We start from the raw sequence: 447,011 nt of genomic DNA, 5'->3' as shown, positions 1-447,011 counted from the left end.
CAGGACGAGGTGCACGCGTGCGCTTTGGACGCCGTCGAGTGTCTGGATCGAGCGAGACAGTTCGCCTTCCATGGCGCGCAGGCGGTTCACCTTTTGCAGGAAGGAGTTCATCGTCAGGCCGCTGGCCTCGTCAAACAGTTCCCAGCCAGGTTCGCCATCGATCGGGATGCCGGTTTCGGCCAGGACCATGCGGGCGCGGACGATATCCTCGCGCGGGACGAGGACGCCAGTGCCATCGTCGGAGAGTTGAACCTGGAAGCCTGCGCTGGACAGCGTGGACTCGATCGAGCTCGCCGTGGACAGCGAGAGGTTCTTATACAGCGAGCTGAAATTCGGCGACGATACTGCGTTCAGGCCAAGTACAAGGGCGACGACAAGCGCCACCATCGTTCCGCCCATGATCATCAGGCGTTGGCGTCCAAGTGCAAGAAGATTGTTGATCAGCTCGGGCACTATACTCTCAGTCCTCTGAGGTGTTTCGTTTATTCTTAATTGAGACTTACTATACTTGATTGAGGCAAGTAAATATATACTTCTATTCTTGCGTTGAGAGCAAAAATAAAAGATTATGCCTTAAGGAAAGAGCAAAGGTTAATCTGCGATGGCCAAGGCCGCCAAGAAACGCAAGGAAGACGCCGAGGCGTCAGGCGAAGAGGCCCCCGTCAAAGCGAAGGCGAGAAGCGCCAAAAAGCTTTTGATGGCAGCCGTTCTTATGTGCGTCGCCTCGCTGGGCGGCGGCTTTTTCCTTGCGCGCATGGCCTATCTCGAGGACGTGTCGTCTTATGAGCCGGATTATGTCGATGAACAGTCCGGGGCGGACACCGCTGCAGCCAAGGATAGCGGGGACTCCAAGAAGGGTATTGTCGATCCTCTGGCCAAGGATGGCCACCCCGCCGAAGACGCCTTGGCGTTGAAGAAAGACAAGGACAAAGCCAAGGACGAGGGTGAGGCCAAGGAAGGCGAAGCTGTTGCTGACAATGGCCTGTTGGACTTTGGGGATTTGTTGACCAATATCCAGGGTGTTGATGCGCAGGGCGCGCCGACAAAGGCCTTTCTGAAAGTCGCGGTGGTTCTTGTCTATCGGACCGACCCCGGCGCGGCCGAGCTGGTTCGGTCGAGAGAGCCATTCATGCGGGATCTGTTCAACGGGTATTTGCGCGGTCTTCATGAGGCTGACGTCCGGGGGATGGCGGGCGTGCTGCATGTTAAGGCGGAGCTGTTGAAGCGCGCCCGTGCCGCGGTAGGCAGTGACCTGCCGCAAGAAATCCTGATCAACGATCTGATCGTGCAATAGGGGGCGGGGATGAACAGAATTTTGACGCCTCAGGAAATGGAAGAGCAGAACGGCAATCTGATCGACGAGATCATCCGGCTTTCGGACTTCAGCTTTGAACGGCTGCCCATGCTGGACATCTTGGGAGAGCGTCTGGCCGAGAACATCTCGATCGCGGTACCGGATTTGACGCGGGTGATCTGTGAAACGTCATTGGTTCAACTGGACTATGTGACGGTCGCGCAGGCGGTTGAAGCACTGCCCGCGCCGGCGATCCTTGCGACCTGTACGGGTGAACCCTTTGACGGAGACATCCTTATCGCGATGGATTCGACGCTGTTGATGACATCGCTCGAATTGATGCTGGGGGGTGAGGTCAAGGAACTGCCCAAGCGCGACAGTGCCGATTTCACGACAATCGAGCGTGGATTCAGCCGGCGGCTTGCAAGGCTTATCCTTGATGAGTTTCAGAGAAGCCTGTCGGTTGTCGTGGACTCGGATATGGAGTGCGTCGACATCGAGTCTGATCCCGATGCGGTGAATTTTGCGCAGCCCGCAAGTCTTTGTGTGCGGATGAAGATTTCGGCGTTGATGATGGGACATGCCGGGGCTCTTGAAGTGCTGGTTCCCTATGACGCGCTGGAACCGATCCGGCCCAAGCTTGGCAAAATCCATTTCGGGGAGCGCAGTAATGGCAATGACAAGTGGCATGACCAGTTGTCGATCCAGATCGAGCGCGCGCAGCTGGGCATGGAAGCCGTGTTTGCCGAGGTGACTTTACCCATCGACAAGATACTCAACTGGAAGCGTGGCGAGACCTTTGATCTGTTCGTTGAGGAAGATCAGGAGGCAACAATCGTCTGTGCCGGGGTGCCAATGTTCCGTGCGGCGCTGGGCAAGAAGAACAATGGAAACGTGGCAATTCAGATCACTGAAGAGCTTGAAACAAAGGGGGAATTCGAAAATGGCCGCAACGATCATTGACGCAGTCATCATCATCATGCTGGCAGGAGCCATTGCCTATGGTTTCATGATTTCCGCGAAGGTGCGCCGCCTGATGGCGGTTCTCAAGGAGCTTGAGCCCCTGGTTCAGGAGTTCTCGCAGGCTGTCGACAAATCCGAGCAATCGGTCGAGCAGATGAAAGACAGCATCGAAGCCAGAAAAACGCAGGATCAAGCCGACTGGCAGGAAGAAGAGGTGCGTGCAGAGGATGACGCGCCTGCATTTGCAAGCCGCAGGCAGCCTTCGAGCAAGATGCCGGGTATGCAGATCGTGCGCGACAAGAAAGACCTTGTGCGCATGTTCTTTGAAGCATCGCGTGTTGAATCGAGGACCTGATAGATGCTGCGTGGGGCTTATGGAAAAATCCTGATCGTCGGGCTGGGCGTGACGCTGTTTGCGAAGGCGGCGGTATCGGTGCCTTTGCCCCCCTTCAGAGCGGAAACCCCACAGGCGCCGGAGATCCTGCTACAGGCTGCTGCGAAGGATGAAAAAGCCGAAGCCGAACCGGAAGAAACCGTGCCACCGCTTGTAGAGGGCCTGTCGCAAAAACCTGCGCAATGTGAAACCCCTGAAGAGGTGCTTGCTGCCCTCGCCATTGAGCGAGAGGTCATCGAAGAACAGCGTTTGGCCGTGAGTGCGCGGGAATCCGAGCTGGCCCTTGCTCGTGAGAAGCTGCAGATTGAAAAGGCCGCGCTTCTGGAGTTGCAGAGCGCGATTACCGATCTTCTGGCACGGGTGGAAGCCGCCAAGACGGATGACCTTGATCGCCTGATCCAGTTCTACAAGAACATGAAGCCCGCGGATGCGGCCAGGATCATGGACGACATGGATATTGAAACAACCATCATGATCCTGGGCACCATGAAGCCGCGTACGGCGGCCCCAATCCTGGCGAAGATGTCGCCGGTGCGCGCCCGTGCGGTTTCCAAGATTATTCTCGAACGCTCGCAGTTGCCGGGAGATCAGGATTTGAACGGGATTCGTTTGAACTAGACTCAGACAGAAAGTCGAGCAGAAGGCCGGGGTAACTGTGAGGGTTACCTCGGCCTATTTTATTGGCCGAGGTCCGAAAACCAGTTGGCATCGTCCGCTTCTGGGAAACCGTGTTCATCGCGTTGCGCCAGGGACTGTTTAAAGCCTTGAATCGCTTCCAGTGCGGATTGGTTGGTCCAGACGCTTTTGCGAGAGAGTGCAGACACCGCCAGATAAGGTGTCTTGATCCCGAAGGTCGCGTCAGGGTTCCATTGGACATCGAGCGCTTTCTCGATGCGGTCTTCGACCTGCATGAGGTCGAGCCGATCGCGGCCTTGCTTCACGCATAGAAAAACGCCTTTGCCAGCGTATGTAATGATCGTTTTGTCGCCTGAGAGGCTTTCCGAGAGGATCGAGGCGATTTTCTTCAGGTAGCCAACAAAGTAGGGCGGCGCGACGCGGTCATAGACATCCTTTGCCGACATGGCTTCGATCGAAAAAATCGACATCGCATAGCAGGCACGGGCCATGCGCAGCAACATGTTCTCGAGAACCGGATAGTCGACGACGCCTTCGATATTGGGCAGCGAGACCATCTCGTCGAACTGCACGCGGGTGAGTTCGGTCAGATCTTCCAGCGTGTACATCGCCCGCTTCTCGCGGATGATACTGTCGTTCAGCATTCCGGCGATCTTGACGCGGGTGCCAAGCTCGAGGCCGTCGATTGGCTTGCCGACGAAATCTGTGGCGCCGGCCTCGAACGCGCGTTCCATGAGATCGGATTGCTTGCTGGCCGTGATCATGATGATCGGCGTCATGCGGTAGTTTGGCAGGAGACGGATCTCCCGGCACAGGTCCACGCCATTCTTGTTTGGCAAGTTGATGTCGAGAAGAAAGGTGCTGAAAGGTTCCCGCTCTTGTATGGCCAATTGCAATGCTTCTTCCGCGCTTGATGCGCAGACCGGCATTTGAAATCCCATACTGGTGAGAGCTGTGCAGATCAGGTCTACGAACAGTTCATCATCGTCCACAACCAAAATGCGCATACATGCGGCTCCTGGATTCGCTGTGCAGTCTCCGATTCTTCGGGAAAGACCGATTCCAGTGATCGCAAAAAAATGGGACGAAAATGGGGCTATCGAGTCAATTCTTTAAGGAACAGTCCGGGAGGGTGGATTACTCATCCGCCAGCGTCCTCAGGGACGAGCCGTCAGGTGGTTGGCGATGCACGTTGTTTTCCAGGTCGAGTACAAAGCTGATGATTTCTGCAACAACGGCCCAGTGTTCAACAGGGACAACTTCATCAAGGTCCACCGTGTCATACAGCAAGCGCGCCAGTGGCTTGTTTTCAACAACCGGGATCTCGTTGTCGAAGGCGAGTTCACGAATGCGTTTGGCCATATGGTCGGCGCCCTTGGCCACACATTGCGGTGCAAGGTCGGTGCCGGGCTCGTATTTCAGGGCAACGGCATAGTGTGTCGGGTTGGTGAGAACGACACTTGCCTCTGGCACGGCAAGTGCAACCCGTTTCTGGGATTGCTCGCGACGTACCTGGGCCCGCTTGGCCTTGAGTTCTGGCGAGCCTTCCGCCTCTTTCATTTCGTCGCGCAGTTCCTTGTGGGACATCATGTGCTTCTTGCGCCATTCAAACCGACGCCAAACGATGTCGAGCAGGGCGAGTGGAATGAGGAAGATCGACATTGCGACAAGCAGGCGACGGGCTGCTTCGAGCAGGTAGTTCGGCAGGCTTTCGGGGAGGAAGCCCGAACTGTCCATCATGCCGGCTACGACCTTGTTGGTCACCCAAAGGGCAAGCGCGCCAGCGACAAAAACCTTCAACAGGCTTTTCCCGAACTCGATAAGGGCACTGCCGGAGAAGAGACGTTTGAAGCCCTGTTGCGGCGAAATCTTGTTGAGCTTTGGCGTGATGCGTTCAAGTGAGAAGACGGTCTCACCCTGGATCATCACACCGAACAAGCCGCCGAGAGCCAGAAGTCCGAAAATCGGCGCAAGAACGAAGCCGAGGGCGATCATGAATTCGAACATCACCTCGCCCAGGCGGGTAACGCCCGCCTGGCCTGTTCCAACAGAAATTCGGCCCGAGTTGTCGATCAGGATTGCAAGCGACTCGGCGAGATCTGCTGACTGCCAGGGCAGTACAAAAATCGTGATGCCGAGAAGGGACAAAACCACCATCATGTTGCCGGTCTCGCGTGACGACGGCACATCCCCTTTCTTCCGCGCGTCCCGAAGGCGCTTTTCGGTTGGTTCGTGTGGTTTGGAGTCGCTTGTCTCTTCCTGGCTCATGGTGCCTTAGACGGTGAAGTTGGCAAACCAACGGATGAAATCACGTACAAAGAAGTCTAGCACGCTGGGGATTGCAGCGGCGAGGATAAGTAGGCCGACGGCGATAAGAATAGAGGCTGCAACGAAGAAAACTGGAAGCTGGGGCATCATCCGATTGGCCAGGCCCATACCGAGGTTCAGTACAACCCCCATGACAAAGAAGGGGGCCGAGATCATGGTGCCAATGTAGAGGCTGTGCGCCCCTGCCTTCACGATCTGTTCGGCCAGATCTCCGGTCATAATGCGGCCCAGGGGGAACACGTTGTAGCTGTCCAGAAGGGCCATCAGGATGACGTGGTGCGCATCCGTGGCGAAGATTGCCGCGACCCCGCCCAGCAGGATGAGGGTTGAGACAAGCGTTGCGCCTTCGAAAGAGCCAAGCGAGGGGCCGAAAGCGTTGGCAAGGCCCGAGACCTGTCCGACCTGGTAGCCTGCAAACTGAAGGGCGGCGAGCAGGACGCGGGCCGTCAGTCCGATCCAGAGACCCACCGTGACCTCAAGGCCGAGAAGCACAGCTGCTGCGGCGGGGGATTCCGGAATGAAAGCCGGGACGGGGGTGACCGGGTAAAGTGCGGCGCAAAGCACGAGTGCAAAGGATAGCCTTGCGCGCACGGGTATTTGGGTTTCACCAAAACCGGGCATAAACATGAGGGCCGCGCCAAGCCGGGCCACGACCACGAAGTAGCCGAAGATCTGGGCGGAGACGATGTCCTCCAGCGACATGGTTACTGTCCTACGGTGCCCATCGTGCGCAGCGAGGCTTTGCGGTGTACCTCGTTGTGCGAGATGATTTGGGTCATTGGGCTGACGCGTTCGAAGATCGAGCGCACGTAGGGTCGGACGGAGGGCGAAACCAGGAGCGCCGGCCAATGATCACCGCTCGAGAACCGCTGGATTTCCTGACGGGCGGCAAGAACGAACTCCTGAACTCGTTGGGGCGACATGATGAACGTTTCTTCGCCATTGACGTTCGAGACCGAGTTGGTCAACTCGCGCTCCCAATCTGCGCCAAGGGTGATCACCGGCACGTGGCCTTGGGGATCAATTAGAGACTGGCAAATCTGCTTGGAGAGCTTGCCGCGGACATGTTCCACAACCTGACGAATGTTCTGAGTTGTCGCAGTGGCTTCGGCAATGGCTTCGATGATACGCGGCAGGTTGCGGATCGAGATTCGCTCGGCGAGCAGCGCCTGAAGAACGTGTTGCAGCATGACGGCGGAAGAGGAGCCGCTGTCGGACAGGAGCTTCTGGTATTCCTTGCTTTGGCCTTCGATCAATTCCTGAGTTGCCGAATAGTTCAGGATTTCCGGCATGTGCTCTTTGATGATCTCCGTCAGGTGCGTGGTGATGACGCTTTCGGGGTCAACTACTGTCAGACCCATCAGCTCGGCTTCGGATGCGCGGGTTTCGTCCACCCAAACGGCATTCAGGCCGAAGGTGGGTTCGCGAGTCTGTTCGCCGGGAAGGTCAATCTGGCTCCCTTCCGGGTCGATTACCATCATCATCATCGGACGCACGTCGCCGCGGGCGGTCTCGACCTCGTTGAGGGAGACCGAATAGGTGTTGGGTGGCAGGGTGTTGTCGTCCTTGATGCGGACGGGTGGAAGAACGAAACCGAAGTCCTTGATGAAAAGATTGCGCAGGCTTTTGACCTTGCCGGGCAGGGCTGCGTTTTGCGAGGTGATCAGGGGAACAAGGCCGGTGCCAAGGTTCAGCCGGACATCATCGACTTGAAGAAGATCGAAGACGGTTTCTTCTTTGGATTGTTCCTGCGATTCCGCAAATTCTGCTGCGGCCTGTTCTGCCTGTTTCACGCTTTCCGCGTGCTTTTGCATCACGTAGCCCATGGCTGCCATGGCTGCCGACAGGGGCAGGAAGACGGCTACCGGGAAGCCGGGAAGCCAGCCGACGCCAAAGCAAAGGGCGGCGGCCATGTAGAGGGCCTTGGGAAAGCCACCGAGCTGGGCCAGGACAACTTCGTTTGCGGCACCGCGGGTTCCGCCCTTGGTGACAAGAAGACCTGCGGCCAGCGACACAACAAGCGCGGGGATCTGCGTGATAAGCCCGTCACCGATTGTCAGAACCGTATAGTTCGCGGCGGCCTGGCTGATGCTGAGCGAGTGGCTTGTCATGCCGATCAGGATGCCGCCGATCACGTTGATTAGGGTAATGATGATACCGGCGACGGCGTCGCCGCGTACGAACTTGGATGCACCATCCATTGCCCCGAAAAAGGCGCTTTCTTCTTCCAGAACCTTGCGGCGGGCGCGTGCCTCGTCTTCGTCAATGATACCGGCACCCAGATCGGCATCAATCGCCATCTGCTTACCGGGCATCGCGTCGAGCGAGAAGCGGGCGGCAACTTCGGCGATACGGGTCGAACCCTTGGTGATCACGATGAAGTTGATCGTCACGAGGATCGCGAAAATCACGATACCGATGACATAGTCGCCCCCGACGATGAAGCCTGCGAACCCCTCGATGACCTTACCTGCGGCACCGGTCCCCTGATGGCCTTCACTCAGGATCAGGCGGGTCGATGACACGTTGAGCGCAAGGCGCAACATGGTGACCACGAGAAGCAGCGTCGGGAAGGAGTTGAAGTCGAGAGGGGTCTGAATCCAGAGCGACACCATGAGGATCAACACGGCGAGTGACAAGGAAACCGCAAGGCCGATATCCAGCAGGAACGGCGGCAGCGGAATGAACAGCATCGCAAGGATCAGCACCACGCCAATGGCAAAGGCAATATCCCGGTTGCCCACGGTCTGGCGCAGCCAGCCGGGCATCAGGGATTGGGGGGTGTTAACGTCACGTGCGCTCATTTTTGTCAGAACATCTCTTTGTAGTCAGGTATGATCGGCCGCATCGGGCTGTTGGAGTAGATCGTGAAAGTTGCAGCAGTCTCTTCGGACTGATAGTTGCCCCAGAACACGGCGGGTGGGGTCACGGGGGCGACCTCGGCCACCAGAACAGTATTCGCGATGGTTTCATCGACGATCATGTCCAGAAACCCATCCAGATTGGCATTGGCGACCCCCTGGTTGCGAGACAGCTTGTCGAGATAGATCTTCTGGTATTTCTCGGTGCCGGAGTGGTAGCGGCCGGCAGCTTTCCACCAGTCTCCCTCACTGCGGTACAGGTCAAGCAGGTAGCGGGCGGCATAGTCGACGTTGATGGCGGGATCTGTTGCGTCCTCAAGCGAAGCAAAAGCCTTGCCGTGCCATTTCTGATTGATCTGCATGCAGCCGACGTCGATAGATCGCACGCCCTGGGCCATCTGGTTGCGCACCCAGTCAAGCATGGCTGCGCGGGTGGGAAAGAAGGCGCCTTTGCCCTCGGCGTTGACCGACCAAGGCCAGACTGTGAGGCCGCGTTTCCCGACCCGTCCGGCCTCTTGGATGCCAATGGACAACAGAAGATTGTCGGGAATCCCATAGCGGGACTGTGCTTCGAGGATTTCGGCAAGGCACACCGCGTCGTCGCCCAGCTCGAAAATCTCCTGAGGCGTCGGCTCAGGTTGAGACGGCTTGTAGAACCCTGCCCAAAGCTGGGCCTGTGCCGATTGCTCTGACCCGCCTGTCGAAACGACAAAAAGCGCCGTTGCCAGCGCCAGAAGGGATGTACGTCGGCGCGCCATGGCTACACGCTACCGCTGGCGATCAGGTCGAAGATTTGCTCCGACAGGCGCGACAGCGTCCCATAGATGAATGGAAGCGTCAGGACCAAGGTTCCGAAGATCGCGATGATCTTGGGAACGAAGGTCAGCGTCATTTCCTGAATCTGGGTCAGGGCCTGAATGAATGCGATGATCAGACCCACGGCCAGTGCAACCGCAAGAACGGGCCCCGATCCCTTGAGAACGGTCATAATGGTGAGACGAAGAATTTCGTATGTGCTGACCGCGTCCATATTGGGTTCCTGCTGAAGCGCCTGTTGCGCGGGGTTAGATCGGCATCCGCATGATTTCCTGGTAGGCCTCGACGAATTTGTCCCGCACCGCGACCGAAACGCGGACCGTGCTTTCCATCGCCATCGTGGCCTCGACAACTTGTTGAATGCCTGCTTGGCCCGTCAGGCCCGCCATGGCCGTCTGGTCGCCCTGACGAACGGTTTCCGCAGCGTTGGAGGCCGCCTTTGACACCATCTGGGAAAAGTCGGGGCCCTGGGTAGTATTGCCCTGATCGGCCTGGTTCGTCTTGTCGCTCTGAAGACTGCGCGTCTTGTTGTAGGCCGATTGAACGGCGCTTGACGAACGAATGGCAGCAAAATCCGTCATCTCTTACCTCTTATCCCAACAGATCAATCAGGAGCGAACGCATCTCGCGTGCGCGTTCCATCATCGACAGGTTTGCTTCGTAACCACGTGCGGCCTCGCGCATGTTGCTCATCTCGATCAACGGATTGACGTTCGGCATTTTGACGTAACCGTTGTCATCCGCCGAAGGGTGGGCCGGATCGTAGAGAACTTTGAAATTGCTCAAGTCGCGCGAGATTTCCGAAACAGTGACGATCGCTGCGCCGGTGGATTCATCCGTGCCGGTGCCAAACGAGATGACCTTGCGGCGATATGGATCGTCGCCGGGGTTCTCGGCTGTGGTGGCCGAGTTGGCAACGTTTTCAGAAACCACCCGCAGGCGCTCTGACTGTGCCCGCATGCCGCTGGCGGCGGTGGCTGAAATCGATCTTAGTGAATCCATCGTTCAGCCCTCCTAGTTTCCGGAAACCGCAAGGATAAGCTGATGGGCTTTCTTGTAGAGGCCTGCTGCCATCTTGTACTGGCCAGATGTTGAGCCGGCTTCCATCATCTGTTCCTCGAGAACGACGTTGTTGCCCGAAAAATCCTCGCCCCAGGCGGTCTTGGTTTCGACAATCTGCGCACTTAGGGGCAGACTCGTGTCTTCCGTGTTGCTCAGATAGCTTTGAAAGCTCTCCACATCCCGCGCGCGGTATTCGGCGGTATCGGCGTTGGCGATGTTTTCGGAGAGCACTTTTTGACGGTCCGAGAGCCATTGCAGGCGCTTGGATGCAAGGTCAAAAAGGTTGACGTCACCAAAGTTCATCATGGACTCCCGTCGCTATTTAAGCAAGTATAGCACCGTATCCAAGAATTAATAAAGGGTTTATTCTTGATATGAATGCGCTCACATCTCTGCAGAAATCGATTTATTCCTTGAGTTCATCAAGGATAGTCGGGCATGTGAGCGCAATTGTTGGCCTTACCCTAAGTGCCTCGGGCCTGGAGAGGGCTGCGGGCATTGGTCAGCGGTGCAGAGTTCATAGCCGTTTGGGTGTGATTGACTGCGAAGTTGTTGGCGCGCGCAATGATGATCTCCAGCTTTTGCCCTATGGGAGTTGGGACGGAGTTGCCGTAGGCGATCCGATCGAACTGGTTCAGCATGACGATGCGATTTCGCCGGACGAAAGCTGGATCGGTACGGTGGTTGATGCGCTGGGCCGGCCGCTGGATTACACGCCCCGACGCCCCAGAAGTGGCAAGCGCCTTGCCCGAAAGGCGCATCCGCCGCGCGCGTTCGAGCGCCGCCGTGTTGGGGAAAAGCTCCAGACCCAGGTCAAGTGTATCGACGTCTTCACCCCGATTTGCCGTGGTCAGAGGATGGGCATTTTCGCGGGTTCAGGTGTCGGTAAGTCCACCCTGATGGCGATGCTGGCGCGCAATACGGATGCCGACGTTGTTGTGTTCGGGCTTGTCGGCGAACGCGGCCGGGAAGTGCGCGAGTTTATTCAGGAAGATCTTGGTGAGGAAGGCATGGCCCGGTCCGTGGTTGTTGTTGCCACGGGGGACGAGGCGCCCTTGTTGCGCCGGCAGGCGGCCTGGACGGCGACATCGGTTGCGGAATACTTCCGGTCGACGGGCCGGCAGGTTTTGTTGCTTCTCGATAGCGTGACGCGATTTGCAACTGCGCAACGCGAAATCGGGCTGTCCAGTGGCGAACCGCCAACCACGCGGGGCTATCCTCCAACCGTGTTCTCCGAGTTACCACACCTACTGGAGCGGGCCGGTCCCGGCGTGGAGGGGCAGGGCGACATCACCGGAATCTATACCGTGCTTGTGGATGGTGATGACATGAACGAACCGATCGCCGATGCCATTCGCGGCATTGTTGATGGCCATATCGTGCTTGATCGTCGTATTGCCGAGCAGAGCCGCTTTCCGGCCATTGATGTTCAGAGATCCATTTCGCGGATGCTGCCGCAGTGCCATTCGCCGGAAGAATACGAGGTCATGTCGGCCGCCCGAAAGGCGCTTGCGCGGTATTCGGACATGGAGGAGTTGATCCGCGTTGGTGCCTATCGGCCGGGCTCAGATCCCGAGCTGGAGGCGGCAGAGCGGTTCTTCAAGGCGGCAAATGCGTTCCTTTCTCAGAAGAGATCCGAGAAAATGACACCCGATCAGAGCTTTGCGGAAATTTATAGGTTGCTTTTGGAGGCCGGAATAGACGATCCTCTAAGAGAGTTCTTTGACGATAAACAGGTCAGCTGACACTCTTGATGCCGGCCGCTATTGCGCAGCGACCGGCTCAACCCGACTGGAGGGCGTCGAGGCTGGCTTTCTCTGGCGAGAAAGAAAACAAATCACTCGTTACTGTCACTCGCTTTGGGGCCTAGTGGAAACCACTAGGCCCCTATTGCGTTTAACGGAACAAGCTCAGGATGTTTTGAGGTGCTTGGTTCGCGATGGAGAGAGACTGCGTCGCAAGCTGTTGCTGGACCTGATAGGCCTGCAAGCGGGCGGCTTCTTCTTCCATGTTCGCGTCGACCATTGCGCCGATGCCCGAGTCCAGTGTGTCGGTCAGGCTGCCGAGGAATGCCTGCTGGCCTTCAACGGTCTTTTCGGTAACACCCAGCGAAGTCGCTGCCGCGATCGCGCTCGACAGGAGGCCTTCCGCGGTCGCCAGATCGGCGGCCAGGTCGGTCGAAGTCGAGACGTCGATGGCTGCAAAGCCGGTGTCGGTGTTGGTCATATCGCCACGGATCGATGCGAGGTCGACACCGGTGAACGAAATGGTGGTGGTGCTGAACGAACCGCCGGCGCGAGACACACCAGAAATCGCGGTGACACTTACGGTTGCGGCGTTGCCGGTTGCACCGTCGCTCGATGCGTTGACCAGGTCGTCACCGTTGAAGGTGGCTTGCTTGATCGCGGAATCCATCCGCTTGACCAGTTCGCCCAGTTCCGACTGAACTTCGCCAAGGTCGATGCCGTTACCTTGTGCAAAGGCAACACGCTCAACAAACTGTTCAGCAAGATCAGCAACGGTTTCTGCGCCAAGGCGTGCGGTTGCGACCGAGTTCTTGGTCGAGGTCAGGCCTTCGTTGATGGCCTTGAACATACCGCTGTCGCCCTTCATCGTTTCCGAGATGGCGAAGTATGCTGCGTTTTCCTTACCGGAGCGAATGGCAAGGCCACTCGAAACGCGGTTTTGGGTTTCATTCAGGCCTGTATTGACCATTTTCAGCGTGGACAGGGCGACCATCGCCGAATTGTTTGTGAGAATGGACGACATTTAATGCTCTCCTCAACTTCTCATTATTGTCAGTCTTCTGACTGATCTGATTTTCTAATCAGTAACACGAATATTGAGCGTGAGGTTAAAGCGCGGTTAAGAAACCTGTGTCAAAATTAAGGCACCCAGCCTCAGAACTCGCGATCAATGCGCAAGTTGCCCTCTGATGCGGCGCCGAGTTTCTGCCCGGACTTGCCGTAGATACCACTCAAGCCATTGCGATCACTTGCTTTTTCTATCTCGCGCACCACACTTCTTGCGGCAATAGACATGCGGGACAGTAGTTCACCATCGGTGGCGGCGGCTTCTTTAAGTTCCTCAAGGTAAAGGTGAATCTTTTTTTCGCGGGCCGTTTGATGTGGCAAAAATGGCTCAATAAGGGGGGTCTTGAGCTCCAACCATTTCATCAATTTGGATTTTCGTTCGAAAAATTCGCTCACAACGCCGAGTTTGCCGCTGTTAATTGCTTCGATTTCCTCTCGAAGCAGTTGAATTGTTTCCTTCAGAGTCTCAGCGAAGGCATCAAGGTTTTGTTCGTCCTCATTGGTCAGGACGACGTCACCCGACGAGGTTGCGTTCTCTCGTGCCTCGCGCCGTTCACCAAACCTGAACTTTCGAATACCTGCCATCGTTTGTTCTACAAATGCCGTCAGCTACCGCCCGACAACTTGCTCCCTTGTTGGTAGGATGAGATCGCCTGTTCGACGCTTTGGCCAAATCCGAACCCGCCCTGCTCGGTGAGTTTTTCGGCAATTGCTTCGGAGAGGAAGGACCGCCAGATTTCAGCTTGCTTCTCGCCGCCAAAGGCGTTGGGGTCCACCGTTTCCATCATCTGTTCCACGAACTGGGTGAGGAAGACTGTTTCAAAGCCTTCCGCCACGTTCTTTTCACGCGAGGCCTGATTGGCCTGCGCCTTGGCCGCTTCCAGCGGAGAGATAGGGGGCATTTCAAGATTGGACATCAGATAATCTCCAGATCTGCATGCAGTGCCCCCGCGGCCTTGATGGCCTGCAGGATCGCAATGGTCTGACGCGCACCAACTCCAATGGCGTTCAGGCCATCAACGAGCTCCTGAAGGCTTACGTCCCCCTGCAGGATTGTGAAGCGCCGGTCGCTTTCGCGAATGTCGATCTCGGTCTCCGGAACCACGACAGTTGTGCCGCCGATGCTAATGGGCTCACCTGCAATGACCAGTGTGTCACCGCCCGCGCTCACGGGGTTGGGTTGGCTGACGTTGAAGCTCTCGTTCACCCGAACCGTCAGGCCGCCCTGGGTAATGGCGACGCGGCTGATGCGAACGTTGGCGCCCATCACGATCGTTCCGGATTTTTCGTCAACAACCACGCGGGCGGTTGTATCCGGTTGGATGGCAATGTTCTCGATGTCTGCGATGAGTTCGGGGATCAGTTCCGGATCGCGCCCTTTCTTACCCGGGAAGCTGATTTCCACCGTGCCGGAATCCAGAACTTTGGCGGTGGCTTCGCCTAGGGCACCGGAAATCGCATTGCGCACACGGCGGGCGGTGGTGAAATCCGGGTCGCGCAATGAGATGCGCAGGCTGTTCATATCGTTTAGTTCAAACTGAACCTCACGCTCGACAATTGCACCGTTTTCGATTTTGGCAATTGTCGGCACGCCTTCGACTACGCTGCTGGCGTTGCCTTGAGCCAGAAAACCGGAGGTGGCAATAGCGCCTTGCGCGACGGCATAGATTTCTCCGTCAGCCCCGGAAAGCGGCGTGACCAAAAGTGTGCCGCCGCGAAGGCTTGAGGCATCACCAAGCGACGACACGGTCACGTCCAGCGGTGAGCCGCGGCGGGCAAAGGGCGGCAGCTTTGCCGTTACCATGACGGCGGCCGTGTTCTTGGTCTTGAGTGAATCGCTGTCGAGGTTCGCGACCCCAAGGCGTTCAAGCATGCCCTTGATCGACTCGCGAGTGAATGGGCTGGACGAGAGCTTGTCTCCGGAACCCAGCAGGCCCACGACAAGCCCGTATCCGATCAGGTGGTTTTCGCGCACCCCTTCAAACCCGGCGATGTCCTTTAGGCGCACTTCTGCGCCGGCCGTCGTCGAACCCAGGACGACAGCCAAAACCATAGCCGCAGGGGCCAGGTGTTGAAGGATTTTTGGCGCTTGGAAGAACAAATCTCCACCTTTCCTTCGTCTCGAGTCATGATTAAATTTCCATTAAGTAAGTATTAATTCATCTATCCATGAATTTACAAGAATAATATGTTGAATTGTTTTTCTTGCTATTTATACTTGGTGCCCATGAGCAGTGTAGCGAAACGAAGAATTGCCGGAGAAGTTCATGCGCGTCTTTGTGTTTGAACCGCGAGAGGAACGCCACGAGGCCTTGGCCAATCAATTGAGCCATGTGGGCATTGAATCCCACTTTGTTGGGCGGGATTTCTTTCAGGCAGGTTTGTCGGCGCTGCGCCAGCCCGGTTTGGATAGCCGTCCAATCCTGATCGGCGAATCCGAGGATGTCCATGAGAACATTCGCGCACTTCGCAAGGCGGGGTGCTCAAATCCTGTTATTGTTCTACGTGACTTCCGGAACTTCCGTGATACTTCGGCCCTCCTCGATAACGGCGCTGATGATGTGATTGTCAGCCCAATCAAGGGCGGTGAAGTTCTTTCCCGCATCAACTCGATCATTCGCCGGTTTCATGGTCATGCGGCTGACAGCGTGGTCTTGGGCGAAATGACAGCCTATTTTGACGGCCGGGACCCGATTGTGTCGGGCAGCCGCATCAAGCTTTCCAAAAGAGAGCATTCGATCTTTCGCCATCTCGTGCTGAATTCGCATCGCGTTACTTCAAAGAGTGCGATCTATGATGCGGTGTACGGCATGAGCGCGGATCAGCCGTTTGACAAGGTGATTGACGTGTATATCTGCAAGCTGCGCAAAAAGATCGCGGCGGCAGCAGAGAGTGGATGTCAGTATATCGAAACGGTGCATGGCCGCGGCTACAAGCTGTCGCCGCCGGACCACATGGACATGATGCACCGGGCGTCCTGACGTCCGCGCTATATCAGGTCAGATCCTGTTAAGTATGGATAGTGAAGAGAGCCTCGCGGCAACTTCGTAACTTGCTTGCAGTTGCGTTTCCAGATTTGTCATCCGGGTGACAGCTTCGTAGGGATCCACTGTCTCATACGCTGAAATCTGGGTTTGCTGGACAAGGGAAAGGTCGGTCAGGCGGGTCTTTGCTGTTTCGACGACCTGTTGATTAAAGCCGATCTGCGAAGAGATTGCCAAAGCGCCTTCCTGCCCCTTTGACAGCGAGTCGATGACGTTGCCCATCCAATCCTTATATGCCGCATCGTCATTGATGGTGCTGGCGTCGACGGCGATCAGCATCGAAAGCCCTTGTAAAATGTCACGCAGGCCGTCGTCGTTGGCTTGCGCACCGTAGCTCAGTTCCTGACCTGCGCTCAGCCGTGCCACGACACGGTCATAGGGTTGATTGGAACCATCAAGCTGCGGAGACCCGACGTAGAATGTCTGTTCAAAGTTGCGGTCCGGATTGCTGGCATCAGCAGAGGCAAAAACAGTGTCAAACTCGGCCGCCATTGCCTGTGCTGTGGCTAGGTCCGTGATCCCTGGCGCCACGATGCCCGTTGCAACACCTTCGGGTGAAAGCCCCGTGTCAGGGTTGGTTTGTTCCCAACGCATCAGTGGTGCGTTGTCACTTTGAGTGCCGGCAAACAGGTGTTCGCCGTTGTATTTGATATTGAGCGTTGCAACGACGCTCTCCATTGCCGCGCGTGCCTGCAATTGAAGAGTGTGGCCGCCGTTGGCGGGGCTCGAAGCATTGGCCAGGGCCATTTCCAAAACGCCCTGAACCTGGTCGCGAACTGCGTCGACCGAGGTCAGCATGGCTGACAGCTTGTTGCCAAGCAACTCGTTCGATTTGAGGTAGTTTTGAGTTTCTTCTTCCCTTGCGCGCAGCTTGATAGTGCCTGCTGCTCGAGGGCCCAGATCGGCAAAGACGTCGGCGCGCCGACCCGTAGACACTTCCTCTCCAGCCCGCTGCAAATCCATAGATGTGCGAGAGACATGATACCTGTTTGTCAGGTTGAACTGTAAAGTTGAGAGGCGACCCACTGACCAGGGCATGGTACCGTTCCTTACACTGCAGCGATGAGCGTATCCATCATTTCAGATATGGCCTGAAGCATGCGGGAATTCGCTGCAAAGCTTTGTTCGATGAGCATCAGCTTTTGCATCTCTTCATCGATGTTTACGCCTTCTGCGTTTTGACGGGCCGATTGAACGACAGCCGCCGCAGAACTTGCCGCGTTGTATTGGCTTTCGGCCCTGGCGCGGGCATTTGACTGGGCGGTGACCATTTCGGCACCAAAGTCGGCAAGCGTGATTGACGATGGCAATCCTGTTCCCGGGTCTGCGTTGGCCGCCTGCCTCATCGCGTCGAGGAATGCCTGAATCTGGGTTGCATTCGAAGCATCGCCTTGCTGTGCGGCGCCAATCCCGTCACGTAAGCGCCAGACTTCGCTACCAACGCCAACTTCTACGGCGTCATTGACATGCAGCCTGCCGGCCAACCCTGACAGGTTCGCAGGATCATAGGCTGAACCATTGTCGGTAAAGAGACCTGCCTGACCGGCAGTCAGGGAGGCGTCGGCATCTTCAAACGCCTCGATCAAGCTGCGCGCGTATTCGTCCAGTTGGAGTTGGAACTGTGGCAGTATCTCTTGGTTGAGGGCTACAAGGCCGGCAAGGCTTCCTTCGCGCAGTCCCCGGACACCGTCGCGGTTGGGCGTAATGTCCTGCTCTCCGGCCAGCAGCGTACCGGTGCCCTGGTTGTAGGTGACATCGTTGACGCGCTTGCCTTCCAGAAGCGCGGTTCCGGCAGAGGTATACACGCTGAGGGTGCCGTCGTTCGAGCGGGTGGTGCGGATATCGATGATGCCCGAAATCTGGTCCAGCAGCCCTTCGATCTTGTCTTCAAACTGTGCCGCTTCCAGTGATCCACTGGAAAAGTCCCGGCGGGTTTGATTGAGAGAAGCAAGGTCGTATAGCGCCTGGTTCAGATCCGCGACCTCGTAGCGGATTTCCATGTGAACTTCGGATTTGGTGTTGGCAAGCGTGTTGCTTGCCCCCCTTATTGAAGCTGCCAGATCTTCGGCGGCAAGGACGGCTCCGGATTGGGCACCGTTCGATGCTGGCGAATTCGCAAGCGTCGTCATGGCGTTTTGAAAGGCAGAAAACTTCTCAGCCGGAGAAATCCCGTCTCCGGGTTGCCCCAAATAGATGGTATATCCTCGCAATCCCTCGTGAATGGCTTCCTGATGCGCCATCTTGGAGTTTTCAAGGCGCGACATGCGCACGAGTGAGCTATCTACTTCCCTGCGGATTTCCTTGAGAATGGCTCCGCCTTGATCTGGCCCACCTGAAACCAGAACGGCTGTACGCCGAGCATAACCCGGCGTTGTCGCGTTGGCGACGTTGTCTGCAGTGATTGCCGAAAGCGACTGGGTGGTCGACAGTCCGTTCTTTGCAGAATAGAGGGCGGTAGTGAGACTCGTCATCTCATGCCTTACTTATTGTCAGATCAATTATCGTTTCAGACGGGTCGTTTCTTCCATCATTTCATCCACGGTGGTAACCACCTTTGCGTTGGTAGAATAGGCGCGTTGTGCCTCGATTAGATCTGTCATTTCCTTGGAGATGTCGACGTTTGCCGCCTCCAATGCACCGGCGTTAATGGCACCAACCGAGCCTGAGTTCGCTTGGCTCGCCAGGAAGGCCCCGCTTTCGCCGGAGAGACCGTAGGCATTGCCCTTCATCTCGATCATTCCGTGCGGGTTGGCGACAACTGCCACCGGAATCTCGTAGAGGGGGCGGCGCTGTCCGTTGTCAAAAACGCCAAACAGTGTACCAGCTTCGTCGATCTCATAGCGGATCAGCCCCCCGACGCTTGAGCCGTTACGATCAAATGTCATGCCGGAGTCGCCTGCAAACTGCGTGATGCCGTTGTAGGTGCCGGGTGCGCCGAGGTCCAGCTCAAGGACTTGAGGGTCGGTGCCATTGTTCAAAGTTAGTGTGGCAACCCCGGTCGTCGCGTCAAATGCAAAGGAGCTGGGTGCCGTGGCAAGATTTGTAATATTTGAGTAGCTGGCTGGCGTGCCGCCCGTGTCTCCGGAATCGTGGAATTGAACTGTGACGCTACCAAGTGGCGCGTTGTTGGTGTCTTCCAGGGTCAAGACCCATTCATTTGGGTTCGCCGTCGATTGCCAGCTGAAGTTGATGTATTCCGACGCCCCAAGCGTCGTGTAGTATTCAGTTTGGCTGATGACCGGATCGGCTGTCGGGTCGCCCGACACATTCGAGGGTAGGTTTCCCCTTGCCGAAATGCTGGTCGTGGCGGCTGCAGACAGGCTGATGTTGCCAACGTTTACGGTTTCCATCTGCGCAAAAGAACTGCGGTCAACCTGGCCGATCGAACCGCTGAGGTCGTAAGGGTAGCCTGCCAGGTAGTAGCCGGCGGCATTTACCAGATTGCCATCGGCGTCGGGCAGGAACGAGCCGGCCCGCGTCAGGAGATAGTTGGTTTGAATGGTTTCATTGGGACGGAGCGAAACCGAAAAGAACCCGTTGCCGCCAATGGCCATGTCTGTTGGCGAGTTTGTCGAGATCAGGCCGCCCGAGCTGTTGATGTCGAGCCGCTGCACCGAGGCGACGGATAGAACACCGGTCCCGCTTCCGCCCGATGCGGTGGTGGTTACCATTTGCGAGAAACCGCGGCGATAGCCGATGGTATTTGCGTTCGCGATGTTTTCGGAAATGCCGCCGACTGCCCGGGAGTTGGCTTGAAGGCCGCTTACGCCAGTTTGAAGCGCGCTGGAAATGCTCATGCCGATCTGCCTCTTTGTTCTTGTCGCAATTCTTATTTTATCAAAGTATTACTTTGAAATTTAAGGAGAGTTAAAGAATTGAAGAATTGCAACAATTAAAAGAGCATTTTCCTTTTCATGCACGTTTAACTAGAGTCCTGATTTTTCTATTTTTTCCAAAGTCCTATCCAGGCTGTTCAGGCGGCTTTGCGCTGAATCCTTGCGCAGTGGAAGCAAGTCGGCGGGTACTTCTTGTAAACCTTTGGCAAGGTCTATCCATTCCCTTGACGCCGTAAGGCCAGGGAAGTCGGCAACGATTTGTTCTTCGATTTTCAGGTTTCCTTGCCTCTTGGCTGCGATCAGCAGATAGGAGGCATCTTCAGCCATGAACTGATCCGGAAACTCTGACTTCAAGCGCTCGTAGAACTTGATGGCTCCCCCCCAATCTTCGAGATCTAGAAACGCGCGCGCCATGTTGCGAAGCTGTTCGGCGTCTGGATTGGCAACATAGGTTCTCATGAACCTGTCTCGATCCCCCATCTCGGCGAGGATTTCGGCCTTGAGAGCAAATACGTCTTCGCGAAAGCTGCCACTTTCCTTGACGTCGATCCGGTCCAGCGTGTCACGGGCTTCTGCCAAGTCGCCCATCATGTTTTGTGACCTTGCCAGCTTTAGAAGAAGGCGGTGCTTCTGATCTTCCGGGACTGGAATGTTGAAGTAGTCAAAGTTTTGCTCGAGCAACAGCAGTGCGCGCTGATATTCGGAGCGCGCGAGGCTCGAGCCTCCAAGCGAGAGTGCCTTGTCGGCAAGAATTTCCACGTATTCGGGAAAGGCCGGGTATTCCTTGTAAAGCGGCAGGATCTTGAGGTGGACGTCGACCCAGACTGCTAGGGGAATTTCACCATCTGCACCCTGCTGGTAGACCTTGCCCAGAAGTTCGGTTCCGTTGGCGCGGGCTTCCTCGCTGGCATTCGATACCGGAAACCGAACGTTGATCTTGCCATAGGTTTGAAGGGCGCCCTTGGCGTCGCCCAGTTTTGTGTAGACCGAGGCCAGTTTTTCCAGCGCTTCGAGCTCATAGTTATCGCCCCGCCACGAGTCTGCGCCGTGCGCGAGCACGTCTCGGGCGGCCAGAAGTGCGCCGCGACCCTTGTCGCGCAATGCCATATCCGCAAGTGCCAGCCGCGCACGGGCGGCTGATCTGTCCCACCCTTTTGACGCCTCAAAGTAGGCGTCCAGCGCTGTCTTCTCATTCCCCTTCAGCTCGGCGACGCGGCCAAGCAGAAAAAATCCTGTGGGAGCGGTCGACAGGTCCGGCAACTCATCGATCAAGCGGATGGCCTCACTGGCGAGTGTTTTCTTGTCGAGCGCGACCGCGGCTTCGATGAAGAGGGGGAGAACGACGCGCAGAACCGGCTTGGGTAGATGCGCCATGCCAATGAAGCCCTCGACAAGGTTCTCGTCGAGCAACGGGCCATCTCCAACTGCGATTGCATGCAGGGAAAGCCAAAAGGCGCGATCAGGGCGCGATCTTGAGAGCAGGGGCGTCGCGTCTGGGTCTTCCAGGGGATCGCCTTGGAGGAGATCGATTGCTTGCAGCATGACAAGGCGTCGTGTCTCCTGCAGCGAGTTCGCCGTCTTTATGCCCTCCAGAACAGAGCGCCCCTCGTAGAGCATCATCTGGGTCAGATAAATCTCGGCGAGGTTCAGTAGGATTTCCGGTCGTTCGGGACCGTGGGCGCTGCTCAACGTAATGATCTGCTGAGAGAAGTCGGCGTGGAACGTGTTCCAAGGCCAGTATTGCAGGTCCATGTGGCGCAACCGCTGGCGTTTGGGAAGTCTGTCAGTCAATTCGGGCGCTGAGACCGGGTTCTCTGCGGCCACAGCTTTTTCCGTGGCGGGAACGCCAGCGCTAGGGGCCACGAGCGAGGCGAGGCCAAGGAGAGTGCCGGTTAGCTTTTTCATTCTTTGGGTTGTGCTTGCCGAAAGAAGTTACTGCTTGATTTATTCTTGTATCAATGGATAGATATTCATGCAATAAATGAATTGGAGTGTTTGTTTCCTTGATGGCACTCTCGTTGAGCATGGATCTGTAAGAATGGGCAACATCAGTTACGTTTCACTGTCCTATGCTTCAGCATTGGAGCGGAGCCTTGATGCGACGGCTCATAACCTCTCGAATGCCTCCACCGCAGGCTACAAGGCCTTTCGCCCTGTGTTCGAAACCGTTGATGCAGAGGCCGAGACGGTTGGTGGTGATGCAATCAGCTATGTTCAGGATCGCGGCAGCTATCTGGATGCGACCCAGGGTGCGATCATGCCCACCGGAAACCCGCTTGATCTCGCGGTGTCCGGCAATGGCTGGTTCGGCTTTGAAGTGGATGGCGAGCAAGCCTATGGCCGCAATGGCCGGCTGGTTGTCGACGTAAACGGACGGCTCACTACGGCATCCGGGCACGCTTTGATGGACGCCGGTGGCGCGCCCATCATTCTGCCCAACGATGTCGGGCAGGACATTACGATTGCACCGGACGGAACGATCTCTGGACCCGATGGCGCGGTTCTGGGGCGGGTCGGGCTTTATGACATTCAGGCCGATGCGCTCATGCACCCCATTGGGCAGGGACTCTATATTTCACCGCTTGGAGTCGAAGCGGCCCAGCCCGCCGAGAATTCACGTGTGGCGCAGGGCTTTGTTGAGTCCAGCAACGTCGAACCGGTGATCGAGATGACACGCATGATCGACATCCAGCGTGCCTATGAAAATTCGCTCCGCCTGATCGGCGAAGAAGACGACCTGACCAAACAGGCCATTCAGCGATTGGGTCGCGTGTAAACTAGAGGCAGGAGAGCAGTGACATGAAAACACTGGGAATTGCAGCCACGGGCATGCTGGCGCAGCAGACAAACGTTGACGTGATCGCGAACAACATTGCGAACGCCAACACCACGGGTTTCAAAAGCGGGCGGGCTGCTTTTCAGGACCTCATCTACCAGACGATGCAACGCGAAGGCGCGCTGACCTCCGAGGATGGCACCTCGCGGCCGGTTGGCACCGACATTGGCCTGGGTGTGCAGGCCGCCGGCGTGATCCGCCTCAATAGCCAGGGCGGGCTTATCCAGACGGAAAACCCGCTTGATCTCGCGATCGAGGGGCGGGGTTACTTTATCTTGAACCGCCCTGACGGCTCACAGGCTTATACCCGTGCAGGCAGCTTTCAGTTGAGCAGTGAAGGTCAGCTTGTGGCGCTGAATGGGTTCGAGGTCGAGCCGGCCATCGTTATCCCGGAAAACACCCGGCAGGTCGAAATCAACCAGCAGGGTCTTGTCATGGCCTATGTGGAAAACGATCCGACCCCAGTGGAGTTGGGCCAGATCACAATGGCGACCTTCCTGAACGAGGCAGGTATGAAGCCGATCGGTGACAACCTTCTCGAGGCGACCACGGCGTCCGGTGAGGCGACAGAGGTGGTGCCGGGAGATCCCGGTATTGGCATGGTTCGGCAAGGGTTTCTCGAGGCCTCGAACGTGAACATCATCCAGCAGATCACCGACCTGATCTCGGCGCAGCGCGCTTATGAAATGAATTCGAAAGCCATCGAAACCGCCGACCAGATGATGTCGACGGTCAACCAGATCAAGTAAGATGAAACTGCGCGCTCCCAATTTCCCTAGACGGATCAGGGCCATCGCGACGATGGCGGCCTTGGTATGTTGCGCGGGGTTGGGCCATGTTCTGCCGGCACAAGCCGCGAGCGTGTCCGACCTTGTTGCCGAACGTGCCGAGCAGGAGTTCGGAGCGGCCATGCCGCAGCGCGGGTATTTCGATATCCGTATGCAGGACCTTGCGATCGACCAAGGCGAGTATATTCGCGAATTCTGGATTGATCAGCAAACCGGAAAATTCATTGCCAATGTCGTCACCGAAACGGCTGATGTCTACCGTGTCTGGGGGGCTGCTGTCCTGACGGTTCCGGTGCCGGTACCGATGGAACGAAAGATGCCCGACGAAATCGTGACCGAAGCAGACATCAGGATCGTCGAGATGCCGTGGGGACGTCTGGGTGCCTTTGCTATCGATGACCCAGAAGAACTGGTGGGCATGCAGGTGCGCCGTATGCTTGTACCCGGCCGCCCGGTGCCACGTCATTCGGTGATCCCTCCGATCATCATCGCGCGAGGGGACAAGGTGAAGATCAAGCTCAAGCATGGCGCGTTGCAACTCGTGGCTAAGGGACGTGCCGTGACAGATGCGCATCTCGGGCAGGACGTGCGCGTGGTAAATCTGTCCAGCAACAAGACGATAACGGCAATCGCCAGACAAGAAGGCATCGTGGAGGTTCTTCAGTGACAGGAAAGTTGAGCAAGTACCAACGTAACGTGGGGCGTGCCGGGATGGCACTGGCTTTGGCCACGGGGTTGGTCGCTTGCGCGCAATACGAAGAGGCGCGCGATCCGACAATGGCGAACCTGGTGCTTGACGAGACAACGGTCCCGGAAGCAAACCGGATTAGCATCCCGATGCCTCAGCGACAGCATGCGCGCACACCCCAGCGCGCGGAAGCCTCTAGCCTTTGGCAAACCAACACCAGCAGCTTTTTTGGCGACCGTCGCGCAAAGGATATTGGTGACCTTCTGACGGTTGAAATAGAAATCAACGACAAGGCGCAGCTTAGCAATACGTCGGAACGCTCTCGGAGCAATGCACAGGGTGCTGCTGATCCTTCGTTCCTGGGGTATGGATCGCAGATCGAGAAGCTGCTGCCAGGTGTTGATGAGACCGATCTTCCAACCGGCGGCAACATCATCGATCTGAGCTCAAGCTCTTCGACACGTGGTGACGGGTCCATTGATCGGAATGAGAAGATCAGCCTGCGTGTGGCCGCTGTGATCATCAAGGTGCTGCCCAATGGCAACTTTGTCATTGCCGGGCGTCAGGAAGTGAAGGTCAACAAGGAGCTCCGCGAACTGAGGATTGCCGGGATCATCCGGTCCATGGACCTGAGCCTCAACAACACCATCAGCTATGAAAAAGTGGCCGAGGCACGGATCGCTTATGGTGGTCGCGGACAGCTCTCGGTGGTGCAACAGCCGCGCTATGGACAGGATTTCCTCGAGGTCATCCTGCCGTATTGATGAGGTAAGATGCTTAAGTTTGCCTTGATCTCTGTGGTCGGCGCCGTGGTTTTCGCGGCGGCCGGCTTCTTTGCGGAGCCCTACCTGTTTCGCCCTCCGCCACCGACGTCACCGTCGGAAGTGGATGGCGGGAAGCCTGCAGAAGTTCTTTATAAAATGCCGCTTGGCAAGTTCACGCTTCAGGTTGTTCAACGCAAACGGAGCGTGCATCTCTTGTTCGACATTGATGTCTACATGGCGGGTTCCGCGAACTTCGAGAAGATGAACGGCGCGATGGGGCGCGCAGAATTGCGCGACACCACGATCCGAGAAATCGCCGAGATGGCGGAAACGGCCCTTTGGGCGAATACAGAAGATCTCGAGACCCTCGACAAACGCTTTCTCGCAGAAGAAATCGTGCGCCAGCTATATCAAACCTATCCGATGGTTCGCACGGCGCGTGTCAACCAGATCACGGCAAGCGTCAGCGTGAGAGAGTGATACGCTTTACTGGATGCTCAGGACGGATTCTGACGACAGTACTTCGCCACCGGAGACACCATAGTAAAGGTTGCCCTGATCCAGCAGGGTTTCCTTAACCTCGGCGGTCCGGAAAACGTAGACGGGTACAGACTCGCCCGCAGCATCCTTTGCGGTGAAAGACACAGAGTATTCCCCGGGCAGTACTTCCTGACCAATATTGTCACGGCCATCCCAATCGAACGCGATTTCTCGTCCCGCGTCACCTGAGAGGTTCGAGAGAGTCCTGAACTCGTGGCCTTCCGCATCGGAGATCACGGCCTCGACCTCTACGGCTTCCACCGGTAGCTGATAAAATGTCTGATTGCTTCCTTCGGCATCCAGTTCAACGAGGTTGGAGCCAAAGGTGACGTCTCGGCCAATCATGTTGACGCCTGTCATAGCGTTCAAAGACGCGATTTGCGCAGCAACAGTCTCTAAATTTGCGTTCGTTTGGACGGATTGTTCCACCTGGCTCAACTGCGCGAGTTGAGAGACAAACTCGGTACTGTCCATCGGGGAAAGTGGGTCTTGGTTCTGAATCTGGGCCGTCAGCAACGTAATGAAACGCGTGTAGTCTTCACTCAGGTTGGAAAGCGCGTTTGCGCTTGCCTGCGTCGTTTGCTGAGTGCCAGTGGATACGCCGTTGATGTCCATCTCTATCTCCGTCCTCTACGTGACGATATCAAGCTGATCACCCTGGATCAGGTCTTCATGCTGTTGCGTGGGGCCTGTTTCAACAAAGTCCTCCTCGCCAGTTCCGCTCCGGTGTCCGCGCGATTGATCCGCCATTTGCCAGCGCTCTTCCTGTGAACGCTGTTGGAATTCGAATGACGTCTTGTCCGACATGCCAAGCGCCTCGGATAGAATGGTCTGGCCGTCGCGAAGGCTGTTCAACACCGCCGGGTTCTCGACCCGCACAGTGACTTTCAGGTCTCCGTCAGCGTCCGCGATGACATCGATGTCGATGTTGCCAAGACCCTTGGGATTCAATTCGACACGCGTCCGGCCTTCTGTCACTTCGGCGGCCCGAATTTGTGATGTGATAGCCTCAGCGAACCGTTTCGGGCCCGTTGCGGCTTCGGGTTGAGACGCGGTTTCGATCGGCTGGCTGCCTTGAACACTATCGACGGTCAGTGGAGCCGGCGTGAGCGGGTCCGGGCGCACGGCGCTTTGCGGGCTCTCCGCGTTGACATTGGCAACTGCAACAGGCGCTGCGCTGGCAGATTGTGGGGCCGTATTGGTGGGGGATTTTGCGAATGCTAGATCCCGCACATCCACACGAAGGCTCGTGTCTGCGGCGTCGTTGCTCGTCACGATTTCCACGTCAGAAAGCGTTTGCAGAGCGCCTTCAGTTTCGCCCGCGTGGGCGGGTGTCATGCCCTGTACCGTGGCATCGGCTACGCGTGAGACCTGCTGGCCCTTGCCCTTAACGGGTAAGTCTTTGGCTGACGATGTCTGAGTCGGAACAGGTGCCAAGGGAGTGGTAACTGGACCACTGGTCGCGGCTTTGGGTTGAGCGTCACCTATAAGAGGGGCCGGGGTTTGGTTTGTGCCCGCTAACTGGGTTGAGGGAGCACCCGGTACTTCAATTTGCGGCGTTGTTGCAGTTGGTGGAGTGGTAACCAGCTTAGGGACGTCTCCGAGAGGCTTTTGCGTGTCAGCTTGGACAGCGATGGTCACCGCCTTAGCGGTTTGGTCAGGAACGCCAAGATCTCGTGTTGTGTTGGCAGCCACCTGAATGTTGCCTATTTCCATGCTCGAAACGTTCCCTGTCGTCCCGACAACCTGATCTTGCGAAACCGCGGCTGGGGGGGGGATGTTTACGGGCGTCGAGTTTGGCTGCATGACGGGTGCGGCCACCACGATTGGCAGGCTTGCAGTATCGCTTGTAGGGGGCTCACTCTGCTGGCTGGTTGATGCAGTTACCGGTTTCGAGGGGGTGCCATTCGGTATGCCTTTGGGCTGAGACGGGGTGACCATAGCGCCGAAACCGGTCTGGTTCGCAGCCTGCGTGCCTGCGTCGCCGGCTCCTTGACCGGCCTGTCCAACCAAAAGTGCGCCAACACTGTTCATTTCTTATCCAACCCTGACCGACGATATTCCGCGTGACAGAAGCTCGTATTTCAATTTCGCCATAGCCCGCCGTTCAAGCTGCCGGAGACGCTCACGGCTGACATTGTAGCGCCTTGCCAAGTCCTCAACCGTGGCCGGGCGTGCCAACAGGCTACGCGAGACCACAACATCCCGTTCCATCTCGCAGAGGTTCTCCATCGCGTGAACGATGTGTTCCCGCATTCTGAGACGAGACGATTCCACGATCATCTGCTCTTCCGGTGTCGGATCAGGAGATTCAAAGGCATCGACGCCCTCGTTTTCCATATCGATATAGGCAAGGTCCTTGGGCATGAAGGTCGCGGTGGTGCCATCGTCGTCTTTGGGTTGATACGGAACATCAACTACGGAATTCAGACGGGCGTTCGCGGCGGCAACCGAGTTGCGCACCCACCAGCGTGCATAGGTCGAGAACCTGACATCGCGGTCGAGCTCAAAGGCGTTGGCGGCTTTGATTAGTCCGAACAGCCCCTCGGAAATCATTTCTTCCTGATCGTTTTGCGAGCACTTCAGTTTGCGCACAATGGTATAGACGAGCCTTGCGTGGGAAACCACGAGCTCCTCCAATGCGGCTTTGCTGCCCTTCTGTTGCCACTCACGTAACAAATAACGCTCTTTCTCGCGTTCCAAGAGTGGGGCCGCCCGGGCCTCCACGTAAGAAATAGTCATTGCCTGCCTCATCGAAATCATAACGTTTCGTTGATGCTAAAAGACCATAACTCCCCGAATTGGCAAAGATATATGTGATTAAAGAATAGTTAATTCTTGTTTATTCTTAACTAAACTGTCCTTGGCTGCGCGGTTTGTTGTTGTCGGATCAAGTGAATAATACGGCACCTTGGCAAAAGCAGGCCCATCCAAAACAAGAAAGCCCCGCTACCTGATCGGCAACGGGGCTCTAAAAGAAGACTGTGAAATGGCCTAGAAGTCGAGGTTCTCCACGCTCAGGGCGTTCTTCTGGATGAACTCGCGACGTGGTTCCACGACGTCGCCCATCAACTTGGTAAAGAGGTCATCTGCATCGGCCATGTCTTCGATCTTTACCTGAAGCAGGGTGCGTGCATCCGGATCCAGCGTGGTTTCCCAAAGCTGATCCGGGTTCATTTCACCCAGACCTTTGTAGCGTTGCAGCGACAGCCCCTTTTCACCCTCGGAGAGGATCGCCTGAAGCAGGTCCAGAGGGCCGTGAATAACCTGACTGCGGTCTTTGCGCACAAGGGTCGCGGGCGTGTTGTAGACGTCCTGAAGGCTCTGCGTGAAGCTGCCTGTCTTGCGAGCTTCGCCTGAACGCAGCATCGGGCCGTCAAGCGTGCGAACCTCTTCGACGCCGCGCAGGATACGGGCAAGGCGAATGCCGTGATCTTGGGTGATACGTCCCGCCCAGCCGCGTTCGTATTCCAGCGCGATCAGGTCGAGGCGTGCCGCAACCTTATCGGCCACGCCTTGCAGGTCGGCGTCGACAGCACCGGGGACAAATGCACCGGCAATTGCCGCCTGCTCAAGAATGTGGCGCGGATAGTGCGTTGGGAAGGCATCCAGAACACGTTTCAGCTGACGCGCTTCGTTCACAACGCGGGCAAGGTCTGCACCAACGATTTCTTCGCCGCTGCCAAGTCGCAAGGACGCCCCGTCGATCCCTTGCTCGACAAGGTAATCATCCAGCGCGGCCTGATCCTTGAGGTAGACCTCGGATTTACCACGCGCGACCTTGTAAAGCGGCGGCTGTGCGATGAAGAGGTGCCCCTTCTCGATCAGCTCGGGCATCTGGCGATAGAAGAAGGTCAGGAGAAGCGTACGGATGTGCGCGCCGTCGACGTCAGCATCGGTCATGATGACAATCTTGTGGTAGCGCAGTTTCTCAAGATTGAATTCGTCCCGCCCGATACCGGTGCCAAGCGCCATCACGAGGTTGCCGATTTCCTGGCTCGACAGCATCCGGTCGAACCGTGCCCGTTCCACGTTCAGGATCTTACCGCGCAGGGGCAGGATCGCCTGGGTGCGGCGATCGCGGCCCGTTTGCGCCGAACCACCAGCCGAGTCACCCTCGACGAGGAAAACTTCGGTCTGCGACGGGTCTTTTTCGGAGCAGTCCTTGAGCTTACCAGCGAGGAAATTCACGTCCATCGCGGTCTTGCGGCGGGTCAGTTCACGGGCCTTGCGCGCCGCTTCGCGGGCGTGGGCCGCTTCGATGATCTTGGTAACGATGATCTTGGCGACGTTCGGGTTCTCTTCGAACCACTCGGCCAGCTTTTCGTTCATCAGACCTTCGACCGCAGGACGTACTTCGGACGAAACCAGCTTGTCCTTTGTCTGCGACGAGAACTTCGGGTCCGGTACTTTGACCGAAAGCACACATGTCAGGCCTTCACGCGCATCATCTCCGGTGAAGCTGACCTTCTCCTTTTTCGCGATACCGCTTTCCTGGGCGTATTTCTGAAGCGTGCGCGTCAGGGCGCCGCGGAAGCCCGCCATGTGCGTGCCGCCGTCGCGTTGGGGAATGTTGTTGGTAAAGGGAAGGACCGTCTCGTGATAGCTGTCGTTCCACCACATTGCCACTTCGACGCCGATGTCATCCCGTTCACCCTTCACGTAGATTGGGGTTTCCATCATCGGGGTTTTGTGGCGGTCGATGTACTTTACGAACTCATTCACGCCACCATCATAGAACAGTTCGGTCCGCAGCGGTTCTGCCGGACGTTCGTCTTCCAGGATGATCCGAACACCGGAGTTCAGGAAGGCAAGTTCACGAAGACGTTTTTCGAGGGTCTCGAACGAGTATTCGAGGTTCGAGAACGTGTCGGTTGATGCAAGAAAGCGTACTTCGGTTCCGGTGCGATCACCGCAGTCGCCCACAACGCGCAGATGTTCGGTGGTTTCCCCGTGCTCGAACTTGGCATAGTGTTCCTTGCCGTTGCGCCAGATGCGCAGTTCCAGCCAGACGGACAGCGCGTTCACAACCGAAACACCAACGCCGTGCAGACCGCCGGAAACCTTGTAGGAGTTTGAGTCGAACTTACCACCGGCGTGCAGCTGGGTCATGATGACCTCGGCGGCCGAAACGCCTTCTTCGGGGTGAATGTCGACGGGGATACCGCGGCCGTTGTCGCCAACCGAGACCGAGTTGTCGGAGTGGATTTTCACCATTACGGCGTCGGCATGACCTGCCAGGGCTTCGTCGATACCGTTGTCGACAACCTCATACACCATGTGATGCAGGCCAGACCCGTCATCCGTATCGCCGATATACATGCCCGGACGTTTGCGAACGGCTTCCAAGCCTTTGAGAACTTTAATGGAATCCGCGCCGTATTCCGGATTGTTCTGTGTCTCTTCGGACATGCAGTGTTTCCCCTTATCAGTCGTTCCAAATTATTGGTTTTGGCAGGGAATGTCACGCAAATGAGGCAAGAAAAATGACAGGGAGTCTGCCGAATTTTGCCTATGGTGTTCTTAGATCGATGTTGGAAATCCCGTCTTTGTCGGTGACTTCAAGATACTGGGCCCTGTCTCCGAGATCGGAAAAAAGTTCCGGGCCTGTACCCGTCATCCAGGCCTGCGCGCCAAGGGCGCAAATCTCGTCATAAAGGGCGGCCCGGCGGTTGGCGTCAAGGTGGGCGGCGACTTCGTCGAGAAGCAGGATCGGAGGAGCCCCAAAGCCCTCTGCCAGGGCGCGGCCGTTGGCGAGGATCAGGGAAATCAGCAGGGCTTTTTGTTCGCCGGTAGAGCAATCCTTGGCGGGAACCCCCTTGGCCGCAAAGGTGCCTTCCATGTCGCTACGATGCGGCCCCACCAGCGTTCGGCCTGCAGCCATGTCGCGAGACCGGTTTGCGCTGAAGGCGGTGCGGTAGTCGTCTGCACTGCCTGGCAGTTCCCCTTCTGCCTGAGTTAGTCGCAGCTCGGCAACGGGGAAGGCTGTTTCGGCATCTGCCTGCGCGGCGGAAAGCTGGGCAAGGGCGGCGGCGCGGTTTGCATCAATCTCGACAGCGGTTTGCGCCATCCGTCCTTCGAGGGCAGCAAACCATGCGCCGTCCTGAACCTGATCCTTCAGCAACCGATTGCGTTGCCGCATCGCCTTTTCATAATCCAAGGACAATTCCGCGTGCTTCGGAAAGAACGAGAGGGTCATCCGGTCAAGGAAACGCCTGCGCCCCTCTGCACCCTCGATCCAGAGACGATCCATTGCCGGGATAAGCCAGAGAATGCGGGCAACACGCCCCAAGGTCGTTTGGGGCGCGGTCTTGCCATCAATCCGCAGTTGCCGTGCGGCACCTTCCTCGGACCAGAACTCGATTTCGTGGATGTTCTGAAGCGATGTGAGGTGCCCCGTGACCTTCCAGCCTAGGGCTTCGGGGCGGCGGGTCATGTCCTGGGCGCTGGATCTTCTGAGACCCCGACCAGGAGAGAACAGTGAGATGGCCTCGAGGATATTGGTCTTGCCCGCTCCGTTGGGGCCATAGATGGCCACGGGGCGGGCGTCGCATTCAAACTCGCCGCGTTTGTGCGAGCGGAAATGCGAAAGCGTCAGCCGGGTAAGGGCAAGCTCTGTCATGCGCTTTGCGCCCGTCTATTGGCCCGAGGTTTGGGCCGGAGTTTGTCGAAAGCTCCGGCTCCGGTCACACGCGCATCGGCATGACAACATAAACGGCGCTCGTGTCATTGCCTTCGCGCATCAGGGTCGGGTCGCCGGCCGAGTTGAAGAGGAAAACAGCGTTTTCGCGGTCTACCTGGCTTGCGATTTCCAGCAGGTACTTGGCGTTGAAGCCGATTTCGAGACGCTCGTCACCATAAGCCACGGCGAGCTCTTCTTCGGCGGCGCCGCTGTCAGGAGCGTTGACGGACAGGATCAGACGATCCTCATCCAGTTGCAGCTTCACAGCCCGCGAACGTTCGGACGACACGGTGGCCACACGATCAACCGCCTGCGCGAATTCGCTTGCGTCCACTTCGAGGCGGCGGGTGTTGCCGGTCGGGATTACGCGCGTGTAGTCGGGGAAGGTGCCGTCAATAACCTTGGAGGTCAGTGTGATGTCGGGGGTCGCAAAGCGGATCTTGGTTTCCGAGACCGACACGGCGATCTGCATCTCATCGTCATCAAGAAGCTTGCGCAGCTCACCAACGGTTTTGCGCGGAACAATCACGCCCGGCATGTCGCTGGCGTTTTCAGGCAGGTCGGCATCGATACGTGCAAGGCGGTGGCCATCGGTTGCCACGGCGCGAAGCACTTTGCCACCGTCTGCGTCCGAGACGTGCAGGTAGACGCCGTTCAGGTAGTAACGGGTTTCTTCGGTCGAAATCGCGAATTTCGATTTGTCGAACAGACGGCGCATCACCGGGGCGGGGGCCGAGAAGTTAGACTGATATTCCGAAGATGCCATGACCGGAAAATCTTCTTTCGGCAGGGTCGCCAGCGAAAAGTTCGAACGGCCCGCATCAACGGTCAGGCGACCGGTGGCGCTGTCGTCCGTCAGGGTCACGAGGGCACCATCGGGCAGTTTGCGAACGATTTCGTGCAGTGTGGTCGCAGAAACGGTGGTGGCGCCGGCGCGCTCAACCATTGCCGCGGCCTTGTCGACAACCTCGATATCAAGGTCGGTTGCGCGAAACTGAACCGTATTCCCTTCGGCCTCTATCAGGACGTTGGCCAGGATCGGAATGGTGTTGCGACGCTCGACAACCGATTGCGCTTGCGAAACCGCCTTGAGCAGAGTGCCGCGTTCGATGCTGATCTTCATCCCAAAGTCCTCCGATTGCAGGGAAGGGCACCCTATCGGTTTCCTCCCGTTGCGCAAGTTTTTTTGTTTTTGTCGACCTTATAGGCCGGAGGGTCAAGGTGACAGGCCACCTCTGGGCGAAGTATTTTGGAAACAAGTGAAAAAAGCCGCGCAGAATGACTGCGCGGCGGATCATTTCGAGGATACGAGTGCGTCGATCAGGCTTCGAGCGTCCGGCGCAGAAGTTCGAGATCTTCCGCGATCTGGCCGTCTTGGGCGCGCAGTTCTTCAATCCGCTTGACCCCGTGCATCACGGTCGTGTGGTCACGGCCGCCAAACCGCCGCCCGATTTCCGGCAGCGAACGGCTGGTCAATTGCTTGCAGAGATACATCGCGATCTGACGCGGGCGGGCCAGCGTACGGACCCGCTTGGGGCCGATCATGTCGCTCAGGCGAATGTTGTAGTGCTCTGCCACGCGACGCTGAATTTCTTCGACAGAGATCTTGCGCTCGGAGGCACGCAGAACGTCGGACAGGCAGTCCTGGGTCAGCTCCATCGTGATCTCGCGGCCGACAAGCGATGCGAAAGCGAACAGGCGGGTCAATGCGCCTTCCAGAACACGCACGTTGGTAGAGATGCGGTGCGCAAGGAACTCGAGTACACCATCTGCCAGTTGCAAATCCGGATACTGTTCGCGGTACTGATCAACCTTCGACTGAAGAATGCCAAGACGCAGTTCGTAGTCGGTCGGGTGGAGGTCGACCACCAGGCCACATTGCAGACGCGAGCGAATGCGGTCTTCCAGATCCTTGATTTCGCCAGGTGCCCGGTCTGCCGAGATGATGATCTGTTTGTTCTGATCCACGAGCGCGTTGAATGTGTGGAAGAACTCTTCCTGAGTTGAATCCTTGCCGGCGATGAATTGGACGTCATCTACCATCAGAACATCAACGGAACGGAAAAGCTCTTTGAAGTCCATCATCTTGCGGTCACGAAGCGCCTGAACAAAGCGGTACATGAATTGTTCGGCCGACAGGTACAGAACGTTCAGATCGGGGCGCTGTTTCTGAAGTTCCCAGGCGATTGCGTGCATGAGGTGGGTTTTACCCAAACCGACGCCACCATAGAGGAACAACGGGTTGAATGTGACGGGGCCGCCTTCGGCAACGCGGCGGGCCGCGGCGTTTGCAAGTTCGTTCGGCTTGCCGACGACAAAGCTGTCAAAGGTAAAACGCGCATCCAGAGGGGCGCCCGGGAGCTCTTCCTTTGCCGCAGCAGCAGGCGCGGCGGATGGGGCGCTTGCGGTGGGGCGGGACGACGGCCGTGCAGGCGTATTGGCCGGGACTTTGAAATGCACGCGCTGGACATCTTCTCCAATGCTGGAGAGCTGGTGCATGATCAGGTCGCCAAAGTTCTGGGAGACATAGTTGCCAATAAAGTTGGTAGGAACGTGAAAGGTTGCCACGCCTTCGCTCAGCTCGGCGAATTCAAGTGGTTCAATCCAGGTTTTGAAATTATTCTGCCCAACTGTCCTTAGCAAATCCTGCTTCAGTTCACCCCATTGTTCCTGCGTCATGTGTCCCCGCATCAAGCCTTCCGCCGTTCCAGTGGGGCCATTGCGACCCCTGTATTTCTGCCTTCCCGTAATCCAACTTCGCCTTCGAGCCAGCGACACCCAGATTGCCTTGAGCACAAAAGTTTCGGAGCCGCCAAGAGTCCCCACTCCGGCAGATAGCAAAACATTCGTGCGCAATTTGCGCTGGCGATTTAGACAGGACAGCAGCAATCAGGCGACACGCGGCGCTCCAATTCAGAGCGGTTGCGCACGAATTTCTTCCGTGTCGCAAAGCTGCGCGTGTGGCTCTCACCATATCATGGCCTTTTGGCCTTATGGTTTGACGTCTGTCCCCCCGAAGGCGATGTGAATCGCAAGATTGAAACTAGCAATTCGAGGTGCGGCCGGGCAACCGATCTTCGATCTTGACTCTGTCTTTTGTGGAAAAGAATCTCTCGCCCTGTTTCGGCAGGTCAGAAAAGCAAAAGGCACCCCGCGCTGGAGGTGCCTTTCTGTTCAATGGTTTGGCCAGTGAGGCCAGCGTCCCGAGACTTAGCCCAGAGCCTTCACGCGTGCGGCGAGGCGCGACACTTTACGCGAAGCAGTGTTCTTGTGGTAAACGCCTTTGGTAACGCCACGCATCAGTTCGGGCTGAGCGGCGCGCAGAGCGGCTGCGGCTGCTTCCTTGTCGCCGGAAGCAATTGCTTCTTCGACTTTACGCAGGAAGGTGCGGATGCGCGAACGGCGGGCTTTGTTAACTTCGAGGCGACGCTCGTTCTGACGGGCGCGTTTTTTTGCCTGGGGCGAATTTGCCATGAATCTCAGGTCCTTAGTTTTGGTTCGTTCAGGTTTTACACGTGCCAGACCCGAACGGGACCTCTCCGAAAGGGAGAATCGATTCAAGCCAGAGCGGGCTGCACGCGCATGTATGACGGCGGCGTATACCTTATTCTGAAGGGATTGCAAACGAAGAATCTAAAGGGCTCTGGTAGCAGAGGAGAGTCTCGTGCGATTTGGTTTGGAGATCCCGGTTCTTGGTTTCAGGACCTGCCGTAGAAAGATGTTCGCACTTTGAGCAGGGTCAAAATCGTACCCCAACAATATCCGAGGTCCTTTGTTGCACGCACCAAGTGGCCATTGGCGAACAGACAGAACAAAAGGTGCTCTGCTGCATAGCAAAGCTTCAGGAGACCGATGCGCGTCATTTTCAGGCGAACCTTTTCTTCGGGTTCGTCAAGATGCCGCGCTATTTCGGCGGCCATCACGGCAGTTCTGACACCTTCGCGAAAAAAGTACCTGAGCTTTCGGCGTTCGGGCGGAACATGTTCGTAAACCAGGGCCTCGGTAGAGGATGCAAATCGGGCGCCGGAGCTGCGAAGGCGATTTTGCAAGTCCCAGTCTTCGCCGCCAATGCGGGAGAAACGAGGGTGAAACAAGCCTCCATCCTGATCGGGAAGGGCAGAGCCTCTTATTAGGACATTGTGTGTACCAAAGGTTGTTTCATCCTTGTCGAGAAAGTCGGTATCGCGCAGCCAACGTGGCAGATGCCCGTCCAGCAGTGGCAGACAGGGGCCGGTTACAACGTCGGCTTTCTCCTGCAATGCGGTGCTGACATGTGCTTCCAACCAGCCGGGAGATGGAAGTTCGTCATCGTCGATAAGGGCAAGGTATTCGTGACCACCTGCCATCGCCATTTCAAAGACGGCATTGCGAACAGGAACCAGCCCGGTTTCCTGAACTTGTGCGTAGTGAATGGTCAGACAATCACCAAACCGTTCGATAACGCGGTTGGCAGGTTTTTCGCCATTATCGGCAATGTAGATCGGAACTGAATTTGCGTAGGGTGCCTTGGCAAAATGTGCCAGCAACGTGCCAAGCATCTCGTGGCGGTCGCAGGTGCAAATCAAAATGCACACATTTGCCGACTTCAGTAGCTGTTCCATGCCAATAGCAACCCGCAGAGGATGAATTGCAAAGGCCGCCCGTTTGGGCGGCCTTGCCGAGGTTACTTGTCGCGGAACTGCGCCTGTCGTTTTTCTAGGAAGGCACCCATGCCTTCCTTCTGGTCCTCGGTCGCGAAGAGCGAATGGAACAGGCGGCGTTCGAAGAGAAGGCCTTCCGACAGGGTTGTCTCGTAGGACCGGTTTACCGCTTCCTTGACCGCCATCGACGTCAGCACCGACTTCTCGGCGATCTTCTGAGCGGCGCCCATGGCTTCGTCCATCAGTTTCTTGGCAGGCACGATACGCGACACAAGGCCGGAGCGTTCTGCCTCTTCGGCATCCATAAAGCGGCCGGTGAGGTGCATGTCCATCGACTTGGACTTGCCTACAAACTTGGTCAGGCGCTGAGTGCCGCCAATGCCGGCAACAACGCCAAGGTTGATTTCGGGCTGGCCGAACTTGGCCGTATCCGAGGCAATGATGAAATCGCACATCATGGCGAGTTCGCAACCACCGCCAAGGGCATAGCCCGAAACAGCAGCGATGATCGGCTTGCGCGTACGGATGACACTGTCGCCTTCGCGGCCGAAGAAGTCAGACATGAACATGTCGACAAAGCTCTTCTCCGACATTTCCTTGATATCGGCGCCAGCAGCAAATGCTTTCTCTGAGCCGGTGACAACGATGCAGCGCACCTTGTCGTTTTCGTCGGCTTCTTTCAGAGCCTGTACCAGTTCACCCAGCAGCTGAGAGTTCAGCGCGTTCAGGGCATCAGGGCGGTTTAGTTTGATGAGGGCAACGTGATCCTCAACTTCGACGATGATCGTCTCAAAAGCCATGAGTGATGCTTTCCTTGTTTCCGGTCAGGAACGATTGATTACCAATGTTCACATGCTGATCAAGCTATCTTTGGCATTGCGGACAATAGAAGGATGAGCGTCCCGACTGAGTGATTCGGGCAATCGTCCCGTCGCAATCGGGGGTGTGACAGGGGTCTCCCTCGCGTCCGTAAACATCGAAAGAATGCTGAAAATATCCAAGTTCTCCATCGGCTTGGCGGAAATCCTTGAGGGACGAACCCCCTGCCGCAATGGCGTCACTCAGAACTTGGCGGATGATGGGGACGAAGGTGCGAATTCGGGCGGCAGAAATATTGTCGGCTTTGCGACGTGGCGACACACCCGCCCGATAGAGTGTCTCGCAAACGTAGATGTTTCCAAGTCCCGCGACGATCTGTTGGTCGAGAAGTGCCGACTTAATCGGTGTTTTTCGTCCTTTGAGTCGATCCACGAGATAGGCCTCGTCAAACGCATTGCCGAGAGGTTCGGGGCCGAGTTTCGCGAGAAGGGGATGGTTGTGCGCACCATCGGTCGCCAAAAGGTCCATCGCCCCGAACCGCCGCGGATCGTTGAAGGTAATGCGCGCGCCATTGTCCATATCAAAGATGACGTGGTCGTGCTTCTCGATGGCTGGGTGTTCATGGACGAATTGGCCCAATGGGTCGCCCGAAACCGTCATGCGTCCGGACATCCCAAGGTGGATCAGGAGAGTTTCACCACTGTCGAGATCCGCAAGGACATATTTGGACCGCCGGCGAAGTTGCAGGACCCTTGCACCGGTCAGGCGCTGGGCCATGTTGTCGGGAAAAGGCCAGCGCAGATCAGGGCGATTAACCTGCGCCTTGGCAATAACGGCCCCGGACATGGATGGCTCAAGGCCGCGTCGAACGGTTTCTACCTCGGGAAGCTCGGGCATAGGTCGTAGGGGTCCTCATCCAATGCGTTTCTCAGAGCTTTATATAGGGTTTCTCGACCTTGAACATATTGCAGCACATGCGCTTTTTTCCCGCCGGTGAATTCGAGACGGTAGAAGCCGCTGGCGTCATGTTCAAAGTGTTTGAGTTTGCGCAGGGGATATCGCTCTTTGCCTAGGAGCCATGTGGTGTTGATTAGATCGCCATCGAAGATGATGACCTTGTATGTGAAAATATAGAAATTGTAGTAGATCCAGATAGCAACCGCGCCAAGGAAGAGGAAGGCGTCGTTTCCTGCCTTGCCGGTCAGCATATCTGTCAGAACGCTTTGGCCCAGCATGAACAAGAGACAACTGCTTAGGGCGAGGCCGACAAGGCGAATGCCCCAGGTCGAGCGGAAGATCGTGCGCTGATAGAGGGTTTCGGGAGTGAGGCCTGTGCCGGAACTGGCGATGATGTCGACATAGCGCTCATTCTCTTTCTTGCGGGCGGGTTTTTCATCGTAGTCGCGTGACCCCAGCAGGCGGCGGAAGATCACCGAGCGGCCAAATACAAGCGAGAGAATCCCAGCAATCGCCAGATAGAAGAAGAGCATTTTCAAATCGGTCATATGAAATCCCGGTGCGTGGGCGAGCCACGCGGCAAAAGGTGGTTTGTGTCTTCCCTTGCAACTGTGTATCCCGAAGCGGACGGAAATATGGCGAGGTTGGGAACTTCCAATGTCCGGTGCAGACGACAAGACCACCCATTTTGGTTTCGAGACCGTGCGCGAGGCTGACAAGGCCGGCAAGGTGCAGGGTGTGTTCAATTCGGTGGCGTCAAAATACGACGTGATGAATGACGTGATGAGCATGGGTATCCACCGCGTCTGGAAAGACGCGATGATGGATTGGCTTGCTCCGCGCCCCGGCCAGCGCCTGCTTGATGTAGCGGGCGGAACCGGCGACATTTCTTTCCGTTTTCTTGAGCGCGCAGGACATGGCCATGCCACTGTCTGTGACCTTACCGAGCCGATGCTGGTCGAGGGGCGCAAACGTGCCGAGGCGGCGGCGATGGCCCAGAGCCTTGATTGGGTGGTTGGCGATGCGATGGCTTTGCCGTTCGAGGACAACACCTTTGACGTTTACACAATTTCCTTTGGCATCAGGAATGTCACCCGTCCGCAGGAGGCTTTGAACGAAGCGTTCCGCGTATTGAAACCTGGCGGTCGCCTGATGGTTTTGGAGTTCAGCCAGATCCCCAATGACATGATGCAGAAGGTCTATGATCTTTATTCGTTCAACATCATCCCGCGTATGGGGCAGATGATCGCGAACGACCGTGACAGCTATCAGTACCTCGTGGAATCGATCCGCAAGTTCCCGGATCAGGAAACCTTCTTGAACATGGTCAAGCAGGCCGGGTTTGAGAATGCGAAATATCGCAACCTGTCTATGGGCATTGCCTGCCTGCATTCGGGGTGGAAGATTTGAGGGGGCCGCACAATATCTGGCGGCTGATCCGTACCGGCGCAACGCTGGAGCGGACCGGTGCGATGAGCGTGGTGATGGATGCGCTGGACGCGCCCAAGCCGCTGCGAATCGTGGCACGCACATTGGTCTGGCCGTTCCGGTGGATCGGGATCAAGGGCGACCAGAATATGCCGCCAGTGACCCGTGCTCTGACAGCTTTGGGGCCGGCCTACATCAAGTTCGGGCAGGTGTTGTCGACACGCCCCGACGTGGTAGGCACCGATTTGGCGACACAGCTGCGGGTGTTGCAGGACAAGCTGCCGCCCTTTGATGTTGAAACCGCGAAACAGGCCGTTCAGGACGAATTGGGTGTTTCCGTCGACGAGGTATTCTCTGAGTTTTCCGAACCCGTAGCGGCGGCGTCCATTGCCCAGGTCCACAAGGCGCGGTTGGCCGAGACGGGCCGGGAAGTGGCGGTCAAGGTTCTGCGACCGGGAATTGAACGCGCTTTCCGCAAGGATGTGGATGCCTTCTATTTCGCGGCGGATGTCATCGAGTTCCTGTCGCCGGCATCGCGTCGGCTTCGTCCACGTGACGTTATTGAGCATTTCGACGGTGTGGTCGCGGGTGAGTTGGACCTGCGGTTGGAATCAGCGTCTGCCAGCGAGTTCGCGGCCAACACCGCACAGGACGAAGGCTTTCAGGTGCCGGATGTCGTCTGGGATCTTTCCGCGCGCCGCGTGATGACGCTGGGATGGGCAGAAGGGGTTTCTCTTGGCGACAACGAAGCGCTGGATGCGGCCGGGCACAACCGGCACGCGCTGGGCAGTCGAGTTCTGACGCTGTTCCTGAACCACGCGCTGCGCGACGGGTATTTCCACGCCGACATGCACCAGGGCAACCTCAAGGTCGCCGCGAACGGCGACATCATTGCCTATGACTTTGGCATCATGGGGCACATCGACGAGTACACTCGCCGGGTCTATGCCGAGATTCTCTTTGGCTTTATTCAACGCGATTACCAGCGCGTGGCCGAAGTGCATTTTGAAGCTGGTTACGTGCCTTCTACTCAGGACGTAGATGAATTTGCCCGTGCCCTGCGTGCGGTCGGTGAGCCGATTTTTGGTATGGACGCGACCCGCATCTCGATGGGCCGCCTCCTGAGCTATCTCTTCGAAGTCACCGAACGTTTCGGCATGGAGACACGCACCGAGCTGATCCTTTTGCAGCGCACCATGGTTGTTGTCGAAGGGGTGTCTCGTTCGTTGGACCCCGAGGTCAATATCTGGGACGTCGCCAAGCCCGTCGTTGGGGATTACATCAAGACGAGCCTTGGACCCCGTGCGCTTGGCCGTGACCTGTTCAAAACGGCCCGCGTCATGGCACGCTTCGGACCGCGCTTGCCGGGGCTGGTCGAGAACATCCTGATCCAGCAGGCCACCAAGACCGAGGAAACCCGACGCCGTGCATGGCCTTGGATTGTCCTGAGCGGTTTGGGGGGCTTGATTGTTGGGGCGGGAGCCGCAGCAGCAGCGTTCCTCGTTTTCTGAGGTTAACCCCGATTGCGTGAAGAGAGCGCTTCGGCCATCGCGAGGTAGGACACAAGTTCGGGCACGTCGAGACCCGGCACCTTGGCTTGGTCGTCGATCCGGCGCAACTGTACCCCTTCCTGCCAGAACGGTTTCTCTTCGAACGCCCTGACCTCGTCGGTCAACATGAGGCCACCTTGCAGTTCAAGACTGACGCGTGAATCTGTTGAGAGTTTTGAAAAATAGTCGTTCTCGACGGAGCACAGATATCGCTTTGCCGCGACGTGCAGGCGCACTGGTTCGGAAACCATAGGTCCGAACAGGGGCATAAGCACATCCGCGCTGCTGTCTTCGTGATGATCATTTACACCAAGGCTTGCGAGGTCGACGTCCTCTTCGGAGAACAGGTGGCCAATGTCATGGAACAGGGCTGCAATGATCATTTCATCTGACAGGCCAAGCCCGGAAGCAAGCGCGGCCGACTGTATCGCGTGCTCGACTTGGTTCACGTCCGAAAGCCCGTATGCCCCCGTGCCGCGACTCGCCATGCGTTCGAAAAGGTCTCTAACGGTGGTGTGATGCATGACAGGCTTCCTGAAGAATGAGTTTCAGGGTGGCCTAATCCGAATTTGCGTAACTCTCGTGACAGCCACGAATAAACCCGGCTAGTACACCAGCCGGGTTTCGAGTGTTCTTTGTATTGATTGGGGTCAGAGCAGACCCGCGTGCACCATCGCCGCGTCGATCTGTTCTTTGACGCCGTCGCTCAGACCTGTCAGCGGCAGGCGAACCTCTTCATTGCACAGGCCAAGTTTCGACATGCCGTACTTGGCACCGACAAGACCTGGCTCTGCGAAGATCGCCATGTGCAGCGGCATCAGGCGATCCTGATACTCAAGCGCTTTGGTGTAGTCGCCGGCAAGGGTGGCCGCCTGGAATTCCGCGCAGAGTTTCGGTGCCACGTTTGCAGTCACCGAGATGCAGCCAACACCGCCATGTGCGTTAAAGCCGAGCGCGGTTGCATCCTCACCCGACAGCTGGACAAAGTCCGTGCCGCAGGTGATGCGCTGCTGCGGCACGCGGCTCAGGTCGCCGGTTGCGTCCTTTACGCCAACAATGCGCGGCAGTTCCGCCAGCTTGCCCATCGTTTCCGGGCTCATGTCGACAACGGAACGGCCGGGGATGTTGTAGATGATGATCGGCAGATTGCAGCAATCATGCACGGCGGTGAAATGAGCAACCAGACCATGCTGGGTCGGCTTGTTGTAGTAGGGGGTCACGATCAGGATCGCGTCGGCCCCTGCCTTTTCCGCAGCCTGCGCCAGACGGATGGCTTCGAGGGTGTTGTTGGACCCGGCACCGGCGATGACCGGCACGCGACCGGCCGAAGCGCGCACCACGGTTTCAACAACCGCGTCGTGCTCTTCGTGCGTCAGGGTCGGGCTTTCACCGGTGGTGCCAACGGGAACGAAGCCGTTCGAGCCTTCACCGATATGCCATTCAACCAGTTTCTTGAGCGTTTCCAGATCCAGCTCGCCGTTCGTGAACGGCGTGACGAGTGCGGGAAGAGACCCTTTGAACATGACACGCTCCTTTTCTTTGCGTAGCTGGGCGCAAACGCCCGGATGATTTGTCAAACGCGCGGACCCTAGCGGGAAGATGCCGGTTTGCCAAGTTTGTGAATTGTCGGCTGGCCGGTGCGCATTTATGGTTGGGTTCTATCCTTCCTCGCATAGGAAATTGCAAGTGATGTTGCGCTTTTGTTTTCTGCTTTTATCCGGGTTTTTGATGATCTGCGCCGATGCGGCGCAGGCACAGACGGCGATGTCGCGTGCTTTGAGTGAAATCAGGGTCGAGAACTGGCGGCAGGCCGCAGCCGAGGTGCGCAACTCGGGACCCGTGGCAAAAGACATCGTTGAATGGCATCGGTTGCGTGCTGGTGAAGGCTCGGCACGGGACGTGCTGAAGTTCCTTGAGCGTAACGGTGACTGGCCGGGCTTGGCCTATCTTCGCAAGCAGTCGGAAGAGGCCTTTGAGGAGGCCAACAGGCGTGAAGTGAACACGTTCTTTGCCTATGGAGATGCGCAAACCCCGCAGGGTGTCCTGCTTCAGGCGCGTGCCATGGAGCGGTTGGGAAACCGTACCGGGGCCGAGGCACTTGTTGTCAAGGCATGGCGCGAATTGGCAATCGGGCCGCAAACACATGCAAAGTTCCTTGATCGCTATGGCAAGCTGCTGCGGCCACATCACGTTGCGCGGATGGATCACGTCTTGTGGAAAGGTTGGGAGAGCAACACCAAGCGTATGTTGCCATTGGTCACTGACGGTTGGAAAAAGCTGGCGGCGGCGCGGTTGGGGCTGCGTGAACAGGTGAATGGCGTCGACGGGTTGATCGCGGCGGTGCCCAAGGCGCTGCAAGGCGATCCCGGGCTGGCCTATGAACGGTTCGTCTGGCGCGCGCGTAAGGATCGGGACGATTCGGCGATTGAGCTTCTGCTGGCACAAAGTGGATCAGGCAAGCTAGGCCGCGCAAAGGAATGGTCGGGACGTCGCCGCGCACTGGCTCGTGAAAAAATGCGGGCCGGGGCGTATCGCACGGCCTATCAGGTGGCGGCGACCCACGGAATGACACCCGATGCCGGCTATGCCTATTCCGATTGCGAGTGGCTGGCGGGCTACATCGCGTTGCGGTTTCTGAACAAACCCAAGGTGGCGCTGGGCCATTTCCTGCGCTTCGAACAGTCGGTCGAGACACCGATTTCGCTTGGGCGGGCCGGATACTGGATCGGACGCGCGCATGAGGCGTCAGGTGACAAGGCCGCGGCGAAAGCCGCCTATACTGCGGGTGGCGCACATCAGACGAGCTTTTACGGACTGCTCGCGGCAGAAGAAGCCGGGATGCGGTTTGACCTGACGCTGCGCGGGGACGAGGTCTTTGCCAATTGGCGGCGGGCCGAGTTTACCAAGTCGTCGGTCCACAAGGCGGCGATGATGGCCCTGGAAGCCGGCGATCTTGATCTGGCCGAACGCTTCTGGCTGCATCTGTCTGAGGGGTTGGATCGGGACGAATTGGGCCGCTTGGGCACGATGGCACAGGAACTTGGCGCGCCGCATGTGGCCGTGATGCTGGGTAAGAAGGTTGCGCGCCGCGGGATCGTATTGCCTGCGGCCTACTATGCGTTGCATCCGATGGTGAACAGCCGCCTTGCCGTATCAACCGAGATGGCGCTGGCGATTGCGCGGCGCGAAAGCGAATTTGATCCCAAGGTGGTCAGCGGTGCAGGTGCGCGGGGTCTGATGCAGGTCATGCCCGGAACGGCGCGGCAGGTCGCGGGGGCGATTGGCACGGCCTATAACTTCAGCGCACTGACGTCGGACCCTGACTACAACATCCGTCTGGGCACCTCGTATCTTGCGGGTTTGGCACGTGAGTTCGATGGCAACGTGATCCTTGTATCGGCGGGGTACAACGCTGGTCCCAGCCGCCCGGAGCGGTGGATGCGCCAGCGCGGCGACCCGCGTCGGCGCAATGTGGACGTGATCGACTGGATCGAACACATCCCGTTTTCGGAGACCCGGAACTATGTGATGCGTGTCGCCGAAAGCCTGCCGATTTATCGCGCCCGCCTTGGCCGCGAGCCTCTTCCCGTGCCTTTCAGTAAGGAGCTCGTGGGCAAATCGGTGCGGGCCACACGCTAGGCCGACTGGCGTTCCCGCCAGAGGGTAAACAACCCGGCACCGACAACCACGACAGCGCCGATGGCAACGTTGACGCGGAGGGTTTCCCCAAAGGCCAACATGCCAAGGGCGGCGGCGAAGGGCAGTTGCAGATAGGCGAAGGGCTGAACTGCGCTGGCTTCGGCGTGATCGTAGGTTTTGATCAGAAGCCAGTGACCAAGAATGCCCGTGCAGCACAAGAGCGCCATCCAATATAGGTCGGTGCCGACAATCGGCTCCCAGTAGAACATGCCGATGGCGGTCATCACGACCATGCCGATCGTGCCGGTATAAAAAAAGCTGACAGCTGATCCATCCGTGCGGGCGACATAGCGGGTGAGCAGGCCGTAGACAGCAAACATCAGCGCCCCAACCAGCGGTACAATGGCCGCGGGTGAAAACACCCCGGCGCTTGGTTTCAGGATGATCAGGACGCCAATCATGCCGATGCCGATAGCCGCCCAACGTCGCCAGCCGACTTTCTCGCCGAGGATCGGGCCAGACAGGGCGGCGATGATCAGCGGATAGCAAATGAAGATCGCATGGGTTTCCGTCAGGCCCAGCAAGGTGAAGGCGATCACCGTAACAACGATTTCGAGCGCTAGCAGTGCACCACGAAACACCTGAATGAACGGATGCTGCGTGCGTACGACAGCCCGCAGGCCACCGGGCCGGCGGGCCGAGAGGGCTATCACGAAAGCTGCGAAGAACCAGTAACGGATCATCACCACGACATAGACGTTGTAGGCATCCGCAAGGTGGCGCGAGATACCGTCCTGCATGGCGAAGACAAAGGTTGTCAGGCACATCAGCAGGATGCCAAGGCGTGTGTTCTGATCGCTCATGTCCGTTTCCTCGCGGTGGTCATGTGACGTTTGCGGCCGTAGCCGGGGACGCGGGTGACATCAAAGCCTGCGGCCTCGATGTTGCGGCGTACGAAACCGGCGGCGGTGTAGGTGGCTGCCGTGCCATCCGGTTTGGTGTGCTGGCCGACTTGCTGAATCAGGTCAGCGTCCCAAAGTTCGGGGTTCTTGGCGGGGGAAAACCCATCGAGGAACCAGGCGTCGGCCTGCCAGTCTTGCGCTGGGAGTGTCTCGCGGGCATCGCCGATCACGACGCGGGCCTCAATCCCGTCAAGCGTGGCGAGGGTGTTGTCCTCTGCCCAGGCGGCGACTAGGCGGCGAGCATACTCGGCAAGAGAAGGAAAGGCCTCCAGTGCGCGGGCCATTTCGTCTGCGCTCATCGGGAAGCCTTCGAAGCTGGTGAACCGCAAGGGCGTGGTTTGTCCGGAGGCGTCCCAAGCGGCCCATGTGGTCAACAGGTTGAGACCGGTGCCGAAACCCAGTTCCGCGATGTGAAACCCAGGGGAAAAACGGGCAGGCAGGTTGTTGCCCGCGAGAAAAACATGACGGGTCTCGGCCAGACCGTTTTCAAGGCTGAAATACGGATCGTCAAACCGTGTCGAGACGGGAACGGCGCCGTCGCGCCACTCGAGATTTGCCTTCTGGTCGCTCATGTCAGGATGCCTTAGAGAGGTCGTCGGATGAGCATTGGGCAAAGGCGGGTGATTTGGCAATGGGTGATGTGACGGTTGTAGGCGCCGGGGTGTTCGGGCTGGCGACGGCATGGGCCTGTGCACGGCGAGGCGCGAAGGTGCGCGTGATCGACCGCACAGGCATCGCCGCCGGATGCAGCGGCGGCGTGGTTGGCATGTTGTCCCCACACGCGCCGGAGCGTTGGAACGAAACAAAGGAATTCCAGTTTCAAAGCCTGATCGCGGCAGAATCCATGTGGCGCGAGGTAGAAGATACCAGCGGTCTGTTAACAGGATATGACCGCGTGGGACGCCTACAGCCGATCGACACCGAGCGCGCGCTGGAACTGGCGCGAGAACGGGCGGTGAATGCCGATGAACATTGGCAGGGCAAGGCCCTCTGGCGCGTGATCGCGGCGAAGGACGCGGAGGACTGGTGTCCGAAAAGTGAAACGGGGTTGGTGATCCACGAGACCCTGAGTGCGCGGGTGCATCCGCGCAAGGCGTGTCTGGCGCTGGCGGAGGCGATCCGGCGCAAGGGGGGCGTGGTCGAGGTCGGGGACGCGCAAACCCTTGAGGGCAAGGTGATTTGGGCGACGGGTGTTGCCGGGTTGCGTGAGTTGTCGGCGCATTTCGGAAAGACGGTTGGCAATGGGGTCAAAGGGCAGGCGGCGGTGCTGGGCCTGGATGCGCGGGGGGTGCCGATCACCTCGGCGGGCGACGTGCTGGTGGTGCCGCATGCTGATGGCACGGTGGCGGTTGGATCGACCTCCGAGCGAGAATTTTCATCGGAAGATCAAACGGATACGCAGCTTGACGATCTGATTGCGCGGGCCTGCGACGTTTTCCCGATGCTGGCATCCGCCCCAATCGTTGAACGCTGGGCCGGGGTGCGTCCGAGGGCGAAAAGCCGCGCGCCGATGCTGGGGGTTCATCCGCTGAATGGCGATCAGTACATCGCGAATGGCGGGTTCAAGATCGGCTTTGGTATGGCCCCGAAAGTGGGGGAGGTGATGGCCGATCTGGTGCTGGAAGGCATTGACACCATCCCCGAAAGGTTCCGCCCCGAAGCCTCGCTCTGATGGCGTCGGGCCGGCAAAAACCAACGTCGGTATTACGTCGGTATTACGACTGTATCGCGGAGGTGGAAAATCACATTTCCATCGCTTCAGCGACTTCGATGGTGCCGGACCCGCCTTCGAGGATCGGACAGCCCTTGGCCATTTCGCAAGCGGCGGCCATGTCCGGTGCGTTGACCAACGAGTAGCCCGACACCGGGTTGGCGCCGCCGTTGTCTTCGATGCCGGAGGCGGTGACGGTCTTGGACATGCCGGCGGGATTGCCGCCGTCGACAAGGGCGTCGCCCATGTCGGCCATCCATTTCATCCAGGCCGCCATGACGCGCTCGCCTTCTTCCGGGGTCTCGGGGCGTCCGCCGCCGTGATAGATAAACATGAATTTGGGCATCTTCGTTTCCTCCCTGTGAAATGCCGTTCAGGACAATAGGTTCGTCAGTTTGTTCAGCGTCGACGTCCAGCCGCGTTCGTGGCTGGCGCTGGCCTCGTCATCACCGAGATCGCGATGGTCGATCACCAGCCGTGCGCCGGTGTCGGTTTTTTCGATGGTAAAGGTGACGTGGCTTTCCGCGCCGCGTGTGTCGCTGTCGTCGTGCCAGGCCCAGGTGAACCCGACCGAGCGGGGTGGGGTGACGTGGGTGACCTGACCGGACACCTTGTACCGCTGGCCCTCGGAATTCCGCATCACCGAGAACCACGGGCCGGTGCGGGAAAAGTCGAGATGTTCCTCGGGCAGGTCCATGCCTTCCGGGCCCCACCAGCGCAACAGATCGGCGCGGCGGGTGATGGCGTTGAACAGGCGTTCGGGTGTCACGTTGAAATCGCGGGTCAGGCGCAGGTCAGGCATCGGGGTCCTCCTGTAGAAGGGCGTCAAGGCGGTCCAGGCTGGCCTCCCAAAAGGCGCGGTGGTCCATTGTCCAGCTGGCAATGGCCCGAAGGGAGTCGGGCCGGACAGAATAAAGGCGGCGGTTGCCGTCGATCCGCTGGTCCACGAGACCGGCGTTGCGCAGCACCTTGAGGTGACGCGAGATCGCCGGGCCGCTGATCGTGCTGTCGGAGGCGAGGTCACCTGCGGGCAGCTCTCCCTGTGCCATCAGGCGTTCGACTATGCCTAGGCGCGTGGCATCGGAGAGGGCGGAAAAAGTTTCGATCAGGCGGGTCATGATTTCAATTTAACAAAAATGTTAAATTGATGCAAATGGCGCTGCGCGAGCGAGGATTATCTTAGTAAAAACAAACGTTTGTTTGAAAGTGGGGGCTCTGCCCCCATCTGTGCAAGGGGCTTGCACCGATTCCCCCGGGGGTATTTGGCCAAGAAGAAGCCGGGTCAGGCCGCGAAGTCGCTTTTCTTGTAGCCCTGGATGTAGAGCAGGGCGGTGAGATCGCCGTGGTTGATGCGGATGTCGCATTCGGCGGCGACCGAGGGTTTGGCGTGCAGGGCAACGCCTGCACCGGCGAGGCCCAGCATGCCGAGGTCATTGGCCCCGTCGCCGACGGCCATCACGTCGTCATGGGAAAGGCCGAGGCGGGTGGTGATTTCCTTGAGCGCCTGTACCTTGGCTTCGCGTCCGAGGATCGGGCGGCCGACATCGCCGTTCAGCTTGCCATCTTCGACAAGCAGGGTGTTGGCGCGGTTTTCGTCAAAGCCCAGTTCGGCGGCGACCTTGGCGGTGAAGGCGGTGAAGCCGCCAGAAACCAGCGCGGCATAGGCGCCGTTGGCCTTCATCGTGGCAAGCAGGGCCTTGCCGCCCGGCATGAAGGTGATGCGTTCGGCCAGAACCTTGCCGATCACGCTTTCGTCGAGGCCTTTGAGCAGGCCGACGCGTTCGGTGAGCGCGCCTTCGAAATCGAGCTCGCCGTTCATGGCGCGGGCGGTGATGTCCTTGACGTGCTCACCCACTCCGGCCTCTTCGGCCAACTCGTCGATGCACTCCTGCTGGATCATGGTGCTGTCCATGTCGGCAAGCAGCATTTTCTTGCGGCGGCCCGTGGCGGGCAGGATGATCAGGTCGACACCCATATTCTGGAGGTCGGCCCAGACTTCCCATTGATTGGAGGGCAGGGTTTCCAGCGGGAACTCGGCGGCTTCGTCCACCGCCAGCCAGTCGGCATCTCCGCCACCCCATGCATTGCGAAGCGAGTCGACCAGTGCCGGATCAAGCGAAGGAGCGGTCGGGGAAGTGAGCAGAGTGGCGAAATACATGGGTCTCTCCTATGAGTCGCGAAGGCTCCTAGCAAAGCCGGAACGCCGTGGGAAGGGTTTCGCGGGAGGTTTCCCAAGTTTCCGATAGGCGTCATTTTGCGTCGGTTTTGTTTTTCGAAGGGTCGCAGTTGTTGCATTTTGCATGTTGTGCAGCCGCAGCAATGGCCCTATGTCCGTCCGTGGGACACCTCTCCCCAACGAGAGGCAGATATCTGGAAGGATAGCATTTATGGCTACTCAGCAACCGGCAGCGCGGCCGGCCAACCCGCGTTTTTCTTCTGGCCCCTGTGCCAAACCCCCCACATTCTCCCTGGACAAGCTGGCTGATGCCGCTCTTGGTCGTTCGCACCGTGCCGCCGTTGGCAAGGACAAGCTGAAGGCCGCGATTGAAGGCACCCGCGAGGTTCTGGGCATCCCTGCTGACTACAAGATCGGCATCGTTCCCGCCTCGGACACCGGTGCGGTTGAAATGGCCCTCTGGTCGCTCTTGGGCGAGCGCAAGGTCGAGATGCTGGCTTGGGAATCCTTCGGCTCGGGTTGGGTCACCGACGTGGTGAAACAGCTGAAGATCGATGCAGACGTGAAAACCGCCGACTATGGTCAGATTGTTGATCTCGCTTCGGTCGATTGCAACAATGACGTTGTCTTTACCTGGAACGGCACCACCGCAGGTGTCCGGGTTCCGAACGCTGATTGGATTGCAGACGACCGTGAAGGTCTGACCATTTGCGACGCCACCTCGGCCGCCTTTGCGATGGATCTGCCCTGGGACAAGCTGGATGTGACCACCTTCTCCTGGCAGAAGGTTCTGGGGGGGGAAGCCGCCCACGGCATGCTGATCCTGAGCCCGCGCGCCGTTGAGCGTCTGGAAAGCTACACGCCTGCGTGGCCGCTGCCGAAAATCTTCCGCCTGACCAAAGGTGGCAAGCTGATCGACGGTATCTTTACCGGTGCGACGATCAACACGCCGTCGATGCTGGCGGTAGAAGACTACCTTTTTGCGCTGGATTGGGCGCGGTCGGTGGGTGGCCTCAAGGGTCTGATCGCCCGGGCCGATGCCAATGCGCAGGCGGTGTTCAACTTCTGTGCGGCCAATGACTGGATCGACAACCTCGCCGAGGACAAGGCGCTGCGGTCGAACACCAGTGTCTGCCTGAAGTTCACCGATGATCGCATTCAGGACGGTGCCGCCTTTGCCAAGGCTGTCGCCAAGCGTCTGGAAGCCGAGAACATCGCGCTGGACATCGGGGCCTATCGTGATGCGCCTGCCGGTCTGCGGATCTGGTGTGGTGGCACGGTCGAGACGTCGGATGTCGAAGCCATGCTGCCCTGGCTGGCATGGGCCTTCGAGGCCGAGATCGCTGCACAGACCGTCGCGGCATAAGCTATTTTCCGGGCCGGAGAGTGCAGAGTTTTCTAGAAAACTCTGCGTCCGTGAAATTCTTCCAGAAGAATTTCCCTTTTGGCCCGGCCCTTCAAATCTCTGAATTCAAGGACCAGACCCATGGCTCCCAAAGTACTCGTTTCTGACAAGCTCAGCGAAACCGCCGTTCAGATCTTCCGTGATCGCGGCATCGACGTCGATTTCCAGCCGGACCTCGGCAAGGACAAGGACAAGCTCGCCGAAGTGATCGGTCAGTATGACGGCCTCGCGATCCGTTCGGCCACCAAAGTGACCGAGAAGATCCTCGAGAACGCGACCAACCTCAAGGTGATCGCGCGCGCCGGGATCGGCACCGACAACATCGACAAGGAAGCCGCGTCGAAAAAGGGTGTGATCGTGATGAACACACCGTTCGGCAACATGATCACCACCGCCGAGCACGCCATCGCGATGATGTTCGCCGTGGCCCGCCAGATCCCGGAAGCCAGCGAATCGACCCATGCCGGCAAATGGGAAAAGTCGAAGTTCATGGGTGTTGAACTGACCAACAAGACCCTTGGTGTGATTGGTGCTGGCAACATCGGTGGCATCGTCTGTGACCGTGCCCGTGGCCTGAAGATGAAAGTCATCGCCTATGATCCCTTCCTGAGCGAAGAGAAGGCCGACACGATGGGTGTCGAGAAGGTCGAGCTGGACGATCTGCTGGCCCGTGCCGACTTTATCACGCTGCACGTGCCGTTCACCGAGGCCACTGCCAATATCCTGAGCCGTGAAAACCTCGCCAAGACCAAGAAAGGCGTGCGCATCATCAACTGTGCCCGCGGTGGTCTTGTTGACGAAGAGGCCCTGGCCGAAATGCTGCAATCGGGCCATGTGGCCGGTGCTGCGTTCGACGTGTTCAAGGTTGAGCCTGCCAAGGAAAACGCCCTTTTCAACCTGCCCAACGTTGTCTGCACCCCGCACCTGGGCGCGGCAACCACCGAAGCGCAGGAAAACGTGGCGCTGCAAGTAGCCGAGCAGATGTCGAATTACCTGCTGACCGGCGCGGTTGAAAACGCGCTGAACATGCCGAGCGTGACCGCGGAAGAAGCCAAGGTCATGGGGCCGTGGATCAAGCTGGCCGATCACCTGGGCGCGTTCTCGGGTCAGATGACCGACGAGCCGGTCAAGGCCATCAACATCCTTTATGATGGTGTTGCTGCCGAGATGAACCTGAACGCGCTGAACTGCGCCGTTGTGGCCGGTATCATGAAGCGCGTGAACCCGGACGTGAACATGGTGTCCGCGCCGGTGATCGCCAAGGAACGCGGTATCCAGATCTCGACCACCAACCAGGACAAGTCGGGCGCCTTTGCCGGTTACATCAAGGTGACCATCGTGACCGACAAGCGCGAGCGTTCGATCGCCGGGACCGTCTTCTCGGATGGCAAGCCGCGTTTCATCCAGATCAAGGGCATCAATATCGACGCCGAGATTGGTGCGCATATGCTCTATACCACCAACGAAGACGTGCCTGGCATCATCGGTGCGCTGGGTCAGACCATGGGCGAAAACGGCGTAAACATCGCGAACTTTACCCTTGGTCGTGCCGATGTGGGTGGTGAAGCGATCGCCCTTCTGTACGTGGACGAGCCGGTGCCCGCCGAAGCGCGTGCCAAGCTGGCCGAGACCGGGCTGTTCACCCAGATCAAGCCGCTGCAATTCGACGTGGCCTAATCCCGCCGAATTGACAAGAAAACCAACGCCGCCCCTGTTCCGGGCGGCGTTTTTGTTTTAGTTGTCTTGTTATGTAATTCCTGTGGGGGCAACCGATGACACGTCCGATCTATGCCGTTGGTGACATCCATGGCCAGAAAACCATGCTCGAAGACGCGTTGGAGCGGATCGAGAAGGATGGCGGCACGGATGCCAAGATCGTCTTTCTGGGGGATCTGGTGGACCGGGGCCCGGACAGTGCAGGCGTGATCGAACTGTTGCGTTCGGGCATCGAAGCGGGGCGCAACTGGACCGTGCTGCGGGGCAATCACGACCGGTTGTATTCCTATTTCCTCGAAGACCTGCCGCGCCCTGATCCGCAGATCCTTTTGGGCATGGACTGGTTCTGTGACCGGATTGGTGGGAGGGGAACGCTCGAATCTTACGGGATCGAGGTGGCGGACAACGCGCGATACTATCAAATCCATCCTGTCGCGCGTGAGGTCATTCCCCGCACGCATGTCGATTTCATGGCCAACCTACCCGCCTATCATCTGCATGATGATCTCCTGTTCGTGCACGCAGGTATCCGGCCAGGTGTGCCGCTGGAGCAGCAGACCGAAGACGACATGTGCTGGATCCGGCATGATTTCCTGAATTTCGAAGAGCCGCATCCCTGGCTTGTGGTGCATGGTCACACGCCTGAGAAACAGGCGGTTCACAAGGGCAACCGGGTCAACCTCGACAGCGGTGCGGGATACGGGCGGCCGATCACCGCTGCGGTGTTCGAGGGGCGTGACGTTGCAGTGCTCGGGGAAAACGGGCGGGTGGCGTTACGGCCCGACACTTGACGCTTTAACTCAACGTTAACCAAACTTCCCGGTTTTGCCGCAATTCCGGCACCTCCGCGCGCCGCTTTCCGGGCAGCGTGGATCGGGTGGGGGCGTGTTGAGTATAGGTGAAGCCATGCAAGTAGCACGTCAATCGCAGACTGCGGAACATACCTCGGGAGCCTTCTCGAAGTTTGTATCAGCTCAGAAAGAGCAGACCCCCAGCGTTGTCCGCCTCATGCGCGGGCTGGAGGATTCGGCGCTGTTCAAATCGTTCCAGTACTGAACGTACCAAGAAAGACGGCGGTTTTGGCCCGCCGTCTTTTTGACTCTACGACCAGAGATCGGTCGACAGGTACTTGAGGCCGCTGTCGCAGATGACCACGCCGATGGTACCGCCTTTTTCCGGGCCAGCCAGCAGATCGAGGGCTGCCGCCACGTTGGCGCCAGAGGAAAAACCGGCAAAGATCCCCTCTTCGCGGGCCAGCGCCTGTGCGGTTTCACGGGCCGTGTTGCCGTCAACCTGCAAGTGGCCGTCTGGCTTTATGTCGCGCAGGAACTCCAGATCCTCCATCACATAACCGCCGCCCTGGATCGGGTGATCGGGATTGGTGACGGTCTGTCCGGCAATGGCCGCGGCTCCGGCGGGCTCAACGACATAGCCGCGGATATCGGGGTTCAGGGCACGAAGGCCGCGCAGCGTGCCACCAAAGGTGCCTCCCGATCCGGCGAAATCGGCAAAAGCGGTCAGGGTCTGGCCGCTGTCGGCCCAAAGCTCGGGGGCCGTCGTATCCGCGTGGGATTGCGCATTGCCCGCATGGTGGAACTGGTCGGCGCGAAAGGCGCTGCGCTCGGCAACGATCTGTTGTGCGACGCGGTCCACTTCGGCAAGATCACCCCCCGACACCTGCCCGGGACGTGAGCCGGGAAGCTGGTCGACCAGCACCACTTCTGCCCCCAGTGCCTGCATCATGCGGGCGCGTTCAACCGAGTTGCCACGGCTCATCACCGCCACAAACGGATAGCCCTTGAGGCCACAGACGATAGCAAGGCCGGTGCCCATATTGCCGCTGGTCAACTCGACAACCGTCTGGCCGGGGCGCAGGCTTCCGTCGGCTTCGGCGGCCTCGATGATGCCCTTGGCGGCGCGATCCTTCTTGGAAAACCCGGGGTTCATGTAGTCGAGTTTGGCAAGGATACGGCCCTCGAGACCGCGTGCTCTGACCATGCGGTCAAGCCATACCGCCGGCGTATTGCCGATCACGTCGAGAAGCGAAGGTGCCGCCATGTCATCCTCTTCAATGCACACCAAAATACTCCGGGATGAATGGGCGCCGGAGGCGGCCAGAGGGGCTGGCCCCTTTTGCTACCGCCAGTTCAGCACCACCTTGCCCGATAGTCCCGATTTCATGGCGGCAAAGCCCTCCCTGAAATCGTTGACGGGGAATTCGTGCGTTATAACGCGCGATACGTCCAGCCCGTTTTGCAGCATGGCGATCATTTTGTACCAGGTCTCGAACATCTCGCGACCGTAGACGCCCTTGATGGTGATGGCCTTGAACACGATGCGGGACCAGTCGACCGGGGATTTGCCGGGCGGGATGCCCAGAAGCGCGATCTTGCCGCCCATGACCATGGCTTCGACCATCTGGTCGAGGGCGATCTGTGAGCCGGACATCTCGAGGCCGACGTCAAACCCCTGGGTCATGCCCAACTCATGGATGACGTCGTTCAGGTCTTCCTTGGTGACATCCACGGCGCGGACGCTTGGGACAACGTGTTGAGCCAGCGTCAGGCGGTCGGGGTTGATATCTGTGATGACAACGTTCCGGGCACTGGCGTGACGGGCGACGGCCGCGGCCATGATGCCGATCGGGCCGGCGCCGGTGATCAGCACGTCTTCGCCCAGAAGGTCGAAGCTGAGCGCGGTGTGCACGGCGTTGCCGAGTGGATCGAGGATGGCACCGATCTCGTCGGGGATGTCCGCGGGCAGCGGCACCACGTTAAAGGCGGGCAGGCGCAGGTATTCGGCAAAGGCCCCTTGTTCGTTGACGCCGATGCCGCGCGTGCCGGGATCAAGGTGGAACTGGCCTGCGCGGCTTTGGCGGCTGTCCATTTCGACAAGGTGGCCTTCCCCCGAACACCTCTGGCCGATTTCCAGACCGGTCACGTTGCGGCCCAGTTCCACGATTTCGCCCGCGAACTCGTGGCCGGTGATCATCGGCACGGGCACGGTGTGGGCGGCCCATTCATCCCAGTTCCAGATGTGAATGTCGGTGCCGCAGATGCCGGTCTTGTTGATGCGGATCAGAACCTCGTCCGGCCCGATTTCCGGCACCGGGGCCTGCGTCATCCATAGCCCTTCCTTGGGAAAGGACTTTTCAAGGGCTTTCATCGTGTTGGCGCGGGACATCAGATCACCCCCAGCTCTTTGCCGACCTTGCCGAAGGCGGCAAGCGCGCGGTCAAGGTCGTCGCGGGTCAGGGCGGCGTTCATCTGGGTGCGAATGCGGGCCTGACCACGCGGCACGACCGGGAAGAAAAAGCCGGAGACATAGACGCCCTCGTCGAACAGGCGGGCGGCCATGTCCTGCGCAAGCTGTGCCTCACCCAGCATCACGGGGATGATCGGATGTTCGCCGGGCAGGATGTCGAAGCCCAACGCTTCGAGGCCGTCGCGCCAGTAGCGGGCGTTTTCGAACAGTTGCGCGCGCAGGTCTGCGCCTTCCTCGACAAGGCGGATGGCCTCGAGGCCCGCGGCCACGATCGAGGGCGGCAGCGAATTCGAGAACAAGTAGGGCCGCGCCCGCTGCCGCAGGAGGTCGATCACTGGCTGCGGCCCGGCGATATAACCGCCGATGGCCCCCCCAAGTGCTTTGCCCAGAGTTCCGGTGAGAATGTCAACGTCGACGCCGAAGTGATCGGGCGTGCCCGCGCCATGTGGCCCCATGAAACCGGTGGCGTGGCAATCGTCGACCATGACAATGGCGTCGTATTGCTTGGCCAGTCGGGCGATCTCGGGCAGGTTGGCCAGGTATCCGTCCATCGAGAAAACGCCGTCGGTTGCGATCATGACGTGGCGCGCGCCTTCGTTGCGGGCGTGTTTCAGCATCTCTTCGAGATCACTAATGTCGTTGTTGGCATAACGATAGCGTTTGGCCTTGCACAGGCGCACGCCGTCGATGATCGACGCGTGGTTCAGGCTGTCGGAGATGATCGCGTCTTCCGGCCCGAGGAGCGGTTCGAACAGCCCGCCATTGGCATCGAAACAGGCCGCAAAGAGGATAGCATCATCCTTGTTCAGAAACTTGGCGAGTTTCTGTTCCAGATCGCGGTGTATGTCCTGTGTGCCGCAGATAAAGCGGACCGAGGCCATGCCAAAGCCCTTGGGTTCCATCGCGTCGGTGGCGGCGCGGATCAGGTCGGGGTGGTCGGCCAACCCGAGGTAGTTGTTGGCGCAGAGGTTGATGACCTCCTTTTCGCCCACCGTGATTTCGCCCCCCTGAGGGGAGGTGATCATTCGCTCGCGCTTCATCAGGCCCTCGGCCTCGATCTGCTGAAGGGTTTGCGAAATGTGGGTCAGAAAGGATTCGGACATTGGTGCCTCCATGATTCTGGAGGCATATCTACCATAGTGGATTAATTTCCGGAATAGGGGAAATTCAGGATAGCGGAAAAATTTCCGTCATTCGGGAATTACTAGGGCGTCAGGCATCCTTCACGATCAGAAACACCCGCGCGGGTTCGACGGCTTCTATGCAATGGGCCACGTCGGCGGCGTAGCGCGCGGTGTCGCCGTCGCCCAGTTCCTGCGTCGCCGAGCCGCTGGTGATGCGCACCTTGCCCTCAAGCACCGTAAGCTGCTCGGTCGCGCCGCGTTTGTGCGGCTGGCTGTTGAGGCTGCCTGCCTCCTTGAAGCGGATGTCGTAGACCTCGTGGCCGCCCACATCTTCGGGCGGCGACAGGATACGGATGCGACAGCCTTCCCCGCGATTGTCGATGGTCGGCACCTGGGTGTCGCGCAAAACGTCGATCCGGTCGGCGGTTTCGCCATCTTCCAGAAGCCCCGCGAAATCCACCTGAAGGGCGCGGGTCAGGTTCCAGAGCGTGGCGATGGTGGGTGAGGATTCGCCGCGTTCGATCTGGCTGACCATCGAGCGGGACACGCCGGAAAGTTTGGCGACCGCGTCAAGCGACAGCCCCTGGGCTCGGCGGGCTTCACGAAGTCGGGCGGGCAGGCGGTCGAGGATCTGGGTATCTGTGTTCATATGCTCATTCCTGCTGTTCCGCCGCGTCGGTGTCAATGCACGCAGCGTCATGCGTAGTTTTGCGGTCTTGAGACGTGTAGCGCTGCGGGTAGGCTATGAGCACTTGAGATACCCCCCGAGGAGGACACAATGACCGATATCGTAATTCTGGACGGCGCACGGACCGCCATTGGCACTTTTGGCGGATCGCTTGCGGGCACCGCGCCCATCGACCTTGGTGCAACCGCGGCGAAAGCGGCGATGGAACGCTCTGGCGTGGAAGGTGGCCAGATCGGTCACGTGGTCTTTGGCCATGTCATCAATACCGAACCGCGCGACATGTACCTGAGCCGCGTGGCAGCGATGGATGCCGGCATCCCGAACACCACCCCGGCGATGAACGTGAACCGCCTGTGTGGTTCCGGTGCGCAGGCGATTGTTTCGGCGACCCAGTCGCTGATGCTGGGGGATGCGGATTTCGCGCTGGCTGGCGGGGCCGAAAGCATGAGCCGGTCGCCCTATATCATGCAGGCGCAGCGCTGGGGCCAGAAAATGGGCGACGTGAAGACGCTGGACATGATGCTGGGCGCGCTGAACTGCCCGTTTGGCACCGGTCACATGGGTATCACCGCCGAGAACGTGGCGGACGAGCACGACATCACCCGTGAACAGATGGATGCCTTTGCGCTGGAAAGCCAGCAGCGCGCGGCGGCTGCGATCGAAGCAGGCCACTTCCAGAGCCAGATCGTGCCGGTCGAGGTCAAGAAGCGCCGCGAGATGGTTGCCTTTGACACCGACGAACACCCGACCCCGTCGACCGAAGAGTCGCTCGCCAAGCTGCGCGCCGTGTTCAAGAAAGACGGTCGTGTGACCGCGGGTAACGCCTCGGGCATCAACGACGGTGCCGCGGCGATTGTGCTGGCGCGGGCAGAGGCCGCCGAGAAAGCCGGTTTGAAACCGCGTGCGCGGGTTCTGGGCTATGCCCATGCCGGTGTACGCCCCGAAGTGATGGGCATCGGCCCGGTTCCGGCGGTGGAAAACCTTTTGGCCAAAACCGGATTGTCGATCACGGATTTCGACGTCATCGAATCGAACGAGGCCTTTGCCGCACAGGCGCTGGCCGTGAACAAGGGTTTGGGACTGGATGCGGCCAAGGTGAACCCGAACGGCGGCGCGATCGCGCTGGGCCACCCGGTGGGCGCGACCGGCTGCATCATCACCGTTAAGGCGCTCTATGAACTGGAGCGCATTGGCGGTTCGAAGGCGCTGATCACAATGTGTATCGGTGGTGGCCAGGGCATCGCGATTGCCATCGAGCGCATGTAAGCGTTTTTGAAAAAGTGTTTTGCAAAGGGGCTGGCCGTCGGGCTGGCCCTTTTCTGTTGGTAGCCTCCGGCGGGAGTATTTTCGGTGCATTGAAGCCGGGATCAGTCGATCCAGATCGCGCTGCGGGCGGAGCGGCCCCTGGCATCGATGACGGTGAGGGTCGAGGCGCCCTTTTCGGTGAGAGGCAGCAGGATCTCACGGCGATAGAGGCGCGTTGCGAGGGGGGCGCCATTGGCGAGGAGGGTGAAGGGGGCCGTGCCATCGCGCAGTTTCACGGTGACGCCGTCGCCCATCGCCTGAAGGCGGGCCCCGTCGGGCGGGAAGGCGAGTTTGGGGGCATCCGGGGCGGCGGTGAAGTGGGCATTGCGCCCCCGAAAGCGGCGCAGCGGTTCCGGTAGGTCAGCCGATCCGACAAGCAGGGTGTCCGCTGGCGGGGGGGCAAGCGGGGTAAGGTCGGGTTTCAGGCGCTGGAAGGCTTCGAACAGGATCGGGGCGGCGAGGTCTCCGCCGAATGCGCCGGGTACGGGGGTGCCATCGGGGCGGCCGATCCAGACGGCGGCCACATGGGTGCCGTCATAACCCACGGCCCAGGCGTCGCGGTGGCCATAGCTTGTGCCAGTCTTGTAGGCGAGGCCCGCGTTTGGCGCGCCGGGCGGCGGGGCAAGGGACGAGAGGATATGGCCCACCTGCCAGGCCGCGCTGGGCGAGAGGACGCGGGGGCCGTTTTGCGCGGTGTCCTGTTGCCGCCAGTAGAGCGGGCGTGATTGGCCGCGGTTGGCCAGCATCGCGTAGAGGTGGGTCAGGTCCTGAAGCGTGACGCCGACGCCGCCAAGGGAGATTGCGAGGCCGGGTTTGCCGGAGGGAATGACGGGGGAGGCGCCGGATTTGCGCAGGGCCGACATCACCCGCGCCGGGCCGATCTGATCGGTCAGGCGGACGACGGGGATGTTGAGCGACAGGCGCAGGGCTTCGGCCACGCGCAGCTCGCCGCGAAACTGGCCGTCGAAGTTCTGTGGTGCGTAGGTGTCGAAGGCGACGGGGCTGTCGTCGATCAGGGTTTCGGGGTGAATCAGACCCTGATCAAAGCCCATTGCATAGACCAGAGGCTTGAGCGTAGAGCCGGGAGAGCGCAGGGCGCGGGTCATGTCGACAAAGCCCTGCCGGTGGGTTTGACCGAGGCCCGCGGAGCCGACTGAGGCGAGGATTTCGCCGGTCTGGTGGTCGGCCACGAGGAGGGCAATCGAGAGCCTTTCGCCTTTGCCGCGCAGGGAGGTTCGGGCCAGGGTTTCGAGGCTGGTTTGCAGGGCGCGATCCAGCGTGAGATCGTGGCGCGGGCTGTCCGGGGCGGCGGCCAGAGCACGGTCGGCCATATGCGGCGCGAGCGATGGAAAGGGACGGCGCGCGCGCGGTACGGGATCCCGTTTTGCGGAGTGGCTCGTGTCTTTTCCGAGTATCGCGGACAGGCGATCCAGAACACGGTCGCGGGCGGCACGGGCGGTGGGATAGTCTCGGTCGGGCCGACGGGTTTCGGGCGCTTGGGGCAGGGCGATCAGGAAGGCCGATTGGGCCGGTGTCAGCCGTGTTGGTTCCTTGCCAAACCATGCCAGCGTCGCGGCGCGGATGCCCTCGAGGTTGCCGCCATAGGGGGCATGGGTGAGGTAGAGCGTGAGGATTTCGTCTTTGCCGAGATGGCGTTCGAGAGCGACGGCTAGGCGGAGCTGGCGCAGTTTTCCCTGCCATCTTCCGGTGCCGCTGTTTTCCAGCAGGCGGGCGGTTTGCATGGTGAGGGTGGAGCCGCCGGACACTACCTTGCCGTTCCAGAGCGCCTGCCAGGTGGCGCGGAGCAGGGCGCGGGGGTCAACGCCGGAATGGGAGCGAAACCGCTTGTCCTCGTAGGCGATGAGCATGTCGAGAAAGGCCGGATCGACCTGATCGGGCCGTGCGCCGAGACGCCAGAGGCCGTCTTCGACCGTGTAGGCGCGCAGGAGATCACCGTCGCGGTCGCGTACTTCGACCGAGGTTTCATGCAGCAGGTTGGGCAGCGGTGTGGCATCGACCCAATCGTCAAAGGCATCCCTGCCGGCGGCGCCCGCGAGGAGCGCCGCAACAAGCAGGAAGGGAGCCGCACGCCGCATGGGATCAGTCGGAGATCACGATACGGCCCGCAGCGGTATTGGCGCGGTATTGCGGGCGGTACATGTCTTCGACAGAGGCGGCGGGGTGGTGGAAGCTGCCGGGCGAGATGGCGCGGACAACATAGGCCAGTTCGAAGGCGTTGCGCGAGGTCCAGTCGACCGCGGCAAGGAAGCGATCCGAGCGGAACTCGGCGTTCTGTGCGTTGGCCGGTTTGAGCCAGTCGAGCGATTTGATGTCGCCGCTGCTAAGGAGGTTGGGGTTGTCGATCTCGAACCCGGCAGGCAGGGGATCGTTGATCATCAGCCGTGCGCCGGTGTCGGAGATCGGGGAGATGCGCAGCACGGTGACAAGGCGGTCGCCGGTCTTGATGGTGGCCGGATCAACCTCAAGCCCCTCGGTCGTGTAGTAGCTGCGGTCGATGCTGTAGCCGTAGCCGCCTTTTTCCACCGGGTAGTCTGGCACACCAATCGAGGTGAGCGTGAGGCGGGTGGCGTCCTTGCCATCGTTGCGGATGGCGAGCGGTGCATCGGCGGTGTCATCTGCAAGCGCGCGGATCAGCGGACCGGTTTGCGGGGTGCCGTTGACCGAGAGGGTGTTGCTTGTTTCGTCCGTCAGCAGTGCATGGGCCGCGAGGAGCGACCAGACCGACTCTTGCGTCGAGAGGGAGCGGTCGACGCCGCCAAGACGTGCCGAGAGGCGATTGCGGTCAACCCGCTCAGAACCGGCTTCGACGGCGAGCGTCAGGAGGCCGGCGGTATCGCGCAGGTGGGTGCCATAGTCGGCACGCCAGTAGCTGCGGGGGGCGTCCTGCCACTTGTCTTCCATCTGCGTGTAGGCTTTGGCGAACATGCGGTCGGCGCGGGTTTGATCGCCGTAGAAGGCCAGAGCGGCGCCAAGTTGTGCGGCGGCGAGGGGCGTGGTGAAGGCGTCGGCCTTGACGTCGGCGTAGTAGCGCAGATCGCCCATGTTGGCGGCCCCTTCGCGTGCCAGAACCATCAGCGCATAGGCGACATCGCCGCCGCCCTGATCGAAGTCGGGGGCATAGTTGATGCGGTTGCGCAGGTTGTCGAGGGCGGTGCGGAATGCGGTTTGTGGCACCGCGTAGCCCTTGGCGCGGGCGCGTGAGAGGAAATCACTGACGTAGGCATCAAGCCACATGTCGCCGGTGTCAGGGTACCAGAGGCCAAAGGCCCCGTTCGAAGATTGCCGGGTCAGCACCTTGGCAATCGACTGGTCGATACGCTCCTGGATGCGATCCCGTTCGCCAAGGCCAAGGGCCGAGGTGATGGTGTCGAAATAGAGCAGCGGCAGGGCCTTGGAGGTGATCTGCTCGGTGCAGCCATAGGGGTAGCGGTCGAGCGATTGCAGTAGGCCGGGGGCATCGAAATGCGCGAGGGCCCCTGCCGATAGAACCGCTGCGCCGGTGCCGGGGCGGAAGTTGGCGAAGAGGTTGTCATCCAGCGTGAAGGTCGCGCCAGCCGCCAGAGAGAGGCGCTGTGTGACGCTGATTTCGGGGTCGTTGGCGCGGACGGGGAGTGTGAGGGATTTGACCAGCTGCATGCCGTCGGGCGTGGTGAGTGCGATGCGCAGGCTGTGATCGCCGATGGTGCTTGCGGTCAACGGGATGGTGAGGCGGGTGGTGTCGCCGTCGTCCAGCGTCAGGCCGGAGGGAATTTGGCCGGCGAGGGTGATGCCGCCGCTGCTGACGTCGAGGCCCATGCGGCCAGAGGGGCCTTCGAGGTGGGCAATTTCAAGGAGCAGGCGGGTTTCATCGCCGGGTGCAATGAAACGCGGCAGTGTGGCGGTGACAACCACGGGATCGCGGACCAGCACGTCGGCCTCGGCCTGTCCGACGCCGGTGTCGCTCCAGGCGACGGCCATCAGGCGGACGGTGCCGTTGAATTCGGGAATGTCGAAGGTCACGCTGGCCTTGCCATCGGGGCCGATGGTGACCGGGCCCTGGAAGTAGGCGACCAGTTCCTCGGTCGGGGGCGGGGATTCGAACGAGCTGCTGCTGCCGGCATCACCGCCAGAGCGCAGGGCGCCCATGTTGCCGTTCATACCGTCGATCAGGCGACCGTAGAGATCGCGGATGTCCATGCCGAGGCGGCGTTGGCCGAAATAGTGTTCGGAAGGATCGGGCGACTGGAAGCCGGTGATGTTGAGGATGCCGACATCGACCGCCGCGAGTGTGACGTGGGCGGTGTCGCCCTGGGTGACGCCGTCAACGGTGATCCCAACGGTCAGCGGGCCGCGCGGGGCGATCTGGTCTGGCGTGTCGAGCGAGACAGAAAGCTGTTTTGCGCCGGGATCAATCCTGGCGTAGCTGAGGCCAAGGGCGCGGGCCGGGTTCATGCCGGCGGGCGCGTCTGCGGGCCGGATGACCGAAGCGGTAACATAGGCACCCGCCCCCCATTCATCGGTGACGTCCAGCGGGATCAGGTTTTCACCTTCGCTGACCTCAACCGCTTTCATGGCGATCAGGCGGTTAGACATCACCGAGATGAGAGCGGTTCCGGCATAACGCGGCACAAGGCGCAGGGTGGCGGTATCGCCGCTGTGGTAGCCGGGTTTGTCGAGAGACACTTCGAGGGTATCCGGGGTCTGGGTTGCATCGGCAGGAGCGTACCAACCGGCGTAGAAATCGGTGGCGCTGGCGACATAGTCGCCGTCGAGGCGTTCGACGACCAGTTCATAGCGTCCCCAGTCAACATTGGCACTGATCTCGGTGGGGGTGCCGTCAATCATGGTGTCGCCACTGGCCACGGTGGTGCGGCGGGTGATCGGCTCCCAGGCCCAGTTGCCGTACTGGTTGTACCATTGATAGTGGGTGCGGATGCGGTTGAGGCTCCAGCGCACTTTCATGGGCGCGCCATCAAGGGTGGGGGACAGGCCAACCAGATGGAAGGCGGCTTGGGTGCCTTCGCGGACCACGTCTTCGCCGAACAACGGGCGGATGCCGATCATCGGGCCAAGCGCCGTCGCGGGGTGCGAGACGCGGCGTTCAACCGGGCGGCCGGACCCTTCGTAGACGCGAGTGGTGATATCCGCCTGGAAGGGGCGGCCGCGTTGATTGGTGTCGGGCACGGGAAGGAAGATATCGGTCAGACCATTCGCATCCGTATTGGTGGCCGAGAAATACTCGGTACGCGGGTTGAACCGTTCGTCGTAGCGACCGAAGCGGTAGGCCTCGTATCCCTTGACGGTTTCACGCGCCCGCAGGGTGACCTGACCCTCGACGCGGAACCCTGCGCCGGGGGCACCAAAGAGATAGCGGGCTTCCAGCGGCAGGACAGGTTCGCCCGATTGCAGATCAAACGGGGCGTCGGGCAGGGTGACGTCAAAGTCGATCCGTTCCGGCAGGAAATCTTCGACAAGGAGTTTCTGCGTGGCCAGCGGGGCGGCTTCGGTATCGGCCTTGATCGCCAGTTTCCAAGTGCCGCGTGGAACCGTACTGCCGAGAGGCAGGGCAAAGACGTGGCCCCCTGTGGCAGCGGCATTGGACAGGAGGCGTTTGTATTCCACGCCGTCGGGGCGGGTCAGGATTGCGGTGACCGGCAGGTCCGGCAAGGCCTGGGCAACGTCGCCGCGCACAAGCGCCGTGGCGTGGATGGTTTCACCCGCGCGATAGGCACCGCGATCGGTGGTCAGGAAGACATCGACGGGTGGTGCGGGCGGGCGACCTTCGACGCCGCGATCCGAGAGATCGAAGGCGGGATCGGTGAGGGACAGGAACGAGAAGTCATCCCCCTTTTGCAACAGAACCATTGCCGGGGCGGCGGCGTTGGAGCCGCGGGTCAGACCGGCATCGAAGCGCGCATATCCGCGTGTGTCGGTGGTGGAGGTGCCGAGCACACGGTTGGCACGCGACAGGAGGGTGATTTTGGTATCCGGTAGGGCAGAAGTGTCTGCGAGGCTGCGGACAAAGACGTGCAGGCCATCGGCCCCCGAAAAGGTGGTGGCGCCAAGATCGGACAGGACGAACCACTGTGTTGCGCCGGTTTCGTCGTATTTGTCGGCCCCCGGCAGATCGGCCGTGAGCGCATAGACCCCTGCGGGCAGGCCGGAGATGATGTCGCCCATCGGCAGGCGGGTGGTCATGTCGGCGTTCAGCGTGTTCTGAACCTCGCCTTCGCCGCGCCAGACGGATTCGGCCACTTCATTGGAGAAGCTTTCAAGCTGCCAGTAGGAGAGCGGCTGGCCGAAGTAGTTGTCCTGAATCGCGCGCAGGAGATTACGGTCACTGACCCGTTGCAGGTGCAGTTCGACAGTGTCGAGGTTGACGGTTTCAATGGGCAGGCCGGCATCGGCGGTGCGGGGCAGGACATAGGCGCGACCGGGGAAATTCACCGAGGCGGCGCGGTCGCGGACATAGAAGGTGAGGTCGGTGTCGCGGGCAAGGGTTTCGCCACTCGCGGCGGGCAGGCCTTTGCGGAAGGTCAGGGTATAGCGGTTGCCGTGTTCGACACCATCGATACAGATGCGGCGCTCTTCGGCTTCAACAGCCAGACGCTGATCGGGTAGGCGCAGGTAGGTTGTGTAATCCACGCCAGCCTTGACCAGCGGTTCGTTGAAGTCGGCGCAGATACGGGGCTGGGCGAGATTGTTCTCGACCGTGTGTTCATTGATGCGGAAGCCGTATTTCGCCACGACATCATCAAGTGCGGCGATCACGTCGTCGCGGGGCTGAATGGACTCGGCCAGACGCAGCGCAGACAGGGCGCGGCGGCCTTGCCCGTCTTCGACGAACAGGTCGGACATCAGCATCAGCGCGGACACTCGGGCAGGATCAGTCGGTGCGCGCAGATAGGCATTGATGCTGGCCTGAAAGGCGCGGCGGGTATGCAGGGATTTGTTTTCCCCGGTTGTCTTGAGTTCCTGATTCAGGCGCGCGTATTCCAGCCAGAGGTCGCTGACATCGGATTTTCCGACGGCGGCACCGGTCCAGCGCATGGCATTCAGCACATCACCACCGGCGCGGCGGTCCTGTGCGGTTTGCACCATGTCGAGAACGCTCCAAGGGCCACCGCCGTGCGTGCGCCCGATCGTCTGTGCCTGTTTCAGGGCGTTGGCAAAGTCATTCGGGCGGAGAAAAGTCAGGTCGGCAGCACGGGATTGCGCGAGGGTCATCGTGGCGGCAGGGGTTTCGAAGACTTCGGCGGAATAGGCGCCCTCATAGGGTTGGCGATCGCTGATCTCGGTTTTGGGGAAACAGGCGTTGGCGCGGGAGTTGAAGGTGAAGGCCTTGCACTGGGTGTTGTCGGTACAGGCCTTGATGCAGGCGTCCAGGGTGGTGTCGAAAATCTGGGTCAGATCGGCGCCGTAGAAATCCACGTCAAAGCTCAGCACGGCACGTCGTTCGGGGACAACCTGTTCCTGTGCAATCGAAGAATGGGCAATGAATAGGCCCGCCACGGCCATGAACAACCAACGCATTTGTCTCTCCCTAAAAATATACCGTCATGGTGCCATGTGGCGGGTCGCGCTGGCAACGGATTCGAAAAATTGTTGGTTTAAGCGGATGTTCACGCGCCTTGCGGATGATCAGCGCAACACCAAGAGAATATGGCTCCTGTTCATGACCCTGACCCGCCAACTTGCCGAGGAACGGCGTGCCCGGCTTGCTGCTGAGCGTCTGCTTGAATTGAAGCAGGCCGAGTTGTTCAAGGCAAACCGCAAGCTGGGGCGGCACGCGCGGCAATTGTCAGATGAGATCGTGGAGACGCGGGCCGAAGTTGAGACGGTGCGCGGCGAAAACCAGCGTGTGAAGACTGACCTGGAGGTCGCCAATCAAAAGGTTGAGGTTGCCGAGCGGCGGTTGTGGCAATCCATCGAAACCATCCGTGACGGTTTTGCCTTTTTTGACAAGGAAGGGCGCATGATCGGGGCCAACCGCGCCTATCTCGCTGCCTTTGATGGGCTGGACGAAGTCGCCGTGGGTATTCCCTATGCGCGGATTCTGGAGCTTGTGACCGACGAGGGAATTTTCGATCTGGATGGCGAGACCCCCAAGGGCTGGCGCAAAAAGATGATGGCGCGTTGGGGCCATCCCAAGCCCGACCCCATCGTCGTTAGGATGTGGAACGGCCAGTATCTCAAGCTGATTGATCAACGGGGATACGGTGGTGACATGGTCAGTCTTGCGCTCGATATCACCGAGACCGTGCGCCACGAAGAAGAGTTGCGCCTGGAGCGGGAAAAGGCGGAAGCTGCCACCCGCGCCAAATCAGCGTTTCTGGCAAACATGAGCCATGAAATTCGCACGCCCATGAATGGTGTGGTCGGGATGGCTGATCTTCTGCTGGGAACCGATCTTTAGGACGAACAGCGGTTGTTCGTCTCAACCATCAAGAACTCGGGTGAAGCACTCTTGGCGATCATCAATGACGTGCTGGATTATTCGAAAATCGAGGCGGACAAGCTTGTTCTGCATCCGGATGTTTTTGATCTCGAACGCTGTATTCACGAGGTGCTGACGCTGCTGCAACCCACAGCGCGCGAGAAGGGGATCGCTTTGATTGTCGACTATGATCTGTTCATGCCGACGATGTTCATCGGAGATGTCGGGCGCATGCGACAGGTGCTTACCAACCTTGTCGGCAACGCCGTGAAGTTCACCGAGGAAGGCCATGTTCTTGTGCGGGTCGTGGGGCGCAGCGTTGAGGAAACTGGGGCGTGCGATCTTCATGTGACGGTCGAGGACACGGGGATCGGCATCGCGCCCGACAAGACGCAGCACATCTTTGGCGAGTTCAACCAAGTTGAAGACGAGCGCAATCGCGCGTTCGAGGGGACGGGGCTTGGGCTTGCGATCACGCGCCAGCTCATCGGGTTGATGAACGGCGACATTTGGGTGGATTCCGCTCCGGGTGAGGGGGCAAGTTTCGGGTTCAGGGTTTGTCTGGACGTCGATGAGGATATGAGCCTTGCACCGCCGTGTTTGCCAGACAGCGTGCAGCACGTGTTGATTGTGGATGACCATGCTGTGAACCGGGCGCTGTTGCAAAAGCAGATGGAACAGATGGGCGCGCGCGTGACCCTGTGCATGTCGGCCCACGAGGCATTGGGCACGTTGCAGGGTGTCGATCTGGTGTTGTGCGACCATCATCTGGCGGCGCCGGATGGCGGCACGTTTGAACAGCAGGCGCGGGCGGCGGGACATGCGGTGCCTGTAGTGAAGCTGAGTTCGGTGCAGGCCGGAAGGGGTGCCGAAGATGCCCAGCAAGTCGTGCGCAAACCGATTTCGCGGCGCGACCTGTTTCACAAGATCGCCGAGGCCGTGAACCGGGAAGGACAGGCTGGGCCAAGGCAGTTGCGGGTTCTGGCGGCCGAGGACAACAAGACCAACCAGTTGATCCTGTCGAAGATGCTCAAGACTGCTGATCTGGAGCTGCGCTTTGCGAGCAATGGCCACGAGGCGGTGCAGGCGTTCGAAGTGTTCAGGCCCGATCTCGTGCTGATGGATATCTCGATGCCGCACATGGACGGCAAGGAGGCAACGGCGGTGATCCGGGGCTTGCCCGGAGGTGCCGAGGTGCCGATTATTGCCCTGACCGCGCATGCGGTGGGTGGAGACCGAGAGAACATTCTGGCGGCCGGGCTGGATGACTACCTGTCAAAACCCTTGCGCAAAGCGGGTCTTGTCGACGTTCTGAAGCTGTATCTTCCGGATGGTGTGCGAAGCCCGTTCGCAGAGAACTAGGCCGTCTCGGCCACGGTATCGCGTAGGAAAACCCAGCGGTCGCCTTCGGACATGTCGGGTTGATAGGCATAGCCGCCGAGGTCGAACTCCTTGATGCCCTCTGCATCCGTCAGGCGGCGCTGGATGATGTAGCGGGCCATGGAACCGCGCGCCTTCTTGGCGAAGAAGCTGACGATTTTCGGGGTGTCGCCCTTCATTTCCATGAAGACAGGCGTGATCACCCGTAGCTTGAGCGCCTTGGGATCAACCGCGCCGAAGTATTCCTGGCTGGCGCAATTCACCAGCGTATCGGTGCCCATGGCTTCGGCCTGTGCGTTCAGGGATTTCGAGAGGCTATCACGCCAGAAATCATAGAGGTTCTTGCCGCGCCGTGTTTTCAGGCGGCTGCCCATTTCGAGGCGATAGGGCTGGATCGCATCCATCGGGCGCAGGACGCCATAGAGGCCAGAGAGAATGCGCAGGTGATCCTGTGCCCAGTCCATCTCGTCGGCGTCCAGCGAGGCGGCCTCGAGACCGATGTAGGTATCACCGGCAAAAGCGTGTACCGCAGGGCGGGTGGCGAAGGTGTCGGGCTCGACCTCGTAGGCCTTGAAACGGTCGCGGTTCAGCTTGGCCAGATCGGGGCTGAGGGACATGAGTTTTTGCAGGTCACCCAGTGTCAGGTTGCGCGCGGTTTTCACCAGTTTCAGGGCCTCGTCCGAGAAATCCGGCGTGGTGGTCTGACCCTCCACTGGATCCCAGTTCAGACGTTTGGCAGGGGAAACGACGATCAGCATGTCAAAGGCTCCTAGGTTCGCGCGTGACGAGAGATTTAGCTTGCCTCACGCAGCACGTCCAGAAAGGCGGCGCCGAAACGCTCGGCGCGCTTGTCGCCCAGCATCCGGTTGAGGGTGTTTTCATCGGTCGGGCGGGTGCTGGCGACCTTGGCCAGCAGGGAGGCAGAGCAGCTAAGCGGTTTGTCGATCCCGTCGGACCCGCGTGCGAGATCGGCCTGCACTTCGAGCAACCGGTCATAGAGCGTGCCCGCTTCGCGACCGGCGAGCTTGCGGCGGCTGGGATGCAGGGCCTCGGCCTCGCCATTGATCACTTCGAGAAAGGCATCCCCGTAAGAGGCCAGTTTCTTGGCACCGACGCCGCCGATCCGCGAGAGATCATCGAGGGAATTGGGGCGTTTTTCGGCCATCTCGATCAGGGTGCGGTCGTTGAAGATGATGTAGGCGGGCACCTTGGCCGCTTCGGCGAGGGCACGGCGTTTGGCTTTGAGTGCAGAGAGGAGGGGCGCGTCTTCCTCGTTCACCAGCGCCTTGGCGGCGGGGCGCGAGGTGGCCTTGCGGATCGTATCCTTGCGCAACTCGATGCTGGCCTCGCCCTTGAGGATCGGCAGGGCGGCATCGGTCATGCGCAGGCCGCCATGACGCTCCGGATCGGGGCGCATGAGGTCGTGGCCCATCATCTGGCGGAACACGGCCTGCCACTGGCGTTTGTCGTATTCCGTGCCCACGCCGAAGGTGGGCAGACCATCATGACCGCGTTCGCGCACTCGGTCGGTTTCATTGCCCAGCAGGATGTCGATCAGATAGCCGGTGCCATAGCGTTCACCGGTCCGCAGCGCCGCCGAGAGCGCCTTGCGCACGGCGGTGGTGGCGTCGAAGGTTTCGGCGGGCGTGTCGCAGAGATCGCAGTTGTCACAGGTGACTTCGGTCTCGCCAAAATACCCGAGAAGGGTGGAGCGGCGGCATTTCAGGGCCTCGGCCAGACCCAGCAGGGCGTTGAGGCGGGCATGGTCGGCAAAGCGGCGTTCGGGAGGGGCGAGGCCCTCGTCAATCTGGCTGCGGCGCAGGCGGATGTCATCGGGGCCGAACAGCGTAAGGGTTTCGGCCGGCGCGCCATCACGTCCCGCGCGGCCGATTTCCTGATAATAGGCCTCGATCGACTTGGGCAGGTCGGCATGGGCGACCCAGCGGATATCGGGTTTGTCGATCCCCATCCCGAAAGCAACAGTGGCGACCACGATCAACCCGTCTTCGCGCTGGAACCGCATTTCGGTGTCGCGGCGTTCTTCGGGGTCCATGCCGCCGTGGTAGTGCAGGGCAAGGTGTCCGGCCTCGCGCAGCGCCTTGGCAAGGGTTTCGGTCTTGGCGCGGGTGCCGCAGTAGACGATGCCGGACTGACCCATGCGGGCGGCGGCGAAGTTCATGATCTGGGCGCGGGGATTGTCCTTGGCGGCAAAGGCAAGATGTATGTTCGGACGGTCAAAGCCATGCAGGAAGGTATTGGGCGTGGTGCCGTCAAAGAGACGGGTGATGATTTCTTCGCGGGTTTCGGCGTCGGCGGTGGCGGTGAAGGCCGCCAGGGGCACATCAAGCGCGCGGCGCAATTCGCCTATGCGAAGATAGTCGGGGCGGAAGTCGTGGCCCCATTGGCTGACGCAGTGAGCCTCGTCGACGGCAATCAGCGACACGCCAATGCGGCGCAGCATGTTCATCGCGGCCCCCGAGGCAAGGCGTTCGGGGGCGATGTAAAGCAGTTTGAGGCGGCCCGTGTCGATCGCCTCCCAGACGGCGGCGGTTTCCTCCTCGGTATTGCCCGAGGTCAGCGCGCCGGCCTCGACCCCGGCTTCGCGCAGGGCGCGGACCTGATCGCGCATCAGGGCAATGAGGGGGGAAATGACCACTGTGATGCCGTCGCGCACAAGGGCGGGGAGCTGATAGCAAAGCGATTTGCCGCCCCCGGTTGGCATGATGGCAAGCACGTTTTCGCCGCGCACAACGGCATCGACGATGTCCTCCTGCCCCGGACGGAAGGCGTCGAATCCGAAAACATCCCGCAAGAACGTGGCGGCGGCCATGAGAACCCTGTTGATTTGCTGTTACTGCTCGCGTGCCAGTGTTTCACAAGCAGACTCGCACCTCAAGCTAGGGCTGAGGAGATAATGGTCGGTAAACGTGGTTTTGAAGGGCCGGTCTCTAGAACAAGAGCGCGGGCAGGATGTAGTCGCGCAGAGAGATAATGATGATGAAGGCCACCAGCGGTGCGAGATCGAGCGGACGGGTGTCCGGCAGGAAATTGCGGATCGGCGTGTAGATCGGCTCAAGCAGACGGTTCAGGCCATACCAGATCTGGGCCACGAACTGCTGACCGAGGTTCAGGACCTGAAAGCTGATCAGCCAGCTCATGATGATGTGGATCAGCATGATGAAGAATGCCACATCCAGAATGAGCCGCAGCGGTCCGTAGATTGCCATCATGATCAGGGGTCTCCGTCTTTTCCTGCTTCACAGTTAAGCGCGGGCGGCGCAAAGGGCAAGAGTGGCGCGTGGTCATGGTTGACCTTTGCGGAAGCGGGGCACAGAAGGCAGGCAAAGGAGACGCCGATGTACCCCGTCATTCGCATGATCAAGGAACTGGTCAAACATCGCAACGCCGCGCCGTTGCCGATCACGGGCACACATGTGTCACAGCATGTGTGCTGGCCGCATGACATTGATCTGTGGATGGAGTTGAACAACGGTCGCACGCTGACGCTGTATGACATGGGGCGCATCCCGCTGGCGCATCGGATCGGGCTGATCTCGGTTCTGCGGCGCAAGAAGTGGAGCCTGACGATGGCAGGCGTGTCGGTGCGGTATCGCCGCCGTATCCGTACCTTCGAGCGGTTCGAGATGCGCAGCAGGGCGGTGTTCTGGGATGACAAGTTTGTCTATCTTGAGCAATCCATGTGGAAGCAGGACGGCGAATGCGCCAACCATGCGCTGTATCGTTCGGCGGTTACGGATTCGAAGGGGATCGTCGCTCCGGCGCGTGTGCTGGATGCGATGGGTTTCGATGCGGCGCCACCAGAGGCACCGGAGTGGGTGCAGAAGTGGATTGACGCTGACGCCGTGCGGCCGTGGCCCCCGATGCAGGATTAACTTGCGTCATACCGCTTGCCCTGTTTTTAGTGAAACAAAGGCATGGGGGCAGGCATGGCAGATATTTCAGCACGCAAACGCATTTGGGGGTGGTGGTTCTTTGATTGGGCCAGCCAGCCATACAACACGCTTCTTCTGACGTTCATCTTTGGCCCCTACTTTGCGAAAGTGGTGACCGAACTCCTGACCGAAAGCGGGATGAGTGCGGGCGAGGCCAAGGCGCAGGCCCAGGCGTTTTGGGGCTACGGGCTGACGGTGTCGGGGATCTGCATTGCCCTCTTGGCACCGATCCTTGGCGCGGTGGCGGATAGCACTGGCAAACGGATGCCGTGGATCTGGGTGTTCTCGGTCATGTACGTGGTGGGCTCGTTTGCCCTTTGGTACACCGCGCCGGCGCAGTTCGACGTGACCCTTACGCTGATCTTCTTCGGGATTGGCCTGATCGGTATGGAGTTTGCCACGATCTTTACCAATGCGCTGCTGCCGTCGCTTGGCAGCAAGGAAGAGCTTGGGAAAATCTCCGGTTCGGGCTGGGCCTTTGGCTATATCGGCGGGGTGCTGGCGCTGGCGATCATGCTGCTTTTGTTTCAGGCGGGTGGCAGTGGCAAGACGATGGCCGGTATTGCTCCTCTGTTCGGCCTGGACCCGGCGACGGGGGCAGATACCCGGATCGTGGGGCCGTTGACGGCGGTTTGGTATGTTTTGGCGATGATCCCGTTTTTCCTGTGGGTGCGTGAAATGCCGGATCCGAACCATGAGCCCTACAAGGTGGGCAAGGCGCTGCGGGATCTTGGAAAGACGATCAAGGGACTGCCCAAGCATGTCAGTCTTCTCAGCTATCTGACGTCCTCGATGTTCTACCGCGACGCCCTGAACGGGATGTACACCTTTGGTGGCATCTATGCGTTCGGGGTGCTGGAGTGGAACATCATGATGGTGGGCATCTTCGGCATCGTTGCGGCGCTGACCGGGGCGCTGTTTGCCTGGATTGGGGGCAAGGCGGATACGGCGTTCGGGCCGAAACCGGTGATCGTGGTCTGTATTCTCGTGTTGCTGGGGACAGCGGTCTTTGTCGTGGGCCTGTCGCGCGATGCGGTGTTTGGTGTGCCGGTGGCAGAAGGGTCGAGCCTGCCGGATATCCTGTTCTTCGTGGCCGGTGGTCTGATCGGGGCCGCGGGTGGGGCGCTGCAATCGGCGAGCCGCACGATGGTGGTGCGCCAGTCGAACCCGTCGCGGATGACCGAGGCCTTTGGGCTTTATGCGTTGTCGGGGAAGGCGACGACCTTTCTGGCGCCGATGCTGATTGCCGTGGTGTCGGATCTGAGCGGAAACCAGCGCCTTGGCATCACGCCGATCGCCGGTCTCTTCCTTATCGGGTTGATCCTGCTAATCTGGGTGAAACCGCAAGGAGATCACAGCAAATGGTCCGAGCAGTCCTCGTAATTCCCCTTGTTCTGTTGGGGCTGGCGTCCTGTCGGGCCGAGCCACCGCAGGCCACGGTCTCGACGCAGACAGAGGTTCCGGTGTCGATGCAGGGCGTGGAGGCGCGGCAGTTGTTCGGGGCCCATGCCAACGGATCGCGGCAGGATCCGGTGCCGTTCGGGGGTTATGGAAAGGGCTGTCTTGCTGGTGGTGTCGAGCTTGAGGAAACCGGGCCGACCTGGCAGGCGATGCGCCTGTCGCGCAACCGAAACTGGGGCCACCCCGATGTGATTTCCTTTATCAAGGACCTGTCGGTGAAGGCGGCGGCGCAGCCCGGCTGGGAAGGGCTTTATGTCGGTGACATCAGCCAGCCGCGCGGCGGGCCGATGCTGTCGGGGCATCGCAGTCACCAGATCGGGCTCGACGTGGATGTCTGGATGTTGCCGCCCAAGCGGCTGAACCTGAGTGTGCAGGAGCGCGAGAACCTGTCGTCGATCTCGACCCGTCGGGCCAAGGGGGCCTATGTGAACGAGAACTGGACACCTGGGCACTATGAGGTGCTGAAGGCGGCCGCGAAAGACCCGCGGGTGGCGCGGATTTTCGTGTTTCCCGGTGCCAAGGTCGAGATGTGCAATGCCGCCAAGGGCGACCGCAGCTGGCTCAGGAAAATCCGTCCCTGGTGGGGGCATCACTATCATTTCCACGTGCGCCTGAACTGTCCCAAGGGGGCGTGGGCCTGTGTTGATCAGGATGCGCCGCCGCCCGGAGATGGGTGCAAGGATGCCGAAGACTGGGTGCAGGACATCCTGTATCCGCCGCCGCCTGATCCGAATGCACCCAAGCCCAAACCCTATCGTCAACCCGTCATGGCCGATCTGCCCCGTCAATGCGTAAACGTCTTGCAGTCGCAGTAACCGCGGCCTGTCTCATTGCTTTTGCCGGTTGGAAAGCCGGGAGTGCGGACGCCGTGGGGCGGGCGCAGTTGAAGACGGTATTGCCGTGGCAGGTGGCCGAAGGATGGTTTGGTGGTTTCTCGGCGATCGAGGTGGCTGCGGACGGGCGGGCGTTTACGGCGCTGTCGGATCGGGGGCATTTCGTTCAGGGCCTGCTGGTGCGGGAGGGCGGTGATATCGTCGGGGTTTTGCAGGGCGAGGATGAGGCGCTTCTGGATGCCAAGGGCAAGGTGCCGCGCAGTTACCGGCGGGATTCAGAAGGGCTTGCGCAGTTGGGTGATGGGCCGATTTACGTGTCTTTTGAAGGGGTTCACCGGATTGACGCCTACCGCGAGCTGAACCAAGCCGCCCTACCCATCGCGCGGTTCCCCAAGCACGAGGGCCTGCATGGCAACGGATCGCTTGAGGCCCTGGCGGTGGATCGTCGGGGGCGGCTGTTCGCGATCACGGAGGATGCGTTAGGGGCCGAGGGAGAGGCGACGGTTTTTGTTTTTTCCAACGGCAACTGGAGCACGCCTTACCGGATTTCACGTTCGGACGGGTTTCATCCGGTGGGGGCAGACTTTGGGCCGGATGGCCGGTTCTATCTGCTGGAGCGGGGGTTCAATGGCTTCGGGTTCCGGTCGCGGGTGCGGCGGTTTGATCTGACGGCGGCGGGGCTGGTGAACGAGGCCGAACTGTTTCGCACGCGCACGGGCACGCACGACAACCTCGAAGGGTTGTCGGTCTGGCAGGACAGTGCGGGCAACATGCGGCTCACGATGATCTCGGATGACAACTTCCGGTTCTTCCAGCGCACCGAGATCGTGGAATACGTGGTGCCACAAACCCCTTGATTTGTTGAACGCGGGCCGTTAGAGACCGCCCGTTCCGCAATGGTGCGGGACCGAGTTGCCGTCACCTTGCAAAAACGGAAAGTTACATGAAAACGATCCACCTTCCTGGCATTCTTGCCATGGCCACCATCGTGGTGGCGTCTAACATCCTTGTTCAGTTTCTCTATGGCCAGTGGCTGACCTGGGGTGCCTTCACCTATCCTCTCGCCTTTCTCGTGACCGATGTCATGAACCGCGTCTATGGCGTGGCCGCTGCGCGCCGCGTGGTTGTTGCCGGTTTCGTCGTCGGCGTGATCTGTTCCGTTATCGGCACCCAGATCATGCTTCAGGGCGACGGGTTTACTTATCCCGCCGTGACCCTGCGCATTGCATTGGGCTCCGGGCTCGCGTTTTTGACCGCTCAGCTTACCGACGTGGCGATTTTCAACCGCCTGCGTGAAGGCTCATGGTGGCGTGCGCCGCTGGCGTCGACCCTGGTCGGCTCGTCGCTTGATACCGCGATCTTCTTTACGATTGCCTTTTCGGGCGCGCTGACCTTCCTGGAGCCTGCAAACGACGTGAGCTGGGCCGGTGACATGCTGCCGCTTCTGGGTGCAGGTCCGGTGGTTCCGTTGTGGGTGAGCCTTGGCTTTGCCGACTGGCTGGTCAAATTGAGCCTTGCGCTGCTCGCTCTTGTGCCATTCCGCATCATCGTGGGGTATTTAATACCTCGCACCACATGATTTTGTTTGACTTATCCACAGGCTGTGGCAACCTGATCATGCGAAACAGCTTGAAAGGAGGTGCCCATTGTCTAGAGAAGTCATGGAGATTGGTGTTGGAACAGTGTGGAGGAAATGCGGCTGAGGCAGCCCTTGGCTGACATGAAATCCAGATTGGTGCGAACCTAACCTACGCACCTCCTTACATCTCGAAGGGCTGTTTCCGCTGCGGAGACAGCCCTTTTCGTTTGCCGTCTGACATGGACTTGGCAAACATGGTTAATGCCCAGAAAAGCGGCAATTTTGTACGTCGGTGCCACGTCGGTATCATGTCGGTATTGCGACGGTGCGATTTTGATGAAATTCCGGCGTTAACGCACCGTGCGACGGTTAAGTCGCCGCGCTTTGGAACATGGAAACGGCAAGGGCCGGAACAGGGTATGCTGAGGATCGACGACACCATAAGCCTTGAGGACTGGGAGATCACGGAACAGTTCGTGCGCGCCTCGGGGCCGGGGGGGCAGAACGTCAACAAGGTGGCAACCGCGGTCGAGTTGCGCTTTGAGGCGGCGCGGTCGCCTTCGCTGCCCGGACCGGTGAAGGCGCGGCTCAAGCGGCTGGCGGGGCGGCGGTGGACCAAGGAAGGCGCCATCGTGATCCAGTGCGACGAGACCCGCAGCCAATCGCGCAACCGCGAGATTGCGCGGGAACGTCTTGCCGAACTTGTGCGCAAGGCAACCGTGGTGCCCAAGCGCCGGATCAAGACCAAGCCGACCTATGGCTCGCAACAGCGACGATTGAAGGCCAAGAAGGAACGCGGCGAGGTCAAATCCCTGCGGGGACGTGTGCGTGGTGACGAGTAAACGTCTTGCCCCTACGGCAAGAAACGGGAAACATATCAGACAAACGATAATGGTTGGCTTATGGACGACTTAGCTTCCGCACATCGCGGTGCCACGAAACGCTTCATCTTTCTGCTTCTGCCGAATTATTCGGCCATGACCTTTGCCATGGCGATGGAGACGTTGAAGACAGCCAACCGTATGGCGATGGGAACGCCGTTTTCATGCGTTGTGTGTTCCGAGGGCGGTGTGCCTGTCACGGATTCACTTGGGGCGGAATATCCCATCGATCACGGGCTTGAGGATGTAAGCCGCGACGACATCATCGTGATCTGCTCGGGTGCGGATGTGCGCAAGAACTGTACGCCGGCGGTACTCCAGTGGTTGCGCAAATGCGCGCGGCAGGGCTGTGAGATCGCGGGGCTTTATACTGGGGCCTGGGTGATGGCCGAAGCGGGGTTGATCGGCGAAGAGGCGATCACCATCCACTGGGAAAACCGCAACAGCTTTGCCGAGAAGTTCCCCGACGTGGAGCTTTCGGACTATACCTATACGGTGCGCAACAAGCGATATTCGACGGCGGGTGGCACGGCGGTGATCGACTTGTTGCTGACCCTGATCTCGGAAGCGGAAAGCCCCGAGCTGGCAAACCTCGTGGCGGACCAGCTGATGTACACCAACATCCGCGTGTTGCAGCATTCGGCGCGGGTTCAGGTGGCGGAACGGATCGGGATGCGGCATCCCAAGCTATCCGAGATCCTTGCCCTGATGGAAACCAACCTGGAAGAGCCGCTTCGGCCGGGGGATCTTGCCAAGACGGTGAATATCTCGACCCGACAGTTGGAGCGGTTGTTTCGTCGGTATCTGAGTGCGACGCCGAAGAAGTATTACATGGACATGCGGTTGCAGCGGGCGCAGCATCTGTTGCTGCAGACCTCGATGTCGGTGACCGAAGTTTCCGTGGCCTGTGGCTTCAACTCGTCCTCGCATTTCTCGCGGCTGTTCCGGGCGCGTTACGGCATGTCGCCACATCGTCTGCGGGGGGAGCCGGAGAAAGGCTAACTTGGGGTTGTATCCCAAATCCAATTTGGCAACAAAGGCGGCATGGACGTGAGGGAGTGACCATGACCACCGCATTGGACCGCCGTGCCCGGCTGTTGGGGCCGCAGATGACCACCTTTTACCGCGAACCCGTGCATGTGGCGCGCGGCGAGGGGGCCTATCTCTGGGACAAGGACGGGCGTCAGTATCTTGACTGCTATAACAACGTGCCGCATGTCGGGCATTGTCACCCGCGCGTGGTTGAGGCCATTGCCAGGCAGGCGGCCGAGTTGAACACTCACACGCGCTATGTGCATGACATGATCCTCGACTATGGCGAGGCGCTGACCGCGAAGTTTGGTCACGATCTGGAAAGCATGGTGATGGTCTGTTCCGGATCGGAGGCCAATGACGTGGCCCTGCGTATGGCGCAGGCGATGACGGGCAAGACGGGGATCATCGGCACGGACAACACCTATCACGGCAATACCACGGCTGTTTCGCAGCTGAATTCCTCGAAAGTGCCGGTTGGCGGTTATCAGGATCACGTGCGGCAGGTGCCCGCGCCGGACAATATGGAGCCGGTCGGTGGCAGCCGCGAGGCGCAGGCCGAGGCCTTTGCCAAGGGTGTTGAACAGGCGGTGGCCGAGTTGGAGGCGAATGGGCACGGGGTGTCGGCGCTGATTGTCTGCCCCTATTTCGCCAACGAGGGCTTTCCGACGCTTGAGGCGGGGTTCATGGACCGCGCCATCGAGGTGGTGCGCAAGGCCGGTGGCCTGATCATCGCGGACGAGGTGCAGCCGGGGTTTGGCCGGATCGGCAGCCACTGGTGGGGGCATGACAAGCTGGGCTTCCGTCCGGATATCGTGACGTTGGGCAAGCCGATGGCGAACGGGCATCCGGTGGCGGCCGTGGTGACACGGCATGAAATCCTCGCCTGCTTTCAGGATGCGTTCAAATATTTCAACACCTTCGGCGGCAACCCGGTGAGCGCGGCAGCAGCGATGGCGGTGCTGAACGTGATCGAGGATGAAAAGCTGGTCGAGAACGCGGCGGATGTCGGGGGCTATGCGCTTGGGCTGCTGCAGGAGGTGGCCACGCGCCATGACGTGATCGCGGATGTGCGCGGATCGGGGCTGTTCTTCGGGGCCGAGCTGTGGCGGGACGGCAAACCGGCGACCGATCTGTGCGCGAAGATGGTGGATGAAATGCGCGACCGTGGGGTGCTGCTGCATTCGGTGGGGCGGTATGACAATACGCTCAAGGTGCGCCCGCCCTGTGTGTTCAGCCGCGCCAATGCCGATCACCTTGCCGAGGTGATGGATGCGGCGCTGGGGGCCGTGGCGTGAAGGACGTCGAGGCCCGGGATTTCGCGCGCGCGGCGATGCGGCACTGGGGTGTCGAGGATGAACCGCGCCTGATCAAGAACCGCGAGAATGCGGTGTTCGAAACCCGCACGGCAGAAGGCGCGCGGGCGGCCCTGCGGCTGCATCGTCCGGGTTACCAGAGCGATGACTCGATCCGTTCGGAACTGTGGTGGTCCGAAGCGCTGGTGGCGGCGGGGATGGATGTGCCGGTGCCGGTGCGAACGCTGGCCGACGACGTGCTGGCCGAGGTGCCCGAGGCGGGGCGGATGGCCTCGTTGGTGACGTGGGTGGACGGTGCGCCGATGGGCGAAGGGGATGTGCCGCTTGAGGGGACGCCCGATGCGCAGGCGGCGCTGCATTTCGCGCTGGGCGCAGAGCTGGCGCGGCTGCATCTGGCCAGTGACGCGGCGGATCTGCCGGAGGGGTTCACACGCCCGGTTCTGGACAGGGACGCGCTTGTCGGGGACGATCCGGCGTGGGGGCGGTTCTGGGAGAATGCGTCTCTAACACGGCCTGAAATCGAGATTCTTCAGGCGGCGCGGGCGCGGTTGGCGGAGATCCTGGAGGGGCAGGCCGGGGCGGATTTTGGCCTGATCCACGCCGATGCGCTGCGCGAAAACGTGATGGTGAAAGACGGCGCCGTGCAGCTGATCGACTTTGACGACGGCGTGTTCGGGTTCCGCATGTACGAGCTGGGCGTGGCGATGTCGCAGAACTGGGACCAGCCCAACAAGGATGCGCTGGGCAAGGCGCTGCTGACGGGATACGCCAGCCTGCGCGAATTGCCCGACGGGGCCGAGGCACTGCTGGAAGCCTTTACCGTGATGCGGGGGCTGGCAAGCTGTGGCTGGGTGATCGGGCGCTATGCAGACGACCATCCGGCGACCCGAACCTATGCGGTGCGGGCGGTGGAACTGTGCCGGGGGTGGCTGGGTTAGTCCTTGTCGCCGGTGAACTCGGCCCAGACCGTGGAATAGGCAACTTCCTGACCGGTGTTTTCATCGATCACCTTGGGGGCAAGTGGCGTTCGACCCTCGCGCGAGACCATCGTGTAGGGCGGGGGCTTGTCGCTTGGAATATGCGCGTTTGCCCATGAGATCAGAACCTGCATGACGGGCACGAAATCCTTGGCCGCGGCGGTTGGCCGGTATTCGTAGCGGGTGGGACGTTCCTGATAGGGGCGGCGTTCCACGAGGTCGGCGGCTTCGAGTTTCTTGAGCCTGTCGGCCAGAACGTGCCGCGTGATCCCGAGATCCCCCTGAATCATGTCAAAGCGGCGCATCCCGAGCAGGATGTTGCGCAGGACCAGCAGCGTCCAGCGGTCACCGATGACGGACAGCGCCCGGGCAACGGGGCAGGCTTCTTCTGAGAGATCGTTCCATTTCATGGGTGTCATATAGCACGCATTGACAAGTTCTAAAAGGGAACTCATATTAAGTTCTGTTTTAGAACTGACTAGAGTTTTGCCAGATTGGAAGGATCGGGACGATGACGGATACAAGCCAAGCCTCCCTTGCAGGGCGTGTTAAGCCACGTCGCACCAAGCCTGCGGTTGGGGTGATGGCCCTGCGATTGGGCATGTCGGCCGTGTCACGGATTGCGCCGGATCGGGCGGCGGCGTGGTTGATGACGATTTTCACCACGCCGCGTCGCCACAGGGTGCCTGAGCGCGAGGTTGCATGGATGGCCGGAGCGACCCGCAAGTGGATGGCTTTTGACAGCAAGCGGCGCATACCGGTCTACGAATGGGGCGAAGGGCCAACCGTTCTGTTGGCGCATGGGTTTTCAGGACGGGCGAGCCAGATGGGCGCCTTTGTTGCCCCCTTGGTGGACGCCGGTTTCAGAGTTGTCGCGTTTGACGCCCCCGCGCATGGGCAGGCCGAGGGCAAGCAGACGGCGTTGCCGGAGATGATTGACGCGATTGTCGACGTGGCCGGGGTAGAGGGGCCGTTGGAGGCCATTGTCGGGCATTCGCTGGGTGCGGCGTCAGCGGTGTTTGCCTTGCAGGCCGGTGTGGCGGCGAAAAAGACGGTGTTGATTGCGCCGCCGGACTATCCCGGAACCTATCTCAAGAAAGTGGCGCGGTTTGTCGGGGCGTCGGACCGCGTCGAGGGGCGGGCGCAGGCGCGGATCGAACGGACCTATGGCCGTGCTTTCGAGGATTTGCAGGTGGTGCCCGTGGCGCGTGGGATGGCGCAGGCTGCGTTGGTTCTGCACGATGCAGGGGACAGCCAGGTGCCTTATGCGAGTGGGCGGGGCGTGGCCGAGGCCTGGCCGGATGCGGAACTGGTGACAACCGAAGGATTGGGCCACAACCGCATCCTGCGCGACCCGGAAGTCGCGGCGCGGATCGTGGCCTTTCTGACCCGGGATTAGACGATCACGTCCATTTCCTGCTGTTCGCCCACGCCGAAGACGCGCTTGTAGCGGTCGATCTGGTCGGTGGGGCCCATTGCCTTGTTGGGGTTGTCCGACAGTTTGACCGTTGGGGAGCCATTCGCCGCAACCGCCTTGCAGACCAGCGAGAAGGGCGCGAGTGCGTCGCCGGGGGTGAGGCCGCGGAAATCGTTGGTCAGCAGAGTGCCCCAGCCAAAGGAGATCTTGGCGCGGCCCACGAATTGCTCGTGCAACTCGATGATCTTGGTTTCATCGAGGCCGTCGGAGAAGATGATCAGCTTGTCTCGCGGGTCTTCGCCACGTTCTTTCCACCAGCGGATCGCGGTTTCGGCGCCAGCGGCAGGGTCACCCGAGTCGATGCGGATGCCGGTCCAGCCTGCAAGCCAGTCGGGCGCGCGTTTCAGGAAGCCTTCGGTGCCGTAGGTGTCGGGCAGGATGATACGCAGGTTGCCCTCGTGTTCCTCGTGCCAGTCGGCCAGCACCTGATAGGGGGCCTGGGCCAGCGTGGCATCGTCCTGCGCGAGTGCGGAATAGACCATGGGCAGTTCGTGGGCGTTGGTGCCGATGGCCTCGAGATCGCGCTTCATGGCGATCAGGCAGTTCGAGGTGCCGACGAACTTGTGGCCCAGCCCTTCGGTCATGGCCTGAACGCACCAGTCCTGCCAGAGATAGGAGTGGCGGCGGCGGGTGCCGAAGTCGGCAATGCGCAGCCCGTCGACGCGGCGCAGCTGTTCGATCTTTTCCCAGAGCTTGGTCATGGCGCGGGCATAGAGCACCTGAAGTTCGAATTTGCGCATGTCGTGCAGCACGGCGCGGCCGCGCAGTTCCATCAGGACCGCCAGGGCCGGGATTTCCCAGAGCATGACCTCGTGCCATTTGCCTTCGAAGGTGAGCTCGTACTGGCCGTCACGCTTTTCGAGGTGGTAATCGGGCAGGCGCAGGTTCTCGAACCAGTGCATGAAGTCGGGGCGGAACATCTGGCGTTTGCCATAGAAGGTGTTGCCGCGCAGGAAGGTGCTTTCACCGCGGGTGAGCGAGAGGGAGCGGATGTGATCGAGTTGTTCGCGCAGTTCGCCTTCGTCGATCAGTTCCGCCAGCCGTACGCTGTCGGAGCGGTTGATGAGCGAGAAGGTGACCGTGGCATTCGGCTTGTTGCGGAAGACCGACTGGCACATCAGGAGCTTGTAGAAGTCGTTGTCGATCAGCGAGCGCACGATCGGGTCGATCTTCCATTTGTGGTTCCAGACGCGGGTGGCGATATCGACCATGATCTGCGGCCCCAAGTTTTGTTTCGGAGATTTTGATACCCAATTCCCCGGAGAGGGCCAAGGCCCTTAATCCGCAGCGTCAGTTTCCGGTAAGAGGCGGGTCAGGAGGTCGGCCTTGCGCACGGGTTTTGACAGGAAGTCGTCCATGCCCGCCGAGAGACAGGCCTCGCGGTCGGTGTCGAAGGCGTTGGCCGTGAGGGCGATGATACGGGGCTGGGGCAGGGTGAGGGCGCGGATTTCCTTGGTGGCCTGAAGCCCGTCGATTTCGGGCATGGACATGTCCATGAGTACCACGTCGGGGCGGTAGGATTTGGTCTTGTCGACAGCCTGACGCCCGTCATGGGCGGTGATCAGGCTGATGGGGTAGTCCTGCAGCAGCTTGCGGATCACAAGTCTGTTGGTCTGGTTGTCCTCGGCCAGAAGGACGGTGAGGCCGGTGAACTGTTCCGGTGCGGGCAGGCGGGCGCTTTGCGGGATGCGGGTGGCCTTGTCGGCGGTGCCCATGCGCAGGGTGATGGTAAAGCACGAGCCCTTGCCCGGGGTGCTGGTGACCCGGATGCTGCCCTGCATCTTTTCGATCAGCAGTTTCGAGATGGCGAGGCCTAGGCCGGTGCCGCCGTATTTGCGGGTCGCGGCGGATTCGGACTGGGCGAACTGTTCGAAGATATGTTCGAGTTGGTCCTGCGCGATGCCAAGGCCGGTGTCGGTGACGCGGATGTTCAGGTGTTGCTGGCCCGCGATTTCGGTGGCGGCGATCACAACCGAAACGCCGCCTGTCTCGGTGAACTTGACGGCGTTGCCGATGATGTTGACGAGGATCTGGCGGAAGCGCCCCTCGTCGCCGATCACGAACTCGGGCAGGATGCCGTCGGGGGTGTACTCAAGGCTGAGGCCCTTCTGGCGGGCCTGCGGTTCCAGCAGGCGGATGATGCCGATCATGCAGTCGTGCAGGCGGAAGGGGACGGGGTGCATTGTCAGCTTGCCCGCGTTCAGCTTGGAGAAGTCGAGCACGTCGTTGATGATGGTCAGAAGCGCGTCGGCGGATTGCTTGATGGTATCGACGTAGAGTTGGTTTTCCTGTGACAGGCCCGCTTCGGAGAGCAGGTCGGCCATCCCGACGATGCCGTTCATCGGGGTGCGGATTTCGTGGCTCATGTTGGCAAGGAAGTCGCTCTTGGCCTGCTCGGCCTGTTCCGCGGCCTGCTTCGCGGCGTCCAGTTCGTCCTCGTATGCCTTGGCTTCGGTGATGTCGCGTTCAATAGCGATGACCATGTCCACCTCGCCCGCGTCGTTGAAGACGGGGGTGAGGTTGGTTTCGATCCAGATGCGGCGGCCATCCTTGGTATAGTTGATGATCTCGGCACGGAAGGGGCGCTGTTCGGCGATGGCGCGGGCGATGTCGTCGCTGACGTCCAGATCGGTGTCCGGTCCGTTCAGGAGATCGGCGGGCTGGCGTCCGATCGCTTCTTCCGCGGGGTAGCCTGTGATACGGGTAAAGGAGTCGTTGACCCAGAGGATTGTCCCGTCAATGTCGGAGACCAGAACGCTGTCGGTGGCGCGTTCGGCGACAAGGGCAAGTTGCCGGAGCCTGTCCTGCTGTTCGTTGAGGGAGGCGTGGGCCTTGGCGATCTGGAGGCTTTGGGCAAGCAGGCTGCGGCTGTTCCTGAAGTGCCGCCGACGACCTGCGACGGCGTAGGAAATGAAGGCACCGACCATGTAGGTCATCATCATCGCGGCGAGCAGGTTGAAGAAGAAATCCTTGTTCACGCCGTGATCGTCAAAGAGGTGGATGGCGAAAAGCACCGGGCAGGTCAGACCGTAGACCAGCAGTTTGCCAATGGCGGCATGGCGGTGGAACGGCAGGATGATACCGCCGTTGATCGCCGCGCCGGTCAGGTAGGCCATGCAAAAGAAGGTGCTGGCGTGATCTTCGCTTGAGACCCATGCAAGGGCAACACAGGCGGCGATGGTCAGGGCCTGAAACATCCCGGATACCGTGGTCAGCCGTTGGACCCGGGTAAAGCTGGCCCCCTTGGCGAACATGGCAGGGACGCGTCGCAGCAAAAGCACATCCAGCACTTCGCCGACCAGGGCGATGCAAAGCGCGATCAGGCCGATCTCGAAAGAGACAAGCAGGCCGAGCGTCAGGGCGCCGGAAAGCGTGACGACCTGGCGACCGGGAAAATGGCGGACACGACCAGCGGCATAGCGCTTCAGCAGCCCTTCCGGGCTGTGCTCGGCATCGAACTCCGCCTGCCGGCGTTCAATGTCGCGAATCTCGTCGCTCATTCCGGTCTCGCTTTGAATTCAAGGTTCCTCACCCTAGCGTAAGAGCACGAAATATGGGTGAAAATTTCACCCCTGATCAGAGAATTCTGACGCCCGCGTCTTTCATGCCGGTGAGGGATGCGGTGAGCGAGCCGTCGAGGTCAATGGCGCGGCAGAGGTCGCTGCGGACGGTGACGTCAAAGCCAAGACGGGCGGCATCCTGCGCCGAGAAGGCCACGCAGAAATCGGTGGCGAGGCCCACAAGCGTGAGGGCGGTGATGCCACGGGTGTTCAAATAGCCTTCAAGGCCGGTGGGAGTGGTCTGGTCGTTCTCAAAGAAGGCCGAGTAGCTGTCGATGGCGGGGTTGTAGCCCTTGCGGATGATCAGATCGGCGCGGGTGGTGTCGAGATCGGCGTGAAAGGCGGCACCTTCGCTGCCCTGAACGCAGTGGTTGGGCCAGAGCACCTGTGGGCCGTAGGGCATCTCGGTCATGTCGAAGGGGGCCTTGCCCGCGTGCGAGGTGGCAAAGGAGGAGTGGCCGTTGGGGTGCCAGTCCTGGGTCAGGATCACGGCGTCGAAATCCTGCATCAGGGCGTTGATGCCGGGCACGATCAGGTCGCCTTCGGGCACGGCCAGCGCACCACCGGGGCAGAAATCGTTTTGCACGTCGATCACGATCAGGGCGTTGGACATCGGAAGCTCCTTGAAATGCTGCTCAGGGATAGCGCGGGGGGCATACATTTTTCTAGAAAAATGTGCGCGTGGGAAAACCTTCGAGAAGGTTTTCCGGGGGAGGTGCGGTGTGTTCAGGCAAAGAAAAACCCGCCGGGGAGAGACCGGCGGGTTTTCCTGTTTCGGGTGAAGTGCGGCTTAGCCGGTGAACTTCTTGCCTTTGACCGGCGCCCAGAGCTTCTTGTTCGTCAGGAACAGGAGCGAAGCCAGGACAACCATCATCAGAACGCCAACAAAGCCAGCCTGTTTGCGTGCCATCATCTTGGGCTCGGCGGCCCACATCAGGAAGGCAGACACGTCTTCGGCTTCGTGGTGCAGCTCGTTCGAGTGACCATCGGCAAATTCCACGTCCTCACCGTAGAGCGGCGGGGCCATGGCGATCCAGCCACCCGGGAAGGCGGTGTTTTCGTAGAAGGTGGTGCCCGCTTCTTCTTTTTCCTCGCCGGTGTAACCGGTCAGGATCGAGACGATGTACTCGGGGCCACCCATGCCTTTGAACAGCTGGTTCATGCCGGTGCCGGCCGGACCGTGGAAGCCTGCGCGTGCCTTGGCCATCAGGCTGAGGTCAGGCGCGTTCGGATCACCACCTTCCGGGAAGTGATCGGTCGGGCGTGCGGGACGGAAATCATCCAGCTCGGCGTCGAACACCTCGAAGTTCTGTTCGGCGTAGGCACGAACCTGATCTTCCGGCAGGTGCGGACCACCTTCGTCGGCCAGTGTGCGCAGCGGCACGTAGCGCATGCCGTGACATGCGGCGCAGACTTCGGTGTACACCTGAAGACCGCGTTGCAGCTGGTTCTGGTCGAACTTGCCAAAGGGGCCTTCGAAGGAGAAGTCGACGTCATGGACGTGACCTGCGCCACCGGCGGCCGATGCGGCGCCTGCCGAGAGGGACAGGGCAGCGATTGCAGCGATGCTAAGTTTCTTAAGCATTATCCTGTTTCCTCTTATTCAGCAGGTTTGCCGTAGTGGTTGTTGAAGTCTTCCTCGATGGTGGCCGGCGGAGTCGTCGGCTTTTCGATCACACCGAGGATCGGCAGGATCACGAGGAAGTAGCCAAACCAGTAAGTTGCACCGATCAGCGAGAGAGTCGCATAGGGCTCTTCCGCGGGCATGGCACCGAGCCACATCAGGAAGATGAAGTCGATGACGAGGATCAGGAACCACCATTTGAACTGGGGACGGAAACGGCCCGAGCGCACGCGGCTGGTGTCGAGCCACGGCACGATCGCCATGACTGCGATGGCGCCGAACATGGCCAGAACGCCCACGAATTTCGCGTCAACGATGCCACCGGTGATCCAGCTCAGGAACTGAACCAGCCAGACTTCGGAGGTGAAGGCACGCAGGATCGCGTAGAACGGCAGGAAGTACCATTCCGGAACGATGTGTGCGGGCGTTACCAGCGGGTTGGCTTCGATGTAGTTGTCGGGGTGACCGAAGTAGTTCGGCATGAAGCCAACAACGGCGAAGAAGAACACCAGAACGATGGCCAGGCCAACAAGGTCCTTGACCACGAAGTAGGGCCAGAAGGGCAGGGTGTCTTTCGCAGCTTCTTCTTTCGAACCACGGCGGACTTCAACACCGGTCGGGTTGTTGTTGCCGGTGGTGTGGAAGGCCCAGATGTGAACGATCACAAGCGCGGCGATCACGAAGGGCAGCAGGTAGTGCAGCGAGAAGAAGCGGTTCAGGGTGTAGTTGTCCACTGCCGGGCCGCCGAGCAGCCAGGTCTGGATCGGTTCACCGATGAACGGGATCGCGCCGAACAGGCCGGTGATCACGGTTGCGCCCCAGAAGGACATCTGACCCCAGGGCAGAACGTAGCCCATGAAGCCGGTGCCCATCATCAGCAGGAAGATCAGCATGCCGATGATCCAGGTGATTTCGCGGGGCGCCTTGTAGGAACCGTAGTACAGGCCGCGGAACATGTGGATGTAGACCGCGAAGAAGAACAGCGACGCGCCGTTCATGTGGATATAGCGGATCATGTGACCGCCGTTCACGTCACGCATGATGTGTTCGACCGACGCGAATGCGTGATCAACATGCGGGGTGTAGTGCATCACCATGACAACGCCGGTGGCGATCATAAGCGCCAGGCAGAAGGCAAGGACGATGCCCCAGATCCACCACCAGTTCAGGTTCTTGGGGGTGGGGATCATGATGGTGTCGTAGATCAGGCCAACGACGGGAAGACGCTTGTGCAGCCACTTCTCGGCGCCGGACTTCGGCTCGTAGTGATCGTGGGGGATGCCGGACATCTGGGTACTCCCTTAACCGAGTTTGATGGTGCTGTTGTCGACCCATTCCGCCGGCGGAACAGGAAGGTTTTCAGGCGCGGGGCCTTTGCGGATACGGCCGGACAGGTCGTAGTGCGAGCCGTGGCAGGGGCAGAACCAGCCGCCGAATTCACCCGCGTCACCGAGCGGAACGCAACCGAGGTGCGTACATACGCCCATCTGGACGATCCAGGCCTGCGGTGCTTCGCCTTCCGGCGAGGGCATGGTGCGGTTGGCGTCGGAGGCCGGTGCCGCTTCGTCACCCAGGTTCACGTTGCGCGCAAACGGGTCGATGACCGAAACGCCAGCTTCGAACTCGGCGTCCTGTGCTGCGGCTTCCTGGATTTCCGCGCCGGTGCGGTGGCGGATGAAGACCGGTTTGCCGAGCCATTTGACGGTCAGCTGCGTGCCGGGCTCAACGCCCGAAACGTCAACACGGATCGAGGCCAGTGCTCGAACATCTGCCGAGGGGTTCATTTGATCGACCAGAGGCCAGACGGCTGCACCTGCGGTCACTGCACCTGCGCCAGCGGTGGCGTAGTAGAGGAAGTCTCTGCGGGTGCCTTCGTGATCTTCTGCGTGGGACACGAGGTTCTCTCCATTTTTCAGCCGAATATCCGGCCAATATCGTTGGGGCCGCGCGTGGCGCAGCCTCTCCACGCCGCTATTTAGCCGAGGTGTTGCAACCCGTCCAGCGATGTTTCGCTTATATGAAGGCCTCGCGTCCCTCTGTCGCGCCAAATCCCCATATGCGTGATTTTCGATGTATTTCCGCAGGTTTTGGGCGATTCCGGAGGTGGACAAACAGTCCTTTGCAGGGGTGGGAAGGGCAAAGCTGTCCTTCCCGGGGCGCATGACGTGGCACGCGCTTTGAAAAGCGGGGCGACTCAGTCGTGCGGCATGGTGGCCTTCATGCTGTCGCGCCCGGAGAATTCGGCGTGCCATGCAGCGAGCGAGTCGTTGTCGGCGCGCCAGTTCCGGCCGTCGTGGCGGAAATCGAGATAGTCGAGCGCACAGCCCACGGCGATCTGGCCCATGTCGAGCGGGCCGGCAAGGTGGCTCATCCAGCGGGCGTTGAGAACGGCAAGGGCGCGGGCGATCTTGTCCCATTGCGCTTCGAGCCACTCGGCCGAGCGTTTTTCCTCGGGGCGCAGCGCCTCTTCGTAGCGCATCAGGACCGCGGCCTCCATGATTCCGTCGGCGGTGGCCTCGATGGTCAGCACGTCCCAGAGCGAGGACTGCGGGTAGAGCGGGTTGCCGGCGCGGGCATCGAGGAAGCGACAGATCACGCGGCTGTCGTAGATCGCGGGGCCGTCGGGGCGGATCAGGGCCGGGATCTTGCCGATGGGATTGGCGGTGAAAACCTCGTCGGGGGTGGTGAGCGGGGTGGTTTTCACCGTGATCAGCTCGACATCGTCCTGTTGTCCGGTTTCCAGCAGCAGAACGTGGACCTTGCGCACGAAAGGCGAGGCGCTGGCATAGGTGAGTTTCATGGGGTGTCTCCTGTTGCGGCGTGCATGAGATCGGCCAGAAGATCGGTCTGGGCGCCGATTCCGTCACTGGCCACGTGGTTGGCGGCGCCCTGGCGGGCGGCATCGGGTTTGTTCTGGTTCAATTTCCAGGTGCCCTGGATGTCGGTGATGGTCAGCCGGAAGGGGCGGATCATGCGCAACATGCGGGCCAGGGCCTCGTCCTGCATCTTGTCCATGGTCCAGACCGGTTTCGGGGCCAGCCGGGTTTCGAAGAAGGTGGAAAGCCGCTCAAGCAGCGGCGGCAGGTCCGTATCGGGCAGGGGCGCGAGGGTGCCGGTCAGGTGGACGGCGACATAGTTCCAGGTCGGGACCTGATCATCGAGGGCGTACCAGTCGGGCGAGATATAGCTGTCGGGGCCGGTCACCGCGAGGGTGGCGGGCTGCGGGTCTTTCAGGCTGCGCGAGATCGGGTTGGACCGCACGAGGTGCAGGTCGGCGTGGCTGCCGTCTTCGGCAAGCAGGAACGGCACATGCGAGAGCATCGGGGTCTCTGCGCCGTTCAGCGCCAGGGTGCCGAAGGCGCGGTCGCGGGCGAAGGCGATGTTGGTGTCGGCGGGCGTGCCGCGAAAAGCGGGATTCGGGTGCATTTGGGCTCCTGTTGGTCGCGAATGGATGTTGCAGGGGGGCGATGATCTTGGCAAGGTCGCCGTGTTCTCAGGGCGGGGTGAAATTCCCCACCGGCGGTGAGCGGGTGAACGCCTGCAAGCCCGCGAGCGGCTTTGGCCTGTGCCAAAGTGTCAGCAGATCTGGTGCGATTCCAGAGCCGACGGTGATAGTCCGGATGGAAGAGAACGTGCGGATGGGACGCCCCTTGGGGTGGACCCTGTTCGTTCGTGATCGCCTTGGGTGACGTGTCTGTACCAAAAGGAGATCCGATATGACACACACCCGTTTCGCATTCATCAAGGCCCAGTGGCACGCCGATATCGTGGATCGTGCGCTGGAAGGTTTCTGCGAGATCATCCCCGATGCGCAGGTGGACGTGTTCGACGTGCCCGGCGCCTTCGAGATGCCGCTGTTGGCGCGTGACCTTGCCGAGAGTGGGCGTTATGGCGCGGTGGCCTGTGCCGCTTTCGTGGTGGATGGGGGCATCTACCGGCATGACTTTGTCGCGCAGGCCGTGGTGGACGGGTTGATGCGGGCCGGACTGGATACCGGCGTGCCGGTGCTCTCGGTCAGCCTGACGCCGCACCAGTACCAGGAGACCGAGCATCACAACGCGATCTACCGCGCCCATTTTGTCGAGAAGGGCCGCGAGGCTGCGCGGGCGGCACTTGGGGTGCTGGCGGCACGGGCCAAGGTGGCAAAGGCCGCGTGAGGGTATCAGGGGCGGATGATCCCGCCCCTGTTCCGCCTCCGGCGGGAGTATTTGGGGTGCATTGAAGCCCTAGGGAAACAGGGTCGGGGCGTCGCCCGCTTCCCATTTCGGATATTTCGTCATGATCGAGGTAAAGCGGGGCGAGGCGATGAAGCCTTCGAGCCAGGCGTGCAGGTGGGGCCAGTCCTGTGCGTCGAACCAGGGTTTGTCGGTGAAGGCGAACTGGCGCACGAAAGGCAGGATGGCGAGATCGGCGAGGCGTGGGCCTGTGCCGAAGAGCCAGGGTTGGCCGTTCAGTTGGGCGTTGAGGGCCAGAAGATGCCGTGAGGCAGTGGCGCGTTCGGCCTCGCGGTCGGAGTCATAGCGGGTGTGGTACTTGTAGCGGTCGAGCGCGGTTTTGAACGGGCCGTCGGTGGTGGCGATCAGGTCATGGCCGGAGACGGGCATGTCCATCAGGCCTTCGGGATCGTTTTGCGCCAGCGCCCAGTGCATGATGTCGAGGCTTTCGTCGATCACCGTGGTGTCGGTTTGCAGGCAGGGGACGGTGGCGCTGGGTGATGTTGCCAGAAATGCGGGGGCCTTGTCGCGCAGCAGGATTTCCCGCAGCTCTACGGTGATTCCGGCGCTGGCCAGGCCAAGGCGGGCGCGCATGGCATAGGGGCAGCGGCGGAAGCTGTAGAGGATTGGGCGCGTCATGCCAGCAGCTGGCCGTTGCGGATGCCGGAAATCGGCGCGGTGACGATGGCGCCTTCGGTCTGCGGCGTGTCGAAATGCACTTCGGTGAACTGTTCGGTGCGTCCCATGTGCGGGTTTTCCATCAGGATGTGATGGGTTTTGCCCATTTGCGCGGCGAGGTGTTTTGCAACCTGTGCGTCACCGGCGGCGCGAAGGCGGGCAGCGCGATCCTTGATCACGTTGCCGTTGACCTGGTTGGGGATCTTGGCGGCGGGGGTGCCTTCGCGTTTGGAATAGGGGAAGACGTGCAGCCATGTCAGATCGCAGTCAGTAACCAGCTTGAGCGAGTTTTCGAAATGCGCATCGGTTTCCGTGGGGAAGCCGGCGATGATGTCGGCGCCGAAGGTCATGTCGGGGCGCAGGCGGCGGGCCTCTTCGCAGAAGGCGATGGCATCGTCGCGCAGGTGGCGGCGGGCCATGCGCTTGAGGATCAGGTCGTCGCCGTGTTGCAGCGACAGGTGCAGGTGCGGCATCAGGCGGTGTTCGGTCGCGATGGCCAGCATCAGCGCGTCGTCGGCCTCGATAGAATCGATCGAGGAGATGCGCAGGCGGCGCAGGTCGGGCACGAGGCGCAGGATGCGCATAACCAGATCCCCGAGACGCGGGGTCATCGGCAGGTCTGCGCCCCAGGAGGTGAGATCGACACCGGTGAGCACGACCTCGTTGAAGCCCTTGTCGACGAGGCGTTTGATCTGATCGACCACGACGCCTGCGGGCACGGAGCGCGAGTTGCCGCGACCGTAGGGGATGATGCAGAAGGTGCAGCGGTGATCGCAGCCGTTCTGGACCTGCACATAGGCGCGGCTACGGGTGCCGAAACCGTCGATCAGGTGGCCTGCGGTTTCGGTGACGGACATGATGTCATCAACCTGCACCTTTTCGGTGTCGCCGATGAAATCGGGGCCGCGGGCGATGTCGTGCCATGTTTCGGGCTGCATCTTTTCCGTGTTGCCGATCACGCGGGTGACCTCGTCCATCCGGGCGAAGGTCTCGGGTTCGGTCTGGGCCGCGCAGCCGGTGACGATGATATTGGCGTCGGGGTTTTCGCGGCGCAGGCGGCGGATTTCCTGACGGGCCTTCCGCACGGCCTCTGCGGTGACGGCGCAGGTGTTGACGATGACGGCGTTGTCCAGCCCTGCCTCTTGCGACATGGCTTTCATCGCCTCGGTTTCATAGGCGTTGAGGCGGCAGCCAAGCGTGGTGAACTTGGGCGGGGTTTTCAACGTGTCAGCCATCAGACGGAGTCCAGGAAGTCCTTGGTGAATTCACCGGAAAAGACGTGGGTGGTGCCGCCGGTCATCCAGACGCCATCCTCGGCCCAGTTGATCCAGAGGCTGCCACCGTCGAGATCGATCTGGACCTTGCGCCCGGTGAGGCCACGACGGGCGGCGGCCACGGCGGTGGCGCAGGACGACGAACCGGAGGCCAGCGTGATGCCGACGCCGCGTTCCCAGACGCGCATGCGGATGTGGTCGGGGCCGATGATCTGGGCAACCTGCACGTTGGTGCGCTCGGGGTAGAGCGGGTGGTGTTCGTGCGCGGCGCCAAAGGCGGCGAGGTCGACCGATTCGGCGTCTTCGACAAAGAAGGTGCAATGCGGGTTGCCCATGCCGGTGGCCGTGGGCGAGCCGTCGATGGGCAGCTCGAGCGTGTCCATCTCTTCGGCCAGCGGCACCTCGTGCCAGTCCAGCTGGGGATGACCCATGTTGACCGAGGTCAGCCCGTCACCGGCATCGCGCGCCATCAGCAGGCCGCGGTCGGTTGTCAGGCGCAGGGTGGTCAGGCCCGATTCGTCCATCAATTTCCGTGCGATACAGCGCGTAGCGTTGCCACAGGCGGCGGAAAGCGAGCCGTCGCTGTTGTAGAAGGTGAGGTGCGCGTCATGGGTGCCTTTGGAGATCACCGCAAGCTGATCAAAACCGACGCCGCGATGGCGGTCTGCAATGGCTTCGACGAGCGCAGGCGGGAGGGGGATGTCACGCGTGCGTGCATCCACAACAACGAAATCGTTGCCAAGCCCATGCATCTTTTCGAAGGGCAGACCTTTGTTTTTATGAGCGATCATGGGCGCCATATACGCCTCTTGAGAAAAGGTTTCCAGCCATGTGCATTTTTTATGAAGAATCGACTTGACCCCCCCCGCGCACAACACTAGAACCCGCCCTCACAGAGTGGGCCGTTAGCTCAGTTGGTAGAGCAACTGACTTTTAATCAGTGGGTCGTAGGTTCGAATCCTACACGGCTCACCACTTCTTCCAAATTGGAAATGTTGGTGAAATGCAGGGCGGATGCCTTGCCTCTCTGTCGCGCGCAAGCGCGTCGACGCACCGGGGAGGTGCGCCGCGCTGATGTTCTCAGAAAATGAAATCCGAGCCCGAAAAGTTCCCGATCAGGGTATTTTCGATGATCACGCTGCCGGAACCACCGAGGGCGTCGAGGTCGAGCACCACGTCTCCTCCGGCTGATTGGAGGGCGAGGGCGGTCGAGATGTCCGAGAAGCCGCTGAGGCCGTAGGCGGAGAGGTTGATCTTGTCCGATCCGTCGACGAAGTCGGTGATCACGTCATTGCCCGCGTCGCGCTTGAAGACAAAGCGGTCTGCACCGCCGCCGCCGGTCAGGGTGTCGTCGCCACGGCCGCCGTTCAGCGTATCGTTGCCGCCACCGCCAAGCAGCGTATCATCGCCGAGGTTGCCAAGCAGGGTGTCCTTGCCGCTGCCGCCGTTCAAGTAGTCGTCGTCGCTGCCGCCCCAGATCTTGTCATTGCCATTGTCACCACGCAGATCGTCGTCGCCGCCTGCACCGCGCAGGGTGTCATTGCCTGCCCCGCCAAGCATCGTATCGGCCTGGCTGGCGCCGATCAGCTTGTCATTGCCGGCTTCGCCCTCGATGTCGCCGTCAACAAAGCCGTCGCGGCGACCGCGATAGGTATCGTTGTCGTTGCCCATCTCCACGTCGCCGACGATGATGCCGCTGTTGACGACGAGGTCGTTACCCTGCTTGAGCAGGATGCGGCCGTGGATGTCACCGTGGTTGAAGACCGAGACATCGGTGGCCCAGGCCGTGGTGCCCGCACCGTCGATTGTATAGGTCGAGGATCTGTCTTCGATGGCGACGGCGGAGAGTTCCCCATAGTAGGAGTAGCTGACACCGCTCATGGAGCCGAAGTTGGTGACGGATGCCTTGTGGTTTTCGGTAGGGGCCGTTGTGACCTCTGAGTCGATGTAGAAGACCAAGGCGGCATTATAGTAGTAGTAGCCCTGACCGTGTCCTGTCATCGTGCCGTGATTGATGATCTGGGATTGCGCGCCACCGATCCATGCCCCGATTGTGCCCGATATCTCACCGGAGTTGGTCACCAAAGAGTGGTAGCCCGCGAGCACGAGAGCGGCATAATCGCCATAGTTGGAGTTCGTCAGTTTGCCGGTTTGTCCGACAAGAACGGAGCTGTAGTTGCCTTGCAGGCTCACGGCATTGCTCGTGCTCCAGACCGTGCCATGAACATTGACGTTCTGGTAGCCCGCATCGCCGATCACCGTGATGCCGCTGTCGTTGGCGATGGTGACATCCGTGTCAACAAACGTACGGGCGCTACCGTCCGTGCTCATGTCAAAGCTGGCCGAGCCGATGCTGTCGGCAAAGAAATGGAAATGGGGCATGGGTTCCTCCGATCAAATTGGGTCTTTAAAGGGCCGGCGCGGGGAACGTGGTAAAAGTTGCTCGGTATTCTTTTGGTTGGAAAATCGAAAAAGTCGCGCGGGGTTGAGGAAACCTTAACAAAAAATGTGATTCTTTGCGACTTTCCTGAGATTCGGTCCCGTCGAGCAAAGAGAAACGCCGTGGCGCGGGCCACGGCGTTTTCGGTTTTCAGGCTGACGACCGGGATCAGAGGAAATCGAAATCGTCTGCGGTCAGCTTGTTCAGGGTTGCCCCTGTGATGGTGATCGTGTTCAGGCCATCGTTATTGAAGTCGTAGACCACGTTGCCGCCGACCTCGGTCGAATTGGCGATGAAGTCTGCGAAGGTTTTCACCTCGACGGTGTCCGCGGCAAAGCGGATCACGTCATGCGCGGCGTTGAACTTGGCGTGGGTAAAGCCGGTGATGACATCGTTGCCGTGGGTCGCGCCCGAGAAGACAAAGACATCGGCGCCACCGTTGCCGGACAACTGGTCATCGCCGTCGCCACCGTCGAGAACATCGTTGCCGGTGTTGCCGATCAGGGTGTCGTTGCCAAGATCGCCGAAGATGGTGTCGTTCGCGGCACCGCCGTCGATGCTGTCGTTGCCGAAGCCACCCTCGATGGTGTCGAGACCGCCGTTGCCCAGAAGGGTATCGCTGCCGGAGCCGCCTTTCATGATGTCGTTGCCGATGCCACCGTCAAGGAAGTCGGTGCCGTCGCCGCCGCTCATGTCGTCGTTCTCGGAGCCACCTTTCATACTATCGTTGCCAGTGCCGCCAAGCATGGTGTCGTTACCGGCACCGCCTTCGAGCGTGTCGTCCTCGGAGCCGCCGTGCAGGCTGTCGGCACCGTTGTCGCCGAACAGCTGGTCGTTTTCCGAACCGCCAACGAGTTGGTCGTTGCCGCCGCCGCCACGCAGGCTGTCAGCGCCGGCGTTGCCGATCAGGGTGTCAACTCCGTCGTGGCCAAAGAGGGTGTCAGCCCCGCCGCCGCCGTCCATGCTGTCGGCACCCAGGTTGCCTTGCATGGAGTCGTTGCCATTGCCGCCAAGCAGGGTGTCGTTGCCGTTGCCACCCAGCATGGTGTCGTTGCCACCGCTGCCAAACAGTTTGTCGTTGTCGGCCTCACCTTTCATGTTGTCGTTGCCGGCCTTGCCCTTGAGCACGTCGTTGCCGGCGCCACCGATAAGAATGTCAGCACCGCCCTGACCGTCAAGAACGTCGACCCCATCGCCACCAAGCAGGCTGTCGTTGTTCTGGCCGCCGAGCAGGGTGTCGTTGCCCGCACCGCCCGTCAGGGTGTCGTTGCCGCCACCACCGTTCAGCTTGTCCTTGCCGCCATCACCCTTGATCGAGTCGGCACCGCCGCCGCCGATCAGCGTGTCGTTGTCATCGCCGCCGGACATGGAGTCGGCACCGGTGTCACCCTTGATCGAGTCGGCTCCCGCACCGCCGTTCAAGGTGTCGTTGCCCTTGCCGCCGAGGAGGGTGTCATTGCCATTGCCACCAAAGGCCTGGTCGTTGCCATCGCCACCCAGAAGGCTGTCGGTGCCGTCGTCGCCAAACAGGCGGTCGTTGCCAACGCCGCCGTTGACGGTGTCGTTGCCCGCGTCGCCGTTGATGGTGTCATGGCCGCCATCACCGGTGATCTGGTCGTCGTGGTCACCGCCAAACATGCTGTCCTGACCGGCGCCACCGTGCATGGTGTCATTCTCGGTGCCACCGTCCATATAGTCGCTGCCGTCGCCGCCGAACATGCTGTCCTTGCCGGCGTCACCGGACATGCGGTCGTCGCCGGCATCCCCTTTCATGGTGTCGTCACCCGACCAGCCGATCACGGTGTCATTGCCGTCGTTGCCTTCGAGGCTGTCGTGGCCCTGACCGCCCTTGACGTCGTCGTTGCCGCCGTTGCCAAGGATGGTGTCATTGCCGTAGCTGCCGAAGAGAACATCGTCGCCGTCCGGTAGGCCTAGGCTGGAGGGCAGCACGATATCATACCAAGAGCCAACGACGTTGGGGTCGTAGAAGGCGGGTTTGATGATCATGTTCTCGAGGTCGAAATAGCCGGACGAATGCACAAGCGGATCATAATCGTCGACCGAGGGCAGGTTGTAGTAGACGGTGATAACCCACTCGCGGAATTCCTCGAGCGAGAAGCTCTCGTCGCCGCGGATGTAGTCATCGCCGTGCGAGCCGTCGATCGCGTCGTTGCCCGAGCCGCCAACGATCTTGTCGTTGCCGAAGTCGCCGGTGATTGCGTCGTCGTCGGCACCGCCGTCGAGCCAGTCGTCGCCGTAAACGCCGCTGAACACGTCCATGCCCGCGCCGCCCCAGATCATGTCGTCGCCGCGGTTGCCGCCGCCTTCGTCGTTGCCGTCGCCGCCGTCGATGAAGTCGGGTTTGTCGTCGCCGAAGAAGGCGTCGTCACCTTCGAACATCAGCATGATGTCGCGACCTGCACCCCCGGCGATCTCGTTGCCCTGAATGTTGTCGAAATAGATGTCGTCGCCGAAGGTCAGCGCCAGCGCGGTGCCGTTGAGGCCGAGCTGATCATCCATGTCATTGGCAGAGACGTACCAGATGTGGTCGTGTCCACGGGACTGGCCGATGTCTTCGAGGAAGGTTTCGTCAGCCAGAACAACGTTCACGTCCGGGCTTGGCGGGGTGTCGTCGATCTCGTGGGGCACGTCCGACTGGATGAAGAGATCCATGAAGGGCGTGATGCCGTCGGCGGCCATGCCGTCGAGGTTGAAGATGTCGACGGTCAGGTCGGTAAGCTGAACGTTCTTGAGGATCAGGGTGCCGCGTGCCGTGGTCAGGTTCACGTCGGTGCCGTCCTGCACCATCAGCGAGAAGAGGTAGTCGGCGGAGAAGCCGATGGCGCTCATGTCCAGCTTGTCGAGGAAGGGATCGAAATCCCAGATCACATCGGTGCCGTCCAGCGGGGCCGTCGAGATCGACGGGCCGGTCACTTCGTCGCCACCGTTGAACACGTGGTTCCGGCCAATCTGATAGATATCGGCATAGGCGGTGACCGGGATGCTCATGTCGATCTCGCCGGTGACCAGCGAGCGATCGGTGTTGAACAGCCACTCGACGTTGGCCAGCCATTCGGCAGTGAGATCATCTGCGCCGACAAGGCCTTCGAGGGCGAAGAGGTTGGCATGCAGGCTGGCTTCGCGGTCACCGTAGAAGGTGTCGTCGTGGGCCGAGGACTTGAGGATGTCGTTGCCCGCACCACCCAGAAGGCGAGCGCCGCCGTCGAGGTAGAAGGAGCCGCCAAGGCTGTCCTGGATCGAAATCCGGGTTGTTGCGCCGTCGACAAAGTCGTTGCCGTCGCCACCGTTGACGAAGCCGACCATGCCGGTGCCGCGCACCACGTCATCGCCGCTGCCGCCGTGGGCGCCGTTGAAGCCCCAGACCGGGCCGCCATCGGTGACGGTGATCAGGTCGATGGTGAAGTCTGCCTTGGGCTGGTAGGCGAAGATGACAACGTCGTCGCCGGAGCCGCCGTCTGCATAGAAGTCCATGCCGTTGTTGGTTTCGATATAGTCGTCGCCGTCACCGCCAAAGACCGCGTCGTTGTCCACGTCGCCGAAGACGAAGTCGTCGCCCGCACCGCCGTGGGTGAAGTCGTGGCCGTGGTTGCCGCCGATGTGGTCATCATCGTCGCCGCCGAGGATCATATCGTTGCCGATATTGCCCGACAGGATGTCTTTACCGGCGTTGCCGAACAGCGTGTCGTTCTCTTCGTTGCCTTCGATCGAGTCGACGCCGTCGCCGCCGACCAGAAGGTCGTTGCCGACGCCACCGATCATGGTGTCTTCGCCGTCGCCGCCATAAAGTTTGTCGTTGCCGTCGCCACCGTTCAGCGTGTCGTTGCCCGCGCCGCCAAAGATGGTGTCGTTGCCTTCGTTACCTTCGAGATAGTCGGCAAGGTCGACGCCACCGGGCAGGGTGTCGCTACCGCCGAGGATGCGGTCGCCGCCGGTGCCACCGATGACAAAGTCGCTGCCGTCGCCGCCGATGATGGTGTCATACCCTTCGTTGCCAAGCAGAGTGTCGTTGCCGGCACCCCCGTCGACGAGGTCTTTGCCAAGGCCGCCGGAAAGGTCGTCGTCACCGCCATTGCCTTGAAGCGTGTCGGTGCCGTCTTCGCCAATCAGCGTGTCTTTCTGTGCGCCACCAACCAGCAGGTCATTGCCGGCGTTGCCGTTCATGATGTCGTTGCCGCCCTGACCCAGCAGGGTGTCGTTGCCGTCGCCACCAAACAGGCTGTCGTTGTCGTCGCCGCCTTCGATCGAGTCGTCGCCGGCACCGCCAAGCAGGGTGTCGTCGCCGGCTCCGCCAAGAAGTGTGTCGTTGGCGATGAACTCGTTGTCTTCGATATAGTCGTTGCCCGCGCCACCGATCAGCAGGTCGATGCCATCGCCGCCCTGGATCGAGTCGTCGCCGATACCGCCGTCGACGGTGTCGTTGCCGGTCCCTGCGAGAACAGTATCATTGCCGTCGCCGCCAAGCACGCTGTCGTTGCCGTCGCTGGTGTCGATGCTGTCATGACCAACGCCCGCATCGACGGTGTCGTCTTCGCTGCCTGCGAAAATCGAGTCGTTGCCTTCGCCCGCGTCGATGCTGTCTGCGCCGGCGTTGCCGTGCAATTCGTCGTCGCCCGCGTCACCGATGAGGCTGTCTGCGCCTTCGCCGCCCGAGAGGCTGTCGTTCAGCAGGCCGCCGATCAGGGTGTCGTCACCGTCTTCGCCGATCAGCGTGTCATTGCCGCCTTCGCCCATGATGCTGTCGTTGCCGGCGTTACCGTTCAGGGTGTCGCTGCCCGCGCCGCCCTTGAGGGTGTCGTCGCCATCACCGCCGAACAGGCTGTCGTCATCATCGCCCCCGTCGACCGAGTCGTCGCCCGCGCCGCCAAGCAGGGTGTCGTTGCCCGCGCCGCCCAAGAGGGTGTCGTTGGCGATGAAGTTGTTGTCCTCGATATAATCGTTGCCCGCGCCGCCGATCAGAAGGTCGATGCCGTCACCGCCCTGGATCGAGTCGTGGCCGACGCCGCCGTCAACTGTGTCGTCACCAGTGCCTGCGATGATGGTATCGTCGCCGTCATTGCCAAGGACGCTGTCGTTGCCGTCGCTGGCGTCGATGTTGTCGTTGCCAAGGCCGCCATCAACGGTGTCGTTTTCGCTGCCTGCGAAGACCGAGTCGTTGCCTTCACCCGCGTCGATGTTGTCGGCGCCCGCGTTGCCGTGGATTTCATCGTGGCCTGCATCGCCAACAAGGCTGTCAGCGCCTTCACCGCCCGAGAGGCTGTCGTCGTTGATGCCGCCGATCAGGGTGTCGTTGCCATTCTCGCCGATCAGGGTGTCGTTGCCGCCTTCGCCGAGGATGAGGTCATGGCCCGCGTTGCCGTTCAGGGTATCGTTGCCCGCGCCGCCCTTGAGGGTATCGCGGCCGTCACCGCCGAACATGCTGTCGGCTTCCGTGCCGCCTTCGATCGAGTCGTCACCCGCGCCACCCAGCAGGGTGTCGCTGCCTGCGCCGCCAAGGAGGGTGTCATTGGCAAGCGAGTTGTTGTCCTGGATAAAGTCGTTGCCCGCGCCACCGATCAGAAGGTCGATGCCGTTGCCGCCCTGGATCGAGTCGTCGCCGATGCCGCCGTCAACGGTGTCATCGCCGGTGCCCGCGATGATCGTGTCATTGCCATCGTTGCCGAGAACGGAGTCATCGCCATCGCCCGCGTCGATGTTGTCGTGTCCGAGGCCGCCATCGACGGTGTCATTTGCGCCACCCGCGAAAACCGAGTCGTTGCCATCGCCTGCATCGACGATGTCGGCACCCGCGTTGCCGTGGATTTCATCGTTGCCCGCGTCGCCGATCAGGCTGTCGGCACCTTCGCCGCCCGAGAGGCTGTCATCGTTGATGCCACCGATCAGGGTATCGTTGCCGTCTTCGCCGATCAGGGTGTCATTGCCGCCTTCGCCAAGGATGCTGTCGTTGCCGGCGTTGCCGTTCAGGGTGTCGTCGCCGCCACCGCCCTTGAGGGTGTCGTTGCCGCCGCCGCCAAACAGGTTGTCGTTGTCGTCGCCGCCATCCAGCGAGTCGCCGCCGTTGCCGCCCTTGAGGGTATCGCTGCCCGCGCCGCCAAGGAGGGTGTCGGAGACGACATCGGTGGATTCCTCGATATAGTCATTGCCCGCGCCGCCATCGACATAGTCCGCGCCAGTGCCGCCGAACAGGGTATCGTTGCCGCCGTCGCCGAACAGACGGTCAAGGCCCGTGCCGCCGAGGATGCTGTCGTCGTTGTCGCCGCCGCTGAGGCTGTCATTGCCCGCGTCGCCGCTGATGATGTCGTTGCCGGTGCCGCCGTCTGCGGTGTCGTTGCCCGCGCCGCCGATGATGCTGTCCAGGTCGGCATCGCCAAAGAGCGAGTCGGCCCCGCCACCGCCGGTCAGGGTGTCATTGCCCGCGCCACCGCGCATGGTGTCGTTGTTGACCACTGCGGTTTCGAACAGGATGTCATTGCCTGTGCCGCCATCATAGCTGTCGGCGCCATCGCCGCCGAGCATCGAGTCATTGCCGGTACCGCCCTCAAGGGTATCGTCGCCGGTGCCCGCCACGAGGGTGTCGGCATCGCCATCCCCCGCGACATAGTCATCGCCGCCGCCGGCGGTGATGCTGTCGTTGCCTGCACCGCCCATGAGCGAGTCGGCCTCGTTATCTGTCGTGTCGGTGATGGTGTCGTTGCCGGTGCCGCCTTCGACGGTGTCGAGGCCGGTGCCGCCAATGATGCTGTCGTCGCCTTCGTCGCCGCGGATGAGATCGTTGCCCGCGCCGCCAAGCAGGGTGTCATTGCGGTTGCCGTCTTCGGAGAGGGGGAGATCGGTGTCGAGTTGGGACTGGTCGCCAAAGATGATGTCGTTGCCCGCATCGCCGCTGATGTAGTCGCCGCCGATGCCGCCGAAAATCTGGTCGTTGCCCGCGTTGCCGCTCAGGCTGTCGTCGTCCGCGCCGCCTTCGATGTGGTCATGGCCGCCGCCGCCGCCGATGGTGTCGTTGCCAAGGCCGCCCAGCAGGGTGTCGTTCTCAACATCGGTGGTTTCGATGATGCTGTCGTTGCCCGCGCCACCATGCACGCTGTCGGTGCCGGTGCCGCCAAGCAGGGTGTCGTTGCCCGCGTCGCCTTCGAGCGTGTCGCTGCCGGTGCCGCCGAGCAGGCTGTCGCCGCCGTCACCACCAAGGAGGCTATCATCACCAACGGCGCCGACAAGCGTATCCGCGCCACCGAGGCCGGAGAGGGTATCGTTGCCACCGAACCCGGAAATCGAGTCATCCAGAGCCGTACCCGGCAGGTTATCGTTGTTTCCGTTGCCGTTGATAATATTCGCCATTTTACAATCCCGATCTCAATTACCGCACAGGGCATCCATTTACAGCGTTCCGCATCAGCGAGTAGCAATCGAAAACGGCGAAAATAGGACCGGGAATTGCCCGTGTGCCCCGATTTTCGCCACAAATAACACCGAGAATATGACCTTGCTGCGAAAGCTGCCTCATTTTAGACAAAAACCTAGAGCTTTTACACCCTGTTTCCAGATCGGAAACAGTTGACGGCCGTTCGTGCAGAGGATTGCGAAGGTGCCGCGACAATAGCGCCTGCCGTGCGTGAATGGCCTTTTTTCGGGGATCGGTCTAAGACAGGTCAATTCGGGCGATGCCCGAAGCGGGATGAAGGAGACAGCCATGACCGGATCGCATCGTCACGGGTTTGACCGCGCGCGCCTGGACCGTTTGAAGGGCTGGATGGAGCGTTATGTCGATGAACGGAAGTATGCCGGATCGAGCCTCCTGATCCGTCAGGGCGGGCAAGAGGTGATGTTCCATGCCGCCGGAATGCGTGCGCTGGAAACCGGCCTGCCCTTTGAACGCGATACCGTGGCGCGCATCTATTCGATGACCAAACCCGTGACCAGCGTGGCGCTGATGATGCTTGTCGAGCGTGGGCTGCTGCACCTGGACGCCCCGGTCAGCGCCTTCATACCGGCGTTTGAAGAGATGACGGCGCTGGTGCCGGGCGCGGCGCGGATCGACGAGGTCGAAGCTGCGCCCTCCCCGACACTGCACCAGTTGCTGACGCACACTTCGGGGTTGAGTTATCCGTTCAACCCCGGCGTTCTGGCGCAGGCGATGGATGCGCAGGACCTGATCTTTCGCGCCAACCAGGGCGCGCTTGCCGATATGGTCGACAAGGTCGCCGCCCTACCGCTGGCGTTCCAGCCGGGCAAGGCCTGGGAATACTCCGTGGGGATCGACGTGATCGGGCGGGTTGTCGAAGTTGTGTCGGGCAAAACGCTGGACCGTTTTTTCGCCGATGAGATCTTTGCGCCACTCGGGATGGTTGAAACCGGGTTCTCGGTGTCCAAGGGAACCGAGGCGCGATTTGCCTCGCTTTATACGCCGCTTGCAGGCAGTGCGATGGATTTGAATTCTGCCGAGACCGGGGGGGATAGCCTGCGGTTCGTGGATGGTGTCGAAGGCTCGCCCTTCCTGGCGGCGGACATGTTCTCGGGCGGTGGCGGGCTGGTGGGCACCATCGACGACTATATGGCTTTTGCAGAGATGCTGCGCTGTGGCGGGGCGCTGGGCGAGGCCCGGTTGTTGTCGCCCGCGACCGTGGATTTCATGATGTCGAACCACCTGCCCGGTGACATTGCCTCGATGGGGCCGCAGAGCTTTGCCGAGCAGCCGATGGAGGGCATGGGCTTTGGTATCGGGGGCGCCGTGGTGCTTGATCCGGCGCGCGCCCGCACACCGGGATCGGTAGGGGATTTCAGCTGGGGTGGCATGGCGTCGACCTTTTTCTGGGTCGATCGGGCGCAGGAGATGAGCGTGGTGTTCTTCACCCAGCTTTCGCCATCGAGCAGCTATCCGTCGCGCGCTGAACTGAAGGCGCTGGTGCACGGCGCCCTTGTCTGAACGGGGGCGCTGCCCCCGGACCCCCGGGGTATTTTCACCAAGAAGAAGATTAGCGCGGCGCGAAACGGGCGACGAGATTCGAGGCTGCGAAGATCGTTGCGGCTGTGCAGACAATGGTCGGGCCGCTGGGTGTATCGTAGAGGAACGAGATGCGCAGGCCGCCCAGTGCCGAGACCGCGCCGATCAGCGCGGCAATCACAGCCATGCCTTCCGGGGTGCGCGACAGCGGGCGGGCACTGGCGGCGGGGATGATCAGCAGGGCCACGATCAGGAGCGCCCCGATGACCTTGATGGCAACGGCAACGACGATGGCGAGGCCGAGGGTCAGCACCAGCTGTTCGCGTTTCGGATTGATGCCAGAGGCATAGGCGAGATCGGGGTTCAGGGTCGAGGTCAGCAGGGCGGACCAGCGCCACGTTGTCAGGGCCAGCGTCAGGGCCGCACCGCCCCAGATGATGGCGAGGTCGCCGCGGGAGACGGCGAGGATGTCGCCGAAGAGATAGGCCTGAAGATCAATGCGCACGCCCTGGACGAAGGAGACGGCGACAAGGCCGAAGGCGAGGGCGGAGTGGGCCAGCACGCCGAGGAGCGTATCCATCGCGTAGCCGCGTCCGGAAAGAGCGGTGACGGTGAGCGCCATAGCCAGTGCCACGGCCAGCGCTCCGGTGAAGACCGAAGCCGAGAGCGCCAGCGACAGGGCGACGCCGAGGATGGCGGCATGGGCGGTGGCATCGCCGAAATAGGCCATGCGCCGCCAGACCACGAAACAGCCCAGCGGGGCGGCGGCGATGGCCACGCCGACCCCGGCGATGATGGCGCGGATCAGGAAGTCATCAAGCATGGTCGCAGTTTCCATGTTCGTGGGAATCGGGCGCGTGGGCGTGGTGGTGATGGTCGTGGTCGTGCCGGTAGAGCGCGAGGGCGCCCTGGGTTCCCGAGCCGAAGAGCGCGCGATACTCGGGGGCGGTGGCGACGATGTCGGGGGTACCGTGACAGCAGACGTGGCCGTTCAGGCAGATCACGCGATCCGAGGCGCTCATCACGACGTGGAGTTCGTGGCTGACCATGAGAACGGCGCTGCCGAGTTCGCGGCGCACCTGTTCGATCTGGCGGTAGAAGGCAGCCGAGCCGGGTTGATCAAGGCCGGTGGTTGGTTCGTCAAGGATCAGGAGATCGGGTTTCCTGAGCAGGGCGCGGGCCAGCAGGACACGTTGGAACTGGCCGCCGGAGAGGGCGGACATCTGGCGATCCAGAAGGCCGTCTGCGCCGGCGTCGGCGAGGGCTTCGAGCATCGTGGATTTGGAGTGACGGACCGGCAGGCAGAGGAAACGGCGCACGGTCAGGGGCAGGGTGGCGTCGATCGAGAGCGACTGCGGCACGTAGCCGATGCGCAGGCCGGGGGTGCGGGAGATGGTGCCGGCGGTGGGTTTCACGGCGCCGATGATCGAGCGCATCAGGGTGGTCTTGCCGGAGCCGTTCGGGCCGACAACGGTGACGATCTCGCCCTTGTCGATGGTGAAGTCGACATTCGACAGGGCGGAATGGCCGCCGAGGTGGACGGACAGGTTGTTGAGGGTGACGAGGCTCATCAGGCGGCTTCCGGCTGGCAGCCCGGGCAGAGGCCTTCGACCTCGATCACGGTGTTCTCGATACGGAAGCCATGTTTGCTAGCGGCGTCCTTGAGGCTGGCGGTGGGCATTGTGGCTTCGGCGATTGCGCCGCAGTCGCGGCAGATCATGAACAGGGGCGAATGGGTGTCGCCGGGGTGGTTGCAGGCGAGATAGGCATTCAGGCGTTCGATCTTGTGCACGAATCCATGGGTCGTGAGAAAATCGAGGGCGCGGTAGACCACGGGCGGTTGCGAGCCCATGCCTTCGGAGGCGAGGACGGCGAGGATGTCATAAGCCCCCATGGCGCGGTGCTCTTCCAGCAGGATTTCGAGGACGCGTTTGCGGGCGGGGGTGAACTGCAACTTGTTGCTGGCGCAGAAGGTTTCGGCGTTTTCCATGGCGGAAGAAACGCAGATGTCATGGTCGTGCTGCCCGAAGCCGATGTCATGCATTTTCGTATCCTCGTGATGAGAGGGGTTGATATAGTATAACATATCAGGATATGCCAGCGTCCTGTGATATGACCACTTTCCAGGAGTGAAGCAAGTGAAACAGGGTGTAATCGGGGGCGTCTTGGCGCTTGGCCTCGGACAGATGGCCTTGGCAGAGGCCCCAAAAGTTGTAGCGGACATTGCGCCGGTGCATTCGCTGGTGGCGCAGGTGATGAAAGGTGTCGGCGAGCCGTCGCTTTTGATCCAGCCGGAGGTGTCGCCGCATGATTATGCGATGCGTCCGAGCGAGGCGCGCAGCCTTCAGAACGCGGATGTTGTTTTCTGGATCGGTCACGAGCTGACTCCGCAGCTGGAAGACCCGATCGAAACCATCGCGTCGAAGGCGCGTTCCGAGGAGCTGGTGGATGCCAAGGGGCTGATCCAGATGGACTTCCGCGAGACCGCGGTGTTTGGTGACGAATATCACGATGATCACGATGAACATGGCCACGACGACCATGATGAGCACGACGATCACGAGGATCATGCCGATCATGACGACCACGATGACCATCATGATGAACATGATGATCACGCCAAGCATGACGAACACGACCATGATGAGCATGACCACGAGGGTCATGACGACCACGACGAGCATGCAGAAGAAGGCCATGATCATGACGCGCATGAAGAACATGCGGATGAGGACGGTCACGATCATGACGAACACCAAGAAGCCGGTCACGATGATCACGGGCACGAAGGCCACGATCATGATGGTCTTGACCCGCATGTCTGGCTGGACCCGGAAAACGGCCGTGCCATGCTGGCGCACATTGCTGCGGTTCTGGCGGAGGTCGACCCTGACAATGCCGACACCTACCGCGCCAACGCCGCAGAGGCGCGTGTTCAGCTTGCCGTGCTGATCGAAGAGACGCAGGCGCGTCTGCTACCGCTTCAGGATCGCGGGTTCGTGGTGTTCCACGATGCCTATCACTACTTCGAAGAGCGTTTCGGCCTCGAGTCTGTTGGTGCGATCATGCTGGGTGATGCCTCGGCGGCAAGCGCGGCGCGGCTGGCGGACATCCGTGAGGCGATGAAAGAGCGTGGTGTTGTCTGTGTCTTCACCGAGCCGCAGTTCAACCCGAAGATCGTGCGTGCCGTGACCGAAGGGGCGGATCTGGCTTCGGCGGAAATGGATCCGGTCGGTGTGTCGCTGGAACAGGGGCCGGGGCTTTACCCGGAACTGATCCGGGCCTTGGCCGCCAGCGCGGAAACCTGCCTTAAAGGCTAAGAAAGATCAGGTTGCCCAGACCCCACAGCGTGAGCTGAAAGTGGGTGTTCTGGGCACCCTCGTGGCAGAACCAGTATGAAAAGTGGTTCCCCACCACGGTGAACATCGCCCAGATCGACGTGAACATGATTGCGCCAAGCATGGCGACTGTACGGGCGTTCTCCACCACCATCGATCCGAAAATCGACAGCAAGAGACAGGCGACGCCTGCCCAGAGGACGAGGGTTGTCAGAAGCTCTGCCGCGACGACAAGGCCGAAGGCGGCCTTGTGCAGCTTGCGGCTCTTGATGCTGCGGTGGGCGACGCGGGCGTATTCGTCGGGGTAGTCGGCTTCCATACGCTCCATCGTGAAGACTTGTGCGGTGTAGGTTTCATTCACGGAGGGGTAGAGGATGTTGTCACGGACGCCGAGGGTCAGCCATGCGGCGGGTAGCGCGAGGGATACGGTTTGTGCGAGCAACGTCATGTCCATGGGAACACCTATTGAAAAGTAGTTTGCATGAAAAAGGGCCGCCCGAGAGCGGCCCTTTTCGTGTCTGCGTAAGACTTAGGTCCAGTGCATTGCTGCCGGACGCAGTTCGAACGAGATGTGGTGATCGGCACCAGCCAGACCCTCGCGGGTGTGGTTGTAGAGCGAGCGCCAGTAGGGCTGGATGGTGACGGCGTCTTCCTGAAGGATTGCCTCACCTTTGGCCATCAGGGCGCGGCGTGCTTCCACGTCGGCGGTTGCCAGGGCCTGTTCGAGAACGGCGTCAAACTCGGGGTTTGCGTAGCCGAATTCGTTCCAGGCTTCACCCGACTTGTAGGCCAGTGCCCAGATCTGGACGCCCAGCGGACGGTGGTTCCAGTTGGTCGACGAGAACGGATACTTGGTCCAGTCGTTCCAGAAGGTCGAACCGGGCAGGATGGTGCGCTTGACGTTGAAGCCGGCATCACGCAGTTGGGCTGCGACGGCGTCGGTGGTGTTCTTGCGCCATGCGTCGTCGATCGAGTGGATTTCCATCTCGAAGTCGGCCATGCCTGCTTCTTTCAGCAGTGCGAGAGCACCGGCCGGATCGTGCTTGGGCATACCGATATCGGCATATTCCGGGTGTGCCGGGCCAACGTGGTGGTTTGCCGCCGCAACACCGCGGCTGTCGTAGCCCAGTTCCAGAAGCACGTTGTTGTCGACGGCCATTGCGATGGCCTGACGGACGCGCTTGTCGGCATAGGGCTTCTTGCCGTCAACTTCTGCCAGCTGGTTCGGGCGGATCACGATGGTTGCCATGGTGACAACTTCGTTTTGCTTCCAGCCGTCGAGCGAGCCGATGATGTCGATGAACTCACCGTCTACCGAGTAGAGCGCGTCAACTTCGTCGGATTCTGCTGCTGCAACCCAAGCTGCCGGGTCGGTGCCGTAGTCGACATACTCGATACGGTCGAGCCATGCGCCGTTGCCTGCGTTCCACCAGGTGTGGTTCTCGTTGCGGACCAGTGCCGATTGAACGCCCACTTCGAGCGATTCCGGCAGGTACGGGCCGGTGCCGATCGGGTTGGTCAGCATGTCGTCTGGGTTATGCGACGAGTGCACGATGGCAGCCGGGTAGTCAGCCATGCCCGGAACAAGCGAGATGTCCGGCTTGGGCAGGTTCAGGCGAACGGTGTGGCTGTCGACCACTTCGATTGCGCCGTCGATCGCCTTGTTGGTGTTCGGGTCGATCAGGGTGGCGAAACGACCGGCCATCGAGTTGCCCTCGACGTCCTTGTCACACCAGCCGGCGATGTTGCGTGCCACGTCTTCCGCGGTCAGATCGTCGCCGTTGTTCCACTTGACGCCTTTGCGGACGTTCAGGGTGTAGGTTTTCGCGTCTTCCGAGATGTCCCAGCTTTCCAGCAGCTGCGGCTGGAAGGTACCGTCGTTCTCGTAGGTGATCAGATATTCCAGCCAACCGCGCGAGAAGTTCGCGATCTGCGACCAGTCGTAGGTGCGCGGATCCTTGAGGGCGCGTACTTCCATCTGGATGCGGGCGGTGCCGCCCTGTTTCGCGTGGCCTGCGGCCTGGGCCGGAGCGGCCATGCCGAGCATCGAATATGCAGTTGCCGCGGTTGCACCGAACGCGCTGGCCATTGCCAGGAATTCGCGGCGGTTCACGGCGTCGTCACCTACCTTTGCCGCCTGATCGACGATCACTTTCGGCATCGGCTGTCCGTTACGCTTGAAAAATTCCATTGGTTTCCTCTCTGTTGGTTTTTTAGGGCTTTGGCCCCGTTTTCGCAGCGGTGCTGCATGGGTTAGACGGACCGAGTGGCCGGGCCGCCAATCTCTTATGGTTTTGCTCGCATCTCCTCGAAGCCGTCTTCGGGGCGCTGGTCTGCGCGGATGCTTGACGGATTGCTGGCCTTCCCGAAGGGCCGGGAGTTATTCCCGTGCGTTGCGGCCTGTTGATCCAAGATCAGGACGTTTTCCTCCTGCCAGTCGTGACTGTGCACATTCCGATCCAAAGTGCGAACCTTTCCTGTCTCCTCCAAAAGGTTCGTGCTTTCCAACTCCTTACAACCATCCACGGCATGGGCGCGGTATGCAACACATAAAGACTCTTTTTTATTAACTGGCGCGATCTGCGTCGGGTTCCAGTCGCGGGTCCACTTTGTCATGCCCTGCAAGCGCTTGGCACAGGCAGAGGCGAGTGTCGCAATGGTGTCGTTCAACACCTGCCAGATGATCTGGTTGAGGTGAAGAAACGGATGTGCGGAGGGGAGGGGCATAGCGGCAACATTTGCACGGGTCCTGCCGGTTCGGGAATGTCCCGGAACGGCCCGGGTGGACCGCTGCGCCGGAAGTGGCGAAATGAAATTGTTCGAATGCCCTCGCATAAGCAATTTTAGGTACAGCCGCCCTTGTTTGCTCTGGTCCGTTAACGACCCGTATGTGTGCAGATTCGACACGCAGCTACGAAATACCGTCGTTTTTGGACTTTTGTGGGCCGAAAGTGCCCTTTGTGAATCGCGCTTAAGTTGTGTTGTGTTCCGGCCAATGGGAAGCCCCTGCGGATGATTCTGTTCCGCCAGGGGCAACCCTTTGTTCCGACAAGAAACTCTTTCGCTCATCGGCATCCTGTTCAGCCCGGGATCATTGCCTCGATGGCTTCGGGGTCCATGTCCTTTACGTTGACCCATTCACGCGACTTTGCGGCGTTCAAAAGCCCCTTGGGATCCATGCGCTTTTTCCATGCCAGATGGCGGTAATCGGCGTTCTTGAGACCGCCGCCCTCGACCATGCAGATGTGGGCGTCGAAGATCGGGAAACCGTTGGCTTCATAGGTGGCTTCGATCTCGTGCAGGCGCTCTTCGGTCGAGTACCAGACGATGGGCAGATCAAAGGTCACGATCTCGCCGTCGAGAAGGGCGAATTCGTGGTGCTGCCAGACGTCATCGCCCAGTTTCGGACGCAGGTCGGCGATGGCCTGCGGATCAGGGGGCGTGGGGCATCCGACTTGCAGGTAGGTTGCCGAGCGGTCGGCCTTGAGGACCTGAAGCGTGGTGTGGTTGTAGGCGAACTCATAGACCAGCGGGATCTTGGCCTCTTTCAGCTCGGCCTCGGACATGGCGAGATCGACATGCCCACCCTGCTGTGCGATCAGGGCGCGGAAGGCCTCCATGTCTTCTTGTGGCACCAGCGAGACCAGCAGGTGCTTGTTCTTGCGAATGCGGCCTTCCAGTCGCGGATAGAAATCGCAGATACGGGCGTCCTGCGTGCTGACCAGCTTGCGGGCGATGTTTTCGGCGCAGGACAGGGCATAGCCGGCGGCATAGGTGTCGCGGTAGCTGTCGAAGGTCGCCATGCAATGCACCCAGTTGCGATGCGGGACGGTGCGCAGGGTCACTTCGGTGATGACACCGTTAAGGCCCCATGCGTGGTGGATCTGGTTCACGGCGTCGCCTTCGAAAAGGCGTTCTTCGGGGGTGTCGGTCACCGACATCGCCTTGAGCGAGACGATGTTACCGGGGTCGCGCAGCATGCCCTGGGCAACCGACCCGATGCCAGAGGAGCCGCCGGCGACAAAGCCGCCGATAGTGGCGATGTCCTGCGTCGAGGGGAAGATGGCCAGTTCCCATCCCTGTTCGTGCAGGGCGGTGTTGATGTCTTCGATGATCGCCCCGGCCTCGGCGCGGACAAAGCCTTCGCCGATTTCGAGGATGCGGTTCATGCGGGTGGTTTCGATGATCAGACCCCCATCGAGCGGAACGGCCTGACCATAGTTGCCGGTGCCGCCGCCGCGCAGGGTGATCGGTGCGTCATGGGCGTGGGCCGTGCGCAGGCAGTGGGCCAGTTCCTCGGTTGTGGAGGGCAATGCCACGAGGTCGCCGAAGCTCTTGCGCAGCTGTGCGTTCAGGATCGGGGAGTACCAGAAGAAATCACGGCTGCGTTTCTTGACGAGCACGGGTTCGGAGATGGTTTCAACAGGGGCGAGTTCAGCTTCGAATGCGGCCCAGTCGAGGGCGGTTTTGCCGGAGATGGAGTGTGTCATATCAGTCTCTATTCTTGCGGAATTGGCGCCAATGGGGCGCCGGAAATCAGGGTGGAAAGATCGCCGGCCTTTGCGTGCAGAAGGCGGGAGATCGGGGTGTTGTCGACGTACATCGGCGCTTGGCCGAGGGCGTGGGCAGCGTCGGTGGTGATGGCGGGAAGCCATTGGTCGAATGGTGGATCGAGATGCCCGGCAAGCACGGCCAGTTCGAGGGTGCGCAGGGGATCGTGACGGCCCACGGGGCAGAAGGCATCGCGCACGTTGTCGGCCCCGATCACGATGCGCACGCCTGCGCGGCGCAACTCGTGCAGCATGGTCAGGCCGCGTTGCCGTGGGGTGCCGTTTGTGCGCCCCTGAAGGTAAAGGTTGGTGGTGGGCAGGGCGGCAACCGTGATGTTGGCGCGGGCGAGTTTGTCGGCAATCCGCCTGACGTCGTCTGCCGGTTGGCTGGCGAGGCTGACCGCGTGCCCACAGAGAATTGGCCCGTCGTGGCGGGTGGCGATGGCCGTGTCGGCAATTTTCTCCAGCCCTCTGAGATCAGGGGCGAGGCCTTCGTCGACGTGGAAATCGAGGGGTAGATTCAGTCTCTGTGCCTGCTGAAATGCCTGTTCGATGCCGATGTTGTGATCGGGTTGGTTGAAGACGAAAACACCAAGGGCATGGCCATCGGGGATGGCGTCTGACGCCGTCTTGGCAAAGGCCGGATCGGCCATCTGGATGGCGCTGGTTAGCGAGCAGAGTTGCAGGCCGGGGGTGTCGGCGGCGAGTTCGGTAAGAACCTGCCAAGAGAGCGGCGGCTCGGCCTCGTCTCCCCAGTCCACATGGCTGCGGATCAGGCCGGTGCCGGCGCGGGTGTATTCTTCGATGCCACGCAGCGCGCGGTTGCGGATGTCGGCATCGGTCCAGTTTATCTTGTCGGCGCGCTGGGCTTCGATGGCGGCGGTCAGATCGCCGCCGATATCCTCCAAGCGGTCGACGGTGTGGCATTTGTCGAGGTGGCAATGCGGCTCGACAAGGGGCGGCATGAGGAGGGTGTCGCAGGGGCCTGAGGCGGGGCTTATGGCGCTGAGGAGCCCGTTTTCGAAGCGGGCATCGCCGCAGAGAAACGCACCCTCGACCGTGCCGCCAAGGCGATCCGGATCACGCAAGAGGATGCGCGGAATTTTGATATTTGGCAGTGTTAGGGTCATTTTTGCGGGTCGAAAGCAGCGAATTCGGGAAGGTAAGCGGCGAAAGAGCGGGCGGCTGTGTCGATGAGATGCGCGCCCTTTTCCGCGGTTGCGGCCGTGGCATCGCCACAGACGCCAGTGTCTGACACATCGTCGATGATCCAGCCGGGACGGGCAGGTTGTCCTGTGAGGCCGGCGGCCGTCCATGCGCGGCTTTTGGGGGGCGTGTTGGGTGCGCGGGTCATGTCGACGAGATCCGGTGCTACCGCGAGCATGGCGGAGGTTTCGAGGTCTCCGGCATGGATATCGTGCTTCTCGTCTTCGGGGGCCAAGAGGCCCTTGGTGTCGGAGAAGGCGAACCACGAGGCATGGGCGGTGATGAGGCCATGCGCGATGCGGATTTCGCGGCAGGCCACCTCAAGGACTGCCGTGTTGCCGCCGTGGCCGTTGACCATCAGCAGGCGGCGCACGGGGGTGCGGGCCACGGAGGCCGCGATGTCGTCGAGCATCGCCAGCAGGGTGCGGGCCGAATAGGTCAGGGTGCCGGGGTGATTGAGGTGTTCGTTCGACTTGGTCACCGTCAGCGTCGGCAGGATCAGCGCCGAGACCTCAGCGGGCCAGAGCGGCAGGCTGCGGGCGAGAACGGCTTCGGTCAGGGTGGTGTCAACCGACAGCGGCAGGTGGGGCCCGTGCTGTTCGGTGGCCCCAAGCGGCAGGATCGCGACGGTGTCGGGATCAAGAGTCGTGAAATCGGGGGCCTTGAGGTCGGCCCAATACCCCTGCTGGCGCATGGTTGTCTCCGGTCTGTGACGGGCGGACATGCGCAATCACCATGCGATGCCCATCCCGAGGGAATGAGTGCATGGCCCTTTGATCCGTCTGTGCCAGAGATAGGCAGAACCTAGGGCGGCTCGGGCGATCTGGCAAGGGGTGTGCCATTGCGGACCCAGTTTTGCGCCATTGGTGAATGGTCTTTGCGCGGGGCGGTGTGGGCGTGGTATCAAGGGACAAGCCCATGAAAAGGGATCAAGAGCAGGTGCGTATTCTTTCGGTGACATCGGTCCGCAACGAGGGCCCCTATCTGCTTGAGTGGATTGCCCACCACAAGGCGGCCGGTGTGACGGATTTCCTTGTGTTCTCAAACGATTGCGAGGACGGCACCGAAGAGATTCTGGCGGCGCTGGACGCGGCAGGGATCGTGACGCACGTGCCGCATGAGCGGGCGAGGGGCAAGTCGATCCAGTGGCAGGCGCTGCATGCGGCGTGGAAGCATCCTTTGCGCAAGGCGGCGGATTGGGTGCTGGTGTCGGACGTTGATGAATTTTTGAACATTCATACCGGGGATAGGACGCTTGGCGCGTTGTTGAAGGCGGTGCCGGATGATGCCGACGGGGTGGTGATTCCCTGGCGGCTGTTCGGGAGCAATGACGTGCTGGGGGTCGAGGATCATCCGGTCACGCAGCAGTTCACCCGCGCCATTCCCGCTGATGCGCAGTATCCGGTGGCGGCGAGTTTCTTCAAAACCCTGTTCCGCGCCAAAGGGCCTTTCAACCAGTTGGGGGTGCATCGTCCCAAGCAGAAGTCGGCCGAGAAAGCCGGGCTGCCGGTGTTCGTGGATGGGTCTGGAAAGGTTCTGCCCGAGGGCATGGTGGCCAACCAGAACCGCCTGTCGCTGTTCGGGATTTCGAGCGGGCGCAAGCTGGTGGAGATGAACCACTATTCCGTGCGTTCGGCGGCGGCCTTCCTGATCAAGAAGGCGCGTGGCTTGCCGAACCGGGCGAGCAAGCCGGTGGACCTTACTTATTGGGTGGAGCGCAATTTCAACACGGTCGAGGACCGGTCGATTGATGCGATGCGGGCGGCGACAGAAGCGGAACTGGCGCGGCTTTGGGCGGTGCCCGGTCTGGAGCGGCTGCACAAGCAGACGGTGGCCTGGCATCAGGCGCGGTTCTCGGAACTGGTGCTGGACCTCGAGAACCACAGTCTTCTGGTGCAGATCCTGACGGCGGGCGGGTCGCAGGTGGTGCCGGAGTATTTGCAGCAACAACTGGTTCGGTGGTATCAGGTTGCCCATAAGAACAACACATAAGTGCCGGTTCAAAGGCCGGCCGAGCAGGTCTTGAGTGAGATGGCGACGCCAGAATTTTTGACGCGTGAATTGAAGCACCAGCCGATCGGACGTGGTGTGGTGCTGGATGCGGTGCATCTGCCGGGTGGCGGGGCGCAGGTGTTTTTCAAGGTGGGAACCCGTGGTGACGAGATCACCGCCGGTTCGGGCACAACGATCACCATGATCCGCAGTGTTGGCGACGGTATGATCGTCACGACCGGGGAAAGCGCGCCGCGGCTTGTGGTGGATGGTGCCGAGGCCGAGGTGGCCGTTCACGCGTCGGAGCTTGATTTGTTTGCCGGGTTGAACGTGGGCCTTTCGATCCGCAATGGCGAGAGCGCCGAGGCGGCGGCAGAGTGGCTGCGGTATCATGTGGAAACGCAGGGCATGCAGGCGGCGCTGATCCTTGATCGTGCCAAGCCGGGCGAGGGATTTGCCAAGGCGCTTGCGAAGGCTGCGAAGAAGATCAAGGGCCTGCAGCGGGTGGTCGTTGTGCAATGGGACGTTGCGCTGGGCAATCCGGCGTTGCCCCCCGAGGCGCATCCGTTCAACGCGCCGGATGCGCCCGGCAAGGACCGGATGGAGATTCCAGAGGCCTCTCCGTGGGACAGCCCATTGGGCGAATTGCAGCTGTTTGAATGGGCGCGGCACCTGTTTCTGGATCGGGCGCGGGCGGTGGCCTTTCTCGAGGTTTGCGAGCTGGTGGAGGCGGGCGAAGACACGGTTTTTGACGCGGCCGTCAATTCGAGCAGCGGGGCCATCCAGCTTTTGGGGCGGCATTGCTATCCGTGGCGGACGCGCAAAGGCGATGCCGCGCGCTTTGCCGATCATATCTGTGTGCAGTTCGATGCGACCAAGCTGCGGCGGAAATGGTGTGTTGCGCCGGAACGTGTCGGGCCGCAGTCGGTGTGGCGGCTGGTGCGGATCGTCGGGGCCAATCCGACGCCGGAAGAGTGGAAGCCTTTCAACCGCTTCATGGCGCTGCGCCATCCGACCGAGACGGTTTCGCAGATCGTGCCGAAGACATCGCTTGTGGAAGATGACGGGCTTTTGCAGCTTTCGAAGGAACGCTTCGGCTACAAGCCCGTACGGATGCCGGAGATTGCCGCGCCAGAGGTTGATCCCAAGGCCAACCGCGTCTGCATCATCACCTGTATGAAAAACGAGGGGCCATTCATCCTTGAGTGGGTGGCCTATCACAGGGCGATCGGGGTGGAGGATTTTATCGTCTACACCAACGACTGTACCGACGGGACCGATGATTTCCTGGATCTGTTGCAGTCGAAGGGCATCCTTCAACACCGCGATAACCCGTTCAAGGGCACCGGCCTCAAACCCCAGCACGCGGCGCTGCATGCGGGGGAGAAGGAAGAGATCGTCAAGAACGCCAACTGGGTGATCTCGATGGATGTGGACGAGTTCATCAACGTGAAGGTGGGCAATGGGACGCTGCCGGAATTGTTCGAGGCCGTGGGCGACGCCAACATGATTTCCTGCACATGGCGCTTGTTCGGGAATTCGGACATTCATGCCTTTGTCGACGAGCCGCTGATCGCGCAGTACACGCGCTGTGCCGAGGAGATGACGCGCAAGCCGCATCAGGCGTGGGGTTTCAAGACGCTGTTCCGCAATATCGGGTTGTTCAAGAAGCTGGGGGTGCATCGCCCCAAGGGTCTCAATCCGCAGCTTTGGGATCATATCCGCTGGGTGAACGGATCGGGCAAGCCGCTGCCCAAGGACATGTTCCGCAATGCCTGGCGGTCGACCACCGAGACGGTGGGCTATGACATGGTGCAGCTGAACCACTATGCGGTGCGGTCGGCGGAGAGCTTCCTAGTGAAGCGGGATCGGGGGCGCGTGAACCACGTGGACCGGGATCAGGGGCTGGCCTACTGGTTCCGGATGAACAACAACGCGACCGAGGACACCTCGATCCAGCGGATGATCCCGGCGCTTGAGGCGGAAATGGCGCGGCTTTTGGCGGACCCCGAGATTGCCGAGGCGCATGCCTATTGCGTCGACAAGCACCGGGCCAAGATCGATGCCCTCAAGGCGACCGAGAACTATGCCAAGTTCTATGGCGATTTGACCGGCGCACGTATGGAAAAGCTGGCGCGGATTCACCGTATCTTTGGCGCCAACGTGTTCCTTGCCGGGCCGGATGTCATTCCGGACGAAGTTGTCGCGCAGGACCATCCTGAAGGGTTCTATTTTACCGTGGAAAAACAGGAAACAGCCCACTAGCTGCCGCAGCTTCGCCCCATTTTTCAAGGAAACTGGGGCAGATTGTGGTAGAGTTTAACGAATAACGAAGAGAGCAGTGTAACAATGGCGAAACTCCCGGAAATTGCGAGCCTTTGGATTGGTGGGCAGCTGACCTGGCTGGAACAGCTGTGTCTGAAGTCCTTTGCGGACGCAGGGCATCACATCACGCTCTATAGCTATGAGAAAATCCCGAACATTCCCGAAGGGGTGCACGCGGGTGATGCGAACGAGATTTTCCCGGGCAACCCGATGTATCGCCACGCCCGCACCGGTAGCCCGGCAATCCATGCGGATCTGTGGCGTCTGAACCTCTTGAAGAAGACCGACAAGATCTGGGTGGATGCGGATATTTACTGTTATCGCCCCTTCAACTTTACCCGCCAGTCGGTGTTCGGCTGGGAGAAGGACGATCTCGTGTGCAACGCGGTTCTGGGGCTGCCCAAGAATTCCAAGGCGTTGAACATGATGCTTGAGTTCTTTGAAGATGAATACGCGATTGGCCCCTGGCTGAAGCCCTGGCAACAGGCCGAGTTGCAGGCCGAGAAGGATGCAGGTCGTCCGGTGCACATGACCGAGCAGAACTGGGGATTTACCGGCCCTGCGGCGGTGACTTACTTCCTCAAGAAGAGCGGCGAGATCAAATACGCCGAGCCGGTCGAGGCCTTCTATCCGATCTCGTTCAAGCATCGGAACCACATGATCATGGGCAAGTTCAACATCGAGGATGAACTGACCGAGGACACCAAGGGTGTGCATTTCTGGGCGCGCCGGATGAAGCCGCGTCTGGAAGAAAAGGAAAACAACCGCCCGCGTCGTGGGTCGTTCATGCGCCAGCTGATCAAGAAGCACGGTATTGATGTGGATGCGGCGCTGATCCCGCCGAAGATCAACAAGCCCAAGGCGCCGGTGGATGATCCGGAGTTCAAGGCGAAGCTGGCGATCGAGGCCCTGCGTGGCGAGGCGTCGATTGAAAAGCTGTCGCACGACCACCTTGTCGAGCCGAGCTTTATCAAGGAGTGCCGGGCCAAGCTTGTCGAGGCGGCCCCGTCTTTGTTCGGGGCAAGCTGATCATGAGTTTGCGAGACGATATCCTTGCGAACTACCAGCACAAGCGGCACTTTCTTCAGACGGTGAATATTCCGGTTCTGGGCAGGCCGTTCCTTTATATGAAGAACCACAAGTCGGCCTGCACCACGGTGCTGGCGACGCTGATGGCGCAGCTTCTGGAGTTGCAGGGCGAAGGCACCGAAAGCATCGACATGGACAGCGTTCACACGCCGCCAAAGTCGCTGTTGCTGACCGGACCGCGGGGTCTCAAGGTCTGGCAGGTGATGGAGGCGTTGCGCGATCCGGAGGTCTTCAGGTTTACTATCGTGCGCGAGCCAACCGCGCGGACGGTCTCGTCCTTTGCGGACAAGATCGTGAAGGGGGACAAGCAGAAAGCCAAGCTGATGCGCTATCTTGGTCGCCCCGACGACAGCGACATTACACTGTCCGAGTTCCTCGACATTCTTGCGCAGGATGAAGGTGCACAGGATGTGGATCGCCACTGGCGGCCGCAGCGCAAGGAAATCAGCTGGGATTACATTGATTATGACTTTGTCGGGGACATGGCCGATCTGAACGGGGCGCTGGCGCATATCGTGCGCACCCTGTTTGATGCGGAACGCCCCGAAGTGCAGGACACGCGCAAGACGCTTGGACACAAGTCGCATAGCCGTGAATTGCTGGAGGGCATGACCGCCGAGGACAAGCGCAATATCGAACGTGCTTTCGGGCCGGACCTTGAGATGTATGAAACCATACGCAAGCGTCTGGCCGAGGCGGCCTGAGAGGATTTGCCATGAACGAGACCGTAGCAATTGACGCAAGCCAGGCGGAAACCCAGGCGGACTGGAAAGACAACCTGCGTGAGATCGGGGCCAGGGAAGGGTTCTATGAAGAGCTTGGCGCGCAGCACACCGCCTTGTTCGTAGAACGCGGCAAGACGCTGATCGTGACGTTCGAAAATCTGGACCATGTTTACGGGCGTGCGGCGGACCGGATGCCTTGGGGCTTTGGCTTTGTCGAGCAGCAGGGCTGGTCGATGCTGGGCATGATGGCCAGTGACTGGACCTGGTATCGCGATGATGCGGTGCATGACTTCTTTGACCGTCTGCGCGACGAAGGGTTCTTTGAGAAATTCGACAAGGTTGTGTTCTATGGCGCGTCGATGGGGGCCTATGCGGCCTCGGTCTTTTCGGCAGCGGCCCCGGGATGTCAGGTGGTGGCGATTTCCCCGCAAGCGACCCTGAATCGCGAGATCACCCCTTGGGAACAACGCTATCGCAAAGCGTGGCGGCGCGACTATACGGGCCGGTATGGTTATGGGCCCGAGATGTCGGCCTCGGCCGAGAAGGTGCACCTGTTTTATGATCCGCGCAATACGATGGATTCGATGCACGCGGCGCTTTTCCAGGGTGACAATGTCGTCAAATACCGCTGTCGTTTCATGGGCCACCGGATTGCATCGCTCTGGATTCAGCTTGGGCTGTTGAAGCCGATCGTCACGGAATGCGTGAGCGGCGAGATGACCACGACCAAGTTCTATCAATGGATGCGGGCGCGGCGCGAGAATTCGCGGTTCCAGAAAGAGATGTTGCAGACCTTGCAGGAGATGCAGCGCCCGAGGCTGTTGATCCGCTACTGCGAGGCCGTTCTGGCGCGCCGGCGGGCACCGCATTTCCGCAACGCCATGAAGGCGGCACGAGCCTCTCTCAAGGGAAAAAAGTAGGCGCCCCATTGGGACGCCTGTTGCCTGATCAGCGGCGCTTGAGGGTGTCGCCGAAGGAGATTTTCGGCGTCAGCTCGGTGATCATGTCGGTGTCTTCACCGTTCACGCGGGCGGCGATGATCTCGGCCGCCTTGGCACCGATCTCGCGGCGGCAGGCATCCATCGTGGCAAGCTGACGGGGCAGACCCTGTAGCAGTTCGACACCGTTAAAGCCCGCAAGACCGATCTCGCCGGGCACGTGATAGCCTTTTTCCAGCAGGTAAAGCAGGCCGCCGGCGCCGATCATGTCGTTGGAGTAGTAGAGGAAATCGAGCTCTGGGTTGCGTTCCAGCATGGCCGCCGTCATCTCGCGGCCCTTGGCCAGCGCAGAGCCGCCGGAATAGAACTCTTTCTCCTGGATTTCGACACCGTTCTTGGCAAGGGCCTCGGTGAAGCCTTCAAACCGTTTTCGGGCGCGGTGATCGAGCGGCATCTTGGTGCCGAGGAAACCGATGTTGCTGTAGCCCGCCTTGAGGATCGCCTTGGCCATTTCGCGGCCCGCGCGCCGGTGCGAGATGCCGACCATCGTGTCGACCGGCTTGCCGTCCACATCCATGATTTCGACCACGGGGATACCCGAGGCATTGAGCATGGCGCGGGCGGCTTCGGTATGTTCGAGACCGGCGATGATGACGCCAGAGGGACGCCATGACAGCATCTCGTAAAGGACTTTCTCTTCCTTCTCGGGGAGATAGTCCGAGACTCCGACAACCGGTTGCAACTCGGTGTCTTCCAGAACCTGGCTGATGCCGCCAAGCACCTCGGGGAAGACCATGTTGGAGAGCGACGGGATGATCACAGCCACGAGGTTCACGCGCTGGCTTGCCAATGCGCCGGCGATCTTGTTGGGCACATAGCCCAATTCCTTTGCCGCCCTCAGCACCCGTTCGCGGGTGGCGTTCGAAACGTCACCGCGGTTCCGAAGGACGCGGCTGACTGTCATTTCGGAAACTCCGGACGCCTCGGATACGTCGCGTAGGGTCAAAGAGCGTTTTTCGTCGTTGGTCAAAGGGAACATCCTGTTTGCAATGAAAAAATGTTATCGCGAACAGTTGGTGGTGTTCAAGAGTCACGATGGGTCTTGGGCCGTTTAACAAGAGGTCCTGTCTGCCAGAGTTCTGCAATATCCGGGGCCGGCAGTTTGGGGATAATGCGCCAAAATCCTTATAAACTTGATGTGTGGGCCATTCCACGGCATGCTTTCGGGACGAAGATTTGAAAGACCGCCTTTGCTAACGCGCTGAAAAAGCGAGGGCGTCCGGCCATGAGTGGCCTGATTTTGCGAACAGATACTGTGAGGAATAGAGAATGGCGATTTCGACAAGCCTGGCCCTTGGTTTCAACGATATCGGGCTGGGGAGCGGCCGCGTTTATCGTGTGGGGGACAACGGCGTTATCGTTTCCGGCAATCAGATTGCGGCCTTTGATGATGACGGGCTGGTGTTTTCCGCGGTCGAGTTCGAACCCGCGCCCGGTGGATTTGGGCGGATCACGCCCTTTCACGTGCATGACAACCAAGACGGCACGATGAATGTCTATTTCCGCCTGACAGGGTCGAGCCTGCCTCTCACGCACAGGGACGTGTATGTCACGCTGAATGCCGAGACAGGCGCCGTCACGGGGCCGCTCACGGACTTGCCCTATGCCGGGGTCGACGGATTGGGGGGCATGGGGCACACGAACAGTTCCGGACAGGCCGACGGGCAGATGTTGCAGCAGGCTGTATCGCTTTCTGATGGCACGATTGCCCTGATTGATACGGCGACGACGTTGAACCAGTTCCTGTTCAAGATCGTGAACCCTGACGGCACGGTGGTGTCGCAAAGTGCCTCGCTTGGCACGATGGTCAGCAGTTATGCGCAGCAACTGTTGTTTGACATGACCGAGGTGGGTGACAAGATCGCTGTTGCCTGGACGAATACGTTCGGAACGGGGGCGCCTGCGCATCTGCGTCTGTTGAACAAGGACGGCAGCTTTGCCTCTGCCCAGATCGACCTTGGCAATGCTACGTCCACCGTGTTTGGCGCGACGCCTGCGGTGCAGGTCGAGACGCTTGAGAACGGGAAATTCGTGATTGTCTGGGTGGAGAGCGACACCACGTCGGGGCCGGATCAGGACCAGTCGTCGGTTTGGTTCTCGATCAGGAATGCGGATGGCAGCGAGGCCGTTGCGGCGACGCTCGTCAATACCGAGATCACCCTGAAGCGGCAGGACACGCCCTTGCTTGTGGCAACCGAGAGCGGCTTTGTCGTCGGGTATTCGGTGCTGGACCTTGCCGGCACACAGGAAGGGCGGCTGAAGGAATATGACCTGACGGGCGCTTTGCTGGATACCGAGACAGGGGCCTATGCTTGGGGCTCGGACGATATCATCAGGACGGACAATAACTCGGCCTTCGTTGTCGGCGGCAACGTGACCGAGATTGTCCTGCCCGGCGCGGATACGCCGCTTGATCCGCCTGTGGTCAACGATGACGAGTTGCTGACCGGAACCGCTGGTGCGGACACGCTGAACGGTGGGGTGGGTGACGACACGCTTGTCGGTCTGTCCGGCAATGACCGGCTGAATGGTGGCACCGGTGCGGATGACCTGAAAGGCGGTCTTGGCGCTGACAAGCTGTTTGGCGGTGACGGGAGTGACACGATCGACGGTGGCAAGGGGCGCGATACCGTGCAGATGGGCCGTGGCAACGATCTTTATAATGGTCACCCGCAGGGCACCAATGCAGGGCGCGACACGGTCTATGGCGGTGGTGGCAAAGACACCATCGACGGTGGTGGCGGCAACGACGTGTTCTATGGCAACGATGGCCGGGATCACATCTTTGGCGGCACCGGCAACGACAGGCTGTTCGGTGGCGCGCAGGGGGATGTGCTGAACGGCGAGAAGGGCGCGGATACCCTTAACGGTGGCGCTGGCAATGACAAGCTGACAGGGGGCAACGGCAACGACGTCTTTGTTTTCGCGGATGGCTTTGGCAAGGATACGATCTTTGGGTTCAATGCTGCCGACGGAGAGGTGATCGACCTGCGCAATGTCACCCAGATCACCGATTTCACGGATCTCGTGAACAACCATCTGGTTGATGCAGGCGGGTTTGCCCGGATCGTGGACGGCACCGATACCATTCTTCTCAAGGGGGTGTCATTCGCCGATGTGGGAACGGGGCTGGCCTATTCCGAGGCGGATTTCCTGTTTGCCTGAGACATGAAATGATCCTTGCCCCGAAACGAGGTTTTCGGGTTGCAAGGATCGCGATTGTTGGGCAAGCATGGCCCGACATGACGCACGCCCAAGATGCTTGGGCTGGGTGCATGCAGGCTGGTCCCGTGGCTCAACTGGATAGAGCAGCCCCCTCCTAAGGGGCAGGTTGCAGGTTCGAATCCTGCCGGGATCGCCATCTTCAAATTTGCAGTGTGGGGAATTGTGGCTGGCCGTGATCGCGTGTCTGGCGATGTCCGGATAGTGCCGTGTCGGCAGGGGCCAGTGATGTCCGGGGGAGGGGGCGCCGGCAAATCCAATCAGGGGATTTGCCGGGCCGGGTCTTGTTTAGCCGCCGAAGTCGTCGAGCATGATGTCTTCGCGGTCAACGCCGAGATCAAGCAGCATGTTGATCACCGACGAGTTCATGATCGGCGGACCACACATGTAGTATTCGCAGTCTTCCGGCGCGGGGTGGTTCTTGAGGTATTCTTCGTAAAGAACGTTGTGGATGAAGCCGGTATAGCCGCCCCAGTCGTCTTCGGGCAGGGCATCGGACAGCGCCACGTGCCAGGTGAAGTTCGGGAACTCCTTGGCGAGTTCGTCGAAGTCCTCGACAAAGAACATCTCTTTCTTGGAGCGGGCACCGTACCAGAAAGTGATCTTGCGATCGCGGTTCTCGAGGCGCTTGAGCTGGTCGAAGATGTGGCTGCGCATGGGGGCCATGCCGGCACCACCGCCGATGAAGACCATTTCCTTGTCGGTTTCGCGGGCGAAGAATTCGCCGAACGGACCCGAGATGGTTACCTTGTCACCCGGTTTCAGGTTGAAGATGTAGGACGACATCTGTCCCGGAGGGATGCCTTGCGAGCCCGGAGGCGGCGAAGCCACGCGGACGTTGAGCATGATCAGGCCCTTTTCATCCGGGTAGTTGGCCATCGAGTAGGCACGTTCGATCGGCTCGGACACGGTGGATTGGTACTGCCACAGGTTAAACTTGTCCCAGTCCTCGTGGTATTCCTCGCCGATGTCGAAGTCCTTGTAGCTCAGCGCGTGGGCCGGGGCTTCGATCTGGATGTAACCACCGGCGCGGAAGTTCACGTCTTCGCCTTCGGGCAGTTCCAGAACCAGGTTCTTGATGAAGGTCGCGACGTTGTCGTTGGAGCGCACGGTGCACTGCCATTTCTTGACGCCGAACACTTCTTCGGGAACTTCGACTTCCATATCCTGCTTGACGGCCACCTGACAGGACAGGCGGTCGCCACAGGCGGCCTCACGCTTGGTGATGTGGCTTTCCTCGGTCGGCAGGATCGAGCCGCCACCCGAGTGGATCTTCACACGACACTGCGCACAGGTGCCACCGCCGCCACAGGCCGAAGGCACGAACAGTTTCTGCTCGGCCAGCGTTTGCAGCAGCTTGCCACCGGCGGGGACGGAGATCGTCTTTTCACCGTTGATGGTGATGTTGACGTTGCCCGTAGACACCAGCTTGGAGCGCGCGGCCAGAATGACCGCAACAAGCGCCAGAACGATCAGGGTAAAGAGGATGATGCCAAGACCAAAAGTTTCCATCTAACCAGCCCCCTTACAGTTTCACGCCGGAGAAGGACATGAAGGCCATCGCCATCAGACCCGCGGTGATGAAGGTGATCCCCAGGCCCTGAAGGCCGTCGGGAATGTCGGAATACTTCAGCTTTTCACGCACACCTGCCATGGCGGTAATCGCCAGCGCCCAGCCGAAGCCGGAAGAGACGCCGTAGGTGACCGACTCGGCAAAGTCATAGCCACGTTCCACCATGAAGAGCGAACCACCGAGGATCGCGCAGTTCACGGTGATCAGCGGCAGGAACACGCCCAGTGCGTTGTAGAGCGGCGGGAAGTACTTATCGAGCACCATCTCGAGTATCTGAACCAGCGCGGCGATCACGCCGATGTAGGAGATCAGGCCAAGGAAGGTGAGGTCGACTTCGGGGAACCCGGCCCAGGCCAGCGCACCGGGCGCCAGCAGGTAGGTCAGGATCAGGTTGTTGGCGGGAACGGTGATCGACTGAACGATCATCACCGAGATGCCAAGGCCAATCGCGGTCGAAATCTTCTTGGACACGGCGATGAAGGTACACATGCCGAGGAAGAACGAGAGTGCGAGGTTTTCAACGAAGATCGCCTTAACGGCGAGGGAGATGAGCGCTTCCATCAGTGTGCCTCAACCGTCTGGATTTTGTATTCGCGTTCTTCCACCTGATCCTTCTTCCAGGTGCGGAAGCCCCAGATGATCAGACCGATGATGAAGAAGGCCGAAGGCGGCAGCAGCAGCAGGCCGTTGGGCACGTACCAGCCACCGTTGTTGACCGTTTCAAGGATCGTGACGCCAAACAGGCTGCCGGAGCCGAAGAGTTCGCGGATCACACCGACCAGCATCAAGATCAGGCCATAGCCCAGACCGTTGCCGATCCCGTCGATGAAGCTGTCGATCGGCGGGTTCTTCATGGCAAAGGCTTCGGCGCGGCCCATCACGATACAGTTGGTGATGATCAGGCCCACGAAGACCGAGAGGGTCTTGGAGATTTCGAAGGCGAAAGCCTTGAGCATCTGGTCGACGAGGATCACGAGCGAGGCGATGATCACCATTTGCACGATGATCCGGATCGATCCGGGGATCTGGTTGCGGATCATCGAGATGAACATCGACGAGAAGGCCGTCACCAAGGTCACGGCGATGGCCATCACGAAGGCAACCTGCAACGAGGACGTCACCGCAAGGGCCGAACAGATGCCCAGCACCTGAAGGGTAATCGGGTTATTGTCGACCAGCGGGTCGATCAGCATTTCTCTGCGTTTATGGGCCATTATACGTCCCCCGCTTTGAGTTTTTCGAGGAAGGGCTTGTAGCCGGCTTCACCCATCCAGAAGTTCACCAGGTTATGCACGCCTGCCGTGGTCAGCGTCGCGCCAGCCAGTGCGTCTACGTGGTATTCGGCGCCTGCGGCAGGCACAGCTTTGGTGACGCTGATTTGCAGCTCACCGCTTTCGTCAGCCAGTTTCTTGCCGTTCCAGAGGGCTTTCCAGCGCGGGTTGTCGACTTCGGCACCAAGACCGGGGGTCTCGGCGTGTTCATAGAACTGAAGGCCGAAGATGTCGTTGCCGTTTTCTTCCAGCGCGATGAAGCCGTAGAGGGTGGACCAAAGACCATAGCCATGCAGCGGTAGGATCACCTTGTCGATCTCACCCGCATCGTCGCGCAGGATGTAGACGGTGACGAACTTGCCCTGGCGGCCGATGCCTGCCGGATCGTCGGTCAGGGCGACCGAGGTTTCCGGATCATCTGCTGCGGCGCGGTCATTGAAGTTGGCCGGGTCGAAACGGTCGCTGAACGAACCGGTGGCCAGTTCAAGGACCTTCGGTTCGAAGGCGGCAAAGGCATCGACGACGTTCTGATCGGGGTCGTAGATGCCTGCGACCTGCAGAATGTTGATCTGCTTGTCTTTCAGCGCGTTGATGGCCTGTGTCGGGCGCAGCGCCACGGCGGCGGCGGACACGATCATCGACGCGACGAGGCAGACTGCCACCGCGATGAAGATTGTCTTGGAGACCGAATCCGGCGGCTGTGCGAGGAAACGGCGGATGAATCCCTGTGGCGGGTTTTGGGTTTTGTTTTCGTCAGCCATTGCGTTTTGCCCTGCGTTTGATGTTGGCTTGAACGACGAAGTAGTCGATCAGCGGCGCAAAGACGTTACCGAAGAGAATTGCGAGCATCATGCCTTCGGGGAAGGCCGGGTTGATCACGCGGATCATGACCACCATGAAGCCGATCAGCGCGCCATAGATGTAGCGGCCCATATTGGTGTGCGCGCCGGAAACCGGCTCGGTCACCATGAAGACCAGGCCAAAGGCGTAGCCACCGATGACAAGGTGCCAGTACCAGGGCATTGCGAACATCGGGTTGGTGTCGGAACCGATCCAGTTCAGGAGCAGCGAGAAGCCGATCATGCCTGCCAGACAGCCGACAACCATGCGGTAGTTGGCGATCTTGGTGGCCAGAAGGAAGATCAGGCCGAGGATACAGGCGAGGGTCGAGGTTTCGCCCATCGACCCCGGGATGAAGCCATAGAAGCTGTCCCACCAGGTCATGCCGCGTGCGGCGAGTTCCTGGAAGCCGTCCGAGGCAGATACGGCCAGTGCGGTTGCACCGGTAAAGCCGTCAACGGGGACCCAGACGCTATCGCCCGAAAGCTGTGCAGGATATGCGAAGTAGAGGAACGCACGTCCGGTCAGCGCCGGGTTGAGGAAGTTCTTGCCGGTGCCGCCAAAGACTTCTTTGCCGATCACCACGCCGAAGATGATGCCAAGTGCCACCTGCCAGAGCGGTGTCGTGGCGGGCACGATCAACGCGTAGAGCATGGAGGACACAAGGAAGCCTTCGTTGACTTCGTGTTTGCGCACGGTGGCGAAGATCACCTCGAAGATACCGCCAGCCACCAGCGTCACGATGTAGATCGGCAGGAAGTAGAGCAGGCCGTGCATCATGTTGGCAAAGGGGTTGGCCGGATTGAAGCCGATGCCCAGCATGTCAACGATGGCAGCCCGCCAGCCCGACGCACCGAATTCGGCAATCGCGAGGTTGGTCTGGTACCCGGTGTTGTAAAGCGCCATCAGGATGCAGGGGATCGTCGCGATCACCACGTAGGTCATGATGCGCTTCATATCCACGTAAGAGCGCGCGTGCGGCGCAACCGTGGTCACCGTTTTCGGGGTGTAAAGGAAGCTTTCCACCATCTCGTAGATGGGGAAGTATTTTTCGTACTTACCGCCTTTTTCAAAGTGCGGCTCGATCCGATCGAAGAAACTACGCAGGCCCACGGTTTACCCCTCTTTCTCGATCTTGGTCAGGCAGTCGCGAAGGGCGAGCCCGTATTCATACTTGGCCGGGCAGGCAAACCCGATAAGCCCGAGGTCTTCCTCGTCCAGTTCCAGCGCGCCCAGAAGCTGGGCCTGATCGGTGTCCATGACCAGAAGGGCACGCACCAGCTGGGTTGGCAGGAAATCCTGCGGCATCAGGGCTTCGAAGGTGCCAAGCGGCACCATCGCGCGGCGACCACCGTTCAGGTTGCTGGTCAGCGGGAACTTGCGGTTCGACAGGGCCGAGCCCAGAACCGGCTGAACCGCGTATTTCGCGAACATCGGACGAATCCAGCCCATCGGGATCTGTTTGCGGTCTTCCTCGATCAGCGTGATCTGGCGGGCATAGCGGCCGAGATAGCCGCTTTCGCCTTCGCCTGCGCGGCCGCTGAGGACCGAACCCGAGATCATGCGCACCGGAAGATCCTGCGGCAGGTCGTTCTGTGCCACATCCGCCATCGACGCGCCGGCGACGGTGCGCACGAGGCGCGGGTCGGCGCAAACCGGGCCACCAATCGAAATGATGCGCGAGGCGTCATAGGTGCCGGTCAGCAGAAGGCGGCCGATCATGACCACGTCCTGATAGCCGATGGTCCAGACCGGCGTGTCTGCCGCGAGCGGTTCAAGGAAGTGGATGTGCGTGCCTGCAAGGCCAGCGGGGTGCGGGCCGGAGAAGGCGGCTGCCTCGACTTCGGGCAGATCGGCGCCGGGAATGGTCGCACCGTCAGCCTGACAGAGGTAGGTCTTGCCATCCGACAGGAGGGACACGGCCGCGAGACCCTTGGCAAAGGCCTCGGCATCTTCGGCGATGATCACCGACGGATCACCTGCCAATGGCTCGGTGTCCATCGCGGTGACGAAAATCGCCTTGGCGCGTGTCGCCGGGTCGGGCACCTTTGAATAGGGCCGGGTGCGGAACGAGGTCCACAGACCCGCAGCGCACAGGCGCTCGGCCAGGCCATCCGCGGTGGAGGCATCGCCGATCGACGAAAAGTCCACGGGCTGGGCCGCGGTCTCGTCGACTTCGATCTCGATGCTCACCAGCTTGCGGCGTGCGCCACGGTTGATGGCCTTGACCCGTCCGGAAACGGGCGAGACGATCTGCACCTGGGGCAAGCTCTTGTCGATAAGCACGGCGGTGCCGGCTCCGACAACATCGCCCTCAGCAACAAGAACACGGGGTTTCAAACCGATATAGTCGTCGCCTAGGATGCCACAGGTTTGCACCTTTGGGCCGACTTCGATTTCGGATCTGGGGGCACCCTGAATGGGAACATCCAAACCTTTTCTTAGCGGGAAACGCTTCAACGTACTTCACCTCTGCCGAAAATTTATTGGCTTATGCGACAAGCAGGCGTTGGGTGAAAGTGGAAATTCCGCAATAGGTACATTTTACCGCGTTCAGCCTTTTAGCTGTTGAACTGCTGGGCAAACTCGGTGAAAAGCTGTCCCGATAATCCGCATTGGCCGCGTCGACCCACAAAGGGAGTGCTTTCTTGTCCGATCTCACCACGTTGTCCCGCCGTTCTTTCATCCTGATGTCCGTGGCGCTTGCCGCGTGTAAACCCGGTGAAAACATTCTGAAAATCACGGGTTTGACGATGGGAACCACATATAATGTGGTGGCTGTCGACAAATCGGGTTCCGTGACCGAAGCGGAAGCAAAAAAGCGAATCGATGCTGCCTTGGCGCTTGTGAACCAGCAGATGTCGAATTGGGACCCGACCTCCGAGATTTCGCGGTTTAACGCAAAAACCGGAACCGAATCGGTTTCGGTCTCTTCTGATCTGGCCACGGTGATGCAGGCCGCAGAATCGGTGAACGTTGCCAGTGAAGGCCGTTTCGACACCACCATGGGCGCTCTGATCGACCTGTGGGGCTTTGGCGCCAACGGCGAAACCCGGATGCCGGAAGCCGCAGAGATCGCGGAAGCCAAGGCTCGCTCCGGCCATGCTGCGACGCTGAAGGTGGGCGCATCCAGCCTTCAGAAGAAACAGGGTGACGCACAGGTTTACCTGTCGGCCATTGGTAAAGGCTTTGGTGCCGACCAGGTTGGCCGCGCGCTCGAGACGCTTGGCATGACCGACTACATGGTCGAGATCGGTGGCGACCTCTATGCATCCGGCAAGAATGCAGATGGCCTGCCGTGGCAGATCGGTATCGAAAAGCCGGCGGCCCTGTCTGGCGGCGTCATGGGCGTGATCGGTGTTTCGGGTCTTGGCCTTGCCTCGTCCGGTGACTACCGCAACTACTTTGAAAAAGACGGTCAGCGTTATTCGCACCTGATTGATCCGGCGACCGGTCGTCCGATCACTCACAAGACCGCTTCGGCCACTGTTTTGGCGGAAAACGCCATGCTGGCAGACGCCTGGGCCACTGCGATGCTGATCCTGGGCCGCGAGCGTGGTCTGGAAATCGCCGAAGAGCAGAACCTCGCGGTATTGTTCGTTGAACGTGATGAAGATGCAGCTGATCTTCAGTTCAAATCGGTTGCCAGCGGCCGTTTCAACGCGCTGACAAGCTAAGGGCTAGTTCACGGGACAGGGCGATATGACCACGTTTCTCTTTGCATTCGGATTGTTGCTTCTCATCATGCTGGGCATGGCCCTTGGCGTGATCCTGATGAACAAATCGATCAAGGGAAGCTGTGGTGGCCTGAATGCAATCAGCGGCGCAGACAAATGCGTTGTGTGCAGCAAGGATATCGACCCTGACAGCCCCCTGCGCGAGCGTCTGCAATGCCCGCGCGCCAAGAAGATGATGGACCAGATGCAGAGCGAGGCGTAACGCGCCTAGCTCACCGTGGACAGCGGAACAAATCCAAGCACCAGAAGGGCGATGGCCGTAAACAGGCCATAGAGCCAAAGCTGCCAGCGCGGCCCTTCGGTTTTCCACACCCGGCGATACTGGTAGCCGGACAGGCAGGCCAACACGAACAGCACCGTTGCGACAAGGGGGGGCAGGGTTATCCCGGTCACGCCAATCTCCACTTTACCTGAGTGGGGGTTATGCGGCAGGCTGAAAGAAATGACAATCGTGAAGGAATAGCCGTATGCCAGCATCTTACCAGGCACCGAAGCGCCAAGACCAAGCCAAGCAAAGCAGCCAGAGCCAGAGCGCCTCGTCCAACACTCAGTCCGGCATGGCGACCGTGGCGGCCATTCTCGCGGGCAAGGGCAACGCGGTGTTCACGATCAATCCTGACGAAACGCTGCATCAGGCGGTTGAACTGCTGCGCGACAAGGGCATTGGTGCCGTGCTGGCCACGGATGCGAGTGGGGCCTTGTGTGGCCTGCTGTCGGAACGTGACATCGTGCGCAAGCTGGCGGATACGCCTGGCCAGACCCTGCCCCAGCTTGTCAAGGACGTGATGACCAGGGAAGTCGAGACCTGTAGCCCTGACGAGGCGCTGATCTCGGTGTTGCAGCGCATGACTGCCGGCCGTTTCCGCCACATGCCGGTGACGGATGACGGCAAACTGGTTGGCATGGTCACGATTGGCGACGTCGTCAATTTCCGGCTGACCGAGCTGGAACATGAAGCCCTTCAGTTGAAGCAGTTGATCGTCGGCTGATTTTGCGGTTCTTGCGATGACGCAAACCGGCTATTGTTCTTGAACGGGAAGCCGCGACCAGATGGGCGCGGCTTCTGTGGTTTCGGGCGCAGAGGTGTGCAAGATGCAATCGATAGACGCGTTGAATGGTTGGCTGATCTCGGACGGGCGGCTGCTTGGCGATGAAATCCAGATCGTTTCGACCTATTGCGAGAGCCTTCAGCGCATGGGCATTCCCCTGTCGCGGGTGCGGATCGGGCAACGCTATTCCAACCCTCTGATCAGCGCGTGGGGGATCATCTGGGCACCCGAGGGCACGCAGACCTATACGGTTGACGCCGGAATTCTGGATACGCAGGCTTGGAGGGGAAGCCCGTTCGAGCATGTCGTCGCAACGCGTTCCAGCCTGCGAAAGCGATTGATGGATATGGATTTGTCCGATGCCCACAGCGTCTATGTCGAGTTGGCGGAAAATGGGGTGACGGATTTCCTTGCCATGCCGCTGGAGTACGGCGATGGCGCGGTGCAGGGTACCAGTTTTTCTACAACAGGCCCGGACGGTTTCACCGACGCACAGGTGGCGATGATCGAAGCCACGCGACACGCGCTGGCCTCTGCGCTTGAGCCGATTGCCATGCGCAAGTCGCAGGTCAGCCTGTTGCAGACCTACCTTGGGGACGGTCCGGCGCGGGAGATCGGGCAGGGACATATCCGGCGTGGCGAGCACAAGACGGTGTCCGCGGCGATCCTGTTTGCGGATTTGCGGGGGTTCACGGCCAAATCGGAAACCTGGACGGAAGCGCGGCTGCTTGAAGTGATGGGCGACTATTTTGAGATGGTTGTTGGCCCTGTGCAGGATGCGGGCGGCGATGTCCTGAAGTTCATGGGCGATGGTGTGCTGGCTGTTTTCGAGGATAAAACAGGGGCTGCACAGGCCTGCGAAGCGGCGGTTTCGGCCGCGTCGCGGTCAATGGGCAACTTGCAGGAGTATAACGCGGCCCGCCGCCGTGACGGGGGCGAAGAGATCGCCTTTGTGATTGGCGTGGACTTTGGCGAGGTGACATTTGGCAACATCGGAAGCCCGGGCCGGCTGGATTTCACGGTTGTCGGCCCGGCGGTGAATGTCGCGGCGCGGGTTCAGGGCTTATGCAAGGAGAAGGACGAGACCTGCCTGTTGACGGCGGATGTCGCCCGGCATGTTTCGGCGCAGGTCGAGGCGCTTGGGGATCATGCGATCCGCGGTCTCGACCACGAGATCGGAATTTTCCGATTGCCTTTTCCCGACGGCTAGGTCTCCTCTGACCGTCGGGGCCGGATGTCGGAGACATCGGTCTGCTTTGGGTAACGGAATATCGGAAGAGGTTGGGATGGTCGCGCTTTCCAAGGATCAGATGTCGGCGTTGATCGCGCTGCGCCATGAGTTGCATCGACATCCGGAGGTTTCGGGAGAGGAGGCCTGGACCGCCGAGCGTATCGCACAGGAGCTTGAGGCGCTGGGGGCGGATCGTATCTGGCGGGGTCTGGGGGGCCATGGCGTCGCGGCCGAGTTTGCCGGGCGGGAGGATGGCCCGACGGTTTTGCTACGGTGCGAACTGGACGGGTTGCCGATCCGTGAGATCAGTGACCTGCCCTACGTGTCCGAGATCGAGGGCAAGGGGCATCTGTGTGGGCATGACGGGCACATGGTGTCGATCCTTGGCGTGGCGATGCATCTTGCCAAGCGGCCAGCGAAAGGGCGCGTTATCCTGTTGTTCCAACCGGCCGAAGAAACCGGAGCCGGAGCCAAGGCCGTGATCGAAGACCCGCGCTGGCCGGAAATCCGGCCGGACTATGCCTTTGCCTATCACAACGTGCCGGGTCGTCCGCTGGGCGAGGTCGGGCTGCGGGCCGGGGCAGGGAATTGTGCCTCTCGGGGAATGCAGATCCTGTTCGAAGGCCGCAGCTCTCATGCGGCCGCGCCCGAGGATGGGCTGTCTCCGGCGTCGGCGATGGCGTCATTGATGGCACGTCTGCCTGCCCTGAGCCAGGGCGTGATCGGGGAGGAGGATTTTGCGCTTGCGACGCTGACCCATGCCGCCTTGGGAGAGCCGACCTTTGGCATTGCGCCCGCGGATGGCGAGCTGCGCGTAACGCTGCGCACCATGTCGAACGAGCGGATGGAGACGGTTATTGCCGATGCGCTGGCCGAGGTCGAACGGGTGCGTGGCGACCTGCGGGTCGAGGTGCAGTGGCATGACGTGTTCCGGTCGGTGGTCAACGATGCCGGGGCCACCGAGATTGCCCGCACCGCAGCCAAGTCGATTGCGCTTGCGACGCACGAGATGGACGTGCCGATGCGCTGGTCAGAGGACTTTGGCCGGTTTGGCGACGACGGTGCCCTTGCGGCCATGGTCTATGTCGGGTCGGGAGAAGGGCAGCCGCAGTTGCACAATCCGGACTATGGTTTTCCCGATGACCTGTTGCCAGACGTGATCGGTTTGTTCCGGAAAATCGTCGATGACCTTCTGGGAATTTCTGCCGGAAAGACGCCAATCGCTCTCTGAAAAACAGGCTGCGAATCCCCCTTGGTCCGCGCATGGGCCGCGATCTCATTGGCTTAGCCGAGGGATGTGGTCATGGCGTAGGCATATCCTATTTCGGTGGTGTAGCCGCCGTGGCGGACCTCTGTCTCCAAAGTGATTAATTCTTGGAATACGTGGCGTTTTCATAGACTTATGAGGGCCATTAACTTGCTTAGTTAGCGCCTAACGTCGACTGCGAAACTTAGTAATTTCTGCGCCTGTCGCCCGTGAATTATTGTCATGTGAAAGGTTCGCGTGAGCATGGAGGCGCAATTGTCAGGAAACGACACGAACGCGATCGAAGTGAGAGATGCTGTGAAACGATACGGTGACTTCACCGCGTTGAAACAGATTTCGCTGTCGATCAGGGACAATGAGTTCTTCACGCTGCTGGGTCCGTCGGGCTGTGGGAAGACCACGCTTTTGCGGATGATTGCCGGTTTTGAAGATGTGACCGAGGGCGAGATTTTCCTCTACGGCGACGAGATCGAGAACCTGCCGCCCAACAAGCGGCCGGTGAACACCGTGTTCCAGAACTATGCGCTGTTCCCGCATCTGACCATTCTCGACAACGTGGCCTTCGGCCTCGAAATGCGCGGAAGCTCGAAATCGGAAGCCCGGGCGCGGGCGGGCGAGATGCTGGAGCTCGTGCAACTTAGCCAATTCGCTGCCCGCAAGCCGTCTCAGCTCTCGGGCGGCCAGCAGCAGCGTGTGGCGCTGGCGCGTGCGCTGGCGCCACGCCCCAAGGTTCTCTTGCTTGATGAGCCGCTTTCGGCGCTTGATCTGAAACTGCGCAAGGCGATGCAGCTCGAGCTAAAGCATTTGCAGCGTGAAACGGGCATCACCTTTATCTTCGTGACCCACGATCAGGAAGAAGCCCTGACCATGTCAGACCGGATCGCGGTAATGTCGGCGGGTGAGTTGCAGCAGCTTGGTGCGCCGACCGACATTTACGAACGTCCGCGTAACATGTTCGTCGCAGATTTCATCGGCGAGACAAACCTGCTGGAAGTGTCGGTCGACAAGATCGAAAGCGGGCGGGCGGTCTGTCATCTGGGTGGTGGGCATGAACTGACCTGTGATGCGGTTGACGGGATCGGCGTTGGCTCCAAGGTGCACATGTCGATCCGGCCCGAGCGTCTTTACATGTCGAACGAGCCGGAGAAAGACGGTAGCCTGCATGGGCGCGTCAAGGAGAACATCTTTATCGGCACCGACATCTCGACCATCGTCGAGCTGGATGATGCGCCCGATTTCGTCGTGCGGACGTCGAATTCGGATCGTGGCAACAAGCGGATTTTCGAACCGGGCACCGACATGTTCGTCAACATGGAGAAGGGGGCGGCGCGCCTCCTGATTGACTGATGGCGGGCGGGGCGGCAAGCGGCGGCAGCGCAACCACCGACACCTACAAGGAGGCGCGGACCTGGCTTTTGATGCCGGCATGGGTGACTTTGAGCATCCTTGTTCTCGCGCCCGTGGCGATGATGCTGGTCTATTCCTTCCTGACCAAAGAGTTCAGGGGCGGGGTGATCTGGGAGTTCAGTCTCGCGGCCTATGACCAGTTTTTCTGTGATCGGGGCCTGTTCGGGGATGAGCCTTGCACAATCGAATGGACCTATCTGCAGATCTTCTGGCGGTCGATCTGGCAGGCCGGGACGGCTACGCTTCTGAGCCTCGCAATCGGTTTCCCGACGGCCTATTTCATCGCAACGCGGCCTGAACATACCCGTCCGATGTGGGTGTTCCTGATCACCATTCCTTATTGGGTCAACCTTCTGATCCGCACCGTGAGCATGAAGTTCCTGCTGCGTGATCAGGGGCCGTTGAATGACTTTCTGATCAACATCGGGCTGATCGACAGTCCGATCCATATCGTCAATACCAACTTTGCCGTGCAGCTGGGCCTGTTCTATTCCTATCTGCCCTTCATGGTTCTGCCGATCTATGCGGCGGTGGAACGCTATAACTTCTCGCTGTCTGAAGCTGCGGCGGACCTTTACGCGACAAAGTGGGTCACGCTGCGCCGGGTGCTTTTGCCGGCGGTAAAGCCGGGGGTGATCGCGGGGTGTATCCTTGTTTTCGTGCCTTCGATGGGGTCGTTCCTTGCGCCTGACCTGCTGGGCGGTGCGAAGAACTTTATGATCGGCTCCTTGATCGAGGAACAGTTCAAGGGGAACGCAGGCAACTGGCCGTTCGGTGCGGCGGCTTCGATGATCCTGATGACAATGGTGCTGGTGCTGTTGCTGCTTTACGCGCGGCAACAGGCGCGGGCCGAGAAAGCGGAGGGATAAGCAATGGCGACGTCCAAATCTGCAAAGTTCGACATCAAGACCTATGGTGGCTTCAAGGCGATCACGATGCTTTGCCTGCTGGTGCTTTATGCCCCGCTGGTGGTGGTGACGATCTACAGTTTCAACGCCTCGGTCTCGTTGACCAACTGGGAAGGCATTTCGCTGCGCTGGTACGTGGATGTGTTCACCGGCCCGGAAAGCGAGAAGTTCAAGATCGCTGCCTTGAACAGCTTTGTCATTGCAATCATCGCAGCCACGGTTTCGACCATGATCGCGACGCTGGCGGCGACGGCAATGATCCGTGGCGGCAAGTTCAAGCTGCGCACAGTGTCCTTTGGCCTGATCAGCCTGCCACTGATGGTGCCGGAAATTGTGACGGCTGTGGCCACGCTGATCTTTTTCAACTCGATCGGGTTTGATCGGGGGCTGATGACGATCATCCTGGCGCATACGGCCTTTTGCATCCCCTTTGCCTATCTGCCGATCTCGGCGCGGATGCAGGGGGTCGAGGATACTTATGAACAGGCGGCGCTTGATCTCTATGCGACTAAGCGGCAGGCCTTTACCAAGATCCTCGTGCCGCTGATGATGCCTGGCATCATCTCGGGCTTCATCCTGGCATTCATCGTGTCGCTGGACGATTTCATCATCACGAACTTCGTCAAGGGCGCCGGTGTTGAGACCCTGCCCACCGCGATCTTCGGATCGGTCAAGCAGGGCATGAAACCCAATATCATGGCGATTTCGACCATGCTGCTGGGCGTGTCCGTCCTGATGGTCACGATCAGTTACTTCGTGAGCAAATCCGACAATACAAAGTAATCAACAGTGGAGAGAACAATGAAAACCCTTCTGAAATCGGGCGCTGCTGCCCTTGCCCTGACCGTCGCAGCAAGCGCGGCATCCGCCGAAGGCAAACTGGTGCTGTATCACTGGTTCGAATACATGCCGCAGGAGGTTCTGGACAAATTCACCGCCGAGACCGGCATTGAAGTGACCATGGACACCTACGACAGCAACGAAGCGATGCTGGCTTCGCTCAAGGCCGGTGCGATCGGCACCTATGATCTGGCGGTGCCCGGTGACTACATGGTGTCGATCATGGCCGGCGAAGGTCTGCTCGATACGATTGCCGACGGCGAGTTGAAGAACAAGGGCAACATCCAGGCGAACTGGGCAGACCCGAGCTTTGATCCCGGTCGCAAACACTCGATCCCGTACCAGTGGGGCTCGACCAGCTTTGCGGTCAACCGTGATGTCTATGGTGGCGACATCCAGACCACCGATATCCTGTTCAACCCGCCGAAAGAGCTGAGCGGCCGCATCAACATGCTGGATTCGCAGGGTGAAGTTCTGGCGATGGCCGCGCTGCACCTTGGCATCCCGCAGTGTTCGACCGACCGCGAACAGCTCAAGGCGCTGAATGCCATGCTGGTTGGCGCCAAGCAGCACTGGAGCTCGTTCAACTCGGACACCGCCAAGGAAGTGCTGGTGTCGGGGGATGCGGCCGTTGGCCAAATCTATGACGGTTTCGCCGCCAAGGCGCGTGAAGAAGGTGCCAACATCGAATACGCCTATCCGACTCAGGGCTATGTGGCGTGGATGGACAACGTGGTGCTGCTGAAGGATGCGCCGAACCGTGACAGCGCGATCAAGTTCATGGACTTCCTGCTCGAGCCTGAAAACATCGCCGCTGTGACCAACTATGCCCAGTACAACGCGGGCGTGACCGGCGTGGAAACCTTCCTTGATCCGTCACTGGCAACGCAGCCAGAAAAGAACCCGCATGCCAAGGCTGGTCCGGGTGTCTTTATCGAGGTGTGCTCGGAAGAGGTGCAGGAGGTCTATGACCAGATCTGGACCAACGTCAAAAAGTAACCGCTGAACTCCCCGTCAGCAGATCTGCCCCGGAAGGCTTTGGTCTTTCGGGGCTTTTTTTGTGTTGTGTCCGAGTGGGCGGGGACCCGTTCGGGGGGGGGTTAGAAGCTCAGGTCCCGAAGGATGCGATCCATCATGTCGTCGCAGGACTGGAGTTCTGACAGGGCCAGGTATTCGTCGGGCTTGTGCCCCTGACCCGCCATCGAGCCGGGGCCGCAGACGACGGTGGGAATGCCCAGCTCGCTGAAGAAACCGGCCTCTGTGCCGAAGGCCACCTTGGTGGTTTCATTGGTTTGCGCCAGTTTCTGCGCGAGGCCGATCACGCAGTCTGTGTCGGGCACATCAAGACCGGGGTAGGCGTTGTATTGTTCGATCTCGATCCGCGCACCGTCCCATTGGCTGCGGTAGGCGGCCGCTGCGCGCTCGCCTGCCTCTTCGATGGCACGCAGAATGGCCGGGGCGGGATCGGCGGCGAGAAACCGGTATTCGAAGGTGATCGTGGCCTGATCCGGCACGATGTTGAGGGCGGTGCCGCCGTTCAAAACGCCAGCGTGGATGGTGGTGTAGGGCACGGAATAGGCCGGATCGCGGTGTCCGTTGGTGGCGTAGTGCCGTTGCAGATCGCGCAGTTCGACAATGAAGTCTGCGGCAAGATGCAGGGCGTTGACGAAGGTCGGGGCAAGCGCCGAATGACCGCTCTGGCCAAAGCAGGTGGCGCGCAGGGCGGCCTTGCCCTTGTGGCCCACGGCGACCTGCATCTCGGTGGGTTCGCCAACGAAACAGGCACGTGGCTGGCCGACCAGAGGGGCAACACGGTCCAGCATTTCCTGAATGCCGACACAGCCGATTTCCTCGTCGTAGGACAGGACAAGTTTCAGGGGCTCGCGCAGGTTGGCCTTGGCGGCGCGTTCTGCGACCGACAGCATGGAGGCGACATAGCCTTTCATGTCGGTGGTGCCACGACCATAAAGACGATCCTGTTCGCGGGTGAGGCGGAAGGGATCGCGGGTCCAGTCCTGACCGTCGACGGGAACCACATCGGTATGGGCGGAGAGCATGACACCGTCTCCGGCGGGGCCGAGTTCCGCATAGAGGCCTGTTTTCTCTCCATTGGGGCTTGAGATTCGGGTGACGGCAAACCCGCAGTTTTTCAGGAGATCTTCGGCATAGGCGGCCAGCTCGAGATTGGAATTGCGGCTGACGGTGTCGAAGCTGATGAGGCGGTCGAGAATTTCGAGAGTGCGTGACATGGGGGAGCCGTTGAAAGTGAAAAGGGGGGATGTCCTCTAACCGGTCAGGCCGGGAATTATCTCGCTGGCAAGGAGATCGGGGCCGATCATCTCACGGCAGTGATCGGCGAAGGCTTGCAGGGTGTTGGTCGGGGTTTCATTCCGTGGGCGCAGCAAGCCGATCAGCATCGGGCGCGCGTCAGCGGGCAGCGGAATGAAGCGCAGAACCTTGCCGTCCGGCGACAGGTTGTTGAGCGGCAGGACGTTGGCAATGGAAAAGCCAAAGCCATTGGCCACGAGACTGCGCATGATCGACATGTCCTTGGTCCGTTCGGTCACGTTTGGCTTGAAACCGGCCTCGTGGAAGAATGACATGAAGTATTCACTGCTGTGCGGCAGATCGAGCAGGACCATGGGTTCGCCGCGCAGCGCATCAATGGTGATTTCCTTGAACTTGGCTAGCGGGTGATCTTCGGCCACCGCGATATAGGGCGGCAACGAGACCAGCGGGCTGAAATCGAGATCAGGGGGAATGTCGAGGTCATAGGTCAGGGCAACATCGAGTTCCCCTTTGCGCAGCTGGCTGAAGATGTCTGCCTGATTGAGTTCGCGCTGTTCGATGCGTGCGGTCGGGTGGGCATCTTCGAACTTGCGTCGCAGGGATGGCAGGACGATCTGGGCAAAGGTCACAAGGCAGCCGACCGAAAGGGTGCCCTGAATGTTTCCGGTGATCTCTCCGGCAAGATCGGAAAGGTTCTCGGCGTCTTTCAGGATCACTTCGGTGCGCTGCAGAAAGCGTTCGCCACCTTTTGTCAGCGTCAGCCCCTTGGCATGCTCGCGCACGAACAGGGGCAGGGCAAACTCGGCTTCCAGCTGGGCAATCGACGCCGAGATTGTCGGCGACGATACGTTCAGTTTCTCGCTGGCTGCAGCGATGCTGCCCGTCTTTCCCACGGCCACGAAATATTCGAGTTGGCGAAGTGTGAATCTGAAGGGCATTGCGCTGTCTCCCGGTGAAGTGGTCCGCTCAGGACTTGTACTTTATCCAAGTTGTCTTGAGAGCGGTGTATTTTTCGAGAGAATGCAGAGAGAGATCGCGACCAAAGCCCGATTGCTTCATGCCGCCAAAGGGCGTTTGCGCCGAAAGAGCATCGACCGTGTTGACGGAAACGGTGCCCACGTGCAGGCGTTCGGACACACGGCAAGCGCGGCTGAGGTTGTCGGTCCAGACCGAGGCGGCAAGGCCGTAGATGCTGTCATTGGCCATCGTCACCGCCTCTTCCTCGCTGTCGAAGGGGATGATCGAAAGGACGGGGCCGAAGATTTCATCACGTGCCAGCGGATCGTCGTGGCGGACATCGTCAAAGATCGTCGGCTGCACGAAACAGCCCTTTCCGTCGACCGAGACACGCTCGCCACCGGCAACAAGGTTGGAGGTCTGTTTGCCCGCCTCGATGAAGCCCATGATGCCCTGTGTCTGCTTTTCGTCGACAATCGCCCCCATCTTGGAGGCGGGGTCGAGCGGATCGCCGGGTTGGGTGGCGGTGGCGCGGGCGACCATCTTCTCGACAAAGGCGTCCTTGATCGAGCGTTCGACATAGAGACGCGAGTTGGCCGAGCAGACCTCGCCCTGATTGAAGAAGATGCCAAAGGCGGCCATGTCGGCAGCGGCGTCGAGATCTTCGCAATCGGCAAACACGAGGTTTGGGGATTTGCCGCCGGTTTCGGGCCAGACCTGTTTGAGGTTGGACTGGCCGGAATACTGCATGAACATCTTGCCGATGGCGGTGGAGCCGGTGAAGGCGAGGCAATCCACATCCATGTGCAGACCAAGCGCGCGGCCCGCGGTTGCACCGTGCCCGGGCACGACGTTGAAGACGCCGTCGGGCACGCCTGCTTCGGCGGCGAGTTCGGCAAGGCGCAGGGCCGAGAGGGGGGATTGTTCGGCAGGCTTCAGGACAACGGAGTTACCAGCGGCAAGGGCCGCAGCGGCTTTCCAGGTGGCCATATCGAGGGGGAAGTTCCACGGCGTGACAGCACCGACAACGCCAAGCGGCACGCGGCTGACGAGGGCGAGGTCACCGGGGCCGGTGGGCGCGACTTCGTCGTATACCTTGTCGATGGCCTCGGCGTACCACTGGAAGAAATGTGCCGAGCCGGGGGCGTCGATGGTGGCAGCGTCAGTCACCAGTTTGCCCATGTCGAGGCTGTCCAGAAGCGCCATCTCTTCGAGGTTGGCGCGGATCAGCTCTGCCAGCCTGAGCAAGACGGCCTTGCGATCACCCGGTGCCATGCGAGACCAACGGCCGTCTTCGAAAGCGCGGCGACCGGCGGCCACCGCCAGATCAATGTCTGCGGCATCGCCTTCCGCGACGGCGGTCAGAATCTCGCCGGTGGCGGGGTTGATGCTGTCGAAGGTTTTGCCGGATTGAGCATCGACAAACTTGCCGTCGATGAACGCCTGACCACGAAACGTCAGCGCGTCGGCACGGGATTTCCAATCGCTGCGGCTATAGTCCAGCATGCGTCTCTCCTGTTCTGGTTTTTTGCGTCTTACTCGTCGCCGGGCACGCCGTAGGACGGGGCTTCGCGGGGATCGAGGGCGCGTTGCACGTAGGCTTCGAGCTGCGGTTTGTAGACGTCCCATGCCGTTGCGATGGCTTCGATCGGGCAGTCTTCGGTCCAGTCACAGCGCAGGTCGGCGACGGGCCAGCTTACCTTGTCGACGATCTTCATGCCGGCCGAGTGAACGGGGCCGGCTTCGCCGCCCGCAGCGAGGCCGGCGCGCATCGCGGCGATCAGGCGGTCGCCGATGTGGCCGGATGCACCGACAAAGCCGTCAACGATGGCCTGACAGATGCCGTCATTGGCAAGAAGGTTGCCGCCCGACGCGACATTGTCGCCCTGGGCCTGCGTCCAGATCCCAAGTGAGTTGGGGCCGGAATGGATGGCCGTTGCGCCGTTCCGGTCAACCGCGAGGACCTGACGGTATTCGATGAACTTGCCGCGTGCCTGAACTTCGGCGATGGCGTCGGCGGCGCTCAGCCCGCTTTCCATGAGATCAAGCGCCAGCGGGCCGAGGCTTGGGTCGGTGACGTTCTGCGAGGCCACCGCGCCGACACCGGCACGGGCAAAGGCACAGCGGGCGGCCACTGCGGGGGAGGAAGATGAAATCGCCATACCGAACATGCCGGTTTCAGCGCAGCGGGCCACCAGGGAGAATGTCACGTCGAAGTCCTCTTAGGGTTGCTTGGGGGGAGGCTGACAAAGGGGCGCGTGGCCCCTTTGCAGATCAGTCGGGGATGACGGCGGTGCCGTCGATTTCCACCAGCCATTCAGGGCGTGCCAGCGCCTGGACAACAAGGCCTGTCGATACAGGGTGAACCCCTTTGATGTATTCGCCCATGGTGCGGTAGACAGCCTCGCGGTGGCGCACGTCGGTGATGTAGACGACCACCTTGACGAGGTGTTCCATCGAGCCGCCGCATTCTTCGATCAGCTGCTTGATGTTCTGCATCACCTTGTGGGTCTGTTCGACCGGGTCGTGGCTTTCGATATTGACCGCGTCATCAAGGTTTTGCGGACACTGGCCGCGCAGGTAGACGGTTTTGCCGCCCTGCGTCACCACCGCCTGACAGAGATCGTTGTCGAGATTCTGTTCAGGATAGGTTTCCTTGGTGTTGAACTTGCGAATGCGTGTGTGGGCCATGTTTGAGCCTTTGTTGAAGAAGTGTGTCTGGTGAGGGGGCCATCAGCGCTGTGACGGCGCCTTGTAGGCCATGTAGGCATGTTTGATGGCGATCTGGTCGGCCACGTGTTTTGCATCGTGCCAGACGCCCCAGATGAATGTCGAGCCACGACGCGATTGCCACGGCAGGCCAAGGAAATAGATGCCCGGCTCTTTTGAGACGCCGCGCTGGTGGATCGGCGCGCCACGGTCGTCGAAGGCATCGACCTTGAGCCAGCTGAAATCCTGACGGAAGCCGGTGGCCCAGATGATCGAGGTGATGCCTTCCTTGGCGAGGTCGAGTTCGCGGATCGGGTTGGTCAGGCAGTCGGGATCGGGAAAGGCCTTGCGGGCCTCGGGTTCCTCGGGAAGGTCAATCCCAGTGCGTGCGACATAGGCATCGGCCAGATCGAGCATTTCCTTGTAGTTGGCGTCGCCACCGGCGACGTTGGCCTGAAGGTCATCCTTGAAGGTCAGCTTTCCATTCTCATAGCTGTCCGTCAGACCAACCAGCGTGACGCCTTCACCGGCAAGGCGACGGAAATCCATCGTCTGCCCGCCATAGGCCCCGCTGACCGAGATGGTGACATGTTCGGTGCCGGGCTTCATGGCAGGGGCATCCCAGAGGCCGAGGACGCCCAGCCACCAAACGAAATCGCGTTCGCGATAGGCGCGTGGCGGGCGATCGTGCGGACCAACCGAGAGGAACACCTTGCGGCCTGCGCGGTTCAACTCGTCGGCGATCTGGGCACCGGACGAGCCCGCACCCACTACCATGACCGCGCCTTCGGGCAGTTGTTCCGGGTTGCGGTAGTGGAAGGAGTGTACCTGTTCCAGCTGTGCTTCTGCCGGAACGATGGGAGGGATCACGGGCGTCTGGAACGCGCCGGTGGCGGCGACGATGTGCTTGGCCTCGATCTGTCCTTCCGAGGTGTCGACCAGAAAGGCGCTTCCATCTGCGGTTCGGGCCGCGTTCGTGACTTCCACGCCGGTGCGGATGGGGGCGTTCACCTTGCCCGCATATTCGACCAGATAGTCTGCAACACGCTCTTTGCCGGGGAATTCGTCGGGTCCGCAATCGCTGAATTCGAGATTGGGGAAACGGTCGTGCCAGGCCGGGCCATTGGCCACGAGGGAATCCCAGCGGCCCGAGCGCCACGCTTCGGCAATGCGGTTTTTTTCAAGGACGAGGTGTTCGATACCGTTCTTGCCGAGATGTTCGCTCATGGCGATTCCGGCCTGACCGCCTCCGACCACAAGGGTGTCTACTTTTTCAATCGCCATATGCTGCATCCCTTTTCACAGGTTCATAGTGGTAGAGCGGGCATCGAATAGAAAAAGCATGTCGGCACTTGGCACATGGACCAAGCGGGCCGGGTGGCGCCGAAGCGGCCTACCATTCCAATTCTGAGCCTGAAGAAGCCTTTCGGCGTCCCTTGCGCGTCTTTCCAAAAACGTCCCACACGATCTTGTTTTGTTAAATTACCGTCTTTCTCATCCTTGCTTCAAATTTCTCAAAGCTAGTCAAATGCCCAATAAATAAGGGCTAAGGAGCGAGAATAGCTCGGCCTGGGATGAAATTTGACACTTGCGATAGAGCTGTTTGCGGATGACTTTCACGGTTTGCGGGCTGATGCCGAGATTGAGGCCGATCGAGGTTGAAGAGTGGCCACGGAGAATCAGCAGGGCGATTTCGGCCTGTCTTGGGCTGAGTGAGATTCCGCGGCTTTTGGTGAGGGTGGCGCGCAGGCCCTCTGCCACTTGGCTGTCGTCCTGCCCGCGTTCCGAGCGCAGGTTGTCCCAGTGGCGATTGGCAAGAGACACGACAATCGGGGCCACGTCCTGCATCATGGCACGGGCGCGGGCAGAAAACTTGCGGCGGGAAGAGGCATCCCGCCCTACGCAGATCGTCACCGATACACCGGGGGCGGGACGGGAGAGAAAGATCAACTCGTCAATCAGCGTGGTGCGCCGGTAGTAGTTCGCGAAGTATTCGTTGCGGGTGAACTGGTCGGGGGCGATGTCGAGCAACCGGTAGAGGCCCTCGCCAGCGGCCTCGGTGTGAAGTGTATAGACCGGATCAAGCAGATAGGCCCCGCGGAGATAATCGCTTTCCAGCTGCGCAAAGACCCGGCGCTCCTCGGCTTTGGAGAAGAAGACCTCGGGGCCGCGATCCTCGAAAAAGGCGATCATGGTGGCATTGTCGAGCGGGCAGACAGAGGCGAGCCAATCAAAGAGCGCGGCTTCGAAGCCGTCACCGGACAGCGTGTCGATGGCACGTGCCAGTTTGATTTGGGAAACGTCGGCCATCGGGCGGGTATACCTCTTAGGGGGTATATACCCCTCATTTTTCGCAACTTAGAAATAATAGTGAATTTGAGAGGTATAGAGAAGGGCCGTTTCGAAACGCCTTTCTTTGTGCCTGCCGACACAGTCTACGAAGGAGGCCAGGATGCGCGACCCACGTTACGACATACTTTTCGAACCGGCGAAGATCGGACCCCATACAGCCAAGAACCGCTTCTATCAGGTGCCGCATTGTAATGGAGGCGGTTATCGTGATCCCTCGGCCGCGGCGGCGATGCGCGGCATCAAGTCGGAAGGCGGCTGGGGGGTGATCTTTACCGAGCAGTGCGAAATGCACCACACCTCGGAGATCACGCCTTTCATCGAACTGCGCCTGTGGGAAGACAAGGACATTCCCCAGCTGCGCAAGATGTCGGAAAAGATGAAGGAACACGGGGCGCTGGCGGGTATCCAGCTTGCCTATTCCGGTGTGAACGGGCCGAACCTATACACCAAGGAAGTGCCCCTTGCCGTATCCGCCCAGCCGATCCGCACCTTTACCAACGATCCGGTTCAGGCGCGCGCCCTGGACAAGAGCGACATCCGGGATCTGCGCCGCTGGTTCGTGAATGCGGCCAAACGGTCAAAGATGGCGGGCTTTGATCTGGTCTGTCTTTATGGTGCGCATGGCTTTGGCATTTTCCAGCACTTCCTGAGCCGCGCCACCAATCACCGGACTGATGAATATGGCGGATCGCTCGAAAACCGATCGCGTTTTGTCAACGAGGTGATCGCCGATATTCGCGATGCGGTGGGCGACCAGATTGCCATTACATTGCGGGTCAGCCTGGACGAGACCATCGGGGATCTTGGGTTTTCCAATGCCGAGGTGCGCGACTTTGTCGAAATGAACAAGGACCTTCCCGACCTCTGGGATCTTGCGCAGGGCACCTGGGAAGACTGCTCTGGCCCCAGTCGTTTCAAGGAGGAAGCCGCGCAGCATGAATTGGTCAAGGGGATCCACGAATTCACGCAAAAGCCGATTGTAGGCGTCGGGCGGTTCACCTCGCCTGACGTGATGGTCAAACAGATCAAGTCGGGGGTTCTGGATTTCATCGGATGTGCGCGCCCGTCGATTGCCGATCCGTTTCTGCCCAAGAAGGTGGAAGAAGGCCGGATCGAGGACATTCGCGAGTGTATCGGCTGCAACATCTGCATAACCGGCGACATGACGATGTCGATCAGCCGATGCACCCAGAACCCGACCTTCATGGAAGAGTGGCGCAAGGGCTGGCACCCCGAGAAGATGAACGCCAAAGGCACAAGCGACAACGTGCTTGTGGTGGGCTCTGGTCCGGCAGGTCTCGAAGCGGCGCGGGCGTTGTCAGAGCGTGGCTATGACGTGGCAATCGCCGAGGCCAAGACAGAGATTGGTGGCCGTGTCGCACGAGAGCGGCATTTGCCGGGCCTGTCGGCCTGGGGGCGCGTTGTCGATTACCGCGAGTATCAGATCAGCCAGAAGCCGAACGTGGAGACCTATTTCGACAGCCCGCTGGACGCCGAGAGCATCCTTGAATTCGGGTTCGAAAACGTCTGTATCGCGACGGGAGCCAAGTGGCGCCGTGACGGGGTGAGCCGACAGCATGTCGTGCCTTTTGCCACCGATCCGACCATGCCGATTTTCACGCCGGATGACATCATGGATGGCAAACGGCCAAGTGGAAAGGTCGTGATCTACGATGATGACCACTACTATATGGGCGGGGTGCTTGCAGAGCTTCTGGCCAAGGAAGGCTGCGATGTGACCATCATCACGCCTGCGGCCTATCTGAGCGAATGGACCAACAACACGCTTGAGCAGCACACCATTCACAAGCGGCTTGCCGAGATGGGCGTGACCATCGTTCTCAACCGCGGTGTTTCGGAGATCGCCAAGGGGCATGTGAAATCGAACTGCAGCTTTACCGATACCAATGTCGATTTTGGCTGTGACGCCGTGGTCATGGTGTCCTCGAAGATCGAAAACAACGAGGTGTTTGTTGATCTCAAGGCGCGGCAGGCCGATTGGGCGGATGCGGGGATCAAATCGGTCAAGATCATCGGCGATGCCAACGCGCCCGGGCCGATTGCCTGGGCCACATACGCCGGTCACCGCTATGCCCGTGAACTGGATGGCGAGGACATCGGCGATGCCCTGCCGTTCCGCCGCGAGATCACGGAACTGGCGATAGATTGATCAATCGGAATGCGAACGGAAAGGGGCCGCCAGTACATGCTGCGGCCCCTTTTCCTTTGTCCGCTTGGACGGCGGGTTCACTCAGAACAGCAAAGGTCGGCCGAGACGGCGATGCAGGTGACGGGCGCAGGCACGTTGTGCAGGATCACATCCCCCAGCGCCTTGGTGGCGTTTTCCGGGGCATCGAAATCCGCGGTTGCCACGATACGGTGGCCACAGGTTTTACCGTGATCTCCAAGACGGGCGGCGACGTTTGCGGCGTGACCGATCACGGTGAAATCCAAACGCTCCTGCGATCCGACATTGCCATAGGTCACGCGGCCATAGGCCAGACCGATGGCGCATTCGACCGGAAAGGCGACATCCTCAAGCTTGGACAGGCGGGAGACGATCTCGCGGGCGGCGGCCAGGGATTCATCGCGCGCACGATCGGGATCCCCGTCTGCCGGGAAAACAGCCAGAACCGCGTCACCGATGAATTTCAGAACCTCGCCACCATGTTCGTGCACGGCATCCGTGGCGGTTTCGAAAAAGCGGTTGAGAGTATCGATATAGCTGCCCTGACCGATTTCCGTGACCAGCCGGCTGGAGCCGCGCAGATCGCAGAACATGATGGCGGCATCGATTTCGTCCCCATCGCCACGACGAATTTCGCCACCCAGAACGCGGGCGCCGGTACGTTTGCCGATATAGGTTTCCAGCAGGCTTTGCGAGTTTTCGCGCAGGGTGAACACCTCGAACAAGCGGCTGATGATGGCACTACATTCGAAGATCAGGCCGAGATTGGCCGTGGTGAAACCGTCCGGGTGATCGCAGGTCAGGGTCAGGACATTGGTTTGCCCGTCCGAGAACTGCAATGGCATGGCAACATAGTCGGTTGCCCCCTGTTCCCGCAGGTCGGCGATGATTCCATAGTGGTCGTCCTTGGCGTCGGGACCGATGCGCTGTCGCACGCCACCAAGACCCCGCGAGACGTGATCAAGCGGGCTGTCGACAAACGCGGGGTGATCATGGATTTCGTAGGACGGTGCAAAGGTCGAAAGCTCTTCCACGCCCTTGTTCCAGATGTAGTGACGGCCCGCGATCATCGGATGAAGGGACCAGATCATGATCGAAAGGCGGGATATGGCGACGCCGTGTTCAAGGAGCTTTTCCGCCAGTGCGCGGGTCAGGTCTTCGGGGGTCTTGTGGCTTGAGGCCCCGCGCATCAGCCAGTCAACGATCGGGCCGCTGATGTTGCCCTCTTTCGGCGGGTTCAGCGCGTTGCTGCCCAGATCGATGCGCAATTCGGTGTCTGACATAAAGCCGACATGGCCTGCGATCTGGAAGCTCTCAGGCATCGGGGAGTCGTAGCTCCAGACGCCGTTTGGCTTGGTCTTCTCAGCAAACAGGATATCGCGGTAGGTCGCCGTGCCCTTGAAGGGACAGAAGGTTTGCAGGCGGCTGGGGTCGGAGAGGTCGATGCAAACATCTTCGCGCGGGAAATAGATCGTCGGGCTTAACCGCGTTTCGTACATCACCTTGGCGTTGGAGCTTTCCGCAAGGAGCGTTTCCCCATGCCACGCCCGAACAACCCCCTTTAGGGGGTCAATGCGAATGGCATAGTCCTGATTGGTATCCCGGAGTGGAGCGTTCATGACCTGTCTCACTTTCGCAAGGGTGCCTGGGAACTTCAAAGATGAGGATCGCAAGCCTGTTTGCCAAGGGAGAGGATGTCAAAAGATCGTGCGGCGGCGTGATCCTAGAGGACGCGGATCACCTCTTTGTCGATCGAGAGCATGTATCCCTTGCGCGCGATATTCTTCACCAGCAACTCGCTGACGAGCTGGTTGCCAAGCCCGTCCCGCAGGCGTTTGATGCGGGTGGCACCGGCGGCTTCTTCGCAGTCGGCGGCCGATTTCCCCGAAATGATCGCCTCGATCTCTGCCCCGCTCAGAACGTCGTCATCCATCCGCGCCTCGGCCAGGATCGACAGGGTCTCCATCGCGGCCTCGGTCAGCTTGAAACCCATGTTGTTGAGGTAGACGGTTTTCTCTTCGCGGCTGATCAGGAGAGAACTGACCTGAATACCGGACCGTTCGATGGTGGCCATTCGGCGATTCATGACGATCAGCATCACGAGAAAGACCAGCGCGGCAATCAGCATGGCGGTGGAGAAAACCAAAAGGACGAAGATCACCACGCGGTAGGACATCAACACGTCAGAGAAGGCGGTGCCGGAGCGCGCGAGGATTTCAAGAAGTTTGATCTCGGCATCCGAGGTCAGGTTGTCATTCTCGACAAAAATCTGCTCGACACGGGCGTTGAAGGCGTTGGCATCAGGCAGGTTGAAGAACAGCAGGATCGCCGCGATGCCGAGGATCGCAACGATGGCCGCAAGCCCGCCAATCACGAGACGGTTGCCGGAACGGCGGGAATCGGCGGCTAGGATTGTCTGGTCGGCCAAGGCCTTCTCCCTTGTCTTGGTCAGCGTTCGGTGACGGACAGTACCTTGAGCAGGGTCAGGCCCTGCGAGGCAAGCTGGGCCTGCAGCTTGGCCTTGGCGGCCTTCTTGGTGCAGGGGCCGTTCACCTGGGCCACATCATAGACCAGGGTAAAGGGCGTGTCGCGCTTGGCCTTGTATTCGACGTAGCAGGCGGCCGATGCGACTGCGGGAAGAAGGGCCGAGAGGGCGACGGCAAGGGTTATGAGGCGGATCTGTTTCATGTCTGCAAACCTGCGCGGAAACGGCGGGTTATTCAATAACAATAGGGGCTTCAGGGGCGTGTTATCGGATAACAGGGCGCTGTTATTGCCTGTCTGGAGGGGGTGAGCGCAGGTTGGTTGCACAAGCTGCTGGCACGACACGCCAGCCCAACCTGATCCGCACCTGAAAGGACAAACAATGTTTCGCTCGATCTCTGGAAAGTTCATCGCCGCCGTTCTCGCAACCTCCATCGCCGTCACCAGCTTTAGCGCCGCCCCGGCCCGCGCGGATTCGGATGATGCCGCCAAGATCGCGGTTGGTCTGGCCACTCTGTTTATCATCGGCAAGGCGCTGAGTGACAACGACAAGCACACCGTGCATCGCCATCACCACTACAAACCGCACAAGACGCGCAACCGCCATCACCTGCCGGCCAAGTGCCATTTCGTACACAAGACATGGTCCGGCAAGGTCGAGATGGTGAACCGCAAATGTCTGAACCGGTACTACAGCTATAACGCAAGCTTGCCGCAGGTGTGCCGCACCCAGGCCAACACGCCGAAAGGCTTCCGCAGCGGTTACGATCCGCGCTGCCTGCGCAACAAGGGCTACCGCATCGTACGTTTCTAAGGTCGAGCAGAAGGGACAATCCCTCGTCCCTGAGACCCGGATGGCAGGCGCCGTCCGGGTTTTTTGTTGCGCTCGGCGCGGTGATCCTGTTTGTCGGACCGCATGACAACTCCTGACTTTTCCCTTGAACAGCTCGCCCTGAAGAACGGGGCAACCCGTGTTGCGGGCGTCGACGAAGTGGGGCGCGGCCCCTTGGCCGGACCGGTGACCGCGGCGGCGGTGGTTCTCGACCCGCAGAACATCCCAGAGGGGCTGAATGATTCCAAGGCGCTGAGCGCGAAGAAGCGGGAAGCCCTCTATGAAGTGATCTTCGAAGCGGCAGACGTTTCGATTGCTCATGCCAGCGTGGAAGAGATTGATGAATTGAACATCCTACGCGCCAGCCACCTCGCGATGGAGCGGGCCGTGGCGGGGTTGTCGGTGGCACCGGACCACTTGTTGATCGACGGCAATATGATTCCCAGAGGCCTGACGGGATCATGCGAGGCAGTGGTGAAAGGGGATGCGAAATCGCTTTCGATTTCGGCCGCGTCCATTGTTGCAAAAATCTGCCGCGATCGGATCATGTGGGGTTTGGCGCAACAGTTTCCCGGCTATGGATGGGAAACAAATGCCGGATATCCCTCGAAAAAACACAAAGATGCGCTGGTAGACCTGGGTGTGACACCACACCATAGGCGTTCCTTCAAGCCGGTACACAATATCTTGTATCAAGAGTAAATTGTAAGGTGCTGATTCAAAAAACAATTTGACGGCGAATCCGCTTTGACTCATCCTAGAGGCAACCAAAGAGCGCAAAAAATTGCGCCGGTTAATGAGGCAGAGCATGAATACCAAACCCAAAGCGAAGGGCGCATCCGCGCTCCCGTTGAATAAGATATTATCGGGTGACTGCATCGATGTGATGAACAGTCTTCCGGAAAATTCGGTCGATCTGATCTTTGCGGATCCGCCGTATAACCTCCAGCTCAAGGGCGATTTGCACCGCCCCGACAATTCCAAGGTCGACGCCGTCGATGACGAATGGGATCAGTTCGCGAGCTTTGCAGCCTATGACAAGTTCAGCCGTGAATGGCTCAAGGCGGCGCGCCGCCTGCTCAAGCCGAACGGTGCGATCTGGGTGATCGGCAGCTACCACAACATCTTCCGTCTTGGGGCGGAACTGCAGAACCAGGGCTTCTGGATCCTGAACGATGTGGTGTGGCGCAAGTCGAACCCGATGCCGAACTTCCGTGGCAAGCGGTTCACCAATGCGCATGAAACCATGATCTGGGCGTCGAAGGACGAGGGATCGAAATACACCTTCAACTATGAGGCGCTGAAGGCGCTGAACGAAGGTATTCAAATGCGTTCCGACTGGGTTCTGCCGATCTGCACCGGGCATGAGCGTCTGAAGGACGAAAACGGCGACAAGGCACACCCGACCCAGAAGCCCGAGAGCCTTCTGCATCGTGTGCTGGTTGGGGCCACCAATCCGGGTGATGTCGTTCTGGACCCGTTCTTTGGCACCGGCACCACGGGTGCGGTTGCCAAGATGCTGGGCCGTGATTTCATCGGTATCGAGCGCGAAGAGGCCTACCGCAAGGTTGCCGAGAAACGCATCAAGAACATCCGCAAGTTTGACCGTGAAGCCCTCGAGGTATCAACGAGCAAGCGGGCGGCGCCGCGTGTACCTTTCGGCCAACTGGTCGAGCGGGGCATGCTGCGACCCGGCGAAAATCTCTATTCGATCAATGGCCGCCACAAGGCCAAGGTGCGGGCCGATGGCACGCTGATTGGAGATGACGTCAAAGGGTCGATCCACCAGGTCGGAGCCCACCTTGAGGGGGCGCCGAGCTGTAATGGCTGGACCTACTGGTCCTACCAGCAGGATGGCAAAAAAGTTTCTATCGATGTTCTGCGTCAGCAGATTCGAGAGGAAATGGCCGAAAGGCCGAACTGATCTACAGATAACTTATACCGCCGGTGCCAGTGGACTGACTTACACGTGGCACCATGACTTGCCCCGCCGGTTCACGGCGGGGTTTTTTGACTCTTCAAAAGCGGTAGTTGCGTCCTATATTCGCAAGAACAACCGGCGAGGCCTACGCGATGGCGCGATCCCCACTTATGAGATTTTTTCAGGACCAGTCTTACGAACTGCCGGAAGAAGGAACGCCGGAATACGAATACACCGAAAACGTGATCGCCCATCACAAACGCGAAGGGCTTGTGATGGCCGTGCGGGCGCGCTGGTTCGCGATGTTCGTTGTCGGCATTCTGATGTTGTTCATGGTGCCCTGGCCAGAGGTTCTGTTCTACGAGTGCATCCTGCTGCTGATCGCTTTGAACGGCTTCCTGATGCTGCGTTATGCGAAGGTGGGCCTGTCGCGTGTCGAACTGCTTTTGATCTTCTTCGATCTCGCGATCATGACGATTGGTATGGTTGTGCCGAACCCGTTGAGTGTGCACGACTGGCCACAGGCGATGCAGTTCCAGTTCGACAACTTCAAGTACTTCTTCATTATCCTGGCGCTGGGCACCATGGCCTATTCCTGGCGCACGGTGATTGCGATCGGCACCTGGACGTCCGGTATGTGGGCCTTTGCGACCTTCGTGTCGTGGTGGTTCGCTGCCCCGCAGGAAGAGCTGAGCGCGGCCGTGCGCGCGGCATATGGCGAACGCGAGGCCATGGCCTATATCATGGATCCGACCAGCTTTCAGTTTGACCGCCGTATTCAGGAAATTGTGCTGTTCCTCCTTGTTGCCCTGACGCTTGCCGTTTCGGTGCGCCGGTCCAACCGTCTTTTGCGTTCGAACGCGGCGCTTGAACGCGAGCGCACCAACCTGTCCCGCTACTTCTCGCCCAACGTGGTTGAGGAGCTTTCGACAAACGATGAACCGCTCAAGCAAATTCGCAGCCACGATATTGCGGTTCTTTTTGTCGATATCGTGCATTTCACCGAATACGCGGCAGCGCGTGATCCGGAAGAGGTGATCAAGACGTTGCGAGAGTTCCACGGCTTGATGGAAAAGTCCGTGTTTGCCCACAACGGCACCTTGGACAAATACCTTGGCGATGGGCTTATGGTAACGTTCGGCACGCCCAAGCCGACCGAAAATGATGCCATCAATGCGCTGCGCTGCGTGCACGACATGATGGATGCGCTGGATGAATGGAACAACAACCGCATTGCCCGTGGCCAGACGCCACTGCGTGTCGGGTTCGGAGTTCACTATGGTCCGGCGGTTCTTGCGGATATTGGCGCGCACCGCCTTGAGTTCGCGGTCGTCGGCAACACCGTCAATATCGCGAGCCGTCTTGAGGCCCTGACCCGTGGGCTGAATGCACGGGTGGTGATTTCGGATGGAATGCGGGCCGAGGTGATCCGCGAAGGCGGCCACGAATGCCTGGCGGGCCTGCGCAGGTTCGAAGAACAGGACATTCGCGGGGTCGAGCAGAAGCTGACGGTTTGGGCGCTGGGCCGGCCCAGCGACCACGAGGTTTAACGCGGCATCGGCGTCTTTGCCTTGTTGTAGGCGTGCCAGTCCGTGATTTCCGGATAGTACATGCCCCGCCATTTGCGCACGCGCGGGTTCATCACACGTTTCCAGATCGGCGGCACCATCGCCGCCATGGTCATGATCGGATAGCCATAGGGCAACTGCGGCGCGTCGGCATCGGTATAGTTCTGTAGCAGCGGAAAGCGGCGGTCGGGCTTGTAGTGATGGTCAGAGTGGCGCTGAAGGTTGATCAACAGCCAGTTCGAGGCCTTGTGCGCGGCATTCCACGAATGGTGCGGCATGACGTGTTCGTATTTTCCCTCGCCCAGGTGTTTGCGGGTCAGGCCGTAGTGTTCGACATAGTTGACCAGCTCGAGCTGCCAGATCGCGATGTAGGCCTGCCAGAGGAACAGGAGAAGCCCGACCCAACCGCCAACGACAAGGGCAAGCACCAGCATCACGCCCTGTAGGGCCCAGTAGCGAAAGAAGGGGTTGGACAGGTCGGTCCAGGGCAGGCCCTTGCGGGCGAGTTTCTGTTTTTCAAGTGCGAAGGCCGATGCCGGCACCTGCCAGAGAACCCTTGGGAAATAGCGGTGAAAGCCTTCGTTGTAACGGGCCGTGACCGGATCGCGGGGGGTGCCGACATAGATGTGGTGCCCGTGCAGGTGTTCGGTGCGGAAATGGGAATAAAGCACCATCGACAACAGGATGTCAGCCAGCCAGCGTTCACGCTTGTCTTTCTGGTGCATCAACTCGTGTGAGTAGTTGATGCCGATGGTTCCGGTCACGACACCGACGCCGAAGAACAGGCCGATCTTGGCAGCGACCGACAGGTGATCTGTATGCGTGGCATACCAGATCAGGCCGAACAGCGTGAAGAACTGGAGAAACGGCCAGATCATCGTGACAGCGCGATACCAGAACAGATCTTCCTCCGAGGTGTCGAGATCGGCATTTTCAAGGTTCAGGCCGGTGACCTGATCAAGCGCCGAGAAGAGATACCAGGTGGCGGCGGGCACCAGCAGCACCCACCATGACCCAAGCGAGGCGGCGATCCAGATCAGCGGGATCAGGAGCAGCGACATCCAGAAGGGCAGGGCATTCTGGAATTTGGCGACTTGGGCAGACGGGATCATAACTCTCTCCAACTTGGCACGCGCGGGCACATAATGATTTGGCCCAAGGGCCTGTGCAATGCGTTTCCTCAAACTTTGGTCAGATCAAAGGCTTTGCGCATCACCGTGGGCAGGTCGGATGGGCGAAAATCCGCAAGGTCCACAAATTCACCGATCTTCGGGGTGCGGTCCATCGGGACAAGCGCGGTCTTGACGGTCAGGCGCAGGTGGAAGTGGGTGAAGGTGTGGCGGGCCTGGGTGGGAAGTGTTTTCCACTCGGCCCGGATCGGTTGCCTGTGCTCCGGCGTGTCCCCCTCGACCCATTCCGACCCCGGCCAGCCAAGCATACCGCCCAAAAGCCCTTTCTCGGGTCGACGTTCCAATAGGTAGGCACCATCTACGCGGCGCGCGATATAGGCGGTGCCGAACCGGATGGGTTTGGGCTTTTTTGGGGTTTTCTTGGGCAGGTTTGCCGCTGTGCCATTCACGCGGGCAGTACAGTTGTCGCGCCACGGGCAGATGCCGCAGGCCGGATTGCGCGGGGTGCAGATTGTTGCGCCAAGGTCCATCACGGCCTGCGCGTGGTCTCCGGCACGCAGGTGCGGCGTAAGTGCGGTCGCGTGTTCGGTGAGTTCGGGCTTGGCGGCGGGCAGGGGCGTGTGCACATCGAACAGGCGTGCCATGACACGTTCCACGTTGCCGTCCACCACGACCGCAGGGCGATCAAAGGCGATGGCGGCAATGGCACCGGCGGTATAGGGGCCAACCCCCGGCAGGGTCAGCAATTCCTCGACAGTGTCAGGGAAGACGCCCCCGCGTTCGTTCGCAACAACACGCGCGCATTTGAGCAGGTTGCGCGCGCGGGCATAGTAGCCGAGGCCCGCCCATTCCCCCATGACCTGCGCATCTTCGGCGGCGGCAAGGTCGCCGACGGTGGGCCAGAGCGCTGTGAAACGTTCGAAATAGTCCTTAACGGCGGCAACGGTTGTCTGTTGCAGCATGATCTCGGACAGCCAGATGCGATAGGGATCGGGTGTGATGCCGGCACGGCGATCAGAGGGGCCAACACGCCACGGCATTTTGCGGGCGTGACGGTCATACCAGTTCAGCAGATCCGAAGATTGCGGATGTTCACGCAAGATTTATCTCTCCACTTGGTCGGTTTCGCTGGCACCGCGCCGCGTGGACACTAAAATAGCGCCAAACCAAGGGATGCAAGATCATATGCGCCGCCCCACGACCAAAGGCTTTGCCCGAACGTCTTCACTGCTTCGCGAAACCATTCGCAAGGCAGGCGAAAGCCGTGGTTTCGCGGTGACGCGGGTTCTGACCCATTGGGCGGAAATCGTGGGGGATGACACTGCCGCGATCTGCAAGCCGGTGGATGTGAAATACAATCGTCAGGGCCTTGGGGCGACGTTGACGGTGCTGACCACCGGTGCCCAGGCCCCGATGCTGGAGATGCAGAAGGAAAAGCTGCGCGACAAGGTGAACGCCGTTTATGGCTATAACGCGATTGCACGGTTGCGCATCACGCAGACGGCCGCGACAGGCTTTGCAGAGGGGCAGGCCCAGTTTGCCCATAGGCCGAAAGCGGCGAAGAAAGAGATCAAGCCAGAAATCCAGAAAGAAGCCAGCGACATGGCGGCTTCGGTGCAGGATGAGGGGCTGCGCCAGGCGCTAGAGCGGCTGGCTGGAAATTACCTAACGAAAACGAACCGCTAGAAAGGTTTTGCGATGACCCGCATCATTCCCGTAGTTGTTGTTGCGCTGGCCGTTGTGGCCGGTGGCGCCTGGTGGCTGACACAGGGCAAAGAGACCGCCGACACCGTGGGGCAGACCCAGATCGCGCAGTCGAGCCAAACTGCAAGTGACGCAACCGATGCAACCGACACCTCGGGCGTGACCGAGATGGTGATGGGGGCCGAAGATGCGCCGATCACACTTGTTGAATACGCGTCGTTCACCTGTCCGCACTGCGCGACTTTCCACGAGCGTGTGCTCAAACCGCTGAAGGCGGACTATGTGGATACCGGCAAGGTCAAGTTCGTCTTCCGCGACGTGTATTTCGATCGCATTGGCCTCTGGGCCTCGATGGTTGCCCGTTGTGGTGGCCAGGAGCGTTTCTTTGGCATGACCGATCTGATGATGTCCAGCCAGAGCGATTGGGTGCGTTCGGGCGACCCTGTGACCATCGCGGGTGAACTGCGCAAGATTGGCCGTTTGGCTGGCCTGAGCGATGATGCCCTGACAGCCTGCATGCAGGACGAAGCCAAGGCAAAGGCGCTGGTGGCATGGTCGGAGAAGAACACCAATGCCGACAAGATTTCGGGCACCCCGTCGCTGATCATCGACGGCGAGAAGCACTCGAACATGAGCTACGCGGATCTCAAGAAGATCCTCGACGCCAAGCTGGGCGGCTAAGCGAACAGGGCGGGGCGTTTAGCCCCGCGCCTCCAGAATGCGGTTGAGACAGTCATCAATCGCGGACCAATCCGAAATCTGAAGACGGACCGGCAGCGTCAGGACCTTGCGGCGAAAGTCCTCGGGAAGGCGCACGGCGTCTTTTTCGGTGGTCACCATCTGCGCACCGTGGCGGCGTGCATCCGCTTCAAGACGCGCCAGCAATGCCGGGGTAAAGGGCTGGTGGTCGGTCAATGCTTCGCCGTGGATCAGCGTCGCGCCAAGGCCGCGCAGCGTGTTGAAGAATTTCTCCGGATGCCCGATGCCGGCAAAGGCAAGATAGGGCATGTCGGTCCAGTCCATCCCCATCTGCAACGGCTCGAGCGCCCCGGTGGTATGCGGCAGTTGAATGGCGTCTGCCCAGATGTCGGCGAATTTCGCCTGTGCATCGGGGGCACCGATGGAGAGCAGCACGTCGGCACGGGACAGCCCAACCTCAACCGGTTCTCGCAGCGGCCCGGCGGGCAGGCAGCGGCCATTGCCGAACCCCTTGTGGGCGTCCACCACGATGATCGACATATCCTTGTGCAGGGCGGGGTTTTGAAAGCCGTCGTCCATCAGGATCACGTCGGCACCGGCAGCCTCGGCCTGTTTGGCACCTGCCGCGCGGTCCTTGGCGACCCATGTCGGTGTGAATGCCGCCAGGAGCAGCGGTTCGTCCCCGACCTCGGCCGCGCTGTGGGTGCGTTCAACAACCTGAACCGGCCCTTCCAGGCTGCCGCCATACCCGCGCGAAACGACATGGGGGGTCAGTCCGCGAGCTTGCAGGTGCTGAGCGATCGCGATGGTGGTGGGTGTCTTTCCTGTGCCGCCCGCGTTCAGGTTGCCGATGCAGATCACCGGCACTTTGGCCCGATAGGCGGTGCCGGTGCCACGCGCGAGGCGTTTGGCCGTCTGGCTGGCATAGAGCTGGCCCAGCGGGGCGAGCAGCCTTGCGGGCAGGGCGGGTTTGTCGGGCGTGGTGTCCCAGAAAGAAGGCGCGCGCATCACGACAGCCCCTTTTCGTCCAGCGTGTCCTGCACAAGCGTGATGATCTGGTCAGACACTTCGGCCCCCTCTGAAACGGTTTCCCAACCCGCATGGGCCATTGTCGCCGCCTGATCGGGCGCTGTCAGGTGGCTTAGGGCGGTGGCAAGGCTGTCGGTGTCGCGCACAATACGGGCCGCCCCGGCCTTGGCCAAGCGGGTATAGCTGCCAAGATGGCGGCGCACCCCCGGTCCATAGAGCACGGCCGAGCCAAGCGCGGCAGGTTCAAACGGGTTTCGGCCTCCGTGGCCCGGGGCCAGCGAACTGCCCAAGAAAGTAACAGGGGCAACGCGATACCAAAGCCCGCGTTCACGAGGATCACCGCTCAGGACAACCTGTGTGTTGGTGTCGGGGAATTCGCCATCATCCCAGCTGGCCACGCGCCAGCCATCTTCGCGAATGGCCTCAAGGAACCTTGGCGCGTCGGCGGCGTTGTCGGGGATGACGACGAGCAACATCCGGTGCGTCAGGCGTCCGACCGCCCGGTGTGCCGAAAGGATGCTGCGCAGCTCGGTCAGCTGAAGCCGGGATGCGAGCCAGAGCGGACGGCCGGACAGTGTTTCCGAGAGGTCTTCGAGATCGGTTTCAGAATGGGGCAACGCCGGGCAGTCTTCGAGCAATGGCCCGCTTTTCTGGACCTTGTTGCCGGTCGGAAACAGGCGGCGCAGCCTGCCATAGGCTTCGGAAGAGCCTGCGAGGATCGTCTTGAAATGCGCCAGCGTTGCCTTGACCGGATCGGGAATGACCCGCCAGCGGCTGTTTTCGATCATCACCTGATCGGCATCGGCAAGGATAGTTGGAATGTCGCGCCGATGGGCTGCATCAATCAGGGCCGGCCGCAGGTAGGGGCCAAGCCAGAGGCTTGCATCCGGTTTCCAGTGATCGAGAAACAGGCGGATGTCGGCGGGGTTCTCGGACGGTCCTTCCTGCCAGATCACCTTGTCCGGCAGATTGGCAGGGCGTTTTGTGCCGGGCGAGGTGCTGAGCATCAGGGAAAGCCCGCCGCGCAGGCCGATCAACCGCAACCCAAGTTGGGCCAGCGCGGTGATACGTTCCGGCTCGGAGCAGTGCAGCCAAAGCAAGCCGCCATCCGGGCGTTGTTCTGATATCGCCTCGAGCGTGCTAGCCTGACGGCGTGCAAAGGCCAAGTAGGCGGAGAGACCAAGAGACCGCGTCATACCGTACCCACCATACATCTGCCCCTGCAGCAAAATGAGGTGTCGGAAAAGCGAATGTGCATTGATGTCTCCGGTCGGGCCTTGAGGCAAACTAGGGGTTTCGCCTGTGGGCTACAAGAGAGGGGGATGCGGCAATTTTCGGCAAGCCGCAGGCAGTGTGCACGGTTGACGCACGCCATGCGATACGGCACTTCGACGGGAAGCGAACTGCCATGAGGCCACGACGATGAAACCATTCCTGATCCTGCAACTGCGCCCGGAAACCGAAGCCTCGGATGACGAGTTTCAGGCGTTTCTGCGCAAGGGGGATCTGAAGGAAGAAAACGTGGTGCGCATCCGTCTGGATCAGGAGGCATTGCCCGATAACCTGTCGCTGGATGACTATTCAGGCGTGATCGTTGGTGGAGGGCCGGGGTGTGTGAGTGATCCGCTCGACAAGAAATCCCCTGTCGAGAAGCAGATCGAAGACGCGGTGCTAAGCCTGATGCCCGAGATCACCGAACGGGATTTCCCGTTCATGGGATGTTGTTACGGGATCGGTATCCTTGGCCATCACCTGTCGAAGGTGGTGAACAAGGACAACTATGGCGAGGAAGTCGGAACTGCGGATTGCAGCCTGACAGACGATGGGCGAAGCGATCCCCTGATGCAGGGTATTCCAGAGAATTTTCAGGCCTTTGTTGGCCACAAGGAAGCGGTGCAGCGTCTGCCGGAAGGCTGTGCGCACCTTGTCAGTTCACCGACCTGCCCTTACCAGATGATCCGCTTTGGCGAGAACGTCTATGCCACCCAGTTCCACCCAGAGGCGGACAGCGACGGCTTCGAGGTGCGGATCGGGATCTACAAGCATCGCGGTTACTTCCCGCCCGAGGACGCAGACAAGCTGGTGGCGATGTGCCGTGCCGCCGATGTTCATGCGCCAGAGGTGATCCTGCGCAACTTCGTGCAGCGGTATGCCACTGCCTAAATGCGCGGAACCGCGTCTTCCGGCACGAGGGCTTCGGTGATCTTGGGATGAATGCCCTGACCTGCCGCGACCATGCCTTTCTGGCGCGGGTCGCGGTTGTTGAAAACCAATGGCGCCCCGAAACGATCCGAGGTTCTGGCCCCTGCTTCGCGCAGGATCAGGTCGCCTGCGGCAATGTCCCATTCCCATGTCGGGCGCAGCGTGAACATCGCGTCATAGCGCCCCTGCGCCACAAGGGCGGTGCGATAGGCAAGCGACGGGCGATGGCTGCGGTCCATCGCTGGGGGCGCGTTGCGCCAATGCTGGCGGTCCATCGTCGGGCGGGCGGCAAGCACGCTGGCCCCCGTGATGTCGGCGCGGGTGGTGGGATGGATGCGTTCATAGTTGAGGAACGCCCCCATGCCGCGCGCAGCCGTATACAGCTTGTCGCGCATCGGCAGGAAAATCGCTGCCGCGATCACCTCGCCTTTCTCGGCGATGGCAAGAGAATGCGCCCAGGTGTTCGACCCTTCGATGAAGGAACGAGTGCCGTCGATCGGATCGATGATGAAAACGCGCTCTGCCGAGAGCCGGTCCTGGTTGTCGGCGGATTCTTCGCTGAGCCAGCCATAGTCGGGGCGCGCGGCCCGCAGTTCGTGTTCGAGCATTTCGTTGACGGCAAGATCGGCCTCGGTCACCGGCCCCGCGCCATCAGGTTTATCCCAGCTTTGCGCAACTGGCCCCGAGAAGCGGCGGGCAATGCGCCCCGCTTCCTCGGCGGCCTCGATCAGGAGTTTGAGGTCAGTTTCCGGCAAGGGTCAGACCTTCTACCAGAAGCGAGGGCACAACGCGCGACAGGTAACTCCTCGCGTCGTTGGCCGGGGTGATGCCGCGCAGCATCTCAAGCAGGTTGCCGGCGATGGTGCATTCGTTCACCGCATGGGCAATCTCGCCGTTTTCGACCCAGAACCCGGCCGCCCCGCGCGAATAATCGCCCGTGTTGGGGTTGATCGTGGAGCCGATCAGGGAGGTTACCAGAAGGCCGGTGCCCATGTCGCGCAAAAGGTCTTCACGGGATTTGTCGCCCTGCGTCAGGGCAATGTTCCAGGTTGAGGGCGACGGGGGCGAAGAGACACCCCGCGCCGCGTTGCCTGTCGGGTTCAGTCCGAGCTTGCGGGCGTTTGCCAGATCGAGGGTCCAGCCCTGCAACACGCCATCCTCGACAATTGCGCGCTTGCGGGTCGCAAGACCTTCAGCATCGAACGGGCGCGAGCCGCTGATGCGTGGGCGGTGCGGATCTTCCAGAATGCTCAGGCCCTTGGGAAGGACTTGTTCCCCCAACGAGTCGCGCAGCCATGACGCGCCACGCGCAATGCTGGCCCCGTTGGCAGCCCCCAGAAGGTGCCCGACCAGAGAGGCCGAGATACGCTCGTCAAACAGGACCGGATAGGCGCCGGTGGGCGGTTGAACGGCATCAAGACGGGCCACCGCCCGTTCACCTGCGGCACGGCCAATCTCGGCGGCATCGCGCATGTCGGACTGAAAAGTGCGCCCGTCGCCGTCGTGATCGCGTTCCATGCGGTCCCCTTCGCCGGCGATGGCGACGCAGGAAAGACCGCGGCTTGTTCTGGCATAGCCGCCCGCGAACCCGTTGGTGGCCGCAAGGAAGACCTCGCTGCTGCTAAAGCCTGCATTGGCGGCCTGCACCTGCGTGACGCCTTCGACGGCCTGCGCGGCGGCCTCGGCCTCTACGGCGTCTTGCTGAAGGGCTTCGGCTGCGGGTTCCGGGGTGGGGTCGTAAAGTTCGAGCGCCTCCAGATCCCAACCCGTGGCAAGCTGGCCCGGATCGGCAAGTCCGATGTGGGGATCTTCCGGCGCGACCTTTGCCATTGCCACGGCGCGTTCCGCCATTGTGGCGATGGTCTCTGCGCTTGTGTCCGAGACGGAAACATTGGCCTGACGTTGCCCGAGGAAAACTCGCAAGCCAAGATCGGTCCCTTCTGAGCGTTCGGCCTGTTCAAGAGCCCCGCCGCGCACGTCGATCGAAACAGAGGTGCCGCGAATGGCGATGGCGTCGGCCGCGTCTGCACCGGCCTTTTTCGCCGCCTCAAGCATCGCCTGCGCCAGGTTTTCCAAGTGTCCGCTCATGAGTGCCCCATCTTTTGTTGCTTAATCAGGTAGACCGTGCTTGCCAGTGGTGCAAGTGCGCGGGTACGAAAAGGGCGGCTCCGTGATGGTGCCGCCCCGATCGGTCCAAGTCGTGTGGCGCTTACTGGATGCGCTGGCCGTTGGCGAGGATGTGGCCCTCGGCGTTGATCTCCAGCGTCGATTCAAGCTGGTCGTCGCCAGTCGGGATCGCGAAGAGGCCCATCATCATGCGTGCGCCCATTGCCTGATCTTCGGGGACAAGACCCATACCAACCAGCGTGTCGAGCAGCTTGTTGCCGCCCACCAGTTTGAGCGAGAGGCTGCCTTCGGGACGGGGCATGCCGTCAAAGGTGGTGAGGTCCGTGTTGTCGAGCGTCGCCGCACCCGCGCCTGTCAGTTCCGCACCGGCGATGCGCAGCAGCAGGTTTTCGACGGTGACGGTGTTGACCTCGCCCGGAATGTCATCGCTTTCCATCACGTCCTCGGAGAGCAGATCGCCGAACAGTGTGGCCGTGCCACCGATGTTGATCGACACGGTGGCCGGATCATGCGGCAACTGTCCGGTCGGATCGATCATGCCCCAGAGCATTTCGGGAACGGAAAGGTCTGCAAAGGTTACGCCAAGCGCGAAGGGGGCGGGGGTTTCGGTCCGCGACAGCGGCATTTCGAAATTGGTGCTGGTGCTTGCCATCTCGAAGGACAGCGGGAAGGGGATGCCGCCGCCGAACATGGTCATGGCGATACTTTCGGCACCGGTGTCATAGCGAATGTGATCGCTGTCCATATCGAATTCCAGCGCGTTTGACGCGGCGCTGACGTCCATCTGGAAGGGTCCGTCGTTGTCCTGCCCCGACAGCGATACGGTCGAGACGCCCGAGGTGAACTTGGTGGTGCCCTGCATGCCACCATAGAACATGGCAAGGGGATCCGAGCTTGGCTCTTCGGTGATAGGAAGGCTGGCACTCGTGGACAGCATCGTATCGGCAAAGTTGCCGCTGACGTTCATGCTGCCTTCGCCCGGCTCGGAAAAGGCACCGGTAAAGGTGATGGCGCCGGACGTCATAGCCTGCATGGTTTCGATCATGTCACCTGCAATGGCGAGGCTGCTTGTGCCCTTGGAGCCAGCGAAATCCATGCTGAAGCTTGCGTTTTCAACGGCTTCGCCATCCACGACCACTTCGGTCAGGGCGAGTTTCATGTTGTCGGCGGTAAAGTCGTATTTCTGGTTGGTCGGTACGCCCGAAGCCACCATGTCGAGACCGATGTAGGACACCACCATCGATAGATCGAGCGGCTCTTCCCCGTCGGTCATGCTCATGGTGAGGGGCATGTTGTCGGCAAAGCCGATCTGCACGGTGCCGTCCTTGTTGTCGCTGAAGGTCATGGTGCCCATCTGGGCACTGAAGCCCCCCATGTCCTCGCCGTGATCCATCGACAGGGTCAGGTTGTCGACAATCAGAACGTTGCCGGAGGTCGAGGTGTCGGCCGACACCTCGTAACCGGAGGAGGTGAGGTAATCTTGCCAGAGGGCCCAGACATCCTCGGGCGTGACGTCTGCAAAAGCGGTGGTGCTGGAAATGGCGAGCGTGGCCGGAACCGTCCAGCCCATGTTTTTCAAGAAATTCATGAGTCTCTTCCCTGATGAAAGTTTCCCTAAGCTTCGGACTCCAGAAGGACGGGGTCAAGGGGCAACCTCTGGACGACCGGGGGATCGCGGTTTACCAGAGGAAGAGAATTCAGGGAGGGAGGTTACGATATGGTGGATTTGACTGGAAAAACGGTTTTGATCACGGGCGCCAGCCGCGGGATCGGGGAAAGTGCTGCGCATGTTTTCGCCGATGCGGGGGCCAACGTCGTTTTGCTGGCGCGTGGCGCCGAGGCAATCGAGCGGATCGCGGCGGAAATCGGTGACAAGGCGATGGCCGTCGCCTGTGATGTCGCCGACTATGGGCAGGTCGAGGCTGCGGTACAGGCGGCCGTCGCCCGCTTTGGAGGTGCAGATATCCTGATCAACAACGCAGGCGTGATCGAGCCGATTTCGCACCTTGATGCCTCTGATCCCGAAGGTTGGGGACAGGTGATCGACATCAACCTCAAGGGGGTCTACCACGGGATGCGCGCCGTGATGCCGATCATGGAGAAGGCCGGCGGAGGCAGCATCCTCACCATCAGTTCAGGTGCCGCGCATGGACCGGTTGAAGCCTGGAGCCACTATTGTGCCTCGAAGGCGGCGGTGAACATGCTGACCCGCTGTGTCGACAAGGAAGCCCGCGACAAGGGCATTCGCGCCATTGGCCTGAGCCCGGGAACCGTGGCCACCGAGATGCAGCGCGAGATCAAGGCCAGCGGAATCAACCCGGTCAGCCAGCTGGACTGGTCCGACCACATCCCGCCGGAATGGCCCGCCAAGTGCCTTTTGTGGATGTGCGGACCCGAGGCCGATTCCTGGCTTGGTGACGAGATCTCGCTGCGGGATGAGGATATTCGCAAACAAGTTGGACTGACATGATCGAACTGACCAAGGAAGAAAACGGGCTGTGGATTGCCACAATCAACCGCCCGGACAAGGCAAATTCACTGACCCATGCAATGCTTTCGGAACTGGCCGACATCGCCGAGGCCGCGCAGGAGGCAAGCGGTTTGATCCTGACGGGGAAAGGCAAGGTGTTCTCGGCAGGGGCCGACCTTGACGAGGCGCGCGCCGGTCTGGCGACGTCGGATGTGTGGGAGCGGCTCTCGGGCAATATCGCGGCGCTTCCGGGGCTGACGATTGCCGCGCTGAACGGCACGCTGGCAGGCGGCGCGATGGGTATGGCGCTGGCCTGTGACCTGCGTCTGTCGGTGCCTACGGCCAAGTTCTTCTATCCGGTGATGAAGCTGGGTTTCCTGCCTCAGCCGTCGGACCCGAAACGCATGGCGGCGCTGATCGGACCAAGCCGTGCCAAGCTGATCCTGATGGGCGGGCAGAAGATCCTTGCCGAGGAAGCGCTGCAATTCGGTCTTGTGGACCGGCTGGTTGCGCCCGAGGCGCTTTTGGAGACCGCACGTGACATCGCCGCCGATACGCTTGCGGCCAAACCCGAGATCGCGCGTGGCATCAAGGAATTGTGCTGCTGAGGCAATGGCATGAGGGGCGCTGCCCCTCTTGCCCCGTACGGGGCAATTCACCCCGGGGATATTTGGACCAAGAAGAAGCCATCATCGTTTGCGCCGTGGCCCGGGCGTCTTGGAATGAAAGCCCGGCGGACGTTTGGCGACCCAGCGAACGAACTTGGCTAGCCGCGGATGGGCGCGCAGGGCATCGATGGTGAAATAGGCGCGCGCAAGGTCTGCTTCGCTTAAGGTCGCGTGGATTTCATTGTGACAGATCTGGTGCAAGAGCACCGTTGGTCCATGTTTGCCGCCTTTGAGGCGCGGCACCAGGTGGTGCATGCTCTGGCGTGCATCCGGGGGGATAGGACGCCCGCATAGGGGGCAAATCGGGTCTGACACGGGGTTTTTCTTGTGTCCTTCGGAGTGGTCGGGCATGAGAATGACCCAAGTATTGGTAAGTTCAAAGGGTTAGGTAGCGTGGATCAGACGGAAATCCTCGAGAAGGCACAGGGTTACGCGGTGCAGGGATGGGACGTGGCCAAGGAATGGTTGCTGAGCCCCCAGGCCTGGACGCAGTTCGGCCTGTTGGTGGCGGCCTACCTGCTGGCGCTGTTCCTGACGCGCAGGTTGCAGCCGGTGCTGGACCGCCTGCTGACCCCGCCGGATGAAAAAACCAATGTCATCGCCAAGACACGCCGGTTCATCCTGACTTTCCTGCCGCTGATGCTGCCCCTCTTGGCCTATGGCCTCACCGGGATCGGTGAGACCGTGACCCGCTCGATCTTTGATGCCGGGGCGGTGATTGCCTTTGGCAAGCGGGTTTTCATGTTCCTCGCGGCGCGCATCCTGGTGAACGAGGTCATCAAGGACCCGCTTCTGAAGGTTCTGGGCAAGTACTTCCTGTTGCCGGTCGCTGCGCTTTACGCGGTGGGCTTTCTGGACGAGGTGATGACGCGCCTTGACCAGACGGTTGTGCCTTTAGGTAACCTGTCCTTCTCGCTCTTGTTCCTGATCCGCTTTGTTCTGGTTGGCGGCGCGATCTTCTGGCTGGGCCGGTGGTCGAATGACCAGACCGCGGCGGCGATCAAGCGGCAGGAAGAGATGCGGCCGGCGATGCGCGAACTGACGGCCAAGGCCGCAGAGATCGCGATCTTCGGCCTGGCCTTCCTGTTGGTCATGAACATCATGGGCATCTCGCTGACATCGCTTGCGGTTCTGGGGGGCGCGATTGGTGTGGGTCTTGGTTTCGGCCTGCAAAAAATTGCCTCGAACTTTATCTCCGGCGTGATCCTTCTTTTGGAGGGGCAGGCAACCGTTGGCGATTATGTCGAACTGGATGGCGGCGAGGCGGGGACCATCGTCAAGATGACCGCGCGGGCGGCGATCCTCGAGACATATGACGGCAAGTGGATTGTTGTGCCGAACGAGGATTTCATCACGACGCGGGTGGTGAACTATTCCGACAGCGGATCGGCCAATCGCTACGAGGCGCCGTTTTCGGTGAGTTATGACACGGATATCAACCTGGTGCCCGATATCGTTGAAAGCGCGGTGGCGGCGATGCCGGACGTTCTGAGCGAGCCTTTTCCGCCGGATTGCGAGCTGCGGGCCTTTGGCGACAGCGGCATCGAGTTCGCGGTCGAGTTCTGGGTGAACGGGATCGACGACGGGCGGCACAAGTATACCTCGGACGTCCTGTTCTGTATCTGGAACGCCCTGAAGGCGCATAATATCGAGATCCCGTTCCCGCAGCGTGTGGTGCAGGTGAAGGGCGAAATCCGAACCCGTATGAAATGAAAACAGCACTTGTGATCGGGGCCGGACCTGCGGGTCTGATGGCGGCGGACGAGATGTCTGCGGCAGGATTGCGCGTTGTTGTGGCCGAGGCGAAACCTTCGGTTGCCCGCAAGTTCCTCATGGCTGGCAAGTCGGGGCTGAACCTCACGAAAGATGAGCCTTTTGAACGGTTTATGTCCGTTTTCGAGGAGGCGGGGCCGGTGCTGCGGCCAATGCTGGAAGCCTTTGGGCCCAAGGAGACCGTTGCCTGGGCCGAAGGGCTTGGGCAGGAGATGTTCACGGGTTCCACCGGACGGGTGTTTCCGAAGATGATGAAAGCCTCGCCCCTTTTGCGGGCCTGGCTGGCGCGACTGGCGGGGCAGGGTGTGGAAATCCGCACCCGTTGGCGCTGGGTTGGGGGCGCGTATCGCTTCGAGACACCCGAGGGCGTGCAAGAGATAGCGCCGGATGTGACCGTGCTGGCCTGTGGCGGGGCGAGTTGGGCGCGGTTGGGGTCGGATGGGGCCTGGGCGGGGTTTCTGGATGTGCCGACAGCGCCGTTTCAGCCCGCGAACATGGGCTTTGTTGTCGACTGGTCCCTGCATATGGCGAAACACTTTGGTGCGCCGGTCAAGGGCGTTGCTCTGATGGCTGGTGATCAGAGGGTTCGTGGTGAATTTGTCGTTTCCGAACAGGGGCTTGAAGGGGGCGGTATCTATGCGGTGTCGCGCCGGATGCGGGAGGGGGAAACGCTTTTCCTCGATTTGTTCCCGGATCTTGACGAAGAGGCGTTGCGCCAGAGGTTGAACCGGCCGAGGGGCAAGGCAAGCATGGCGAACTTCCTGCGCAAAACGCTCAAGCTGGATCCGGTCAAACAGGCGCTGCTGATGGAGTTCGCACGGCCCTTGCCGACGGATTTAGCTCCTGTTCTCAAGGCGTTGCCGATCAGACATGCCGGTCCGCGACCGATGGATCAGGCGATTTCGACAGCCGGTGGCATCCGCCTTGAGGCGCTGGACAAGGGATTGATGCTAACTGCGAAACCGGGGGTTTTTGCCGCCGGAGAGATGCTGGACTGGGAGGCCCCGACAGGTGGCTATCTGCTGACGGCCTGCCTTGCGACGGGCAGATGGGCGGGGCAGAACGCGGCGCATTTTTGCGGCGTTTGAGGCTATCTGTATTACGTCGGTATTACGTCGGTATTGCGGAGGTGCCCCAAACGGGGCGCCCCCGGCCGTTTTAGGCGACTACTTGTAGCCCTTTTTCTTATATTCATCGACCAGCTTGAGATAATTCTCGCGGCCGCCGTCGTGTTTTTCCTTCTTCCACTTGCCGCCCTTTTCCTTGGTCTGAACAAGACAGCCGCTGTTCTTGCAATTGATGCGAAGCTTGTTGCCGTTGCCATCCTTCATGCTGGTGTTGCCAGCCAGAGCGGGAGTAGTAGCAAGAGCGAGGGAGACAAGAGACAGTGCAATGACGCGTTTCATTCGGAACTCCTTTGGGAAATCATACATTCAATACCCGCACTCTGGTGAGTGATCCGAGGCGCGTCAATGGCGGGTTTGCCTACTTGCCTGTCAGCTTCTGAAAGGCCGGGCGGCTCCGGCAGTTGCGCATGTAGGTTGCAAATGCTTCGTTGTCGGTTGGAAAGCCCGCAACCTTGGCCCAGCTTCCGCAATGGGTGAGAATTATGTCGGCAATCGTGAAGGTGTCGCCCATCAGGTAGGGGCCTTCGAGGCGGTTCATCAACCGTTCGATGTTGTGGGCGTATTCCCACATCAGCGATGGTTTCACATCAGCAACGCGATGCTCTTTGGGCAGGATGAAACTGTGGCGCGCCGCGGTCCACAGGACGGCGTCAATCTCATCGAGAATGCAATGCGTCAGCGCATCCTGACGCGCGCGGTCAGGCGTGCCGGCGGTGTGGGTCAGGCCGCCGTGTTTATCCGCGAGATAGGTCATGATGGCGGTGGAATCGGTCAGGACAAGATCACCATCCTTGAACACCGGAACCTTGCCCGACGGGTTCAACGCCAGCACCGCTTCGGAATGGGGGCCTTCTTTGACGAGGGTGTAGGGTTGGCCGAGCTCTTCCAGAGCCCACAAGACACGAAAGGCGCGTGTGGTGGGGCTGCCAATGACTTCATACATGATGTGATCTCCCAAAGTTTGCGCGCAGGTTTGCAGGCTTTCCCAAGGGGAACAAGAGAAGGGTGGTGTGACCTGCCGTCACTTATGGGTCAGCGGCGCGAGAGCATCGCGAGGCGCAGAAGCATCCGTTCGACAAGTGCCATTGCGGGGGCGCTTTGCCCTGCCGAGCGCAGTTGCAGGTCAGTATCGGTGAGAATGGTCAGTGCCTGTTCCAGCTTGGCAGCCCCCCAGCCCTGCGCCTGTCGCAACATGCGATCCCGGCGCGGGCCAAAGATCGGCGGGCGCATCCGGGCAATGCCGGCTGCTGCGCCGCCGGGATCGGATGCGGCAGTATAGAGCGCACGGAAATGACGGGTGGCGCTGATACAGAGGGTGACAGGGTTCATGCCCTGCGCTTCGAGCTTGCGCAGCACCGGGCCAAGTTCGGGAGCGCGGCCTTCGGCGGTGATATTCAGGACGTCATCCAGCGCGGCCTCGGTCGAGGTCGGGGCGCAGGCGACAATGTCATCGCTGCTGACGGGGGTGCTGTCGTTCAGCTTATAAAGCGACAGTTTCTCGAGGGTCTGGCGGAAATCGCCTGGATCAAGTTCCTTGGCGAGATTAGAGAGATCGGTCATCGCGTCACGATCGACTTCGCGCAGGCCGGAGCGGGCCAGTTCGGCCTCGATCTCTTCGCGTGAAGGTGGGTCGTTGTAGATGCCGACGGCATAGGCGTTGGGATGGTTTTCAAACGCCTTGCGGATTTTCGAAGATGCCTTGAGCTGGCCAGCGGTGACAATGATCTGCGCGTCGCCCGGCGCCCAGTCTTCGAGCGCGGCCAGAACGGCGGGAGCGGCGGTGTCATTGGCATCTTCGACAAAGGCCACGCGGGGGCCGGGAAAGAAGCTTACCGCCTTGATGGCATCGACAAGGCGGGCCGGATCTTTGCGCAGATCGCCACCGGGCATCCGCGACAAGCGCATTTCCTCTTCGCCTTGTGGGCCGATCAGCGATGCGACCAGTTCCTGGCGGCGCAGGGCAACGCGCATGGCGTCGGCCCCGTAGATCAGAACCCCGGTACGATCTGTTTCAGGCTTGGTCACATAGCGCGCGATGTCCCGCGCGTTCAGCTTCATGACGGGTTTTGGGCCGCATAGGCCATCAGGTTGGCCACGATCTGATCGGTCAGGATCACCATCAGCCGTTCATAGGCATCGGTTTCGGCGGCCAGCGTGGCCACCGTGGTGCCCGAGGCCGAATAGCTGACAAAGTTCTGTGTCTTGCCGCTGGTGAGCACTTCGCCCGAAGCGATGTCGCGCAGGGCAAAGGTGGCCTCGCCGGTGATGTCAAAACGGGTGATCACGCCGCGGATGTTCTTGGCGGCGGTTTCTTCCGTGGTTTTCACGGCGACGCTCAGGCCGTATGCCCCCTGCGACACGCGGCCAAGGCGATCTTCGAGTTCGCGCACCAGAACATAGGTGTTCTGATCCGTTGGCGCGTCGACGGCGATGTTGTTCAGGAACCGCGATGCGGTGCCCTTTTGCCCGTAGGTGGGGGTGAAACCACAGCCCGCGAGGGTGACCCCGGAGGCTGCGGCAAACAACAGGAAGCTGCGGCGGTTAAATGACGACATTCACGATCCGGCCGGGGACAACGATGAGTTTCTTGGGCTGGGCCCCATCCAGCGCACGAGTGACAGCTTCGTGTGCGAGGACAAGTTTTTCAACCTCTTCCTTCGCCATATCCTTGGGAACGCTGATTTCCGCGCGACGTTTGCCGTTGATCTGGATCGGCAGGGTCACGTTGGCCTCGACCAGCATGGCCTCATCGGCGACGGGCCAGGCGGCATCGATGACCAGACCTTCGCCACCCAGCATGGTCCAGACTTCCTCGGAGAGGTGCGGGGTCATCGGCGACATCAGCTGGGCAAGGGTCTTGGCGGCTGTGCGCTTGGCGTCGCCACCGGCCTTGGATTTGGCCAGCGTGTTGGTAAAGCCGTAAAGCTTGGCGATGGAGGCGTTGAAGCCGAAGCTTTCGACACCCAGGGTCACGTCGCGGATGGCCTTGTGCATTTCGCGCAACAGGTCTTCATCCCCATTGCCGGTGCCGGCAGGCATTTCGGCGATCTCGGAGGCGATGCGGTGGACGCGGGCAAGGTGCTTGGCGGCGGCTTCGGCCCCCGAGGCGGTCCATTCCACGTCACGCTCGGGCGGCGAATCGGACAGGACGAACCAACGGGCAGTGTCTGCGCCATAGCTGCTGATGATGTTCAGCGGGTCGACCACGTTGTTTTTCGACTTCGACATCTTGGCCGAGGGGATGACCTCGATCTTTTCGCCAGTTTCCTTGACGAAGGTGCCGCCATCACGTTCCTCGACTTCGGCCGGGTAGTGATAGATCGCGCGGCCGTTTTCATCGGTGCGCTCGGCGTTCTTGTAGATCGCGTGGGTCACCATGCCCTGCGTGAACAGCGCGTCGAAGGGTTCTTTCGACTTCTCAGGCAGGTGGCCGGTGATGTTCATCGCGCGGGCAAAGAAGCGCGAATACAAGAGGTGCAGGATCGCGTGTTCGATGCCACCGATGTATTGGTCGACGTTCATCCAGTATTCGGCTTCGGCCAGATCGGTCGGGGTGTCGGCGCGCGGCGCGGTGAAGCGGGCGAAATACCACGACGAATCGACAAACGTGTCCATCGTGTCGGTTTCGCGCTGCGCCGGTGCGCCACATTTCGGGCAGGAACAGTCACGCCAGTTCGGGTGACGGTCCAGCGGGTTGCCGGGGATCGAGAAATCAATCGCCTTGCCGTCTTCGTCATAGGGCAGTTCGACCGGCAGGTTCTCTTTCTTTTCGGGCACCACGCCGCAGCTGTCGCAGTGGACAACCGGGATCGGGCAGCCCCAATACCGCTGGCGGGACAGGCCCCAGTCGCGCAGGCGGTACTTGGTGACGCCTTCGCCCCAACCTGCCTTTTCGGCAAAATCGACGGTGGCGTTGATGGCCTCTTCGCCGGTGGCTTCATCCAGACCGGCGAAGTGATCGACCCATTTCACCTTTTCGGTTTTCGGCGGCACAAAGGCTTCGTTCGCGACCGGCGTGGCGTCGTCCAGCGCAAAGAAGGTGTCGATCACCGGCAGGTCATACTTGCGGCAGAAATCAAGGTCGCGCTGGTCATGCGCCGGACAGGCAAAGATCGCGCCGGTGCCGTAATCCATCAGGATGAAGTTGGCGATCCAGACCGGAAGTTCCCAATCGGGGTTCAGCGGGTGCTTGACCTTGATGCCGGTGTCATAGCCCAGCTTTTCGGCGGTCTCGATGGCTTCCTCGGTGGTGCCCCCCTTGCGGCATTCGGCAACAAAGGCCGCGACCTCGGGGTTTTCGGCCTCCATCGCCTTGGCGATCGGGTGATCGGGCGAGATGCCGACAAAGGACGCACCGTTCAGCGTGTCCGGACGGGTGGTGTAGACGGTGATCGGCTCTTCACCATCGGTGCGTTCGAACGAGAATTGCAGGCCGCGCGATTTGCCGATCCAGTTTTCCTGCATCAGGCGCACCTTGGCGGGCCAGTTCTCAAGCGTATCCAGCGCCGACAACAGCTCTTCCGACATCGAGGAGATGTTGAAGAACCACTGGGTCAGTTCGCGGCGTTCGACATCCGCGCCCGAGCGCCAGCCCTTGCCGTCGATGACCTGTTCATTGGCAAGAACGGTCATGTCGACGGGATCCCAGTTCACAACCGCGTTCTTGCGGTAGACAAGGCCCTTTTCCAGCATGTCGAGGAACAGCGCCTGCTGCTGGCCATAATATTCCACGTCACAGGTGGCGAACATGCGCGACCAGTCGAGCGAGAGGCCAAGCGGCTTCATCTGGTCGACCATCGTGTCGATGTTGGCGTAGGTCCAGTCCTTGGGGTGGCCGCCAGAAGCCATCGCGGCGTTTTCCGCGGGCATGCCGAAGGCGTCAAAGCCCATCGGGTGCAGCACGTTGTGGCCGGTCGACATCTTGTAGCGCGCGATCACGTCACCCATCGTGTAGTTGCGCACGTGCCCCATGTGCAGCTTGCCCGACGGGTAGGGGAACATCTCGAGGACGTAATACTTGGGCTTGGATTCGTCCCGGACGGCCTTGAAGGTATCGGACTTGGCCCAGGCTTCTTGCCATTTGGCTTCGATTTCGGCGGCAGAATAGCGCGACATAAACAGTCACCTTTCCTTAGAATTCAGGCAGTGCAGCGTTTTCAGCGGTGATATGCGCCCAAAAGCGCGTGGTCTAGGGCTTGGGGGCCTCAATTTGAAAAAATGACACGCTAGGCATGGGAATTTTTCGGATATACAAGGACGCACCGGGTTTTCAGAAAGCATTCCCAATGAACATTCTCTTCATTCACCAAAATTTTCCGGGCCAGTACAAGCATCTGGCCCCGGCGCTGGCTGCGCGTGGGCATCGGTGTGTTGCTCTCACTCTGCGCGTGAAACAGCCTGGCGCCTGGCAGGGCGTTCAGCTTCTGCCCTACGAGATTCGCCGCAATCCCAGCCAGAACCTGCACCCCTGGCTGGTGGACTTCGAGACCAAGCTGTTGCGCGGTGAGTCTTGCTATCTCGCGGCCAAGCAACTCAAGCAGCAGGGATTCGAGCCGGACCTGATCGTTGCTCACCCAGGATGGGGGGAATCGATGTTCCTGCGCGATCTCTGGCCCAAGGCGCGAATCGGGCTCTATTACGAGCTCTATTACACCACCCGCGATGGCGACATGGGCTTTGATCCCGAGTTCCCGCAGAAGATGCCGGAAGTCGAGGCGATGCGCCTGCGGCTGAAGAATCTCAACAACCTCATGCACCTGGAAGTCGGCGATATGGGCGTCAGCCCGACCGAGTTCCAGGCGGGCACCTTCCCCCAACAGTTCCGCGACAAGATCACGGTCATTCATGACGGGATCGACACCAACCATGTGATGCCAAGCCCCGATGTGGCGATGAAGGTGAACGACGATCTGGTGGTGACGCGCAAGGACGAGGTGATCACCTTTGTGAACCGCAACCTCGAACCCTATCGCGGTTATCATGTCTTTATGCGGGCGCTGCCGCGGCTGTTGAAGGAACGCCCGAATGCGCGGGTTCTGATGGTCGGGGGCGACGAGGTCAGCTATGGTGCCAAGCCGCCGGACGGCCGGACCTGGAAGCAGATCTATATCGACGAGGTGCGCGGCAAGATTTCAACGCCCGATTGGGAGCGCGTGCACTTCCTTGGCCGGATTCCCTATGACCAGTTCCTGCGCCTGCTTCAGGTCTCGAGCGCGCATGTTTACCTGACCTACCCGTTTGTCCTGAGTTGGTCGCTGATCGAGTCGATGAGCGCTGGGGCTCCGATTGTCGCCAGTGATACCGCACCTTTGAAAGAGGCGATCAAGCACGGTGAAACCGGACGCCTGTTCCCGTTCTTCGATCAGGACAAAATGGTCGAGGAAATCTGCACGGTTCTCGAGAATCGCGAGATGGCAGACGAGCTTGGCCGCGCTGCGCGAAAATTCGCCCAGGAGAAATACGATCTGCAATCCGTATGCCTGCCGCGGCAGATGGAATGGATCGATCAACTGGCCGCGATGGAGCCTGGCAAGTTCACACTTTGAGCAATGTGAAAGACGGCAGGCTTAAAGCTTGCCGTCTGCAACGCGCAACTGACGGGCGCGGGTGAGAATCGCATCTTCAACTGCACGAACCGTACCTGCGGAAACCGCACGGCCGCCACGGGTTTGCATCGCCACGTGCAGCGAGCGCGCATCAAGCGAGGGGTCGCGTACATAAACGGTGGCGCGATAGGAACGGCCACCACCCGGAGGGGTGCCATAACCTGTCACGATGACACCCGAGAAGGGGTCAACCGATTGAACTGGAAGGAAATCAAGGACTTCCAGAGATGCATTCCAGATATATTTGTTCACGCGAACGGTAACGTCCGAGTTGTCCGGCGCGAAGATGTCCCAGATGGTTTGTCCATCAACGTTCTGCTCCGTCGGGTTTCCGGTGTCCGCCCTGGCGAGGTATTCTTCGCCGCCGTACGTTCTATCGTAAGGGTCACTATTGCGGTTGCCGCAAGCCGCAACGGCTGCAACTGCGGTACACATGACAACAAGCTTCAGAACACCAGTCAGATTCATTATTTCTTGCCCAAATCTCAACGTTGGTACCGTCCTAGCCATAAGGACGCCTTGGAGCAAGGATATAGTGGGTCTGCCATTCTGATACCGTTTGAGGCGGTTTGCGGATGTGTGGCATCTCTGCACCATGTTGGGCGGCAATCTTGTTCACGAGTTTCGTTTGCTTGCAACGAAGGCCCGAAAGGAGTGAAAGACAGTGGCACACCCACTCTGGATTCTCCTGACTGGGCGCATGAATTGGAAAACCGAGGGAAAAACTATGAAAAAAGTTCTCTTCGCTACGACTGCTCTGGTTGCAACCGCTGGTGTTGCTGCAGCAGACGTAACTTTCGGCGGCTACGGCCGTTTTGGTGTACTGTACGTTGATGGCGCTGCAAACGAAGTAACTCTGTCGTCGCGTCTGCGTCTGATCGTTACTGCGACCGCAGAAACCGACAACGGTCTGTCGTTTGGTTCGCAAATCCGCTACCAAGCTGACGCCGACGAAAACGGCTACTCGTCCAACTTCGCCGGCAACATCGCGGCATTCAACACCCCGCGTTTCTGGGTTTCGACCGGCGGCCTGACCCTGTCGGTTGGTAACGTTCTGGGCGCACTGGAAAACATGCCTGGCATGTATGACGGTGGTGTTGGCTTCACCGGTCTGGGCTTCCTGGAAGCTGTTTACGGTGGCGGCGACGCTTACTCGTCGGGCGGCGCTGGCGTCTTCGGCGTTGACGTTCTGTACAGCGCAGGCGCATTCGGCGTTCACCTGTCGCACAGCTCGGACGACCTGATCGGTGCTACCGTAGTCGACCGTACCGCTCTGGCCGTTTCGTACACTGCAGGCAACTACACCGTTGCAGCAGCTATCCAAGATTCGGACAACGCAGCTGACACCGACTTCGCTCTGACCGCTTCGGGTTCGTTCGGCGCAGCAGACGTAACCGTCAAGTACGCTGACAACGGCACCGCAGACAGCACCTTTGGTCTGGGCGTTAACTACGCTGTAAGCGACGCAACCACCCTGGCTGGCTACATCAACCGCGACAGCGGCATTGACCAAACCGCATGGGGCATCGGCGTACGTCACAGCCTCGGCGGCGGTGTTTCGCTGCGCGCAGGTATCGTAGACAACTACGCTGGCGTTACCTCGGCGGACGCTGGTGTTGTATTCAACTTCTAATCTTAGAAGCTGAAAGCTACGCTTTCGAGGGCAGGTCTTCGGACCTGCCCTTTTCTTTTGCCCTTGGGTTTTCCCGAGGGCTTTTCTTTTTGCAGGTGATGGTGTTCTAGTGCGGCCAATTGGACCGCAACGGGGAAACGCCATGTCGCTTGCCGAAATCACCGCACGAATCCACAAGGCCGAGGAGCTGGCCGGGCGTCCTGTCGGGGCGACCGAACTGATCGCGGTGAGCAAGGTGCAGCCCAATGAGCGCGTCGAAGCCGTTCTTGAAGAAGGGCATCGGGTGTTGGGTGAGAACAAGGTTCAGGAAGCAGCCGGGAAATGGCCCGCCTTTCGCGAGCGTTTTGACGGCGTGAAAGTGCATCTTCTTGGGCCGTTGCAGACCAACAAGGCGCGTCAGGCCATGGAGTTGTTCGAGGTGATCCATTCCGTCGACCGCCCCAAGCTGGCCAAGACCCTGGCGCGGCTGGCGCAGGAGTTGGGCCACTGCCCCAATCTTTTCATCCAGGTGAACACGGGCGAGGAAGAACAGAAGGCCGGGGTCATGCCGGCCGATGCCGATGCCTTCGTGGCCGAATGTCGCGCGCTTGATCTGCCCGTGGTCGGGCTGATGTGTATCCCGCCGGTGGACGAAGAACCCTCGTTGCACTTTGCCCTTCTGGCAAAAATCGCCGCGCGAAACGGTCTTGAGGGGCTGTCGATGGGCATGAGCGGCGATTTCGAGAGAGCCGTGGCGCTTGGGGCGACCCATGTGCGCGTTGGCTCGGCGATTTTCGGGGCACGCGATTACGGCTGAACGCCGACCTAGGGCACGATCACCCGTGTGCCGGGTACAGCGCGGCAGGCAATCCAGTACATGTGGTCACGGCGAAAGGCGATGCAGCCCTCCGTCGGAAAGCCTTTGCGCCGGTACTGGTGCAGGAAAATGGCCGATCCCTTGCCTGCAATCGCATTGGGCCAGTTCCAGTTGGTCAGCAGAACCAGATCATAGAGTGGATCGGAGCGGCGCAGCTTTTCGTGGCTGGGGCCATAGGGAGCCTGAACAAGCGTGTTGTAGGCCGGATCATCGCTGGCATCTGACCAGAGATCGCCGTTGTGAATCGGTTCCGCCCAGGGGGTTGGTTGCGCCATACGGTCAGGCCGATACAGCAGGCCGGTGATGGTGTGGATGCCGCGCGGCGTGGCGCCGTCGCCCTCGCGTTTGTCGGTGCGGATACCGCCTTTGCCGATGGTGCAGGGAAACCGACGCCCCATGAACCGCAGGCCCGTCGGGGTGAGCACCATTTCAGAGGGTGTCACAGCAGGTGCCCCGACTTGGCCGCCTTGGTTGCAAGATAGGCGGTGTTATGGGCATTTTCCCCGACTTTCAGGGCGACACGTTCCGCCACCGTGATGCCCGTGCTTTCCATCATGGAAATCTTGCGGGGGTTGTTGGTGAGCAGCCGCACCGATGAGAACCCCATTTCGCGCAGAATCTTGGAGCCGATGCGGAAATCGCGCTCGTCATCCTCGAACCCAAGGCGGTGATTGGCCTCGACGGTGTCAAAGCCCTGATCCTGCAGCGAGTAGGCACGCATCTTGTTGGCGAGGCCGATTCCGCGGCCTTCCTGGTTGAGGTAGAGCAGAACGCCTGCGCCCTCGCTGCCCATCTGGGCAAGGGCACCATTCAGCTGCGGGCCGCAATCACATTTCAGGCTGCCAAGGACATCGCCGGTGAAACAGGCCGAGTGCAGCCGTGCCAGAACCGGTTCGTCCCGCGAGGGGCGGCCGATCTCGATGGCATAGTGTTCCTCGCCGCCGTCCTCGGGACGGAAGATATGCAGGCGGCCTGCCTCGGCTGCTTCCATCGGCAGGCGTGCATGTACGACCGAGTTCAGAGGGCTGGTGGTTTCAAGATGCGGCGCGGCAAGGTCGGCGGGAATGACCGTCAGGCCGTTTGCCATGGCAAAGGCGGCGGCATTGTCGAGCTCGACCACCAGCGCCGAGGGCAGAAGGCGCGCGGACTTTACCAGCTTGATCGCCGTGCGGTGCAGATCGGCCGATCCGTCGCGCAGGGATTTCAGCGGGCCCTTCATCGGCTTGTTGAGATCGTCCTGCGGATCGGCGACGCCCTTGATCCAGTTGATACCGGCATCCGCCGGCAGAGCGAGGCGCGCCAGATCGCCATCGTAGGCACGGGCCTTGAGGGTTTCGGCACGGCGGGACGTGATCGTCAGAACCAGCTCATGCCCGAGGCCGCGCACATCTTCCAGACGGTCCGCCTTTAGGGTTTCCGCCGACAGGACAAGGACGGCCTGTCCTTCCTTGATCAGAAGAATCGGAACACCCATGCGCAGATCAGAGCGGGCGCGGGCGAGGCGTTCAAGGATGTCGGGAGCGAAACTCATCGAGGGACCGGGGCGCAGTGTTACAGATGCAGGCCAAACATGTAGCCGCTTTTGCAACGAGATGAAACATATCGCACGAGATTTACACGAGGCCGTGAGAGAATTGCAGCAAATCTTGCCGTTGACGTCGATGCGCCTCACATGTTCGTACAGATGAACACGAAAACGGGAGGCCCGCATGGCTCAGCTCAAGAAAATCCTGCTGGTGGACGACGATGACGATCTGCGCGAGGCGCTGTCGGAACAGCTTATCATGACCGAGGATTTTGATGTCTTCGAAGCCGGCAACGGTGCCGAGGCGATGGTGAAAGCCAAGGAAGGCCTTTACGACCTGATGATCCTTGATGTGGGTCTGCCGGATACCGATGGCCGCGAGCTGTGCCGCCTGCTGCGCAAGCAGGGTGTGAAATGCCCGGTGATCATGCTGACCGGCCATGACAGCGATGCCGACACCATCCTTGGTCTGGATGCGGGTGCCAATGACTATGTCACCAAGCCCTTCAAATTCCCGGTGCTTCTGGCGCGTATCCGTGCCCAGCTGCGCCAGCATGAACAGTCGGAAGACGCGGTGTTCCAGCTTGGTCCATATACCTTTAAGCCGGCGATGAAGATGCTGATCACCGAGGACGAGCGCAAGATCCGCCTGACCGAGAAAGAGACCAATATCCTGAAGTTCCTGTATCGCTCGAACGATGGCGTGGTGGCGCGGGACGTGCTGTTGCACGAGGTCTGGGGCTACAATGCGGGGGTGACCACCCACACGCTCGAGACCCACATCTATCGCCTGCGTCAGAAGATCGAGCCCGATCCGTCGAACGCCCGCCTGTTGATCACCGAGTCGGGAGGCTATCGACTGGTCGCCTGATACGTGCAAGGATGGGAAATATTCTGGAAACAGTTGTGGCCCATATTCGTTGACATGGATCAAAGAAACATGCTGGCCGTACCTTTAAACATGTTGTCAGCCGCATGATTTCCATGTTGCACAGTCACCCGCGCATATCCGGGTATTGATATGCACCTCCCTGTTGGACTGGCCCGGACTTGCTCCGGGCCTTTTTTTGTCTGGGTCACAGGCCGGCGCTCGGGCGGGCCTTGATCGCCTCGTACCAGCGCAGCAGGTGAGGATGGGTATCGCTTACCCTGATCTTCACGACGCGGGCAAAATCGATCAGCACGAAGGCGGTGATGTCGGCCAGGGTGAAGCGATCGGTTGCCACGAAGTCACGCCCTTCGAGGTGCGCGTTCATCTTGTCGAAGAACAGGCCGATGCGAGTCATGCCCCGTTCGGCAAGTTCGGGAATCTGGTCAAAGTTCGCGGGGCCGGGAATGGCGCGGCCCTTCATGTGCGGGTTGGAATTGCGCAGGGCCTCGGCCACTGGCAGGCCGCCCTGCATCTCGGCAATCGCCGTCCACATCAGGATTTCGCCCTTTTCCTGTGGCGTCGTGCCCATCAGCGGCGGTTCGGGAAAGGCCGCTTCGAGATAGGCGGCGATCCCGAGGTTTTCCGAAAGCGTGGTTCCGTCATCCGTGACCAGCACCGGCACCGTGGCCGATGGGTTGATGGCAAGGAACTCGGGAGAGAGCTGTTCGCCCTTCAGAAGGGAGACCTCGCGGATGTCGATCTCCAGCCCTTTCTCGGCGATGAACATACGGGCGCGTCGGGGGCTGGGGGCGGTGGAACAATCGTAGAAAATCATATCTCTCTCCGGTGTGGTTTCGGCAAGTCTTGGAGGGATCGCCGCAAAAGTCGAGGGTGCCGTTACGGCGCGGGGGCGGGTGCCTCCGGCGGGAGTATTTGGGCGTGCATTGAAGCAGGCGGTTTTCGCAATGGTAACCGGAGACGGGCGCGGTTAGGGTGGCGCGAGAGACGAGACACGGGAGCGCGCGCATGTCCTTTACCCTGGCCACCTGGAACATCAATTCGGTTCGCCTTCGCGAACCCATCGTTCTGAAGCTGATGGAGGAAGAGGCGCCTGACGTGTTGTGCCTTCAGGAATGCAAGAGCCCGGTCGACAAGATCCCGCTCGAGGGGTTCAAGGCGCTTGGTTACACCCACATGGTGGCACGCGGACAGAAGGGCTATAACGGTGTAGCGATCCTGTCGAAAATCCCGATGGAGGAAGCCGGCAGCGAGGATTTCGCCTCGCTTGGTCATGCGCGCCACATTGCGGGACGGCTTGAGAATGGTGTCACGGTGCACAACTTCTATGTGCCGGCAGGCGGCGACAAGCCGGATCGTGAGATCAACGAGAAGTTTGGCCAGAAGCTCGATTACCTGACCGAGATGCGGGATTGGTTTCATGCCAACACACCCGAGAAGGCAATCCTTGTCGGGGATCTGAACATTGCCCCGCGCGAGGATGATGTCTGGGATCACAAGAAGCTGTTGAAGATTGTCAGCCACACGCCGATCGAAGTTGAGCATCTTGCCCAAACGCAGGAGGCGGGAAACTGGGTGGATATCACCCGGCAGGATATTCCCGAGGGGCTTTTGTACAGCTGGTGGTCGTACCGTGCGCGGGATTGGGACGCCGCCGACAAGGGTCGCCGACTGGATCACGTCTGGGCGACGCCGGATATTTCCAACGCGGGCCATGGCAGTCGTATCCTGCGCGATGCGCGGGGCTGGGAAAAGCCGAGCGACCACGCGCCGGTGTTTGCAACCTTCGATCTATAAGGTCCGGCCCCTTGCGCCGATGCCTTCCATACGCCATCTAGGCGGCAAGCTGATATACAAACGGGAAACGAACCATGCTGGAACTTGGACAAGGCACTGCGGCCCCGGCGGGCGATCTGATCAAGGACGTCTCGGAAGCGGATTTCATGGTGGAGGTTGTCGAAGCCTCGCAGACGGTTCCCGTGATTGTCGACTTCTGGGCGCCCTGGTGCGGCCCCTGCAAGACGCTTGGTCCGGCGCTGGAAGCGGCGGTGACGGCGGCAGGTGGGGCCGTGAAGATGGCCAAGGTCAATGTTGACGAGAACCAGATGATTGCCGGCCAGATGCGGGTGCAGTCGATCCCGACGGTTTATGCCTTCTGGCAGGGCCAGCCGGTGGACGGATTCCAGGGCGCGGTGCCGCCGAGCGAGATCGAGGCCTTCGTCAAGCGCGTGATCGAGGCAGGCGGTGGCGAGGCCGACGGTGGCCTTGGCGATGCGCTGGCCGCGGCGGAAGAAATGCTCGAGGCCGGTGATGCACAGGGCGCGGGCGAGACCTTTGTGGCGATCATCCAGCAGGATCCGACGATGGCGGCGGCCTTTGGTGGTCTTGTGCGGGCCAATATCGCGCTGAATGCGCTGGACCAGGCGGATGCGGTTCTGGACGGGGTGCCATCCGATATGGCCAATGCACCGGAGATCGAGGCGGCGCGGGCGCAGCTTGAACTGGCGCGTCAGGCCGAGAATGCGGGCCCGGTGGCCGAGTTGCGGGCGGCGGTTGAAGCCAACCCTGCCGATCAGCAGGCCCGTTTCGACCTTGCGCAGGCATTGCACGCGGCTGGCGATGCAGAGGGCGCAGTGGCTGAATTGCTTGAGCTGTTCCGCCGGGATCGCGAATGGAACGACGGGGCCGCCAAGGCGCAGCTGTTCACCATCTTCGACGCGCTTCAGCCGAACGATCCTGTCGTGCTGAACGGACGTCGCAAGCTGAGTTCGCTGATATTTGCCTGATCGGAAAAGCGCGCTAAGCTCTTAGCCATGTTCAAGGCCTCCGATCTGCCCGAAACCATTGCGGTTTTTCCCCTGCCGGGGGCGTTGCTTTTGCCGCGCTCGCGACTGCCCCTGCATATCTTCGAGCCGCGTTATCTCACCATGCTGGACGACGCCCTGAAGACGCCGGGGCGGCTGATCGGGATGGTGCAGCCGAACGAGGTGCCGGGCCGCGAAGGTATTGGTTTGCAGACCATTGGCTGTGCCGGGCGGATCACGCAGTTTTCCGAGACCGAGGACCACCGCTATCTTATCACCCTCACGGGGATTTCCCGCTTTCGGGTGCAGAAAGAGGTGGAGGGGTTTCAACCCTACCGGCGCTGCGAGGTGAGCTGGGACGGGTTTGCCCGCGATCTTGGCCCGAAGGAACACGACGCTTGCTTTGATCGGCCCGGTTTTATGGGGTTGCTGAAGCGCTATTTCACCGCCTTGGATCTTTCGACGGATTGGGAAACGCTTCAGGACGCGGATGATGAGTTGCTGATCAACTCGCTGTCGATGCTTCTCGAGTTCGAGCCGGAAGACAAACAGGCGCTTTTGGAAGCGCCCTCATTGGCAACCCGGCGCGAAACGCTTATCACGCTGATCGAGTTCGCGCTGCGTGGCGGCGCCGGAGAGGATTTGATGCAATGAGTGAAACAACCCCGGAATTCGATCGTCGCATGCTTGAGGCGCTGATCTGCCCGCAGACACGTTCGACCCTGCGCTATGACGCGGAGAAGCAGGAGCTGGTCTCGGATGCGGCGAAACTGGCGTTTCCCATTCGCGCGGGCATTCCGGTCATGCTGATCGACGAAGCGCGCGTGATCGACTAGCGCATCAGCTCTGGAAGGTCACCCGTCAGGCCCGCGGCTTCGCGCATGAAGGTGCGGCGCAGGCGGGGGGAGGCGTTGACCAGCCCCATGCCTATGTCGCGCCCGATCCGCAGCAGCGGGTTGTCGTTGGAGAACAGTTTGTTGGTGAGGTCGGTGGCCGCCACCAGCGCGTGGGTGTCGAAGCGACGCCATTCCTGATAGCGCCCCAGCACGAGGATCGAGGCAAAGTCTTCGCCGCGGCGCTGGGCTTCGCTGAGGATCTGTACCAACGCACCCACATCGCGCAGACCGGCATTCAGGCCCTGTCCGGCGATCGGGTGCATCCCGTGGGCCGCGTCACCCACCAGTGCGATGCGCTCGGCGACGAACTCGTTGGCGACGGTCAGGTTGAGGGGATAGGTAAAGCGCGCCCCGGCCAGTTCGATCTTGCCGAGGAAATCCCCAAAGCGCGGGCGCAGGACGGCCATATAGTCTTCGTCGGACAAGGCATTGATACGCTTGGCGTTTTCGTCGGTCTCGCTCCAGACGATGGACGACATGTTGCCGGGAAGGGGCAGAATGGCCAGCGGGCCGGGCGGCATGAAGAACTGGTGTGCGATACCGCCGTGCGGCTTTTCATGCGCGATGGCGCAGACCAGCGCGGTCTGGCCGTATCCCCAGCCACTGCGCTTGATGCCGGCACGTTGGGCCACGCCGCTTTGGCGGCCATCGCAGCCCACCAAAAGGCGCGCACGGATGGTTTTGCCAGAGGCCAGCGTCGCGGTGACGCCGGTGGCATCCACCGCCTGATCGACAACGCTATCTTCGGTGATCTTGGTGATCGCCTCTTCCGCGCGCATGGCGTCAAGGAAGGCGCGATAGAGGAAGCGGTCTTCGAGCATATAGCCCATCGGACCTTCTTCCAGTTCGGCCTTGTCGAAGTGCAGGAAGAAAGGCGAGGGGCCTTCACCGGCGCGCCCGTCCGAAACCTTGATTTCGTTCATGGCCTGCGCGTTGTCACCGACGGGTTTCCAGACACCGATTGCATCCAGCAGCCGCTTGGAGGCCAATGCCAGCGCATAGCCGCGCCCGTCGAAATTGTCATCGGCGCGGGCCGTCTCGGGGCGGGCGTCAACAACGGTGACGGCAAAGCCCGCCTGTGCAAGACCAAGGGCCAGGGCAGGGCCATTCAGGCCGCCGCCAGCGATCAGGATATCGGTGTCATAGCTCATGCGCTCAATATGCGCGTGGAAACGGGATTGTCCATGCTGCGCGGGGTCGCTACCGTCGGTTGCGAGGAATTTTTCCGGGGGTGGAGCATGTTCGACTGGCTTGAGATGAGCGCGGCAGATCTGGGGCGCGGTATTGGCAATGGATCGATTGATCCGGTAGCGCTGACGCAGGCCTTTCTTGGGGCGATTGATAGCCACGATGCCCGCGACCGCATTTTCAGTGCAGTGACACACGACAGGGCAATGGCCGAAGCCGAAGCCGCCGCCGAGCGCGCGCGCGCCGGGCATCGCCTGTCGTTGCTGGACGGTGTGCCGATCAGTTGGAAAGACCTGTTCGACAGCGCCGGTGTCGCGACCGAAGCGGGATCAAAGCTCCTGGAGGGGCGGGTGCCCGCGCGGGATGCCGAGGTGCTTGCCAATGCCACGGCGCTGGGGCTGGTGTGCCTTGGCAAGACGCATATGTCGGAACTGGCTTTCTCAGGTCTTGGCCTCAACCCGATGACGGCGACGCCACCTTGTGTGAATGATCCAAAGGCGGTGCCGGGGGGATCATCCTCGGGCGCGGCGGCATCGGTGGCCTTTGGATTGTCTGCTGTCGGCGTGGGATCGGATACCGGCGGATCGGTGCGTATCCCGTCGGCCTGGAATGACCTCGTGGGCTTGAAAACCACCGAGGGACGGGTGTCGGCAAAGGGTGTTGTGCCGCTCTGCGAGAAGTTTGACACCGTCGGGCCGTTGTGCCGGACAGTGGAAGATGCCGCGCTGATGCTGGCCGTTCTCGAAGGCGGGCAGGCGGCAGACCTGCGGGGCGCAACACTCAAAGGCATGCGGTTTGCGGTTCTCGAAACCGGCGCAATGGACGATGTGCGCGAGGCCCCGCTGGCGGGCTTTACGCAGGCGGTGGACCGTCTCGAGGCAATGGGAGCCAAGGTGGAACGGATCGCGGCACCCGAAGTGGCCCGCGCTCTGGCGCTGTCGGGGCCGCTGTTCACGGCCGAGGCCTATGGAACGTGGCGCGACGTCATCGAATCGCAGCCCGACCTGATGTTCGATCAGGTCCTTGAACGGTTCCGGTCTGGTGCCGGGTTTGACGGGCCAACCTATGTTTCCGCCTGGCAGGAACTCGAATCCCTGCGCGCCACCTGGCATGCGCGGGTGGCCGGGTTTGATGCGGTTCTTTTGCCGACCTCGCCGATTCTACCGCCGGATGCAGAGCGCCTGATGCAAGATCAGGACTACTATGTCACCGAGAACCTGCTGGCGCTGCGCAACACGCGGATTGGCAACCTGATGGGCGTCTGCGGCATGTCGCTGCCCACGGGCGTGCCAAGCTGTGGCTTGATGATGCTTGGCGCGCCGATGGCCGAAGAACGCCTGTTGCGCGTGGCCGCGGCTGCCGAAACGGCACTGAGGGCCTGACACCCGCAACGGGCTGGCGCAAAAGCAACAACCGCCGTTCAAAAGGGCATTTTTCTGGACGAAGCGGCCTGCCTTGGGTAGTTTAGGGACAAACGGGGCGCCAATGATCCCGAACCTTGAGGCAGTTGAATATGTTTCCCGAGCGGTTTTCGAACCTTCCGGCTTATGCGTTTCCGCGCTTGCGCGCGCTATTGGACCATCACGCGCCGGGTGGTGATATTGTCCACATGACGATCGGTGAGCCGAAACACGCGTTTCCGGCCTGGGTGACCGATGTGATCGCGGACAATGCGGCGGGCTTCAACAAATACCCCCCGAATGACGGCTGCCCCGAGTTGCTGACGGCGATTTCCGGCTGGATCAACCGCCGCTATGGCGTGGCGGTGCCCGAGACGCAAATCATGGCGCTGAACGGCACGCGCGAGGGGCTTTACAATGCCGCGATGGCGCTGATCCCCGAGGAAAAGAACGGCCAACAGCCCGTGGTGCTGATGCCGAACCCCTTCTATCAGGTCTATGCCGTGGCGACGGTCTCGGTGAACGCCGAGCCGGTTTTCGTGAACGCCGTGGCCGAGAATGGCTTTATGCCGGATTACACCACGCTGGCACCCGAGGTGCTTGAGCGCGTGGCAGTAGCCTATATCTGTTCGCCGGCCAATCCGCAGGGCGCAGTGGCGACGCGGCAATACTGGCGCGACTTGATCGCGCTTGCCGAACAGTATGATTTCCGCATCTTCGCAGACGAGTGTTACTCGGAAATCTATCGCAATGAGGCCCCTTCGGGGGCATTGGAAGTGGCGCGTGAAGTGGGGGCTGATCCCGAGCGCGTGGTGATTTTTCATTCGCTGTCGAAACGGTCGAACCTGCCGGGGCTGCGTTCGGGGTTCGTTGCAGGCGGGCCAGAGTGCATCCGCCGCATCCGCCAGTTGCGGGCCTATTCCGGTGCGCCGCTGCCCCTGCCGCTGCAACTGGCGGCGGCAAAGGTCTGGGATGACGAGGCGCATGTGGAAGAGAACCGCCGCCTTTACCAGGAAAAATTCGCCATCGCCGACGAGGTGTTTGCCGATGTGCCCGGATACCAGAGCCCCGAGGCGGGGTTCTTCCTGTGGCTGCCGGTGGACGATGGTGAAGCGGCGGCCATGAAGGCCTGGACCGAGACCGGCATTCGGGTTCTGCCTGGCGCCTATCTCAGCCGCGATACAGAGGCCGGCAACCCCGGCAAAGGATATATCCGGGTCGCCTTGGTGGCCCCAAAAACCGAGGTGCGGGACGCGCTGATCACGTTGCGCGACTGCATCTACGGATAAGAAGAACGAGGGAACGAGTATGGCATATCAGGCGCGTGGACGAGACCCGCTCTTTGACAGCACAACACAGGCCGCGATTGAAAAACGCGGAAAGGAACTGATCGGCATCGCGCTCATCCTCCTCGGGTTGATGGCTGCGGCGATGGTGTTCTCCTATTCGCCAAACGACCCAAGCTGGCTTTCGGCGACCGATGCGCCGGTGGAAAACTGGATGGGGGCGTTGGGCGCGTCGATTGCAGCCCCGCTCTACATGATTGTCGGTGGCGGCAGCTGGGGGATCGCGCTGGTCCTGATCGCCTGGGGGCTGCGCTTCTCGCTTCATATCGGTGAGGAACGTGCGATGAACCGTGCGATCTTTGCCCCGATCGTTCTGGCCCTTGGCTCGGTCTATGCCTCGACTCTTGTTCCCGGAGACGGCTGGACCCACAGCTTTGGCCTTGGCGGTCTGTTCGGCGATACCGTGCTTGGTGCGATCCTGACTATCCTGCCGATTGGCGTGGGGTTTGGCGTCAAGATGATGTCGCTGGTGATGGGGCTAGGTTTTGTTGCATTGGCCCTTTTCGTGCTGGGCTTTACCCGCGAGGAACTGCGCAAGGTGGCGCGGTTCATGGTTGTGGGCGTGATCCTGTCCTATGCCTCGCTGATGACGCTTCTTGGCAAGGGCATGGGCGGAGCGGCACAGGCGGCGCAACGTGCGCAGGCCCGTCGTCAGGAGCGCAAGGCCGAGGCAGAGGCGCAGGCACAGACCGTTGCCGCGTCCGCTGCGCCCGAGGTCGTCGCAGCAGAACCCGCCCGTGAAGAGGTGATCGAGAAGCCGGGTATCCTCAAGCGGATGCCTGCCCTGATCAAGCGCGCGCCGGAACCGATGCCCGAGCCGGAACTGGTGGAAAACATCTTTGTCGAGGACATCGCAGACGCGCCGGGGGATGATCGTATCCGCGCCAAGATTGCCGATGTCATTCGCCACCGCAAAGCGCAGGAACAGGCCGCGCAGGATGTCGAGATTGACATCGAAGATGCCACGCCGCTGACCCGTGGCCGTGGTCGCGGCCCCGATCCGTTGATCCTTGACCCGATGCCGCACGGCGAACTGCCACCCGAGCCGCCGCTGACCGCCGCCTTCGCTGCGCCGATGGCCGAGGATGTGCCGCTGGTTGAGGATTTCATCGACAGCGAACCGGAACAGGCCCTGCCGCTCGAGCCGGTGGTGACACCGCCCGTGACAAGCGCCGCGATCCCGATGCAGGAACCCAAGAAGGTTGTGCAACCGCGCAGCCAGAAGCCTGTGCAACCGTCGACCCGTGCCAAGGCCGAGGCGCAACCGTCGCTGAACTTTGACGAGAACAGCGTTGAATACGAACTGCCGCCACTGAACCTGCTGGCGAACCCGATGGACATTCAGCGTCATCACCTGAGTGACGAGGCGCTGGAAGAAAATGCCCGTATGCTTGAGACCGTTCTTGATGACTATGGCGTCAAGGGCGAGATCGTCAGCGTGCGTCCTGGCCCCGTCGTCACCATGTACGAACTCGAACCCGCGCCGGGCCTCAAGGCCAGCCGCGTGATTGGTCTGGCCGACGATATCGCCCGCTCGATGAGCGCCCTGTCGGCGCGTGTTTCCACCGTGCCGGGCCGCAGCGTGATCGGGATCGAACTGCCGAACGAGAACCGCGAGAAGGTGGTGCTGCGCGAGATCCTCTCGGCGCGTGACTTTGGCGACACCAACATGAAACTGCCGCTGGCGCTGGGCAAGGACATTGGCGGTGACCCGGTTGTGGCCAACCTTGCCAAGATGCCTCACCTGTTGATTGCCGGGACCACCGGTTCGGGTAAGTCGGTTGCGATCAACACCATGATCCTGTCGTTGCTTTATCGCCTGACACCGGAAGAATGCCGGATGATCATGATCGACCCGAAGATGCTTGAACTGAGTGTCTATGATGGCATTCCGCACCTGCTTTCGCCGGTTGTGACCGACCCCAAGAAGGCGGTTGTTGCCCTCAAGTGGGTCGTCGGCGAGATGGAAGAACGCTATCGCAAGATGTCCAAGATGGGCGTGCGGAACATCGACGGCTATAACAGCCGCGTGAAAGACGCGCTCGACAAGGGCGACATGTTCTCGCGGACGGTGCAGACCGGCTTTGATGACGAGACCGGTGAACCGGTGTTCGAGACCGAGGAATTCGCCCCCGAGAAGATGCCCTATATCGTCGTGATCGTGGACGAGATGGCCGACCTGATGATGGTCGCGGGCAAGGAAATCGAAGCCTGCATTCAGCGTCTGGCCCAGATGGCGCGTGCCTCTGGCATTCACATCATCATGGCCACTCAGCGCCCCTCGGTCGACGTGATCACCGGCACGATCAAGGCCAACTTCCCGACCCGGATTTCCTTCCAGGTGACCTCGAAAGTGGACAGCCGCACGATCCTTGGCGAAATGGGGGCCGAACAGCTTCTGGGCATGGGGGACATGCTGTACATGGCGGGCGGTGCCAAGATCACCCGCTGCCACGGACCCTTTGTCAGCGACGAGGAAGTCGAAGAGATCGTGAACCATCTCAAGAGCTTTGGCGCGCCGGACTACGTTGGTGGCGTGGTCGAAGGGCCGGATGATGACAAGGCCAGCAACATTGATGCGGTTCTGGGGCTGTCGACCGGTGGCAACACCGATGCCGAGGATGCGCTTTATGACACGGCGGTTGCCATCGTCATCAAGGATCGCAAGTGTTCGACCTCTTACATCCAGCGCAAGCTGTCGATCGGCTACAACAAGGCAGCGCGTCTTGTGGAGCAGATGGAAGAAGAGGGGCTGGTCAGCCCGGCCAACCACGTTGGCAAACGCGAAATCCTGGTGCCCGAGCAATAAGGTGCCGACACACGAGACAGTGAGCGCCGCCGGGGTGTATTTCCGGCGGCGATTGCATATCTAGGGGGTATGAAAATGTTGCGATTTCTGAGCGTACCCGTGCTGAGCCTTGCATTGGCGATGCCTGCCTTTGCAGACAAGCTGCCCTTGTCCGAGGTCTCTGACTACCTGAACGACCTGAAGACGGCCGAGGCCAAGTTCACCCAGATCAACGACGATGGGTCGGTCTCGACAGGGCGGGTCTTTATCAAGCGTCCCGGCCGTGTTCGTTTCGAATACGATCCACCGGAAAAGGCGATGGTTCTGGCCAGTGCCAATACGGTTGCGATCTTTGATGGCCGGTCCAACCAACCGCCCGAAACCTATCCTTTGGGGCGCACGCCGTTGTCGGTTATCCTTGCCCGGAACGTTGATCTGGCGCGCGCCAACATGGTTGTCGGGCACGCCTATGATGGCACCGCCACGGTGGTGACCGCGCAAGACCCCGAGCATCCGGAATATGGCAGCATCGAAATGGTCTTTACCGGTGATCCGGTCGAGTTGCGCCAGTGGGTGATCAACGACAATTCCGGCGGTCGCACGACAGTGATCCTTGGCGAGATGCACACCGGCATGTCTTTGAAAAATTCGCTGTTCAACATCGACTTGCATCTGCCTCACAACAACTAGGCCCTGTCATGACCGCCACGTTGCATATCCTTGTCGGCAAGATTGCATCGGGAAAGTCGACGCTTGCCGCCGAACTGGGGCAGGCGCCGGCGACGGTTGTCCTGAGCGAAGATGAATGGCTTGCGGCGCTTTATGGGCCAGAGATGCGCAGCATCGAAGATTTCGTGCGCAACTCGCGTCGTCTGCGGGGCGTGATGGGGCCGCATATCCTGCGGCTCTTGCACTCTGGTGTCTCGGTGGTTCTGGATTTTCAGGCCAATACCCTGCCCGCAAGGGCCTGGATGAAGGGCCTTGTCGACGATGCCGGGGTGGCGCATTTGCTGCACTATCTGGATGTGCCGGACGACATATGCCGGGCGCGGATGCATGCCCGAAACGCGAGCGGGGATCACCCGTTTGCGCCGGACGATGCGCAGTTCGATGCGATCACCCGCCACTTTGTTGCGCCAAAGCCCGAAGAGGGCTTTGACATCAAGACGTATAAAGACGACTGGGATTAGAGCTTGCGGCAGTTGCGAAGTTGCGCGCGGTACATCTGCGAACGGTTTTCCACCTCTTGCGAGACACGCACCAGCCAGGATTTGCGACGCCAGGTCCCACGGCTATAGCCGGTATGGCCTTCGTGATAGGCAAGGTACTGGTGACGCGCATTGGTCAGCGAGATGCCGTTGCGATTGCGGGTTTCCGTCATGTACCAGCCGATGAAATCCGACGCGTCGCGAATGTTGTTGCGCTTGGCGCTGCGGCTGCGGGTTTCCTTCTGGTACTGCTTCCAAGTGGCATCCAGTGCCTGGGCGTACCCGTAGGCGCTTGACTGACGTCCCATCGGCAGCACGCCCAGAACGTATTTGTAGGGCGTCCGGGCGTCGGACTTGAATTTGCTTTCCTGGTAAATGAACGCCATCTGCACGTTGATCGGCACACCCCACTTGCGCTGGGTCGCCTTGAAGGCACGCTCGTAGGTGGGACGCTGCCGCAGGATCGAACAAGCATCATTCAGATTGCGCGGCGCGCTGTCGTATCCGCCGCCGCAAGCTGCAAGCAACAGAAGAAGTGTCAGGGCGCGAAAGTGTCTGCTCATGGCCTCTCGCCTTATAGGTGTATTCTTTGTTTGCCTGCATTCTACCGGATCAGACCGAGAGGGCAAATCACATTCCTGCGGTTCAGAGCAGGAGGCCCAGCAAAAGCGGCAGACCTGCCACGGATACCAGCGTTGAAACGACGACGAAGCCCGCGACTGATTGAGCGTCGGCGCCATATTTCTCGGCCAGAAGGTAAGCGGTGACGGCAACGGGTGTTGCGATTTGCAGGACAAGCACACCAAAAGAGATGTCGTCGAGATTGAAGGCGAGGCCAATGCCCCAGGCAATCGCCGCGCAGACAACCAGCTTGATGATCGACAGCACGATCGCCGTCGACACCCGCCCCGGGCTGAGGCGGCCAACAGCCACTCCAAGGGTAATCAGCATCATCGGAATCGCCATCTGTCCCGCAAGATCCAGCGTGTTGGTCAGGAACCGCGGGGTTTCCCAACCCTGCCACAGGAACAGCGCCCCCAGAAGCGTCGCGCCGATCATCGGTTCCTTGAGGATTTTCAGAAACGATCCGCGCCCCGCGACCAGCCAGATGCCAAAGGTGAAGGACAGAACCGCGCTGACCGCGAGAAGAACAACCGCGCGTTCTAGGCCCGGCTGCCCAAAGGCAAAAAGCGCAAGGGGAATGCCAAGATTGCCGGTGTTGCCGAAGATGAAGGGCGCAAGGTAGGTGCGCAGGTTCATGCCAAGCGCCTTGAACAGGACCCAGCCCGCCACGCCCACCGCAGCATAGGCACAGATCGAGGCCAGCGTCAGGTTGAACAGGGCCCCCAGATCGGCTTCGGTTTTCATCAGTGCGGTGAAGATCAGACAGGGGACAGCCAGCGTCATGGCAAGGCGTGTCACGAACTCGATCCGGTATTCGAATCCGGCTCGAACCCAGACGAAACCCACCCCCGCGAGCAGGAAAACGGGCGACACTATCTCCAAGACTGTCAAAGCAAGGTTCACAGACTGTTTCCTCGAAAATTGTGCCTAGAGTTGGACAAGTCCCCCTTGAAAGGGATACCGTTGAGGGGTAGGGGCTGCAAGCTATGTTGAAGACACGCGCAAAATATCACCTTGGCCAGATCGTTCGCCACCGGAAGCATCCGTTCCGCGGCGTGGTGTTCGATGTCGATCCGGAATTCTCGAATACCGAAGAGTGGTATGACGCGATTCCCGAGGACAGCCGGCCGCGCAAGGAGCAGCCGTTCTATCACCTGCTGGCCGAGAATGATCACACCTATTATGTGGCCTATGTGTCCGAGCAGAACCTGATCGCCGACTATTCGGGCGAACCGGTGGACCACCCTGACATCGGGGATCTGTTTGGTCCGTTCGAAGACGGGCAGTATCCGCTGCACTTCCAGCTGAATTGACGAAAGGCGGCCCGGAGCCGCCTTTTTTGTTGGTCTATTCGACAGGGCGCCCCTGTTTCTTCCAGGACCCGAAACCGCCTTCCATCTCGGCGATGTTCTCGACACCGATGTCCTGAAGCGCCTTCACGGCGAGTGCCGACCGCCATGCGCCAGCGCAGAACAGGATCAGAGTCTTGTCGGTATCAAAGACCGGCTTGTGATAGGGGCTTTCCGGGTCGATCCAGAATTCCAGCATGCCCCGAGGGCCGTGAACGGCGCCGGGCATCCGGCCTTCCCGCTCAAGTTCGCGAATGTCGCGAATGTCGACAAACATCGCTTCTCCGGCGTCGACCATCGCCTGCGCCTTGTCCTGATCCAAGGTCGTGATTTCTTTCTTTGCCTCTTCGACGAGGGTTTTCACGGGTGTAATTGCCATGTCTCAATATCCTATTGCGCAGCCATCTTTGCGGGGGTCCGACGCGCCGACAAGCACGCCGTTGTCATCAATGCGGATCGCCTGTGCGCCGCCAATCGGGCCGTCGGGAATGCTCACCTTATGGCCCATGTCTGCCAGTTCCTGACGCACCGAATTGGAATAGCCTTTCTCTACTTTCATGTCGCCCGCGTCCGAGAAGGCGCGCGGAGCGTCGATGGCAGCCTGCGGGTCCATATCGAAATCAACAAGGTTCGAAACAAACCGGGCATGTCCGTTGGGCTGATAGGCGCCGCCCATGACCCCAAAGGGCATGGTCACGCGGCCATTCTGGCGCAGCATTCCGGGAATAATTGTGTGCATCGGGCGTTTGCCGCCTGCCATCTCGTTCGGGTGCCCCTCTTCAAGGGTAAAGCCCGCGCCCCGGTTCTGCAGCAGGATGCCGAACTTTTCCGTGGCAATACCCGAGCCGAAGCCATGAAAGATCGAGTAGATCAGCGAAACGGCCATGCGGTCGCGATCAACCACCGTGATATAGATCGTATCCTTGTGCACCGCCTCGGTCAGTTTTGCCGGATTCGGCATGGCCTGTTTCAGGTCGATCAGCGCGGCAAGCTCGGCCGCGGTTTCCGGCGCAAGCATATAGTCCAGCCGTGCGCTCGCATCCGGATCGGCAAGGAACCTGTTGCGCGCATCATAGGCAAGCTTTGCCGCTTCGGCCTCGACATGGGCACGCATCGTGCCAAACGGAGCCATACCAGCGATGTCGAAATGGCGCAGGATGTTGAGCATCAGGATCGCCGTTGCCCCCTGTCCGTTCGGCGGATGTTCAACCAGTTCGGTATCCCCGTAGACGCCAGAGACGGGGGTGGTTTCCATGCCCTTGGTTGCCGCGAAATCCCCGGCGGTTTGGACGCCACCAAGGGCGTTCAGGGCCGCGATCATGTCTTCGGCGATTTCACCCTCGTAAAACGCATCGCGCCCCTTGGCAGCGATCCGGCGCAGCACTTCGGCCTGACCGGGGCTGCGGAACATCTGGCCAATTTGTGGAACCTTGCCGTCGATCAGATAATGCTGGCGTGCGGCCCCCTGAAGGGTCGCTTCGGCAGCGTTCCAGTCAAAGGCAACGCGCGGCGCAACCGGAACACCCTCCTCGGCATAGTGGATCGAGGGGGCAAGAATGGCCTCAAGGCCCAGTTTGCCGTGTGCCTCGGACAGTTGGCAAAAAGCGTCAATTGCACCGGGGATCGTCACCGCTTCGGGGCCCATGAGCGGCACCGTGGTTTCGCCACGCGCACGCAGGTCAGCGGCACTGGCCTTGGCAGGGGCGCGCCCTGATCCGTTGAACGCCTTGATGTCGTTGCTTCCGGGCGGCGTGAACAGGACGAAACAGTCGCCCCCAATGCCGGTCATCTGTGGTTCGCAAATGCCAAGCAGCACCGCGCCCGCAATGGCCGCGTCCATCGCGTTGCCGCCGCGTTTCAGAATGTCGATGGCGGTCTGGGCCGCCAATGGGTGCGATGTTGCGCACATCCCGTTGGCGGCGAATACTGCCGACCGTCCGGGCAAATGGAAATCCCTCATGAAGTCTCCCCTTCTCTCCACGAAGGGACTTTAGGGCGCAGTCTTGGGTTTGCCAATCACGTCGGGTGTGACGTCGCGACCGAGAAGTAGAGGATGTTGTTGGTCGCGATCCTTTCATAGTGCAGATCACGGGCCAGCATATGCACCAAGGCCCAGCCGAAGCCACCCTCGGGGAGATCGTGGAACGCGGTGTTGAGGCATGGCAAGCGCGGGCCGGGCACCCTGCCATCGGGCATCGCATCACCGTTGTCGCATACCGCAAAGCGCAGCATGTCCTCCCGCGGTTCACAGTTGAGCTGAATTACGCCTTCACCCGCTTCCTGTAGGGCGTGCTCGACAACATTGTTGAGGATTTCCGCCAGAACGATTTCGATCTGGCCCGCCGCATCGCCAGTGATGCCGATGTGACCAAGGTAGCTACGCATCTTCAGCAGCGCCCCGCGCACATCCTTGGCGGAACTTGGAAACTGAAGCGAGAATTCAGGGGCAAAACTGTCCATCGTGTCCTGTTGGATTGCGCTAGTCTGCGAGGGCGTCTCCTAATGTGTCGTGAATGCGAAACACCGTGTCCATCCGCGTCAGGCGGAACACCTTGTCGACGTTCGGGTTGAGGCATGACAGATCAAGGCGGCGCTGCTGCCCGAGTTGTTTCATCGCCGCAACGATGGCGCCAAGGCCACTGGAATCGATGAAATCCACCTTTGCAAGATTGAGAACCACCCGCGCCTTGCCCTGTTCCGTGGCACTGCGCATCCTGTCCTTGAACTGGATCGCGATGGCGGCGTCGATGCGCGGCTCATCCACCGTCACCACCAGCGTGCCGTTTTGCATGTCACTTGAAAGCTGCATGAAGCCCGTCCTTGTTGCCCATACCCGCAACGTTACGGCCAATCCCTTACCAATCCGTTGCCCCGTATTTTCGCGGGATGGACCTTGTCGCCTGCCAAGGGGATGATGCCGCCTGAAACATCCATGAAAGGATTGTCCTTCATCTGGAAGGCAGTCAGATGAATCGCCAGAGGAGGGCGACGATGAAAAACGTAGTGATCGCAGGCGCAGCGCGGACCCCGATGGGAGGGTTCCAAGGCATGTTCGACGGTGTCGAGGCCGCGAAACTGGGTGGTGTCGCCATCAAGGCCGCGCTGGAAGATGCCAAAACGGATACCGTGGACGAGGTGGTCATGGGCTGTGTTCTGCCCGCTGGCCAGGGCCAGGCCCCCGCACGTCAGGCCGGGTTTGCCGGTGGTCTTGGCGAAGAGGTTCCCGCGACCACGCTCAACAAGATGTGCGGCTCGGGCATGAAGGCGGCGATGGTCGGCTTTGACCAGATCGCGCTCGGCAATACCGACGTGATGATCGCCGGTGGCATGGAGAGCATGACCAATGCCCCCTATGTGCTTCCCAAGATGCGGGGTGGGGCGCGGATCGGCCACCAGCAGGTGCAGGATCACATGTTCCTCGACGGTCTGGAAGACGCCTATGACAAGGGCCGCCTGATGGGCACCTTTGCCGAAGACTGCGCCGAAAACTTTCAGTTCACCCGCGAAGCCCAGGACGAATATGCGCTGAAGTCGCTTTCAAACGCGCTTGAAGCGCAGCAGTCGGGCGCTTTCGAAGGCGAGATTGCACCGGTCGTGATCCAGACGCGCAAGGGCGACGTGACCTTTGCTGAGGACGAACAGCCCGGCAATGCCCGCCCCGAGAAGATCCCGCAGCTGAAGCCCGCCTTCCGCAAGGACGGCACGGTGACACCGGCCAACTCCTCTTCGATTTCCGATGGCGCGGCGGCTTTGGTTCTGGCCTCGGAAGAGGCCGCGAAAGAGCGTGGCATGAACATCCGCGCCCGCGTCGTTGGCCACGCAAGCCATGCGCAGGCACCGGGCCTGTTCACGACCGCGCCCGTTCCGGCCGCGCAAAAGCTTCTGGAAAACATCGGCTGGTCCAAGGACGACGTGGATCTTTGGGAAGTGAACGAAGCCTTCGCCGTGGTGCCCATGGCCTTCATGCATGAAATGGGCCTGCCGCGCGACAAGGTGAACGTGAACGGCGGCGCCTGTGCGCTGGGCCATCCCATTGGTGCCTCGGGTGCCCGTATCATGGTCACTTTGCTGAATGCGCTTGAAAAGCGTGGGCTGAAACGCGGCGTTGCCGCGATCTGCATCGGTGGTGGCGAAGGCACGGCCATCGCGATTGAGCGCGTCTAAAGTCGCCCGCAAATCTGACGAGGCCCGCCCCCAAGTTTCATTTGTGGGGCGGGTCTTGTTTCATTCGCTTTCCGATTTGCCTGACGGGGCGCGTTTGCGCAGCGTCTCCTGCGCTACGATCCGCGCGGCATCGCCCTCAAGATATGAGTAGACCCAATCGACCAGACGGTGAGCAAGCTCTTTGCGTTTGAGCAGCTGAGAGCTGTCTGCCGTAGGAATTTGGGGCTGGTCCTGGAAAAACGTCTCGTTGGCCCAGCGGATTTCGTCATCCATCTGGGCCCGGATGTGCGATTTGATGGCTTCATCCGTCAGCTCAAAGCGCGGCAAATCCATGATGCTGGGCAGTTCGCGAAGACGGCGGATCAGGTTACGGCGCCGTGCGACAAGCGGACGATCCGAGGCATCCTTATTGTGTGTCCAGTATTCGTTCATCATCAGCAGTGCAGCAACAGCCGCCCCCGGCAAGCTTTCGTTCGCCGTCGCTTCGCTTTCAACGAGCGTGATGTCTTCGCCCATCAGAGATGAAATGATCCCAGCAAAATCCTTTTCGAGAGACCCGTCAGGAAAGTTTGCCCGATCAAAATGCCGCACGATCATGGCCTCCTGGCCAAAGGCCTCGACGTACTGCATCAGGTTTGGTTTGAACTCGGGGACAAGCTTGCGCCGTTGGAGAATACCCGACAACGACTTCCCCCCGCGGATTTTCTGGTTAAATCCGGATGGAAAGCGGGCAACCGGATCACGCAGGTAGGCAACCACCGAGATAGAATCGAACATGGTTTCCAAGCGCGCGCGCAGGGCGTTCTTGTCCGGAACTGAAAAGAGGAACTCTTCCGAGATGATCGTCAGTTTCGGCTGCTTTTCCTTGATCTCTTTCTCAAGATTTTTCCAGTTCTCGGCACTCCATTCTCGCGCCTCTTTCGCAGAACCGAACTTCAAGATGACCGCTGCCTTCGTCATCTGTTCCTGTTCCATGAGATCCAGAGAAAGCGCCTGATTCATGAGGGATTTTTCGCAAACAGCAAAAATACCTTTTTGTGCAAGTTCGTCTTTCGATTGTTGCAAGCAGCTTTGGATCGCGGAGGTGCCGGACTTCGGGGGGCCAACATGGAGGAGAAGTTTCATAATTGTCTCAATTGATTTCAGAGTGAGTGGGATGAAATAGAAAACCGTTACGGTGGCATATTTAACATGCGGCTTTCGCATGCAGCAAGATTCCGTACTGGGTGTTTTTTGTCTCGGCATCGCTTTTGCCGCAAGACCGAGTCCTTGGTTGCCTTTTTCAGGCAATTGCAAATTTGGATTGCAATCGGCGAACGAGTGTGTCCCTTTCGACCGGATTTTGCAGGAGGGATGAATGCGGGTGAACTACGAAGAATTGGGGCGTGTCATCTCCGCGCTTACCGAGAACGAAACCGACACCGTGTCGCTGATGGCAACGGTCGCCTGCGAGGTGCATCACAGCGATGACCGGTTCGACTGGACCGGGTTTTACCGCGTGGTTGGCCCCGAGCTTCTCAAGATCGGCCCCTATCAGGGCGGGCACGGGTGTCTGGTGATTCCCTTCTCTCGAGGGGTCTGCGGCGCGGCGGCGCGTACCGGGGACGTGCAGTTGGTGGCCGATGTCGAGGCCTTTCCCGGTCATATTGCCTGTTCTTCGAGCACACGGTCGGAATTGGTTCTGCCTGTGCGAGATAGCGCGGGCAAGCTGCTTGGCGTCTTCGATATCGACAGTGATCAACCGGATGCCTTTACGCAGGAAGATGCTGATAAAATTACAGAAATTATCGAAAGAACCTTCGCGCAAGCGGTGTGATCAAAGGAGGCTTCGGCCTCCTTTTTCTTTGCAAGGAAACCTCTCAATTGGCGCTGTCACTACCGTGGCGTCATTTTTGCTGCGCTGCGTCGTGAAAAAACTCTTGGAAATTTCACGAACTTGAGGCACCGTGAAATTCATCGAGAAAATTTCACGAAATATCGCTTCACATGCTACACAAGACGCCCACCGATCTGGAAACCCTTGGCGCGGACATCCGCGCGCTGCGCAAGTCGCGCGGGTTGACCCTCGTCGAGATGGCCGAGCGTCTTGGCCGATCAGTTGGCTGGCTCAGCCAGGTGGAGCGCGACAAATCCGAACCGACGATTTCCGACCTGCGCCAGATCGGCGAGGTTCTGGGTGTGCCGATGTCGATGTTGTTCGGCCATTCCAGCGTACCTGCGGGTGAGCAGGGATATGTTGTACGTGCCGGCGCACGACGCCCGATGGGGGGCAGCACCGAGGGGCTCGTGGAAGAGCTGCTTTCACCCGATCTCACGGACGATTTCGAAATGGTGCATTCCACCTTCCAGCCGCTCTCGAAGATGCAATTGCCAGCCTGCCGTCCGACACAGGAGGTCGGCTACATCATCTCTGGCCGCCTTGATCTGCGTATTGGTGGCCGTGATTTCACCGTCGGTCCCGGCGACAGTTTTCGTATCCGCAATGAAGAGTACCAGTGGTCCAACCCCTATGAAGACCCCTGCGTGGCGATCTGGGTGATCGCACCGCCGGTCTATTGAGGGGCGCGTGATGCTTAAGGGATCCTGCCTTTGCGGAGACATCCGTTTCGAAACGTCGGCCCGGCCGCAAGGGCCGTCTATGTGCCATTGCAGCCAATGCCGCAAACAATCCGGTGGCGTATGGTCATCAGCCTTTGTTGCCGAAGACGATCTCAAGATCACGGGAGAGGTGCTTTGGTTTGCCGCTTCCGAAACGGCCAAACGCGGCCTGTGTCCCAAGTGCGGGTCTTTCCTGTTCTGGAAAGCCCATGATGAGGACACGATCAGCTTTTCCCTTGGAGCCGTCGACGGGCCAACCGGTCTCAAGCTCTCCAAGCACATCTTTGTCGCCGACAAGGGCGACTACTACGAGATTGCGGACGGCGTTCCGCAAACAGACTAACTAGGGAGTTCTCATGTCTGATTTTCCATCCAAGGCCCGTGTGGTCATCATCGGCGGCGGCGTTATCGGTGCCTCGACGTTGTATCACCTTGGCAAGAAAGGCTGGACCGATTGTGTGCTGCTCGAAAAGAACGAGCTGACCGCCGGTTCGACCTGGCACGCCGCAGGCAACGTGCCGACGTTTTCGACCTCCTGGGCGATCATGAACATGCAGCGCTACTCGACCGAGCTCTATGCACGTCTCGGCGAAGAGGTCGACTATCCGATGAACTATCACCAGTCGGGCTCGATCCGTCTGGCGCATACCAAAGAGCGTATGCAGGAATTCGAACGCGCCAAGTCGATGGGTCGCTACCAGGGTATCGAGATGGAGATCTGGACCCCGGAAGAGACCAAGGAGCATTACCCGTTCCTTGAAACCCATGACCTTGAAGGCGTGCTGTGGGATCCGACCGATGGTGACATCGACCCGGCACAGGTGACCCAGGCGCTTGCCAAGGGTGCGCGCGACATGGGACAGAAAATCATCCGTTTCTGCCCCGCCACCGGCGTGACCCAGAAGGAAGACAAGACCTGGATCGTGCACACCGACAAGGGCGACATCGAATGTGACTATGTCGTGAACGCGGCCGGCTACTATGCCCAGCGCGTTGGCGAATGGTTCCTGCCCTATGGCGGCCGCACCGTGCCGATGATGGTCATGGAGCACCAGTACCTGCTGACCGAGCAGATCCCCGAAGTCGAAGCCTGGTCCAAAGAGCACGGCAAGAAGCTTCCGCTGATCCGTGACGTGGATGTGTCCTACTATCTGCGTCAGGAAAAGAACGGCTACAACCTTGGCCCCTACGAGCCGAACTGCAAAGGCCACTGGCTGTCGTCGACCGATGACAAGATGCCCGAGGACTTCTCGTTCCAGCTTTGGCAGGAAGATCTTGACCGGATCGAAGACATCGTCACCGACGCAATGGAACGTGTGCCGCTGATGGCAACCTCGGGCGTCTCGAGTGTCATCAACGGCCCGATCCCCTATGCGCCTGATGGTCTGCCGCTGATCGGCCCGATGCCGGGTGTCGAGAACGCCTTCGAGGCTTGCGTCTTTACCTTCGGCATCGCGCAGGGCGGTGGCGCCGGTAAGGTCATGGCCGAATGGATCGTCGATGGTGCCACCGAGTGGGATATGTGGGCGGTCGATCCGCGCCGCTATACCGACTACACCGACCAGGATTACTGCGATCAGAAAGGCATGGAAGTCTACGGCAACGAATACGCCATGCACTATCCGCACCACGAATGGCCCGCAGCCCGCGACAAGAAACTGTCGCCGGTGCACGACAAGGTCAAGGCGCTGGGCGGCCAGATGGGGGCCTACAACGGTTGGGAACGCGCCAACTGGTTTGCCAAAGACGGTGACGACACTTCGGAAGAAGCAACGCACACCTGGGGCCGTTCTGGTCCTTGGGAGCAGCGCATCAAGGAAGAGGTCGAGAACGTCCGCGACAACTGTGGTGTGCTGGATCTTCCGGGTTTCTCGCGCTTCATGGTCAAAGGCGAAGGTGCCGCCGAGGCACTGCGCGGGCTGGTTGCCGGCGGTCTTCCGAAGGTGGGCCGTATCAACCTGGTCTACATCTCCGATCCGCGTGGCCGTATCCTGACGGAAATGTCCTGTCTGCGTCTGGGCGAGGACGAGTTCGTGATGATCACTGCCGCCACCGCGCAGTGGCACGACCGTGACATTCTGGTTCAGGCAATGCCCGCTGGTGTGACTGTCGAAGACGTCACCACCACCCGCGACACGCTGATCGTGACCGGCCCAAAATCGCGCGAGATCATTGGTGGCCTCAGCGACGATGCCGACCTTTCGCTGGGTTGGCTGACCCATCAGGCCGCCACTGTGGCAGGCAAGCCCGCCCATCTGGTGCGTGTGTCCTTTGCCGGTGAACTGGGCTGGGAAGTCCACGCGCTGAACGAAGACATGCCCGCCATCTATGACGCGATCCTCGATGCCGGGGCCAAGCCGTTTGGCATGTATGCGCTCAACTCGATGCGTCTTGAAAAAGGCTATCGTGCGTGGAAGGGCGATCTGTCGACCGACTATTCGCTGCTGGAAGGTGGTCTTGGCCGCTTTGTCAAACTCGACAAGCCGCAGGACTTCCCGGGCAAGGCCGCGATCCTTTCGGAAAAGCAACAGGGCGTGAAGAAGACCTTCGTGACCTTGATCGTGGACGCAGGAGATGCGGATGCACCTTACATGTCCTGTGTCTGGAAGGACGGCGAGATCATCGGCGAGACCACCTCGGGTGGCTACGGTCACCGCATCGGCGCATCCATCGCGCTGGGCATGATCAAGCCCGAACACGCCGAGCCGGGCACGGAACTTGAGGTCGAGATCTATGGCGAGAAGTATCGCGCCGTGGTTCAGAAAGACGAACCTCTCTGGGATCCGGCCAACGAAAGGCTGCGTGCGTAACCTTGGGTTAGCCTTGTCGGCAGGCGGAAAACTCCGTCTGCTGGCAGGGGCATCCAGGGCACAAGAAAGGACCTCTCCATGATACCAGAGCTGATGAAAGGCGTTTACCTGACCGGGCATGGCGGCCCGGAGGTGCTGGAATGGAGAGAGGACATCCCTGTCCCGCGACCCGTGTCGGGGCAGGTTCTGGTGCGGGTGTTGGCCGCCGGTGTGAACAACACCGACATCAACACCCGTATCGGCTGGTATTCCTCTGACGTGACCGGAGCGACCGATGATGTCGACCAGGAGGTCGAGGCCGGTGGCCATGCCGGAGCGCTTCAGTTTCCACGTATTCAGGGCGGCGATCTCTGTGGCATCGTTGTGGCCATCGGCGAAGGTGTCGATCTTCAGATCGGGGCACGTGTGACAGGGCCGATCAACCTGCCACGCCCCACGTCTGAAAACCCGACCGCCTATATCGCGCTGGGCTCCGAGGTTGATGGCGCATTCGCGCAATACTGTCTTGTCGAGGCGGCGGACATCTACGATGTATCCGCGTCCCCTCTGTCAGACATCGAAATCGCCGCGATCCCCTGTGCCTTTGGCACGGCTGAAAACCTGCTGACCCGCGCCGGGGTGCGCGACGGGCAATCGGTGCTGATCACCGGTGCATCTGGTGGTGTCGGTCTTGCGGCGGTTCAACTCGCGGCCTTGCGTGGCGCGCGTGTGACCGGTCAGACCTCGGCCGCGAAGGCCGATGTCGTGCGCAATGCCGGGGCGGCTGACATTCTGGAACGCGGGCAAACGCCTGCGCTTTCCACCTACGATGTGGTCATCGACGTTGTTGGCGGGCCTGTCTTCCCCGACCTGATCCGCAGTCTCAAACAGGGCGGGCACTATGCCGTGTCCGGTGCCATTGCCGGCCCGATCGTCGAAGCCGATCTGCGGGAAATCTATCTGCCGGACATCACGATCCACGGCTGTACTTACCAACCGCCCGAAGTGTTCGAACGTCTTGTCATGCTCATGAACGCAGGCCGAATTCGCCCATTGGTGTCGCAAACCTACGATTTGCGCATGATCGGGCAGGCTCAGGAGGATTTCATGGCAAAAACTCTTCCGGGCAAACTTGTCCTTATTCCGCCACAGGAGGCCACATGACCCAGATTACTCTGCTTGACGGCTCTATTGGTCAGGAACTCGTGAAACGGGCGGGTGACCGTCCCACTCCTCTCTGGTCGACCTCGGTTATGCTTGAATATCCGCACCTGGTGCGCGAGGTGCATGGCGAATATTTCGATGTGGGCGCAACCATCGCCACGACAAACACATATGCGGTGCATCGCGACCGCCTGCCGATGGGTGGCATTGAAGACAAATTCGACGAGCTGGTCGAAATGGCGCTGCAAGAGGCCGAGGCGGCAGTTGCCAAACACGGTTCGGGACGCATTGCCGCGTCGCTCGGGCCTTTGGGCGCGTCCTATCGCCCGGACATCTGCCCTCCGCCTGACGAAGCCGAAGTGCCTTATGCCGAGTTGGTCGGGATGATGGATGCCCGTGTTGACCTGTTCCTGATCGAGACGGCCTCGTCCGTTGCCCAGGCGGAAGGCGCCTTGCGCGGTTGTCGCGCCGCAAGCAAACCGGTCTGGCTTTCCGTCACGGTCAATGATGACGACGGGTCCTTGCTGCGGTCTGGCGAGGGCGTAGGCGATCTGGCTGGTATCGTAGAAACCTATGCGCCGGATGCGGTTCTCGTGAACTGTTCGCGCCCGGAGGCGATTGCTGCGGCGCTCGATATCATCAAGGGGTTTGGGAAACCTTTCGGGGCCTATGGCAACGGGTTCACCCGCATCTCCGACGGCTTTCTTCAGGACAGCCCGACGGTGGATGCCCTTCAGGCCCGGGTCGATCTGACGCCCAAGGCCTACACGGCTTTTGCAATGCAGTGGGTGGAACAGGGCGCGACCATTGTCGGGGGCTGCTGCGAAGTGGGGCCCGATCACATCGCCGAACTGGCGCGTACATTGCGTGCCGCAGGACATGAGGTGGTTTGAGATATGACGGCATCGGCACGTAAACGCGATTTCGAATCCGCGACACGCACCTTCCATTTTGACATCCTCTTGGCCGAGGAGTTCGTGCTGATCGAACTCGCGGGCATCGTGGATGTTCTCATGATCGCCAACCGGGTCAGTGTACAGCCGGTGTTCAGCTGGACCTTCCGGTCTCTGCACGGGGGGCTGGTGCGCAGCCGCACTGGCGTTCTGGTTGAAACCAAACCGGTCGAGCCACGCCCGACGGCAGACTATCTCTTCGTGCTTGGCAACTCTGACCCCAGCAACCCGGCGCTCTCGGTTGGGCAACAGGTGGATCGCTATACATTCCGCAATGCCCAGGTCTACCTGCTGGCCGAAGCCGCAGCGCGTTACATCAGCGAACGCGGCGGCAAACATGCGGCGCTGACCACCCATTGGGAAAACTCCGCCTTCATGCGAGAGAAGCAGGGCACCTTTGATGCCTACTCGCTCTTGGCCATTGAAGACGGACAGGTTGTCACCTGTGCCGGAATGGAAGCCACAATCGATGTGGCCCTTGCCGTGGCAGGTCGCCATATCTCGGCCGCCGCAAAGATGACGGTCGCCGACATCCTGCTGCACGAACGCATCCGCGACTTCTCGACCCCGCAGCCCTACAGCGGCGTGAAGGGCACCAACACGGGCGACAAAGAGCTGGATGACTGTATCGAACTCATGACGGCCAATATCGAGGAACCGCTGCCGATCCACGAGTTGGTGCGTCTACTGGGAATTTCCAACCGCTCGCTCGAGCGCAAGTTCCGCACCTTCCTGGATACCACGCCCAACACCTATTACCGCGAACTTCGCCTGAGCAAGGCCAACAACCTGCTATTGAACACCACCCTCAGCGTGCGCGAGATCGGCCTTGCCTGCGGCTTTGGCAGCGGCTTTTCCGGCCTCTACAAAAGCTTTTTCGGCGTGACCCCCCTGGCGATGCGCAAACAGCGCAGAATGAACGGGAAATAGCGACAAGGTGTAGAATGCGTCACATTTCGTGGCGTTTTTGGTGGATTTCCCGCCGCAACTCCGTGTCAGATTTTATCAGATTCTGAATTTCGGAGAGCATGATGGCTGATCTTCCTACCAAGGCCCGCGTGGTCATTATCGGCGGTGGCGTCGTAGGCTGTTCGGTGGCCTATCACCTGACCAAACTCGGCTGGGAGGATGTTGTGCTGCTTGAACGCAAGCAGTTGACGTCCGGCACCACCTGGCACGCGGCTGGCCTGATCGCGCAGCTGCGCGCAACGGCCAACATGACCAAGCTGGCAAAGTACAGCCAGGAACTCTATGGCTCGCTGGAAGAGGAAACCGGTGTGGCGACCGGCTTCAAGCGTGTTGGCTCGATCACCGTGGCGCTGACCGAGGAGCGCAAGGAAGAGATTTACCGCCAGGCCGCGATGGCCCGTGCCTTCGGCGTCGAAGTCGAGGAAATCTCGAACGAACGCGTGCAGGAAATGTACCCGCACCTGAACCTCGACGGCGTTGTCGGGGCTGTCTACCTGCCGCTTGACGGGCAGGGCGACCCGGCGAACATCGCCCTGGCGCTGGCCAAGGGGGCCCGCCAGCGAGGCGGCATCGTGAAGGAACGCATCAAGGTCACCGATATCGTCAAGGAGGGCCGCAAGGTCACCGGTGTCGACTGGGTTGCCGACGATGGTTCGGCGTCCGGCCATATCGAGTGCGACATGATCGTGAACTGTGCTGGCATGTGGGGGCATGAAGTGGGCCGCATGGCCGGTGTCAACGTACCGCTGCACGCCTGTGAACACTTCTACATCGTCTCCGAGCCGATCGAAGGCCTGACCCAGCTTCCGGTTCTGCGCGTTCCCGATGAATGTGCCTACTACAAGGAAGATGCTGGCAAGATGATGCTTGGCGCCTTCGAGCCGAATGCAAAACCCTGGGCGATGAACGGCATTCCCGACAGCTTTGAATTCGACCAGCTGCCGGAAGACTTCGACCATTTCGAACCGATCCTCGAAGACGCGATCAACCGGATGCCGATGCTGGCCGAGGCGGGCATTCACACCTTCTTCAACGGTCCTGAATCCTTTACCCCCGATGACGCCTACCACCTTGGCCTTGCACCCGAGATGGACAACGTCTGGGTTGCTGCGGGTTTCAACTCGATCGGCATCCAGTCGGCGGGTGGCGCAGGCATGGCGCTGGCGGAATGGATGGATACAGGCGAAAAGCCGTTTGACCTTGGCGATGTTGACATCAGCCGGATGCAGCCGTTCCAGGGCAACAAGCAGTACCTCTTCGAACGCTCCAAGGAAACGCTTGGCCTGCTTTATGCCGATCACTTCCCCTATCGCCAGAAGGCCACGGCTCGCGGTGTCCGCCGCACGCCGTTCCATCACCACCTGAAAGAACAGGGCGCCGTGATGGGCGAACTGGCCGGGTGGGAACGGGCAAACTGGTTCGCCAACGAGGGTCAGGAACGCGAATACCAGTACAGCTGGAAGCGCCAGAACTGGTTCGAGAACTCGGCCGCCGAGCACCGTGCCGTGCGCGAGAACGTCGGCATGTACGACATGTCGTCCTTCGGCAAAATCCGCGTCGAAGGCCCGGATGCCGAAGCCTTCATGAACTATGTCGGGGGCGGCGACTACTCGGTGCCCAACGGCAAGATCGTCTACACCCAGTTCCTGAACAACCGCGGCGGCATCGAAGCGGATGTGACAGTGACCCGTCTGACCGAGACGTCGTACCTCGTGGTGACGCCGGCGGCGACCCGTCTGGCCGACCAGACCTGGATGATGCGCAACAAGGGCAACTTCAACGTGGTGATCACTGATGTGACCGCTGGCGAGGGTGTTCTGGCCGTGATGGGACCAAATTCGCGCAAACTGCTGGAAGCCGTGTCCCCGGCTGATTTCTCGAACGCCGCGAACCCCTTCGGCACCGCGCAGGAGATCGAGCTGGGCATGGGCCTCGCCCGTGCACACCGCGTGACCTATGTCGGCGAGCTGGGCTGGGAGATCTATGTCTCCTCGGATATGGCGGGGCATGCCTTTGAAACCCTGTTCGAAGCCGGTCAGGACATGGGCCTGAAACTCTGCGGCATGCACATGATGGACAGCTGCCGGATCGAGAAGGGCTTCCGACACTTTGGTCACGACATCACCTGCGAAGACCACGTCGTGGATGCCGGTCTGGGCTTTGCCGTGAAGGCGACCAAAGACTGCGACTTCATCGGCAAGCAGGCGGTGATCGAGCGCAAGGAAAGCGGACCCAAGAACCGTCTGGTCCAGTTCAAACTGACTGACAGCGAACCCTTGCTGTTCCACAATGAACCAATCATCCGTGACGGTGAATACGTGGGCTACCTGTCGTCGGGTAACTACGGCCACACGCTGGGTGCCGCAGTTGGCCTGGGCTACGTGCCGTGCGAAGGCGAGAAGGCGGCGGATGTGCTGGCGTCGACCTACGAGATCGACGTCTGTGGCGTGAAGGTCAAAGCCGAGGCCTCGCTCAAGCCGATGTACGATCCCAAGTCGGAACGCGTGAAGGTCTGAGGCCGTTCCAAACACAGGGGCAAGGCTTTTGCAAAAGCCTTGCCGAGGCCATTTCGAAATGGCCTGGTCAAGCGCCTTTCAAGGCGCTTCTCCTGTCTCAGGCCCAGCGCACAAGGCCCAGGACAGCGGAACCGATGTAAAACCCCTGCAAGAGCAGGAAGGCCCAGCGACGGTCGATCACGGCCCAGGCGGCAAATAAGCTGGCCGAGATCAGGAGCAGGGTGAAGCCGAGGATTTCCATGCCGGTGTTCGAGGCGATGGCGACTGCGTAGATGATGGCCAGCGCCGATCCGGTAACTTCAAACAGTTTGGTGAGGCCGTGACGATCCAGCTGCAGGGTCATGGTGTAGATCCTTTTTTATCTTGGGTTTGCAATGGATGTGCCATTCCGCTTGCCGTGACGCAAATGGCATGATTTTATTGATTCATGACAATTTGTCATGGAGTGGCTTGTGACCCAGAGACTGGATATCGATGCGCTGCGCATGTTGTGCGCCGTTCAGGACAATGGCGGCATCACCCGCGCGTCCGAGCATCTTGCGCTGACCCAATCCGCCGTCAGCCACCGCATTCGACGGCTGGAGCAAAGCATCGGCTGCGCGCTGCTAACCCGACGACCGGGTGGTCCGATCATGACAGCGGAGGGGCAGCGCCTGTTGGACTATGCCCGCCGCATCGTTGCTCTGCACGACGAGGCCCTTGGCAGCATCAGTAAACAGCCGCTATCCGGCCGCATTCGCCTTGGCATGACAGAAGACGTCACCAGCAGCGATCTGTCGCGCATCCTCGGGCGGTTCACACGTCTGCATCCCGAGGTGACGGTCCGCACCCAGGTGCGCCAGAGCCTGACGCTTCAGGACGCGTTGCAGGTCGGCGAGATCGATCTTGGCATCATGCAGGTCTTCACACATCAGGTGATGCCGGGCGACGAGGTGGTCTATACTGACACCCTGCATTGGGTAAAGGCACAGGATCTCGTGATCGAGGAGGGAGGGAGGCTGCCGTTCCTTGCCTATGACGATGCCTGTTTCTTCTATCAATGGGCAATGCAGCTGCCTGACCTGCCGCTTGAAACCGTCCTGCAATGTGCAAGCTCGGCGGGGATCGCCTCGGCCGTGCAGGCGGGGCTTGGGGTGTCACTCTTGCCGGGGCGCTACGTGACGGGCGAGATGGCGATCCTCGACGACATGTTCCCGAAAGTGCCTGGCCTCAGCTATGTCGTGCGAACAGGTCCACGCTCCCGCACCCGTCACGTCAGGGCGCTGGCCCGCGAGGTGGTGGCAGGCGTGTCGCAGTTCGCCTCGCTGCGGGTGGCCTGATCCCACCCATCACGAAACGCGATCACCCGCATCACAGAATTCCGGTTCTGGGTTTCGGCAAGGTGTCGTAGGGTCCGCAGGTTGATTTGGAGCACCAACATGGCCAACACCCCGCAGACCCGGAACGAAGATACACCACAGGGCCTTGCCTTTGCCGTGACGGCCTATGTGCTTTGGGGCTTCCTGCCGCTATACATGAAGGCCGTGGCCCATGTGCCAGCGGTCGAGATCGTGGCGCATCGGGTGATCTGGTCGGTGCCTCTGGCCGGGCTGGTTCTGATCATCCTGCGCCGCACCAAAGACCTGCGGGCAGCGTTGCTCAATCCGCGTATGCTCATGATGGCTTGTGTGACGGCGGCGCTGATCTCCCTGAATTGGGCGACCTATGTCTGGGCGGTGACCAGCGGGAACGCGCTGGATGCCGCGCTGGGCTACTACATCAACCCCCTATTCAGCATCGCCCTAGGCGCCATCCTGCTGCGCGAGCCGCTGACGCGGATGCAACTGGTCGCGGTCGGCCTGGCGGCGCTGGGGGTTGCAGTGCTGATCTACAAGGCCGGATCACTGCCTTGGGCGGCGCTTGGAATGATGGTCACCTGGGGCTTCTATGCCTTTTTCAAGCGCTCGCTGCCGATTGGCCCCAATCAGGGCTTCCTTCTCGAGGTGCTGATCCTGCTTATCCCTGCGCTGGGATACGTGCTGTGGCTGGGTGCGACGGGAACCGGGCATTTCGGTGCGACCGCCTTTGATACGGCCTTTCTGGCCGGGGCTGGCATTGTCACGGCGGTGCCGTTGTTGATCTATGCAAACGGGGCCAAGCTGGTGCGCCTGTCGACCATGGGCATTCTGCAATATATCGCGCCGACGATGATCTTCCTGATTGCCATCTTCCTGTTCGGCGAAGAAATCGATCGCGGCCGGATGATCGCCTTCCCGCTGATCTGGGCCGGGCTTGTGGTCTATTCCGTGCCGATGGTGCGTCAGCTGCGCCGCCCGGCCTGATCCAGTACCAAATCGGCCAGCATCCCTGCCCAGACCGCATAGGCGGCCTCAGAGGGGTGGAACCCGTCGATGGCCGTGAAACGCGGCTCGTAGGGTAATGTCAGCTGCAGGTGCGTCACGCCGTCGTCAGTGCGAGCGATGTCTGCAAGCACGGTATCAAGACGGTCGGCGTGTTTCCCAAGCACCCAACGCAAGGGGTGCGGCAAAAGCGAGAAATGCCGCAACGGGGGCACTCCGGAAAGAACAAAGTGCCGGATGCCGTGTCGATCGCATAGGGCCTTGATCAGCGCGGACTGGCGGGCGTGGAACTTTTTTCGCGGCGTAAAGCGGGTGGTGTCGTTCACGCCATGGATCAGGATGGCGATGTCAAACTCCTGATCAGGCAAGCGGTTCAGTTTGGCCAAAGAGGTCTTGGTGGTGGCGCTGGTTTCGCCCTCAAGGTGCCAGTCAAGGTGGACATGTTCCGCCAGCACGCGGGTCAACTGCCCGCTGAGCGCGGTATCCTGCGACATTGCCCCAACCCCGGCCGCCGAGGAATCCCCGAGGATCAGCAGACGCAGGGCAGGGCCCTTGCCAACCATGCCCGCACGTGGGCCGGGGGGCTCTGGCAGGCGCATCGCCCGGACCCCGAGCCAGACGCCTTGTGCCACCAACACAGGCAACAGCAGGACGCGGGCGACTTGGTCCGGGGCAATGGCCATGTCAGGTCAGGGCATCTTTGAACTTGAGAAAGCGCGGGTCTTTCATCACCCGGGCCATGATCGCATCACGCAGCGCACCAACCGTCTTGTAGGGGCGCATGACCACTTCGAACTTGGCGATCTTGCCCTCGTCGTTCAGCGTGATCAGGTCGACACCCACGGCATCCAGATCGCCAACCCTGCATTGGAACTCGAGCGCCCAGTCGTTGCCCTCGCCCATGATGCGGCGATAGGTGAAGTCCTCGAAAATCTGACCGACGTGGCCAAGGATCGCGGCGGCGGGTTCCGCTCCGGTCCATGTCTTGTAGTAGGTCGGCGGCAGGAACTGCACGTCATCGGCAAGGATTTCTATGATCTTCGTATCGTCCCCCGAGGCAACAATCTCTTTCATGCGATCAATCGTTGGGTGCATCGTCTTTTCCTCCAATTTGCCCCAGCCTGCCAGATGCGCCGTCTCGGGCAAGCATGACGTCGGGTTGCCCCTATCCGCAACTGGCACTAAAGCGGGCGCATGGATACGTCAGCCGAATACAACCCGCCCCATGACCCGCTTGAGGTGCTGCACGAGGATCACGAGATCGTCGTGGTGAACAAGCCCTCGGGCCTGCTGTCGGTGCCGGGCAAGGGGGAACATCTGGCCGATTGCCTGCTGACCCGCGTTCAGGTGGCCTTTCCGACAGCACTTCTGGTGCATCGGCTGGATCGCGATACGTCGGGCGTGATGATCTTCGGTCTGACACCCCATGCGCAGCGCCATCTGTCGATGCAGTTCGAAAAGCGGACCACCAAGAAAACCTATGTCGCGCGGGTTGCAGGGCGGCTTGAGCCGAAATCCGGCACGGTCGATCTGCCCCTGATCGTGGACTGGCCGAACCGTCCCAAGCAGATGGTTGATCACGAGAATGGCAAGCCTGCCGTCACCGACTGGCGGGTGATGAAATACGGCGAAGACGAAACCCGCGTGCGCATGTTCCCCAAGACCGGGCGCAGCCACCAGCTGCGCGTACACATGCAGGCGCTCGGGCATCCGATCCTTGGCGATCCCTTCTATGCCGAAGGCGATTCGCGGGACAGTCATGACCGGCTGATGCTGCACTCCGAGGAACTGCGCGTGCGCCACCCTGACGGCGGGCGAGGCATGAGTTTCCGCGCCAAGGTGCCTTTCTAGGAAACACTGCGGCAAATCGCGATCCCGTGCCATCTTGCGCTTACCGCGTGAAACGCGTCTTCTTGGGCGGAACCAAGGAGAGCAACATGCAAGAGGGCGGGGTTTTTCAAAATCTGTGGCGTTGGGTGACGGACGCGGGCTATCGCGCCTACCGCTCTGATCTGCGCGCCTACCGCGCCGCCCATGGTCAGGACACCCCCGAGGGGTTCACCGGCCTTTTACCCGGCGACATGGTTTGGGACATCGGCGCCGAAACCGGCGACTGGGCCGACGCCATGACCGCGCGCTATGCGGTGACGGTGCATGTCTTTCCCAACACCCGGGACAACGCGTCTCGCCTGTCGCAAAAGTTCAAAGGGCGCTCGGACGTGGTGGTGCACGACTTCGGCCTTGGCAGCGCGTCGGACCAGTTCCTGAAAGATGTGGGCGAGGTATTTGAAACGCTGGGTACGCCTCGCGTGGCGTTGGCCAAGGTGCATACGCGTGGCGGCGAATACGATCTGCTGCCCGCGATGGTGGAGCGTGGACTGATTACCCGCGTGGACCGGATCACCGTCAAATTCCACAAGCTGAGCGAGGGTGACAGAGCCCGGCGCGACGCCATACGCTCGCGTATGGCGCTGACCCATGACTGCGTCTGGAGCTATCCCTTCATCTGGGAGGAATGGCATCGACAGGGTTTGGGGGTCTGAAAAGGAAAGCGCCGGGGACATGCCCCGGCGTTTCCTGATCTGTCAGTTTGGCTGGATCACTCCATCGGGCAGCCCGAGATCGCCTTGACCTCACAGAATTCCTCGATGCCCCAGACACCGCCTTCGCGTCCGTTGCCCGACTGTTTGTAGCCGCCAAAAGGCGAGCCGTTCTGGCGGCCGATACCATTGGTTTCCACCATGCCAGAGCGCACCCGACGCGCCACGCGCAGGCGTTTGTCGTCGTCCTGCGTCTGGATATAGTTGGTCAGGCCATAGACCGTGTCATTGGCCATTTCCACGGCGTGTTCTTCGCTGTCGAACGGCATGATCGACAGGACCGGACCAAAGATTTCCTCGCGGTAGATCGTCATCTCCGGGGTCACGTCGGCAAAGACGGTGGGGCGCACGAAGTAGCCCTTGTTCATGCCCTCGGGACGGCCCAGACCACCCGCCAGAAGCGTCGCGCCTTCCTTGATGCCGGTTTCGATCAGGCCCTGGATCTTGTTGTACTGCAATTCCGACACCACCGGCCCGATGTGACGGCCGGATTCCGTGGTTGGGCCAACCGAGGTGGCCTCTGCTGCTGCCTTGGCAATCTCGAGCGCCTGCGGGTAAAGCGAACGTTCCACCATCATGCGGGTCGGCGCGTTGCACGACTGGCCCGAGTTCTGCATGCAGTGGATCACGCCGCGTTTGACGGCCTTCTCGTCGGCGTCTGCAAAGATGATGTTCGCGCCCTTGCCACCCAGTTCAAGGCTCACGCGTTTGAGCGTATCGGCGGCGGCCTTCGAGATCGCGATGCCGGCACGGGTCGAACCGGTGAAAGAGATCATATCGACGTCAGGATGCGACGAAAGCTGCGAACCCACGCCCATGCCATCGCCGTTGACGAGGTTGAACACGCCCGCCGGGAAACCCGCCTGATCGACCATCTCGGCAAACAGGAGCGAAGACAGCGGCGAGATCTCGGAGGGTTTCAGGACCATCGTGCAGCCCACGGCCATCGCCGGGATCGCCTTGAGCACAACCTGGTTCATCGGCCAGTTCCATGGCGTGATCAGGCCACACACACCGATGGGTTCCATGCGCATCCGGTCTGCGCCCTTATAGGGTTTTTCGAACTCGAAGTTCTCGAGCGCGTCAAGGAACCCGTCAAGGTGCCAGCTGCCCGCGCCCCACTGGTTGTTGCGCGCAAGATCAATCGGCGCGCCCATTTCCATGCGGATCGCCTCGCCCATCTCGTCGCGGCGTTCCTTGTAAATCTCACCCAGTCGGCGGATCAGGGTAACGCGCTCTTCCAGCGGGGTTTCAGCCCACGACGGGAAGGCGGCCTTGGCAGCGGCAACGGCTGCGTCTGTATCGGCCTGATCACCCAGCGAGATCACGGCGCAAACCTCTTCGGTGGCCGGATCGATCACGTCGAAATCGCGGGCGGCGGCCGGTGAGACCCATTGCCCGTTGATATAGAATTGGCGTTTCTCAATCATGGTATTCCTCCCAGAATTTGCTGCACTGTGTCAGGCGGTCGTGGCTCTCGCAACCCCCCGTGCCGCACCGTCACAAGAAATTTGATCAAATTTCTCCAGAAGTCCAGAGCGCCAAGTTTCCCTGAGTTGCAAAGAAAGTTCTACTGCCCCCTATGCAGGCTCTTTCCATCACTTATGTTCATCTCAGTATGAAACGCATTTTCAAGGAGAGACACATGGGTTTGCGCATCAACGATACAGTCCCCGATTTCACGGCTGAAACCGATCAGGGGAGCATCTCGTTCCACGACTGGATCGGCGACAGCTGGGCCATCCTGTTCTCGCACCCCAAGGATTTCACCCCGGTCTGCACCACCGAATTCGGGGCCGTGGCACAGCTTGCCGACGAATGGGACAAGCGCGGCTGCAAGGTGATCGGCGTCTCTGTCGACGGCGTTGAAGACCACAAGGGCTGGAAGAGCGACATCGAAGGCTTTGCCGGTACCAAGGCAGGTTTTCCGATCATCGCCGACGAGGGTCTCGCCGTGTCCAAGGCCTTCGACATGCTGCCGGCGGAAGCCTACCTGCCGGATGGTCGCACCCCGGCCGACAGCGCAACCGTGCGCTCGGTCTTTATCATCGGCCCGGACAAACAGCTCAAGCTGTCGATGACCTACCCGATGAACGTTGGCCGCAACTTTGCCGAGGTTCTGCGCGCACTCGACGGTCTTCAGACCGCAGCCAAGGAGAACGTCGCGACCCCGGCCAACTGGACCCCGGGTGGAGACGTGGTGATCCCGGTCGCCGTCAGTGACGAGGACGCCAAGGCCAAGTACGGCGAGTTCACCACCCACTTCCCGTACCTGCGGATGACGAAGCTGCCTGAGTGATCTTCACCGAAGTTAGTCGTTATAGTCGATAAAGATCCATTTTCCGCCCATGCGCCGCGCGTGCAATCGGGCGGAAATCTCTTTCGCGGCGTCGACGAAGGGGCGCGACAATTCACGACGCAGCTTTGCCAAACCCTTGCGTTTCAGAACTTTACGGGCGCTGTCGAGACCAGATGCCTCGGCGCCGCTTGGGAGGAAGTTGTCTTTTGAGCGTACCTGCTGAACGCAAATCGCCGGAAACAACTGCCAGCGGTCCACATCCATCGAAAGGCCATGTGTCTGATCAAACAGTAGATAATCCACCGGCACGGAAAATTGCTCTGTGCGGTCGATCAACGTGGCGGCGAAGTCACGAGACAGGATATAGCCGCCCGCTCCCAGATGCAGAGATCCAAGGCGGCCAAGCTGGCGATTGGGGCCAACGGGCGCGTAAGGCGGCTCAACCAAAACCTTGCGAGACGTGGTTTCGATCTTGATGACACCAGCGCCCTCGGGCAGCCAGCTGTCATCGTTCAATAGCTGCGTACTGTCCTCGGCGAACTTCAGGTCATCTTCGAACACAGCGCCAAAGGGATATTCCCCCTCGGCGATCTGCTTCCAGGCAGCGCGGTGGCTGAGAAAACAGCCAATTTCAGGGCCGGACATGCGATGCATGCCAATGGCCGGTTCGTGCAGGGCAGCCTGTTCCGTTTCATCCAACTGTCTTCCATCAACCGCGGGCAATCGGGTCAGCGGCAGATCCAATCTTTCCGCCTCGGAGCGCATATGCGCGGCGCGTTGTTCAGCGCGATCAAGATTGATGAAGTAACCGGGTATTTTCATGGTTCGCGGCGCTTGTAGATCACCACATCGTCGGCGCTGTCAATTTGCGCAAAGCCCTGTGCGGCGAGGTGAGTCAGCATCCTGTCCAGATCCTCGAAGCCATCTGGATAGGCATGTGGATGGGTTTCCAGGATAACGGTTTCAAATCGTTCCAGCGCTGCGGTATCCGAAAAAATCAGACTAAGTTCCGCACCTTCGATATCACAAACCAGAACGGCCGGACCGCTCGGCAAGGATGCGGCAACAGTGCCCAATGTTGTCGTGGGGACTGGAACACCCTGATCGGAAACCCGTCCGGTATGGGCATTGTGCCCGAAGTCGAACATGACCTGCTCGGCGCCGGAATAATCCACCGCTGCTTCGATCACCTCGACGCAGCCAGGATTCGCAGTTGCGCTTGCATTGACCTTACATACGGCCGCCAGGGCGGGGTTCGCTTCGACAATGACATGCTTGGCCTGCGGTCCGATCGCTTTGCGGATCAAGGCGGAAACAACGCCGATTGAGCCACCAAGTTCAACCACGTGGGTACCCATTTCCACATGGGCCCGGACAAATCGGGCCTCCGGATCTTCGTACGGCCGACGTCGGGCCAGCAAATAGCGGATTTCAGGATCGACACTTAGAGGGACCGTCACCGTGACACCGTGGACAGAATACTTGTCGCCGACAATCAAACGCCGGGCTGCCAGCAAGAGTCGTCTGTTCAGCTTTGTCATCTTTGTGCTTCCCGCGTCGCGCCGCCATCCCAGAATGAGCTTAGGACACCCGTCAGGTAGGCGACTTGTTTGGCCCGCTTGCGTTTGGAAAACAACACGGCTGGAGAGAGCAGCTGCCGCATCGCGGAATGCAGCGCGCGGGCAAACGGAATCGGACGGCCATGCTTGCGTGTCGCATAGACCCGCGAACGCGCCATGTGCCATGCCTTTAGCGTGGCAATCTCGGGTGACCGCACTGACGAGCGCCCCTCGAGATGGGTGACACGCGCGTTGCTGACAAATCGCAAGGGTCCTACGCTCTGGCGCAATCGAAGGGCGAGGTCATCGTCTTCGTGGTACAGAAAAATATTTGGATCGAACCCTCCAACGCTTTCAAAAGCGCTGCGCCGAACAAAGAAAGCGGCGCCCGACAAAACCGTGACTTCGCTGTCCTGGGCGGGCCAGCCCCGCGGCATCTTGTGCGATTTGGGAAACAGGTGGCTATTGCGTTTGAACAGCTGCGCGCCTTGTGGAGACGCGATCTTGGGGTTGAAGGCCCCCGCGTCGGGATAGGCGTCGGCCGCTTCCAGCAATCGCTCCAGTGCGTCAGGTGCCAAAGCGGCATCCGGGTTCAGGAACAAGAGAAATTCGGTCGTGAGTTCTGCCGCGCCTTGGTTGCACGCCACGCCAAAGCCCCGATTCTTGCCGTTTACGATCAGCTTGGCACCATGCCGGGTGGCCAATTCAGTTAGCTCTGGATCGTCATCGCCTGCATTATCAATCAGAACGACGGGTACTTCATCAGAGATCGTTGCCAACATTTCCGGGAGAACCGCCATGCTCCGGTAGCAAACGGTGACAATGCCAATACGGCTAAGGTCTGTAGTCATAAGAATGCCAAATTCAGGAAAAAGCGGCGGACCGGAAAATCCCGGACCGCCAATTCTCAAATTTCCAGAGGAGATTACTCTTCGCGAGCTTTCTCTTTCTTCTCGATAACAACTTCTTCGCCGGTCTCCTGGTCGACAACTTTCATCGACAGGCGCACCTTGCCGCGGTCGTCGAAGCCAAGCAGTTTGACTTTGACTTCCTGACCTTCCTTCAGAACGTCCGAAGGGTGGTTCAGGCGGCGGTTTTCGATCTGGCTGACGTGTACAAGACCGTCGCGCTTGCCGAAGAAGTTCACGAAGGCACCGAAGTCGACAATCTTCACAACCTTACCGTTGTAGATCTCGCCCACTTCCGGCTCGGCCACGATCGCATAGATCATGTCATAGGCCTTCTGGATCGAGTCACCGTTCGGCGAAGCGATCTTGATCACGCCGTCGTCGTTGATGTCGACCTTGGCGCCCGAAACTTCCACGATCTCGCGGATGACCTTGCCGCCCGAACCGATCACTTCACGGATCTTGTCGGTGGGAACGGTCATGGTTTCGATGCGTGGGGCGTGGACCGAGAAGTCAGCCGCGCCCGAAAGCGCCTTGTTCATCTCGCCCAGGATGTGCATGCGGCCGTCCTTGGCCTGCGCAAGGGCTTTCTCCATGATTTCCGGGGTGATGCCGGCAACCTTGATGTCCATCTGCAGCGAGGTGATGCCGTTTTCGGTACCTGCCACTTTGAAGTCCATGTCGCCGAGGTGGTCTTCGTCACCCAGGATGTCGGTCAGGATCGCGTAGGAACCGTCGTCCTCAAGGATCAGGCCCATGGCAACACCGGCAACCGCCGATTTCAGCGGAACACCTGCGTCCATCATCGACAGCGAACCACCGCAGACCGACGCCATCGACGACGAGCCGTTCGATTCGGTGATCTCGGAAACAACGCGGATGGTGTAGGGGAAGTCGGTTGCTGCGGGCAGAACGGCCTGAAGGGCGCGCCATGCCAGCTTGCCGTGGCCGATTTCGCGACGACCGGGCGAACCAACGCGGCCAACTTCACCAACCGAGTAGGGCGGGAAGTTGTAGTGCAGCAGGAAGTTCGAACGGAAGTTGCCGTGCAGTGCGTCGATGATCTGTTCGTCGTCGCCGGTGCCGAGGGTGGTCACAACCAGACCCTGGGTCTCGCCACGGGTGAACAGCGCCGAGCCGTGGGTCCGCGGCAGCATGCCGGTTTCCGCAACAATCTGGCGGACGGTGGTGGTGTCACGGCCGTCGATACGCTTGCCGCCTTTGACAACGTCACCACGCAGGATGCCCGCTTCCAGCTTTTTCATGGCTGCGCCAAGGTTGGAATCTTCCAGCTGCTCTTCGGTCAGCGCTTCCTTGATCGCGTCACGTGCTGCGGCAACAGCGGCGGTGCGCTCTTGCTTGTCAGTCAGGGCAAATGCGGCGCGCATTTGCTCTTCGCCGGCGGCTTTCACGGCTTCAAACAGCTCGGTGTATTCCGGCGGGGTAAAGTCGAACGGCTCTTTCGCCGCCTCTTCCGCGAGGTCGATGATCAGGTCGATGACCGGCTGGATAGCGTCGTGGGCAAAGGTCACGGCGCCCAGCATTTCGGCTTCGGTCAGCTCGTAGGCTTCCGATTCCACCATCATCACGGCGTCTTTGGTGCCCGCGACAACCAGGTCCAGACGCTGGTCGGGGTTGTTGCGCAGGTCCTGCATGTCATCAACGGTCGGGTTCAGAACGTATTCACCGTCTTCGAAACCAACGCGCGCACCGGCGATCGGGCCCATGAACGGCGCACCCGAAATGGTCAGCGCGGCCGAGGCGGCGATCATCGCAACGATGTCGGGGTCGTTTACGAGGTCGTGGCTCAGAACGGTGCACATCACCAGAACTTCGTTCTTGAAGCCTTCAACGAACAGCGGGCGGATCGGACGGTCGATCAGACGCGCGGTGAGGGTTTCTTTCTCGGTCGGACGAGCTTCACGCTTGAAGAAACCGCCGGGTACTTTACCCGCGGCATAGTATTTCTCTTGGTAGTGAACGGTCAGCGGGAAAAAGTCCTGACCGGGTTTCGGTGCCTTCGCAAAGGTCACGTTGGCCATGACCGAGGTCTCGCCCAGAGTGGCGATCACGGTGCCGTCGGCCTGACGGGCAACCTTGCCCGTTTCCAGTGTGAGCGTCTCTTCGCCCCACTGCATGGATTTCTTGGTTACATCAAACATCATGTTATCCTAGTTGGGAGCACTCCCGGCCCTCCGGGTCTCCCGTTTCATATAGCGGCCCCATTGCCGCCGACCCCTTCCTTCTTCTGTCCGAGTGCCAGGGTCCAAGCACAACGTGTCGGATGCAAGGCCCTTACATGAGATTGAAGCGTTTTGAAAGCAGGGAGTTTGCATCGGCACAGAGTTGCCCTTGCTTTCCCCGCGCCGAACTCCCCATATGTGCCCACGTCCTTGATACTGCGTGAATAGAGCCCCTGAATTGATGCGCCTGCCCTTTTTGATCCTGACCCTGACAGCTTTGGTTTTGTCCGCCTGCGCGACAACGGCACCTGCCCCCAAGGGTGCCGAAGTCTCCCGTTCGGAGGGGCCTCGCATTCTTGCCATGGGCGACAGTCTCATGGCGTGGCATGGGATCAGCGGGCGGTCGATTGCCCATTCCGTTGCGCGCGAACTCCAGGAACCTGTGGTCAACCGGTCTGTCGGCGGCGCACGGATCCTCTACAGGCTCCCGATTTCCGGCGCGGCCGGGTTCCGTATCGAAAGCCAGTTCTCGAGCGACGGCTGGGATTGGGTTGTCCTGAACGGTGGCGGCAACGATCTTTGGCTGGGCTGTGGCTGCAAGGCCTGTGAACGCAAGCTGGACAAGCTGATTTCCCAGAATGGCCGCGGCGGGGCAATTGCCAAGCTGGTCACCGACATCCGCAAGACCGGCGCCCGCGTGGTATGGGTCGGTTATCTGCGGAGTCCCGGCGTCGGCTCGATGATCGACGAGTGCCGTTCGGAAGGCGATGTTCTCGAAGCCCGGATTGCGCGTCTGGCCGATCAGGTCGAGGGCGTCTATTTCCTGTCGAATGCCGAACTGGTGCCGCACGGGGACAGATCGTTCCACGGCGTCGACATGATCCACCCTTCGGTCAAGGCCAGCACGATCATCGGTCAGCGGGTGGCAGAACTTATCAAAGCCGAAGACAAAGACAGGTAGAGCGTTTCAAGCCGCGAACGGCACGCTCGGGTGTCATCAATCCTGGTGCGTCCCAACCGCCCCATAGTCCTCAAGCCGGTCCTTCAAGAACGTATAATCGCGCCGTGCCGCCTCTAGCGTGGCGCGGTCCATCGTGATCAGACGGAAGGTCTCGGCGGTGTTGTCAAAACGGACGGGAGCGATGGTTTCATCCATCCACGGCCAGCAAAACAGCGAATTGCCATAAGTCTGCCCCGCCCGGTTCAGCGAGAGAAAGAACACCTGGTTCTCAAGCGCCCGCGTGGTCGCGAAAGGGTGCCATGTAGCGAAGGATTCGTCGCGATAGTAGGCACCGCAATGCAGGATCACCTCGACACCATGATCCACGGCCAGCGTGCGCGACAATTCCGGGATGCGGATGTCGTAGCAGATGATCGGGGCCAGCCGGAAACCGTTGACCTCAAAGACCAGCAGGTGATCGCCCCGATTGAAATACTCTTTCTCCATCGACGCGCCGTATTGTGCGAGATGCAGCTTGTCGTAACTGCCGATCAGGTCACCGTTTGGGCCGACCACACCTACACTGATGAATGGCCCGCCGTCCCCCTTGCGGGCAAACCCAAAGGAAACGTGGCATCCGAACTCCTGCGCCACCGCCCGCCATGTTTGAAACGACGCGCCATCGACAGGCTCTGCCATCTCGTCCAGTCTGGAAAACGTGTCGCGCGCATAATCGATGCTGGAAAGTTCCGGCAGCATCACCAGATCGACCCGTCTGTCGGCGGCGGCAAGTTCGGCCCGCACCTTCGCCGCGGATCGGGCAAGGTGCGCGTCCCTCTCGGCGGCCGTGGTCATCGGGGGGATGTCGATCTGGCAGGCCAGAAAGGTCAGGGTGTCGGCGCTGGTCATTGGCGGGGTCCTGTCGTCGCAATCTCCGCCCAATTCACCCCGACGCCCGCCATTGCGCAAGGCTTTCCGGTGGCCACAAACGAAAACACCCGCTCCAAAGAGGAGCGGGTGTTTCTGGATCGGATGATCCGGAATGCTTAGCGACGGATGCCGAGACGCTTGATCAGGTCTTGGTAACGTGCTTCTTCCTTGCCCTTCAGGTAGTCCAGCAGCTTACGGCGCTGAGCAACCATTTTCAGAAGGCCACGACGACCGTGGTTGTCCTTCTTGTGGGTTTTGAAGTGCTCGGTCAGGGTGTTGATGCGCGAGGTCAGGATAGCAACCTGTACTTCCGGCGAACCGGTGTCGCCTTCTTTGGTTGCAAATTCGGCCAGAACGCGGGCTTTTTCTTCAACAGTAATCGACATCGGGGTCTCCCATGATTAAGGGTTGCGGGCACAAGCCGGGATGTCGTCCAGCAAGGTCCAGGAAAGTGTCCGGCATACGGATTCGTCCACCGGATGCGCGCGTATAAGAGATATTTCTCCAAAAGGGAAGGGCGAAGCCCCTCAAACGCGTAGCAACTCGGTTGCACCCGGTCCGCCCTGTGGCAAAAGCGTGATGTCTGCCGCAGACAGGCCCCCCCCTCCCATCACGACGGCGACGGGAATGCCATCCACCAGAACCTCGGTTCGGTTCGGGTCATTGGAGTCCTTGCGAATATCAACCTCTGGATCGCCATTCCCGCTATCTTCATACATCAGGACGAGGCTGTCTTCCGAGTCGTTGAAATCGACAATCGTGACCGGACCGCCCACCTGATCCCATTCACTAAGCAGGAAGGTGTCGAGCCCGTCACCGCCATGCGCCATGTCGCCGGCGCCCGCAGTGATCGTATCATCACCCTGACCACCATTGAGAAAGTCCATTGCACCATCGGCGTCGCGCCCGTCAACAAGATCATTGCCGTCCCCGCCGAACAGGGTGTCGCTGCCATCACCCCCTGTCAGGGTGTCGTCACCTTCATTGCCATGCAGCGCGTCATCATCGTTGCCACCCTGCAAAAGATCATCGCCCGCCCCGCCAAGGAGCGAGTCCGCGCCATCGCCGCCGGTAAGATGGTCATCACCAAGGTATCCGGCCAGCCTGTCATCCCCTGCCTCGCCAAGCAGGGTGTCAGAACCGTCCTGTCCGTGAAGGCGGTCGTTGTCGTCCCCGCCAAACAGCGCGTCTTCACCTTCGGCACCGAATAGGTGATCCTGACCGGTGCCGCCATACAGGGTGTCGTTGCCTTCATATCCGTTGATCTGGTCGTCGCCGGCAAGGCCATCAATGTGATCGTCCGTGTTCAGGCCAATCAAGGTATCTGCGCCCTCAGTGGCCTGCGTCGTGTCTTGTGGCGTGTCGACGTCCACCGGCTGCAATGGTGTGCCTGCAATTTCCAGAAGGTCGGTTGTGTCTTGTGCAGCGGCCTCTGCGTTTTCTTCCTCGGGCAGGTCGTTGTTTTCGCTCTCTGACTCGTCTTCGTCCGTGTCAAAACTGAAAACCGCCGTGGATCCGGCCGCCATGACACCAATAATTCCCGCAAGTAACCACATCGCACCAACCCCGTTTGTCCGGAACACAGGCCCCCGCCAAAGTAGGCCACAGGGCATCGCGCCGGTAAACGTCAAACAGGGAACTTGGTTAACGGGTCGTCTCTGGCAGGGTCCAGATTTCTGGCTGCTGGGCGTAGGCGATGTAAAGCGGGTGGCGGGGGTGGCCGGCTTTGGTCAGGCCAAGACAATGGATCGTCCGTCCCGTGCCGCGCAGCACCTCGCGCATGGCGTCGCCTTGTCCAAGGTGCTCTCCATGCGCGCCCCATCCGGCGAGGATCACATCCGCCCAAAGGCAGGCTTGGGAGACGGCGTCGTCATTGTCGGGCCCCTGCGGCTCGGGGTGGGTGCGCAGCAGTTTCGGATCGGTTTCACGCAGGGCAAAGATGTTCACCGCGCGAAACCCGCCGAACCCCAGCGCCCGCGCCCTGCGTTCGCAGCGTTCGATTGTCGGGTCGTTCTGCGCTTCGGTCGCCTTGGAAGGGTTGAGCATGATGAAAGCCACCTTGCGGCCCGCATCATCCCAAACGCGCGTCAGGGAATAGCGGTAGGTTTCGCAATCCGAATAGGTCGCGCTTGAGGCGGCATCGCCCTTTTGAAACTCGCGTGTGATCATCCCGCGTTTGTGCCGTGCCTAGGAACAAGAGGCAAGCGTCCGGAAAGAGAGGGCAACCACGGATCAGTCGACAAAAACCCGGCTGGGATGCAACTCGCCCGCCTTGAAAACACCCACGGCCACGGCCTTGCCCTCGAACGAGGCCCAGCACTCTTCGCCATAGTCGACGTCACTGGCCAGCACCATGCCGGGATTGCCGTGTTTCAGGCGCGTGGCCCCCTCGGCGGTGCACTTCACTTCCGGCAGGACGGCCAGCACCTCTTCCAGCGGCCGCAGGTAGGCGTCCAGATCAGTGGTCTTGGCCTTGGCGTCGATCTCTTCGATGCTGATCCCCTCCGCGGCGGTGAAGGGCCCCGACCAGATGCGGCGCAACTCGCGTACGTGGCCGAAACAGCCCAGTGCCGCACCAAGGTCCCGCGCGATCGAACGCACATAACCACCCTTGCCACAGGTCAGCTCAAGCAACACGTGGTCTTCGTCTTCGCGATCCAGCATCACCAGCGACTCGACCCACAGCGGCCTTGCGGCGATCTCGACGTCTTCGCCGTCGCGGGCAAGCTTGTAGGCGCGTTCGCCGTCGATCTTGACCGCGCTGAACTTGGGCGGCACCTGCATGATGTCGCCGATGAACTGGCCAAGCGCGCCCTTGATCTCGTCATCGCTTGGGCGTGCGTCGGATTGGGCAATCACCTCGCCCTCGGCATCGTCGGTGTTGGTGGCCTGCCCAAGGCGTACGGTGAACTCATAACACTTCAGGTCATCGGTCAGATAGGGCACCGTCTTGGTCGCCTCACCCAGCGCCACAGCGAGAACGCCCGTGGCCTCAGGATCGAGGGTGCCCGCATGGCCGGCCTTCTTGGCCTCCATCGCCCAACGCACCTTGTTGACAACCGAAGTCGAGGTCATGCCCGCCGGTTTATCAACCACCAGCCAGCCGGAAATGTCACGTCCCTTGCGTTTGCGTCCCATGATGCGATCCATTCTTGAGATGAGGCGGCGGCGTAGCGGATGCCATTCCGCTTGTCAATTTCAGTTGCCACGAACGCGGGTCTGACTCTAGCCTGAGAGACAATTGCAGCAGGAGCATTTCATGAAACTCATTCCCATTTTGGTCGCCGGTATTCTGGCCGTCTCCAGCGCGGGCGACGCTATTGCCAAGGAAAAACCGATCCGCAACTCGGTCCTCAAGAAGGTCAAGATCGAGGCACTTTCGCACAAGAGTAAATACCGCTTTGCCTTGGTCAAGGATTTCGCCCGCCGAGGCAGCAAGTCACAGCGTTTCGAAATCCGGCACGGTGATTGCGGAAAGTCGTCCGGTTGGAATGATTGCGACACCGATCGCGGTCGGGTCGAAATGAAGGAAAAGCCCAAGAACGCCATGTCCAAACCCGGGCAGGGCGTCTGGTACGGCTATTCGATGTTCATCCCGAAAAGCTTTCAAAGTCTCGGACGCGCAAACACCCTGCTGGGGCAGGTGAAAGCCGAAGGTTGGCTTACACCGATGTGGTGGCTTACCTTCAATGACCGCCCCTACCTGAAGTTCGCCGACGGTCAGGAATGCAAGCTCGGTTCGCTCTCGTCTTGGAAGGGGCGCTGGATCGACATCACGATCTATGCCCATTACGGCCACTCCGGTCAGAAAACCTATTTCCAGCTCTACAAGGACGGCCGGGTGATCTGCGAGAAACGCTCTCCCTTTATGCCGGCCGAGTACCGCAAAAAGAAACCGAAGCTGGGTTTGAAATACGGCATCTACAACAGTTTCGTCAGCCGATATCTCGCGGCGCGCGGCAAGACTCCAGCCGAAGCAAAGGCCTATAAGCAGAGCCACGAATCCGGAAAATCGAAAAGCCCGTCGCCGACACCGTTCAAGTTCGATTGGGGTGTCGAGTTGCCCACGCATGTCGTGTTTTACGATGAAATGCGATACGGCTCGCGGCGCGAAGACGTGGACGTAAAGATGCTGGAAGCGCGTGGTGTGCCGCCGGTGGATTGAGCGTCGGCGCGGGGTTCGAAGAAGACAGCTGACTTGCGACTTAGCGGGTGGGAACTACCCGGCGGCACCGCCGGGCTGCGCCTGCCTGCCCCCCGGCAGGCGCATTTACGCCCGCCCAGGCAGGCACAGCCCTTGAAAGGGCGTGCGATCAATCCGGATAAAATCTCAACTCTGAGGCCCTAAAGGATGGTCGTTGCGAAGCAGCCGAAAACCGGTGACCTATTCCACAACCCCAACGATCGGCCCCATCGGGAACCCTGCATCTGACCGGCCTAATGCCGGAGCGTGCAGGCGTGAGATGCGGCCATCGAAATAAAGCGCGTTGGGTGTCTGCAAGACGTCCCGGAACAGGCGGGCGAATGCGTGAAACGTCACTTCGTTGTTCGAGATGACAAAGATGGCGCGCTGCCCGTCATCCCGCGTGCCAACGCCATTGCGAATGCGTTTCGAGGTACTGTCGGGAAGGAAACGCGGATGCAGCGCCCCGTCAATGACCAGCATCGGTCCGGATTGGCTGGCGTGGCGGCAATCCGGCTGGGTCGCCGCGAAATCCAGTGTTTCGAAAACATCCGCGCGATCCTCGCCCACGCAGAAAACCCCGTTCGGCAACAGCCCGAAGTTCCCGTTGCTTGCGCCGGTCAAAAGGCGCATCTCTTCCTGCCCGTCCTCGACATAGTGACCGACAGGGCGGCGGTCGGGATGGTACATGCCGGCGTTCATGGCAAAGCTCAGAGTCTTGCCGTCACTCAGGCTGTCTTCGATGGTCTTGAAGGTGCCATAAGGCTGCCCCGCCCCGTCACGCAGGAACAGGCGTAGGTCTTCCTCTGCGGGCGCAACCTCGCAGAGGGAATAGCGATTTCCTTCGTGGGAAAGATCCCGACATTCGACCGCTGCCGCTTCCGTGGCCATCAGGGCAACGAAAAGGGCGGCCCAGCGGATCATTCGTCGGGCTCGATGTCCTGACGCACGTGATCCTGGTTCAGCATCCGGCGGGTCTCGTCCATCTGATCAAAGGTCTGATCCAGCTGGAAGCGAAGGTCGGGTGTGAACTTGAGGCCGGTCTTCTTGCCAATCGCGCGGCGCAACTCGCTCTTGTTACGGGCCAGAAGCTTGAGCACGTCATCCTGCCCCTTACCACCAAGCGGCAGGACATAGGCCGTCGCGATCTTGAGGTCGGGCGAGGTACGGACCTCGCCAACGGTGATGGACATGCGGTTCAGGTCGGGGTCATGCACGTCGCCACGCGCCAGCACGTCAGAGAGCGTGCGGCGGATCAATTCACCTACGCGCAGCTGTCGCTGCGATGGGCCGGGGCCGTCATGGAACTTGTTCTTTGCCATGGACCCCACTTATGCCTTTCACGAGGCTTTGCCAAGCGCCTGCGCTTTGGTTAAACGGGGCCTCGAACAATCGGAAATGCGCACCTCCGCAATACCGACGTAATACCGACGCGTTACAGACACGCCAAAACAAGGGAATTTCACCATGGAAGATCTTCCGGGAATCGTCATCACCGGGGCCTCTGGCCGGATGGGTCAGATGCTTATCAAGACCGTGGTGGATAGCGACAAGGCGCGCCTTGTCGGGGCGGTTGAGCGCGAAGGCCATCCCTGGGTCGGCATGGACATTGGCGAGGCCATGGGCGGTCAGGCGCTGGGCGTTGCCGTTACCGATCAGCCGCTGGAAGCCTTTGCCAAGGCGCAGGCCGTGATCGACTTTACCGCTCCGGCGGCCACGTTGCAGTTTGCCAAGCTGGCGGCGCAGGCCCGTGCGGTGCATGTGATCGGCACAACCGGCATGACGGACGAAGACATTGCCAAGCTCGAACCCTGTGGCCGCCATGCCGTGATCGTGCGTGCTGGCAATATGTCCCTGGGTGTCAACCTGTTGGTTCAATTGACGAAAAAGGTGGCTGCGGCGCTTGACGAAGACTTTGATATCGAAGTGATCGAAAGCCACCACAATCAGAAAGTCGACGCACCGTCCGGCACGGCCCTGATGCTGGGCGAGGCCGCGGCCGAGGGCCGTGGCGTGTCTCTGGCCGATGTTGAGGACCGCGTCCGTGACGGCATTACCGGCGCGCGCAAGAAGGGTGATATCGGGTTCGTGGCCATTCGTGGCGGCGACATCGTGGGCGAACACGACGTGATGTTTGCCGCCCCAGGCGAGCGCATCGTCCTGCGTCACCTCGCCAGCGACCGCGCCATCTTTGCCCGTGGCGCCCTCAAGGCGGCCCTTTGGGGGCAGGACAAAAAGCCCGGTGAATACGACATGATCGACGTCCTGGGCCTCTGATCTTGAAATCGACCCAATTATCAAATCCCCGCTTCCAGATGTCGTAGCGGGGATTTTTGATTCTCCCTCATCGCCGCTCACCCTTCCTTCGTATCGCCGAAATCGACTGGCTCTGGGCTTAGGCCAAGATCGGCGCAGGGCCTGCAATCAGAAATCGATTGCGATGCCCTTCTTCTCCCAGTCGCCGTAGCGGACCGGTTCGGGGCCGTCGCGGCCTCCAAGTTCGGTGGGCATCTCTGGGTCCTTGGCGTTCTTGCGGCGTTCTTCCGCTTCGGCAAGGGCGCGCAGTGCTGCGGGCGGCAGATCGCGCTTTTCAGGGGGATTCTGGGTTTCGTCGCTCATGGCGGGTTCCTTTCCGGATTGCCCCTTGATATACGCGCCCGTCCCTGTTGGACAAGAGAGCGAAGGAGCGTCCACATGTCCCAGACCGGAGTTCAGGCCCGCCGCAGTGCCGTTTACCTTTTGGACAAGGTCATCGGTGAAGGGCGGTTGCTTTCCGAATTGATTGGGGCCGGGGCCTTGGAACGGCTTGAGCCGGAGGATCGTGCACGGGCGCAGCGCCTTGCGCTCGAGACCCTGCGTGGCATGGAGCGCGCGGATCGCATTCTTCAGAAACACCTAGCAAAATACCCGCCGCTGACAGTGCGCAACACGCTGCGCCTCGCGACGATTGAGCTTTGTGCGGGCGGTGCGGCGCACGGTGTGGTGAATGCCGCGGTCGAGATCGTGGCGCGCAACAAGCGGACGGCTTCGATGAAGGGGCTGGTCAATGCGGTGTTGCGCAAGGTGGCGGCGAATGGCGAAGAGGTGTGGCCTACTTTGCGTGTGCCGCGCCTGCCAAAATGGCTGCGCAGCCCATTGGTTGAGGCCTATGGCGGTGATGTTGTCGGGGCGATGGAAGCCGCCCATTTTGCGGGTGCGCCGCTGGATTTGACGGCCAAGGGCGATCAGGGCGCATTGCAACGTTCCTTGGGTGGCGAGCTTCTGGACACCGGCACTGTTCGGCTGACGGATGCGGGACAGGTTTCGGTTTTGCCGGGGTACAAAAAAGGTAGCTGGTGGGTGCAGGACGCTGCGGCGGCGCTGCCGGTGAAAGTGCTTGCGCCGAAAGCGGGCGAGACAGTTCTTGACCTCTGTGCAGCACCGGGCGGCAAGACGATGCAGATCGCCGCGTCGGGCGCAACGGTGACGGCTGTGGATGATTCTGAAAGCCGCATGGGACGTCTCAAGGAAAACCTCAAACGTACGCGGCTTGAGGCAGAGCTGATCGTTGGCGACGTGATGGATCAGGAGGGGCAGTGGGACGCTGTCATCCTTGATGCCCCGTGTTCCGCGACCGGTACGATCCGTCGTCACCCGGACCTGCCCTTTGCAAAAGACGGCAGCGAAATCGGTGGGCTGATCGAGTTGCAGGCAAAAATGCTGAACCACGCACTCTCTTTGGTGAAACCGGGCGGGCGGGTTGTTTTCTGTACCTGTTCGCTGCTTCCCGATGAGGGGGAGTGCCAGGTCGAAGACCTTATTGAGGCGCGCGATGATGTCACCGTGGACCGAGAGGCATTGAATGTGCCGGGAATCGATCCCGAGTGGATCACCGAGGAAGGCGGCCTTCGCCTGCGCCCTGACTATTGGGCGGACAACGGCGGCATGGACGGCTTCTACATGGCGTGTCTGCGCAAGGCGTGATGCGTTTGCAGGTCTTTGCCGGTCTTGCCCATCGCGCCGATTCAATCGGTGACTCCTTAGCGGGTTGAGGCTATCATGCGCTGCAAAACGCCAACATGGCGTAGAGGCAGTACGACATGAGCAATCCCGACGGTGTTTCGGCGCGCTGGACGCGCTTCATGCATCGCGTGCATGCACGCAGGAGCACCCGTGCCCGTGCGGCCACTGCCTTTACCTCGACGCCTGAGCCACGCACGATCGGCAGCTTTGCCAAGGGGCGGCAGTTGGTGGCCGGCAACTACCTGTTCGCGGGTCATCTGGTCGCTGCGCCAGAGGCGGATCTTTGGTCGTTGAACGAAACCGATCCGGTGTTCTGGCAGGAGGTGCATGGCTTTGCGTGGCTGGATGATCTGGCCGCGGTCGGCGACATGGCAGCAAGAGAAAAGGCGCAGACGTGGTTGTGGCAGTGGATTGCCACCTATGGGCGCGGCCGTGGCCCCGGATGGACACCGGAACTGACGGGTCGTCGCCTGATCCGCTGGATCAATCACGCGATTTTCCTTTTGCGGGGGCGAGAGTCCGAGCAGTCGGAGGCATTCTACCGTTCTTTGGGCCAACAGACGATTTTCCTGTCGAAGCGTTGGCATACAACCCCAGCCGGCCTGCCAAGGTTCGAGGCGCTCACGGGTTTGATCTATGCCGGTTTGGCGCTGGAAGGCATGGAAATGCACGTTTCGCCGGCGTGCAAGGCGCTCGACAAAGAGTGCAAGGCGCAGGTGACGGAACAGGGCGGTATCCCAACCCGAAATCCCGAAGAACTTTTGGAAGTCTTCACCTTGCTGACCTGGGCCGCAGCAGCGCTGGGGGACAAGGGCCACGATCTATCGCCAGCACACCTTGAGGCGATTGAACGAATTGCGCCAACGCTGCGCACGCTGCGGCACGCGGATGGTGGTCTGGCGCGGTTTCATGGTGGCGGTCGCGGCCTCGAGGGGCGTTTGGACCATGCGCTGGCAGAGAGCCAGGTGAAGACGCGGCAGGCTGACGGTCTGGCGATGGGATTTGCCCGCCTTTCGGCCGGGCGCACCAGTGTGATCGTGGATGCCAGCCCACCGCCAACAGGTCCGGCGTCGATCAATGCCCATGCCTCAACTTTGGCGTTTGAACTGACCAGTGGCCGACGTCCCGTGATCGTGAATTGTGGTTCCGGATCGAGCTTTGGCGGAGACTGGCGAAGGGCAGGGCGCGCGACCCCGAGCCATTCCACACTTTCGCTGGACGGGTTTTCGAGCGCACGGCTGGGGGAAGCCGGTCGCGGCAAAGGGTGGCGCAACGAAGAGTTGGAAGACGCACCCGTAAACGTGCCGATCCAAATGGGGCAGGCCCCCGACGGGGTGCGCTTTCAAGGCGGGCATGACGGGTATTCTCAGACCCACGGGCTGACTCATGCGCGTACTCTGGAGCTTACATTTGATGGTCGGGGTATGGTTGGCGAAGACCTTCTGGTTGCCCTCGACGATGCGTCCAAGAGACGATTTGATGCGGCTTTTGACGCGACAAGCCTTCAGGGTGTCCCCTACCAGATCCGATTCCATTTGCATCCAGAGGCCGATGCGGCGCTGGATATGGGGGGCACGGCCGTGTCGGTTGCTCTTAAAAGTGGGGAAATCTGGGTGTTCCGGCATGACGGAACCGCCAATTTGACGCTTGAAGCCAGTGTTTACCTAGAAAAAACGCGTTTGAAGCCCCGCGCGACAAAACAGGTCGTTCTATCCGGCGTCGCAATGGAGTATGCGACGCGCATCCGGTGGTCCATGGCCAAGGCGCAGGAATCTGCAGTTGCCATCCGAGACCTCAACCGGGATGAGCTGGATATGACAACCTGACCCTACGGGACCCCTATACGATATGACCGATCTGACACCCATCCGCCGCGCACTGATTTCCGTTTCCGACAAGACCGGACTGATCGAGCTGGGCACCGCGCTTTCCGAGCGTGGCGTCGAACTGCTCTCGACCGGTGGCAGCGCCAAGGCAATGCGCGATGCAGGTCTGGACGTAAAAGACGTTTCGGAAGTCACCGGGTTCCCCGAGATGATGGATGGTCGCGTGAAAACGCTGCACCCCAAAGTGCACGGTGGTCTCTTGGCGCTGCGCGATAACGACGAACACGTTGCGGCGATGGATGAGCATGGCATCGGTGGCATCGACCTTCTGGTGGTGAACCTCTACCCCTTTGAGGCGACCGTTGCCGCGGGTGCGGATTATGACACCTGCATCGAGAACATCGACATTGGTGGTCCTGCAATGATCCGAGCCGCCGCCAAGAACGCGGCCTTCGTCAACGTGATCGTTGACGTGGAAGACTACGAGAAGCTGTTGGGCGATATGGACCAGCACGGCGGTGCGACCTGTCCGAAGTTCCGCAAGAAGCTGGCGCAGAAGGCCTATGCCCGCACCGCCGCATATGACTCGGCTGTATCGAACTGGATGGCGGGTCAGCTCGAGCTGGAAGCAACCAAGCGCCGTGCCTTTGCCGGTGAGTTGAAGCAGACCCTTCGTTACGGCGAAAACAGCCACCAAAAGGCCGCCTTCTACACCGACGGTTCGAACCGTCCGGGCGTTGCGACCGCGGTTCAGCTTCAGGGCAAAGAGCTGAGCTATAACAACATCAACGACACCGATGCGGCTTATGAGCTGGTGGCAGAGTTCGATCCGGCCAACGGCCCGGCCTGTGCGATCATCAAACACGCGAACCCCTGTGGCGTTGCGGTGGGTGAAAGCCTTGTCGACGCGTATCAGAAGGCTTTCGACTGCGACCGCACCTCGGCCTTTGGCGGTATTGTTGCCCTGAACCAGCCGCTGGATGCAGAGACGGCCACCAAGATCGTCGAGATCTTTACCGAGGTCGTGATTGCACCCGGCGCGTCGGATGAAGCCAAGGAAATCTTTGCGGCCAAGAAGAACCTTCGCCTGCTGCTGACCGAGGGCCTGCCGAATACCCGCGAGCCGATCGTTGCCTACAAACAGGTGGCCGGCGGTATGCTGGTTCAGGACAAGGACGTGGGCTATGTCGGCCTGGAAGATCTGAAAGTCGTGACCAAGAAAGCGCCGACTGAGCAAGAAATGGCCGATCTCTTGTTTGCCTGGAAAGTGGCGAAACACGTGAAGTCGAATGCGATTGTCTACGTCAAGGACGGTGCGACTGTCGGCGTTGGTGCCGGTCAGATGTCGCGCCTCGACAGTGCCAATGTCGCGGCGGCCAAAGCCGAGCGTATGGCCGCCGAAATTGGTCTGGACGAAGTGCCGACAAAGGGCTGCGCCGTTGCGTCGGATGCGTTCTTCCCGTTCCCTGATGGACTGCTCGAAGCCGCCGCGGCGGGTGGCAAGTGCGTCATTCAACCCGGTGGCTCCATGCGTGACGAAGAAGTCATCAAGGCGGCGGACGAGGCCGGTATCGCGATGGTCTTCACGGGCATGCGCCACTTCCGTCACTAAGACACCCTTTCTCCGCCCCGGTGCGATCTGCGCGTGCCGGGGCGGAGACTTCAGGCAAGGCCCTGAAACATAAAACAAACGCAGAAAGGCAGAAGGGGCGATCCATGCGTCTGGTGTTCTGGGCCGGTTTTTGGGCATTTCTGACCGATCAGGCCAGCAAATACTTCGTAGTTCACTACTTGAACTTGATCGAAGTGGGCAGGATGGATGTCTTCCCACCATTCCTGCGCTTTGCGATGGCGTGGAACGAAGGTGTGAACTTTGGCCTGTTTTCAAACGGATCTGACGCCGCCCGCTGGGTTCTGATTGCAATTGCGGTGGCGATTGTCGGCTTTGTGCTGTTCTGGGTGCGGCGTGATCCACCGGGGCGGATGGGGCTGTTCGCTGCCGGGATGTTGATTGGCGGGGCCATCGGAAACGTGGTTGATCGCCTGATCTATGGCGCGGTCGCCGATTTCCTGAACATGTCCTGCTGCGGCATTCAAAACCCGTTTGCCTTTAATCTCGCAGATGTCTGGATCTTTGCTGGCGCCATTGGCTTGGCATTTTTTGGGGGCTCGAAAAAGCCTAGGTGACGCCGCCGAAGCAATCGGATAAAAGCGGGCAAGGTTAGAGGAGTAGACTCATGCGATTGTCGCAGGTTGTGATTTTCGGGTTGGCCGTTGCGGTTGCGGGCTGCGCAGGCAGCGAAAGCGGTATTCGCATCCTGAGCTCTAATGGCGAGGGCCCGGACGAGTTCCGTATCGTACCGTCCAAGCCCCTGTCTGCGCCAGAGAACTATGCCGAACTTCCTGCGCCTACTCCGGGTGGAGAAAACCTCACCGATGTCGATCCTGTGGGGGATGCGGTTGCCGCGTTGGGTGGCAAACGCTCTGCGACCCAGGCCGGCGCGCCTTCCAGCGCAGATGCTGCGATGGTGAACTATGCGGCGCGCAAGGGGCGTCAAGCAGACATTCGTGCCGTCACGGCCGCCGAGGACGAAGACTTTCGTGAGCGCAGAGGGCGTTTCGCTAACATCCGTATTGTACCAACGGATCGTTACAACGAAATCTACGATGACCAGCACCTCGACCAATATCGCGAGCAGCGGCGTTGGCGGTTGGGCGGTGCGAAGACACCTGCCGCTCCTCCCAAGAACTAAACGTTTTCGTTACACTGCTGGCTTGCCCCTTGAAGCGCCCGGTTGCGGGCGTAACTATTATTTGTGACGTGTGAAATTTTCGGGGAGAACTCTGATGAAGCGTTTGTTCGCTTTGGCCGGTGCGATTTTATTGGCGGCCGCGCCTCTGAAAGCTGAAGACACCGTAACTGACTTTGTCCTCGACAACGGTATGCAGGTGGTTGTCATCGAAGACCACCGCGCACCCGTGGTGACGCACATGGTCTGGTATCGTGCAGGATCAGCGGACGAGCCTGCCGGATCATCCGGAATTGCTCACTTTCTCGAACACCTGCTTTTCAAGGGTACAAAGACCCTTGAGCCGGGAGAGTTCTCGGCCACGGTGGCAGCAAACGGCGGTCGCGACAACGCCTTCACGAGTTATGATTACACGGCCTACTTTCAACGCGTGGCGGCTGACCGGCTCGAGTTGATGATGCAGATGGAAAGCGATCGCATGGTCAATCTTCAGCTTGGTGAGGCGGAAATCCTGACGGAGCGGGATGTTATCATCGAAGAGCGGAACCAACGTACCGAGAACAGTCCGGGTGCGCTGATGCGCGAGCAACTCAATGCCGCGCAGTACCTGAACCATCGGTATGGCGTGCCGATCATCGGCTGGCGGCACGAAATGGTAAACCTGTCGCTTGAGGATGCGCTGTCGTTCTACGAGACGTACTATGCGCCGAACAATGCCGTGCTTGTTGTCGCGGGCGATGTCGAACCCGACGCGGTACTGGAATTGGCAAACACCTACTATGGAAAAATCCCGCCCAATCCCGAGCTTGAGCCGCGCGCGCGTTCGCAAGAGCCGCCGCAAACCTCTGCCCGTCGGATGGTGTTCGAAGATCCGCGCGTGGCCCAGCCTTATGTGACACGGTCCTACCTTGCGCCTGAACGGGACCCCGGAAACCAAGAAACCGCTGCGGCCCTGACGATCCTCGCCGAAGTTCTTGGCGGGGGAACCACATCAGTCCTGACGGAAAAGTTGCAGTTTGAACAACAGGTCGCGGTCTATACCGGCGCTTGGTATCGCGGGACATCCCTGGATGATACGACCTTCGATCTGACCATCGTTCCCTCCCAGGGCGTCAGCCTTCAGGACGCAGAAGATGCCATGGACGCGGCAATTGCAGAGTTCCTCGAAGAGGGTGTGGATCGGGACCACCTTGAGCGGATCAAGATGCAGCTGCGGGCCTCGCAGATCTATGCGCGCGACAGCGTCGATAGCTTGGCCAATCGCTATGGTGCGGCGCTGACGTCCGGTCTAACGATCTCGGATGTGCAAGCATGGCCAGACATTCTGCAAGCCGTGACGGAAGACGACATAATTTCCGCTGCCAAGCAGGTGTTCAATCGCAAAACTTCGGTCACTGGTTGGCTGAAAGCGCCTGAAAACGTGGAGGTGAGCCAATGATCCGTTTCCTATCTGCAATCCTTGTGATCGTCTTCGCGCTGCCGGTTCAGGCGGGCGTGGAAATCAAAGAAGTTACCTCGCCAGGCGGAATCAAGGCATGGTTGGTGGAAGAGCCGTCGATCCCGTTTGTTGCTCTGGAAGTGCGCTTCAAGGGCGGGGCCTCTCTCGATGCTCCGGGCAAGCGAGGGGCGACGAACCTGATGGTCGGCCTTCTGGAAGAAGGGGCGGGCGATCTTGACAGTCAGGGCTTTGCCGAGGCCACCGAAGCGCTTGCTGCGCAGTTCAGCTATGATGTCGGCGACGATACCCTGTCGGTATCCGCGCGTTTCCTGACAGAGAACCGCGACGCCGCCGTTCAGCTCTTGCGGTCGTCCATTGTTGAGCCGCGCTTTGATCCTCAGGCGGTTGAACGTGTACGTGCTCAGGTTCTGGCGTCCATCCGATCAAGCGAAAAAGACCCCGACGAAATCGCAAGTCGGTCGTTTGACGCGCTGGCCTTTGGCGAACACCCTTATGGATCGCAATACGCAGGCACCCAGGAAAGCGTTGCCGCGTTAACGCGGGAAGATATCATTGCTGCACACGATGGGGCCATGGCGCGTGATCGTTTGTTTGTTTCGGCGGTCGGCGATATCACCGCCGAGGAACTTGGGTTTCTGCTTGACGATCTTCTGGGCGAACTGCCCGCAGAGGGTGCCAAAATGCCGGTTCAGGCAGAGTTGATGCTGAAAGGTGGCACAACGGTCGTTGAGTTCGACACCCCCCAATCGGTGGCGCTGTTCGGTCATGAAGGCATTGACCGTCACGATGATGATTTCTTTGCCGCCTATGTCCTGAATGTCATTCTGGGAGGCGGAGGGTTTGAAAGTCGCCTGATGGAAGAAGTTCGTGTGAAACGCGGCCTGACCTATGGGGTCTATTCCTATCTCGCTCCCAAAGACCATGCGGCGCTGTACATCGGTTCGGTGTCTTCGGCCAATGACCGTATTTCCGAAGCGGTAGATGTTATCCGGTCGGAATGGGCTCATATCGCCAAGGACGGCGTGACCGAGGAAGAGCTTGCCAAGGCCAAGGCTTTGCTGACGGGGGCCTATCCCCTGCGTTTTGACGGCAATGGGTCGATTGCGCGGATCATGGTGGGGATGCAGATGGACGATCTTCCGATCGACTATATCGAAACCCGAAATGACAAGGTGAACGCCGTGACCCTGGAAGATGTCAATCGCGTGGCGTCAGAGTTGCTGAGGCCGGAAGACCTGCATTTCGTGATCGTGGGTAAGCCGGAAGGCGTCTGAGGTTACAGGTATCCGGAAAGAAAAGGCGCTCCGGTTGGAGCGCCTTTTTGTTTACTCTCCGTAAGGCACCCAGATGTTCTTGATCTCGGTGCTGGCCTCAAGAAAGGCCCGGGAGTTGTCTTCGAACCAGTCCGGTGTCTGTCCGTTGTTGACCCATGTTCGTTTGAGGTTGCCTGCGCTGCCGCGCTCGATCTCGGCGGACAGGTTGGTGGACGAGAAGGACCAGACCGCATCGATGTCCAGATGGCTTGCCAGCGTTGACGCGAGTTCCGAATGGGTACCGGTCAGGATGTTGACGACGCCCGCAGGCACATCAGACGTATCAAGCACCTGGTAGAAATCTGTGGCGGCCAGCGGGAAAGGCTCTGACGCCGCGAGGATCACACGGTTGCCCATCGCGATTGCCGGCGCCATCACCGAGACCAGCCCCAGCAATGGTGCATCGTCCGGGCATAGGGCACCGATCACGCCAGTGGGTTCGCGCATCGCGAGGGCCACACCGCGGATCGGAACATTGTGAACCTTACCGTCGTATTTGTCGGCCCAGGCCGCAGCCGAAAACAGGCGCTGGATTGACGCCTCGACTTCCCGCGCGCCATTGCGTGCGTTGGTCAGGGCATTGACACGCGACGCGAATTCTTCGGCGCGGGCCGAGAGGTTTTCCGCGATGTAGTAGAGGATCTGTGCCCGCAGGTGGCCCGTCGTACCGGCCCAGCCCTTGGCCGCCTGTGCGGCTTCCACCGCGTTGCGAATGTCTTTGCGATTGGCGATGGGCGCCTGGCCAAGCAGGTTTCCGGACTTGCCGTAGATTGGTCGTGAATAGCCGCCATCAGGACGTGCCTGTTTGCCGCCGATATAGAGTTTCGGAGTACGATCCAGCGGGTCGGATGGCCCCTTGTCGCCCTTGAAGCCCGCGATGGGGGCAAGCGCTTTGGTGGCCTTTCGGGGTTTGGTATAGGCCGCCAGCCCTTCCCAGCCGCCTTCGCGCCCGAACCCACTCTCGCGTTTGCCGCCAAACCCTGCGGCAGCGTCGAACAGGTTGGTCGCGTTCACCCAGACGACGCCGGCCACGAGTTTGGGCGCGATGTCCAGAGCAAGGTTCACATTCTCCGTCCAGAGGGACGCGGCCAGCCCGTAACGCGTGTTGTTGGCCAGGGCGACGGCTTCGTCCGGGGTCCGGAAGGTTGTCGACACCAGTACGGGGCCAAAGATTTCCTCTTGCATCAGAGGCGACGAAGGCGCGAGCCCGGTGATCAGGGTCGGGGGATAGAAACAGCCTTCGACTGGCATCTCGACGGCCGCATGATAGGTTTCGCCTTCGCTATTGGTGTTGACCATGTCCGTGATGGTTTGCAGCTGGACCGGATCGACCACCGCGCCCACGTCGATGCACTTGTCCAGCGGGTTTCCAAGGCGCAACCCGTCCATGCGCGCCTTGAGCTTGCTGTGGAACTTTTCGGCGATGCCTTCCTGCACCAAGAGGCGCGAACCGGCGCAGCATACCTGACCCTGATTGAACCAGATTGCATCGACAAGGCCTTCGATGGCGCTGTCGATATCCGCATCGTCGAACACGATGTAGGGGGATTTTCCACCCAGTTCGAGCGTCAGGGATTTTCCGCTTCCGGCGGTCGCTTCGCGGATCTTACGCCCCACGTCGGTTGAGCCGGTGAAGGCGATCTTGTTGATGTCTTCGTGGGCGGTGATCATCTCGCCCACCGCACCGTCGCCCGTCACGATGTTGACAACACCATCCGGCAGGCCGGCCTGGCGGCAGATGTCGGCAAACAGCAGGGCCGTCAGCGAGGTGTATTCGGCGGGTTTCAGTACCACCGTGTTGCCCATCGCAAGCGCTGGCGCGATTTTCCATGCCAGCATCAGAAGCGGGAAGTTCCAGGGGATGATCTGGCCGCAAACACCAAGGGCGACGCGGTCTGGCAGTTCGCTGTCCATCAGCTGCGCCATGCCTGCGTGATAATAGAAATGCCGCTGCGCCAGCGGAATGTCGATGTCACGGCTTTCGCGGATCGGCTTTCCGTTGTCGAGGGTTTCGAGCACCGCAAACAGGCGGGCGTGTTTCTGCAGCAGGCGCGAAATGGCATAGAGGTACTTTGCCCGGCCATGCCCGCCGAGTTTCTCCCATTTTGCCTGCGCCTTGCGTGCGGCCGTAACGGCGGCGTTCACGTCATCCTGCGAGGCTTGGGAAAGCGTTGCCAAGGTTTCGCCATTGGCCGGGTTGCGGCTTTGGAAATCGTCCGTGGCTTTGGTGAAGCTGCCGTTGATGAAGTGGCCGAACTTGGCCCCCTGATCGACAATCCACGCAAGCGCATCTCCGGCGCTTTCGGGGGCAGGGCCATAGTCCATGCTGTCAAAGATCTCTTTTACGGTCATTGTCTGTGTCCTGTCAGGCCATTGCGTGGCGGTATCCGGCGGAATAGGCGCCAGTGACGTGGTGTTCCAACTGGCGTTCGATATCGCCGAGCAGCGACGAGGCCCCAAAGCGGAACAGGTCGGGTTGCAGCCAGCGGTCGCCGAGTTCGTCTTTCATCAGAGACAGATAGGTGATCGCGTCCTTGGCCTTGGAAATACCGCCAGCAGGTTTGTAGCCGACACGGAAGCCGGTCCGGTCATAGTAGTCGCGGATGGCACGGATCATCACCAGCGACACGGGCAGGGTGGCGTTCACGCTTTCCTTGCCAGTGGATGTCTTGATGAAATCGGCACCGGCCATCATGCAGACAAGGGAGGCCCGCGCGACGTTGCGCAGGGTGCCAAGTTCTCCGGTGGCAAGGATCGCCTTGACGTGTGCATCTCCACAGGCTTCGCGGAAGGCTTTCATCTCGTCATAGAGTGCCTGCCAGTTTCCTTGCAGAACATGGCGGCGGGTAATGACGATGTCGATTTCCTCGGCCCCTGCCTTTACGCTTTCGCCGATCTCGGCCACCCGAAGATGGAATGGCGACAGGCCCGCAGGAAAGCCCGTGGAAACGGCAGCGACGGGAATGCCCGAGCCTTCAAGGGCCGTGACCGCGGTCGGGATCATATCGTGGTAAACACAGATGGCGCCGGTGGTCAGACCCTGCATGCCAAGCGCATCAAGGATGTCTTCGCGGACGGGCTGTTTGGCCTTGGCGCAGAGGCGCTGAACGCGCCCCTCGGTGTCATCGCCAGACAAGGTCGTCAGGTCGATGCAGCTAATGGCGCGGCAAAGCCATGCGGCCTGGTAGTCTTTCTTGACAGAGCGGCGACCGGGCAGCGTTTTGGCCCGGCGTTCGATCGCCGAGGTATTGGCCTGCGCGCGGCGGACCCAGTCAAGATCGAGTTCCATGCCCGGATTGCGGGGTTCAACCGCTTGAGGCAACTGGTGTTCCATGGAGGTGGCTGTCGGGGTGTGCATGTCTCATCCCTGTTCAGATCAGACCCCACCGTGTCATGCTGCCGCAGCCTTGGCAAGATTGCCGCGACGCCCGTTGCATAAATTTTGGCCATTTGGTCAAAAGTTATTTGAGAATAATTCTCAATTGCGTTGACTTTGTTGCGAATGGCTCTCATATTCATTGTCAGAACAAGGAAGGACCAACGATGCGATTCTCTCGCCGTGGATTTCTGGCAGCCAGCGCCGCAGGGGCAGTGACCCTTGCAGGCCCCGCTTTTGCACTCGACAAGCTAACGGTTGTTGCGACAACCGGCATGATTGCCGACGCCGCGCGGCAGGTGGGTGGCGATCTGGTCGAGGTGCAGAGCTTGATGGGCCCCGGCGTGGATCCCCATTCCTATCGTCAGACCCGTTCAGATATCGTTGCTATGACGCGCGCGGATGTCGTGCTGTGGCACGGTCTGTATCTCGAAGCGCAGATGGAAGAGTTTCTTCACAAGCTGGAAAAGCGTGGCACTGTCTATGCCGTCACGGATGGGCTTGATCGCGGCAAACTCCGCAGCCACCCGGACTATGATGACAAGTTCGATCCTCACGTTTGGATGGTGCCTGATCTCTGGACGGGAGTCGTTGATCAGGTCCGTGATGTGCTGAGCGACGTACGTCCGGATATGAAGGACGCCTTCCATGCGAATGCCGCTGCATTCCAGAAGGAACTGGGTGACTTGCAGGCCTATGCCGAGCGTGTGATTGCCACTGTACCGCAGGAATCCCGCGTGCTGGTGACAGCGCATGACGCCTTTAGCTATTTCGGTCGCGATTTCGGGTTCGAGGTCATGGGTATTCAAGGCATCTCGACCCAATCCGAAGCCGGGCTTAACCGGATCGGCGCGTTGGTCGATATCCTTGTCGAGCGCAACATCGGTGCGGTTTTTGTCGAAAGCTCGGTTTCGGATCGCAGTATTCGCGCGCTGACCGAGGGCGCTGCTGCACGTGGCCATGAAGTGATCATCGGTGGCGAGTTGTTCTCGGATGCGATGGGCCGGGATGGCACATATGAAGGCACCTACCTTGGCATGATCGATCACAACGCTACCGTTATTGCGCAGGCGTTGGGCGGCGAAGCTCCGGCGCGTGGCATGGCCGGCAAGTTGTCGGCAGGGTTTTGAAGCGGGTTAGGTAGACGATGACACTCGAACTTGCAGCCAATCAGGGCGTTGCCCCCAATCTCGACCAGGTCGAAGCCAGCCCGTTTGCCGTGCGTGGCATGACGGTGTCTTATGGTCAAAAGCCGGTGGTTTTCTCGGTAGACATGACCGTATCGGAAGGCTCCATGACAGCGATCATCGGTCCGAACGGAGCGGGCAAATCCACCTTGCTCAAGGCGGCTCTGGGTATCGTGAAACCGCTTTCCGGACGGGTGATGATTTTTGGCAAGCCTCTGAAGGGCCAGCGTAATCGCATTGCCTATGTGCCCCAGCGGGCGAGCGTTGACTGGGATTTTCCGACCCGTGTCATTGACGTCGTATTGATGGGTTTGCACCGCGAACTTGGTTTGCTGCGTCGCGTGCGCCAGCATCACGTGGACAAGGCGCGGGACTGTCTGGATCGCGTCGGTATGGCGGATTTTGCCAACCGCCAGATCGGTCAGCTGTCTGGTGGACAGCAACAGCGCGTGTTCCTTGCGCGTGCGCTTGCACAGGGGGCCGATCTCTACCTCCTGGACGAGCCCTTTGCCGGGGTGGATGCCGCGACTGAAAAGGCGATCATTGATGTTCTGAAAGGGCTCAAGGCCGAGGGAAAAACCGTTGTGGCCGTGCATCATGACCTTTCAACCGTGAGCGAGTATTTCGATCGCGTGTTCATGATCAACACCCGCAGAATTGCCGAAGGCTCGGTGGCAGAGGCCTTTACCGCAGAGAACCTCGACAAGACGTATGGCGGCCGTCTGGCCACCGCGCATGTAGATCAACTCGACCTCGCCGCAGGCTGATCATGCTCTGGGACGCGCTGTTTCTACAGATGGGCTACAACGCCACTCTGGTGGCAATTGGTGCCTGTTTTCTGGGTGTCGCTGCCGGAGTGACTGGCACATTCCTGTTCCTGCGCAAGCGGGCCCTTGTGAGCGACGCCATCAGCCACGCAACCCTGCCGGGGGTCGGCCTTGCCTTTATTGTCATGGTTTTGCTGGGCGGCGATGGCCGTAGCCTGCCGGGGTTGCTGTTCGGCTCGGCCGTGTCCGCATGGATCGGCCTGTTGGGGGTAAGCTGGCTCACCCGGCGCACCCGCCTTGCCGAAGACGCCGCGATTGGCGCCGTTCTGTCGGTGTTCTTTGGGTTTGGCATCGTTATCCTGACCGTGATCCAGACAATGTCTGTAGGGCGCCAAGCCGGATTGGAAGGGTTCCTCCTCGGGTCTACCGCCGGCATGTTGTGGAACGATGCCGTGGTGATCGCGGCTGGTGGGGCGTTGACGCTCGCCGTGGTCCTGTTGCTGCGTCGCTCGATGGCGCTGGTGGCCTTTGATCCCGAGTTTGCGGCAGCGAGCGGCATCAACGTGCCACGCATCGACCTTGCGATCATGGCGCTGGCCATGGCGGTGACGGTTGTTGGCCTCAAGATCGTAGGGCTGATCCTGATCGTGGCAATGCTGATCATCCCGCCTGTGACCGCACGTTTCTGGACCGATCGCACAGACAGGGTGACATTGATCTCCGGCATCGTCGGGGGCGTTTCCGGCTATGTTGGGGCCGCGCTTTCTGCAGCCATCCCGCATCTGCCAACCGGTCCGATTATTGTGCTCACGAGCTTTGGGATGTTCATTCTTTCCCTGCTTCTGGCGCCGAACCGCGGCGTTTTGGCGGCCTTGCTGCGGCACCTGAGTTTTCAGAGGCGGGTTCATATGCGGCAGGGTTTGCTGGCGCTGGCACAGGGGCAGCCGATCTATGAAAAGCTGACACTCCGCCTGTTGGAGCGCGCAGGTCTTGCGCGGGCGGATGGTGTGGCGACCGAGGAGGGGCGGGCTCGCGCGGCCAAGGCGCTGCGCGACGAAAAACGCTGGGAATTGGTTCGGGCGGATCAGGCCTTTGAGAGCGCGGCCGCCTTGTACGACGGGCTGCGCGAGATCGAAACGGTGCTAACCACGGATCAGATCGAGGAAATTGACCGCAGGATCGGTGGACCAATGGGAGTTCCAGCATGAGCGGAGCCGAGTTTGTCCCCCTGTCTCTGACGCCCTTGTTGATCGGGATGTTTGCCGCGGTGGCCTGTGCATTGCCCGGCAACTTCCTTGTGTTGCGGCGTCAGGCGTTGATCGGTGATGCGATTTCACATGTGGTTTTGCCGGGTATTGTCGTGGCGTTCCTGATTACGGGAACGGTGGCCGCGTGGCCCATGATGTTCGGCGCTGCGGGGGCCTCGGTTGTGGCCGTGGCCTTGATTGAGGCAATCCGGCGTCTGGGCAAGATCGAACCCGGGGCGGCAATGGGTGTGACCTTCACCTCCATGTTCGCCGGTGGCGTGTTGTTGCTTGAACAATCGGACACGTCGTCTGTGCACCTTGATGTGGAACACGCGCTTTATGGCAATCTCGAAAGCCTGATCTGGCTGGATGCCGTGGGGTGGGAAAGCCTCTGGGATCCTGTTGCACTGGCGGGGTTGCCGGACGAACTGATCAGGATCGCATTGACCCTTATCGGGGTGGTGGCTTTCACCTGGATCATGTGGCGACCGCTCAAGCTCTCGACCTTTGACGAAGGGTTCGCCCGCACGCTTGGCGTGCGCACGGGGGTGATCGGATTTGCCCTTGTGATCGTGGCCGCGATTGCAGCGGTGGCGGCGTTTGATGCGGTCGGCTCGATCATCGTGATCGCGATGTTCATCTGCCCGCCAGCGGCCGCGCGTCTGATGACCAACCGACTTGAAGTGCAGATCGCTTGGAGCGTTGTCTTTGCCCTGGTTTCCGCCGTTCTGGGGTACGTTTTCGCGGGCTTTGGTCCGATGTGGTTTGGGGCGAACAACGCCGTTAGCGCGGCAGGGATGATCGCCACCGTGTCAGGCGTAATCCTTGTTTTGGCCGCACTTTTCGGACCCTGCCGTTCCCGCACCGGCGCGCCGGTGGAATAGACGTCTAAGCGGCGCTGACCGGGGATGGCTGTGGCGTCAGGGCCTTCATCGCGTCGAACTGCGACAGGTACACACGACCGGTGAGGTCTTCCAGAAAGTGGCTGCGTTGCAGGCGGTCCATGACCGGGCCTTTTACCTCGGAGAGATGCAGGGAAATCCCCATTTCGTCGAGACGTCGGTTTATCTCCTCCAAACTTTCCAAGGCGCTCATGTCGATTTCGTTCACGGCCGAGCACATCAGGACGACATTTTTGATCGGTTCATCACATACCACGCGATCGTAAAGATAATCCTCAAGGAACCGTGCGTTGGCAAAGTAGAGGCTCTCGTCGATCCGCAGCGTCACGATGCTCGGGTGTGTTTCGACCTTATGGCGCAGGATATTTCGGAAGTGCTGGGTGCCGGGAACAAGGCCAACTTCGGCCACGTGGGGGCGGGATGTCTTGTAGAGGAAGAGGCCCAGCGACAAGAGAACCCCTGCGGAGACCCCGACTTCGACACCAAAGCCGAGGGTAAGGAAGATGGTGGCGGCCACCGCCATGAAATCGACCTTCGAGTAGTTCCAGGTTTTGGGAAGGATCGAAAAATCGACGAGGCTCAGCACCGCCACGATGATGGTCGCGGCCAGAGTGGCCTTGGGCAGGAAGAACAGCAGGGGGGTAAGGAGCAGGGCCGCCAGGGCAATACCGATAGCGGTGAATGCTCCTGCGGCTGGCGTCTCGGCGCCGGCATCGAAATTCACCACGGATCGCGCAAACCCGCCCGTTACTGGATAACCCCCTGAAATCGCAGCGGCAATGTTCGAGGTGCCAAGGCCGATCAATTCCTGATTTGGAACGATGCGTTGGCGTTTCTTGGCGGCAAGTGTCTGCGCGACCGAAACGGATTCAACGAAGCCGATGATCGAGATCAGCAGTGCCGAAACAAAGAGGGAGGACCAGATGTCGGCGGAAAAGCTGGGCAAGGCGAAAGGGGGAAGGCCCTTGGGGACGTCGCCCACGATGCGCACCCCTGCGTCGGAAAGGTTGAACCCCCAGGCAACAAGCGTGGTTGCGGCCACTGCGGCGACGGGGCCTGCCTTGGCTAGGATGTCGGCCAGTCGCGCCTTAAGGCCAAGAGACATAAGAGCGGGTTTCAGGCCCTTGCGGACCCAGAACAAAAAGGCGGTGGCCGTTGTGCCGATGGCCAGCGTCGCAAGATTGGTTTCCGGTAGGTGGGCGATCAGAGAACCGATCAGGTCGATCAGATTGTGCCCGTGCGCATCGACGCCCAAGATGTGTTTCAGCTGTGACGTGGCGATCAAAACACCCGACGCCGTAATGAAGCCGGCGATCACCGGATGAGACAGGAAGTTCGCCAGAAAACCCAATCGAAACAATCCCATAACGGTAAGCATCAGGCCCGAGATGAACGCCAGTGCAATGGCTGCTGCGGCATATTCAGCCGTGCCCTGCAAGGCGAGATTGCCGACGGCGGCGGCGGTCATGAGGGAAATGACGGCGACGGGGCCGACGGCGAGGGCGCGGGAGGTGCCGAAGATCGCATAGGCGACGAGGGGCAGGATCGAGGCATAGAGGCCCATTTCTGCCGGCAGGCCAGCGAGCAGCGCGTAGGCCAGAGACTGCGGAATCAGCATGATGGTCACAATTACAGCCGCGACGAGATCGGATGTAAGTGCTTCTTTATTATACTCTTTTGACCACTGGAGGATCGGGAAGTAGCGGGCAATAGGGGACATCGGGTCCGGGCTCCATCAGCTGTGTAGTGTCTTATATATTCAAAACTGAGAATTTGTGAAGAGGGGTAGGCCGCGAGATGAAAATCAGCGGATTAAGGCTTTGCAGGCATGTTGGTACGCGGGTCTGTATTGCGTCGGTATTACGTCGGTATTGCGGAGGTGGTGAAATCCGGATTTGCCTAGTTAACGGACAGTGCGTGGTTAGCCCAACGTAAGCGAGGGGGCGAAATCGGGATTTGACGCCAATTAGGGTCATTGGGTGCTTGATTTGCTGAGGCAAGTGATTCATGTAGGGCCCGCGAATTTAGCGAGGATTTCAGGTGTGAGTTTGATTGACGAATTTCTGGGGCAGAGCATTGCCTCGCTGCGGGCAAAGCGCGGCCTGTCGAGAATGGGTCTGGCGATGCAGCTGGGCGTGGCGGAAAAGCACGTGGCCGATCTGGAAGCAGGCAGGATTCGCGCCTCGGTAACGCAGCTGTTCAAAATTGCCGACATCCTCGGCGTGGCGATCGAAACCTTCTTTGCGAGTGAACAGGAAAGCTGCGGTGTGGCGGGCACATGCCCCGAATTTCTGAACAGAGAGGCGCGTGAAATCGTCGATCACTATAATGCGCTTTCAAAACCCCACAGAAGTGCGTTATTTGACTTCTTGGTAGAGTCCAAGCTTGACGGCAGGGGGACGCCTACCCAACTGCACTAGGAAGACCCGAAGACGGGCGAGCGAAGAGGCGTTACTTGTCCGTTGTCGATCTGAGCAAACTTCCGTTTCAGGGAAACAACCTGCGTTCCTTTCTGGACGAGGTGTGCGAAACGCATGAGCTGGACTATGCGGCATATGCGGGCATGAATCCCATTGCCGGATCGGTGCATGGGTTTGTGAACTATCCCGACGAATGGCAGAAGGTGTACGTGGACGAGGGGTTTCAAAACCGCGACCCCGCATTGATTGCCGCAAGCAAGAGCATCGCACCCGTTGATTGGCAGCGTCTGCGAGGCGAGGATACATTCCAGACGATTTTTCGGGCCGCGCATGATTTCGGTATCGCCGATCAAGGCCTGACGATCCCGGTGCGCGGGCCCTTCGGAGATGTTGGCCTGTTCAGCGTGACGCGCAAGTGTTCGGATGCGGAATGGGCGCTTTTGAAAAAGCAGATCATCGGTGATTTGCAGAATGCCGCGGTGCATTTGCATGACACGGTTGTTAAGTCGCATGCGCTTACTCAGAAGTTGACGCACCCGGCGCTTTCTGAGAGAGAAGTCGAAATCCTGCAATGGACGGCCGCCGGCAAGACCCAGCAGGATGTGGCGGATATCCTGTCGATTTCGAGCCGGACCGTGGAAGTTCACCTGCGGTCGAGTCGTAGTAAACTTGGTGCTTTGACAACATCTCAGGCCGTCGGGCGCGCAATCGGGCTCGGGCTGATCTACCCACTGTGATACCCACTACGGGATTTCCCCAATAGAGGTTCTGAACTGAAAAGTTCACATTCACCGCAGCGTGTAAGTGCAGCGGAGAAGAATCATGATCATCGTAGTCGACGGTATGAACCGGGACCGCTATCGCGGCCTCCTGGACCAGATGTTTGAACTCCGAGCGCGTGTTTTTGGCGGGCGTCTCGGTTGGGAAGTAGAAGTCGTAGATGGTAAAGAGGTTGATCAGTTTGATGCTTTGAACCCCGCGTATGTTATTGGCGTGAACGAAGAGGGGCGTGTTGTGTCCTGTGTTCGTGCGCTTCAGACCACGGGGCCGCACATGCTGTCCGATGTGTTTTCCTCAATTCTCGACGGCCAGCCGCCGTTGCGCAGTCCGACGATCTGGGAATCGACCCGGTTCTGCGTGGACACAGAGCTTTTGGGGCGTGGTAAGTGTCGTAACTCGGTAAGTTATGCCACCTGCGAGTTGATGGCAGGATCGCTGGAGTACGCCCAGAATTCGGGTATCAGCGATATCGTGACCGTGATCGATCCGGTGATGAACCGGGTGCTGAAACGGTCGGATTGTGCGCCCTATGACTATCTGGGCAAGACGGTTCCGATGGGCAAGGTGCCTGCGATGGCGGCATTGCTGGATTGCAGTGACGAGCGCATCGAGAAGATCCGGGCGTTTGCCGGTATCGAGGGCGACGTTTTTGTCGATGAGGAGACGGCAGACTCGTTAGCGGACAAAGTGCCTGCGCCGAAAGCACCGGAAACCCTGTTTGAAGGTATGGTCCCTGCGGCTTCGGAAATCCGTGTGACGCAATCGATGTTGGAAGAGTACTGCCTGGATCAATTCCATGCGGCCTCTGACATGGGTGAACTGGAAGCGGCCAAGAAGCTTACCGGTATTCTGCGCAAGGCGGGCATGATCCGCGACAGCGAAGTAGACCTGATCGCCGGTTAAAAAACGAATAACGAGGCTGAGAGCACGGGCGTCCCTGTTGGGGCGCCCTTTCTGTTTTTTGGGGTCTTAGAAGCCGTGCATCCGCTTGGCCCATTGGTAGGCGACCACGAGGCCCTTCATGCGTGGCAGCATGAACAGGGACGCGGATACCGTAATCACCGACAGGGTGAGCGCCAGTGTCCAGGGATCAGGGCGGAAGTGCACAAAGAGGATGTGCAGGGCAAAGCCCAGGATGTGACCGACGATCAGGATGGTCAGGTAAGCGGGGCCGTCATCGGCGCGCTGGTGGCTGAGATCCTGTCCGCATTCGCTGCATTCCGTGTTCACCTTGAGGTAGGAGTGCAGGAGTTTGCCTTCGCCGCAGTTCGGGCAGCGCAGGCGCAGACCTTTCACGATGGCGGGTTTCAGGGGGCGATCCTGTGTTTCGGCGAGGGTGTCCTGGGTCATGTGTCATGCTCCGAAGTTTGGTTCGGCTTAGGGCGATTCTAAATTGATTGCAATCAATATCGATCAATTTGCCTTGAATGTTTCATATTGTATCGCTATGCACGGGGCGCGCGACAGATGTGATGGCTGGATAACGTCAAGGAGACGGGTCGTGAAGGATTGGAATCCTGTCCTGGGGGACACGGACAAGCCCCGCTATATCGAGATTGCCGAAGCAATCCATGCGGATGTGATGCGTGGACTGTTGGCGCCGGGGGATCGGTTGCCGCCGCAGAGGGCGTTTGCCCAGAGGCTTGGGGTGGATTTCTCGACAGTTTCGCGCGGCTATGCCGAGGCGGTGCGGCGCGGTTATATCGAGAGTTTTGTCGGACGCGGGTCTTTCGTGAAGGCGCCCGAGGAGGCGGCCGAGGGGCCGGACCCGAAACGGGCTTCGGAAGAAGATCCGATGATGAACATGCCACCCGAGCCGGATGATCCGGAGCTTGTGGCGCGGATGCAGGGCGGGTTGGCGCATGTGGCAGCCAATCTGCTGCCGGTGCTGCGGTACCAGTCGGTGACCGGAAGCGTGGCGGATCGGGAGGTTGCGGCCGGATGGCTGGCGGCCAACGGGATTGCGGCGGAGGCGGCGGATCTGGCGATCACCCCGGGTGCTCATGCGGCGATCCATGCGATCCTTTCGGTGCTGGGCGAGCCGGGGATGGCGGTCTTGTGCGAGGACGTGACCTATCCGGGATTGCGGGCGATTGCGGCGCGGCTGGGGCTGCGGCTGATCGGGGTGGCCTGTGACGATGACGGCATGGTGCCCGAGGCGCTTGAGGAAGCCATCACCAGCCAGTGGCCGGTGGCGGTCTACCTGAACCCGACCTTGCAGAACCCCACGACGCGGACGGTGCCGGAGGGGCGGCGCGAGGCGATTGCGGCGGTGCTGCGCGACCACGACATGCCGCTGATCGAGGATGATGCCTATGTCTTTGTCGCGTCGGATGCGCCGCGGCCGATCTCGGATCGGGTGCCGGGGCTGGGCTGGCATGTGGCGGGGGTGTCCAAGTGTTTCGGGGCGGGATTGCGGCTGGCCTATGTGCGGGTGCCGAAGCCCGAGATGATGGGGGCGTTTTCCCAGAGTTTGCGGGCGATGCACGTGATGGCCTCGCCGATGTCGCTGGCGCTGATGGGGCGCTGGATCGAGGATGGCACGGCAGAGGCGGTGCAGGCGTTCGTGCGCGGTGCGGCGCGGGAGCGGCAGGCGCTGGCGGCCAAGGTGCTGGCGGGCTGTGATGTGCTGGGTGCGCCGGAAGCGTTCAACCTGTGGCTGGCGCTGCCCGAAGGCACAAGCCGGGCCGAGATCATGGTGCGGATGGCGGGGCGTCAGATCGGCATCATGCCGAGCGATGCCTTTACCGTTGCGGGCGCGCCGCAAGAGGCGGTGCGGGTCTGTCTGGGTGGTCCGATCGGGATGGAGCAGCTTGCCAGTGACCTGCGTGCTCTGCGGGATGCGGTGACGCGGAAGGATTGGCTGGGCTAGAGCGAAAAAAGCCCCGGAGCCTTTGACGGGTCCGGGGCTTGAGACGTTATTTGGCCGAGACTTTCTCGGGCTTGGCAAGCCATTCCTTGCCGCGCAGCATGGCCTTCCAGTAGACCGGCGGCAGGATTTGTTCCTTGAGAATCCAGGCCAGTGCCGAGGGGCGTTCGCCATTGATCAGCCACTTTGGCAGGGTCGGCAACAGGGTGCCGCCATAGCCGAATTCCGCCAGTACGATCTTGCCGCGTTCAACGGTGAGAGGGCAGGAGCCGTAACCGTTGTAGATGGCGGTCGGGGATTTTCCGGCGATGTCGTCGACCACGTTTTCCGCCACGATGGGGGCCTGCACGCGGGCTGCGGCGGCGGTTTTGGCATTCGGGGCGTTCATCACGTCACCCAACGACCAGATGTTATCGAATTCCTTGTGGCGCAGGGTGGATTGATCCACATCGACCCAGCCTGCCGAGTCGGCCAGTGGCGAGACACGGATAAAGTCGGGTGCGATCTGCGGCGGGCAGACGTGCATCATGTCGAATTCGCGGGTGATCGTCGTGGTTTCGGTGTCCGGTGCGGTGACTTCGAAGGTGGCGGTTTTGGCCGCGCCATCGACGGCGATCAGGTTGTGATGGAAGTTCAGCTTCGCATTGTAGCGCTGGATGTAGTCCATCAGCGCCGGGACATAATCCTTGATGCCGAACAGGGTGGGGTTGGCATTCATGAACTCGATGTCGATTTGCGGCAGGGTTCCCATGCGCTCCCAGTTGTTGGCCGAGAGATAGAGCGCCTTTTGCGGGGCGCCAGCGCATTTGATCGGCATCGGCGGTTGGGTAAAGAGGGCGCGGCCCTGTTTCAGGCCCTTGACCAGCTCCCAGGTGTAGGGCGCGAGGTCATAGCGATAGTTCGAGGTGACGCCGTTCTTGCCGAGGGTTTCGACAAGGCCCTCGACGCCATGCCAGTTCAGCTTTAGGCCGGGGCAGACAATCAGGCGATTGTATTTCACCACGCGACAGCCATCGAGGACGACTGCGTTGTCTTTCGGCTCAAACGCGGCGACGGCGGACTTGATCCAATGCACGCCTTTGGGGATCAGGCTGCCCATGGTCTTGGCGGTGGTTTCGGCATCAAAAATGCCGCCGCCGACCATTGTCCAGCCGGGCTGGTAGTAGTGGGTGCCGGCCGGATCAATGACCGCGATGTCGAGGCCCGGCTTGCGCGATGTCAGCGAGGCGGCCACGGCGATACCGGCCGCACCGCCACCGACGATCACCACGTCAAAGGCGGCGTCCGCAGTGTCGGTCGGGGTTTTGCCGCCGTTCACGATGCGGCGCACCACACCGGCCATATCGTAGCCGGCGGCCTGCGTTGCCTCGAGGATTTCGGCGGGCTTCATAGTGGCAGCCTGGGCCAAAGACCAGAGCGTTGCCGAGCGTGTACCGGTGCGGCAATAGGCGAAAACCGGTCCGGGAAGCTCCATCAGGGCGGTGCCAAATTCAGCCGCGCTTTCATCAGTGACCTTGCCAGAGATGACCGGCATGTGACGGCAGGTGAGACCGGCCTTTACGGCTTCGGCTTCGATCTCGTCAAAGGAGGGCTGGTCGGGGCCTTCACCGTCGGGGCGGTTGCAGATGATCGAACGGAACCCTAGCGCGGCGATGGTCTTTACATCGGCGGCGGTGATCTGCGGGGACACGGAAATCTGTTCGGAAATCTTCTTGGCGTCCATCGGTCATTCCTTTTGGTTTGGCCGGAAAGAGGCCGGTGATAGCGCGCGTTCTGGTCTCTTTAAGATGATGCCCGAATTTTGGGAAGGGTCCAAGGGTCGCAGGGGGCGTTGACATTGGTCGTCGAGGGGGTGAAGCCTTGGCCGGTAATTTGGGAGGCACGCTATGAGCGGACGTTGGGAATTCTGGATCGACCGGGGTGGCACATTTACCGATATCGTGGCGCGTCAGCCGGATGGCGGGGTTGTGACGCACAAGCTGTTGTCGGAGAACCCCGAACGCTATCGTGATGCGGCGGTGCAGGGCATTCGCGAGTTGATGGGCGCAGGCGCGACCTTTCCCGATGGCGGCATTCGCGCCGTCAAGATGGGCACCACGGTGGCCACCAATGCGCTTTTGGAGCGCAAGGGCGAGCGGGTTCTTCTGGTGATCACCAAGGGGTTCAAAGACCTGCTCAAGATCGGGTACCAGACCCGTCCGCGCCTGTTTGACCTCGAGATCAAGCGTCCGGACCTGTTGTATGAAGACGTGATCGAAATGGACGAGCGTCTTGATGCCGATGGCGGTGTCGTGAAGGCGCTGGACGAAGAGAGCCTGCGGGCTGCGATGCAGGCCGGATTTGACGGAGGTATCCGCGCGATCGCGATTGCAGGTCTGCATGGGTATCTGAACCCCGCCCATGAGGAGCGCGCCGCCGAGATGGCGCGGGAGATCGGCTTTACGCAGGTGTCGGTAAGTTCGGAAGTGAGCCGTCTGGCCAAGCTGGTGGGGCGGGGCGATACCACGGTTGTGGATGCCTATCTCTCGCCGATCCTGCGCCGTTATGTCGAACAGGTGGCGGGGGCGCTGGATATGGGGCGGGCCTGCGAGCGGCTGTTGTTCATGCAGTCTAATGGCGGCCTGACCGATGCCAGCCTGTTCCACGGGCGCGACGCGATCCTTTCGGGGCCGGCGGGTGGTATCGTGGGCATGGTCAAGACCGGCGAGGCGGCTGGTTTCGACAAGCTGATCGGGTTTGATATGGGCGGCACTTCGACCGACGTCAGCCACTATGCCGGTGATTACGAGCGATCGTTCGAGACCGAGGTGGCCGGGGTGCGGATGCGCGCGCCGATGATGGATATTCACACGGTTGCGGCGGGGGGCGGTTCGATCTGTTCGTTCCGTGATGGCCGGTACCAGGTGGGGCCGGAAAGCGCAGGGGCCGATCCGGGGCCGGCCTGTTACCGTCGTGGCGGGCCGCTGACGGTGACCGATTGTAACGTGATGCTGGGCAAGTTGAATCCGGATCACTTCCCGCATGTCTTTGGCATCAATGGCGATTTGCCGCTGGATGCGGAGGTCGTGCGCGAGAAGTTCACGGCGCTGGCGGCCGAGATTGCCGCGGCGACGGGCCAGCCGGAGCAGGCGCCGGAGGTGGTGGCCGAAGGGTTCCTGCGGATCGCGGTCGACAACATGGCCAATGCGATCAAGAAGATTTCCGTACAGCGCGGCCATGACGTGACGCAGTATACGTTGCAGTGTTTTGGCGGCGCGGGCGGGCAGCATGCCTGTCTGGTGGCGGATGCGCTGGGCATGAAGCGGGTGTTCATCCATCCGCACGCGGGCGTGCTGTCGGCTTATGGCATGGGGCTGGCAGAGATCCGGGCGATGCGCGAGGTGCAGCTGGATGCGCCGGTGGCGGATGCTGCTGCGGCGGCTGCGGCGCTGGCCGGGATCGAGGCAGAGGCCCGCGACGAGGTGGTTGCGCAGGGGGTGGAGCAGGTCCGGATCGAGGCGCGTGCGCATCTGCGCTATGACGGGTCCCACCAGGCGCTTGAGGTGCCGTTTGGGCCGGAGGCTGAGATGCGGGTGGCCTTTGAGGAGGCGCACAAGCAGCGGTTCGGTTTTGTCTCGCCAGAGCGGGGTCTGTTGTTCGAGATGATCTCGGTCGAGGCAATTGGCGAAACCGGCGAGGCGCCTTCGGCGGTCGTGTCCGAGGGCGATGGCGCGGCCAAAGCCATGATCGGTGTCCATGTCGGCGAGGCGTGGCAGGAGGTGCCGCTGTTTGATCGTGACACCCTTGGCGGGGCGGCCGTGGTCAAGGGGCCGGCGGTGATCACCGAGGCGACGGGCACCAACGTGATCGAACCCGGCTGGGAAGCGCGGGTGGATGGCCTTGGCAACCTCGTGGTGGAGCGCGTCGAAGACATGGCGCGGGCCAAGGCGGCGGGGACCGAGGCGGACCCTGTGTTGCTGGAGGTGTTCAACAACCTGTTCATGAGCGTGGCCGACCAGATGGGGGCAACGCTGGCCAATACGTCGTGGTCGGTGAACATCAAGGAACGGCTGGATTTCTCTTGTGCGATCTTTGACACCAATGGCGATCTCGTGGCGAACGCGCCGCATGTGCCGGTGCACCTTGGATCGATGGCCGAGTCGATCCGGACCGTGATGCGGCAGAACCCAGATGTGGCCGAGGGCGATGCCTTTATGCTGAATTCACCCTACAACGGCGGCACGCACCTTCCGGATGTGACGGTGGTGACGCCCGTGTTCCACGGTGGCGAGGTGGTGTTCTGGCTGGGCTCGCGCGGGCACCATGCCGATATTGGCGGCCGGACCCCGGGATCGGGGCCGCCGGATAGTACGCATATCGACCACGAAGGCGTGTTGATCGACAACGTGCGCCTTGTTGAACAGGGCGAATTGCAAGAGGCGCGGGCGCGGGATGTGCTGGCGTCAGGCACCTATCCGGCGCGTAATCCCGATCAGAACATGGCCGACCTCAAGGCGCAGGTTGCCGCGAACGAGACCGGGCGACGCGAGTTGTTGAAGGTAGTGGCGCAATACGGTCTGGACGTGGTGCAGGCCTATATGGGCCACGTTCAGGACAATGCCGAAGAAAGCGTGCGCCGCGTGATCGACCGTCTGAACGACGGGGCGTTCAGCTATCCGATGGATAGCGGTGCACAGATCGAGGTGAAGGTCTCGGTTGATCGTGAGGCGCGTGAAGCGGTGATTGATTTCACCGGAACCAGCGCGCAGCACGCGGGCAACTATAATGCGCCGCTGTCGATTTGCCGTGCGGTGGTTCTTTATGTTTTCCGGACGATGGTCGGGGCGGAAATCCCGCTGAACGAAGGCTGTCTGAAACCCCTCAGGATCGTTGTGCCGGACGGGTCCATGTTGAACCCGGTCTATCCGGCGGCCGTGATCGCGGGGAATACCGAGGTCAGCCAGGCCACCTGTAACGCGCTTTATGGCGCGCTGGGCGTGATTGCCTGTTCGCAGGCGACGATGAACAACTTCATCTGGGGCAACGCGGACTTCCAGAACTACGAGACCATCGCCGGAGGCACCGGTGCCGGGCCGGGCTTTAACGGGTGTGACGCGGTGCAAAGCCACATGACCAACACCCGCATGACCGATCCGGAAATCCTTGAGAAACGGTTCCCCGTGCGGCTTGAGGAGTTCGGGATTCGCGCTGATTCCGGAGGCGCCGGAGAGTGGCGTGGCGGCGAAGGATCGTGGCGCCGGATGCGGTTCCTTGTGCCTGTGACGGTGACGACGCTGACCTCGCACCGCATTGTTCCGCCCTACGGTGTGGACGGTGGTGCGGCCGGGGGCGTCGGTGTGAACTGGGCCGAAATGCCGGATGGGCAACGTGTTGATCTCAAAGGAAACGACGAGATCGAACTGCCCGCAGGCGGCGTGTTCGGCATGGCGACGCCGGGCGGTGGTGGTTGGGGCAAGGCAGGGTGAAATCCCTGCCTGTTCCCGGTTTGATTTCAGGCCTGATTTCGGGCCGAATTTGACAGAAATGCAAAAAAGGCGCAGCCTTGAGGCGGGTGTTTCGTATCGGGAGACGCGCCATGTGGCTGCGCAAACTGATCATCTATCTGATCGCCATCGGCCTCTGTGGGGCCGGTCTTGGGTTCTTTGCCGGACAGGCGTCGTTGGGGTATCGCACTGGCGATGCAGAGGCGATTTTCGCGGGGCTTTTCGTGGGTGGATTGCTGGGGTTTGCGGGCATTGCCCTGATCGTACTGGCACGCCGCAAACCATTGCAATCGGTTGACCCCGACGCGGTTGTCGCGACCTCGCTTGCGATGGTGATCGGCAGTGAGAGCGGTTCGGACAGCGGCGACTGAGCAGGGCCGAAACAGCGTTTGACAACACCCTTTCCAACGTGGGATGAGCGGCGCAGCGGTTACAATTTCCGCCGCCATTGCCTGTGGCAGAATCAAGCGCGACTATGCTAGGTTTTGCGGTATGTCCCAGCCTGACCCCAAAATAAGCCAAAATCGGCCGGTTATCCGGCAACTTGACGATGCCGAGATCAACCGGATTGCCGCCGGTGAAGTGGTGGAGTGTCCGGCCTCGGCGGTGAAGGAACTTGTCGAGAATGCGCTGGATGCCGGTGCGCGGCGGATCGAGGTGGCCTATGCCGATGGTGGCAAGACCCTGATCCGTGTGACGGATGATGGGTGCGGGATTGCCGAAGAGGATTTGCCGCTGGCCCTGTCACGCCATGCGACCTCGAAAATTGACGGGTCGGACCTGCTGGATATTCACACCTTCGGGTTTCGGGGCGAGGCGCTGCCGTCCTTGGGGGCGGTGGGCCGGTTGTCGATTACATCGCGGGTGCCGGGAGCGGACGCCGCGGTGATCACGGTGGATGGCGGCAAGATGGCGGCGGCGAAACCCGCGGCCCTTTCGAACGGCACCATCGTCGAGTTGCGCGACCTGTTCTTTGCCACGCCGGCGCGGTTGAAATTCATGCGCTCTGATCGGGCCGAGGCACAGGCGATCACCGATGTGGTGAAGCGGCTGGCGATGGCCGAACCTTTCGTGGGGTTCGTGCTGCGCGATGTGTCGGGCGGGGGCGAAGGGAGGATCACCTTTCGGGCCGAAGCCGAAAGCGGCGACCTGTTCGATGCGCTGCACGGGCGGCTGGCGCGGATCATCGGTGCCGAGTTCGCCGAGAACGCCTTGCGCATTGATGCCAGCCGCGAGGGGCTGCACCTGACCGGGTATGCGGCGTTGCCAACCTATTCGCGCGGGTCGAACGTGGCGCAGTACCTGTTCGTGAACGGGCGGCCGGTGAAGGACAAGTTGTTGGTGGGGGCGCTGCGGGCGGCCTATTTCGATTTCCTGAGCCGCGACCGGCATCCGGCGGCGGCGCTGTTCATCGAATGCGACCCGCATCTTGTGGACGTAAACGTGCATCCGGCGAAATCCGAAGTGCGGTTCCGCGATCCGGGGACGGCGCGGGGCCTGATCGTGAGTGGTTTGCGCCATGCGCTTGCCGAGGCGGGGCATCGGGCCTCGACGACGGTGGCGGGCGCGACGCTTGGCGCGATGCGGCCAGAGCCTATGGGCGGTCCGGCGCGGGTTTACCAGATGGATCGGCCTTCGCTGGGCGCCCGTACGGTAGCGTATGGAATGCAGGCGCCGGCACCGGTGGTTGAGCCGGGGTTTGCTGATCTGTCGGAAAGCTATAGCGCGCGGGTTGAGCCGGTGGTTGATGTGGCCGCGCCCGAGGCGCAGGAGGCCCCGACCGAGGCTCTGCCGCTTGGGGCTGCGCGAGCGCAGGTGCACGAGAATTATATCATCGCCCAGACCGAGACGGGCATGGTGATTGTCGATCAGCACGCGGCGCACGAGCGGCTGGTCTATGAGCGGCTCAAGACCCAGATGGCCGAAAACGGTGTCGCCGCGCAGGCGTTGCTGATCCCCGAGATCGTTGAGCTTTCGGATGGCGATTGCGCGCGCTTGCTGGCGGTGGCGGAGGAGCTGTCCAAGCTGGGTCTGACCATCGAGGCCTTTGGTGGCGGGGCTGTTGCGGTGCGCGAGACGCCGGCGATCCTTGGTGAGGTGAATGCGCGGGCGATGGTGCTGGATATCCTCGACGAGCTGGATGACCAGGGCGAGAGCTTTCTTGTGCAGGCGCGGATCGAGGCGATCCTCAGCCGTGTGGCCTGTCACGGGTCGATACGGTCGGGGCGGCGGATGCGGGCGGACGAGATGAATGCCCTGCTGCGCGAGATGGAAGCGACGCCGCATTCCGGGCAATGCAACCACGGGCGGCCGACCTACGTGGAATTGAAACTGAGCGATATTGAAAGGCTGTTCGGGCGGACATGATTGATTTTGCGGATCCCCAGACGCAGGAATACCTGTTGATCGGTGCCGGTGTGGGCGTGGCGCTTATCCTGCTGATGCTGTGGGCGATGTTGCGCCGGGCGCGGCAGTCGGCGGCGGCCACTCAAGGGGTGCTGAACCAGCTGTCGGGCATGGGGCAGCGGGTGGATCAGCTTGCGCTTGGGCAGGAGCAGCTGGGCGGCAGCCTGAGCACGGTGGCGCAATCACAGGCGCAGGCGCAATCGCAGATCACCAACCTGATGGAACAGCGGCTGGGCGAGGTGCAGTTGAACCTGCATGAGAACCTTGCCAAGGCACAGCGCAGCACGGGCGAGAACCTTGCGCATATGCAGCAAAACATGGCGGACACGCTGGCGGCGCAGCAGCTCAAGCTGTCGGAGACGCTGGGCCAGAGCCAGATGCGGTTGCAGGAGAACATGGCGGATCTTCAGTTGAAGACGAACCGCGCGCTGAACGATATGCAGGCCAAGATGAACGAAAGCCTGATGGGCAACGCCAAGCGCACCGCGACCTCGCTGACGGCGTTGCAGGAGCGGCTGTCGACCATCGACAAGGCGCAGGAAAATATTACCAAGCTGTCGGGCGATGTGCTGTCGTTGCAGGATATCCTGTCGAACAAACAGACGCGCGGGGCCTTTGGGGAAATCCAGTTGAACGACATCGTGTCCAAGGCTCTGCCGAAAGACAGCTATTCGCTGCAACATACGCTGCCGAATGGTAAGCGGGCCGACTGTCTGATCCACCTGCCGAACCCGCCGGGGCCCATCGTGATCGACTCGAAGTTTCCGCTGGAAGCCTATGAGGTGATGGTAGGGGCCGAGACCGAGGCAGAGCTCAAGGCCGGTATCCAGATGTTCCGCACGTCGGTGCGTAAGCACGTGAAGGACATTTCGGAAAAATACATCCTTGAAGGGGTTACGGCGGATGGTGCGCTGATGTTCCTGCCGTCGGAAGCGATCTATGCCGAGTTGCACGCCAAGTTTCCGGAGCTGGTGCAGGAAGGGTTTGCGGCGCGGGTCTGGATCGTGTCGCCGACCACCTGCATGGCGACGTTGAACACCATGCGGGCGATTCTGAAAGACGCGCGGATGCGGGAACAGGCCGGTGCGATCCGTCGCGAGCTTGGCTTGCTTTATTCGGATGTGGAACGGCTTGGGACGCGGGTCGAGAACCTTGACCGGCACTTCGGGCAGGCGGCCAAGGACATTTCCGAGATCAAGATCAGCGCCGACAAGGCGGGCCGTCGGGCGCGTCGTCTGGACAATTTCGACTTTGAGGAACTGGCCCCCGAAGAGACCAAGGTTGTGCCGCTGGCCAAGCCGGACGCGTGATGTTTGCACGCTGACGCAGCCCAAAGTGCAGCTGTTGTCCCCCTTGCGGCATGGCAAGATTAAAGATGCGAACCACGAATTGATTTGCGAAAGATCAAGGACGGGGGGCATATTTATCTGTGCAATAGGGGCACAGAACTAATGGAGGCCTAAGACTATGCTTGAAATTTCGCCGTGGAAGGTTGCGCAGGTGGTGCTGATGTCCCGCGAGCTTAACCGCGCCGAGGGCGAGCTCAGGGGCTTCATCGAACGCTTGAATGAAGATGAGCAGGCGAGCCTTGTCGCCGTGATGTGGATCGGCCGTGACAGCTTTATGGCGGACGAGTTGGAAGAGGCGATCGAAACCGCGAAGGCGGAGGCGACGGCCCCGACTGCCGACTATCTTCTGGGATCGCCACACCTGTCGGACCACCTTGAGAACGGGATGGATGCCCTTGGCATCAACCTTTCCGACGAAGAGGATGAACTTGTCCGTCGCGGATGAGGGACCTTCGGCGTGATGCGCCGGAAAATATGAATGATTTCAGGCCCGTGTCAGGAAGTGACGCGGGCTTTTACGTTGCCTTGCCCGCCGCGGATGGCAGCAGCCAAGCGTCGAGGTAGGTTTCCAGCCGGTCGCGCACCGTGACCGCATTGTGCAGGGAACAGAACATCAGGGAAATCGCCTGAATGGCAAAGGCCTGCACGCCTTCGGCCTGAAGTTCAGGTGAGATGTCCTGCCGGAAGGGTGTGTTGGAGAGCCACTTGGTCACGACCTCGGCATGGCGGCCGAAGGTCATGGCAATCGGGCCGATTTCTTCGTTGGCGGCGGCGCCGGAGTAGCGGATGATCACGTCGAAGACATAGCGTTCGCAGCTCATGAAATCCGCAAGCGGCATCAGCGCGTCGACCATCTCGGAAATGGATTTTGGCGCGGAAAGGGATTCGATCTGGTCGAGGTGACGGTCGATCTCGGCCCCGATCAGTTGATCCATCAGGGCATCCTTGTCCTTGAAATGCGCAAAGAAGGTGCCCTTGGCGACACCGGCGCGCAGGACAACTTCTTCCACGCGCAAAGCTTCGTAGCCGCTTTCGGAAACGACGGCGGTGGCCGCGTCCAGAAGTTTGGCGCGGGTCTTGAGGGTGCGTTGTTGGATTGCTCTGGCCATGGGGTGTCATCGCATGATTTGTGACCGTGGTCAAATTTAATATTGACCGCGGTCAATTTTGAGGGCAATAAAAGTGACCATGGTCAATTTAATGGAATCATGGAGAGCCTCATGACTGTGAAACGGATTTTTGTTCTGGACGGACACCCTGCGGAAACCTCGCTGACGGGAAGCCTTGCCGAGAGCTATGCAAAGGCGGCGCGGGATGCCGGCCACGAGGTGCGGATGACGCGTCTGCACGACCTCGACTTTGACCCGGACTATGGGTTCGGCGGCTACGTGAACCAGAAGCCGCTGGAGCCGGGGTTGGAGAAGGTGTTGCAGGACATCGAATGGTCAGAGCACGTGGTGCTGGCGACGCCGGTCTGGTGGGGCGGGTTGCCGGCCAAGCTCAAGGGGCTCGTGGATCGGGCGTTCCTGCCGGGGCGGACGTTTGATACGCGCAACCCGACCAAGCTGGGGTTGCCGGGGCCGATGCTGAGCGGGCGCACGGGGCGGGTTCTGATGCTGTCGGATACGCCGAACTGGGTGTTCCGCCTGTTGTATCGCAATGCGCTGATGGTGCAGCTTCGGGGTCAGATCCTTGGCTTTGTGGGCATTCGTCCGCTGAAGATCACGCAGTTCAGTGGCACCAGCCATCCCGAACAGCGGGTGATCGGCAAGTGGTTGAAAAAAGCCGCTGCCATGGGGGCGGCAGCGGCTTGAGGTTTTTGGGAGGGGAGTGCCCCTTTGGTGGGGCACTCTTTGGCGATCAGGCGGTGTGATCGACGATCTGCAGGTGCTGGGCGAGGGTGTCGATTTCCTTGAGCCAGCGGGTGAACAGCTTGGGATCGCTGGGGGCGGCATGCACGCCGGCAGCGATTTCTCGGTTCAGGACGGATTCGACGGCCAGCGATACCGGGATCGACACGAGGCGGGCCATGGCGGTGCCGCGTTCGTCGCCCCAGGCGTCCATGACGTAGGTCTTGTTCCAGACCTCTTTGCCGTCGTTTTCGGCCTTGAGGCCAACGCAGAGCACGACGCGATCCGGTTCGCCGTCGTCATAGGCGTTCTCGTTCCAGAACTGATCGGACATTTCCTTGAGGCGGGCGTCGCCTTCGGGGCCGGAGAGGGTTTCGATTTCCTTGAAGACCTCGTCCCAGGCTTCGGCCCAGCCGTTCAGGCGCAGGGTGCCGCGGACGAATTCTTTGACGTTCCAGTCCGCGTCGAAGTTGTAGTCTTCCATGAAGGGGATGGAATCGCGGTTGGGGTAGACTTCGAAGCTTTCCGGTGCCGGCAGCGGGGCGATGTAGGACGAGATCGCATCCCACGGGCGGGCCACGTCGAGCGGGGCGAAATCGCGGATCGAGCGGGAGGGCGAGCGCAGGGCCTTGAGCACGCCGAGCGGCGACCAGCTGAATTTGTACCGGAACGGGTTGGGGTGTTTCGGGATGCCGCCGCAGTAGGAAATGAACGAAATCGCGTTGCTGACGTCATAGGCGGAAGAGGCCTTGTAGTCGGCGACAAGGGCGTGGGCCATCAGGTGGTCGATGCCCGGGTCAAGGCCGACCTCGTTCACGCAGGCGACACCGGCGGCGCGGGCTTTCTCGTCCAGCGCCTTCATCTCGGGGGCGATGTAGGAAGACGAGACGAAGTTCGCGCCCTTGGCGATGCAGAGTTCGGCCAGCGGCACGTGCCAGTCGCCCGGCAGCATGGAGACAACCACGTCGTCTGCGGCCAGTTCGCCGCCAAGCACGTCGATGTCGAAGGCCTTGATCTTGTCGGTCAGATCGCCAACCGCCTCTTGGGCCTTGTCGACGGTCCGGTTCCAGACGGTCACGTCCTGGCCTGCCTCGATCAGGCGGCGCAGGCCGGGGATGGCCGACAGGCCGGTGCCACACCAGTGAATGGTCATGAGTCTCGCTCCCTAAAGCGTTTCGATCTTTGAACTGGAACGCAGCTTGAGCGTGAAACGCGGACGACTTCAATAGGTTCCATGAAAAACGGCACGACGGTCACAGGGGTGTCGCGCCGATTTGTGGGATTATTTGTACTTTAGCTTGGCCGCAACGATGGTGAGAACGGCGGTCACGGCAAAGATGTTGGCCACGATGATGGGCCAATCGACGACCATCAGCCCGTAGACCAGCCACAAGGACACGGTGATCAGGAACATCAGGTTCGACGGCAGCGACAGCCCCGAGGTGTCACGAGTGGACCAGGCCTTCCACGCTTGGGGGATCCAGCAGATCGTGCCAAGGGTTGCGGCGAGGTAGCCGATGATCTCGGGGCGCATGTCTCAGAGATCCTTGCTGTGGGTTTGGAAATCCGCCTCGGCGCGGGTCCAGACGCCGTCGGACAGATCGTCAACCTTGAGCAGGGTGGCGAGCAGCTGTTCGGCGTAGTCTTCCGAGGATTCGACCGGCAGCATCGAGGGTAGGTTGTCGATGGCCATGACATCGAGAACCGGTGCCTCGTGGACGCGCAGGGCCGGGGCCTCCCAGGTGGTGGCCTTGTCGTAGACCGGCACCGGGTTGTAATCGCTGTCGGGATCGCAGGCGACATCGCCGATCGCGGTGAGCTGGCGCTCGGCGGATTTGGCATCTTGCGGGACGAACACCGGCGTGCCGGGACGTGCGAAAATGCAGTTCATGAAGATGTCGTGCTGCAGGATCTCGGGGAACGGGCCGCCGCTGGCGGTTTCGGCCATGTCCCATTTGGTCACGGCAACACCCATGGTTTCAAGAAGGTCGGCGGCACCGGTGCCGACGCGGCCCAATGCCCCGATCACGATGGCGGTCGGCAGGTCTGTATCCAGTGCGTCGAGTTCGCTGCCGAGATCGTCGAGAAGCGTGTCCTTGTTGGCATAGACACCCACCGGCCCGCAGAGCGTGCCGCGTTGTTGCGCGGCCCAGGATTTGAGGGTGACAGCAGCGCCGGCATAGCCCGCCCAGTAGCCAAAGGCGGCGACGCGGCGGCCGGTGTCATCAACGAGATATTCGAGATCGTAGAGCGTGCCGCCCCCGGCCTTGAAACGCTTGAGCAGGGCAACGCCGGAATGCTGGCCCTTGTAGGCGTGGCCGAACATGATGTGCTTGTGGGGCAGCGGCGTGCCGTCTTCGGGCAGTTCCTTGAGGCCGAAGATGATCGCGTCGCGCGGGGCGTCGGGCCAGGTGTTTTCCGGCGCGATGTCGCAGCCCGCATCACGGTAGCCGTCAATCGGGATGGCGCGGACCGAGCTTTCCTCGACGGTGACGCGGATGCCCTTGGCAATCAGCTGTTTCGCGCCTTCGGGGGTGAGCCCGACACGTTCTTCGTTTGGCCGTTGTTCGGCGCGTACCCATAGATGAGTCATCTGCGATCCCTCTCAATTGCGGGCATGGTAAATCAGCCCTTCGAGAGCTTGGCAAGGGGGGCGCTGCCCCCCTTGGACCCCCTGGAGTATTTTGGGTGCATTGAAGCGGGCAGGAGGTGGCAATGCAAAAGATTGCGACTGGCACCTTGGGGGAGAGCATGGCAGAACGGGACAGGAACAGGTTACAGGAGGCGCGACATGGAAACCGGTTTTGGCAAAGGGTGCCATCTGCATCTGATTGACGGTTCGGCGTTCATCTTTCGCGCCTATCACGCCCTGCCGCCGCTGACGCGCAAGTCGGATGGCCTGCCGATTGGCGCGGTTGCGGGGTTTTGCAACATGCTGCACCGCTATGTCGAGGGCAACACCGGACCGGATGCCCCCACCCACGTGGCGGTGATCTTCGACTATTCCGGCAAGTCGTTCCGCAACGAGATTTATGATCTCTACAAGGCCAATCGCCCGCCCGCGCCGGAGGATCTTGTTCCGCAGTTCCCGCTGACCCGCGAGGCGACCAAGGCCTTCAATATCGCCTGCAAGGAGATCGAAGGTTTCGAGGCAGATGACATCATTGCCACGCTGGCCTGTCAGGCGCGTGAAGCCGGGGGGCGGTGTACGATCATCAGTTCGGACAAGGACTTGATGCAGCTTGTGGGCGGTGGCGTCGAGATGCTGGACGCGATGAAGAACAAGCGGATCGACAGCGACGGCGTGCACGAGAAGTTTGGCGTCGGACCGGAGCGCGTGGTGGATGTGCAGGCGCTTGCCGGCGACAGCGTCGATAACGTGCCCGGTGCGCCGGGGATCGGGATCAAGACTGCGGCGCTGTTGATCAATGAATATGGCTCGCTGGAAGAGTTGCTGGATCGGGCGGAAGAGATCAAACAGCCCAAGCGCCGTCAGACGTTGATCGAGAAGCGCGACCAGATCGAGATGTCGAAACGGCTGGTGCAGTTGGATTGTGACATGGAGCTGGATTTCACGCTGGAAGACCTTGAGGTCAGGGAGCCGGAGCCGGAAGTCCTCATGCATTTCCTGGCCGATATGGAATTCCGCACCCTGAGCAAGCGGATTGCCGAGCAGATCGGGGTTGAAGCGCCGGTGATTGCCGAAGCCCCTGCGGGGGCTGCGCCTGCGGGCGGGGCGGATGCGCCGGAGGACAAGCCGTTTGACGCCGAGGCCTATGAGTGGGTCAAGGACCGGGCCGCGCTTGAGACCTGGGTCGCGAAGGCGCGGGCGCGGGGGTATGTGGCGGTGGACACCGAGACCACCGGCCTTGACGAGATGGTGGCAGACCTGGTGGGGGTCTGCCTGTCGGTGGAGCCGGGCGAGGCCTGCTATATCCCTGTTGGCCACGTGAAGGGCGCGAGTGACGATCTGTTTGGCAGTGACGAGCTGGCCGAGGGGCAGATGCCGCTGGACGAGGTGCTGGAGGTTCTGAAGCCTGTGTTGGAGGATGAAAGCATCCTCAAGATTTTCCAGAACGCCAAGTATGACTGCAAGATCCTGAAACGCTATGGGGTGCAGGTCGCGCCGATTGATGACACGATGCTCTTGAGCTACGCGCTGCACGCGGGGATGCACGGGCACGGTATGGACCAGTTGGCGGAACGCTATCTCGGGCATCAGCCGATCTCGATCAAGACGCTGTTGGGGACGGGGAAATCCGCGATCACCTTTGACAAGGTGCCGATTGAGGATGCGGTGAAATATGCCGCCGAAGATGCCGACGTGACCCTGCGCCTGTGGCAGATGTTCAAGCCGAAGCTGCACCAGGAGCAGGTGACCACGGTGTATGAGACGCTGGAGCGGCCCCTGTCGCCGGTGCTGGCGCAGATGGAGATGCATGGCATCAAGGTGGATCGCGACACGCTGAGCCGGATGTCGAATGCCTTTGCCCAGAAGATGGCAGGATACGAGGCCGAGCTTTACGAGTTGGCAGGCCATGAGTTCAACGTGCAGTCGCCGGCGCAGGTGGGGGCGATCCTGTTCGAGGAAATGGGCCTTGAAGGCGGCAAGAAGACCAAGACAGGGCAATGGTCGACCCCGGCGGATGTGCTTGAGGAACTGGCCGCGACCCATGATTTCGCGGCGCGGGTTCTGGACTATCGCCAGTTGCAGAAGTTGAAGTCGACCTACACGGATGCGCTTCAGGACCATATCAACCCCGAGACGGGTCGGGTGCATACATCCTACGTGCAGACCGGCGCCAACACCGGGCGGTTGGCCTCGTCTGATCCGAATCTGCAAAACATACCGATCCGTACGGAAGAGGGGCGGCGCATTCGCGAGGCGTTTGTGGCGGATGAGGGCAAGGTTCTTATCGCGCTGGACTATAGCCAGATCGAATTGCGTATTCTTGCCCATATGGCGGGGATTGATGCGCTGAAACAGGCGTTCCGCGACGGGCACGACATTCACGCGATGACTGCGAGTGAGATGTTCAACGTGCCGCTCGACGAGATGACGTCGGATATCCGGCGGCAGGCGAAGGCGATCAACTTTGGTGTGATCTATGGCATTTCGGCCTTTGGTCTGGCGCGCAACCTGCGGATTCCGCGCGGCGAGGCGCAGGACTTTATCAGCCGTTATTTCGAACGCTTTCCCGGCATTCGGACCTACATGGACGAGACCAAGGCCTTTGCGAAAGAAAACCTGCATGTGCAGACGCTGTTCGGTCGCAAGATCCATATGCCTGAGATCAATGCCAAGGGGCCGCGGGCCGGGTTTGCGCAGCGGGCGGCGATCAACGCGCCCATTCAGGGCACGGCGGCGGATATCATTCGCCGGGCCATGATCCGGATGCCCGAGGCGATTGCGGACCTGCCTGCGAAGATGTTGTTGCAGGTGCACGATGAACTTGTCTTTGAAGTCGACGAAGGCGCGGTGGAAGAGACCATTGCAACCGCCAAGGCGGTGATGGAAGCGGCGGCGGAACCGGCGGTCAAGCTGGACGTGCCGTTGATCGTGGATGCCGGAACCGGCGCGAACTGGGCGGAGGCGCACTGATGCCACATGCAGACCTGAAATATTCGTCGGACCTCGACTTTGACGCGCAGGAGGTGCTGCGCGCGATCGAGACCACCATCAATGCCCATGATGCGGGGGCGGGTGTGTGCAAGGGGCGGGCCTATCCTGCTGCCGTGTTCCATCACACGCATCTGTTGGTCGAAGTCTCGCTGTTGACCAAGCCGCATCGCGATGCCGCCTTTACACGGGCGTTGCGGGATGATCTTGAGGCGGCGGTGAAGACGCATCTGCGGCAGCGGTGCTATTTCTCGATGGCCATCCACTATAGCGACGACTTTTACCTGACCAATGTTTTCGAGCCGTCAGCGGGCTGAGTGCAGCCAGGCGAGGCCCTTGGTTGTCTCTGCGGCGGGGAAGTACTCGGCGGAGACAAAACCGGAGTAGCCGGTTGTATCCAAGTGGGTGAAGAAGGCCGGGTAGTCGATATCACCCCCAGTGGGTTCATGACGTCCGGGGGCGCCCGCGATCTGGATGTGCGTGGCGCGGTGGCCGTGTCGCGCCCATGTGGCGGGCATGTCCCCGGTGATGCGGTGGGCGTGGTAGGCATCGAATTGCAGGGCGAGATTGGGGGCGGCCACGGCGTCAAGAATGTCGGCGGCCAGATCGAAATCGTCGAGGAAATAGCCCGGAATATCGTGGGTGTTGATCGGTTCGATTGTCAGCGGTTGTTCGGGCACGCGGCCTGTTGCCCATTTCAGGTTGTCGATCAGGGTTTGTTTTGCCTCGGGGCCCGACGCCAGACCGGACATGATGTGGATGATAGGCGTGCCAAGGCCCCGCGCATAAGCAAGGGCCTGTTCGAACCCTTCGCGAAATCGGGCTTCGGCACCGGGAATGGCCGCGCAGCCGCGACCGCCGGTGTCCCAGTCGGGGGCCGGGGTGTTGATCAGGATCAGCGGCAGGTTGGCCGTGTCGAGGGCTGATTTCAGATCGCCTATCGCGGCGGCGTAGGGGAACAGCATTTCAACACCGTCAAAGCCGGCATCGCGCGCGGCGGCAATCCGGTCGAGCAGCGGAACCTCGGTAAAGAGGAGGGTCAGGTTGGCGGCAAATCGGGGCATGAGGCTGTCCTTTTCGGCGGTATTTGGGCCGGAGCGGCGGATCGGTGCAAGGTCTGAAACCGACATGCTGTCGAAAATGAGACAGAAGTGACAGGGGATTAAAGGCATTTTTTGACTCAACGGTCGCATTTTCGACCGCCTTCTGATTCGACAGTTCGAGGTGCGGGTATGTCCATGACAAACCCTGGCTCTGCGCGGGTGCAAACCGCCGGCGCAAGCAGCGTGTTTTCCGGCAATGCGCTTGGCGTGGCGTCCATGTTTACATGGGCCTGCGGGTTTCCTGCTGCCGAGATTTTGCTGGAGAACTGGCCACCTTTGGCGTTGATCGCAGCGCGTTTCGCCCTTGCCGTAACACTTCTTGTGCCGGTCTGGATCCTGATGGACGGCCCGCGTGCGGTGGTGTCGGCGCGCTGGGGCAAGGGGGCGATCATCGGAGGGCTGACCTTTGGCGCCGGGGCCTATCTGTTGCTGCTGGCACAGGCTTTGACCGATCCGGTGACGGTGGCGATCATCGCCTCGACCTCGCCCATTTCGGCGGCTCTGATCGAGGTGATATCCCGGACCCGCAAGATCAACAGGGCGTTTCTGGTCGGGCTTGCGGCCTCGGTTGTGGGCGGCATCGTGGCGACGGCGAATGGGGATCTTGGCGATATCGGGATCGGTGCCGCGGCGGTGGTCGTGTCCTGCACGTTGTTCGCCATCGGCAGCCACGCAACCGTCACCGCCTTTCCGACCCTGTCACAGATCGGGCGCACGACAATCACCCTTGCGGGCGGCCTGATGTTCAACGCGGTGGCCCTGTTGGCTACGCACGCGGCCGGGTTTGATGTGCTGCCCAAAGGGGTGGTGGATGGCACGCAGATGGGGTTGATGGCCATTTACGCGATTGCGGGCATGGCATTGAGCCAGCTGATGTGGATTGCCACCGTGGGCCGCCTTGGTGTGGCAGTGGCCTCGTTCCACATCAATGTTGCGCCGTTCTACGTCATGCTTCTGATGCTGGGTCTGGGCGCGACCTGGGACTGGCAACAGGCCGCCGGAGCGGCCATCGTGATTGCCGGCGTGGTGGTCGCGCAGAAGCGGCCACGGCGCTAGGCCTTACCACGCGATTTCACGGCGATCCCGGAAGAAACCGCCGCTTGGCCCGGTGTCGGGCAGGGTGGCAAGCCAGATGGCGGTGTCTGCGCCCTCTTCGGGGGTGCGGGGTGCTGCGCTGCCGCCCATGCGGGTGTGCACCCAGCCCGGACACATGGCGTTGACTTTCACCCCTCGTGGCAGGTGATGATTGGCGGCAACGGTGAGGGCGTTCAGGGCCGCCTTGGCGACACCGTAGGCACCGGGACCGGCCACCCCGTCCGAGAACGCGCCCCAGCCCGAAGACAGGTTCACGATACGGCCATAGCCCGCCGCACCCATCTGGGGCACGACATGGCGCATGAGGTGGTAGGGGCCGTTCACCATGACGGCCATGCAATCGGCAAAATCCTGTGGGTCGTCCAGGACGCCGCCGCTGTTGAGGATACCAGCGTTGTTGACCAGAACGTCGATCGAGCCGACCTGTTCGAGGGCGGCCGTGATGCTCTGGGGATCGGACACGTCGAGAACAACATGGTTCGCGCCGATCACCTGCGCCGCTGCCTTGCCATCAGACGCCTGGCGCGCCCCGATGATAACGTCGAGCCCCTGATCCTTGAGGCCCTTGGCGATGGCAAGGCCGATGCCCCTGTTGCCGCCGGTGACAAGTGCTTTGCGTGGCATCTTCGCGCCCCCTTATTGGTTCCTGTTGCGGTTCCAATGTCGGGAGGGCGGGGGCGCGATACAAGGCCCTAGCGCACGTCGCGCCGCCAGAGGTCGGTCAGAACGATGAGATAGGCGCCGATCAGGATAGTCTGAATCCAGTAGGGCAGGGTGCTTTGCCCCTCGGTCAGAACGCTGGCCAGGGCATCGGACATGTTGACCGAGGCAAGACCAAGGACGGTCAGGGCCATGACGATCAGGGCGGCGGGCACGGCCTCGCGGCTTTTGGACGCCAGCCAGAACAGCGCGATATAGGCGGTCACGGCAAAGGAGATGATCTTGTCCTGATAGGCGTGAAAGGGCGTGTCGTAGTAGACGAACAACAGCGGCTGTTTCATGCCGAAGAAATGGGCCAGTGACATGCAGCAGAAATAGGCCACTCCGGCAAGAAAGGCATAGCGGGTGAGGGGAGAGTTCATGGGCGCGTTTCCTGTGTGAGGGGGCAGGGCCCCTTGGTGTCAGGGCTGGGGAACGATGAGGACGAGGCCGTCGAGCGCGTCGCTCGCCTCGATCTGACAGGACAGGCGCGAGGCGTCGGTGCGCTCGGCCTCGGCCACGTCGAGCATGGCGTCTTCGAAATCGTCGGCACTGCCGGTTTTGTCGAGCCAGGCCCCGTCGACATAGACGTGGCAGGTGGCGCAGGAGAGGCAGCCGCCGCATTCTCCGATCACGCCGGGAATGTTTTTGTCGACCGCGGCCTGCATCATGTTGGTGCCATTGGCGATCTCTGCGGAGATTTCAGTGCCGTCGGCGAGTTTCCAGGTGGCTTTCATTGGGTGGCTCCTTGGGGATGAGGGGGGCGGGCAAAACCTTGGGAAAGGTTTTGCGAGGGGCAGGATTTTCGAGAAAATCCTGCCTGCCGAAGTGTTGGGATCAGACGAAGTAAACGTAGAAGTCGCGCAGGGCGTCGCCCTCGAGATCGCGGGTTTTCTTGACCTCTTTCTCTTTCATGTAGACGTGGTTATCGACCAGCGTCCGGCCCAATGCGTCGGCCAGAACCGTGTCGGCCTTGAGGTCTGCTGTGGCGCCCTTGAGGTCCATCGCGCAGCTTTCCTTGGCGTCATTCTTTTCGAACCCGTCCCCGGTTTCGATCGGCTGGAGGTCATAGCCGTTTTCCACACCCAGACGGGCGGCGGTCAGGACTGCAGCAGTGGCCGTGTAGGGGTTCGATGTGGCATCGGCCATGCGGTGTTCGAGACGCGATTTCGGGCCGCCTTCCGAGCTGATGCGGGTGGTCACGTTGCGGTGGTCGCCGCCCCAGTTTTTCCAGAACCCCGAGAGCGAGCCCGGTTGCAGGCGCTGGTAGCTGTTTGCAGTGGGCGCGATGAGACCGGCGAGGCCCTTGTGGTGATGCAGCAGACCCGCGAGGCATCCGCGCGACAGATCGTTCAGGGTTTCCGGCAGGTTGCGCGGCCCCGACGACAGAGCATTGCCGCCCGACACATCGGAGAAGGAGAAGTTGATGTGCATCCCCGAGCCGCCCGCTTCGGCGATGGGTTTGGGCATGAACGACAGGATGATGCCGTGTTCCAGCGCGATCTCGCGCGCCATAAGGCGGAACAGGACGATATCGTCCACAGCCTGAACCGCGTTGTCGAAGGTGAGGGTGTATTCGAACTGGGGCGCGTCGAATTCCGAGGTGATCATGTCGAGGCGGAAGCCCAGCTGATCGGCCTTTTCCCAGATCGCATCGTTGAAGCGCATCGGATCGGACAGGGGGCCGGTGCCATAGACCACGCCGCCGGGCGTGTCGTAGGGGCGCAGGTTGCCATCTTCGTCGGCTTGCAGGGCGTAGGCCTCGAGTTCGATGCCAACCTTGGGGGTGAGCCCCTTTTCTTCCCAGGCGGCCACAGCGCGTTTCAGGGTGCCGCGCGGACACAGCGGCAGCGGCGCACCTTCGTGGTCATAGAGGTCGCCCAGCACGATCTTGGTATGCGGGTCCCAGCTGTCGCGGATGTCATCGTGTTTCCAGCGCAGTTCCATGTCGGGGAGGCCCTGCATCATCATCGCCCCCGGCGCGTCGAGCAGATCCTTGTCGTAGTGGACGCCAAAGGTGGAGCGGCAGAAACGGGTCTCGGAGTCGGCCAGCTTGGAATGCGGCAGGTACTTGCCCCGCATGATGGACAGGTGGTCACAGAAAACGGCGCGCAGACGGTCTTTCATCCTTGGCCTCCCTTATTGCAGTTGGATGCGGACGGGGAGTTCCTTGATCCCGCCGACAAAGTTGGAGCGCAGGAATTTGTGCTCTCCGTTAGGTTCTATTGTTTTGAGGCGTTTGCATAGTTCCTGAAACAGAACCCGGACCTCGAGGCGGGCCAGCCACATGCCAAGGCAGACATGCGGGCCGGACTGGCCAAAGGACATGTGCTTGTTCGGGCTGCGCAAAAGGTTGACGCGGAAAGGATCGTCGAAGACGGCATCATCACGGTTGGCCGAAGACCACCAGAACAGCACCTTGTCGCCTTCTTTCATCTGCTTGCCGTGTGCCTCGAAATCCTGCGTGAGCGTGCGGCGGAAGTAGAGGGCGGGTGTGGCCCAGCGGATGATTTCGTCGGGTGCCAGTTCCCAGAGATCATCGCCGCCCTGCTGCATCTGCGCGAGCAGTTCAGGTTGGTGGGCGAGGGCCTGGATACCGGCGGCGATCGAGTAGCGCGTGGTGTCGTTGCCGGCGGCGACCAGCAGGCAAAAGAAGTTGCGGAACTCTTCCTCCGAGATCACGTTGCCATCCTTGTCGGGTTGCAGGATCAGGTGCAGGATGCCGTTGGTGTCGCCGGTCTCATTCTTATGCGCCATCAGCTCTTTTGCGTATTGGAACAACTCGGCACCGGCGGGCGAGTTGAAGGGCATCATGCGGAATTCATCCGTCGTCATCTTGTCGAGGACGTGGTCGGTGAAATCCGGGTCGGTGTTGGCGATGAGGGCATCACCCTTTTCGACCAGCCACGGCAGGTCTTTCTCCGGCGTGCCAAGGATGCGGCCGAGCATGAGCATGGGCAGTTGGCGGGCGATGGCCTTGGTGGCGTCGAATTCGGTTTCCGAAAGCGCGACGTCGAGAATCTGGTTCGAGAGGTCACGCAGGTCCTGTTCGAAACCTGCCACAACCGGTTTCGAGAAGGCCTTGGCCACCTTGATGCGGGTCAGCATGTGTTCGGGCGGGTCGATCTCCTGAAAGGTGCGCCGCGCGAGGTATTCCTCATACGACTGGTCTTCCATGCGGATGCCACGGGCCGAAGAGAAGACCGCGAAATTGCGGTTCATCTCGGTGATGTCCTGGTGGCGGGTGATCGACCAGAAACCCTGACCGTCGGCGTAGTCGGTCCAGCTGACCGGATCTTCGTCGCGCAGGCGCTTGAAGGTATTGTGCGGTGCACCACTGGCAAACGTGTCGTGGCTGGTCAGATCGGCGTGGCCGTTATCGGTGGGTGTCCAGACAGTCATACAAGCTGCCTCCCTTGCTGGCTTGTTTACTTGCTTTGTTATGTATATATATGGAGATCATAAATATGCAAAATGAAAAATTCGGAGAGCCCGGAAATGCGACTTGCGATCCTCATGACCAATACCGACGAAAGCGATTTTGCACAGGCGCGACCCAAGGATGGTGAAAAATTCGCCACCCTCGTGAAAGAGCAGCGCCCGGCGTGGGACTGCGAGGTGTTCGCGGTCAAGGATGGGGAATTTCCCGAGGATATTCAGGCCTTTGACGGGGCGATGATCACCGGCAGCCCGGCTTCGGTGCATGATGACGCGGCCTGGGTGTCGCAGCTATTCGATCTGATCCGAGAGATGGACGCGGCACAACTGCCCGTTTTCGGGGCATGTTTCGGCCATCAGGCGATCGCGCTGGCGCTGGGCGGGGCCGTGGGGCGCAATCCTGAGGGTTGGGTGCATGGATTTGCCCTGACCGATTCGGTGGGTGCGCTGCCGTTCGGGGAGCGGCCCGCGCAGGTGGGGCTTTATGCCAGCCATATCGAGCAGGTGACCGAGCTGCCCGAAGGCGCGGAGGTCGTGGCCTCGGGGCCAGGGTGTCGCGTGGGGGGCTACCTCAAGGGGCGGCACATATTTACCACGCAGTATCACCCCGAGATGACAGACGGGTTCATCGCCGACCTGGTGGAGTTCACGGCGGACTATGTCGGGGAAGAGGTCACGGCGGCGGCGCGCGAGTCGCTTAAGAACACCGCAGACCGGGATGTCTTCGGGCGGCAGATCGTGCAGTTTTTCGAATGGGCGCGGGATGGCAAATCCTTCTAGAAGGATTTTCGGGGGCGAGAATTTTCGAGAAAATTCTCTTAGCTGAGCACCGCGAGCAGATCCATCGCGGTGACCTGATCGAACTGGACGTGGCGGGCCATGCGGTATTCGGCGGCCTCGGCGTCTCGGGCGGTGATCAGGGTGGCGATTTCGCGGTGTTCGCGGGCGGAATCGGCGATGGCACCGACGTATTGATAGCGGGCGCGGTAGTAGGCCATCAGCTTGCGGGCGTTGGTCTTGATCATCTCGAGCAGGAAGGGATTGCCCGCTGCGACGGCAACGATTTCGTGGAACCGCATGTTCAGCTGGTAATAGGCGTCCGGATCGGCATCGCCCTTTTCGGCGGCGTGTTTTTCGCAGGAACGCACGATGTCTTCGAGCTGTTCTGCATGGTCGCGTGACAGGCGGCGGGCGGCGAGGCCGGCGGCTTGCCCTTCCAGCTTGGCGTGCACTTCCAGGATGGCGAGGAATTCTTCCAGGGTCGGTTTGAAGACCACCGCCCCCTTGCGGGGCAGGCGGGCAATCAGGCCTGCGGTTTCAAGCTGGATCATGGCTTCACGCATGGGCGTGCGGGACACGCCCAGACGATTGGCCAGCGCGGTTTCGTCAATCCCGTCGCCGGGATTGAGGGTGCCGGATTCGATGTCGCCAAGGATGGCGTTGATGATGGTGTCTGTCTGGCCTGCCATGTGGCCTTTATCGACGTTCGGCCGCGCCTTTGTCCAGCCTCAGAGCAAGTCTTTGGCGTCGCTCGACAATTTGCGAAGGCCCTTGGCAAGGAAAACCGTGTCTATGCCGACGGCGACGAAGGTCGCGCCAAGGTCGAGATAGGTTTTCGCCGAAGCAAGGTCCTGGGTCAGGATGCCGGCGGCCTTGTCGCTGGCGGCGATCTTCTGGATGGCGGCGGCGATGGCCTTCTGCACTTCGGGGGCGTTGGCGTTGCCGGGATAGCCCATGTCGGCCGAGAGGTCGGCCGGGCCGATAAAGACGCCGTGTACACCGTCCACGGCGAGGATGTCATCGAGGTTGTCCAGCGCGGCGCGGCTTTCGGCCTGCACGATCAGGCAGACCTCGTCATTTGCGGTGGCGACATAGTCGGCGATGGCGGCAAACCGCGAGACCCGCGCGCCCGACGCGCCCATGCCCCGGATGCCCTTGGGCGGATAGTACATGGCGGCGGCCATTTCGCGGGCCTGTTCGGCGGTATCGACCATCGGCACCAGAACCGTCTGTGCGCCGGCATCGAGAACCTGTTTCACCATCCATGCCTCGCCAAAGGGGATACGCACGACCGGGTGGCTGTCGGACCCGTTCAGCGCCATCAGGGAGTCGCGCAGGCTGCGGATGTCGTTGGGGGCGTGTTCACTATCGACCACCAGCCAGTCAAAGCCGGTGGTGCCGATCAGTTCGGTGATCCCCGCGTCGGCGGCGGTGACCCAGAGGCCGATTTGCGGCTGTTTGGCGGCGATGGCGTCTTTGAAAAGGTTCTTGGGCGCGGGCATGGCTGGCTCCTTGAGGGCACGGGTTTGGCCACATCTGACTGTGTGTTTGGCGGATTGTCCAGAGGGTCAGGGGGCGATGATCGGCTGGGCCTTGAGGGCGCTTTCGGTTGTTTCCGCGCCTTCGAAGGTGGAGCCGTGTTCGAACCACGAGCGTGGTGCGGCGGCGCCCCAGAGGGTCTGGCGTTGCGGGTCTTTCAGATCCCATTTGATCGGTTCGAGATCCGGATCAACGGTCTGGTAGTCGGAGCAGTAAATCTCGATCCGGTGGCCGTCCGGGTCCAGCACGTAGAGGAAGAAGGCGTTCGAGATGCCGTGCCGCCCTGGACCGCGTTCGATGTTGTCCACCCAGCCTGTGGTCGACATCAGGTCGAGGAGGTCGATGATGTTGAGCGGGGTCGGTACCCAGAAGGCCGTGTGGTGCAGGCGCGGACCGGTGCCGTTGGTAAAGGCGACGTCATGCACGCCGCCCTTGCGGTGCATCCATGCCGCCCAGACACGGCCGCTTTCGGCATCTTCCGTGTATTCGGTCGTGCGGAAGCCGATCTCGTTGTAGAAGGCAACCGAGGCATCAACGTCTGCCGAGAACATGTTGAAATGGTCGATGCGCAGGGGTTTTACGCCGTTGTAGTGCCTGTATTTCTGATGGATCGGGGCAAGGCGATCCATCTTGACGTAGAATTCCAGCGGAATTCCCCAGGGGTCGCGGGTGCGCAGGGTGCGGCCCATGTGGGGGCGTTCCACCCACTCCACGGGCAGGCCCTTGTTGGCAAAGAATGCGGCGGCCTTGTCGAGATCAGGCTCGTCATAGAGTTTGAAACCCAGAACGCCGACATCGGCTGTGTTCGCCTTGACGAGGATGATGCAGTGATGCCCGCGTTCTTCCATGGCGCGCAGGTAGATATGGCTGTCGTCCTCATAGGTCACCTGAAGGCCGAGAGTGTCGACATAGAAGGCACGCGACCTGGCCAGATCGGTGACGCGGTATTCGACATGTGACAGGCGCACGATGTTGAATGGCGGATAAAGATTGGGGGCGGGTACGGGCATCGGTCACTCTCCTCCTGAATAACAATTCACATGTTAAGTAAATTGACTGGCGGCTGTCAACCCGCCCCATACGCAAAAGGCGGCCCCTAAGGACCGCCTTCCGCTAGCGAAACATTTGCCCCAGTGGAGGCCCCTAGCCCAGAAGTTTGGCTTCGTGCCGCTTCAGGGTCAGGCGAGCCGCGGAGAAGTTCTCGAGCGTCTCGCGATCTTGCAGTTCCGGGAACAGTTCGTAGATTTCCGCGCGCTGTTCCTGGCCGATGCCACCCATCGAGAACTCGCCGGGTTGGAAGCTTTCGCTCCATGCGCCGTTGGCAAGAACAACCTCGTGGTGGTCACACAGGAAGTGGATGTACTCCACGCCGGTGGTGTCGACCTGGTGAACCCCGTCCATGTGGACCAGGTGCTTGGCAGCCACGAGCACTTCGCTCTCTTCAAAGAGCAGTTGTGCCTGCTGGCTGACGAGCAGCATACGGTGGTTCGGCGAGACCATCATATCGCGGTCGGGCAGGTTCGGACCGAGCGAGCCCTTGCGGATCATGATCGGGCGCAGCTTCGGACGCGACAGCAGATCACGGCCGGTAAGCGGCTTGCGGCCAATCCAGCGGATGGTTTGCAGACCGTTGTCGCGGGTCACCACGCGGTCGCCGACCTTCAGCTCTTCTACGGCAATCTCGCCCGAGGGGGTGAGGATAGCGGTGCCAGGGGTAAAGCAGATCACGTTCTCGATGTTGTAGAACTCTGCTGTGCCGGTCAGGGTGCCGCCTGCGTCGAAGAACTTGACGATACCGTCTTCGGGGTTCAGCGCGCTGTATTCAACCGAGTAGGAGCCTCCCGGGTTGTTGGCTTCGCCTGCACCGGTCAGATCGAGCGTATCGTAGTCAACGCCGCCTTCGTTACCGTCGATGGTGTCGCCAGCGCCGATGTTGGTGAAGGTGTCCTGATCGTCGCCACCAGCGGCATAGTCGCCAGCGCCGTCGCCGCCACCGAGGGTGAAGCTGTCGTCGCCTTCGCCACCAGTCAGCGAGTCCGCGCCAATGCCACCGTGGATGGTATCGTCGCCTTCGTTGCCGTGGATGGTGTCGTCACCGTGGCCACCAGTCAGAGCGTCGTTGCCTTCGCCGCCGGTGATGGAGTCTTCGTCCACACCGCCGTCGATCACGTCGTTACCGGTGCCACCCGAGATGGTGTCGTCGTCGTCCTGGCCGAAGATGGTGTCGTTGCCGGCACCGCCGTCGATCAGGTCGCGGCCGTTGTCGGTTTCGGGATCGGGAATGACACCGCCATGTCCGTCATCCGGGATGTTGAGATAATCCGGGAAGGACGGGTCAAGGCCGCCATAGATGACGTCGTCATCGTCGCCGCCGTCGATGGTGTCGTTGCCTTCGCCACCGATGATGGTGTCTTCGCCGCTGCCGCCTTCGATGGAGTCGGTGTCGACACCCGCGTCGATCGAGTCATCGCCCGAACCGCCGAGAATAGTGTCGGCATCGTCGCCGGTGACAACGGTGTCGTTGCCCGAGCCAGCGTCAACGAAGTCGCGGTCGTTTTCCGGATCCGGGTCGGCCGGGACTGCGGGGAACGGACCGTAGGCCGGGAAGCCGAGGTCAGGCAGATCAACCGCGTCGTCAGAAGACGCGTCGATGCTGTCGTTGCCGGTGCCGCCGTCGATGTTGTCCTGACCGTCGCCACCGGTGATGGTGTCGTCGCCGCCCTGACCGAAGATGTGGTCATCCCCGTCGCCGCCGATCAGCGAGTCGCCCGCGTTATCGTCGTCGACGATGGTCGAGGGAACGTCGAAGGTAATGTCGGTGACATTGATACCCGAGTTGTACGAGCCATCCTGTTCGTGAAGGATTTCCCAGCGGCTGACCGGGCCTTCGATATTGACCAGAACCGAGTGCTCGGGGTTGCTGTCCGACGTGTAGTTGTTGTCGATGCTGGTTGCGGTGTCATTGCCCGGCACGCTGTCGCTGTTTGACAGGGCAAGGCCCGAACCTGCGTCGGACAGGGTGACTTCGATCGGATCGCCGTTTTCGTCCCAGGCGCGGACCACAATGCGGCCGTCCCCGTCGATGTCGTTCACGCGGAACTCGACGTTTTCAAGCGGCGTGTCCGATTCCCACTGGTACTTGGCCGAGTTCGGATCGCCGTTCAGGATCGAGGACAGCGAAGAGTTCGAGCCCACTTCGGCATCGAGCTCACTGACATCCTGGGTCGAGGTTTCATACTCGGTTTCCACACCGCTGCTTTGCGAAACGGTGGTGAAGGTGATGTTGGCGTTGCCCGTATCCTGGGTGAAGTTCGGGGTGTTCGCGTTGTTGGCAAAACCCGGACCTTCGGACCACTTGAAAATCTCGTGGGTCGAGGTGGTTTCCGGGCCACCGCCATAAATAGTGTCGTCGCCGGCTTCACCGTCGATGGTGTCGCTGCCGCCCTGACCGTAGATCAGGTCGTTGCCTTCGCCACCAAGGATCGAGTCACCTTCGTCGTCGCCGGAAGCAAACGGGTTCACGTAGTTAAAGTCCTGGCCGTCTACAGTTCCGAAGTTGGTGCCGGAGTTTACGCCACGCGAGGTCAGGGTGAACTCGATCGAACTGGTGGTGCTGAAGACAGTGGCGATTTGCGAGTCGCCTTCGTTCGGATCGATGTTGTCCTCTGTACCAGCGACGCTCAGGTCATCACCGTCATAGGTGACGTCAAGCGAGCTGACTGTAGGCGTGCCGACATTCACCAAGTTGTCGTCGGTGATTGTCAGAACTTCCTGGCCTACATTCTGGTCGAGATCGGCAAACACGATGCCCGGTTCGAGCTCAACGGGATCACCTGTCGCGGTATCGAAGAACTCCATACGAAAGGTCGCGGTCTCGCCCTGCATTCCGCTGTCGTTGTTGGCGTTCAGCAGGATTTCGTAATCCGAATTGTTCGCCATGTCGATTTGCAGGCTGTTGTTCGAGGTGCTTACAAGAACAAGCCGTGCGGATACTTCGGTGCCGTCCGGAAGAGTCGCGACGTTATCATAGATAACACTATCACCAGCCGATGCGTTGTTGCTGGAGTTGGTTTCCGAACCGCTGCGAACATCGGTGAAGTTGAGGCTTACCGGGTCGATGTCACTTTCTGAAACGCCACCACTGCCGCCATCCGGACCGTTGCCGCCATAAATCGTGTCGTGACCGCCGTCGCCTTTCAGCGTATCGCTGCCGGCTTCACCGAAGATCAGGTCGTTGTCCGCGCCACCTTCGACGCTGTCATCGCCTTCACCGGCTTTGATGGTGTCGTCGCCCGCAAAACCCTGAATAAAGTCGTCATTGGGTGCTGCGCCGGGCAAGATGGCGTCGTTGTTATCGACCATGTCGCCTTCGGGGTCTCCGGTATAGGCCACGTCGATCAGGTCATTGCTTGCTGTGCCCTCGACGATGCCATCGGGCGTGACAGGCGACACGATAGACGTGTTGTCGACGCTTTGGTTGGTGTACCAGCCGCTGAAGTTGTTGCCGGTTACCTGGGTGATCTCGACATTGGTGATCTCAAGGTTGTCCAGCGTGCCATTATTATAGAGATCGGAAATGAAGAGGTCGCCGTTCTGCATTTGCATGGCAACGACTTTGACGGACGTGGTGCTGCCATCGGCCAGCGTCAGCGTGACCTGAAGTTCCATCGAACTATCGGTCTGCTGGTTGGTCGAGCCGGAGCCGGTGTCGTAAGTGATATAATCGTGGTACGGATTGCATTCGTCATCTTCCATGACGCCGTCGTGATCCTTGTCGTAGATCCCAACAGTCACGATTTGCATTTCCGTATGATCACGAGAAACTCCAACCAAGTTGTTGGCATACTCGGACTTGTAGTCACCTTCATAAGAATCGGTCGTGGCAAAATTGCCCAGATAGATCAGATTCGAAGTCGAATAGGCAGTCATCTATCAGCACTCCTCAGCAGCAAACGGGGCACGCTACCTTCCCGTCACAAAAATCTCGCTCGACGTGGGTATTCACGCCAAAAGCCTCACCATTGTACCAGCGTACGGGAATTGAAAGTTGAGGACAGAGCGCCCTCCGCGCAGCAGTTGCACGGGTTTCGCTCGTAAACGGCAGCTCTACGTTTTCACGTAGATTACGCAGACATTCCCTCGCATCCCAAAACGGACACCAGCAGTTAGCGGCCGCCCCAAGCCACATTACGTCCCCCAGTCGGACGTGCCTTATTTATGCTGCAATCGGGCGGGTGAAGAAACAAAAATCCTTGGAAAACGAAGATTTCCGGGTGGTTCGCCCTAAAAATGCCCAGATTCAATTGTGCCGCGAGCGGGACTTGCGGCGCACATTGTTTCCGGGATTTGGGGTGAGATTCGCCGAAAATTCCGATCAAATTCTAAGAATGCGGGATCAATAGGGCCCGGGATTCGTCAATGGCGAGAATTCGGAAACGGTATTGTGGCTGAGTGTTTCCAGTTGGGAACCAATCGGGGTGTGCTTCCCCAAGGGAAGGCGTGTCGCCGTGACAACAGTTGATCGTTTCCGTTGCCTGAGAAAAGGGGCGGAAACCGGACTATTGTCCACAGTTTCCGCCGAAATGATTCGACAAAGATGGCAAGTCTGTGCCGAATCAGGGGGATTTGACTGCTTTAGTACGTGAGCAGAAGACGGTCTCTCACGATCTCCTTTTCCATCGTCTGACCGTCCATCTGAAAACGCCGGAGCATGCTTCTACCAATATTCACAAAATGCTCGTTCTCAAACAGATCATCGGGATAGGCGATGTCACAATAGGTATTCCCCGACTTCTTCGTTCCGTCTATCGACAGCGCCACATGGACACCGCGCCCCTTCGCATCGGCTATGGCTTCCATCAATTCTTCCAGCCGAAAAGCCTGTGCGCCGTAGAGGATGCTTTGCGAATGCGCATAGGGAGGATCGCAGTAAACCAGATCACCGGGGGCGGCGCGGGCCATCGCCTCGAGATAGTCCAGCCGTTCGAAACGGGCCCCGGCGGTTCGGGGCACCCACATGTCGACGCGCTTGTTGAATTTCTCGGGTTTGATCACCGGATGCGCACCCAGCGGGGTGGACATCAGGCCGTCTTTCTTGCGGAATCGCACAACGCCGCCATAGCAGGCACGACAGAGGAAAAGGAGATCGGGGCCGTTAGGCGCGGCGTTATAGCGGGCGCGGATCATGTCATAGCGATCCTTGGGGTCGCCCGCGTGAAACTCGTGATAGCGTTCGGCGTACCAGTGCTTGAGGCGGTCCGGATCGTCTGACAGGCATTGCCAGATTTCGATCAGCGGGCCGAAGATATCCGAGCCAAGGGCACGGTCGGGCACAAGATTGGCCATGACCCCGCCCGAACCGATGAAGGGTTCGAAATAGGTGCCGTAGGTCTTGGGGAAATGCGCGATGATCTGTTCCGCGTAGCGCTGTTTGTTGCCAATCCATTTGATCAGCTGGGTGCGGAACGGGGGCACGTCATCTGCCGTGTCACGCAGGTCCTGAAGATCGGCGAACAACGAGGGTTGCATGTGCAGGCGTGCTCCGGCGTTTGAAGGTTTGCCTAACATCGCGTGCGCGGGCAGGGGCGGCAAGCAGGTTTTGATCCTGCGCCGAGCTGTCGTCGTGACCTTTGGTCTGGCTGTGTTATGAGGTGGGTAAGGGGTCTAACAGGGCGAAGAAGATGCAAGACGGGCTGAGCTTCAAAGACATTCTGCGCGATCTGCGCGGGCCACATGTGATCAACGAATTCCGGACCTCCTGGGCGATTGCGCTTTTGTACCGGATGACAAGCCCGCCGTTTGTCTGGATCTGTGCGCGGCTTGGCATGACGCCGATGGCGGTGACGGCGCTGGGGTTCCTGCTGGCGCTGTCGATGCCGTTACAGGCGATGTTCCTGCCTGTGCCCGTGGCGGTTTGGGCGCTGTTCATCAGTGGCGCCCTGTTCCAGATCCTGGATTGTGTGGACGGGACGCTGGCGCGGCTGACGGGGCGGACCTCGTTGATCGGGGCCGATCTGGATTACCTGTCGGACATGCACCAGCACGCGATGTTCTATGGCGCGCTCGGGCTGTTGGCGGATCGGCTTTTCGGGACGGGGTTTTTCTGGACGACGTTGGGGTTGGTGGCGGTGGTGGCGCGTCTGCTTGCGCGGCTGGTGCGTGAACAGGTCAGCAGTCGGCAGGAAGCGGGCGAACCAAGCCCCTGGTCGTGGAAGGAACTGCCGGTGGCCTTTGTGGCCGGACTTTCGGGCCTGATCCCCTTTGGTGCGCTGGCGGGGCCTTGGATGGGGCATGTCATCGTGGCGCTGATCATCTATGGCCTGCTGGACATCGTTGATGCGATGGCGCCGATGCGACGCCCCCCTTATCGCGACTAGATCTCTGGACCACGACCAGCGCGATTCTGGTGCTTGCCAGAACCTTTCCCGTGTCTAAGGTGGCACAATCGTCCCTTGGTTCAGGAGAGAATGATGAGCGATCCCTTCTTTCAGCCGGTCTCCGGCTTTGACTTGCCGCGGTTTGCCGGTGTGCCAACCTTCATGCGCCTGCCGCATGTCGGGCTGGAGGATGCACGGCTTGGCGACGTGCAGGTTGGGCTGATCGGGACACCCTGGGACAGTGGCACCACCAACCGCCCCGGACCGCGCCATGGTCCGCGCCAGTTGCGGGACATGTCGACGATGATCCGCGCGCAGAACGGGGCCACCAACGTGCGGCCATTTGAATTGGTGAACTGCGCCGATTTGGGGGATGTCTCGCCCAATCCGGCGGATGTGATCGACAGCATGGAGCGGATCACGGCCTTTTATGACAAGGTGATCGAGGCGGGGATCATGCCGCTGACCGGGGGTGGTGACCACCTGTGTTCGCTGCCGATCCTGCGGGCCGTTGCCAAGAAGGGGCCGGTGGGGATGATCCACTTCGACAGCCACACCGACCTGTTCCACAGCTATTTCGGCGGCACGATGTATACCCACGGCACGCCGTTCCGGAGGGCGATTGAAGAGGGTCTGCTTGATCCCAAGCGGGTTGTGCAGATCGGTATTCGTGGCACGGCCTATGACATGGAAGACCGGGAGTTCGCGGCCGAGGTCGGGGTGCGGATCATTCCGATCGAAGAGTATTTTGCGCGTGGCCTTGCCGATGTGATGGCCGAGGCGCGTGAGATCGTGGGCGATCAGGAGACCTATGTTTCCTATGACATCGACTTTGTGGACCCTGCCTTTGCGCCGGGCACCGGAACGCCGGAAGTGGGCGGGCCGAATTCGTTCGAGGCCCTTCAGGTGGTGCGCGAACTGGATGGGGTGAACATTGTCGGTGCCGACCTTGTCGAGGTGTCGCCGCCCTTTGACCAAAGTGCCGGGACCGCGTTCCTTGGTGTGTCGATCATGTTCGAACTGCTTTGCGTGATGGCAAAGCGGATCGCTGGCTGACAGAAAAAGGCCCGCCCCACGAGAGGGCGGGCCTTTTGGTTTTCTTAGATCAGCAGGATGTCTGTTCCGCCGAGCGAGAAGTCGGAGGTTGCGAAGGTGCCGTCGAGTTGCACGGCAAAATCGTATCCTGCGGTGGCGTCCAGCCCGACATAAAGGGTGGTTAGCCCGCCTGCCGTTGCCAGCTGGACTTCGCCCTGTCCCACGTTGGCGCCGCTGCCCGCAGTGACCCCGCCTGTCAGCGAGCTGCCCGCGATACGGAGCATGTCGCCCGCGGCCCCGTCGGTGATCCGGTCGATGCCGTCCGAGGTGGGGGTCTTGAACAGGAACATGTCGGCCCCGTTTCCACCGGTCAGGACGTCGTTGCCGCCCTTGCCTTCGAGGATGTCGCGGCCATTGCCACCAACAAGCGTGTCGGTGTCGCCAAAACCATAGAGCCGGTCATTGCGGTTGCCGCCAGTCAGGTTGACGTGTTCGAAGTTCACGAAATCCAGGACATAACTGCCGTTTCTGGCTTCGACCTTTTCCCATCCATAGCCAGCATAGGACATGCGCAGGCCCGAGGTGGCATCGGACATGTCGGCGATCAGCGTGTCGGTGCCAAGGCCGCCATTGGCTTCGTCGTCGGTGCCACGCCCGAGGTTGACCACATCGTCTCCGTCGCCGGTGTTGACAATGTCATTGCCCGACATGCGCGAGAGGTCGATGCTGTCGTTGGCCTGACCGGTGGTGATCTGGACGTTCTCGACCCCGAAGACCTTGGTTCCGATATGTGTCAGGGTGCCGTTGCCCAGGGTGCTGAGCGTGAAGGCCATGCCTGTTGTCTCGGTTCCATAGTTGGCGATCCAAGTGTCGTTGCCGGTGCCGCCGCTGATGTAGTCCTGACCTGCCCCGCCGTTCAGAACGTCGTTGCCGCCCTTGCCGATCAGACGGTCAATGTCGTCGCCACCAACAAGTGCGTCATTGCCCTTGCCGCCAGTGATGTTGAAACGCTCGAAGTTGATATAGTCGGCGTGCGTTGTGCCGTCGGCATCTCCGTATCGGTTCCAGTTGTACCCGAGGTAGGTGGTCGAGATGTCGGACGTCAGCCCGTCGTAGTTCAGGATCAGCGTGTCGACACCATCCTGTCCATTGAGCGTGTCAAACCCGAGGCCGGAGTTGATCTTGTCGCGGCCTGCACCGGATTCGATCACGTCGGACAGGGAGAAACCAGCGGTGTTGATGGTGTCCGCCCCGGCCCCTGTCTTGAGGTTCACGGCTTCGATCTTGGTGACGTTCATGCCGCGATTGGCAAGCTGGGCCGTGGTTTGGCTTTTCGCTGCCGAGAAGAACATGTTGGCCGATTTCGCGGTTGTGTCAGCGATCCAGAGATCATCGCCCGCGCCACCGTTGACGGTGTCGTTGCCGGTGCCTCCGTTCAGGGTGTCGTTGCCGCCATTGCCTTTCAGCTTGTCGCCAAGCACGCCCCCGATAAGGTTGTCATGTCCTGCTCCGCCGGTCAGGTCAAAGCGTTCGAAACCGTAGTAGTCGAGCATGTCGCCCGAGGCGGCCTTGAAGCGGTTCCAGCCATAGCCTTCGTAGCTTTGGAAGATGTCATGGGCCGGATCGGTGATGCCGCTCCAGTTCATGACCAGCAAGTCCTTGTCGCCGTTGCCGCCGTTGGCGCTGTCGACACCAAGGCCGGTGACCACCGTGTCGTTGCCTTCGCCGGTTGAGAACCAATCGTTGAAGCGGCCCGCCTTGGCCTTGGCGTAGTCTTCGGCAACGCCGCCGGTCAGGTGCAAGGCTTCCACACCTTTCAGGGTCGCGCCGACATTGGTGGACTGGTTCTGAAGGTTGACGTTGGTTTTCACCGTACGGTCGCTGAGGTCTACCTGCCAGGTGTCGATGCCGACGCCGCCTTCGATCTTGTCGCCGCCCTTACCGCCATTCAGCCAGTCGTTGCCACCGCGGCCAACGAGGGTGTCGTTCAACTCGCCCCCAAGCAGCGTGTCGTTGCGGGTGCCGCCCGTGAGGTTAAAACGCTCGACGCCGTAATAGTCGACCGAGTTGACGCCGGCCTTGTCGGCAAGGCGGTTCCAGCCGTAGCCGGTATAGGTCGTGCTGACCGCAGTGGTGGCAGCGGAGAAGTCCACGACCAGAAGGTCGGTTCCGTTGCCAGCGTTGAACGAGTCATGGCCAGAGCGGGACATGAAGGTGTCGTTGCCGTCACCGGTTTCAAGGATGTCATTGCCTTGCCCGAGGCGGCTGTCGATGAGGTCGTTGCCGATGTCCGTCCAGATCTGGACGTTTTCAATCCCGGCAAGCGTGGTGCCGTTTCCGCCAACAGTGACGGTCGCGGTGGGATCGAGGGTGAGGGAATGGGATACGCCCGATCCCCGAAAATCGAGAATCGCACGGTCGATCCCTGTGCCGCCGCGAAGAACGTCGACGCCACCACCTGCTTCGAGAATGTCATCGCCAGCCCCTGCCGTGAGGGTGTCGTTGCCGGTCCAGCCGCGAATATAGTCGTCGCCGCTGCCGGATGTGACGTCGAGCGCCTCGAAGTTGATGAAATCGACAGCCGAGCTGAACTCATCGGTCACGCGCCACCAGCCGTAGCCGGTGTAATACATGTCAACGTCACCTGTGAGCGAGCCATATTGCACCCGTAAGGTGTCTGACCCGTCCTTGCCGTCGACTGTGTGCCAGCCGGTCGGGCTGACGGTTACGAGATCGTTCCCAGTACCTGTGGGTGTACCTGAAATAGCCATGTCGTGCCTCCCTAAGATGTGAGGTCCGCGCGCCACTATTATACTTCCTGCGCAGGAAGGTTTCCGTGATATGTATCAAAATCGGAATGTGTGACGCGGCGGCAAGGCGATATGGCGACTGGCTTCAGGTTTCCGACGGTGATTTGCCCTCCATTTCCCGGATAAGTGCGCGGGCCTCATCTCGTTAGGGAATGGTGGGCTGTCTTTGCGCTATGCCGATATTGGTCTGGTCCTGATCGATTCGAAGAGTCTTGAATTCGGGCATTTTGGTCTCGTCCTGACCGCAAGAGGCGCATGTCGGGGAGTGTTGCGTCAAACCAAAGGGAGAGTGACGTGACGTATCGGCGGATGCAGGTGCACCATGCCCGAACCAAGCAAATTCAAGATGTTGGGGAGATGGTGCTGCTGGGGAGGATTGAACTCCCGACCTCACCCTTACCAAGGGTGCGCTCTACCACTGAGCTACAGCAGCGTTACCGTGGCGCGGGATTTAGACTCAAAGTTCATAGGGCGCAACCCCATCTGGACGGTTTTTTTTACCTAATGTATGGAAAGGGCATGGAACGTGACGCATCCCCCAATAAACAAAAGCCCAAGCAGCTTTCGCGCGAAGATCGCCTCAAGGCGGCCTTGAAGGCCAATATGGGCCGTAGAAAGGCCCAGGCGCGTGCCCGGGCGGTACAAGTCGACGAAAACAGCACCGGCGAGAACGAAGAAGGTTAGAGCAGATGGATTCGATTATTGTACGCGGCAACGGGCCGCTGAGCGGGCAAATTCCGATTGCCGGGGCCAAGAATGCCTGTCTGACCCTGATGCCGGCGACGCTTCTGAGCGAAGATCCGCTGACGCTGACCAATGCGCCGCGCCTTAGTGACATCAAGACAATGACCGAGCTTCTGGGCTCGCTCGGGGCCGAAGTTTCGAGCCTTCAGGACGGCAAGGTTCTGGCCATGTCGAGCCATGACCTCGACAACCACGTGGCCGACTATGACATCGTGCGCAAGATGCGGGCCTCGAACCTTGTTCTTGGGCCGATGCTGGCGCGGCTGGGGCAGGCGGTTGTATCGCTGCCGGGTGGCTGTGCGATCGGGGCGCGGCCGATGGATTTGCACATTCACGGGCTTGAAGCCCTGGGTGCGGAGATTGAACTCAAAGATGGTTACCTTCACGCCAAGGCACCGTCCGGTGGTCTGAAGGGCGCGGAGATCACCCTTGCGTTTGCTTCGGTGGGGGCGACCGAAAACATCCTCATGGCGGCGACGTTGGCCAAGGGCACCACGGTGCTGCACAACGCGGCGCGTGAGCCGGAGATCGTGGACCTTGCCAAATGCCTGCGGGCGATGGGCGCGCAGATCGAGGGCGACGGCACCAGCCGGATCGAAATTCAGGGCGTTGATCGTCTGCATGGCGCGACTCATGAGGTGGTGACGGACCGTATCGAACTGGGTACCTACATGCTGGCTCCGGCGATCTGTGGCGGCGAGGTGGAATGCCTCGGCGGACGGATCGAGTTGGTGGGATCGTTCTGCGAGAAACTGGACGAGGCGGGCATCTCGATTGAAGAAACCGCACGAGGGTTGAAGGTGAGCCGCAAGAACGGGCGGGTGAAGGCGGTGGATGTCACCACCGAGCCGTTCCCGGGCTTCCCGACCGACCTTCAGGCCCAGATGATGGCGCTGATGTGCACCGCCGAGGGCACGTCGGTTCTTGAGGAAAAAATCTTTGAAAACAGGTTCATGCACGCCCCCGAGCTGACGCGGATGGGGGCCAATATCGAGGTGCATGGCGGTACGGCGACGGTGCATGGTGTCGAACGTCTGAAGGGCGCGCCGGTGATGGCGACGGACCTGCGGGCCAGTGTTTCGCTGATCCTTGCGGCGATGGCGGCGGAGGGCGAGACCATCGTCAACCGTGTCTATCACCTCGACCGTGGCTATGAGCGCGTGGAAGAGAAACTGGGTGCGCTGGGCGCCCATATCGAACGGGTGAAGGCCTGATGAGCCAGGATGCAAAATTCGAAGACGGTGGTGAAGCGCCCCTGAACCTTGGGGCGCTGGACGGGGATGACCTGCAGGTGATTTCGTCGCTGGTGCAGGATGCGGTTTTCCCCGTGACCGAGATGCGCTGGATCGCGGCAGAGCGGAAATTCGCCTTGCTTCTCAACCGGTTCCGCTGGGAGGACAAGCCGGTTGCCGAGCAGCGCGGACGTCCGGTTGAGCGCGTGCAATCGGTGCTGGTGGTCGACAACGTGATGCGTGTCGCAAGCCAGGGCGTGGACCGCAGCGAGAAGGACATGATCCTGTCGGTGCTGTCGATGGCGTTCGAGGCCGGTGAGGATGCCGACGGAGAGGTGATCCTGACGCTGGCCGGAGACGGTGCGATCCGCCTGTCGGTCGAGGCGCTGGAGGTCACGTTGAAGGATGTGACACGTCCGTATCTTGCCCCGTCGGGCAAGGCCCCGACGCACGAATAGGCGCTTTCGAATCAATAGATTAACGGCGGGTATCGGCGGGTTTTCAACGTCGGTGCCACGTCGGTATTATGTCGGTATTGCGGAGGTGCGGGTTTCGAATTTTTCGTGATTAATTCACCGTTCGGTGCGCCGGAAAACTCTGGGCCATGCGTACCAGTTGTTGATTGTTTAAATTGTGGAGTCATTTCAATGCCGATTCTTTTGCCTGTTTTTGCCGGACTGTCGCTTCTGTTGTCCGGTGCCATTTTCGGGTTCTTCTACGCCTGGGTTTGCTCGACCATGTGGGGTCTGGACCAGATCGCACCAGAGGTCGCAATCGCCGCAATGCAGGGGATGAATGCCTCGGTGCGCAATGCGGTCTTCGCGCCGGCGTTCTTTGGCACACCTTTCGTTCTCCTGATCACTGCGGCGCTGTCGCGTCGCCATCGTCTTGCGGCGCTGAGTTTCGGGTTGGGCGGGCTGGTCTATCTGGTCGGGGGGCTGATCTTGACCGTCTCCGTCAATGTGCCGATGAACGAGGCGCTGGCGCTGGTTGAACCGTCTTCCCCGGATGCCGCCCAGGTGTGGCGCAGCTATTCCGAAACCTGGCAGGTCTGGAACATTGCCCGGACCGTGGTGTCGGGGGTGACACTCATGTGTGCCGGGCTTGGTATCTGGGCGCTGGGGCGGGGCCGGTAGGGCCTTGCGACGCGCCTTTGCGGGAAAGACTTGAGAGCGGGGCTGTGCGCGGGTAAGGAGCGCAGTCAAAGGAGACCCCGCCATGCCCGTATTCCTCGATGCGACCGCAGCCGATTTCGAAGCCAGCTTCCAGACCCTTCTGGGGGCCAAGCGGGAAGACAGCCCGGACGTGGACGCGGTGGTGGCCGAGATCATCGCCGATGTGCGTGATCGGGGCGATGCGGCGGTGATCGAGCTGACCTCGAAGTTTGACCGGCTTGATCTGACGCCCGAGACGCTGCGGTTCTCCGAGGCCGAGATCGACGCCTATTGTGCGGAGGTTTCGGAGGCGGATCGCGCGGCGCTGGAATTGGCGGCAGACAGGATCCGGGCCTATCACGAACGCCAGATGCCCGAAGATGCCAGCTGGACCGATGAGAGCGGGGCGACGCTTGGCTGGCGCTGGACGCCGGTGTCGGCAGCGGGGCTTTATGTGCCGGGTGGTCTTGCGTCTTATCCGTCGTCGGTTCTGATGAATGCGATCCCGGCCAAGGTGGCGGGTGTTGCGCGTCTGGCCATCGTGGTGCCGACGCCGGATGGTGTGGCCAACCCGCTGGTGTTGCTGGCGGCGCGGCTTGCGGGTGTGGACGAGGTCTATCGCATTGGCGGGGCGCAGGCGGTGGCGGCACTGGCCTATGGCACCGAGACCATTCAGCCGGTCGACAAGATCACCGGACCGGGCAACGCCTTTGTGGCGGCGGCCAAGCGGCGGGTGTTTGGCAAGGTCGGGATCGACATGATTGCCGGGCCGTCGGAAATCTTGGTGATTGCCGACAAGGACAACAATCCTGACTGGATTGCGCTGGATTTGCTTAGCCAGGCAGAACACGACGAAAGCGCGCAGTCGATCCTGATCACCGATGATGCGGGCTTTGGCCGTGCCGTGGCCGATGCGGTGGACAAACGCCTTGAGACGCTGGAACGGCGGGCCATTGCCGGGGCAAGCTGGCGCGATTTCGGCGCGGTGATCACCGTGCCGGACCTGTCGACGGCGGCAGAGCTTTCGAACCGAGTGGCGCCCGAGCACCTTGAACTTTGCGTGGCTGATCCGGACGGGCTGGCGGAAGAGATCACCCATGCCGGTGCGATCTTCCTTGGCCAGTACACACCGGAAGCGATTGGTGACTATGTCGGCGGACCGAACCACGTCTTGCCGACCGCCCGCTCTGCGCGGTTCTCATCGGGTTTGAGCGTGATGGATTTCATCAAGCGCACCACGCTGTCGAAGATGACACTGGAAAGCCTGCGCGCGATTGGCCCGTCGGCCGAGACGCTGGCGATCAGCGAGAGCCTCGAAGCGCACGGCCTGTCGGTGCGCGCACGGCTGGATGCGTTGAACAAGTAAGCCCAGTTACGGGACAAAAGAGTGCCCCGCTGTCGCAGGCAGCGGGGTTTCGTGACTCCTGCGTTGCCCAGATGCGTTGCATCCGTTAGTCATGCAGGTCAACGGAGCGAGTAGAAACCTTAGAAAACCATGTCCCGCATCAGCCAAATCGAAATTGACGACCGTAACCTGCCCCCGCCGACGCCCGAGATCGAGCAGGAGCGCAAGGTGGCTGTCTTCGATCTTCTGGAAGAAAATACCTTTGACCTGCCCAAGCGCGATGATCGCCTGGTGCCCGATGGCCCCTACAAGGTCGAGCTGTCGATCCGCGAGAAGCGTCTTGTGTTCGACGTGCACACCGAAAGCGGCGAGAAGGCCGTGGAGTTCCATCTCTCGCTCTCGCCGTTCCGTCAGGTAGTCAAGGATTACTGGGCGATCTGCGAAAGCTATTACGATGCGGTGAAGAACATGCCGCCGAGCCAGATCGAGACCATCGACATGGCCCGCCGCGGTATCCACAACGAGGGAGCGCGCATCCTGACCGAACGCCTGGAAGGCAAGGCAGAGGTGGATCATGACACCTCGCGGCGTCTGTTCACGCTGATCTGCGTGTTGCATTTCGGGGGCTGACGCGCGTGCCTGTGGAGCTGCCCCAATCGGTATTGTTCTGCTGCGATCATAACGCGGTGCGCTCTCCGATGGCGGAAGGCATCATGAAAAAGTTCTACGGCACGGACACCTATGTGCAGTCGGCCGGCATCAAGAACGACCTCGAGATCGATGGCTTTGCCATTTCGGTGTGCCAGGAGATCGGGGTCGAACTGTCGCGCCACCGGTCGCGCAGCTTTGAAGAGATGGAGAAATGGGGCGATCCGATTTCTTCCTTCGATCTGGTGGTGGCGCTGACGCCGGCAAGCCGGCGCGAGGTAAAAGACCTGACGCGCTATAGCCATTGCGAGCTGGAATACTGGCCGATCATGGACCCCTGCGGCATGGGCGAGACCCGCGATGCGAGGCTTGAGGCCTACCGGCAGGCGCGCGACGAGATCATCGCCCGTCTGACCGAACGCTGGGGCGATCCGATCGCCTGACAGCAAGGCGGTTTTTGTTCTGAAACCTGTCGCAAATCGGCGGCAGAATCGCGACGATCCTCCCTAGGGTTCCGGAAAGTTTGAACAGACGGGGACGCGAGATGAGCATCGACACCATTCGCAACTATTACGAGGCTTTCAACGCGGGTGATATCGCGGGCATGGTGGCCTGCCTTTCGGATGATTTCGTGCATGACGTGAACGAGGGCAGCCGCCGGGATGGCAAGGAAGCCTTTGGCGAATTCTGTGCCCATATGTCCGAGTGCTACAAGGAAGAGCTGACCGACATGGTGTTCTTCGTCAGTGAGGATGGCACCCGCGGGGCGGCCGAGTTCATCGTGAACGGTACCTATCTCAAGACCGATGGCGACCTGCCGGAGGCGCACGGGCAGACCTATCGCCTGCCCGGTGGCGGGTTCCTGAGCCTGAAGGATGGCAAGATCACCCGCGTCACCACTTACTACAACCTCAACGACTGGATTGCGCAGGTCTCATGATCGAGACGCGGGTTCTGACGGGAGAGGCCCTCGAGGCGGCGCTGGATGATGTGGCGCAGCTGCGGATCGCGGTGTTCCGGGCCTTTCCCTATCTCTACGATGGCGATTTCGACTATGAGCGCGGCTATCTGAACACCTACCGCGAAAGCGATCTTGCGGTGCTTGTGGGGGCGTTCGACGGCAGCAGGCTAGTGGGGGCCTCGACAGGCACGCCGCTGGCCGATCACGCGGATGACTTTGCCGCCGCCTTTGCCCATACCGGTCTGGACCTTGGCGAAATCTTCTACTGTGCCGAGTCGGTGCTGTTGCCGGAGTACCGTGGACATGGGATCGGCCACGCGTTTTTTGATGCGCGCGAGGCCCATGCCCGCAAGCACGGGTTCCAAAAGACCGCCTTCTGCGGCGTGGTGCGCCCCAAGGATCATCCGACGCGTCCCGCCGACTATGCGCCGCTGGACCCGTTCTGGCTGAAGCGCGGCTATGTCCCGCTGGAGGGCGCGATTGCCGAGTTCTCGTGGAAGGATCTGGGGGATGCGGGGGAAAGCCGCAAGCCGTTGCAGTTCTGGATTCGCGATCTCTGAAAAAGGGGCGTTGCCCCTCGGCCGGCGCTGCCGCGCCGACCTCACCCCGGAGTATTTTGCGTGCATTGAAGACGGGTTTTCAATGCACGCAAAATACTCCCGCCGGAGGCATCCGGCAGCGCGGCCAGGGCGGGCGGTGGATGACAAGATATCCGGGGCGGGTATAGGATTGTCGGCGAACAGGTGGAGATGGACATGAAGATTGCAACAGCTGCCTACCCGCTGGATTTCTTTGACAGCTGGGCCGGGTACGAAGACAAGGTTTTCCGCTGGGTGGACGAGGCCGCGAGCCACGGGGCCGAGCTTCTCGTGTTTCCCGAGTATGCCGCGATGGAACTGGCGACGCTGGATGGGGCCGAGGTGGCGGCGGATCTTGAAAAATCGCTGCATGCGGTCTCGGATCGCATGGCGGATGCCAACGCGCTGCATGCCCACCTGGCAAGGGAATTCGGGGTGCATATCCTGGGCGGGTCGGCGCCCGTCTTCGACGGTGGCGCGCGCCCGGTGAACCGTGCGCATTTCTTTGCCCCGAACGGCAAGGCGGATCATCAGGACAAGCAGATCATGACCCGTTTCGAGCGCGAGATATGGGGCGTGGTGGGTGGCGGGCCGCTCAAGGTGTTTGACACCGCGCTGGGCAAGATCGGGGTGCTGATCTGCTATGACAGCGAATACCCGCTTTTGGGGCGTGCCATATCGGAATGCGACCTGATTCTCGTGCCCAGCTGTACCGAGGCGCTTTCCGGCTACTGGCGGGTTCGGATCGGGGCCATGGCACGGGCGCTTGAACAGCAGTGTGTCACGGTGATGGCCTCGCTTGTCGGCACAGCGGACTGGTCGGAGGCGGTGGACGTCAATACCGGCATGGGCGGGCTGTTCGGGCCGCCGGATACCGGCTTTCCGGCGACCGGCGTGATCGCCGAAGGGACGCTCAACGAGGCGGGCTGGACCTATGGCGAGGTGGACGTCGAAGCGATTGCCCATGTGCGGGCGGATGGGGTGGTGCTGAACCGGACCCATTGGCAGGAACAGAGCCCGCGTGACGGTGACGTGACATATATGTCGATGCAGTGAGAATCGGCCTTGAAAATCAGGCCGTTTGCCCCCATTTAGGGGCAGCCCGCGAAAAGCCGGGTGTTTTGTGAAGGAGATAACATGGCCAAGGAAGAACTGCTCGAATTTCCCGGTGTCGTGAAGGAACTCCTGCCCAATGCGACGTTTCGGGTCGAGCTTGAGAACGGCCATGAGATCATCGCACATACGGCAGGCAAGATGCGCAAGAACCGCATCCGTGTTCTGGCTGGCGACCGGGTTCAGGTGGAAATGACCCCCTACGATCTGACCAAGGGTCGGATCAACTACCGCTTCAAGTAAGCGCAGACTGCCCTCGTGGCGCGGCATCAAGACAGGACCGATGGCATGAAACTGATCCTCGGCTCCGGCAGCCCGCGCCGCAAGGACCTCTTGTTGCAGATCGGTGTGGTGGCGGATGATATCCGCCCGCCCGATATCGACGAAGACCCACGAAAAGGTGAGTTGCCCCGCCCGTACTGCGAGCGGATCGCCCGCGAGAAGGCGATGGCCGTTCAGGCCGACGCCGGCGACATCGTGTTGTGCGCCGACACCACCGTTGCGCTGGGCCGCCGCATCATGGGCAAGCCCGCAGATGCCGGGCAGGCCGCAGAGTTCCTGTTGTCGCTGGCGGGCAGGCGGCATCAGGTGATCACCAGCGTGGCCCTGCGCCGTGGCGACCGCCTTTGGGAAAAGACCGTGGTGAGCGCGGTCAAGATGAAACGCCTGAGCGATGATGAGCTGAACGCCTATCTTGCCACCGGTGACTGGCAGGGCAAGGCGGGGGGCTATGCGATCCAGGGCCCGGCCGGGGCCTTCATTCCGTGGATCAGCGGATCGTTCACAGGTATCATGGGCCTGCCGGTGGCCGAGACGGCCACGCTTTTGCAGGCGGCCGGATACCCGCTTTACAAGGAAACATCATGAAGGGCAGCCAGATCATTCTCGACCACATCGGTGACCGCGAGGCCGCGGCCCTGATGGTGGATGGCAAGCTGAGCGATTTCCTGATCGACGGGGATGCGCCGCGCCCCGGCACGATCTATCGCGCCATTGCCGACCGTCCGGTGAAAGGGCAGGGCGGCATGTTCCTGCGCACCCCCGATGGCAATGTGTTCCTGCGCCAGGTCAAGGGGCTTTCGCCCGGTCAGCCGTTGCTGGTGCAGGTGACGGGCTATGCCGAGGATGGCAAGGCGATCCCGGTGACGCAGAAGCTTTTGTTCAAGAGCCGCTATGCCATTGTCACCCCCGAGGCGCCGGGGCTGAATATCAGCCGCTCGATCCGCGACGATGATCTGCGCGACACGCTTCTGGGGATTGCCCACGAGGTGATGGACGGCGAGGAAATGGGGCTGATCATGCGCTCCTCCTGTGCCGAGGCCGACCCCGAGGAGATCGCCGAGGACATCGCCGCCATGGTCGATATGGCGCGCGCGGTGATGGCGGATGCCGAGGGCGACATGGAAAAGCTCACCGAAGGCGACGGCCCACATGTCGAGGCCTGGCGCGAGTGGGTGGAGCCGGCCGAGATTGTGTCGGAGCCAGGGGGATTCGAGACCCACGGCGTGCTGGATGCCCTGGAAGACGTGAAGGGCGCGCGCGTGCCGCTCGAGGGCGGTGCCTATGCCTTTGTCGAACCGACCCGTGCGCTGGTGGCGGTCGATGTGAACACCGGCGGCGATACCTCGCCCGCGGCGGGCGCCAAGGCGAACTTTGCCCTGGCGCGTGCCCTGCCCGCGGCCCTGCGTGTGCGCGGCCTTGGCGGCCAGATTACGCTCGACCTCGCCCCGATGGCCAAGAAAGACCGGCGCGGCTTTGAAGGCGCGCTCAGGGCGGCCTTCAAGGCGGATTCGGTGGATACGGTGCTGGCCGGCTGGACGCCGCTTGGCCACTATGAACTCCAGCGCAAACGCGCCCGTGTGGCGGTGCGGGGGCTGATCTGATGGCCTGTCCGATCTGCCGGAAAGACACGGTTCAGGCCTACCGTCCGTTCTGTTCGAAACGCTGCGCGGATGTCGATCTGGGGCGCTGGTTCGGCGAGGAATACGCGGTCGCCTCGCAGGATCCGGAAGAGCAGATCGAGGCGCTGGAAGAGATCGCCAAACAAAACGACCGACTGCACTGATTTTTTTGCAAAACCCTCTGGACAGCCCCCCAAAGCTGACATAGAACGCCGCAACCCGAACAGAGATGTTCACCCGTGCCCGGGTAGCTCAGGGGTAGAGCAGTGGATTGAAAATCCTCGTGTCGGTGGTTCGATTCCGCCCCCGGGCACCACTAAATCACTGAAATTGTTGATTTATTTGGTTCGTTGAAACCTTCGGATTTCGTCCGTAAAAGTTATACACAGTTATACACTCTTCCGACGGGTCTGATTTGGCCAAAGAATCCAAAAATCGAATACTCAAGATCAAACACCTTCGAAAAGGTCTGGCCATTCTCCTGACGCCTCGGAGCCCTTACTGGCTGATCCGTCTCTGGGATCCGATTGCCGGAAAGTATGTTTCCAAGTCTTCCAAGGAGACCTCTCGTCTCGAAGCGGCAGAAGTGGCCTATGAGTATGCCGACAGCTTCCGAAGCAAGGCCAACAGCGATCATGCCAAGACCAAGGCTACCAGCTTCGAACACTATGCCAAGAAACTGATGGCAATGCAGAAGGGGCAGTCAAAGTGGTCAGAGGGGGATAACAAACTCCTGAACCGTTCTAAGGATGGTCTGATCGTCTATTTCGGGAAGTATGACGTCACCAAGATTACCACGGGGATGGTTCGTGACTACCTGACACATCTGGACGGGAACCGGAAAAAGCCTCTGGCCCATTCTACCAAATCGAAACATGTGATCATTATCCGCAAGGTATTGGCGTTGGCTGTCGAGGATGGGATTCTAAATGTCCTGCCCGTGATGCCAAAGATCAAAACTGTGGACACGCCACGGCACACGTTCTCAGACAGCGAGTATCGGCAATTCATGAAGGCCGCGAATGCTTGTGCCAAACGCGGCGACAGGGTGCGTGGTGTTCAGCTCACCGGCCATCATGTCAGAATGTTCCGCTTTGTCGTTCACAGCTTCCTTCGTCCGACCGAAGGGGAGTTGTTCGGCCTGAAACACAAAGACGTTCAGGAAATGACTGACCCGCCGCATTTGGAAATCTCTGTCCGTGGCGGCAAGACAGGCAAGCGAACCAGTGTGACGTTGAAGCTGGGTGTCGTGATCTACAAAGGGGACCGGAACCCATTTGACCCGGTGGAGCCAGATCGGGATGACTATGTGTGGATGCCGGAGTACCCAAACCGTCGAACCGCAATCAATACAGCCCGCCGTTTGTTCAACCACATTTTGGAAAAGGCCGATTTGGTGGATGAAGACAGAAAGTTGTCCCCCTACTCCCTCCGTCACTATGCCATCCAAGCCCGCCTCAGAAGCTCCAAGGGACGGGTAAATCTTTATACGCTGGCCAAGAATGCTGGGACGTCCGTGGATCAGCTAGAGCGGTTCTATTTGCAGAAGATGGCTCCAACGAAGGAGTTGATTGAGAACTTGCAGACCAACGGTGATGATTGAGAGCGGAATTTTCAACCTAGCTGGCTTTCAAGTCTCCGAACGCTACCTTTGCTGTTACGAGTTTTGGCACAGTGAGCAGTTTTCTATTCAAATGGAGGTTGAGAATTGCCGTACCTCACTTTGAAATGCCTGCAGAGCTGTACAATCGTGTTAATCCGCCTTGCAGTCGTGAAGCCAAAAAGCTCGGCATGAACCCTATGAAAGCGCTTTTCAGTATCCATTTGTTCCCAGTCATCCCAGAATGATGATTTGGCGGACAACTTTGAAACACCGTGAATTCCAGTAAGTGTGGAGATCAAATTCTCAACCAATTTCGAGTAAGCTGAAGCTTTACCATTGGACCACTTGAAATCTATCATTCTCGACTTGATCTCTCTTCGTCGGGTTTCCTGAGTGCCTTTTCTGTGGACTCGAGCTTGCAATGACAAAACGGTGTGGGCGGCTATGATCTTGAGGTTATCTTCAAATTTAGAGCTCACGGGCTGATGTAAGTAATTTCTTAGATCGGACATAACAACCTATTGGATTTCAAGTGTTTCACTGAATTGGTAAGCTCAGGAACGGGGATATTAAACCCCTTTGTACTCCCATGAGCCGTTGCCCTCTCCCCGTGACCCAAGGGACGCCGTTGTGGTCACAAGAGGAGACCCAAATGGCACTTGAGAAACAGTTCAAACTTGAAGCCGCTGAGAAGCCGAAAGCGATCCAGCCGTTTGCCCAACGCCGTCAGAAGTTCATCGCTACTGTCGATAAGCAGCTGGCCGGTGTGCCCGATGATGGGTCCAACACAATCACCAGCACATGGGTTTGGAAGTCTGATGATGGGAATTGGTTCATCTCTCCCCGTTATGGACGGACACCTCTGGAACTGGCCCCCGGCCTGAATGCGATCAAGTGTGTGGATGTGGCCGACGTTGCCAAGAACCTTCAAAAACTGAAGGCGCTGGCAGATGAGGGTAAGTTGGACGATGTGTTGATGGAAGCCGCCAGCACGATCCGCAGCCGGTTTACTAAATGAAATGCTGATGGCGGGCTGAAAGCCTGTTTGGCCAAAGGCCGAACTCAATACTCAGCCCGCCCAGCCCAACCAACCAATAAAGTTCTCAAGCACCTGCGAAGCACTTCACGAAGTGAAGCCATAGACAAACATTGGGACCATGGCTTGATCATTTCATGATCAAGAACTTCGTTTGTATCTATTTGGGATTATTTGGATTTTGAACATACTTTTCCTATCCGCTCAGGAGAAGCATGTGAGACCAAGAGGTCTGACAAACCATCCACACACGATTGCTTTCCAAAGCTCGGCTGGCGGTTATCCGGTCTCAGCCTACGTGCTGCTCTAACAGCGGACCGATGGACTAGCCGCCTGTGGATGGCAATTTGGCTAGCTCGGCGACGGCACTTCCCCGTCTCGTGATGACAATTCTTTGCTCTGGCTCTCTGATGGGGGCTTTCATCCTTCCCCCGGCTTACGCTGTCTCCTGACCCTACTTTTCGATGACGTCATGTCTGCTGACCTACTAAATTCGGTTCTGCACCGTCCGACGGAGATTATCTTCTGATCGCATGACGCTTCGGGCTGGCTATGTGTTTGTTTGTATCGCTGTCCTGATACGAGAGAGCTACGAGCTGTGTTCAATATGGCTTTATATGGTCGGTATGTGTTGTTGTGTGATGGTATTTATACGCCGATGCAGGTGCATTGGTGGCGGTTTGGCAAATTTGGGAGAATGTCCCACAGTCTCTGGAATGAGGGGTGAATTCTCCCCCGGTCTTGTGAATTGGAATGCAAAAATAGTAAAAGTTCCATATGGGTGTAGTGGCCCAACTTTTACCATTTCTGACTTGGCGACGCCGTTGCCTCAGTCTCACTGCAATTCAGGTTTCCATGCAAGCCAATATGACATTCAGCAAAGAGCAGTTTCTGCCGAAGAACAATCCAAAATCGGCCTATCCCCGCTATCTGATTATTGGCTTTGATACCGAGTATCAGCGGGAAGAGTTCGTGAATGCTGATGGGTTGGTGGAGATCAGAAACAAGGTTCTGTCCTACCAGTTTAGCTGTAGGGTGATAACGCGAAGCAATGACGGGGAAGAGCCAAGCTGGTCGGGGATTGTTCTGCCGAAAGGGCGTCGGGACGAGGATCGGCTGACGCTATCTGAGTTTGTCACCCATGCTTTGGCGGCGGGCTTCCGTGCTCATCCGGGTTTAAAGCTGCCCGTCGATATCTATCTGGTGGCCCACTTCACACGAGCAGATGTGCCGGGGTTCAGCGACTTCAAGGATGAGGACAAACGCGCCAGCCTGAACCTCGAAAACGTTCGAAGCCTGTTCATGAATGTCAGCAAGGACATTGCGGTCAAACTGCCTCAGGGCAAAGGCCGGAAAGCCATTCGTCTTGGTGTGAAGATCAGGGATACGATTGCGCTGGCTCCTACGGGTGCCAGAAGTCTGGCGCAGCTTGGCGATATCCTTGGATTTGAAAAGTTGAAGCTCGCTGATGATCCGGAAGAAGAGCTGTATCTGAAGCGGCATATGGCGGTGTTCATGGAGCGCGATTGGCGGCTGTTTCGAGACTATGCCATTCGGGATGCTGAGATTTGTGCCCACTACACCTCACGTATCATCCGCCTTTATTTTGAAAAGACTGGCAAGTTCAAACTGCCCGTGACGCTAACCTCCATCGGCGTTGATTTGATCCAAGAGTATTGGGCAAGCCATGGTGTTCATCCTCTGGACATCGTGGCGAAGGAAGAGGTGATCGAGAAATATTGGAGTAAGAAGAACAATCGCTTTCAGTCCCGCAAGCGGATTGTCTCGACAAGCAAGCTGCATTGGAACGAGGACTTTTTTACCGAGTGTTATCATGGGGGGCGCAACGAGCAATTCTGGTTTGGCCCTGCGCTAGAAGGTGTTTGGTACGATTATGATCTGACGAGTGCGTATCCTTCGGCCATGGCGATTATCGGTGCGCCTCACTGGGACACGATCAGAGCGATAGGCAGCACCGAGGAATTGCTTACCCGTTTTGCCGTGGATGATCTGGCCTTTGCCAATGTGGACTTCGAGTTCCCAGAAGACGTGAGATATCCGGTTTTGCCGGTGCGAACGGAGAATGGCTTGCTGTTTCCAAGAAAAGGCAACAGCACTACCCACATCAGCGAAATCCTTTTGGCCAAACGACTTGGGTGCAAGATCAGTTTGGTTGAAGGTCGGCAGATCGACTCTGACAGGATTATCAGCCGGACAGAGGAATATGCTCCCGCGAAACGCCCCTTCTCAGGCTTTGCCCGCAACTGCATTGCCGAACGTTCCAAGTATCCCAAGAAGACTCTGGACAACCTCTTCTGGAAAGAGCTTGTGAATTCCACCTATGGCAAAACCGCTCAAGGGTTGAGAGAGCGGCGGATATACGATCTGCGGGATGCCGAGACCAAGCCGTTGGAACCCAGCAAGATCACTAATCCTGTCTATGCCGCCTTCATCACGGCTTTCTGTCGGGGTGTGCTGGGTGAAATCATGAACGCCCTTCCCGAAAGCGTTCAAATCTTCAGCGTGACGACAGACGGCTTTCTGACAACAGCCACGGATCAACAGATGCGGGATGTTGTTCATGCTGGCCCCTTGGGGCAAAGATATCTGGACGCCAGACGACGGCTTGCTGGCGAATGGGGTATCTACGAGATCAAGCATATCATCCGTCAGCCTGTGGGCTGGCGTACCCGTGGGCAGGCCACCTTGAAGCCGTCTGAGGCCTCCGATTGGGATGGCACCGGCATGAACCCCAAGGATGACGAAAAGGTTGTTTTGGCCAAAGGCGGTATCAAGCTTGAAGGCGTGCTGAACAAGTCCGAACAGAATGCCGAGATCACAAAACTGTTCTTTGAACGCAAGCCCACCGACACGCTGACCGTGACCATGGGCACGGGCATTCGCGAGATGTACGAACAGGGCATGGACTTCGTGGATAAGACAATGGTCAAGCGGTTATCGATGGAGTTCGATTGGAAGCGGAAGCCCGACAAGGCGGGTGATGTGTTGGCCTCCTATGGCGAGGGCAAGACCTGTGAACATCTGGCCTTCTCCACACAGCCTTGGGAAACGGTCGATCAGTTCAACACCACCCGCGTAATCTGGTCGCAATACAACAAAGGCAATCCTCACTGCCTGAAATCCGTTGCCGACTACCAAGACTTTGCCTCGTTCTTTGAAGGCAAGCTGGCAGCCCAAGGTGATGCAGGTCGGCATTTGGCAACCGAGAACGGCCCGCTAAAGCGCTTGCGTCGTGATTTGGTCATCGCCCATAAACTGAGAAAAGCCGGAACACATGAACTGAAGCCCAAAGCCTTTGGTCGGGAACACTTGGAAAATGTCTCCAAGCTGAAGGCGAAGGAATTTGCCGAGGTGCTGGCGGACGAGTTGGATGTCCCATGTGTGAAGACGGACGTGGATAACGCTCGGAAGAAAACCGTCTTCACCCCACATCAGGTGCCGCGAACAGCCGAGACCGTGGCCGTCTTGAAACAGGTGAAACAGGAGTTGTTTCCGCTGCTAGAAGTCGATGTGTTTCTGACGCCGGTGGCGGCGTTCAACCTAGACGTTGAGCAATCTGAAACAGTGGCACGTTCTGCCGCTTCCACGTAGTTCGTATTCATCAAAGATTTGGGGGATTTGTTCGTGTCCAAAGAGCATCATTACAAGACGAATTCACAGCAATGTTTGGCTGATCTGGATGCTTTGCTTGGTGGGGCTGATGGGCCGATTACTAGGCCCCTACGCCCTTCGTATGGAGAATGGATTGGTGAGTTCTTCTGGGAGCCTCTGTGTGAAGCATTTGGTGCCAAGCTGGGAAAGTTGGTTGATAGGCGAAGCCTTGCTGACCTACGAGGTGAAGAACGGTTGTTCTTGTTCAACCGCGCGTATCTCATCGCTAAGTTGGCGGAAATTGACGATCCCAAAATTGCGAACTGGCTCAAGGAGATTGGGAGCTTGGTGTCCCAGTGCTCTGAGGCAATCTCATCGCACAAGCTTTCTGCCGCCGAGATTGAAGCCGAAGCCGCTGGCGGCGTTCCCGTATCACGTCAGTACGTGGACAAGTATGGCGCACTGATCCGTGATGTCACCATGACCATCAGGCGGTATCTCAAAAAGCAGTATGCTGCGGAAATGTTGGATGCCCTCCCCGGTGTGATTGACGAGGCTGACCTGCCGGAGCTGTCTGAACTGCGTAGAAGATTTTGGACCAAGCGTTCGGCTGAACTGCGGCTCGAAGAACACAGAGGCCCCGATATTCCGTTCTAAAGTGCCTTAAGGCTGGCGATAGAGATAGCCATTCCCGCCCCAAAGAAGACAAGGCCTATCGACTAGAATGGCAGCCGTTTGTCAATCTGATCCTGTGTATGTTTGACGAAGTTTTCGGCTGTTTCAATGATATGGGTGACATACGATGTATCGAAGACATTCAACTGCTTGCCACTTTTGTCCATCCCATTTCTGTGGACGCAATCATGCCTGTAACCAATGGCTGTCTTAATGTCGGTGAGGGCTTGGCGATCCGGTCTGATCGTTAAGTCGAGCGCGTTCTTGTAAAGTTTCGCAACGTCATCAATCTTGTGATAGAGCCTGTTTTTTAGGCTGAATTCAATTTGTTCCTTCACGAGATTAGAGCCATTCAAGACATCGGCAAGTCCGATCTTGATCTCGGAAAGCGCCCCGTCCTTGGAAATTAGCTTCTGCATCGCATCGTTTGACCGAGTGACCTCAATAATAAGCGTGTCGCAAAAATATGCCTCAAACGCAGCGATGACCTGCGAGAAGATCATCCGATTCATCAAAGCTTCGGGATCTGCACTGCCGTGCATCTTCAACATGGACCGCAATTCGGTCGTCGTTGTCATGAATATCTGAAACGGATCTTTTGGAAGTTCGTAGTCGTCCCAATCGTCTGGCTGTGTGTAATGTGGGATATCAGCGCTTACCGAGGTTTCTGGATAGTCGTTCAACTCTATTGAGCAGTGAGATGGTCCTGCATAAGCATAGGCAGAGAAGCACTCTCCGCATTTGGGGCATTCTACTTCCGTCACATCGTCGCTGGTCATGTCCGATGTCTTGTCGGCAGCGAAATTTGGCTCTGGTACATCGACTTCAGTTTCGATGTATTCGTTGCATTCCGGGCAGGTGAATGAAACTTGGGAGACGAACCGCTGCGCGTGTGCCCACATTTTCTCAATCACATAATCTGTGGTGCTCGACATGAAAAACCTCTTTTCGAAAACTGTGATCGGCTCGGAGCCTTTCAGCTAGCCTTCTAGGTTCGTTGATAGGCGAATGCTGAGCGAGTGTGAAGATGGCTAAATGTTGTTTGGGATACGAGACAACCCCGCTCTGGCTAGCGTCCAGAGTGCGAATTCAAGCCAAGTCCATGTCGTTGCTTGATGGGTGGTTGATCCAAGTAACGAAGGTGTTGGGCTTACTCTATTTATCGCCATGTATCATCAGACATGCCAATTGAGTAGTTCCGAACCGTCTGCGGATACCATTTGCCGCCCTTGGCGGTTCGGACACCCCGCTCGTTCAGCAGCCGTGCGGTTCCTGAGAACGTACCAGCCTCCTCGAAGGCTCGTTCAAACTCATCCCGGATGGTCTCGAAGAAATCCCGCTTTTCTGATTGGCGCTTGGCGTTCAGGGCATGAGCATTCCGGCCAAGCACGGTCCCACGGTTCTTTGCCGCTCTGAGTGCCGCTTTGGTCCGTTCTGAAATCTGTCTGCGTTCCTCTTCGGCAAAGCAGGCCAGCAGGTGCAGGAAGAATGTTGAGACGTTTGGATGCTCGCAGACGACCAATTCAATTCCTTGGTCAATGATACCCGAGATGAATGACACCTTTCGGGAGAAGCGGTCGAGCTTCGGGATCAGCAGCTTCGACCGGGTTTTCTTGGTGAGGTTGATTGCATTCCACAACTCTGCCCGGTCATCGCGTTTTCCAGACTGGATTTCCGTGAATTCGGCAATCACTTTGTCATGTGGTTGAAGGAACTGCTCGACCATCGCACGTTGGGCTTCCAGCCCAAGGCCAGACCGGCCCTGCCGTTCCGTCGAAACCCGATAATAGGCAACGTATTCTGTCAATTCGGACCCTCCGTACAAAGCAAACCTTGGTTTGTCGTAGAAGGCATCCGAGAGACCGTTCTGCATTTCAACCGAATTTGGGTCCGGGATCGGAAAAGCACGTCTTCTGGTTTGCGAGTAAGCCTTGTAGAAGTGTGTGCAGATTTGAAATGAGGACCTCACCTAAAGCACTTGATGCTACTGCCGACCCTTTCGAAAGAATTGATAATGAGTGAAAATAGCAAATATCATCAGCTACCTAGAAGACGCCAAGGAAAGTTTCTCAAGCTCGTGGATGATACGTCTTTCTGGCGGTTGGTCCTCTTCGGTTTGATCACCTACGTTGGCGTTGTCATGATGGTCAGTTCGATTGAGATTGTCGGATTAAAGTGTTGTGAAGCGCAGTGGATTCAGAGATCTGACGGTAAGGCTGTCGGAGTACTCGACACTATCTATTTCAATTTCGTCACCATCCTGACTGTTGGCTACGGAGACATATCGCCTAATGGCTTCGGGAAAGCCCTTTCAATTTTGGAGGCATTAGTGGGGGTTGGGCTGTTTGCGGGAGCCGTCTCGCTTCTAACGGTAAAGGCACTTCGGCCATCAGCAAACACCATAGTTTTCTCAAGATATGCCTACTACTGCCTCGAGGAGCAAAGATTTATGGTGATCTTTCTCAATGCTAGCGTGTCGAGGTTAGAAAATTGTTCGATAAGCTCGTATTTCAAACTCGGTCGCGATTGGACCGTTAGCCCTGCAATCGCTCCACCTTTTTTAACAACAGCTGTGCAAACGTTTTTCATCGACAAGCACTCGGTGGAGGAGATTGACCGGAAGCTCGTGGATGGAGATTGCCTGAGAGTATGTGTTTCTGGAAACCTAAAGGGCTCGGAAGTCGCCGCGTCGGTGCAATATAAGCCAAATGAAATTCTCGTGCTTGAAAATCGTGATTTCATTGCGAGCTACGAACCCTTTTGGCGACCTGATTTTGAAGATCCAGAGTTTGAACGAATGTTCCATTACAGGCCTGAGGGTGTGGAAACCCTTGCTGACAAGTTCCCAGAAAGTAGGCGATCTTAGGGGATGGCTGCCAAGGCTGGGGGAGCGCAGATGGTTCTGATTATCACGCTGTCACCGCTTTCTCTTGCGATCATTTCAACAGAGGATTTTTGTAGCCTTTCAGAAATTCCTATGCGGACAAGCCCCCTGCTATGTTTTCTAATCAACAGAAGGAAGTTGGCTCTAGCTCCCGCATATGGACGAGTCAGACAAGAGCTTCTGACTTTCACAAACATCTCCTTCGGATCATCTGCGATTGAAATCAGTCGTATCAACTGGACGTCATTGAGCGTTGCAAGAATGTCTGGATTCTCGTCTACTGTCTCAAATAGGAAATTCTTTTCAAACGTCTTGGCATTTTTACCTAGCCTGAATGTGTAACCAAGAGATGCTCGAAAAACCGTGTCCAAGCGTAGCTGGTTTCCTTGTCGATGCCATGAAATCGCTGAGCGCAACTTCCTGCGAAAGTCGGCGGCATTCCTTGAATCTATGGCGCTCAAGACGTCCAAGCCGCGATTGCGTGCTAGTTCATTACGGCTAAGAATCCTTGTTTTGTGCGCATTGAGGTTGAGCCCTTCTGACAGCAGAATCCGTGAGGCCCTGTGGATCGCGTGCTCCAAAGCCCTTTTGCTTGGCCCGAAAATCAACATGTCATCCGCCCAACGAACGTAGAGTAGTTTGTTCCTTCTGCAGTAATCCATGAACTTCCCGTCAAAATCTTGTAGATAGTAATGCGACAGGAAGCGTGAGCCATCGGAGATAATCTCTTGAGGGATACCTTTTGACGAACGGCTGTACCCAGTCGTCCTTCGATCCCAAAGCGCTAAGAACATTTCCAAGAGCTCGATTTCCTCGTGCAACTCTCCTTGGACATCACGCCGTAGCTTTTGGACAAGACGCGGAAGTTCAATCGAATCATAGAAATTGGCTATGTCGGTGGTTGCGACGTAAGTCCCGCTAGACGCTTGTTTTGACAGTTCTCGGATAAGTTGCGTGAAATTTTTGAACTGCTCGAGCCACATCGTGTCGGAGAAGGTGTCAAAGAAATACCCCGCTTGAGCTGCCTTCGCCTCAATCTCATCCTTAGTGTGAGTTAACGTTTTTGGCGCTCTGGGAGTCACCGGAATAGAACGCCAACCACCAAAAACGTTAGGTTCCTTCTTCAGTACCTTTTCGCCGATGTAGCCACAAAGATGGTAATATATTGCCATGTCTTCCTTGGTGAGGATTGGAAGAAATCGTGTTACCCCGTTCCCCTTTTGAAGACCCAAGTAGCCATGAACCACATTGGGAACGTAGCTTCGGCTTTTAAGTCGCTCGTTGTATTCAGCTACAAAGCTCCGAATGTTCCCAAAATCAGTCGGATCAACGAGTGGAACTGGCCCTTCTCTTAATTTTTGCCAAACCTCTCTGGTGAGGCGGGGTTCTAGAGAAAAGGAAGTCAATTGAATTCTAACCAAAATGCCAAGCTTGCTGAGGCACTATGGCATCAAGAAATGGGAGTTTGAAGGAGCAAATCCAGAAAGGAAAAGGTGCCTTGGTTCAAATGGCCTTAGGTTCTTGATCTACCACTCGCTATCTCACTGAAAGCTGGGTGTTGCAGCGCCATAGGTGTTCTTCCTCAGTACAATCCTGACTTCACCGCCCTCGGGTTGCTCAACGCAAAGCTCTTGCCCTTTTGGGCCTTTGCCACAACTGAAAAAAAGCCAGTATGGCTGGCTGGGTGTATCAAACCCTAACAGGGTAAGTTGAATAGACGTAAATTCATTTGGTGTTTCAAAGCTTCGGCCTTTCTCCATCGATGCAACTAAGCCCTGCTCAATGAGAAAGCTTGAAACTTCTTCAAAATCGTATGGGCAGATTTCAAATGCAGTGCAATTGAACGAAATGCCCACGTCGGAAATGTAAACCTCTGCTTTGCCAGCTTCACAGGCGCGACCTCGGATAGGGCCGATATCACACTTGTACCCCTGTGAAATGAGAGACGTTTCCATCTCATCGATCGCCTGCGCCCAGCAGATGCCTTTCAGTTTGACCAAATCGTCGCATTTTGAGGTTAACTCTCGTAAAGCACTGGCAGCTTGACGCTCTTGCGCGGAGCGTTCTTTTTGATCTTCCGCGTCAGCCAGCGCCAAAATGCTTGAAATGTCGTTTGCCATTTCGTTTTTCGCGTTCGAAGAAAGCGAGTTAAGCAACCACCGGGCTTGGGTGGTATCGATCCCCAGAGTATTTCGAACGCCCTCAGGAACGTCTGTATCTCCAACGAAACCGGCTGCCAGCCAAAGTTTCGCGTTCTCTACTCCCTCGCTCGCTGCAAAGCGCAAGCAATGTGTGATCACTTCGGTTGAGGGGAAATTTTCGAACTTCAAATGTTTGAATTCGTCGTATCCTCCCATCAGTGAAACCGTCAGCAACGAGGCGCTACTGGGTTCGCCGTATATTGCAGCTGTCGCCCAGATTTCATGTGCTCTTTTGAGGTCGCCTGACTGGTAAAGCGCGTATCCATACATTTCAGCCGCGTAAGGTATTTCATATCTGCTGATGATTTCTTCGATTTGACGCCTGTCGGAAGCGCTAATGTTTCGTCCTTGTTGGACGGATCGGTCAAAGGACATCACCAGGGCATCGACCTTGTCCATGGCTTTGGTCCATTGCGGGCTACCCGTTTCAAGAATTCCAGACTCCCGTGTGCGAGGGATAGAGTTGCACCGAAAGTTTTCTGGCAAGAAAACTGTGTTACCTGTTGAAGTCAGAATTTGCTGGTCGCTTTCGGCACAGCCGTCGCACTCGCCACCTTCTCCCCACATGTACGCGCTGGCCGATCCGTCCACAAACTGTTTGAGAAAGGCCTTTGACCGATCCAACGTGATCAAGCTTAGTTCGCCGCCCATGTTTTGTTCCATCATGTCGGCGGCAATATTCAGCGCGGCAGCGGTGTTCCCTCCCCAAAGACCATCTAGCGTGCTGTTGTACAGACCGTATTCGGCCAAATGGAGTTGGATTTGGATGCGGTCGCGCTCCGAAAGCTTTTTGAAAGCGACCTCCAAAAGCCAACGTGATTGCTCTGCCTGTTGCGTTTGAGGAATCGCTTCGGCAGCGCCTTGGCCAACCACACCGAATGTTGCTAGGGAAAATGCTACAAGGGCTGAAATAGTTAGTTTCTTCATGGGTCGATATGCACCTGAATATTGATGTCGGGTCACTGGTATTGGCCTGCCAACCTCCAACAGAGGTTTGGTCGGCTGGAGCCTTGGCAAAAGGGTGATCCCCCCTGAATGCGAACAGGCCAACAGAATTTAGTGAGAGATAGTTTCGAAAGCTTGTGAGCTGCTATGTAGCCACAAATGCTGTCGCAGGACCGAGCCACGCCGAAACGCATACTATTCACACGACTTGGCTGCATAAGGCCCCGATCTGCGAGCGCCCTCGCGGTTGACTGGTGATCGGGGTGTTGGAAATCCGCTCTGACACGGACCCTGTGCCTTTAGCCGGGGCCTGTTGTATAACACAGGCACCCCGACCATAGGTCAAAGGTGTTCAGCCGAGTTTCGGCCTAGTCAGAGAAGGGGTTTCCACGCCCCAACATGGCCGCGTCTGCCATGTCAGGTGCAGTCGTAGCAGCTTCCGTTGGGGAGAGGAAGGTGTCTGCGTGAGCATCATTGCGATCGTCTCGTGATACCCGAGGACCGCTGCCGATAGCTCAATGATCCAACCGAAAAACTAGCCCAAACGATTTGGTGGGTTCTTACCGGATTGCCAAAAATGAGCCTCACCCCTTGTCACTTGGTGTTTTTCGTGAAATATTCCGCTCAACTTGATGCCGATGAGTAGTCTAATGAGCGAATCTGAAATATTGAACACCTTGCAGAGGGATCTCCAAGAACCCTTTATGACGTCGCTCCAAGATGCCCTTCGCGGTGAGTATGCAAAGAACTACGAGGATGTTGTCAGCCCTCCCGGCGTATTTTCGATAACTCGCCCGCACTCCGAGTTGGACCGGATCGATCTGCAAACGGTTCGGCGGGCCCGGCGCAGCAGCGGGATGAGGGCGCTGATGCGTTCATGCACTGACCATGGCACTCCATTTCAGGTGAAGTCACTTGCATGTAATGGTCAGCAAATTGTTGTTGGCCAGATTGGTCAACTCTTAGTGGTAACTGAGCCCATCGACAATTTGTCGGCACGACCTGAACATGCAGCGTATAAAGCTGACTTGGCGGCGTCACACTTTGCCATTCGACAACTTGAGATGGACCTCGGCGATGGCTGGCGTCAGAGGATCGACGCCCGAAATACGATACTTGCTGTAGTTCAACATGGAATGAGGTCGGGTGGTTTCAATCGTAGAGATACCGCTCTTGAAATGATGCGGCTCGTTGTCCCCGATGCTTCATTTAGCTCTTGGCTTTTCAAGGCAAACGTGATGAACGGCGAGCTCAGCGCGATGCTTGACTGGTCGAACTTCTATTCTGTGCAAGCTGCTAGCCGCACTCAGGAGGACCGTGTCGTAGTTACGCTGAAAAGTAATCTGGGAGAGAAAGACGTTGAGCGATGAAGCGGGTAGAAGGATTTGTTAGTGGTCGGCTAACCCAAGCTCGAGAAGCGCATGGGTTAACTAAAACTGCTCTAAGCGGCATGTTGGATATCTCGACGAATGCGTTGACCGCTCTTGAGTCTGGTGACTCGCTGCCTAAGCAGGAAACCTTCGACGCAATTGTTGAAAGAACAGCCTTCCCACGTCAGTTTTTCCTGAGGCCAACACCTCCTCCGATGAGTGGTCCGGTTTTCTGGCGTCGGCAGGCGTCTGAACCGCTGCGCTCACAAAACAAGACTTCGCAACGTATTGACTGGGCAGCCGAAGCTTTTGGGATCTTGAGTGAATATGTTGATTTCCCGAGGCTTGAGTTGCCTCGTCTTGAGAATTGGCCGCTGAATTGGGCGGCTGTTTCAAATGAGCAAATTGAAGATTTGGCCGACCATTGTCGTGACGCTTGGGGCTTGGGTGCATACCCAATTCCCGATATGTGTTTGGCACTTGAGAATATTGGTATCCCTGTTCTCGCCTTCGACATCGAGAACGAGAAGCAATCTGGGTATTCCCGATGGGCTGACCACATTCAACGCCCAATTGTCGGTGCTAACACCCTTGAATCATCCGCGGTACGGATGCGTTTCAATCTTGCGCATGAGCTCTACCATGTTCTGGCTCACTTTGGCTCGGTCTCTGAAAAAGAGGTCCGCCACGCCAAAACCTATCAGGCAATCGAGAAACAAGCGCACAGATTTGCCGGCGCACTGCTTTTCCCGCGTGACTCATTCTTGAGAACCGTACAGTATCCGTCTTTGGAGGAGTTTGCTTCACATAAGCAAGAATGGGGGATTTCAATTCTTGCCCAAATCAAACGCGCACAGGACCTAGGCGTCTGCGACTCTGAATGGGCACGGGCATTGAATATTCGCGCCTCGAAGAATGGGTACCGTGGCAAGCGGGGGGAGCCTTTCGACAAGGAAATGCCTCTTGAGAAGCCGCGCATGTTTCGGCGTGCTATTGAAGCAATTGAAGATGGAAGCGAGTTGCTGCTCGGACAAGTTCGTCAGAGGTTGTCTCTGCCGCGTTCGGGAGAGTTGGCGATTTTTGGCCGCTCTTTGGAAGCTTCTGGGTCAAATGTGATTCAATTGAAGCCGGTGGGACAGAGCTAGAATCATCTTTCCAAACACCATTTCGGCGCTTTCTTTGAGGTATTGAAAATACTCAATTTCAAACTGCCCTAACTATGAAAATTGGAACAATGCAAAAAATTGTTGATGAATATGGCGACTTGTCCTGTGAGATATCATCTGACGAAAGTAATGGCAGCTTCGTCGGTACGGTGAAGTATCGTACCTTTGAAGTCGGTGTGTTGTCAGGCGAAGCTCTGGAATCTGTACGTAGCCAGTTTCGTGCCATTTGTGGTCTGGTTGATGCCGGAGGCATGGTCCGTCACGGCATCATAATGACCGGTTATCACAACGGTTCTTTCAGCGGCGACGTGCTGCTCATCGATGGTGAAATCATCGGCGAGTGGTCTTCGGATGATGAAGAATGGTGCTATTTCACCGCCAGTTCGACTACAGAGGTTAAGTGCACCGCTCCTTCCCCATGGATGCTTCACGATGCTATCGCTAAGTGGATGGATTGAAGTGTGGAAACGTTTTAACTCAGATTTTCTTCAGTGGTATTGGTTTCCTCAGGACGTCTGTGGAAATGGCAGCAGGTTGTCGACTCAACCTCGGCAGAGTGAGATGTGTTTGGCGAAGCGGTCATGTTTCACCGCCCATAACTCCAAGCGTCAGTTTCAATAGGATTTTCCAGTGAGTACCAACCGTCGCATCCTAGTTGATAACGCCACGCTGAGCGGAGTGGAGCGCATCACCGGCGTCAGCCAGACGTTGAATCTGAACTATATCGATAACGATATTCTGTGTTTGGAAAAGCTTGTGACCGCAATCTTGTTCAGCGACCAGTTGTTAGGAGTTGATGATTACAAGGAAGAGTATCGGTCTAAAAGGCTTCGGAACTTTGACTTCATAAATTTCTCAAGCGTCGATGCTGACAAGCACTCAGAAATTTCAGCAGATGCTGCTAATTTTGCACGTAGCATGACATTTTCGTTCGAAGATTCGAAGCCCGCTGGGGATGTCGTCAGTTTCTTTGAATCTTTGCGAATTGACCCGCAATTGAGATGGGATGTTTGGGTTTCAAGCGAGTATCTGACACTTTCTTATTTGGTGACTAATCCAAAGCGCCCAAGATATGAGGAAGCAATCGACAGTGCATTCCGCAACGAAGAAACTGATCGCAAGCTGGTTGCATCAGACGATGATCACAGCCCGGCGATCAATGTAGTTGAACAGCCTGAAATTCGTGATGCTAAGGATCTCGTGCACGCCTTCAGCACAAGCAACCCGCAATTCCGAGGAGAAGATGGAAAAACCGCTTTGGATCGGCTGATTTTTGGCTATGGCTGGGCTGCTGAGCGCTCTCATTTCTACAATGCAATCGCCCATATGGAAGGTGCGGATGTTTTCTTGGCTCCTCTTCGCGACGCCTTCTGTGAGAGTTGTTACCGGATTGACTATCCGTCTCAAGTTTCTGGCCTACTTCAAAACCTCAAAGAGAAGTCTCAACAGACGCTGTCATCCATTCTTGAACCCAGCGGGCAAGCTCAATTTGCAGTTCGCCTACCTTTCTTCACAGCCTACCTAATCTCTAAAACAGATAACCCTAAACAGTGTATCGAGCTGGCGTTAGAGCTGCGAAACAGGCGCGAGTTCAAAGAATGTAGAACCGTTTTTCATAACCTTTCTCACTTGTCTGCGGCGGACAAGTTCAAGGAGGTCAACAATGTTCTGAAATATGTGGACCAATCGTGCGCAAAGTTGATGAAGAAATACGCCGTGTCCACTGGCAATGGCCTGCAGTTTTCACTGTCGGTAGGTTTCACGGGAGTTAACCTGGGCGTGAGTACGAAATTCGATCAACTATTTAGGCACTACAAGAATCAACCATTTGCCCGAGTGTTTCGTAACATCGCTCAGGATATGTTGAATGTTGAGCGTCTTGGAGGTCTGCATGACAAACTTTGCAGTTCTATCAGAGAGCACGAAAAGGCTCTTTATCCACGCATTTCGGCAACCCCAAAGTTTATGGAGCACAAGGAAAACGAGTATGGGCGCCCTGCAAAGCTGGAAGGTTGATCATATTGGAAGCGGTCCGGCCCAAGTGGTTAAGCGTGGGCTTTTGAGTATCTGGCTTGGGGAGGGTGTGAATCTATTCGTGGAAAAATGATGATGATATTTCAAATACTTGACCGAAATTTCTGATCTCTTCGAGTGAAAGTTATACACAAAATGATACACTCACCAATAACTCCTTGATTTCATTATTGGTAGTGTGATTGAAAATCCTCGTGTCGGTGGTTCGATTCCGCCCCCGGGCACCATTTTACCAAGTAAAGACTAACGCGGTGCCCGTTTCTATTGGGAGAGTGCGGGCGTTCTGCTGCTTCGCAATTCGCACAGCAACAGCGCGTTGGTAGTTTTATGTTGTGCTGGAAGCCCTCGATGTTTGAATTACGCTGGAAGGGCTTCAGTACCGGGGATGGTAGCGGACTAGGTACGGGTGTTTGTCCGGACTTCAGGGCAAGCAGCTGCATCAGGGTTTGACCTCGGTTGCGCATCGCTTGCGTGACGTTGGGATTGGGGGGGGGCTGCGCAGTGTGCGCCCCCGAGGGCCTGCCATTCGGGTCAGTGCCCTACAGTGAGAGTGTAGCGGGTAATATGTCTAGGCAAATGATTTTCGTTGTGGAATTTCACCGCAAAGCGGAGGTTGAAACGTGGGAAAACTCCATATTTTTTGCGTCTGAGAAGTTTCCCTTGTAGTGAATTGCAAATAAATTCGCACTTAACTAAGTTTTGTTGCTGTAAATTTTCTTCACTGTCGAAGGGGTGGGGCTCGATGAAGGCAGCTTTCCGGGATGTCAAAGAAGTTATCCGAACCCGAATTGTGGATGGCGATTGGGGGCCTGGTGAGTTGATCCCGAACGAAATTGATCTTGCTGCCGAGTTTCAGTGCGCGCGCGCAACGGTTAACCGTGCGGTACGAGAACTGGCTGAAGAAGGGCTCGTTGAGCGTAAGCGCAAGGCAGGAACTCGGGTCAGGATGTCTCCGGTTCGGCGCGCCCAGTTCGAGATCCCCGTAGTGCGCGAGGAAATCGAGGCCAGTGGCAGGATGTACCGCTACGCGCTTGTGCGTCGGGACCTGTGCGATACGCCGGATTGGTTGCGGGCGCGGATGGGGCTTGGAGATAGAGGGCAGGTTCTGCACCTCGTCTGCGTGCACTATGCCGACAACAACCCCTATCAGTACGAGGATCGCTGGATTAACCTTGCGGCCCTGCCGAACGCCGCGGATGTGGATTTTTCCGAGACGAGCCCGAATGAATGGCTGGTGGAAACCGTGCCGTTCTCGGATGCTGAAATCAGTTTTTCTGCGACGGCGTCGGATGAAGTTCTGGCCAGCCATCTTGGCTGTGCGGTAGGGAATCCGCTGTTCCTGGCCGAGCGGTCAACGTGGTGGCGCGGAGAGCCGATCACATATGTGCGCATGGTATTCCAGCGCGGGCATCGGATGACCACGCGGTTCTGATCAGGCCCCTTCGCGCAGATGAGCGACCGCTTTCCTGTAGCGAGAGGTGATCTCGGCGCGCCGAACATGTGCCCCGTCCCTGACCATGTGACGTCCCGCGGCCCACACGTCGCTGATCATCCGGTTGTCCCCGGTAAACGCAAACGAATCCAGGATGGTGTCGCCCCGAAGGCCGGCCAGGTTGATGTGGTTCATATCCAGCGACAGAAGGTCTGCCCATTGTCCTACGGCGATGGAGCCGGAACTACGCCCTGCGGCCAGCGCCCCGCCTTCGCAGATACCTGAAAAGATCCGACGTCCGGTGGATGTGGTGGCGTCGGCCAATGCGGCGCGGGTGTGGTCGCGCAGGCGCTGGGTGGTGTCGAGAACGCGCATCTCTTCGGCGAGGGAGATCAGGATGTTGCTGTCTGATCCTACCGAGATCCTGCCACCCGCATCCATCCAGCGAACGCCATCGAAGATGCCGTCACCCAGCGAGGCCTCGGTGATCGGGCAAAGGCCAGCGATGGCACCGGTTGCGGCCAGTGCTTTGGTTTCGTTCGGCAGCATCTGGGTGGCATGAATCATGCACCAGCGTTGGTCGAGGTCGAGATTGTCGAGGGCCCATTCTACTGGCCTTGCGCCCCAGGCGGCTTGAACTTCCTCAACCTCGGGAATCTGTTCTGCGATGTGAATGTGAACGGGACCCTCGGGCACAAGGGTTGCGGCGTCGCGCAGCTGTTCGGGTGCAACGGCGCGCAGGCTGTGAGGGGCCACGCCCAGCCGGGCATCAGGCGCCAGGGTTTTGAGCGCCCTACCAGCTTCATCAAGCAGCCGGGCATAGCGCTCGGGATCGTTTCCGAAGCGCAGCTGGCCTTGGGTCAGAGCGCGTTTGTCGCAGCCGCCGTATTGGTATTGGACCGGCAGTAGGGTCAGTCCTATGCCGCTTTCGGAGGCCGCAGCCGCGATGCGCTCGGACATTTCGCCAAGCTGGGCATAGGAACTGCCGTCGGCTTGGTGGTGCAGGTAGTGGAACTCTACATTGGTGGCGTAGCCAGCCTCGAGCATCTCCATTTGGACCAGCGCGGCAATCGCTTCTACCTGATCCGGCGTCACCCGTCCGAGGAAGTCGTACATGAGCTTGCGCCAGGTCCAGAAGCTGTCGGTCGGGTTTTCGCCGCGCTTCTCGGTCAGGCCAGCCATCGCGCGTTGGAAGGCGTGGCTGTGGCTGTTTGCAGGTGCGGGGAGCAGGGTTTCAACCCGGTGCCCTCTGGGCGGCGTGTCCTCGTCCACGTTGACGATGCGCCCATCGGCACCGATCTCTACACTGACGTGGCTCGCCCATCCCTTGGCTGTCAAAGCCTGGTTCGCCCAAATGGTTTTCATCCTGATTTTCCTGCTTGACAGCTTTTTATGAGCAGACATAAAACATTTTTGTGCAATATAACAAGGGGAATTCTTGTGCTGCTGACGAATGCAAAGCTGGCCACACTGGTGGGTGATGCTCCCTACGGCATGATTGAGAGTGGGGCAGTGGTCATTGAGGTCGGGAAAATTGTGTGGGCTGGTCCGCAGGCTGAGTTGCCCGAGCAATACACAAGTCTCAAAGCGCACGATCTAGGTGGTCGCCTCGTTACCCCGGGCCTGATCGATTGCCACACGCATGTGGTTTCTGGTGGCAATCGCGCCAAGGAATTCGAAATGCGATTGAACGGCGCGACTTACGAAGAAGTCGCGCGGGCGGGGGGCGGTATTGTCTCGACCGTCAAGTCGACGCGGGCCGCATCAGAAGACCAGCTGCTGGCAGATGCGCTTCCGCGCGTTGATGCCCTCATTGCCGAGGGTGTGACTGTCCTCGAGGTCAAGTCGGGCTATGGCCTCGACCATGAAACGGAGCTGCGCATGTTGCGGGCTGCCCGCCGGATTGCCCAGGAGCGCCCGGTGCGGGTGCTGACAACTTTCCTCGGTGCGCATGCGCTGCCGCCGGAAATGGCGGGCGAGCATGACCGCTATATTGACGATGTTTGCATTCCGGCTCTGCGCGCGGCCCATGCCGAAGGATTGGTGGATGCCGTTGACGGTTTCTGTGAGGGAATCGCGTTTCAGCCCGAGCACATTGCCCGTGTCTTTGACATGGCGCGGGAATTGGGGCTGCCGGTCAAGTTGCATGCTGAGCAGCTCTCCAACCTTGGCGGCGCAAAGCTCGCCGCCAGCTATGGCGCAATGAGCGCGGATCACATCGAGTATCTGGATGATGAGGGGGTCGCGGCGATGGCTGCTGCAGGCACCGTTGCGGTCATTCTGCCCGGTGCCTTCTATACGCTCCGCGAAACCCAGGTGCCTCCAATCGAGTCCCTACGTCGGCATAGTGTGCCGATGGCGCTCGCGACCGATGCTAACCCCGGATCTTCGCCACTTACCTCGCTTCTCTTGACCATGAACATGGGGTGCACCCTTTTCCGCATGACGCCTGAAGAGGCTTTGGCAGGGGTGACGCGCAATGCAGCCCGCGCGCTTGGTCTGAAGGATTGCGGAACGATCGAAGGCGGCAAACGTGCCGACCTTGCCGTCTGGAACGTCCAGCACCCGGCGGAATTGGCTTACCGCATCGGGTTCAACCCCCTTTACAAACGATATTTGGGAGGCTGCGAATGAGCGCCCTTGAACTCATCCCCGGCGAAGTGACCCTGTCACAACTCGCGGAGGTCTATTGGAATGAGAAACCCGTGCGCCTCAACGAGGCCTGCCGCCCGGCGGTTGAAGAGGCGGCTTCGCGAATCGCGGCTGCGGCATCTGGCGACGTGCCGGTCTATGGTGTGAACACCGGTTTCGGTAAGCTCGCGTCGATGAAGATCGCCAAGGACGACACTGCGACCCTGCAGCGTAACCTTATTCTCAGTCACTGTTGCGGTGTCGGCGAGCGGATTCCAACGCATATGGTACGCCTTGTGATGACGCTGAAGCTCCTGAGTTTTGGCCGTGGTGCCTCGGGTGTTCGCTGGGAATACATCGAGCTGCTTCAGGGGATGCTTGAGCGTGGTGTCAGCCCCGTGATCCCTGCTCAGGGCTCGGTCGGCGCCTCTGGCGATCTGGCCCCCCTGGCGCATATGGCAGCGGTAGTGATCGGTGAGGGGGAGGCCGAGTACGAAGGCGAGATTTTGCCCGGTTCCGAGGCACTTGAACGTGCGGGCCTTGCGCCGATCCAGCTTGGCCCGAAAGAGGGGCTGGCGTTCATCAACGGCACCCAGTTCTCGACGGCTTTTGGTTTGGCTGGACTGTTTCAGGCGTGGCGCGCAGCGCAGAATGCTCTGGTTATCTCAGCCATGTCCACTGACGCGATCATGGGCTCGACCGCACCGTTACAACCAGAGATTCACACGCTGCGTGGACAGCGCGGCCAGATCGAGGCAGCCGCTGCCATGCGCGCGATCTTGGCAGGTTCGGTGATCCGCGAAAGCCACCGGGATGGTGACAGCCGTGTGCAGGACCCCTATTGCATTCGCTGTCAGCCTCAGGTGACGGGCGCTGCGATGGATGTTCTGCGGCAAGCTGCGTTCACCCTCGAGATAGAAGCGAACGCCGCCACCGATAACCCGCTGGTTCTGACGCAGGCCGACATGATCGTTTCCGGCGGGAACTTTCATGCCGAGCCGGTGGGCTTTGCCGCTGACATGATTGCCCTTGCGGTTTCCGAGCTGGGTGCAATCAGCCAACGACGTATCGCGCTCATGGTCGATCCAACGCTGAGCTTTGACCTGCCGCCGTTCCTTGCGAGTGATCCCGGCCTCAATTCGGGGTTGATGATTGCCGAAGTAACAACGGCTGCCCTGATGAGTGAAAACAAGCATCTGGCCAATCCCTGCGTGACCGACTCGACGCCGACCAGTGCCAACCAGGAAGACCATGTTTCGATGGCGGCACATGGCGCACGGCGGCTGACCCGTATGGTAGAGAACCTGAATTACATTCTGGGTGTGGAGCTGCTTTGCGGGGCGCAGGGTGTCGAATTTCGCGCGCCGCTCACAACCAGTGCTCCCTTGCAGGCCGTGTATTCCCGTTTGCGTGAGAGCGTGTCGAGCCTTGATCAGGATCGCTACATGGCGCCGGACCTTGAAGAGGCCGCGCGCCTTGTCGGCTCGGGTGCTTTGACCGCGGTTGCCGGAGTGACCTTGCCGGAGCTGGATGCATGAACCTGTTTACTGTCAAATCTGGCGACAGCCCCATTGTACTGGGACAGCCTCACGGTGGCACATGGATGCCTGATGACCTGTTTGACCGGCTGAACATTCGTGGTCAGGGGCTGGACGATACCGATTGGCACATCGATCGCCTTCACGAAGGCCTTTTGAGCGGGGCGACAGTCGTTCAGTCTCACGTCCATCGTTATGTGATCGATGCCAATCGCGATCCCGAAGGCGTATCGCTTTATCCCGGGCAGAACACCACGACGCTTTGCCCGACGATCGATTTCAATGGCGACCCGATCTGGCAGGAAGGGCAGGAACCGTCCGAGGAAGAGATCGAGGAGCGTCGCCGTGCCTACCATGCCCCGTATCATGCCGCGTTGAGCGCGGAGCTGGAGCGTGTAAAAGCTAAACACGGTGTTGCGATCCTCTATGATTGCCATTCGATCCGCTCGCAAATCCCGTTTCTGTTCGACGGAACCCTGCCAGTTTTTTGTGTCGGGACCAACAATGGCACGACCTGTGCCGAGTCGATCGAGCGCGCGGTCACACAAATCTGTGTCGACGCGGCAGAGTTTCCGTCGGTGCTAAACGGTCGCTTCAAGGGCGGATGGACCACTCGCCACTACGGCCAGCCGGAGACTGGAACCCACGCAATCCAAATGGAGATGGCACAGAGCGCCTACATGGATGAGGTCGCGCCCTGGACCTACCGCGAGGACCGTGCACAGCGCGTCCGCCCGGTGATTGAGAAAATCCTGAAACAGCTAGAAGACATCGCGCTGAACGGCGCGTTGCAATCCTGAGGAGACAGCAATGAACAACCCGCGTCATAATATTCGCGACGTCTTCCCGCCTACCGGCAGTGAGATCACCGCCAAGAGCTGGCTGACAGAGGCTCCGATGAGAATGCTGATGAACAACCTGCATCCGGATGTGGCCGAGAACCCCCATGAGCTGGTGGTCTATGGCGGTATCGGCCGAGCCGCGCGTTCGTGGCAGGACTTTGACTTGATGGTCGACACGTTGAAAGACCTTGAAGCAGATGAAACCATGCTCGTGCAATCGGGCAAGCCGGTTGCCGTGGTCAAAACCCACGCTGATGCACCACGAGTTCTGATCGCCAACTCGAACCTCGTGCCGCACTGGGCCAACTGGGATCACTTCAACGAGCTCGATAAGAAGGGGTTGATGATGTACGGCCAGATGACGGCCGGTTCCTGGATCTACATCGGCACCCAGGGCATCGTGCAGGGCACTTACGAAACCTTCGCCGAGGCTGGTCGTCAACACTATGGCGGCGACCTCACGGGCAAGTGGATTCTGACCGGCGGCCTTGGCGGCATGGGCGGCGCCCAGCCCCTCGCGGCTGTGATGGCCGGCGCCTGCTGTCTGGCCGTGGAATGCGACGAGAAGAGCGCGGACTTCCGTCTGCGGACCCGCTATGTGGACGAGAAGACCCATTCGCTCGACGAAGCCCTCGAGATGATCCGCCGCTGGACCGAGGCCGGAGAGGCCAAGTCGGTCGCGCTGATCGGTAACGCCGCCGATATCTTCCCTGAAATCCACAAGCGCGGCATCCGTCCGGATATCGTGACGGACCAGACATCGGCGCATGATCCGATCAATGGCTATCTGCCGCAGGGCTGGAGCGTTGCGGAATGGCGCGCCCGCGCCCAGACCGAGCCCAAGGTTGTCGAAGCCGCGGCCCGCGCGTCTATGAAGGTGCAAGTGGCAGCAATGGTCGCCTTCCACAATGACGGCGTGCCGACCGTGGACTATGGCAACAACATCCGCCAGATGGCGCTGGAGGAGGGGCTGGAAAATGCCTTTGCCTTCCCCGGCTTCGTTCCAGCCTATATCCGCCCGCTGTTCTGCAAGGGGATCGGACCGTTCCGCTGGTGTGCGTTGTCGGGTGATCCCGAGGATATCTACAAGACCGACCAGAAGATGAAGGAGCTGTTTCCGGACAACGCCCATCTGCACAACTGGCTCGACATGGCGCAGGATCGGATCGAATTCCAAGGTCTGCCGGCGCGGATTTGCTGGATCGGGCTGGGAGATCGCCACAAGGCCGGGCTGGCTTTTAACGAAATGGTCGCCAACGGCGAATTGAAGGCACCGGTTGTGATTGGCCGCGACCACCTTGATTCCGGTTCGGTGGCCTCACCCAATCGCGAAACCGAAGCCATGAAAGATGGCTCGGACGCGGTGAGCGACTGGCCGCTTCTAAACGCGTTGGTCAACACCGCCTCGGGTGCGACCTGGGTTAGCCTGCACCATGGTGGTGGTGTTGGTATGGGCTTTTCGCAGCATGCTGGTGTGGTGATTTGCGCCGACGGGACGCCCGAGGCCGCGAAACGCCTTGAGCGTGTGTTGTGGAACGATCCGGCCAGCGGTGTCTGGCGGCATGCGGATGCGGGCTATGAGATCGCAGTTGATTGCGCCAAGGAGCATGGTCTGCGTCTGCCCGGCATCCTGGGGACCTGATACAGATTCTGCGGTACCCAGGTTATCCGGTCAATCGGCGGAAGAGCGGCGGCGAAACCAGTAAGGTCGCCGTTTTTCCTTGCGGGGCCAACTTGGAGAGTTTCGACTGGCGCCAGTTTATTGCGTCGTTGCAAAGGACCGGCCGGTTTTCATCTTTGATCCAATCGATCGAACTCTTCACGTGGCGGAAGATGGAGGAATTGCCCTTGCCTTTCGTCAAGAAGATCGAAGCGTGTTGCAACAGCGACCCCCGCCCCTACGGGTTTCAGCGGATGCTGAGCTTGACGCCACGCTGCTCAGCGGAGCCGTGGAGCGGTGAGGTGACGGAAGGCGAAGGATTGTAGGCTAGCGACCTTTGATTGTGATCCATCGATGACGTTCGTGCGTAGTGAAGGAAAGGCCCTTCATTCGTTTCCTGAACAACATCAAGTGACCGACAACATGCAGACCCCAGAGCCGATTTCCACATCCGCACCCAACGCCGACGACGTGTTCTTTCCCGATGTTTTCGAACAGCCAATGCCGCAGACAAGTGCGGTTCTGGTGACCGGGGCGGCAAAGCGGTTGGGGCGGGCGTTCGCTCGGGATCTGGCGGCCTCGGGGTGGCCCGTGGTCATTCACTACAACGGATCGCAAGCCGAGGCGTTGGACCTAAGGGATGAGATCGTCAACGGTGGGGGGCGTGCGGAAATCGTTCAGGCCGATCTTTCCCAGTCGCAGGAAGCCGAAAAGCTCATCGAGCGTGCGGAGAACCTGCTTGGGCCGATTGGCGTGTTGGTCAACAATGCGTCGGTCTTTGAGTGGGATGACCTCTCTACGGCGACAGCGCGGTCGTTCGGGCATCATATGGATGTTCACCTCAAGTCACCGCTGCTTTTGTGCCAGCATTTCGCTGACCGGCTGCCGAAGGGGGCGGGGGGCGCGATTGTGAATGTCATCGATTCACGGGTCCTGCATCCAACGCCGCGCCACCTGACCTATACTCTGTCGAAAACGGGTCTGTGGACGCTGACGAAGGTTCTGGCCGAAGAGTTTGCACCGAAGATCCGGGTCAATGCGATCGGGCCAGGGCCGATCCTGCCGGAAGCTGGCCAGACCGAAGAGGAGTTCCGCGCCCGTTGCGCGCGTCTGCCGCTTCAGCGACCTGCATCGCTGCGCGAGGCCTGCGACACGGTGAAGTTCCTGATCACGCAAAGAGCGATCACCGGTCAGATGATCGCTCTGGATGGGGGGTATCATATCAGCGCCCATTGAACGCGCCGCACGGGGCGGCGAGTCGGGCCTTAGCCAACGTGGTAGAGCGAGGCGAACATCCGGTGGTCATAGCTGACCTGCTGGAAGGTTTCGCCCTTGGCCAGAATGGAAACCGCGTCGTGGCTGTGCAGGGATTCCTGATGGCTGGCAATCACGCGGAAGTCGCCGATGCGCCCTTCGTTTTCAAGGGCTTCGTACATCAGGCGCACCGCGTCTTCGACAAAGATCGGGTTGGCCCCGTTCAACTCGGCAAAGGCCTGTTCGTCTTCGCGCTTCACCATGACCTGGGTTTCTGTCGGGATCGCAGCAAGGCACAGGTCGACAAGGTCTTCGATCCACAGTGTCTGTCCCTGATGGACCACAACAGAAAGCCGCGCGACCGAGCGTTGCGAGTGTGGCGTTGCAATCTGTCCGCGCGTGTTGCGGGCGTGTTCGGAGAGTTCGAGCGAGCACGGGCACGTGGACGAGTAGACATAGTCGACGTGCATCAGCCGCGTGACCTGCTGGCCGTTGCGGATGACCTCGTAGGCGACATCGTAGTATTGGTAGCCTTCGAGATTGCTGCGCAGTGACCGTTTGAGGACGGGGTATCGGAAAGAGAGTTGCAGGCGGGCGTCAAGGCTTTCGAGATCGTCGAGGTAGGTCCGCAGGATGCGGTCTGTGGTTTCGAGATCGAATGGCGCGTCTGCGTGTTTGTAGAACGAGCGCATGATGCGGCTCATGTTGATGCCTTTTTTCGACGCCTCGAGCGAGACCGAGCCCGTGACCGAGGTTTCAAGCACCAGGGGGTCACCGTCACGGGTTTGCCATTTCAGGGGTAGGCGGAAATTCGAGATGCCGACGTGCTGGATGTCTGTCTTGGCGCCCTTGATCAGACTGGAGGGGCCGTTCTGGAGATCCGGCATGGTTGCCTTGTAGGCGGCGTCGGCCACGAAATCCGCGGGGTAGACGCGGTTCAATTCCAATGCGTCGAAAGGAAGGGCACCTGCAAAATCGTGATCGGACCGCAGCGCCCTATGGCGTTTGATGATTTCCAGCGCGCCTTCGACTTCGGCAAGCGTGGGCGCTGTGAAACTTTCCACCTCGGTCAGCTGTTTCGGTGTCACGATCTCGTTCATGGTGCCTAACTCCTCAAAGAACAAAGGAATTACGCACGGGCGAGGCGAGCGGATCAGTTTTTCGCGAAGAGTTTTGTGCCGGACAGGATGTGAAGGTCTGGATGGGCGTATTGACCGCGCGGACCGGGCCGGACCGACAAGGGTGACACGAGTACCAGGCGCAAAGGTTTCGCGCGATGTCAGTGTCATTTCCTGAGGAAGTTTGGTGGAGCCTAGGAGGATCGAACTCCTGACCTCTACAATGCCATTGTAGCGCTCTCCCAGCTGAGCTAAGGCCCCAAACCGTCAGGCCTCTCAGCCTGTGCGCGCCTAATTAGGCGTATGTCGGAGCGGGTTCAAGCGAAAAAAGCCCGCTCCGTAAAATTAATTTTCTTCGTCGTCCGAAGCAACGTCTGCGATCTCGTCGAGCGAGACGTTTTCATCATCATCGTCATCCAGAATGTCGTCCTCGAGCTCGATGTCGACGGAATCGTCATCGTCCAGCACGTCATCGGAATCATCCAGATTGGCCGCTTTTGCTTTGAGCGTTGCCGCGTCTTCGGCATCCGCTTCGATCATCCGGCTTTTGCCAGCATCGATTTCTACCACTTCACCGGTGTAGGGCGAAACGATCGGGTTCTTGTTCAGGTCGTAGAAGCGTTTACCAGTGGTCGGGCAAACGCGCTTGACGCCCCATTCTTCCTTGGGCATGGGTTATCCCCTTCAGATTCTATGAGTCATGTCGACGGTTGGGGCGGACTGCCATATCATCGGCGGCGTGTCAAAGGGTATAATGCGCATTGGTGAACAGGAGCGCGCATGGAGCAACATTTCCTTCCCGGTGAGCCGAGAATCGGCGTTGTTCTGCGTCGCTCGTCGAGGGCGCGACGGATCAGCCTGCGGGTGTCGCGTCTGGATGGCCGCGTGACGCTGACCCTGCCCAACGGTGTGCGCGAGGGTGAGGCGCTGGCTTTTGCCGATGAAAAGGCGGACTGGATTCGCAAACAGCTTGAGCGGCAGCCGGATCAGGTTGCGGTCGGGCTGGGGGTGGATCTGCCTTTTGAAGGGCGTCCCCTGCGGCTTGTGGCGGGTGGCGGACGGTCGGTGCAGGTCGCGGGTGGAGAGATGCGCCTGCCGGGACAGCCGGAGCAGGCGGCGACGCGAGTGCAGGCCTACCTCAAGACTATGGCGCGCGACCGGCTGGTGGCGGCCTCGGATCGCTATGCGGCGCGGCTGGGGCGGACCTATAGCCGGATTACCATTCGGGACACGCGCTCGCGCTGGGGGTCGTGTTCGTCGAAGGGGGCGTTGATGTATAGCTGGCGGCTGGTGATGGCGCCGTCGGCGGTACTGGAATATGTGGCCGCGCATGAGGTGGCGCATCTGGCTGAGATGAACCACTCGGCAGCCTTCTGGAAGGTGGTCGAAGATATTCACGGCCCCTACGATCCGTTGCGCCGGTGGCTGCGTGACAACAGCGAACTTCTCCATCGCTACAGATTTGGCGATTGACCTTCCCTGGCTTTGTGATCACATTTGGCACATGCTCAGCCAGACAAAGCCCTTGGACCCCTCCAGTTCCGCCCATGACCGTGTGTACCGCCGTTTGCGTACGCGCATCATGCACGGCGAGATCGAGCCGGGTCAGGCGCTGACGCTGCGCGGGATCGGCAAGGAATACGACGTGTCGATGACCCCGGCGCGCGAAGCGGTTCGGCGTCTGGTGGCAGAGGGGGCCTTGTTCCTGTCTTCGTCAGGCCGTGTGTCGACGCCGGAGCTGACCAGCGAGCGCATTGAGGAGCTTGCGGCGTTGCGGGCGCTGATCGAGGTGGAGCTTGCCAGCCGGGCGCTGCCACGGGCGCATATCGCGCTGATCGACCGTTTGCAGGCGATCAATGGGACCGTGGCGCAGGCGGTCGCGCGGCGTGATGCGGTGAGCTACATCCGGTCAAATCTCGAGTTTCACAGAACCTTGTACCTACGCGCGCAGGCGCCAGCGATGCTGGCGATGGCCGAAACCGTGTGGTTGCAACTGGGGCCGACGATGCGCGCGCTCTACGGTAAACTGCGCAAGACCGAGCCGCCGCATTTCCATCGCCTGATCATCGCGGCGTTGAAGGCGGGGGATGAGCCGGGGTTGCGGCTGGCGGTGCGGTCGGACGTGACGCAGGGCCTCAAGATGCTGGCGGGTTAACGCAGCGTCCTAGCGGTGCTGCGGCCAGCGGCGGTGGTTGTCATCAATAATGATCGGGTGGACGTGCTGGCCCGCGTTGCCGTGTTCCATCAGGTGCGGGTGATCGTCGGGCAGGTCCGGATGGTCATGTGACAGCGTGCCTTCGTGGCCGGTCCAGAGACGCAGGCCGAGGGTTGCGGAAACAAGTCCAAGTGCGCCGAGGATGGCCATGGCGGCAGGCAGCGAGACCAGCGTCGCGACCCAGCCAGCGGTCGGGTAGGTGATGAGCCAGCAGGCGTGGCTTAGGGCGAACTGTGCGGTGAAGATGGCGGTGCGGTCTTCGGGATGTGCCGAGCGGCGCAGGAGGCGACCCGAGGGCGTCAGGATGGCGCTGTAGAGGATGCCGGTGAGGGCCCATGCCAGAAGGAACACGCCCCAGGGCGGTGCGCCGAAGGTGGCAAACAGCGAGGCATGGCCGAGGGTGAAGAAGCCAAGCGCCAGAGCCGCTGTCGACATGAGTTTGCGGTCGTCGATGCTGTCGAGAAGGCGCGGGATGGTCAGCGCGGCGAGCATGGAACCGGCCCCGAAAGCGGCCAGCGCCTGTGCCAGCGCGGTTTCATCAAAGCCATAGGTGCTGCGGACCATGACGACGGTGTTGACAATCACGAAGGCCCCGGCGGTCGTGGCGGTGAAGTTGAAGGCCAAGAGGCCGCGCAGGCGTGGCGTGGACAGGTAGATCCAGCTGCCGCGCGTGACGCGTTCGCGGAACGGGCGCTGGACGGCCGGTTCGGTTTTCGGGAAGGTGGTGCGCTGCACCAGCAGGGCCGACAGCAGGAAGCCCGCAAAGGTTCCGGCAAACAGCCAGTGGAAATCCATCACCAGAAGCAGCAGGCCCGCGAGGGTGGGTGAGATCAGGTTTTCGATGTCATAGGCCAGCCGCGACAGCGAGAGCGCGCGGGTGTATTCGGCCTCATCCGGCAGGATGTCCGGGATTGTCGCCTGAAACGCCGGTGTGAAGGTGGCCGAAGCCGATTGCAGCAGGAAGATCAGCACGTAGATCTGCCAGATCTCGGTCACGAAAGGCAGGCAGAGGGCCACGGCAGCGCGCAGGACGTCCATGACGATCAGAACGGCCTTGCGGGGCAGACGGGCGGTGATGGCGGCCGTGATCGGAGACAGGCCGACATAGGCGATCATCTTGATGGTATAGGCCGTGCCCAGCACGGCCCCCGCAGCGGGGCCTGCGAGGTCGAAGGCAAGAAGCCCGAGGGCGACGGTCAGGAGGCCGGTGCCGAGAAGCGCGATGACCTGCGCCGAGAATAGCCTTGCGTAGGTCCGGTTTTTCAGGATGGCCAGCATGGCGAGCGCCTTGTTGCGGTGCGCGGCCGGGGCAGCGGGATCAGGCCGCGAGGCCTTTGCTGCCCATGCCGATGAATTTCTGACGGCGGGCTTTGACAAGCGCCTTGGCGTCCTGACCCTCAAGGTCTTTCAGCATGCCGCGGATCGCGTTGCCGACCGATGTGATGGCGGCTTTGGCGTCGCGGTGGGCACCGCCCAGCGGTTCTTCGACGATACGGTCGGCCACACCCAGTTTGATCAGGTCCTGTGCGGTCAGGCGCAGGGCCTCGGCCGCTTCGCGCATCTTTTCGGAATCCTTCCACAGGATCGAGGCGCAGCCTTCGGGCGAGATCACCGAGTAGACCGAGTGTTCGAGCATCGCGACACGGTTGGCGGTGGCGAAGGCCACAGCGCCGCCGGAGCCACCTTCGCCAATCACGACCGAGACCAGAGGCACGCCGATCTGGAGGCATTTCTCGGTCGAGCGGGCGATGGCTTCGGACTGGCCGCGTTCCTCGGCGCCTTTGCCGGGGTATGCACCGGGGGTGTCGACAAGGGTGATGACCGGCAGGCCGAACTTGTCCGCCATCTCCATCAGGCGAATCGCCTTGCGATAACCTTCGGGGCGGGCCATGCCGAAGTTGCGTTCGATGCGGCTCTTGGTGTCGTTGCCCTTTTCGTGGCCGATTACCATGACGGGCTTGTCGTCGAAGCGGGCGAGGCCGCCCATGACCGCGTGGTCATCGGCGAAGTTGCGGTCGCCTGCCAGCGGTGTGTATTCGGTGAACAGCGCGTCGATGTAATCTTTGCAGTGCGGACGTTCAGGATGACGCGCGACCTGGCATTTGCGCCAGGGGGTCAGCTCTTTGTAGAGATCCTTGAGCAGTTCCTCGGCCTTGCGGTCCAGGGCCTCGGCCTCGTCCGAGACGTCCATTTCCTCGTTCTGACGCGCCATTGCACGCAATTCTTCGGCTTTGCCTTCAATTTCGGCCAGCGGTTTTTCGAAGTCGAGGTAGTTGGTCATAAGGGTCTCCGAGGCATGTCTGCGTCTCGCTATATGACCCTGAGTAACACGAATTGCAACTGATCCTGCGCATTGCTGCATTCAGCAAGATTTGTACCATGCGCCCGTGGCAAGCATCGGACAGGACTTCCGAAGGGATCGGGCATGAGCCAGAGTTACGAAAAGCGCATGTTGCGCGTGTTGCAATACATCCATGACAATCCGGCGGGTGACATGTCGCTGGACCGTCTGGCGGATGAGGCGGCGATGTCGCGCTTTCACTGGCACAGGGTGTTCCGGGCGATGACCGGCGAAACCTGTGCGCAGGCGGTGCGGCGGGTGCGGTTGCATCGCGCGGCAACGATGTTGCTGGACAGCAGCACGGATCCCGCGCGGATCGCACGGGACGTGGGCTATGACAATGCCCGCAGTTTTGCGCGTGCGTTTCAGGGACACTATGGTCTGAGCCCTTCGGAATTCCGGAAACGGGGGTCATTTCCGGCCCCTTTGTTAACACGGCGCAAAGGAGAGTTTGCCATGTATCCGGTTACCATTCGTGAAGAAGGCGTTCGCAAGGCCGCGGGGCTTTTGCACAAGGGGAATTATTCCGAGATCGGAAAGAGCTTTGAGGCTTTTGGCGCGGTTTGCCAGTCCCGCAACCTGTGGGCCCAGTGCGGGCCGATGTTGGGGGTCTATTTCGACAATCCCGATGACAAGGCCGAGGCCGACCTGCTCAGTATTGCCGGGGCGACGTGGCATGGCGAGGTGCCTGAAGATTTCGAGAGCTGCGAAATTCCGGCAGGGCGGTATGCGGTTCTGACCTATACTGGCCCCTATGCGGGGATTCATGGGGCCTATGAAGCCCTGTTCGGAGAGTGGTTGCCGAAGTCCGGTGAAATGCCGGCGGATACGCCTTGCCTTGAAGTGTATCTCAACAACCCGCGCGATACGGCGCCGGATGATCTGGTGACGGAAATCTGCCTGGCGCTGGCCTGAGCGGGAGGCCGTTCAGGTGGCAAAGACCACCGGGTAAAGCGAGGCCACCAGCAGCCCTGCCATGAGCCAGTTGAAGGCGGTCAGGTGGGCGGGGCTGCGCAGGATGCGGCGCATCTGCTGGCCAAGTACGGTCCAGGAACTGACGCAGGGCAGGTTGATGGCCCCGAATATGGCGGCGACCAAGAGGATCGACGTCAACGATCGGTCCGGCGCGTAGAGGGTGATGGCGGTCAGGGCCATTGTCCACGCCTTGGGGTTCACCCATTGGAACAGCGCGGCCTGGATAAAAGTCATGGGGCGGGCGTCTGATTGGGCGCCTTCCGGGGCGCCGGCGTTGGCGATTTTCCAAGCGAGATACAGAAGATAGCCGATGCTGGCGACCTTGAGGATGGTGTGGGTGATCGGGAAGGTGTCGAAGACCTGCATCAGGCCGATGCCGACAAGGATGACCATCACCACAAAGCCGATGCCGATGCCCAGCATGTGGGGGATCGAGCGGGCAAAGCCGAAGTTTGCCCCGGACGCCATCAGCATGAGGTTGTTCGGGCCCGGTGTGATCGAGGACACGAAGGCGAAAGCGGTCAGGGCGGTGAGGATGTCATAGGTCATGGCACAATGATGCGTTGAAACATGCGCGATTGAATTGCGTTTTTGTGCGTCATGTGTGAAATTTCACAACAAATGACGAAGCTTGACCAAATCAACGAAAAGATATTGCGTGAGCTGGGCCGCGATGGGCGGGTCAGCAATCTTGAGCTGGCCGAACGTGTCGGCCTATCGCCCTCGGCCTGCCTGCGGCGGGTGCAAGACCTTGAGAAGGCTGGGATCATCAAGGGCTACAGGGCGGTTCTGAACCGGGCGGCGCTGGGCGGGGGATTCGTGGCCTATGTGACCGTTGGTCTGAACGAACACACCAAGGTGGCGCAGGAAACCTTTGAGCGGGCCATTGCGCTGGCGCCGGAGGTGCGCGAGTGCCACAACATCACCGGTGCGGTGGAATACCTGCTGCGGATCGAGGCGGCGGATCTTGAGGATTACAAGCGGTTCCACACCGACGTTCTTGGCACGGTGCCGCATGTGAATGCGATCACATCTTACGTGGTCATGGGGTCGCCCAAGGACGAGCGGGCCTGAGGCCGGCGTTTACCAAGGTTAAGAGCGAAAACCGCTGTCGGTGCAGCGTCGGTATCATGTCGGTATTGCGACGGTATCGACCTGTGAAATCCGCAGGTTAACGGCGCGGACGCGGTTGCCGCGCGGTTAACGAGGGGAAGCGGTGGATCAGGCGTCCAGCGCGGCGCGGAAGGCCATTTCGGGCGAGGTCAGGACCGGGATGCCGAGGTCGGTCAGGCGCTCGGCGGCGGGTGCCATGCTGGCTTGCGCCAAGGTCACGCAGGCGATGTCGTGATCGGCCACGGCATGGCGCACGGCGGTGGTGATGCAGGCGATAAACGCCTCGGTTTCCCCGGCCTCGAACAGGGGCCAAAATTCGCCAAGGAACAGTGGTACAACTTCGGCCTCCTGATCGGCGGCCAGGAGTGCGCTGTTCATCAGTTCCATCGTCGGCTTGCGAGTGGATTCCAGCGCAAAGACCACGAGGATCGGGCCGCCGATGCGCGAGGCTTCCTGCATCATGGGGCCGTCAATCCGGATGGCACCCGCGGATTCGGCGGCAGGGCAGAGCGAGGTGCAGGTGCAGATCACGGTGCCCTTGGATTTCTGGACCGTCGCGGCGACCTCTTCCATCAGGCTTTGGCGCAGCCCATGTTTACGTGCCTGTTTCAGCCAGTCTTCGCGGACGACTTGAATCAATTCGACCTCGGGCGCAATACGCTTGGCCAGTGCCTTGAACGGGGCAATGTGGACGGGAGAGGTGTGCAGCAGGGTGATGGTCTTCTTCATGCGGGCTTTATGCCACCTCTAATAGAAAACGCAACGGGCGAGACCGCTGGTCCCGCCCGAAAAATCTTGGTTCGTTAAGTGCCCTAGTGTCAGCCGTTCTGGGCGATCAGTTCTGCCTGTGCCACGATGACTTCGGCCTGCTTGATCGAGGCGATGTCGACGAGGCGGCCCTTGTAGACGGTGGCGCCTTCGCCGTTGGCCTTGGCCTGTTCCATGGCCGCAAGGATTTCGCGGGCTTCGGTGACAGCTTCGTCCGAGGGGGTGAACACCTGGTTCGAAAGGGCGATCTGTTTCGGGTGGATGGCCCATTTGCCGACCATGCCGAGGGTTGCCGAGCGTTTTGCCTGGGCGATGAAGCCCTCATCGTCTGAGAAGTCGCCGAAGGGGCCATCAACCGGCAGGACGCCGTGTGTGCGGCAGGCGGCGACGATCTTGGCCTGTGCCCAGTGCCACGGGTCGGACCAGTGCTGAACGCCTTCGCGCAGCATGTAGTAGTTTTCCTGAGTGCCGCCGATGCCGGTGGTCTGCATGCCCATCGAGGCCGCGAAGTCGGCCGCGCCGAGGCTCATGGCCTGCATACGGGGCGAGGAGGCGGCGATTTCTTCGGCATGGGCGATGCCGGCGGCGGATTCGATGATGACCTCGAAAGAGATCGGCTTGGTGCGGCCCTTGGCGCGTTCGATGGCGGTGACCAGCGCATCCACGGCGTAGACGTCTTCGGCGCAGCCCACCTTGGGGATCATGATCTGGTCGAGACGGTCGCCGGCCTGTTCCATCAGGTCCACGACGTCACGGTACCAATAGGGGGTGTCGAGGCCGTTGATGCGCACCGACACGTATTTGTTGCCCCAGTCGATCGTGTTGATCGCCTCGATGGCGTTGGCGCGGGCCATGTCCTTGTCGGTGGGGGCCACCGAATCCTCGAGATCGATGTTGATGACGTCGGCGGCCGAGGCAGCCATCTTCGCAAACAGCTTGGTGTTCGAGGCCGGGCCGAACAGCTGGCAGCGGTTCGGGCGGGCCGGGGCGGCGGGTTGGATGCGGAAGCTCATGTCGATCCTCTCGGTAAGGAAATTTCGTCAAAGTCGAGTGGAGTGTTATTAAGTTGCGCTGCGCTGCGCAAGGAAATTTTGCGCCCGCAGAAATACTGACGCTGCGATGCGGCGGCGTTTTTGTTGCCGCAAACAGACGCGAAGGCCGTGGTGGCGATATGCGAAGGCGGAATCATGAAACGTGCATTCCTTGAAAACTGGGCCCTGTTCCTGGGCATGATGATGTTGATGATCGCCAACGGCCTGTTGGTGACCTTGCTGACCATTCGCGGATCGGGGCTGGGATTTTCCGAGTTCACGATCTCGATCATGCAGGCGGCCTATCCGCTTGGGGCGCTTGCCGGGACGGCGATTGCGCCCAAGATGGTCGAGAAAGTGGGACATATCCGGGCGTTTTCGGCTCTGGCCTCGCTGGTGTCGATTTCGGCGATCGTGCACCTTCTGACCTCTGATCCGGCATCGTGGTCGGCGATGCGGTTCCTGGCGGGGTTCTGTTATCCCGGCATGTATGTGATCACCGAAAGCTGGTTGCAGGCGAAATCGGAGAACCACAACCGCGCGCAGATCCTGTCGCTGTATTTCATGATCTGGATGGCGGGGCCGGCGATCGGGACCGCGCTTGTGGCGGCGCCTGATCCGACGGGCAACATGCTGTTCGGGGTGGTGTCGATCCTGATCTCACTGGCGATCGTGCCGCTTTTGCTTTCGGGCAACAAGGCGCCGGACTACGAGGTGCCGGACCGGATGCCGGTGATGAAACTGTATCGTGTGTCGCCGACGGCAGTGGCGGGCAACCTGATCAGCGCCACGGCGGTGGCCGGCTGGTTTATCGCCTTGCCGCTGTTTGCACTGGCGCAGGGTATGTCGGCAGCGCAGGCTTCGGGGGCGCTGGTGGTGGCGATGATCGTTGGAGCCGTGGTGCAATATCCTGTCGGCTGGATCAGCGACAAGACAGACCGTCGACTGGTGTTGCTGGGGCTTGGGGTGATTGGGGGGGGGGCCTGCCTGTGGATGCTGGTGACGCCCGGACCGCGAGCCATGGTGATTGGGTTCGCGTTGCTCGCCGGGGCCAGCTTGCCGATGTATGCGGTCTGTTCGGCCCATGCCAATGACCAGTTGAAACCCTCGCAAATCGTGCCTGCCAGTGGCACCATGGCCTTTGTTCTGAACGTTGGGCAGTTCGTGGGTATCCTGATCATTCCTAATACGGTCAGCATTGCTGACGGAAATGGGTTCCTGATGGTGCTGGCGGCCCTGTGTTTCATGGTCTCTGCGGTGTCCCTGATGCGTCGCGTTCAAGAGGCCGCGCCGGAAGAAACGGGCTCCTTGCAGGCGATGGCGGTGCTTGGCGCGCCCCAAACGGGGGTGTTGCAGGCGGAATCCTGGATTGCAGAGGAAGAAAGTGGCAATCATTCTGACGTAGCGGGAGAATCTTCGTCAAATTGATGAGTATGTCGTGATTTCTTGCGCGTCGGTTTGTGCATTCGGCGAATTAGGTATGAACTTGCGCTGAACTCCGTGGAAACTCTTTCACAAGAGAGAGAAGGATTCCCGCGATGATCAAGACACCCTACCTGCTTTTCCTGGGCGATGCCCCCGACCAGCTTGCCGCGAAAGTGGCGCAAGGCATCAAGGACTGGCGTCCCGAGAACGCCGTTGGCCAATTCCGCATGGAAGGCTGCAAGGCAGATGTCGGCCTGACCGACATGACGCTTGAAGAGGCCAAGGCCGCGGGCGCCAAGACGCTGGTGATCGGCGTGGCCAACCGTGGCGGCGTGATCAGCCAGGAGTGGAAGAAGGTTCTGGTGATGGCGCTGGAAGAAGGTTTTGACCTGGCCTCCGGCCTGCACAACCTGCTGCGCGACGAGCCTGATCTTGTGGCCGTGGCCGAAGCGACCGGCCAGGAACTGCATGACGTGCGTATCCCGGAAGTGGAATACCCGATTGCAAACGGCAAGAAGCGCAGCGGCAAGCGCGTGCTGGCGGTTGGCACCGACTGTTCGGTTGGCAAGATGTACACCGCCCTGTGCATGGACGCCGAAATGCGCAAGCGCGGCATGAAGTCGACCTTCCGTGCTACCGGCCAGACCGGCATCCTGATCACCGGTGACGGTGTGCCGCTGGACGCGGTGATTGCCGACTTCATGGCCGGTTCGGTGGAATATCTGACCCCCGACAACGATGCGGATCACTGGGATCACATCGAGGGTCAGGGTTCGTTGTTCCACGTGTCCTATTCGGGTGTGACCATGGCGCTGATCCATGGTGGCCAGCCGGATGCGCTGATCCTGGCGCACGAGCCGACCCGCGAACACATGCGCGGCCTGCCCGAGTACCAGCAACCGTCGCTGCAGGCGCTGCGTGACACCGCCCTGACCCTCGGCAAGGTGGCGAACCCGGATTGTCAGGTTGTTGGGATCTCGGTGAACACCCAGCATATGTCGGACGAGGACGCCAAGGCCTATCTGGCCGAGGTCGAAGCCGAAATGGGCCTGCCGACCACCGATCCGTTCCGCTATGGTGCGGGCAAGCTGGTGGATGCGCTGGCGGCGATCTAAATCGCTGGCGGTGACGGTTTCGGGGGCTTTGCCCCCGGACCCCCAGGGTACTTGAACCAAGAAGAAGAGGGCAGGGTTTTGCAGATTTCAGTCACGCGCGACGTGTTCAAGCTGGCGCAGGTGTTCACCATCAGCCGGGGATCGCGCACCGAGGCGAAGGTGCTGACGGTGCGGGTGTCGAAGGACGGGGTGACCGGATGGGGCGAATGTGTGCCCTATGCGCGCTATGACGAGACGCTGGAGAGTGTGACAGCGGAAATCGAGGCCCTTCCGGGCGCCTTTGATCGCGAGGCGCTGTATGATCTGCTGCCTGCGGGGGCGGCGCGCAACGCGGTGGATTGTGCCCTGTGGGATCTTGAAGCCAAGGCTGCGGGCAAGCGGATCTGGGAGTTGGCCGGTCTGGCCGCGCCGGGGCCGGAAATCACGGCCTATACGCTCTCTCTCGATACGCCGGAAAAGATGCGGGAGCAGGCGGCCAAGAATGCCTTTCGGCCGCTGTTGAAGATCAAGCTGGGCACGCCGGATGACATGCCGCGCCTTGAGGCGGTGCGTGCCGGTGCGCCCGCGTCGAAGATCATCGTGGATGCCAACGAGGGCTGGAGCGCCGAGGTTTATGCCGATCTTGCGCCGCATCTTGTGCGCCTTGGGGTGGCCCTTGTGGAACAGCCTTTGCCGGCGGGAGAAGACGAGGCGCTGATCGGGATGGAGCGGCCGGTGCCGGTTTGTGCTGACGAGAGCTGTCATGATCGCACCAGCCTGCCCAAGCTGAAGGGCAAGTATGACGTGGTGAACATCAAGCTGGACAAGACCGGTGGTCTGACCGAGGCGCTGCGTCTGCGCGAGGCGGCTTTGGCGGAAGGTTATAAGGTCATGGTGGGCTGCATGGTGGGCTCGTCGCTGGCGATGGCGCCGGCCACATTGGTGGCGCAGGGGGCGATGGTGACCGATCTGGACGGGCCGCTTTTGCTGGCCGAGGACCGTGACCAGCCGCTGGTGTTTGACGATGCGGGCGTGCATCCGCCGGTTGCCGCGCTCTGGGGCTGAGGCTGCGGATGACCGTTTACTTGGGACCACTGACTGCGCCACATTGGGGCGTATCGTTTTGGAGGGTCTCATGTTTGTAAAACGCGTTCTGGCGCTTGTGGTTGGGCTGGCGGTTCTTGGGCCGCTGCCATTGCTGGCGGATGGTGGTTCCTGGAAGGTCGCGTTGAACAAGCGGCAGGCTGACAAGTTCGCGGCCCTGAAAGAACGACCGGGGATCACGGCATTTGCTATTTCACCGGATGGGGCCTGGGGGCATTCCTGGGGTTACAACACCACAAAGGCGGCGAGTGCGCGGGCCCTTGCCGGATGTCGGGGGTTCCTGAAGCCGGGGCGGCGGGATTGCATCCTGTTCGCGGTGGACGGGGTGATCGTGGCGCAACCTGTGGCCAAGACCCGCGTGGTGTCGAAGGTCTACAAGCCGATCAATGGCAAGACGGCGCCGGCGTTCTTTGGCCGTGCGGCGGTGAATTTCACCGGCAACAAGGCGGCTGCGGTGGCCGATTACAAGGCGCTTGAGAAGGCGCCGTCGCATCGCAGCCGGTTGGCGCGGGACAAGCAGCTCGAGGCGGCGCTGATGAAGCGCAGTTTCATGAACACACAGCATCGGGCGTTTGCGATCTGGTTCGAGGTGGGGCATGGCGCGCAGCACAGCAAGGCCAATAGCGGCATTCTGCGCACGGATTTTGGCGAGTGGGTGGCCACGAAGGACGGGTTGGTTTGCATGTTCGACAGTGTTTCGGACAATGGCAAGCGGTACGGAACGCGGTGTTTGATCATTCATGAGATCGACAATGGCGCGGCGCGGTTCTCGTGGGCCACATCGCCCGGCACAAAGTACAAAGGCCAGATTATCGCCGGTGATGCCCGCTATGGGGCGGCAAAGTGAGCCTTGGGGGATCACAAGACTTGACCGGCGCAGCGGCTTGGCCGATGAGCGAGGCAACAGATCCCCGCGCGGGACATGACAACGGGGTAAACCCCACCGAATAACGCCTTGTCCGGTGCGATACCGGAGGGGGACAGCAAGTTGAGAAGGACTGTGAAAGACATGACGCGTACCGTTTATGTGAATGGCGACTACCTGCCGGAAACCGAAGCCAAGGTTTCGATCTTTGACCGTGGGTTCCTGATGGCGGACGCGGTTTACGAGGTGACCTCGGTTCTGGATGGCAAGCTGATCGATTTTGAAGGTCACGCGGTGCGCCTGAAGCGGTCGCTGGACGAGCTGGACATGGCCGAGCCCTGCACGAAAGAGGAACTGCTGGAGATTCACCGCAAGCTGGTTGAATTGAACGGGATCGACGAGGGGCTTGTGTATCTGCAAGTGACCCGCGGGTCGGATGGCGACCGCGATTTCGTGTTCCCGGGTGATGATGTGAAGCCGACCATCGTGCTGTTCACCCAGAACAAGCCCGGTCTGGCCGACAGCCCGGCGGCGCAGAAGGGTGCCAAGATCATCTCGATCGAGGACATCCGCTGGGGCCGTCGTGATATCAAGACCGTGCAGCTTCTCTACCCCTCGATGGGCAAGATGATGGCCAAGAAGGCGGGCTGTGATGATGCGTGGATGATCGAGGACGGCTATGTCACCGAGGGCACGTCGAACAACGCCTATTTCGTGAAGAACGGCAAGATCGTGACCCGTCCGCTGTCGAACGACATCCTGCATGGCATTACCCGCGCGGCGGTGCTGCGTCTGGCGCAAGAGGCGCAGATGGAGATCGAAGAGCGCCTGTTCACCATCGACGAGGCGAAAGAGGCGGATGAGGCCTTTACCACCTCGGCGTCGGCCTTCGTGATGCCGGTTGTCGAGATCGACGGTGTGACCCTTGGCGACGGCACCCCCGGTCCGATCGCAAAGCGCCTGCGCGAGATCTATCTGGATGAAGGTCGCAAGGCCGCGATCTGATCCACGCTTTCAAGACAAGACCATGAGGCGTTGGGGGGCACCCCGGCGCCTTTTTCTTTGCCGGATCGCGATCTGAATGTTGGGGGTAGGGTGACAGGGCGGGGCGTGGCCGCCCTGTCGGAGATCTGTTTCACCCACCGACCCACATGGGGATGCAAGCGGAGCCAGCGGGTAAAAGTGTCCTCCCTCGCCGAGGACAGGTCTTTTGTAATTCAAGTCCTCAACCAAAGGCAGAGGGGTTTCGGGATAATGCCCTATCCGAAAGGATAGGTCAGCCGAAGCGGAAGCCGGATGCGGTGACGCCGCCGAAGATATCCTTCTGGTGATAGATGCGGGTGGCGGGGTCGTTTTCCGCCGCGCCGAGGGCGGTGAACAGCGGGACGAAGTGGTCTTCCTTGGCGTGGCAGGTGCGGGCGTGGGGGGCCTGTTCCCAGTTTTCCAGTGCCTTGGTTCTGTCTTCGGCGGGAAGTGCCAGCGCGGTGTTGAGCCAGCCGTCGAAGGCTTCCGACGGTTCGCGGGCGGTTTCGTTCATCAGGCGCAGGTTGTGGTAGCTGAGGCCGGAGCCGATGATCACCACGCCCTGATCGCGCAGGGGGGCGAGGGCGCGGCCAAGGGCCATGTGCTGGACCGGATCGTAATTGTGGCGCATGGAGACCTGGAACACGGGCACGTCGGCCTCTGGGTACATCACGGCAAGCGGGGCGAAGGTGCCGTGGTCAAAGCCGATCTCGGGATCGAGACGTGCGGGCAGGCCGGCGGCGGTGATCAGGTCGAGGGTGTGCTGCGCGAGATCGGGCGCGCCGGGGGCGGGGTAGGTGACCTCGTAGGTTTCGGGGGGAAAGCCGAAGTAGTCATAGACCATCGGTGGATTGGCAGAGGACATCACCGCGAAGTCATCGGTTTCCCAGTGGCCGGAGATCATCAGGATGGCGCTGGGGCGTTCGGGGAGCTGGTTGGGCATCTCCTTGAGGGAGGCCTCGAGCGGGGCGAATTGCGCACGCCAATCGGGCATCCAGGGCCAGGGGCCGCCACCGTGGGAGATGAAGAAGGTGGGCATACGTGTCATGAAAGCCTCCGGGGTTGGCAGGGATCGGTATGCCATAGGTAATCGGAGAGGCTTGGTGCTGACAGGCCCGCAGGCGCACAGGGGTTGTGCGCCTGTGGATGGTGGGGGTCAGGCTTTGTCTTCGCCGACGTTCTCGGCAAAGGCGACCTTGAAGGCGGCCTGTTTCTCGGCGCTGGCCTCGGTCTGGTAGTTGGCTTTCCACTCGTCCATGGTCATGCCGTAGTAGATTTCGCGGGCTTCGTTCTTGTCCATTTCGATGCCGCGTTCGTTGGCGGCCTCCTGGTACCAGCGCGAGAGGCAGTTGCGGCAGAAACCGGCGAGGTTCATCATGTCGATGTTCTGCACGTCGGTGCGCTTTTCCATCAGGTGTTCACGCAGGGCGCGGAAGGCAGCGGCCTCGATTTCGATCTGGGTTTGCTTGTCCATTGCGGTGCTCCGGGTGGGAAGGGTGTTTCCCTCAAAGTAGTATGCGCGGGGCCCGCTATCCACAAGAGAGCGGATTGGCGCGTTGTGTTCCGTCAGGCGCAGGCCTGACAGGACGGGTCAGAGACCGGTGGTATCCAGAACGTCGGTCAGGATCGGGGCGAGACGTTCGGCCCAGGCGGATTGCTTGGTCTCGGTGTCGATCTCGTCGTGGCGCAGTTCGATCAGCGCGTTCAGGCGACCGTGGGCGAAGGCGTGTTTGTCGACCGAGTCGCCCGGCAGGTGGCCGGCGTAGGGTTCATTGTCGCCAACGGTCAGATCGCCTTCTTGCTCCAGTCGCTTGATGAAGGGGATGCCGAAGCGGTCTTCCTGCGGGGCGTGCAGGATGCCGATCTCCCACGGGCGCGGGGCGCGACCGTTCAGTTTCGGCGAGAAGCTGTGCATGGCGATGATGATGACGTCTTCGCGGGCGGCGGCCAGATCGGCCAGCGCGTTGTGATAGGGCAGGTAGTAGGCCTGTTTGCGGCGCTCGATCTCGGCCTCGTCGATGTTGCGGTTGGCGGGGATGATGGTGCCGTCATAGAGGTGCATGACAAGCGTGGGGTCGTCTTCGCCGCGGTTCGGGTCGATCACGAGGCGGGAAAAGTTGCTTGCGATGACCGGGGCGTCAAGCAGTTCGCCAAGGCGCAGCGAGGTGCCGAGTGCGCCGACGTCAAAGGCGATGTGGCGCTGCATATCTTCGGCGGCAAGCCCCAAATCGCCGCCGTTGATCTCAACGGGAACGTGGTTCGATGCGTGGTCAACGGTGATCAGCCAGCGCGATTTGCGCTCGGCCCCATAGATGTGAAAAGGTTGGTATGTCATGTGCCTGTCATTTCCTTCGACGAACTACTTAGGGCAGTTGCCAGCGGAATGGAATTGCGTGATAAGCACGGTGACTGGAGTTAGCGGTAACAGTGCCGCTTTTTTAGAAGAATGACGGGCAGATGAGACGACTGAGAAATGTGAAGATCGTGGCCACGCTGGGGCCGGCAAGCGAAACCTATGACATGATCCGCGCTTTGCACGAAGCGGGGGCGGATGTGTTTCGTCTCAACATGAGCCACGGCAGCCACGAGGAAATCCGCGAGAAGCACCGGATCATCCGCCAGATCGAGAAAGAGCTGAGCAGCCCGATCGCGATTCTTGCCGATCTTCAGGGGCCGAAACTTCGGGTCGGCGTGTTTGCCAACGAGGTCGAAGAGCTTGTTGACGGGGCGGCGTTCCGGCTGGATCTGAACGAGGCCGCGGGCGATGTGACCCGCGTGTGCCTGCCGCATCCCGAGATTTTCGCCGCCCTTGAGCCGGGATCGACGCTGTTGGTGAACGACGGCAAGATTCGCCTGCGGGTGGAAGACTGTGGCGCGGATTTTGCCAATTGCGTGGTGGTGAACGGCGGGACGATTTCGAACCGCAAGGGCGTGAACGTGCCGGACGTGGTTCTGCCGCTGGCGGCGCTCTCCGAGAAGGACCGTGACGACCTTGAGTTCGTATGTGGCCTTGGCGTGGACTGGCTGGCGCTGTCTTTCGTGCAGCGCCCCGAGGACGTGCATGAAGCGCGGGAGTTGGCGCAGGGGCGGGCGGCGATCCTGTCGAAGATCGAGAAACCGGCGGCTGTCGAGGCGTTTGACGATATCCTTGAGGTGTCGGACGGCATCATGGTGGCGCGCGGTGATCTTGGGGTGGAGCTGCCGGTCAGCCATGTGCCGCCGATCCAGAAGCGTCTTGTGCGCAAGTGCCGTTTCGCGGCCAAGCCGGTGATCGTGGCGACCCAGATGCTTGAGAGCATGATCGAAAGCCCGATGCCGACCCGCGCCGAGGTGTCCGACGTGTCGAACGCCATCTACGAGGGGGCCGATGCGATCATGTTGTCGGCGGAATCGGCGGCGGGGCATTTCCCGATCGAGGCGGTTGGCACGATGAACGCGGTGGCCGAAGAGGTCGAGAGCGATCCAACCTATCGCCAGATCATTGAGGCCTCGCGCAGTGCGCCACGCTCGAGCGTGGCGGATGCCATCGTGGCGGCGGCGCGTGAGGTGGCGGAAACCACCGAGGTGCAGGCGATCTGTTCCTTTACCGAATCCGGGACCACGGCGCTCAAGATCGCGCGGGAACGGCCAAGGGTTCCGATCATCGCCATGACCAGCTTGCGGGGCACCGCGCGGCGGCTGGCGCTGAGCTGGGGCACCAACTGCGTGATGACCGACGAGCTGAACCGCTTCAAGGGCGCGGTGGTGGCCGCGGCGCGGGCGGCGACGTCGCATGGCTATGCCGGGCCGGAAGACCAGATCGTGGTGACAGCGGGCCTGCCGTTCAACGTGCCGGGGACAACCAACATCCTTCGGGTGACCTCGTGTGATGAGCGTTTGATTTACAATACGGAAACGGAGTAGGTTCCTCTTCAGGAATTTGAGGAACCGGGTGGATGAACGCCGACTATTTGATGACCATCGGGCTTGTCCTGGGACTGTTTTCCATCCCGGCGATGCTGTCGTCCTATGCCGAAGCGCGGGTGCCGCGTGGATCAATGGCGGCTTTCATCCTGGCCGGGGCGCTGATCGTCTATGCCTATAGTCAGAACCCGCAGCGTTACGCGGTGGCGCAGCTGCCCAACGTGGTGGTTACGGTGATCGCCGATATCATCAAATAAGCCCTTGCAGAAAAGGGATTCGGGACGTATACGGCGCCTCTATGCGCGCGACCGGCCCGAGAGGCATGCCGAGTCGCGTCTATAACCGACCATCTAAGGAGTACGGAAATGCCCAAGATGAAAACGAAGTCGAGCGCCAAAAAGCGCTTCAAAGTGACTGCCACCGGCAAAGTCAAAGCTGGCCAAGCTGGTAAGCGTCACGGCATGATCAAGCGGACCACCAAGTTCATCCGCGATGCCCGTGGCACCACCACCCTGTCCGCCCCCGACGCAAAGATCGTCAAGGGCTACATGCCCTACGACCGCTAAGAGGAGTTTTGAGAGATGTCCCGAGTTAAAGGTGGTACCGTCACTCACGCCCGTCACAAGAAAATCATCAAAGCCGCGAAGGGCTATTATGGCCGCCGCAAGAACACCTTCAAGGTGGCGTCGCAGGCAGTTGACAAGGCGAACCAATACGCAACCCGCGACCGTAAGAACCGCAAGCGCAATTTCCGCGCGCTGTGGATCCAGCGTATCAACGCTGCTGTTCGCGCACATGACGCAGAGCTGAGCTACTCGCGCTTCATCAACGGCCTGAACCTGGCCGGTATCGAAGTCGACCGTAAGGTTCTGGCTGACCTGGCTGTACACGAGCCGGAAGCATTTGCCGCGATCGTTGATCAGGCAAAAGGCGCGCTGGCCGCGTAAGCAGATTTCCCCAAGGGGATTTCAAAAACGCCGCTGACCATCGGGTCGGCGGCGTTTTTCGTTGTAGGGCTCGGGGCTGCAAGAGAGGGCCGAAAAGACACGAATCTTGTGTTTTTCTCAAAAAATGGGACAATTGCCGCCATTGATTTATCAATTAGGAGAATGTGGCATGTCTATTTTTGAGACAGAAGTTCTTAAGGTCACGGCCGGTGGTGCCGTGTCTGTTGTTGACCTGGAAATCCATGACGATGACTTCAAGATGCAGTCTGAGGAGGTCGGAGCAGAGTGGATCGTGGACGGGGTTTCGCTTGGGCCGGATGCACCGGTTCTCAACATCGGCCGGCTGGAACGTACTGAGTATAATGGCCAGACGTGGGAACTTGGGACGATCCATTTCTCGGACGGCGCCAATGATTATTACATGTCTTTGGTGGGACAGGACCCCAACCACATCGAGAGTTTCGTCAGCTTTACGAGCACCGGAACTGCCGGGAGTATTCAATACGCTTTCTATGGCGCAACGCCCAAGGACTCTGACACCTATTCCGGCGATGCCCTGATGCTGCGCTATGACAGCGGTGGTGTCTTGCAAAGCTTTGAGGCCAACGTGTTCCGCGCCCTAGACGATGATGGCACGATCGAGTTTGCCAGCGAGACGGGAGAACAGCCGATCGGGCTTGGGGCCGACAGCCTTTTCCGCCTCGATATTTACGAGACGGATGCCGGGGCGGGTGACACGCTGATGGTCAAGGTTCGGGTCGAGTATACGACGGCATCAGGCAACGGCACGATGGATGCGATCAAGGTGACCGAGAAGCATGGGCCGAGTACCTATGTGTTCTATGTGCCGGAAAACGGCCATGTGGACCTTTCGACGATCACCGGATTTGTTTCGGAAACTGTGCTGGCAGGCAGCCTGGAAGGGGACAGCTGGGCGGATTATGGCCTGACGACGGACCTTATCACCGTAAATGGCACCTCCGGGAATGACAGTCTCGAGGGCGGACATGATCACGACAAGCTTAAGGGCAATGCGGGGGATGATTTCCTGTTTGGCTATGTCGGTGATGACGAACTGCGCGGCGGGGCGGGTGATGATGTCCTGTTTGGCGGTCAGGGAGAAGACGACATGGAGGGCGGCAGCGATGCGGACGTTCTTTATGGCGGAATGCACAAGGACCATCTGAAGGGCGGCAAGAACGGAGACGAGCTGTTCGGCGGCGCTGGTGGTGATACGCTGGAAGGCGGCACCGGGCTTGATACCCTTGAAGGCGGGCGCGGTTATGACAGCCTGCTGGGCGGTGATCATGCCGACTCGCTCAAGGGGGACGATGGCTATGACACGCTGAAAGGCGGCAAGGGCAACGACACGCTGAAGGGTGGCAAGGGTAATGACGAGCTGTTGGGCGGCAACGGTGCTGACCGGCTCGAAGGCGGCAAAGGGCTTGATGACTTGTCTGGCGGCGGCGGCAACGACGAGTTGCTTGGTCAGAAGGGCAAGGACACCCTGAACGGTGGGGCCGGGGCGGATACGCTGACCGGCGGAGAGGCCGCCGACACCTTTGTGTTCACTGCCGATGGCGCGACGGATACGATCACGGATTTCGAGGATGGCACCGACCTGATCGACCTGGACGTGGGCTTTGGATCGCTGACAATTGCCGACGTGGCACCGGGCGAGGTGCATATCACCCATAGTGGCGAGACGCTGATCGTGATGGACAGCGGCGGCACGCTTACTGCGGCGGATTTCTCGGCGGCGGACTTCATTTAAGCGCCTGACGGAAAACCCAAAAACGAAAACACCTGTGATTGAGGCAGCAATTGCCTCAATTGTTCCTTCTTGTCGCCGATTCGGATGTTTAGCCAAACCATACGGACATGGATGGCTTGGGGATGGGCCGCCGTGTTGCTTATAGCGACGGGGAGCCAGAATGGCGCGTATCAGTGAACTGCATTATTCGAATGCCTATGCCCGGAATTCCGGGGTCGACGAGTTTCTGGAAGTGGCACTTTCACCGGGAGAAGACCCGGCGGATTTCGTTGTTTCCTTCTACGAAGCGGATGGATCGGTCGGGATCGAGATCCCGCTGACCCATACCGATGTCCAGGTCACCTTTGACCCGATCAGCGGCGAAACCGCCTATGTGATCTCGGCTGCAAACTTTCCGATTCTGCTGACCGATCCGAATGGAGGTGGTACCGGAAACTATGAAGCCTATGCGCTGACCAATGTGGACAGCGACGAGGTGATCGACTTTTACGATATTGGTGGCGGTACAACGAACATACTGGCGCTGGATGGGGCTGCGGCGGGAGAGACGTCGGAGAACCTTGCGGTGCTTGTCGGGCCTGAGTCGACGACCACCACCTTGCAGTTCAACCTGCCCAATCCGGATACGCTGACCTATGGCACCGTCGATCCCGGTGCGACCGGGATTGCCTGTTTCGTGGAGGGTGCGCTGATTGAAACGGCAGAGGGACCCAAACGGATCGAGACCTTGCTGGAGGGCGACCTTGTTCTGACGCGGGACAACGGGATGCAGCCGCTGCGCTGGATCGGCAGCCGCAAGGTATCGGGGCAGGGCGAGTTTGCGCCGGTGCGGTTTCCCAAGGGGGTGCTTGGGGCAGAGCGTGATCACTACCTGTCGCAACAGCATCGGGTGCTGGTCACCGGCTGGATGGCCGAGTTGCTGTGTGGCGAGTTGGAAGTGCTGGTGCCAGCCAAGGCGCTGGCACGCGGTGGCCCCGGCATCATCGAGCCGCGGGACGAGGTGACCTATTTCCACCTCTTGTTCGACACGCACCAGATTGTTGTGGCCGACGGTGTGGAGAGCGAGAGCTTTTTCCCCGGTGAATACGGCGTAGCCGGGTTCGACAGCGAGACCCGCGAAGAGGTCTTGGCGCTGTTTCCGGAACTGTCGATGGCAGGCACCTACGGCAGCACCGCACGGCAGGCCGTGTCGATGCGCGAAGGTGTGGCGCTCGCGGCGATGATCTGAGACGGGTTGCCTTCAATTCAGCTTTGTTCGACTGCACGTCCAATGGCCGCGCCCTAGCGGGTTGCGAAACCGTGCCGATGTCGGTAGCAGGGGGCAACGGAATTGGAGGGTCGGATGGACGATCTGAGAGACAAGTATATCGGTCTGATTTCTGAAGCGGGCGACGAGGCTGCGCTGGAAGATCTGCGTGTGCAGGCCGTGGGCAAGAAGGGCGAGATCAGCCTGAAGATGCGCGAACTGGGCAAGATGACCCCGGAAGAGCGCCAGGTGATGGGCCCCAAGCTGAACGCGCTGAAAGACGAGATCAACTCGGCGCTGGCGGGCAAAAAGGCTGCGCTGGCCGATGCGGCGCTGGAAGAGCGCCTGAAGGCCGAGTGGCTTGACGTGACCCTGCCGTCGCGTGGCCGCCGCCAAGGCACGATCCACCCGATCAGCCAAGTGACCGAGGAAGTGACCGCGATCTTTGCCGATATGGGCTTTGCGGTGGCCGAAGGTCCGCAGGTCGAGAGCGATTGGTTCAACTTTGATGCGCTGAACATTCCGGGCCACCACCCGGCGCGTGCCGAAATGGACACCTTCTATATGCACCGCGCCGAGGGCGACGAACGTCCGCCGCATGTGCTTCGCACGCATACGTCGCCGGTGCAGATCCGCTCGATGGAGCAGAAGGGCGCGCCGATCCGCGTGATCTGTCCGGGTCGCGTGTACCGCGCCGACTATGACCAGACCCACACGCCGATGTTCCACCAGATCGAGGGCCTTGCGCTGGACAAGGACATCTCGATGGCCAACCTGAAGTGGGTTCTCGAGGAATTCGTGAAGTCCTTCTTCGAGGTGGACGACGTGGAACTGCGTTTCCGCGCCTCGCACTTCCCCTTCACCGAGCCGTCGGCCGAGGTCGATATCCGCTGCTCGTGGGAAGGTGGCACGCTGAAAGTGGGTGAAGGCGATGACTGGCTCGAGATTCTCGGGTCGGGCATGGTGCATCCGAAAGTGCTTCAGGCCGGCGGGATCGACCCCAACGAGTACCAGGGCTTTGCCTTTGGTCTGGGGATCGACCGGATCGCGATGCTGAAATACGGCATTCCGGACCTGCGCGCCTTCTTTGACAGCGACCTGCGCTGGCTGCGCCACTATGGTTTTGCCTCGCTGGACCAGCCGACGCTGCACGGCGGTCTGAGCCGGTAAGCAATCAGGTTTGATTGGAGTGAAACGGGGTGCCTTGGCGCCCCGTTTTGCATTTCAGGAGGGTGCCAAAGCGACACGGCATGTCGCGGATGGCGGTTTGCGAGGGGTGGTTGTGCGGTTAGCCTGTGGGTGGGAGGAGACCACCAATGACCACCATTTTGATCCTTGAAGGCAACTCGACCGCCATGGTGCAGCAGGGCAAGGCGGATGCCCTGCCTTTCGTGAAGAGCTTTATGGCGCTTGATCCGTCGGTGCGGGTGCGGGTGGATGCGCCCTATGCGCGCCCGCTTGAGGCGGCGGACCTTGAGGGGGTGGATGGTGTTGTCTTTACCGGGTCGGGTGTAGAATGGTCGACGGCGGAACCGGAGGCCGAGCCCCTGCGGGCGGCGATGCGGCAGGTGTTCGAGGCGGGGCTTCCTTCGTGGGGGTCGTGCAACGGGATGCAGCTTGCGGCAGTTGTTCTGGGGGGCGATGTGGGGGCCTCGCCCAAAGGGGTGGAGCTTGGCATTGCGCAGGACATCACGCTGACCGAGGCGGCCGGGGCACATCCGATGATGGCGGGCAAGGCCAGTGGGTTTGGATCGCCCTGCGTGCATCGTGACGAGGTTCAAAGACTGCCCGAGGGGGCGGTGTTGATGGCCGGGAATGCCCATTCGCCGGTTCAGGCCTTTGTCTACGAGAAGGACGGCGTGGATTTCTGGGGGGTGCAGTATCACCCGGAGTGCGATGCGTTGGACCTTGCGTCCTGGCTGCGGCCCAAGGGGGCGCACGGCGAGATGGTGGCCGATCTCGAGACCATGGATGCGGCGGCGGCTGCGCGGCTTGGGACGACAGCCGAGGAAATGTCGGGGCCGGTGCGGATGAAAGAACTGGCAAACTGGCTGGATCACGTGAAGGCACGTGCCGGGAATGCTTGACTCGGGATGCCCCTTGGTCCGAGCCTGCGGAAAACAGCGAGGGAGCATGTCATGAGCGAACAGGGATTTTCATTGCGCGCGCGGCGCGACGGGGGCGGGACGCCGATCCTGAACAACTGGGGGGCCAACAGCGACTATGGCACGCTGCGGTCTGTGTTGTTGGGGCCGATCGAGAACTACAAGTGGTTGCAGACCTCGAGCCTGTCGAAGAAATCCCTGCGCCGTGGGGTGCCGTTTGATCCGAAGGTGGCCCAGGCCCAACATGCGGAAATGGTCGATGCCTATCGCAGTGCCGATGTGGATGTGCATTTCCACAAGGGTGATCCGCATCTGCCCTATCAGGTTTATGCGCGCGACAGTTCGGTGATGACGCCGATGGGGGCGATCATCACCCATATGGCACAGCCGTGGCGGCGGGGAGAGAACTTTCGCGCCATCGAGACCTACCATGATCTTGGCATACCGATTTACGACTATGTGACCGCCGGAACCTTTGAAGGGGGCGATTTCAACGTGATCGAGCCGGGGGCGGTTCTGATCGGGTGGGAAGGGCCGGAGGGGCGATCATCGGAAGAGGGCGCCCGCCAGATTGCGGGCTGGATGGAGGCCGAGGGCTGGGAAGTGATGTTGATGGACATCGACCCCTATTATGTTCACATCGACCTGATGGTGGTGATGCTGGCGCCCAAGCTGGCGGCGGTCTGCATCGAATGCACCGATCCCAAGGTGGTGGACTGGCTGAAGGCGAAACAGATCGAGATCATCGAGGTGCCGTTCCAGGAGACCATGGCGCTGGGCTGTAACGTGGTTGCGCTGGGTGAGGATCGGGTGTTGTTGCCGGCGGCGTCGAAGACGCTCAAGCAAAAGCTGAAGGCGCGCGGCTTTACGATCTATGATCCCGAACTCGACATGATCACGCAGGGCGGCGGTGGCGTTCACTGCATGTGCCAGAGCCTGATCCGCGATCCCGTCTAGGGGCGGGGTATCTGTGGCAAAAGCGCGGAAGGGCGGGGCGGAAACGCCTATGCGCCCTTTCCCCTTTGGGACATATCCGCTAAAGCCCTCATGACCCGAATTCTGACCGATGGAATCTGACGATGAAATTCACGCTGTCCTGGCTGAAAGATCACCTCGAGACCGAGGCGAGCCTTGATGAAATCCTTTATGCGCTGACCGATCTTGGTCTGGAAGTGGAAGAGGTTTCCAACCCGGCGGAGCGTCTGAAGGACTTTACCATCGGCAAGGTGAAACACGCCGAGAAGCATCCGGATGCCGACAAGCTGAAGGTGTGCAAGGTGGACACCGACGAAGGCGAATTGCAGATCATCTGTGGCGCGCCGAATGCCCGTGAGGGGATCACCGTGGTTGTGGCCAAGCCGGGCGTCTATGTGCCGGGCATCGACATCACCATCGGTGTCGGCAAGATCCGTGGCATCGAGAGCTTTGGCATGATGGCCTCGGAGCGCGAGATGGAGCTGTCGGACGAGCATGACGGCATCATCGAGCTGCCTTCGGGCGAGGTGGGCGACCGTTTCGTCGACTGGCTGGCCGAGAATGATCCGGCCAAGGTGGACGCGGTGATCGAGATTGCCATCACGCCGAACCGCCCGGACGCGCTTGGCGTACGCGGCATTGCGCTGGATCTTGCGGCGCGTGGCCTTGGCACCATGAAGCCGGCGCCGACCGCAGATGTGAAGGGCGGTTTCCCGAGCCCGATCTCCATCACCATCGACGAGGATACCCGCGAGAAGGGCTGCGAGGTTTTTGCCGGCCGTCTGATCAAGGGCGTGAAGAACGGCCCCTCGCCGAAGTGGCTGCAGGACCGCCTGCGCGCCATCGGCCTGCGTCCGATCTCGGCGCTGGTGGATGTGACCAACTTCTTCACCTTTGACCGTAACCGTCCGCTGCACGTGTTCGACGCCGACAAGGTGAATGGCAACCTGCGGGTGCATCGCGCCAAGGGTGGCGAGACGCTGATGGGTCTCGACGAGAAGGAATACACCTTTGCCGAGGGCATGGTGGTGATTTCGGACGACGAGGGCATCGAATCGATTGGTGGCATCATGGGCGGCCTGCCGACCGGATGCACCGAGGACACCGTGAACGTGTTCCTTGAGGCGGCTGTCTGGGACAACGTGCAGATCGCCTATACGGGCCGTGGTCTGAAGATCAATTCGGACGCGCGTTACCGCAACGAACGTGGCATCGACCCGGCCTTCAACATGGAAGCCATCGACCTTGCCACCCAGATGATCATCGACCTGTGTGGCGGTGAGCCGTCGGAGGTTGTGGTTGCGGGTGAGGTGCCGGACGTGAGCCGCGCCTACAAGCTCGATACCGACCGCGTGCAATCGCTGGTTGGCATGGAAATCCCCGCAGAGGAACAGCGCGCGACCCTTGAGGCGCTGGGTTTTGTTCTGGAAGGCGACATGGCCCATGTACCAAGCTGGCGCCCCGACGTTCTGGGCGAAGCGGACCTCGTGGAAGAGGTGGCGCGGGTGGCCTCGCTGACCAAGCTGAAGGGCAAGCCGATGGCGCGTGCCGTTGCCGGTGTGCCCGGTATGGTTCTGACGCCGCTGCAAAAGCGCGAACAGATCGCACGCCGGACCTCGGCGGCGCTGGGCTACAACGAATGCGTGACCTATTCCTTTATCGACCAGAAATCGGCGGCGCTGTTTGGTGGCGGTGATGATGCGGCGATGCTGGAAAACCCGATCTCGACCGAGATGAGCCACATGCGCCCGTCGCTGCTGCCCGGTCTGTTGCAGGCGGCGGCACGCAACCAGGCGCGCGGTTTCATGGATCAGGCGCTGTTCGAATGCGGCCCCGTCTTCCACGGTGGCGAGCCGGGCGAGCAGGAGAACCTCGTGACCGGTATCCTTGTCGGGCGCACCATGAGCAAGGACATCCACGGCGAGAGCCGTGTGGTGGACGTGTATGACGCCAAGGCCGACATGGAAGCGGTTCTGTCGGCGCTGGGCGCGCCGGCCAAGCTGACCTACAACCGTGGCACCAATGGCTGGTGGCATCCGGGCCGCAGCGCCAAGGTGGGTCTGGGTCCGAAGAAGGTTCTGGGTGCCTTTGGCGAATTGCACCCCAAGGTGCTTGAGGCGATGGACGTGAAGGGGCCGGTTGTGGCCTTTGCCATCCACTTTGCCGAGATCCCGATGCCGCGCAAGAAAGGTGCCTCTAAGGGTGCGCTGGAGCTGCGTGATCTGCAGGCGGTCGAGCGTGACTTTGCCTTTGTGGTGGATGCCGGTGTCGAGGCGATCACCCTTGTGAATGCCGCGGCCGGTGCCGACAAGGCATTGATCGAAGAGGTGCGCGTGTTCGACGAGTTCATCGGCGGATCGCTGGGCGAGGGCAAGAAATCCATCGCCGTTACCGTGCGTTTGCAGCCCACCGAGAAGACGCTGAAAGAAGCCGATATCGAAGCGGTGGCAGGCAAGATCGTCGAGAAGGTATCAAAGGCCACCGGCGGTACGCTGCGCGGCTGATCCCCGACCCGCATCAGAGTTTGAAAAGGCGCCCCATCGGGCGCCTTTTTTCTGTCTGGGAGGTATGGCCGATACTTAGCCTTCGGACGGTTGCACCGCCCGTTGGTAGAGGTGCCAGGTGGTGTGGCCGAGGATGGGTAGGGTGACGATCAGGCCGAGGAAGGCGGGGAGCATCGACAGGAGCATCGTGGCCGAGATGATGGCCGCCCAGATCAGCATGACCACAGGGTTTTCGGTGACGACGCGAATGGAGGTGAGCATGGCCGAGACGAAGTTGGTCTCGCGGTCGAGAAGCATCGGCATGGCGACCACGGTGACCGTGAACAGGGCTGCGGAAAGGACCGCGCCTGCCAGCGTACCGATGGCGAGGAAGGTCCAGCCTTCGGGGGTGTAGAGGACGATGTTCAGGAAGCCTTCGAAATCCGAGAAGGAGGCGTTCTGGAGGATGATCGCCAGCCAGAGGCGGACCTGGTACATCCAGACCCAGAAGATGAAGAGGGTGACAAAGGCCATCCAGCCCATCTCGCGCTGGCGCTGGCGGGCCATGACGGAGAGGATGTCGGACCAGCCGAAGTTTTCGCCCTTCTGGCGGCGGCGGGACATCTCGTAGAGGCCGGCGGCCGCGAAAGGGGCGACCAGCGGAAAGCCGACGACGGCGGGAATGATCATCCAGATCTTGCCAAGCCAGACGAGGCACCAGACCAGGAGAATGCCGAACACCGCGTAGAACAGGCCGAAGAAGCCGCTCATCACGGGGCGGGCGAGGAAATCCGACAGCCCGGCCCTGAGAGAGGCGGCGATGTCGCCGGATGTCACCTTGTTGACCACCAGCATGTCATCAGACTGTGGTGCGGGGTTTTCGGGTGATGTGGACCCTGTGGCGTTGGACGTCATGTCATACTCCTCCCTAAGCATGGCATCCCGCGGGTCCGTTTTTCAACGCACCGCGGCGAAACTGTCGCGCGTCCTCCTGAGGTCAGTCTGCAATAGGTTGGGGCGTTGGGGCAAGATGGTTGGGGTTTGGTTGTCTCACGGCACCGCCGGGCTGCGCCTTGCATGAACTCTTTCTGGCTGACGCAGGGGCAGGGAGATTGAGTGCGGCGGTCGGCATCCCTATCTAGGGGCGAAGAGACTTCTGGAGTGGTGGTGATGTCAAAGAGTGTGCGGTTCTGGAACCGGATTGCCGAGAAATATGCGCAATCCCCGATCAAGGACATGAAGGGGTACGAGGCGACTCTGGCGCGGGTGCGGGCGCATCTGACACCGGACGACCACCTTTTGGAACTGGGCTGTGGCTCTGGATCGACGGCGGTGATGCTGGCGGGGGACGCGGGGCGGATCACGGCGACGGATTATGCCGGTGAAATGGTGGCGATCGGCCAGCGCAAGGCGGCAGAGGCGGGCGTGGAAAACGTGACCTTCCTTCAGGCTGATCCCTTTGATCCGGTGTTGGAGCCAGGGGCCTATGACGTGGTGATGGGGATGAACTTTTATCACCTTCTGGATGACATGTCGGCGGGGCTGACGCGCAGTGTCGAACTGGTGAAACCCGGTGGATACGTGATTGCCAAGACCCCCTGTCTGGGCGATGCGCCGTTTTTCAAACGCCTGATGCTGAAGACCATTGTTGGTGTTCTTCAGCTTGTCGGGAAAGCGCCGAGCGTGGGCTTCGTGACCGGTGACACGGTGGAAGCGCAGATGAAAGCAGCGGGGCTTGAGATTGTCGAGCGCTCGGTGACCGACGGTATGGTGCCGCGGGATTTCATCATTGCGCGGCGGCCGGCTTAAGGCGTTTCAAGCAGGATTTGTAGCGATCTGCCCCTTGGCGGCTGGGCATCGCCCCTGTAGGCCTTGGGAAAGTTGTTCAGGGAGCGCAGCATGACACTCAAGGTTTATCTTTCCGGCGAAATTCACACCGATTGGCGCGAGCAGATCATTGAGGGGGCAAAAGACCTTGATGTGCGCTTTGCCAGCCCGGTGACCGATCACGCGGCCAGTGATGATTGCGGTGTGGCGATCCTTGGCGCCGAGGACAACAAGTTCTGGCATGACCACAAGGGTGCCAAGCTGAACGCGATCCGGACCCGCAAGGGGATCGAGGATGCCGACGTGGTGGTGGTGCGGTTTGGCGAGAAATACAAACAGTGGAACGCGGCCTTTGATGCGGGTTATGCTGCGGCGCTTGGCAAGTCGATCATCGTGCTGAGCATGCCCGAACACCAGCACGCGCTGAAAGAGGTACACGCGGCGGCGCTGGCGGTGGCAGAAGAACCCAAGCAGGTTGTCGAGATGCTGCGCTATGTCTTGGGTGGCACGCTGCCAGCCTGAGCGTTGCGCTGCGTCACCCTTGCCGGATCAGGTTGAGGCTGCCTAGGCTCCTTTCCCAAAGGGGAGGGGTGTTATGGAATTTGATTATGTGATTGTCGGGGGCGGCTCGGCGGGCTGCGTGATGGCGGCGCGTCTGAGCGAAGACCCCGAGGTATCCGTCTGTCTGCTCGAAGCTGGCGGCAAGGGCGAAGACCTCGTGATCCGCGCGCCGGCATTGGTGGCCGCGATGATCTCGGGGCGGCCAAAGATCAACAACTGGGCGTTTCATACGGAACCGCAGCCCGAATTGAACGGGCGGCGCGGGTTCCAGCCGCGTGGCAAGACGCTTGGGGGATCGTCTGCCATCAACGCGATGCTGTATGTACGCGGGCACCAGTCGGACTATGACGATTGGGCCAATCTTGGCTGCGACGGCTGGGATTGGCAGAGCGTCCTGCCTTATTTCCGCAAGGCCGAAGGCAATGTGCGCGGAGGCGATGATCTGCATGGCGCGGACGGACCGTTGCAGGTGCGGGACCAATCGGCCCCGCGGGCGATTTCCGAGGCCTTCGTGGATGCGGCCGGAGAGATGCAGATCCGCGCGAATGATGACTTCAATGGGACGGAGCAGGAAGGGGCGGGCCTTTACCAGGTAACGCAGTTTCACAAGGGCAAGCGCGAAGGGCAGCGCTGTTCGGCTTCGGCGGCCTATCTGCGCAACATTCGTGACCGGGCGAACCTGAGCATCGTGACCCGCGCCCACGCGCAGCGGGTGGTGTTCGAAGGCACCCGGGCGAGTGGCGTTGAGTTTCGCCAGAGCGGCAGGATGCAGGTGGCCAAGGCGCGGCGGGAAGTGATCCTGTCGGGCGGGGCCTTTGGCTCGCCGCAGCTGTTGATGCTGTCGGGCGTTGGCCCGAGGGATGAGTTGGCGGCGCAGGGGATCGAGGTTGTGCGCGAGCTGCCCGGCGTGGGGCAGAACCTTCAGGATCACCTTGATTACGTGATGAGCTACCATTCCAAGCGCAAGGATGTGGTGGGTCTCAATCCGCGCGGGCTGTGGGATCTTGGCAAGGCCGGGATCAAATGGTGGCGCGAAAAAGGGGGCGAATTCTCGACACCTTTTGCCGAGGGCGGGGCGTTTTTCAAATCCGATCCGGGCATTGCGCGGCCTGATCTGCAACTGCATTTCGTGGTTGGGATCGTTGATGATCACATGCGTAAGATCCATCTGGCGCACGGGTTCTCCTGCCATGTATGCGTGCTGCGGCCGCATAGCCGGGGGCATGTCGGGTTGGCCTCGGACCGGGCCGGGGATGCGCCCCGGATTGATCCGCAGTTCCTGAGTGATGAGCGCGATCTGACGCTTTTGAAGAAAGGTGCACGGATGATGGAGAGCATTCTCGAGGCAGAGCCGCTGTCACCGTGGCGCGGCAAACGTCTCTATGCCCATGACGGCAGTGACGCGGCGCTTGAAGCGGATATCCGGGCGCGGGCGGATACGATTTATCACCCGGTGGGGACCTGCAAGATGGGCACGGACGAAATGGCCGTTGTGGACACAGAGGCGCGGGTTCATGGAGTCGAGGGGCTGCGTGTTGTCGATGCCTCGGTGATGCCGACGCTGGTGGGCGGGAACACCAATGCGCCGACCATCATGATTGCCGAGAAGATCGCAGACCAGATGCGCCAAGTGGCCTAAGCCAACGGCGCATCCGGGATCGTAGCGCGGGTCAGGGCCGCGGCGGTGTGTTGCGGCCTTTTTGGACGGCGGGGCGTGCCATGAAGCGGTCGATGTAGGCCGTCACATTGGGGAACTCGGACAGGCCCACGACTTCGGTTGCGCCGTAGAAATCCAGCGCACCGAGCCACGGGGCCAGTGCGATGTCGGCGATGGAATAGTCTCCGGCGATCCAGTCCTGGCCTTCAAGTTGCTGGTTCACCACGTTCAGCAGGCGTTTGGCTTCGTTGATGTAGCGCTCGCGGGGGCGCGGGTCTTCGATGTCCGCACCGGCGAATTTGTAGAAGAAACCAAGCTGGCCGAACATCGGGCCGACGCCGCCCATCTGGAACATCAGCCACTGGATCACCTGCGCCTTTTCGGCGGCGGTCTTGCCGATCAGCTGGCCGGATTTCTCGGCGAGGTAGATCAGGATGGCGCCGCTTTCGAACAGGGCGACCGGTTCGCCGTCGGGGCCATTGGGATCGAGGATCGCGGGGATCTTGTTGTTGGGGTTCAGGGCCAGAAACTCGGGGCTTTTGACCTCGGCATCCGAGAGGCCCACCAAATGCGCCTCGTAGGGCAGGCCGATCTCTTCGAGCATGATCGACACCTTGACGCCGTTGGGTGTGGGGAAGGCATAGAGTTGCAGGATGTCGGGGTTTTCGGCCGGATATTTCCCGTTGATCGGGTGATCGGTCACAAAGCTCATGGTGCGTCTCCTCGTTGGCTTTGTGGGAAAGATAAGTGCTTTTTCCCATCATACCACGCCCATATCCGTGCGATGAGCAACATGGTACTCTGCGTCAGCGCAGAGACAAAGCGCGCGCGGGACAGGAAAAGGGAGAGTATCGTGCTTCAGGAATTCAAGGATTTCATTGCCAAGGGCAATGTGATGGACATGGCCGTCGGGATCATCATCGGCGCGGCCTTTACGGCGATCGTCAAGTCGATGGTCGGGGATCTGATCAACCCGTTTGTCGGGCTGTTCCTTGGCGGGGTGGATTTCACCAACCTTTATGTTGTGTTGTCGGGCGAGGTGGCCGCTGGTGCCAGCCTTGACGCGGCGCGCGAAGCGGGGGCTGCGGTGTTTGCCTACGGGGCCTTTATCATGGCGGTCATCAATTTCCTGATCATCGCCTTCGTGGTCTTCATGCTTGTGCGTTACGTGAACAAGGTGAAGGAAGCCGCGGCCAAGAAGGAAGAGGAGGCCCCGGCAGAGGAGGCCCCCGCCGGGCCGAGCGAGTTGGATGTGCTTCTCGAAATTCGGGATGCGCTGAACAAGTAACTGTGCAAAATGGCACGGGTATGGGTCCTTGCGGAGACGCGAGGGCCCAAATTTTTGGGAGGAACAGTTTTTGTTTCAAGGAGCGACTGAATGGAACAGTTGATTGAACAGGCCAACGGGTATGCCCCGCTGGTTGTTGCGGCCGCAAAGGCGCTGGTTGTTATCATCATCGGCTGGATGGTGTCTGGGCTGGTGAGCGGGTTTATCCGCCGCAAGGTGAACGCCAACCCCGAGATCGACGATACGCTGGGCAATTTCGCGGCGTCGATCATCCGCTGGGTGATCCTGCTGATGGTTCTGGTGGCCGTGCTTGGCCTGTTCGGGATCGAGGCGACCTCGCTTGTGGCGATGATGGGCGCGGCGACGCTGGCCATTGGTCTGGCGCTGCAGGGCACGCTGAGCGATCTGGCGGCGGGGTTCATGCTGATCCTGTTCCGGCCCTACAAGATCGGCCAATACGTGGATATCGGCGGGACGTCGGGCACGGTGAAGGAATTGAACCTCTTCGTGACCGAATTGGTGACGCCGGACAACATCCAGATCATCGTGCCGAACGGGCAGGCCTGGGGCGCGATCATCACCAACTATTCGGCGCATGACACCCGTCGTGTCGATCTGGTGTTCGGCATCGACTATGGCGATGATGCGGACAAGGCGATGGAGATCATCCGTGCCCAGGTGGATGCCGATACGCGCGTGTCGGGTGATCCCGAGCCGTGGATGCGTGTCACCAACCTTGGCGACAGTTCGGTGGATATCACCGTCCGCGTCTGGTGCGCGGCGGCGGATTACTGGGATGTGAAGTTTGCCCTGACCAAGACGGTGAAAGAGGCCTTTGACCGTGGCGGCATTTCGATCCCCTATCCGCATACGGTGGAGATCAAGAAGGCCGGGTGAACGCACGGCTTTCTGACGGAACAAAAAAGCGCCCCCGGTTGGGGGCGCTTTCTTTTTCGGCGGAGAGAGAGGAGGAAGTCCGCCGAAGATGGCCGAGCGAGGTTATTTGATAACCAGGCTGGGCGAGATCACGTCGAGCCCGAGTGCTTCGCCAACGGCGTAGTAGGTCAGCTTGCCAGCGTGGACGTTCAGACCGTTCAGCAGGTGCGGATCGTCGGCGCAGGCCTGTTTCCAGCCCTTGTTGGCGAGGTTCAGCATGAACGGCAGGGTCGCGTTGCCGAGGGCCTGGGTCGAGGTGCGGGCCACAGCGCCGGGCATGTTGGCAACGCAGTAGTGCATGATGCCGTCGACTTCGTAGATCGGGTCTGCGTGCGTGGTGGCCTTCGAGGTTTCAAAGCAGCCGCCCTGGTCGATGGCGACGTCTACCAGCACTGCGCCGGGTTTCATGTCGGACAGCTGCGCGCGCGAGACCAGTTTCGGGGCGGCGGCGCCAGGGATCAGGACTGCACCGATCACCATGTCGGCCTCGCGGACCAGCTCTGCGGTGGCACCGGCGGTCGAGTACTGGTTCTTGAACTCGCGGCCGAACACGTCGTCGAGATACTTCAGACGCGCCAGCGAGCGGTCGAGGATGGTGACATCCGCGCCCATGCCTGCGGCAACCTTGGCGGCGTGGGTGCCGACAACACCGCCACCGATGACAACCACCTTGGCCGGGGCCACGCCGGGCACGCCGCCCATCAGGACGCCACGGCCGCCGTTGGCCTTTTGCAGGGTCCAGCTGCCGACCTGGGGCGCCAGACGACCGGCGACTTCCGACATCGGTGCCAGCAGCGGCAGGCCGCCGCGATCGTCGGTCACGGTTTCATAGGCGATTGCGGTACAGCCGGACTCGAGCAGGTCGTGGGTCTGGTCCGGATCTGGGGCGAGGTGCAGGTAGGTGAACAGCAGCTGGTCTTCGCGCAGCATCTTGCGTTCGACGGCCTGCGGTTCCTTGACCTTCACGATCATGTCGGCGGTGGCGAAGATTTCCTCTGCGGTGTCGATGATCACGGCACCGGCGGCGACATAGTCCTCGTCGGTAAAGCCGGCACCCATGCCGGCACCTTTCTGGATCACCACGTCATGACCGTTGTTGACGGCCTCGCGGGCGGCGTCGGGGGTCATCCCGACACGGAATTCCTGGGGTTTGATTTCGGTTGGGCATCCGATTTTCATTTGCGCGTCCTCCACATCTGCACTTTCCATCAGTGTGGAGAGAGTCGTTTGAAATGTGCTGCATATTTGAGCAGTTTATAAACGTGCATTTCGAAGAATCTTCGACTATAGGAGGAGAAAGCGCAAAAAGGTGTCGTCAAATGTCTCTTGATCAAACGGATCGTCGGATTCTCGGGGTGCTTCAGAAACGCGGCCGTATTTCTAATGCCGAGCTTTCGGACGAGGTGAACCTGTCGCAATCTGCCTGTCACCGACGGGTGCAGCGGCTTGAGAACGAGGGGTATATTCGCGATTATGTGGCCCTTTTGGATGCGCGCAAGATGAACGTGCCCGCGACGGTGTTTGTCGAGATCACGCTGTCCGGTCAGGCGGATGAGGTGCTGGATGCTTTCGAGAAGGCGGTGTCGCGTATTCCGGATGTGCTGGAGTGTCACCTGATGGCGGGGTCGGCGGATTATATTCTCAAGGTCGTGGCCGAGAACACGGATGATTTCGCGCGTATCCACCGCCAGTATCTTGCGCGGTTGCCCGGCGTGGCGCAGATGCAATCCTCGTTTGCCTTGCGGACGGTTTTCAAGACCACGGCCCTGCCGGTCTAGCGGTAGCAGGGGAGCGTATCGCCCGGGTGAGGCGTTGCTTGATAGACCGCACGCGCGATGGCACGGGCAAGGCAGGTGGCGGCGGCATGGCCGAGCCACAGCGTATCCTCGACCGGATTTATCAGCGGCTTGTCCGACGTTGAGACCGCGAAGACGAGATCGCCATCCATCGGGGTGTGCGACGGGACAAGGGCGCGGGCCATACCGTCGTGCGCGGCGGTGGCCATGCGGGTGCACTGGCTTTGGTCCAGCGTGGCATCGGTGGCGACAATGGCGATGGTCGTATTGGTGTTGTGGCTGGCCAGTTTGGTGGGCGGCAGGTGGGTCAGCGCAGAGGGCGCGGGGCCGTGGCCGCCGAACTCGTCCCCGATTTCGAAAGGGGCGGCCCAGAAATGGGTGTCATCCACGGTGGCGTCTCCTAGCGCGTTTACGGCCACGAGTGCGCCGACGGTATGGCCGGAGGGCAGCAGCATCGAGGCAGAGCCAAGCCCACCCTTGCGCGTGGCAAGCGTTGCGCCAAAGCCCGCGCCCTGGGTGCCGATGTCGAAATCGGTGCGGGCCGCGGCAAGCGCCGCTGCGCCAAGGTGTTTGTAGGGGTTTTCCGTCCAGCTTTTGTCGCCACCGTTCAGGAGGTCGAAGAGGATCGCGCCGGGGACGATGGGGACGGTCTGATCGCCAACGGCAAAGCCGCGGCCCTGCGTGCGCAGCGCGTCTGCAACGCCGGAGGCGGCATCCAGCCCAAAGGCAGAGCCGCCGGACAGGACAAGGGCATCCACCTGTTGCACGGTCTTGTCCGGCGCGAGGAGATCGGATTCGCGGGTTCCCGGTGCGCCGCCCATGACATGAAGGCCCGCGGTGAACGGCTGATCCGCGACAAGCACGGTGACACCCGTCTTGACGGTTGCGTCCGAGGCATTGCCGACCCTGAGGCCGGACACATCGGTGATGAGATTGCGCGGTCCTGTCTGCATGTCGCCTCTCCCCTTGGCATGGGGCCGACCCTAGCGGCTGGGCTGGCTGGTGCAAGAGAGATGGTTCAAATGCGACCTGCCTTTGGCGGGAATGGACTTGAGGGGAGGCTCTGGTTCTGGGAGGATCGTCAGCAAGCAAATGGCGATGGCGTCGCCACGTTTGCCGGCCAAGGTGCCCAAGCAAGCGCGCTTATCCATCCAGTCCTGAACGCCGGGACCTCTTTTGAAAGCACGCGCGTCAAAAGAGGGCCTGATGCCCGACGCGCTCTGAACTGGAGGTCAAAATGACTGCTATTCCTCGTTACCAAGATCTTGATGCGGCGGCTGCACGCCCGGATTTCTATCGTTTCCACAACGGAGAAAAGGCCGGTTTGCAGTTTTCCGATGACGAATACGCGGCGCGTGTCGCGGGCCTGCGCAAGATCATGGCCGAACAGGGTGTCGACGCGGCGGTGTTTTCGTCGATGCACAACATTTCCTATTACTCGGGCTTCACCTATTGCGCTTTTGGGCGGCCCTATGCGCTTGTCGTGACCGAGAGCGCCTGTGTTACCATCTCGGCGGGGATTGATGCCGGTCAGCCGTGGCGCCGTTGCTATGGCGACAACATCACCTATACCGACTGGCAGCGCGACAACTACTGGCGGGCAATCGAGAGCGTTTCCGGCTCGGGTCGTGTGATCGGTTATGAGGGTGACCACCTGAGCCTGATGCAGAAAGCCAAGCTCGACGCCTTCCTGTCGCCGTCGAAGACCGTGGACCTGTATGAAGCCACCATGCGGCAGCGTATGCATAAGTCGGCGGCCGAAATCGAGATGATCCGCGCAGGCGCGGCGGTGGCCGACGTGGGTGGCTATGCGATCCGCGATGCCGTCAAGGAAGGTGTGCGCGAGATCGACGTGGCAATGGCGGGCCGCGACGCGATGGAGCTGGAGATCGCCAAGCGGTTCCCGGATGCCGAATATCGCGACACCTGGGTCTGGTTCCAGTCGGGCATCAACACCGACGGGGCGCATAACCCGGTGACGGGGCGCGTTCTTGAACGGGGTGATATCCTGTCGCTGAACACCTTCCCGATGATCTCTGGCTATTACACTGCGCTGGAGCGGACCATGTTCGTGAAAGAGGTGGATGAGGCGAGCCTGCGCTATTGGGAAGCCAATGTCGGCGCGCACGAGCTGGGTATTTCCCTGCTGAAGCCGGGGGCGAGCTGTGCCGAGATCACCCACAAGATCAACGCGTTCTTTGCCGAGCGTGACATGCTTCAGTATCGCACCTTTGGCTATGGCCACTCGTTTGGTGTGCTGTCGCACTACTACGGACGCGAGGCCGGTCTGGAACTGCGTGAAGACATCGACACGGTGCTTGAGCCGGGCATGGTGATCTCGATGGAGCCGATGCTGACCATTGCCGACGGCAAACCGGGGGCAGGTGGCTACCGAGAGCATGACATCCTGGTGATCACCGAAGACGGCAACGAGAACATCACCGGCTACCCTTACGGGCCAGCGTTCAACGTCGTCGGCTGACGGAACGGGCCAAGGGTTTTCGAAAACCCTTGGCAAGAAAATTCGAATTTTCTTGCACGCTATGCGTTGAGGGGATCGAAAAAAGCCGCGTCCGGGGGGCGCGGCTTTTGCGTGTTTGTGACTATCCGTGGCTTACTGCTTGGGGAAGTAATCCTCGCAGTCGCCGTCGCGGTAGACATCGGCGGTACAGCAGTGCAGGCCGCCGCCAAAGGCATAGGCGTCGCGCAGGTCGACTTCGACCACTTCCATGCCCAGCTTGTCCATCTGTTCGGCCTGGTAGACTTCGGACTTTTCAACACAGACGGTTTTCGGATCAAGCACCAGCACGTTCATCGACAGCCAGGTCGAGGAATAGCACAGCGGCGGCGGGGTGTTGTGGGCGGGCTGGGCCGAGTCGACGATTTCCCAGCCGTTCCTGTTGAACATCTCGCGCTGTTCTTCCGGCAGGCGGCGTTGCGGGTTGTTCAGGATCAGACCCGGGCGCAGCGGGGTAAAGGTGGCGTCGATGTGGATCGGGTAGGGATCGCCGGGGAAGTTCACCGTGTGCACGCGGTGCTCCGGGAAGTGACGGCGCAGCCATTCGATGCCCTTGAGGTTGGTGGTAAAGCCGTGTTGCACCACCAGGTCCTTGCCGAAACGCAGCACGTCGGCAGCATCAAAAAGCGGTTCTTCCTCGGTGGTGACAAAGAATTTCTCTTCGGCCCATTTCAGGCGCTGCGCCACGCCGATTTTCTCGGACAGGTAGTCGGGGTGATAATCCGCGTCTGTCAGGCGCGGCTTGGGGGCGGCCTCGTGGCGGAAGTTCGGGTCTTCGTCCCAGTATTGCTGCATGAGCGGGCGGTAGTTCAGGTATTCGAACCAGCGGCAGCGGTAGGACATGGTGGCTTCGAGGATTTCGTGGCCGACGGTCAGCAGCACGTCGCGCGGCGGCATGCAGCCGAACTGGCTGTCGGTGTGAAAATCTGGGGTGGTGGCGGGCAGCGAATGGTCGATCGGTGTCGGGCGGTCGACGCGGATGCCGCGTTTGCGCAGCTGATCGGCAAAGCCGTCGAGCAGTTCGTTGGCGCGGTCGATGGTTTCCTGCGGGCGGCGGCCCCATTGGCCGCGCATGTCGCTGTCTTCCGGCACTTTTGCATCGAGTGCGGGTTCTTCCGGCGGGATGTGGCAATCATCGGCACGCCCCACGATCACGTGGCGCAGCGTGTCCCATTCGTTCCAGCTTTTGACTTCGGTTTTGTCCGGCGACCAGGCCATGAACGCTCTCCTGTTCTGCGGGAGAGGGCAGCGGGGCCTTCAATCTCCCGATTGAAAGTCCCGGCGTACAGGAACATGAAATGCGGCAAGAGCAAACGCGCTCTCCGGCGACGCCATCGCCGTGTGCTCGAGGCGTAGATATAGCATCGACGAGGGAGGCGGGGAAGATGATTCAGAGGCCCGCATGTCGCGGGCCCCGGGAGAGCATTGGCCGTGGATCAGGCCAATACCGGCGTGATGTCCAACGCACCGCGGGTGGCGTTGCTGTAGGGGCAGGTTTCATGCGCGAGAGCAACAAGTTTTTCCGCCACGTCGCGATCAACGCCGGGCAGGGCGACCTTGAGGCCAACCTCGAGGGCAAAGCCGGGCTCGTCCTTGCGCGGGCCGATGCCGACCGATGTCGTGACCTCTGCATCCGAGGGTAGGGCGATTTTTTGCTGCATCGCGATGAACTTGAGTGCCGACAGGAAGCACGCCGCATAGCCGGCAGCGAACATCTGTTCGGGGTTGGTGCCTTCACCGCCTGCGCCGCCCAGTTCCTTGGGAGTGGAGAGCGCGACGTCCAGCAGGCCATCCTGCGATACGGCACGGCCTTCGCGACCGCCGGTTGCCGTTGCGGAGGTGGTGTAGAGAGTTTGGGCAAGCATGGGTGTCTCCATTTATATCGTGTGCGATTTAATTGTGAGCGATGTAAAATGTCGTGCACGATTCGTCAATAGTTGCGATTTGGTCGTGTGCGATTTATTTAAGGCACTGAAAGGAGCTGCCATGACCGGGACACGCGACATACTGGACGAGATGATCTGTTTCGAAGTCTACAACACCGAGCATGCCTTTACGCGGCTCTACAAGGGGATGTTGAAGGACATGAACCTGACCTACCCGCAGTTCCTTGTAATGCTGCTGTTGTGGCAGGAGGATGGGCAGATCGTGAGCGCCATCGGCAAACGCCTTGGGTTGGAGTCGAACACCCTGACCCCGCTGTTGAAGCGACTTGAGAAAGCAGGTCTTGTTACGCGTGTGCGCGATCCGGAAGATGAGCGCCGCGTCCGCGTTTCTCTGACGTCTGAGGGCAGGGCCCTGCGTAGTAGGGTCAAGGGGATCGAGACCTGCCTGATCGAGGCAACGGGCATGGACATGGAAGAGTTGCGCGTATTGCTTGGGTCCCTGCGCAAGTTGCGCAAGAACCTGCAGTCTGCGGCATAGGCTACGCCCCCAAAACCCAACAATCCCTTTCCTTTGCAGTGCGCATTTGCAACACTTTTGGCAAATGCGGATCGGGGTGGATGTAAATCTGATTAACACTCCCCATATCCGTCTCAACTAATTGAGAACAAGGGAGAGTTTCATGGCAAATTTTGAATCACAAGTGCGCGAATCCCAGGAACAGGTGGCGGCGGCGCAGGCCAAGATCGCCGAGTTGACCAGCCGGATCGAAACCGCGCGGGCGAAGATGAAAACCGGTGACGACATTTCCATCGACATCGAGAATGCGACGCTGGATGACGTGCACGCCCATACCGACGTGATGAATGCCAACATCGCCGAGCTGATCATGGGGCTGGATGACGTGACCGCGGCCTTTTCCAAGGACTTCGACGCGATGCGCGACAAGACCGGCTGGGAGAGTTTTGTCGGCATCTTCAGCCGTGGCAAATCCGAGAGCATGCGTCAGGAGCGGATGAAAACCGCCAATATCGACGACAAGCTGCAGGACCTGATTGCCAAGTCGGACGTGATTACCAACCTTCTGGAAGGCCAGCTGAACGTGCTGACCGAGCAGAAGGAAAAGGTGGAGGCGAACCTGACCGAGACGCTGGACGAGCGCGAGATGACGGTGGGTGAGCTGGAAAGCCTGCGGGCCGAGATTCTTGGCATGGACCCGAAGATCATCGAGGTCGAGAACAAGATCGCGGTGGAACAGGATGCGGCGGCCCGTACCAAGCTGGAGACCGAGCTGGCGGACCTGAACAAGGCCTATAACGAGCTGGTGCAGCAGGAGCAGGTGAAGCTCGCCAAGAGCCAGACGCTGGAGCGCTATATCGAGAAGGGCAAGACCTGGGTCGACTCGTTGCAGAACCAGGCGGCGACGCAGATGGTGCTGATCAACAAGTTGCAGACAGACACCAAGCAGCGGGTTGTGCTGTATGATGCGCTGACCAAGTCATTGAAGACGGCGCAGCAGCAGGATGTGGCGCACAGGATCAACGAGATCGGCGTGGAGACCGACAAGGAGGCGCAGGCCTCGATGGCGGCGATTGGCACGGCGACAAACCAGCGGATGGCGGACATGCTCGAGGCGCACGAGGGCCACATGGTCTTTGCCCGTGACGTGCTGGAGGCCAAGGCCAAGGCGGATGAACGCTTTGCCCGCCGGTTCCAGAAGATCGTCGAGAAGCACGACAAGAACCTTTACGGGGCGTAAGAGCGCGTGATCAACACAGGATCGCGCCCGGCACCGAGGGCGGCTGTCTGCTTGGTGGTTGCCTGCCATGATTGTTTGGCGGACGTGCTTGGCATGGCCGTTTCAAAATCGCACCCGCCCTGGGGGGCGGGGTCGGGCGCGATCCGGTTCGCAAGCGAACCGGGGATTCTGGATGATGCTAGGGTAAAACGGTGACCCAAAATGACTGAGACCCAAACCGCGGACCATAAGGCCCTGCGCGACACCTATGCGTCGCGGCGGTACTTCAAGAAGTTCGAGAAGATCACCGGGCACCTGACGCAGGTGGCGGCGGCGCAGGCGGCGGAGGGGCGCTTGGGCGGGACCGAGGTCAAGGTTCTGACCCGCTATCTCGTGCAGCTGTCCTTTACCTTCAAGGCGCTGGCCATGAAGTACCTGCTGGTCGGGCGCGAGACCGGGCGTTTCTTTGGCTCGTTGCAGATGGACGAGGTCGAAAGCGGCTTTCCGGTGTTCAACGAGTTGCTGGTCATGGCCAATGATGCACAGCAGGCCGACAGCCATTTGCGCAACATGCCGGATGATGCGGCGCTGAAGGACCAGATGCTGCGCAAGATCATCGGCGAGCGCGAGATTCCGACCAAGCTGCAATTCGCGCTGTCGCAGCGGCTTTATTATGAAGAGCTGATGCGCGGCGAGCTGTTCTGGGCACAGAACCATCCGGAGGCGCTTTGGCTGGAAACTATGGGCGAACGGCGGCGTCGCTATCTGGTACATTGGGCGGTCTATGACAGCCAGATCAACCTGCCGACGCTCTATCTCATGGAGGTCGAGGACAGCGGCCGCACGGCGCTGCCCAAGGACGAGCGGCGCTGGCCCGAGGCGCAGGCGCACCTGATGGGGCAGAGCCTAGGGGGATTGAAACTGGTGACGATTGCCAAGGGGTTTGACGAGAGTTTCGACGATCTGCATCCCAAGCGGCTTAAGCGGTATCACGTGGGGCCGATGTATTCCTCGGCCTTTACCCGCCAGAAGGGGCCGATCCGGGATGTGCTCGAGACTGCGCGGGCCCCGGCGGGCGAGGACTGGACCCTGGCCTGGACGGTTGAGGATCTGGAAAGCGAAAGCGTGCGCGAAGAGCGGGCGGGGTGGTTCTCGACCGTGGAGCGCGAGGTGTTTGCGCTTGATCCCTTCTCGGGGCGCGGGGTGGACACCGGCGCGACGCGGACCGAGCGCAGTATCATCATGCCGCAGCGCCCGTTTCAGGTGCTGGAAGAGCTGAACCCGCCGGGGTTTGGGGCGGTGACGAAATATGTGGTGAGCCCGCAGGGGCGGGTGCTGCGCTATTGAGGGGCGGCTGCGCCGCCATGCCTGCGGCGCGAGTATTTTTGGTGCATTGAAGAGATGCCGAGCGGAATTTTGTGGAGTGAGAGATGAGCCTGACAAGTGACCTGATGGAGCTGCGCGAAGAGGATATTCGCAAGCATTACGATGCGGCGGTGGGGATGCTGGACGGGTTTGACCACACGCCGCGGATAGCCAAGGGGCGCGAGATGGCGGCGCCGGAACGCTCAAGCGGGCTGGCCACGCGGCGGCGGTTCCGGTCGACCACACCGGGGCTGGTGACGCGTTCGACTGCGCGGCCCGAAGGGGTGCATCTGATCAACCGGATCGAGGCGGCGGATGGGGAAGACCCGCTGGTGTCGCCGGTGCAGGCCAATGTGATGAGCGGGTTGCGCCGGGCGCTGGCCATCGCGCTGGCCGTGGGGGAGAACGTGTCGGAGGCCTCGGGGCTGGATGACATGAAACGCGACAACCTTGCCGGCGCGCTGGGCGCGGATCGCAAGGCGGCGTTTTCGGAGTTGCTGACTGCCGAGGCGCTGGTGGTGGCGCATGTCTTTGCCAATGCCACGGCGTTTCTTCTGGCCCCCTACCTTGGCGAGGTCTCGGTCGAGGTGGGCGAGGTCGAGGAGGTTCTGACCGACAATGCCCAGCTGGCGTTGCACGGGCTGTTGTGGGAGCTGGATCAGGATATCGCGGCATTGGTGACGGATGAGGCGCGGCTGGTGGCCTGTGTCTGTGCCTTTGCCGAGCAGGTGATGGAAAAGGTGACCCTGCGGGCGCAGAATGCCGGGGGGCTTGGGGCCTTCGAGGGAGCGAGCTGGCGGGTGGAGGCGGATGACCTCACGCTGAACGGGTTCACCCCGGCGCGGGCGGGCAAGGGATCGACCCTGACCATGAGTTTCAAAAAGCCCAACGAGGTGGTGGGCAATCATATCGCCAAGTACCAGGCTATGAAGTTGGCCAAGATGCTGATGGCCTTTGATTTCGATCGCCGCCTCAACCCCTTTGCCGAGATGGGCGGGTTCATCTTTACCTTCATGGGGGATGGCGCGCCGGGCACGGGCAAGACGACGCTGATCCAGATGATGGCCGGGCTGATCAACGACTACTGTGGCGCGGCGGGTTATCCGTTCCGCTATCAGAACTTTGGCATCGACAATATCGACAGCTATCAGGGCAAGTCGGGCCAGAATGCCAAGGCCTTTGTTCAGAACGTGCTTGACCCGCAGGTGATCGGTTTTGGCACCATTGACGACATCGACCAGATCGCAGGCAAGCGCGGGGACAGACAGTCTTCGGCGGGGCAGCAGGAGGTGACCGCGGTCTTCATGGAGGCCTTTGCCGGGGCCAATACGGTGGTGCGCGGCAACTGTACCTTTGGCATGTTCTCGAACTATCCCGAAAACGTGGACGATGCCCTGCGCCAGCGGGCCGGGGCGCGGTTTCTCGTGGATGGTCCGCAGACACGCGAAGACTATATCGACATTCTCGCGCTTTTGATGGGCAAGAACCATGACATCCCGCTGGGTAGCCATGACCTGTTCGAGGCGCAGGCGATCCAGAAGGCGGTTGCAAAATCCTTCGAGGCGCATGGGCGGCCGCAGGAGGTGGGGCTGATGAACGTCTTTGACAGGGTGTCGGGCGAGGTGGGTGAACTGGACACGATTGCCAAGCTGGGCGCCTATCTCAAGGGCATACAGGAGGCCGACCCGCGTTTTACCGGGCGGGCGATCAAGAACATCACCGACGCCGTGAAGGTGCGGGCGATGGACTTTGAGCTGCCGGATGAGTGGATGGAGAACCCGGAGCTGTTCCTGTTCCAGCCCTATGAGCGCAAGAAGGACATGATCGGGGCGCTGCGGGTGCCGATCACGGTGGAGATGGTGGTGCAGGAGATCAACCGCTACGCGGATTCCGAGTTCCGCTATGCGGACAAGTCGGACGAGGTGGCGATTGAGAATATGGTGCGCGACTATGAGCGCCAGGAAGAGGCCAAGCGGCGGTATCTGGAGGGGAAATCCTGATGTGTGAAGTGCAACATCAGGGCAGTGCCAGACCGCGGGTGGGCGAGAAGCGCCCGCCGTTTTGTCCGAGACAAACCAAAGGTTTGATGTGGGCGGTCGGGCGCTGCCTGGCGGCAAGCGCCGGGCGAATTGGGAGTACTGCATGATCGGTTTGATCGCTCTTTTTGTGCCTATGCTGCTGGGAGCACCCATCGGAGGCTTTCTGGCGCTCCGCGCTCGGACGCATGATAGGCGTTTTAAAAGTGTGCTTCTCGAGTACGTGGTAACCGTTGGTGTGATTGCGATCCTTCTTAGCTGGATGGCAGCAGATTTCCTGGACCCTCGGGATGGTCAAGCATCGCTGCGGCAGCATTTGGACTATGCGGGGATGCAATTCCTGCTGATGAGTTTATTGGCGTTTCCAGCGACGCTGTTGGGGTGGAAAGTAGGAAAAGGGAAAGCGGATGCACCGACTGATTGAACGCGGCCTGATGTTTGGGAACCTGATCGAGGTGTCTTCGCCGGTGCTGGTGGAACGCTATAACCGGGCGTTGGAGCATCTGACGGGCAAGCGCACGGGGCTGGAGGATTTCCACATCGACATCTCGGGCTATAGCCCCGAGATCGGTGACGAGCTGGAGGATCATCTCTACCTCAACCACGGGGGCTGTAACCGGCAGTTCATCCTGTTGACCACGGAACAGCGACATGCGCCGTTGCTGAATGCCAAGTTCTCGACCAGTCGCGAGATCCTGAAGCAGTTCATCACCGACAACGAGCCGCAATTGTTTGCCCTGACCGCGCGGGATGCGGTGGCGGGGGAGCTGGTGAACTCGGTCTTTTCGGTCAGCGCGCCGGAGCGGCTTTTTGATATCCGCAAGGTGGTGGTCGAGGCCGATACCACCGAGGGCACGCTGCGCGACGCCGAACAGCTTGGCCGGATGGTAGACCGGTTCAAGGACGAGGAGGACGCCTGGTTCGATGATGTGCTGATCGCCGAGATGATCGGTCTGGCCAAACGTACCGGAGACGTGACCCGCAACCCGGTGCGGCTGCGTCATGCGGAATTCGGGCAGGAGGATTTCTGGACGGCGCATTTCGGCGGGCTCTACCTGTTTCGCGGGGTCGAGCATCCGGCGCTGATTGCCCGGCAGGACACGGCGGCGCTTGGGGCGCTGCCGATCAAGCACCGGTTCGATTTTTCCGAGCGCAACCGGATTGCGCGGTTCCTTGAGCTGAACGATCTGGTCGAGCCGATCGTGAAGGCGCGGGGCATTGATGCAGGGGCAATCCTGCGACAGAAGATGGATTTCATCGTGGTTGACGCGGCGCAGGAGGCGGGTGTGGACCTGACGGGGGCGACACGGCGGGACATTCGCGCCTTGGCGCGCAACCACGCCGACCAGTTGCCGGCCGAGTATCACGGGCTGCGGCAGTTGCTGAACTGGGCCGAGAGCGGTGGGCCGTGGCCGCGCATCACCTCGGATCATCCGGCCTATTTCTATACGCTGCGTGCCGCAGACAGGCCGCAGCAGGATCTGGTGAACATGCTGTTGTCGGAGCTTGCGCCCAAGGACGTGCGGCAGCTGTTCATCTGTCACAAGGAGGTCTTCTACCGTCTCTATGCGACGTGGAGCGAGACCAAGAAATCCTATGTGGCGGATTTCCTCGACCGCGAGTATCAAGCGGACAAGGCCGGTGCGCGGGCGGCGCTTTTCGGGCATGATGCCCCGATGGACACCCCGCCACAGCCACCGCGCGAGGACCTGATCCAGCGTGTTGGCCCCTGGGGCGCGGTAAGGAGGTAGAAGATGTTTGCACTGCTGCGCCTGAGCGTGATCGGTTTCATCGTCCTGACGGTGATCTATGTCTGCCTGTCGTTCTATTCCCGCGCCGTGCGGCGGGGAAAGCTCGAGGCGGAATGGGAGGAAGAGGGCATGACCGGCGACCGGGATGCCTTTGTCCGGGCCGGTCTTGAGGACTATGACGGGTCTTTGCGCCGCAAGCTGATCCTTGGCGTCTATGTGGTGCCGGTCTGCATTGTGATCGCCTTGATCTATTTCACGAATTTCCACTAAGGGGGCCGAGGGTATGGTCTATGTAAAATGGGTTTTCTGGGGGCTGTTCTGGGTCTTCGTGGCGGGGTTCTTCCACTACACGCTTCCGCAGAACGATATTGTCCGGATCGCCGACACCTATGAAAAGCGGATCGACTTTGGCGAGAACTCGATCTTCTGGTCCTCGCCGGATGCCGGCAATGCCACGGGCACGGTGAACCGCGACGTGTTCTTCATCCAGGCGTTCTATGAGAACGAGCGCCCGATGGTCTATCGCAACGAGGATACTGGCTGGAGCTGGCCGCCGTATTTCAAGTTCGACACCGCGAACCTTCAGGCCGAGGCGACCGATCTGAAATCCACCAAGGAGGCGCCGAACTGGGTGGCGATCAAGCACTATGGCTGGCGCAACGAGTTCCTGTCGATCTATCCCAACGCGGTGGGTGTAAAGGCCGTCGCGGGGCCGGATGTGCGGATCATTCCCTGGCTCAACATCATTATCCTGACCCTGTTTGCCGCGGTGGCCTGGGCGGTTTACGTGCGCTGGCGCAGGTTCCGCGAGGCGCGGATCGATCCGGTGCTGGAGGATGTGAACGAGAGCCTTGAAGCGGCGGGCGACAACCTTGCCGAAAAGCGGGGCCGCCTGCGCCGCTGGCTCGACACCTGGAAGAGCAAGCCGCGCAGGTAAGGTTGCCCCTGTCGGGATCAGCTTAGCAGCTTGATCCCGGCGAGGATGAAGAGGGCGATAAAGAGCGTTTCAAAACTCAGGAGCGCGATGGCCGCGCCGCCCACTTTCAGAAGTTGCTTGATGTCTGTCTTCATGCCGACCGCTGCTATTGCCGTCAGCAGGAGCCAGCGGGAGGCGGTGGAGAGGATATCCACGACGAAGGCGGGGACGAGGTGCAGGGTGTTGAGACACGCCAGCACAAGGAACCCGATCACGAACCCCGGCAGGATCGGCGGCGAGTTTTCACCACTTGGCAGGGTCGCGAAGCGCCGGATGAGGAGCGACGCGACAAGCACGACCGGGGCAAGCATGGCAACCCGGATCAGTTTGACCAGCGTGGCCGTGTCACCGGTGGTTTCCGAAATGGTGAAACCGGCGCCGACCACCTGCGCGACGTCATGAATGGTGCCGCCAAGGAAAACCCCGCCCTGTACTTCGGAAAGGTCCAGCGCGCTGACTGCGATGGGATAGAGGATCATGGCGAGGGTCGACAGGATCGTGACGCCCATCACGGTGAAGATCAGGCGTTCCTCTGAGCGCTCGTCCCGCGGCAGGATCGCGGAGATGGCCATGGCTGCGGAGGCACCGCAGATGGCAACTGATCCGGCGGTCAGGAAGGCAAAGCGCCATGCGTGACCAAAGAAACGCGAGACCGCGAGACCGAAGGCAATAGTGGCCACGACCCCGGCAACGACGAGAAGGATAACGCTTGGGCCAAGGCCCATCATCAGATCAAAGCTGATGCGTGCGCCCAGAAAGGCGACCCCGAGGCGCAACAGCGACCGTGCGCCAAAGGCAACGCCGGGCACAGTACGGCCTTCCTGGCCCAGGAAATTCACGGCGATCCCAAGCAGCAACGCCAGCAGCATCGCGGGCGTTCCATAGTGTTCTGCAAGAAATTTGGCCGTGATCGCGACGATCACGGCCATGGTTACCCCTGGCGCCAACTCTTTGGATTGAGCGCGCCAGTGGTCGATGGATATGTTCACCTTAGCCTACCTGTTGCGGACGCATGTCGTCTTTGGAGATGCCTGCAACCTTGACCGGGTTTTTCATCGCATCGCGACGGAAGGGTTCACCCAGTTCCTGGTTGATCATGGCTTCGATCAGGGTGGTGATACCGTTCTTCTGGTCTTCCACGGCCTGGCTCAGGGCGGCGGTGAGTTCGTCCATGGTGCGGGCGACAACACCCTTGAGGCCGCAGGCCTGCGCGATGCCGGCATAGGACACCTGGGTGTCCAGTTCGGTGCCTACGAAGTTGTCGTCAAACCAGAGGGTCGAGTTACGCTTTTCGGCACCCCATTGGTAGTTGCGGAAGACAACCTGGGTCACGGCGGGCCATTCTTCACGGCCGATGGCGGTGAGTTCAGTCACGGCAATGCCGAATGCGCCGTCACCCGAGAAACCGACAACCGGAACATCAGGGCAGCCGATTTTCGCGCCGACAACCGACGGCAGACCATAGCCACAGGGGCCGAACAGGCCGGGGGCGAGGTATTTGCGGCCTTCCTCAAAAGACGGATAGGCGTTGCCGATGGCGCAGTTGTTGCCGATATCGGAGGAGATGATCGCCTCTTTCGGCAGGGCAGACTGGATCGCGCGCCACGCCATGCGGGGGCTCATCCAGTCGGGTTTGTCAGCGCGGGCGCGTTCGTTCCAGGTGGTGCCCGGATCGTCGTCTTCGTGGTCCATCGAGCTCAGTTGCTGGGCCCACGCGGACTTGGTGGTCGAGATCAGGTTGAGGCGATCATCGCGACCTTCGTCACCGGCGGTGTCCGACAGCTTTTCGAGGATCGAGGTGGCCACTTTCTTGGCGTCGCCGACGATGCCGACGGTGACCGGCTTGGTCAGGCCAATGCGGTCGGGGTTGATGTCGACCTGGATGATCTTGGCTTCGGTCGGCCAATAGTCGATGCCATAGCCCGGCAGGGTCGAGAAGGGGTTCAGACGGGTGCCGAGAGCGAGAACAACGTCGGCCTTGGAGATCAGTTCCATACCGGCCTTGGAGCCGTTGTAACCGAGCGGGCCAGCAAACAGCGGGTGCGAGCCGGGGAAGGCATCGTTGTGCTGGTAGCCGCAGCAGACCGGGGCGGAGAGGCGTTCGGCCAGAGCCTTGGAAGCTTCGATGGCGCCACCGATGACAACGCCGGCACCGTTGAGGATGACGGGGAACTTGGCGCTGGAGAGCAGGGCCGCTGCCTCGTCGAGGGCCTCTTCGCCGCCGGAGGGGCGTTCGAAGTCGACGATGGCGGGCAGGTTGATATCGACAACCTGGGTGAAGTAGTCACGCGGCACGTTGATCTGGGCCGGGGCCGAGTTGCGCTTGGCCTGCATGATGACGCGGTTCAGGACTTCCGCCATGCGCGAGGGATCACGCACTTCTTCCTGATAGCAGACGCAATCGGCGAACATGCGCATCTGTTCCATTTCCTGGAAGCCGCCCTGACCCATGGTCTTGTTGGCCGCCTGCGGAGTGACCAGCAAGAGCGGGGTGTGGTTCCAGTAGGCGGTTTTGACGGCGGTCACGAAGTTGGTGATGCCGGGGCCGTTCTGGGCAACCATCATCGACATCTTGCCGGTGGCGCGGGTGTAGCCGTCAGCCATCATGCCGCCCGATCCTTCGTGCGCACAGTCCCAGAAGGTGATCCCGGCTTCGCCGAAAATGTCGGAGATAGGCATCATCGCTGAGCCGATGATCCCGAAGGCATGCTCGATGCCGTGCATTTGAAGGACTTTTACAAAGGCCTCTTCGGTGGTCATTTTCATGGGGAATCACTCCTTGTTCGCGCGCGGCGGAATTGGCTGTTGTTGAACCCGAATTTACGATTCACTGGCGCTACTCGATAGGGCCAGAGTTTTTTGCAAAATAGGTCCAGTTGGTCTTATCCTTTGATGGCCTCGGCAATCAGGCTCACACCCTTGTGGATACGTTCGTTCGGAATGGATGAGTAGGCGAGGCGATAGAAGTTGCGGGGCCGTCCGCGGCCGTGGAAAAACGGGCGTCCGGGTTCGATCAGCACGCCGTTGGCCTGAAGTTTGAGGGCAAGTTTTTCGGTGTCGACGCCTTCGGGTGCGCGCATCCAGAAAGACGAGCCGCCATGTACCCCTTGTCCGGCAATTGTCAGGCCGTGTTCCTCGATGGCGTCGCGCATGGTTGTGCGGCGGACGCGCAGGGCCTCGCGAAGGCGCCGGATCAGCGCGTCGTAGTGGCCAAGTGACAGGAAGTATGCGGTGGTGCGTTGGATATGGCCGGGTGGGTGGCGCAGGATCGAGGCCCGTAGGGCGCGGGCCTCGCGAATGAAGGCTTCGGACCCGACGAGATAGCCGAGCCGCAGCCCCGGGAACAGGGATTTCGAGAAGCTGCCGACGTAGATCACCCGCCCGTCTGTATCGAGTGATTTCAGCGCCGGAGACGGGGCATCAAGGAAGGACATCTCGAACTCGTAGTCATCCTCGACGATCAACGCATCCAGTTCGCGGGCCCGTTCCAGAAGGGCATGACGGCGTGACATCGGCATGGTTGCCGCTGTCGGACACTGGTGGCTTGGGGTTGTGAAGATCACGTCGGTATCCGGCGGGATGTGATCCGGTTGAAGACCGTCACGATCAACAGGCAAAGGGGCAACGTGGCAGCGCGACTGGTTCAGGATGTCCCGCATGGCGTGGTAGCAGGGGTCTTCGATCGCGGCCATGCGACGTTGGGTGAGGAGAATCTGAACCGTCATCCAGAGGGCGTTTTGCGCACCGACCGTGATGAGGATTTCCTCGGGACGCGCAATGATCCCCCGGCGCGGCAGGGTGTTGCGGGCGATGAACTCGATCAGGCGCGGATCGTCGTGATCGTAGTAGTCGGTGGTCAGTGCCGTGAAGTCTTTCTGACCCAGGGCCTGAAGCGCACACAGGCGCCAGTTGGCATGGTCGAAAAGGGACGGGTCGGTCTGGCCATAGATGAACGGGTATTTGAACGAGGCCCAGTTCTGCGGCTTTTCGGGGGTGTCGCCACCGGTGAAGCGTTTGCCGATGGCGCGGGTCCAGTCGACCTGGTCTTCGCCGCGCGCGACGGGGGTGAAGTTTGGAGGGACCGGCGCGTTTTCAGAGACGAAATAGCCGGACCGTCCACGCGACGTAAGATAATCGTTCGCCAGCAGTTCGGTATAGGCCAGTGTCACGGTGATCCGGCTGATTCCGAGGTGGGTGGCGAGTTTGCGGGTTGATGGCAGTCGTTCTCCCACGCGAAAGCGCCCCGAGAGAATGCCCTCGGCGATCATCTGCTGGATCTGGGCCTGCAGGGTTCCCTGGAATTGGGGGTTGAGGAAGAAGGTTTCGACGGAGATGGCCATGAGCGTAGGTTAGTTTGGACTTACGGGCGGCGCAATCTGGTCTGACTGCGCCGCGAATTCACTTTTAGCTGCGTGGCTTCTGCAGCTGCCAGATCAGGTTGGCTTTTACTGTTGGCCACTCATTAGGCAGCACAGAGTAGACAGCGGTGTCACGTAGGGTGCCATTTGCCATGACGATGTGATTGCGGATCACCCCATCCAGTTTTGCGCCCAGTCTCTCGATCGCGCGGCGGGATTGGACATTGATGAAGTGCGTGCGGAACTCGACGGCGATGCAATCGAGCGTTTCAAAGGCATGTTGCAGCATAAGCAGTTTGCATTCGGTATTCATCGGGCCGCGTTGCACGGATTTGCGATACCAGGTCGAACCTATCTCGACGCGGCGGTTGGAACTGTCGATGTTCATGTAGGTGGTCATGCCTACGGCTTTGCCTTCTGGGGTGAAAATCGCGAACGGCAACATCGAGCCATTGCTCTGCAGGTTAAGGCGACGGTCAATCTCGGCCGACACATCATCCGGGGCGGGAATCATCGTGTACCACAGGCGATGGAGGTCACCGTCGGCCGAAGCTTCGGCCAGATCAGTGGCGTGAATGTGATCCAGTGGCGCAAGAGCAACGTGTTGACCTTGCAGAGAAACGGGGGCGGGCCACATCTTTGGGTATCCTTCTTGTTGAGTTCTGGATGCCAGATGTAGAAAAGACGGCCCATTGGAAAGGGCCGACTCTGTGACTTTTAACCAGACCAATTAGCCGTTAGCCAAAGACCTTGGTCAGGGCTTTGTCGACGGCGTCGGTGATCGCGTCGATGTCGTCCGCAGTGGCAATCAGCGCCGGCGAGAAGCACAGCACGTTGTTGCGGCCCGGGATCGAGCGGTTGGCCGCGCCGATGATGACACCCTGAGCGCCACAATCGCCAACCACGGCCATCACATCTTTTTCGTCGACGGGTTCCTTGGTTTCGCGGTCTTTGACCAGCTCCATGCCAAGGAACAGACCCTTGCCGCGCACGTCACCGACGATTTCGTGCTTCTCCATCAGCGCCTGAAGGTTGCCCATCATGCGCTCGCCCATCTTGGTGCAGTTCTCGAGGAGGTTTTCCTCTTCGATGATCGCCATGTTTTCCAGTGCTGCTGCCGGGCCGGCGGTGCAGCCGCCGAAGGTCGAGATGTCACGGAAGTGGTTGAGCTTGTCGTCCGGGTTGTCCTTGAAGACGTTGAACACCTCTTCGGTGGTGACCATGCAGGCAATCGCCGCGTAACCCGAGGCGACACCTTTCGCCATGGTCACGAAGTCGGGCTTGATGCCGTAGTGCTGGTAGCCGAACCATTCGGTGCCGGTACGGCCAATGCCGCAGACAACTTCGTCGATGTGCAGCAGCACGTCGTACTGTTTGCAGATCTCCTGAACGCGCTCCCAGTAGCCTTCCGGCGGGGTGATGACGCCACCCCCTGCGGTGACCGGTTCGAGGCAGAGGGCGCCAACGGTTTCCGGACCTTCGCGCAGGATGACTTCCTCGATCAGGTTTGCGGCTGCGATGCCGAACTCGCGGCCCGACAGGTGCTCGAGGCCCAGTTCGTGCTTGCGGTATTCCATGCAGTGGGGGACGCGCACGAAGTCAGGCGCGAAGGGGCCATATTGCATGGTGCGCTCGTCCTGGCCGCCTGCCGACATGGTGGCGAGGGTCGAGCCGTGGTAGTCGCGGTCGCGGTAGAGGATCTTGGTTTTCTTGCCGCCGTATTTCTTGTGCGCGATCTGGCGCACCATCTTGAAGGCCTTCTCGTTCGCTTCCGAACCCGAGTTGGTGTAGTAGACGCGGCTCATGCCGGGCATTTTCTCGATCAGCTTTTCGGCAAACAATGCGCCGGGGATCGAGCCGCCGGAGTTGGCGAAGTAGCAGACCTTCATCAGCTGGGCGTGTACCGCGTCAGCAATGCGGGCGCGGCCATAACCGACGTTTACTGTCCAGACGGCACCGGAAACGGCGTCGATGTATTCCTTGCCGTTCTGGTCCCAGACGCGCATGTCCTTGCCTTCGATGATGATCCGGGGATCGCTGGTTTCGAAGGGCTTGTGCTGAGTCAGGTGGTGCCACACGTGGGCTTTGTCTGCAGAGACGACCCGTTCCAGATCGTTTTCGTTGAAGTTGCCGTCCATAGGGACACCTCGCTGTATTTATAGGCTTCGTTTCGAGTACATGGGAAAGAACCGGGAGAATCCGGTCTGTTCTTGGGATCATCCTCGCCAATATTTCCGGCACTTCAATAGGTCCAGTGACTTAGTTGATGTATGGCCAATTTGAGTTTCGGATGTTGCGCGAATTTTCCTTTCTGAAAGCTAAGTTATTGCAAATTTGAAACTTTTTACCCTGTGACCCGTCACGAAATCTCGTGGAAGCGACAACAGTTTCGCAGATGCGTGCAAAAAAACATTTGCTCGAAAGCTATGTTTCGCATCGAATTGGCATTGCGCAGGGTCAAGCACCTTTGCGCTCCTGCAAAGAGACGGAACGTCCTGCGGGAATTTCTGCAAAGCAATTCGCAGTTCAACACGGGAGAACTAAATATGACTATGAAGCGCAAGCTGACTGGTGCCGTTGCAGCCATGGCTCTGTTGGCCGGTACCCAGGCGATGGCCGAAGAGATCACCGTCGCCTACTTCCTCGAATGGCCGATGCCGTTCCAGTATGCCAAGGAACAAGGCACTTATGACGAAGCCATGGGCGTCAAGATCAACTGGGTCAGCTTTGACACCGGCACCGCGATGAGCGCGGCAATGGCATCGGGTGACGTGCAGCTTTCGGTAAGCCAGGGTGTGCCGCCGTTCGTTGTGGCAACCAGCGCGGGCCAGGACCTGCAGATCCTCGACGTGGCCGTGAGCTATGCGGACAACGACAACTGTGTCGTGGCCGAGGCGCTCGAGATCGACAAGGATTCGGCAGGTGAACTGGCTGGCAAGAAAGTCGCCGTTCCGCTGGGGACTGCCGCACACTATGGTTTCCTGAGCCAAATGAACCACTTTGGTGTGGACGTCGGTTCAATGGAAATCGTTGACATGGCACCGGCAGAAGGCGCGGTTGCGCTTGAGCAGGGCTCGGTCGACATGTTCTGCGGCTGGGGTGGTGCGCTGCGTCGTGCCAACGAGTTCGGCAACAACCTGTTGTCCGGCGCGGAAAAAACCGAGCTTGGCATCCTGGTGTTCGACGTGACTTCCGGGCCGGCGGGCTGGGTCGCCGAGAACGGTGAGCTTGTCTCGAAGTTTCTGAAAGTGACCGCTGATGCCAACGCGATGTGGGCCGACGAGGCAAACCACGCCAAGATGCTGCCGGTGATCGCCAAGGACGCGGGTATGGATGAAGAGGCCACCATGGCCACCATCTCGACCTTCACCTTCCCGACCGTGGATGACCAGCTGAGCGGTGCCTGGCTGGGTGGCAATGCGCAGACCTTCATGAAGGGCGTTGCCGATGTGTTTGTGGGTGCAGGCTCGATCGACTCGGCGCTTGATACCTATGAAAACGCTGTGAACACCGGGCCGCTGACCGCCGCCAAGGGCATGTAATTCTCCCGGGGGTTCGCCCGCCTTGCCGCGTCCCCTGCGGCATGGGCGGACCCTTGGAGCAAGCCCTCTCCAGGCTGACCCGCCTTTGAATCGGGTTGGCCAGAATCTCAAACATGTGAAAGGCGGACCATGTCGGGACTGTCGATCGAAAGTATTTCGATGCGCTTTGACCTGCCTAATGGCAGCTCGGTTCAGGCGCTCAAGGATGTGAGCCTGCATCTCAAAGAAGGCGAATTGCTCAGTGTTCTGGGGCCATCTGGCTGCGGCAAGACCACTTTGCTCAATATTCTTGCGGGGTTCCTTGCCCCGACCGAAGGCCAGATCGTGATGAACGGCCACAACGTTGAAGGGCCGGATGCCGAGCGCGGCATGGTGTTCCAGCAGGGCGCGCTGTTCGAATGGATGAGCGTGCGGGACAACGTGAGTTTCGGGCCGCGGATGAAGGGCCAGAAAGAGGCCGACTGGGGTGAGCATGTTGACCACCTTCTTGATGTGGTCGGCCTGCAGGACTTCAAGGAAAAGGCGATCTATGAATTGTCCGGCGGTATGCAGCAGCGTGTGGCGCTGGCTCGGTGTCTGGCCAATGACCCGGACGTGATCCTGATGGATGAACCGCTTGGGGCGCTGGACGCGCTGACGCGTGAGAAGATGCAGTCGCTGGTTCTGAAGCTCTGGAAGGAAACCGGCAAGACCATCATCCTTATCACGCACTCGGTGGAAGAGGCGCTGTTGCTGGGCGAACGCCTGATCGTGATGGCTCCGCGTCCGGGACGCATCCACAAGGAATACCGCCTGCCATTTGCCGATCTGGGCGTGGGTGAAGATCTTCGCGAAGTGAAGAAACACCCCGACTTTGCGGTCAAGCGCGAGGAAATCCTCGGGATGATCTGGGACATGGAAGAAGAAATCATGGGACGTACGGAGGATGCACAATGACCGGACTTCTGATCCTGCTCGTTTATGTCGCGATCTTTGCGGGTGCATTTTTCTTGGTGAAATTCCTCGTGCATCGCGCGACCAGCGACTTCACGTCACTCAAGACAGTGACCTTTGGCGACGAAAGCGCCGTTGTCTCTGACCGTTGGGCCAGTGTGGTTTCGGTTCTGACGATCTTCCTGATCTGGGGCTCGTTCACCGGATCGAACATGTTGCCGGGGTTCCTCAAGGCGCCGGGGCCGTTCGTGGGGGAGACCTCGTTCGAGTATACCCTTGAAGATGCGGACGGAAATCGCGACGACGCAACCGTGACCGTCCGTGTGTTCGACTTTGGTGAAGATGCGCCGCGGTTCGATGTCGAGCCCGGTGAGGGCATGGCCAAGAACGATGCGGTGGCGATGAATGCCTCGCGTTCGAAAACCATCCTGTTTGACAAGAACGACGAGACCAACCGCAAGAATGGTGCCAAGGTTGTTGCCATTGATGGTGCGCCGATTTCCAAGACCGCGCCACTTGATAGCGACAAGGGCCGCTTTGCGCTCACCGACAAGGGGGCCATCAGCTATACCCCGCCGCAGGGGCTCCAGATGGACCCGGTCTATCTGCCGCCGCCCGAGGCCGTGGTCAGCCGGTTCTGGGAGATCAGCTCGGAAGGTTATCGCGGGTTTACCCTGTGGGAACACCTTGGATATTCGCTGTTCCGTGTGATCGGGGGCTTCCTGTTCGGCGCCATTGTCGGAATCCCGCTGGGCTATGCGATGGGTCTGAACGGCTGGTTCCGTGGCTGGTTTGATCCGATTGTCGAATTCATGCGTCCGGTTCCGCCGCTGGCCCTGATCCCGCTGATCATCATCTGGTTCGGGATTGGCGAGGTCGGCAAGATCATCCTGCTGTTCCTCGCGGCGCTTTGGATCATGGCGATTGCGGCCCGTTCCGGTGTGTCGGGGGTGCGTATCACCAAGGTGCACGCGGCCTATTCTCTGGGGGCCTCGAAGTGGCAGATCATGCGCCATGTGATCATTCCCAACTCGTTGCCGGATATCTTTACCGGTGCACGGGTTGCGATGGGCGTCTGCTGGGGCACGGTTGTTGCCGCGGAACTGGTGGCCGCGTCGCAGGGTGCGGGCATGATGATCATGGTGGCCTCGAAGTTCACCCTGACCGACATCGTGATCATGGGCATCATCCTGATCGGTGGCATCGGTTTCGGCATCGACATGCTGATGCGCTGGATCGAACGCCAGCTGGTGCCCTGGAAAGGCAAGGGCTGATCCGGATAAATCACTGATTGGAAAGGGCGGTCTTCGGATCGCCCTTTTGTTTTTCGGGAAAAGACTCGAAAAAGAACAAAACGTGAATATACTTGTAGATCGTCATGATCGCCGAGTTCTGTATCACTTCGAATTTCACCTTTCTCACCGGGGCGTCGCACCCGGAGGAGTACATGCGCCGTGCCGCCTTGGGCGGGTTGGGGGCGATTGCGATTGCCGATGACAACACGGTGGCGGGCATCGTTCGGGCGCATACGGAAGCGCGGGAGATTGCGCGCAAGGTGCGCGAGCGGGAGAGATTTGATGCCGAACACGGGCTGATTGGCCCGCCTGCGCCGGAGGGGGTGGTGGCAGGGCCATCGGCGGCGATCTACGCGGTGCCGCGCCTGCTGCCGGCGGCGCGGCTGGTGTTTTCTGACGGGCCACCGGTGACGGTTCTGGCGGCGGATCGGCAGGGGTGGGCCAACCTGTGCCGGATATTGTCGAAGGGGCGGCTCAGGGCAGAGAAGGGGCAGTGCCTGGTGCATTTGCAGGACCTGATGGACCACTCCGAAGGGCTGCAATTGATCCTGCATCCGGTGGCGGAGGAGGACCGTCGGGCCAAGGGCGTGGCGGGCTGGGGCGATCTCATGCCGCGTCTGCGCAAGCGGTTCGAGGGCCGTTTGCAGATGTTGCTGTCCCCCCGCTATGACGGGCGGGATAAATTGCGTTTTCAATGGGTTGCGGCGCAGGCCAAGGGGCTGGGCCTGCCGATTGTGGCCAGCGCCGCACCGATGATGCACCACGGGAGGCGGCGCAAGTTGGCCGACGTGGTGACGGCGATCCGCACCGGGCGGCGGGTCAATGCGCTTGGGCGGGCGGCGCTGGCCAATGCCGAGAGCCGGCTGCGGGATGCGCGGGAGATGGAAATCCTGTTCCGCGACTATCCAGAGGCGCTGGTGCGGGGGGCGGAATTGGTGGAGGGGGTGCAGTTCTCGCTGGACAGTCTGCGGTATGAATATCCAAGCGAGGTGCGGGGGAGTGAGACCGCGGCGGAGCGGTTGCGGCGGCTGTCCTACGAGGGGTTGCGGTGGCGGTATCCGGACGGGGCACCCGAGCGGGTGCGGGATATGCTGGAGCATGAACTCGACCTGATCGGGCGCCTGAATTACGAGCCCTATTTCCTGACCGTGCGCGATATCGTCGATTTCGCCCGAAGCCGCGATATCCTGTGTCAGGGTCGGGGAAGTGCTGCAAATTCAGTGGTTTGCTTTTGTCTTGGCGTGACGAGTGTCAGCCCGGAAATCGGCACGATGGTGTTTGAACGCTTTGTCAGCGAAGCGCGGGACGAGCCGCCCGACATTGACGTGGATTTCGAACATGAACGCCGCGAAGAGGTGATCCAGCATATCTATGAACGCTATGGCCGGCATCGGGCGGGGCTGTGTGCGACGGTGATCCATTACCGGGGCAAACGGGCGATTCGCGAGGTGGGGCGGGCGATGGGGTTGAGCGAAGACACCATCACGGCGCTGTCCTCGCAGCTTTGGGGGTTCTTTTCGGTGGACGCGGTGCAGGACGAACGGATGCGTGAAATCGGGCTGGACCCGAGCGACCGCCACCTGCGCCAGACGATGGCGCTGGTGCATGAGATCATCGGCTTTCCCCGCCACCTGTCGCAACACGTGGGCGGCTTTATCATCACCGAAGGGCGGCTGGACGAACTGGTGCCCATCGAGAATGCCACGATGGAAGACCGCACGGTGATCTGTTGGGACAAGGACGACATCGACAGCCTTGGCATTCTCAAGGTGGATGTTCTGAGCCTTGGTATGCTGACCTGTATCCGCAAGGCCTTTGACCTGATGAAAACCCATTATGGACAGAGGTTTAGCCTTGCCACCCTGCCGCAGGAAGACCCCAAGGTTTATGACATGCTGTGCAAGGCGGACAGTATCGGGGTGTTCCAGGTCGAGAGCCGCGCGCAGATGAATTTCCTGCCACGGATGCGGCCGCGCAACTTTTATGACCTGGTGATCGAGGTCGCGATTATCCGGCCGGGGCCGATCCAGGGGGACATGGTTCACCCCTATATCCGGCGGCGAAATGGCGAGGAACCGGTGTCATTTCCGTCAGATGAACTGGGGGCGGTTCTGGGCAAAACACTGGGGGTTCCGCTGTTCCAGGAACAGGCGATGCAGATCGCGATGATCGGGGCGGGGTTCACGCCGGAGGAGGCGGATCGGTTGCGGCGGTCGCTGGCGACGTTCAAGAAACATGGGAACGTGAGCGAATTTCATGATCGTTTTATGCGGGGGATGCGGCAGAACGGATATGACGAGGAATTTGCCGCCCGCTGTTTCAGCCAGATCGAGGGGTTCGGGTCATACGGGTTTCCGGAAAGCCACGCGGCGTCGTTCGCGCTGCTGGTCTATGCCAGCGCCTGGATCAAGTGCCACTATCCGGGGCTTTTTGCCTGTGCCCTGCTGAATTCACAGCCGATGGGGTTCTATGCCCCGGCCCAGATCGTGCGGGATGCCCGCGAGCACGGGGTTGAGGTGCGGCCGGTTTCGGTGAACGAAAGCTATTGGGACAACGTGATGGAGCCGGACGGGCGTGGCGGGCTGGCGCTGCGGCTTGGGTTTAGACAAATCAAGGGGTTACGCGAAGATGACGCGGTCTGGATCGCGGCGGCGCGGGGCAATGGATACCTCTCGGTCGAGGATGTCTGGCGGCGGGCGGGGATCACGCCACCGGTGCTGATGCGGCTGGTCGAGGCGGATGCCTTTCTTGATCTCGGGCTGAACCGGCGCGAGGCCCTGTGGGAGGCCAAGGCGATCCGGTCGATCGACCCCTTGCCGCTTTTTGCGCAGGATATGGACGGCGAGGGCATTCAGGAGCCGCAGGCGATGTTACCGGACATGAGCGAGGGAGAGCAGGTGGTGGAGGACTATGTGGCGATGCGCCTGACCCTGCGCAGTCACCCCGTTGCCCTGTTGCGGCACCTGCTGACGCCGGAAATGGGGGGCAAGGGTTAACTGGCTCGAGGGGGCAAAACGGGGGCTTCGGTTTTCCGGCGGTATCGTGTCGGTATTACGTCGGTATTGCAGTGCGGCAAATCGGCAAAAGCGGGATGGTATCGGCGGCGCACGGCGATTACATCTGAAGGTAACAAAAGGTGCGAAGGACAAAACCGGTGGCGGACAACGCAGTGATTCTGTTCCTGTGGTGGCTGGGGCTTATCAACGTGATGAGCTTCATCGCGTTTGGCTGGGACAAGCTGTGCGCGCGGGCCGGCTGGTGGCGGGTGCCCGAGCCGACCCTTCTGTTGATTGCCATGCTGGGCGGAAGCCCCGCGGCGCGGCTGGGGCAGACCCTGTTTCGGCACAAGACCCGCAAGCAGCCCTTTGCCCGGACCCTCAAGGCGATCCTGATCGTGCATGGCGTGGCGCTGGTGCTTATCCTTGCCGGTGCGCTCGGCGGGGCCCTGCCGACGTAAGGCGGCCACGGTCGAGGTCGAGAACCCTGTCACAGAGGCCAAGCGCGAGGTCGCCATCGTCAAAACCCGCGATCACTGTCTGGCCCGACTGGCGCAGATGGTCGAACAGCGGGAAGAGGGCGAAATCGTCGAGGCCGGGTGGTGTCTCGCTCAGAACGATCAGGTCCGGTTCCTGCACCATCGCGCGGGCGAGCATCACCCGCAGGGCGATTGCCGGGGACAGGCCGTCCAGTGTCGAGAAGGCGATGCGGCGCAGGTTCAGGCGATCCATGACCCCTGAGACGACTTCGGCGTCACGCGGGTTGGGGGTGTGAAACCCAAGCCGGTGCAGGGCACGCCCGTCGCGCAGGATGTCGATGACGCAGCGCGGATCGTTGTGCCAGTCGTCCATCGCGACGAAGGCCAGCTTTCGCGCCAGCCGGCGGGGCGGCATGGTCGAGGTGGGGTCTCCGTCGATGAGAAGCTGGCCGCAACTTGGGGGCATCATGCCGCCGAGAAGGTGCATCAGCGCGGCCTGTTCGAAGGCACAGCCGGATGTGATGCCAACAACCGACCGGGCCGCGACCGAGAGCGTGATCTCGCGCAGCACAGGCGTCGTTCCGTTGGCAGGCACCCAGCCGAGATTTCGGGTCTCGAGCCGGGCCGGGGTCATGACAGCGCCCGGGCCTGTGTGTCGAAGGCAACGACGGCGGCGGGGATTGGCCCTGTGCCATCCTGAGGCCAGTCGCCATGGCCGCGGGCCGCGATTCGGGCGTCACACAGGAGCGCGTCGACATCGGCGTCCTCTTCGACGTCGCCGAACATGTGGCAGGCCGACTTGGTGGCGTGGAAGACGCCGACGCAGGGGCGCGAGCAGCCCACCATCTCGACGTGGCCCGACATTTCGAAATCGTCGGCGATCAGGTCGCCGCTGGCGCTGATCGACTGGCACAGCTTGCGCGCCATTTCAAAGCCGGGACGGCAGGTTTGGCCCGTGTGGGGGCACATCGAGCAAAAGGTGATTTTATGGGGAAATGGCCGGTTCATGACGCCCTCCGCGCTTGTGCGGGGGCTGGAAAGGGCCAGATTGTGTTGCGCGCTGCGCTGTCATGCTCTGTCTCCCTCCGGGGCACCCCGCCCGGTAGTAGGTTACGGTTCACGATGGCAGGTCTCCTGACTTGCGGGTCGTCGCGTCTCCTGAACCTTCCCGGCCATGTGGCCAGTGGCGTATCTCAGGATAGCTCGCCGCTTACAGTTGCGGGGGCAGTCTCGGACTTGGCCCTTGCGGGCCGCACCGTGTTCCCTTTTCCCGTCACGATTTGAGAGTCGATCCGGGAACCATCACGTCATGTGTAGGGGAGGAGCGGGGGACTTGTAAAGCGCAGTGTGCAGGCGCAGCGTCAGACCGCTTCGCGCAGCAGGAAGAGCTGATGGAGTTCGGAGGCCTTGTGGATGGCGTTGGCCGTGGTTTCGGCATTGAGGGCCTGTCTGGCGAGGCGCAGGTGCTTTTCGACGGTGGCCCTGCTGAGGCCCATCTTGCTGGCCAGTTCCTGGGTCGAAAGACCGTCGGCGATGCCGTTCAGCACCTCGCGCTGGCGGGATGTCAGCAGATTGCGGTGATCGGGGCTGGGCAGGGACAGCGCCTTGAGGTGCAGGATGTTACAGAGCGCGTGGATTTCGTGGCCGTGTTCCAGCCAGGTGCGATCCACGTCGGCCTGTGACAGCCCGACCTTGGCACAGAGGCCCATGACCCCCTTGCGGCGCTGACGCAGGTCGCTGAACCAGATGGTATATCCCGCCGTGATCTTCCACTTGTTGCACAGGGCCATATGGGCGCGTTCGGCGCGGGTTGGCGGGGCATCGTTGGCGATGCGGCTCTTGCGCCAGCTGTAGGCACCGGGCCCTTCGGCCGGGCTTGGGATCTTGGCGGTGGTGCGGTGCAGGCCTTCGCCGATGAAGGTGTCGATCACCGGGGCGGGATAGTTGGTCAGAACCAGCCGGTCGGCGGGGTCTCCCCAGTTGCCGGGTTGTGACAAGGTGGTCGCCATGTAGAGGAGCCTGTCAAACCCGAAACCCGCCATGTTTTCGACGTGACATTCCCAGAGCGATTCGATGCTCTTGCATTGGATCAGGCGCTCGGCCCGTTCATGAAACGGCGACAGGGTGGACAGGGGAATCTCCTCATTTCTCGAGAATGTAGGGCAAACTGGCAGAAAACCCACGCGAGGTGAATATCCGTTTGTCCTGACTTGAGGTCATGGACACCCCGTACGCGTCAGGGTAATCAATGCCGATCATGGCAAAGAACAAGCAAAAGACCGATCCGAACTATAAGGTGATCGCCGAGAACCGGCGGGCACGGTTCGACTATGCCATCGAGGAAGATATCGAATGCGGTATCGTTCTGAGCGGGTCGGAAGTGAAATCCCTGCGTGAGAACAGCGCCAATGTCGCCGAAAGCTATGCGGCGGTCGAGGATGGGGAGCTTTGGCTGGTGAACTCCTATATCGCGCCCTACGACCGGGCGATGTTCAGCCATGAAGAGCGCCGCCGCCGCAAGCTATTGGTGAGCAAGAGGGAGTTGGCGAACCTGTGGAGTGCGACCCAACGCAAGGGCATGACCCTTGTGCCGCTGGTGATGTACTTCAACCACAAGGGCCTTGTTAAAATGAAGCTGGGCATCGCCAAGGGTAAGAAGAACCACGACAAGCGGGCGAGCGAAGCCAAGCGTGACTGGGGCCGTCAGAAGCAACGTCTGCTGCGTCACGGCGAGTGATCTGTTTCCATTTTGAGTGATGTCCTGTGTGGCCCAAGGGGCTGCGGGGAAGGATGTTGGTGTTTTCCCGTGTCTGGGGAGGAGGCCACCAGCCTAGGGTCGAGGTGCGGACGGGGCGTGGGGCACCTCGGTGCGCATGGACCCAAAAAGCCCCGATGTAAGGGGAATACTCATGGAACTTCTGATTTCGCTGATTTCCGGTGCCATCGGCGGCAACCTGTCGGGACGCCTGATCAACAAGATCGACCAGGGTGTGGTGATCAACTCGATTGCCGGGATCGTGGGCGGTGGCCTTGGCGGTCAGCTTCTGAGCATGGTCGGGGCCGGTGCGCTGGCGGGGGGTGGTGTCGACCTGATGGGCATCATCGGCCAGATCGCCAGTGGCGGTGTTGGCGGCGGCGTGGTTTTGGCCATCGTGAGCGTCATCCGCAAGGCGCTGGGCAAGTAAGCCTAGCTGTCCTGTTGCTCCTGAAGGGCCTCGGACCAGGTGTTGGACCAGGCCCCGAAGGGATGCAGCATTTCAAACAGCTCCCGCCCGAGCGGGGTCAGGCGGTAGCCGGACCCGTCGTGATCGACCAGCGCGCAGGCGCGCAGTTCCTTGAGGCGTTTGTTCAACACGGTGGGCGAGACGGTTTCGCAGCGGTCCTGAAGCTGGCGAAAGGTGGCGGGGCTGCCGTCTGACAGTTGCCAGATGATCCCCAGCGACCAGCTGCGCCCCAGAAGATCGAACAGTGCCATGATCGGTTTGCCGGATTTCGATCCGCGCACGGGCAATCCGGGCATGGGATGGGTGTTGGTCATGGTTTGCCTCTTGCTATCTTTTGTGTAGCGACCTATCTGCTACGGAAACCGTAGCTAATGTAGGATGGGCGGATCGTGGTCGCAATTCCAATTCTGGCCGCCGTTGGGGCCTCGACGGGCTGGGCGACGGGCATCGTGCTGGCGCAGGCCCCGGCGCGGCGGCTTGGGGCGTTTGAGTTTACCCGCATTCAACTGGTGGCCTGTGCCGCCATTGTCAGCCTGCTTTGTTCGGTGTTGGGGCTTTGGCCCAGCGTGACCTGGGACCACTGGCCGGCCTTCGTGGCCAGCACGGTGGTCGGCATTTTTCTTGGCAATCTGGCAATGATCGAATGCCTGCGGCTGGGCGGGCCACGTCGGACCGAGCTGTTGCTGTCGTTCAAGGGGCCGCTGGTGGCCCTGATGGCCTTTGTCTGGCTGGGCGAACGGGTGTCGGTGATGGATATGGTGGGTGCGCTGGTGGTTCTGGCCAGCGTGATGGTCACCATCCAGTTCGGAGGAGATGACCGATCCGAGAGCGACCGTCTGCGAGGCAGCCTTTGGCGGGTGGTGCTTTTGGGGTTGGTGGCGACGGCCTGTCAGGGCTTAGGGTTCCTGCTGATGAAGCCCGCGATGCTGGCGGGCACCGATCCGCTTGCGGCCTCGTCCGTGCGGTTGCTGGGGGCGGCGTTCCTGATCTCCTGTGTGGCGCTGTGGCCGGCGCGGGTGTTCCGGAGTGACGCCGAGATGACGCCGGCTCTGCTGGGGCGGGTGGTGCTGCCGGGGGTGATTGGCTACGTGGTGTCCTCGTCGCTGCTGCTCTATGCCTTTGCGCATTTCCATGCCGGGCTGGCGGCGGTGTTCGGGTCTTTGTCGCCGGTTCTGGTGCTGCCGATTCTCTGGCTGAAGGACGGGCGTCCGCCAAAGCCCGCTGCGGTTCTGGGCGCGATTGGGGCCATTGTCGGGGCCGGGATCGTGGTTCTGTTCTGACAGGGCGGATCGCGGGGCGTATTCTGTGGAAATCCAGTGTCGCAGGGCCGTGATAAGCGGGGCCTCGCCCTTGCCTGTTGAGTGTGCGGGTTGTAGTCAGGAGTCTGACTGAAAGGGGGCTTCGCTCATGGACGATCCAAGGACGCTCGTATCTACCGACTGGCTTGCCGCGCATATGAAAGATCCGGACCTGCGGATCATCGATGCATCCTGGCACATGCCCGCGGAAAACCGCGACCCGAAGGCGGAATATGACGCGGCGCATATTCCCGGCGCGCGGTTCTTTGATATCGACGAGATTGCCGACCTGCGCAGCGACCTGCCGCACATGGCGCCGACGGTTGAAAAGTTCATGAGCCGGATGCGGGCGATGGGTGTTGGCGATGGCCACCAGGTGGTAGTCTATGACACCAACGGCGTGAATTCGGCCTGCCGCGTGTGGTGGCTGTTCAAGCTGATGGGACAGAACGACGTGGCAGTGCTGGATGGTGGTCTGCCCAAGTGGCAGGCAGAGGGCCGCGAGATCGAGGACCTGCCGCCGGTGATCCGCGACCGCCACATGACGGTGCGCCGCCAGAACCACCTTGTGAAAGACGTGACGCAGGTGTCGAGCGCGTCGAAGCTTGGTGACTACGAGATCATCGATGCCCGTTCGGCCGCCCGCTTTACGGGCGAGGCCGAGGAGCCGCGTGCCGGGTTGCGCTCGGGCCATATTCCGAATTCCAAGAACGTGCCGTTTGCCGAGTTGATGACCGACAACGGCACGTTGAAATCCCCCGAAGAGTGCCGCGCCGTGTTCGAGGCGGCGGGTGTGGACCTGTCCAAGCCCGCGATCACCAGCTGCGGTTCGGGTGTGACTGCCTGTATTCTTGCCCTCGCGATGGAGCGGTTCGGCAAGAGTGACTATTCCGTCTATGACGGATCCTGGACCGAGTGGGGCGCTTTCCCCACTCTCCCGATTGCCACCGGAGAAGCGTAATGCTCACAAAACTCAAAGCTCAACCCGCAGACAAAATCCTCGCCCTGATGGCGATGTACCGTGAAGACCCGCGCCCGACCAAGATCGACCTGGGCGTTGGTGTTTACAAGAATGCCGAGGGCGTGACCCCGGTCATGCGCGCCGTGAAAGAAGCGGAGCGCCGTCTGGTGGAAGAGCAGACCACCAAGGCCTATGTGGCCCTGGCGGGCGATCCGGCCTATTCGGATGCGATGATTGGTCTGGTTCTGGGCGAAACGGTTGCACGCGATCGTATTGCCGCCGTGGCCACCCCCGGTGGGACCGGTGCTGTGCGTCAGGCCTTCGAGCTGATCAAGAACACCAGCCCCGATGCCACTGTCTGGGTGTCGAACCCGACCTGGCCGAACCACGTGTCGATCCTGAACTACCTTGGCATGAACCACACGGCCTATCGCTATTTCGACGGCGAAACCCGTGGTGTCGACTTTGACGGCATGATGGAAGACCTGTCGGAGGCCAAGGCGGGCGACGTGGTTCTGCTGCATGGTTGCTGTCACAACCCGACCGGCGCCAACCTGAACCTGACCCAGTGGCAGGCGGTTGTGGACCTCTTGAACGAGAAGGGTCTCGTGCCGATGATCGACATTGCCTACCAGGGCTTTGGCGATGGTCTGGAAGAAGACGCGGCGGCCACCCGTCTTGTAGCATCGTCGGTGCCGGAGCTTCTGATTGCGGGCAGCTGTTCGAAGAACTTTGGTGTGTACCGTGAGCGGACCGGTATCCTGATGGCGATTTCGGAGCAGGCGGACAACACCGCGGTGACGCAGGGCAACCTGAACCACCTGAACCGCCAGAACTATTCCTTCCCGCCGGATCACGGGGCGCGTGTGGTGACCACGATCCTGACCGATGACGCTCTGCGCGCCGATTGGGCGGCCGAGCTGGAAGACACCCGTCTGGGTATGCTAGCCCTGCGCGAAGGTCTGGCAAGCGAGTTGCAGCGCCTGTCGGGGTCGGATCGTTTCGGTTTCCTTGCCCAGCACCGTGGCATGTTCTCGCAACTGGGCACCACGCCTGACATGGTCGAGCGCCTGCGCGCCGAGCACGGCATCTACATGGTGTCGGACAGCCGTCTGAACATTGCCGGCCTGAACGCGCACACTGTGCCGATCCTTGCCAAGGCGATTGTTGAAACCGGCATCTGATCCGGGATTTCGAGAGTGTTCGAGTGGGCCGCCTGCATCACCGCAGGCGGCCCATTTCGTTGGTGTCTTTCACTTGTCGTGGAAAGGCGGGTAGACTGCGGCCGAGTGTAGAAGGAACGCGTGATGCGGGCGAAGGTCTGGGCAATTGTCTTTTCGGTGCTGCTTGTGGCCGGGTGCGACGTGGCACGCCACAACCGCGAGGCAGAAGCGCCGCCTGCGGATCGGTACGAGGACTTTCAACCGGTTGGTGCCGAGTGGTGGATGCGGATCTACGAGGATGCCAGCGACGAGGATTTTCGCGAGCTTATCAAATACTACGAGGCAAAGTCCGGGCAGTGGCCAAATGGCCGGGACGGGTTGAACATTCTTGCGCTGTCGGGCGGCGGGCAGGACGGGGCCTTTGGCGCGGGGGTGCTGCACGGGTGGTCACAGAGCGGCAAGCGGCCCGAGTTCGATATGGTCACCGGCATTTCGACCGGGGCCCTGATCGCGCCCTTTGCCTTCCTTGGACCCGAGTATGATGACCGGCTGAAAGAGCTTTATACCGAGACCTCGACGCAGGATATCGCCAATTTTGATGTTGCAGGTGCGGTGTTCGGATCGGGGTATCTGGCATCGACCAAGCCCATGGCAAACGCGATCCGTGAACATCTGACGCCGGAGGTGTTGCGGGCGGTTGCAGAGGAATCGCGCAAGGGGCGGTCGCTGTTGATCGGTACCACCAATATTGACGCGGAACGGCCTGTTTTGTGGGATATTGGGGCGATTGCCGAGCAGGAAACGCCGGAGGCCTATCAACTGATCCGCCGTGTCGTTCAGGCTTCGGCGTCGATCCCGATTGCGTTTGAGCCTGTGCGTATCCCGGTCCGGTTGGGTGACATCGAACGCACCGAACTGCATGTGGATGGCGGGCTGACGCGCGAGATATTTGTCTATCCTGCCGCGCTCGACATGCGGCGGGTGCTGCGACGGGTCGGGGCGAGCGGACATAACAACACGATCTGGCTGTTGCACAACAAGCGGTTGGAAAAGCGTTATGCCGCGCAGGATACGCGGTTGTTGAAGATGGGAGAGCGCACCTTTGAGATGCTGATCCGATCCCAGAGTCTTGGCAATATCGACACCATCCTGTCCCTGGCAGCGCGCGACGGGTTCCGGGCGCATCTGTTGTCCATCCCCGCCAGTTTCGAGGCCAAGCCGCGCGAGGCTTTTGATCGCGTTTATATGGGCGAGCTTTTCGATCTTGGCGCGAAGTATGGGCGCGATCCGGGCAGTTGGCGCAGGGATCAGCAGAAGGCGTTTCAGTGAGGGTGATTGAAACCTGCCGGGGTGGCCCCCTCTGATCGGGGAAACCTGTCAGGCGCGGGGCTGTGGGTTTTGTGAAAAATGGACAAAAAGAAAAAATTCGTCTTTTTGTGAAAATGTGGCGACGGAAACCCAAAGGTAATGCGTTCTAGGGGTAACTTTGGGCATCATTGAAAGGACGTCGCCATGAAGATCGCCAACTTCATCATTGTCATCGTGTCCCTTGGCCTGCTTGTGGTTGCGGCCAGTGCCGCCAATGCGGGGTGTCGTGCCGATCTTGTCGAGGATCGCCGTGACCGGATCGAGAACATTATCGACGAGGCTTATGATCGCGGGCCGCTGGATGTGATCGAGGACAAGCTGGACCGGGCCGAGGATCGCCATGATCGTCGCCATCTGGACTGCACCCCCTATGGTCACAAACGCCCGCATGTGCCGGAGCGGCCGGTGCGTATCCAGGGGTAACTGGCGCCAGACAGCAGAAAGCCCGGACGGTTGTCCGGGCTTTCGTGTTTTTTGCGGGTTTGCCAGCGGGCTTAGCCGTTGGTGAACTCCGGGTAGGCTTCCATGCCGAGCTCTGCCATGTCGAGGCCGTTGATCTCGGTCTCTTCGTCCACACGCAGACCCATGGTGGCCTTGAGGATGAACCAGACGACGCCCGAGACAACCACGGTGAAGATACCGACAACAGCGATCGAGTAGAGCTGAACCATCAGCGAGGCATCGGCGTTGGTGAAGACAACCGCGATGGTGCCCCAGATGCCGCAGATCAGGTGAACCGGGATCGCGCCAACAACGTCGTCGATCTTCAGCTTGTCCATGAAGGGGATGGCGAAGACAACGATCACGCCGCCGACCATACCGATCAGGGTTGCTGCGCCCAGCGACGGGGTCAGCGGTTCTGCAGTGATCGAAACCAGACCAGCCAGAGCGCCGTTGAGGGTCATGGTGAGGTCAGGCTTTTTGAACATCAGCTGCGAGACGATCATGGCTGCGATGGCGCCACCGGCTGCTGCGGTGTTGGTGTTGGCGAAGATGCGCGATACGTCTGCAACGTCACCCACGGTGCCCATGGCCAGCTGCGAGCCGCCGTTGAAGCCGAACCAACCGAGCCACAGGATGAACGTACCCAGGGTTGCGAGGGTCAGGTTCGAACCGGGGATCGGAACGGTTTTGCCTTCTTTGTTGTACTTGCCGATACGCGGACCGAGGATCAGCGCGCCGGTCAGAGCGGCCCAGCCACCTACGGAGTGCACAACGGTCGAGCCAGCGAAGTCGAGGAAGCCCATTGCGTCCAGGAAGCCACCGCCCCATTTCCACGATGCTTGCAGCGGGTAGATGATGCCGGTCAGGACGATCACGAAGATCAGGAAGGGCCACAGTTTGATACGCTCAGCCAGGGTACCCGATACGATCGAGGCCGTGGTGGCGCAGAACATCAGCTGGAAGAAGAAGTCCGAGCCGGTCGAAGCGTAGCCGTAGTCGTCGGCTGCGTCGGCGGTCACGCCAACAGCTTCGAGAACACCGGGGCCCCAGACGCCAGACAGGATGCCGTCAACCGACCAGGTGCCGAGCGGGTACATCAGGTTGTAGCCGATCAGGTAGTAGAAGATGGCGGCCAGCGAGAAGAGGGCGACGTTCTTCATCAGCTGCATGGTGACGTTCTTGGAACGCACGAGGCCGGCTTCGAGCATGGCAAAGCCTGCGGCCATCCAGAACACCAGGAAGCCACCGATCAGGAACAGGAGCGAGTTGAAGATGAAGACCGAGTCGGTCGAGGCGTTGACGCCCGGCACGGGGCCTTCTTCGGCAAAGCCCATGGCCGGCATCGCGGCGAGCGCGACAGGCAGGGCGTATTTCGTGAATTTGGTCATTGTAGTGTGTCCTCCTGCAACGCTTAGAGCGCGTCTGCGTCAGTTTCGCCGGTGCGCACGCGGATTGCCTGCTGCACGTCGAGCACGAAGATTTTGCCGTCGCCGATCTTGCCGGTCTGGGCGGTTTTGGTGATTGTCTCGACCACTTGGTCCGCCATTGAGGCCGGAACGACGAGTTCCAGTTTGACCTTGGGTACGAAGTTCACGGCGTATTCCGCGCCGCGGTAAATTTCAGTGTGGCCGGATTGCGAGCCGAAGCCCTTGATCTCGGTTACCATCATGCCGCGCACGCCCATGGAGGTGAGCGCTTCGCGAACCTCTTCGAGCTTGAACGGTTTGATTGTTGCAATAATCAGTTTCACCGTTTTCCCCTTTCCTCTGGCAGGTGCGTCCCTGCGTGTTTGCACCTGCAGAAAAACGCTGCTGTGGGGGAAAACGAAGGCAAATGCCCAATTTCGCACCGTCAAAACATGTGAAAGTGCACAAAATTTGCACAGATTGCGTTGCGTGATTAAAAAATACGCAACACAAAAAGGCGTTTGGGATGTCTCTTTGCCTCTACATTGTATGCAAAGGAAGTTAAAATACCGTCAAAGTAGAAGGCCGGGCAGGGCAAGGTATGGGTGATTCAGGGCGTAAGAAGCCGCCATTGGTGGCGGAGAATCGGTATGGGGCGAAATCCAAGCCCGCACCGAAGAAGAAGGCTGCACCGAAAAAAGCGGTTAAGCGCAAACCCGCGCCTTCGAGAAAACCGGCCAAGAAGCGGCATCCGGTTGTGGCCTTTGTCTTGGGGATCTTTCGTTGGATCTGGCGGATCATCTGGGGCTTCACCTGGCGTGTGAGCCTTGTCAGCGTGCTGATCATCGGGCTGGCCGTGGGCTATGTCTATTCCACGCTGCCGGATGTGCGCACCCTTCTGGATGGCCGCGCACGCGGGTCGGTGACCCTTCTGGATCGCGACAACCAGGTGTTTGCCTGGCGCGGCGACCAGTTCGGCGGCGTGGTGACGGCGGATGGCGTGTCTCCTGATCTGAAGAACGCGGTGGTGGCGACCGAGGACAAGCGGTTCTACTGGCATTTCGGGGTGAGCCCGCGTGGTGTGGCCAGCGCGGTGCGTATCAACCTGCGCGAAGGGCGCGGGCCTTTGAGCGGGCACGGCGGATCAACGATCACGCAGCAGACGGCGAAACTCTTGTGTCTTGGGGTCGAATACGATCAGGACGCTTGGGAAAGCGAAGCGGCCTATGTGCAGGACTGTCGTCGCGGATCGCTTTGGCGCAAGGCCAAGGAAGCGGTCTATGCGGTGGCGATGGAGTTCAAGTACAGCAAGGATGACATCCTCTCGATCTATATGAACCGCGCCTATATGGGCGGCGGTGCCTATGGTGCCGAGGCGGCGGCGCAGCGGTATTTCGGAAAACATGCGGCGGTTCTGAGCCCGGCGGAAGGCGCGATGCTGGCCGGGTTGCTGACCGCGCCGTCGTCGCTGGCGCCGACCTCGAACCTCAAACGCTCGCAGGATCGCGCGGCCACGGTGCTGCGCCTGATGAACGAGCAGGGCTATCTGACGGATGAGGAGACCGCCTATTGGCAGGACAACCCAGCGACCCTGTCGCAGGCGGCCAAGGCCAATGCAGGCGGGTATTTTGCCGATTGGGTCATGGCCTCGGGGCCGGAGTTCTTTACCCGCAACACCACCGAGGACGTGATCCTCAAGACCACCTTTGATGCGCGTATCCAGAAGGCGGCGGAAGAGGGGCTGCAATGGGTGTTCGACAACAAGGTGCGTCAGGGATCAAAGGCGCAGGCGGCGATTGTCGTGATGTCGGCGGATGGCGCGGTGCGCGGCATGGTTGGCGGGCGCGATACCACCGCGATCGGGGCGTTCAACCGGGCGGTTCATGCAAAGCGGCAGACCGGCTCGGCGTTCAAACCCTTTGTCTATGGCACGGCGCTGGACCTTGGGTATCACTATGATGACCTTGTGAACGACGCGCCCTATTGCCTGGACATTCCGGGGTCGGGCGAGTGGTGTCCGAAGAACTATACCAACAAGCATTACGGTGAAGTGACCCTGACCTGGGCGCTGAAGAATTCGCTGAACATTCCGGCGGTGAAGATATCCGAGGCCGCGGGGCGCGAGAACGTGCGCAAGGTGGCCAGCGGTTTTGGCATCGAGAGCAACCTTGCCGATGGTCCGGCGCTGGCGCTGGGGGCCTCGGAGAGTTCGTTGCTGGAGATGACCGGCGCCTATGCGGGCATTTTGAACGGTGGCTCGTCGGTGACACCCTATGGTCTGGTCGAGCTGCGTTTGCAGGGGGATAGCAACCCGCTGATGGGCACGGGCGGCGGCATTGGCGAGCGGGTGATTACCGAAAGTGCGGCGCGGACGCTGATCTATATGATGGAGAAGGTGGTGAGCGATGGCACCGGTGGGCGCGCGGCGCTGCCGGGCTGGGAGGTGGCGGGCAAGACCGGCACCACGCAGGCAGCGCGGGATGCCTGGTTCATCGGGTTCACGGCGGATTACGTGGTTGGGGTCTGGATGGGCTATGACGACAACACGCCGCTGACCGGGGTGACGGGGGGCGGTTTGCCGGCCGAGATCTTCCACGAGGTGATGATGCGGGTCAACGAAGGCGCGACGCCCAAGGCGCTGCCGGCGTTCGTGCCGCAGCCGAAACCGAAGCCGAAGACCAAGCCCAAGCGCCGAACCAGCGACGACATTGGCGAGGCCATCGACAACGCGATCGACAATGCCATCGACAATCTCATTCAGGACCTGTTCGGGCGGAATTGAGGGCGCGCGGGGGGCTGACGCCTGTCAGACCTGTGCCAAAAGCAAAAGCGCCCGCCTTTGCAGGCGAGCGCAGAATTCCCAGGATGTCGAGGGGATCAGCCGGCCTTTTTGAGGTCCGCAATCATCTGGTCGAGGTTGCCTTTGCGCTTGTCGAGCATGGCACCGATTTCTTCTTTTTCGGTGAAGCGCAGGGAGATGCCTTCGATGATCATGTCGAAGAACAGCGGTTTGCCGGACTTGTCGGAGACCAGGAAGCTGACTTCGAAGGGTGACTGGCCCTTGAGGATGGCGCGGGCCTTGACCTCGTGGAAGCTCTTGACCTTGCGGGCGCCCTGAACCTCGATGCGTCCGCCTACGAATTCCTCGAAGCGCTTGCCGTACTTGCGGGCCATGTAGCCCTGAAACGCCTTGGTATAGGCGCGCAGTTGCGACGACGACGCGCGGCGGGCATCCACCCCAAGCGCCGAACGGGCGATGATCGAGACATCGGCGTATTTCGCGAAGATGCGTTCGAAATCACGGATCATGCCGGACAGCGGTTTGCCCGAGACGATGACCTTGTTGATCTCGGCCACGGCCTTGTCGACCAGCGTCTTGGCCTGTGCATCCGACAGGGCAAACGCGCCTGTGGGCAGAGTGGCAACAAGGGCGGTTGCGGAAGCGGCCGCAATGAAGCCGCGACGGTTCAGGTGATGCGTCATCTGGGTCTCCCCTTACTCGGCGTATGGATCATCATAGGGGTCGAGATAGAGATCCTCGGCCGTCATTCCAAGCTCGAAGCGACGGTTTTGCAGGTAGATGCTGCGGGCCTGGGCATAGGAGTCGGCGCTTTCGTAGAGCAGCGCATCGATGGTCGAATCGAATTTGTAGCGATCCCCGAAGGCGTTAAGCACATAGGCGACGCCGCCGACATAGCGGGAGGGGTCACGCAGCAGGATGAAGAACGGATCGATCACGATGTCGACAACAAAGCCCGCGGTATCGCGCGAGGTGGACGGGCCGAAGAAGGGTTCTTCGACATAGGGGCCTTCTGCGGCGCCCCATTTGTGCAGGGTTTCGCCAAAGTCGGTATCGACGCGCTGAACGCCAATCGCGGTGGCCGGGTCGAAAATGCCGGCGATGCCGAACACGGTGTTGAAGGCGAAACGGAAGGTGTTGTGCATCGCGCCGCCGACATCACCCTGAAGCACGTTGTTTACAACGTCATTGGGCACCGAGAGGTGATCGGAGAAGTTGCTGACGCCGTTACGCACAGGTTCGGGCACAATGGTGCCGTAGCCGTCGGACAAGGGCGACACGACATAGGTGTCGAGGTTCTTGTTGAACTGGTGCGTGAAGCGGTTGTTTTCTTCATAGGGGTCGTAAATTCCGCGCGACACATCCGCATTCTCGCTCGTACCGCAAGCAGACAGGAACGCTGCGCAGACCAGGGCAGCAACAGGGGCGATTTTTGTGCGGATGTTCATGGCATACCAAATTGGCGATAGAATTACGGGACTAAACTGCGTATCAGGTCATCTAGACTATTCAGTGAGCAAGCTGAAACTCAAGGTCTCCTTTTAACCGCAATCTGTGGCAGATGGGAGACATTTGTTTGTGAGCGGGCTTCGTGTAATTGATGTGTTATAGAATTTGACAGCGGGAATGCGGGATTATGCGCCAAAAAGCAAACCAGGCAGGTTTGGATGAACTGAGGGCAGCGCGGCGGGAAAGCCGTGGGCTTTACTGGGCCGTCGGGATTTTCAGTTTCTTTGCGAATCTGCTGATGCTGACCGGACCCATGTACATGTTGCAGGTTTACGACCGCGTTCTCGGAAGCCGGTCGGAAGAGACGCTGATCGCGCTGTCGATGCTGGTTGCGTTCCTTTACGGGATGATGGGTCTGCTGGATTTCTCGCGCGGGCGGATCATGGGCCGGGTTGGCGCACGGTTCCAGGCGCGGCTTGACCGTCGCGTGTTCGACGCGGTGGTGCGCAAGTCGGCGGTGGCGCCGGATGCCAAGGCACAGACCGGTCTGCGCGATCTTGAATCGGTCCAGCGGTTGATGTCTTCGCCGGTTCTGATGGCGGCGTTCGATATTCCGTGGACCCCGTTCTTCCTTGCCGGGATCGCGATCTTCCACCCATGGCTGGGGATGCTGGCGGTAGTGGGCGGCACGTTGCTGGTGATTGCGACCTTCCTGAACCAGAGCGTGAGCCGCACCCCGATGCTCAAGGCGAACATGGCGCAGCATCAGTCGGAGCTGCTGGGCGAGCAGATCCGTACCGAGGCCGAGATGGTTTCGGCGATGGGGATGCGTACGGCGGCCTTTGACCGTTGGCAGGTGGCGCGGGACAAGTCGCTTGAGGCGCAGGTGAAGGCAGCGGATATCGGCGGTGGTTTCACCTCGTCGACCAAGACGTTCCGCCTCTTCCTGCAGTCGGCGATGCTGGGTCTTGGGGCCTATCTGGTGCTGTTGAACGAGTTGACGCCGGGCGCGATGATTGCCGGTTCGATCCTGCTGGGTCGTGCGCTGGCCCCGATCGAAATGGCGATTGGCCAGTGGCCCGCGGTTCAGCGTGCACGTCAGGGCTGGGGCACGCTTTCGGAACTGTTGAGTGAAGTGCCGCCGGAGCAGCCGCGCACGGAACTTCCGGCACCCAAGGCGAACCTTGAGGTCTACCAGCTTTCGGTGGTGCCGCCGGGCGAACAGCAGGCGGCGCTGCGCATGGTGTCGTTTGGCCTGAAACCCGGTCAGGCGCTGGGTGTGATTGGTCCGTCGGGTGCGGGCAAGTCGACGCTGGCGCGGGCATTGACCGGCGTGTGGCGTCCGGCAGGTGGCAAGGTGCGCCTCGATGGGGCGACGCTGGACCAGTATGATCCCGACCGGCTTGGGGAATACATCGGGTATCTGCCGCAGCGGGTGCAGCTGTTCGAAGGCACGATTGCCGAAAATATCTCGCGGCTGAGCAATGCGCCGGATGCGGCGAAGGTTGTGGCGGCGGCCAAGAAGGCGGCGGCGCACGACATGATCGTCAAGCTGCCGGATGGCTATGACACGCGGATCAGCCCGAATGGCGGCCGCCTGTCGGGTGGACAGATCCAGCGGATCGGCCTTGCGCGTGCGATGTATGCCGATCCGGTGATCCTTGTTCTGGACGAGCCGAACTCGAACCTCGACAACGACGGGTCGATGGCGTTGAACGGGGCGATCCGGGCGATGAAGTCCGAAGGCAAATCGGTGCTGATCATGGCGCACCGTCCGGCGGCAATTCAGGAGTGTGACATGCTTCTGGTGCTGGATGGCGGGATGCGCACGGCCTTTGGTCCGAAAGATGACGTGCTGCGCGAAATGGTGGCGAACCACCAGCAGATCAAACAAAGCACCGGTGGCGGAGGCGTACAATGAGCGACACCAAGAAGAACTGGTCGGCGCGGACGCCGCTGACAATCGGCTTTCTTGCCATGCTTGTGCTGGTGGGTGGGTTCGGCTCGTGGTCGGTCCTGTCCAAGATTTCCGGTGCAGTGATTGCCTCGGGTCGGATTGAGGTGGATCGCAACCGGCAGATCGTTCAGCATCTCGATGGCGGCCTTGTGCAGGATATCCTTGTGGACGAGGGCGACTCGGTGGAAGCCGGTCAGACCCTGATCCGCCTGGATGCCACTTTGCTGGCGTCGAACCTCGCGATCACGGAGGGGCAGCTTTTCGAACTGATGTCGCGCCGTGGACGGCTTGAGGCCGAGCGCGACGATGCCGAGGAGGTGGTCTTTGAAGACGAACTTCTGGCAGAGGCCGCCGCCAATCCGGACATTGCCGAAATCGTGCAGGGGCAGGAGCGTCTGTTCCATGCGCGGGTGGATTCGCTGCGCCACGAGATCGAACAGCTGGGCAAGCGCCGCAGCCAGATTGCCGATCAGGTGCGCGGGATCGAAGCGCAGGAAGAATCCCTGAAGGTTCAGCTTGAGTTGATCCGCAAGGAACTGGTGGACCAGCAGGGTCTGCTTGAGAAGGGGCTTGCGCAGGCCAGCCGGGTGCTGGCGTTGCAGCGCGAGGAAGCGAGCCTGAGCGGGCGCGTGGGGGAGCTGGCCGCCACCAAGGCGCAGGCCGCGGGCCGGATTACCGAGATCGACATCGAGGTGATCAAGCTGTCGTCGCGCCGCCGCGAGGAGGCGATCACCCGTCTGCGTGATTTGCAGTACCGCGAGCTGGAACTGGCCGAACAGCGCCGTGCCCTTGAGGAGCAGCTGTCGCGTCTGGAGATCAAGGCCCCGGTGTCGGGCATCGTCTATGGTCTTCAGGTCTATACGCCGCGGTCGGTCATCCGTCCGGCCGATCCGGTGCTGTTCCTGGTGCCGCAGGATCGCCCGCTGATCATCGCGGCGCAGGTGCCTGTTATCCATATCGACCAGATCTATGCCGACCAGGAGGTGAGCCTGCGGTTCTCGGCGCTGGATCAGCGGAATACGCCGGAACTGTTCGGCCGGGTTCTGGTGGTTTCGGCGGATGCCTTCCAGGATGAGGCTACCGGTGTCAGCTATTACCGTGCCGAGATCGTGCTGTCGGAGGGTGAACAGGCCAAGCTGCCGGAGAATGTGCGGCTGGTGCCGGGGATGCCGGTCGAGGCGTTTCTGCGCACGGCGGACCGCACCCCGATTGCCTATCTCGTGAAGCCGCTGACCGACTATTTCACCAAGGCTTTCCGCGAAGGATAAAGCAGAGGTCGGTTTTGGACTTTCCAGTCGGGGCGGCGCAGTCTAGCGTCGCCCCGAAACCTTTAGGGAGACGCAGCAATGAGCGCATTCGAAGCAAAACTCGCAGAACTGGGTGTGACCCTGTCCGAAGCCCCGGCCCCGGCGGCCAACTATGTGCCTTTCGTGCAGGTGGGGGACCTCGTGCATGTATCCGGCCAGATCTCGATGGATGCCGACGGCATGATCAAGGGCAAGCTGGGCGACGACATGGATGTCGAGGCCGGTGCCGCGGCGGCGCGGACCTGCGCGATCAGCCTGCTGAGCCAGGTGAAGGCGGCCTGTGGTGGCGATCTCGACCGTCTGGTGCGGGTTGTGAAGCTGGTTGGTTTCGTGAACTCGACCGCTGATTTCGGGGACCAGCCGAAGGTGATCAACGGCGCGTCGGATTTCATGGTCGAGGCGCTGGGCGACGCTGGTCGTCACGCCCGTTCCGCCGTGTCGGCGGCGTCGCTGCCCTTTGGTGTGGCGGTTGAGATCGAAGGCATCTTCCAGATCAAATGACCAAATTGGACCCGGCCTTTTTGACGGTGCCGCTAGCGCATCGTGCCCTGCATGATGTGGCGGACGGACGCCCCGAGAACAGCCGCGCGGCGATCCGCGCGGCGATGGCTGCCGGGTACGGCATCGAGATCGACCTGCAACTTTCGGCGGACGGACGGGCGATGGTCTTTCACGACTATCAGCTTGAGCGCCTGACCGGCGAGAGTGGAGCCGTACGGCAGCGTACGGCAGATCAGTTGGGCGAGATCGGGCTGACAGGTGGGGATGAGGGCATTCCGACCTTTGCCGAAGTTCTCGAGATCGTTGACGGGCAGGTGCCTTTACTGGTCGAGTTGAAGGATCAGGACGGCATTCTTGGCCCCAACATCGGCGCGCTGGAGCAGGCGACCGCAGAAGACGCGGCGGGCTATGGCGGGCCGATTGCCTTTATGTCGTTCAATCCCCATAGCGTGGCCGAGATGGCGCGGCTGTTGCCGCAGGTGCCGCGCGGGATCGTGACCGATGGCTATGGCGCGGAGGACTGGCCGCTGGTTCCGGCAGCGCGGCGGGATGCCTTGCGCGAGATACCGGATTATGACCGCGTCGGGGCCTGTTTCATCAGCCATCAGGCGAGTGACCTTGGCCGCGCGCGGGTGACGGAGCTGAAGGCCGGGGGCGCGCATGTGCTGTGCTGGACCATCCGGTCACCCGAGGCCGAGGCAGAGGCCCGAAAGGTTGCCGAGAACGTGACCTTTGAACAGTACCTGGCGCCATTCCCCGCTTGATCCTTTTTCGCCCGGGGCCAAATATGGGAGGGCGAACAGGAGAATGGCATGGACGGCGCACGCATCGAAATCGAACTGCATGGTTCGCTGGACAGCATCGGGGCGGAGGACTGGGGCGCCTGCGCAGGCGCGGGCGACGGCCGGCCGGAAGATCCCTTTACCACCTACCGGTTTCTGAAGGCCGTTGAAGACAGTGGGTCGGTCGGCCCCGGCACCGGATGGCAGCCGCGATACCTGACGGCGAAGGCGGATGGCGAGATCATTGCCTGTGCGCCGATGTACGCGAAATCGCACAGCCAGGGCGAATATGTGTTCGATCACAACTGGGCGCATGCCTATGAGCGGGCCGGCGGGCGGTACTATCCGAAATTGCAGATCGCGGTGCCGTTTACGCCGGTGACGGGGCGGCGGTTGCTGGTGCGGGCGGGATACGAGACGCTTGGCATGTCGGCCCTTGTGCAGGGGGCGGTGCAGGTGGCCGCCGAGAACCAGCTGTCGTCGATGCACATGACCTTTTGCAGCGAGGACGAGGCGATTGCCGGACGCGAAATGGGGCTGCTACATCGCACGGGGCAGCAGTTTCACTGGGTCAATGACGGTTATGGGAGCTTTGATGCCTTTCTGGCGACACTGTCGTCGCGCAAGCGCAAGAACATCCGCAAGGAACGCGAGAAGGCGCAGGGCTTTGGCGGGGAGATCCTGTGCCTGACCGGTGATCAGATCCGGCCCGAACACTGGGACGCCATGTGGATGTTCTATCAGGACACCGGAGCGCGGAAATGGGGTACGCCCTATCTGACGCGGGCCTTTTTCGACATCGCCCACGAGGTGCTGCGCGATGACATCCTGCTGGTGCTTGCGATGCGCGAGGGACGGGCGATTGCCGGGGCGATGAACATGATCGGGCGCGATGCGCTTTATGGCCGGTATTGGGGCTGTATCGAGGATCATGCCTGCCTGCACTTTGAACTGTGCTATTATCAGGCGATCGACTGGGCCATTGCACAGGGGCTGGCGCGGGTCGAGGCCGGGGCGCAGGGCGAACACAAGCTGGCGCGGGGATACCTTCCGGTCGAGACCCATTCGCTGCACTGGATTGCCGATGACGGGTTTTCCGATGCGGTGGCACGCTACCTTGTGGCGGAACGCGAGGCCGTGGCCGAGGAGATCGAGGTGATGACGGCCTGGGGGCCGTTTCGCAAGGAGACACGGGAGGACCACGAATGACCGAGAAGCTTAGTATGGCGGCACGGGATGCGGTGCTGGGCCCGCTGTTGGAGGCGGGATGGGAGATGGACCCGGCCCGCGACGCGATCCGCAAGAGTTACGTGTTTCACAGTTTCATCGACGCGATGGGCTGGATGACGCGGGCGGCGATCTGGGCCGAGAAATGGAACCATCATCCGGAGTGGTTCAATGTCTATAACCGCGTTGACGTGGTGCTGACCACGCATGACGTGGACGGCCTGAGCGCCCTTGACGTGAAGCTGGCGAGGAAGCTGGATACGCTCTGAAAGCGTTGTTGCACGGGGGATGGCCCGGAGATCCCTTGGACCTCCGGACGCAGTGATATCAGAGGTTTTCCAGCAGGGTGTTGCCAGCGGTCAGGTTGCAGGTGCCGGCCTCTTCTTCTTCGGAAATCCAAGTGACGGTGCCGTCTTCGACGATGGCGGCGAAGCGGCGGGCGCGGTTGGTAAAGCCGATGGCCGGAACCGAGAAATCCAGGCCCATGGCCACGGTCAGGTCGCCGCTGGGATCGGCCAGCATGGAGATGCCTGCGTCTGCTGCGCCGGAGGATTGGCCCCAGGCATCCATGACCCATGCGTCGTTGACCGAGAGGCAGACGATCTCGTCCACGCCCTTGGCGCGGATGGCATCGGCGTTCTGCATGAAGGACGGCAGGTGGGCCGAGGAACAGGTTGGGGTGAAGGCGCCGGGGACGCCGAAAAGCGCGACTTTGCGGCCCTTGGTCAGGTCTTCGACCGAGACGGGTTCGGGGCCTGCATCGCCCACACGCATCAGTTGGCCCTCGGGCAGGCGTTCACCAGCAGAAATCGTCATTACATGTCCTTTGTTCGTTTGCGTTTTCCTTCCTCGTAGATATAGGCTCGCCAGCACAAAAGGAAACACTGACTCAGGGAGAGGGCATGACCCACGTAGTTGTGATCGGAGCGGGGCAGGCAGGCTCTTCGCTTGTGGCGAAGCTGCGCAATGGAGGGTTCACCGGACAGGTGACTTTGATCGGCGAGGAATCGGTGCCGCCCTATCAGCGCCCGCCGCTGTCGAAGAAGTATCTTTTGGGCGAAATGGAGCTGGAGCGGCTGTTCCTGCGGCCCGAGGCCTTCTATTCGGAAAATGACATCGACATGCACCTGAACGAGACGGTGGAGTCGATTGATGCCGCGGCCAAGACCCTGCGTGCGGGTGGCAAGGACATTGCCTATGACGAGTTGGTTCTGACCACCGGATCGGTGCCGCGCCGTTTGCCGGCGGCAATTGGTGGCGCGCTTGAGGGGGTGCATGTGGTGCGCGACCTCAAGGACGTGGACGCGATGGCGCCCGAGTTCACCGAAGGCAAGCGCGTGCTTATCGTGGGCGGCGGCTATATCGGCCTCGAGGCTGCGGCGGTTGCGGCCTTGCGGGGGCTTCAGGTGACGCTGGTCGAGATGGCGGAGCGTATCCTGCAACGTGTCGCGGCGCCCGAGACCTCGGATTATTTCCGGTCCCTGCACGAAGGGCATGGCGTGAAGATCATCGAAGGCGTTGGCCTTGATCATCTGACCGGCGAGGGCCGTGTCAGTGGTGCCAAGCTGACCGACGGAAGCGAACTGGACCTTGATTTCGTGATCGTGGGTGTCGGGATCACCCCGGCGAGTGCGCTTGCGGAAGCGGCCGGTGTCGAGATCGACAACGGTATCAAGACCGATGAACAGGGCCGGACCTCGGTGCCGAACATCTGGGCGGCGGGCGACTGTGCCTCGTTCCCCTACAAGGGCAACCGTATCCGTCTGGAGAGCGTGCCGAACGCGATTGATCAGGCGGAAGTGGTGGCGGAGAACATCATGGGGGCGGGCAAGGACTATGTCGCCAAGCCGTGGTTCTGGTCGGATCAGTATGATGTGAAGCTTCAGATTGCGGGTCTGAACACCGGCTATGACAGTGTCGTCACCCGCGCAGGCGAAGGCAATTCGGTGTCGTTCTGGTACTATAAGGGCGAGGAGTTGCTGGCGGTAGACGCGATGAACGCACCGCGCGATTACATGATCGGCAAGCGCCTGATCGAAGGTGGCAAATCGCCGGCACCGGCGATGATTGCCGATCCCGAAACCGACATGAAAGCCCTGATGAAACTGTGAGGATCATCGCGGGAGACTTTCGCGGCGTTGCCCTTGCCAGTGTTGGCAAGGGCGATGTAGGCGCGCATCTGCGGCCCACGACCGATCGGGTGCGCGAGAGCCTTTTCAACGTGTTGATGGGCGGCAAGTTCGGCGATCCGATCAGCGGCGCGCGTGTGCTTGACCTGTTTGCGGGGACGGGAGCGCTTGGCCTTGAGGCCCTGTCGCGCGGGGCCGAGACGGTGTGTTTCGTGGATGACGGGCGCAAGGCGCAGAGCCTGATCCGCGAGAACATCCGCATCACGCGCTCCAAGGCCGCAACCAAGACGGTTGCACGGGACGCGACACGGCTGCCGGCGAATGACGGGGCGGCCTATGACCTGATCTTTCTGGACCCGCCTTATGGCAAGGGCATGGGGGACAAGGCGCTGGCTGCGGCGATGGCGGGGGGCTGGATTGCCGAGGGTGCTCTGATCGTCTGGGAAGAAAGCGCGCCGCAGGTGGCGCCGGAGGGGTTCGACCTGCTGGACCAGCGCAAGTATGGCGACACCCATGTGACCTTTCTCGAGGTGCATGTTTCAGAGTGACATCTGAAAGGCGTGGTTTCGCCGACATGCCATTTGCCGACCGGAGAAGCAGTGCCTAGGGTCTGCGCAGGCAGGCAAGGAGGCGACATGCGACCCGATCTCGTGATTTTTGATTGTGATGGCGTGCTGGTTGACAGCGAGCCGGTCACGAACCGAGCGATCTCGGAGAACCTTGCGGGCTATGGGCTGCACCTGACGGTCGAGGAGTGCATGGCGCAGTTTGTCGGCGGCACGCTGAGCGGGGTGCGGGACAAGGCGCGGCGGATGGGGGCGGACCTGCCCGAAGACTGGGTAGCGGAAATCCACGAGGCAACCTATGCGGCGCTGCGCAGGGGGGTATCGCTGATCGCCGGGGTGCGGGATCTGATTGACGCGCTGGAGGCGGCGGGCGTGGCCTATTGCGTGGCATCGAACGGGAGCCGCGAGAAGATGCGGATCACGCTTGGCCAGACCGGACTTTGGGACCGTTTCGAGGCCGCCATGTTTTCGGCGCGGGAGCTGGGCGTGGCCAAGCCGGAGCCGGGGTTGTTCCTCGCGGCGGCCAAGGTGCATGGCGTGGACCCGGCGGCCTGTGTTGTGATCGAGGATAGCGCCAGTGGTGCGAAGGCGGCCGCGCGGGCGGGGATGCGCTGTATCGGCTATGTGCCCGAGGGCGCGGGGGTTGCCCTGCGGGGACAGGGTGCCGAGGTTGTCACGCGAATGCAGGAGGTGGCGGCGCTCTTGGGGGTGGACGGATAGGGACGGCATTCGGCGATTTGCCGGGGTTTGTGCTATAGTGGACAGATCATGGCAGGCCGCCAACAGGGTTGGCCCTGCGGATCAAGGGGATCGGCCCTGCTTTGGAACGGTTTGGCCTGCCTTCAGAAATGGAGGAGGTTGGAATGGTTCAGACAATTGGAAATCCGGCAAGCTGGGGAGCGAAGGCGGTGCATGATGGCGCGCGCGCCCTTGGCGATGCGGCGCAGCATATGCGCAGCGACATGGATGTGCACCCGAGGGTGCATTCGATCGGGGTGGAGGATCTGTGGAAGGCGCTGTTGCTGGGGGTGCGGGATTTTTCCCGCTTTCGCAGTGACGTGATTGCGCTGGTGGTGATCTACCCGATGATCGGGGTTTTGTTGACCGCGATGGCTTTTGAGCGGGCGATGGTGCCGTTCCTGTTCCCGATGGCCTCTGGCTTTGCCCTGATCGGGCCGGTGGCGGCGGTGGGGCTTTATGCCATGAGCGCGCTGCACGAGGATGGTCAGGAGGCAAGCTGGGCGGATGCGCTGGCGATGCTGCGGGTGCGGGCAATCGGGCCGGTGCTGGTGCTGGGCCTCTACCTGTTTGCGATGTTCTTTCTTTGGATGGCTGCGGCCTCTTGGGTTTACAACGTGACGCTTGGGCCGGCGATGCCGCAAAGTGTGGCGGGGTTCATGCGGGATGTGTTCACCACGTCTGACGGCTGGACAATGATCTGGATGGGCTGCGGGATTGGTGCGGTCTTTGCCTTTGTGGTGCTGATTACCGCGCTTACCAGTTTCCCGATGCTTCTGGACCGTCCTGTCGGGCTGCCGACGGCGGTTGTGACATCCCTGCGGGTGGCGTCCAAGAACCCGCTGCCGGTGGTGGTCTGGGGGATGATTGTGGCCGGAATGCTGGTGCTTGGCGCGATGCCTGCGTTTCTCGGCATGATCTTTGTCCTGCCGATCCTTGGCCATGCGACATGGCACCTGTACCGGATGGCGGTGAGTTTTGACTAGGCCATGAAAAAGGCCGCCCCGAGAGGCGGCCTATTCCGGATCAGTTGGTGGCGGCCCTGTCGCTTCGGGTTTCGGCGACGGCGGCGCGGGCGTCTTCGATCAGCTGGGCACCATCAAGGCCTTTGCGGGTGATGTCGGCGATCCAGTCGGCGATCACCTCGTCGCCGAGGGTGGTGATGCGCGCGGTTTCGGCTTGGCTTAAGGTGGCGATCTCGTTGCCGTCGGCCTGCATCAGGCCCTTGCCGTCGACGTCACCGGTATCATGGGCGCGACCAGCCCAGGCCGAGGCAAACATGCCGGAGTTGGCGTCGATCACCGCCTTGAGATCATCCGGCAGGCTCTGGTACTTGGCCTTGTTCATCGCCCAGATGAAATAGAGATTGTAGAGGGATTTGTCGCCCGCCACGTCGGTGTGGCTGTCGGTCAGCTCGTTCAGCTTGAGCGAGGGTGACATTTCCCAGGTGATCACGCCGCCATCAACCACGCCCTTGGAGAGGGCTTCGGGGAAGGCGGGCACGGGCATGCCGATCGGGGTGGCGCCGAGTTTCTTCAACAAGAGCGTCGCCGGGCGCGAGGGGCCGCGCAGCTTGAGGCCCTTGAAGTCTTCGACCGCCGCGATGCTCTGGCCTTTTTTGTGAACGATGCCGGGGCCGTGCATATGCGCGGCGATGACGTGGACATCGCGGAAATCATCCATCAGGTGTTTCTGGGTAAAGACCCATGCGGCCCTGGAGGCGTCTTCTGCCGACTTGGTGACCATGAAGGGCATTTCCATTGCTTCGGCTTCGGGGAAGCGGCCCGGCTGGTAGCCCGGGATCACCCAGCCGCCATCAATCGCGCCGTCGCGGATCAGGTCGTACTGGCTCGGGGCTTTGCCGCCCAGTTGCATGAAGGGATAGATTTCGACCTTGATGCGGCCATTGCTTTCGCGTTCGACCTTTTCGGCCCAGGGTTCGATGAAGTATTTCGGGTTCGCCGATTTGGGCGAGACGAAATGCTGGAACCGCAGGGTGACCTCCTGCGCGAAACTTTGGGTTGCGGTCAGCCCGAGAAGGGCGGCGAGGGCTGCGGATTTGAACGTAGAGATCACGCGGGCCTCCTATGCTGGGATTTCACCAACCGGCCACATGGTGCGGCGCGGCATGAGCAGAGATAGGGCGAAAGACCGGTAGTTGCAAATGGTTCGCAATGCCGCATCCGAGTGGAAAATGTGTAAGGGTTTGAGTTGTTTGGCGAATAGCTGACGCAGGGGAAATTTTGGGAAATTTCCCCTTAAAAGTGTGCGTCCAGATTTTGGTTCAAGCAAACAGAAAGTGGTCTTCACCCAGTTCGGCCAGGGCCACGCCGCGCAATTCGATGAAAATCGAGGAGACCTCGAAATCGCCGGATTGCCAGGAGATGAGGGTGTCACCATCCGAGGCCTCGGACAGGGTGAGGCCGGCAAAGGTGAGGGATTTGATCTCGGAGAAATCCAGCCTGTCCTGCAAGGGGTCGAAGTCCATCACGATGTCATTGACCGAACCGCCGCCGACGAAATTGTGGTCGAGGTCATAATACAGCTGGGGATCGGATTCCTTGTAGATCAGCGTATCGGCCCCACCGCCAAGCCAGATGAAGTTGGTGCCGCTGTCGCCGAACACCTGGTTGTCATCATCGTTGCCGAAGATCAACTCGTGCTTTTCGCCGCCGACGCCAAGGCGATCCCGGCGGTCATCGCCGATATCGTCATTTTCGGCGTCGAGGATCTGGAATTCGATGGCCGACCAGTAGCCGCCGTCAAAGACCAGTTGTTCGATGGACGAGCGACCATTGAGCAGGAACTGATCCTTGACGGTGATGGTCGATGTTCCCTCGCCGATGGAGATGATCATGTCGTTGCCCGCGCGATCAAAGCCGACGGCGGCGTAGGCTTCGGAGGAACTGCCGGATGAGGCGCCGTAAAGGCCGACGAGGTCGATGATGTCGAGGTCGTTGTAGAGTGGTTTTCTTTGGCCAATGTCACGGATCACGTCGTGGTCGGTGGCGTCCGGTGCGTTGACGCGGAACTGGTAGATGTCGCCGTTGCTGCCGCCCTTGAGCGTGTCGTTGCCTGCGCCGCCAACCATCATGTCGCGACCCGAACCGCCAAACAGCCTGTCATGGCCGTCTTGCCCAAGGAGCCAGTCTGCGCCAGTGCCGCCGCGCCCCAGGTCGTTGCCCTTGCCCAGATCGACCCAATCGTTGCCAGCGCCGGATTTCACGGTGTCATTGTGATCGCCGGAATAGACGCGATCATTGTCGGCGCGGGTTTCGATCCGGTCGCGTCCTGCGCCAGAGAAGACGGTGTCGTTTCCTGCTCCGGACATGATGCGGTCGGCCCCGCCGTTTGAGAACAGGATGTCGTTACCGGCGCCGCTTTTGATGGGGTCGCGCGCGCCGTCGCCGGCAATCAGGGCGTTCTCGGGGCCGGAAAAGAGGTTGGACGTGGAGAGGACAAAGGTGAAATCACCGGCTTGCAGGGTTTCAACCGTGCCATCGCCGAAGTGATCGATGATGTCGATGGTAAGGGCGCCGTAGCCGGGTTTGCGAAAGCGGCCGGGTTTGCCCGGAATTTCGATATGCAGGTCGTCGCCCTGACGTTCGGCACTGCCCCAGGCGGAATAGCCAAGCGAGGCAGAGGCATAGAAGAAGCGGGCCTGCGTGATGCTGTCGGTTGCGGTGTCGGTGGCGTTGTCGTCGATGGTGACGGCGTGCAGGCCGCCGCTTTGGTACATCTGGTATTCATCGCCGCCGTTGCCGCCGGAGAGAAAATCCACGCCGCCGCGGGATTGCAGGATGTCCGCGTCATCCGTTCCGATCAGCGTGTCGCTGCCGGAGGTTCCGGTAAAAGTTGCCATCGAAATACACCTTATACATGCTGTTTTTAGCATGTATCGGGAAGGCGATTCCGTAAAGGGCCGCGTCGTCGCAGCGCGGTTTCAGCCGTTTCTTGCCGTTGCCGGCCTAGCCCCAGGTCGGGTGGAACTTGTCCGCAGGCGACAGGGTGAAGATTTCGACACCGTTTGCCGTCACGCCGACCGAGTGTTCGAACTGGGCCGAGAGGGACTTGTCGCGGGTGACGGCGGTCCAGTCATCGGCGAGGACCTTGGTCTCGGGGCGGCCGAGGTTCACCATGGGTTCGATGGTGAAGAACATGCCTTCTTCGAGAACCGCGCCAGTGCCGGGGCGGCCGTAGTGCAGGACGTTGGGCGGGGCGTGGAAGACCTGGCCCAGACCGTGACCGCAGAAATCGCGGACAACCGACATGCGGTGGCCTTCGACATAGGCTTGGATGGCGTGGCCGATGTCCCCGAAGGTGTTGCCCGGTTTCACCGCCTCGATGCCCTTCATCAGGCTGTCGTGGGTGACCTGGATCAGGCGCTCGGCCTTGCGGTTCAGTTTGCCCGCGACATACATGCGTGAGGTGTCGCCGAACCAGCCATCCACGATGACGGTCACGTCGATGTTGAGGATATCGCCATCCTTGAGCTTCTTGTCGCCGGGGATGCCGTGGCAGACCACGTGGTTGACCGAGATGCAGGAGGCGTGCTGGTAGCCGCGATAGCCGATGGTGGCCGAGGTGGCGCCGGCATCGTTGACCTTCTGTTCGATGAGGCGGTCGATTTCACCGGTGCTCTGGCCCGGGAAAACGTGTTCGGCGATTTCGTCAAGAATGCGTGCGGCCAGTGCGCCGGCCTTGTGCATGCCTGCGAAATCCGCGTCCTGATAAATCCTGATCCCGTCACGGGTCTGGCGGCCCTTACCGATCATAAGCCTCTTGCTCCATCGCAAATTCTTTCCCGTTACTTATGACGGATTGGCGACAGATGCCAGAGGGCTTGGGCGCGCGCGTGTTGCCACGTCGCCGTTGTTGGTGTTGGGTGAGAGGGCGCGGGCATGGATAGGCGTATGCGCCTGCCGCGTGGTGAATGCCGGTGGTTTTCCTGGGAGGTGTGACATGCATTCAGAAACCTATCCGCGTGCGACATTGGTGAGCGGGGAGACCCCTCTGACGCACCTGCCGTCATTGTCCGAGGACCTGGGCATCGACCTGTTCATCAAGCGCGATGACGTGGCCGGATCACCGCTTGGGGGCAACAAGGCGCGGCAGCTGGAGTTCTATCTTGGAGCGGCGCGGGCGCAGGGGGCGGATACCATCCTGATCACCGGTGCGGTGCAGTCGAATTTCGTGCGTACGGCGGCCTATGCGGCGGCGTCATTGGGGATGAAATCGGTTGTGCAGTTGGAAGAGCGGGTGCCGGAGCGGGACGGGATCTATCACACGTCTGGCAATGTCCTGTTGTTGCGGATGCTGGGCGCGGAGATCATGCACTATCCGGAGGGCGAAGACGAGGCGGGGGCGGATGCGGCGCTCAGGGCGCGGGCCGAGGCACTGCGGAGTGAGGGGCGGGTGCCCTATGTCATTCCGCTTGGGCTTGAAAACCCGCCGCTTGGGGCACTGGGCTATGTGCGGGCGGGGCGCGAGATCGTGGCGTCGGGTCAGGCGTTCGACGTGGTTGTCGTGGCCTCTGGCAGCGGGGCAACCCATACGGGTTTGCTTACCGGGTTGCGGGCGGCAGGCAGCACGGCGCGGGTGATCGGCAGTTGCGTGCGCCGCCCCAAGGCACAGCAGGAGGCGCGTATTCGGCGGGTGCTGGAGCTGTTGTCGGAGTTGACGGAGGACACGCGGGCGGTTGCGGCAGAAGACGTGCAGATCTGGGACGGGGCGCTGGCACCGGGGTATGGGCAGGTTGGAGAGGCCGCCTCAGAGGCGATGGCGATGATGGCGGGGCGTGAGGGGATTCTCCTTGATCCCGTCTATACCGCCAAATCTTTTGCCGCGATCCCGGCGCTGTGCCGTGCCGGTGAAATCGCAAAAGGGGCGCGGGTGCTGTTCGTGCATACCGGTGGCCTGGCGGCGCTGTTTGGCTACCAGTCCGATCTTGAAGGCGGCCTGCCTGTGCTTGGCTAGGCTGCGTCGGCTTCGAAGGGCAGGCGGGACCCGATGGTGATCTCCTGCGGGGTGATCTTGCAGTCGTAGGCCAGAACCTCGACGCCGGCCTTGCGGGCGGCGGCGAAGGTCTGGGCATAGGTCGGGTCGATGTCCGCGGCCAGCGTGACCTTTTGTGCGTCCGTGCGTTGCACGAGATAGAGCATCATGGCGCGGTGACCTTCGGCGATCATCTCTTGCAGCTCGGCAAGGTGCTTGGCGCCACGGGCGGTGACGCTGTCGGGGAATTCGGCGAGGCCTGCCTTGCGCGAGAGGGTGACGCTTTTGACCTCGACATAGAGGTCGGGGCGGTCTTCGCCGGACAGGAGGAAATCAATGCGGCTGTTCTGGCCGTATTTCACCTCGGGGCGGATCATCGGGTAATCGGCGAGTTCGGGGATTTCATGCGCCAGAAGCGCGGCCTTGAGGGCGCGGTTGGGAACCGAGGTGTCGACGCCGGTGAAATGGCCGTTGTCATGTTCGACAAGACGCCAGCCGTATTTGAGTTTCTTCTTGGGATCGTCGTTCGGTTCCAGCCAGATGCGGCTGCCGGGTTCGGCCAGTCCCATCATCGAGCCGGGGTTGGCGCAATGGGCGGTGATCTCAGTGCCATCGGCGAGCGTGGCATCGGCAAGGAAACGCTTGTAGCGGCGGATCAGCACGGCGGGAACAAGAGGGGTTTGAAAGCGCATGATCACGGGCCTATACCTCTGGGGACAATCTGACAAGGAGCGAGCCGCCATGTCCAACCCCACTGCCGCGATGCTGGTGATCGGTGACGAGATTCTCTCGGGCCGGACCCGCGATGCCAACATGCACTATCTTGCCGGTGAGCTGACCAAACACGGCGTCGATCTGCGCGAGGTGCGGGTGGTTGGCGACGAAAAGGCCGATATCATCGCGGCGCTGCAACACCTTGCGGGACGCTATGACACGGTGTTCACCAGCGGCGGGATTGGTCCGACGCATGATGACATCACCGCCGATTGCGTTGCCGAGGCCTTTGGTCAGAGCATCGACATTCGTGATGATGCGCGGGCGCTGCTGGCGGCGCATTACGAGAATTCGGGGCTGGAGTTCAACGCGGCGCGTCAGCGGATGGCGCGGATTCCTGCGGAGGCCACTTTGATCGACAACCCGGTGTCGGTCGCGCCGGGGTTCACGGTTGAGAACGTGCATGTCATGGCCGGTGTGCCCAGCGTGTTCCAGGCGATGGTGGCAAGCGTGATCCCGACCCTGACCGGGGGCAAGCCGCTGTTGTCGCAATCGCTGCGGATTGATCGTGGCGAGGGGGATATTGCCGGGCCGCTGGCGGCGCTGGCCGAGGAATTCAGTGATCTGTCGATCGGCTCCTATCCGTTCCAGCGGGACGGGGCCTTTGGCGCGAATATTGTGATCCGTGGCACCGATGGGGCGCGGATTGATGCGGCGATGACCAAACTGGCGGAGACCTTCGCATGAGCCTTCCCGATGCACAGATGATGTATGACGTGGTCGAGGCGACCTGGCCGGCGGCAGCTGTTGCCGAGTGCGGGCCTTTCCTGGTGCGGGATGGTCAGGGCGGCGGCAAACGGGTGTCGGCGGCCACGGCGCGGGGCGCTTTCGAAGAGGCCGACATTGCCAAGGCGGAAGAGGCGATGCGGGGCCTTGGGCAGACGCCCCTGTTCATGATCCGCGAGGGCGATGACGCGTTGGACGCGGCGCTTGCAGCACGCGGCTATGAGGTGATCGACCCGGTCACGATGTATGCGATCCCGGCGCAGGAGTTGGCGCAGGAACGCCCGCCACGCACCGCCGCAATCGAGACAACCGGGCCGATGCAGATCATGCGCGAGATCTGGGCCGCGGGCGGGATTGGACCGGCGCGTGTCGAGGTGATGCAGCGGGCCTGCAAGCCCAAGGCCGGTTTCGTGAGCCGCTGGCAGGACAAGCCGGCCGGAGCCAGCTTTATCGGCATGCACGAGGGGATCGCGATGGTGCATGCGCTTGAGATCATCCCGTTCCAGCGCCGGATGGGCGTTGGCCGCTGGCTGATGCAGCGCGCGGCCTTCTGGACCTTGGACAACGGCGGGCATACGCTTGCCGTGATCTGCACCACGGCCAACGAGGCTGCGAACGGGCTTTATTCTTCGCTCGGGATGACGGTGGTGGGGCAGTATCACTACAGGATTTTGTCAGACTGAGAGGGAGATAGATGAGCCAGTCAGACCAACCCACGGCGCTTGATTTGCCGATGGCCGACCCGTTGCCGGAGGCGACGCAGAAGTATTTCGATATTTGCCAGGAAAAGCTGGGCATGGTGCCCAACGTGTTAAAGGCCTATGCCTTTGACGTTGAAAAGCTGAATGGCTTTACGGCGATGTATAACGACCTGATGCTGGGCGACAGCGGGCTGAGCAAGCTCGAGCGCGAGATGATCGCGGTCGTCGTGTCTTCGATCAACAAGTGTTTCTACTGTCTAACCGCCCACGGCGCGGCGGTGCGCCAGCTTTCGGGTGATCCGAAGCTGGGTGAGTTGATGGTGATGAACTGGAAGGCGGCCGATCTGGACGCGCGCCAGACGGCAATGCTGCATTTCGCCGAGAAGATCACCAAGGAAAGCAGCGCAACCACCGAAGCCGATCGTCAGGCATTGCGGGATGTCGGGTTCAGTGATCGTGACATCTGGGACATTGCCAATGTGACCGGCTTTTTCAACATGTCGAACCGCGTGGCATCAGCCACCAACATGCGCCCCAACGACGAATATCACGCCCAGTTCCGATGATCCGTTTCGCCGCCATATGTCTTGCGCTGTTGCCCTCGTTGGCGGCGGCGTTCGAACCGTCCCTGCCGGACGGTGCCGAGGCGCTTGGCGGTGAGGAAAGCAACGGGCAATACGCTTTGCCGGTGGGAACCTTCGATGGTGAGGGTGTGCCGGCAGAGCTTTTTGACGGGCGGGTTGTCAAACGCAGTTGGCGGGTGCCCGGCCTGACGGGATCGGTCTCGCGCATGGCATCGCAGATCGTCACGCAGTTGAGCGAACAGGGGTATGATGTCCTGTTTGCCTGTGAAACCGATGTCTGCGGTGGGTTCGATTTCAGGTTCAATATCGAAGTGCTGCCGCCGCCGGACATGTTTGTTGACCTGTCGGAGTTCCGGTTCATCTCGGCCGAAAAGCAGGGCGTGCGGGGATACGAGGGGGTTGGCGTTCTGGTCAGCGAAACCGCGATTTCGGGCATGGTGCAGGTGATCCATGTGGCCCCGTCCGAGACGGAAGAGCTTGAGGTCATGCCGCCGCCTGTGGAAGAAATTGCCGCGACACCGGGAGAAATCGACGGGTCTGCCGTGGCGACGGCGCTTGAAGACACCGGGCGGGCGGTGCTGGGCGACTTGACCTTCGAGACGGGATCATCGCGGCTGGGAGATGGGCCGTTTGCCTCGCTCGTGGCGCTGGCGGACTGGTTGAAGGCAGATGAGACACGCCGGGTTGTGCTGGTGGGGCACACTGACAACGAAGGGGCGCTGGATCGCAATATCGCATTGTCCGAGGCCCGGGCCGGGGCGGTGCGCAGCCAGCTTGTGGATGCGCTGGGCGTGGCGGATGCGCAGGTGGACTCTCGCGGGATTGGTTATCTTGCGCCGATTGCCAGCAATGCCACCAAGGAAGGCCGTGAAACCAATCGCCGGGTCGAGGTGGTGGTTCTGCCTTGAGAACAATCGCTGATGCGGTGCCTGTCGATTGTTTCCATTTAGGTCAAATCGGCGCTGATTCTCCCTGAAAACCCATGAAATTGTTCAGTTCCGGGCCGAATTCCATTTTTGTGCCCCATTCCAGCCACGTTTATTTGTGACGTTTGGGAAACGATCGGGAGACGCAGAAGCTGCCCGTCGGTTTCGAGTGTGTGGGTTGAAGGATGCAGTATCGTGATCTGAACAAAGAGTTCGCGAGTGACCTGACGGTGGCTTTCGAAGTGGCCATGTCCGAGCGGGAAAAGGACGTGGTTGAGCGGATGCTGGGACGCGGTGCCGTGAAGGCAAAGCTGGCCCCGAGCGGGATGCGCATGTTGTTCGAAGCGTTGAATGCCGAAGGCCGTACGGCCAGCAAGGTCGAGTAGGGCAGGGCAATGGCGCAGTATACTGCCGAGGTCTTTCGCTGGACGGGGACCTATTACAATTCCCAGTACAATACCTCCTACACTGCCGTCTTTGACGACAATGATGGCTCGTATCAGGGCAGCGGTGACAGCAGCGAAACCATCAGCATTGATGGCGGCAGCTTTGCTGGCACCACCGGATCGCCTTATGCGATTGACGTGAGTTTCACGGCGACCGATGGGCAATCGCACGTCGAAACCTTTTATTTCTTCAACACGACAGGCGGCTGGCATTTTGCGCCGGGACCGGGATCGGAATTTACGGTCGGGGCGACGCTTGGATCGTATCAGAGCCACACTGTTGGCTGGGACTATACCGACGTGACCTGTTTCGTGCGGGGCACGATGATCACGACGGATGCCGGCCCTGTGCCGGTTGAAGACCTGTCTGAAGGGCAGCGGGTTCTGACGGTTGACGGGCGGTTTGCCGAATTGCGGATGCTGACCAGCCGGACCCTTGAGGCCTATGAGCTGGCCCTGTCGGACAAGCTGCGTCCGGTGCGGATCGAGGCGGGGGCCTTGGGGCAGGGGCTTCCGATGCGCGATCTTTATGTGTCGCGCCAGCACCGGATGCTGGTGCATTCCAAGATCGTGGCGCGGATGTTCGGGCAGGACGAGGCATTGATTGCGGCGGTGAAGCTGACCGAATTGCCGGGGATCGACGTGGTCGAAGAGGTGGCGGAGGTCGAGTATTTCCACCTGATCTTTGATCAGCACGAGACGGTGTTTGCCGAAGGCGCGCCGAGCGAGAGCTTGTATCTTGGGGCTGAGGCGTTGAAGACCATGCCCGACGAGGCGCTTGAGGAGATGCGGTTGCTGTTTCCCGACCTCGTGGCAGAGGCGGAGGCGCCGGAGCCCTCGCGATATGTGCCGGTTGGCCGGGCGCAGAAGCAGCTGGTGGCGCGCCATGCCAAGAACGGCAAGGCGCTGTTGGACGGGTTTGCCGGAGGGATGCCGCGGGCGGCTTGAGATCAGGGTCTGTCGCGGCGCACCAGTTTCCAGCCGGTGATCATGGGCAGCACCAGGTTCTCGCCCTTGTAGCGCTTGTAGAAAGCGATGGCTGCCAGATGCAGAACCACCAAAATCAGGATGACGGGCGCGAGGCGGTTGTGCAGTGACGTGGCGCTGCGCACGGTGTCAGAGCTGACCATGTCAGCCAGTGGACCGACGTTCACATAGTCGTCAGGATCGGAGACGAGGCCGGTTGTGACCTGAAGGATCAGCACGATCAGAAGCGCAAAGACCGAAAGGGCGCCGAGCGGGTTGTGGCCGGGCCAGTAGGACGGCTTGCGTTCGAACAGGTGCGAGAGATACCGGCCGGTTGTCGCGGGACCGTAGATGAAATGCACAAAACGTGCGGGGGCCGGACCAGCCAGCCCCCAGACCACGCGGAACACCAAAAGGGCGATGACCGTGTAGCCGAAGTAGAAATGCAGCGTCATGATGTTCGGGCCGAATTTGCCCAAACCCCAAGCTGCGCCGACGCAGATCGCCAAGGCCCAATGGAACAGGCGCAGGGGGAGATCCCACAGTTTTTCGCGGGTGACTCCCCGGGGAAGCTGGTCGGACATGGGGAAGCCCCTTACTTGGCGCGGTATTCTTTGTGGCAGCCCTTGCAGGTGCCGCCGAGAGCGCCAAGCGCGCCTGCCATTTCGGCTTTGCCCTGACCGGCGACGGTCTGCATGTCCATCAGCGCCTTGACGAAATCACCGCCCTTGGCCTGAACGCCAGCGAAATCGTTCCAGATTTTCGGCAAGGCGCGCGAGCCTTCAACGTCGTCCGACGAGGTGCCAAGAATGTAGAGGTGACCGAGGTTGTATTTGGTCAGGGTGACCATGTTGTCCGCAGCGGTTTGTGCGGCGGCGGCGTCATAGTCGCGTTCGCCTTTGGCCATGGTGGCAAAGACGTCCATGTTGGCGCCCAGCAGTTTGTAATAGCCCTGGCGGGCGGCGACGGTGTCTTCGGCAGATCCCGCCAGCGACAGGGTCGGGGCGGCGATGAGGGCGGCGATAAGCGCGATGCGCATTGCGTGGCTCCTTGAACAGGTTTTTAACAATGAGACTTGAACGTTCAGGCACCGGACTTCTGTAGGGGTGCCTTGCAAAAATCAATATTCTGATTGTGGAATGTTTGCGCCGCGACCGATTGTCACTTGGGCGGTAAGTTGCTGGTTTAAAAGAAAAGACCCGGGCGCTTGGGAGGCCCGGGCAGTTTTGCTTTCTCGAGGAAAGCCTGGGGAAAACACGAGGTGTGTTGAATTCTATTTTACCAGTCCGAGGGGCCTTTTTCGGCAAAGGCGTGCACCAGGAAATCGATGAAGGCGCGGACCTTGGGCTGGGTGAAACGGCCCGGCGGATAAACCGCGTAGATGCCTTGGGTTTCCATCGGCAGATCCGGGATCGCATCCTCGACCAGACCCTGCTCCATCGCTTCGGCGTAGAGGTAAGACGGCAGGTAGGCGATGCCGAGACCGGCAACCGCGGCGTTGAGCAGCGACTGGCCATCGTTGACGCTCAGCCAGCCGGCGGTACGGACCTGGCGCTTTTCGCCCGAGGGGGCGGTGATTTTCCAGACTGCGCCGTTCGACTGGTTCGAATAGTGCAGCAGCTTGTGTTCGTTCAGATCGTCGATCTTTTCCGGGCGACCGTAGCGCTCGAAATAGGCCGGGCTTGCGATCATGCGTTTCGTGGTTTCGGTCAGCTTACGGGCCCGCAGGGTGCTGTCTTCCAGCTCGCCGATGCGGATCGCCATGTCGAAGCCTTCGGAGATCAGTTCAACGTAGCGGTTGTTAAGCACCATATTGACGTTGATTTCCGGGAACTCTGCCAGGAATTCGCCCAGAACCGGCGAGAGGTGATTGACCCCGAAGTCGGTTGCCACGCTGATCCGCAGGAGGCCCGAGGGCGCCGATTGCATCGACGTGACCAGCGCGTCAGCTTCGCCTGCATCGTTCAGGACGCGGCGGGCGCGGTCGTAATAGGCCAGGCCGATCTCGGTGGGCGAGACGCGGCGGGTGGTGCGGTTGAGAAGGCGCGCGCCGAGGCGGGCCTCAAGTGAAGAGACGTGCTTGGACACAGCGGATTTCGAAATGCCCATCTTCTTGGCAGCGTCTGTGAAGCCACCTTGATCCACCACTGTGGCGAAGGCTTCCATTTCCGTTAGTCGGTCCATGTTTCCCTACCTCGATAAACTTTTTACAGCGTCGTTTATCGGCCTCAAATCGGGCAGAAGCTGGGCAGGGCTCAGACAATATCGGGGTTTTGTCTGGGATCGTTTGCGGCACGGAAACAGAGAAACAATTGCGATTGGCTGTTTCCGGGGCGTGTCAGAAGACCAGTGTGATGGCGGTGATCCAGAGGGGCAGCGTGGCCGCAGAGAGCAATGTGGACTGGGCCACGAGGGTTGCCGAGAGTTCGCGATCAGCCCCGAAGCCAGCGGCCAGAACATGCGATGCGGAGGCGGTGGGCAGGGCGGCGAAGAGGGTGAGGGTGCGGGCCAGCACTGGATCGGTATCGAGAACAATGCAGGCGATCATGGTGAGCGTCGGCAGGGCGATCAGCTTGGTTGCGCAGATGATGCCGCTGAACATGTCGAGGCGGGCAAGCGCCCCCCAGTTCATTGTTGCGCCCACGGAAATCAGCGCCACGGGGATGGCGGCCTGTGCGAGCATATCGAGCGGGGCCATGATCGGGGCGGGGATGGTGATGCCCGACAGGCCAACGATCACGCCGGAGACGGACGCGATGAGAAAGGGGTTGGTGGCCACTTTCTTGAGCGTCTGGGCAAGGCTGCCGCTGCCGCGCGACAGGGCGGAGACGGCAAAGACATTGGCCATCGGAATGGCCATGCCGACGGCAACGGCCAGCATGCCCATCGGCGGTTCGGCCAGCGTCGCGACGGCGACAAAGGCCATGGCCGTGTTGAATCGCCATGCGGTCTGCCATGCGCCGGCAAAATCAAGAAACCTGTCGGGGCCGAAGCGGCGGGCAAGATAGCCCAGGGCGAGGCCCGCCAGCAGGATGGCCCAGACGGCGGGGCCAACAGTCAGGATGTCACGCGGATCAATCGGGCGGCTCGAAGCGGCGACGAAGATCAGGGTCGGGAACAGGATTTCGAAGTTCAGCTTGTCCAGCCCCTGCCACGCATTCACCGAAAGACGGCTGCGGACAAGGCCGCCAAGGGCGACCATCAGGAAGCTGGGCAGCAGGCCCATGAGGATTGCGAAAAACACCATGAAGGTGGTCTATGCCCATGCGGTCCCGGTCTCAATGGTCAAACCGACATGGCATGTCGCTTGTGGGCGATTGGGTCTGTGCCGCCGCAAATGACGGCACAGGCGTTGGTATCAGAAGGTGGCGGCGAGGCGCGTGCCCTGGTTGATGGCGCGCTTGGCGTCGAGTTCGGCAGCCACATCGGCACCGCCGATCACGTGGCAGGAGACCCCCTTTTCCTCAAGCGCGTCTGCCAGGGAACGGTCCGAAAGCTGGCCCGCGCAGATCACCACGTTGTCGACTTCGATCACCTGCGGGTTCTCGCGGGCCTCGCCAAAGGAGATGTGCAACCCGGCGTCGTCGATCTTTTCATAGTTCACGCCGCCAAGCATCTTGACGTTCTTCATCTTGAGCGCGGCACGGTGAATCCAGCCAGTGGTCTTGCCCAGACCCTTGCCAAGCGCCTTAGCCTTGCGCTGCATCAGCGTGACCTCGCGGGCGGCGGCGTGGGGTTGCGGGCCTTCCGGGGCAAGGCCACCACGGGTTTCTTCCGGATCGCCGACGCCCCATTCCTTCATCCATTCGGGCAGGTTCTCGGTCAGGCTTTCGCCTTCGTGCACAAGGAATTCGGTCACATCGAAACCGATGCCACCCGCACCGATCACGGCGACGCGTTTGCCAACCGGTTTCTTTTCGCGCAGCACGTCGAGATAGCTCAGGACTTCGGGGCGGTCGCTGCCGGGGATGCCCGGATCACGCGGCACGATGCCGGTTGCGATGACCACCTCGTCGAAATCGGACAGCGTGTCCGAAGTTGCCTCGGTGCCAAGGCGCAGCTCAATACCTTCGGCCTCGACCATGGTTTCGTACCAGTCAACAAGGCCCCAGAATTCTTCTTTGCCGGGGATCTGCTTGGCAACGTTGAGCTGACCACCCACCTTGTCGGCGCGATCAAAGAGCGTGACCTTGTGGCCGCGCTGGGCCGCAGTGATGGCGGTCGAGAGGCCAGCAGGACCGGCACCGACCACGGCAACCGATTTCACGCTGTCTGCCGCCGGGATCGGCAGTTCGGTTTCGTGGCAGGCGCGTGGGTTCACGAGGCAGGAGGTCAGCTTGCCCGAGAAGGTGTGATCAAGGCAGGCCTGGTTGCAGCCGATACAGGGCGCGATCTGGTCGGCCTTGCCGGCGGCCGCCTTGTTGACGAAATCGGCGTCGGCCAGGAAGGGGCGGGCCATCGACACCATGTCGGCGCAGCCCTCGGCCAGCACCTCTTCGGCCACGTCGGGCATGTTGATGCGGTTCGAGGTGATCACCGGGATCGAGACCTTGCCCATCAGCTTCTTGGTGACCCATGCAAAGGCGCGACGCGGCACCGAGGTGGCAATCGTCGGGATGCGGGCCTCGTGCCAGCCGATACCGGTGTTGATGATGGTGGCACCCGCCTTTTCGATCTCCTTGGCCAGCATCACCACTTCTTCGTGGGTCGAGCCGTTGGGGATCAGGTCGATCATCGACAGGCGGTAGATGATGATAAAGTCCTCGCCCACGGCCTCGCGGCAGCGGCGCACGACCTCGATCGGCAGGCGCATCCGGTTTTCATAGGACCCGCCCCAGCGATCGTCGCGCTTGTTGACATGGGTGACGAGGAACTGGTTCAGGAAATACCCCTCGGAGCCCATGATCTCGACCCCGTCATACCCGGCTTCGCGGGCGCGCACGGTGGCGGTGATGAAATCCTGGATCTGTTTCTCGATGCCTTCTTCGTCAAGCTCTTTCGGCGGGAAAGGCGAGATGGGCGACTTGATGGCCGACGCCGAGACGCATTCGGGACCATAGGCATAGCGGCCGGCATGCAGGATCTGCATGGCGATCTTGCCACCCGCGTCGTGCACACGGTCGGTGACGATCTTGTGGTTGGCGATGTCCTCGTCGGTGAACAGGCCCGCCGCCCCCGGGAACACGCCGCCTTCCTTGGAGGGTGCCATGCCGCCGGTCACGATGAGTGCCACGCCGCCACGGGCGCGTTCGGCGTAGAATTCCGCGACGCGGTTCCAATCCTTGGTCTCTTCCAGACCGGTGTGCATCGAGCCCATCAGAACGCGGTTCTTGAGGGTGGTGAAGCCGAGATCGAGCGGTGCCAACAGATGCGGATAGTCTGCCATGGGTTCCTCCGTGGTGCCTTTGCAGGTTTGCTTTACCAGAACGTAAAGCGCGCGATTCGTCATTCGAAACGCCGCGTCAGGTGAGGTGTTTCTACGCCGCGTCAATCGGGGCTGGTCGCCCTCTCCCAGTCTTGGCAGAATGGCGGCGCAGTCAACGAGGAGAGCAGCAATGGCCGACTATGGCGTCTTTTCCCTGGCCGGGCGCAATGCGCTGGTGACCGGATCGAACAGCGGGCTTGGGTTTGCAGCGGCGCAGCTTCTGGCCGAGGCGGGGGCCATGGTCTGGGTGAATGGGCGCGATGCGGCAGCCACCGAAGACGCGGCGGCAAAGATCCGTGCGGCCGGGGGGCAGGCGCGGGCGCTGGCTTTTGACGTTGCCGATGAGACGGCGGTCGATGCGGCCTTTCAGGAGATCGCGGCAGAGGGGCTGCATATCCTTGTGAACAACGTCGGCATGCGCGACCGGCGGGGCCTTCAGGACTTTGAGCGCGAAGACGTGACACGGCTGATGGATGTGGATCTGGTCTCGCCCTTTATGCTGTGCCAGCGGGCGGCGGCCCTGATGGCGGCGGGCGCGCGGATCGTGAATATCTCGTCCATCGCGGGGATCATCGCGCAGGGCGGCGACGCGGCCTATACCACCGCCAAGGCGGGGATCAACGGCATGACGCGGGCGCTGGCGGCAGAACTCGGACCGCAAGGCATCAACGTGAACGCCATCGCGCCGGGGTTCTTCAAGACCGAGCCGAACCGCGAAGCCGCCAAAGACCCGGCGATTGCCGCGCGTCTCGAAGCGGCCACCTCCCTTGGGCGCTGGGGTGAACCGGCGGAGCTGGCTCCGGCGATCCTGTTCCTTGCGTCCCCTGCGGCCAGCTATGTCACAGGACAGGTTCTGGCCGTGGATGGCGGCTATACCGCGCATTACTAGGGTTTCTTCTTGGTCCAAATACCCCGGGGGAAATCGCGGCCCGAAGGGCAGCGTTTGGGGGCTGGCCCCCATTCTGCCCTGTCGGACCTAGCCCAAGGGTGAGGGGCGGATCGCGTGGGTCAGGGTGGCGCCGAACTCGTAATAGGCCTGTTTCAGCCCGGTCAGGGTTTCCGAATGTGCCGCCTGTGGTGGCAGGGGCAGGGCCTCGGGGCGCTCCTGCAACAGGGCCTCGGCGGCAGCGGTGCCAAAGACCGTGCCGGGAGAGATACCGCGCCCGGAATAGCCAAAGACGGCAAAGGCCCTCGGGCCAATCGACAGTACCTTGGGGATGTGGTCCGAGGTCATGGCGATGCGGCCGCTCCAGGCGTGCTCAAACGGGATATCAGCCAGTTCGGGATAAAGCGTGCGTAGCTTGCGGCGGGCCCAGGCTGCGTGTACCGGCCTGCCGGGGCCGTCGCTGTCACCCATGCCGCCAACGATCAGGCGGCCTGCCGCGTCGATGCGGATCGAGGACATGACAAGCGCGGTGTCCCAGCAACCTTCGCCACCGGGCAGGATGCGGGCGCGCAGGTCTTCGGGCAGGGGGGCGGTTGCGAACTGGCTGTAATGCACTGGCACATAGGCGGGGCGGAAGGGGGCCGACAGGGCGGCGTGATAGGCATTGGTGGCCAACAGAAGATGTCTCGCCCGCAGTGTGTGCCCGTTGCAGGACAGGTGCCATGTGTCGTCCTTGTGCCGGATGGCGGTGACGGCGCTGTGGTCGTGCAGGGCTGCGCCCGCGGCACTGGCCGCGCGGGCAAGGCCGTGGCAATAGGCAAGCGGCTGGATCGTGCCTGCGCGCGGGTCGAAGAGGGCACCGTGAAAGGCCTCTGACCCCGTGCGGCGGCGGGCTTCGGTGGCATCCAAAAGCTGGATGGGCGCGCCGAGCCGGTTGCCCTGCCGGAACCGGTTTTCAAGGTCTTTCAGACCGGAGGGGGCGTGGGCAAGATGCAGGGTGCCGCTGCGGGTGGCTTCGCAGTCGATGCTTTCGCGGGCAATGATGTCGAAGACCCTGGTCGGACCTTCGGCCAGCGTGTCGATCAAATGGCGGCCCACGTCTTCGCCAAGGGCCTCGGTGATTTCGTTCGGGGGAAGCCAGAGACCGGCGTTCACGAGGCCCACGTTGCGGCCCGATCCGCCGTGGCCGATGGTTTCGGCCTCAAGCACGGTCACAGAGGCGCCAAGGCGGGCGGCCTCGAGCGCGGCGGCGCAGCCGGTAAAGCCGCCGCCGATGATGGCGAGGTCTACGGTCTGGTCCTTCGAAAAGGGCTGCGTTTCAGCACGTTGCGCGATGCTGACTTGCCAGAGGTTTGAAACCGGGGTCGATGTCAAAGCGGCCTCCCTTGCCCGTAACGAGGGTACTCTAGGGCAAAGTCAGGCCGGTGCAATCGCGATTTGCAGGGTTACATGGTTTCGACGCAGTGGCGGCGGAACGCGCGTTTCAGCATGTCGAGTTCGGCCCGCAGGAGATCGAGTTCGGCGCGGATGTCATCGGCCAGAACCTCGCCCGAGATCAGGGTGATCGTGTCCAGCATCTCATCGCTGTCGGCGTCGGTGATCAGGAAGGTCTGCACACCGTCGGCGATGGCTTCGCTGGGGATCGGGATACGCAGAACCCAGCGGTTGTTCTCGGCGTCTTCCCTGATCTCGACGCCGTCGACGGGAGTGTTCAGGAGCGAGACCTTGATGTTCGGTTCGCCGCTGCCGCCATTGGTTCGGGTCAGGGCACCTTCCCAGGTACCTTCGAAGAGGCGGGTCTTGGTGAGGGTCCAGTCGCTCATCTTGTTGTTCTCCCGGGAAAATCAGAATTCGGCACGCGGGCGGCGGCTCAGGGTGACGTCGCGCAGCGTGACTTGGTTCATTTCGGGGCCTTCGAAAATCAGGTCCAGCCAGGCCTTTTCAACGCGTTTTTCGTTGAGCTTGGAATAGGCGAGGTCAAACTCGACGTTGATCTCTTCCCGATCCAGCGGCAGTTCGCGCACGATCTGTTCGGTGTTGGGGCCGTGTTTGATATTGAGGCGGGCGAAGATTTCGAGGGGCTTTTCCACCTCGATGATGGTGTCGACGCGGATCAGGTGGTTGCGTTTCAGGCCGTCAACGGCGTCAAACGGCAGGTCGACGACCAGCGACAGGAACGAGCCATCAAAGCGGAACACGTCCATGCGCACGCCAAAGGGGGCAAGGTCGGCCGAGCGCGAATTGCGGATCTGGCGCAGGGTGAGTTCCGATACCTGACAGTCATGGAACAGGGTGACCTGTTCGCCGAGCATTTCCTTGGACTGAACCGAGGAGATACCGGTTTTAGGCAAGGGTTCGCGCCAGAGGGCCGGGCGCCACGACCATTCGGTGCCATGCGGCAGCGGAAAGGCGTTAGAGCCGATCATCGGCAGGGCCAGACGGTTTTCGGCAATTGAAATCAGCGTATTCAGGTGCTGGCGCAGGCGATAGGCGCGGTTGCGTTGCGCGCGCAGGGTGGACAGATCGGTTTTGGCAGCCTTGCGGGCGTTGCGGGCCCAATACCGTGCCAAGGCCTTCTGAAATCCTCTTTGAAGGATACTGCCCTTACCTTCACTCATGCTCACACCACTCCGCCTTGCGCTAACTTCGGCGCTGTTTCTGGTTGGGAAACAATACCCGCCCGGTTTTTCCATTATCTATCTGAATGCCATACACGAAACAAACCTCCTTTGAGGGTTCGGATGCATTTTCTGCATTTCGTTGCAGGAAGGTGCGCGGGGTTGTCGGATGGCGCCAAAACGGGCATCACCGCAGCATGAGAGCGTATCGTTTACATGAGGTTCACGTCGCCCCGGCGCGGCCATCCAACGAGATCTGGCGGTTGCTGGTCGGGGTGGTGGCCATCGTGTTCGGTTTCCTGATTCTGAATCTCGGGTACATTGAAATCCTTCAGGGCCTGCCTGACTGGGCGGCGCTGAACCGCGAATTGCACCATGGCACCAGTGCCCGCGCGCTTTGGGTGATGCTTCTGAACTTTCTGCCGCTTCTGATGATGCTCTGGGTGGTTCTGACCCTGCTGCACCGGCGGAGCCTGCGGCGGATGGCGGGGCCGTGGACACTTGTGTGGCTGGATTTCAAACGCACGGTGCGGTTGCTCGTCGTTCTTTATGCCGTTGTCCTGATCCTGCCCGCCCCGGCCGATATGTCGCCGATGCAGAACATGCCGTTCGGGGATTGGATCTGGCTGTTGCCGGTCAGCCTGCCGCTGATCCTTTTGCAGACCTCGACCGAGGAATTCCTGTTTCGCGGCTACCTGCAAAGCCAATTGGCAGCACGGTTTTCTTCGCCTTTGGTCTGGATGGTGCTGCCGTCGCTTCTCTTCGGGTTCCTGCATTATGATCCGGCGACATATGGGCCAAATGCCCTGCCGCTGGCGGCCTGGTCGGCGGTGTTCGGGCTTGCCGCCGCTGATCTCACGGCGCGGGCAGGCAACCTTGGGCCGGCCTTGGCGCTGCATTTCCTGAACAACGTGGTGGCCATGAATTTCACCGCGATGGAGGGACACTGGGACGGGCTGGCGCTTTTCGTGCTTCCGTTTGGTCCCGAGAATGTCGAGGCCCTGCGCGCCACCATGCCGATTGAGCTCTTGTTGATCCTGTGTGGATGGCTCACGGTGAGGATCGCGATACGGCGCTGATTGCATTTCCTGACGCAGCGTCTTATCTGACTGTGACTGAAATAAGCCGCCTTGGACCGCAAGAAGGACCCTGTGTATGAACTGGATCACCAACTATGTCCGCCCCCGGATCAATTCGATCTTTTCCCGTCGTGAGACGCCGGACAATCTGTGGTCGAAATGTGATGAGTGCGGCACGATGCTGTTCCACCGCGAACTTTCGGGAAACCAGAACGTCTGTACCCAGTGCGGCCACCACATGGCGATCACGCCGCGTGCGCGTTTCGAGGCGCTGTTTGACGGTGGTATCTTTGTCGAGGTCGACGTGCCCGCGCCGATCACCGATCCGTTGCAGTTCAAGGATCAGAAGAAATATCCCGAACGCATGAAGGGCGCCCAGAAGAAGACCGGCGAGGCGGAAGCGATGCTGGTTGCGGAAGGCGAGATCGGGCGTACGCCGATCGTTGCGGCCTGTCAGGACTTTACCTTTATGGGTGGTTCGATGGGCATGTATGTCGGCAACGCGATCATCGCGGCCGCCGAACGTGCCGTGGAACTGAAACGCCCGTTGATCCTGTTCTCGGCTGCCGGTGGTGCGCGGATGCAGGAAGGTATCCTGTCGCTGATGCAGATGCCGCGCACGACCGTGGCGGTGCAGATGCTGAAAGAGGCGGGGCTGCCTTATATCGTCGTGCTGACCCACCCGACCACCGGTGGTGTGACAGCGTCTTATGCGATGCTGGGCGATGTTCAGATCGCCGAGCCGAATGCCCTGATCTGTTTTGCTGGTCCGCGCGTGATTGAACAGACGATCCGCGAGAAGCTGCCCGAAGGGTTCCAGCGCGCCGAGTACCTGCTGGACCACGGCATGCTGGACCGCGTGATTGCCCGAACCGAGATGCGCGACGAGTTGATCACCATCGTGCGGATGCTGATGGACATGCCGCCCGCGGTGAAAGGCGATCTCCCGGCCCCGGCTGAGGAGGCCATCGCGGTTGCGCCGGTTGAGGCGTCCGAAGAGGCCTCTGAAGAGGCGAAATAACAATCCGTCGTTTTTGATGGATCAGACGGGGCTTCTGGCGATGTGCAGGAGCCCCGTTTCTGATGTAAGCGTATCGAACTTTTGCCAGGCGATAGACCATGACCCAGACTTCTGACGCGATTCTTCAGCGCATGATGGCGCTGCATCCCAAGATCATCGACCTGACCCTTGATCGGGTTTGGCGTCTGCTTGAGGCACTGGACAATCCGCAGGCCAAGTTGCCGCCGGTGATCCATATCGCGGGCACCAATGGCAAGGGATCGACCCAGGCCATGATCCGCGCGGGTCTTGAGGGCATGGGCAAGGCGGTTCACGCCTATACCTCGCCGCATCTGGCGCGGTTTCACGAACGTATCCGGCTGGCGGGTGAGCTGATCAGCGAGGCGCATCTGACCGAAATTCTTGATGAATGCTACGAGAAGAACGGCGGCATCGACATCACCTATTTCGAGATCACCACCTGTGCCGGGCTGCTGGCCTTTGCCCGGACGCCGGCGGATTACACGCTGCTGGAAGTGGGGCTTGGCGGGCGTATGGATGCAACCAACGTGATCGACACGCCTGCGCTGACGATCATCACGCCTGTGTCGATCGACCACGAGCAGTTTCTTGGTGACACGCTGGCCAAGATCGCCGCCGAAAAGGCCGGGATCATCAAGCGGGGCGTGCCTTGCGTGGTTGGTCCGCAGGAGGACGAGGCAATGGAGGTCATCGAGGCCACCGCCGCACGTCTGGGTGCACCGGTGATTGCCTATGGTCAGCACTGGCACGTCTGGCAGGAGCGCAGGCGGCTGATCTATCAGGACGAGACCGGGCTTCTTGACCTGCCGATGCCTGCGTTGCTGGGCGATCACCAGGTTATGAACGCGGGCGCGGCAATCGCGGCTCTGCGCCACCTTGGTGCAGACGAGGCCGCCTGCGAGGCGGCGATGGTCGATGCAAGCTGGCCCGCGCGGATGCAGCGCCTGCGCCATGGTCCGCTGGTCGAGAGTGCGCCCGAGGTCGAGCTGTGGCTTGATGGCGGGCACAACGCGGCGGCGGGTGTGGCGCTGGGCAAGGTGCTGGCGGACCTGCCGGAGCGTCCGACGCATATGATCTGCGGGATGCTGAACACCAAGGATGTGTCGGGCTATCTGCGGCCTCTTGCGGCGCAAGCGGACAGCCTGATTGCCGTGTCGATCCCGGGCGAGGCCAATACCCTGCCGGCAGAAGAGACCGCGGCGGCGGCGGCCGGTGTCGGGATGACGGCGCGGACGGCCGAAAGTGTCGAGGCGGCACTGGCCGAGATCGTGGCCGAAACGCCTTCGGCGCGGGTGCTGATCTGTGGTTCGCTGTATCTGGCGGGGAATGTTCTGCAAGAAAATGGCTAACCGATTCGCGATTTTGCGAATCACCCCGTTGACTGATTCGAATCACTGCGGCATAGTCGGAAAATATTCGGCGGCCCCGCGGAACAGAAGCAAATAAACGGGTCGTCCTTGCAGGCTTACGGGACAGGCAGGCGAAAAGGGGGGAGCGCAGGGCGCTCCCCTAATAATTTCTACAAAAGTCTGAATTCATTGGGAAAACCTGAGCGCGTCAGTCGCGTTCCTGCCCCCAGGATTCATCCTGCATCTCGCGCAGGCGCGATGCGGTGCGTTCGAATTCGAAGGTGCCTTCGCCTTCGACATAGAGCATCTCGGGCTCTGCCGCCGCCGAGCAGATCAGGCGCACCTTGGCCTCGTAAAGCGCGTCGATGAGGGTCACGAATCGCTTGGCCTCGTTGAAGTTGTGGCGTGAAAGGCGGGGGATGTCTTCGAGGATCAGCACCTTCACCGCATCGGCGATGGCGAGGTAATCGCCCGGCCCCAGCATCTTGCCGCAGAGGTCAAAGAAAGAGGCGCGCGCGACGCCATTGCGAAAGGCAGGCAGGGTGACTTCGCGTCCCTTCACGGTCAGGACCAGCGGCTCGGACGGGCCGCCGCTCAGGTCTTTCCAGATCGCGCGCATGGTGTCGCGCGCCTCGGTATTGGCCTGCACGAAATAGACCTGGCTGCCCTTCAGGCGGTTCTGGCGATAGTCGCGGGGGCTAACCAGTTCCCAGACATTCAGCTGTTCCTTGATCAACTCGATGAAGGGCAGGAAGAGCTGGCGGTTGAGGCCGTCCTTGTAGAGGTCGTCTGGCAGGCGGTTGGAGGTGGTGACCACCACGACACCGGCGGCAAAGAGCTGTTCGAAGAGGCGGCCCACGATCATCGCGTCGGTGATGTCGGTGATCTGCATCTCGTCGAAGGCAAGAACCCGAACGCTTTCGGCCACGTCCTTGGCGACCGGTTCGATGGCATCCTCGACACCGCGCTGGCGGGCGGCGTGCATGCCGGTGTGGATTTCCTGCATGAAGGCGTGGAAATGGACCCGGCGCACCGGCACGTCGAGCGCGTCGACAAAGAGATCCATCAGCATGGATTTGCCGCGTCCGACACCGCCCCAGAGGTAGAGGCCCTGCACCGGTTCGGGGGTGGCCTTGCGGAACCACGTTTTCTTGACGGGGCGCGAGACGGCTTCGCGGATGCGTTCGAATTCGGGCAGGACGGCTTCCTGCGCGTCGTCTGCGTGAATGTCGCCGCTTGCGATCCTGTCGGCGTAGATCTCGAGTACTGTTCGCATGAAACCCGAATATCGCGCCTTGGCCTGCGTGAAAAGACAGAAGCGCCGCGTTGGGACGTCGCGGCATGTTTCATTCAAAGGATTTAACTGACAGATAAAAAATGCTGATTTGACGGGGGATGCACAGATGGTCAATGTGGCCGCGCCAACAGGAGAGCCCCATGGACCAGAGCCGTACCCCCCTGATGACGCCCGTTCTGATCGTCGGGTGCATCATTATCCTCGTAAGTTTCGCCATCCGGGCGAGCTTTGGGGTGTTCCAGATTCCGATTGCGGACGAGTTCGGCTGGGCGCGGGCAGAGTTCTCGCTGGCGATTGCGATCCAGAACCTTGCCTGGGGTATCGGGCAGCCGATTTTTGGCGCGATTGCCGAAAAGATCGGCGACCGCAAGGCCATCATCATGGGGGCCGTGACCTATGCCATCGGCCTTGTCCTGTCGTCCTATGCCGTGACACCGGGGGCGCACCAAGTCTATGAAATTCTTGTAGGTTTCGGGATTGCAGGCACGGGGTTCGGCGTCATTCTTGCCGTGGTCGGGCGGGCAAGTTCGGATGAGAACCGCTCCATGTCGCTGGCGATTGCCACGGCGGCGGGGTCTGCCGGGCAGGTGTTCGGGGCGCCGCTGGCGGAATGGATGCTGGGCTTCATGACCTGGCAGAGCACGTTCCTTGTCTTTGCGGCGGCGATCCTTGCGGTGCTGTTGATGCTGCCGATGATGCGCGCGCCTGTGGCCGCCAGCAAGGCCGAGCTGGAAGAGAGCATGGGGGAGATTCTCCTCAAGGCATTCAAGGACCCGTCTTACACCTTCATCTTCCTTGGGTTCTTTTCCTGCGGCTATCAGCTGGCCTTTGTGACGGCCCATTTCCCGGCCATGATCACCGAGATGTGTGCGGCGATCGATCCTTCGGGCACCCTGGCGGCGGTGGGGATTTCGACCACGTCGGCCCTTGGTGCCATTGCGATTTCGCTGATTGGTCTTGCCAATATCGCGGGCACGCTTTTGGCAGGATACCTGGGCAAGCGCTATTCGAAAAAGTACCTGCTCGCCACGGTTTATCTCTTGCGGACCATCGCCGCGGGTACGTTCATCCTCCTGCCGATCACCCCGACCAGCGTGATCATCTTCTCGATTGTCATGGGGTCGCTGTGGCTCGCCACCGTGCCGCTGACATCGGGGCTGGTGGCGCATATCTACGGGCTGCGCTACATGGGCACGCTCTATGGCATCGTGTTCTTCAGCCACCAGTTGGGCAGCTTCCTTGGCGTCTGGCTGGGGGGGCGGATGTATGACGCCTTTGGCGATTACACGATGGTGTGGTGGATCGGTGTTGGTGTTGGGGCGTTCTCGGCCATCGTTCACCTGCCGATCAAGGAGCGGCCCCTTGTGGGGGCCGCGGCCTGAGGTTAACGGCGAAAACCCGGGTAAAATCCACGTCGGTGCCGCGTCGGTATAACGTCGGTATTGCGGCGGTGCGTTTTGTGAAACGGTGCGGGTTCCACGACAGGTCGGTCGGGAAGGAAATTCTTGGCCAAGAATTTCCCCGGGGCAAAACCTTCGAGAAGGTTTTGCGGTCTTATCGCGTGGACCACTTGTTAAGGATATAGCGGCTTGTCATCAGATCGAGGTGCGCGCCACCGCCGTTTTTGAAGAGGGTGATTTCCTCGTCCGATTGCCGGCTGAAGGCGGCGAGGTTGTAGTAGTCGGCCAGAACATCTTCGCGGCGGATCGTGCCGTTGGCGAGGGGGAATTTCAACTCGCCGATATGTTCGATGGTGGTGTCGAGGCTGTCCACGAAGATGCGGGACCGGGCCATGCCGGTGTCGTCGATCTCGCGCATGTCGGGGCGGTAGGCACCGATCAGGTCGACGTGCTGGCCCGGTTGCAGCCAGTCACCCCGCAGGGTGGGGTCTGTTGACATGGTGGCAGAGGTGATGATGTCGGCCTCGCCCACGGCGGTTTCGAGATCGGTGGCCACCTTGAGACCGTCGATGTCCTCGGCCATCTTTTCGGCGTTGGCCTGCGTGCGATTCCAAACGGTGAAGTTTGCCGAGGGGAAGGCGGCGGAATAGGCTGCGTGCAGGTTGCGGCCCACGGTGCCGGCCCCCACGATCAGGATGTTCCTGCTGTCGGGACGGGCGAGGCGGCGGGCGGCGAGCAGGCTGTCGCCGGCGGTTTTCCACTTGGTCACGAGATGAAAATCGATCAGCGCCTCGAGGATGCCGTGGGCGTCGTCATAGAGGGTGACAGCCCCGTGGATCATCGGTACGCCCTGCGCCGGGTTGCCGGGAAAGACGGTGGCCGATTTCACGCCGATGCCCATGCCGTCGATCCAGGCCTGACGCTGGAGGAGCGTGTCCTTGCCGCGATAGAGGAAGCTGTCGGAGATTTCCGCCTTGGGGAGGTCGTGGCCGGCGGCGAAGGCATCTGTCAGCTCGATCCAGTCCAGCAGGGGATCGCCGTTGTCGAAATCAATAATGGTGGTCATGCGGCGTCTTCCTTGCTGAGCAGGCCTTCTGCGACCAGTCGGTCGGCCCAGCCCTGCGGATCGGTGAAAAGGTGGGTTTGCCAGCCGCGTGCGGCGGCGGCCTTGATATTGTCGGCGCGGTCGTCTGCAAACAAGAGCCGATCAGGCGCGATGCCGCAATCCTGTTCCACGTGTTCGTAGATCCTTGGATCGGGTTTCATAAGTTGCAGGCGGCCGGAGACGTATTCGCGGGCAAAGGTCTTGAGGAAGGGGAAGGCCTGTTGCGAGGTCGGGAAGTTGTCCCAGCCGAAGTTGGTGAGGGCAAAGACGGGAACGTTGTTGCGGTTCAGGGCGTCGAGCAGGCGCACGGAATGCGGAATGGCCGGGGCGGCGAGGTCGTTCCAGTTGTCGTGCCACATGCGGATCTCTGCCTCCCAGTCGGGGTGTAGGGCGACCACGTTTTCGACCATCTCGAGCAGGGGTACGCCGGCGTCGACCTGTTCGTGGTGTTTGTGCATGTCGGTTGCGGCGAAAAACGCCTTGCGCCGGTCCGCGCCGATGGTGCGGTCATAGAAGTTTTCCGGCTGCCATTCGATCAGCACGTTGCCGATGTCGAAGATCACTGCGTCGATGGGCATGGGTCTGCTTTCGTGGTGTGTTTCGGGGCGACCCTAGCGGCGCGGCGGGGCTTTTCCTACCCTGTTTTGTATCCAATTTTCGTTGGAGATTCCGGTTTGGAAAAAAGAAACCCGGTTGAGCGTTTTTCAACTCAACCGGGATATTCAGCGGGGAGCTGAAGAAGGTCACGATGACACTGGTAAGGTGTCAACAAGGTGGGTCGTGAGTGGTTGCAGTAACTGCTTGGGATGCACCTTGTCCGGCGTTTAAAGCACGTTGCGAATCCGGCATCTATATTGAGAAATGCAACGTGGGGATTGCGAAATTAGACGTTGATCCCGGTCTCGACGGGGAAGCTGCATTTGCCGCACATGCAGGCGGTTGGACCGGCGAAGCAGTTTTCGATCCAGGACTTAACTGCTTGGAGTCGCGTGTCATTTCGGCGGGTCTCGTGGTAGATCAGGTGAATGGGTTTGACCGAGATAAGCCGCTGGTCATCGATCAGGTCGAGTTTTCCGTGGCCGTTGACCGCGCAGGACAGCTGGGGGCCGGCCATCTTGGAATTCAGGAGTGTCTGTTCGATTTCCGACAGTGATCCGAGGCGGGCGACGGGATCGCATTCGAAGTAGGCAAGCCCCTGTTTCATCATGGGCAGATCATCGAATTCGCGGGCCAGTCCGACCCAGTCCTTGCCGGGGGTGTTTCCCTTGCGCGTGTAATAGGCGCTGACGCGGGAGCCCACGCGCTTGGACATCAGACGGCCTTCTTTGGGCAGGTCGAGGCGGATGGCGAGGTCGATCTCGCCACGGGCGAGGCTGCGGTTGGGGCGGTACTCGATATCGAGGTTGAGATTGGGAAAGCGTTCGTGAAAGGCCGCGAGGTTGGGGGCGAGCGTCAGGATGCTGATGCCCTGGTAGCAGCTTATCGAAATGGTGCCGCTCAGTTCGCTTGCGGGTTTGGCAAGGAGGTTGTCGAACTGGTCGAGATCGGCCTCGATGCGCATGGCGAGTTCGACCAGCGCCTGGGTCTCGCGGGTAGGGCGCCAGCCGTCCGTGTCCATTGTAAAAAGCTGCTTGCCGACTTCGTTGGTCAGTTTGTCGAGACGTCGTGAAACGGTGGCGGCATTGGTGCCAAGCATCTCGGCAGCGGCTTTCATTGTTTTTGCGCGGGACAGCGCCAAAACGAATTTCAAGTCACTCCAGTCTTTCATGGGGCACTCTCGCTTCCTGTTTTGCGACCGGGGAAATGGGTCCGGTTCGTGCGGTTTGCGGTCTTGAGGCCTTGAAACAATTGTAGGCTTCGGAGGGGGCAAAACAAGAATTGGAGTGTAAAGGCAGGGTTTCGCGCAGCGATGGGATTGGAAAATAGGCGAAGTTTTCAGGGTTTGCCAGCGCGGGCGGCGGCCCGCAATTCGCGTTCGAGGGCGTCGAGGAAGCGGGAGCGATCGGCCTTGGTGAAGCCCTTGCCGCCGCCCTGTCGGAAGGGATCGGCGGCGCGCAGGTCGGCCATGAGATCGCGGGTGGCCAGCACATTGCCGATATTGGCCTGTGTCAGGGCCTCGCCGTTGTGCTTGAGGACACGAGCGCCGGCTTCGACGCATTTCGCGGCGAGGGGGATATCGCCGGTGATGACCACGTCGCCGGTGGTGGCGCGGTCGGCGATCCACATATCGGCCACGTCCGGGCCTTCGGGGACGATGACGTTTTCCACCAGCGGGTTCTGCGAGGGGCGCAGGCCGCCGTTGGAAACGATGTAGATCGGCACCTTGTGGCGGGTGCCGACCCGTTCGGCTTCGGCCTTTACGGGACAGGCGTCAGCGTCGACGAAGATGCGCATGGCGTGCCCCCTACCGTTACTTTTTCTTCTTGGCCGCCGGGGCGTCATTGGCGGCTTCGGCAGGGTGGTCGCCCTTGCCGCGCTTGACCTTGAACTCGTCCGGGATCGGCATGCGGTTGAAGGCATCCAGACCGGCGATGCGGTAGGCTTCGGCCAGTGTCGGGTAGTTGAAGGTGTTTTCGACGAAGTAGTCGACCGTGCCCTTGAGGTTCATCACCGCCTGGCCGATGTGGATCAGTTCGGTGGCGCCTTCGCCGACGATCTGAACGCCGAGAACGCGGCGGGTCTTGAGGCTGAGCAGCATTTTCAGCATGCCGTGTTCAAGGCCCATGATGTGACCGCGCGAAGTTTCGCGGAAGCGGGCGATGCCGACTTCGTAGGGGATGCCGCGCTCCTGGAGTTCCTCTTCGGACATGCCGCAGGTGGACATTTCCGGCACCGAGTAGATGCCGTAGGGATACCAGGGGCTTTCCGGCAGGGTGGGGGTGTCGAGAGCGTGACAACCCGCGACGCGGCCCTGTTGCAGCGAGGTTGACGCCAGCGAGGGGTGGCCGATCACGTCGCCGGCGGCGTAGATGTGGGGCACCTTGGTCTGGTAGGTCTTGCGGTCCACCTCGAGACGGCCACGGTGATCGGTTTCAAGGCCGACGGCTTCGAGGTTCAGCTTGCTTGTGGCGCCCATGCGGCCAGCGGCGAACAAAAGCATCTCGGCGCGGACATGGCGGCCGTTGGCGAGGCTGACTTCAACGTGGTTGTCAGCGTCCTCGATCTTCTCGATGGCAGAGCCGAGACGCAGATCGACGCCGTTGTCGCGGATCTGGTGGGTGAACTCGTGGATCAGCGTACGATCGATGAAATCGAGGAAGCTGTCGCGGGGTTCGATCAGGGTGACGCGTACATCCAGCGTCGAGAACATGGTGGCGTATTCGACCCCGATCACACCTGCGCCGACCACGATCAGCGAACGGGGGATGCGGGCGAGTTCGAGGAATTCGTCACTGTCGACCACGGTCTTGCCGTTGAAGGGCACGTATTCCGGGCGATAGGTGACGGTGCCTGTCGAAATCAGGAACTTGTCGGCGGTCAGGCGGATGGTCTCGCCTGCCTCGGTGGCGACTTCGACCTCGTTTGCGCCCACGAATTTGGCCAGCCCCATGAGGGTGTCAACGTGGTTGCGGTTGAACTGGTGTTCGAGAATGTCGACCTCGTCCTCGAGGGTCATGTGCAGACGGGTCTTGAGGTCTTCGGCGTGAATGTCGTCTTTCACGCGGTAGGACCGGCCGTAGAAGCTGCGCTCGCGCCAGCCCGAGAGGTTGAGAACGGTCTCGCGCAGGGTTTTGGAGGGGATGGTGCCGGTGTGGACCGACACGCCCCCGAGTTGGTCGCGGCGGTCGATGACCAGCACGCGGCGTTTGAGTTTGCCAGCCTGGATGGCTGCGGCTTTGCCCGCAGGGCCAGAGCCGATGATGATAAGGTCGTAGTGACTCACCGATTATTCTCCGTATAGGGCCTCGGCGTGGAAGGCGACGTGGTCTTCCATGAAGGTGGAAACAAAGAAGTAGCTATGGTCATAGCCCTTCTGCATGCGGTGGGTGATTTCCTGGCGGCGCGCGGCGGCGGCCGATGCCAGCGTCTCGGGGCGAAGCAGGTCGAGGAACTGGTCCTCTGCGCCCTGGTCGATCAGGACGGGACCGTCAAAGCCCTTTTCGCGCATCAGGAGCGAGGCGTCGTGGGCGGCCCATTTGCTTTCGTCATCGCCGAGGTAGGCAGAGAGTTGTTTGCGGCCCCAGTCGCCCCCGGTGGGGTTCGAGATCGGGGCGAAGGCCGAGACCGAGCGGAAGCGGCCGGGCAGCGACATGGCCAGCGTCAGGGCGCCGTGACCGCCCATCGAGTGGCCGGTGATGGCCTGGCGGTTCATGTCGAGGGGGAATTCTTCCTGAACGAGGGAGGGCAGGTCTTCGGCGATGTAGTCCCACATCTGGAAGTGCTTGGCCCAGGGGTCTTGAGTCGCGTTCACGTAGAAGCCCGCGCCCTTGCCGAGATCGTAGGCGTCATCGTCGGCGACGTCATCGCCGCGGGGGCTGGTGTCGGGGAAGATCAGCGCGATGCCTTGTTCGGCGGCCCAGGCCTGGGCGCCGGCCTTGGTCATGGCGTTTTCGTGGGTGCAGGTCAGGCCCGAGAGATACCAGAGAACCGGCACCGGGGTGTAGGCCGCTTCTTCGGGTAGGAACAGGCCGAAGGTCATGTCACAGTGGCAGGTTTGCGAGTGATGTTTGTAGACGCCCTGAACGCCGCCAAATGCCTTGTTTTCCGATACGATTTCCATCCTGAGTCTCCTGCCGTTCTGTATTTGTTACAAGGGCTATCGCAAGGGCAAGGCGGGGGGCAAGGGGAACAGCGACGGAACAGTGCGGAATTGCGCCGTTCCGTCGGTATGGTGGGTCAATCCTTGGGGCCTTGCAGCACGCGGTTGCGGTAATATTCGCTAATTTCGGCCTTGCGGGCGGCGATCGTGGCCGCGTCGGGCTCGTCGTGCAGGCGGTCGAGAACGGCGTAGGCCTGCATCGGGTTGGCCTTGCCTTCGCTCTTGCCCTGCCATTTGCTGTGGTCGTGCCAGGTGGGGCCGTAGATGTTGTCGTCGCGTTCGGAGGGCAGCAGCATCAGGATGAGGAACCAGATACCGCCGACAAAGGGGGCAAAGAGGATCAGGTACCAGAATCCCGAGCGCCCGGAATCGTGCAGGCGGCGGATGGTGACGGTGAAGTTTGGGATGATGGTCGCGAGGATGAAGAGCAGCGAGGTGTAGTGCAGCGGGTTCAGTGACGGGGGCAGACCCAGGTCATGGGCGTTGGAAAAGGCGCGGGCATCGCTGAACACCAGAATGGCGAGGATGGTGAATTGGATCAGGCCCCACCACCAGTATTCGGCGCGGGTCGCGCGGCCACTGACTTGAAAATATTTGAAGACGACGGATTCAACGGCGGCAAGGGGGCCCATCATGGGAAATCTCCGGAACTGAAAATACAGCTCCAGAGATCGCTTTGAATCTGGGCGAATTTAGGGCGCGCGTAGAGGTATTCCGCGGCGTCTTTTCCGGATGGTTTACAGTCTTGCGCCGTGGCGCGGATCGTCGCCAAATCGGTTGCTACCGAGGGTGCCTTCCCTAACCGCCCAGACCAGCCAGACGATGAGGCCGACCAGCGGGACGAGGATGATCAGGAACCACCAGCCCGAACGGTCAATGTCATGCAGGCGACGCACCTGAACGGCGAGGGATGGCAGGAAGGTTCCGAGGGCAAACAGCGTCGAGAAAATGCCGCTGCCGGCGAAGTCGGGGAACAGGCCGCGGTCGACCCATGTCAGCAGGCCGTTGACGACAAAGCAGAACAGCCAGAACCACCAGAATTCCGAGCGTGATGCGCGGCCTGAAAAGGTGACGTACTTGACGAGGCAGGTTTCGATGGATTGGTTGAATGTCATTGGGGGAAACTCTTTAAGGGTTTGAAACTGTTACTTTTTGCCAATCTTCGGTTCGGTGCCCGCCCGCAGGCGCTGGATGTTTTCGCGGTGACGCCAGAAGACGAGAAGCGTGACGAGGATGCCGAGGAAATAGGCGTGGCCGTAGCCGAGGATCAGCATCCACGCCGAAGAGGTCGCGGCGGCGACGAGGGCCGAGAGCGACGAGATGCGCG

At 60.4% G+C, this 447,011-nt stretch carries 425 protein-coding genes, 5 tRNA genes, 2 pseudogenes and 2 riboswitches (2 of these 434 only partly in view); of the genes and pseudogenes, 223 read left to right on the top strand and 209 right to left on the bottom strand.

Features of this window, described 5'->3' with window-relative positions; genetic code table 11:
* Positions 1–453, bottom strand: partial view of a flagellar basal-body MS-ring/collar protein FliF gene (gene fliF / locus NNA36_RS03810; RefSeq protein ID WP_255104338.1) — the start only. It extends 1,257 nt beyond the left edge of the window; the window shows 453 of its 1,710 coding nt (coding positions 1–453); its start codon is at positions 451–453; its stop codon lies off the left edge, out of view.
* 148 nt (positions 454–601) lie between these two features.
* On the opposite strand from fliF, the gene fliL reads away from it, so the two are divergent.
* The 4 genes from fliL to NNA36_RS03790 are packed head-to-tail and all read left to right on the top strand — an operon-like array spanning position 602 to position 3,269.
* Entirely contained in the window at positions 602–1,294 is a 693-nt protein-coding gene (gene fliL / locus NNA36_RS03805; RefSeq protein ID WP_255104337.1) for a flagellar basal body-associated protein FliL, read from the top strand.
* A gap of 9 nt (positions 1,295–1,303) precedes the next feature.
* On the top strand, positions 1,304–2,257 hold the full coding sequence (locus tag NNA36_RS03800) for a flagellar motor switch protein FliM (protein WP_255104335.1): 954 nt from the start codon (positions 1,304–1,306) through the stop codon (positions 2,255–2,257).
* The gene (locus tag NNA36_RS03795) at positions 2,238–2,612 is read left to right on the top strand and encodes a flagellar motor switch protein (RefSeq protein WP_255104333.1); all 375 of its coding nucleotides are present in this window, start codon (positions 2,238–2,240) and stop codon (positions 2,610–2,612) included. The genes NNA36_RS03800 and NNA36_RS03795 overlap by 20 nt, the downstream gene beginning before the upstream one ends.
* Before the next feature lie 3 nt (positions 2,613–2,615).
* Positions 2,616–3,269: a MotE family protein gene (locus NNA36_RS03790; protein WP_255104332.1), complete on the top strand. Its 654-nt coding sequence runs from the start codon at positions 2,616–2,618 to the stop codon at positions 3,267–3,269.
* Between the two features lie 59 nt (positions 3,270–3,328).
* Here the strand turns inward: NNA36_RS03790 and NNA36_RS03785 are convergent, their stop codons facing one another.
* The 9 genes from NNA36_RS03785 to NNA36_RS03745 all read right to left on the bottom strand — a co-directional run bounded on the left by NNA36_RS03785 (position 3,329) and on the right by NNA36_RS03745 (position 10,657).
* Positions 3,329–4,294 carry a PleD family two-component system response regulator gene (locus tag NNA36_RS03785; protein WP_255104330.1) on the bottom strand — a complete coding sequence of 322 codons (966 nt, stop codon included), beginning with the start codon at positions 4,292–4,294 and terminating at the stop codon, positions 3,329–3,331.
* Positions 4,295–4,424: 130 nt separating this feature from the next.
* The gene (locus tag NNA36_RS03780; protein WP_255104328.1) at positions 4,425–5,555 is read right to left on the bottom strand and encodes a flagellar biosynthesis protein FlhB; all 1,131 of its coding nucleotides are present in this window, start codon (positions 5,553–5,555) and stop codon (positions 4,425–4,427) included.
* 6 nt (positions 5,556–5,561) lie between these two features.
* Positions 5,562–6,317, bottom strand: a complete 756-nt coding sequence (locus NNA36_RS03775) for a flagellar biosynthetic protein FliR (RefSeq protein ID WP_255104326.1) — start codon at positions 6,315–6,317, stop codon at positions 5,562–5,564.
* A 2-nt stretch (positions 6,318–6,319) separates the two neighbouring features.
* Positions 6,320–8,383, bottom strand: coding sequence for a flagellar biosynthesis protein FlhA (gene flhA / locus NNA36_RS03770; RefSeq protein ID WP_255104398.1), 2,064 nt, complete (start codon positions 8,381–8,383; stop codon positions 6,320–6,322).
* Positions 8,384–8,424: 41 nt separating this feature from the next.
* A complete protein-coding gene (locus tag NNA36_RS03765) occupies positions 8,425–9,234 on the bottom strand; it encodes a lytic transglycosylase domain-containing protein (protein WP_255104325.1) in 810 nt (269 codons plus the stop codon).
* 2 nt (positions 9,235–9,236) lie between these two features.
* Entirely contained in the window at positions 9,237–9,506 is a 270-nt protein-coding gene (locus NNA36_RS03760; protein ID WP_255104323.1) for a flagellar biosynthetic protein FliQ, read from the bottom strand.
* Positions 9,507–9,540: 34 nt separating this feature from the next.
* Positions 9,541–9,873, bottom strand: a complete 333-nt coding sequence (locus NNA36_RS03755; protein WP_255104321.1) for a flagellar hook-basal body complex protein FliE — start codon at positions 9,871–9,873, stop codon at positions 9,541–9,543.
* A 10-nt stretch (positions 9,874–9,883) separates the two neighbouring features.
* The gene (flgC, locus tag NNA36_RS03750; RefSeq protein ID WP_255104319.1) at positions 9,884–10,294 is read right to left on the bottom strand and encodes a flagellar basal body rod protein FlgC; all 411 of its coding nucleotides are present in this window, start codon (positions 10,292–10,294) and stop codon (positions 9,884–9,886) included.
* 12 nt (positions 10,295–10,306) lie between these two features.
* Positions 10,307–10,657 (bottom strand): flagellar basal body protein, encoded by a 351-nt coding sequence (locus NNA36_RS03745; RefSeq protein WP_255104317.1) that lies wholly within the window; start codon positions 10,655–10,657, stop codon positions 10,307–10,309.
* 71 nt (positions 10,658–10,728) lie between these two features.
* Between NNA36_RS03745 and NNA36_RS03740 the strand changes: the two genes are divergently transcribed.
* A complete protein-coding gene (locus tag NNA36_RS03740) occupies positions 10,729–12,099 on the top strand; it encodes a FliI/YscN family ATPase (RefSeq protein ID WP_255104315.1) in 1,371 nt (456 codons plus the stop codon).
* 151 nt (positions 12,100–12,250) lie between these two features.
* Here the strand turns inward: NNA36_RS03740 and NNA36_RS03735 are convergent, their stop codons facing one another.
* The 4 genes from NNA36_RS03735 to NNA36_RS03720 all read right to left on the bottom strand — a co-directional run bounded on the left by NNA36_RS03735 (position 12,251) and on the right by NNA36_RS03720 (position 15,220).
* Entirely contained in the window at positions 12,251–13,123 is an 873-nt protein-coding gene (locus NNA36_RS03735) for a flagellin (RefSeq protein WP_255104313.1), read from the bottom strand.
* A gap of 131 nt (positions 13,124–13,254) precedes the next feature.
* Positions 13,255–13,752: a flagellar biosynthesis protein FlgI gene (locus tag NNA36_RS03730; RefSeq protein WP_255104311.1), complete on the bottom strand. Its 498-nt coding sequence runs from the start codon at positions 13,750–13,752 to the stop codon at positions 13,255–13,257.
* A 20-nt stretch (positions 13,753–13,772) separates the two neighbouring features.
* Positions 13,773–14,084 (bottom strand): rod-binding protein, encoded by a 312-nt coding sequence (locus NNA36_RS03725; RefSeq protein WP_255104310.1) that lies wholly within the window; start codon positions 14,082–14,084, stop codon positions 13,773–13,775.
* A complete protein-coding gene (locus NNA36_RS03720; protein WP_255104308.1) occupies positions 14,084–15,220 on the bottom strand; it encodes a flagellar basal body P-ring protein FlgI in 1,137 nt (378 codons plus the stop codon). Before NNA36_RS03720 ends, NNA36_RS03725 begins: the two co-directional genes overlap by 1 nt.
* A 214-nt stretch (positions 15,221–15,434) precedes the next feature.
* Here NNA36_RS03720 and NNA36_RS03715 point away from each other — a divergent pair, with 214 nt between their 5' ends.
* Positions 15,435–16,148 (top strand): response regulator transcription factor, encoded by a 714-nt coding sequence (locus NNA36_RS03715; RefSeq protein WP_255104306.1) that lies wholly within the window; start codon positions 15,435–15,437, stop codon positions 16,146–16,148.
* Positions 16,149–16,166: 18 nt separating this feature from the next.
* Here the strand turns inward: NNA36_RS03715 and NNA36_RS03710 are convergent, their stop codons facing one another.
* The 4 genes from NNA36_RS03710 to NNA36_RS03695 all read right to left on the bottom strand — a co-directional run bounded on the left by NNA36_RS03710 (position 16,167) and on the right by NNA36_RS03695 (position 21,952).
* On the bottom strand, positions 16,167–17,249 hold the full coding sequence (locus NNA36_RS03710) for a flagellin (RefSeq protein WP_255104305.1): 1,083 nt from the start codon (positions 17,247–17,249) through the stop codon (positions 16,167–16,169).
* Positions 17,250–17,260: 11 nt separating this feature from the next.
* A complete protein-coding gene (gene flgK, locus NNA36_RS03705; protein WP_255104303.1) occupies positions 17,261–18,682 on the bottom strand; it encodes a flagellar hook-associated protein FlgK in 1,422 nt (473 codons plus the stop codon).
* A 27-nt stretch (positions 18,683–18,709) separates the two neighbouring features.
* Positions 18,710–20,008: a flagellar hook protein FlgE gene (locus tag NNA36_RS03700; protein WP_255104301.1), complete on the bottom strand. Its 1,299-nt coding sequence runs from the start codon at positions 20,006–20,008 to the stop codon at positions 18,710–18,712.
* Positions 20,009–20,137: 129 nt separating this feature from the next.
* Positions 20,138–21,952, bottom strand: a complete 1,815-nt coding sequence (locus NNA36_RS03695) for a lipopolysaccharide assembly protein LapB (RefSeq protein WP_255104299.1) — start codon at positions 21,950–21,952, stop codon at positions 20,138–20,140.
* Between the two features lie 133 nt (positions 21,953–22,085).
* Here NNA36_RS03695 and NNA36_RS03690 point away from each other — a divergent pair, with 133 nt between their 5' ends.
* From NNA36_RS03690 to NNA36_RS03670, 5 genes are read left to right on the top strand one after another with little or no spacing between them, the layout of a single operon-like run.
* Entirely contained in the window at positions 22,086–22,823 is a 738-nt protein-coding gene (locus tag NNA36_RS03690; protein ID WP_255104297.1) for a flagellar hook basal-body protein, read from the top strand.
* A gap of 23 nt (positions 22,824–22,846) precedes the next feature.
* Entirely contained in the window at positions 22,847–23,632 is a 786-nt protein-coding gene (flgG, locus tag NNA36_RS03685; RefSeq protein WP_255104295.1) for a flagellar basal-body rod protein FlgG, read from the top strand.
* A gap of 1 nt (position 23,633) precedes the next feature.
* Complete coding sequence (gene flgA / locus NNA36_RS03680) at positions 23,634–24,338, top strand: flagellar basal body P-ring formation chaperone FlgA (RefSeq protein WP_255104293.1); 705 nt, start codon at positions 23,634–23,636, stop codon at positions 24,336–24,338.
* Positions 24,335–25,123 (top strand): flagellar basal body L-ring protein FlgH, encoded by a 789-nt coding sequence (flgH, locus tag NNA36_RS03675; protein WP_255104291.1) that lies wholly within the window; start codon positions 24,335–24,337, stop codon positions 25,121–25,123. The genes flgA and flgH overlap by 4 nt, the downstream gene beginning before the upstream one ends.
* A 9-nt stretch (positions 25,124–25,132) precedes the next feature.
* Positions 25,133–25,603: a flagellar biosynthesis protein FlgH gene (locus NNA36_RS03670; RefSeq protein ID WP_255104289.1), complete on the top strand. Its 471-nt coding sequence runs from the start codon at positions 25,133–25,135 to the stop codon at positions 25,601–25,603.
* Between the two features lie 6 nt (positions 25,604–25,609).
* Here NNA36_RS03670 and NNA36_RS03665 read toward each other — a convergent pair whose 3' ends face one another.
* The 12 genes from NNA36_RS03665 to NNA36_RS03610 all read right to left on the bottom strand — a co-directional run bounded on the left by NNA36_RS03665 (position 25,610) and on the right by NNA36_RS03610 (position 39,309).
* The gene (locus NNA36_RS03665; RefSeq protein ID WP_255104287.1) at positions 25,610–26,278 is read right to left on the bottom strand and encodes a flagellar hook assembly protein FlgD; all 669 of its coding nucleotides are present in this window, start codon (positions 26,276–26,278) and stop codon (positions 25,610–25,612) included.
* A 15-nt stretch (positions 26,279–26,293) separates the two neighbouring features.
* A complete protein-coding gene (locus tag NNA36_RS03660; protein WP_255104285.1) occupies positions 26,294–27,697 on the bottom strand; it encodes a flagellar hook-length control protein FliK in 1,404 nt (467 codons plus the stop codon).
* A 3-nt stretch (positions 27,698–27,700) separates the two neighbouring features.
* Positions 27,701–28,405: a sigma-70 family RNA polymerase sigma factor gene (locus tag NNA36_RS03655; RefSeq protein WP_255104283.1), complete on the bottom strand. Its 705-nt coding sequence runs from the start codon at positions 28,403–28,405 to the stop codon at positions 27,701–27,703.
* A gap of 252 nt (positions 28,406–28,657) precedes the next feature.
* Complete coding sequence (gyrB, locus tag NNA36_RS03650) at positions 28,658–31,075, bottom strand: DNA topoisomerase (ATP-hydrolyzing) subunit B (RefSeq protein ID WP_255104281.1); 2,418 nt, start codon at positions 31,073–31,075, stop codon at positions 28,658–28,660.
* Positions 31,076–31,175: 100 nt separating this feature from the next.
* Positions 31,176–32,285, bottom strand: a complete 1,110-nt coding sequence (recF, locus tag NNA36_RS03645; protein WP_255104279.1) for a DNA replication/repair protein RecF — start codon at positions 32,283–32,285, stop codon at positions 31,176–31,178.
* Positions 32,286–32,349: 64 nt separating this feature from the next.
* Positions 32,350–33,468: a DNA polymerase III subunit beta gene (gene dnaN / locus NNA36_RS03640; protein WP_255104277.1), complete on the bottom strand. Its 1,119-nt coding sequence runs from the start codon at positions 33,466–33,468 to the stop codon at positions 32,350–32,352.
* 197 nt (positions 33,469–33,665) lie between these two features.
* Positions 33,666–35,024, bottom strand: coding sequence for a chromosomal replication initiator protein DnaA (gene dnaA, locus NNA36_RS03635; protein WP_255104275.1), 1,359 nt, complete (start codon positions 35,022–35,024; stop codon positions 33,666–33,668).
* Positions 35,025–35,555: 531 nt separating this feature from the next.
* Positions 35,556–35,819: a 30S ribosomal protein S20 gene (rpsT, locus tag NNA36_RS03630; RefSeq protein ID WP_255104273.1), complete on the bottom strand. Its 264-nt coding sequence runs from the start codon at positions 35,817–35,819 to the stop codon at positions 35,556–35,558.
* 224 nt (positions 35,820–36,043) lie between these two features.
* Positions 36,044–36,946: a glycosyltransferase family 2 protein gene (locus NNA36_RS03625; RefSeq protein ID WP_255104271.1), complete on the bottom strand. Its 903-nt coding sequence runs from the start codon at positions 36,944–36,946 to the stop codon at positions 36,044–36,046.
* Between the two features lie 62 nt (positions 36,947–37,008).
* On the bottom strand, positions 37,009–37,785 hold the full coding sequence (locus NNA36_RS03620; RefSeq protein WP_255104269.1) for an enoyl-CoA hydratase: 777 nt from the start codon (positions 37,783–37,785) through the stop codon (positions 37,009–37,011).
* A 64-nt stretch (positions 37,786–37,849) separates the two neighbouring features.
* Positions 37,850–38,701 (bottom strand): bifunctional DNA-formamidopyrimidine glycosylase/DNA-(apurinic or apyrimidinic site) lyase, encoded by an 852-nt coding sequence (gene mutM, locus NNA36_RS03615; RefSeq protein WP_255104266.1) that lies wholly within the window; start codon positions 38,699–38,701, stop codon positions 37,850–37,852.
* Positions 38,680–39,309, bottom strand: a complete 630-nt coding sequence (locus tag NNA36_RS03610; protein WP_255104264.1) for a hypothetical protein — start codon at positions 39,307–39,309, stop codon at positions 38,680–38,682. The genes mutM and NNA36_RS03610 overlap by 22 nt, the downstream gene beginning before the upstream one ends.
* 109 nt (positions 39,310–39,418) lie before the next feature.
* Between NNA36_RS03610 and ubiE the strand changes: the two genes are divergently transcribed.
* Both ubiE and ubiB read left to right on the top strand, forming a co-directional pair.
* Positions 39,419–40,171 (top strand): bifunctional demethylmenaquinone methyltransferase/2-methoxy-6-polyprenyl-1,4-benzoquinol methylase UbiE, encoded by a 753-nt coding sequence (ubiE, locus tag NNA36_RS03605; protein ID WP_255104262.1) that lies wholly within the window; start codon positions 39,419–39,421, stop codon positions 40,169–40,171.
* Positions 40,168–41,700, top strand: coding sequence for a 2-polyprenylphenol 6-hydroxylase (ubiB, locus tag NNA36_RS03600; protein ID WP_255104396.1), 1,533 nt, complete (start codon positions 40,168–40,170; stop codon positions 41,698–41,700). The genes ubiE and ubiB overlap by 4 nt, the downstream gene beginning before the upstream one ends.
* Before the next feature lie 2 nt (positions 41,701–41,702).
* Here the strand turns inward: ubiB and NNA36_RS03595 are convergent, their stop codons facing one another.
* Both NNA36_RS03595 and dapA read right to left on the bottom strand, forming a co-directional pair.
* The gene (locus NNA36_RS03595; protein ID WP_255104259.1) at positions 41,703–42,263 is read right to left on the bottom strand and encodes an HD domain-containing protein; all 561 of its coding nucleotides are present in this window, start codon (positions 42,261–42,263) and stop codon (positions 41,703–41,705) included.
* A 126-nt stretch (positions 42,264–42,389) separates the two neighbouring features.
* Positions 42,390–43,262 (bottom strand): 4-hydroxy-tetrahydrodipicolinate synthase, encoded by an 873-nt coding sequence (dapA, locus tag NNA36_RS03590; RefSeq protein WP_255104257.1) that lies wholly within the window; start codon positions 43,260–43,262, stop codon positions 42,390–42,392.
* Between the two features lie 205 nt (positions 43,263–43,467).
* On the opposite strand from dapA, the gene NNA36_RS03585 reads away from it, so the two are divergent.
* Positions 43,468–45,378: a lytic transglycosylase domain-containing protein gene (locus NNA36_RS03585; RefSeq protein WP_255104256.1), complete on the top strand. Its 1,911-nt coding sequence runs from the start codon at positions 43,468–43,470 to the stop codon at positions 45,376–45,378.
* Here the strand turns inward: NNA36_RS03585 and NNA36_RS03580 are convergent.
* Entirely contained in the window at positions 45,375–46,241 is an 867-nt protein-coding gene (locus tag NNA36_RS03580; protein WP_255104254.1) for a DMT family transporter, read from the bottom strand. The genes NNA36_RS03585 and NNA36_RS03580 overlap by 4 nt on opposite strands.
* The gene (gene mnmD, locus NNA36_RS03575) at positions 46,238–46,912 is read right to left on the bottom strand and encodes a tRNA (5-methylaminomethyl-2-thiouridine)(34)-methyltransferase MnmD (RefSeq protein WP_255104252.1); all 675 of its coding nucleotides are present in this window, start codon (positions 46,910–46,912) and stop codon (positions 46,238–46,240) included. The genes NNA36_RS03580 and mnmD overlap by 4 nt, the downstream gene beginning before the upstream one ends.
* Before the next feature lie 59 nt (positions 46,913–46,971).
* Here mnmD and NNA36_RS03570 point away from each other — a divergent pair, with 59 nt between their 5' ends.
* Entirely contained in the window at positions 46,972–48,012 is a 1,041-nt protein-coding gene (locus NNA36_RS03570; RefSeq protein WP_255104251.1) for an FAD-binding oxidoreductase, read from the top strand.
* 70 nt (positions 48,013–48,082) lie between these two features.
* On the opposite strand, the gene NNA36_RS03565 is transcribed toward NNA36_RS03570, so the two are convergent.
* The 4 genes from NNA36_RS03565 to serB form a co-directional block, all read right to left on the bottom strand.
* Positions 48,083–48,397: a YciI family protein gene (locus tag NNA36_RS03565; RefSeq protein WP_255104249.1), complete on the bottom strand. Its 315-nt coding sequence runs from the start codon at positions 48,395–48,397 to the stop codon at positions 48,083–48,085.
* A 27-nt stretch (positions 48,398–48,424) separates the two neighbouring features.
* Positions 48,425–48,853 carry an SRPBCC domain-containing protein gene (locus NNA36_RS03560; RefSeq protein WP_255104248.1) on the bottom strand — a complete coding sequence of 143 codons (429 nt, stop codon included), beginning with the start codon at positions 48,851–48,853 and terminating at the stop codon, positions 48,425–48,427.
* Positions 48,846–49,169, bottom strand: coding sequence for a helix-turn-helix transcriptional regulator (locus tag NNA36_RS03555; protein WP_255104246.1), 324 nt, complete (start codon positions 49,167–49,169; stop codon positions 48,846–48,848). Before NNA36_RS03555 ends, NNA36_RS03560 begins: the two co-directional genes overlap by 8 nt.
* A 164-nt stretch (positions 49,170–49,333) precedes the next feature.
* Entirely contained in the window at positions 49,334–50,209 is an 876-nt protein-coding gene (serB, locus tag NNA36_RS03550) for a phosphoserine phosphatase SerB (protein WP_255104244.1), read from the bottom strand.
* A 229-nt stretch (positions 50,210–50,438) separates the two neighbouring features.
* Between serB and NNA36_RS03545 the strand changes: the two genes are divergently transcribed.
* The 4 genes from NNA36_RS03545 to NNA36_RS03530 all read left to right on the top strand — a co-directional run bounded on the left by NNA36_RS03545 (position 50,439) and on the right by NNA36_RS03530 (position 54,404).
* On the top strand, positions 50,439–51,593 hold the full coding sequence (locus NNA36_RS03545; RefSeq protein WP_255104242.1) for a phosphoserine transaminase: 1,155 nt from the start codon (positions 50,439–50,441) through the stop codon (positions 51,591–51,593).
* A 120-nt stretch (positions 51,594–51,713) separates the two neighbouring features.
* On the top strand, positions 51,714–53,309 hold the full coding sequence (gene serA / locus NNA36_RS03540) for a phosphoglycerate dehydrogenase (RefSeq protein ID WP_255104240.1): 1,596 nt from the start codon (positions 51,714–51,716) through the stop codon (positions 53,307–53,309).
* A 95-nt stretch (positions 53,310–53,404) separates the two neighbouring features.
* The gene (locus NNA36_RS03535; RefSeq protein WP_255104238.1) at positions 53,405–54,139 is read left to right on the top strand and encodes a metallophosphoesterase family protein; all 735 of its coding nucleotides are present in this window, start codon (positions 53,405–53,407) and stop codon (positions 54,137–54,139) included.
* A gap of 115 nt (positions 54,140–54,254) precedes the next feature.
* Positions 54,255–54,404 carry a hypothetical protein gene (locus NNA36_RS03530; RefSeq protein WP_255104236.1) on the top strand — a complete coding sequence of 50 codons (150 nt, stop codon included), beginning with the start codon at positions 54,255–54,257 and terminating at the stop codon, positions 54,402–54,404.
* Between the two features lie 45 nt (positions 54,405–54,449).
* On the opposite strand, the gene NNA36_RS03525 is transcribed toward NNA36_RS03530, so the two are convergent.
* The 4 genes from NNA36_RS03525 to NNA36_RS03510 form a co-directional block, all read right to left on the bottom strand.
* Positions 54,450–55,406 carry a PLP-dependent cysteine synthase family protein gene (locus NNA36_RS03525; RefSeq protein ID WP_255104234.1) on the bottom strand — a complete coding sequence of 319 codons (957 nt, stop codon included), beginning with the start codon at positions 55,404–55,406 and terminating at the stop codon, positions 54,450–54,452.
* Between the two features lie 78 nt (positions 55,407–55,484).
* A complete protein-coding gene (tdh, locus tag NNA36_RS03520; protein WP_255104394.1) occupies positions 55,485–56,513 on the bottom strand; it encodes an L-threonine 3-dehydrogenase in 1,029 nt (342 codons plus the stop codon).
* Positions 56,514–56,530: 17 nt separating this feature from the next.
* Complete coding sequence (locus NNA36_RS03515) at positions 56,531–57,715, bottom strand: glycine C-acetyltransferase (protein ID WP_255104232.1); 1,185 nt, start codon at positions 57,713–57,715, stop codon at positions 56,531–56,533.
* 109 nt (positions 57,716–57,824) lie between these two features.
* Complete coding sequence (locus NNA36_RS03510; RefSeq protein ID WP_255104230.1) at positions 57,825–58,385, bottom strand: helix-turn-helix domain-containing protein; 561 nt, start codon at positions 58,383–58,385, stop codon at positions 57,825–57,827.
* 129 nt (positions 58,386–58,514) lie between these two features.
* On the opposite strand from NNA36_RS03510, the gene NNA36_RS03505 reads away from it, so the two are divergent.
* Entirely contained in the window at positions 58,515–59,690 is a 1,176-nt protein-coding gene (locus tag NNA36_RS03505) for an acetyl-CoA C-acyltransferase family protein (RefSeq protein ID WP_255104228.1), read from the top strand.
* Between the two features lie 101 nt (positions 59,691–59,791).
* Here the strand turns inward: NNA36_RS03505 and pbpC are convergent, their stop codons facing one another.
* Together pbpC and NNA36_RS03495 are read right to left on the bottom strand one after the other, a co-directional pair.
* Positions 59,792–61,825 (bottom strand): penicillin-binding protein 1C, encoded by a 2,034-nt coding sequence (gene pbpC / locus NNA36_RS03500; RefSeq protein ID WP_255104227.1) that lies wholly within the window; start codon positions 61,823–61,825, stop codon positions 59,792–59,794.
* A 4-nt stretch (positions 61,826–61,829) separates the two neighbouring features.
* Positions 61,830–67,262 carry an alpha-2-macroglobulin family protein gene (locus NNA36_RS03495; protein WP_255104226.1) on the bottom strand — a complete coding sequence of 1,811 codons (5,433 nt, stop codon included), beginning with the start codon at positions 67,260–67,262 and terminating at the stop codon, positions 61,830–61,832.
* 85 nt (positions 67,263–67,347) lie between these two features.
* Between NNA36_RS03495 and NNA36_RS19965 the strand changes: the two genes are divergently transcribed.
* Together NNA36_RS19965 and NNA36_RS19960 are read left to right on the top strand one after the other, a co-directional pair.
* Positions 67,348–68,145: a PAS-domain containing protein gene (locus NNA36_RS19965; RefSeq protein ID WP_369681614.1), complete on the top strand. Its 798-nt coding sequence runs from the start codon at positions 67,348–67,350 to the stop codon at positions 68,143–68,145.
* A gap of 12 nt (positions 68,146–68,157) precedes the next feature.
* Positions 68,158–69,528, top strand: a complete 1,371-nt coding sequence (locus NNA36_RS19960; protein WP_369681613.1) for a response regulator — start codon at positions 68,158–68,160, stop codon at positions 69,526–69,528.
* Here NNA36_RS19960 and yaaA read toward each other — a convergent pair.
* The 3 genes from yaaA to NNA36_RS03475 all read right to left on the bottom strand — a co-directional run bounded on the left by yaaA (position 69,525) and on the right by NNA36_RS03475 (position 72,776).
* Entirely contained in the window at positions 69,525–70,304 is a 780-nt protein-coding gene (gene yaaA, locus NNA36_RS03485; protein ID WP_255104225.1) for a peroxide stress protein YaaA, read from the bottom strand. The two genes, NNA36_RS19960 and yaaA, sit on opposite strands and share 4 nt — an antisense overlap.
* A gap of 35 nt (positions 70,305–70,339) precedes the next feature.
* A complete protein-coding gene (recQ, locus tag NNA36_RS03480; protein WP_255104224.1) occupies positions 70,340–72,376 on the bottom strand; it encodes a DNA helicase RecQ in 2,037 nt (678 codons plus the stop codon).
* Positions 72,377–72,494: 118 nt separating this feature from the next.
* The gene (locus tag NNA36_RS03475; protein ID WP_255104223.1) at positions 72,495–72,776 is read right to left on the bottom strand and encodes a YggT family protein; all 282 of its coding nucleotides are present in this window, start codon (positions 72,774–72,776) and stop codon (positions 72,495–72,497) included.
* A gap of 126 nt (positions 72,777–72,902) precedes the next feature.
* On the opposite strand from NNA36_RS03475, the gene NNA36_RS03470 reads away from it, so the two are divergent.
* The 9 genes from NNA36_RS03470 to NNA36_RS03430 all read left to right on the top strand — a co-directional run bounded on the left by NNA36_RS03470 (position 72,903) and on the right by NNA36_RS03430 (position 81,539).
* The gene (locus NNA36_RS03470; RefSeq protein ID WP_255104222.1) at positions 72,903–73,439 is read left to right on the top strand and encodes an acyl-CoA thioesterase; all 537 of its coding nucleotides are present in this window, start codon (positions 72,903–72,905) and stop codon (positions 73,437–73,439) included.
* A 54-nt stretch (positions 73,440–73,493) separates the two neighbouring features.
* Positions 73,494–74,882: an MFS transporter gene (locus tag NNA36_RS03465; protein ID WP_255104221.1), complete on the top strand. Its 1,389-nt coding sequence runs from the start codon at positions 73,494–73,496 to the stop codon at positions 74,880–74,882.
* The gene (gene mepA / locus NNA36_RS03460; protein WP_255104220.1) at positions 74,861–75,775 is read left to right on the top strand and encodes a penicillin-insensitive murein endopeptidase; all 915 of its coding nucleotides are present in this window, start codon (positions 74,861–74,863) and stop codon (positions 75,773–75,775) included. Before NNA36_RS03465 ends, mepA begins: the two co-directional genes overlap by 22 nt.
* Positions 75,748–76,650 carry an esterase-like activity of phytase family protein gene (locus NNA36_RS03455; RefSeq protein WP_255104219.1) on the top strand — a complete coding sequence of 301 codons (903 nt, stop codon included), beginning with the start codon at positions 75,748–75,750 and terminating at the stop codon, positions 76,648–76,650. The genes mepA and NNA36_RS03455 overlap by 28 nt, the downstream gene beginning before the upstream one ends.
* An 86-nt stretch (positions 76,651–76,736) precedes the next feature.
* Complete coding sequence (locus NNA36_RS03450; protein ID WP_255104217.1) at positions 76,737–77,372, top strand: queuosine precursor transporter; 636 nt, start codon at positions 76,737–76,739, stop codon at positions 77,370–77,372.
* A 419-nt stretch (positions 77,373–77,791) separates the two neighbouring features.
* Positions 77,792–78,214 carry an alternative ribosome rescue aminoacyl-tRNA hydrolase ArfB gene (gene arfB / locus NNA36_RS03445; RefSeq protein WP_255104215.1) on the top strand — a complete coding sequence of 141 codons (423 nt, stop codon included), beginning with the start codon at positions 77,792–77,794 and terminating at the stop codon, positions 78,212–78,214.
* A 60-nt stretch (positions 78,215–78,274) separates the two neighbouring features.
* Complete coding sequence (locus NNA36_RS03440) at positions 78,275–79,255, top strand: GlxA family transcriptional regulator (RefSeq protein WP_255104213.1); 981 nt, start codon at positions 78,275–78,277, stop codon at positions 79,253–79,255.
* A 62-nt stretch (positions 79,256–79,317) separates the two neighbouring features.
* On the top strand, positions 79,318–80,583 hold the full coding sequence (locus NNA36_RS03435; protein ID WP_255104211.1) for an aspartate aminotransferase family protein: 1,266 nt from the start codon (positions 79,318–79,320) through the stop codon (positions 80,581–80,583).
* The gene (locus NNA36_RS03430) at positions 80,580–81,539 is read left to right on the top strand and encodes a phosphotransferase (RefSeq protein WP_255104209.1); all 960 of its coding nucleotides are present in this window, start codon (positions 80,580–80,582) and stop codon (positions 81,537–81,539) included. Before NNA36_RS03435 ends, NNA36_RS03430 begins: the two co-directional genes overlap by 4 nt.
* Here NNA36_RS03430 and NNA36_RS03425 read toward each other — a convergent pair.
* The gene (locus NNA36_RS03425) at positions 81,536–81,997 is read right to left on the bottom strand and encodes a helix-turn-helix domain-containing protein (RefSeq protein WP_255104207.1); all 462 of its coding nucleotides are present in this window, start codon (positions 81,995–81,997) and stop codon (positions 81,536–81,538) included. The genes NNA36_RS03430 and NNA36_RS03425 overlap by 4 nt on opposite strands.
* Before the next feature lie 92 nt (positions 81,998–82,089).
* On the opposite strand from NNA36_RS03425, the gene NNA36_RS03420 reads away from it, so the two are divergent.
* On the top strand, positions 82,090–82,977 hold the full coding sequence (locus NNA36_RS03420) for an alpha/beta hydrolase (protein WP_255104205.1): 888 nt from the start codon (positions 82,090–82,092) through the stop codon (positions 82,975–82,977).
* On the opposite strand, the gene pncB is transcribed toward NNA36_RS03420, so the two are convergent.
* The 8 genes from pncB to NNA36_RS03380 form a co-directional block, all read right to left on the bottom strand.
* Positions 82,974–84,266: a nicotinate phosphoribosyltransferase gene (gene pncB, locus NNA36_RS03415; protein WP_255104203.1), complete on the bottom strand. Its 1,293-nt coding sequence runs from the start codon at positions 84,264–84,266 to the stop codon at positions 82,974–82,976. The genes NNA36_RS03420 and pncB overlap by 4 nt on opposite strands.
* A gap of 66 nt (positions 84,267–84,332) precedes the next feature.
* Entirely contained in the window at positions 84,333–86,555 is a 2,223-nt protein-coding gene (locus tag NNA36_RS03410; RefSeq protein ID WP_255104201.1) for an ATP-binding protein, read from the bottom strand.
* Positions 86,556–86,631: 76 nt separating this feature from the next.
* Positions 86,632–87,228, bottom strand: coding sequence for a bifunctional nicotinamidase/pyrazinamidase (gene pncA, locus NNA36_RS03405; protein WP_255104200.1), 597 nt, complete (start codon positions 87,226–87,228; stop codon positions 86,632–86,634).
* A gap of 177 nt (positions 87,229–87,405) precedes the next feature.
* A complete protein-coding gene (locus NNA36_RS03400) occupies positions 87,406–88,200 on the bottom strand; it encodes a cytochrome c1 (protein WP_255104199.1) in 795 nt (264 codons plus the stop codon).
* A gap of 14 nt (positions 88,201–88,214) precedes the next feature.
* Entirely contained in the window at positions 88,215–89,528 is a 1,314-nt protein-coding gene (locus NNA36_RS03395; protein WP_255104197.1) for a cytochrome b N-terminal domain-containing protein, read from the bottom strand.
* Positions 89,529–89,540: 12 nt separating this feature from the next.
* Entirely contained in the window at positions 89,541–90,134 is a 594-nt protein-coding gene (gene petA / locus NNA36_RS03390) for a ubiquinol-cytochrome c reductase iron-sulfur subunit (RefSeq protein WP_255104196.1), read from the bottom strand.
* A gap of 299 nt (positions 90,135–90,433) precedes the next feature.
* Positions 90,434–91,039, bottom strand: a complete 606-nt coding sequence (locus NNA36_RS03385; protein ID WP_255104194.1) for a glutathione S-transferase — start codon at positions 91,037–91,039, stop codon at positions 90,434–90,436.
* A complete protein-coding gene (locus NNA36_RS03380) occupies positions 91,036–91,665 on the bottom strand; it encodes an FMN-binding negative transcriptional regulator (protein ID WP_255104192.1) in 630 nt (209 codons plus the stop codon). Before NNA36_RS03380 ends, NNA36_RS03385 begins: the two co-directional genes overlap by 4 nt.
* A gap of 59 nt (positions 91,666–91,724) precedes the next feature.
* A riboswitch (FMN riboswitch) is annotated at positions 91,725–91,875 on the top strand.
* A gap of 77 nt (positions 91,876–91,952) precedes the next feature.
* Here NNA36_RS03380 and NNA36_RS03375 point away from each other — a divergent pair.
* Positions 91,953–92,396 (top strand): annotated as a pseudogene (locus NNA36_RS03375) (6,7-dimethyl-8-ribityllumazine synthase); the annotation flags it as partial.
* A 69-nt stretch (positions 92,397–92,465) separates the two neighbouring features.
* On the opposite strand, the gene NNA36_RS03370 reads toward NNA36_RS03375, so the two are convergent.
* Genes NNA36_RS03370 through dapF form a run of 3 tightly spaced genes read right to left on the bottom strand, consistent with a single transcriptional unit; the run spans position 92,466 to position 95,196 of the window.
* Positions 92,466–93,092 carry a glutathione S-transferase gene (locus NNA36_RS03370; RefSeq protein ID WP_255104188.1) on the bottom strand — a complete coding sequence of 209 codons (627 nt, stop codon included), beginning with the start codon at positions 93,090–93,092 and terminating at the stop codon, positions 92,466–92,468.
* On the bottom strand, positions 93,089–94,366 hold the full coding sequence (gene mtaB, locus NNA36_RS03365; RefSeq protein WP_255104185.1) for a tRNA (N(6)-L-threonylcarbamoyladenosine(37)-C(2))-methylthiotransferase MtaB: 1,278 nt from the start codon (positions 94,364–94,366) through the stop codon (positions 93,089–93,091). The genes NNA36_RS03370 and mtaB overlap by 4 nt, the downstream gene beginning before the upstream one ends.
* Positions 94,366–95,196, bottom strand: coding sequence for a diaminopimelate epimerase (dapF, locus tag NNA36_RS03360; RefSeq protein WP_255104183.1), 831 nt, complete (start codon positions 95,194–95,196; stop codon positions 94,366–94,368). Before dapF ends, mtaB begins: the two co-directional genes overlap by 1 nt.
* 108 nt (positions 95,197–95,304) lie before the next feature.
* Here dapF and NNA36_RS03355 point away from each other — a divergent pair.
* Positions 95,305–95,380 (top strand) — tRNA-Lys (locus tag NNA36_RS03355).
* Between the two features lie 105 nt (positions 95,381–95,485).
* Here the strand turns inward: NNA36_RS03355 and NNA36_RS03350 are convergent.
* Together NNA36_RS03350 and NNA36_RS03345 are read right to left on the bottom strand one after the other, a co-directional pair.
* On the bottom strand, positions 95,486–96,787 hold the full coding sequence (locus tag NNA36_RS03350; protein WP_255104181.1) for a calcium-binding protein: 1,302 nt from the start codon (positions 96,785–96,787) through the stop codon (positions 95,486–95,488).
* Between the two features lie 226 nt (positions 96,788–97,013).
* Positions 97,014–104,201 carry a hypothetical protein gene (locus NNA36_RS03345; RefSeq protein WP_255104180.1) on the bottom strand — a complete coding sequence of 2,396 codons (7,188 nt, stop codon included), beginning with the start codon at positions 104,199–104,201 and terminating at the stop codon, positions 97,014–97,016.
* Positions 104,202–104,553: 352 nt separating this feature from the next.
* Here NNA36_RS03345 and NNA36_RS03340 point away from each other — a divergent pair, with 352 nt between their 5' ends.
* Complete coding sequence (locus NNA36_RS03340; RefSeq protein ID WP_255104178.1) at positions 104,554–105,786, top strand: serine hydrolase; 1,233 nt, start codon at positions 104,554–104,556, stop codon at positions 105,784–105,786.
* 49 nt (positions 105,787–105,835) lie between these two features.
* Here the strand turns inward: NNA36_RS03340 and NNA36_RS03335 are convergent, their stop codons facing one another.
* Genes NNA36_RS03335 through NNA36_RS03325 form a run of 3 tightly spaced genes read right to left on the bottom strand, consistent with a single transcriptional unit; the run spans position 105,836 to position 107,848 of the window.
* Positions 105,836–106,627, bottom strand: a complete 792-nt coding sequence (locus tag NNA36_RS03335; protein WP_255104176.1) for a metal ABC transporter permease — start codon at positions 106,625–106,627, stop codon at positions 105,836–105,838.
* Positions 106,620–107,375: a metal ABC transporter ATP-binding protein gene (locus NNA36_RS03330; RefSeq protein ID WP_255104175.1), complete on the bottom strand. Its 756-nt coding sequence runs from the start codon at positions 107,373–107,375 to the stop codon at positions 106,620–106,622. Before NNA36_RS03330 ends, NNA36_RS03335 begins: the two co-directional genes overlap by 8 nt.
* Positions 107,375–107,848 (bottom strand): Fur family transcriptional regulator, encoded by a 474-nt coding sequence (locus NNA36_RS03325; RefSeq protein ID WP_255104174.1) that lies wholly within the window; start codon positions 107,846–107,848, stop codon positions 107,375–107,377. Before NNA36_RS03325 ends, NNA36_RS03330 begins: the two co-directional genes overlap by 1 nt.
* A 94-nt stretch (positions 107,849–107,942) precedes the next feature.
* On the opposite strand from NNA36_RS03325, the gene NNA36_RS03320 reads away from it, so the two are divergent.
* Positions 107,943–109,124, top strand: coding sequence for a metal ABC transporter solute-binding protein, Zn/Mn family (locus NNA36_RS03320; RefSeq protein ID WP_255104173.1), 1,182 nt, complete (start codon positions 107,943–107,945; stop codon positions 109,122–109,124).
* Here NNA36_RS03320 and NNA36_RS03315 read toward each other — a convergent pair.
* From NNA36_RS03315 to NNA36_RS03290, 6 genes are all read right to left on the bottom strand, one after another.
* Positions 109,114–109,596, bottom strand: coding sequence for a DUF2165 family protein (locus NNA36_RS03315; RefSeq protein ID WP_255104172.1), 483 nt, complete (start codon positions 109,594–109,596; stop codon positions 109,114–109,116). The two genes, NNA36_RS03320 and NNA36_RS03315, sit on opposite strands and share 11 nt — an antisense overlap.
* Positions 109,597–109,671: 75 nt before the next feature.
* Positions 109,672–111,333, bottom strand: coding sequence for an ABC transporter substrate-binding protein (locus NNA36_RS03310; RefSeq protein ID WP_255104171.1), 1,662 nt, complete (start codon positions 111,331–111,333; stop codon positions 109,672–109,674).
* Between the two features lie 95 nt (positions 111,334–111,428).
* Complete coding sequence (locus NNA36_RS03305; RefSeq protein WP_255104170.1) at positions 111,429–111,869, bottom strand: hypothetical protein; 441 nt, start codon at positions 111,867–111,869, stop codon at positions 111,429–111,431.
* 353 nt (positions 111,870–112,222) lie between these two features.
* Positions 112,223–113,632, bottom strand: a complete 1,410-nt coding sequence (locus NNA36_RS03300) for an FAD-binding oxidoreductase (RefSeq protein WP_255104169.1) — start codon at positions 113,630–113,632, stop codon at positions 112,223–112,225.
* Positions 113,633–113,640: 8 nt separating this feature from the next.
* Positions 113,641–114,822 (bottom strand): amidohydrolase family protein, encoded by a 1,182-nt coding sequence (locus tag NNA36_RS03295; protein ID WP_255104168.1) that lies wholly within the window; start codon positions 114,820–114,822, stop codon positions 113,641–113,643.
* Positions 114,819–115,592 (bottom strand): creatininase family protein, encoded by a 774-nt coding sequence (locus NNA36_RS03290; protein ID WP_255104167.1) that lies wholly within the window; start codon positions 115,590–115,592, stop codon positions 114,819–114,821. The genes NNA36_RS03295 and NNA36_RS03290 overlap by 4 nt, the downstream gene beginning before the upstream one ends.
* Positions 115,593–115,816: 224 nt before the next feature.
* Between NNA36_RS03290 and NNA36_RS03285 the strand changes: the two genes are divergently transcribed.
* The 5 genes from NNA36_RS03285 to NNA36_RS03265 all read left to right on the top strand — a co-directional run bounded on the left by NNA36_RS03285 (position 115,817) and on the right by NNA36_RS03265 (position 121,949).
* Positions 115,817–116,890: a glycosyltransferase family 2 protein gene (locus NNA36_RS03285; protein ID WP_255104165.1), complete on the top strand. Its 1,074-nt coding sequence runs from the start codon at positions 115,817–115,819 to the stop codon at positions 116,888–116,890.
* A gap of 39 nt (positions 116,891–116,929) precedes the next feature.
* Positions 116,930–119,155, top strand: coding sequence for a glycosyltransferase family 2 protein (locus NNA36_RS03280; RefSeq protein WP_255104163.1), 2,226 nt, complete (start codon positions 116,930–116,932; stop codon positions 119,153–119,155).
* 84 nt (positions 119,156–119,239) lie between these two features.
* Positions 119,240–120,244 carry a hypothetical protein gene (locus NNA36_RS03275; protein WP_255104161.1) on the top strand — a complete coding sequence of 335 codons (1,005 nt, stop codon included), beginning with the start codon at positions 119,240–119,242 and terminating at the stop codon, positions 120,242–120,244.
* 2 nt (positions 120,245–120,246) lie between these two features.
* On the top strand, positions 120,247–121,008 hold the full coding sequence (locus tag NNA36_RS03270) for a sulfotransferase family 2 domain-containing protein (protein ID WP_255104159.1): 762 nt from the start codon (positions 120,247–120,249) through the stop codon (positions 121,006–121,008).
* Positions 121,009–121,019: 11 nt separating this feature from the next.
* Positions 121,020–121,949 carry a phosphoadenosine phosphosulfate reductase gene (locus tag NNA36_RS03265; protein WP_255104157.1) on the top strand — a complete coding sequence of 310 codons (930 nt, stop codon included), beginning with the start codon at positions 121,020–121,022 and terminating at the stop codon, positions 121,947–121,949.
* A gap of 28 nt (positions 121,950–121,977) precedes the next feature.
* Here the strand turns inward: NNA36_RS03265 and NNA36_RS03260 are convergent, their stop codons facing one another.
* Entirely contained in the window at positions 121,978–122,997 is a 1,020-nt protein-coding gene (locus NNA36_RS03260) for a LacI family DNA-binding transcriptional regulator (protein ID WP_303623612.1), read from the bottom strand.
* A gap of 299 nt (positions 122,998–123,296) precedes the next feature.
* Between NNA36_RS03260 and NNA36_RS03255 the strand changes: the two genes are divergently transcribed.
* Positions 123,297–125,192, top strand: a complete 1,896-nt coding sequence (locus tag NNA36_RS03255) for a calcium-binding protein (RefSeq protein ID WP_255104153.1) — start codon at positions 123,297–123,299, stop codon at positions 125,190–125,192.
* Positions 125,193–125,311: 119 nt separating this feature from the next.
* A tRNA-Arg gene (locus NNA36_RS03250) sits at positions 125,312–125,388 on the top strand.
* Between the two features lie 149 nt (positions 125,389–125,537).
* Here the strand turns inward: NNA36_RS03250 and nqrF are convergent.
* From nqrF to NNA36_RS03220, 6 genes are read right to left on the bottom strand one after another with little or no spacing between them, the layout of a single operon-like run.
* Complete coding sequence (nqrF, locus tag NNA36_RS03245; RefSeq protein WP_255104152.1) at positions 125,538–126,761, bottom strand: NADH:ubiquinone reductase (Na(+)-transporting) subunit F; 1,224 nt, start codon at positions 126,759–126,761, stop codon at positions 125,538–125,540.
* A 13-nt stretch (positions 126,762–126,774) separates the two neighbouring features.
* A complete protein-coding gene (gene nqrE, locus NNA36_RS03240; protein ID WP_255104150.1) occupies positions 126,775–127,383 on the bottom strand; it encodes an NADH:ubiquinone reductase (Na(+)-transporting) subunit E in 609 nt (202 codons plus the stop codon).
* Complete coding sequence (locus NNA36_RS03235; protein ID WP_255104148.1) at positions 127,383–128,036, bottom strand: NADH:ubiquinone reductase (Na(+)-transporting) subunit D; 654 nt, start codon at positions 128,034–128,036, stop codon at positions 127,383–127,385. Before NNA36_RS03235 ends, nqrE begins: the two co-directional genes overlap by 1 nt.
* Positions 128,036–128,854 (bottom strand): Na(+)-translocating NADH-quinone reductase subunit C, encoded by an 819-nt coding sequence (locus tag NNA36_RS03230; RefSeq protein WP_255104146.1) that lies wholly within the window; start codon positions 128,852–128,854, stop codon positions 128,036–128,038. The genes NNA36_RS03235 and NNA36_RS03230 overlap by 1 nt, the downstream gene beginning before the upstream one ends.
* Positions 128,847–130,046: an NADH:ubiquinone reductase (Na(+)-transporting) subunit B gene (locus NNA36_RS03225; protein WP_255104145.1), complete on the bottom strand. Its 1,200-nt coding sequence runs from the start codon at positions 130,044–130,046 to the stop codon at positions 128,847–128,849. Before NNA36_RS03225 ends, NNA36_RS03230 begins: the two co-directional genes overlap by 8 nt.
* A gap of 3 nt (positions 130,047–130,049) precedes the next feature.
* A complete protein-coding gene (locus NNA36_RS03220; RefSeq protein WP_255104144.1) occupies positions 130,050–131,393 on the bottom strand; it encodes a Na(+)-translocating NADH-quinone reductase subunit A in 1,344 nt (447 codons plus the stop codon).
* Positions 131,394–131,581: 188 nt separating this feature from the next.
* On the opposite strand from NNA36_RS03220, the gene NNA36_RS03215 reads away from it, so the two are divergent.
* Together NNA36_RS03215 and nqrM are read left to right on the top strand one after the other, a co-directional pair.
* Positions 131,582–132,610 carry an FAD:protein FMN transferase gene (locus NNA36_RS03215; protein WP_255104143.1) on the top strand — a complete coding sequence of 343 codons (1,029 nt, stop codon included), beginning with the start codon at positions 131,582–131,584 and terminating at the stop codon, positions 132,608–132,610.
* A 25-nt stretch (positions 132,611–132,635) separates the two neighbouring features.
* A complete protein-coding gene (nqrM, locus tag NNA36_RS03210; RefSeq protein ID WP_255104142.1) occupies positions 132,636–132,872 on the top strand; it encodes a (Na+)-NQR maturation NqrM in 237 nt (78 codons plus the stop codon).
* A 5-nt stretch (positions 132,873–132,877) separates the two neighbouring features.
* On the opposite strand, the gene NNA36_RS03205 is transcribed toward nqrM, so the two are convergent.
* A complete protein-coding gene (locus NNA36_RS03205; protein ID WP_255104141.1) occupies positions 132,878–133,063 on the bottom strand; it encodes a hypothetical protein in 186 nt (61 codons plus the stop codon).
* Between the two features lie 74 nt (positions 133,064–133,137).
* Between NNA36_RS03205 and NNA36_RS03200 the strand changes: the two genes are divergently transcribed.
* The 7 genes from NNA36_RS03200 (at position 133,138) to NNA36_RS03170 (ending at position 140,371) form a co-directional block, all read left to right on the top strand.
* Complete coding sequence (locus tag NNA36_RS03200) at positions 133,138–133,659, top strand: CBS domain-containing protein (protein ID WP_255104140.1); 522 nt, start codon at positions 133,138–133,140, stop codon at positions 133,657–133,659.
* A 103-nt stretch (positions 133,660–133,762) separates the two neighbouring features.
* On the top strand, positions 133,763–134,929 hold the full coding sequence (locus NNA36_RS03195; protein WP_255104139.1) for an adenylate/guanylate cyclase domain-containing protein: 1,167 nt from the start codon (positions 133,763–133,765) through the stop codon (positions 134,927–134,929).
* 76 nt (positions 134,930–135,005) lie between these two features.
* The gene (locus NNA36_RS03190; RefSeq protein WP_255104138.1) at positions 135,006–136,181 is read left to right on the top strand and encodes an amidohydrolase; all 1,176 of its coding nucleotides are present in this window, start codon (positions 135,006–135,008) and stop codon (positions 136,179–136,181) included.
* 279 nt (positions 136,182–136,460) lie between these two features.
* The gene (locus NNA36_RS03185) at positions 136,461–137,564 is read left to right on the top strand and encodes an ABC transporter ATP-binding protein (RefSeq protein ID WP_255104392.1); all 1,104 of its coding nucleotides are present in this window, start codon (positions 136,461–136,463) and stop codon (positions 137,562–137,564) included.
* On the top strand, positions 137,564–138,493 hold the full coding sequence (locus NNA36_RS03180) for an ABC transporter permease (protein ID WP_255104136.1): 930 nt from the start codon (positions 137,564–137,566) through the stop codon (positions 138,491–138,493). The genes NNA36_RS03185 and NNA36_RS03180 overlap by 1 nt, the downstream gene beginning before the upstream one ends.
* Positions 138,494–138,496: 3 nt before the next feature.
* Positions 138,497–139,315 carry an ABC transporter permease gene (locus tag NNA36_RS03175; RefSeq protein WP_255104134.1) on the top strand — a complete coding sequence of 273 codons (819 nt, stop codon included), beginning with the start codon at positions 138,497–138,499 and terminating at the stop codon, positions 139,313–139,315.
* An 18-nt stretch (positions 139,316–139,333) separates the two neighbouring features.
* Complete coding sequence (locus NNA36_RS03170; protein ID WP_255104132.1) at positions 139,334–140,371, top strand: extracellular solute-binding protein; 1,038 nt, start codon at positions 139,334–139,336, stop codon at positions 140,369–140,371.
* Positions 140,372–140,472: 101 nt separating this feature from the next.
* On the opposite strand, the gene argE is transcribed toward NNA36_RS03170, so the two are convergent.
* From argE to NNA36_RS03135, 7 genes are all read right to left on the bottom strand, one after another.
* Entirely contained in the window at positions 140,473–141,621 is a 1,149-nt protein-coding gene (gene argE, locus NNA36_RS03165) for an acetylornithine deacetylase (RefSeq protein ID WP_255104130.1), read from the bottom strand.
* A 36-nt stretch (positions 141,622–141,657) separates the two neighbouring features.
* Entirely contained in the window at positions 141,658–142,599 is a 942-nt protein-coding gene (locus NNA36_RS03160) for a LysR substrate-binding domain-containing protein (protein WP_255104128.1), read from the bottom strand.
* A 28-nt stretch (positions 142,600–142,627) separates the two neighbouring features.
* Entirely contained in the window at positions 142,628–144,124 is a 1,497-nt protein-coding gene (locus tag NNA36_RS03155; RefSeq protein WP_255104126.1) for an aldehyde dehydrogenase, read from the bottom strand.
* 29 nt (positions 144,125–144,153) lie between these two features.
* Positions 144,154–144,828, bottom strand: coding sequence for a DUF1028 domain-containing protein (locus NNA36_RS03150; protein WP_255104125.1), 675 nt, complete (start codon positions 144,826–144,828; stop codon positions 144,154–144,156).
* A 64-nt stretch (positions 144,829–144,892) separates the two neighbouring features.
* Positions 144,893–145,309, bottom strand: coding sequence for a RidA family protein (locus NNA36_RS03145; protein ID WP_255104124.1), 417 nt, complete (start codon positions 145,307–145,309; stop codon positions 144,893–144,895).
* A gap of 42 nt (positions 145,310–145,351) precedes the next feature.
* Positions 145,352–146,611: an NAD(P)/FAD-dependent oxidoreductase gene (locus NNA36_RS03140; protein WP_255104123.1), complete on the bottom strand. Its 1,260-nt coding sequence runs from the start codon at positions 146,609–146,611 to the stop codon at positions 145,352–145,354.
* A gap of 240 nt (positions 146,612–146,851) precedes the next feature.
* Positions 146,852–147,637: a helix-turn-helix transcriptional regulator gene (locus tag NNA36_RS03135; protein ID WP_255104122.1), complete on the bottom strand. Its 786-nt coding sequence runs from the start codon at positions 147,635–147,637 to the stop codon at positions 146,852–146,854.
* A 142-nt stretch (positions 147,638–147,779) separates the two neighbouring features.
* Between NNA36_RS03135 and NNA36_RS03130 the strand changes: the two genes are divergently transcribed.
* A complete protein-coding gene (locus NNA36_RS03130; protein WP_255104121.1) occupies positions 147,780–149,849 on the top strand; it encodes an NAD(P)-binding protein in 2,070 nt (689 codons plus the stop codon).
* A gap of 77 nt (positions 149,850–149,926) precedes the next feature.
* On the opposite strand, the gene NNA36_RS03125 is transcribed toward NNA36_RS03130, so the two are convergent.
* The 3 genes from NNA36_RS03125 to NNA36_RS03115 form a co-directional block, all read right to left on the bottom strand.
* Positions 149,927–151,486, bottom strand: coding sequence for a DUF427 domain-containing protein (locus NNA36_RS03125; RefSeq protein WP_255104120.1), 1,560 nt, complete (start codon positions 151,484–151,486; stop codon positions 149,927–149,929).
* Between the two features lie 104 nt (positions 151,487–151,590).
* A complete protein-coding gene (locus NNA36_RS03120; protein WP_255104119.1) occupies positions 151,591–152,295 on the bottom strand; it encodes a hypothetical protein in 705 nt (234 codons plus the stop codon).
* Positions 152,296–152,315: 20 nt separating this feature from the next.
* On the bottom strand, positions 152,316–152,555 hold the full coding sequence (locus NNA36_RS03115) for a hypothetical protein (RefSeq protein WP_255104117.1): 240 nt from the start codon (positions 152,553–152,555) through the stop codon (positions 152,316–152,318).
* A 178-nt stretch (positions 152,556–152,733) separates the two neighbouring features.
* On the opposite strand from NNA36_RS03115, the gene NNA36_RS03110 reads away from it, so the two are divergent.
* The 4 genes from NNA36_RS03110 (at position 152,734) to NNA36_RS03095 (ending at position 156,654) form a co-directional block, all read left to right on the top strand.
* Positions 152,734–153,165 (top strand): hypothetical protein, encoded by a 432-nt coding sequence (locus tag NNA36_RS03110; RefSeq protein ID WP_255104115.1) that lies wholly within the window; start codon positions 152,734–152,736, stop codon positions 153,163–153,165.
* A gap of 102 nt (positions 153,166–153,267) precedes the next feature.
* On the top strand, positions 153,268–153,885 hold the full coding sequence (locus NNA36_RS03105) for a ribonuclease HII (protein ID WP_255104112.1): 618 nt from the start codon (positions 153,268–153,270) through the stop codon (positions 153,883–153,885).
* 106 nt (positions 153,886–153,991) lie between these two features.
* A complete protein-coding gene (locus NNA36_RS03100) occupies positions 153,992–155,107 on the top strand; it encodes a site-specific DNA-methyltransferase (RefSeq protein WP_255104110.1) in 1,116 nt (371 codons plus the stop codon).
* A 167-nt stretch (positions 155,108–155,274) separates the two neighbouring features.
* A complete protein-coding gene (locus tag NNA36_RS03095) occupies positions 155,275–156,654 on the top strand; it encodes an adenylate/guanylate cyclase domain-containing protein (RefSeq protein WP_255104108.1) in 1,380 nt (459 codons plus the stop codon).
* Here the strand turns inward: NNA36_RS03095 and NNA36_RS03090 are convergent.
* Together NNA36_RS03090 and mutY are read right to left on the bottom strand one after the other, a co-directional pair.
* Entirely contained in the window at positions 156,651–157,784 is a 1,134-nt protein-coding gene (locus NNA36_RS03090; protein WP_255104106.1) for an alkane 1-monooxygenase, read from the bottom strand. The genes NNA36_RS03095 and NNA36_RS03090 overlap by 4 nt on opposite strands.
* Before the next feature lie 68 nt (positions 157,785–157,852).
* On the bottom strand, positions 157,853–158,902 hold the full coding sequence (gene mutY, locus NNA36_RS03085; protein WP_255104104.1) for an A/G-specific adenine glycosylase: 1,050 nt from the start codon (positions 158,900–158,902) through the stop codon (positions 157,853–157,855).
* A gap of 85 nt (positions 158,903–158,987) precedes the next feature.
* Here mutY and NNA36_RS03080 point away from each other — a divergent pair, with 85 nt between their 5' ends.
* Together NNA36_RS03080 and NNA36_RS03075 are read left to right on the top strand one after the other, a co-directional pair.
* The gene (locus NNA36_RS03080; RefSeq protein ID WP_255104102.1) at positions 158,988–159,488 is read left to right on the top strand and encodes a DUF721 domain-containing protein; all 501 of its coding nucleotides are present in this window, start codon (positions 158,988–158,990) and stop codon (positions 159,486–159,488) included.
* A 12-nt stretch (positions 159,489–159,500) separates the two neighbouring features.
* Positions 159,501–160,187 (top strand): DsbA family protein, encoded by a 687-nt coding sequence (locus NNA36_RS03075; protein WP_255104100.1) that lies wholly within the window; start codon positions 159,501–159,503, stop codon positions 160,185–160,187.
* 18 nt (positions 160,188–160,205) lie between these two features.
* On the opposite strand, the gene lpxK is transcribed toward NNA36_RS03075, so the two are convergent.
* Together lpxK and NNA36_RS03065 are read right to left on the bottom strand one after the other, a co-directional pair.
* Entirely contained in the window at positions 160,206–161,213 is a 1,008-nt protein-coding gene (lpxK, locus tag NNA36_RS03070; RefSeq protein WP_255104098.1) for a tetraacyldisaccharide 4'-kinase, read from the bottom strand.
* On the bottom strand, positions 161,213–162,430 hold the full coding sequence (locus NNA36_RS03065) for a 3-deoxy-D-manno-octulosonic acid transferase (protein ID WP_255104096.1): 1,218 nt from the start codon (positions 162,428–162,430) through the stop codon (positions 161,213–161,215). The genes lpxK and NNA36_RS03065 overlap by 1 nt, the downstream gene beginning before the upstream one ends.
* Before the next feature lie 226 nt (positions 162,431–162,656).
* On the opposite strand from NNA36_RS03065, the gene NNA36_RS03060 reads away from it, so the two are divergent.
* Positions 162,657–163,397, top strand: a complete 741-nt coding sequence (locus tag NNA36_RS03060; RefSeq protein ID WP_255104094.1) for a glutamine amidotransferase — start codon at positions 162,657–162,659, stop codon at positions 163,395–163,397.
* Here NNA36_RS03060 and NNA36_RS03055 read toward each other — a convergent pair.
* The 3 genes from NNA36_RS03055 to NNA36_RS03045 form a co-directional block, all read right to left on the bottom strand.
* Positions 163,394–164,191: a 3'(2'),5'-bisphosphate nucleotidase CysQ gene (locus NNA36_RS03055; RefSeq protein WP_255104092.1), complete on the bottom strand. Its 798-nt coding sequence runs from the start codon at positions 164,189–164,191 to the stop codon at positions 163,394–163,396. The two genes, NNA36_RS03060 and NNA36_RS03055, sit on opposite strands and share 4 nt — an antisense overlap.
* The gene (locus NNA36_RS03050; RefSeq protein ID WP_255104090.1) at positions 164,178–165,524 is read right to left on the bottom strand and encodes a TldD/PmbA family protein; all 1,347 of its coding nucleotides are present in this window, start codon (positions 165,522–165,524) and stop codon (positions 164,178–164,180) included. Before NNA36_RS03050 ends, NNA36_RS03055 begins: the two co-directional genes overlap by 14 nt.
* A gap of 121 nt (positions 165,525–165,645) precedes the next feature.
* Positions 165,646–167,151: a DUF2125 domain-containing protein gene (locus tag NNA36_RS03045; RefSeq protein WP_255104088.1), complete on the bottom strand. Its 1,506-nt coding sequence runs from the start codon at positions 167,149–167,151 to the stop codon at positions 165,646–165,648.
* A gap of 129 nt (positions 167,152–167,280) precedes the next feature.
* Here NNA36_RS03045 and NNA36_RS03040 point away from each other — a divergent pair, with 129 nt between their 5' ends.
* Positions 167,281–168,033, top strand: a complete 753-nt coding sequence (locus NNA36_RS03040; protein WP_255104086.1) for an SDR family oxidoreductase — start codon at positions 167,281–167,283, stop codon at positions 168,031–168,033.
* Positions 168,030–168,641 carry an enoyl-CoA hydratase/isomerase family protein gene (locus NNA36_RS03035; protein WP_255104084.1) on the top strand — a complete coding sequence of 204 codons (612 nt, stop codon included), beginning with the start codon at positions 168,030–168,032 and terminating at the stop codon, positions 168,639–168,641. The genes NNA36_RS03040 and NNA36_RS03035 overlap by 4 nt, the downstream gene beginning before the upstream one ends.
* An 81-nt stretch (positions 168,642–168,722) precedes the next feature.
* Here the strand turns inward: NNA36_RS03035 and NNA36_RS03030 are convergent, their stop codons facing one another.
* The gene (locus tag NNA36_RS03030; RefSeq protein WP_255104391.1) at positions 168,723–169,016 is read right to left on the bottom strand and encodes an HNH endonuclease; all 294 of its coding nucleotides are present in this window, start codon (positions 169,014–169,016) and stop codon (positions 168,723–168,725) included.
* A 78-nt stretch (positions 169,017–169,094) separates the two neighbouring features.
* Between NNA36_RS03030 and NNA36_RS03025 the strand changes: the two genes are divergently transcribed.
* Complete coding sequence (locus NNA36_RS03025; RefSeq protein ID WP_255104082.1) at positions 169,095–170,414, top strand: mechanosensitive ion channel domain-containing protein; 1,320 nt, start codon at positions 169,095–169,097, stop codon at positions 170,412–170,414.
* A complete protein-coding gene (locus NNA36_RS03020; protein ID WP_255104080.1) occupies positions 170,411–171,562 on the top strand; it encodes a TIGR03862 family flavoprotein in 1,152 nt (383 codons plus the stop codon). Before NNA36_RS03025 ends, NNA36_RS03020 begins: the two co-directional genes overlap by 4 nt.
* A gap of 78 nt (positions 171,563–171,640) precedes the next feature.
* Here NNA36_RS03020 and NNA36_RS03015 read toward each other — a convergent pair whose 3' ends face one another.
* The 5 genes from NNA36_RS03015 to leuS all read right to left on the bottom strand — a co-directional run bounded on the left by NNA36_RS03015 (position 171,641) and on the right by leuS (position 176,716).
* Positions 171,641–171,880, bottom strand: coding sequence for a hypothetical protein (locus NNA36_RS03015; protein ID WP_255104078.1), 240 nt, complete (start codon positions 171,878–171,880; stop codon positions 171,641–171,643).
* A gap of 79 nt (positions 171,881–171,959) precedes the next feature.
* The gene (locus tag NNA36_RS03010) at positions 171,960–172,544 is read right to left on the bottom strand and encodes a glutathione S-transferase family protein (RefSeq protein ID WP_255104077.1); all 585 of its coding nucleotides are present in this window, start codon (positions 172,542–172,544) and stop codon (positions 171,960–171,962) included.
* Positions 172,545–172,633: 89 nt separating this feature from the next.
* Positions 172,634–173,659 (bottom strand): DNA polymerase III subunit delta, encoded by a 1,026-nt coding sequence (gene holA, locus NNA36_RS03005; RefSeq protein WP_255104075.1) that lies wholly within the window; start codon positions 173,657–173,659, stop codon positions 172,634–172,636.
* A complete protein-coding gene (gene lptE, locus NNA36_RS03000) occupies positions 173,656–174,156 on the bottom strand; it encodes an LPS assembly lipoprotein LptE (RefSeq protein WP_255104073.1) in 501 nt (166 codons plus the stop codon). Before lptE ends, holA begins: the two co-directional genes overlap by 4 nt.
* Positions 174,143–176,716, bottom strand: coding sequence for a leucine--tRNA ligase (gene leuS, locus NNA36_RS02995; RefSeq protein ID WP_255104071.1), 2,574 nt, complete (start codon positions 176,714–176,716; stop codon positions 174,143–174,145). Before leuS ends, lptE begins: the two co-directional genes overlap by 14 nt.
* Before the next feature lie 170 nt (positions 176,717–176,886).
* On the opposite strand from leuS, the gene NNA36_RS02990 reads away from it, so the two are divergent.
* Positions 176,887–178,146, top strand: coding sequence for a glycosyltransferase family 4 protein (locus NNA36_RS02990; protein WP_255104069.1), 1,260 nt, complete (start codon positions 176,887–176,889; stop codon positions 178,144–178,146).
* 21 nt (positions 178,147–178,167) lie between these two features.
* Here NNA36_RS02990 and NNA36_RS02985 read toward each other — a convergent pair whose 3' ends face one another.
* Entirely contained in the window at positions 178,168–178,674 is a 507-nt protein-coding gene (locus NNA36_RS02985; protein WP_255104067.1) for a DUF3576 domain-containing protein, read from the bottom strand.
* A gap of 259 nt (positions 178,675–178,933) precedes the next feature.
* Here NNA36_RS02985 and NNA36_RS02980 point away from each other — a divergent pair, with 259 nt between their 5' ends.
* Both NNA36_RS02980 and NNA36_RS02975 read left to right on the top strand, forming a co-directional pair.
* Entirely contained in the window at positions 178,934–179,839 is a 906-nt protein-coding gene (locus NNA36_RS02980; RefSeq protein ID WP_255104065.1) for a porin, read from the top strand.
* A 142-nt stretch (positions 179,840–179,981) separates the two neighbouring features.
* Complete coding sequence (locus NNA36_RS02975) at positions 179,982–180,635, top strand: YggS family pyridoxal phosphate-dependent enzyme (protein ID WP_255104063.1); 654 nt, start codon at positions 179,982–179,984, stop codon at positions 180,633–180,635.
* Positions 180,636–180,643: 8 nt separating this feature from the next.
* Here NNA36_RS02975 and NNA36_RS02970 read toward each other — a convergent pair whose 3' ends face one another.
* Both NNA36_RS02970 and ribA read right to left on the bottom strand, forming a co-directional pair.
* Entirely contained in the window at positions 180,644–181,138 is a 495-nt protein-coding gene (locus NNA36_RS02970; RefSeq protein WP_255104061.1) for a L,D-transpeptidase family protein, read from the bottom strand.
* Positions 181,135–182,226, bottom strand: a complete 1,092-nt coding sequence (ribA, locus tag NNA36_RS02965; RefSeq protein WP_255104059.1) for a GTP cyclohydrolase II — start codon at positions 182,224–182,226, stop codon at positions 181,135–181,137. The genes NNA36_RS02970 and ribA overlap by 4 nt, the downstream gene beginning before the upstream one ends.
* Positions 182,227–182,404: 178 nt before the next feature.
* Here ribA and NNA36_RS02960 point away from each other — a divergent pair, with 178 nt between their 5' ends.
* Positions 182,405–183,091: a response regulator transcription factor gene (locus NNA36_RS02960; RefSeq protein WP_255104057.1), complete on the top strand. Its 687-nt coding sequence runs from the start codon at positions 182,405–182,407 to the stop codon at positions 183,089–183,091.
* Positions 183,092–183,296: 205 nt separating this feature from the next.
* Here NNA36_RS02960 and NNA36_RS02955 read toward each other — a convergent pair whose 3' ends face one another.
* A complete protein-coding gene (locus NNA36_RS02955) occupies positions 183,297–183,926 on the bottom strand; it encodes a glutathione S-transferase family protein (protein ID WP_255104055.1) in 630 nt (209 codons plus the stop codon).
* 191 nt (positions 183,927–184,117) lie between these two features.
* Between NNA36_RS02955 and NNA36_RS02950 the strand changes: the two genes are divergently transcribed.
* The 4 genes from NNA36_RS02950 to NNA36_RS02935 all read left to right on the top strand — a co-directional run bounded on the left by NNA36_RS02950 (position 184,118) and on the right by NNA36_RS02935 (position 186,749).
* The gene (locus NNA36_RS02950; protein WP_255104053.1) at positions 184,118–184,906 is read left to right on the top strand and encodes an exodeoxyribonuclease III; all 789 of its coding nucleotides are present in this window, start codon (positions 184,118–184,120) and stop codon (positions 184,904–184,906) included.
* Positions 184,907–184,980: 74 nt separating this feature from the next.
* Positions 184,981–185,895 (top strand): co-chaperone YbbN, encoded by a 915-nt coding sequence (locus NNA36_RS02945; RefSeq protein WP_255104051.1) that lies wholly within the window; start codon positions 184,981–184,983, stop codon positions 185,893–185,895.
* A 27-nt stretch (positions 185,896–185,922) separates the two neighbouring features.
* A complete protein-coding gene (locus NNA36_RS02940; RefSeq protein ID WP_255104049.1) occupies positions 185,923–186,567 on the top strand; it encodes an LON peptidase substrate-binding domain-containing protein in 645 nt (214 codons plus the stop codon).
* Entirely contained in the window at positions 186,564–186,749 is a 186-nt protein-coding gene (locus NNA36_RS02935) for a Trm112 family protein (RefSeq protein WP_255104047.1), read from the top strand. The genes NNA36_RS02940 and NNA36_RS02935 overlap by 4 nt, the downstream gene beginning before the upstream one ends.
* On the opposite strand, the gene NNA36_RS02930 is transcribed toward NNA36_RS02935, so the two are convergent.
* Positions 186,746–187,960 carry an FAD-dependent monooxygenase gene (locus tag NNA36_RS02930; RefSeq protein WP_255104045.1) on the bottom strand — a complete coding sequence of 405 codons (1,215 nt, stop codon included), beginning with the start codon at positions 187,958–187,960 and terminating at the stop codon, positions 186,746–186,748. The two genes, NNA36_RS02935 and NNA36_RS02930, sit on opposite strands and share 4 nt — an antisense overlap.
* A gap of 87 nt (positions 187,961–188,047) precedes the next feature.
* Here NNA36_RS02930 and NNA36_RS02925 point away from each other — a divergent pair, with 87 nt between their 5' ends.
* From NNA36_RS02925 to NNA36_RS02905, 5 genes are all read left to right on the top strand, one after another.
* Positions 188,048–189,379 carry an amidase gene (locus NNA36_RS02925; RefSeq protein ID WP_255104043.1) on the top strand — a complete coding sequence of 444 codons (1,332 nt, stop codon included), beginning with the start codon at positions 188,048–188,050 and terminating at the stop codon, positions 189,377–189,379.
* Between the two features lie 131 nt (positions 189,380–189,510).
* Positions 189,511–190,686, top strand: coding sequence for an aminotransferase class I/II-fold pyridoxal phosphate-dependent enzyme (locus NNA36_RS02920; protein ID WP_255104041.1), 1,176 nt, complete (start codon positions 189,511–189,513; stop codon positions 190,684–190,686).
* Positions 190,687–190,705: 19 nt separating this feature from the next.
* A complete protein-coding gene (locus tag NNA36_RS02915) occupies positions 190,706–193,552 on the top strand; it encodes a DNA translocase FtsK (RefSeq protein ID WP_255104039.1) in 2,847 nt (948 codons plus the stop codon).
* 69 nt (positions 193,553–193,621) lie between these two features.
* A complete protein-coding gene (locus NNA36_RS02910) occupies positions 193,622–194,221 on the top strand; it encodes an outer membrane lipoprotein carrier protein LolA (protein WP_255104037.1) in 600 nt (199 codons plus the stop codon).
* Between the two features lie 8 nt (positions 194,222–194,229).
* A complete protein-coding gene (locus NNA36_RS02905; protein ID WP_255104035.1) occupies positions 194,230–194,721 on the top strand; it encodes an ATP-binding protein in 492 nt (163 codons plus the stop codon).
* Here the strand turns inward: NNA36_RS02905 and NNA36_RS02900 are convergent.
* Together NNA36_RS02900 and NNA36_RS02895 are read right to left on the bottom strand one after the other, a co-directional pair.
* Entirely contained in the window at positions 194,718–195,302 is a 585-nt protein-coding gene (locus tag NNA36_RS02900; protein WP_255104033.1) for a transglycosylase SLT domain-containing protein, read from the bottom strand. The genes NNA36_RS02905 and NNA36_RS02900 overlap by 4 nt on opposite strands.
* A gap of 82 nt (positions 195,303–195,384) precedes the next feature.
* Complete coding sequence (locus NNA36_RS02895; protein WP_255104031.1) at positions 195,385–196,266, bottom strand: AEC family transporter; 882 nt, start codon at positions 196,264–196,266, stop codon at positions 195,385–195,387.
* A gap of 83 nt (positions 196,267–196,349) precedes the next feature.
* Here NNA36_RS02895 and hspQ point away from each other — a divergent pair, with 83 nt between their 5' ends.
* Positions 196,350–196,676: a heat shock protein HspQ gene (gene hspQ / locus NNA36_RS02890; RefSeq protein WP_255104029.1), complete on the top strand. Its 327-nt coding sequence runs from the start codon at positions 196,350–196,352 to the stop codon at positions 196,674–196,676.
* A gap of 34 nt (positions 196,677–196,710) precedes the next feature.
* Here hspQ and NNA36_RS02885 read toward each other — a convergent pair whose 3' ends face one another.
* The 4 genes from NNA36_RS02885 to NNA36_RS02870 are packed head-to-tail and all read right to left on the bottom strand — an operon-like array spanning position 196,711 to position 199,521.
* Positions 196,711–197,091, bottom strand: coding sequence for a rhodanese-like domain-containing protein (locus NNA36_RS02885; RefSeq protein WP_255104027.1), 381 nt, complete (start codon positions 197,089–197,091; stop codon positions 196,711–196,713).
* A gap of 3 nt (positions 197,092–197,094) precedes the next feature.
* Positions 197,095–198,672 (bottom strand): gamma-glutamyltransferase family protein, encoded by a 1,578-nt coding sequence (locus tag NNA36_RS02880; protein WP_255104025.1) that lies wholly within the window; start codon positions 198,670–198,672, stop codon positions 197,095–197,097.
* A gap of 56 nt (positions 198,673–198,728) precedes the next feature.
* Entirely contained in the window at positions 198,729–199,172 is a 444-nt protein-coding gene (locus NNA36_RS02875; protein ID WP_255104023.1) for an ATP-binding protein, read from the bottom strand.
* A 19-nt stretch (positions 199,173–199,191) separates the two neighbouring features.
* Positions 199,192–199,521 (bottom strand): STAS domain-containing protein, encoded by a 330-nt coding sequence (locus NNA36_RS02870; protein WP_255104021.1) that lies wholly within the window; start codon positions 199,519–199,521, stop codon positions 199,192–199,194.
* Between the two features lie 182 nt (positions 199,522–199,703).
* On the opposite strand from NNA36_RS02870, the gene NNA36_RS02865 reads away from it, so the two are divergent.
* Positions 199,704–200,876 (top strand): acetyl-CoA C-acyltransferase, encoded by a 1,173-nt coding sequence (locus NNA36_RS02865; RefSeq protein ID WP_255104020.1) that lies wholly within the window; start codon positions 199,704–199,706, stop codon positions 200,874–200,876.
* A 60-nt stretch (positions 200,877–200,936) separates the two neighbouring features.
* Here NNA36_RS02865 and NNA36_RS02860 read toward each other — a convergent pair whose 3' ends face one another.
* On the bottom strand, positions 200,937–202,172 hold the full coding sequence (locus tag NNA36_RS02860; RefSeq protein WP_255104019.1) for a hypothetical protein: 1,236 nt from the start codon (positions 202,170–202,172) through the stop codon (positions 200,937–200,939).
* Positions 202,173–202,233: 61 nt separating this feature from the next.
* Here NNA36_RS02860 and NNA36_RS02855 point away from each other — a divergent pair, with 61 nt between their 5' ends.
* From NNA36_RS02855 to NNA36_RS02820, 8 genes are all read left to right on the top strand, one after another.
* Complete coding sequence (locus NNA36_RS02855) at positions 202,234–202,692, top strand: GAF domain-containing protein (protein WP_255104018.1); 459 nt, start codon at positions 202,234–202,236, stop codon at positions 202,690–202,692.
* A gap of 170 nt (positions 202,693–202,862) precedes the next feature.
* Positions 202,863–203,435, top strand: coding sequence for a helix-turn-helix domain-containing protein (locus tag NNA36_RS02850; RefSeq protein ID WP_255104017.1), 573 nt, complete (start codon positions 202,863–202,865; stop codon positions 203,433–203,435).
* Positions 203,436–203,445: 10 nt separating this feature from the next.
* Entirely contained in the window at positions 203,446–203,817 is a 372-nt protein-coding gene (locus NNA36_RS02845) for a GFA family protein (RefSeq protein ID WP_255104016.1), read from the top strand.
* Between the two features lie 13 nt (positions 203,818–203,830).
* Positions 203,831–206,284, top strand: coding sequence for an FAD-dependent oxidoreductase (locus tag NNA36_RS02840; protein WP_255104015.1), 2,454 nt, complete (start codon positions 203,831–203,833; stop codon positions 206,282–206,284).
* 81 nt (positions 206,285–206,365) lie between these two features.
* Positions 206,366–207,427, top strand: a complete 1,062-nt coding sequence (locus NNA36_RS02835; protein ID WP_255104390.1) for an alcohol dehydrogenase family protein — start codon at positions 206,366–206,368, stop codon at positions 207,425–207,427.
* Entirely contained in the window at positions 207,424–208,320 is an 897-nt protein-coding gene (locus NNA36_RS02830; RefSeq protein WP_255104014.1) for a homocysteine S-methyltransferase family protein, read from the top strand. The genes NNA36_RS02835 and NNA36_RS02830 overlap by 4 nt, the downstream gene beginning before the upstream one ends.
* A gap of 3 nt (positions 208,321–208,323) precedes the next feature.
* Entirely contained in the window at positions 208,324–209,310 is a 987-nt protein-coding gene (locus tag NNA36_RS02825) for a GlxA family transcriptional regulator (RefSeq protein WP_255104013.1), read from the top strand.
* 101 nt (positions 209,311–209,411) lie between these two features.
* On the top strand, positions 209,412–211,865 hold the full coding sequence (locus NNA36_RS02820) for an FAD-dependent oxidoreductase (RefSeq protein WP_255104011.1): 2,454 nt from the start codon (positions 209,412–209,414) through the stop codon (positions 211,863–211,865).
* Positions 211,866–211,962: 97 nt separating this feature from the next.
* Here NNA36_RS02820 and NNA36_RS02815 read toward each other — a convergent pair whose 3' ends face one another.
* Positions 211,963–212,208, bottom strand: a complete 246-nt coding sequence (locus NNA36_RS02815; protein ID WP_255104009.1) for a hypothetical protein — start codon at positions 212,206–212,208, stop codon at positions 211,963–211,965.
* 109 nt (positions 212,209–212,317) lie between these two features.
* Here NNA36_RS02815 and NNA36_RS02810 point away from each other — a divergent pair, with 109 nt between their 5' ends.
* Complete coding sequence (locus NNA36_RS02810; protein ID WP_255104007.1) at positions 212,318–213,184, top strand: LysR family transcriptional regulator; 867 nt, start codon at positions 212,318–212,320, stop codon at positions 213,182–213,184.
* A 99-nt stretch (positions 213,185–213,283) separates the two neighbouring features.
* Positions 213,284–214,186 (top strand): EamA family transporter RarD, encoded by a 903-nt coding sequence (gene rarD / locus NNA36_RS02805; protein ID WP_255104006.1) that lies wholly within the window; start codon positions 213,284–213,286, stop codon positions 214,184–214,186.
* On the opposite strand, the gene NNA36_RS02800 is transcribed toward rarD, so the two are convergent.
* Complete coding sequence (locus tag NNA36_RS02800) at positions 214,165–214,887, bottom strand: SGNH/GDSL hydrolase family protein (protein WP_255104003.1); 723 nt, start codon at positions 214,885–214,887, stop codon at positions 214,165–214,167. The genes rarD and NNA36_RS02800 overlap by 22 nt on opposite strands.
* A gap of 1 nt (position 214,888) precedes the next feature.
* Positions 214,889–215,299: a nuclear transport factor 2 family protein gene (locus NNA36_RS02795; RefSeq protein ID WP_255104001.1), complete on the bottom strand. Its 411-nt coding sequence runs from the start codon at positions 215,297–215,299 to the stop codon at positions 214,889–214,891.
* Positions 215,300–215,398: 99 nt separating this feature from the next.
* Between NNA36_RS02795 and NNA36_RS02790 the strand changes: the two genes are divergently transcribed.
* Together NNA36_RS02790 and NNA36_RS02785 are read left to right on the top strand one after the other, a co-directional pair.
* Positions 215,399–216,055 carry an RluA family pseudouridine synthase gene (locus NNA36_RS02790; protein ID WP_255103999.1) on the top strand — a complete coding sequence of 219 codons (657 nt, stop codon included), beginning with the start codon at positions 215,399–215,401 and terminating at the stop codon, positions 216,053–216,055.
* An 86-nt stretch (positions 216,056–216,141) separates the two neighbouring features.
* Positions 216,142–216,747, top strand: coding sequence for a hypothetical protein (locus NNA36_RS02785; protein ID WP_255103997.1), 606 nt, complete (start codon positions 216,142–216,144; stop codon positions 216,745–216,747).
* 56 nt (positions 216,748–216,803) lie between these two features.
* Here NNA36_RS02785 and NNA36_RS02780 read toward each other — a convergent pair whose 3' ends face one another.
* Positions 216,804–218,234, bottom strand: a complete 1,431-nt coding sequence (locus NNA36_RS02780; protein WP_255103995.1) for an aldehyde dehydrogenase family protein — start codon at positions 218,232–218,234, stop codon at positions 216,804–216,806.
* A gap of 215 nt (positions 218,235–218,449) precedes the next feature.
* On the opposite strand from NNA36_RS02780, the gene NNA36_RS02775 reads away from it, so the two are divergent.
* Complete coding sequence (locus NNA36_RS02775) at positions 218,450–219,103, top strand: peroxiredoxin (RefSeq protein ID WP_255103993.1); 654 nt, start codon at positions 218,450–218,452, stop codon at positions 219,101–219,103.
* Between the two features lie 12 nt (positions 219,104–219,115).
* Here the strand turns inward: NNA36_RS02775 and NNA36_RS02770 are convergent, their stop codons facing one another.
* The 4 genes from NNA36_RS02770 to pnp form a co-directional block, all read right to left on the bottom strand.
* Positions 219,116–219,925, bottom strand: a complete 810-nt coding sequence (locus NNA36_RS02770) for a glycosyltransferase family 25 protein (RefSeq protein WP_255103991.1) — start codon at positions 219,923–219,925, stop codon at positions 219,116–219,118.
* Complete coding sequence (locus NNA36_RS02765; protein WP_255103988.1) at positions 219,922–220,644, bottom strand: FkbM family methyltransferase; 723 nt, start codon at positions 220,642–220,644, stop codon at positions 219,922–219,924. Before NNA36_RS02765 ends, NNA36_RS02770 begins: the two co-directional genes overlap by 4 nt.
* The gene (locus tag NNA36_RS02760; protein ID WP_255103986.1) at positions 220,641–221,513 is read right to left on the bottom strand and encodes a glycosyltransferase family 2 protein; all 873 of its coding nucleotides are present in this window, start codon (positions 221,511–221,513) and stop codon (positions 220,641–220,643) included. Before NNA36_RS02760 ends, NNA36_RS02765 begins: the two co-directional genes overlap by 4 nt.
* Positions 221,514–221,587: 74 nt before the next feature.
* Positions 221,588–223,732, bottom strand: a complete 2,145-nt coding sequence (gene pnp / locus NNA36_RS02755; protein WP_255103984.1) for a polyribonucleotide nucleotidyltransferase — start codon at positions 223,730–223,732, stop codon at positions 221,588–221,590.
* A gap of 262 nt (positions 223,733–223,994) precedes the next feature.
* Between pnp and NNA36_RS02750 the strand changes: the two genes are divergently transcribed.
* Positions 223,995–224,714, top strand: coding sequence for an SGNH/GDSL hydrolase family protein (locus tag NNA36_RS02750; RefSeq protein WP_255103982.1), 720 nt, complete (start codon positions 223,995–223,997; stop codon positions 224,712–224,714).
* Between the two features lie 36 nt (positions 224,715–224,750).
* Here the strand turns inward: NNA36_RS02750 and NNA36_RS02745 are convergent, their stop codons facing one another.
* The 5 genes from NNA36_RS02745 to truB all read right to left on the bottom strand — a co-directional run bounded on the left by NNA36_RS02745 (position 224,751) and on the right by truB (position 228,761).
* A complete protein-coding gene (locus NNA36_RS02745; RefSeq protein WP_255103980.1) occupies positions 224,751–225,602 on the bottom strand; it encodes a carbon-nitrogen hydrolase family protein in 852 nt (283 codons plus the stop codon).
* A gap of 137 nt (positions 225,603–225,739) precedes the next feature.
* The gene (gene rpsO / locus NNA36_RS02740) at positions 225,740–226,009 is read right to left on the bottom strand and encodes a 30S ribosomal protein S15 (protein ID WP_255103979.1); all 270 of its coding nucleotides are present in this window, start codon (positions 226,007–226,009) and stop codon (positions 225,740–225,742) included.
* 141 nt (positions 226,010–226,150) lie between these two features.
* The gene (locus tag NNA36_RS02735; RefSeq protein ID WP_255103977.1) at positions 226,151–227,149 is read right to left on the bottom strand and encodes a calcium-binding protein; all 999 of its coding nucleotides are present in this window, start codon (positions 227,147–227,149) and stop codon (positions 226,151–226,153) included.
* A gap of 118 nt (positions 227,150–227,267) precedes the next feature.
* Complete coding sequence (locus tag NNA36_RS02730; protein ID WP_255103976.1) at positions 227,268–227,792, bottom strand: DUF1643 domain-containing protein; 525 nt, start codon at positions 227,790–227,792, stop codon at positions 227,268–227,270.
* 63 nt (positions 227,793–227,855) lie between these two features.
* Positions 227,856–228,761, bottom strand: a complete 906-nt coding sequence (gene truB / locus NNA36_RS02725) for a tRNA pseudouridine(55) synthase TruB (protein WP_255103974.1) — start codon at positions 228,759–228,761, stop codon at positions 227,856–227,858.
* Between the two features lie 121 nt (positions 228,762–228,882).
* On the opposite strand from truB, the gene NNA36_RS02720 reads away from it, so the two are divergent.
* Positions 228,883–229,788 (top strand): heparin lyase I family protein, encoded by a 906-nt coding sequence (locus NNA36_RS02720; protein ID WP_255103972.1) that lies wholly within the window; start codon positions 228,883–228,885, stop codon positions 229,786–229,788.
* 219 nt (positions 229,789–230,007) lie between these two features.
* Here NNA36_RS02720 and NNA36_RS02715 read toward each other — a convergent pair whose 3' ends face one another.
* On the bottom strand, positions 230,008–230,730 hold the full coding sequence (locus NNA36_RS02715; RefSeq protein WP_255103971.1) for a phosphodiester glycosidase family protein: 723 nt from the start codon (positions 230,728–230,730) through the stop codon (positions 230,008–230,010).
* Positions 230,727–231,128: a 30S ribosome-binding factor RbfA gene (rbfA, locus tag NNA36_RS02710; protein WP_255103969.1), complete on the bottom strand. Its 402-nt coding sequence runs from the start codon at positions 231,126–231,128 to the stop codon at positions 230,727–230,729. The genes NNA36_RS02715 and rbfA overlap by 4 nt, the downstream gene beginning before the upstream one ends.
* A gap of 145 nt (positions 231,129–231,273) precedes the next feature.
* On the opposite strand from rbfA, the gene dapB reads away from it, so the two are divergent.
* A complete protein-coding gene (gene dapB, locus NNA36_RS02705) occupies positions 231,274–232,083 on the top strand; it encodes a 4-hydroxy-tetrahydrodipicolinate reductase (RefSeq protein ID WP_255103968.1) in 810 nt (269 codons plus the stop codon).
* Between the two features lie 147 nt (positions 232,084–232,230).
* Here dapB and NNA36_RS02700 read toward each other — a convergent pair whose 3' ends face one another.
* The gene (locus NNA36_RS02700; protein ID WP_255103966.1) at positions 232,231–232,425 is read right to left on the bottom strand and encodes a DUF1674 domain-containing protein; all 195 of its coding nucleotides are present in this window, start codon (positions 232,423–232,425) and stop codon (positions 232,231–232,233) included.
* A gap of 75 nt (positions 232,426–232,500) precedes the next feature.
* On the opposite strand from NNA36_RS02700, the gene NNA36_RS02695 reads away from it, so the two are divergent.
* From NNA36_RS02695 to NNA36_RS02665, 7 genes are all read left to right on the top strand, one after another.
* Positions 232,501–233,769, top strand: coding sequence for an RsmB/NOP family class I SAM-dependent RNA methyltransferase (locus NNA36_RS02695; RefSeq protein WP_255103965.1), 1,269 nt, complete (start codon positions 232,501–232,503; stop codon positions 233,767–233,769).
* A gap of 116 nt (positions 233,770–233,885) precedes the next feature.
* A complete protein-coding gene (locus tag NNA36_RS02690) occupies positions 233,886–235,634 on the top strand; it encodes a heparinase II/III family protein (protein ID WP_255103963.1) in 1,749 nt (582 codons plus the stop codon).
* A 22-nt stretch (positions 235,635–235,656) separates the two neighbouring features.
* Complete coding sequence (purH, locus tag NNA36_RS02685; protein ID WP_255103961.1) at positions 235,657–237,246, top strand: bifunctional phosphoribosylaminoimidazolecarboxamide formyltransferase/IMP cyclohydrolase; 1,590 nt, start codon at positions 235,657–235,659, stop codon at positions 237,244–237,246.
* Between the two features lie 104 nt (positions 237,247–237,350).
* Positions 237,351–237,821, top strand: a complete 471-nt coding sequence (gene lspA, locus NNA36_RS02680) for a signal peptidase II (protein ID WP_255103959.1) — start codon at positions 237,351–237,353, stop codon at positions 237,819–237,821.
* Between the two features lie 50 nt (positions 237,822–237,871).
* Positions 237,872–238,387, top strand: a complete 516-nt coding sequence (locus NNA36_RS02675; RefSeq protein ID WP_255103957.1) for a DUF3035 domain-containing protein — start codon at positions 237,872–237,874, stop codon at positions 238,385–238,387.
* 94 nt (positions 238,388–238,481) lie between these two features.
* On the top strand, positions 238,482–239,822 hold the full coding sequence (locus tag NNA36_RS02670) for a pitrilysin family protein (RefSeq protein WP_255103956.1): 1,341 nt from the start codon (positions 238,482–238,484) through the stop codon (positions 239,820–239,822).
* Positions 239,819–241,117, top strand: coding sequence for a pitrilysin family protein (locus NNA36_RS02665; protein WP_255103954.1), 1,299 nt, complete (start codon positions 239,819–239,821; stop codon positions 241,115–241,117). Before NNA36_RS02670 ends, NNA36_RS02665 begins: the two co-directional genes overlap by 4 nt.
* A 51-nt stretch (positions 241,118–241,168) precedes the next feature.
* On the opposite strand, the gene NNA36_RS02660 is transcribed toward NNA36_RS02665, so the two are convergent.
* Together NNA36_RS02660 and deoC are read right to left on the bottom strand one after the other, a co-directional pair.
* Positions 241,169–243,508, bottom strand: coding sequence for an aldehyde dehydrogenase family protein (locus NNA36_RS02660; RefSeq protein WP_255103952.1), 2,340 nt, complete (start codon positions 243,506–243,508; stop codon positions 241,169–241,171).
* 13 nt (positions 243,509–243,521) lie between these two features.
* Complete coding sequence (deoC, locus tag NNA36_RS02655; RefSeq protein ID WP_255103950.1) at positions 243,522–244,514, bottom strand: deoxyribose-phosphate aldolase; 993 nt, start codon at positions 244,512–244,514, stop codon at positions 243,522–243,524.
* 185 nt (positions 244,515–244,699) lie between these two features.
* Between deoC and NNA36_RS02650 the strand changes: the two genes are divergently transcribed.
* From NNA36_RS02650 to NNA36_RS02635, 4 genes are read left to right on the top strand one after another with little or no spacing between them, the layout of a single operon-like run.
* Entirely contained in the window at positions 244,700–245,662 is a 963-nt protein-coding gene (locus tag NNA36_RS02650) for a metal ABC transporter solute-binding protein, Zn/Mn family (protein ID WP_255103948.1), read from the top strand.
* A gap of 17 nt (positions 245,663–245,679) precedes the next feature.
* Positions 245,680–246,486 carry a metal ABC transporter ATP-binding protein gene (locus NNA36_RS02645; protein WP_303623609.1) on the top strand — a complete coding sequence of 269 codons (807 nt, stop codon included), beginning with the start codon at positions 245,680–245,682 and terminating at the stop codon, positions 246,484–246,486.
* 2 nt (positions 246,487–246,488) lie between these two features.
* Positions 246,489–247,694: a metal ABC transporter permease gene (locus tag NNA36_RS02640; RefSeq protein ID WP_255103947.1), complete on the top strand. Its 1,206-nt coding sequence runs from the start codon at positions 246,489–246,491 to the stop codon at positions 247,692–247,694.
* Entirely contained in the window at positions 247,691–248,617 is a 927-nt protein-coding gene (locus tag NNA36_RS02635) for a metal ABC transporter permease (protein WP_255103946.1), read from the top strand. The genes NNA36_RS02640 and NNA36_RS02635 overlap by 4 nt, the downstream gene beginning before the upstream one ends.
* Positions 248,618–248,621: 4 nt before the next feature.
* Here the strand turns inward: NNA36_RS02635 and NNA36_RS02630 are convergent, their stop codons facing one another.
* Positions 248,622–250,355: a SulP family inorganic anion transporter gene (locus tag NNA36_RS02630; RefSeq protein ID WP_255103945.1), complete on the bottom strand. Its 1,734-nt coding sequence runs from the start codon at positions 250,353–250,355 to the stop codon at positions 248,622–248,624.
* A 322-nt stretch (positions 250,356–250,677) separates the two neighbouring features.
* Here NNA36_RS02630 and NNA36_RS02625 point away from each other — a divergent pair, with 322 nt between their 5' ends.
* The 3 genes from NNA36_RS02625 (at position 250,678) to NNA36_RS02615 (ending at position 252,738) form a co-directional block, all read left to right on the top strand.
* The gene (locus NNA36_RS02625; RefSeq protein WP_255103944.1) at positions 250,678–251,055 is read left to right on the top strand and encodes a helix-turn-helix domain-containing protein; all 378 of its coding nucleotides are present in this window, start codon (positions 250,678–250,680) and stop codon (positions 251,053–251,055) included.
* Between the two features lie 35 nt (positions 251,056–251,090).
* On the top strand, positions 251,091–251,792 hold the full coding sequence (locus NNA36_RS02620; RefSeq protein ID WP_255103943.1) for a LuxR family transcriptional regulator: 702 nt from the start codon (positions 251,091–251,093) through the stop codon (positions 251,790–251,792).
* A gap of 85 nt (positions 251,793–251,877) precedes the next feature.
* Positions 251,878–252,738: an acyl-homoserine-lactone synthase gene (locus NNA36_RS02615; protein ID WP_255103942.1), complete on the top strand. Its 861-nt coding sequence runs from the start codon at positions 251,878–251,880 to the stop codon at positions 252,736–252,738.
* 66 nt (positions 252,739–252,804) lie between these two features.
* Here the strand turns inward: NNA36_RS02615 and NNA36_RS02610 are convergent, their stop codons facing one another.
* Positions 252,805–253,185 carry a DUF983 domain-containing protein gene (locus tag NNA36_RS02610; protein ID WP_255103941.1) on the bottom strand — a complete coding sequence of 127 codons (381 nt, stop codon included), beginning with the start codon at positions 253,183–253,185 and terminating at the stop codon, positions 252,805–252,807.
* Positions 253,186–253,336: 151 nt separating this feature from the next.
* Here NNA36_RS02610 and NNA36_RS02600 point away from each other — a divergent pair, with 151 nt between their 5' ends.
* Positions 253,337–254,707, top strand: coding sequence for a PLP-dependent aminotransferase family protein (locus NNA36_RS02600; RefSeq protein ID WP_369681608.1), 1,371 nt, complete (start codon positions 253,337–253,339; stop codon positions 254,705–254,707).
* A 46-nt stretch (positions 254,708–254,753) separates the two neighbouring features.
* Here the strand turns inward: NNA36_RS02600 and NNA36_RS02595 are convergent, their stop codons facing one another.
* Positions 254,754–256,427, bottom strand: a complete 1,674-nt coding sequence (locus NNA36_RS02595; protein ID WP_255103940.1) for a bifunctional protein tyrosine phosphatase family protein/NAD(P)/FAD-dependent oxidoreductase — start codon at positions 256,425–256,427, stop codon at positions 254,754–254,756.
* A 163-nt stretch (positions 256,428–256,590) separates the two neighbouring features.
* On the opposite strand from NNA36_RS02595, the gene NNA36_RS02590 reads away from it, so the two are divergent.
* The 5 genes from NNA36_RS02590 to NNA36_RS02570 all read left to right on the top strand — a co-directional run bounded on the left by NNA36_RS02590 (position 256,591) and on the right by NNA36_RS02570 (position 264,387).
* Positions 256,591–260,169 (top strand): hydantoinase B/oxoprolinase family protein, encoded by a 3,579-nt coding sequence (locus NNA36_RS02590; protein WP_255103939.1) that lies wholly within the window; start codon positions 256,591–256,593, stop codon positions 260,167–260,169.
* A gap of 110 nt (positions 260,170–260,279) precedes the next feature.
* The gene (locus tag NNA36_RS02585; RefSeq protein ID WP_255103937.1) at positions 260,280–260,558 is read left to right on the top strand and encodes a hypothetical protein; all 279 of its coding nucleotides are present in this window, start codon (positions 260,280–260,282) and stop codon (positions 260,556–260,558) included.
* 121 nt (positions 260,559–260,679) lie between these two features.
* Complete coding sequence (gene mutL / locus NNA36_RS02580) at positions 260,680–262,554, top strand: DNA mismatch repair endonuclease MutL (protein WP_255103935.1); 1,875 nt, start codon at positions 260,680–260,682, stop codon at positions 262,552–262,554.
* Positions 262,551–263,903 carry a DNA recombination protein RmuC gene (locus NNA36_RS02575; protein WP_255103933.1) on the top strand — a complete coding sequence of 451 codons (1,353 nt, stop codon included), beginning with the start codon at positions 262,551–262,553 and terminating at the stop codon, positions 263,901–263,903. Before mutL ends, NNA36_RS02575 begins: the two co-directional genes overlap by 4 nt.
* 157 nt (positions 263,904–264,060) lie before the next feature.
* Positions 264,061–264,387: a DUF3775 domain-containing protein gene (locus NNA36_RS02570; RefSeq protein WP_255103931.1), complete on the top strand. Its 327-nt coding sequence runs from the start codon at positions 264,061–264,063 to the stop codon at positions 264,385–264,387.
* A 70-nt stretch (positions 264,388–264,457) separates the two neighbouring features.
* On the opposite strand, the gene NNA36_RS02565 is transcribed toward NNA36_RS02570, so the two are convergent.
* Complete coding sequence (locus NNA36_RS02565; RefSeq protein ID WP_255103929.1) at positions 264,458–265,051, bottom strand: TetR/AcrR family transcriptional regulator; 594 nt, start codon at positions 265,049–265,051, stop codon at positions 264,458–264,460.
* Between the two features lie 111 nt (positions 265,052–265,162).
* On the opposite strand from NNA36_RS02565, the gene NNA36_RS02560 reads away from it, so the two are divergent.
* Entirely contained in the window at positions 265,163–265,756 is a 594-nt protein-coding gene (locus tag NNA36_RS02560) for an NAD(P)H-dependent oxidoreductase (RefSeq protein ID WP_255103927.1), read from the top strand.
* Positions 265,757–265,802: 46 nt separating this feature from the next.
* Here NNA36_RS02560 and NNA36_RS02555 read toward each other — a convergent pair whose 3' ends face one another.
* The 3 genes from NNA36_RS02555 to NNA36_RS02545 all read right to left on the bottom strand — a co-directional run bounded on the left by NNA36_RS02555 (position 265,803) and on the right by NNA36_RS02545 (position 268,385).
* Positions 265,803–266,945, bottom strand: coding sequence for a saccharopine dehydrogenase family protein (locus NNA36_RS02555; RefSeq protein ID WP_255103926.1), 1,143 nt, complete (start codon positions 266,943–266,945; stop codon positions 265,803–265,805).
* Between the two features lie 129 nt (positions 266,946–267,074).
* The gene (locus tag NNA36_RS02550) at positions 267,075–267,326 is read right to left on the bottom strand and encodes a SemiSWEET family sugar transporter (RefSeq protein ID WP_255103924.1); all 252 of its coding nucleotides are present in this window, start codon (positions 267,324–267,326) and stop codon (positions 267,075–267,077) included.
* 3 nt (positions 267,327–267,329) lie between these two features.
* Positions 267,330–268,385: a saccharopine dehydrogenase gene (locus tag NNA36_RS02545; protein ID WP_255103922.1), complete on the bottom strand. Its 1,056-nt coding sequence runs from the start codon at positions 268,383–268,385 to the stop codon at positions 267,330–267,332.
* 198 nt (positions 268,386–268,583) lie between these two features.
* On the opposite strand from NNA36_RS02545, the gene polA reads away from it, so the two are divergent.
* The gene (gene polA, locus NNA36_RS02540; RefSeq protein WP_255103920.1) at positions 268,584–271,394 is read left to right on the top strand and encodes a DNA polymerase I; all 2,811 of its coding nucleotides are present in this window, start codon (positions 268,584–268,586) and stop codon (positions 271,392–271,394) included.
* Positions 271,394–271,729, top strand: a complete 336-nt coding sequence (locus tag NNA36_RS02535) for a hypothetical protein (protein WP_255103918.1) — start codon at positions 271,394–271,396, stop codon at positions 271,727–271,729. Before polA ends, NNA36_RS02535 begins: the two co-directional genes overlap by 1 nt.
* Here the strand turns inward: NNA36_RS02535 and NNA36_RS02530 are convergent.
* Complete coding sequence (locus tag NNA36_RS02530; protein WP_255103916.1) at positions 271,718–272,476, bottom strand: hydroxypyruvate isomerase family protein; 759 nt, start codon at positions 272,474–272,476, stop codon at positions 271,718–271,720. The genes NNA36_RS02535 and NNA36_RS02530 overlap by 12 nt on opposite strands.
* A gap of 168 nt (positions 272,477–272,644) precedes the next feature.
* Between NNA36_RS02530 and NNA36_RS02525 the strand changes: the two genes are divergently transcribed.
* Entirely contained in the window at positions 272,645–273,571 is a 927-nt protein-coding gene (locus NNA36_RS02525) for a DMT family transporter (RefSeq protein WP_255103914.1), read from the top strand.
* Between the two features lie 3 nt (positions 273,572–273,574).
* Here NNA36_RS02525 and NNA36_RS02520 read toward each other — a convergent pair whose 3' ends face one another.
* The 5 genes from NNA36_RS02520 to NNA36_RS02500 all read right to left on the bottom strand — a co-directional run bounded on the left by NNA36_RS02520 (position 273,575) and on the right by NNA36_RS02500 (position 277,711).
* A complete protein-coding gene (locus NNA36_RS02520) occupies positions 273,575–274,234 on the bottom strand; it encodes an SDR family NAD(P)-dependent oxidoreductase (RefSeq protein WP_255103912.1) in 660 nt (219 codons plus the stop codon).
* Positions 274,235–274,302: 68 nt separating this feature from the next.
* Positions 274,303–274,692 carry a hypothetical protein gene (locus tag NNA36_RS02515; protein WP_255103911.1) on the bottom strand — a complete coding sequence of 130 codons (390 nt, stop codon included), beginning with the start codon at positions 274,690–274,692 and terminating at the stop codon, positions 274,303–274,305.
* 39 nt (positions 274,693–274,731) lie between these two features.
* Positions 274,732–275,046: a 2Fe-2S iron-sulfur cluster-binding protein gene (locus NNA36_RS02510; protein WP_255103909.1), complete on the bottom strand. Its 315-nt coding sequence runs from the start codon at positions 275,044–275,046 to the stop codon at positions 274,732–274,734.
* Positions 275,047–275,146: 100 nt separating this feature from the next.
* Positions 275,147–276,436: a glutamine synthetase family protein gene (locus tag NNA36_RS02505; protein WP_255103907.1), complete on the bottom strand. Its 1,290-nt coding sequence runs from the start codon at positions 276,434–276,436 to the stop codon at positions 275,147–275,149.
* A gap of 12 nt (positions 276,437–276,448) precedes the next feature.
* Positions 276,449–277,711, bottom strand: coding sequence for a cytochrome P450 (locus tag NNA36_RS02500; RefSeq protein ID WP_255103906.1), 1,263 nt, complete (start codon positions 277,709–277,711; stop codon positions 276,449–276,451).
* 96 nt (positions 277,712–277,807) lie between these two features.
* On the opposite strand from NNA36_RS02500, the gene NNA36_RS02495 reads away from it, so the two are divergent.
* Positions 277,808–278,527, top strand: coding sequence for a type 1 glutamine amidotransferase (locus tag NNA36_RS02495; RefSeq protein ID WP_255103904.1), 720 nt, complete (start codon positions 277,808–277,810; stop codon positions 278,525–278,527).
* Between the two features lie 38 nt (positions 278,528–278,565).
* Here NNA36_RS02495 and NNA36_RS02490 read toward each other — a convergent pair whose 3' ends face one another.
* From NNA36_RS02490 to NNA36_RS02470, 5 genes are all read right to left on the bottom strand, one after another.
* Positions 278,566–279,216: a GntR family transcriptional regulator gene (locus NNA36_RS02490; RefSeq protein WP_255103902.1), complete on the bottom strand. Its 651-nt coding sequence runs from the start codon at positions 279,214–279,216 to the stop codon at positions 278,566–278,568.
* Between the two features lie 39 nt (positions 279,217–279,255).
* On the bottom strand, positions 279,256–280,029 hold the full coding sequence (locus NNA36_RS02485) for an HpcH/HpaI aldolase/citrate lyase family protein (protein WP_255103901.1): 774 nt from the start codon (positions 280,027–280,029) through the stop codon (positions 279,256–279,258).
* A gap of 66 nt (positions 280,030–280,095) precedes the next feature.
* Positions 280,096–281,076, bottom strand: coding sequence for a 3,4-dihydroxyphenylacetate 2,3-dioxygenase (hpaD, locus tag NNA36_RS02480; RefSeq protein WP_255103899.1), 981 nt, complete (start codon positions 281,074–281,076; stop codon positions 280,096–280,098).
* Positions 281,077–281,209: 133 nt separating this feature from the next.
* On the bottom strand, positions 281,210–284,995 hold the full coding sequence (locus NNA36_RS02475; protein ID WP_255103898.1) for a Hint domain-containing protein: 3,786 nt from the start codon (positions 284,993–284,995) through the stop codon (positions 281,210–281,212).
* A 705-nt stretch (positions 284,996–285,700) separates the two neighbouring features.
* Complete coding sequence (locus tag NNA36_RS02470) at positions 285,701–286,594, bottom strand: Dam family site-specific DNA-(adenine-N6)-methyltransferase (RefSeq protein ID WP_255103896.1); 894 nt, start codon at positions 286,592–286,594, stop codon at positions 285,701–285,703.
* Positions 286,595–286,746: 152 nt separating this feature from the next.
* Between NNA36_RS02470 and NNA36_RS02465 the strand changes: the two genes are divergently transcribed.
* Together NNA36_RS02465 and speB are read left to right on the top strand one after the other, a co-directional pair.
* Positions 286,747–287,442, top strand: a complete 696-nt coding sequence (locus NNA36_RS02465; RefSeq protein WP_255103894.1) for a CDP-alcohol phosphatidyltransferase family protein — start codon at positions 286,747–286,749, stop codon at positions 287,440–287,442.
* Positions 287,443–287,535: 93 nt separating this feature from the next.
* Complete coding sequence (gene speB, locus NNA36_RS02460; RefSeq protein ID WP_255103893.1) at positions 287,536–288,498, top strand: agmatinase; 963 nt, start codon at positions 287,536–287,538, stop codon at positions 288,496–288,498.
* A gap of 44 nt (positions 288,499–288,542) precedes the next feature.
* Here the strand turns inward: speB and NNA36_RS02455 are convergent, their stop codons facing one another.
* Positions 288,543–291,248 (bottom strand): S-layer family protein, encoded by a 2,706-nt coding sequence (locus tag NNA36_RS02455; protein WP_255103891.1) that lies wholly within the window; start codon positions 291,246–291,248, stop codon positions 288,543–288,545.
* 397 nt (positions 291,249–291,645) lie between these two features.
* A tRNA-Thr gene (locus tag NNA36_RS02450) sits at positions 291,646–291,720 on the bottom strand.
* Positions 291,721–291,806: 86 nt separating this feature from the next.
* On the opposite strand from NNA36_RS02450, the gene NNA36_RS02445 reads away from it, so the two are divergent.
* The 19 genes from NNA36_RS02445 (at position 291,807) to NNA36_RS02355 (ending at position 307,871) form a co-directional block, all read left to right on the top strand.
* Positions 291,807–291,971 (top strand): hypothetical protein, encoded by a 165-nt coding sequence (locus NNA36_RS02445; RefSeq protein ID WP_255103889.1) that lies wholly within the window; start codon positions 291,807–291,809, stop codon positions 291,969–291,971.
* Between the two features lie 5 nt (positions 291,972–291,976).
* The gene (gene murA / locus NNA36_RS02440; RefSeq protein ID WP_255103887.1) at positions 291,977–293,245 is read left to right on the top strand and encodes a UDP-N-acetylglucosamine 1-carboxyvinyltransferase; all 1,269 of its coding nucleotides are present in this window, start codon (positions 291,977–291,979) and stop codon (positions 293,243–293,245) included.
* Positions 293,245–293,721, top strand: coding sequence for a DUF2948 family protein (locus NNA36_RS02435; protein ID WP_255103885.1), 477 nt, complete (start codon positions 293,245–293,247; stop codon positions 293,719–293,721). The genes murA and NNA36_RS02435 overlap by 1 nt, the downstream gene beginning before the upstream one ends.
* 189 nt (positions 293,722–293,910) lie before the next feature.
* On the top strand, positions 293,911–294,399 hold the full coding sequence (locus NNA36_RS02430; RefSeq protein ID WP_255103883.1) for a DUF1772 domain-containing protein: 489 nt from the start codon (positions 293,911–293,913) through the stop codon (positions 294,397–294,399).
* Positions 294,400–294,481: 82 nt separating this feature from the next.
* Complete coding sequence (gene hisD, locus NNA36_RS02425; RefSeq protein WP_255103882.1) at positions 294,482–295,783, top strand: histidinol dehydrogenase; 1,302 nt, start codon at positions 294,482–294,484, stop codon at positions 295,781–295,783.
* 129 nt (positions 295,784–295,912) lie between these two features.
* On the top strand, positions 295,913–296,392 hold the full coding sequence (locus NNA36_RS02420; RefSeq protein ID WP_255103880.1) for a UPF0262 family protein: 480 nt from the start codon (positions 295,913–295,915) through the stop codon (positions 296,390–296,392).
* Positions 296,393–296,397: 5 nt separating this feature from the next.
* Positions 296,398–296,853 carry a low molecular weight phosphatase family protein gene (locus tag NNA36_RS02415; RefSeq protein WP_255103879.1) on the top strand — a complete coding sequence of 152 codons (456 nt, stop codon included), beginning with the start codon at positions 296,398–296,400 and terminating at the stop codon, positions 296,851–296,853.
* A gap of 101 nt (positions 296,854–296,954) precedes the next feature.
* On the top strand, positions 296,955–297,350 hold the full coding sequence (locus tag NNA36_RS02410) for a ketosteroid isomerase-related protein (RefSeq protein WP_255103877.1): 396 nt from the start codon (positions 296,955–296,957) through the stop codon (positions 297,348–297,350).
* Positions 297,347–297,931 (top strand): GNAT family N-acetyltransferase, encoded by a 585-nt coding sequence (locus NNA36_RS02405; protein ID WP_255103875.1) that lies wholly within the window; start codon positions 297,347–297,349, stop codon positions 297,929–297,931. The genes NNA36_RS02410 and NNA36_RS02405 overlap by 4 nt, the downstream gene beginning before the upstream one ends.
* Before the next feature lie 195 nt (positions 297,932–298,126).
* On the top strand, positions 298,127–299,005 hold the full coding sequence (locus tag NNA36_RS02400; protein ID WP_255103873.1) for a carbon-nitrogen hydrolase family protein: 879 nt from the start codon (positions 298,127–298,129) through the stop codon (positions 299,003–299,005).
* An 81-nt stretch (positions 299,006–299,086) separates the two neighbouring features.
* Positions 299,087–299,305 (top strand): translation initiation factor IF-1, encoded by a 219-nt coding sequence (gene infA, locus NNA36_RS02395; protein WP_021097168.1) that lies wholly within the window; start codon positions 299,087–299,089, stop codon positions 299,303–299,305.
* 45 nt (positions 299,306–299,350) lie between these two features.
* The gene (locus tag NNA36_RS02390) at positions 299,351–299,929 is read left to right on the top strand and encodes a nucleoside triphosphate pyrophosphatase (RefSeq protein ID WP_255103871.1); all 579 of its coding nucleotides are present in this window, start codon (positions 299,351–299,353) and stop codon (positions 299,927–299,929) included.
* Positions 299,926–300,945: a ribonuclease E/G gene (locus NNA36_RS02385; protein WP_255103869.1), complete on the top strand. Its 1,020-nt coding sequence runs from the start codon at positions 299,926–299,928 to the stop codon at positions 300,943–300,945. The genes NNA36_RS02390 and NNA36_RS02385 overlap by 4 nt, the downstream gene beginning before the upstream one ends.
* On the top strand, positions 300,945–301,127 hold the full coding sequence (locus tag NNA36_RS02380; RefSeq protein ID WP_255103868.1) for a DNA gyrase inhibitor YacG: 183 nt from the start codon (positions 300,945–300,947) through the stop codon (positions 301,125–301,127). Before NNA36_RS02385 ends, NNA36_RS02380 begins: the two co-directional genes overlap by 1 nt.
* 77 nt (positions 301,128–301,204) lie before the next feature.
* Positions 301,205–301,279 (top strand) — tRNA-Phe (locus NNA36_RS02375).
* A gap of 99 nt (positions 301,280–301,378) precedes the next feature.
* Positions 301,379–302,566 (top strand): phage integrase SAM-like domain-containing protein, encoded by a 1,188-nt coding sequence (locus tag NNA36_RS02370; protein WP_255103867.1) that lies wholly within the window; start codon positions 301,379–301,381, stop codon positions 302,564–302,566.
* 652 nt (positions 302,567–303,218) lie between these two features.
* Entirely contained in the window at positions 303,219–303,584 is a 366-nt protein-coding gene (locus NNA36_RS02365) for a hypothetical protein (RefSeq protein ID WP_255103865.1), read from the top strand.
* 885 nt (positions 303,585–304,469) lie between these two features.
* The gene (locus tag NNA36_RS02360; RefSeq protein WP_255103863.1) at positions 304,470–307,214 is read left to right on the top strand and encodes a DNA polymerase; all 2,745 of its coding nucleotides are present in this window, start codon (positions 304,470–304,472) and stop codon (positions 307,212–307,214) included.
* Positions 307,215–307,247: 33 nt separating this feature from the next.
* Positions 307,248–307,871: a hypothetical protein gene (locus NNA36_RS02355; protein ID WP_255103861.1), complete on the top strand. Its 624-nt coding sequence runs from the start codon at positions 307,248–307,250 to the stop codon at positions 307,869–307,871.
* 62 nt (positions 307,872–307,933) lie between these two features.
* Here the strand turns inward: NNA36_RS02355 and NNA36_RS02350 are convergent, their stop codons facing one another.
* Positions 307,934–308,824 (bottom strand): hypothetical protein, encoded by an 891-nt coding sequence (locus tag NNA36_RS02350; protein ID WP_255103859.1) that lies wholly within the window; start codon positions 308,822–308,824, stop codon positions 307,934–307,936.
* A gap of 224 nt (positions 308,825–309,048) precedes the next feature.
* Positions 309,049–309,696, bottom strand: a complete 648-nt coding sequence (locus tag NNA36_RS02345) for a recombinase family protein (RefSeq protein WP_255103858.1) — start codon at positions 309,694–309,696, stop codon at positions 309,049–309,051.
* Between the two features lie 207 nt (positions 309,697–309,903).
* Between NNA36_RS02345 and NNA36_RS02340 the strand changes: the two genes are divergently transcribed.
* A complete protein-coding gene (locus tag NNA36_RS02340) occupies positions 309,904–310,755 on the top strand; it encodes a potassium channel family protein (RefSeq protein WP_255103856.1) in 852 nt (283 codons plus the stop codon).
* On the opposite strand, the gene NNA36_RS02335 is transcribed toward NNA36_RS02340, so the two are convergent.
* Positions 310,752–311,945, bottom strand: a complete 1,194-nt coding sequence (locus NNA36_RS02335) for an RNA-directed DNA polymerase (protein ID WP_255103854.1) — start codon at positions 311,943–311,945, stop codon at positions 310,752–310,754. The genes NNA36_RS02340 and NNA36_RS02335 overlap by 4 nt on opposite strands.
* Before the next feature lie 369 nt (positions 311,946–312,314).
* Positions 312,315–313,901 carry a hypothetical protein gene (locus NNA36_RS02330; RefSeq protein WP_255103852.1) on the bottom strand — a complete coding sequence of 529 codons (1,587 nt, stop codon included), beginning with the start codon at positions 313,899–313,901 and terminating at the stop codon, positions 312,315–312,317.
* Positions 313,902–314,569: 668 nt separating this feature from the next.
* Between NNA36_RS02330 and NNA36_RS02325 the strand changes: the two genes are divergently transcribed.
* The 6 genes and pseudogenes from NNA36_RS02325 (at position 314,570) to NNA36_RS02305 (ending at position 319,921) form a co-directional block, all read left to right on the top strand.
* Entirely contained in the window at positions 314,570–315,289 is a 720-nt protein-coding gene (locus tag NNA36_RS02325) for a hypothetical protein (RefSeq protein WP_255103850.1), read from the top strand.
* Positions 315,286–316,434, top strand: coding sequence for an XRE family transcriptional regulator (locus tag NNA36_RS02320; protein WP_255103849.1), 1,149 nt, complete (start codon positions 315,286–315,288; stop codon positions 316,432–316,434). Before NNA36_RS02325 ends, NNA36_RS02320 begins: the two co-directional genes overlap by 4 nt.
* A gap of 89 nt (positions 316,435–316,523) precedes the next feature.
* Positions 316,524–316,913 carry a hypothetical protein gene (locus NNA36_RS02315; protein WP_255103847.1) on the top strand — a complete coding sequence of 130 codons (390 nt, stop codon included), beginning with the start codon at positions 316,524–316,526 and terminating at the stop codon, positions 316,911–316,913.
* Positions 316,914–317,085: 172 nt separating this feature from the next.
* Positions 317,086–318,471, top strand: coding sequence for a hypothetical protein (locus NNA36_RS02310; RefSeq protein WP_255103845.1), 1,386 nt, complete (start codon positions 317,086–317,088; stop codon positions 318,469–318,471).
* A gap of 760 nt (positions 318,472–319,231) precedes the next feature.
* Positions 319,232–319,420 (top strand): annotated as a pseudogene (locus NNA36_RS19955) (GntR family transcriptional regulator); the annotation flags it as partial.
* Between the two features lie 15 nt (positions 319,421–319,435).
* The gene (locus tag NNA36_RS02305; protein ID WP_369681618.1) at positions 319,436–319,921 is read left to right on the top strand and encodes a GntR family transcriptional regulator; all 486 of its coding nucleotides are present in this window, start codon (positions 319,436–319,438) and stop codon (positions 319,919–319,921) included.
* On the opposite strand, the gene NNA36_RS02300 is transcribed toward NNA36_RS02305, so the two are convergent.
* Positions 319,922–321,286 (bottom strand): formimidoylglutamate deiminase, encoded by a 1,365-nt coding sequence (locus NNA36_RS02300; RefSeq protein ID WP_255103841.1) that lies wholly within the window; start codon positions 321,284–321,286, stop codon positions 319,922–319,924.
* A 129-nt stretch (positions 321,287–321,415) separates the two neighbouring features.
* Here NNA36_RS02300 and hutI point away from each other — a divergent pair, with 129 nt between their 5' ends.
* From hutI to NNA36_RS02275, 6 genes are all read left to right on the top strand, one after another.
* Positions 321,416–322,555: an imidazolonepropionase gene (gene hutI, locus NNA36_RS02295; protein WP_255104388.1), complete on the top strand. Its 1,140-nt coding sequence runs from the start codon at positions 321,416–321,418 to the stop codon at positions 322,553–322,555.
* Entirely contained in the window at positions 322,552–324,090 is a 1,539-nt protein-coding gene (hutH, locus tag NNA36_RS02290; protein WP_255103839.1) for a histidine ammonia-lyase, read from the top strand. Before hutI ends, hutH begins: the two co-directional genes overlap by 4 nt.
* Positions 324,087–324,890: an N-formylglutamate deformylase gene (hutG, locus tag NNA36_RS02285; protein ID WP_255103837.1), complete on the top strand. Its 804-nt coding sequence runs from the start codon at positions 324,087–324,089 to the stop codon at positions 324,888–324,890. Before hutH ends, hutG begins: the two co-directional genes overlap by 4 nt.
* Positions 324,891–324,900: 10 nt before the next feature.
* Positions 324,901–326,574: a urocanate hydratase gene (gene hutU / locus NNA36_RS02280; RefSeq protein ID WP_255103835.1), complete on the top strand. Its 1,674-nt coding sequence runs from the start codon at positions 324,901–324,903 to the stop codon at positions 326,572–326,574.
* Positions 326,526–326,918 carry a HutD family protein gene (locus NNA36_RS19950; protein WP_369681607.1) on the top strand — a complete coding sequence of 131 codons (393 nt, stop codon included), beginning with the start codon at positions 326,526–326,528 and terminating at the stop codon, positions 326,916–326,918. The genes hutU and NNA36_RS19950 overlap by 49 nt, the downstream gene beginning before the upstream one ends.
* 97 nt (positions 326,919–327,015) lie before the next feature.
* On the top strand, positions 327,016–327,828 hold the full coding sequence (locus tag NNA36_RS02275; RefSeq protein WP_255103833.1) for an SDR family oxidoreductase: 813 nt from the start codon (positions 327,016–327,018) through the stop codon (positions 327,826–327,828).
* 29 nt (positions 327,829–327,857) lie between these two features.
* Here NNA36_RS02275 and folE2 read toward each other — a convergent pair whose 3' ends face one another.
* The 3 genes from folE2 to NNA36_RS02260 form a co-directional block, all read right to left on the bottom strand.
* Positions 327,858–328,946 carry a GTP cyclohydrolase FolE2 gene (gene folE2, locus NNA36_RS02270; RefSeq protein ID WP_255103831.1) on the bottom strand — a complete coding sequence of 363 codons (1,089 nt, stop codon included), beginning with the start codon at positions 328,944–328,946 and terminating at the stop codon, positions 327,858–327,860.
* Positions 328,947–329,149: 203 nt separating this feature from the next.
* Positions 329,150–329,225: transfer RNA gene (locus NNA36_RS02265), tRNA-Ala, on the bottom strand.
* 84 nt (positions 329,226–329,309) lie between these two features.
* Positions 329,310–329,636: a TIGR02300 family protein gene (locus tag NNA36_RS02260; protein WP_255103830.1), complete on the bottom strand. Its 327-nt coding sequence runs from the start codon at positions 329,634–329,636 to the stop codon at positions 329,310–329,312.
* A 108-nt stretch (positions 329,637–329,744) separates the two neighbouring features.
* Between NNA36_RS02260 and NNA36_RS02255 the strand changes: the two genes are divergently transcribed.
* Together NNA36_RS02255 and NNA36_RS02250 are read left to right on the top strand one after the other, a co-directional pair.
* The gene (locus tag NNA36_RS02255; RefSeq protein ID WP_255103828.1) at positions 329,745–330,437 is read left to right on the top strand and encodes a M48 family metallopeptidase; all 693 of its coding nucleotides are present in this window, start codon (positions 329,745–329,747) and stop codon (positions 330,435–330,437) included.
* A gap of 31 nt (positions 330,438–330,468) precedes the next feature.
* Positions 330,469–331,119, top strand: a complete 651-nt coding sequence (locus NNA36_RS02250) for a GntR family transcriptional regulator (protein WP_255103827.1) — start codon at positions 330,469–330,471, stop codon at positions 331,117–331,119.
* Positions 331,120–331,128: 9 nt separating this feature from the next.
* Here NNA36_RS02250 and NNA36_RS02245 read toward each other — a convergent pair whose 3' ends face one another.
* Together NNA36_RS02245 and NNA36_RS02240 are read right to left on the bottom strand one after the other, a co-directional pair.
* On the bottom strand, positions 331,129–332,457 hold the full coding sequence (locus NNA36_RS02245) for an MFS transporter (RefSeq protein ID WP_255103825.1): 1,329 nt from the start codon (positions 332,455–332,457) through the stop codon (positions 331,129–331,131).
* Between the two features lie 40 nt (positions 332,458–332,497).
* The gene (locus tag NNA36_RS02240) at positions 332,498–333,460 is read right to left on the bottom strand and encodes an acetyl-CoA carboxylase carboxyltransferase subunit alpha (RefSeq protein WP_255103824.1); all 963 of its coding nucleotides are present in this window, start codon (positions 333,458–333,460) and stop codon (positions 332,498–332,500) included.
* 144 nt (positions 333,461–333,604) lie between these two features.
* On the opposite strand from NNA36_RS02240, the gene NNA36_RS02235 reads away from it, so the two are divergent.
* Positions 333,605–334,435: a GyrI-like domain-containing protein gene (locus tag NNA36_RS02235; protein WP_255103822.1), complete on the top strand. Its 831-nt coding sequence runs from the start codon at positions 333,605–333,607 to the stop codon at positions 334,433–334,435.
* A 12-nt stretch (positions 334,436–334,447) separates the two neighbouring features.
* Here the strand turns inward: NNA36_RS02235 and NNA36_RS02230 are convergent, their stop codons facing one another.
* Positions 334,448–335,044, bottom strand: coding sequence for a LysE family translocator (locus NNA36_RS02230; RefSeq protein WP_255103821.1), 597 nt, complete (start codon positions 335,042–335,044; stop codon positions 334,448–334,450).
* A 72-nt stretch (positions 335,045–335,116) separates the two neighbouring features.
* Between NNA36_RS02230 and NNA36_RS02225 the strand changes: the two genes are divergently transcribed.
* Entirely contained in the window at positions 335,117–335,569 is a 453-nt protein-coding gene (locus NNA36_RS02225; RefSeq protein WP_255103818.1) for an Lrp/AsnC family transcriptional regulator, read from the top strand.
* 147 nt (positions 335,570–335,716) lie between these two features.
* On the opposite strand, the gene NNA36_RS02220 is transcribed toward NNA36_RS02225, so the two are convergent.
* The gene (locus NNA36_RS02220) at positions 335,717–336,337 is read right to left on the bottom strand and encodes a hypothetical protein (RefSeq protein ID WP_255103816.1); all 621 of its coding nucleotides are present in this window, start codon (positions 336,335–336,337) and stop codon (positions 335,717–335,719) included.
* Positions 336,338–336,426: 89 nt separating this feature from the next.
* Positions 336,427–337,389, bottom strand: coding sequence for an L-malyl-CoA/beta-methylmalyl-CoA lyase (locus NNA36_RS02215; protein WP_255103814.1), 963 nt, complete (start codon positions 337,387–337,389; stop codon positions 336,427–336,429).
* 174 nt (positions 337,390–337,563) lie between these two features.
* Here NNA36_RS02215 and NNA36_RS02210 point away from each other — a divergent pair, with 174 nt between their 5' ends.
* The 5 genes from NNA36_RS02210 (at position 337,564) to NNA36_RS02190 (ending at position 342,900) form a co-directional block, all read left to right on the top strand.
* Complete coding sequence (locus tag NNA36_RS02210) at positions 337,564–338,835, top strand: MFS transporter (RefSeq protein WP_255103812.1); 1,272 nt, start codon at positions 337,564–337,566, stop codon at positions 338,833–338,835.
* 110 nt (positions 338,836–338,945) lie between these two features.
* Positions 338,946–339,947 (top strand): N-acetyltransferase DgcN, encoded by a 1,002-nt coding sequence (gene dgcN, locus NNA36_RS02205; protein ID WP_255103810.1) that lies wholly within the window; start codon positions 338,946–338,948, stop codon positions 339,945–339,947.
* 78 nt (positions 339,948–340,025) lie between these two features.
* On the top strand, positions 340,026–340,991 hold the full coding sequence (dgcA, locus tag NNA36_RS02200; RefSeq protein WP_255103808.1) for an N-acetyl-D-Glu racemase DgcA: 966 nt from the start codon (positions 340,026–340,028) through the stop codon (positions 340,989–340,991).
* A gap of 70 nt (positions 340,992–341,061) precedes the next feature.
* Positions 341,062–341,877, top strand: a complete 816-nt coding sequence (locus NNA36_RS02195; protein ID WP_255103807.1) for a hypothetical protein — start codon at positions 341,062–341,064, stop codon at positions 341,875–341,877.
* 162 nt (positions 341,878–342,039) lie between these two features.
* Positions 342,040–342,900 carry a D-amino-acid transaminase gene (locus NNA36_RS02190; protein ID WP_255103805.1) on the top strand — a complete coding sequence of 287 codons (861 nt, stop codon included), beginning with the start codon at positions 342,040–342,042 and terminating at the stop codon, positions 342,898–342,900.
* Positions 342,901–343,171: 271 nt separating this feature from the next.
* Here the strand turns inward: NNA36_RS02190 and NNA36_RS02185 are convergent, their stop codons facing one another.
* From NNA36_RS02185 to NNA36_RS02175, 3 genes are all read right to left on the bottom strand, one after another.
* On the bottom strand, positions 343,172–343,966 hold the full coding sequence (locus tag NNA36_RS02185; protein WP_255103804.1) for a class III extradiol ring-cleavage dioxygenase: 795 nt from the start codon (positions 343,964–343,966) through the stop codon (positions 343,172–343,174).
* 108 nt (positions 343,967–344,074) lie between these two features.
* Entirely contained in the window at positions 344,075–344,392 is a 318-nt protein-coding gene (locus tag NNA36_RS02180) for a DUF1244 domain-containing protein (protein WP_255103802.1), read from the bottom strand.
* A gap of 117 nt (positions 344,393–344,509) precedes the next feature.
* The gene (locus NNA36_RS02175) at positions 344,510–345,253 is read right to left on the bottom strand and encodes an N-formylglutamate amidohydrolase (RefSeq protein WP_255103800.1); all 744 of its coding nucleotides are present in this window, start codon (positions 345,251–345,253) and stop codon (positions 344,510–344,512) included.
* A gap of 122 nt (positions 345,254–345,375) precedes the next feature.
* Between NNA36_RS02175 and pyk the strand changes: the two genes are divergently transcribed.
* The 10 genes from pyk (at position 345,376) to pheT (ending at position 356,372) form a co-directional block, all read left to right on the top strand.
* On the top strand, positions 345,376–346,821 hold the full coding sequence (gene pyk, locus NNA36_RS02170; RefSeq protein WP_255103798.1) for a pyruvate kinase: 1,446 nt from the start codon (positions 345,376–345,378) through the stop codon (positions 346,819–346,821).
* 32 nt (positions 346,822–346,853) lie between these two features.
* Positions 346,854–347,078, top strand: coding sequence for a hypothetical protein (locus tag NNA36_RS02165; protein ID WP_255103796.1), 225 nt, complete (start codon positions 346,854–346,856; stop codon positions 347,076–347,078).
* Positions 347,079–347,186: 108 nt separating this feature from the next.
* Positions 347,187–347,387: a 50S ribosomal protein L35 gene (rpmI, locus tag NNA36_RS02160; RefSeq protein ID WP_234138760.1), complete on the top strand. Its 201-nt coding sequence runs from the start codon at positions 347,187–347,189 to the stop codon at positions 347,385–347,387.
* Positions 347,388–347,402: 15 nt separating this feature from the next.
* Positions 347,403–347,768: a 50S ribosomal protein L20 gene (rplT, locus tag NNA36_RS02155; RefSeq protein WP_255103794.1), complete on the top strand. Its 366-nt coding sequence runs from the start codon at positions 347,403–347,405 to the stop codon at positions 347,766–347,768.
* 169 nt (positions 347,769–347,937) lie between these two features.
* A complete protein-coding gene (locus tag NNA36_RS02150; protein WP_255103792.1) occupies positions 347,938–349,542 on the top strand; it encodes a calcium-binding protein in 1,605 nt (534 codons plus the stop codon).
* Between the two features lie 160 nt (positions 349,543–349,702).
* Positions 349,703–350,770 carry a Hint domain-containing protein gene (locus tag NNA36_RS02145; RefSeq protein ID WP_255103790.1) on the top strand — a complete coding sequence of 356 codons (1,068 nt, stop codon included), beginning with the start codon at positions 349,703–349,705 and terminating at the stop codon, positions 350,768–350,770.
* A 114-nt stretch (positions 350,771–350,884) separates the two neighbouring features.
* A complete protein-coding gene (gene pheS / locus NNA36_RS02140) occupies positions 350,885–351,958 on the top strand; it encodes a phenylalanine--tRNA ligase subunit alpha (RefSeq protein WP_255103789.1) in 1,074 nt (357 codons plus the stop codon).
* 146 nt (positions 351,959–352,104) lie between these two features.
* Positions 352,105–352,875, top strand: coding sequence for a type 1 glutamine amidotransferase (locus NNA36_RS02135; RefSeq protein ID WP_255103787.1), 771 nt, complete (start codon positions 352,105–352,107; stop codon positions 352,873–352,875).
* Positions 352,876–352,926: 51 nt separating this feature from the next.
* Positions 352,927–353,850: a dimethylarginine dimethylaminohydrolase family protein gene (locus tag NNA36_RS02130; protein ID WP_255103785.1), complete on the top strand. Its 924-nt coding sequence runs from the start codon at positions 352,927–352,929 to the stop codon at positions 353,848–353,850.
* 122 nt (positions 353,851–353,972) lie between these two features.
* On the top strand, positions 353,973–356,372 hold the full coding sequence (gene pheT / locus NNA36_RS02125; protein WP_255103784.1) for a phenylalanine--tRNA ligase subunit beta: 2,400 nt from the start codon (positions 353,973–353,975) through the stop codon (positions 356,370–356,372).
* Between the two features lie 75 nt (positions 356,373–356,447).
* Here pheT and NNA36_RS02120 read toward each other — a convergent pair whose 3' ends face one another.
* Complete coding sequence (locus NNA36_RS02120) at positions 356,448–357,266, bottom strand: DUF2189 domain-containing protein (RefSeq protein WP_255103782.1); 819 nt, start codon at positions 357,264–357,266, stop codon at positions 356,448–356,450.
* A 255-nt stretch (positions 357,267–357,521) separates the two neighbouring features.
* Here NNA36_RS02120 and NNA36_RS02115 point away from each other — a divergent pair, with 255 nt between their 5' ends.
* The 3 genes from NNA36_RS02115 (at position 357,522) to NNA36_RS02105 (ending at position 360,378) form a co-directional block, all read left to right on the top strand.
* Positions 357,522–358,160 carry a class I SAM-dependent methyltransferase gene (locus tag NNA36_RS02115; protein WP_255103780.1) on the top strand — a complete coding sequence of 213 codons (639 nt, stop codon included), beginning with the start codon at positions 357,522–357,524 and terminating at the stop codon, positions 358,158–358,160.
* A gap of 90 nt (positions 358,161–358,250) precedes the next feature.
* Complete coding sequence (locus tag NNA36_RS02110; RefSeq protein ID WP_255103778.1) at positions 358,251–358,700, top strand: YtoQ family protein; 450 nt, start codon at positions 358,251–358,253, stop codon at positions 358,698–358,700.
* A 73-nt stretch (positions 358,701–358,773) separates the two neighbouring features.
* Entirely contained in the window at positions 358,774–360,378 is a 1,605-nt protein-coding gene (locus tag NNA36_RS02105) for a GMC family oxidoreductase (RefSeq protein ID WP_255103776.1), read from the top strand.
* Between the two features lie 31 nt (positions 360,379–360,409).
* Here NNA36_RS02105 and NNA36_RS02100 read toward each other — a convergent pair whose 3' ends face one another.
* Positions 360,410–361,108, bottom strand: coding sequence for a glutathione S-transferase family protein (locus tag NNA36_RS02100; RefSeq protein WP_255103774.1), 699 nt, complete (start codon positions 361,106–361,108; stop codon positions 360,410–360,412).
* Positions 361,109–361,249: 141 nt separating this feature from the next.
* On the opposite strand from NNA36_RS02100, the gene mscL reads away from it, so the two are divergent.
* Both mscL and NNA36_RS02090 read left to right on the top strand, forming a co-directional pair.
* Positions 361,250–361,684, top strand: coding sequence for a large conductance mechanosensitive channel protein MscL (gene mscL, locus NNA36_RS02095; protein WP_255103772.1), 435 nt, complete (start codon positions 361,250–361,252; stop codon positions 361,682–361,684).
* A 90-nt stretch (positions 361,685–361,774) separates the two neighbouring features.
* The gene (locus tag NNA36_RS02090) at positions 361,775–362,581 is read left to right on the top strand and encodes a mechanosensitive ion channel family protein (RefSeq protein WP_255103771.1); all 807 of its coding nucleotides are present in this window, start codon (positions 361,775–361,777) and stop codon (positions 362,579–362,581) included.
* 102 nt (positions 362,582–362,683) lie between these two features.
* Here NNA36_RS02090 and ald read toward each other — a convergent pair whose 3' ends face one another.
* Complete coding sequence (ald, locus tag NNA36_RS02085; RefSeq protein WP_255103769.1) at positions 362,684–363,799, bottom strand: alanine dehydrogenase; 1,116 nt, start codon at positions 363,797–363,799, stop codon at positions 362,684–362,686.
* Between the two features lie 140 nt (positions 363,800–363,939).
* Between ald and NNA36_RS02080 the strand changes: the two genes are divergently transcribed.
* The gene (locus NNA36_RS02080) at positions 363,940–364,398 is read left to right on the top strand and encodes an Lrp/AsnC family transcriptional regulator (protein WP_255103768.1); all 459 of its coding nucleotides are present in this window, start codon (positions 363,940–363,942) and stop codon (positions 364,396–364,398) included.
* On the opposite strand, the gene NNA36_RS02075 is transcribed toward NNA36_RS02080, so the two are convergent.
* Entirely contained in the window at positions 364,395–365,369 is a 975-nt protein-coding gene (locus NNA36_RS02075) for a P1 family peptidase (RefSeq protein WP_255103766.1), read from the bottom strand. The two genes, NNA36_RS02080 and NNA36_RS02075, sit on opposite strands and share 4 nt — an antisense overlap.
* 284 nt (positions 365,370–365,653) lie before the next feature.
* Between NNA36_RS02075 and NNA36_RS02070 the strand changes: the two genes are divergently transcribed.
* Positions 365,654–366,898 (top strand): aminopeptidase P family protein, encoded by a 1,245-nt coding sequence (locus tag NNA36_RS02070; RefSeq protein ID WP_255103765.1) that lies wholly within the window; start codon positions 365,654–365,656, stop codon positions 366,896–366,898.
* 132 nt (positions 366,899–367,030) lie between these two features.
* Here NNA36_RS02070 and NNA36_RS02065 read toward each other — a convergent pair whose 3' ends face one another.
* Both NNA36_RS02065 and NNA36_RS02060 read right to left on the bottom strand, forming a co-directional pair.
* A complete protein-coding gene (locus NNA36_RS02065) occupies positions 367,031–368,152 on the bottom strand; it encodes a serine/threonine protein kinase (RefSeq protein ID WP_255103763.1) in 1,122 nt (373 codons plus the stop codon).
* A 218-nt stretch (positions 368,153–368,370) separates the two neighbouring features.
* The gene (locus NNA36_RS02060; protein WP_303623608.1) at positions 368,371–368,799 is read right to left on the bottom strand and encodes an organic hydroperoxide resistance protein; all 429 of its coding nucleotides are present in this window, start codon (positions 368,797–368,799) and stop codon (positions 368,371–368,373) included.
* A gap of 121 nt (positions 368,800–368,920) precedes the next feature.
* On the opposite strand from NNA36_RS02060, the gene NNA36_RS02055 reads away from it, so the two are divergent.
* From NNA36_RS02055 to NNA36_RS02020, 8 genes are all read left to right on the top strand, one after another.
* Entirely contained in the window at positions 368,921–369,358 is a 438-nt protein-coding gene (locus tag NNA36_RS02055; protein ID WP_255103760.1) for a MarR family winged helix-turn-helix transcriptional regulator, read from the top strand.
* 142 nt (positions 369,359–369,500) lie between these two features.
* Complete coding sequence (locus tag NNA36_RS02050) at positions 369,501–370,577, top strand: hypothetical protein (protein WP_255103758.1); 1,077 nt, start codon at positions 369,501–369,503, stop codon at positions 370,575–370,577.
* A 201-nt stretch (positions 370,578–370,778) separates the two neighbouring features.
* Positions 370,779–371,903, top strand: coding sequence for a hypothetical protein (locus NNA36_RS02045; protein ID WP_255103757.1), 1,125 nt, complete (start codon positions 370,779–370,781; stop codon positions 371,901–371,903).
* 83 nt (positions 371,904–371,986) lie between these two features.
* Positions 371,987–373,921, top strand: a complete 1,935-nt coding sequence (locus NNA36_RS02040; protein ID WP_255103755.1) for an ATP-binding protein — start codon at positions 371,987–371,989, stop codon at positions 373,919–373,921.
* Between the two features lie 142 nt (positions 373,922–374,063).
* Positions 374,064–374,381 carry a hypothetical protein gene (locus tag NNA36_RS02035; protein WP_255103753.1) on the top strand — a complete coding sequence of 106 codons (318 nt, stop codon included), beginning with the start codon at positions 374,064–374,066 and terminating at the stop codon, positions 374,379–374,381.
* Positions 374,365–375,708, top strand: coding sequence for a DUF6638 family protein (locus NNA36_RS02030; RefSeq protein WP_255103751.1), 1,344 nt, complete (start codon positions 374,365–374,367; stop codon positions 375,706–375,708). Before NNA36_RS02035 ends, NNA36_RS02030 begins: the two co-directional genes overlap by 17 nt.
* Before the next feature lie 3 nt (positions 375,709–375,711).
* Entirely contained in the window at positions 375,712–375,978 is a 267-nt protein-coding gene (locus tag NNA36_RS02025; RefSeq protein ID WP_255103749.1) for a hypothetical protein, read from the top strand.
* A gap of 13 nt (positions 375,979–375,991) precedes the next feature.
* The gene (locus tag NNA36_RS02020) at positions 375,992–376,645 is read left to right on the top strand and encodes a DUF1523 family protein (protein WP_255103747.1); all 654 of its coding nucleotides are present in this window, start codon (positions 375,992–375,994) and stop codon (positions 376,643–376,645) included.
* Positions 376,646–376,662: 17 nt separating this feature from the next.
* On the opposite strand, the gene NNA36_RS02015 is transcribed toward NNA36_RS02020, so the two are convergent.
* The 5 genes from NNA36_RS02015 to NNA36_RS01995 all read right to left on the bottom strand — a co-directional run bounded on the left by NNA36_RS02015 (position 376,663) and on the right by NNA36_RS01995 (position 383,180).
* Positions 376,663–377,613, bottom strand: coding sequence for a YeiH family protein (locus NNA36_RS02015; protein WP_255103746.1), 951 nt, complete (start codon positions 377,611–377,613; stop codon positions 376,663–376,665).
* A gap of 61 nt (positions 377,614–377,674) precedes the next feature.
* Positions 377,675–379,450 carry a sulfoacetaldehyde acetyltransferase gene (gene xsc / locus NNA36_RS02010; RefSeq protein WP_255103744.1) on the bottom strand — a complete coding sequence of 592 codons (1,776 nt, stop codon included), beginning with the start codon at positions 379,448–379,450 and terminating at the stop codon, positions 377,675–377,677.
* Between the two features lie 116 nt (positions 379,451–379,566).
* Complete coding sequence (locus NNA36_RS02005; RefSeq protein ID WP_255103742.1) at positions 379,567–381,024, bottom strand: PLP-dependent aminotransferase family protein; 1,458 nt, start codon at positions 381,022–381,024, stop codon at positions 379,567–379,569.
* A 64-nt stretch (positions 381,025–381,088) separates the two neighbouring features.
* Positions 381,089–381,679, bottom strand: coding sequence for a GNAT family N-acetyltransferase (locus tag NNA36_RS02000; protein WP_255103741.1), 591 nt, complete (start codon positions 381,677–381,679; stop codon positions 381,089–381,091).
* A 100-nt stretch (positions 381,680–381,779) separates the two neighbouring features.
* The gene (locus tag NNA36_RS01995) at positions 381,780–383,180 is read right to left on the bottom strand and encodes an aspartate aminotransferase family protein (protein ID WP_255103740.1); all 1,401 of its coding nucleotides are present in this window, start codon (positions 383,178–383,180) and stop codon (positions 381,780–381,782) included.
* Positions 383,181–383,594: 414 nt separating this feature from the next.
* On the opposite strand from NNA36_RS01995, the gene NNA36_RS01990 reads away from it, so the two are divergent.
* The 5 genes from NNA36_RS01990 (at position 383,595) to NNA36_RS01970 (ending at position 390,269) form a co-directional block, all read left to right on the top strand.
* Positions 383,595–384,584: an ABC transporter substrate-binding protein gene (locus tag NNA36_RS01990; RefSeq protein ID WP_255104387.1), complete on the top strand. Its 990-nt coding sequence runs from the start codon at positions 383,595–383,597 to the stop codon at positions 384,582–384,584.
* 129 nt (positions 384,585–384,713) lie between these two features.
* Complete coding sequence (locus tag NNA36_RS01985; RefSeq protein ID WP_255103737.1) at positions 384,714–385,520, top strand: taurine ABC transporter ATP-binding protein; 807 nt, start codon at positions 384,714–384,716, stop codon at positions 385,518–385,520.
* Complete coding sequence (locus NNA36_RS01980; RefSeq protein WP_255103735.1) at positions 385,517–386,791, top strand: ABC transporter permease; 1,275 nt, start codon at positions 385,517–385,519, stop codon at positions 386,789–386,791. The genes NNA36_RS01985 and NNA36_RS01980 overlap by 4 nt, the downstream gene beginning before the upstream one ends.
* 104 nt (positions 386,792–386,895) lie before the next feature.
* Positions 386,896–389,808: an error-prone DNA polymerase gene (locus tag NNA36_RS01975; RefSeq protein ID WP_255103733.1), complete on the top strand. Its 2,913-nt coding sequence runs from the start codon at positions 386,896–386,898 to the stop codon at positions 389,806–389,808.
* Between the two features lie 158 nt (positions 389,809–389,966).
* The gene (locus tag NNA36_RS01970) at positions 389,967–390,269 is read left to right on the top strand and encodes a DUF1294 domain-containing protein (protein ID WP_255103731.1); all 303 of its coding nucleotides are present in this window, start codon (positions 389,967–389,969) and stop codon (positions 390,267–390,269) included.
* Here the strand turns inward: NNA36_RS01970 and NNA36_RS01965 are convergent.
* The 3 genes from NNA36_RS01965 to NNA36_RS01955 all read right to left on the bottom strand — a co-directional run bounded on the left by NNA36_RS01965 (position 390,229) and on the right by NNA36_RS01955 (position 392,470).
* Positions 390,229–390,921 carry an ATP-binding cassette domain-containing protein gene (locus NNA36_RS01965; RefSeq protein WP_255103728.1) on the bottom strand — a complete coding sequence of 231 codons (693 nt, stop codon included), beginning with the start codon at positions 390,919–390,921 and terminating at the stop codon, positions 390,229–390,231. The two genes, NNA36_RS01970 and NNA36_RS01965, sit on opposite strands and share 41 nt — an antisense overlap.
* Complete coding sequence (locus NNA36_RS01960) at positions 390,918–391,295, bottom strand: DUF1636 domain-containing protein (RefSeq protein ID WP_255103726.1); 378 nt, start codon at positions 391,293–391,295, stop codon at positions 390,918–390,920. Before NNA36_RS01960 ends, NNA36_RS01965 begins: the two co-directional genes overlap by 4 nt.
* Before the next feature lie 98 nt (positions 391,296–391,393).
* A riboswitch (cobalamin riboswitch) is annotated at positions 391,394–391,606 on the bottom strand.
* Positions 391,607–391,648: 42 nt separating this feature from the next.
* Positions 391,649–392,470, bottom strand: coding sequence for a LuxR family transcriptional regulator (locus NNA36_RS01955; protein WP_255103724.1), 822 nt, complete (start codon positions 392,468–392,470; stop codon positions 391,649–391,651).
* A gap of 74 nt (positions 392,471–392,544) precedes the next feature.
* Here NNA36_RS01955 and smpB point away from each other — a divergent pair, with 74 nt between their 5' ends.
* Together smpB and NNA36_RS01945 are read left to right on the top strand one after the other, a co-directional pair.
* Positions 392,545–393,024, top strand: a complete 480-nt coding sequence (smpB, locus tag NNA36_RS01950; RefSeq protein WP_255104386.1) for an SsrA-binding protein SmpB — start codon at positions 392,545–392,547, stop codon at positions 393,022–393,024.
* A 172-nt stretch (positions 393,025–393,196) separates the two neighbouring features.
* Positions 393,197–393,472: a hypothetical protein gene (locus NNA36_RS01945; protein WP_255103723.1), complete on the top strand. Its 276-nt coding sequence runs from the start codon at positions 393,197–393,199 to the stop codon at positions 393,470–393,472.
* Between the two features lie 2 nt (positions 393,473–393,474).
* Here NNA36_RS01945 and NNA36_RS01940 read toward each other — a convergent pair whose 3' ends face one another.
* Complete coding sequence (locus tag NNA36_RS01940) at positions 393,475–393,825, bottom strand: helix-turn-helix domain-containing protein (protein WP_255103721.1); 351 nt, start codon at positions 393,823–393,825, stop codon at positions 393,475–393,477.
* A 75-nt stretch (positions 393,826–393,900) separates the two neighbouring features.
* Between NNA36_RS01940 and NNA36_RS01935 the strand changes: the two genes are divergently transcribed.
* The 5 genes from NNA36_RS01935 to NNA36_RS01915 all read left to right on the top strand — a co-directional run bounded on the left by NNA36_RS01935 (position 393,901) and on the right by NNA36_RS01915 (position 398,724).
* Positions 393,901–394,791, top strand: coding sequence for a DMT family transporter (locus NNA36_RS01935; RefSeq protein ID WP_255103719.1), 891 nt, complete (start codon positions 393,901–393,903; stop codon positions 394,789–394,791).
* A gap of 127 nt (positions 394,792–394,918) precedes the next feature.
* Positions 394,919–395,770, top strand: coding sequence for a 3-mercaptopyruvate sulfurtransferase (gene sseA, locus NNA36_RS01930; RefSeq protein ID WP_255103717.1), 852 nt, complete (start codon positions 394,919–394,921; stop codon positions 395,768–395,770).
* Complete coding sequence (locus tag NNA36_RS01925; RefSeq protein WP_255103715.1) at positions 395,770–396,954, top strand: amino acid aminotransferase; 1,185 nt, start codon at positions 395,770–395,772, stop codon at positions 396,952–396,954. Before sseA ends, NNA36_RS01925 begins: the two co-directional genes overlap by 1 nt.
* A gap of 123 nt (positions 396,955–397,077) precedes the next feature.
* Positions 397,078–398,262 (top strand): patatin-like phospholipase family protein, encoded by a 1,185-nt coding sequence (locus NNA36_RS01920; RefSeq protein WP_255103712.1) that lies wholly within the window; start codon positions 397,078–397,080, stop codon positions 398,260–398,262.
* A 183-nt stretch (positions 398,263–398,445) separates the two neighbouring features.
* Entirely contained in the window at positions 398,446–398,724 is a 279-nt protein-coding gene (locus NNA36_RS01915) for a hypothetical protein (RefSeq protein ID WP_255103710.1), read from the top strand.
* 71 nt (positions 398,725–398,795) lie between these two features.
* On the opposite strand, the gene NNA36_RS01910 is transcribed toward NNA36_RS01915, so the two are convergent.
* Both NNA36_RS01910 and NNA36_RS01905 read right to left on the bottom strand, forming a co-directional pair.
* The gene (locus NNA36_RS01910; RefSeq protein ID WP_255103709.1) at positions 398,796–400,133 is read right to left on the bottom strand and encodes an ammonium transporter; all 1,338 of its coding nucleotides are present in this window, start codon (positions 400,131–400,133) and stop codon (positions 398,796–398,798) included.
* A gap of 23 nt (positions 400,134–400,156) precedes the next feature.
* On the bottom strand, positions 400,157–400,495 hold the full coding sequence (locus NNA36_RS01905; RefSeq protein ID WP_255103707.1) for a P-II family nitrogen regulator: 339 nt from the start codon (positions 400,493–400,495) through the stop codon (positions 400,157–400,159).
* A gap of 257 nt (positions 400,496–400,752) precedes the next feature.
* Between NNA36_RS01905 and NNA36_RS01900 the strand changes: the two genes are divergently transcribed.
* On the top strand, positions 400,753–402,933 hold the full coding sequence (locus tag NNA36_RS01900) for a transglycosylase domain-containing protein (protein ID WP_255103705.1): 2,181 nt from the start codon (positions 400,753–400,755) through the stop codon (positions 402,931–402,933).
* A gap of 95 nt (positions 402,934–403,028) precedes the next feature.
* Here the strand turns inward: NNA36_RS01900 and NNA36_RS01895 are convergent, their stop codons facing one another.
* Together NNA36_RS01895 and NNA36_RS01890 are read right to left on the bottom strand one after the other, a co-directional pair.
* Positions 403,029–403,634, bottom strand: a complete 606-nt coding sequence (locus NNA36_RS01895) for a phospholipid-binding protein MlaC (RefSeq protein WP_255103703.1) — start codon at positions 403,632–403,634, stop codon at positions 403,029–403,031.
* Positions 403,635–403,646: 12 nt separating this feature from the next.
* Entirely contained in the window at positions 403,647–404,399 is a 753-nt protein-coding gene (locus tag NNA36_RS01890; RefSeq protein ID WP_255103701.1) for a VacJ family lipoprotein, read from the bottom strand.
* Positions 404,400–404,587: 188 nt separating this feature from the next.
* Here NNA36_RS01890 and NNA36_RS01885 point away from each other — a divergent pair, with 188 nt between their 5' ends.
* The 6 genes from NNA36_RS01885 (at position 404,588) to NNA36_RS01860 (ending at position 410,443) form a co-directional block, all read left to right on the top strand.
* A complete protein-coding gene (locus NNA36_RS01885; RefSeq protein WP_255103699.1) occupies positions 404,588–406,321 on the top strand; it encodes a type I secretion system permease/ATPase in 1,734 nt (577 codons plus the stop codon).
* The gene (locus NNA36_RS01880; protein ID WP_255103697.1) at positions 406,318–407,625 is read left to right on the top strand and encodes an HlyD family type I secretion periplasmic adaptor subunit; all 1,308 of its coding nucleotides are present in this window, start codon (positions 406,318–406,320) and stop codon (positions 407,623–407,625) included. The genes NNA36_RS01885 and NNA36_RS01880 overlap by 4 nt, the downstream gene beginning before the upstream one ends.
* Before the next feature lie 78 nt (positions 407,626–407,703).
* On the top strand, positions 407,704–408,165 hold the full coding sequence (locus NNA36_RS01875) for a RidA family protein (RefSeq protein ID WP_255103695.1): 462 nt from the start codon (positions 407,704–407,706) through the stop codon (positions 408,163–408,165).
* Positions 408,162–408,929 (top strand): glycerophosphodiester phosphodiesterase family protein, encoded by a 768-nt coding sequence (locus NNA36_RS01870; protein ID WP_255103693.1) that lies wholly within the window; start codon positions 408,162–408,164, stop codon positions 408,927–408,929. The genes NNA36_RS01875 and NNA36_RS01870 overlap by 4 nt, the downstream gene beginning before the upstream one ends.
* Before the next feature lie 48 nt (positions 408,930–408,977).
* Positions 408,978–410,156 carry a GNAT family N-acetyltransferase gene (locus NNA36_RS01865; protein WP_255103691.1) on the top strand — a complete coding sequence of 393 codons (1,179 nt, stop codon included), beginning with the start codon at positions 408,978–408,980 and terminating at the stop codon, positions 410,154–410,156.
* On the top strand, positions 410,153–410,443 hold the full coding sequence (locus tag NNA36_RS01860) for a 4a-hydroxytetrahydrobiopterin dehydratase (RefSeq protein ID WP_255103689.1): 291 nt from the start codon (positions 410,153–410,155) through the stop codon (positions 410,441–410,443). Before NNA36_RS01865 ends, NNA36_RS01860 begins: the two co-directional genes overlap by 4 nt.
* Positions 410,444–410,501: 58 nt before the next feature.
* Here the strand turns inward: NNA36_RS01860 and NNA36_RS01855 are convergent, their stop codons facing one another.
* Positions 410,502–410,990 (bottom strand): peroxiredoxin, encoded by a 489-nt coding sequence (locus NNA36_RS01855; RefSeq protein WP_255103688.1) that lies wholly within the window; start codon positions 410,988–410,990, stop codon positions 410,502–410,504.
* A gap of 86 nt (positions 410,991–411,076) precedes the next feature.
* On the opposite strand from NNA36_RS01855, the gene NNA36_RS01850 reads away from it, so the two are divergent.
* The 4 genes from NNA36_RS01850 to NNA36_RS01835 all read left to right on the top strand — a co-directional run bounded on the left by NNA36_RS01850 (position 411,077) and on the right by NNA36_RS01835 (position 414,593).
* Positions 411,077–412,285 carry an NAD(P)/FAD-dependent oxidoreductase gene (locus NNA36_RS01850; RefSeq protein ID WP_255103686.1) on the top strand — a complete coding sequence of 403 codons (1,209 nt, stop codon included), beginning with the start codon at positions 411,077–411,079 and terminating at the stop codon, positions 412,283–412,285.
* Positions 412,282–412,851: a 16S rRNA (guanine(966)-N(2))-methyltransferase RsmD gene (rsmD, locus tag NNA36_RS01845; RefSeq protein ID WP_255103684.1), complete on the top strand. Its 570-nt coding sequence runs from the start codon at positions 412,282–412,284 to the stop codon at positions 412,849–412,851. The genes NNA36_RS01850 and rsmD overlap by 4 nt, the downstream gene beginning before the upstream one ends.
* An 87-nt stretch (positions 412,852–412,938) precedes the next feature.
* Positions 412,939–413,589, top strand: coding sequence for an HAD family phosphatase (locus NNA36_RS01840; RefSeq protein WP_255103683.1), 651 nt, complete (start codon positions 412,939–412,941; stop codon positions 413,587–413,589).
* 143 nt (positions 413,590–413,732) lie between these two features.
* Complete coding sequence (locus NNA36_RS01835) at positions 413,733–414,593, top strand: DUF2189 domain-containing protein (RefSeq protein WP_255103682.1); 861 nt, start codon at positions 413,733–413,735, stop codon at positions 414,591–414,593.
* 40 nt (positions 414,594–414,633) lie between these two features.
* Here the strand turns inward: NNA36_RS01835 and NNA36_RS01830 are convergent, their stop codons facing one another.
* The 3 genes from NNA36_RS01830 to map all read right to left on the bottom strand — a co-directional run bounded on the left by NNA36_RS01830 (position 414,634) and on the right by map (position 418,382).
* A complete protein-coding gene (locus NNA36_RS01830) occupies positions 414,634–415,683 on the bottom strand; it encodes a TRAP transporter substrate-binding protein (RefSeq protein WP_255103681.1) in 1,050 nt (349 codons plus the stop codon).
* Positions 415,684–415,891: 208 nt separating this feature from the next.
* Positions 415,892–417,469, bottom strand: a complete 1,578-nt coding sequence (locus NNA36_RS01825) for a calcium-binding protein (RefSeq protein ID WP_255103680.1) — start codon at positions 417,467–417,469, stop codon at positions 415,892–415,894.
* 106 nt (positions 417,470–417,575) lie between these two features.
* Positions 417,576–418,382, bottom strand: a complete 807-nt coding sequence (map, locus tag NNA36_RS01820) for a type I methionyl aminopeptidase (RefSeq protein ID WP_255103679.1) — start codon at positions 418,380–418,382, stop codon at positions 417,576–417,578.
* Between the two features lie 187 nt (positions 418,383–418,569).
* On the opposite strand from map, the gene NNA36_RS01815 reads away from it, so the two are divergent.
* Positions 418,570–419,583: a D-cysteine desulfhydrase family protein gene (locus tag NNA36_RS01815; RefSeq protein WP_255103678.1), complete on the top strand. Its 1,014-nt coding sequence runs from the start codon at positions 418,570–418,572 to the stop codon at positions 419,581–419,583.
* On the opposite strand, the gene sfsA is transcribed toward NNA36_RS01815, so the two are convergent.
* On the bottom strand, positions 419,580–420,293 hold the full coding sequence (gene sfsA / locus NNA36_RS01810) for a DNA/RNA nuclease SfsA (RefSeq protein WP_255103677.1): 714 nt from the start codon (positions 420,291–420,293) through the stop codon (positions 419,580–419,582). The two genes, NNA36_RS01815 and sfsA, sit on opposite strands and share 4 nt — an antisense overlap.
* A 49-nt stretch (positions 420,294–420,342) precedes the next feature.
* On the opposite strand from sfsA, the gene NNA36_RS01805 reads away from it, so the two are divergent.
* From NNA36_RS01805 to NNA36_RS01780, 6 genes are all read left to right on the top strand, one after another.
* The gene (locus tag NNA36_RS01805; protein WP_255103676.1) at positions 420,343–421,062 is read left to right on the top strand and encodes a molybdopterin-binding protein; all 720 of its coding nucleotides are present in this window, start codon (positions 420,343–420,345) and stop codon (positions 421,060–421,062) included.
* On the top strand, positions 421,059–421,784 hold the full coding sequence (locus tag NNA36_RS01800) for a GNAT family N-acetyltransferase (protein WP_255103674.1): 726 nt from the start codon (positions 421,059–421,061) through the stop codon (positions 421,782–421,784). The genes NNA36_RS01805 and NNA36_RS01800 overlap by 4 nt, the downstream gene beginning before the upstream one ends.
* An 11-nt stretch (positions 421,785–421,795) precedes the next feature.
* Positions 421,796–422,368, top strand: coding sequence for a peroxidase-related enzyme (locus NNA36_RS01795; protein ID WP_255103672.1), 573 nt, complete (start codon positions 421,796–421,798; stop codon positions 422,366–422,368).
* Positions 422,365–423,294, top strand: coding sequence for an OmpA family protein (locus tag NNA36_RS01790; protein ID WP_255103669.1), 930 nt, complete (start codon positions 422,365–422,367; stop codon positions 423,292–423,294). The genes NNA36_RS01795 and NNA36_RS01790 overlap by 4 nt, the downstream gene beginning before the upstream one ends.
* A 203-nt stretch (positions 423,295–423,497) precedes the next feature.
* A complete protein-coding gene (locus NNA36_RS01785; RefSeq protein ID WP_255103667.1) occupies positions 423,498–423,698 on the top strand; it encodes a YfmQ family protein in 201 nt (66 codons plus the stop codon).
* 9 nt (positions 423,699–423,707) lie between these two features.
* Complete coding sequence (locus tag NNA36_RS01780; protein WP_255103666.1) at positions 423,708–424,706, top strand: Hint domain-containing protein; 999 nt, start codon at positions 423,708–423,710, stop codon at positions 424,704–424,706.
* A 2-nt stretch (positions 424,707–424,708) separates the two neighbouring features.
* Here the strand turns inward: NNA36_RS01780 and NNA36_RS01775 are convergent, their stop codons facing one another.
* The 5 genes from NNA36_RS01775 to NNA36_RS01755 all read right to left on the bottom strand — a co-directional run bounded on the left by NNA36_RS01775 (position 424,709) and on the right by NNA36_RS01755 (position 430,110).
* Positions 424,709–425,308 (bottom strand): cytochrome b/b6 domain-containing protein, encoded by a 600-nt coding sequence (locus NNA36_RS01775; protein WP_255103663.1) that lies wholly within the window; start codon positions 425,306–425,308, stop codon positions 424,709–424,711.
* An 11-nt stretch (positions 425,309–425,319) separates the two neighbouring features.
* A complete protein-coding gene (locus NNA36_RS01770) occupies positions 425,320–425,763 on the bottom strand; it encodes a cytochrome c (RefSeq protein ID WP_255103662.1) in 444 nt (147 codons plus the stop codon).
* Between the two features lie 239 nt (positions 425,764–426,002).
* Positions 426,003–426,908: a LysR family transcriptional regulator gene (locus NNA36_RS01765; RefSeq protein ID WP_255103660.1), complete on the bottom strand. Its 906-nt coding sequence runs from the start codon at positions 426,906–426,908 to the stop codon at positions 426,003–426,005.
* A gap of 154 nt (positions 426,909–427,062) precedes the next feature.
* Positions 427,063–427,971 carry an AEC family transporter gene (locus NNA36_RS01760; protein ID WP_255103658.1) on the bottom strand — a complete coding sequence of 303 codons (909 nt, stop codon included), beginning with the start codon at positions 427,969–427,971 and terminating at the stop codon, positions 427,063–427,065.
* A gap of 111 nt (positions 427,972–428,082) precedes the next feature.
* A complete protein-coding gene (locus tag NNA36_RS01755) occupies positions 428,083–430,110 on the bottom strand; it encodes an NADPH-dependent 2,4-dienoyl-CoA reductase (RefSeq protein WP_255103655.1) in 2,028 nt (675 codons plus the stop codon).
* Between the two features lie 169 nt (positions 430,111–430,279).
* Here NNA36_RS01755 and NNA36_RS01750 point away from each other — a divergent pair, with 169 nt between their 5' ends.
* Positions 430,280–431,038, top strand: coding sequence for an SDR family oxidoreductase (locus NNA36_RS01750; protein WP_255103653.1), 759 nt, complete (start codon positions 430,280–430,282; stop codon positions 431,036–431,038).
* 87 nt (positions 431,039–431,125) lie between these two features.
* Here NNA36_RS01750 and NNA36_RS01745 read toward each other — a convergent pair whose 3' ends face one another.
* From NNA36_RS01745 to NNA36_RS01735, 3 genes are all read right to left on the bottom strand, one after another.
* Complete coding sequence (locus NNA36_RS01745; RefSeq protein ID WP_255103652.1) at positions 431,126–432,409, bottom strand: FAD-binding oxidoreductase; 1,284 nt, start codon at positions 432,407–432,409, stop codon at positions 431,126–431,128.
* Positions 432,410–432,480: 71 nt separating this feature from the next.
* On the bottom strand, positions 432,481–432,858 hold the full coding sequence (locus tag NNA36_RS01740) for a hypothetical protein (RefSeq protein WP_255103650.1): 378 nt from the start codon (positions 432,856–432,858) through the stop codon (positions 432,481–432,483).
* 21 nt (positions 432,859–432,879) lie between these two features.
* Positions 432,880–433,653: a DUF6478 family protein gene (locus NNA36_RS01735; protein WP_255104385.1), complete on the bottom strand. Its 774-nt coding sequence runs from the start codon at positions 433,651–433,653 to the stop codon at positions 432,880–432,882.
* Positions 433,654–433,850: 197 nt separating this feature from the next.
* Between NNA36_RS01735 and NNA36_RS01730 the strand changes: the two genes are divergently transcribed.
* The 3 genes from NNA36_RS01730 (at position 433,851) to NNA36_RS01720 (ending at position 437,123) form a co-directional block, all read left to right on the top strand.
* A complete protein-coding gene (locus tag NNA36_RS01730; RefSeq protein ID WP_255103649.1) occupies positions 433,851–434,732 on the top strand; it encodes a CPBP family intramembrane glutamic endopeptidase in 882 nt (293 codons plus the stop codon).
* Positions 434,733–434,808: 76 nt separating this feature from the next.
* On the top strand, positions 434,809–435,753 hold the full coding sequence (gene accD / locus NNA36_RS01725; protein WP_255103648.1) for an acetyl-CoA carboxylase, carboxyltransferase subunit beta: 945 nt from the start codon (positions 434,809–434,811) through the stop codon (positions 435,751–435,753).
* A gap of 98 nt (positions 435,754–435,851) precedes the next feature.
* Positions 435,852–437,123, top strand: a complete 1,272-nt coding sequence (locus tag NNA36_RS01720) for a folylpolyglutamate synthase/dihydrofolate synthase family protein (RefSeq protein ID WP_255103647.1) — start codon at positions 435,852–435,854, stop codon at positions 437,121–437,123.
* A gap of 208 nt (positions 437,124–437,331) precedes the next feature.
* On the opposite strand, the gene zapE is transcribed toward NNA36_RS01720, so the two are convergent.
* Positions 437,332–438,399 (bottom strand): cell division protein ZapE, encoded by a 1,068-nt coding sequence (zapE, locus tag NNA36_RS01715; protein ID WP_255103646.1) that lies wholly within the window; start codon positions 438,397–438,399, stop codon positions 437,332–437,334.
* A gap of 161 nt (positions 438,400–438,560) precedes the next feature.
* Here zapE and NNA36_RS01710 point away from each other — a divergent pair, with 161 nt between their 5' ends.
* Positions 438,561–439,802 (top strand): MFS transporter, encoded by a 1,242-nt coding sequence (locus tag NNA36_RS01710; RefSeq protein ID WP_255103645.1) that lies wholly within the window; start codon positions 438,561–438,563, stop codon positions 439,800–439,802.
* Between the two features lie 172 nt (positions 439,803–439,974).
* On the opposite strand, the gene NNA36_RS01705 is transcribed toward NNA36_RS01710, so the two are convergent.
* The 9 genes from NNA36_RS01705 to plsY form a co-directional block, all read right to left on the bottom strand.
* The gene (locus NNA36_RS01705; RefSeq protein WP_255103644.1) at positions 439,975–440,886 is read right to left on the bottom strand and encodes an ornithine cyclodeaminase family protein; all 912 of its coding nucleotides are present in this window, start codon (positions 440,884–440,886) and stop codon (positions 439,975–439,977) included.
* The gene (locus tag NNA36_RS01700; protein ID WP_255103643.1) at positions 440,883–441,503 is read right to left on the bottom strand and encodes an HAD family phosphatase; all 621 of its coding nucleotides are present in this window, start codon (positions 441,501–441,503) and stop codon (positions 440,883–440,885) included. The genes NNA36_RS01705 and NNA36_RS01700 overlap by 4 nt, the downstream gene beginning before the upstream one ends.
* A 305-nt stretch (positions 441,504–441,808) precedes the next feature.
* On the bottom strand, positions 441,809–442,693 hold the full coding sequence (locus NNA36_RS01695; protein ID WP_255103642.1) for a LysR family transcriptional regulator: 885 nt from the start codon (positions 442,691–442,693) through the stop codon (positions 441,809–441,811).
* A gap of 167 nt (positions 442,694–442,860) precedes the next feature.
* A complete protein-coding gene (locus tag NNA36_RS01690; RefSeq protein WP_255103640.1) occupies positions 442,861–443,319 on the bottom strand; it encodes a YaiI/YqxD family protein in 459 nt (152 codons plus the stop codon).
* 16 nt (positions 443,320–443,335) lie between these two features.
* The gene (sthA, locus tag NNA36_RS01685) at positions 443,336–444,808 is read right to left on the bottom strand and encodes a Si-specific NAD(P)(+) transhydrogenase (RefSeq protein ID WP_255103638.1); all 1,473 of its coding nucleotides are present in this window, start codon (positions 444,806–444,808) and stop codon (positions 443,336–443,338) included.
* A 3-nt stretch (positions 444,809–444,811) separates the two neighbouring features.
* Positions 444,812–445,645 carry an S-formylglutathione hydrolase gene (gene fghA / locus NNA36_RS01680; protein ID WP_255103636.1) on the bottom strand — a complete coding sequence of 278 codons (834 nt, stop codon included), beginning with the start codon at positions 445,643–445,645 and terminating at the stop codon, positions 444,812–444,814.
* A 116-nt stretch (positions 445,646–445,761) separates the two neighbouring features.
* Positions 445,762–446,319: a DUF805 domain-containing protein gene (locus NNA36_RS01675; protein ID WP_255103634.1), complete on the bottom strand. Its 558-nt coding sequence runs from the start codon at positions 446,317–446,319 to the stop codon at positions 445,762–445,764.
* Between the two features lie 102 nt (positions 446,320–446,421).
* Entirely contained in the window at positions 446,422–446,799 is a 378-nt protein-coding gene (locus NNA36_RS01670; RefSeq protein WP_255103632.1) for a DUF805 domain-containing protein, read from the bottom strand.
* Positions 446,800–446,829: 30 nt separating this feature from the next.
* Positions 446,830–447,011 carry the end of a glycerol-3-phosphate 1-O-acyltransferase PlsY gene (plsY, locus tag NNA36_RS01665; protein WP_255103630.1) on the bottom strand. The gene runs 424 nt beyond the window's last position, so the window shows 182 of its 606 coding nt (coding positions 425–606); its start codon lies beyond the right edge, outside the window; its stop codon occupies positions 446,830–446,832.

Source organism: Shimia sp. CNT1-13L.2 (assembly GCF_024331145.1).
Classification (GTDB): Bacteria; Pseudomonadota; Alphaproteobacteria; order Rhodobacterales; family Rhodobacteraceae; genus Shimia.
This window is presented reverse-complemented; position numbering and strand designations above follow the sequence as displayed.

What these genes read in the sequence shown, in the direction of transcription:
- NNA36_RS02110 (WP_255103778.1), top strand. Translation starts at nt 358,251, where the DNA reads ATGACACTCAAGGTTTATCTTTCCGGCGAAATTCACACCGATTGGCGC.
- NNA36_RS03060 (WP_255104094.1), top strand. Translation starts at nt 162,657, where the DNA reads ATGAAACCATTCCTGATCCTGCAACTGCGCCCGGAAACCGAAGCCTCG.
- NNA36_RS02000 (WP_255103741.1), bottom strand. Translation starts at nt 381,679, where the DNA reads ATGTGGCCCGCCCCCGTTTCTCTGCAAGGTCAACACGTTGCTCTTGCG.
- NNA36_RS02570 (WP_255103931.1), top strand. Translation starts at nt 264,061, where the DNA reads ATGCTTGAAATTTCGCCGTGGAAGGTTGCGCAGGTGGTGCTGATGTCC.
- ribA (WP_255104059.1), bottom strand. Translation starts at nt 182,226, where the DNA reads ATGAGTTTCGCTCCCGACATCCTTGAACGCCTCGCCCGCGCCCGCTCT.
- NNA36_RS03760 (WP_255104323.1), bottom strand. Translation starts at nt 9,506, where the DNA reads ATGGACGCGGTCAGCACATACGAAATTCTTCGTCTCACCATTATGACC.
- NNA36_RS02050 (WP_255103758.1), top strand. Translation starts at nt 369,501, where the DNA reads ATGGCAAATTTTGAATCACAAGTGCGCGAATCCCAGGAACAGGTGGCG.
- NNA36_RS02490 (WP_255103902.1), bottom strand. Translation starts at nt 279,216, where the DNA reads ATGGCAGGCCAGACAGACACCATCATCAACGCCATCCTTGGCGACATC.
- NNA36_RS02615 (WP_255103942.1), top strand. Translation starts at nt 251,878, where the DNA reads ATGATCATCGTAGTCGACGGTATGAACCGGGACCGCTATCGCGGCCTC.
- NNA36_RS03180 (WP_255104136.1), top strand. Translation starts at nt 137,564, where the DNA reads ATGGCGGGCGGGGCGGCAAGCGGCGGCAGCGCAACCACCGACACCTAC.
- NNA36_RS02215 (WP_255103814.1), bottom strand. Translation starts at nt 337,389, where the DNA reads ATGAGCTTCCGCATCCAACCCGCCGCCCCGGCCCGCCCGAACCGCTGC.
- NNA36_RS03080 (WP_255104102.1), top strand. Translation starts at nt 158,988, where the DNA reads ATGCGCCGCCCCACGACCAAAGGCTTTGCCCGAACGTCTTCACTGCTT.
- NNA36_RS02760 (WP_255103986.1), bottom strand. Translation starts at nt 221,513, where the DNA reads ATGACTACAGACCTTAGCCGTATTGGCATTGTCACCGTTTGCTACCGG.
- NNA36_RS02545 (WP_255103922.1), bottom strand. Translation starts at nt 268,385, where the DNA reads ATGACTCATCTATGGGTACGCGCCGAACAACGGCCAAACGAAGAACGT.
- ald (WP_255103769.1), bottom strand. Translation starts at nt 363,799, where the DNA reads ATGAAAATCGGATGCCCAACCGAAATCAAACCCCAGGAATTCCGTGTC.
- NNA36_RS03505 (WP_255104228.1), top strand. Translation starts at nt 58,515, where the DNA reads ATGACCGATATCGTAATTCTGGACGGCGCACGGACCGCCATTGGCACT.
- NNA36_RS19965 (WP_369681614.1), top strand. Translation starts at nt 67,348, where the DNA reads ATGTTCACGCGCCTTGCGGATGATCAGCGCAACACCAAGAGAATATGG.
- flgA (WP_255104293.1), top strand. Translation starts at nt 23,634, where the DNA reads ATGAAACTGCGCGCTCCCAATTTCCCTAGACGGATCAGGGCCATCGCG.
- NNA36_RS02975 (WP_255104063.1), top strand. Translation starts at nt 179,982, where the DNA reads ATGTCGCTTGCCGAAATCACCGCACGAATCCACAAGGCCGAGGAGCTG.
- NNA36_RS02660 (WP_255103952.1), bottom strand. Translation starts at nt 243,508, where the DNA reads ATGACCGTAAAAGAGATCTTTGACAGCATGGACTATGGCCCTGCCCCC.
- NNA36_RS03340 (WP_255104178.1), top strand. Translation starts at nt 104,554, where the DNA reads ATGACCGGATCGCATCGTCACGGGTTTGACCGCGCGCGCCTGGACCGT.
- arfB (WP_255104215.1), top strand. Translation starts at nt 77,792, where the DNA reads ATGCTGAGGATCGACGACACCATAAGCCTTGAGGACTGGGAGATCACG.
- NNA36_RS03470 (WP_255104222.1), top strand. Translation starts at nt 72,903, where the DNA reads ATGTACCCCGTCATTCGCATGATCAAGGAACTGGTCAAACATCGCAAC.
- NNA36_RS02315 (WP_255103847.1), top strand. Translation starts at nt 316,524, where the DNA reads ATGCAAAAAATTGTTGATGAATATGGCGACTTGTCCTGTGAGATATCA.
- NNA36_RS03800 (WP_255104335.1), top strand. Translation starts at nt 1,304, where the DNA reads ATGAACAGAATTTTGACGCCTCAGGAAATGGAAGAGCAGAACGGCAAT.
- NNA36_RS01740 (WP_255103650.1), bottom strand. Translation starts at nt 432,858, where the DNA reads ATGAGCGACTGGACCCTCACCAAGACCCGCCTCTTCGAAGGTACCTGG.
- NNA36_RS03315 (WP_255104172.1), bottom strand. Translation starts at nt 109,596, where the DNA reads ATGGACATGACGTTGCTCGCACAAACCGTATCCCTCGCGCTACCCGCC.
- NNA36_RS01775 (WP_255103663.1), bottom strand. Translation starts at nt 425,308, where the DNA reads ATGTCCGACCAGCTTCCCCGGGGAGTCACCCGCGAAAAACTGTGGGAT.
- NNA36_RS02980 (WP_255104065.1), top strand. Translation starts at nt 178,934, where the DNA reads ATGAAAAAAGTTCTCTTCGCTACGACTGCTCTGGTTGCAACCGCTGGT.
- NNA36_RS01750 (WP_255103653.1), top strand. Translation starts at nt 430,280, where the DNA reads ATGGCCGACTATGGCGTCTTTTCCCTGGCCGGGCGCAATGCGCTGGTG.
- NNA36_RS01835 (WP_255103682.1), top strand. Translation starts at nt 413,733, where the DNA reads ATGGTTCAGACAATTGGAAATCCGGCAAGCTGGGGAGCGAAGGCGGTG.
- speB (WP_255103893.1), top strand. Translation starts at nt 287,536, where the DNA reads ATGAGCGATCCCTTCTTTCAGCCGGTCTCCGGCTTTGACTTGCCGCGG.
- NNA36_RS03625 (WP_255104271.1), bottom strand. Translation starts at nt 36,946, where the DNA reads ATGGAACAGCTACTGAAGTCGGCAAATGTGTGCATTTTGATTTGCACC.
- argE (WP_255104130.1), bottom strand. Translation starts at nt 141,621, where the DNA reads ATGTCACGCACTCTCGAAATTCTCGACCGCCTCATCAGCTTCGACACC.
- NNA36_RS02875 (WP_255104023.1), bottom strand. Translation starts at nt 199,172, where the DNA reads ATGGACAGTTTTGCCCCTGAATTCTCGCTTCAGTTTCCAAGTTCCGCC.
- NNA36_RS03285 (WP_255104165.1), top strand. Translation starts at nt 115,817, where the DNA reads ATGAAAAGGGATCAAGAGCAGGTGCGTATTCTTTCGGTGACATCGGTC.
- NNA36_RS02880 (WP_255104025.1), bottom strand. Translation starts at nt 198,672, where the DNA reads ATGAGGGATTTCCATTTGCCCGGACGGTCGGCAGTATTCGCCGCCAAC.
- NNA36_RS02645 (WP_303623609.1), top strand. Translation starts at nt 245,680, where the DNA reads ATGACACTCGAACTTGCAGCCAATCAGGGCGTTGCCCCCAATCTCGAC.
- NNA36_RS01940 (WP_255103721.1), bottom strand. Translation starts at nt 393,825, where the DNA reads ATGACCAACACCCATCCCATGCCCGGATTGCCCGTGCGCGGATCGAAA.
- NNA36_RS02105 (WP_255103776.1), top strand. Translation starts at nt 358,774, where the DNA reads ATGGAATTTGATTATGTGATTGTCGGGGGCGGCTCGGCGGGCTGCGTG.
- rarD (WP_255104006.1), top strand. Translation starts at nt 213,284, where the DNA reads ATGGCCAACACCCCGCAGACCCGGAACGAAGATACACCACAGGGCCTT.
- NNA36_RS02180 (WP_255103802.1), bottom strand. Translation starts at nt 344,392, where the DNA reads ATGGACAAGCAAACCCAGATCGAAATCGAGGCCGCTGCCTTCCGCGCC.
- NNA36_RS02955 (WP_255104055.1), bottom strand. Translation starts at nt 183,926, where the DNA reads ATGATTTTCTACGATTGTTCCACCGCCCCCAGCCCCCGACGCGCCCGT.
- NNA36_RS02925 (WP_255104043.1), top strand. Translation starts at nt 188,048, where the DNA reads ATGTTCGACTGGCTTGAGATGAGCGCGGCAGATCTGGGGCGCGGTATT.
- NNA36_RS02770 (WP_255103991.1), bottom strand. Translation starts at nt 219,925, where the DNA reads ATGAAAATACCCGGTTACTTCATCAATCTTGATCGCGCTGAACAACGC.
- NNA36_RS03115 (WP_255104117.1), bottom strand. Translation starts at nt 152,555, where the DNA reads ATGAAACAGATCCGCCTCATAACCCTTGCCGTCGCCCTCTCGGCCCTT.
- NNA36_RS01850 (WP_255103686.1), top strand. Translation starts at nt 411,077, where the DNA reads ATGACCCACGTAGTTGTGATCGGAGCGGGGCAGGCAGGCTCTTCGCTT.
- NNA36_RS01670 (WP_255103632.1), bottom strand. Translation starts at nt 446,799, where the DNA reads ATGACATTCAACCAATCCATCGAAACCTGCCTCGTCAAGTACGTCACC.
- NNA36_RS02665 (WP_255103954.1), top strand. Translation starts at nt 239,819, where the DNA reads ATGATCCGTTTCCTATCTGCAATCCTTGTGATCGTCTTCGCGCTGCCG.
- NNA36_RS02005 (WP_255103742.1), bottom strand. Translation starts at nt 381,024, where the DNA reads ATGGCCATCTCCGTCGAAACCTTCTTCCTCAACCCCCAATTCCAGGGA.
- NNA36_RS02465 (WP_255103894.1), top strand. Translation starts at nt 286,747, where the DNA reads ATGCAAGACGGGCTGAGCTTCAAAGACATTCTGCGCGATCTGCGCGGG.
- pheT (WP_255103784.1), top strand. Translation starts at nt 353,973, where the DNA reads ATGAAATTCACGCTGTCCTGGCTGAAAGATCACCTCGAGACCGAGGCG.
- NNA36_RS02990 (WP_255104069.1), top strand. Translation starts at nt 176,887, where the DNA reads ATGAACATTCTCTTCATTCACCAAAATTTTCCGGGCCAGTACAAGCAT.
- NNA36_RS02635 (WP_255103946.1), top strand. Translation starts at nt 247,691, where the DNA reads ATGAGCGGAGCCGAGTTTGTCCCCCTGTCTCTGACGCCCTTGTTGATC.
- NNA36_RS02225 (WP_255103818.1), top strand. Translation starts at nt 335,117, where the DNA reads ATGACGAAGCTTGACCAAATCAACGAAAAGATATTGCGTGAGCTGGGC.
- hspQ (WP_255104029.1), top strand. Translation starts at nt 196,350, where the DNA reads ATGTTGAAGACACGCGCAAAATATCACCTTGGCCAGATCGTTCGCCAC.
- NNA36_RS02510 (WP_255103909.1), bottom strand. Translation starts at nt 275,046, where the DNA reads ATGAAAGCCACCTGGAAACTCGCCGACGGCACTGAAATCTCCGCAGAG.
- NNA36_RS01945 (WP_255103723.1), top strand. Translation starts at nt 393,197, where the DNA reads ATGGAACTTCTGATTTCGCTGATTTCCGGTGCCATCGGCGGCAACCTG.
- NNA36_RS03690 (WP_255104297.1), top strand. Translation starts at nt 22,086, where the DNA reads ATGGGCAACATCAGTTACGTTTCACTGTCCTATGCTTCAGCATTGGAG.
- NNA36_RS03400 (WP_255104199.1), bottom strand. Translation starts at nt 88,200, where the DNA reads ATGCTTAAGAAACTTAGCATCGCTGCAATCGCTGCCCTGTCCCTCTCG.
- NNA36_RS03310 (WP_255104171.1), bottom strand. Translation starts at nt 111,333, where the DNA reads ATGGAATTTTTCAAGCGTAACGGACAGCCGATGCCGAAAGTGATCGTC.
- murA (WP_255103887.1), top strand. Translation starts at nt 291,977, where the DNA reads ATGGATTCGATTATTGTACGCGGCAACGGGCCGCTGAGCGGGCAAATT.
- NNA36_RS02985 (WP_255104067.1), bottom strand. Translation starts at nt 178,674, where the DNA reads ATGAATCTGACTGGTGTTCTGAAGCTTGTTGTCATGTGTACCGCAGTT.
- NNA36_RS03710 (WP_255104305.1), bottom strand. Translation starts at nt 17,249, where the DNA reads ATGCCCTGGTCAGTGGGTCGCCTCTCAACTTTACAGTTCAACCTGACA.
- NNA36_RS02245 (WP_255103825.1), bottom strand. Translation starts at nt 332,457, where the DNA reads ATGCTGGCCATCCTGAAAAACCGGACCTACGCAAGGCTATTCTCGGCG.
- NNA36_RS03725 (WP_255104310.1), bottom strand. Translation starts at nt 14,084, where the DNA reads ATGTCCAATCTTGAAATGCCCCCTATCTCTCCGCTGGAAGCGGCCAAG.
- mepA (WP_255104220.1), top strand. Translation starts at nt 74,861, where the DNA reads ATGGTCCGAGCAGTCCTCGTAATTCCCCTTGTTCTGTTGGGGCTGGCG.
- NNA36_RS02210 (WP_255103812.1), top strand. Translation starts at nt 337,564, where the DNA reads ATGAAACGTGCATTCCTTGAAAACTGGGCCCTGTTCCTGGGCATGATG.
- NNA36_RS03420 (WP_255104205.1), top strand. Translation starts at nt 82,090, where the DNA reads ATGACGGATACAAGCCAAGCCTCCCTTGCAGGGCGTGTTAAGCCACGT.
- zapE (WP_255103646.1), bottom strand. Translation starts at nt 438,399, where the DNA reads ATGCGAACAGTACTCGAGATCTACGCCGACAGGATCGCAAGCGGCGAC.
- NNA36_RS03595 (WP_255104259.1), bottom strand. Translation starts at nt 42,263, where the DNA reads ATGCATCACACCACCGTTAGAGACCTTTTCGAACGCATGGCGAGTCGC.
- serA (WP_255104240.1), top strand. Translation starts at nt 51,714, where the DNA reads ATGGCTCCCAAAGTACTCGTTTCTGACAAGCTCAGCGAAACCGCCGTT.
- NNA36_RS03775 (WP_255104326.1), bottom strand. Translation starts at nt 6,317, where the DNA reads ATGTCGCTGGAGGACATCGTCTCCGCCCAGATCTTCGGCTACTTCGTG.
- NNA36_RS03175 (WP_255104134.1), top strand. Translation starts at nt 138,497, where the DNA reads ATGGCGACGTCCAAATCTGCAAAGTTCGACATCAAGACCTATGGTGGC.
- NNA36_RS03160 (WP_255104128.1), bottom strand. Translation starts at nt 142,599, where the DNA reads ATGCCCTTCAGATTCACACTTCGCCAACTCGAATATTTCGTGGCCGTG.
- NNA36_RS03780 (WP_255104328.1), bottom strand. Translation starts at nt 5,555, where the DNA reads ATGAGCCAGGAAGAGACAAGCGACTCCAAACCACACGAACCAACCGAA.
- NNA36_RS01915 (WP_255103710.1), top strand. Translation starts at nt 398,446, where the DNA reads ATGAAGATCGCCAACTTCATCATTGTCATCGTGTCCCTTGGCCTGCTT.
- NNA36_RS01805 (WP_255103676.1), top strand. Translation starts at nt 420,343, where the DNA reads ATGTCCAACCCCACTGCCGCGATGCTGGTGATCGGTGACGAGATTCTC.
- NNA36_RS03660 (WP_255104285.1), bottom strand. Translation starts at nt 27,697, where the DNA reads ATGAACAGTGTTGGCGCACTTTTGGTTGGACAGGCCGGTCAAGGAGCC.
- NNA36_RS02485 (WP_255103901.1), bottom strand. Translation starts at nt 280,029, where the DNA reads ATGCCCGCGCCCAAGAACCTTTTCAAAGACGCCATCGCCGCCAAACAG.
- pheS (WP_255103789.1), top strand. Translation starts at nt 350,885, where the DNA reads ATGGACGATCTGAGAGACAAGTATATCGGTCTGATTTCTGAAGCGGGC.
- NNA36_RS03045 (WP_255104088.1), bottom strand. Translation starts at nt 167,151, where the DNA reads ATGAATTTCTTGAAAAACATGGGCTGGACGGTTCCGGCCACGCTCGCC.
- hpaD (WP_255103899.1), bottom strand. Translation starts at nt 281,076, where the DNA reads ATGCCCGTACCCGCCCCCAATCTTTATCCGCCATTCAACATCGTGCGC.
- NNA36_RS02235 (WP_255103822.1), top strand. Translation starts at nt 333,605, where the DNA reads ATGAGCCAGAGTTACGAAAAGCGCATGTTGCGCGTGTTGCAATACATC.
- NNA36_RS03745 (WP_255104317.1), bottom strand. Translation starts at nt 10,657, where the DNA reads ATGAACTTTGGTGACGTCAACCTTTTTGACCTTGCATCCAAGCGCCTG.
- NNA36_RS01800 (WP_255103674.1), top strand. Translation starts at nt 421,059, where the DNA reads ATGAGCCTTCCCGATGCACAGATGATGTATGACGTGGTCGAGGCGACC.
- NNA36_RS03090 (WP_255104106.1), bottom strand. Translation starts at nt 157,784, where the DNA reads ATGATCCCGTCTGCCCAAGTCGCCAAATTCCAGAATGCCCTGCCCTTC.
- NNA36_RS02475 (WP_255103898.1), bottom strand. Translation starts at nt 284,995, where the DNA reads ATGACTGCCTATTCGACTTCGAATCTGATCTATCTGGGCAATTTTGCC.
- NNA36_RS03385 (WP_255104194.1), bottom strand. Translation starts at nt 91,039, where the DNA reads ATGAAACTCACCTATGCCAGCGCCTCGCCTTTCGTGCGCAAGGTCCAC.
- gyrB (WP_255104281.1), bottom strand. Translation starts at nt 31,075, where the DNA reads ATGTCCGAAGAGACACAGAACAATCCGGAATACGGCGCGGATTCCATT.
- leuS (WP_255104071.1), bottom strand. Translation starts at nt 176,716, where the DNA reads ATGTCGCGCTATTCTGCCGCCGAAATCGAAGCCAAATGGCAAGAAGCC.
- NNA36_RS02795 (WP_255104001.1), bottom strand. Translation starts at nt 215,299, where the DNA reads ATGCACCCAACGATTGATCGCATGAAAGAGATTGTTGCCTCGGGGGAC.
- NNA36_RS02900 (WP_255104033.1), bottom strand. Translation starts at nt 195,302, where the DNA reads ATGAGCAGACACTTTCGCGCCCTGACACTTCTTCTGTTGCTTGCAGCT.
- sseA (WP_255103717.1), top strand. Translation starts at nt 394,919, where the DNA reads ATGGACGATCCAAGGACGCTCGTATCTACCGACTGGCTTGCCGCGCAT.
- NNA36_RS01705 (WP_255103644.1), bottom strand. Translation starts at nt 440,886, where the DNA reads ATGACCACCATTATTGATTTCGACAACGGCGATCCCCTGCTGGACTGG.
- NNA36_RS02855 (WP_255104018.1), top strand. Translation starts at nt 202,234, where the DNA reads ATGCGGGTGAACTACGAAGAATTGGGGCGTGTCATCTCCGCGCTTACC.
- NNA36_RS02870 (WP_255104021.1), bottom strand. Translation starts at nt 199,521, where the DNA reads ATGCAGCTTTCAAGTGACATGCAAAACGGCACGCTGGTGGTGACGGTG.
- NNA36_RS03755 (WP_255104321.1), bottom strand. Translation starts at nt 9,873, where the DNA reads ATGACGGATTTTGCTGCCATTCGTTCGTCAAGCGCCGTTCAATCGGCC.
- NNA36_RS02145 (WP_255103790.1), top strand. Translation starts at nt 349,703, where the DNA reads ATGGCGCGTATCAGTGAACTGCATTATTCGAATGCCTATGCCCGGAAT.
- NNA36_RS03735 (WP_255104313.1), bottom strand. Translation starts at nt 13,123, where the DNA reads ATGTCGTCCATTCTCACAAACAATTCGGCGATGGTCGCCCTGTCCACG.
- NNA36_RS02775 (WP_255103993.1), top strand. Translation starts at nt 218,450, where the DNA reads ATGGGTTTGCGCATCAACGATACAGTCCCCGATTTCACGGCTGAAACC.
- NNA36_RS03410 (WP_255104201.1), bottom strand. Translation starts at nt 86,555, where the DNA reads ATGAGCGACGAGATTCGCGACATTGAACGCCGGCAGGCGGAGTTCGAT.
- NNA36_RS03465 (WP_255104221.1), top strand. Translation starts at nt 73,494, where the DNA reads ATGGCAGATATTTCAGCACGCAAACGCATTTGGGGGTGGTGGTTCTTT.
- NNA36_RS02340 (WP_255103856.1), top strand. Translation starts at nt 309,904, where the DNA reads ATGAGTGAAAATAGCAAATATCATCAGCTACCTAGAAGACGCCAAGGA.
- NNA36_RS01880 (WP_255103697.1), top strand. Translation starts at nt 406,318, where the DNA reads ATGAGCGACACCAAGAAGAACTGGTCGGCGCGGACGCCGCTGACAATC.
- NNA36_RS02065 (WP_255103763.1), bottom strand. Translation starts at nt 368,152, where the DNA reads ATGGCCTGGTCGCCGGACAAAACCGAAGTCAAAAGCTGGAACGAATGG.
- lspA (WP_255103959.1), top strand. Translation starts at nt 237,351, where the DNA reads ATGCGTCTGGTGTTCTGGGCCGGTTTTTGGGCATTTCTGACCGATCAG.
- lpxK (WP_255104098.1), bottom strand. Translation starts at nt 161,213, where the DNA reads ATGCGCGCGCCTTCTTTCTGGGACACCACGCCCGACAAACCCGCCCTG.
- NNA36_RS02920 (WP_255104041.1), top strand. Translation starts at nt 189,511, where the DNA reads ATGTTTCCCGAGCGGTTTTCGAACCTTCCGGCTTATGCGTTTCCGCGC.
- NNA36_RS02595 (WP_255103940.1), bottom strand. Translation starts at nt 256,427, where the DNA reads ATGGACGCCAAGAAGATTTCCGAACAGATTTCCGTGTCCCCGCAGATC.
- NNA36_RS01875 (WP_255103695.1), top strand. Translation starts at nt 407,704, where the DNA reads ATGAGCGCATTCGAAGCAAAACTCGCAGAACTGGGTGTGACCCTGTCC.
- NNA36_RS01785 (WP_255103667.1), top strand. Translation starts at nt 423,498, where the DNA reads ATGCAGTATCGTGATCTGAACAAAGAGTTCGCGAGTGACCTGACGGTG.
- NNA36_RS02885 (WP_255104027.1), bottom strand. Translation starts at nt 197,091, where the DNA reads ATGGCAATTACACCCGTGAAAACCCTCGTCGAAGAGGCAAAGAAAGAA.
- nqrF (WP_255104152.1), bottom strand. Translation starts at nt 126,761, where the DNA reads ATGGAAACTTTTGGTCTTGGCATCATCCTCTTTACCCTGATCGTTCTG.
- pncA (WP_255104200.1), bottom strand. Translation starts at nt 87,228, where the DNA reads ATGTCCAACGCCCTGATCGTGATCGACGTGCAAAACGATTTCTGCCCC.
- NNA36_RS03455 (WP_255104219.1), top strand. Translation starts at nt 75,748, where the DNA reads ATGCGTAAACGTCTTGCAGTCGCAGTAACCGCGGCCTGTCTCATTGCT.
- flhA (WP_255104398.1), bottom strand. Translation starts at nt 8,383, where the DNA reads ATGCCCGGCTGGCTGCGCCAGACCGTGGGCAACCGGGATATTGCCTTT.
- NNA36_RS02380 (WP_255103868.1), top strand. Translation starts at nt 300,945, where the DNA reads ATGGCCTGTCCGATCTGCCGGAAAGACACGGTTCAGGCCTACCGTCCG.
- NNA36_RS02550 (WP_255103924.1), bottom strand. Translation starts at nt 267,326, where the DNA reads ATGCGCCCCGAGATCATCGGCTACCTCGCCGCAACCCTTGGCACGATC.
- NNA36_RS03765 (WP_255104325.1), bottom strand. Translation starts at nt 9,234, where the DNA reads ATGGCGCGCCGACGTACATCCCTTCTGGCGCTGGCAACGGCGCTTTTT.
- NNA36_RS02530 (WP_255103916.1), bottom strand. Translation starts at nt 272,476, where the DNA reads ATGCCCCGATTTGCCGCCAACCTGACCCTCCTCTTTACCGAGGTTCCG.
- NNA36_RS02185 (WP_255103804.1), bottom strand. Translation starts at nt 343,966, where the DNA reads ATGACACGTATGCCCACCTTCTTCATCTCCCACGGTGGCGGCCCCTGG.
- purH (WP_255103961.1), top strand. Translation starts at nt 235,657, where the DNA reads ATGACCGATCTGACACCCATCCGCCGCGCACTGATTTCCGTTTCCGAC.
- NNA36_RS02825 (WP_255104013.1), top strand. Translation starts at nt 208,324, where the DNA reads ATGACGGCATCGGCACGTAAACGCGATTTCGAATCCGCGACACGCACC.
- NNA36_RS02020 (WP_255103747.1), top strand. Translation starts at nt 375,992, where the DNA reads ATGGTCTATGTAAAATGGGTTTTCTGGGGGCTGTTCTGGGTCTTCGTG.
- NNA36_RS02495 (WP_255103904.1), top strand. Translation starts at nt 277,808, where the DNA reads ATGCGACTTGCGATCCTCATGACCAATACCGACGAAAGCGATTTTGCA.
- truB (WP_255103974.1), bottom strand. Translation starts at nt 228,761, where the DNA reads ATGGGACGCAAACGCAAGGGACGTGACATTTCCGGCTGGCTGGTGGTT.
- NNA36_RS02735 (WP_255103977.1), bottom strand. Translation starts at nt 227,149, where the DNA reads ATGGCGGCCGGATCCACGGCGGTTTTCAGTTTTGACACGGACGAAGAC.
- NNA36_RS02230 (WP_255103821.1), bottom strand. Translation starts at nt 335,044, where the DNA reads ATGACCTATGACATCCTCACCGCCCTGACCGCTTTCGCCTTCGTGTCC.
- NNA36_RS03140 (WP_255104123.1), bottom strand. Translation starts at nt 146,611, where the DNA reads ATGGCGATTGAAAAAGTAGACACCCTTGTGGTCGGAGGCGGTCAGGCC.
- fghA (WP_255103636.1), bottom strand. Translation starts at nt 445,645, where the DNA reads ATGGAAATCGTATCGGAAAACAAGGCATTTGGCGGCGTTCAGGGCGTC.
- accD (WP_255103648.1), top strand. Translation starts at nt 434,809, where the DNA reads ATGAACTGGATCACCAACTATGTCCGCCCCCGGATCAATTCGATCTTT.
- recF (WP_255104279.1), bottom strand. Translation starts at nt 32,285, where the DNA reads ATGACAGAGCTTGCCCTTACCCGGCTGACGCTTTCGCATTTCCGCTCG.
- NNA36_RS03200 (WP_255104140.1), top strand. Translation starts at nt 133,138, where the DNA reads ATGCCAGCATCTTACCAGGCACCGAAGCGCCAAGACCAAGCCAAGCAA.
- NNA36_RS03345 (WP_255104180.1), bottom strand. Translation starts at nt 104,201, where the DNA reads ATGGCGAATATTATCAACGGCAACGGAAACAACGATAACCTGCCGGGT.
- NNA36_RS02610 (WP_255103941.1), bottom strand. Translation starts at nt 253,185, where the DNA reads ATGACCCAGGACACCCTCGCCGAAACACAGGATCGCCCCCTGAAACCC.
- NNA36_RS02135 (WP_255103787.1), top strand. Translation starts at nt 352,105, where the DNA reads ATGACCACCATTTTGATCCTTGAAGGCAACTCGACCGCCATGGTGCAG.
- NNA36_RS01885 (WP_255103699.1), top strand. Translation starts at nt 404,588, where the DNA reads ATGCGCCAAAAAGCAAACCAGGCAGGTTTGGATGAACTGAGGGCAGCG.
- flgK (WP_255104303.1), bottom strand. Translation starts at nt 18,682, where the DNA reads ATGACGAGTCTCACTACCGCCCTCTATTCTGCAAAGAACGGACTGTCG.
- NNA36_RS03715 (WP_255104306.1), top strand. Translation starts at nt 15,435, where the DNA reads ATGCGCGTCTTTGTGTTTGAACCGCGAGAGGAACGCCACGAGGCCTTG.
- folE2 (WP_255103831.1), bottom strand. Translation starts at nt 328,946, where the DNA reads ATGAACGAGATCGTGACACCGAAACAGCTGACCGAGGTGGAAAGTTTC.
- NNA36_RS03050 (WP_255104090.1), bottom strand. Translation starts at nt 165,524, where the DNA reads ATGAGCGGACACTTGGAAAACCTGGCGCAGGCGATGCTTGAGGCGGCG.
- NNA36_RS02640 (WP_255103947.1), top strand. Translation starts at nt 246,489, where the DNA reads ATGCTCTGGGACGCGCTGTTTCTACAGATGGGCTACAACGCCACTCTG.
- NNA36_RS02080 (WP_255103768.1), top strand. Translation starts at nt 363,940, where the DNA reads ATGTCTCTTGATCAAACGGATCGTCGGATTCTCGGGGTGCTTCAGAAA.
- NNA36_RS02035 (WP_255103753.1), top strand. Translation starts at nt 374,064, where the DNA reads ATGATCGGTTTGATCGCTCTTTTTGTGCCTATGCTGCTGGGAGCACCC.
- NNA36_RS03435 (WP_255104211.1), top strand. Translation starts at nt 79,318, where the DNA reads ATGACCACCGCATTGGACCGCCGTGCCCGGCTGTTGGGGCCGCAGATG.
- NNA36_RS03130 (WP_255104121.1), top strand. Translation starts at nt 147,780, where the DNA reads ATGCGCGACCCACGTTACGACATACTTTTCGAACCGGCGAAGATCGGA.
- NNA36_RS02390 (WP_255103871.1), top strand. Translation starts at nt 299,351, where the DNA reads ATGAAACTGATCCTCGGCTCCGGCAGCCCGCGCCGCAAGGACCTCTTG.
- NNA36_RS03020 (WP_255104080.1), top strand. Translation starts at nt 170,411, where the DNA reads ATGAAAACAGCACTTGTGATCGGGGCCGGACCTGCGGGTCTGATGGCG.
- NNA36_RS02130 (WP_255103785.1), top strand. Translation starts at nt 352,927, where the DNA reads ATGAGCGAACAGGGATTTTCATTGCGCGCGCGGCGCGACGGGGGCGGG.
- NNA36_RS02455 (WP_255103891.1), bottom strand. Translation starts at nt 291,248, where the DNA reads ATGGCTATTTCAGGTACACCCACAGGTACTGGGAACGATCTCGTAACC.
- NNA36_RS02305 (WP_369681618.1), top strand. Translation starts at nt 319,436, where the DNA reads ATGTCTCCGGTTCGGCGCGCCCAGTTCGAGATCCCCGTAGTGCGCGAG.
- NNA36_RS03440 (WP_255104213.1), top strand. Translation starts at nt 78,275, where the DNA reads ATGGACGACTTAGCTTCCGCACATCGCGGTGCCACGAAACGCTTCATC.
- NNA36_RS03695 (WP_255104299.1), bottom strand. Translation starts at nt 21,952, where the DNA reads ATGAAAAAGCTAACCGGCACTCTCCTTGGCCTCGCCTCGCTCGTGGCC.
- NNA36_RS03380 (WP_255104192.1), bottom strand. Translation starts at nt 91,665, where the DNA reads ATGCACCCGAATCCCGCTTTTCGCGGCACGCCCGCCGACACCAACATC.
- NNA36_RS02420 (WP_255103880.1), top strand. Translation starts at nt 295,913, where the DNA reads ATGTCCCGCATCAGCCAAATCGAAATTGACGACCGTAACCTGCCCCCG.
- NNA36_RS03290 (WP_255104167.1), bottom strand. Translation starts at nt 115,592, where the DNA reads ATGCGCCAGCAGGGGTATTGGGCCGACCTCAAGGCCCCCGATTTCACG.
- NNA36_RS03350 (WP_255104181.1), bottom strand. Translation starts at nt 96,787, where the DNA reads ATGCCCCATTTCCATTTCTTTGCCGACAGCATCGGCTCGGCCAGCTTT.
- NNA36_RS03145 (WP_255104124.1), bottom strand. Translation starts at nt 145,309, where the DNA reads ATGGCCCACACACGCATTCGCAAGTTCAACACCAAGGAAACCTATCCT.
- NNA36_RS02715 (WP_255103971.1), bottom strand. Translation starts at nt 230,730, where the DNA reads ATGATCCGCTGGGCCGCCCTTTTCGTTGCCCTGATGGCCACGGAAGCG.
- NNA36_RS01965 (WP_255103728.1), bottom strand. Translation starts at nt 390,921, where the DNA reads ATGACCCCGGCCCGGCTCGAGACCCGAAATCTCGGCTGGGTGCCTGCC.
- NNA36_RS01780 (WP_255103666.1), top strand. Translation starts at nt 423,708, where the DNA reads ATGGCGCAGTATACTGCCGAGGTCTTTCGCTGGACGGGGACCTATTAC.
- NNA36_RS01890 (WP_255103701.1), bottom strand. Translation starts at nt 404,399, where the DNA reads ATGAACATCCGCACAAAAATCGCCCCTGTTGCTGCCCTGGTCTGCGCA.
- NNA36_RS03155 (WP_255104126.1), bottom strand. Translation starts at nt 144,124, where the DNA reads ATGCTGGACTATAGCCGCAGCGATTGGAAATCCCGTGCCGACGCGCTG.
- NNA36_RS02165 (WP_255103796.1), top strand. Translation starts at nt 346,854, where the DNA reads ATGAACGCCGACTATTTGATGACCATCGGGCTTGTCCTGGGACTGTTT.
- NNA36_RS01795 (WP_255103672.1), top strand. Translation starts at nt 421,796, where the DNA reads ATGAGCCAGTCAGACCAACCCACGGCGCTTGATTTGCCGATGGCCGAC.
- NNA36_RS03510 (WP_255104230.1), bottom strand. Translation starts at nt 58,385, where the DNA reads ATGAACACAGATACCCAGATCCTCGACCGCCTGCCCGCCCGACTTCGT.
- NNA36_RS02240 (WP_255103824.1), bottom strand. Translation starts at nt 333,460, where the DNA reads ATGACCAACTACCTCGACTTCGAAAAACCGCTGGCCGAAATTGAAGGC.
- NNA36_RS02650 (WP_255103948.1), top strand. Translation starts at nt 244,700, where the DNA reads ATGCGATTCTCTCGCCGTGGATTTCTGGCAGCCAGCGCCGCAGGGGCA.
- NNA36_RS03035 (WP_255104084.1), top strand. Translation starts at nt 168,030, where the DNA reads ATGATCGAACTGACCAAGGAAGAAAACGGGCTGTGGATTGCCACAATC.
- NNA36_RS02275 (WP_255103833.1), top strand. Translation starts at nt 327,016, where the DNA reads ATGCAGACCCCAGAGCCGATTTCCACATCCGCACCCAACGCCGACGAC.
- recQ (WP_255104224.1), bottom strand. Translation starts at nt 72,376, where the DNA reads ATGGCCGCCGCCACGTTCTTGCGGGATGTTTTCGGATTCGACGCCTTC.
- NNA36_RS02505 (WP_255103907.1), bottom strand. Translation starts at nt 276,436, where the DNA reads ATGAAAGACCGTCTGCGCGCCGTTTTCTGTGACCACCTGTCCATCATG.
- NNA36_RS02325 (WP_255103850.1), top strand. Translation starts at nt 314,570, where the DNA reads ATGAGCGAATCTGAAATATTGAACACCTTGCAGAGGGATCTCCAAGAA.
- NNA36_RS02820 (WP_255104011.1), top strand. Translation starts at nt 209,412, where the DNA reads ATGGCTGATCTTCCTACCAAGGCCCGCGTGGTCATTATCGGCGGTGGC.
- rplT (WP_255103794.1), top strand. Translation starts at nt 347,403, where the DNA reads ATGTCCCGAGTTAAAGGTGGTACCGTCACTCACGCCCGTCACAAGAAA.
- NNA36_RS02940 (WP_255104049.1), top strand. Translation starts at nt 185,923, where the DNA reads ATGTTCAAGGCCTCCGATCTGCCCGAAACCATTGCGGTTTTTCCCCTG.
- NNA36_RS01695 (WP_255103642.1), bottom strand. Translation starts at nt 442,693, where the DNA reads ATGAAAGACTGGAGTGACTTGAAATTCGTTTTGGCGCTGTCCCGCGCA.
- NNA36_RS03280 (WP_255104163.1), top strand. Translation starts at nt 116,930, where the DNA reads ATGGCGACGCCAGAATTTTTGACGCGTGAATTGAAGCACCAGCCGATC.
- lptE (WP_255104073.1), bottom strand. Translation starts at nt 174,156, where the DNA reads ATGTCGTCATTTAACCGCCGCAGCTTCCTGTTGTTTGCCGCAGCCTCC.
- NNA36_RS01910 (WP_255103709.1), bottom strand. Translation starts at nt 400,133, where the DNA reads ATGACCAAATTCACGAAATACGCCCTGCCTGTCGCGCTCGCCGCGATG.
- NNA36_RS02815 (WP_255104009.1), bottom strand. Translation starts at nt 212,208, where the DNA reads ATGACCCTGCAGCTGGATCGTCACGGCCTCACCAAACTGTTTGAAGTT.
- NNA36_RS03335 (WP_255104176.1), bottom strand. Translation starts at nt 106,627, where the DNA reads ATGCTTGATGACTTCCTGATCCGCGCCATCATCGCCGGGGTCGGCGTG.
- NNA36_RS01755 (WP_255103655.1), bottom strand. Translation starts at nt 430,110, where the DNA reads ATGGCAGACTATCCGCATCTGTTGGCACCGCTCGATCTCGGCTTCACC.
- NNA36_RS01690 (WP_255103640.1), bottom strand. Translation starts at nt 443,319, where the DNA reads ATGCGCATCTTCGTCGACGCTGACGCCTGTCCCGTAAAGGCCGAAGCC.
- NNA36_RS03425 (WP_255104207.1), bottom strand. Translation starts at nt 81,997, where the DNA reads ATGACACCCATGAAATGGAACGATCTCTCAGAAGAAGCCTGCCCCGTT.
- NNA36_RS01975 (WP_255103733.1), top strand. Translation starts at nt 386,896, where the DNA reads ATGATCGCCGAGTTCTGTATCACTTCGAATTTCACCTTTCTCACCGGG.
- NNA36_RS03395 (WP_255104197.1), bottom strand. Translation starts at nt 89,528, where the DNA reads ATGTCCGGCATCCCCCACGATCACTACGAGCCGAAGTCCGGCGCCGAG.
- NNA36_RS03305 (WP_255104170.1), bottom strand. Translation starts at nt 111,869, where the DNA reads ATGCCCCTCCCCTCCGCACATCCGTTTCTTCACCTCAACCAGATCATC.
- rpsT (WP_255104273.1), bottom strand. Translation starts at nt 35,819, where the DNA reads ATGGCAAATTCGCCCCAGGCAAAAAAACGCGCCCGTCAGAACGAGCGT.
- NNA36_RS02075 (WP_255103766.1), bottom strand. Translation starts at nt 365,369, where the DNA reads ATGCAGACAGGACCGCGCAATCTCATCACCGATGTGTCCGGCCTCAGG.
- nqrE (WP_255104150.1), bottom strand. Translation starts at nt 127,383, where the DNA reads ATGGAAGCGCTCATCTCCCTCGCCGTTAAGGCGATCTTCGTTGAAAAC.
- NNA36_RS02335 (WP_255103854.1), bottom strand. Translation starts at nt 311,945, where the DNA reads ATGGCAATATATTACCATCTTTGTGGCTACATCGGCGAAAAGGTACTG.
- NNA36_RS02025 (WP_255103749.1), top strand. Translation starts at nt 375,712, where the DNA reads ATGTTTGCACTGCTGCGCCTGAGCGTGATCGGTTTCATCGTCCTGACG.
- NNA36_RS02330 (WP_255103852.1), bottom strand. Translation starts at nt 313,901, where the DNA reads ATGAAGAAACTAACTATTTCAGCCCTTGTAGCATTTTCCCTAGCAACA.
- NNA36_RS02585 (WP_255103937.1), top strand. Translation starts at nt 260,280, where the DNA reads ATGTGGCTGCGCAAACTGATCATCTATCTGATCGCCATCGGCCTCTGT.
- holA (WP_255104075.1), bottom strand. Translation starts at nt 173,659, where the DNA reads ATGAAGCTGAACGCGCGGGACATCGCGCGCTATGTGACCAAGCCTGAA.
- NNA36_RS03300 (WP_255104169.1), bottom strand. Translation starts at nt 113,632, where the DNA reads ATGACACACTCCATCTCCGGCAAAACCGCCCTCGACTGGGCCGCATTC.
- NNA36_RS01860 (WP_255103689.1), top strand. Translation starts at nt 410,153, where the DNA reads ATGACCGAGAAGCTTAGTATGGCGGCACGGGATGCGGTGCTGGGCCCG.
- NNA36_RS02865 (WP_255104020.1), top strand. Translation starts at nt 199,704, where the DNA reads ATGAAAAACGTAGTGATCGCAGGCGCAGCGCGGACCCCGATGGGAGGG.
- NNA36_RS02535 (WP_255103918.1), top strand. Translation starts at nt 271,394, where the DNA reads ATGCCACATGCAGACCTGAAATATTCGTCGGACCTCGACTTTGACGCG.
- NNA36_RS03095 (WP_255104108.1), top strand. Translation starts at nt 155,275, where the DNA reads ATGAGATTTTTTCAGGACCAGTCTTACGAACTGCCGGAAGAAGGAACG.
- NNA36_RS02630 (WP_255103945.1), bottom strand. Translation starts at nt 250,355, where the DNA reads ATGTCCCCTATTGCCCGCTACTTCCCGATCCTCCAGTGGTCAAAAGAG.
- NNA36_RS02430 (WP_255103883.1), top strand. Translation starts at nt 293,911, where the DNA reads ATGCCGATTCTTTTGCCTGTTTTTGCCGGACTGTCGCTTCTGTTGTCC.
- dapA (WP_255104257.1), bottom strand. Translation starts at nt 43,262, where the DNA reads ATGTTCAAAGGGTCTCTTCCCGCACTCGTCACGCCGTTCACGAACGGC.
- NNA36_RS03570 (WP_255104251.1), top strand. Translation starts at nt 46,972, where the DNA reads ATGGGTGATGTGACGGTTGTAGGCGCCGGGGTGTTCGGGCTGGCGACG.
- NNA36_RS03545 (WP_255104242.1), top strand. Translation starts at nt 50,439, where the DNA reads ATGGCTACTCAGCAACCGGCAGCGCGGCCGGCCAACCCGCGTTTTTCT.
- NNA36_RS02745 (WP_255103980.1), bottom strand. Translation starts at nt 225,602, where the DNA reads ATGACCAGCGCCGACACCCTGACCTTTCTGGCCTGCCAGATCGACATC.
- hutG (WP_255103837.1), top strand. Translation starts at nt 324,087, where the DNA reads ATGAACCTGTTTACTGTCAAATCTGGCGACAGCCCCATTGTACTGGGA.
- nqrM (WP_255104142.1), top strand. Translation starts at nt 132,636, where the DNA reads ATGACCACGTTTCTCTTTGCATTCGGATTGTTGCTTCTCATCATGCTG.
- NNA36_RS03450 (WP_255104217.1), top strand. Translation starts at nt 76,737, where the DNA reads ATGAAAACGATCCACCTTCCTGGCATTCTTGCCATGGCCACCATCGTG.
- NNA36_RS02930 (WP_255104045.1), bottom strand. Translation starts at nt 187,960, where the DNA reads ATGAGCTATGACACCGATATCCTGATCGCTGGCGGCGGCCTGAATGGC.
- NNA36_RS02250 (WP_255103827.1), top strand. Translation starts at nt 330,469, where the DNA reads ATGCTCAGCCAGACAAAGCCCTTGGACCCCTCCAGTTCCGCCCATGAC.
- NNA36_RS02590 (WP_255103939.1), top strand. Translation starts at nt 256,591, where the DNA reads ATGAGCGGACGTTGGGAATTCTGGATCGACCGGGGTGGCACATTTACC.
- sfsA (WP_255103677.1), bottom strand. Translation starts at nt 420,293, where the DNA reads ATGCGCTTTCAAACCCCTCTTGTTCCCGCCGTGCTGATCCGCCGCTAC.
- NNA36_RS03010 (WP_255104077.1), bottom strand. Translation starts at nt 172,544, where the DNA reads ATGTATGAAGTCATTGGCAGCCCCACCACACGCGCCTTTCGTGTCTTG.
- NNA36_RS02435 (WP_255103885.1), top strand. Translation starts at nt 293,245, where the DNA reads ATGAGCCAGGATGCAAAATTCGAAGACGGTGGTGAAGCGCCCCTGAAC.
- NNA36_RS03700 (WP_255104301.1), bottom strand. Translation starts at nt 20,008, where the DNA reads ATGAGCATTTCCAGCGCGCTTCAAACTGGCGTAAGCGGCCTTCAAGCC.
- NNA36_RS02565 (WP_255103929.1), bottom strand. Translation starts at nt 265,051, where the DNA reads ATGGCCAGAGCAATCCAACAACGCACCCTCAAGACCCGCGCCAAACTT.
- NNA36_RS01855 (WP_255103688.1), bottom strand. Translation starts at nt 410,990, where the DNA reads ATGACGATTTCTGCTGGTGAACGCCTGCCCGAGGGCCAACTGATGCGT.
- NNA36_RS03555 (WP_255104246.1), bottom strand. Translation starts at nt 49,169, where the DNA reads ATGACCCGCCTGATCGAAACTTTTTCCGCCCTCTCCGATGCCACGCGC.
- NNA36_RS02115 (WP_255103780.1), top strand. Translation starts at nt 357,522, where the DNA reads ATGTCAAAGAGTGTGCGGTTCTGGAACCGGATTGCCGAGAAATATGCG.
- dnaN (WP_255104277.1), bottom strand. Translation starts at nt 33,468, where the DNA reads ATGAAGATCAGCATCGAACGCGGCACTCTGCTCAAGGCGGTTTCGCAA.
- NNA36_RS02090 (WP_255103771.1), top strand. Translation starts at nt 361,775, where the DNA reads ATGGAACAGTTGATTGAACAGGCCAACGGGTATGCCCCGCTGGTTGTT.
- NNA36_RS02175 (WP_255103800.1), bottom strand. Translation starts at nt 345,253, where the DNA reads ATGACATACCAACCTTTTCACATCTATGGGGCCGAGCGCAAATCGCGC.
- NNA36_RS03110 (WP_255104115.1), top strand. Translation starts at nt 152,734, where the DNA reads ATGTTTCGCTCGATCTCTGGAAAGTTCATCGCCGCCGTTCTCGCAACC.
- NNA36_RS02700 (WP_255103966.1), bottom strand. Translation starts at nt 232,425, where the DNA reads ATGAGCGACGAAACCCAGAATCCCCCTGAAAAGCGCGATCTGCCGCCC.
- NNA36_RS02405 (WP_255103875.1), top strand. Translation starts at nt 297,347, where the DNA reads ATGATCGAGACGCGGGTTCTGACGGGAGAGGCCCTCGAGGCGGCGCTG.
- NNA36_RS02195 (WP_255103807.1), top strand. Translation starts at nt 341,062, where the DNA reads ATGTTTGTAAAACGCGTTCTGGCGCTTGTGGTTGGGCTGGCGGTTCTT.
- NNA36_RS03230 (WP_255104146.1), bottom strand. Translation starts at nt 128,854, where the DNA reads ATGGCTGACGAAAACAAAACCCAAAACCCGCCACAGGGATTCATCCGC.
- NNA36_RS03270 (WP_255104159.1), top strand. Translation starts at nt 120,247, where the DNA reads ATGAGTTTGCGAGACGATATCCTTGCGAACTACCAGCACAAGCGGCAC.
- NNA36_RS02845 (WP_255104016.1), top strand. Translation starts at nt 203,446, where the DNA reads ATGCTTAAGGGATCCTGCCTTTGCGGAGACATCCGTTTCGAAACGTCG.
- NNA36_RS02040 (WP_255103755.1), top strand. Translation starts at nt 371,987, where the DNA reads ATGAGCCTGACAAGTGACCTGATGGAGCTGCGCGAAGAGGATATTCGC.
- map (WP_255103679.1), bottom strand. Translation starts at nt 418,382, where the DNA reads ATGATCGGTAAGGGCCGCCAGACCCGTGACGGGATCAGGATTTATCAG.
- NNA36_RS01710 (WP_255103645.1), top strand. Translation starts at nt 438,561, where the DNA reads ATGGACCAGAGCCGTACCCCCCTGATGACGCCCGTTCTGATCGTCGGG.
- NNA36_RS02445 (WP_255103889.1), top strand. Translation starts at nt 291,807, where the DNA reads ATGGAACGTGACGCATCCCCCAATAAACAAAAGCCCAAGCAGCTTTCG.
- NNA36_RS03125 (WP_255104120.1), bottom strand. Translation starts at nt 151,486, where the DNA reads ATGAACGCTCCACTCCGGGATACCAATCAGGACTATGCCATTCGCATT.
- NNA36_RS02750 (WP_255103982.1), top strand. Translation starts at nt 223,995, where the DNA reads ATGCGCCTGCCCTTTTTGATCCTGACCCTGACAGCTTTGGTTTTGTCC.
- NNA36_RS02790 (WP_255103999.1), top strand. Translation starts at nt 215,399, where the DNA reads ATGGATACGTCAGCCGAATACAACCCGCCCCATGACCCGCTTGAGGTG.
- NNA36_RS03525 (WP_255104234.1), bottom strand. Translation starts at nt 55,406, where the DNA reads ATGGCGGCACCTTCGCTTCTCGACGTGATCGGCAATACGCCGGCGGTA.
- serB (WP_255104244.1), bottom strand. Translation starts at nt 50,209, where the DNA reads ATGTATTTCGCCACTCTGCTCACTTCCCCGACCGCTCCTTCGCTTGAT.
- NNA36_RS03585 (WP_255104256.1), top strand. Translation starts at nt 43,468, where the DNA reads ATGATCTGCGCCGATGCGGCGCAGGCACAGACGGCGATGTCGCGTGCT.
- NNA36_RS03495 (WP_255104226.1), bottom strand. Translation starts at nt 67,262, where the DNA reads ATGCGTTGGTTGTTCATGGCCGTGGCGGGCCTATTCATTGCCCATTCT.
- NNA36_RS02060 (WP_303623608.1), bottom strand. Translation starts at nt 368,799, where the DNA reads ATGCTTGCCCAAACTCTCTACACCACCTCCGCAACGGCAACCGGCGGT.
- NNA36_RS03560 (WP_255104248.1), bottom strand. Translation starts at nt 48,853, where the DNA reads ATGCCTGACCTGCGCCTGACCCGCGATTTCAACGTGACACCCGAACGC.
- NNA36_RS02220 (WP_255103816.1), bottom strand. Translation starts at nt 336,337, where the DNA reads ATGAAGAAGACCATCACCCTGCTGCACACCTCTCCCGTCCACATTGCC.
- tdh (WP_255104394.1), bottom strand. Translation starts at nt 56,513, where the DNA reads ATGAAAGCCCTTGAAAAGTCCTTTCCCAAGGAAGGGCTATGGATGACG.
- NNA36_RS03040 (WP_255104086.1), top strand. Translation starts at nt 167,281, where the DNA reads ATGGTGGATTTGACTGGAAAAACGGTTTTGATCACGGGCGCCAGCCGC.
- NNA36_RS03565 (WP_255104249.1), bottom strand. Translation starts at nt 48,397, where the DNA reads ATGCCCAAATTCATGTTTATCTATCACGGCGGCGGACGCCCCGAGACC.
- NNA36_RS02500 (WP_255103906.1), bottom strand. Translation starts at nt 277,711, where the DNA reads ATGACTGTCTGGACACCCACCGATAACGGCCACGCCGATCTGACCAGC.
- NNA36_RS01960 (WP_255103726.1), bottom strand. Translation starts at nt 391,295, where the DNA reads ATGAACCGGCCATTTCCCCATAAAATCACCTTTTGCTCGATGTGCCCC.
- NNA36_RS01825 (WP_255103680.1), bottom strand. Translation starts at nt 417,469, where the DNA reads ATGGCAACTTTTACCGGAACCTCCGGCAGCGACACGCTGATCGGAACG.
- NNA36_RS02935 (WP_255104047.1), top strand. Translation starts at nt 186,564, where the DNA reads ATGAGTGAAACAACCCCGGAATTCGATCGTCGCATGCTTGAGGCGCTG.
- NNA36_RS02950 (WP_255104053.1), top strand. Translation starts at nt 184,118, where the DNA reads ATGTCCTTTACCCTGGCCACCTGGAACATCAATTCGGTTCGCCTTCGC.
- NNA36_RS01730 (WP_255103649.1), top strand. Translation starts at nt 433,851, where the DNA reads ATGAGAGCGTATCGTTTACATGAGGTTCACGTCGCCCCGGCGCGGCCA.
- NNA36_RS03105 (WP_255104112.1), top strand. Translation starts at nt 153,268, where the DNA reads ATGACAACTCCTGACTTTTCCCTTGAACAGCTCGCCCTGAAGAACGGG.
- NNA36_RS03720 (WP_255104308.1), bottom strand. Translation starts at nt 15,220, where the DNA reads ATGGTTTTGGCTGTCGTCCTGGGTTCGACGACGGCCGGCGCAGAAGTG.
- NNA36_RS03610 (WP_255104264.1), bottom strand. Translation starts at nt 39,309, where the DNA reads ATGACCGATTTGAAAATGCTCTTCTTCTATCTGGCGATTGCTGGGATT.
- NNA36_RS03655 (WP_255104283.1), bottom strand. Translation starts at nt 28,405, where the DNA reads ATGACTATTTCTTACGTGGAGGCCCGGGCGGCCCCACTCTTGGAACGC.
- NNA36_RS03665 (WP_255104287.1), bottom strand. Translation starts at nt 26,278, where the DNA reads ATGGACATCAACGGCGTATCCACTGGCACTCAGCAAACGACGCAGGCA.
- NNA36_RS03530 (WP_255104236.1), top strand. Translation starts at nt 54,255, where the DNA reads ATGCAAGTAGCACGTCAATCGCAGACTGCGGAACATACCTCGGGAGCC.
- NNA36_RS03370 (WP_255104188.1), bottom strand. Translation starts at nt 93,092, where the DNA reads ATGACGCGCCCAATCCTCTACAGCTTCCGCCGCTGCCCCTATGCCATG.
- NNA36_RS03620 (WP_255104269.1), bottom strand. Translation starts at nt 37,785, where the DNA reads ATGGCTTTTGAGACGATCATCGTCGAAGTTGAGGATCACGTTGCCCTC.
- NNA36_RS02720 (WP_255103972.1), top strand. Translation starts at nt 228,883, where the DNA reads ATGAAACTCATTCCCATTTTGGTCGCCGGTATTCTGGCCGTCTCCAGC.
- NNA36_RS02120 (WP_255103782.1), bottom strand. Translation starts at nt 357,266, where the DNA reads ATGACGTCCAACGCCACAGGGTCCACATCACCCGAAAACCCCGCACCA.
- NNA36_RS03785 (WP_255104330.1), bottom strand. Translation starts at nt 4,294, where the DNA reads ATGCGCATTTTGGTTGTGGACGATGATGAACTGTTCGTAGACCTGATC.
- NNA36_RS02560 (WP_255103927.1), top strand. Translation starts at nt 265,163, where the DNA reads ATGACTGTGAAACGGATTTTTGTTCTGGACGGACACCCTGCGGAAACC.
- NNA36_RS03265 (WP_255104157.1), top strand. Translation starts at nt 121,020, where the DNA reads ATGAACGAGACCGTAGCAATTGACGCAAGCCAGGCGGAAACCCAGGCG.
- NNA36_RS02765 (WP_255103988.1), bottom strand. Translation starts at nt 220,644, where the DNA reads ATGACAAAGCTGAACAGACGACTCTTGCTGGCAGCCCGGCGTTTGATT.
- deoC (WP_255103950.1), bottom strand. Translation starts at nt 244,514, where the DNA reads ATGCACACCCCGACAGCCACCTCCATGGAACACCAGTTGCCTCAAGCG.
- NNA36_RS02365 (WP_255103865.1), top strand. Translation starts at nt 303,219, where the DNA reads ATGGCACTTGAGAAACAGTTCAAACTTGAAGCCGCTGAGAAGCCGAAA.
- NNA36_RS01815 (WP_255103678.1), top strand. Translation starts at nt 418,570, where the DNA reads ATGCATTCAGAAACCTATCCGCGTGCGACATTGGTGAGCGGGGAGACC.
- NNA36_RS02780 (WP_255103995.1), bottom strand. Translation starts at nt 218,234, where the DNA reads ATGATTGAGAAACGCCAATTCTATATCAACGGGCAATGGGTCTCACCG.
- NNA36_RS02730 (WP_255103976.1), bottom strand. Translation starts at nt 227,792, where the DNA reads ATGATCACACGCGAGTTTCAAAAGGGCGATGCCGCCTCAAGCGCGACC.
- NNA36_RS01990 (WP_255104387.1), top strand. Translation starts at nt 383,595, where the DNA reads ATGAAGCGCAAGCTGACTGGTGCCGTTGCAGCCATGGCTCTGTTGGCC.
- NNA36_RS01865 (WP_255103691.1), top strand. Translation starts at nt 408,978, where the DNA reads ATGGACGGCGCACGCATCGAAATCGAACTGCATGGTTCGCTGGACAGC.
- NNA36_RS01790 (WP_255103669.1), top strand. Translation starts at nt 422,365, where the DNA reads ATGATCCGTTTCGCCGCCATATGTCTTGCGCTGTTGCCCTCGTTGGCG.
- NNA36_RS02520 (WP_255103912.1), bottom strand. Translation starts at nt 274,234, where the DNA reads ATGCCACGCAAAGCACTTGTCACCGGCGGCAACAGGGGCATCGGCCTT.
- NNA36_RS02830 (WP_255104014.1), top strand. Translation starts at nt 207,424, where the DNA reads ATGACCCAGATTACTCTGCTTGACGGCTCTATTGGTCAGGAACTCGTG.
- NNA36_RS03730 (WP_255104311.1), bottom strand. Translation starts at nt 13,752, where the DNA reads ATGGCAGGTATTCGAAAGTTCAGGTTTGGTGAACGGCGCGAGGCACGA.
- NNA36_RS02945 (WP_255104051.1), top strand. Translation starts at nt 184,981, where the DNA reads ATGCTGGAACTTGGACAAGGCACTGCGGCCCCGGCGGGCGATCTGATC.
- NNA36_RS02525 (WP_255103914.1), top strand. Translation starts at nt 272,645, where the DNA reads ATGTCCATGACAAACCCTGGCTCTGCGCGGGTGCAAACCGCCGGCGCA.
- hutI (WP_255104388.1), top strand. Translation starts at nt 321,416, where the DNA reads ATGATTGAGAGTGGGGCAGTGGTCATTGAGGTCGGGAAAATTGTGTGG.
- NNA36_RS02960 (WP_255104057.1), top strand. Translation starts at nt 182,405, where the DNA reads ATGGCTCAGCTCAAGAAAATCCTGCTGGTGGACGACGATGACGATCTG.
- xsc (WP_255103744.1), bottom strand. Translation starts at nt 379,450, where the DNA reads ATGAAAATGACCACCGAAGAGGCCTTTGTAAAAGTCCTTCAAATGCAC.
- NNA36_RS02800 (WP_255104003.1), bottom strand. Translation starts at nt 214,887, where the DNA reads ATGGCCATTGCCCCGGACCAAGTCGCCCGCGTCCTGCTGTTGCCTGTG.
- NNA36_RS03795 (WP_255104333.1), top strand. Translation starts at nt 2,238, where the DNA reads ATGGCCGCAACGATCATTGACGCAGTCATCATCATCATGCTGGCAGGA.
- NNA36_RS02100 (WP_255103774.1), bottom strand. Translation starts at nt 361,108, where the DNA reads ATGAGCTTTGTGACCGATCACCCGATCAACGGGAAATATCCGGCCGAA.
- NNA36_RS02030 (WP_255103751.1), top strand. Translation starts at nt 374,365, where the DNA reads ATGCACCGACTGATTGAACGCGGCCTGATGTTTGGGAACCTGATCGAG.
- NNA36_RS01900 (WP_255103705.1), top strand. Translation starts at nt 400,753, where the DNA reads ATGGGTGATTCAGGGCGTAAGAAGCCGCCATTGGTGGCGGAGAATCGG.
- NNA36_RS02300 (WP_255103841.1), bottom strand. Translation starts at nt 321,286, where the DNA reads ATGAAAACCATTTGGGCGAACCAGGCTTTGACAGCCAAGGGATGGGCG.
- NNA36_RS02555 (WP_255103926.1), bottom strand. Translation starts at nt 266,945, where the DNA reads ATGACCATTCACTGGTGTGGCACCGGCCTGTCGGCCATCCCCGGCCTG.
- NNA36_RS03790 (WP_255104332.1), top strand. Translation starts at nt 2,616, where the DNA reads ATGCTGCGTGGGGCTTATGGAAAAATCCTGATCGTCGGGCTGGGCGTG.
- NNA36_RS03330 (WP_255104175.1), bottom strand. Translation starts at nt 107,375, where the DNA reads ATGAGCCTCGTCACCCTCAACAACCTGTCCGTCCACCTCGGCGGCCAT.
- mnmD (WP_255104252.1), bottom strand. Translation starts at nt 46,912, where the DNA reads ATGAGCGACCAGAAGGCAAATCTCGAGTGGCGCGACGGCGCCGTTCCC.
- NNA36_RS03475 (WP_255104223.1), bottom strand. Translation starts at nt 72,776, where the DNA reads ATGATGGCAATCTACGGACCGCTGCGGCTCATTCTGGATGTGGCATTC.
- NNA36_RS02905 (WP_255104035.1), top strand. Translation starts at nt 194,230, where the DNA reads ATGACCGCCACGTTGCATATCCTTGTCGGCAAGATTGCATCGGGAAAG.
- NNA36_RS03075 (WP_255104100.1), top strand. Translation starts at nt 159,501, where the DNA reads ATGACCCGCATCATTCCCGTAGTTGTTGTTGCGCTGGCCGTTGTGGCC.
- NNA36_RS01980 (WP_255103735.1), top strand. Translation starts at nt 385,517, where the DNA reads ATGACCGGACTTCTGATCCTGCTCGTTTATGTCGCGATCTTTGCGGGT.
- NNA36_RS02190 (WP_255103805.1), top strand. Translation starts at nt 342,040, where the DNA reads ATGACGCGTACCGTTTATGTGAATGGCGACTACCTGCCGGAAACCGAA.
- NNA36_RS01735 (WP_255104385.1), bottom strand. Translation starts at nt 433,653, where the DNA reads ATGAGTGAAGGTAAGGGCAGTATCCTTCAAAGAGGATTTCAGAAGGCC.
- rbfA (WP_255103969.1), bottom strand. Translation starts at nt 231,128, where the DNA reads ATGGCAAAGAACAAGTTCCATGACGGCCCCGGCCCATCGCAGCGACAG.
- hutU (WP_255103835.1), top strand. Translation starts at nt 324,901, where the DNA reads ATGAACAACCCGCGTCATAATATTCGCGACGTCTTCCCGCCTACCGGC.
- NNA36_RS02575 (WP_255103933.1), top strand. Translation starts at nt 262,551, where the DNA reads ATGATTGATTTTGCGGATCCCCAGACGCAGGAATACCTGTTGATCGGT.
- pncB (WP_255104203.1), bottom strand. Translation starts at nt 84,266, where the DNA reads ATGGTCGATATCGCCACCCGCGTCTGGAACCACAAATGGAAGATCGAC.
- NNA36_RS02915 (WP_255104039.1), top strand. Translation starts at nt 190,706, where the DNA reads ATGGCATATCAGGCGCGTGGACGAGACCCGCTCTTTGACAGCACAACA.
- NNA36_RS02910 (WP_255104037.1), top strand. Translation starts at nt 193,622, where the DNA reads ATGAAAATGTTGCGATTTCTGAGCGTACCCGTGCTGAGCCTTGCATTG.
- NNA36_RS03100 (WP_255104110.1), top strand. Translation starts at nt 153,992, where the DNA reads ATGAATACCAAACCCAAAGCGAAGGGCGCATCCGCGCTCCCGTTGAAT.
- NNA36_RS02840 (WP_255104015.1), top strand. Translation starts at nt 203,831, where the DNA reads ATGTCTGATTTTCCATCCAAGGCCCGTGTGGTCATCATCGGCGGCGGC.
- NNA36_RS03295 (WP_255104168.1), bottom strand. Translation starts at nt 114,822, where the DNA reads ATGACCCTAACACTGCCAAATATCAAAATTCCGCGCATCCTCTTGCGT.
- NNA36_RS02385 (WP_255103869.1), top strand. Translation starts at nt 299,926, where the DNA reads ATGAAGGGCAGCCAGATCATTCTCGACCACATCGGTGACCGCGAGGCC.
- ubiE (WP_255104262.1), top strand. Translation starts at nt 39,419, where the DNA reads ATGTCCGGTGCAGACGACAAGACCACCCATTTTGGTTTCGAGACCGTG.
- NNA36_RS02850 (WP_255104017.1), top strand. Translation starts at nt 202,863, where the DNA reads ATGCTACACAAGACGCCCACCGATCTGGAAACCCTTGGCGCGGACATC.
- dgcN (WP_255103810.1), top strand. Translation starts at nt 338,946, where the DNA reads ATGATCAAGACACCCTACCTGCTTTTCCTGGGCGATGCCCCCGACCAG.
- polA (WP_255103920.1), top strand. Translation starts at nt 268,584, where the DNA reads ATGGAAACCGGTTTTGGCAAAGGGTGCCATCTGCATCTGATTGACGGT.
- NNA36_RS01720 (WP_255103647.1), top strand. Translation starts at nt 435,852, where the DNA reads ATGACCCAGACTTCTGACGCGATTCTTCAGCGCATGATGGCGCTGCAT.
- NNA36_RS02350 (WP_255103859.1), bottom strand. Translation starts at nt 308,824, where the DNA reads ATGTCGAGCACCACAGATTATGTGATTGAGAAAATGTGGGCACACGCG.
- NNA36_RS03195 (WP_255104139.1), top strand. Translation starts at nt 133,763, where the DNA reads ATGCAATCGATAGACGCGTTGAATGGTTGGCTGATCTCGGACGGGCGG.
- NNA36_RS02670 (WP_255103956.1), top strand. Translation starts at nt 238,482, where the DNA reads ATGAAGCGTTTGTTCGCTTTGGCCGGTGCGATTTTATTGGCGGCCGCG.
- NNA36_RS01870 (WP_255103693.1), top strand. Translation starts at nt 408,162, where the DNA reads ATGACCAAATTGGACCCGGCCTTTTTGACGGTGCCGCTAGCGCATCGT.
- NNA36_RS01765 (WP_255103660.1), bottom strand. Translation starts at nt 426,908, where the DNA reads ATGGACCGACTAACGGAAATGGAAGCCTTCGCCACAGTGGTGGATCAA.
- NNA36_RS03580 (WP_255104254.1), bottom strand. Translation starts at nt 46,241, where the DNA reads ATGAGCGATCAGAACACACGCCTTGGCATCCTGCTGATGTGCCTGACA.
- yaaA (WP_255104225.1), bottom strand. Translation starts at nt 70,304, where the DNA reads ATGCTGATCGTCGTTTCCCCTGCCAAACGTCTGAACTGGGATCCAGTG.
- NNA36_RS02410 (WP_255103877.1), top strand. Translation starts at nt 296,955, where the DNA reads ATGAGCATCGACACCATTCGCAACTATTACGAGGCTTTCAACGCGGGT.
- pbpC (WP_255104227.1), bottom strand. Translation starts at nt 61,825, where the DNA reads ATGCGGCGTGCGGCTCCCTTCCTGCTTGTTGCGGCGCTCCTCGCGGGC.
- NNA36_RS01760 (WP_255103658.1), bottom strand. Translation starts at nt 427,971, where the DNA reads ATGGTGTTTTTCGCAATCCTCATGGGCCTGCTGCCCAGCTTCCTGATG.
- rpmI (WP_234138760.1), top strand. Translation starts at nt 347,187, where the DNA reads ATGCCCAAGATGAAAACGAAGTCGAGCGCCAAAAAGCGCTTCAAAGTG.
- hisD (WP_255103882.1), top strand. Translation starts at nt 294,482, where the DNA reads ATGCCCGTATTCCTCGATGCGACCGCAGCCGATTTCGAAGCCAGCTTC.
- NNA36_RS01995 (WP_255103740.1), bottom strand. Translation starts at nt 383,180, where the DNA reads ATGGACGGCAACTTCAACGAAAACGATCTGGAACGGGTCGTCTCTGCA.
- pyk (WP_255103798.1), top strand. Translation starts at nt 345,376, where the DNA reads ATGAGACGACTGAGAAATGTGAAGATCGTGGCCACGCTGGGGCCGGCA.
- mutL (WP_255103935.1), top strand. Translation starts at nt 260,680, where the DNA reads ATGTCCCAGCCTGACCCCAAAATAAGCCAAAATCGGCCGGTTATCCGG.
- NNA36_RS02400 (WP_255103873.1), top strand. Translation starts at nt 298,127, where the DNA reads ATGAAGATTGCAACAGCTGCCTACCCGCTGGATTTCTTTGACAGCTGG.
- NNA36_RS02675 (WP_255103957.1), top strand. Translation starts at nt 237,872, where the DNA reads ATGCGATTGTCGCAGGTTGTGATTTTCGGGTTGGCCGTTGCGGTTGCG.
- dapB (WP_255103968.1), top strand. Translation starts at nt 231,274, where the DNA reads ATGGAAGATCTTCCGGGAATCGTCATCACCGGGGCCTCTGGCCGGATG.
- NNA36_RS01840 (WP_255103683.1), top strand. Translation starts at nt 412,939, where the DNA reads ATGCGACCCGATCTCGTGATTTTTGATTGTGATGGCGTGCTGGTTGAC.
- NNA36_RS02785 (WP_255103997.1), top strand. Translation starts at nt 216,142, where the DNA reads ATGCAAGAGGGCGGGGTTTTTCAAAATCTGTGGCGTTGGGTGACGGAC.
- NNA36_RS02150 (WP_255103792.1), top strand. Translation starts at nt 347,938, where the DNA reads ATGTCTATTTTTGAGACAGAAGTTCTTAAGGTCACGGCCGGTGGTGCC.
- NNA36_RS01675 (WP_255103634.1), bottom strand. Translation starts at nt 446,319, where the DNA reads ATGATGGGCCCCCTTGCCGCCGTTGAATCCGTCGTCTTCAAATATTTT.
- NNA36_RS02695 (WP_255103965.1), top strand. Translation starts at nt 232,501, where the DNA reads ATGTCCCAGACCGGAGTTCAGGCCCGCCGCAGTGCCGTTTACCTTTTG.
- NNA36_RS02045 (WP_255103757.1), top strand. Translation starts at nt 370,779, where the DNA reads ATGACTGAGACCCAAACCGCGGACCATAAGGCCCTGCGCGACACCTAT.
- NNA36_RS03235 (WP_255104148.1), bottom strand. Translation starts at nt 128,036, where the DNA reads ATGGCCCATAAACGCAGAGAAATGCTGATCGACCCGCTGGTCGACAAT.
- NNA36_RS02470 (WP_255103896.1), bottom strand. Translation starts at nt 286,594, where the DNA reads ATGCAACCCTCGTTGTTCGCCGATCTTCAGGACCTGCGTGACACGGCA.
- NNA36_RS03185 (WP_255104392.1), top strand. Translation starts at nt 136,461, where the DNA reads ATGGAGGCGCAATTGTCAGGAAACGACACGAACGCGATCGAAGTGAGA.
- dnaA (WP_255104275.1), bottom strand. Translation starts at nt 35,024, where the DNA reads ATGACGCAGGAACAATGGGGTGAACTGAAGCAGGATTTGCTAAGGACA.
- NNA36_RS02320 (WP_255103849.1), top strand. Translation starts at nt 315,286, where the DNA reads ATGAAGCGGGTAGAAGGATTTGTTAGTGGTCGGCTAACCCAAGCTCGA.
- mtaB (WP_255104185.1), bottom strand. Translation starts at nt 94,366, where the DNA reads ATGGCTGACACGTTGAAAACCCCGCCCAAGTTCACCACGCTTGGCTGC.
- NNA36_RS02690 (WP_255103963.1), top strand. Translation starts at nt 233,886, where the DNA reads ATGAGCAATCCCGACGGTGTTTCGGCGCGCTGGACGCGCTTCATGCAT.
- mutM (WP_255104266.1), bottom strand. Translation starts at nt 38,701, where the DNA reads ATGCCCGAGCTTCCCGAGGTAGAAACCGTTCGACGCGGCCTTGAGCCA.
- NNA36_RS03135 (WP_255104122.1), bottom strand. Translation starts at nt 147,637, where the DNA reads ATGGCCGACGTTTCCCAAATCAAACTGGCACGTGCCATCGACACGCTG.
- NNA36_RS01895 (WP_255103703.1), bottom strand. Translation starts at nt 403,634, where the DNA reads ATGACGCATCACCTGAACCGTCGCGGCTTCATTGCGGCCGCTTCCGCA.
- flgC (WP_255104319.1), bottom strand. Translation starts at nt 10,294, where the DNA reads ATGGATTCACTAAGATCGATTTCAGCCACCGCCGCCAGCGGCATGCGG.
- NNA36_RS03170 (WP_255104132.1), top strand. Translation starts at nt 139,334, where the DNA reads ATGAAAACCCTTCTGAAATCGGGCGCTGCTGCCCTTGCCCTGACCGTC.
- NNA36_RS01920 (WP_255103712.1), top strand. Translation starts at nt 397,078, where the DNA reads ATGCGGGCGAAGGTCTGGGCAATTGTCTTTTCGGTGCTGCTTGTGGCC.
- NNA36_RS01985 (WP_255103737.1), top strand. Translation starts at nt 384,714, where the DNA reads ATGTCGGGACTGTCGATCGAAAGTATTTCGATGCGCTTTGACCTGCCT.
- pnp (WP_255103984.1), bottom strand. Translation starts at nt 223,732, where the DNA reads ATGTTTGATGTAACCAAGAAATCCATGCAGTGGGGCGAAGAGACGCTC.
- fliL (WP_255104337.1), top strand. Translation starts at nt 602, where the DNA reads ATGGCCAAGGCCGCCAAGAAACGCAAGGAAGACGCCGAGGCGTCAGGC.
- NNA36_RS03325 (WP_255104174.1), bottom strand. Translation starts at nt 107,848, where the DNA reads ATGCATGACATCGGCTTCGGGCAGCACGACCATGACATCTGCGTTTCT.
- NNA36_RS02515 (WP_255103911.1), bottom strand. Translation starts at nt 274,692, where the DNA reads ATGAACTCTCCCCTCACCCGCTATGCCTTTCTTGCCGGAGTGGCCTAT.
- dapF (WP_255104183.1), bottom strand. Translation starts at nt 95,196, where the DNA reads ATGATCGCTCATAAAAACAAAGGTCTGCCCTTCGAAAAGATGCATGGG.
- NNA36_RS03015 (WP_255104078.1), bottom strand. Translation starts at nt 171,880, where the DNA reads ATGAAACGCGTCATTGCACTGTCTCTTGTCTCCCTCGCTCTTGCTACT.
- infA (WP_021097168.1), top strand. Translation starts at nt 299,087, where the DNA reads ATGGCCAAGGAAGAACTGCTCGAATTTCCCGGTGTCGTGAAGGAACTC.
- NNA36_RS01700 (WP_255103643.1), bottom strand. Translation starts at nt 441,503, where the DNA reads ATGCCCATCGACGCAGTGATCTTCGACATCGGCAACGTGCTGATCGAA.
- NNA36_RS02260 (WP_255103830.1), bottom strand. Translation starts at nt 329,636, where the DNA reads ATGCCCAAGGAAGAATGGGGCGTCAAGCGCGTTTGCCCGACCACTGGT.
- NNA36_RS01925 (WP_255103715.1), top strand. Translation starts at nt 395,770, where the DNA reads ATGCTCACAAAACTCAAAGCTCAACCCGCAGACAAAATCCTCGCCCTG.
- rpsO (WP_255103979.1), bottom strand. Translation starts at nt 226,009, where the DNA reads ATGTCGATTACTGTTGAAGAAAAAGCCCGCGTTCTGGCCGAATTTGCA.
- NNA36_RS03670 (WP_255104289.1), top strand. Translation starts at nt 25,133, where the DNA reads ATGCTTAAGTTTGCCTTGATCTCTGTGGTCGGCGCCGTGGTTTTCGCG.
- NNA36_RS03275 (WP_255104161.1), top strand. Translation starts at nt 119,240, where the DNA reads ATGGCGAAACTCCCGGAAATTGCGAGCCTTTGGATTGGTGGGCAGCTG.
- NNA36_RS03535 (WP_255104238.1), top strand. Translation starts at nt 53,405, where the DNA reads ATGACACGTCCGATCTATGCCGTTGGTGACATCCATGGCCAGAAAACC.
- NNA36_RS03740 (WP_255104315.1), top strand. Translation starts at nt 10,729, where the DNA reads ATGAATGCGCTCACATCTCTGCAGAAATCGATTTATTCCTTGAGTTCA.
- hutH (WP_255103839.1), top strand. Translation starts at nt 322,552, where the DNA reads ATGAGCGCCCTTGAACTCATCCCCGGCGAAGTGACCCTGTCACAACTC.
- smpB (WP_255104386.1), top strand. Translation starts at nt 392,545, where the DNA reads ATGGCAAAGAACAAGCAAAAGACCGATCCGAACTATAAGGTGATCGCC.
- NNA36_RS02360 (WP_255103863.1), top strand. Translation starts at nt 304,470, where the DNA reads ATGACATTCAGCAAAGAGCAGTTTCTGCCGAAGAACAATCCAAAATCG.
- flgG (WP_255104295.1), top strand. Translation starts at nt 22,847, where the DNA reads ATGAAAACACTGGGAATTGCAGCCACGGGCATGCTGGCGCAGCAGACA.
- NNA36_RS02070 (WP_255103765.1), top strand. Translation starts at nt 365,654, where the DNA reads ATGACTGCTATTCCTCGTTACCAAGATCTTGATGCGGCGGCTGCACGC.
- NNA36_RS01770 (WP_255103662.1), bottom strand. Translation starts at nt 425,763, where the DNA reads ATGCGCATCGCGCTTATCGCCGCCCTCATCGCCGCCCCGACCCTGTCG.
- NNA36_RS03190 (WP_255104138.1), top strand. Translation starts at nt 135,006, where the DNA reads ATGGTCGCGCTTTCCAAGGATCAGATGTCGGCGTTGATCGCGCTGCGC.
- NNA36_RS03515 (WP_255104232.1), bottom strand. Translation starts at nt 57,715, where the DNA reads ATGTCCGAATCCTTTCTGACCCACATTTCGCAAACCCTTCAGCAGATC.
- NNA36_RS02255 (WP_255103828.1), top strand. Translation starts at nt 329,745, where the DNA reads ATGGAGCAACATTTCCTTCCCGGTGAGCCGAGAATCGGCGTTGTTCTG.
- NNA36_RS02015 (WP_255103746.1), bottom strand. Translation starts at nt 377,613, where the DNA reads ATGGCCGTGATCGTCGCGATCACGGCCAAATTTCTTGCAGAACACTAT.
- NNA36_RS03255 (WP_255104153.1), top strand. Translation starts at nt 123,297, where the DNA reads ATGGCGATTTCGACAAGCCTGGCCCTTGGTTTCAACGATATCGGGCTG.
- NNA36_RS02055 (WP_255103760.1), top strand. Translation starts at nt 368,921, where the DNA reads ATGACCGGGACACGCGACATACTGGACGAGATGATCTGTTTCGAAGTC.
- NNA36_RS03065 (WP_255104096.1), bottom strand. Translation starts at nt 162,430, where the DNA reads ATGACGCGGTCTCTTGGTCTCTCCGCCTACTTGGCCTTTGCACGCCGT.